The organism is Curtobacterium sp. MCLR17_007, assembly GCF_003234655.2.
GTDB lineage: Bacteria > Actinomycetota > Actinomycetes > Actinomycetales > Microbacteriaceae > Curtobacterium.
Window position 1 is genome coordinate 955,847 of sequence record NZ_CP126271.1, and the last position, 461,373, is coordinate 1,417,219.

Here is a 461,373-nt window from a genome sequence, read left to right on the forward strand (position 1 = left end):
ATGTCCTCCGCGAACTTCCAGTTCGACTCTTTCTCTGACACGCACACTCCTCGGTCGACAACTCTAGGTGAGCGCGCGGCCTGAGGCGTTACGCTCGGTGCGTGTCCATCGACTTCAACAAGATCCTGATCATCGGGATCATCGCGGTGCTGCTGCTCGGTCCGCAGCGCCTGCCGATGTACGCACAGAAGTTGGCGGAGTTCGTCAAGGCCGTCCGTCGGTTCGCCGACACCGCCAAGGATCGCATGCGGGACGAGATGGGCCCCGACTTCGACGAGGTCGACTGGCAGAAGCTCGACCCGCGTCAGTACGACCCGCGCCGCATCATCCGCGATGCGCTCATCGACTCGGCGACCGGGACCAGCACCGCCGACGCGGTCACTCCGCAGGTGTCGGCGACCAAGGTCCGCGCTCCGGCACCGGTCGTGCCGCTGGCCGCGGGCGAAGCCGCGCCATTCGACGGCGAGTCGACCTGACGCCCGTCACGTGACCACGTGACGGACGGGAGGCCCGGTGCCAGCTGGCACCGGGCCTTCCGTCCGTCACGGGGCGGCGACTACCGCAGGTCGGCCAGGAACCGGTCGGTCCAGGCCAGGGCAGCCGTGCCGGAGACCGAGTTGCACGTGGCCGACGCGGTGCTGGTCGGGCTGGCGCAGGGTGTGTCGCGGTCGAGCGACCACATGTGCACCCCGGCCAGGCCGTGCGTCTTCGCGTACGACGACACGGTGTCCGCGTCGGCGAGCGTGAAGACCTCGTCCGAGGCGTCGTTCACGCCGAGCATCGGCGTGACCTCGATCTTCGATGCAGGCGTCCCGTAGGTGTGCTGCAGGTTCGTCACGGCCTGGATCGTGGACTGGCCCATCTGGCACGTCGAGCCGGACAGCACGCAGTTCGCGGTGGTGGCCCGGCCGAAGTCCATCGTCATGAGGTTGACGGTGTAGTTCGTCAGGCTCGAGGCCTTGATCGCCTTCACCGTGGCGTCACCGGTGCTGTTCAGCCCGCCGAAGCTGCCGTCGGAGGCGGCGAGGGTCGCCAGCGTGAACGAGAAGCGCAGTCCCGGGTACTTCGCCTGCGCCAGTGCGGCCGCGTTGACCAGGTTCTGCACGTCGGCGGTGGACTGTCCGCTCTCGATGTCGAAGTCGACGCCGATCATGTGCGGGCTGGCGTAGCGGGCGATGAAGCTCTGCAGCGCGGTGCCGGAGCACGTGAACTGACCGGCTGCTCCACCCGTGCTGACGATGTAGTTCACCCCGGCTGCGTCGAGCTTCGGGATGTTGGCACTGGCGAAGGCATCGGCGGCGACCCCGCCCCAGTTCTCGCTGCCGCAGGTGCCGGTCGCGAAGGCGAGCGTGATGGCCTTGAGTCCGGGCTCGCGCGTCGAGACCAGGCTGTTGCTCGACCCGACGACCGGGATCCGGGTGCCGGTGACCGCGGTGTTCATGACGCTCGTGTTCCAGTCGAGGTTCACCGTGACGTCCTTGTACGGGCTGAAGACCAACCCGCTCGCGGTGCCGGTGCTGCCGTTCCCCGGGGTCGTCGTCCCGCCGCCGGTCCCGCCGCCGGTGCTGCCGCCGGTCCCGCCGCCGGTGCAGGAGCCGGCTGCCGTCCAGGGCTGGCCACTGCCGGTCGCGCCGGAGTGCGTCGCGGGGTCGTCACCCTGCGTCCACCAGTTGGCGGTGTAGTTCGTGCCGTTCTCGCTGGCCGTGGCCCCGCCGTTGTAGGCGGTGCCGGACGACCATGCGGTGGCACACGTCGATGCGGCCTGTGCCGCGACCGGTGCTGCGGCGATCGTCCCCCCGATGATCGCTGCCGCGACGGCGCTGATGGCCCCGAGCCGGATCCTGGTGTTCCTGTCCACGCGGTTCTCCTGTTCCTCGCCCGGCTCCGTTGCCGGGAGGGTGGAACTCCTGCGCCTGATTCCGCAGGAGCATTGTGCAATGCCCTTGCATAATTGCGCGACATCGCGATCACGACCATGAGGAGGCGTACAGGGAGCGTCGACCGGACGGAACCGGAGGGCTAGCGGGGGGAGAGCCCGAGCTTCCGTCCGGCCAGGCCCCGGCCCATCGCCGTCAGGCCGTCGGCGATGCCGAGCAGTGCCCGGGAGGCCGGGTCCTCGGGGGCGCCGAGGACCACGGGCACGCCGGTGTCGCCGCCCTGACGGAGCGGCACGGAGAGCGGTACCCGGCCGAGCACGGGGACGGGGGAGTCCTGCCCGCGGGAGAGCCGTCGTGCGGTCTCGTCGCCGCCGCCCTCGCCGAACAGGTGGAGCACCGAGCCGTCCGGCTGGACGAGCCCGGACATGTTCTCGACCACGCCGATGACCCGCTGACCCGTCTGCCGGGCGACGATGCCGCTGCGCTCCGCGACGTCGGCCGCAGCCGCCTGCGGGGTGGTGACGACCAGGACCTCGGCGTGGGGGAGCAGCTGCCCGACCGAGATCGCGACGTCACCGGTGCCCGGCGGCATGTCGAGCAGCAGCACGTCGAGGTCGCCGAACCACACGTCGGACAGGAACTGGTTGACGGTGCGGTGCAGCATCGGTCCGCGCCAGGAGACCGCGGTCGAGACGTCGTCGACGAACATGCCGATCGAGACGACCTTCACGTCGTGGGCGACGGGCGGCAGGATCATCTGGTCGACCCGGGTCGGGCGGGGCGCGACGCCGTGTCGGTCGGTCAGGCCCATCAACCCGGGGACGCTGAACCCGTGGACGTCGACGTCCACGATGCCGACCCGCTGGCCGCGGCGGGCGAGTGCGACGGCCAGGTTCACGGTGACCGTCGACTTGCCGACGCCGCCCTTGCCGCTCGTCACCGCGATCACGCGCGTGAGCGAGTCGGGGGTGAACTGCACGCCCTGGGGCCGGCCTTCGCGCAGTCGCTCCGTCAGCGCCCGGCGGACCTCCGGCGCCATCACGGACACGTCGACGTCCACGTCGATCACCCCGGCGACGCCTCCGGCGGCCGCTCGCACGTCCCGCTCGATCGTGTCGGCGGCCGGGCACCCGACGATCGTGAGCTGCAGGTCGACCCGCACCGAGCCTCCCGGACCGACGTCGACACCACGGATCATGTCGAGCTCCGTGACGGGCCGCCGGATCTCGGGGTCGATGACACGTCCGAGCGCAGCGAACACGGCGGCACCGAGCTGCTGGTCGTCCTGCGGAACCGTGGCGTCAGCCACGGACGTCCGCCGTGCGTCCCGGTTCGCCCTCGTCGATCGCGTCGCGTCGGTCGAGCTCCTCGAGCAGCGACCGGAGTTCGGCGCGGATGAAGTCCTTCGACGCCATGTCGCGCATCGCCAGACGCAGTGCGACGACCTCGCGGGCCAGGTACTCGGTGTCGGCCAGGTTCCGTTCCGCGCGCTGTCGGTCCTGTTCGAACTGCACGCGGTCGCGGTCGTCCTGCCGGTTCTGAGCGAGGAGGATCAGCGGCGCCGCGTACGAGGCCTGCAGGGACAGCACGAGCGTCAGGGCGGTGAAGCCGATGGCGGCGGAGTCGAACTGCCAGGCCTTCGGGGACAGCGTGTTCCACCCCATCCACACCACGCAGAACAGGGTCAGGCCGATCAGGAACCAGGGCGTTCCCATGGCACGCGCAATGCCTTCGGTGGCCCGACCGAACGCGTCGCCGCTGCCCTTGCGGCGGCGGGTCGGCAGCACGCTCGTTCGCATGCCCTTCGGCGAGTCGAGCCGGGTGTTCTCATCCGTTCGTGCCACGAGTGGTCCTCCTGCCCGTCGTCACGGGGGTCCTGCGAGCGCGGGTGCGGGGGCGTGCTGCGTCGTCGTCCCCGCGACTTCGCCAGTCATCGGGGAGGACGTGGTCGAGCACGTCGTCGATCGTCACCACCCCGACCAGACGGTGGGCGTCGTCGACCACGGGCACGGACACGAGGTTGTAGGTGGCCATCACGCGCGTGACCTCGGCGGCGCTGGCGTCGACGCGGACCGGTTCGGTCTGCTGGTCGATGAGCGTGCCGAGGCGTTCGTTCGGCGGGTACCGCAGCATGCGCTGGAAGTGCACGAGGCCCAGGAAGCGGCCGGTGGGCGGTTCGTACGGCGGCAGTGTGACGCAGACACTCGCACCGAGGGCGGGAGCGAGCTCGTGCCGTCGGATGAGGGCGAGCCCCTCGGCCACCGTGGCGTCGGCGGAGACGATCACCGGCTCGGTCGTCATCAGACCACCGGCCGTGTCCGGCTCGTACTCGAGCAGCATGCGGACGTCCTGCGCCTCTTCCGGCTCCATGAGCTGCAGGAGGGCTTCGCTCCGTTCGTCGGAGAGCTCGGCGAGCAGGTCGGCGGCGTCGTCGGGCTGCATCTGGTCGAGGACGTCGGCGGCACGGGCGTCCTCGAGCGACGAGAGGATCTCGACCCGCTCCTGGTCGGGCATCTCCTCGAGCACGTCGGCGAGCCGGTCGTCCGGGAGTTCCTCGGCGACCTCGAGCCGGCGTTCTACCGGCAGGTCGAGCAGCGTCGAGGCCAGGTCGGCGGCCACCAGGTCCGAGTACGCGGCGATGACGTGCTCGGCCGACTGCGACTCGCCCGGCAGCTCGTCCTCGGTCACCTCGTTCCAGGTGGCGAAGGTGGTCGGGCCCTTGCCGAACGGCGACGGCGTGGTCTTGGGCTTGCGGAGGAAGAGCTGTGCGACTTCCCAGTCGCCCTGCCCGCGGTCCTCGATCGCGATGTCCTCGATCGTGGCGCGGATGCGGTCCTTCGTGATGAGCACCTTGCGCCCGAGCATCTCCGCGATGACCCGGACCTCGCCGCCGCGCTGTTCGAAGCGCCGCATGTTGACCAGGCCGGTCGTGATGACCTGTCCGGCGCCGATCGAGGTGATCCGACCGATGCTGACGAAGATGCGCCGCTTGCCGGGGACCTCGACGATCAGCCCCACGACGTGCGGGGGATCGACCCGCCGGTAGACGACCAGGACGTCCCGGACCCTGCCGACGCGATCGCCAGCGGGGTCGAAGACGGAGCACCCGGCCAGGCGGGCGACGAATACCTTCGAGGCGCTCACACGGCAAGCGTAGCCGGTCGTCCGGCCGGTTCCCTGGCGGCTCTCGAACGATTGCAAGGGGAACGGTGGATGATGACTGTGTGAGCACTCAGAGCCCCTTCCGCGGTCGTACGGCGCAGGTCTTCCCCACGCTGCCCCGCGGCGACGTCCTCGGCACCTTCGACAGCTACCCGGGAGCCCAGGCGGTCGTCGCCAAGCTCGCCGAGTCCGACTTCCCGGTCAACAAGCTCTCCATCGTCGGCAACGACCTCAAGACGGTCGAGCGGGTCACCGGCAAGATGACCTACGGTCGGGCCGCCATCGCTGGCGCGCTGTCCGGGCTGTGGCTCGGCATCTTCTTCGGCATCGTCCTGACCCTGTTCTCGCCGACCGCCGGCGGACTCATCCTGGCCGCGGCGATCATCGGTGCCGCGTTCGGCATGCTGTACGGCATCGTCTCGTTCGCCATCACGAAGCGCCAGCGGGACTTCACGAGCGTGCACCAGGTGCTCGCCACGAACTACCAGATCATCGTCGACCCGCAGCTCGTCGGGCAGGCGCAGCGGATCCTCGGCCAGTCCGGTGCGACCCCGCACGCCGCGTGGAACCCCGGGCAGCAGCAGGCCCCGTTCCAGGGACAGCAGCAGCCGCCGTTCCAGGGGCAGCAGCAGCCGTGGCGGCCGGGCCCCGGTCCGTCCGGCCAGGCGCAGGGCTCGCCCTACGGCGGGCAGTCGACCCCGCACAACCAGCCCGCGAGCTCCGGCCAGAGCGGTCAGTCGGGTCCGGGTTCGCAGCCCCGGTACGGCACGAACGACGGCCCCCGGTACGGCACGAACGACGGGCCCCGCTACGGAGAGTCCGCGCAGCCGGGTCAGCCGGCGCCGTCGCAGCGACCTGCGGGACCGGCGCAGCCGTCCGGTCCGGTTGCTCCGCGCGCCGACCAGCCGCCGCAGTACGGCGAGCGTGTGTCGGGTGCGAACCCGGCGGCTCCCGCGTCGTCGTCCGACGGGTCTGGCTCGTCCGATCCTGCACGTGACGAGCAGCGACGGGACGGGGACGCCGAGTCCCGCTGACCCGGTGGGCTGGTGACCCGGCGGGCCGGTGTCCCGGTGGGGCGCTGCCTGATCGACGCCTGAGGTTCCGCGACGCGCCGCCCAGGGCCGTCGGGGTCGCGCGAGTAGCCCGTCCGCGATCTCGAGATGCCAGAATTCTGGAACCTCGTGCGCCCGAGTGAGCGGCGGCGGGCGGTCAAGCCCCCCGGGCTAGAGCACCTTTGAGTAGCAGGCGGACAGCGGGGCACCGACGTAGGGTCCGAAGTTCGCGATGCGTGTGAAGCCCTCGCGTTCGTAGAAACCGATCGCACGGGTCTGCGCCGGACCGGTCTCGAGGACGAGCGCCGGTGAACCCAGGTCGAGCGCTGCCTCTTCGAGACGCCGCAGGATCTCCGTTGCGACCCCGGCACCCCGCGACTCCCGCCGCACGTACATCCGCTTGATCTCGGTGATGCCGTCCTCGACGATGCGCAGCCCGCCGCAGCCGAGCGGCGTGCCGTCCTGGTCGCGCGCGACGAAGAACACCGCGATCGACTCGGCCGTGGGCTTCTCGCCCGGTTCGGTGTCGCCACCGTAGGTGCTGTCGATCTCGATCCGCTGTGCAGCCCGGAGCCGCATCGCATCGGGCGAGTCGAAGTGCTCGACGTCGATGACGATGTTGCGCGGGTCCGTGTGCTGCGGGGCGTCGGGTGTGCTCACCCGCTCAGGCTAGCGTCCGGTGCGGGCGATCCACCCCTCCACTTCCGAGGGGGTCCGGGGGATGCCGACGGACAGGTTCTCGGCACCGTCGGCGGTCACCAGGATGTCGTCCTCGATGCGGACACCGATGCCGCGGAACTCCTCGGGCACGGTGAGGTCGTCCTGCTGGAAGTACAGGCCGGGCTCGATCGTGAACACCATGCCGGCTTCGACGACCCCGTCGATGTACAGCTCGCGACGGGCCTTGGCGCAGTCGTGCACGTCGAGCCCGAGGTGGTGGCTGGTGCCGTGCACCATGTACCGGCGGTGGAACTGGTTGTCCGGCTGCAGGGACTCGTCGGCGGAGACGGGCAGGAAGCCCCACTCGGCGGTCTTGCGGGCGATGACCTGCATCGCCGTGGCGTGGACCTGGCGGAAGGTGATGCCCGGCTTGACGATCGCGAACGCGGCGTCGGCGGCTTCGAGCACCGCGTCGTAGACCATGCGCTGCACGTCGGTGAAGGTGCCGCTGACCGGCAGCGTGCGGGTGATGTCGGCCGTGTAGAACGAGTCGACCTCGACCCCGGCGTCGATGAGGATCAGGTCGCCCGGCTGCACGGCCCCGTCATTGCGGGTCCAGTGCAGGATGCAGGCGTGGTGGCCCGAGGCGGCGATCGTGTCGTAGCCCACGGTGTTGCCGTCGGCGCGTGCGCGGCGGTTGAAGGTGCCCTCGACGATGCGCTCACCGCGGGGGTGCGCGAGCACGGCGTCGAAGTCGGCGATCACGTCGTCGAAGCCGTGCCCGGTGGCCTCGACCGCCTTGCGGAGCTCGTTGACCTCGTACGGGTCCTTGACCAGCCGGAGTTCGGACAGGTCGCGCGCCAGGACGTCGTCCGACGCGGGGGAGTCGTCGGTGGCAGCGGCCCCGCCGACCGGGGAGCCGAGGCGCTCGTCGAGCGACCGCGTCAGGTCACTGTCGGCGTCGCGTACGACCAGCACCGAGGCATCGACCCCGTCGAGCACACTGTCGAGCTCGCCGAGGTCGGCCGTCGCGAGCCCCAGGTCGGCGGACACCTCGTCGAGGGACGGACGTGGGCCGACCCAGAACTCGCCGATCTCGGGGTTGGCGTAGAACTCCTCGGAGTCGCGCCCGGCGGTCGCCCGGAAGTACAGGGTGGCGTCGTGACCGTCGCCGGCCGGCGTCATGACGAGCACGGAGCCGACGACCGTGTCGGTGCCCCAGCCGGTCAGGTGCGCGAACGCGGAGTGCGGGCGGAACGGGTAGTCGCAGTCGTTCGAGCGCACCTTGGCGGTGCCCGCCGGCACGACGATGGTGCGTCCGGTGTGCAGCGCCGAGAGCGCGGCGCGGCGCTCGGCAGCGAACGGCGCCTGCTCGCGCGCCGCGGGGATCGGGCGGTCACGCTCGGCCCACTGGGACCCGATGAAGTCCTTGAAGGTCGAGGAGCCGGGAGTGGTGGAGCGGTTGCTCGTCGCGCGGGGAGTGGTGTCGGCCATGCCCCCATCATCGCACCGCACCGGATCGACGTCCTGTGCGGTCCCACACCTGTGGATACGATTGCGTGGTGCCCGACCCGTTCATCGACTTGCACACGCACTCGAGTGTCTCCGACGGCACCGAGCCCCCTGCCGCGCTCGTCCGCGCGGCGGCGGCGGCCGGGCTCGACGGCGTGGCCCTCACCGACCACGACACCACGTCGGGCTGGTCCGACGCGATCGACGCCGTCCGTGGGCTCCCGCTCACCCTGGTCCCCGGCCTCGAGCTGAGCACCCGCGTCGGGTACCGCAGCGTCCACGTCCTCGGGTACCTGGTCGACCCCGACGACCCGGGCCTGGTCGCCGAGACCGGACGCATCCGCGACGGGCGCCTCGCACGCGCGCGTCGGATGGTCGACCGCATCGGGCAGGACCACCCGATCACGTGGGACGACGTCCTGGTACAGGCCCGTCCCGGTGCCACGATCGGCCGGCCGCACATCGCCGACGCGCTGGTGGCACGCGGCCTCGAGTCCGACCGCAGCGCCGCGTTCCGCGGGATCCTGCACCCGGCATCGGGCTACTACGAACCGCACGAGGCGCCGTCACCGCTCCGGGGCGTCGAACTCATCCGTGGTGCGGGTGGCGTCCCCGTGATCGCCCACCCGGCCGCCAGCTCGCGAGGCATCGTCATCGACGAGCCCGCACTGCGCGAACTCGTGGACGCGGGGCTCGGGGGCCTCGAGGTCGACCACCGGGAGAACCTCGCGCACGGCAAGCGCACGTTGCTCGAGTGGGCGGACCGCTACGGGCTGTTCGTCACGGGTTCGAGCGACTACCACGGCACCGGCAAGCCGAACCGGCTCGGGGAACACCGGACGGCGCGTCGGTCCTTCGACGCGATCGTCACGCAGGCCACCGGAGCGGACCCGGTGGTCGGCCCCGGTTCGCGCCTGTCCTGACCGGCGCGGCAGCAGACCGGACGACGAAGGCCCGTCGCGTGAGCGACGGGCCTTCGTCGTCCTGCCAGGAGGCGCTACTCGCCGTCCGAGGTCTGCTGCGGTGCCGAGGCGGTCGCCTCGTCCCCCGAGCCGGCTCCGCGACGGCGGCGGCGGCGGCGACGCTTCGGTGCGGAACCGTCGCCGTCGGAGCTGTCCGGACCCGTGCTGTCGACCGGGGGCGCGGAGTCGGTGGCCGAGGCCGCGGGCCGATCCGCGCCTGCGCTCCGAGTGCGGCGACGCGGTGCGTCACTCGACCGCTCGGACGTGCCCTGCTCGCGCGGCTGACGCGGCGGGCGGGACACGGCGCGCTCCGTCGTGCCCGCGGTGGCGGCGTGCGACGAGGAGCCGGGCAGGCGGCCCTTCGTGCCCTGGGGGATGTCGAGCTCCTCGAACAGGTGCGGCGACGACGAGTAGGTCTCGACGGGCTCGGGGATGCCGAACTCGAGGGCCTTGTCGATCAGCGTCCACTTGTGCAGGTCGTCCCAGTCGACGAACGTGACCGCGATGCCGGTCTTGCCCGCGCGACCGGTGCGTCCGGCACGGTGCAGGTACGTGTCCGGGTCGTCCGGGATCGTGTGGTTGATCACGTGGGTGACGTCGTCCACGTCGATGCCGCGCGCTGCGACGTCGGTGGCGATGAGCACGTCGCGCTTGCCGGCCTTGAACGCCGCCATCGCACGCTCGCGCTGCTCCTGGTTGAGGTCGCCGTGGACCGCTGCGGCGTTGAACCCGCGGTCCTTCAGCTCTTCGACGAGCTTCGCCGCGGCACGCTTGGTGCGAGTGAAGATCACGGTCTTGCCGCGGCCCTCGGCCTGCAGGATGCGGGCGATGACCTCGTCCTTGTCGAGCGAGTGCGCGCGGTAGATGAGGTGCTTGATGTTGGCCTGCATGAGGCCTTCGTCCGGGTCCGTCGCGCGGATGTGGACCGGCCGGCTCATGAAGCGACGGGCGAGCGCGACGATCGGCGCGGGCATGGTCGCCGAGAAGAGCATGGTGTGGCGAACGTCCGGCACGGCCTGGAAGATCCGCTCGATGTCCGACAGGAACCCCAGGTCGAGCATGCGGTCGGCCTCGTCGAGGACGACTTCCTGCACGTGGGAGAGGTCGAGCAGTCGCTGGCGCTGCAGGTCGATCAGGCGCCCGGGGGTGCCGACGACGATCTGCGCGCCGGCCTTGAGCTGCTCGATCTGGCCCTCGTACGCCTTGCCGCCGTAGATCGAGACGATCGTGGTGGGGCGGTTCGAGGTCGCCACTTCGAGGTCCTCGGTCACCTGGACCGCGAGTTCACGGGTCGGGACGACCACGAGGGCCTTCACGCCGTGCGCGGGGTCGGCGCCGAGGCGCTGGATCAGGGGCAGGCCGAACCCGAAGGTCTTGCCGGTGCCCGTCTTGGCCTGGCCGATGATGTCCTGGCCGGTGAGGGCGAGCGGGATCGTCTGCTCCTGGATCGGGAAGGGCTCGATGATGCCCTTGCCGGCCAGTGCATCGACGATGTCCTGCTCGATGTTGAGGTCTGAGAAAGTCAAAAAGGTCACCCTGTCCTATCGGGGAGTCCGCGCCAGTCTACCGGGGTGCGGGGAGGTGCCGGTCGCGGCCCCTATGCTGGTCGCGTGGTGTCGTGGTGGAACCGGAAGCGCGCGGCGCAGCTCGCAGCCCAGTGGCTCGCGTCGCGGAACCCGAAGAGCGCCACCCAGACCGAGCGTCTGCAGCTCGACGACGTCAGTCCCGAGCTCGACGTGTACCTGGGCCAAGCGGCCTACCTGCAGCTCTCGCTCTACGAGACGATGGGCCGTGCCGGTGCCGGAGCGCCGACGCTGTCCGGACGGCTCGTCACGGGCGTGCTGGCGACGACCGCCCTCGAACGGCACCGGTCGATCGTGGCCGAGATCGAACGCACCGGCGCAGACCCGGCCGAGCTGATGGCGCCGCACCGTCAGGCCATCGACCGGTTCGTCGAGCGCACCAGTGGTGCGGACTGGTACGAGTCGATGCTGACCGGCTACGTGACGGCGGGCATCCTCAACGACCTGTTCGCCAACCTGCTGCGCTCGCTCCCGAGCGACGTACAGCAGCGCCTGAAGACCGTGTTCGACCCGCGCGAAGAAGCGGCGGTGGTCGAGGAACTCAGCGCCCGGATCGACGAGGAACCCCTCGTGTCGTCGCGTCTGGCGATGTGGGGCCGGCGGCTCGTCGGCGACACGCTGCTGGTCGCCCGCTCGGCGCTGGCGTCGCATGCGCGCGAGGACCAGTCACGGCTCGAGCCGGTGTGGACCGAGCTGATCGCGGCCCACACCCGCCGCATGGACGCGCTCGGTCTGACCGCCTGACGGCCGCCAGATCGAGGTCGTGTCGGTCTTCCGACTCAGACGGTCCGGCTGCCGCGGTTCTTGGCGGCCTCGTAATACGCATCGTCGTGTGCGGTCCGCCGTCGTCCGAGCAGCCACGCGACGGCGAGCGCGACCGCGCCCGAACCGAGCAGGGCGACGACCCAGATCCAGGTGCCGTCGTACGGCCACCCCAGCCAGGTCAGGAGCTCCCAGAGCACCGCGGCGGAGATGCCACCGACGGCCGGGCCGAGCAGCTGTCCGCGCGTCGACCGCCACGGCAGGACCACGTGCGCGACCGCGCCACAGATGATGCCGCCGAGGACGGCGAAGAGGAGCTCCACGGGGAGCTACGCGACGAAGCCGATGCGACGGGCCTCTTCGGCGCCGAACTCGACGTAGGCGAGTGACACCGAGGGGACGATGAACTTGCGGCCCTTGTCGTCCTGCAGCGTGAGGTGCGTCGCACCGGAGGAGAGCGCGTCCGAGACGGCCTTCTCGATCTCGTCTGCGGTCTGCTTCGTCTCGAAGGCGATCTCGCGCGGGCTGTTGATGATGCCGATCTTGATGTCCACGTGCTCACCATATCCGAGCGTCTCGACGGGGTCCCCGGCGTTCGCCGCGGGCGCACGCAGGCCGTCAGCAGGAGGCGGCGCTCCGCATGGGTGATGTCGGCAGCGGTGGGTACGGTACCGACGTGCCACCGACCATCCTGACGCCCGCCCCCGCGCCGACGGGTGTGACGCGTGCCCTGGTCGACGACCCCGCGCAGCGGGCCGTGCTCGAGCTGCCCGACGGCCGGCACGCGGCCGTCATCGGCGCGCCGGGGACGGGCAAGACCTCGACGCTCGCGCGGCTGGTCGCGGCGCGGCTCCGACGTCCCGACGGCGTCAGCGCTGACGGGCACGCGGCCGTCCTGGCACTCACGTCGTCTCGGACCGCGGCCACCGCGTTGCGCGACCAGCTCGCGGCGACGGTCGAGCGGGTCACCCCCGGTGCCCTCGCGCGCACCGTGAACTCCCTGGCGTTCCAGATCGTCGCGCACGCCGCGGCCGTCCAGGGGCAGCCGGCGCCGACCCTGTTGACCGGTGGCGAGCAGGACCGCATCCTCGCCGACCTGCTCGCCGGGCACGAAGCCGACGGCACCGGTCCCGACTGGCCCGATCCCGTCACCGCCGTCGTCCGCGAACGCGCCGGCTTCCGCACGGCCCTGCGCGATGTCATGATGCGCAGTGTCGCCGCCGGGGTCGAACCGGACGACATGCGCGAGCTCGCCGACGACCACGGCCGTCCCGAGTGGCGGGCGGTCGGCGACCTGGTGGACGAGTACCGAGCCGCCCTGACGGCGTTCCGCACCACCAGTCTCGACGCCGCCGAACTCGTCGCCTTCGCCACCGCCGCGGTCCTGCGTGGGACGGTTCCGCCGGCGGTCGCGGCGCTGCGACTCGTCGTGGTCGACGACACGCAGGAGCTCGTCGAGGGCGAGATCGCGCTGCTCGGGGCCCTGGCCCGTGCCGGCGTCCAGGTCGTGGCGTTCGGCGACCCCGACATCGCTGCGTCGGCCTTCCGGGGCGCGGAGCCCGACGTCCTCGGTCGACTCGCCGTCCGGCTCGGGGTGGACGCCGTGCAGGACGTCGTCCTCGGGACCGTGCACCGGCACCCGGCGGCCGTCCGCACCCTCGTGTCCGCCGTCACCGCCCGCATCGGCGCCGCCGCTGCGGGACGGCAGCGCACGGCGGTGGCCGCCGACACCGACGGCCGCCCCGACTCGGTGCTGCACCTCGAAGCGGGCAGCCGCTCGGCGCTGGTCGTCGCGGTGGCCCGCCGGCTCCGCGAACACCACCTGCTCGACGGCGTCCCGTGGCACCGGATGGTCGTGGTCACGCGCAGCGGGTCCGCGATCCCCGAACTCGTCCGCGCACTCTCGGTGGCCGAGGTCCCCGCCACCGCCGGGGCGGCGCCGACCAGGCCCCGCGACGACTCGGCGTCGCGCTCGCTCATCGACGCCGCGGCCGTCGCCCTCGGGGTGCTGCCGCTCGACGCCACCCTCGCGACGGCGTTCGCGACCGGCCCCCTCGGCGGGCTCGACACCCTCGCGATGCGCCGGCTCCGGCTGGCCCTCCGTCGCGAGGAACTCGCGGGCGACGGCACCCGGACCGCTGACGAACTCCTGGTCGACGCGCTCGGCGCCCCGGAACGTCTGGCCACCGTCGACGCGGCCTTCGCGCGCCGTGCGACCCGGCTCGCGCGCAGCCTGGTGCAGGCCCGTACCGACGCCGAGACCGGTGCCAGCATCGAGGAGATCCTGTGGGGGCTGTGGGAACGCAGCGGCCTGGCCGGGGTCTGGGGTGTGCAGTCCTCCGCGGGCGGGATCGGTGCGGGAGAAGCGGACCGGCACCTCGACGCCGTCGTCGGGCTGTTCACCGCCGCCAAGCGCTTCGTGGAGCGCACGCCGGACGCGCCGGCCCGGGTGTTCATCGACGACCTGCTCGGCGCCGACCTGCCCGAGGACAGCATCGGCCCCGACCGCACGGCGGGACGCGTCCGGGTGCTGACCCCCTCCGCGACGATCGGCCTCGAGACCGACGTGGTCGTCGTGCTCGGGCTGCAGGACGGTGTCTGGCCGAACACCCGCGTCCGTGGCAGCCTGCTCGACCCGGACGGCCTGGTCCGCGCCGCGCAGGGCATCGACCACACTGACGTCGACGACCGTGCTGCCGTCGTCGCGGACGAGCTCCGACTCTTCGCACGTGCCGTGTCCCGGGCGACGACCCAGGTCGTCATCGGCACGATCGCCAACGACGACGAGTCACCGTCACCGTTCGTCCGGCTGGTCCCGGTGCCTCCCGACCGTCAGCCGTCTGCCCACCCGCTGTCGCTGCGCGGTCTGGCCGGCTCGCTCCGCCGTCGCGTGGTGTCGACCGGCGACCACGAGGCCGCGTCGGCGCTGGCTCGCCTGGCCGAGGCCGAGGTTCCCGGGGCGTCTCCGGACGACTGGTACGGCACGGTCGAGCCGACGACCGAGGACCCCCTGGTCGACCTCGAGGGCGAGCCCGTCGACGACCCGGTGACCGGCGAACCGGCCGCCCCGACGGTCGCCGTGTCGCCGTCGCGCATCGGCACGTTCGAGGAGTGCCCGGTGCACTGGTTCGTGCAGACCTTCGGCGGCGGCGCTCCGAGTCCGGCGATGGGGATCGGCACGATCGTGCACGAGGCGATGGAGCACGCGACCGAGATCGACGTCGACTCGCTCTGGGCACGCGTCGACGCCCGGTGGGGCGAGCTCTCGTTCGAGTCCCCGTGGATCGCCGACCGCGAGCGGGCAAGGACGCGCCGGATGGTCGAGGGGCTGAGCGACTACCTCCGTACCTTCGCCAGCGCGGGCAGGCAGGTCCTCGGTGCCGAGACCTCGTTCGCGCTCGTCACGGGCCCGGCGCGGGTGCGCGGCAGCATCGACCGCATCGAGGTCGACCCCGAGGGCCGCGTCAGCGTGGTCGACCTGAAGACCGGACGCTGGATGCCGAGTGAGAAGAACGACATGCCGGAGCACCCACAGCTCGGGGCCTACCAGCTCGCGGTCGAGGACGGCGCGGTCGAGGGCGTCCCCGCCGGGTCCCCGATGACCGACGCCCGTCTGGTCTTCGTGCAGAACCCCCGTGGCGGGCACGCGTACTCCGAGCGGACGCAGCACGCCTTCGACGCCGAAGCACGCGAGGCCTACCGCGAGCGACTGCACGCCGTTGCGCGGGGGATGGCGGGACGGACCTTCGTCGCGAACGTCGACGACCACTGCGAGAAGGCACGGACGGGCGTGGAGTGCCGCATCCACGTCGTGGGCGAGGTGACCTGGTGACCGACGACCTCCTGACCGACACCGCAGTCGGCGCCGCACCCGGCGCCGCCACGGGCATCGGCACCGTCCCGCGCCACGGCGCCGATGCGATCGCCGACGCCCTGGGTCGTCCCCGACCCACCGAACAGCAGCGCGCGGTGATCGAGTCGCCGCTCGCGCCCGCCCTCGTCGTCGCGGGTGCGGGCAGCGGCAAGACCGAGACCATGGCCTCCCGCGTGGTGTGGCTGCTGGCGAACGGGTCCGTCCGACCCGACCAGGTGCTCGGGCTCACCTTCACGCGCAAGGCCGCCGGCGAGCTCTCGATCCGGATCAACGACCGCATCCGCGCGCTCGAGGACGCCGGGTTGATCACCCCTGGCGACGCCTTCGAGGCGCCGACGGTGTCGACCTACAACGCCTTCGCGAACAGCGTCTTCCGCGAGAACGCGCTGCTGGTCGGACGGGACGGCGAGTCCCAGGTCCTCACCGAGCCGTCCGCGTGGCAGCTCGCGCGGCGCGTCGTGGTGGCCGCCCGGGACGACCGCCTCGCCGGCCTCGACCGGAACGTCGACACCGTCACCGCGGCGGTCGTCGCGCTCGCCGGGGCAGCATCGGAGCACCTGGTCGAGCCGGCTCGCCTGCGGCGCTTCGCGATCGAGTTCGCCGGCCTGCTCGAGCTCCCCGGCAACCGGGGCAAGCCCTACGCCGCCATCACCCAGGCGGTCGCCGCCATCGGAGCGCTCGAGCCCCTGACCGACCTGGTCGAGGAGTTCCGACGCCAGAAGGTCGACCGCGGGTTCGTCGAGTTCTCGGACCAGATCGCGCTGGCGCTCGCCGCGAGCCAGGCGGCACCGCGCGTGGTCGACGAGCTGCGCGCCCGCTTCCGCGTGGTCCTGCTCGACGAGTACCAGGACACGTCGGTGGTGCAGACCCGGTTCCTCGCCCGGCTGTTCCGCGACCACCCGGTGATGGCCGTCGGTGACCCCCACCAGTCGATCTACGGTTTCCGCGGTGCGAGTGCGGCGAACCTCGCCCGGTTCCCGCGGGACTTCGGCGCGAGTGACGACGGCACCACGGACGGCGTCGATGCCCCTCGGACGTTCGCGCTCTCGACCAGCTGGCGCAACCCGGTCGACGTCCTCGCCGGCGCGAACGCGGTCGTCGCACCGTTGTCCGCCGCCTCCGAGGTCGACGTCGAACGGCTCTCGCCCCGACCCGGTGCCGACGCCGGCGTGGTCGACGCGGTGTTCACCGAGACCCTGCCGGAAGAGGCCGCCGCCGTCGCCGCGTGGTTCGCCGACCACCGGCGCCGGAACCCTGACGGCTCGATGGCGCTCCTGCTGCGCGCTCGGAAGGACCTCGCCGCGTTCACCGGGGCGTTCACCCACCACGGCGTGCCGTTCCACGTGCTCGGCACCGGCGGACTGTTGCAGCGCCCGGAGATCGTCGACCTCGTGGCGTGCCTGCGCGTGCTGCACGACCCGGCCGCTGGCAACGACCTGATCCGCCTGCTCGCCGGAGCTCGGTGGCGGGTGGGCGCCGCGGACATCCAGGCCCTGCACGCCCTGGCGTCGTGGCTGTTCAAGCGCGACCACACGCAGCAGCGTCTGGACGACGAGGTCACCGCGGCCTTCCGGGCGTCGGTCGCGGTCGGCGAACACGGATCCGTCGTCGACGCACTCGACTTCGTCGCCGTGGCGCCCGACGACCACGGCGCGCTCGAGGGCATCACCCCGGCGGGACGTGACCGGATGCGCAGCCTCGGGCAGCAGCTGGCGTCGCTGCGCTCCCGGGCAGCCGGCGACCTGGTCGACTTCGTGACGCTCGTCGTGCAGGAGATGCGCCTCGACATCGAGGTCGCCGCGCACGAACAGGGAAGCGCGGCCTACCTCGACGCCTTCATCGACGAGCTGGCCGGCTTCGTCGCGACCGACGACCGGGCCGACCTCGGCGGCTTCCTGGGCTGGATCGACGCCGCCGCGCGCCGGGACGACCTCGGCCCGCGGTCCGAGGAGCCCGAGGCGGGCACGGTCCAGGTCCTGACGATCCACGGCTCGAAGGGCCTCGAGTGGGACGCCGTCGCGGTGCCCCGGATGGTCGAGGGCGCCCTGCCCGCGCGGCCCCAGGAAGGGTCGTCCGGGTGGCTCGGCTTCGGTCGTCTGCCGTACGAGTTCCGCGGCGACGCCGACGAGCTCCCGCGTCTCGCGTGGCGCGGGCACGACTCGCAGAAGGACGTCACGCTGGCGATCGAGTCCTACAAGGACGAGGTCAGGGCGCGCAACGAGGACGAGGAACGTCGCCTGACCTACGTCGCGCTGACCCGGTCGCGGCACGAGCTGCTGGTGAGCGGCTCGTTCTGGGCGGGGGGCGTCAAGCCGATGCAACCGAGCCGGTACCTGGCCGACCTGGTCGAGGCCGGCGTGGTCGACGGCGCGGCCGTGCCCGAGACCACCGAGCACGAGACGAACCCGCTCGGTGACGCCGGCGCGACCCAGACCTGGCCGCACGTGCCGTTCGGCGACCGCGCACCCCGGGTCCTGGCCGCCGCCGATCGTGTGCGGAACGCCAACCCCGGTGCCTCGGGACGGTACGCGGCCGACATCGACCTGCTGCTCGCCGAGCGGCGTGCCACCCGCTCGGCGAAGCACCGGGTCGTGGTGCCGCACCGGGTGCCCGCGTCCGGGTTCAAGGACTACCTGACCGAGCCCGACGCGGTTGCCGAGCGCCTGCGACGACCGATGCCGGAGCGCCCCTACCGTGCGACCCGTCTCGGCACGCTCTTCCACCAGTGGGTCGAGCAGCGCGGTCGGTCCGGCGGAGCGCTCGAGACCCTCGACGCCTGGGACGGCGAGCTCGACCTCGACGCCGACGAGGGCTCGACCGGAGCATCCGATGCCGCCGTCAGCGACGACGACGCCCGCCGGCTGAGCGAGTTCCAGGCGACCTTCGCCCGGTCACGCTGGGCAGCGTTGACCCCGGTCGACGTCGAGCGCGAGATCCACATCCCGTTCCTCGGGCACAGCGTCGTGTGCAAGCTCGACGCCGTCTACAAGATCGACGGCCGGTTCGAGGTCGTCGACTGGAAGACGGGGAAGGCGCCCAGCGGCGCACAGGACCTGGAGCGCCGGCAGCTGCAGCTCGCGCTGTACCGAGTGGCCTACGCCGAGTTCACCGGGCGCCCGGTCGACGACGTCGACGCGGTGTTCTACTTCGTGGCGGACGACCTCGAGATCCGGCCGACCGAACTGTTGGACCGCGCCGGGCTCGAACGGGCATGGCGGGTCGCCGTCGGTTGACCCACCCGGCGGGACGCGCGCGGCGGACCCGCACCGGGCCTCCCGACAGGACGGACCGGGCCGCAGGACCGACCGAGGTCAGCCGTGCTTGCGCTCGGTCGTCGACAGCAGCTGCTCGACCTCGCCGATCTCCATCGTGTCCGGCGACACCGACTGCAGCGGCGGCGTGGACGGCGCGTGCACCGCGTCGACCAACCGGTGCATCATCGCGACCGCGTCGTCGACGACCTCGGTGCTCTTGGCCTGCACGCCGTGCAGCAGCCACTGCGCCGTCTCGAGCTCGTGGTGGACACGGGCGCGCTGCGCGAGCTGCCGGTCTCGACCGCCGCCGTTCGCCTCGTACGCACTGAGGACCGTGGGGAAGGCCTCGCGCGGCCCGGCGAGCACCCAGGCCAGGTCCTTCGCCGGGTCGCCCAGCCGCAGTTCGCCCCAGCCGAGCACGCCGGTGACGGCATCGCCCTCGACGAGCAGCGACTCCGTGGCGACGGCGCCGTGCACGACGGTCGGCGTGAACTGCCAGAGCTGCTGGTCGCGGGCCGCGCCCTCCCAGCGTTCCTGGAGCGCGGCCGGCACGAGCTTCGTCGCGACGGCGCGGTCCATGACGGACACCGCGGACCGCAGGATCTCGAAGGGGGTCAGCGACGGCAGTCCGGCGTCGGTGACGAAGCTCGTGGGGAGCTGGTGGACCGCCGCGAGGGCCCCGCCGACGGCGGTGGCGAGCGCAGGGCGCTCACCCAGGGCGCGCAGCGTCGGGTGCGCGCCGGGCACGTAGCCGGTCACGATGGCGCGGGTGGAGCCGATCGGCGCCTGGCCCCGGTACTCGGGGACGGCGAACGGGAGGCGCGACCGGATCCCGGCGCTCAGCGCGCGGATCGCGAGGAGGTCGGCCGACTGCCGTGCTTCCGCCCGCTGGTTGCGCGGACGTCGGATGACCGACTGGACGCCGTCGGCGTGTCGGATGAGCGCCGACTCGTAGTCGCCGGCAGCGACCGAGCCGAGGGTGCGCGTGCCCGTGACGACGAGTCCTGGGACGGCTGTCGTCGCCAACGCCGCTAGAGTGAACTGGGATCCCGCCATGCCCTCAGGGTAGGTCCGCCGACGACCCAGACCGTGCGCGCCACACCGTGTGCACCGGCCCGTGCGCACATCCAGCCGTGTCCACTCCCACTGGCCCGGTCCCGACACGACACCGACCCGAGGAGTCCCACGTGACCGTGGAGTTCGCCGCTCGCCTCCCGCTCGCCCGCAATGAACTCGACCGCGACGCCGAGTTCCGCACCACCCCCGATGTCGGGCGTGTCCTGCGCGACGACACCGCCACCCGGTTCCTGCCCGTCCACGGCGCCGCGATGCTGCGGAACGCCGACGGCACCCTGCGGTTCGTCGACGCGGCCGACGTGCCCGAGTCCGCACCGCTCGTCTACCTCGGTCGCTCGCTGGCCGACGCCGCGGACGCCCCCGCCGGCACCCGGTTCGCCGCGGTCCTGGTCGACGCCGACACCGCGTCGCGGATCGAGCCGGACACCGACGCGTGGGAGAACCTGCGGATGTTCGGCACCGAGCTCTCCGCACGCGACCAGGGCCTGGCGGTCGAGGCGGTCGCGATGGCGAACTGGCACGCCGTCCACGGGTTCTCGCCGCGCACCGGTTCGGACACCGAGGTGGTGACGGGCGGTTGGGTCCGCCGTGACGACCAGGGCCACGAGCTCTTCCCGCGCACCGACGCCGCCGTGATCGTGGGCGTGGTCGACCGCGACGACCGCATCCTGCTCGGGTCGAACGCCGCGTGGGACCAGGACCGCTACTCGCTGCTCGCCGGGTTCGTCGAGCCGGGCGAGTCCCTCGAGGACGCCGTCCGCCGCGAGGTGTTCGAGGAGTCCGGTGTGCACGTCGAGGAGCCCGAGTACCTCGGTTCGCAGCCGTGGCCGTTCCCCGCGTCGCTCATGGTCGGCTTCCGGGCCCGTGCGCTCGACGGCGACCCGTCGACGGTGCGTCCGGACGGCGTCGAGATCCTCGACGTGCAGTGGTTCTCGCGCGAGGACATCCGCGGGCGCGCTGGTGACACCCTGATGCTGCCCGGCCGGACGTCGATCGCACGGGCGATCATCGAGGAGTGGTACGGCGGCCCGCTGGACCTGCCGTGACGCCAGCGTCGCCCCCGGCCGGGCAGCGCCCGGCTCCGCAGTCCTCGCCTCCGTCGCCGGAGGCCCTGCTGGCCGCGCTCGACGCCGAGCAGCGGACCGTCGCGACCACCCTGCTCGGTCCCGTCGCCGTGCTGGCGGGTGCCGGCACGGGCAAGACCCGGGCGATCACCCACCGCATCGCGTACGGCGTCGCGACGGGGACGTACTCGCCCGGTCACGTCCTCGCGCTGACCTTCACCACCCGGGCCGCCGGCGAGCTCCGCAGCCGGCTCCGCGCGCTCGGCGCCGGTGCGGTCCAGGCCAGGACCTTCCACGCCGCGGCGATGAGCCAACTGAGCTACTTCTGGCCGGACACCGTCGGCGGGCATGCGCCCCGGATCGTCGAGTCGAAGGTACGGATCATCGCGCACGCGGCGGACACGGTCGGGATGCACGTCGACAAGCCGGTGCTGCGGGACCTGGCGGCCGAGGTCGAGTGGCGGAAGGTGCAGCGCCTGACCGTCGACGAGTACGAAGCGGCTGCGGCCGACCGGGTGATGCCGCGTGACACGACCCCGGCGCGGGTCATCGACCTGATGCGTGCCTACGAACGGCTCAAGGACGACCGCCACCAGATCGACTTCGAGGACGTGCTGCTCGCGACGCTCGGGATGGTCGAGTCCGAGCCCCGGGTGGCCAGCTACGTCCGGCAGCAGTACCGGTTCTTCGTGGTCGACGAGTACCAGGACGTCTCGCCCGTGCAGCACGACCTGCTCCGCGCCTGGCTCGGCGACCGGCAGGACCTGTGCGTCGTCGGCGATGCCAGCCAGACGATCTACTCGTTCGCCGGCGCGTCCAGCCGCTACCTGCTCGGCTTCGGGTCGGAGTTCCCGCGCGGGTCCGTGCTGCGGCTGGAGCGCAACTACCGGTCGACGGTGCAGGTGGTGCACGCGGCGAACGCCCTGATGCGGGGCCGACCCGGCGCGCTCGACCTCGCCGCCCAGGACCCCGAGCCGGGACCGGACCCCGTCGTCGTGCCGTGCGTGCACGACGGCGACGAGGCACAGACGATCGCCCGGCGGATCACCGAGCTCGTCGGTGCCGGTGCCGCGTACGGCGACTGCGCGGTGCTGTTCCGTGTCGGCGCGCAGTCGGCGGCGCTCGAAGCGGCACTCGGCAGGAACGGGGTGCCGTACCGGGTGCAGGGCGGGACACGCTTCTTCGACCGGCCCGAGGTCAAGCTCGCCGTGCACCACATGCGCGGCGAGGCGATCCGCCAGACCGACGACGAACTGACCCGACGTGTCGGACTCGTGCTGCAGGTCAGCGGCTGGACCCCGACCGCGCCGGAGGGGACCGGTGCGGTCCGCGAGCAGTGGGAGGCGCTGCAGGCGATCATGGGGCTGGCCGAGGACGCCCCCGCCGGCACGAGCATGCAGGAGTTCACCCAGGACCTGGTCGACCGTGCGGCGACGCACCACGAGCCCGACCTGGACGCGGTGACCCTGTCGACACTGCACTCGTCGAAGGGTCTGGAGTGGCCGAACGTGGTCATCGCCGGCGCCGCCGAGGGCCTGCTGCCGATCTCGCACGCCACCACCGAGGACGAGGTCGACGAGGAACGCCGGCTGTTCTACGTCGGGCTGACCCGTGCACGGCGCACCGTCACGATCACGTGGTCACGGCAGGGGTCCACGCGCGGGGGTTCCCGGGCGCCGAGTCGGTTCCTGGCAGCGCTCGACACGCGCACCGGGGGTGCGGTGCCGTCCGACGACGCGTGACCGACAGGTCGTCCCGCTCGAACACCAGCTGGTCGATGCCCGGCCGTGCCGTGGTCCGGGGGAGCCGCTCGACCACGAGTCGCGTCACCGCCGCAGCGATCGCCCCGGAGCGGTAGGGCGACAGGGCTGCGGCCGGACGTCCCCAGACCTGAGCGGCGATGGCCGGCCACGCTGGGTCGTCGTCGACGTGCGCGTACTCCAGGCACTGCAGGCACGGCCCCGCGCCGGGTACCAGGAACGGCCCGATGCGGACCCGCCCGTCGCTCACGACGACGGGCAGGTGCGGGACACCGCGGCGGGTCCAGGCGGCACGCAGCGCAGGGTCGACGACGTGGTCAGCGACGAGCACCGCGAGCTTGGGCTCCGGGTCCGGGAGGGTGACCGGTCCGCCCCGGGGGGCCGTGGTCCGGACGACCGTGACGCCCTCGCCCGTCAGGTAGGCGTCCACCGCGTCGGCCACCCGCCCGGTGCCGTGCACCTCGGCGCGGACGAGCGGTTCGGGGATCATGTCGAGCACCGCGGGGGATGCCGCACCGAGCACGTGAGCCGCCACCTCGGGCCGACAGCCGACGCTGGTGGCGACACCGGCCAGGGCGTCACGGCCGGTCTCGGCTCGGAGTGCCAGCAGGAAGCGTTCCTCGGCCGTCGTGGGGACCGCCACGACGGCGCGCGGCGGATCGACCCCGAGCTGCACCGTCGACGGGTCGCGCCAGACGAACTCGAGTGTCGGATCGATGCGGATGCCCATGGCTCCACCGTGTCGGAAGCGACCCGGTGGGCGGGCACCCGTCGTCAGATCTGTGGAGAACGCCCGGGGCCGTCGGCGTCCGGGTCCTCGATCCCGCCGGACTCGTCCTCGTGCGGTCGCGATCCCGTCGAGTCGTTCAGCAGGTCCTCGAGCGCCCGGTCGAACTCGTCGTCCGCCGGGGTCTGACCCGGGCTGCGCAGTCGTGCGACGAGCGCGTCGGGTGCGTCGATGTCGTCGGTGCCCGGGACCAGGTCGAACGCCGCCCACAGGGCATCGCGCTGCTCCGAACCGAGTTCGTCCGTGACGCGCTGCCACATCGCCGCGGCTTCGCGCAGGCGGCGCGGGCGCAGCTCGAGGCCGACCAGCGTGGCGAAGGCGGACTCGGCCGGACCACCGGCCGCCCGGCGGCGACGCACGGTCTCGGCGATGGCACCGGACCGCGGTAGCCGTGCCGTGGCGGCAGCGGTGACGGTGTCGACCCAGCCCTCGACGAGCGCGAGCATCGTCTCGAGCCGCGCCAGGGCGGCGTCCTGCTCCGGGGTGCGGGGCGGGATCAGCGCACCGGAGGCCAGGGCATCGCGGAGCTGCTCCTGATCGGTCGGGTCGATGTCGGCGGCCAGCTCCTCGACCCGGTCGAAGGGGATGTGGATGCCGCGGGCGTACTCGGTGATCGAGGAGATGATGTGCAGCCGGAGCCAGCGGGCGGACCGGAAGAGCCGGGCGTGGGCCAGTTCGCGGACGGCCAGGTAGATGCGGACCTCGTCCTCGGGGACGTCGAGTCCCTTGGCGAACTCCGCGACGTTCTGGGGGAGCAGTGCGGCGACCTGCTCGTCGAGGAGCGGCACCCCGACGTCACCGCCGGACACGACCTCCTTCGACAGCTGTCCGACGACCTGGCCGAGCTGGATCGCGAACAGGGCACCACCGACGCCGCGCATCGCCTTGGACACGTCACCGAGCATCGCCTTGAGTTCTTCCGGGGCACGCTGGTCGATCGCCTCGGTCAGGGCGTCCGCGATGCTCGCGGCGACGGGCTCGGCGATCTGCGCCCAGACCGGAGCCGTCGCCTTCGCCCACTGCTCACGCGTGTACAGGCTCGGGGTCGCGGTCAGCTCGGCCACGGTCGTGACCTCGTCGAGCCAGAGCGCCGCCACCTGGAACGCCTGGTCGCTCGCCTGGCTGGTCGCCGGGTCAACGCCGTGCGAGCCCTCCTTCGCGATGGCGGCCGCGCGCTCCGACGTCACCGAGAAGTCGATGCCGTCGCCGCCGTGCTGTGCGGCCTGCTGGAGTTGGCTCATCAGGTTGGCGACGAAGGCCGGGTCGTTCGGCAGCCCGGCGGCACCCGCGAGCTGGGACGGGTCGATCTGTCCCTCACCCGCGAGGAGCTTGCGGAGCATCTCCTGGAAGTCGTCGTCCGGCCCCGGCTGCGGTTCATCAGGCATGCCGACTACGCTAATCCCCGCTCGTGGGGCCGCACCTGGGACGGCCCCGTGGGAACGCCCATCCGGCTGCGCCGAGGGCGAACAGCCGGGCCGCGCGGCCCGCCAGTGCCCTCCGGAAGGACCCCGTTGACCCTCTTCGCGCCCGAGCCCCGTCGCCGCTCCCGCTCCCGCACGGTGGGTTGGGTCCTGGTCGTGGGCGCCGTCGTGCTGGCGATCGTGGCGAGCATCCTGCCGAGCCCCTACGTGATCGAGCTCCCCGGCCCGGTGTTCAACACCATCGGCACGCAGCAGCAGGGCACCGGCAAGGACGCGAAGCAGGTCGAGCTCATCGAGGTGCGGGGCCGCGAGACCTACCCGACCTCGGGTGCGCTGGACATGCTCACCGTGAGCGTCGAGGGCACCGCGACGCAGCGGCCGGCCTGGACGAGCGTCATCCGGGCGCTGTTCACGAAGTCCCAGGCGGTCGTCCCCGCCTCGGTGATCTACCCACCCGGCACGACGACCGAGCAGGTGAACGAGCAGGACGCCGCCGACATGACGAACTCGCAGCAGTCCGCCGTCGCCGCCGCGATGATCCAGCAGGGCATCGCGGTCCCGACCGAGCTCGAGGTCGGCACGGTGGGCGAGGGCACCGCCGCCCAGGGCACGATCCGCAAGGGCGACGTCATCACGGCGTTCGACGGCACCGCCCTCACCACGGACGCCGACGCCACGACGCTGCGCGACCTGGTCGCGAAGCACGGCACCTCGTCGCCCGCCACGGTGACGGTCACCCGCGACGGTGCGTCCCGCGACGTGCAGGTCACGCCGCGCGAGCAGAGCGGCACCGCGCTGCTGGGCGTCGGCGTCGTCGTGCGGTACGACTTCCCGTTCGACGTCAAGATCCAGCTGCAGGACGTCGGCGGTCCCTCGGCGGGCATGATGTTCGCGCTCGGGATCATCGACGAGATCACGCCCGGCAAGCTCAACGGCGGCAAGCACGTCGCGGGTACCGGCACCATCACCGCCGACGGTCAGGTCGGTCCGATCGGCGGCATCCGGCAGAAGCTCTACGGGGCGGCGGACGCGGGCGCGACGGTCTTCCTGGCGCCCGCGTCGAACTGCAACGAGGTGGTCGGCCACGTCCCCGCGGGCCTCGACGTCTACGCGGTGAAGACCCTCGACCAGGCGGTCACCGACCTGCAGACCATCGCCAGCGGGAAGAGCACCGCCGGTCTGGCGACCTGCGGTTCCTGACCACCGGCTGCGGAACCCGACACATGCGCGACGCTCGTCGCGTGGCGGAGTCCGCCGGGCCTCCAGTCCGGACAGGAGGACCGGGGGACTTCCTGAGGTCGGGTACAGGTTCGCGGTCGGTGACGTCCCATAGGATCGTGGGACTGACGGCCCGGTGCGCCGGGCCGGCCGGTCCGACACGTCTGGAGCACATCACGTGACGACACCCTCGTCCACCTCGTCCACCGCGGGACGGCGTTCGCCGCGTGTCCCCATCGTGGTCACGATCATCGTGCTCGCCGCACTGGTGATCGCCTTCTTCATCTTCGCCAGCCTGTACACCGACTACGCGTGGTTCGCGCAGCTGGGGTTCCAGCAGGTCCTCACCACCCGGTGGCTGGCGGGTTCGGCGATGTTCCTCGCCGGGTTCCTCGGCATGGCGATCCCCGTCTACGTCAGCATCCTGCTGGCGTTCCGGCTCCGCCCCGTCTACGCGAAGCTCGGCTCGCAGCTCGACCGCTACCAGCAGGTCATCGAGCCGCTCCGCCGCGTCGTGATGATCGGCATCCCGGTGGTGCTCGGCATCTTCGCCGGGCTGGCGACGGCTCCGCGGTGGAGCATGGTCCTCGAGTACTTCAACCGGACGCCTTTCGGCAAGACGGACCCGCAGTTCGGGCTCGACATCAGCTTCTACGTCTTCGAGCTGCCGTTCTGGCGCTCGGTCGTGGCGTACGCGTCTGCCGTCGTGCTCATCGCCGGCCTCGCCGCCGTCGCCGCCAGCTACCTGTACGGCGCCATGCGCTTCGGTGGTCGCGAGGTCCGCATCTCCCGCGCCGCGCGCGTCCAGCTCTCCGTGACCGCGGCGGTCTACATCGCCCTCCAGGCGGTCAGCCTGTGGCTCGACCAGTACGCGGCGCTCACCAAGAGCAACTCGCTCATCACCGGTGCGCAGTACACCGAGGTGAACGCCACGATCCCCGGTCGCGAGATCATGGCGGGCATCGCGGCGATCGTCGCGCTCCTGTTCATCGTGACGGCGGTCATCGGGCGCTGGCGCATCTCCATCGTCGGCACCGGGCTGCTGCTCGTGTCGGCCATCGTCATCGGCGGCATCTACCCGTGGATCGTCCAGCGTCTGCAGGTCGCTCCGTCCGAGCGCTCGTTCGAGTCGGCGTACATCCAGCGCAACATCGACGCGACGCGTGACGCCTACGACGTGTCGGGGGTCAAGGAGTCGGACTACGACGCCACCACCGAGACCGCCACCGGTGCCCTCGCCGAGGACGCCCAGACCACGACGAACATCCGGCTGATCGACCCGAAGATCGTCTCCGACACGTTCAGCCAGCTGCAGCAGTCGCGGCAGTACTACCAGTTCCCGGACGAGCTCGACGTCGACCGCTACGACATCAAGGGCCAGACCGAGGACACGGTGATCGCGGTCCGCGACATCGACCTCGACGGGCTCAGCAGCGCCGCCAACACGCAGTACAACCGAACGTTCGTGTACACGCACGGCTTCGGTGTCACCGCGGCGTACGGCAACCAGCGCGCGAGCGACGGCAAGCCCGTGTTCCTCGAGTCAGGGATCCCGACCACCGGGGCCCTCGGCGACTACCAGCAGCGGGTGTACTTCGGCGAGACCTCGCCGCCGTACTCGATCGTCGGTGCGCCCAAGGGCACGAAGAACGTCGAGCTCGACTACCCGTCCGGCTCCGACGACTCGAACGACGCCAACGGCGGCAACGCGACGACGACCTACCAGGGCAACGGCGGGCCGAGCATCGGCAACTTCTTCAACCGTCTGGTCTACGCGGCGAAGTTCCAGTCCGAGCAGATCCTGCTGTCGAACGCGGTCAACCCGGACTCGCAGATCCTCTACGACCGCGACCCGATCACCCGTGTGCAGAAGGTCGCGCCCTACCTGACCCTGGACAGCGACGCCTACCCGGCGATCGTCGACCACCGTCTGCAGTGGATCGTCGACGGGTACACGACCAGCGACGCCTACCCGTACTCGCAGAGCCAGAGCCTGTCGGACAGCATCAACGGCACCGAGACCTCGAGCTTCCGCACCGACCAGGTGAACTACATCCGGAACTCGGTGAAGGCCACGGTCGACGCCTACACGGGCAAGGTGACGCTCTACAGCTGGGACACCAAGGACCCGGTGCTCAAGACGTGGCAGAAGATCTTCCCGACGGCCACCAAGCCGGTGTCGCAGATGAGCGCCGAGCTCCTCGACCACGTCCGCTACCCCACCGACCTGTTCAAGGTGCAGCGCTCGATCCTGGGCACGTACCACGTCACGAACGCGAACTCGTTCTACTCGGGTGACGATGCGTGGACGACTCCGTCCGACCCGACGGCCACGTCCAACGGCAGCGACACCACGAACACCACCACGACCACGACGACGAACGCCCTGGGCACCCAGACGACGGCGGCACGGGCCGACCAACAGGACCCGTACTACCTGACCATGAAGGTGCCGGGGCAGGGGACCGCCTACACGCTCTACACGACCTACATCCCACAGCAGACGGGGTCGAACGCGCGGAACGTGCTGACCGGGTACCTCGCGGTCGACTCGGACGCGGGCGGATCCGGCAAGGGCAAACGTGCCTCCGGGTACGGCAAGCTCACACTGCTGACCATCCCCAAGACGGACAACATCCCCGGTCCGCTCCAGGTGCAGAACCTGTTCAACTCGGACACCACGGTGTCGCAGGAGCTGAACATCCTGAAGCGTGGGAACAGCACGGTCAAGCAGGGCAACCTGCTGACGCTGCCGGTCGGCGGTGGCTTCCTCTACGTGCAGCCGGTCTACGTCCAGTCCACCTCGAGCGGCTCGTACCCGCTGCTGCAGAAGGTCCTGGTGGCGTTCGGGGACAAGATCGCGTTCGAGGACACCCTCGACGAGGCGCTCAACCAGCTCTTCGGAGGCGACTCCGGTGCGGCCGCGGGTGACCAGGGCGCATCGAACGGGTCCTCGGACTCGGGTTCGGGCACCGGGTCGGACTCGTCGGGTGGTTCGTCGGACTCCGGTTCGGCGGGCTCGGGTTCCGGGTCGACCGGTTCTGGCTCGACGGGCTCCGGCTCGAGCGCCCAGAGCCCGGAGCTCCGTCAGGCCCTGGCCGATGCGAGTGCGGCGCTGCAGGACCGCCAGCAGGCCTACGCCGACAACGACCTGGTCGCTGCGGCCGAGGCGGACAAGCGTCTGCAGGCGGCGATCCAGGCTGCCGTCTCGGCCGAGGGCGACTCCGGGTCGGGCAACTGACACGCGGGCGGGGTGCTCGATTTGGCACCCCGCCCGACCCCGTGTAGGCTTACATACGTGCCGCGGGGTGGAGCAGTTCGGTAGCTCGCTGGGCTCATAACCCAGAGGTCGTAGGTTCAAATCCTGCCCCCGCAACCAACGCGTCACAAGAAGCCCCGGTCCATCAGGACCGGGGCTTCTTCGTGTGCCCAGTGCCCAGTGCCTAGTGCCCGATGCCCAGTGCCTCGTGCCCGGCTTCCGACTGCCTGGTGTCGGAAGCTCCGTTCGAGGTGTCGTCTCCCCGGTTGGTACCGCTCGTGCACCGGGCTTCAGTCTGCCGGCACCCCCCCCCCGTGACACGGAAATCCACATCGCGAACCGGGGCCGTCGCGCACATGTTCGCGAACGGGCGGATCCTCCCGGTTCCGTGAACGGCAGCCCGACGTTCCTGCCCGTTCGGCGAAGCGTGTTCGTGCGTGTGAGCCAGCGCCCTGAGGTGATCCCTCCGACGCCGAGCGGGCGGAGTACCCGGGTGCCGCCGGTGCGGCGCGCGCGTTCCCGCCCGCTCGACATGCACCAGGCCGAACGGATGGACGTTCCCAACCGTCCCTGCGCGAGCGGGTGGAATCCCCCGGGTCAGGCGTGGAGGGACCCGGCGCTTCCGCCCGTTCGGCGCGGGTGAGTGGCAGCGGGGCCTGCGGGATGCGCGAGCGGGCGGAGTCCCCGGGTGGTTGGTGGGGGGACCCGGCGCTTCCGCCCGTTCGGCGCGGGTGCGTGGGAGCGGGGTCCGGGGGATGCGCGAGCGGGCGGAGTCCCCGGGTCAGGCGTGGAGGGACCCGGCGCTTCCGCCCGTTCGGCGCGCGTGCGTGCGTGCGAGCGGGGTCTGCGGGATGCGCGAGCGGGTGGAATCCCGGGGTGGTTCGAGGAGGAACCCGGCGCTTCCGCCCGCTCGCGGAGGGAGGAGTGGGCGAGCGGACGGGCGGGCGAGCGGGCGAGTGGGTGCGCGGGCGGGGCGACACCGCAGTGCACGTCGGTAGGGTCGGGACATGACGACCCTCACGATCGCGGCCGCGCAGTTCGCACCCGTGGACGACACGGAGGCCAACCTCGCGACCGTGACGACCGCCGCTCGGGATGCGGCCGCACGCGGCGCGGACCTGCTCGTCACGCCCGAGTACACGTCGTACTTCACCGCCGACATCGACGACGACTTCGTCGCGGCAGCGCAGCCGCTCGACGGGCCGTTCGTCTCCGGGCTCCGTGAGGTCGCACGCGAGACCGGCATTGCGCTCGTGGTCGGCGTGGCCGAGGTCTCGGACCGCCCGGACCGGTTCCGGAACACCCTCGTCGCAGTCGACGCCGCGGGCGAGGTGCGCTGCGTCTACCGCAAGGTGCACCTGTACGACGCGTTCGGCTCGCGGGAGTCCGACCGCATCGAACCGGGGGGAGCGGAGCAGCTCCCCGTGTTCGACGTCGACGGCGTCCGGATCGGGTTGGAGACCTGCTACGACCTGCGGTTCCCGGAGGTCACGCGCCGACTGGCTGCGCCCGAGACCGGCGCAGCCGACCTCGTGCTCGTGCCGGCTGAGTGGGTCCGTGGTCCGGGCAAGGAGCACCACTGGCACACGCTGCTGACGGCCCGCGCGATCGAGAACACGATCTGGGTGCTCGGAGTCGGTCAGGCGCCGCCGGTGGGCATCGGCGGGTCGGTGCTGCTGGACCCGTCCGGGGTCGCGACGACCGCGCTCGGGGCCGCACCGGGCCTCCTGGTCGGCTCGGTCGACACCGGGGTGACGGACAGTGTTCGGCGGGTCAACCCGTCGTTGTCGCTCCGTCGGTACGACGTGACGACGCGCTGGGACCGGACGCGCTGGGACCGGACGCGCTGACACCGGACGCGCTGAGACCGGCTGCGCCGAGGCCGGCGAGGCGTGCAGCAGCGTCCTCGAGCACGCTGCGGCGCTTGCAGAACGCGAACCGCACGAGTGAGCGGTAGCCGGCGGCGTTGTCCGGGCGCACGAACGCCGAGACCGGGACCCCGACGACACCCGCCAGTGTGGGCAGTTCGAGGCAGAAGGCCCGCGCATCGGCGAACCCGAGGGGCGCGACGTCGGCGATGACGAAGTAGCCACCGTCCGGGTGCATCACCTCGAGCCCGGCGGCGCGCAGCCCCGTGGCGAGCAACTCGTGCTTGCCGCGCAGGTCGTCAGCGATGCCCGCGAACACCGCGTCGGGCAGCCGCAGGCCGGTCGCGACGGCGGGTTGGAACGGGGCGCCGTTCACGTACGTCAGGAACTGCTTGACCGAGGTGATCGCGTCGACGATCGCCGGGGGAGCCGTGAGCCACCCGATCTTCCACCCCGTCGTGCTGAAGGTCTTGCCCGCGCTCGACACCGTGACCGTGCGGTCCCGAGCACCGGGGAGGCTCGCGATCGGCACGTGCGGCACGGCGAACGTCAGGTGCTCGTAGACCTCGTCGGTGATGATGACCGCGTCGTGCTGCTCGGCGAGGTCGACGATTGCCCGCAGGACCTCGGTCGGAAGCACCCGGCCCGTCGGGTTGTGCGGCGTGTTCACCAACACGGCCCGGGTGCGGTCGGAGAACGCGGCGCGCAGGGTCTCCTCGTCGGGCAGGAAGTCCGGTGCGGTCAGCGGGACCGTGACGTGCTGCGCGCCGGTGAGCCCGATCAGCGCTCCGTAGGCGTCGTAGAAGGGCTCGAAGGTGATGACCTCGTCACCGGGCTCGACGAGCGCCAGGAGGGTCGCGGCCAGGGCCTCGGTCGCACCCGCGGTGACGAGGACCTCGCGGTCCGGGTCGACGCGCAGGCCGTACCACCGCTGCTGGTGCTCTGCGATCGCCAGACGCAGGTCGGGGGTGCCACGGCCCGGTGGGTACTGGTTGACGCCGTCACGGATCGCACGGACCGCCGCGTCGAGGACCTCGGCGGGGCCGTCCTCGTCCGGGAACCCCTGTCCGAGGTTGATCGCCCCGGTGCTCGCCGCGAGGGCGCTCATCTCCGCGAAGACGGTGGGCGCCGGCACGCCGTCCGGTCCGAGGAGCATCGCTCCCGCCGCTGCACGGACCCAGGGGCCGGACTGCCGCATGTGGTTCCCTCCGACGGGCGTGGTGCTGGACGCCACCAACCTAGTGCGTGGCCGGACAACCGCCGGGAGCGCGTCCACAGGCGACGCATAAGATCGCCATAGGGCTCTCGCAGCGCCGCCAGGACCATCGCCCAGGTGGGTCCGACAGACTGCACGAGCTTGAAAGGAGCACGTCCAGCATGAGCGACACCACGCGCAACGGGCACGGCGACGACGACCGTCCGGCCGACACGACCCCCGAGGTCCACGCCGAAGACGCCGCGCAGCAGGCGGGCGACGCTGGAGCGTCGACTCCGAGCGACTCCGAGACCACCCCGTCCGGCCACCAGGCCGCTGACGCCGACCACACCGACGTGATCGAACCCGCGTCGTCGCACCCGACGGAGCAGTTCGGGAACGACCAGCACACGGACCAGTACACGGCTCCGTACCCCACGGCCGAGTTCGGGCAGCAGGACCGTCCTCGCTACGGCGAGTACGCGCAGCCGGCGGCGGCACAGGAGCAGCCCGGGCAGGACCAGCAGTCCGAGTCCGGCCCCGGCCAGCAGTCCGGGTACGGCCAGGACCAGACCAGCCAGTACGGCCAGTACGGCGATCAGAGCCAGCAGAGCCAGTACGGCCAGCAGAGCGCCTACAGCCAGCAGGACCAGTACGGCCAGGGTCAGACGAGCCAGTACGGCCAGCACGACCAGTACGGCCAGCAGGACCAGTACGGCCACCAGGACCAGTACGGCCAGGGCCAGTACGGCCAGCAGACCCAGTACGGCCAGGGCCAGTACGGCCAGCAGGGTCAGTACGGCCAGACCAGCCAGTACGGCCAGACCAGCCAGTACGGTTCTGGCCACCAGGGCCAGTACGGCCAGCAGTCCGCCCAGGCCCCCACCTCCAGCGCCTTCGGCGACACCGAGGGCTCCGAGCAGCGCGCGAACGGCTACTACTTCTCCGGCGCAGCCGCAGGGGCGGCCGGTGCCGCCAACGGCACGACCACCAAGCCGAAGTCGACCACGCGCAACCGACTGATCCTCCCGGTGGTGGGTGCACTGATCGTCGGCGCCCTCGTCGGCGGAGCCGCCGGCGGCGGTTGGGTGGCGGCCACGTCGAACGGCGGGGGCACCACGACGAGTTCCTCGGGCTCAGGCGGCGGCGGCAACCTCACGGTCAACGACTACAAGTCGGCCACGGTCGTCACCGCGGTCGCGGCGCAGGCCACGCCCTCGGTCGTGACGATCAACGTCTCCTCGTCGAGCGAGGCCGGCACCGGCTCGGGTGTCGTCATGAGCAAGGACGGCTACATCGTCACGAACACCCACGTGGTGACGCTGGACGGCGACAGCTCGAGCGGCACGATCAAGGTCACGACCTCGGACGGCAAGATCTACCCGGGCAAGCTCGTCGGCACGGACCCGACGGTCGACCTGGCGGTCATCAAGATCGACGCGACCGACCTCAAGCCGATGACCTTCGCCGACTCGTCGAAGCTCAACGTCGGTGACACGGCCGTCGCCATCGGTGCACCGCTCGGCCTGTCCAACACCGTCACGGACGGGATCGTCTCGACGCTCAACCGCAGCATCCAGGTCACGTCGAGCGACCCGAAGGCCGGCGGCGACTCGAACGAGGGCCAGGGCAACAACGGCAACGGTCCGTTCGACTTCTGGGGCAACGGTGACAACGGCTCGAGCTCCGGCGCGAGCGCCACGGTGTCGCTGCCGGTGATCCAGACCGACGCGTCGATCAACCCGGGCAACTCCGGCGGTGCGCTGCTGGACTCCAAGGCCCGGCTCATCGGCATCAACGTGGCCATCGCCAGTGCGGGCAGCTCCGACTCCTCGAGCTCGCAGGCCGGCAGCATCGGCGTCGGGTTCTCGATCCCGGCCAACCTGGTCAAGCGCGTCGCGAACGAGATCATCGACAACGGCTCCGCGACGCACGGACTGCTCGGTGCGACGGTCGGCGACGCGAGCGAGGACGCCAACGCCAGCCAGATGGGCGCGCTCATCAAGTCCGTCTCGTCGGGTGGTGCCGCTGCCGGCGCCGGCCTGCAGAAGGGCGACGTCGTCACCCGGATCGGCGACGCGACCGTGTCCGACGCGACCGACCTGACCGCCCAGGTGCGCTACTTCGCCGGTGGCGCGAAGACCGAGATCACCTACGTCCGGAACGGTGCGAGCCGGACCGCGGACGTGACACTCGGCACGTACGACAGCAAGAGCTGACGCTCCGCACGTCCGACGGGAGGCCCGGTACCAGCTGGTACCGGGCCTCCCGTCGGTCTCGGGGTGCGCCGACGGCGCCCAGTGCGGCAGCAGGTCCGGGTCCCGCCCGCTTGATAGGCTGCGAGTCGCTCACCGCCAGGACCCCGAGGAACGCATGCAGACAGACGGACAGCACCTGCCGGGTGTCTCGTACGTGATGCCCGTCCTGAACGAGGTCACCGAGGTCCGGGCAGCCGTCGCCAGCCTGCTGGAACAGGACTACGCCGGGCCGTTCGAGGTCGTCCTCGCGCTCGGCCCGTCGATCGACGGCACGAACGAACTCGTCGCCGAGATGAGTGCCGCCGACCCCCGTATCCGCGCCGTCGAGAACGTCGTCGGGTCCACGCCGGCGGGACTGAACGTGGCGATCCGGGCCTCGACCCACCCCGTCGTCGTGCGGGTGGACGCGCACTCGGTGTTGCCGCCGGACTACACGCGCATCGCGGTCCGGACGCTGCAGGAATCAGGCGCGGACAACGTCGGCGGCATCATGCGCGCCGAGGGCCGCACCCCGTTCGAGAAGGCGGTCGCGCTGGCGTACGGCAGCCGTGTGGGCCTGGGTGGGACCCCGCACCACGTCGGTGGCCAGGCCGGTCCGGCCGAGACCGCGTACCTCGGCGTGTTCCGCCGCGACCGGCTGTTCGCCGTCGGCCTGTTCGACGAGGGCATCAAGCGCGGCCAGGACTGGGAGCTCAACCGGCGCCTGCGCACCTCGGGCGGCACGGTGTGGTTCACGCCGGAGCTCGTCGTGACGTACCGGCCGCGTCCGAGCCTGAAGCGGCTGATCCGCCAGTTCGTCGCCACCGGACTGTGGCGCGGCGAACTCGCCCGGCGCTTCCCCGCGAACAACGGGCTGCGGTACTTCGTGCCCCCCGCGATGGTGGCGGGACTGGGGCTCGGGCTCGTCGCCGGGATCGTCGGCGTCGTCGGTGCGATCGTCCACAGCGGTGCCGCCTGGGCGCTCGTGGGCTTCGTCGTGCCGGCCGTGTACCTGGTCTTCGTCGTCGCCGGGGGCCTCGCGGTCTCCCGATGGTCGGACGCCCCCACCCGCGCATGGCTGCTCGTCGTGCTGCCCTGCATCCACATCGGCTGGGGGGTCGGGTTCATCGTCGGGTTCCTGACGCGGACCTCCGAGCTGACGACCCACACCGGACGGTGACCCACTTGACCGATCCCCAGCACGACGCCCCACACCCCGACCACGGTCGGGACCGGTACGCGCACCCGTCCTCGATCGCCCAGCTCCGCGCGGTCGCCCAGCCGGACGAGGTCCGGTCACGCGCGAACGCCGAGCACTGGACGGCGGCCCTGTACCTGCGCGACGTCTCGCCGTACCTGACGTGGGTGCTGCTGAAGACCCGGGTCAGCGCGAACCAGGTCACCGGCCTGATGATCCTGGTGGGCTGGTCGGTCGCCGCGGCGCTGCTGATCCCGGGGATCTGGGGAGCGGCACTGGCACTCGTGCTCGGGCAGCTGCAGATGCTGGTCGACTGCTCTGACGGCGAGGTCGCGCGATGGCGCGGCACACGCTCGCCAGCGGGGGTGTTCCTCGACAAGGTCGGGCACTACACGACCGAGGGGCTCATCCCGATCGCACTCGGCGTGCGAGCGGCGACCTGGCCCGTCCACGGTGCCGACTGGATGTGGACGACGATCGGCTGTGCGCTCGGGCTGGTGATCGTGCTCAACAAGGCACTCAACGACATGGTGCACGTCGCCCGCGCGAACTCCGGTCTCGAGAAGCTGGTCGACCGCCGTGACGCGACCACGGCACCGTCTGGCCGACGTCTGGCATCGCTCCGCCGGGTGGCCCGCTTCCTGCCGTTCCACCGCCTGTACCACTCCGTCGAGCTGTCGATCCTGGCGTTCGTGTTCGCGCTGATCGGCCTGGTGATCGGTCATCCGCTGACCGACCGGGTCCTGGTCGGGGCGCTGCTTCCGCTGGCCGTCATCGCCACCGCCGGACACTTCCTGGCGATCATGTCGTCCAAGCGGGTGCGCGCGTGACTCCGGGCACACTGCGTCGGCACGCGCTGCCCGGTCGCGAGCGACCGCGGGTCGGCGTCGTCAGCCTGTCGCAGGGCACGCGACCGGACGACCTGCGCCGCGGGCTCGAGAGCGTGCTGGCGCAGCATGACGTCGAGCTCGACGTGGTCTGTGTCGGCAACGGGTGGGACCCGACCGATCTGCCGGAGGGCGTGCGTTCGCTGGCGCTGCCGGAGAACATCGGGATCCCCGCGGGGCGGAACGCCGGTGCCGAGGTCGTCGAGGGGGACTACCTGTTCTTCCTGGACGACGACGCGTCGATCCCGTCCGAGACGTTCCTGCGGGACGCGATCGCCCTGTTCGGTGCCGATCCGTCGCTCGGGCTCGTCCAGCCGCGGGTCGTCGACCCAGCCGGTGCGGCGAGCCCCCTGCGCTGGGTGCCGCGCATCCGGAAGGGCGACGCGGGTGCGTCGTCTCCGGTGTTCTCGGTCTGGGAGGGCGCCGTCGTGCTGCCGACCGACGTGTACCGCGCCGTCGGCGGGTGGGGAGCGCCGTACTTCTACGCACACGAGGGCATCGAGCTCGCGTGGCGGGTGTGGGACGCCGGGCGTCGAGCCTGGTACGCCGGTGAACTGGTTGCACACCATCCGGCGATCGACCCGGCCCGGCACAGCGAGTACGTCCGCCTGAACGCCCGCAACCGTGTCTGGCTCGCCCGCCGGAACCTGCCCGCGGTGCTTCGACCCCTGTACGTCGGGTCCTGGGCCGCGATCCAGACCGCCCGGTGGTGGCATCGTCCGCGCCAGCTGCGCGTGTGGTTGGCCGGGATCCGCGAGGGCTGGACCACCGACTGCGGGCCGGCACGCCCCATGGGGTGGCTGACGATCGGTCGGATGACCCTGGCCGGACGCCCGCCCGTCGTCTGACCCCGAGCCCACGAGAGAGACCCGAGCATGCCGATCCTGAACGACGTCCGCACGGCCTGGCGCCTGGGCCGCCGACTGCTGAACGCCCGGGGCAACCGACGCGGTCTCGCGAAGCGGCTGACGACCGAGCAGCCCCTCGCGCCGGGCCGCATCGAGGTCGCGGTCTACTTCGCCGACGGTCCCGTGAACATGTACCAGGTGCGGCAGTGGTACGCGCCCCTCGCCGAACTGGCGAAGACCCACCCCGTCGCGATCGTCTCGCGCAACCCCGGCACCATGCTGACCTTGCTCGACGAGGCTCCGGTACCGGCCGTGTACGCGCGTCAGGTGGTCGACCTGGAACGGTTCGTCGACACGCAGGCGCCGAAGCTGGTGCTGTACGTCAACCAGAACGCCCGCAACTTCCAGATGATGCGGTACGGCCGCATGTGGCACGTCTTCGTCAACCACGGCGAGAGCGACAAGATGTACATGACGACGAACCAGTTCAAGGCGTACGACTACGCGTTGATCGCCGGGGACGCCGCTCGTGACCGCCTGGCCGAGGCGCTGTGGGACTACGACCTGGACGGTCGCGCCATCGCCATCGGACGACCCCAGGCCGACCACTTCGCGGGCGAGCCCCCGTACCCGGCGGACGAGCGCACCGTCGTGCTGTACGCCCCGACCTGGGAGGGGGACCGGCCCGCCGCCGCGTACGGCTCGATCGCGAGCCACGGCACGACCATCGCGGAGCGCGTGCTGGCGTCCCCGCGACACCGACTGGTCTACCGACCCCACCCGCGCAGCGGGGTCATCGACCCCGGGTACCGTGCCGCGCACGAGCGGATCGTGGCGGCCATCGCCGCGGCCAACGCCGCCGACGCGGGTGCCCACCACGTGTACGACGACGGGCCCGGGATGGGCTGGCAGCTGGCGGACGCCGACGTGGCGATCACCGACATCAGCGCGATGATCTACGACCGCCTGGCGGTGGGCAAGCCGCTGATCGTCACGCGCCCGGTGTCGACCGAAGCCGAGGTGGACGAGCGCGGGTACCTGGTCGCGGCCAACTGGTTGCGCGCGGAGGACGCCGGCGACGTGGTCGCGCGGGTCGACGCCGCCGCGCACGACGAGGACGAGCTCGCGGAGCTGCGACGGTGGGTGACGCGGTACTTCGGGGACACGACGCCCGGTGTGGCCACGGCGCGCTTCCACGCCGCGGTCGACCAGCTCGTCGCACGGTGGCACGAGGTCGCGCGGCATCACGGGCGCCGCTGAGCGCCGGCCGGTCACGGCGCGAGCCCCGGGCCGACCAGGGACATCCGCCAGAGGTACTCCGAGCGGTCCGGACGGCGCCACCGCACGATGACCACGCCGGTGTCGTCGGGCGCTGCCCCGAACACCGCGATGCCCAGGCTGCGGCCGGGGTCGAGGCGACGGACGACGAGGGGCGGGCAGTAGCCCGAGCCGAGGTGGGTCAGGCTGAGGCCGTCGACGGGCTCGTCACCGATGTTGACGAGGTCGTACCGGCGCGGGGCCTGGCTGCGGTCGACTGCGAACGGGACCGGGTACGCGGTTGGTGCGGGGTGCATGGGGGACACGGTAGGGGGAGGGTCCGACGCCGGGGGCGGTGGATCCGCTGCGGCGACGTGGCCTGTGGAGCGGGGCGTGGTGGGGCAGGTTGTGGAGGGACGAGGACCCCCGCTGAGGTCTCAGACCCGGTAGTCGGCCGCGTACTGCGCGAGGGCTTCGTCGACCGTGCCGTCGAGCTGGAGCCGCCCCTTGTCGAGGTACAGTCCGCGGTCGCAGAACCGGCGGACGTCCTTGTCGCTGTGGGACACGAAGAAGAGCGTGCGCCCCCCGGCGAGCAGGTCCTCGATGCGCTTGTAGCACTTCTCGCGGAAGCCCTTGTCGCCGACTGCCAGGACCTCGTCGACGAGGATCACCGGCTCGTCGAGACGCGAGATGACCGAGAAGGCGATCCGGACCTTCATGCCGCTCGAGAGGTGCTTGTACGGGGTGTCGACGAAGTCGCCGATCTCGGCGAAGTCGATGATCTCGTCGAAGCTGTCCCGGATCTCCGCGCGCGACATCCCGTGGAGCCCGGCCGTCAGGTACACGTTGTCGCGCACCGTGAGGTCGCCGACGAACCCGCCGGTGATCTCGATCAGCGGCGCGACACCCGCGCCGACCCTGACCCGTCCCTCGTCCGGGAGCATCACCTGCGCCACGAGCTTCAGCAGTGTCGACTTGCCCTGGCCGTTGCGACCGACGACGCCGATCGCCTCGCCCGGGCGCACGTCGAAGGAGACGTGGCGCAGCGCCCAGAACTCGTCAGCGCGCTTGCGGCGGTTGCTGCCCGCGAACAGGTCCTTGAAGCTGCGACCGGCCTTCCGGTTCCGCTTGAACCTGATGCCGGCGTCGGTCACGGAGATGACGGGCGCGGCTGTCGTGGTCTGGCCTGGCGTCTGGGTCGTCGTCATCACAGTTCCTTGAGGACGCGGTGCTCACTGCGCCGGAAGACCGCCAGCCCGACGACCACGACCACCGCCGTGGTCACCGTTGAGGCGAGGACCTCGAACCAGTCGAGCTGGCTCGGGAAGAACGCGGCGCGGTAGATGCCGAAGATGCCCGTGAGCGGGTTGATCGCCGCCAGGTCGTGCAGGACCGCCGGCAGCGCGTGGGTGCCGTAGATGATCGGGGAAGCGTAGAAGGCAAACCGCAGCACGAGCTTGACGGCGCGTTCGAGGTCACGGAAGAAGACCACGAGCGGCGCGACGATCAGGCCGATGCCGTAGACCAGGGCGGCCTGCAGCAGGATCGCGAGCGGCCAGAGCACGACCTGCCAGTGCACGTGCGCACCGGTCGCGATGACGAACACCGCGAGCACCGGGATGCTCAGCAGGAACTCGATGCCCTTGGACGCGTCGATCCGGAGCACCCAGATGCTGCGGGGGATGGTCGTGGAGCGGATCAGCTTCGACTCGGAGATGAAGGCCCTCGTCGAGTCGGACACGGCCCCCGTGAACCACATCCACGGCAGCAGCGCCGACAGCAGGAACACGATGTAGGGCTCTTCGCCGACCGACCCGCGGTGGAACACCTGGGTGAAGACGAACCAGTAGATCGCCGACATGACGAGCGGGTCGAGGATCGACCACACGTAGCCGAGCGCCGAGGTGGAGTACCGGACGCGCAGGTCGCGCTTCGTCAGCAGCCAGAGCGCATGACGATAGCGCCGACTCGCGCTGCGGACGGTTGCCGGGGCAACGGTCGCAAGCGCGGTCGGCGCACTCGATGTCGTCATGGGGTCCTTCCGGCCGGGATCACCGAGAGGATGCCAGTTGCTCAGGCGAACAGGTTGTTCGCGCGCTCGAGGTCCTCGGCGAAGTCGATCTCGACCGCGTACAGGTCGGAGATGTCGATCGGCGTCCAGCGTAGACCGTCTTCACCGATGGCCGCTTCGATGCCGCCCTCGAAGTACTCCTGGTCGTCGACACGACCGAGCTGACGGATGAGCGCCTGCTTGTCGGCGGCCGAGACGTAGTTGATGCCGACGGCTTCGCCGAGACCCCCGACGACCTGCTTCGACAGCTTGTGGATGAAGCCCTCGGCGTCGACGGTGTACTTGACTTCTTCGTCGGACACCTTCTCGGTGTTGACGCTGACGAAGGAGCGGTCCTGGTCCATCATGTCGGCGGCCCGGACGAGCGCCCGCGGGTCGAAGACGACGTCGCCGTTCATCCAGAGGACCCCGCCCTTGCCCGTCGCCTTGAGGGCGCGGAGCAGGCTCTTGGAGGTGTTGGTGGAGTCGTAGGACTCGTTGTAGACGAAGGCGGCTTCGGGGAAGGCCTCGACGATGTACTCGGACTTGTAGCCGACGACGACCGTGACCTTGGCGCTCGAACCGAACGCGGCACGGATGTTGTCGAACTGCTGCTGCATGATGCTGCGGCCGTCGCTGAGTTCGGTGAGCGGCTTCGGCAGGCTGCGCCCGAGGCGGCTGCCCATCCCCGCTGCGAGGATGACGATCTGCGTGGTCATGCTTGTCCCTTCCGGTGTCTGCCCGCGCGCCGGTGGGCGCAGGCAGGCCGTGTCGAGTCTGCGCCCGATTGGTGCGAACGAGCCGTGAACCGCGTCCTGCGCGTCGTCGACGCGGAGGGATCAGCGGCCCCGCGGGCATCCGGGGCAGGTTTCCAAGTGGTGAACACTCCGTCGTGTCCCGGTGAATGATACGGAACGTCCCCTCGTCGGGGTACGTCCTGAACGGCTTCGTAGTCAATTCGTGACACTGGGTGTCCGCCGCCCCGACGCGCGCAGGGCATTGGTACGGTGGGCGCGTGGCGGCTGCAGCAGGGGATGAGGACGACGTGTACGCGACGTCGGACGCGGCCTGGCTCACCGAGACCGACGAGGCCGAGGGTGACGACGCGGCGGCCGACGAGACGCACGAGCGCGCAGACACGGGGGACAGGGATGCGGACGACCGGCCTGCTCAGGACGGCATGACCGACGACACGACGGACGGCACGGCGCCGGCGACCAGTGCTCCCAGCAGCGCCGCGGTCACCACGACGAAGCCTCGCACGGGCAAGAAGGGCCGGGCGACACGCCCGCAGGGCTCCGCAGCGACGAAGTCGGTGCGGACGGAGCCCACCGAGCGGACCGGCGACCGACGGCCCTCCGCCAACGGGAAGACGGCCGACGACCGGCAGACGGCCGACGACGCGACCGGCACCGAGCCTCCCGTCCGTGACCGCCCCGGTCCGAGCGCGAAGCGCGCGCCGCGGCAGACCGCGACCAAGCGGACGTCCGCCGCTCCCGCCCCGCAGCAGCCCGTCGTGCTCCGCGCCGCGGGACTGGTCAAGCGGTACGGGCAGACGGTCGCCGCGGACGAGGTCGACCTCGAGATCCGCCAGGGCTCGATCTTCGGCGTCGTCGGACCGAACGGTGCCGGCAAGACCACGACGCTCTCCATGCTCACGGGCCTGCTCCGCCCCGACGCCGGAACCGCGACCGTGCTCGACCACGACGTGTGGGCCGATCCGGCCGCCGCGAAGCGGAGCATGGGCGTGCTGCCCGACCGCCTCCGCCTGTTCGACCGACTGACCGGCGCGCAGCTGCTCTTCTACTCGGCCACCCTGCGCGGCCTGGACGGCAAGACCGCGCGCTCCCGCAGTGCCGACCTCGCCGAGGCGTTCGGTCTCGGTGACGCACTCGGACGCCAGGTCGCCGACTACTCGGTCGGCATGGCGAAGAAGATCGCGCTCGCGGCCACCCTGATCCACTCGCCCCGCGTGCTCGTCCTCGACGAACCGTTCGAGTCGGTCGACCCGGTCAGCTCCGCGACGATCGTCGAGATCCTCCGCCGCTACACGCAGGGCGGCGGGACGGTGGTCCTGTCGAGCCATTCGATGGAGCTCGTGCAGCGCACCTGCGACTCGGTCGCCATCATCGTCGGCGGGAAGGTGCTCGCGTCCGGCACCATGGCGCAGGTCCGCGGCCGCAGGAGCCTCGAGGACAAGTTCGTCGAACTGGCGGGTGGCCGCGTCGTCGCAGAGAGCATGGAATGGTTGCACAGCTTCTCCGGCTGAGGGTCGACCTGCTCGCGGGCGAGGTCCGTGGGAGCGCGCGGCGCTCGGTGCTGGTCGTCGTCGCGAGCCTCGCCGGGCTCGCCGCCGCCGTGTTCGTCGCGATGGCCGTCGCCGCGCTCCGCACCGCGGACCCCGCGGTCGCACGGAGCGTCATCGTGCCCGTCGGCACGCTCGTCACGGTCGCCTTCTCGGTCATCCCGCTCGCCGTCGGGGGAGCCGACCAGTTCGACCCGCGACGGTTCGCGGTGTTCGGCGTGAGCCGCCGCGACCTCGCCGTCGGTCTCGGTGTCGCGGGGCTCGTCGGTGTCCCGCTCGTCGCGCTCGCCGTCGTCGCGGTCGCCCAGTCCGCGGCGTGGATGCGCGACGGCGGGACGGGTGTGCTCGGGGTGGTCGCCGCGGTGCTGGTCGTCGTGACCGCGGCGCTGCTGGTGCGCGTCGGGTGCGCGGTCGGCGCGTGGGTGTTCGGCGGCCAGCGACAGACCCGCGACGCCGGCTGGCTCGTGGCGCTCGTCGTGGTGGTCCTGGCGATCCCGACCGTCTCGCTCCTGCTCCGCGTCGACTGGATCGATCCGCGCAGCACCGAACTCGACCGCATCGCCGACGTCGCCGGGTGGACCCCGTGGGGTGCCGCCTGGGCCGTGCCCGCCGAGGCCGCTGCCGGCCACGCCGGGGAGGCGACCGTCAAGCTCCTGATCGCCCTGGCCGTCGTCGGGCTGCTCGGGTGGGCGTGGTGGGCGCTCGTCGGGCACCTGCTCGTCACGGTGGACGACCGCACGAGGACCCGGAGCTACCGCACCCTCGGCTGGTTCGACCGGCTGGGCGCCAACCCGGCGGGCGCCGTTGCTGCTCGCGCGCTGACCTACTGGGGCCGTGACCCGCGCTACCGGACGTCCTACCTGATCCTGCTGCTCGTGCCGATCGTCGTGGTGCCGCTCGGTGTCGCGGGCATGCCGTGGCACTGGACGGCCCTGATCCCGCTGCCGCTGATGGCGGTCATCGCGGGGTTCCTGCCGCACAACGACGTCGCCTACGACAACACCGCGGTGTGGCTGCACGTGGCGTCCGGAGCGCCCGGCTGGAGCGACCGTCTCGGTCGTCTCACGCCGGTGATCGTCGTGGGCGTCCCCGCGATCGTCGCCGGAGGGTGGCTGTCCGCCTCGCTGTTCGGCGACCTGACGGTGTTCCCGGTCGTGGTCGGCGTGTGCGTCGGTGCCCTGTTCGCCGGGCTGGGGATCTCGAGCGTCGTGTCCGTGGCGCTGCCGTACCCGACCGTCAGACCCGGCGACCGGGCGTTCCAGCAGCCCCAGGCCGCCGGCGTCGTCTCGACGGTCGCCCAGTCGACGACGATCATCGGGATCCTGCTGTTCTCCGTGCCCGCGGTGTGGCTCGCGGTGCTCGCGTTCACCGACGACACGTCGTCGTGGGCACTGCTGACCCTCGTGGTCGGCGCGGGCGTGGGTGTCGTGGTGCTCGGGCTGGGCGTGCTCGTCGGCGGCAAGCTGTTCGACCGGTACGGCCCCGACCTGCTGGCAGCGGCACAGCGGAACTGACCGGCACATCGAGGCTGATCGGCGCAGCGGAACCCGCTGAGCAGTCGTACCCTTGTCGCATGAGCATGACGGAACCCGGTGGCGGCGGACTCGACGTGATGGACCGCGAGCTCGAGAAGCTCCTCGAGGAAGAGGCGATCGAGCCCGGTGACCACGAGCGCTTCTCGCACTACGTCAAGAAGGACAAGATCCTGCAGTCGGCGCTCAGCGGCAAGCCCGTCAAGGCGCTGTGCGGCAAGAAGTGGATCCCGGGCCGTGACCCGGAGAAGTTCCCGGTCTGCCCGGACTGCAAGGCCATCTACGAGAAGATGAAGGCCGAGTAGCCCTCACACGATCAGCGTCGGGATCGCCGGGTCGCCCCGCCCGATCCGCGACGCGTCCGCCGGCAGCTCGGCCTTGGCGCCCTTGTGGTGTGCGCGTGCGGCCTCGACTCCGCGGGTGCCGAGGAACGCCGGGTCGACCTCGCCGTGGGTCACGACGGGCACCATGAGTGCCCGTTCGTCCGGTCCGACGGTCCCCGTGGTGCGCACGACCTCGGCAGTGGCGATCCCGTTGCGCAGGCGACGCCCGGCGTCCTTGCGTCCGCCGATGGACGCCTTGTCGGCGGACTTCTTCGCGACCGACACCCACTCGCCGGCCGGGGAGTGGTGGGCGACGAGCTTGAACACCATGCCGGCCGCGGGGTGCCCGGACCCGGACACGACCGACGTCCCGACGCCGTAGGAGTCGACCGGTGCGGCGCGGAGTGCGGCGATCGTGTACTCGTCGAGGTCGTTCGTCACGGTGATCTTCGTGCTCGTGGCGCCGAGCCGGTCGAGCTGGGCGCGGACCGACGCGACGACGGACGGCAGGTCGCCGCTGTCGATGCGGACGGCGCCGAGCTTGCCGTCCGTCAGCCGCACGGCGGTGTCGACGGCGGCCTCGATGTCGTAGGTGTCGACGAGCAGCGTCGTGCCGTCGCCGAGGGCGTCGAGCTGCGAGCGGAACGCTGCCTCTTCCGAGTCGTGCAGGAGCGTGAACGCGTGCGCGGCCGTGCCCATCGTCGGGATGCCCCACGTGCGCCCGGCTTCGAGGTTGCTCGTCGCACCGAACCCGGCGATGTAGGCCGCGCGGGCCGCGGCGACCGCGTTCCACTCACCCGTGCGGCGGGACCCCATCTCGGCGAGCGGGCGGTGGTCGGCGGCGGACACCATGCGCGCCGCCGCCGAGGCGATCGCGGAGTCGGCGTTGAACACCGACAGGGCCAGGGTCTCGAGGACGACGGCCTCGGCGAACGTGCCCTCGATCTGCAGCACGGGGGAGTTCGGGAAGAACACCTCGCCCTCGCGGTACGCCCGGACGTCACCGGTGAACCGGTAGTCGGCGAGCCAGCTCGCGGTCCCGGAGTCGATGACGCCGCGGTCCCGCAGGAACCCGATCTCCTCGTCACCGAAGCGGAAGTCGGTCAGGGCGGTCAGGAACCGGCCGAGTCCGGCGGCGACGCCGTAGCGGCGCCCGTCCGGCAGCCGCCGCGTGAAGACCTCGAAGACGCAGCGCCGGTCGGCGGTCCCGTCCTTGAGGGCCGCGTCGACCATGGTGAGTTCGTACTGGTCCGTCAGGAGCGCGCTGGTCACGTCTCCGACACTAGTCAGGACACCGGCCTGGAGGCTGTGCTGACGCGGACCTGTCGGCGTGCGTCGGTACGCTGGTGCCGTGACGGATGCACCGATCGGAGTCTTCGACAGCGGCGTCGGCGGCCTGACGGTCGCCCGCGCCATCATCGACCAGCTCCCGCGCGAGAGCATCCGGTACGTCGGTGACACCGTGCACTCGCCGTACGGCCCGAAGCCGATCGCGGACGTCCGCCGCTACGCCCTGCAGGTGATGGACGACCTGGTCGAACAGGGTGTGAAGGCGCTCGTCATCGCATGCAACACCGCGTCCTCCGCCGTGCTCCGTGACGCGCGCGAGCGGTACGAACAGGCGTACGGCATCCCCGTGGTCGAGGTCATCCAGCCCGCGGCCCGCGCCGCCGTCAAGCAGACCAGGACCGGGCGCATCGGTGTGATCGGCACGATCGGCACGATCGCGTCCCGCTCGTACGAGGACGCGTTCGCGGTCGCCTCGGACGTCACGCTGACCCTGGCCGCCTGCCCGCGCTTCGTCGAGTTCGTCGAGGCGGGAGACACCTCCTCGCCCGAGCTGCGCGAGGTCGCGGCCGGGTACCTCGCGCCGATCCGCGCCGCCGACGTCGACACGCTCGTGCTCGGGTGCACGCACTACCCGCTCATGTCCGCGGCGATCCAGTACGTGATGGGCCCCGACGTCACGCTGGTGTCGAGCGCCGAGGAGACCGCCAGCGACGTCTACCGCCGGCTCGTCGAGCACGGCCTCGAGCGGACCACCACCGAACCCCCGAGCTACGCGTTCGAGTCCACCGGCGGCGACGAGGCCGGCTTCCGTCGGCTGGCGCGCCGGTTCCTCGGCCCCGAGATCGTCAGCGTCGGCCACCTCGAGACCGGCGCCATCACCCTGCCACGTCCCCACGACCGGGCGGCGACCAGCCGCTCGTCGTGACCCGCTCCGACAACCCGCACCGAGCCTCCAGGCCGGACCGAGAGGACCCCATGACCACCCGCATCGACGGCCGCGAGGCCACCGACCACCGCCCCGTCACCATCGAACGCGGCTGGAGCACCCAGGCCGAGGGCAGCGCGCTCATCTCCTTCGGCAACACCCGCGTGCTCTGCACCGCGTCGTTCACCAACGGGGTCCCGCGCTGGATGGCCGGCAAGGGCTCCGGCTGGGTCACCGCGGAGTACTCGATGCTGCCGCGGTCCACGAACGAGCGCATGCAGCGCGAGTCCATCAAGGGCAAGGTCGGGGGCCGCACGCACGAGATCTCGCGGCTCATCGGTCGTTCGCTGCGCGCCGTCGTCGACATGAAGGGACTGGGGGAGAACACCCTGGTGCTCGACTGCGACGTGCTGCAGGCCGACGGCGGGACCCGCACGGCGTCGATCACGGGCGCGTACGTCGCCATGGTCGACGCGATCGAGTGGGGGCGCGACAAGGGCTTCATCGCGAAGAAGGCGACACCGCTCACCGACAGCGTGCAGGCGATCTCGGTCGGGATCGTGGGCGGCGAGCCGATGCTCGACCTGGCCTACACGGAGGACTCCGCGGCCGACACCGACATGAACATCGTGACGACCGGCTCGGGCAAGTTCATCGAGGTGCAGGGAACCGCCGAGCACGCGCCGTTCGACCGCGACGAGCTGGACGTGCTGCTCGACCTGGGCCTGGCGGGCAACGCCTCGCTGGCGGCGATCCAGCGCGACGCCCTGGGGCTGGCGTGACCGGCACCGTCGTCCTCGCCACCCACAACCAGGGCAAGGTCGTCGAGCTGCGGGAGATCCTCGGCGACGCCCTCGGGTCCGGTGTGGAGCTGCAGGGCTACGACGGTCCCGAGCCCGTCGAGGACGGCGACACCTACGCCGCGAACGCCCTCATCAAGGCCAGGGCCGCCGTCGCACACACGGGGTTGCCGGCGCTGGCCGACGACTCCGGCATCGCGGTGGACGCGCTCGGCGGTGCCCCGGGCATCCACTCCGCGCGGTACGCCGGCACGCGGGTGGACGCGGACAACATCGACCTGCTGCTGCGCAACCTCGATGGTGTCGTCGAGCGCACCGCGGCGTTCGTCTGCGCGGCGGCGTTCGTCACGCCGGGCGGCGTCGAGCACGTGGTCGAGGCCGTGTGGAACGGCGAGGTGCTGACGGAGCGTCGCGGCGACGGCGGACACGGGTACGACCCGGTCTTCCAGCCGGACGACGCCGACCGGTCGTCGGCGGAGCTCACGCGCGCCGAGAAGAACGCGCTCTCGCACCGGGCGAAGGCCTTCCGGGGCATCGCGCCGATCGTGCGGGAGTGGTTCGACACGACGGCGTAGGCGGCTGCCGGCTGGCGCTGCAGGCTGGCGGCTGGCGCCGACGTCCGGTTTGCTGGTGCCGATTGCTCCCGCACAACAGAGAGCACCCCGCACCACGGGATTCCGTGGCGCGGGGTGCTTTCTGTTGTGCAACGGCGACGACAGCGCCGCCGCAGCCGGTCAGTCGACCGTGGGCTGGCCGTGCTGCTCTTCCTGCTCGTGCTTCTTCGCACGGCGGGCGTTGCGGATGTAGGTCAGCGCCATCGGGACGACCGTGACGACGACCGCGGCGAGCAGGATGACGTCGATGTACTCGCGGACGAAGTCGGCGACGAACGGGATGTAGCCGAGGAAGTACCCGAGGAACGTCACCCCGACGCCCCAGATCAGCGCACCGATGGCGTTGTAGAGCGAGTACTTCTTGTAGTTCATGCGCCCGACACCGGCGGCGATGGGCAGGAACGTGCGGACGACCGGCACGAAGCGCGCCAGGATCACCGCGAGCGGGCCGAACCGGTGGAAGAAGGCGTTGGTGCGGTCGACGTTCGCCTTGGAGAACAGCCCGCTCTCCTTGCGCTCGAAGATCGGCGGACCGGCCTTCTTGCCGATGTAGTACCCGAGCTCGCCGCCGAGGAAGGCCGCTGCGGCGATCATCAGCGCCGCGGCCCAGACGGGGATCCCGCCGATGGCGCCACCGCGGTCGAAGGCGAACAGGCCCGTGATGACGAGCAGGCTGTCGCCGGGGAAGACGAACCCGATCAGCAGACCGGTCTCGGCGAAGATGATGGCGCACACCACGAGCACGGCGACGGCCCCGAAGTGGTCGAGGATGTACTGCGGATCCAGCCATGGGATCAGGGCGAGTGCGACGGAGTGCATGCTTCTTCCGGTCGTGCGGGTGCGGGGACAGAGGGTCACCCGCAGGTCGAGGGTACCGTGCAGCCGTCAGGGGGCCGTCCGCCGCCGGTATGAGATGCGCGAGGACGCAGGATCGGTGCGGCGCGAGGACGCAGGATCGGTGCGGAAGGAGGGACTCGAACCCTCACGCCTTGCGGCACAGGAACCTAAATCCTGCGTGTCTACCGTTCCACCACTCCCGCGAGCACCGACAGCGTACCCGCGGGCGCCGCTGCGGACGGTGCGCACCGTGGCGGAGCCGGCCGAAGCCTCCAGGCCGGTGGCCGGTGCGGACGGTGCGAGGTTCCGGACACGGTGGGACGGCTTCGGGCTCGCACGCTGTCCGGAACCTCGCACACTGCAGCGGGGCGCGGGGCGCGCGGCTGCCGCGTCAGCGCAGCCGACGGGGGAGGTACCGGGGGACGTAGCGCAGCAGCACTCCGGCGCCGATGAGCCCGAGCACGCCCATCACGCCGCTCGCGATCGCGATCGAGGCCACCGCGGTGATGCCCGAGATCAGGAGCGGTGCGGCGGCCTGACCGAAGTCGCCGGTGAACCGCCAGGCGCCGAGGAACGGGGCCGGGTTCCCGCGCGGTGCGAGGTCCGCGCCGAGGGTCATCAGGATGCCGGAGCCGACGCCGTTCGCCAGCGACATGCCCACCGCGATCCCGACGAACCACCCCACGCGGGCGTCGAGGTGGCCACTCCATGCGAGGAGGAAGTAGCTGATGCTGAGTCCGAGCATGCAGGGCAGGGCGCTCGCGAGACGTCCCCACCGGTCCATGATCTGGCCGCTCGTGTAGAAGAGCGCGAAGTCGACCGCCCCGGCGATGCCGATCACCAGGGCGGCGGTCGCGTCGTCCATCCCGACGCTGACGGCCCAGAGCGGCAGGATCACCTGGCGCCCCGCACGCATCGCGCCGATCAGGCCGGCACCGCTGCCGAGGCGCAGCAGCACGCTGCGGTTCTGACGGATGGTGCGGAACAGCCCGTGCGACTCCTGCTGCACCAGGATCGCGCCGGTGTCGGTCGCGTCGCCGACGGTGTCGCCGTCCGGACGGGAGGCCCGGCTCGGCCGCCGCAGACCGCGCACGCCCGTCGCGGGGTCGCGCAGCACGAGCAGGGTCACCGCCGCCGCCAGGCAGCAGACGATGTGGATCCAGAAGGCGCTCTGCGTGGTGCCGGTCAGGTGGATCACCCCGGCGGCGAGGAAGGGGCCGACGAAGTAGCCGAAGCGGAAGACCCCGCCCAGGCTGGAGAGCGCCCGGGCCCGGATGTGGATCGGGATCGCGGTGGTCATGTACGCGTGTCGAGCGAGGGCGAACACCGCCGTGGAGAGTCCGACCAGGAAGACGCCGACCGCCAGCACGACGGGGTTCGGTGCCACGGTGCAGACGACGAGCCCGACCATCGACACGAGCGCGGCGCCGATCATCGCGTTGCGCTCGCCGATCCGCGCGACGACGACCCCCGACGGCACGTCGCCGATGAGCTCGCCGACGAGGATCAGCGACGCGACGAACCCGGCGATCGCCAGGCTCGCGCCGAGCGAGTTCGCCGCGATCGGGATGATCGGGATGATCGCGCCCTCACCGATCGCGAACAGGGCCGCGGGGAGGAAGCCGGACAGCAGCACGGCTCGGAAGTCGAATGAGTCGTTCCCGGTCCTGGCCATCGCGGGACCAACGGTACGCCAGCGGTACGGTTCCGTCGGCGGGTTACCCTGGAGTCATGCGAGTTCTGGCGGCGATGAGCGGTGGTGTCGACTCGGCGGTGGCTGCCGCCAGGGCGGTCGACGCCGGTCACGACGTGGTCGGGGTCCACCTGGCGCTGAGTCGGATGCCCGGCACGCTCAGGACGGGCAGCCGTGGGTGCTGCACCATCGAGGACTCGATGGACGCCCAGCGTGCTGCCTCGGCGCTCGGCATCCCGTACTACGTGTGGGACTTCTCGGCGCGCTTCAAGGAGGACGTCGTCGACGACTTCGTGGCCGAGTACCAGGCCGGTCGCACGCCGAACCCCTGCATGCGCTGCAACGAGCGGATCAAGTTCGCCGCCCTGCTCGAGAAGGCCCTGGCGCTCGGGTTCGACGCCGTCTGCACCGGGCACTACGCCTCGATCGTCACGACTGACGACGGCTCCCGCGAGCTGCACCGGTCGGCCGCGTGGGCGAAGGACCAGTCGTACGTGCTCGGGGTGCTCACCGCCGAGCAGCTCCAGCACGCGATGTTCCCGCTCGGTGCCACCCCGTCCAAGGACGAGGTCCGGGCCGAGGCCGCCGCGCGCGGGCTCACCGTGGCGCAGAAGCCCGACTCCTACGACATCTGCTTCATCCCCGACGGCGACACCCGCGGTTGGCTCGCCGACCGCGTCGGGACCGCCCCGGGCGACGTCGTGGAGCGCGACGGCACCGTGGTGGGGTCGCACGAGGGCGCGACCGGCTACACCGTCGGACAGCGTCGCGGACTGGCGCTCGGCCGACCGGCACCCGACGGCAAGCCGCGGTTCGTGCTCGAGATCCGCCCGAAGGACAACACCGTCGTCGTCGGCCCGAAGGAAGCCCTCGCCGTCACGTCGATGTCCGGTGCGCGGTTCACCTGGGCCGGAGCCGCTCCGACCGACCCGGCGACGCCCTTCGTGTGCGACGTGCAGATCCGGGCGCACGCCGACCCGGTCCCCGCGACGGCCCGGGTGGCCGACGGGGTGCTGGTGATCGACGTCGACGAGCCCCTGCACGGGGTCGCGCCCGGACAGACCGCGGTCGTGTACGTCGGCACGCGCGTGCTCGGCCAGTGCACGATCGACGACACCGTCAGCGCGGTGCCCGTCGACGCCTGACGTCGGCGGTCGGGCAGCGGGGCGGCTCCTGGCGGTGCCGGTCGGGGGTTCACGGTAGAACTGTCGGTATGAGCGAGACCGACGCCACGTTCGAGACCATCGACCCCGCCGAGCTCGACGCAGCCCAGGCGGCGCGCGAGGTCGAACGGCTCCGTGCGCGGGCGAACGAACTGCGTGACGACTACTACGAGGGCAACGGCTCGCCGGTCTCCGACGCCGACTACGACGGCATGATGCACCGGCTCGACGCGATCGAGCGACGCTTCCCTGAGCTCCTGACCCCGGACAGCCCGACGCAGACGGTCGGTGGCCGCGCCGAGACGACGCAGTTCGCCCCGGTCGAGCACGCCGAGCGCATGCTCAGCCTCGACAACGTCTTCTCGCCGGACGAACTCGCCGAGTGGGCGGCCAAGGTCCAGCGCGACGCCGGCACCGAGCGCGTCCGGTTCCTCACCGAGCTCAAGATCGACGGTCTCGCGATCAACCTGCGCTACGAGCACGGTCGGTTGGTCAGCGCCGCCACGCGCGGCGACGGCGTCGTGGGCGAGGACGTCACCGGCAACGTCCGGACCATGGGCACCATCCCCGACCGGCTGTCCGGCACCGGCCACCCGCCCCTGGTCGAGGTCCGCGGCGAGATCTTCTTCCCGGTCGAGCAATTCGACGAGCTCAACGCCAAGCAGCGTGACGCGGGGGAGCGCGTGTTCGCCAACCCCCGGAACGCCGCTGCCGGGTCGTTGCGGCAGAAGGAAGAGGGCAAGTCACCCGCCAAGCGCGAGCTCATGGTCGACCGACTGCGACGGCTCCGCATGCTCGTGCACGGCATCGGCGCGTGGCCGGTGCCCGAACTCGAGCGCGACACCGAGGCCCGCTCGCAGTCCCAGGTCTACGAGCTGCTGCACTCGTGGGGGCTGCCGACGGGCACGCATCACCGGGTGTTCGACACCATCGACGAGGTCCTCGGCTTCGTCAAGGACTACGGCGAACGTCGGGCGTCGGTCGAGCACCAGATCGACGGCATCGTCATCAAGGTCGACGACCTCGGACTGCACGAAGAACTCGGCTCGACGTCGCGGGCTCCGCGGTGGGCGATCGCCTACAAGTACCCGCCGGAAGAAGTGCACACGAAGCTCGTCGACATCGTCGTCAGCGTCGGACGCACGGGCCGCGCGACGCCGTTCGCCGTGATGGCACCGGCCGAGGTCGCCGGCTCCGTCGTGCGTCAGGCCACCCTGCACAACCAGCAGGTCGTCCGGGCCAAGGGCGTCCTCATCGGCGACACCGTCGTGCTGCGCAAGGCGGGCGACGTCATCCCCGAGGTGCTCGGCCCGGTCGTCGAGCTCCGCGACGGCTCCGAGCGCGAGTTCGTCATGCCGACCGAGTGCCCCGAGTGCGGCACCACGCTCGCCCCGGCGAAAGAGGGAGACATCGACCTGCGCTGCCCGAACGCCAAGAGCTGCCCGGCGCAGGTGCGCGGTCGTGTCGAGCACATCGCATCGCGTGGCTCGCTCGACATCGAGGGACTCGGCGAGGTCGCTGCGGCGGCCCTGACGCAGCCGCTCCACCCCGAGGTCCCGCCGCTCGAGACCGAGGCGGGCCTGTTCGACCTGACGATGCAGGACATCGTGCCGATCGAGGTGGTCGTCCGCGACGCCGAGACCGGCATGCAGAAGACCGACGAATCGGGGACGCCCAAGCGCGTCACACCGTTCAGCCGTGCCCGCAAGAAGACCGACCCGGCGTTCGACCCCGACGCACGTGGCGCGGACTACACCGGCGAACCCGGCCGCTACCCGTCCAAGAACGCGTTCGAGATGCTCGCGAACATCGACGCTGCCAAGACCTCGCCGCTGTGGCGGATCCTGGTCGGCCTGAGCATCCGCCACGTCGGTCCCGTCGCTGCCCGTGCCCTGGCGAACCACTTCGGGTCGCTCGACGCCATCCGGTCGGCGTCGCGGGACGAACTCGCCGCGGTCGACGGCGTCGGCGGCATCATCGCCGATGCGCTCCTGGACTGGTTCGAGGTCGACTGGCACCGCGACGTGATCGACCGGTGGACGGCCGCGGGCGTGCAGTTCAGCACGCCCGGACACCCGGGGCCGGGGGCTGCCACGACCGAGGGCGGCGTCCTCAGCGGGGTCACCGTCGTCGCGACGGGCTCCCTCGAGGGCTACACGCGAGAGGGCGCGCTCGAGGCGATCATCGCAGCGGGCGGCAAGGCCGCGTCGAGCGTCAGCAAGAAGACGCACTTCGTCGCCGCCGGTCCCGGCGCCGGGTCGAAGCTCACGAAGGCGGAGCAGCTCGGCCTGCGGATCATCGACGCGGAGCAGTTCCACGTGCTCGTCACCGAAGGCCCCGGCGCGCTGCCCGAGGCTGTCGAGCCGGATGCAGCCGACTCGCCCGCAGCCGTCGAGCCGGATGCAGCCGACTCGCCAGCAGCCGCGGAGCCCGTCAGGGCTGACTGACATCGCGCCGCGGGCGTCGTGGTTGTCCGCAAAACGCGGCTCGCCTCTGCGTGTCCCCAGTTCGAGGGACAAGTTGCAACCAGCACGACAGTTCCGGGGCGGTTCTCCCTAAACTCGACGGAGCATCACCTGTCGCCTTCAGGGAGACGACAGGAAGGCCTTCCCGGGGGAGACCGGTTTGCTGCTCGTCGCCGCTGCTCTGCTCATCGCCTCGATGCACTCCCTCGGAGTGGTCGGGTCGTCGGTGGTGCCCGCAGCTCCGACCGTCGTCAAGTCCGACGGCCAGCTCGACACCGTGGACGTGCGCGCGGCGCGGGGTCGCACGTTCCTCGACGGCCTGGCCGCGCTGTCCCCCGACCGACTCGCCGCAGCGGACCACGACCGACGCGTCGTCGCGACCGCCATGGACGAGCCACCGACCGCCGCGGTCGTCGCCTCGTGGTGGGCCGGTCTGGACGATGGGACGCGCCTCCGGCTCGAGCGGGGCGCGCCGGTCGTCGTCGGGAACCTCAACGGTGTGCCGTACGCGGTTCGTGACCGGGCCAACCGTCGGGTCCTCGCGACCGGGCTCGCCGACCCCGACGGGGACGCCTCGCAACAGGCGATGCTCGGGCAGGTGCGTGACGCACTGCACCGCGACGCGGACGCCCCGGCGAAGTCGCTCGTGACCCTCGACACCCGTGGTGCGGGTCGTGCGGCCATCGCGATCGGGGACCTCGAGACCGCTGCCGACGTCACGGTGGTCGTCCCCGGCATGTTCTTCACCGTGACCGGGCAGATGGACGACTTCACGGCCACCGCTGGTGACCTGTACGACGAGCAGGCGACGCTCGCGCCGGTCGCGGCCCCGGCACCCGGTACCGGTGTGGCTGTGCTGGCATGGATGGGGTACCGCACGCCGGACCTGTCGAACATCCTGTCGCTCGAGCTCGCGAAGACCGGAGCCACCCGGCTCGAGCGCACGGTCGACGGCATCCGGCAGCTCCGGGGCGACCACCAGCCCCGGCTCGGCATCGTCGCCCACTCGTACGGTTCGACCACGGCGATGACCGCGCTGGCGTCGGGGCACATGCGCGCGGACAGCCTCACGGTCCTCGGCTCGCCGGGCAGTGACGTCCGCCGTGCCTCGCAGCTGGCCGTCGCCGCCGGAGGGGTCTGGGTGGGTGGGGCGCACCTGGACCCGGTCGCCGGTTCCGGGTACTTCGGCACCGACCCGGCCGCGTCGTCGTTCGGCGCCACGGTGTTCGACCTCGGCGTGGTCCCGGGCATCGGCGGCGACGTGTTCCGCCGACCGGTCGGGCACAACGACTATCTCAAGCCGGGGACGTCCTCGTTGCACGACGTCGCTCTCGTCGCGGTGGGCCGCGGTGACCTGGTGCGGAACGGCATCCGGCACCATGACGACCCCGACGGCGGCGGCATGCAGCCGTCCTTCGACCTGTACCTGGTGCGCCCGCAGGACCTGCAACCCCGCGACTGACCCGTGACGGGCCTGCTCGGGTGACCGTGCGCCGTGGACGTGACCGGATCGTGACCGAGCCGACGAGGCGGGCTCGATCCGCGCCTCCAGGCCGACCTGCACCCGCGCACGGCGTTGTCCGAGTGTGAACCTGAGGGCCGCTGCAGGTTCTGTCCCGGCCGGAGCAGTCCCGACCCAGCACCCTTCCCTACCGTGCCCCCATGCGTGTAGTGCGGTGGCCCGGCGCCCTCCTGATGTTCATCGTCATGTCCGTGCTCGCCGGGCTGCTGGTCGCGGTCGCCGTGACGCCCGCGGTCGCCGTCGCCGGCGAGGGCGCCTCGGGCGCGGCCGCATTCTTCGAGGACCTGCCGAGCTACCTCGACGTCCAGACCCCGCAGCAGGTGTCGACCGTCTACGCCAAGCAAGGTGGACAGGACGTCGCTATCGCGTCGTTCTACGCCGAGAACCGCACGATCGTCGCCGCGGACGCCATCGCGAAGACCCTGCAGCAGGCCGCGATCGACACCGAGGACCCCCGCTACTACGAGGAGGGCGGCATCGACGTGATCGGCACCCTGCGCGGTGCGGCTGCCACGGCCGTCGGCGGCGACGTCCAGGGCGGCTCGAGCATCACGCAGCAGTACGTGAAGAACGTCCTGGTGCAGCAGTGCGAGCAGCTCACCGGCAAGGACGCGGCGGCGACGAAGGCCAAGGTCGACGCCTGCTACCAGGACGCCGCCGGGGTCACGCCGCAGCGCAAGCTGCAGGAGATGCGGTACGCGATCGCCGTCAACAAGAAGTACTCGAAGTCACAGATCCTGACGGGCTACCTCAACATCGTCGGGCTGGGCGGACGCGTGTACGGTGCCGAGGCCGGTGCCGAGTACTACTTCGGCGTGCACGCGAAGGACCTCTCGCTCGTGCAGTCGGCGACCCTGGTCGCGATCCTGAACAACCCGTCGAACCTGCGCATCGACCAGCCGGACAACAAGGACAACGGGTCGGCGAACGGCTACGCGGCGACGAAGGAGCGGCGTGACTACGTGCTGCGGCGCATGCTCGCGCACCACTCGATCACGAAGGCCCAGGAGCAGCAGGCGGTCGCCACGCCCGTCCAGCCGACGATCACGGAGACCGCGAACGGCTGCAGCGCGGCCGCTACGGCCCACGACGCCGGGTACTTCTGCGACTACGTGCGCGACCAGGTGCTGCAGGACCCGGCGTTCGGCAAGACCGCGGCGGAGCGGATCGCGACGCTCGACACCAAGGGGCTGCAGATCCACACCTCGCTCGACCTCGACCTGCAGGCGCAGGGCCAGGCCGCACTGTCGGCGTACGTGCCGACCACCATGGCGGGCGTCGACGCGGGCGGCTCGAACGTCACCGTGGAGCCCGGAACGGGACGGATCCTGTCGATGGTGCAGAACACGACCTACACGCAGTCGGACTCGGCGACCGCCGGGCAGACCGCGGTGAACTACAGCGCGGACGAGGGGTACGGCAACTCGACCGGCTTCCAGACCGGGTCGACGTACAAGGTGTTCACGCTGGCGGAGTGGCTCGCGAGCGGGCACACGCTGTCCGAGTCCGTGTCGACGACCGAGCACACGTTCCCGCAGTCCGAGTTCACGAACTCGTGCGTCGGGGTGGGTGGCCAGCCCTGGCAGGTCGCGAACGCCGAGAAGGTCCCCGCGTCGATGACCGTGCTGGATGCGACGACCGAGTCCATCAACACGGCGTTCGGCGCGATGGGCAAGCAGCTCGACCTGTGCAAGATCGCCGAGCTGGCGAAGTCGATGGGCATCCACCGCGCGGACGGTGCCGAGCTCGGGCAGACGCCGTCGTCGATCCTCGGCGTGAACGAGCTGTCGCCGGTCGACCTGGCCGAGGCGTACGCCGGCTTCGCGAACGGCGGCGTCGTGTGCACGCCGACCGCGATCGACTCGGTCACCACCGCCGACGGCACGAAGATCACCCCGACGCCAGCCGACTGCACGCAGGGCGTCTCGGCGGACGTGGCGGGCACGGTCGACTACGCGCTTCAGGGAGTGCTGAGCGGCAACGGCACGGCGGCGAGTGCGAACCCCGGGGACAGCACGCCGAAGTTCGCCAAGACCGGCACGACGGACGGCGACGTGCAGAACTGGCTGGTCGCGTCGAGCACGAAGTACACCAACGCCACGTGGATCGGGAACGTCCAGGGCTCGGTCCGGCTGGCGAACTGGCCGTTCCTGCAGGGGACGACCGGCTACAGCGCGAAGTTCGGGGTCGGGAAGGCGATGATGTCCTACCTCGACCAGCACGTGGGTGGTGACGCGCTGCCGGCGCCGGACCCGGCCATGGTCGGGACACCGGAGCACGCGAAGGCCGCGCCCGGGGGCGGCGGTGCTGCTGCGACCGGCGGTGCTGGTACGGCCGGCGGTGCCGCGCCGGCAGCCGGTGCCGATGCGCCCGACGCCGGCACCGCGCCGGCTCCCGGGTCCGCTGCCGCAGCCGTTGCCGGCGCGGTCGCCGGTGCCGGCTCCGGGCACTGACGTCGACGGCCTGGAGGACCGACACCGGTCCGGCGGACCGACACCGGGCCTCCAGGCGGTCCTCCACAGGGCATGGTCCGGCTGCGTCGTCCACAGGCGGCCCGACCCCGCTCGGCACGCCCAATAGACTGGTCGCCATTCCACGAACCGATCGACGGAGCACCATGCCTGACATCACGAGCGAGCAGGTCGCCCACCTGGCGAACCTCGCGCGCATCGCACTCACGCCCGACGAGATCGAGAAGCTGACCGGGGAGCTGTCGCACATCGTCGACAGCGTCGCGAAGGTGACCGAGGTCGCCACGCCGGACGTCCCCGCGACCAGTCACCCGGTCGCGCTGCCGAACGTCCTCCGACCCGACGTGGTCGGCGAGACGCTGACGCAGGAGCAGGCCCTCTCCGGGGCGCCCGACTCCGACGGCGAACGGTTCCGCGTGACGGCCATCCTGGGAGAAGAACAGTGACCGACGACATCACCCGGCTCAGCGCCGCCGCGCTCGCCGACGCCCTGGTGGCCCGCGACGTCTCGAGCGTCGAGGCCACCCAGGCGCACCTCGACCGCATCGCCGCCGTCGACCCCGACGTGCACGCGTTCCTGCACGTCAACGAGAACGCCCTCGGCGTCGCGAAGTCGATCGACTCGCGCCGCGCCGCGGGCGACGACCTCGGTGCGCTCGCCGGGGTGCCGGTCGCCATCAAGGACGTCCTCTGCACGATCGACATGCCGTCGACCTCCGGCTCGAAGATCCTCGAGGGCTGGGTGCCGCCGTACGACGCCACCACGGTCCTCAAGCTCCGGCGTGCCGGCATGGTGCCGCTCGGCAAGACGAACATGGACGAGTTCGCGATGGGCTCGACCACCGAGTTCTCGGCGTACGGCCCGACTCACAACCCGTGGGACCTCGGCCGGATCCCCGGCGGGTCCGGTGGCGGTTCCGCCGCCGCGGTCGCCGCCTTCGAAGCACCGCTGGCGCTCGGCTCCGACACCGGTGGCTCGATCCGCCAGCCCGGCGCCGTCACGGGCACCGTCGGTGTGAAGCCGACCTACGGCGGGGTCAGCCGCTACGGCGCGATCGCCCTGGCGTCCTCGCTCGACCAGGTCGGCCCGGTGGCGCGCACCGTCCTCGACGCCGCGTTGCTGCACGACGTCATCGGCGGACACGACCCGAAGGACTCCACCTCCATCCCGCAGGAATGGCCGTCGTTCGCGGCCGCCGCGCGTGACGGACTGCAGGCGGACACGCTCCGCGGGCTGCGGGTCGGCGTCGTCAAGGAGCTCGCCGGGGGCGAGGGCTTCCAGGCCGGCGTCACCCAGCGGTTCCGGGAGACCGTCGCGGTCCTCGAAGCCGCCGGAGCCGTCGTCGTCGAGATCGACGCCCCGAGCTTCGCCTACGCCATCAGCGCGTACTACCTGATCCTCCCGGCCGAGGCCTCGTCGAACCTGGCGAAGTTCGACTCGGTGCGATTCGGCCTCCGGGTCACGCCCGAGGGCGGCGCCACGGTCGAGGACGTCATGGCCGCCACGCGCGAAGCGGGCTTCGGCCCCGAGGTCAAGCGCCGCATCATCCTCGGCACCTACGCGCTGAGCGCCGGCTACTACGACGCCTACTACGGCAGTGCGCAGAAGGTCCGCACCCTGGTGCAGCGCGACTTCGACCGCGCGTTCGAGCAGGTCGACCTGCTGGTCAGCCCGTCGGCCCCGACGACGGCCTTCCCGCTGGGCGAGCGCCTCGACGACCCGCTGTCGATGTACCTCAACGACCTCACCACGATCCCGGCGAACCTGGCCGGCGTGCCGGGGATGAGCATCCCGAACGGCCTGGCCCCCGAGGACGGCCTGCCCACCGGCGTGCAGCTCATGGCACCCCAGCGCGAGGACGCCCGGCTCTACCGCTACGGCGCGGCCCTCGAGCGCCTGCTGGAGCAGCAGTGGGGTGCTCCGCTCATCGACCGGATCCCCGACCTCGACGCGAGTCAGCAGTCGGCAGCAGAGGAAGGCGTGGTCTGATGGCCGCCAAGGACGCACTCATGGACTTCGACGAGGCACTCGAGCGCTTCGAGCCGGTCCTCGGCTTCGAGGTGCACGTCGAGCTCGCCACCAAGACGAAGATGTTCTCGGACGCCCCGAACTTCTTCGGCGGTGAACCGAACACGAACGTCACGCCGGTCGACCTCGGGCTGCCCGGGTCACTCCCCGTCGTCAACGAGCAGGCCGTGCGCTTCTCGATCAACCTCGGGCTGGCGCTCGGGTGCTCGATCGCCGAGTCCTCGCGGTTCGCCCGGAAGAACTACTACTACCCGGACAACCCGAAGAACTACCAGATCTCGCAGTACGACGAGCCCATCGCCTTCGAGGGCGAGGTCGAGGTCGAACTCGCCGACGGCACGCTGTTCCAGGTGCCGATCGAGCGTGCCCACATGGAAGAGGACGCGGGCAAGCTGACGCACGTGGGCGGTGCCACCGGTCGCATCCAGGGTGCCGAGTACTCGCTCGTCGACTACAACCGCGCCGGGGTCCCGCTCGTCGAGATCGTCACGAAGCCGATCTTCGGCGCCGCGCACCGCGCTCCCGAGCTCGGTGCCGCGTACGTGCAGGTCATCCGCGACCTCGTCCGGGCACTCGGCGTGTCCGAGGCCCGCATGGAGCGCGGCAACCTGCGGTGTGACGCGAACATCTCGCTCCGCCCGTGGGGCCAGGAGAAGCTCGGCACCCGCACCGAGACCAAGAACGTCAACTCGTTCCGGGCCGTCGAGCGCGCCATCCGCTACGAGATCCAGCGCCAGGCCGCGATCCTGGCCGACGGTGGGACCATCACGCAAGAGACCCGCCACTGGCACGAGGACACCGGTCGGACGTCGGCGGGCCGTCCCAAGTCGGACGCGGACGACTACCGGTACTTCCCGGAGCCGGACCTGCTGCCCGTCGTGCCGGACAAGGCGATGATCGAGGAGCTCCGCGCGTCCCTGCCCGAGGCACCGGTCGCACGTCGTCGTCGTCTCAAGGGCGAGTTCGGGTTCGCCGACCTCGAGTTCCAGGACGTCGTGAACGGCGGACTGCTCGACGAGGTCGAGGCGACCATCGCTGCCGGCGCACCCGCCCAGGCTGCGCGCAAGTGGTGGACCGGCGAGATCAGCCGCGTCGCCAACACGCAGGACGCCGCTCCGGGTGACCTGGTGTCGCCCGCCCACGTGGCCGAACTCATCACGCTGGTCGAGTCGGGCGAGCTGACCGACCGGCTGGCCCGCCAGGTGCTCGAAGGGGTCATCGCCGGCGAGGGCTCGCCCTCGGCGGTCGTCGAGTCCCGCGGGCTCAAGGTCGTGTCCGACGACTCCGCGCTGACCGCGGCCGTCGACGAAGCGCTCGCGGCCCAGCCCGACGTGCTCGCGAAGATCCGCGACGGCAAGGTGCAGGCCGCCGGCGCGATCATCGGTGCGGTCATGAAGTCCATGCAGGGCCAGGCCGACGCGGCCCGCGTCCGGGAACTCGTGCTCGAGCGCGCACAGGCCTAGGCACCGCCAGGACCGTCGACGACGGGTTCCCGGGGGATCGACTTCCTGGGGACTCGTCACCGGCCGGGTGACAGGATGAGTCGTGTCCGCAACGATCCGCGCCATCGGTACCGCCGTCCCTCCGACGACGCTCGACCAGGTCGCCGTCCGGGACCTCTTCGCCGCGCAGCCCGGCCTCGGCCGACTCGGGCGCCGCATCGTGCCCGCCGCGTTCGACGCATCGGCGGTCGAGCACCGGCACACGGTCCTGCCCGAGCTCGACACGAGCGGCACGCCCGGCCCGTTCCGCGACGGAGACGGAGCCATCCACTCGCCGACGACCGGGATGCGCAACGACCGGTACCGCGAACTGGCACCGCCGCTGTTCGTCGCGTCGGCGCGCGACGCCCTCGACCGCTCCGGCGTCGACCCGGCAGCCATCACGCACCTGGTCACGGTGTCGTGCACGGGCTTCACCCAGCCCGGACCGGACCTGGCGATCGTCGCGGAGCTCGGCCTGCGACGCACGGTCTTCCGGCACCACATCGGGTTCATGGGCTGCTGCGCGGCGTTCCCGGCGCTCCGCAGTGCGGCCGCCTTCGCCGAGGCCGACCCGACCGCGGTCGTGCTGGTCGTCTGCGCCGAACTCTGCACGCTGCACGTCCGTGCGTCGGACGACCCCGACCAGATCGTCGCGAACAGCGTCTTCGGCGACGGTGCCGCCGCCGCGGTGGTCACCGCTGACGGCCCCGGACTCCGCCTCGACGCGTTCGCCACGACCGTCGTGCCGGAGGGTGCGTCCGAGATGGCCTGGAACATCGGGGACGAGGGCTTCGAGATGGTCCTCAGCACCGCGGTGCCGAAGCTCGTCGGTGCCACGGTCGCCGACGCCGTCGGGCCGCTCCTCGACGGACCGGCTGCGGACGTCCCGGTCTGGGCGGTCCACCCGGGCGGCCGGGCCATCCTCGACCGCACGCAAGAGGCCCTCGCCCTGCCGGACACCGCCATGGCGAGCAGCCGCGCCGTGCTGCGCGACCACGGCAACATGTCGAGCGCGACCGTGCTGTTCGTCCTGCGCGACGCCATGGACACCGGGCTGGCGGACGCCACGCCCGTCATCGCGCTCGCCTTCGGCCCCGGGCTGACCGTCGAGAGCGCCCGCCTGACCGCGGTCGGCACGAGGATCGCGACCGACACCGTCGGAGCGGTCGCGGAACCGGAACTCGCCGCGGAGCACCGATGAGCCGCTCCCAGGGAGCCGCGTCGGGCCTCCCGATCGACCTGCGGGCTCGCGACCTGACGCTCCGCGAACTCATGGACGACCCCGACTGCGACCCGCGCGCGCTGGAACGCACGTTCCGGCGCTTCGCGGTGGTGAACGCGCTCGTGAGCGGATGGCGAGCGGCGTGGCGGACGCACGTCGCGCCGGCGCTGCCGGCACACGGGCGGGGTCGCATCCTCGACCTGGGCTGCGGCGGCGGCGACCTCGCCCGGGCGCTCGTCCGCTGGGCGGCGAGCGACGGGTTCGAGATCGAGGTGGTGGGCATCGACCCGGACCACCGCGCCATCGCGTCGGCATCCCGGTCGACGCCGAAGGGCGTGACCTTCCGCGAGCAGTCGAGCGCCGACCTGGTGGCGGCGGGGGAGCGGTTCGACGTCGTCGTGTCGAACCACGTGCTGCACCACCTCGACGACGACGAACGCGCCGGGTTCCTGTCCGACTCCGAACAGCTCGCGTCGACCCGGAGCCTGCACTCCGACATCCGTCGCTCGCCCGCCGCGTACCGGGCCTACGCGCTCGGGTCGACGCTCGTCGCTGCCGGCACCTTCGTCCGGGTCGACGGGTTGCGGTCGATCCGCCGGAGCTTCACGCTGCCCGAGCTGCACACCGCGTTGCCGAGGGGCTGGCGCGCCGAAGCCGCCGCACCCCACCGCGTCCTCGCGATCCACGACGCCTGACGCGGCTGCGCCCGCGAGACGCCGCAGTGCGCGAGACGCCGCTGCGACCGCGAGACGCCGCCGTGCGCGCGAGACACCGCCCCGCAGCGCGGCGTCTCGGTGCGACGACGGCGTCTCGGCGCCGACGTGGGCGTCTCGCTACGGGATGAGCGCCGCCGTGGACGTGAACTCCCTTGACAGCACGGCCGCTCGGTAGCGCTCGAGCGCCTCGGGCTGTGCTCCGACGGACTCGAGCGCGGCGAGCCCCGCGCCGAGCACCGGCGGCGAGGTCACCCACGTCGGGACCGCGCCGGGAACCCGGGAGCGCAGGCCGCTGACGACCGCGTCGACGAGCATCGGGTGCCGCGCCGCGAGCACGCCGCCGCCGAGGACGACCGGGACGGGGAGCGCCGGCGACGTCCCGAGGCCGAGCCGTCCGAGCGCGACCGACGCCAGCAGGACGATCTCCTCGGCCTGCCGCGCGACGACGGCGGCGGCGACGGCGTCCCCGTCGGCCGCGACCTCGAAGAGCACGGGGCAGAGCCGGTTGAAGACCCGCTGGTCCAGGCGTCCGAAGTGGATGGCCTCGGTGACCTCGCGGACCGTCCCGAGGCCGAGGGCAGCGGGCACGGCGGACGCGAGTGCCGTCGCTGGACCGCGCCCGTCGTCCGCGCGGGCCGCGTGCCAGAGCGCCCGGTTGCCGAGGTACGCGCCACCACCCCAGTCGCCGGACACGTCACCGATCGCGGGGAACCGGGCGGTCTCGCCGTCGGCACGCACCGCGAGGGCGTTGATGCCGGTGCCGCACACCACCGCTGCGGCGTCCGGCGACAGGGTCCCGGCTCGCAGCAGCGCGAACAGGTCGTTGTCGAGGACGTCCGGCGCGCCGCCGTCCGCCTCCCAGTGGCGGAGTGCGGCGGTCGCCGCGGTCAGCTCGTCGGGCAGGTCGAGCCCGGCCAGGTACACGTGCGTGGTGCGGATCCGCGCACCGTCGAGGGCGCTCACGACCCGCCCGCGGACGTCGTCGAGGATGGGCCCGGCGAGCTCCCACCCGCGCGTCTGCGGGTTCGACCCGGGTCCGCGGGCATGGCCAACCAGGCTCCCGTCGAGTGCGATGGCGACGACGTCGGTCTTGCTGCCGCCGCCGTCGACCGCCAGCACGACCTCTGGAGCGGCCGGAGCGGTCGGCGCGGACGGAGCGGTCGGCGCGGCCGGACGGGAGGACCGGCTCGCCCCCGCCGCGCCGGCGCGGCTCAGCGTGCCCACGTCACCTGCTCCGCCCGCGCCCACGGGATGTGCTCCGCGTTCGCCGCCAGCAGCAGGTCCGTGAGCTGCTCCGCCTTGTCGAGCTGACCGACGAGGGGGTGCGCCCACATCGCCCGGAGCACCCGGTCGCGGCCGCCGTGCACCGCTGCGTCGAGCGCCAGACGCTCGTACCCCGCCACGTGCGCGACGAGCCCGGCCATGTCCGGAGCGAGGGGTGCGACGGGGAGCGGGGTGATCGCCTGACGGGTCACGCGTGCCGGCACCTCGATGACGTGGTCGTCGGGCAGGAACGGGAAGGTGCCGTCGTTGCGCACGTTGAGCACCTGCACGTCGCCCCGGTCGCCGAGGATCGAGGACAGCACGTCGATCGCCGCCTCGGAGTAGTACGCCCCGCCGCGCTGCTCGAGCTCGACGGGCTTCGTGACGACGGACTCGTCGGCGTACTTCGCCAGCAGCGCCCGTTCGGTCGCCATCACGGCCTCGGCGCGGGTGGGCTCGTGGAGCTGCTCCTCGAGCACGACGTCGTGGGCGTAGAAGTAGCGCAGGTAGTACGAGGGGATCGCGTGCTGCAGCCGGATCAGGTCCTCGCCCATGTGCACGCTCTCGGCCATCCGGGCGAGTGCGCCGCCGTCCGGGCTGAGCAGCGTGTCGAGGACGTCGTGCGTGGACCCGTCGTCACCGGTCACGTGCACACCGCGCTCCCACGTCAGGTGGTTCAGCCCGACGTGGTCGAGTCGCACGTGGTCCGGGGCGACGCCGAACTCCTTCGCGAAGCGGCGCTGGAACCCGATCGCGACGTTGCAGAGCCCGACGGCGCGGTGACCCGCCTCGAGCAGCGCGCGGGTGACGATGCCGACCGGGTTGGTGAAGTCGACGATCCAGGCGTCCGGCTTGGCGTGCTTGCGGACGAGCTCGGCGTACTCGAGCACCACGGGGACGGTGCGGAGCGCCTTCGCGAACCCGCCGGGTCCCGTGGTCTCCTGCCCGATGCAGCAGGCCTCGTGCGGCCAGGTCTCGTCCTGCTGGCGTGCCGCCTGCCCGCCGATGCGGAGCTGGAACATCACCGCGTCGGCGTCGCTGACCCCGGCGACGACGTCGTCGGTCACGTGGACGGTGCCGGGGTGCCCGGCGTGCGCGAACATCCGCTTCGCCACGCCGCCGACGAGCTCACGACGGACGGGGTCGGGGTCGACGAGCCAGAGTTCGTCGATCGGGAGCTGGTCGCGGAGCCGGGCGAAGCCGTCCACGAGTTCTGGGGTGTAGGTGGAACCGCCACCGATGACCGTGAGTTTCATGCGTGGTGCTATCCCTTCACGCCGGTGAGCGCGATGCCCTCGACGAATGCCTTCTGTGCGAAGAAGAAGATGACGACGACGGGGACCATCACGACGACGGTCATCGCCATCGTCATGGACCAGTCGGTGCCGTGCTGCCCGCGGAACGTGGCGAGGCCGTACGCCACCGGCCAGGCGGCCTGGTTCTCGGACGCGTAGAGCAGCGGGCCGTAGTAGTCGTTCCACGAGTTGAAGAACATGAAGATCGCGGCGGACGCGATGCCCGGGCGGGCCATCGGCACCACGACGCGCATCAGCACGCCCCACTCGCTGCAACCGTCCATGCGGGCGGCGTCCCCGTACTCCTTCGGGATCGTCATGAAGAACTGGCGGAGCAGGAAGATGCTGAACGCGTCCCCGAGCAGGTTCGGCAGGATCAGCGGCCAGAGCGTGCCGGTCAGGTGCAGGTGCGACCACATCACGTAGACCGGCACGGCGGTGACCTGCGGGGGCAGGAGCATCGCGACGATGATCACGGTGAAGATGAGGTTCGCGCCCTTGAACCGGATCTGTGCCAGCGCGTACGCGGCGGGGACCGAGCTCAGCAGCATGAACGCGGTGGCGAGCACGGCGTACAGCGCCGAGTTGCCGAACCACTGCAGCAGCGGCACCTCGGTGAACACCCGGACGTAGTTCCCGAAGTCGAACGGCCTCGGGATGATCGACGCCGTCAGGGCCTGGTTGCTCGACATCATCGACGTCAGCACCACGAACACGATCGGCGCGAGGGTCAGGACCCCGATCGCGACGAGTGCCGCGTGCTCGGCGATCCACAGCAGCAGGCTGCGACGGGGCCCGCGCGCCGTGCCGGGTGCCGTGCCACGGGGAGCCCGGGCGAGCGGGGACTGGGAGACGGCGGTCATCAGGACTCCTCCGGCCGGAACACGCTGATCCGGCGCATCGTGAACACGAGCACGACCGCGGTGACGACGAACAGCACGACGGCCATCGCGGACGCGTAGCCGAACTGGAAGTTCGCGAACCCGTGCTGGTACAGCAGCTCGGTGTAGGTCAGCAGCGACGTGCCCGGGTAGCCGAGCTCGGCAGCGGTACCGCCGCCGATCGTCGCCTTGCCGCTCGCGACACCCGAGGCCACCGCGGCCTCGGTGAAGTACTGCAGCGCGGCGATCACCCCCGTGACGGCGGCGAACCCGATCACCGGCGCGATCGTCGGCAGGGTGATGTGCCGCACCTGCTGGACGCCGTTCGCCCCGTCGAGCGACGCGGCCTCGTACAGGTCACGCGGCACGTCGAGCAGCGACGCCAGGAAGATGATCATGATGTCGCCCATCACCCAGACGCCCATGATCACCAGCGACGGCTTCGACCACGACGGGTCGTTGAACCACAGCGGTCCGTCGATCCCGAACAGCCGCAGGACCTGGTTGACGGGTCCGGTGCCGGGGTTGAACAGGAACACGAACGCCACGACGCTCGCGACCGGCGGCACCAGCGCGGGCAGGTAGAACAGCGTGCGCCAGAGGCCCGTCGCGGTGCGGGCCCGCGACAGCAGCCCGGCGACCAGGAGCCCGCAGACGATGCGCACGGGCACCAGGATGACGACGAACCAGATCGTGTTGAGGACCGCCGGGCCGATCTGCGGGTCCTGGGTGAACAGGAACCGGTAGTTCAGCAGGCCGACGAACTGCGGCTCCTGCAGCTGGTTGTAGCGCGTGAACGAGTAGAAGACGCTCGCCACCAGCGGGTAGGCGAAGAAGACGACCAGGCCCAGCAGGGCCGGTGCGAGCATCGTCAGCGCGACCAGACGGCGGCGGGACTCGGCGGACCGCGGCCGGCGTGCCGGAGCCGTGGGGGGCAGTGGACCCGACCCGCTCGGACCCGCGGGGCGGGAGGCCCGGGTGGGCCGTGCCTCCCGTCCGGCGGTCTTCGTCGTGGCGCTCATCACGGACCTGCCAGCTGGTTCGCGTTGTCGATGTCCGAGTCCAGCTTCTTGAGCTTGGCGTCGAGGTCGCCGCCGTTCTCCTGGTACGCCTGCCAGAACTTCGTGAAGGTGCCGATGTAGGCGGCGCCGTCCGCGGTGGCGGGCGAGGTGATCGTCTTGGCGTTGCCCGCGACGTCGACGAAGGTCTTGTAGTTCTCGTCGACCTCGAGCTTCGGGGACTGCAGCGCGGAGGTGATCGTCGGGATGTTCTTCAGCCCGTTGCCCATCGTGACCTGCGCGTCGGTGTTCGTCGACAGGTACTTGAGCAGCGCCCAGGCGAGCTCCGGGTTCTTCGAGCCCTTCGCGATGCCGGCGACGTTGCCCGCGATGTAGGTCGAGCCGTAGTTGCCGAGGCCGTCCAGCACCGGGGTCGGCGCGGTGCCGTAGTCCAGGTCCGGCTTCTGGTCCTTGATGAAGGCGGTGCGGTACTCGCCGTCGATCTGCATCGCGACCTGACCGGTCTGGAACGCGTTGTCGGCGGCGAACTCCTGGCCGAGCCCGGACGTGAACGTCTTCAGCTTGTCGTAGCCGATCGCGTCGACGAAGCCCTTCTGCCACTGGATGAGCTTCTTCCAGCCGGCGGAGGTGCCGATCTCGCTGTTGCCCTTGCTGTCGAGCCAGGTGCCGTTGATCATCGGCGCGAAGTGCTCGGGGGAGTTCTCGTAGAAGTCGATGAGCGGGTTGAAGCCGAGCTGCTTGATCGACCCGTCGGCGTTGTACGTCGTCATCTTCAGGCCGTCGGCCTTGAGCTCGTCGAGGGTCTTCGGCGGGGTCGTGATGCCGGCCGCTGCGAACGCCTGCTTGTTGTACATCAGCGCGCTGACGTCGGCGAGTGCCGGCAGCGTGCACCGGGTGCCCTTGTAGGCGGTGTAGCCCTGCACGGCCTTCGGGATGTCCGAGAGGTCCACCTTGTCCCGCTTGATGTACGGGGAGAGGTCACGGAACGCGCCCGACGAGCAGAAGCTGCCGACGATCGCCGTCGAGTACGACAGCCCCACGTCGATGCTCTGGCCCGACGAGATCGCCTTCTGCAGCTTCTCGTCGTCCTGCCCGGCGTGGATGTCGACCGTCACGCCGGGGTTGGCCTTCTCGAACCCGGCGACGGCGCTCTTCACGACGCCGGCCTCGCGGCCCGTGAAGAAGTGCCACAGCGAGACCGTGCCCTTCAGGTCCTTCGGTGCGGTCTTGTCGATCGACGACGCGCTGCTGCCGGAGCTGCAGCCGGCGACGACGAGGGCGCCCGTGGTGGCGATGGCGGCGGCGGTGATGATCCGCCGGAGGTGCTGCCGGGGGTGTGACATGCGGTACTCGCTCTCTGGTCTCGCTCCGAGGGCGTCCGCGCCGGCCGACGGCCGGTCTGCGGGCGCACCGGAGAGCCCTCGGACAGGGCTGGGGTGGTGCCTCGAGTGGTGCGGGTGGGTGGAGCTGGCGACGGTGCTGGCGGTGGTGCTGGCAGTGGTGCTGGCTCAGGCGTGCTGCGCGGGGTCGGACTCGGTCGCGTCGTCACTGATGCGGTCGAGCCGGCCCGCGAGCGCGGTGCGCACGACGTCGATGAGGACGTGGCGTGCGCCGTGCAGGACGGGGGTGTCGGGGACGCCGGGCGCCACCACGGCGGTGGACCAGCGCGAGCGGGTCCGGAGCCAGGCGGTCACGGCGGCGGCCAGGGCGGGACCGCCCGCGATGCCCGTCGGGCCGTGCAGCACGACCGTCTCGGGATCGGCGACGGCGAGGACGGGGAGCACGTTGTGCCCGACGCGCTCGCCGAGGGCGGTCGTGAAGGGGTGCTGCTCGGAGAGCCCGGGCAGCTGCGGGAGCACCTGGCGCCAGTCGGCAGCGCTGCCGTCCGGAGCCGTGATCCCGTGGTCGGCGGCGAGTCGGGTGATCGCGGACTCGGAGATGAGGTCCGCGACGATCGTCGCCGTCGGGTCGAGGGGGAGCGCGTCGGCGGGCACGCTCAGGTAGCCGATCTCACCTGCGGCGCCCGAGGCCCCCGCGTGCAGGCGGCCGTCGAGGTCGAGTGCCATGCCGAGGCCCTCCGCCATCCACAGCACCGCGAACGAGCTCGGCGCGCGGCCGGCGCCCATGGCCCGTTCGGCGATGGCGGCGAGGTTGGCGTCGTTCTCGACGACGACCTGCACGCCGAGGGCACGTGACAGCGTGGCGGCGACCTGGTCCCGCGGCCATCCGGGCAGGCCGTCGGTGAAGATCAGGGTGTCGGTGGCGTGGTCGACGCTGGCCTGCACCCCGACGGCGACCGCGGTCACCAGGTCCGGGTCGACACCGGCGGCCGCGGCGGCGCGGCTGACGGCGGCGGCGACGATGTCCTCGCCCGGCGCGCGCATCTCGTCCACGTCCATCCGGTGCTCGGCGACGGGGTAGCTCCGGCCCGTGGCGTCCACCACGGTCGAGCGGACGTCGACGAGCTGCACGTCCACGGCGACGGCGAGGTCGCGGTCGGTGATCGCCTCGTAGACCAGGGCGCTCGGACCGCGGCGGCCGGCCTGCGTGTCGGTGCCGGCGTCGCGCAGCAGCCCGGCTGCCTCGAGCCGACGGATGATCTCGGCGGCGGTCGGCTTGCTCAGGCCGGTGCGCTGCGCGATCTCGTTCCGGGTCATCGGACCGTGGTCGAGCAGCAGTCCGAGGGCCGCGCGGTCGTTCAGGACGCGCAACAGCCCGGGCTGTCCCGGGGTGCGTCCGCGTGTGGTCATGTCGAGGACAGTAACGGACAACCTTCTTTACTGAAAGGTTTGTTTACGAATCTGCAACATGCGTTCTGTTCCGCGAAACACGGCCGTCCTCGTCCCGCGGTGCCGACTGGATCGACACGGGGTTGGACGCGTGTCGGCTCGTCCGTCCGGAGTGGGTGGTGTCGGCCGGTCGATGTCGTCCGGAGCCGGGTCGACACTACGCTCGTGCGGGTGGACGAGGACCGGTACGGCAACGACGTGCTCTCGGGCGACTGGCGCTCGAAGGGCGTGCGGAAGGTGCGGCAGGTGCCGCTCGAGCGGGACATGGTGCTCGAGGACCCGGCGTCCGGCTGGGCCGGCGCAGTCGTCGGGCTCGAGGCGGGGAACATCTCGCTCGAGGACTGGAAGGGCCGCACCCGGGCGTTCCCCTTCGACGGGCAGTTCCTGCTCGAGGGCGAGCTCGTCACGCTGGGACGGCCGCAGGCGCCGGTCGGGCGGTCTGCCGCCGCCGCACCCCCGGCTCGCGCCGGATCGGACGGGAGGCCCGGTGCGGGTCCGGCTGTGCGGCACGCCTCCGACGGTGGTCGGCTGCGCACCGCGTCCGGGTCCTTCGCGGTCGAGTCGCAGCGCGCGCGGGTCGCCCTGCCCTCGCGGATCATGGTCGAGGGCAAGCACGACGCCGAACTCGTGGAGAAGGTCTGGGGAGCGGACCTGCGGGTCGAGGGCGTCGTCGTCGAGGAGCTCTCCGGCGTGGACAACCTCGCTGCCGTTCTGGACGACTTCCGCCCGTCACGTGATCGTCGGGTCGGGGTGCTCGTCGACCACCTGGTGCCCGGGTCCAAGGAGTCCCGCTTCGCGTCCGCCGTCATGCAGGGCACGTGGGGCGCGCACGTGCTGGTCGTGGGGCACCCGTTCGTCGACGTCTGGCAGTCGGTCAAGCCCGAGCGCGTCGGACTGCGCGCCTGGCCGACGATCCCACGGTCGATCGAGTGGAAGGCCGGCATCTGCGCCGCGCTCGGATGGCCGCACGCCGAGCAGGCCGACATCGCCCGCGCCTGGCAGCGGATCCTGGGGCAGGTCCGGACGTTCGCCGACCTCGAGCCGCAGCTGCTCGGCCGGGTCGAGGAGCTCATCGACTTCGTCACCGAGCCGACCGCGTAGCGCGGGGTCGTGCGGACCCTCGCCCGCACCGTGCTCGACGGTGTGGTGCGGAGTTGGTCGTTCCGTGCCCGGGATCAGCCTCGCACCGGGCGGGCAGCGTGGCACGGGCAACGACGTCCGCACGGTGCTCGGTGGTGGATCGAGGACCGGGCGGCCGTGGCGGGGGTGATCCGGGCCTCCTGTCCGTATCGTTGGACCATGGACGGCATCGACGGGCGCGTGCGGAACGCCGTCGACCTGTGGCTGCGGTGGTTGCCGCGGTGGCAGATCGGGACCGCTCGACCGCGCACGCGGATCTGCCGGAAGTGCACCGGGTCGCCGATCGCCAGTGCCGCGGGCTTCGGTCCGGACGTGCCGCACCCCGTGCAGCACGCGCTGATCGGTCGGATGTCGACGATCATCGACGACGCCGTGGACGACTACACCGCCAAGAACCTGCCGCTGCTGCACCGCGAGCTCGAGCGCGCCGATGCCCGCAAGCGGCACGCGGGGTACCAGCCGGCCGAGGGGCTGTCGCCCGAGTTCCAGGGGCTCGACGTCGACCCGCAGCCGCAGGACGGGGCGCCGTTCCTGTTCACCCTCGAGGGGCTCGCCGGCACCGGGGCGTCGTCGGACACCGCGCCGCGCGAGCCGTTGTCGGACGAGGCGAAGGCCGCACTGCGGCACGAGATCGAGCTGTCGGACGAGTGCGCCCGGTCGACCGGCACGGCGGTGTGCCTGGCGCTGATCGACCATCGAGCACGCATCGCCGAGGCCGTGGAGCGGCTCGTCGAGCCGCAGATCGAGGCGCTCGTGTCGGACATGTTCCGCGGGCTCGACGGCGACGGGGCGCGCGGCGGGTTGTTCTGAGGGCGGTGCGTTGCGCACGGTTGCGTGTTCGCGCACGGTGCTGCGTGGTCGCACGGTGCTGCGTCTGCCACTCCGTGCGAGGTTGATCGCCTGGTGCGGGGACGGTTCCTCGCACCACGCGATCGTGGCGGCACGGGGAACGAACCTCGCACCGTGCTCGTCCCGGCGAAGCCCGCACGAGCCGGACAAGTGCGCACCGTGCGCCCCGCAGCGCTGCGTCAGCGGGGGAGCAGGGTGCGGCCGGGCAGCACCGTGCCTCGCAGGGGCCGGTGCTCGACGGTCCTGCCCGGGTCCTCGATGTGGCCGATGACCAGGTCGATGGCCTCGCGTCCGATGCGCTCGACGGGCTGCTGCAGCGTCGTGAACCCGATCCAGTCGCTGGCGAGCGGGTACACGCCGTCGAACCCCGTCACCGAGACGTCGCGCGGCACGCCGACCCCGCGTTTGGACAGAGCCTCGCAGACGTCGAGCATGAGTCGGTCGGTGGGGCACATCACGGCGGTGGCGCCGGACTCCCGCATGACCTCGACGACGTCGGCCGCGACGTCATCGGGCGGGCGAACGAAACTGGCGTCGATGTCGATCGCGTTCACCGCGCGGTCGCGCAGTCGCCCGGCCATCGCCTGCGACCGCGCATGCTGCGTGATCGCGTTGTCGAGCGGCACGGTGAGCACCACGACGTCAGTGTGACCGGCATCGGCGACGGCGTCGGCGATGCGCTGCCCGCCGTCGACCTCGTCGCAGTAGACGCTCGACAGCGCCGGGTGCAGCTCAGGGCGGCCGGCGACCACGGTCGCGATGCGCGGGGCGAACTCGGCGATGTCCGCGGACGGGAGCAGCCCGCTGCACACGACCAGTCCGTCGACCCGCATCGACACCAGCGATGCGAGCGCGGACTTCTCGTCCTCGACCCGTCCGACTCCGGTGGTGGTGACGACGCGGTAGCCGAGTTCGGACGCGCGTTGCTCCATGACGGCATGCAGCGCGGTGTACAGCATCGACGAGGCGTCGCGCACGAGCATGCCGATGGTGTGTGTCCGACCGCTCACGAGCCCTCGTGCCATAGCGTTTGCCACGTAGCCGAGCTCCGCCGCGGCGCGCTCGACGCGTTCACGGGTCTCGTCGGAGAAGCGGCCCGTGCCGGAGAGCACACGACTCACCGCGGACTTCGAGACACCCGCTCGTGCGGCTACGTCGACGATCGTCGGTTGCGAGCCGCGGCTGCCGTTCACGTGCCTGGCGTGACGCCGGGGCTGTTCGACGGATCCGTTGCCGGGTCGTTCGTCGTCGGGTCGTCGAGCGCCGGGGCGTCGACCGAGCGGCGACGTGCGAGAGCGCGCAGGACGACGCGCGCGATCGCGCGCCAGCCGAGCAGGAACACGCCGAGGACGATCGTCGCGACGATGAGGAAGGAGATCGGCAGGGGATTGCCGTCGACCACGCCCTGGCCGGTCGCGACGCGGATGGCCATCCCCACGAAGACCGTCAGGATCCAGACGACGACGCCGGTCGGCCAGGTCCGCAGGGGGCGGGCCCAGGCGCCGCTGGTGACGTAGCCGATCGCCCAGCCAGCCAGGAACGGGTAGGCGGTGGTCCAGAGCGCGCCGAGCGTGTTCGCCTCGCCGTGCGAGGACCGCCCGATCAGGGCGAACACCACGATGAGGACGACGTCGATGACGGCTGCGAGCCAGCCCCAGGTGCGTTCGGTCACGGCCCCATTGTCGCAGCCCGGTTCCTCCACGGGTGCCACTCGTCGGCCTCCCCTACACAGCTCAGGCGACTGCGTCGTGACGCTGCGTCTCGCCTGACCAGGATCACGCCATGCAACGAATGCTCGATCTCGCACCTGTCCCGCAAGTTCCGCTCTTCCGGACGTCCTCGCACCGGCCCGACGAGTCCGACCGCATCCGGCAGCGCGCCGCTGCGGGCGAGCTCACCCGGATAGGACGAGGGCTCTTCGTCGACACAGCGGCCTGGCAACCGCTGCGCTCAGCTGAACAGCACCGGGTCCGCATCGAGGCCGTGGCTGATCGGATCCGGCCCGATCGGGTCCTGTCGCACGTGTCGGCAGCCGTGGTCCTCGCGGTGCCGCTCGTCACGGATCCGCCGGACCGGGTGCACCTGACCACCCCGGGAGCCGACGGCCGCACGACGAACGCCACCTTCATCGTGCACGCCGACCTCGACCCGACGGGGGATCGCAGCACGGTCCGGACGTCGGATGGGCTCCGCACCCACGGTCCCGAGCGTGTGGCCGCGGACCTCGCGCTGACGTTCCCGCTGGTCGATGCCGTGGTCGCGCTCGACGACCTCCTGCGACGGGGGACCGACCGCGCCAGGGTGCGCGAGTCGATCGAGCGGCGCGGGCCGAAGGGGCGTCGGCGCGCGCTCACGGCCGTGGACCTTGCGGACCCGGAGTCCGGTTCTCCCGGCGAGTCCGTCCTGCGCGTCCGGTTCGATCAGCTCGGCACGGAGCGACCGGTCCTGCAACACCGCTTCCGGCAGGCGGGATGGCCCGACATCGTCGTCGACTTCTGGTTCCCTGCGGCAGGGGTCGTCGTCGAGTTCGACGGCGAGGTCAAGTACCGCGGCGGGCGGATGCGTGCCGGCCGGTCGGTGGAGGACGTGGTCGTCGCCGAGAAACACCGCGAGGACCGACTGCGGGCCATGCCCGGAGTGCGGGCGGTCGTCCGGCTGACGTGGTCCGACCTCTGGGACGAGGGTCTGCTGCGTGCGGCGCTGCGTCGGGCTGGGGTGCGGATGCGCCGCTGAGGAACGCACGGTGCGAGCTTCGCGGGCTGGTGCAGTGCGAGCACGGTGCGGAGTTGGTGCTTCGTGCCGCGACGGCGGCCCGGTGCGAGGTTGTTCGGCGGCACGGGGCCGTCAACCTCGCACCGGGCGCAGAGCTCGCACGGTGTGTGCGGTGCGCGCAGCGCGGCACGAGTTCACCCGGGCGGCACTGCCGCGGCACCCGGCGTTCACCGGGCAGCGCCACACTCGACCACGGTGCGGGAACGTTCCCGCACCGACCGCTCCACACCCCCGCGAACCACCCCGCGCACCACCCCCACGCTCCACCCCCACGAACCAGGGAGACCACCGCCGTGAAGACCCGAGCCCTCGCCGGCCTCGCGATCGCCGCAGTCGCCACCGTCGCGCTGTCCGGCTGCGTCCAGAGCGCCAACGCCGCGAACGACAACGCCGACAGCGGCACCGGCAGCACCAGCCTCACCGTGTTCATCAGCGGCGACACGAACGTCCAGGACCTCTGGGACAAGTCGCTCATCCCCGCCTTCGAGAAGCAGCACCCGAAGATCTCCGTCCGCACCAGCATCGACCTGCACGGCGAGCACGACGCGCAGACCCAGGCCAACCTGGCCACCGCGGTCAAGGCCGGCAAGACCGTCGCCTACGACCTCGTCGACGCCGGCTTCGTCACCACCGCGGGCAAGGCCGGCCTGATGGCGAAGGTCAGCGACAGCGCGATCCCGAACCTGAAGGACGTCCCCGCAGCCACAAAACAGCAGGGCGGCGACCGCGCGATCCCGTACCGGGCCTCGAGCGTGCTGTTGGCGTACGACTCCACCAAGGTCAAGAAGGCCCCGAAGACCCTCGATGACCTGCTCGCGTGGATCAAGGACAACCCCGGCCAGTTCGCGTACAACTCGCCGTCCTCCGGCGGCTCCGGCGGCTCGTTCGTGATGACCGTGCTGGCGAAGTACCTGTCCAAGAGCGAGCAGACCACCATGCAGACGACGTACGACAAGTCGCTCGAGTCGAAGTGGGACGAGGGCTTCGCCGCGCTCAAGGACCTCGGCCCGTCGACGTACCAGAAGGGCGTCTACCCGAACGGCAACGACCAGGTGCTGCAGATGCTCGGCTCCGGCCAGATCGCCATGGCCCCGGTGTGGAGCGACCAGTTCATCACCGCGCAGAAGGCCGGCACGATCGGCAAGGACATCGCGTTCACACAGATAGCCGACCCGACGTTCACGGGGAGCGCGAGCTACCTCGGCATCCCGGCGACCGAGCCGAAGGCCAAGAAGCAGGCCGCCGAGGAACTCGCTGACTTCGTCCTGTCGTCGAAGGGGCAGCAGCTCGTCGCGAGCGCCGTGTCCGGCTACCCGGTCATCCCGCTCAGCTCGCTGCCGTCGAGCGTGGCGGAGCAGTTCTCGAAGGCCGACCCGTCCAAGCTCCGTCTCGGCTTCCAGAGCGAGCTGCAGGCCGACATGAACGCGGCATGGGACGCGAAGGTCCCGCAGTGACCCAGACCGTCCCGAACGGCCCGGCACTCGACCGGGAGGCCCGTGGCGACTCCGCCACGGGCCTCCCGCCCGTCCCGTCACCGGCCCAGGGCGCGGGCGGTCCGACCGTCCGCCGCACCATCCAGCAGCGGCTGGAGCGCCGCCGGCGCGTCCAGGGCATCGCGCTCGTCACCGCCCCGGTGCTGGTGGTCGTGCTGTTCGTCGGCGTGCCGGTGGTCAACGCCGCCCTGTTCAGCCTCGGGTTCACCGGCGGGCTGAACCAGGCGCTCGCCGACATCGGCCAGGACACCGTACGCGGGTTCTCGTTCGCGGTGTACGGCACGCTGCTCGGCAACCCGACGTTCCTGCGCGACCTCGGCGCCACGATCGGGGTCACGGTTGCGTCGACCGGACTGACGATCGCGCTCGCCGTGCTGATCGCCGTGATCCTGCGGATGCGCGGCGGGTTCCTCGGCCGGTCGCTCAGCGTGCTGGCCGTCGTGCCGATCTTCGTGCCGGTGGTGATCGCGAGCTGGTCGATCCTGACGTTCACCGACGCGCAGGGGTTCCTGCGCAGCGCCGGCGCCCAGGTGGGCATCGACGTGCCGGTGTGGGGCTACACGCTCGTCGCGGTCGTGTTCGGCAGCGTCTGGACGAGCCTGCCGTTCGCCGTGCTGATGATCGCCGGGGCGCTGCAGGGCACACCGGACGCCCTGATCGAGGCCGCGAAGGACGCCGGCGCCGGTACGTGGCGCGTCGTGTGGCAGGTGCTGCTGCCGATGGCCGCGACCCCGATCGTCATCGCGACGACGTTCACCGTGATCGGTGTGCTCGGGTCGTTCACCGTGCCGTACTTCACCGGCCCGAACGCCCCGTCGATGCTCGGCGTCGACATCTCGAAGTACTTCCAGTCCTACAACCGTCCGCAGCAGTCCACCGCGATGGCGTTCATCGTGCTCGCGTTCGCCGCCGCCGCCAGCGTGCTGTACCTGCGGTCGACGGTCCGCGCGAACGCCGGCGAACTGGCGAAGACGACCGAACCCACGACGGGACAGGAGCGACCGTGATCAAGCGCCTCACCGGCACCGCCCTGGTCTGGGCGACCGCCGTCGTCCTGGCGGTGTTCATCGCCGGACCCCTGCTGTGGTTGGCCGTCCGTGCCTTCGCCACCAGCTGGACGTACCCGAACCTGCTGCCCGACGGCTGGACGCTGCAGTGGTGGGGGACCGTGTTCGAGGACCCCTCGCTGGCCGTCGCCGTGCAGAACTCGCTCGTGCTCGCTCCGCTGACGGTCCTGATCGCCGCGGTCATCTGCCTGCCGGCCGCGTGGGCGATCAGCCGCATCGAGTTCCCCGGTCGCCGGGTGGTGCTGGTCGGGCTGTTCGCCACGAACGCCTTCCCGAAGATGGGACTGTTCGTCACGATGTCGGCGATGTTCACGGCGTTGAACCTGATGAACACCGTGACGGGCATCCTCATCGTCCACGTGCTCGGCTGTGTCGTGTTCATGACGTGGCTGCCCGCGGCGGCGTTCTCGGCCGTGCCGCGATCCCTCGAGGAGGCCGCCCGCGACGCCGGGGCGAGCCGCTGGCGCACGTTCTGGTCGGTGACCTTCCCGATCGCCTGGCCGGGCATCCTGGTCGCGATGGTGATGAGCTTCCTGGCCTCGTTCGACGAGGCGCAGGGCACGTACCTGGTCGGCGCTCCGACGTACATGACCATGCCGACCGCGATGTACTCGCTGGTCCTGAATTCACCGCGGCAGGTGTCGGCGGTGTTCGCGATCGCGCTCAGCATCCCGTCCGTGGTGCTCATGACCCTGGCCCGCAAGCACATCATGGGCGGCCGCCTGGCGGACGGGTTCCAGATCCGATGACCACTCCCAGCACGAAAGGCGACCCCATGACGGACGCAACGCTCGTCGCGGACCCCGGACCGAGCCTCCAGACCGGCAGGCGGCCCACCGACGGCCGGACCACCGGCGGCGGACTCGCCCTGCGCGGGCTGACCAAGTCCCTCGGCGGCCGCGACGTCGTCGCCGGCATCGACCTCGACGTGGCGAAGGGCGAGCTCGTCTCGCTGCTCGGCCCGTCCGGCTGCGGCAAGACGACCACGCTGCGCATGGTGGCCGGCTTCCTGCCCGTCGACGGCGGCACCGTGACGATGGGCGGCGCCGACGTCACCGACCTGGGACCGGAGCGCCGACCGAGCGCGATGGTGTTCCAGAACTACGCGCTCTGGCCGCACATGACGGTCACGCAGAACGTGGCGTTCCCGCTCCGCACCCGCCGCGTGTCGAAGCAGCGGACGGCCGAGCGCGTCCGCGAAGCCCTCGAGCTGGTCGGGCTCACGCACCACGCGACCTCGAAGCCGACGGCGATCTCGGGCGGCGAGCAGCAGCGTGTCGCCCTGGCCCGGGCGATCGTCCAGGAGCCCGACGTGCTGCTGCTCGATGAGCCGCTGTCGAACCTCGACGCCAAGCTCCGCGTGAGCGTGCGCGACGAGATCCGCCGGATCCAGCAGCGGCTGGGCATCACGACCGTGATCGTCACGCACGACCAGGACGAAGCGCTGAGCGTGTCGGACCGGATCGCCGTGATGCACGACGGCCGGATCGAGCAGGTGGCCTCACCGACCGACCTCTACGCCCGGCCGGGCACACGGTTCGTGGCGTCGTTCATCGGTGCCACGAGCACCGTGCGCGGCGCGTTCCTGGCCGACGTGCGCACGCCCTTCGCCGACGGCGACGAGGTCCTGGTCCGACCGGAGCAGGTGACCCTCGTCCCCGACGCGCCGGTCACGGCGACCGTGACGCGCGTGCTCATGCGCGGGCACTTCGCCGAGGTCGTGCTCGCCGCTGGCGACGCCGAACTGCGGGCGTTCGTCACCGGTGCACCGCCCGCGGTCGGCAGCACCACCGGCGTCCGGCTCGGGTCGGTCCTGGTCTACCGCGACGGCGCACTGGTGGAGGGCCCCCGATGACCACGGAGACGCTCCCGACGCTCGAGACGCAGCACGACGGCGGGTCCCGGGCGCGCCTGCCGCGCCTGGTCGCCCACCGCGGCGCGCCGCGTGTCCGCCGCGAGAACACCCTGCCCGCCGTCGCGGTCGCCGAGGCGCTCGGCGCCGACACGATCGAGGTCGACGTCCGCCGGACCGCGGACGGCGTCGCGGTGCTGCTGCACGACGAGACCCTCGGACGACTGTGGGGTGACGCCCGACACGTGTCCGAGGTGTCCTGGTGCGACCTCGCGCGGCTGGGCAACGGACTCGACCGCATCCCACGGCTCGACGCCGTCCTCGAACGGCTGGACGGCTGTCGGTCGGTGCTGCTCGTCGACCTGACCGACCCGGCAGACGCCGTGGTCGCCGCGTCCACCGTCGCCGGGTCCGAAGCAGACGTGACGATCGCCTGGTGCGGGGCTCCCGAGGCGATGCACGCGGTGCGCTCGGTCCTGCCGGACGCGGACGTCTGGTTGGCGTGGGAGTCGCTCCGCCCCCCGACGCCGGCCGACCTGGTCGAGCTGACCCCGTCGACGCTCAACCTCGACGTCGCGTTCCTGACCCCGCGGACGGTGCGGGCGGCGCACGACCTCGGCCTGCAGGTCTCCGTGTGGACGGTCGACGACCCCGAACCCGCGCTGTGGGCCGCGCGGCTCGGTGCCGACTCGATCACCACGAACGACCTGGCGCTGGTCCGTGCCGCGCTGACCGCCGCCGAGCGCGACGGGTGGCCGGAGCCCGCGCGCGAGCCGACCGAGACCGAGGTGGCATCGCGCGCACAGGCCCTGGCGCACCGGATCGCGCACGAGGTCATCGCGTTCACCCGTGAACACCCCGTCGGCACCGTCTCGACGAAGGCGCACCCCGCCGACCTGGTGACCGACGTCGACCGACTCGTCGAGCAGCACGTCCGCGGTCGGGTGCGTGCCGCGTTCCCGACGCACGGCTTCGTCGGCGAGGAGTACGGCGAGGCGCCCGGCGACAAGCACCGCTGGTACCTCGACCCCGTCGACGGCACCACGAACCTGGCGAACGGCATCCCGTGGACGAGCATGTCGCTCTGTCTGACCCGCAGCGGACGTCCGGTCGTCGGAGTCGTCGCGGACCCCTGGCGAGGCGAGGTGCTCGAGGCTCGTCGCGGTCGTGGTGCCTCCATCCGCGGGCGGCAGCTCCGGCTCGACGACGTGCCCCGACCCCTGGCCGGAGCGGTGGTCGGCACCGAGCTCGACGGGCACCTGCCCTGGCCCGGGTTCGGCGCGTTCCTCGACGCGCTCGCCGCCCGGTCCTGCACGCTGCGGGTCCAGGGCTCCGGCACGCTGACGATCGCGCAGGTCGCGGCCGGCCGGGGGATCGGCGGCTGCGTGTCGGCGTTCAACCCCGTCGACCACGGCGCCGCGGTGCTGCTCGTCCACGAGGCGGGCGGCATCGTCATGACCGAGGACGGTCCGGTGTCCGGGTTCCCGGACCTCGGCGCGCCGTTCCTGGTGGCCCACCCGGGCGCCGCGGACGAACTGCACCAGGTGTGGGCCGGAGCGCTCCGCGCCCACCGCTGACCACCCTGACGGGAGGCGCGGGTCGGGCCCGCCACGGGCCTCCAGTCCGCTCCTGGCGGACGTGCACCGCATTCTGTGCAGCCACACAGTCATCGGTCGTCCGGCGACCCTACTGTGGCAACTCCACGGGCATCGTGTCCGTGCCGAAGGAGCATCGACATGGGATTCCTCGACCGCCTGCTCGGCCGTGAGGACCGATCGCAGCAGCAGGGCTGGAACGCGCAGCAGCCGCAGCAGCCGCCGACCTGGGGCCAGCCCCAGCAGCAGGGCTACCAGTACGGTCAGCAGTCGTACAACGCGGCACCGCCTGCCGGTGCTGGTGTGTCGGGTGGTGCCCGCTCGGAGGACGAACAAGCCGTCGAGCGGTACCGCTACCTGCTGAAGACCGCGCCGCCCGAGCGCATCGAAGAGGTGCACGCCGAGGCCTTCGAGCGTCTGACGCCCGAACAGCGCCGGATGGTCTACGACGAGTTCACCCGCACCGCACCCGCCGGTGAGGCCCCGCGTGGTGACGACCCGCGCTCCCTGGCGCAGGCGGCGACCCGCTCCGAGATCCGGCAGCCCGGGTTCATGGAGCGCTCGCTCGGCGGCATGAACGGTGGCATGAACGGCCGCGGCGGCGGGCTCGGCCAGCGCCAGGGACCCTCGTTCGGCGGCATGCTCGGCGCGTCGATCCTCGGCACCGTGGCCGGGTACGTGATCGGCTCGACGCTGATGAGCGCCTTCCTGCCCGACCCGTCCGGGTTCGACGGTGGGACGGACGCCTCGGGTGACGGCGGCACCGACGGCGGATCGGGGGATGCGGGTGACGGCGGTTCGGGGGACACTGGTGCCGAGAACGCGTCGTGGGACGACGGCGGCGGCTCCGACTTCGGAGGCGGCGGTGGCTTCGACGACTTCGGCGGCGACATGGGTGGCGGGTTCGACATCTGACGTCCGGTCGCTGCCGACCCCTCCCTGTTGCACGGTCCACGAAGGAGTGGCGGCATGGCGATCATCGAGGCCTCCGGGCTGACCAAGACCTACCGATCCAAGTCGGGGCCGGTGCACGCCCTGGCCGGCCTCGACCTGTCCGTCCCGCAGGGCACCGTCATGGCGCTGCTCGGGCCGAACGGCGCCGGCAAGACCACCACGGTCAAGGTGCTGACCACGCTGATCAAGCCCGACGCGGGCACGGCGACGATCGCGGGCATCGACGTCGTCGCTGACCCGCAGGCCACCCGGCGCTCGATCGGGGTGTCCGGGCAGTACGCCGCCGTGGACGAGAACCTGACGGGCTTCGAGAACCTCGAGATGATCGGGCGGCTGTACCACCTCGGTGGCAAGGCCTCCCGACAGCGTGCGCGCGAGCTGATCGACGTGTTCGACCTGTCCGAGGCCGGCGACCGACCGGTCAAGGGGTTCTCCGGCGGCATGCGTCGGCGTATCGACCTGGCCGGAGCGCTCGTGATGAACCCGAGCGTGCTGTTCCTCGACGAACCGACCACGGGGCTCGACCCCCGCAGTCGACTCGCACTGTGGGGGATCATCGAGCACCTCGTGGCTGACGGGGCGACCGTGCTCCTCACGACGCAGTACCTGGAAGAGGCGGACCGGCTCGCCGACGACATCGCCGTGATCGACGGCGGGACCGTGATCGCCGAGGGCACGGCCGACCAGCTCAAGGCGCAGGTCGGCGGGCACCGGGTGGTCGTCACCCTGGTCGACGACGCCGACGGGGACGCCGCCACGACCGTGCTCCGGCGGTACGGCACCGGTGAGGTCGAGGTCTCCGGGGACGGACGGACCCGTGCGATCGCCGTCGACGCCGGCCCCGCGGCGCTGCAGCGGGTCCTCGCCGACCTCGGCGAGGCGGGCATCGAGCTGCACGACGCCGGCATGCGACGACCGACCCTCGACGACGTGTTCCTGCGGCTGACCGGCCACGCGGCGACCGAGGACGACGGCGACGGGCCGGGCGGTGGCGGTGCCGGTGCCGGCGGTGCTGCTCGCTCTCGGGGCCGGGCTGACGCGTCCGAGGAGCGTGTCCGATGACCGCCACCGTGACGGCACCGGGTCGGCAACTGCCCGTCGTCGTCACCGCGCCGCTCGCCGTGTGGTTCGAGGACGGCTGGACCGTCACCAAGCGGAACCTCATCAAGATCAAGCGGTCGCCGGACATGCTCGTCTTCGCGGTGCTGCAGCCGATCATGTTCGTGCTGCTGTTCAGCCAGGTCTACGGCGGCGCGATCGCCGTGCAGGGGACCGACTACACGCAGTTCCTGATGGCCGGGATCTTCGCCCAGACGGTCGTGTTCGGGGCGACGTTCTCCGGGTCCGCGATGGCGCAGGACCTGAAGGAGGGGCTGATCGACCGGTTCCGCACGCTGCCGATGTCCGCATCGGCGGTGCTCGTCGGCCGGACCAACAGCGACCTCGTGCTCAACACGATCTCGATGGTGATCATGATGCTGACCGGGCTGGCGGTCGGTTGGCGGGTGAACTCCTCACCGCTCGAGTTCCTGGCCGGCATCGCGTTGCTGCTGTTGTTCAGCTACGCCTTCAGCTGGGTGATGGCGCTGCTCGGCATGAGCGTCAAGACCCCCGAGGTCATCAACAACGCCTCGTTCATGATCCTGTTCCCGCTGACGTTCGTCTCGAACGCCTTCGTGCCGAGCGACACCCTGCCGCTCGTCCTGCGGGTCTTCGCCGAGTGGAACCCGGTGTCGTCACTGGTCCAGGCCGCTCGTGAGCTGTTCGGCAACGTCGGCTCCGCGCCGGTCCCCGACATCTGGACGATGCAGCACCCGGTCGTCACGGTGCTCGTCGGCATCGCGGTCATGCTCGTGGTGTTCGTGCCCTGGGCCGTGAACAAGTACACCCGCATCAGCGCCAAGTAGTCGGTTCTCCACAGCCCGGTCCGGGTGGCGCGCAACGCGGCACCCGGACCGTTTACGATCGACTCCAGTTCGTCGGGTCCCCGACGTCCCGGCAGCGAGAGGGCCCATGACCGCGACAGACGCCGAGCGCACCACCCCGGCCGCCCGCGCGCCCCGGTCCCACCGGAACGTGCGGCTGCGGCGGTGGATGCTGCAGGGCTCCGACCGCGGCGCCGATCACCAGGGCCCCCACCAGGTCGAGGTGGAGAAGACGCACTCATGGTGGCGCGTCATGTGCCTGACCGGCGTCGACTACTTCTCGACGCTCGGGTACCAGCCCGCCATCGCCGCGCTCGCCGCCGGGCTGCTCTCGCCGATCGCGACGATCGTGCTCGTGCTCGTCACGCTGTTCGGCGCGCTGCCCGTGTACCGCCGGGTGGCGCAGGACAGCTTCCGCGGGGCCGGCTCCATCATGATGCTCGAGAAGCTGCTGCCCTGGTGGGCGGGCAAGCTCTTCGTGCTCGTGCTGCTCGGGTTCGCCGTCACCGACTTCATGATCACGATGACGCTGTCGGCAGCGGACGCCACGGCACACATCGCGGAGAACCCCTTCACCCCGCACTGGTTCACCGAGATCCCGGTGCCGTTGACCCTGGCGCTGCTGCTCCTGCTCGGCGTGGTCTTCCTGCGTGGGTTCAAGGAGGCGATCGGCATCGCCGTCGGACTCGTCGCCGTCTACCTCGTCCTCAACGCGGTCGTCATCGGTGTCGCGCTCTGGCACGTGGTCGAGCGGCCGGCCGTGGCGAGCGACTGGTGGAGCGGCCTGACCGCGCAGCACAGCAACCCCCTGGTGATGATCGGCATCGCGCTGATCGTGTTCCCCAAGCTCGCGCTCGGCCTGTCCGGTTTCGAGACCGGTGTCGCGGTGATGCCCCAGGTCCGCGGTGACGCCTCGGACGACACCAGCCCCAGGCCAGAGGGCCGCATCCGCGGGACCAAGCGGCTGCTCACCGTCGCAGCCGTCATCATGAGCACGTTCCTCATCACGTCGTCGATCGTGACGACGTTCCTCATCCCGCAGCGCGAGTTCCAGCCGGGCGGTGGTGCGAACGGTCGGGCGCTCGCCTACCTGGCGCACGAGTACCTGGGCGGCGTGTTCGGGTCGGTGTACGACTTCTCGACGGTGGCGATCCTGTGGTTCGCCGGTGCGAGCGCCATGGCCGGCCTGCTCAACCTCGTGCCGCGGTTCCTGCCCCGCTACGGCATGGCGCCACAGTGGGCTCGCGCGACTCGGCCGCTGGTCATCATCTTCACGCTCATCGCCTTCGTGATCACGATCATCTTCCAGGCCAACGTGGACGCCCAGGGCGGTGCGTACGCCACCGGCGTGCTCGTGCTGATCACGAGCGCGGCGGTCGCAGTGACCCTGTCGGCCCGGCGCCGGCAGCAGAAGAAACGGACGATCGGGTTCGGCGTCATCGCTGTCGTCTTCGTCTACACGACCATCGCGAACGTGATCGAGCGGCCCGACGGCGTCCGGATCGCCGCCGTGTTCATCATCGCCATCGTCGTCGTGTCCCTCGTCTCCCGGGTGCGCCGGTCGTTCGAGCTCCGCGCGTCGTCGATCGAGCTGGACGCCACGGCACGCCAGTTCGTCGAGGCCGACGCCGACCAGTTCAGCTCCGTCTGCATCATCGCGAACGAGCCCGGCGCGGGCACCGCTGCTGCCTACCGCGCGAAGGGACGCGAGGAACGGCGTGACTCCGGCATCCCGGCGCGGGTCCCGACGATGTTCCTCGAGGTCCTCCCGGCCGACTCCTCGGACTTCGAAGAGGACCTGGTGGTGGAAGGCCACGTCGTCCAGGGGCATCGTGTGCTGCGCGTCCGGTCGGGCAACGTGCCGAACACGATCGCATCGACGCTGCTCGCCATCCGCGACATCGCGGGCGTCGTGCCGAGCGTCTACTTCGAGTGGAACGAGGGCAGCCCGATCCGCAACGCGATCCGGTTCGTGTTCACGGGCGTCGGCGACGTCGCACCCGTCACCAGAGAGGTCCTGCGCGAGGCCGAACCCGAGGTCTCGCGACGACCGAGCGTCCACGTGTCGTGACGGACACGCAACGCGACCGCCGCTCGTCCTGACGGCGGGTCCTACCCCAGGATCCCGACCCGCACCTTCCGGCGCAGCACCTTGCCGATCATCGAACGCGGCAGGTCCTCGACCACGACGACCCGACGCGGCACCTTGTACGCAGCCAGGTGCTCCCGCGCGTAGGCCCGCAGGGCATCGGGGTCGAACGACGACGGGTCGACCGGCACGACGGCGGCGACGACCTGCTCGTTGCCACCCTGGGTGATGCCGACGACGGCGACCTCACGCACGCTCGGGTGCTTCACCAGCGCATCCTCGACCTCGGTCGGCGAGACGTTGAACCCGCCGGTGATGATCAGCTCCTTGAGCCGGTCGACGATCCGCACGAACCCGTCGTCGTCGATCTCCACGATGTCGCCGGTGCGGAACCAGCCGTCGGCGGTGAACACCTCGTCGGTCGCCTCGGCCTTGCCCCAGTAGCCGCTGAAGACCTGCGGGCCACGCACCTGCAGCTCACCGGGCTGCCCGGTGCCGAGGACCTGCGTGGCGTCGTCGGGATCGGCCACGCGGACCTCGGTCGACGGCAGCGGGAGGCCGATCGAGCCCATGCGACGAGCGTCGGACACCGGGTTCGCCATGAGCACGGGCGAGCACTCGGACAGGCCGTAGCCCTCGACGAGGTACCCGCCGGTCCGCTCCTCCCACGGCTCGACGACGTCCGCCGACAGGGCCATCGCGCCGGAGATGCCGATCTCGATCCCGTGGAGCGAGACCTTCGCCGCGTCGGCAGCGTGCTGCAACCGCGCGTAGATCGGGGGGACCGCGGGCAGGAAGGTCGGGGGGTTCCGCTTGATCGCGGTCAGGACCAGCGCGGGGTCGAACGCCGGGAACAGCACCAGGCGGGACGCCATGCTCATCGCGAAGGTCAGGCAGAGCGTCAGCCCGTAGGCGTGGAACATCGGCAGGATCGCGTAGACCACGCTGCCGTCGCCCGGCTGGATCTGCGGCACCCACGAGCGTGCCTGCGCGGCGTTCGCGATGAGGTTGCCGTGCGACAGCACCGCGCCCTTCGGCGTGCCGGTCGTGCCGGACGTGTACTGGATGAGCGCCGTGTCGGACGTGCCGGGTCGCGGGTGCTTCCGCGGCAACCGCCGCGAGGACACCAGGTCGTCCCACGTCGTCGTGCCACGGACCGTCGTCGTCAGCTTGGCGCGCGACTCGCGGGCCTTCGCCACCGGAAGCGCGAGCGCCAGCCGGGTCGAGCGCGGCATCGCCCTCGTCAGGTCCACTGACACGATCGCGTCGAGACGGACGTCGGCAGGGAAGTCCTGCAGGGTCGCGACGGACTTGTCCCACGCGATCGCCACGCGGGCGCCGTGGTCCTCGAACTGGTGCCGGAGCTCACGCGGTGTGTAGAGCGGGTTGTGCTCGACGACCACCGCGCCGAGTCGCAGGGCCGCGTAGAAGGCCACGACGTGTTGCGGGCAGTTCGGCAGCACGAGGGCCACGCGGTCACCCGCGACGACGCCGAGCTTGCGCAGGCCGTTCGCCGCCCGGGCGATCTGGTCCTCGAGTTCGGCGTACGTCGTGGTGCGCTTGAAGAACTCGAGGGCGACCTTCTTCGGGAACCGCTTCGCGGACTGCTCGACGAGGTCGACGAGCGACCCGGAGGGCTCCTCGATGTCGTGCGGCACTCCCGGTGCGTAGGAGGCAAGCCAGGGACGGGGCGTGTCGATGCTCACCCGCCCAACCTAGCGGGACGTGCCCGGGGGAATGTCAGGAGCACGACGGACGATGGCGGCATGTCCTTCGTCACCGACGCCTTCCGCTCCCGGCTCAACACGACCTTCACCGGGAGCTCCACGGAGCGGCCGGCGTGGGTCGACGAGCTCGAACAGGGCACCGACGCGGGGTTCTTCGGCCCCGGTTCGGCGACCTGGTCGGTGCACGGGGGCAAGCAGACCATCGTGGCCGGGGTCCGCGCGCTCCTGGTCCAGGCGATGCACCCGGGCGCGCTCGCCGGCGTCGCCGACCACTCCCGCTACCGCGAGGACCCCTTCGGCCGCCTGGCCGGCACCATCCGCTGGATCTACACGGTCTCCCACGGCGACACCGCGACCGCGACCGGGGCCAGCCAGTGGGTGCTGCGCCTGCACGAGAAGGTCCGTGGCCAGTACGTCGACGGACACGGCGTGACGCGGGACTACACCGCCAACGACCCCGACCTGGCCCGCTGGGTGCACCTGGCCTTCACCGATGCGTTCCTCCGTGCCGCCGAGCAGTGGGGCGACCCCATCCCGGGCGGGGCCGATGCGTACGTGCGCGAATGGGCGACGGCCGGACGTCTGATGCGCGTCGAGGACCCGCCCGAGTCCGAGGCCGAACTCCGCGCGCAGATGAACGGGTACCTCGACCGCGGCGAACTCGCCGTCACCGCCCGCACCCGCGAGGTCATCCGCTTCATCAAGAACCCGCCCCTGGCCCGGATGCTCCGGCCGGGCTACCAGGCGCTGTTCCAGGGCGCGGCCTCGACCCTCGATCCGCGTCACCGGTCGATGCTCGGGCTGCGGGCACCGGGGATCGGACCGGTCGAACTCCCCGTCGGACGCGCGACGGGCCTGGTGCTCGACGGCATCGGCGCGGTGCTCGGCAACCAGACGGGCACCGAGCGCGCAGCGCTCGCCCGCATCGCCCGGTTGGAGCGCGAGGGCGCCGCACCCGCGGCCTGAGTCCGCACCCCAGACCAGACGGGAGGCCCGGTGCCAGCTGGCACCGGGCCTCCCGTCGGTTCTGTGGGTGCGTCAGAAACCGGACGGCACCCGGGGCGTGTACGCGGACTCGAGTCGCGTCACCTCGTCGTCGGTGAGCGTGATCGCCGAGGCGGCCACCGCGTCGTCGATGTGGTGCTCCTTGGTCGCACCGATGATCGGCGCCGTGACGGCGGACTTGCCGGCGACCCAGGCCAGCGCGACCTGGGCCATGCTCACGCCGCGGTCCTCGGCGATCTGCTGCACCTCGCCCACGATGGTGCGGTTGGCGTCCTCGTCCTGGCGGTACAGGGTCTTGCCGAACTCGTCGGTGTCCGACCGCGAGCCGGAGCCGGCCGAGTCCCACGGGCGGGTGACCTTGCCGCGGGCGAGCGGGCTCCACGGGATGACCCCGACGCCGCTCTGCTCGCAGAACGGGTGCATCTCGCGCTCTTCCTCGCGCTCGAGCAGGTTGTACTGGTCCTGCATGCTCACGAACTTCGTCCAGTCGTGCAACTCGGCGGTGTGCTGCATCTCGGCGAACTGCCACGCCCACATGCTGCTCGCGCCGATGTACCGCGCCTTGCCGGACTTGACGACGTCGTGCAGGGCCTCCATCGTCTCGGCGATCGGCGTCTGCGGGTCGAAGCGGTGGATCTGGTACAGGTCGACGTAGTCGGTCCCGAGGCGCTGCAGCGACGCGTCGATCTCGTGCATGATCGCCACGCGGGACAGCCCGGCGCCGTTCCGGCCGGGGCGCATCCGGTTGAAGACCTTCGTGAAGACCTGCACGTCCTCGCGGGGGCCGAGTTCACGCAGCAGTGTGCCGGTGATCTCCTCACTGCTGCCCGCGGAGTACACGTTCGCGGTGTCGAACGCGGTGATGCCGGCGTCGAACGCCCGTCGGACGAAGGGCCGTGCCTGGTCGATACCGACGCTCCACGCGTGCGAGCCGCGGTCCGGGTCGCCGTAGGACATCATCCCGAGGACGACGCTGCTGATCTCGAGGCCGGTGCCGCCGAGGCGGACTGTCTGGATGTCGGTCATGCCGCCACTCTGGCATCGCGGCCTGTGACGGCCAGCAGGCGGACCTGGAGCGGGGCGTCGTCGGGGACCTCGACCGGTGCCGCGTAGAGCCCGGTGGATGCGAGGGACTCCATCTGCGGCTCGAAGTGCTGCCACACCGCCTGCACGAGCTCGTCGGGCAGCGAGTCGTCCGTACCCGTGGCCCGCGCGAGGTCCCACGTGTGGATGGTGATGTCGCTCGTCTGCTCGGCGAGGTACTCGCCCGCCGTCACCACGTCGGTCTCGAGGTGCACAGGGGCGTCCTTCGGGGCGCGACGCCAGGCCTCGGTGGCGGCGCTCGCGAAGCGGTCCCAGGCGAGGACGAGGTCGTCACCGACGGGCTCGAGGTCGTCGTCGTGCTGGTCGTGCTGGTCGCGCTGGTCTGTTTGGTCGCGCCGGTCTGTGTGGTCTGTCTCGTCGTGCTGTGTCGGGCTGCTGTCTGCCGGGTTGGCGTGGTCGTGGTCGTGGTCGGCCGGGTCGTGGCCGGCTCCGGTCAGCAGCCGGGGGATCCACCGCTGTTCGTCGATGACGTGGGCGACGAGGTCGCGGGTGGTCCACTCGGAGTCGGGGGTCGCCGCGTCCCAGTCGGTCACGGCGGCGACGCGGCGGCCGAACTCGGCGGCCGCGAGGGCCTGCAGCGCGATCCAGTCGGTGGCCATGGTGGTGCTCCTGTTCGTCCGGGTGCCCCGGTGTCGGGTGTCCGCGTGGTGCTTGGCGTCGGTTGGTGGCGTGGTGCTCGGTTAGGGGTGGAACCGCCGGGTCGCCCGGCCGATTCCCGCCGCCCAACCTACGCGCGCCCGGGGCCGATGGGGGTGCGGGCGGACTGCCGCGCGTCCGGGCGGTTGCGGGTGCGCCTGCGCGTGTGCGTGTGCGTGGCGCGTGCGTGGCGTGTGCGCGGCGCGTGACGTCGCCCCCGAATCTCGAGCGGGCGGAGTGCCAGGGTCCTTCGTCCCACGAGGCCGCGCTTCCGCCCGCTCGCGCGCTGGTCCGCTTGCGCCTGCCCGGTGACGTCCGGTTTGCAGGGGACCTCGCCGCGGTAGCGACCGGGGCGCCGCCACCACCTGAGACGCCAGCGAAGACCGCGAAGACCGCGAGCCGCGAGGACCGCGAGCGGGCGGAACGCCTCGGTCTCGAGGAACGCGAGCGCATTTTTTCGCCCGCTCGGTGGGGCATGTGCGTTTGCGGTACGCGGGTATGCGCTGTTGTGACCAGGCTCTCGCGGGGGCGCTCGGCCGTGCTGCGCGCGGGCCGTTCGGACGAGCGCAACCGCGGGAACGCGGACGGGCGAAAGACCCCGGTCCTGCCGGTGTGCGGGTGTACGTTTCCGCCCGTTCGTGAGTGGTGCGGTTCGGTGAGGAGGCTCGGCTCGGCTCAGCTGCGCGCCTCCGCGGGCATGACGAAGCCCCGGCACCTCGGGAGGCGTCGGGGCTTCGTTCGGTGTGGTGCGCCGGCGTGGTTCAGGAGCCGCCGTCCAGCTTCAGAGCGAGATGACTCAGGCCGCCTGGAGGACGAACTGCACGTCGAGGTTGATGGTCACGTCGTTGCCGAGCGTGAAGCCACCGGCCTCGAGCGCGGCGTTCCAGTTCACGCCGAACTCGGTCCGGTCGATCTTGGTCTTCGCCTCGGCGCCGAGCTTGGTCTGACCGTAACCGTCGGTGGTCACGCCGCCGAACTCGGTCTTGAGGGTGACGTTCTTGGTCACGCCACGGAGCGAGAGCTCGCCGTCGATGAGCATGTCGTCGCCGTCCTCGCGGATGCCGGTCGAACGGAAGGTCATGTTCGGGTGCTCTTCGGTCAGGAAGAAGTCGCCGGTCGCCAGGTGCTGGTCGCGCTGCTCCTGGTTGGTGTTGATGCTGGCGACGTCGATGGTCGCTTCGAGGGTGGTGTCGAGCGGGTTCTCAGCAGTGATGAGCTTGGCGTCGAAGCGCTCGAACTTGCCCTTGACCTTGCTGATCGCGAGGTGGCGGACCGAGAAGCTGACCTCGGAGTGGGTCGGGTCGAGAGTCCAGGTGCCGGCGACGTAGCCGGGGATGGCGGATGCGGTGAGAGCCATGGTGGTGTCCTTCCAGGACGACGGAGTTCGTTGTTCGACGCGAGACCGGATTCCCCAATCCATGCGCCCGCATCGAAGTTGATGCTACGCCATTGTGCACCCAAATGGTTGAAGCGTCAACCAATAGGCTGCGGCAGCGCGCTGGATCGCGTGTCATGCCGCCCTGACCTCCCCTCGATGACGAGTCTCCGGACCCGGGCAACGAAGCGCTCGACCTGCCTCCCGACGTCGTCAGCTGTCACGCGGACCAACCACCAGTCCACGTCCTTGAGGTGTTCGCCCCGCGTGAGGTCCTTCTTGAACGTCGCTGGATCCGTCCGGTGCAAGTCGCTCTCGTACTCGATCGCCACCCGGGCTTCGGGGAACGCGAGGTCGACACACGCGATCCAGACCCCGTCCACGACGACGTCGTGGTTCAGAGCCGGTTCGGGGAGCCCGCCTCGGGTCAGTGCAAGACGGGTCCGGGTCTCGCCGGGGGAGCGCGACCCTGGTCGGATCTCGGCGAGTGCAGCGCGGAGACGTCGGACACCCCGGAAGCCGCGCCGACGTCGCACGGCCACGCGGAGTTCGTCGATCGTGACCCAGCCGAGCCACCCGACCAGTGCGTCACCGGCGATGACCAGCTCGTCAACGCTCAACATCGTGCTGAGCGCGACGAACGTGTCGACGGGCGTGCTGATCGGTGCACCGCGCGAGACGGTCTTCCGGACGGTGCCGAGGCGAGCTCGGTGCCCAACTGCGCCGCGGACGCGGAGGGCCTGGTCCGTACCGATGGTCGTGACGTGCAGCCGCGCTTCCCGCTCGGCGCGACGGGGTAGCGGGATGCCGATGATCGCGGCCGCTGTGGTGTGGCTGAACACCTGATCTGGACGGAGTCGAGGAGCGAGAGCTCGAGCGCGCTCTTCGACGGAGCGGGGCATCGTCGCGGACCGGATGCCGTGGAAGGGCCGCTCGAGGTCGTTCGCATCGAGCCGACCGCGCGACACCCCACGGCGGAGGGCGTCCCGAACGCGGAACGAGGCGTTCCGCAACACCATTGGAAGTCGAGTTCGGGCGGTCATGCTCCGATGCTCGCTGTGAACCGTCGTCGGGGAGGTGCGTCGGGCCTCCGGTGTGGACAGTTCCGGCGGGTTAGCGAATGTGGAGGACACCCGGCTGACCCGAGCGGACGAACTCGCCGGGTGGATTGCTCGGGCACCCTGGCGTTCCGCCCGCTCGCGCGGGTGGGGCGTGGTTCCGCCCGCTCGCGCGGGTGGGGCTTGATTCCGCCCGCTCGGACAAGGCACCCGCACCCAGGCACCAGCGCACCCGGGCACCCGCGCACCCAGGCGCACCCAGGCGCCGCGCACCCGGGCACCCGCGCACCCAGGCACTCGCAGGCCCACCCAGCGACGGGCGGGCTCCGGTAGCGTCGGCAGCATGGAATTCAGGTACCTCGGCAACTCCGGACTCAAGATCTCCGAGATCACCTACGGCAACTGGTTGACGCACGGCTCGCAGGTCGAGAACGACGTCGCGACCCATTGCGTGCAGGCGGCGCTCGAGGCTGGCATCACCACGTTCGACACCGCGGACACGTACGCCAACACCGCCGCCGAGAGCGTCCTCGGCGAAGCGCTCAAGAGCGAGCGTCGCGCGGGCCTCGAGGTCTTCACGAAGGTCTACTGGCCGACCGGCCCGAAGCAGCACAACGACGTCGGGCTCAGCCGCAAGCACATCATGGAGTCGATCAACGGCTCGCTGACGCGGCTCCAGACCGACTACGTCGACCTGTACCAGGCGCACCGGTACGACCACGAGACCCCGCTCGAAGAGACCATGCAGGCGTTCGCCGACGTGGTGCGCCAGGGCAAGGCGCTCTACATCGGCGTGAGCGAGTGGACCGCCGAGCAGATCCGTGCGGGTGCAGCACTCGCGAAGGAGCTCGGGTTCCAGCTCATCTCGAACCAGCCCCAGTACTCGATGCTGTGGCGGGTCATCGAGGGTGAGGTCGTCCCTGCCTCGAAGCAGCTCGGTCTGTCGCAGATCGTGTGGTCACCCATCGCCCAGGGCGTGCTCACCGGCAAGTACAAGCCGGGTCAGCCGCTGCCCGAGGGATCCCGTGCCACGGACGAGAAGGGCGGCGCCGACATGATCAAGCGGTTCATGCGCGACGAGGTCCTCGAGGCCGTCCAGCGACTCCAGCCCGTCGCCGACCAGGCGGGCCTGACGCTCGCGCAGCTGGCCATCGCGTGGACGCTGCAGAACGAGAACGTGGCGAGTGCGATCGTCGGGGCCTCGCGGCCGGCGCAGGTCACCGACAACGTCAAGGCCGCCGGCGTCCGCCTCGACGCGGATGCCCTGCAGGCGATCGACGCGGCGCTCGGTGACATCCCCGAGCGGGACTCGTCGAAGAGCGTCAGCCCGGCGTCCCGACCGGCCTGAGCCGACCGGGGTCCCGACCGGCCTGAGCCGACCGGCGTCCGGAGCGACCTGAGCCGACCGGCGTCCGGACCGGCCCGGTTCGATCCGCCGACCCGCTCAGGCCGGCCAGAGCCTCCACACCGTCCGGCCGGACTGTCCGATCTCCGCAGCTTCCTCGGCTGACCCCCGACGCACAGACCGTTCCAGGGCCCGCGGCGCCCCAGCCGCGGGCCCTTCCCCATGTCGACGCGGAAGTGCAGGATGCACCACGACGACGGCGACGTACCCCGGATGAACAGCACGTGTCGTGAGGCTGGCAGGGTGCTGACCAGGTCCGTACCCCGACCAAACCCCCACGCGAAGCCCCCCGAATCGGGGGCATGACCTCCACCGAGACCCTCGTTGTGGTGCCACCCGTCCAGGGGGCACCCGACAGCACCGTCCCGGACGCCCAGCAGCACCCCGCCGGGCAACACCCCGCCGGGCCGCACCCCGCCGGGCAGCACCCCGCCGGGCAGCACCCCGCCGGGCAGCACCCCGCCCAGCGTCACCCGACCCGACGACGCTCGCCCCTCGTCGACCGCGCCGTGCGCCTCGTCGCCGCCAGCCGCCAACTCGTCTCGTTCGGCGCCATCGGCCTGCTCTGCTTCGTCATCGACCTCGGCGTCTACAACCTCCTGCGCCTGACGGTCCTCGACGACAAGCCCATCGCCGCGAAGGTCGGCTCCGCCGTCGTCTCGACCGCGGTGGCCTGGGTCCTCAACCGGTTCATCACCTTCCGGTCCGAGCGCACCACCGGTCGCGGTGCGACCGCCCGCGAGGGCGTGCTGTTCGCCGTCACCAACCTGATCGGACTGGGCATCGCCGCAGCGTGCCTGTTCGTCTCCCACTACGTCCTCGGATTCACCTCCACCCTCGCCGACAACGTCGCCGGCAACGGGGTCGGTCTCGTCCTCGGCACAGCGTTCCGCTTCGCCGCCTACAAGACCCTCGTCTTCCGTTCCCCCGACGCTCGCCGCACGAAGGAGCTTGCCGAATGACCATCCTGACCACGCTGACGCTGGCAGCAGGCCCGCTGCTGCAGCCGCAGGAACAGCCGGGCACGAACGACGTCCCGAACCGCGGCACCACCTCCGTCCCGACGGGAGGCTCGGGTGGCGGCACGCAGGCCGCTTGGTCGGTGGGCGAGTGGATCGGCTACTCGGCCCTCATCGCCATCTCCGTGCTCCTCACGCTGGTCGCGCTGTCCACCCTGTGGTGGATGCTGCACGCATGGCGTTCGCGCGACGCGCTCCGCGCGACGAGCTTCAGCCCGACGCCGCGTCCCGCCGCGCACCGCTTCACCCTGCTCGTGCCCGGTCGGCACGAGGAGGACGTGATGGGGCAGACGCTCGACATGCTCGCGAAGCAGGACCACCCCGACTTCGAGATCATCGCGATCGTCGGTGAGGACGACCCCGGCACCGACCGGGTCGTGCGCGAGGCCGCTGCCCGCCACCCCGGCCTGATCAAGGTCGTGGTGGACGACACCCTGCCGAAGAACAAGCCGAAGGCCATGAACCTCGCACTCAAGGAGGCGACCGGCGACATCGTCGGTGTGTTCGACGCCGAGGACGAGGTGTACCCGCACCTGCTCACCCTCGTCGACTCCCGGTTCCAGGAGACCGATGCCGACGTCGTGCAGGGTGGCGTGCAGCTGATGAACTTCCGGTCCAGCTGGTGGTCGCTCCGCAACGTCCTCGAGTACTACTTCTGGTTCCGCTCGCGCCTGCACTTCCACGCCGAGTCGAAGTTCATCCCGCTCGGCGGCAACACCGTCTTCGTGACCAAGGCGCGCCTGGACTGGTCGAACGGCTGGGACGCGCACTGCCTGGCCGAGGACTGCGAGCTCGGCGTCCGGCTGTCCGCCGACGGCGCCAAGGTCGTCGTGGCGTACTCGCCCGAGGCAGTCACCCGAGAGGAGACCCCGCCCACGTTCGCGTCGCTCCTGAAGCAGCGCACCCGGTGGAACCAGGGCTTCCTGCAGGTGCTCGAGAAGGGCGAGTGGAAGAAGCTCCCGACCCGCAAGCAGCGCTTCTTCGCCCGGTACCTGCTCACGATGCCGTTCATCCAGGCTGCGACGGGTCTGCTCATCCCGCTCAGCGTCGTGATGATCGCCTTCGTGAAGGTCCCGACCGTCATCGCACTCATCTCGTTCATCCCGCTCGCACCGACCCTGATGCTGCTGGCGGTGGAGATCGCCGGCCTCGGCGAGTTCGGCCGGCTCTACAAGGAGAAGGTCCGGGTCCGCGACTACGTGAAGCTCGTGCTCGGTCTCGTGCCGTACCAGGTCTTCCTCGCCGCAGCAGCGGTCCGTGCCGTCGTCCGCCACTCGCGCGGCCAGAACGGCTGGGAGAAGACGGAGCACACCGGCCAGCACCGCACCGCGGGCGAGCAGCTCGAGGTCGTCGGCTTCGCCTCGGCCGTCACCGAGCCGGACACCGAAGGACAGCCGGCCGCGCACGACCAGCACAGCGGCGACCAGCACACCGACGACCAGCAGCCCTCGTCCGACCGCCAGCCCGCCTACGCAGGAGGTGACCGATGACCGCCAGCATGACCAACACGACCGGGATCCCGATCCGCGGTGCCCAGGCATCCAGCGGCATCCGCGCCTGGTTCCAGGTGCACGCCCGCAGCCTGGCCTGGCTCCTCCCCGTCCTCGCGATCGCCGTCATGGTCCAGGTGTGGAATATGACCGGCACCCCGCAGCGCATCGACGACGAGGGGACCTACACCGCCCAGGCGTGGGCGATCACGAACCTCGGCGAGCTGACCCACTACACGTACTGGTACGACCACCCGCCGCTCGGGTGGATCCAGATCGCGGGCTACACCTCGCTGACCGGGGCGTTCGCGCGCTACCCGTTCGCCGTCGAGGCCGCCCGTGAGGCAATGGTGTTCTTCGCCGCCGCCTCGGCCGTTCTGCTCTTCGTCCTGGGTCGTCGCCTCGGCATGCACCGCTCGGCCAGCGCCGCCGCGGTCCTCGTCTTCGCGCTGTCGCCCCTGGCCCTGCAGTACCACCGCACGGTGTACATCGACAACGTCGCGACGCCGTGGCTCCTCGCCGCGTTCGTGCTCGTGTTGAGCCGCCGTCAGCAGCTCGCCGGCTTCGTCGGCGCCGCGGCGTGCCTCGGCATCGCGGTGCTCAGCAAGGAGACGTACCTGCTCGCGCTGCCGTTCCTGATCTGGATGGCCGTGCGTCGCGCCGACCCGAGCACGCGTCGGTACACGCTGAGCGTCGCCGGAGCGGTCCTCGCCGTCATCGGCGGTGGGTACATCCTGCTCGCCGCGGTCAAGGGCGAACTCGTGCCCACCCCGGGCAAGGTCAGCCTGCTCGAGGGCATCACCTACCAGCTCGGCAGCCGCCAGGCGAGCGGGTCAGTGTTCACCGGGGGCAGCCTGGCGAACGAGGCCGCCGCGCAGTGGTGGGCGCTCGACCCGGCGTTCATCGTGCTCGGCTCCGCCGCGGCCGTCGTGGGGCTCTTCGTGCGACGGGTCCGCCCGATCGCTGCGATGCTCGTCTTCCTGCTCGCGTTCATGTTCCGCCCGAACGGCTACCTCCCGGTCCCGTACGTGATCATGCTCGTGCCGTTCGCCGCCCTCCTCGTCGCCTTCCTCGCGGAGCGGTCCGTGCTCGCCGTCACCGGCGTCACGGCATTCGGCGCGAAGAACCGAGCGCGTGCCGGTGCCCGCCGGGTGCTCGGCACCACGTGGGCGCTCGTCACCGCCGCCGCGCTCGTCGTCGCCGTGCCGCTCTGGGGTTCGCAGCTGCGCGGGTTCCTGATCACCGACCTCGACCAGCCGATGGCGCAGGCCGAGAACTGGATCGGCGACAACGTCGACAAGTCCTCCCGGATGCTCGTCGACGACGCCATGTGGGTCGACCTGGTCAAGGACGGCTTCGCCCGGAACAACGTCGTCTGGTACTACAAGCTCGACACGGACGGAGCGGTCGAGAAGCAGTCGCCGAACGGCTGGAAGGACTCCGACTACGTCGTCACGACGGACTCGATGCGCACCGGCGGGAACTCCTCGTCCGACGTGCGCCAGGCGATCCAGAACTCGACGGTCGTCGCGAGCTTCGGCACCGGCAACCAGATGGTCGACGTCCGCCAGATCCACCCGCAGGGCGAGGCCACCGCGAAGCAGGAGATCACCCGCGCGTCCGACCAGCGCAAGACGCTCGGCACCCAGCTCGCGCAGAACCCTGCACTCGACGCCGACGCCGGCACCCAGTCGCAGTTCCGGGCCGGGCAGGTCGACTCGCGGGCGATGCTCGCCCTCGGACAGGTCCTCGCCGACCGGTCCGTGCAGGTCGCGCGCTTCACGCCGATGTCCGGGGAGACGGGGCTGTCGTTCCGCCGCCTGGTCCTGACCGCACAGAGCCCCGAGGCCGCGGTCCGCACCGAGCGGACGTTCAACGCCATGGCGACGGCCTTCCGACCCGAGTCGGTCGAGCGGGACGGCGACACCCTGACGGTCGTCTTCCCGACCTCCGACCCGACGACCACCACGATCAGCGCATCGTGACCGAACCCAGCACGACCCGACCCGAAGGAGCACGACCATGAACGCCGCTGCACCCCAGACCACGACCGCACGTCACCCCCGCCGTCGCATCGCGGTGGTCGGAGCCCTCGCCGCGACCCTCGTCGCCGCCACCGTGGGCCTGGCCGCCCCCCAGTCCGCGACCGCCGCCACCGACGACGGCTGGCTCCGCGTCGGCCACCTGTCGCCCGACACGAAGGGCGTCGACGTCGAACTGTCGAGCCTGGCCGGCGGCAAGAAGGTCTTCGGGCTCGACGACGTCACCTACGGCCAGGTGAGCGGGTACCAGGAGCTCCCGAGCGGCACCTACGTGCTCTCGATGCGCGCCGCCGACGCTCCGGACTCCACGCCGGTCATCTCGACCGACGTCACGGTGCAGCCCGGCAACGCCAGCACCGTGGTCGCCTACGGCAAGAACACCTCGCTGAAGACCGCGGCCTACACGGACGACCTGCAGCAGCCGGGCGACGGCAAGGCGAAGCTCCGGCTCGTCCAGGCCGCCACCACGGCGAAGAAGGTCGACGTCACCGCGTCGGACGGCACCCAGGTCGCCTCCGACGCCGCCTTCGGTTCGGCGTCGCAGTACGCGACCGTCGCCGCGGGCAAATGGGACCTCGACGTCTCCGGTGGTGGCCAGACCGGCAGCGCGAAGCTGGACCTGGCGGGCAACACCGTCTCGACCCTGTTCGTCCTGGACGACAGCAAGGGCGACCTGACGATCGTGCCGGTCACCGACGCGGCGGCGACCGCCACCACCCCGAGCGGCGGCGTCCAGACGGGTGGCGGCGGCACGGCCGCCGACCGCGGCGCGACCGACTTCCTGCACTCGGTCATCCGCGCGTTCCGCGGACTGTTCCACTGATCCGGACTGGAGGCCCGGACCGCCTGAGCCGATCCGCTCACGTGGTCCGCGCCTCCCGTCCCGTGCCCCACCCACCAGCAGAGAGCGAGCCAGCATGACCCGCAGGAACTGGATCCCCGTCACCGCCGTGGCGCTCACGGCCGTCGTCGTCGCCGGGGGGATCGCCGTCGCGGCGGTCCACCCCTGGGCCGACCCGGCACCGGACGCCGGGGGCGCGTCCACACCGACCTCGACCACGGCGCCGAGCGGTGTCCGCTCGGTGGCGCAGCTCCGCACCGACTTCCTCGACCGCTACGTCGAGGACGGCCGCGTGGTCCGCAAGGACCAGGGCAGCGACACCGTCAGCGAGGGGCAGGCGTACGGCCTGCTCATCGCCTACGCCGCGGGTGACCGGGAGCGCTTCGGCGACATCTGGTCGTGGACGAAGCGCCACCTGCTGACCGACGACGACCTGCTCGCCTGGCGCTGGACGCCCGACGGCGGGGTCGCCGACGACCAGTCCGCGTCCGACGCCGACCTCGACGCTGCACGGGCACTCGTGCTCGCGGGGAAGACCTGGGACGACGACCGGTACACCGCGGCGGGCAAGCGCATGGCCGCCGCCGTGCTCGACCACGAGACCGCGACCACCGACCTCGGCCGCATCCTGCTGCCCGGTCCCTGGGCCGACACCGAGCCGTACCGCTACGACGCCTCCTACGCCTCGCCCGCGGCCTACCGGGTGCTCGCCGAGGCCACGGGCGACGACCGCTGGCAGGAGCTCGAGCGGGGCTCGTCCGCTGCGACCGCGGCCGTGCTCGACAAGACCGACCTGCCGAGCGACTGGTCGCAGGTGCACGCCGACGGCAGCGTCGACCCGATGCCCGCCACCGGGAACGACGCCCGCGTGCTGTACGGCTACGACGCCATGCGTCTGCCGGTCCGGTACGCCGAGGCATGCACCACCGCAGACCGGGCGCTCGCCGGGTCCATCGCGCCGACGCTCCGTCGGACGACCCAGCTCGCCGCGCAGCTCGACCTCGGCGGCACCGCCGTGACGGGGGACCGGAGCGCCCTGGCGTACGTCGCCCGAGCCGCCGCCGAGCAGGCCTCCGGTGCGACCGGTGCCGCGACCGCGGACCTCGAGCGCGCGGACCGCACCTCGGCCACCACGCCGACGTACTACGGCGACGCGTGGGCCGCCCTCGGTGCCACGATGCTCACCTCCGACGTGCTCGGCGGATGCGCCGGCGACGCGGGAGGCGCCTCGTGAGCGGGCGTCGGGTGGCTGCCCGCACCCCTTCGCGGTGGTCCGGACGGCGCCTCGGGGTCGTCGTCGCCGGTGTGGCGACGGTGGTCGTGGCGGCTGCCGTGGTCACCGGTGTCGCCGTCGCCGCGGGCAACGCGCCCGTCGCGGCACCGACCTCCGGGCCCGGGGCGTCGTCCTCGGGGGCTGCCGGGGCCTCCGGGTCCGCTGCTCCGGGGGCCTCCGGTGGCGGGGACCGGGACACGACCGGGTTCCAGGACCCGGCGGCTCCCGTGGCCAAGTCCGACGCGACGCCCGCGCGCGTGACGATCCCGGCCATCGGGGTCGACGCCGCACTGGAGGACCTGCACCGCGGGTCGGCCGGCGAACTCGACCCGCCGACCGGGTGGGACGACGCCGGCTGGTTCAGCGACGGCATCGTCCCCGGCGAGGTCGGTCCCGCCGTCATCGCCGGCCACGTCGACAGCCCGACCAGCGCCGCGGTGTTCTTCCGCCTGGACGAACTCGTGTCGGGTGACCAGATCCACGTCGCGATGACCGACGGCACGACCCGGACCTTCACCGTGGACCGCACCGAACGGGCTGCGAAGTCGGCGTTCCCGACGAGCGACGTCTACGGCGTGACCCCCACGCCGACCCTGCGGCTCATCACGTGCGACGGCACCTTCGACACCGCCACCGGGCACTACACAGACAACCTGATCGTGTTCGCAGAGCTGTCGGACTCCTGACCCAGCACACGCCCGATACGTTCGACCAGAAGCACCCGAGGAGCATCATGAGCGAGACCCTGGTCATCATCCCGACCTACGACGAGGCGGAGAACATCCGTCCGATCGTGGAGCGCACCCTGGCCGCCACCGATGAGCACGTCCACGTGCTGGTCGTCGACGACAACTCGCCCGACGGCACCGGCGACATCGCCGACGCCATGACGACGGAGACCGACCGGGTGCACGTGCTCCACCGCACCGAGAAGAACGGGCTCGGCGGTGCCTACCTGGCCGGCTTCGACTGGGGCCTGGCGAACGGGTACGACAAGCTCGTCGAGATGGACGCAGACGGCTCGCACCACCCCGAGTACCTGCCGTGGATGCTCGAGCTGGCCGACTCGAACGACCTGGTCCTCGGCTCCCGCTGGATCCACGGCGGCGAGGTCGAGAACTGGCCGTGGCACCGCGAGCTCCTCTCCCGCGGTGGCAACCTGTACACGCGACTCGCGCTCGGCATCGCCGTGCGCGACGCGACCGGCGGGTTCCGCGTCTTCACCCGGTCGGCGCTCGAGCGCATCGACCTGTCCGGGATCGCGTCCAAGGGGTACTGCTTCCAGGTCGACCTGTGCTGGCGTGCCCTCGAGGCCGGCCTGCAGGTCGTCGAGACGCCGATCACGTTCACCGAGCGTGAGTTCGGCGTGTCCAAGATGAGCGGCAACATCGTCCGCGAGAGCCTGACCCTCGTCACGAAGTGGGGCATCGACCGCCGTCTGCGCGAGGTCCGTGCGCTCGCCACGGAGCACAAGCCGCTGCCGTCCGTGCGGCGCAACGCACACGCCGTGCCGAACCCGATCCGCTGAGGATCCCGGGACTGCTCCCCGACACGATAGGGGCGGGACGGCTTCGGCCGTCCCGCCCCTGTCATGCGTGGTGTCGCGGCGTCGCGTCAGCGCACGACCAGGATCCCGCGCCCGTTGCAGTGGACCGTCTCGGGGTCGTCGTCGTCGACCGAGGCGGCCCCGAAGGCGTAGAGGACCTCGCCGGTCGCCCCGGGCACCGGCACGGTTGCGGCGTCGTCGAGGAAGTTCACCACGACGTGCACCGGCGACGCGGTCGGACCGAGCAGCCCTCGGGTGAGCACGAGCCACCGCTGGTCCTCGTCGAACCGCACGGCGTTCGCCTCGTAGCGGGGGTCGACGAAGGCCTCGTCGGTGCGCCGGAGTGCGACGAGCACACGGTAGGCGCGCAGGATGGCCGATCCGCGCGCTGACGTCGCGTCGGACCAGTCGAGCTTGGAGTCCTGGAACGTCGCCGGGTCCTGCGGGTCGGGGACGACGGACTCGTCCCACCCGTGCTGTGCGAACTCCTTGATGCGTCCCTCGGCCGTCACCTTGCCGAGCTCGGGCTCGGGGTGCGAGGTGAAGAACTGCCACGGGGTGGTCGCGGCGAACTCCTCGCCCATGAACAGCATCGGCGTGAACGGGCCGAGCAGCGTCAGGGCAGCCGCGATGACCAGCCCCTCGTCGTCGAGCGTCGCGGCCAGGCGGTCTCCGGTGGCCCGGTTGCCGATCTGGTCGTGGTTCTGGTTCGCGACCACGAGCGCCGTCGCGGGGGAGGTGCCGCGGTCGATCGGACGACCGTGCCGCTTGCCGCGGAACGAGGACCAGGTGCCGTCGTGGAAGAAACCCTCGTGCAGCACCTTCGCCAGCGCCGACAGCGGCGCGAAGTCGGCGTAGTACCCGGTCGTCTCGCCCGTGAGCGCGACGTGCACCGCGTGGTGGAAGTCGTCGGACCACTGCCCGGCGAGCCCGTAGCCGGCGGCGTCCTGCGAGCGGAACATGATCGGGTCGTTCAGGTCGGACTCCGCGATCAACGAGCGCGGGATGCCCGTGAAGGTCGCGAACGCCTCGGACTCCGACGCCATCTCGGCCAGCACGTGCGGCCGCGAGGTGTCGCGGATCGCGTGCACGGCGTCGAGCCGGAGCCCGTCGACGTGGTGGTCGCGCAGCCACATCCGCACGTTGTCGAGGACGTAGCGGCGGACCTCGGGTTCTTCGACGTTGACCGAGTCGCCCCAGGTGTTCGCCAGGCCCTGCGTCAGGTACGGGCCGTACAGCGGCAGGTAGTTGCCGCTCGGACCGAGGTGGTTGTAGACGACGTCCTGGATCACGCCGAGCCCCAGCGCGTGCGCGGTGTCGACGAACCGGTCGTAGGCGTCCGGTCCACCGTACGGTGCGTGCACGGCGTACCACGCGACGCCGTCGTAGCCCCAGTTCCACTCGCCGTTGACGCCGTTGACCGGCAGCAGCTCGACGAACTCCACACCCAGTTCGACCAGGTGGTCGAGCTTGGCGGCGGCCGCGTCGAGCGTGCCCTCGGGCGTGTAGGTGCCGATGTGCATCTCGTAGATGACCGCCCCGCGGGCCGGACGACCCGTCCACGACTCGTCGGTCCAGGCGAACCGCGCGGGGTCGACGACCTCGGACGGGCCGTGCACGCCCTCGGGCTGCCAGCGGCTGCGGGGATCCGGTCGGACCGCGTCGTCGTCGTCGATGCGGAACCCGTAGCGAGCGCCCACGACGGGGACGATCGCATCGGTCCGCCACCAGTCGTCGTCGCCGCGGGTCAGCGGGTACTCGGCGCCGTCGACGACCAGGCGCACACGCTCAGGGGTCGGCGCCCAGACGGCATAACGGTCGGGTGCGGTCATGCGTGACCCTCCAGGATCTCGATCTCGGCCTGCGCGTCCGTCTCGGCCTGCGCGTCCGTCTCGGGTGCGGTCGCGTCGGGTCCGGCGGACTGGTCGGTCGCGGCGTCAGCGTGGCCGGCCGCACCGAGGCGGTCCGCCGGCACCAGCAGTGCGACGGGGTAGGTGGTGAGCAGCTCGGCGAGCTGGATGCCGCGCGTCGCCGGGATGCGCCGACCCGTGAGGACGTCGACGCGGTCGACCGGGACCGGGTGGATGCAGGTGTCACCCCACCCGCCGACCCGTTCGAGGCCGATCGGCAGTCGCGTGGCGACGGTCACCGCACCGCCGCGGTCGAAGGCGACCACGTGGTCGGCCGCGCTGCCCGTGGCCTCGACCGCGAGGTGCCGCGAGAAGAGGTCGGAGTGGTCGCGCCGCAGTCGCAGGGCACGGCTGGTGACCAGCAGCTTCGCGGCACCGTCGAGATCGACCGAGGGCAGGACTTCGGGGCCGTCGTCGTCGGGGCCGTCGAGTTCGGCCAGGACACGTCGGCGCTCGGCGTAGTCGACCGCACGGCGGTTGTCTGGGTCGACCAGGGAGCGGTCCCAGAACTCGGTGCCCTGGTAGACGTCGGGGACGCCGGGAGCGGTCAGCTGGACGAGCTTCAGTCCGAGGCCGTTCGACCAGCCGGCGGCGTTGATCCGGTCGTCGAGGTCGTCGAGCACGGCGACCACGGTCGGGTCGTCGAACGCGGCGTCGACGAGGGCGTGCATCCGACCCTCGAAGTCCTGGTCGGGGTCGGTCCACGTCGTGCTGTCGCCGGCCTCGCGCGACGCCTTCTCGGCGTAGGCGTGCAGGCGTTCCCGGCTGGCCGGACGGGCACCGACGATCGCCTGCCAGAGCAGGTTCGCGAACACCTCGTCCTCGAGCGGCGCGAGGGTGTTCAGCCGTCGGAACGTCTCGGTCCACTCGTCGCCCAGTTCGGCCAGCACCGCGATGCGGGCGCGGGTGTCCTCGCTCCGCTTGGTGTCGTGCGTGGTCAGCGTGGTCATCGTGTGCGGCCAGCTCGCCAGGCGCTCGCGCTGTGCGGCGTGGAACTCGTCCACCGTGACGGCGAAGATGCTGGGGTCGCCGCCGACCTCGCTGAGCGAGCTGAGCTTGGCGGAGCGGTAGAACGCGGTGTCCTCGACGCCCTTCGCCATCACCATGCCGCTCGTCTGCTGCAGACGGAGCCCCGCCGCACTGGACGGGTCCACCAGCGTGGGGGCGATGCGGTCGATGACGTCGCTCAGGTCCGGTCGGGTCTCGGCGGCGCCCTCGAGTGCGTCGATCAGGTACCGGGAACCCTCGGGGAGGTAGGTCCGGTACACGTCGAAGCACGCGATGACCTCGGCGAGGGCGTCGACCAGTCGAGCGTGGTCGATCTCGGACCCGTCGGCCTCGAGCAGTCGGGCCAGGCGCTCGACCTCGCTGCCGAGGATCCCGTCGGCGATGCCGCGGCGGGTGTCGTGGGTGAGGGCGTGCCAGTCGGCGGGCTCCGACTCGACGGTCGCCCAGAGGGACTCCTCGCCGCGGGGGTCCACGAACACGCGGTCCATGGTGCCGAGCGCGTCGTACCCGGTCGTGCCGTCGACCGGCCAGCTGGCGGGCAGTTCCTCGCCCGGTTCGAGGATCTTCTCGACGAGCGTGTAGGCGCCACCGGTCAGGGCGCGGAGGTCCTCGAGGTACCCGGCCGGGTCGTACAGGCCGTCCGGGTGGTCGATCCGGAGCCCGTCGACCAGGTCGTCGCGGAACCACTCGCCGATGACGGTGTGCGAGGCCGCGAAGACCTCGGGGTCCTCGACGCGGATCGCCGCGAGCGTGTTCACCGCGAAGAACCGGCGGTAGTTCAGGTCGTGGTCGGCGCGCTTCCAGTGGATGAACTCGTAGTGCTGCCGGTCGTGCACGGTCTGGACGTCGTCCCCGGGGTGCACCGTGCCGGGTGCCGTCGGGTAGGCCGTCGGTCCGACGCGCAGGACCGGGCTGTCCGGGTCGCTGATGTCGAGCTCGACCCCGTCGAGCATGCGGTCGTCGAGCACGGGGACCCGCAGGCGACCGTCACCGGCCTGCCAGTCGACGTCGAAGGCCGATGCGACCGGGCTCTCCTGGCCGCGCTCGAGCAGCGACCACCACCACGGGTTGGACTCCGGGGTGGCGACCCCGACGTGGTTCGGGACGATGTCCACGAGCACGCCGAGTCCGGCCGCGTGAGCCGCCTGTGTCAGCGCACGGAACGCGTCGTCGCCGCCGCGCTCGGTGTCGACGTGCGTGTGGTCGACCACGTCGTACCCGTGCGCGGAACCGGCCTCGGCCTGCAGCACGGGTGACAGGTAGAGCCAGTCCGCACCGAGGTCGCGCACGTACTCGACGACGTCGGTCGCGGCGGACAGGTCGAAGTCCGGCGAGACCTGCAGCCGGTAGGTCGAGACCGGGGTCCGCTTGGTCACTGGGGTGCTCCGTTCTGCGCCGTGGCGCTGGGGGCCGTGGAACCGGCCGGGTTCGCCGGGGTGACCGCGTCCTGCGGTGCCCGTGGCGCCGGGGCGCCGGCCGTCTGGGTGTCGACCGGGGTGACCGTGACTTCGTGGTCGGGCTCGGCGCGCAGCACGATCATCGACCGGGCCGGGACGTCGAGCGGCGACCCCGCGTCGAGGACGGTCTCGCGCGCTCCGGGTTCGGCCGTGTCGATCCGGACGGTCCACCCGGGGGAGTACTCCTCTGGCGGGAGCGTGAACCGCACGACGTCGTCGTGCGCGTTGAAGTAGGTGATGAAGGCCACGTCGGTGACCCGGTCGCCGCGGGCGTCGCGCCCCCGGATGCCGTCACCGTTGAGGTACATGCCGACGCTCTTGCCGAAGCCGGAGTCCCAGTCCTCGGGTTCCATCGCGTCGCCCGACGGCGTCAGCCACACCACGTCCGGCAGGGGTTCGTCCTGACCGCGCCGGACCGGACGGCCGTTGAAGTACCGGGTCCGTCGGAAGGTCGGGTGGTCGTGCCGGAGCTTGAGCAGGTCGGCGGTGAACTGGACGAGGTCCTGGTCCGCGGTCTCCCAGTCGATCCAGCTGATGGCGGAGTCCTGGGCATAGACGTTGTTGTTGCCCGACTGCGTGCGTCCGAGCTCGTCGCCGTGCGCGATCATCGGCACGCCCTGGCTCAGCAGCAGCGTCGCCAGGAAGTTCCGCTGCCGCTGGGTGCGCAGTGCGTTCACCGCCGGGTCGTCCGTCGGGCCCTCGGCCCCGGAGTTCCACGAGCGGTTGTGGCTCTCGCCGTCGTTGTTGTCCTCGCCGTTGGCCTGGTTGTGCTTCTCGTTGTAGGCGACCAGGTCGTACAGCGTGAAGCCGTCGTGCGCGGTGATGAAGTTGATGCTGGCCTTGGGGGTGCGGCCGTCGTGCTCGTACAGGTCGGCCGAGCCCGAGATGCGGGACGCGAACTCGCCGAGCGTCGAGGGCTCGCCGCGCCAGAAGTCGCGGACGGTGTCGCGGTACTTGCCGTTCCACTCGGACCACTGCGGGGGGAAGTTGCCGACCTGGTAGCCACCGGGGCCGACGTCCCACGGCTCGGCGATGAGCTTGACCTGCGACACGATCGGGTCCTGCTGGACCAGTTCGAAGAACGCCGACAGCCGGTCGACCTCGTAGAACTCACGGGCGAGTGCGGCCGCCAGGTCGAAGCGGAAGCCGTCGACGTGCATCTCGGTCACCCAGTAGCGCAGCGAGTCCATGATGAGCTGCAGCGAGTGCGGGTGGCCGACGTTGAGCGAGTTGCCGGTGCCCGTCACGTCCATGTAGTACCGCCTGTCGTCGTCCATCAGACGGTAGTAGGCGGCGTTGTCGATGCCGCGGAACGACAGCGTCGGGCCGAGGTGGTTGCCCTCGGCGGTGTGGTTGTAGACGACGTCGATGACCACTTCGATGCCGGCGCGGTGCAGCTCGCGCACCATCGTCTTGAACTCCTGCACCTGCTGGCCACCGTCGCCCGAGGACGAGTAGTGCGAGTGCGGTGCGAAGAAGCCGATGGTGTTGTAGCCCCAGTAGTTCGACAGGCCCTTGTCCTGCAGGGTCGAGTCGTTGACGAACTGGTGCACGGGCATGAGCTCGAGGGTGGTGATGCCCAGGCGCTGCAGGTGCTCGATGACCGCCGGGTGCCCCACGCCGGCGTACGTGCCGCGCTGGTCTTCGGGGACGTCGGGGTGGGTCTCGGTGAGGCCCTTGACGTGCGCTTCGTAGATGACGGTCTCGCCGTACGGGATGCGCGGGGCACGGTCGCCCTGCCAGTCGAAGAACGGGTTGATCACCACGCCCTTGACCATGTGCGCGGCCGAGTCCTCGTCGTTGGTCGAGTCGGGGTCACCGAACGTGTACGAGAACAGCGACTGGTCCCAGTCGATGTCGCCACTCGTGGCCTTGGCGTAGGGGTCGAGCAGCAGCTTGGCGGGGTTGCAGCGCGAGCCGGTCGCGGGGTCGTACGCGCCGTGGACGCGGAACCCGTAGAGCTGTCCGGGGCCGATGTTCGGCAGGTAGGCGTGCCAGACGTAGGCGTCGACCTCGACGAGCGGGACGCACTCCTCGGTGCCGTCGTCGTCGAAGAGGCAGAGCTCCACGCGTTCGGCCACCTCGCTGAAGATCGCGAAGTTCGTCCCACTGCCGTCGTACGTCGCGCCGAGCGGGTAGGGGTTGCCGGGCCAGGTGTGCAAACGAGCCTCCAGGTGTCTCGATGAGCGTATCGACGCCTTCCTGTGCTGTCCGCCGCCCCGAGGGGCCTGTGGACAGCTCCAACCGCTCACAGGGGTGCTCCGGAGTAACCTCACGCCATGACCAACATCGTCACGCAGATCGCAGACAAGGTGCGCCCCGTCGGCGTCTCCACGAACTACGGAGACCCGGTCGAGGTCGGTGACCAGACACTCATCCCGGTGTCGGTCGGCTGGTTCGGCTTCGGGGGTGGCGGCGACGACCAGAACGGGGGCGGTGGTGGCGGCGGCGCGACGCTCCCCGTCGGCGCCTACGTCCGTCGCCCCGGCAAGGACCTGGAGTTCGAACCGAACCTCATCTCGCTCATGGTGGTGTGCATCCCGGTCATCTGGGTCACGGGCACGGTCCTCCGCAAGCTCATCCGCGTCCTCAAGAAGTAGGCCCGACCGAGCACGAGCACGACACCACTGCCGGACGTCACAACCGTGGCGTCCGGCAGTACACTGCTGGGACACACACGGGAGTCCGGGATCGCCGGGCTGAGAGGGAGCGAGCAGCGCTCCGACCGTCGAACCTGATCCGGGTCATGCCGGCGCAGGGAGGAGTCCACATGCCTGTCGGCACGTCATCAGCAGTTCCGTCCACCACGGTGCCCACCGCGCGCCGTTCCCTCCGCTGGCGGGTCGTCGACATCGTCGTCGCCAGCGTCCTGGCCGTCGCCGTCGGCGTGGTCTTCAAGCTCTGGGAGCTCGGCTACGAGCCGCTCTCCGCCGCGGTCGCCCTGCTCCTGCCCGGCACGCAGGCCCTGTTCGGCGGGGTCTGGCTCCTGGCCGGTCCGATCGTCGCGATCGTCGTGCGCAAGCCGGGTGCGGCCCTCTTCGCCGAGATCGTCGCCGCCAGCGTCGAGGCGCTGCTCGGGACGCAGTGGGGCTGGAGCACGCTCGAAGCCGGTCTCGTCCAGGGGCTCGGCGCGGAGATCGTCCTTGCGCTGTTCCTGTACCGCGTGTACCGACTGCCCGTGGTCGTCCTCGCCGGGGCCGCCGCCGGTCTCGCGATGGGCATCAACGACTCGGTGCTCTGGTACGCCGGGTACGACGCCGCGTTCAAGGGCGTCTACATCGTCTGCGGGACGATCTCGGGTGCGGTCATCGCCGGCCTCGGTTCGTGGCTCATCGTCCGCGCCCTCGCCCGCACCGGGGTGCTGTCCTCGTTCGCGGCCGGTCGCGAGCACGCCGGTGGCGGACGCGGCGGTCGCGAGCACGGCGGGCGCCGCCCGACCACCGCGGCGTGACCGGGGCGGGTACGCACCCCGCCCGGATCGAGTTCCGCGACTGGGGCTGGCGCTACGCCGGGCGGGACGCCTGGGCGGTCCGCGGCCTCGACCTGCTGGTCGAACCCGGGGAACGCGTGGCCGTCGTCGGTGCCTCGGGTGCCGGCAAGTCGACGCTGCTGCGTGCCGTCGCGGCGGTCCTCTCCGACGAACCCGACCCCGACGACGAGACCGCTGCGTCCGTGCAGGGAACGGTGCTCGTCGACGGAGCGGCGCCCGGGACCGTCCGCGGCCGGGTGGGTCTGGTCATGCAGGACCCCGAGGCCCACACCGTGATGTCCCGTGTCGGCGACGACGTGGCCTTCGGCTGCGAGAACCTGGGCGTGCCGCGGGCCGAGACCTGGGCGCGCGTGCGGGCAGCGCTGGACGTCGTGGGACTCGACCTGCCGCTCGACCGCTCCACGACCATGCTGTCGGGCGGCCAGCGGCAGCGTCTGGCGCTCGCCGGGGTGCTCGCGATGCGCCCCGGCGGGCTCGTGCTCGACGAGCCGTGCGCCAACCTCGACCCCGACGGCGTCCGGCAGGTGCACGACGCGGTCCGTTCCCTGCTCGACGACACCGGCGCGACGATGCTCGTGGTGGAGCACCGGATCGGCACGTGGCTCGACCTGGTCGACCGGCTCGTGCTGCTGGCCCCCGGCGGCGGTGTGCTGGCTGACGGTCCGCCCGCCCGGGTCCTGGGCGAGCACGCCGCGTCCCTGACCGCAGCCGGCGTCTGGGTGCCCGGCGCGGATCCGGCGCAGGGTTCCGCTCGGTCGCCCGACCCCGTGCGCGGACCGGTCGGTCACCCGGACCTGCTCGTGGCAGCGGGGCTCGGCACGGCCCGGGGGAAGCGTCATCCCGTCGGGCACGGCATCGACCTCACCATCCGTGCCGGCGAGGTGCTGGCCGTCACGGGGCCGAACGGCGTCGGCAAGTCGACGCTCGGCCTGACGCTCGCCGGACTCCTGCGCCCCGCGGACGGCACGCTCCGCGCAACCGACGCACTCACGACGACGACCGCCACCCCGGCGGCCACGACGACCACGACGACCACGACGACCGCCACCCCGGCGGCCACGACGACCACGACGACCACGACGACCGCCACCCCGGCGACCACGACGACCGACGCTGCCCCGCACGCCTGGACCAGCCGCCAGCTCGCCGCCCGCATCGGCACGGTCTTCCAGGACCCGGAGCACCAGTTCGTCGCCCGCACCGTCCGCGAGGAACTCGCCGCCGGCCCGGTCGCCCTCGGCACCGACCCCGATGAGGTCGCGGCCCGCGTCGACGACCTCCTCGCGGCGTTCGGCCTCGCCCACCTGGCGGACGCGAACCCCTTCACGCTGTCCGGGGGAGAGCAGCGCCGGCTGGCGATCGGCACCGTCGCGGCCACGCGTCCGCCGGTCCTCGTGCTCGACGAACCGACCTCGGGGCAGGACCGAGCCACGTGGCAGGCCGTCGTCGGACGGCTCGGTGCCCTCGCGGACGCCGGGACCGCCGTCGTCGCCGTCACGCACGACCGGGACCTCGTCCGTGCGCTCGACGCCCGCGAGGTCGTCCTCACCGCCACCGGCCTGACCGACCCGACCCCGGATCCGTCGTGACCGCCCCGACGACGCGCGCCGACGCGCCCGGACCAGCCGGACCTCCCGGGCGATCCGGCGTGCCGGTCGAACGCAGCACCGGCGAGCCGGCCGACCGCAGCACCGCCGTGCCCACCGCTTCCGGGGCGCGCCGCCCCGTCCAGCCCGTCGCGACCCTGCTCGGCGTGCTCGGACTCGGGCTGTGCCTGGTCCTCAGCCTCGACGTCGTGTCGGCCGCCGTGGCCCTGGCCCTCGAGCTGGCACTCGCACCGCTCCTCCGGGTCCCGGTCCGCCGGTTGCTGTTGGTCGCGTCCCCGGTGCTGCTCGCGGTTCCGCTGACCGGGGTGAGCATCGCGCTGTACGGACGGGCCTCCGGCCGGGAGTGGTTCGACCTCGGCTTCGCCCACGTCACGGACGGGTCCCTGGAGCTGGCGCTGGCGACGATGCTGCGGGTGCTCGCCGTCGGGCTGCCGAGTGTCGCGCTGTTCGTGCGCGTCGACCCGACGGACCTGGCCGACGGGCTCGCGCAGGTGCTGCGACTGCCGGCGCGCTTCGTGCTCGGGGCACTCGCGGCGATCCGGATGACGACCCTCCTCGGCCAGGACTGGCGGCAGCTCGGGATGGCGCGGCGCGCACGCGGGCTCGGCGACGGTCCGCGGCTCCGGCGCGGGGCCTCGATGGCGTTCGCGCTGCTCGTCATCGCGCTGCGGCGGGCGACGACGTTGGCCGTCGCGATGGAGTCCCGCGGCTTCGGCGCCCCCGGACGACGGACGTGGGCCCGGGCGGCGCCGTTCGGCGGACGGGAGTGGGGCATGGTCGCGCTCCTGGTCGGCATCGGGCTCGTCTCGATCGCGGTGTCGGTGGCGGCGGGCACCTGGCGTGCCTGAGACGGACGACCTGGAGGCACGCCTCGCCTCCGTCAGGCAGCTCGCCTCCGTCGGGCGGCTCGCCTCGCTGTCGCGTTCGGCTCCACCTGGGGCCGGCGGTCGCTCGGTCGTCCTGGTCGACGGACGTTCCGGGACCGGGAAGACCACGCTCGGCGCGGCGCTGGCCCGTGAGCTCGGTGCGCAGCTGGTGCACCTCGACGACGTCTACCCGGGGTGGGACGGGCTCCGGGCTGCTGCGGACGCGGTGGTCTCGGACGTGTTGGGTCAGCCCTCGGGCCACCGACGCTGGGACTGGGGTGCCTCGGCACCGGCGGACTGGGTCGAACTCGACCCGTCCGCGCCGATCGTGATCGAGGGGTGCGGGGCGCTCTCGCGGGCGTCGGCTCCGCTGGCGTCGGTACGGGTGTGGCTCACCGCGGACGAGGTCGTCCGGAAGCGTCGGGCACTCGACCGGGACGGTGAGGTGTTCCGGGCGGAGTGGGACCGGTGGGCACGGCAGGAGGACGCGTTCATCGCCGCGGAGCACCCCGAGGCGTTGGCGGACGTGGTGCTGCGGTCCTGAGCGGCGGTCCCGGCGGGGCTGTCAGCGCGGGCTCATGCCCACCCGAGCTCGTGCAGGCGTTCGTCGTCGATGCCGTGGAAGTGCCCGATCTCGTGCACGAGGGTGGTGTGGACCTCGTCGCGGAGCTCCTGCTCGGTGTCGCACGCGGCCAGGTGCTGCTTCCGGAACACCACGATCCGGTCGGGCAGCTCGCCGAAGCCGTACTGGCCGCGCTCGGTCGCCGCGACGCCGTCGTAGATGCCGAAGAGCTCGGAGCCGTCCTCGGGTTCGTCCTCGACGACGAAGACGACGTTGTCGAGGCCGTCGACCATCTCGTCCGGGAGCAGGTCGAGTTCGTCGGTCACGAGGGCTTCGAAGGCCTCGGGGGACATCTCCATCACGGCATCGATCGTGGCACGGGTGCCTGCGAAGACGGGAGAAGGGCCCCGTCGCGACGGGGCCCTTCGTTCCAGTGTTCAGAACTGGGGTGAGTAACGGGGCTCGAACCCGCGACCTCCTAGACCACAACCAGGCGCTCTACCAGCTGAGCTATACCCACCACGTGCACTCCGGCGAACCGGAAGCAACCACTCGATTGTAGTACACGCCGGAGGTCCCGCGGGACACTACTCGGCGGACTCCGGTGCCAGGCGCGGCGCCCAGGCGGCGACGACCTCGGCGGACACGGCGCGGACGTCGTCGGTCGTGGGCCCGGGCTCCGCGACGAAGCCCGCACGCCGGTAGTACTCGAGCTCGCGGATCGACTCGAGGATGTCCGCCAGGGCGCGGTGCCCGCCGTGCTTCTCGGGGGCGTTGAAGTACACGCGCGGGAACCAGCGCCGGCAGAGCTCCTTGATGCTCGACACGTCGACGCTCCGGTAGTGCAGGTGCCCGTCGACGCGCGGCATGTACTTCGCGAGGAACGCGCGGTCGGTGCCGATCGTGTTGCCCGCCAGGGGAGCGGCGCCCTCGGCGGGGACGTGGGCGAGGATGTACTCGAGCACCTGGTACTCGGCGTCCGCCAGGGACACGCCGTTCGGGATCTCCTCGGCCAGGCCCGACGTCGCGTGCATGTTCGTCACGAACTCGTTCATGTTGTCGAGCGCCGACTGGTCGGGCTTGATCACGATGTCGAAGCCGGGGTGCACGGGGTTCAGGTCGAAGTCGGTGACGACCACGGCCACCTCGACGAGTTCGTCGACCTCGACGTCGAGGCCCGTCATCTCGCAGTCGATCCAGACGAGGCGGTCATTCGCTGTTGCCATGCACACGATCCTATTCCCGGCCACGGACGCGGCCGGACGGCTGGGGATGACCCGCCCCCTGGAGGCCCGGTGCCGGTCCGCCGGACCTGCTGCGGGCCTCCAGGCGGTCCCGCTCAGAGCCCCGCTCGCCCTGGCCAAGTCTCCGCCTGCCCCGCTCCGCTCCCTGCAGCCCCCGCTCCGCTCCTCGAGCGGGCGGAGTGCCGGGGTGGTCCGGTTGCGGACCCTGCGGTTCCGCCCGCTCGCGTGCGAACACGGGTGTGCCGTGCGCGTGCCCGGGGCCGTGCACCTGCCCGGCCGGTCGGCCTGCGGTCGCCCGGTCACGCGAGCGGGCGGAATGCCGGGGTGGTCCCGTTTGCGGACCCTGCGGTTCCGCCCACTCGCGTGCGAGCGCGGGTCTGCCGGGCACGTGCCCGTGCACGTGCCCGGCCGGTCTGCGGTCGCCCGCTCACGCGAGCGGGCGGGAAGCCGGGGTGGTCTCGTTGCGGACCCTGCGGTTCCGCCCGCTCGCGTGCGAGCACGAGTGTGCCGCGCACCTGCCCGGCCGGTCTGCGGTCGCCTGGTCACGCGAGCGGGCGGAATGCCGGGGTGGTCCCGTTTGCGGACCCTGCGCTTCCGCCCGCTCGCGTGCGAGCACGAGTGTGCCGTGCACCTGCCCGTACACGTGCCCGGCCGGTCTGCGGTCGCCTTGTCACGCGAGCGGGCGGAGTGCCGGGGTGGTCTCGTTGCGGACCCTGCGCTTCCGCCCGCTCGCGACTTCGGCGGCCGGCCCGAGCCGCCGCAACCACCCGCGCCACCCGCGCCGCCCGCCGGGCGTCAGACCATCTCGCCCGCGCCGATCGCCTGGGCCTCGACGCCCTCGGGCTCCGCGCCGTCGTCCACCCGGCGCAGCACCTTCGCTGTCACGAGCGTCACGACGAACGCGACGGTGACGGATGCGCCCGCGAAGACGTACGCCGCCGAGGGCGAGTAGGCGTCGGCGAGCAGCGTGGCGACGGGCGGGGCGATCGCACCGCCGATGAACCGCACCGCCGAGTACGCGCTCGAGGCGACGGAGCGGGGGAGGTCGGTGGCTTCCATGACGCACTCGGTGAGCACGGTGTTCAGCACACCGAGCACGAGGCCGCCGATGACCACGCAGATGATCAACCCGACCTGCGACTGCACCACGACGGCGGCGGCGAACAGGTCGAGCGCCAGCAGGGGCAGCGCGATCCGGAGCACGGTCGTCCGACGCATGCGCGCGGTGAGCATCGGCGCGACCCACACCGAGGTGATCGCCAGGCCGACGCCCCAGCCGAAGAAGGTGAACCCGATGCCGAGTGCGCCGAAGCCGAGCGGGAAGGGCGTGTACGCCAGCAGGACGAAGAAGCCGATGTTGTAGAACAGCGCCGTCGCGGCGAGGGCTGCCAGGGCGGGGTGGGCGAGCGCGCGGAAGGGCGCGGAGAGCTTGGTCGGCACGGGCTTCTCGAGCCCGGAGGACTTGAGCATCACCGCGACGGCGATGAACGCGATCGCCATCAGGGTCGTCACGCCGAAGAACGGGCCACGCCAGCTGACCGACCCGAGCAGACCGCCGACCAGCGGGCCGATCGCGATGCCGAGACCGAGTGCGGCCTCGTACAGGATGATCGCGGAGGCCGTGCCACCCGACGCCGCGCCGACGATCGTCGCGAGCGCGGTCGAGATGAAGAGCGCGTTGCCGAGACCCCATCCGGCGCGGAAGTCGATGATCGTCCACACGTCGTTCGACACCGCGGCGAGCACCGAGAACACCACGATCAGCGCGAGGCCGATCATGAGCGTGCGCTTGGCACCGATGCGGCTCGACACCCAGCTCGTGAAGAACATCGCGACACCGGTCACGGCGAGGTAGCTCGTGAAGAGCAGCTCGGTCTGTGCCGGAGTCGCCTTGAGCGACGCCGCGATCGCCGGCAGGATCGGGTCGACGAGACCGATGCCCATGAAGGCCACGACACAGGCGAAGGCGATCGCCCAGACCGCCTTGGACTGCTTGAGGATGCTGCCGGACGACGCCGGCGCGTGCGCGTTCACGCGGTGATCTCCGTTCTGGTCCTCGATGCGATGAGGGCCGATGCTTCGTGCAGGACGTCCCACTGGTCGTCGTCGAGATCGGCGAACAGCGGCCCGACGGTGCGCGTCAGGGTCGCGCGCCACATGGTCAGGTGCTCGGCTCCGGCCGGGGTGATCTCGATGAGCTGACCGCGGGAGTCGTCCGGGTCGACGGACCGTGCGACCAGGCCGTCAGCGAGCATGCCGCCGATGAGCCGGGTCATGGTGGGTTGTGACACGCGCGAGGCCCTGGCGAGCTCGCCGAGCCGCAGGGGCTGGTCGGTCTCGAGGATGCCGAGCGTGCGCCAGACCGCCGGGGACGTGGTGTTCCCGGTGGACTGGACGGCGGTGCGGATCAGGCGGTTCACGGAGACGAGGAGCGTCTCGATGGTCTGTTCCCGCGATGATTCCATAGCTGAACTATATAGCACCGCTATGGAAACGACAAGACAGGGGCCCCTGGTAGACAGGACGGCATGAGCGACATCACCATCCACGAGGGCGACGAGTACACCGCCATCTACCACGAGGGCCCGTTCGACGGCCAGACGGACACCCGCACTGCCACCGGCGACGCGGTCGAGGACGAGGTGACGGTGTTCGCGGACGTCGAGGGGCTGCAGACGGCCTTCACCTACAAGGCGACCCACACCCGCCAGGTGCTCGACCAGACCTCGGTCGACTACACCTTCGTCCCGAGCGAGTCCGACCCGCTCGACGACCTGCAGGAGCGCGGCGACCGCAGCGGCGGGTTCGACCGGGAGTAGTCCCACCCGCTCACGCGTTGCACGACCACATGCAGCTCGACCTCTGGACCTCCGCCTTCTGCGCACCGTGCGCCGCCGCCCGCCGGGTGGCCGCCGACGCGGCACGGCTGGTCCCCGGGCTCGCCGTGACCGAGCGCGACGTGGCGGCACACCCCGACGACGCAGAAGACCTCGGCATCCGCTCGACCCCCACGATCATCGTGCGGCGGTCGGACGGGGCCGAGGTCTTCCGTTCACCCGGCGTCCCGTCCCGCGACCAGCTGTTGCTGGCCGTCGCGCGCGCGGTCGACTGACGGGAGGCCTGGCTCGGCCTGCGCGGTCGTGGCACGGTCCGTCAGTCCAGCGGTCCGCTGCGACGTGGGTGCGCCGACCGCGGTCGGTGCCGTCGGGACCACCCATCGTCGCACCCGCCGGAGCAGGCGCTTCGCCGTGCGGACCGGGGCGCCCATGACCATCGCGATGACCCCGAGTGCCGACCGGTCGGCAGCGCCCAGCGCGTTCTTGCGCTCCCAGGCCCGCCGCAGGACGCCTCCGTGGCTGCGGCGTGCACTCGGACGGTCGACCAGCAGGCCGGCGTCGCGGGACTCCATCAGCGTCCCGGCACGGTCGGCCCAGTCGTCGTCGGCGCTCGGGTGGAAGTAGTTGTCCGTCATCCAGTCGCCACGGACCCGCCCGAAGCGGCCGTCCACCAGGTCGACGGCATCGCCCTCGAGCCCGCTGCCCACGAACACCTCGTTGATGAGCGGCCGTGCGATCCCGAAGTCCGTCAGCGTCAGGGCCGGGATGCCCCGGGCCGCGGCCTCGAGCACCGCCGTCGAGCTGATCGTCACGAGGGCGACTGCCCGGTCGAGGTGGTCCGCCATCGGTCCGGTCTCGACGACGAGGTTCGGCGGCGCGTCCGTCGGGACGAGCTCGGCGTAGGGGAAGGTCTCGCGGTGCGTCTGTTGCTCGCCGGCGACGGCGCGGGTCTTCACCACGACGCGCCAGGACGGGTGCCGACGAGCGGTGTCGACGAGCCAGCCGGTCACGCGCGCTCGGTCGGCTTCGGACTCGGGGACGCTCGGCTGCGCGGCGAACACCACCGAGTCCCGCTGCCTCGGAGCAGCGTCCGGTGTCGGCGGTGTCGGCGGTGTCGGCCGTGTCCGCCGTGTCGGTCTTGTCGGCTGTGTCGGCTGCGTGGGCCGCGTGGCGAACGGCAGCGTCGCGAGCGCGAAGGCCGGTTCGACGCCGTTCTCGGTCGCCAGTTCCTCGTACGCACGGACCTCGCGGTGGCTGTGCAGCACGAACAGGTCGGCGCGGGCGCGGGAGAAGACGCCCTTCCACTTCGCCGGGAACGAGATGCCGGGCAGACCGGTCAGCACGACCGGGCGGGGGCTGACACGGCGGTGGACCTCCTCGATCAGGAGCTCCGCGACCGGGCCGATCGTCGACACGAGGACGGCGTCCGGGGGTTCGTGCCGCAGCCGTTCGACGATCGCGTCGACGGTCAGCGCCGCCGGGGGAGCGGACGCCAGGGGTGCGAGCCGGTCGTCCAGCCCGCGGAACGCCGCGCGCAGCTGGGCCGTGCTCGCCGTTCGCGGGGTGTCCACCACGAGGAGCTCGAGCGACCAGGCGGCGGGTGCCGCCGACAGCAGGTGGGCGCCCCACTTCGCGAAGGAGTCCGTGTCCACGATGCCGACCACGAGCCTCCTGGCCGGACCTGGTGCCGGGGTGTCGCTCACGCGTCGATGCGGCGCAGCTTCGCGAGCGGAGCGAGCTCGCCGGGCATGACCCGCTTGACGCCGTCGCCGAGCGCGCTCTCGATGATGCGGACGTCGCGGGCGAGCGTGGCGAGTCCGTGGGGCTCGAGGGACGCGGCGTGGTCGGAGCCCCACATCGTGCGGTCGAGCGTGATGTGCCGCTCGACGGCCGTCGCGCCGAGCGCGACCGCGGCGATGGAGATCTGCAGACCGGGCTCGTGACCGGAGTACCCGACGGGGACGCCCGCGAAGCGCTGGGCGAGGGTGTCGATCATGCGCAGGTTGGCCTCGTGCGCGGGCAGCGGATAGGTCGAGGTGGCGTGCATGAGGACGAGCCGCTCGGTGCCGAGGGCGGCGACGGCGCGGTCGATCTGCTCGAGCGTCGACATGCCCGTCGACAGGATGACGGGCTTGCCGGTGGCGGCGACGGCGGCCAGCAGTCCGAGGTCGGTCACCGACGCCGAAGCGATCTTGTACGCGACGACGTTGAGGGACTCGAGGAAGTCGACGCTCGGCTCGTCCCACGGCGACGCGAACCAGTCCATGCCGCGCAGCGTCGCGTGGTCGCCGATCTCGATGTACTGCTCGCGGTCGAACTCGACGCGGTAGCGGTACTCCAGGTACGTCATCTCGCCCCACGGTGTGCTGCGAGGCGTGTTCTTCATGTGCTCGGGCGTCGAGATCGCGGGCGTGCGCTTCTGGAACTTGACCGCCTGCAGGCCGGCATCGGCCGCGACGTCGATGAGCTGCTTGGCGATGTCGACGTCGCCGTTGTGGTTCAGGCCGATCTCGCCGATCAGGTAGGCGGGGTGTCCCGCGCCGATCGTCGACGTGCCGATGGTGACGGTCATGGTGCTCCGTTCGTCGTGGCCAGCGGCCAGCGTTGGGGGTCGTGCGCCGGTGCGGACGGTCGTTGTGCGTGCTGGCGGCGGGGGTCGCCGCGCTGGGTGGCGTCGGGCCGGGTGGCGTCGGGCCGGGTGTCGTCGCGCCAGGTGTCGCTGTGCTGGGGGTCGCCGCGCTGGGTGTCGTCGCGCTGGGTGTCGCCGCGCTGAGTGTCACCCCGCTGGATGTCACCGCGCGCGTCGAGCTGCGGGGCGAGCGCCCCCGCGAGGGCCAGGTCTGTGGGATCGTCGATGTCGATCGCGCCGCGCGCGTCGACCGGCGAGAGCTCGACGCGGCCGAAGAACCGGTGTCGATGCCGGCGGAACCCGTCCGTGCGCAGCGCGTAGAAGGCACCGGTCTCGCGGTACTCGGGGTCGCGGTCCTGGCGTCGAGGGCGGGTCGAGGCGTCGTGGTTCACGGCCACCGCGTGGCCCTCCTCGTCCGTGCGCCAGAGGAACGCGTGCGACGGTGCCGCCGCGAACACCGCGTCCGCCGAACCCCCGAGCACACGGGCGACGGCGTCGTCGAGGTCGTTCGGGTCGATGAACGGGGAGGTCGCCTGCAGGAAGAGGAGCACCTCGGGTTCGATCCCGTCGGCCTGCAGCGCGTCGAGGACGTGCAGGAGCGCCGACTCGGAGCTCGCTCCGTCGCCCGCGAGGTCGGCCGGACGCCGGACGACCCGCGCGCCGGAGGCTCTGGCTTCGTCCGCGATCGCGTCGCCGTCCGTCGACACCACGACGCCGTCGACCAGGCGTGCGGCTCGCCCTGACTCGACGGCGCGGCGGACCAGGGAACGTCCGGCGACCGACCGCAGGTTCTTGCCCGGGATGCCCTTGGACCCGGCACGCGCAGGGACGACCGCCACGACGCGCATGTTGCTCATGGCCAGGACGCTAGGGAGGCAGCGTGACCGGCAGGGGAACGGCGGGGAAGCAGCGGCCCAACGCGGGCTGGCGTTCGCGGGTCCCGAGTGTGGGCGTTCGTGCAAGGCGGCGAGGTGGCGTGGTGGGTGGTGGCGTGGTGGGTGGTGGGTGCTGGGTGCTGGGTGCTGGGTGCTGGCGAGCGGGCGGAATGTCCGGGTGGTTGAGCTCGGGCACCCCGCGCTTCCGCCCGCTCGCGCGAAGGGCGAGCGCGCGGGCGTGCGAGCGCGAGGGGCGGGTGCGCGAGCGGGCGGAATCCCGGGTCGTCGAGCTCGGCCACCCCGCGCTTCCGCCCGCTCGCGAGAAGGGCGAGCGCGCGGGTGTGCGAGCGCGAGGGGCGGGTGCGCGCGAGCGGGCGGAATGTCCGGGTGGTTGAGCTCGGCCACCCCGCGCTTCCGCCCGCTTGCGCGAGGACGCGAGCTGGCGAGGTGGGTGCCTTGCGCGAGCGGGCGGAATGCCCGGGTGCCGCTCGCGTGGGGGTGCGGTGTGTGCGTGCGGGGAGCCTGGGACCGGAGGACTGCGTCGGGTGACTGGGCGTGGGTAGTCTCGACGGATGCTCGGACCATGGGACGCGCTCGAGCCTCCGCCACGCCGCGTGCTCGTGGCCGGGACGACGGGCGTCGGCAAGACCACCACCGCCGGTCGCATCGGCCGAGCGCTCGGCGTCCCGCACACGGAGATCGACGGGCTGTTCCACGGCCCGGACTGGGAGCCACGTGCGTCCTTCGAGGACGACGTCGAGCGCTACACCGCTGGGCCCGCGTGGGTGACCGAGTGGCAGTACAGCCAGGTCCGGGCACTGCTCACGGAGCGCGCGGACACGCTCGTCTGGCTCGACCTGCCGGTGCCGATCGCGATGTGGCGCCTGGTCCGACGAACCGTTCGTCGGCGTGTGGGGCGGACTGAGCTCTGGAACGGCAACGTCGAACCGTCGATGTGGACGATCTTCACGAACCGCGACCACATCATCCGGTGGGGCATCCGCACTCGCAGGAAGATGCGCGCGATGGTCCCGGCGCTCGAACACGCCGCACCGCACCTCCGGATCGTGCGGCTCAAGTCGCAGACCGAGATCGACGCGTTCGTCGAACGACTCCGCCCACCCGGCACCGCGGAATAGAATCGACGGCGTCCGCCCCCGTAGCTCAGTGGATAGAGCAGGTGGTTTCTACCCACCGTGCCGCGGGTTCGATTCCTGCCGGGGGCACCACGGACGACGAAGGCCGCCACCCCGAACGGGATGGCGGCCTTCGTTGTGTGGTGGGACCGGGCTACTCGTCGTCGTCCGACTGGCGGCGCAGCTCGTTCGCGCTGATCGGCTTGGTGTAGGGCGCGTCCGAGGTCTCGTTCGCGTCAGCCGGTTCGACCCGATCGTCCTCGGTTCCCGCGGGCTCCGCCGTGTCGGTGTTCCCGCTGTCGTCGTGCGCGGGGACGTCCGACCGCGCCGGGACGTCCGACCGCGCCGGGACGTCCGACCGCGCCGGGACGTCTGACCGCGCCGGTGCGTCCTTCCACCGGCCGTCATCGACGACGTCGGCGTTGTCGTTGTCGTTGTCGTTGTCGTCATCCGGCGTCGCATCGGGCGCACTGGTCGTTTGAGCAGGGGACCCGGGCGTGCCGAGCGCGGGTCGGATCGGCGCGACCCGGTCGTCACCGTAGGGGCGGGTGACACCCTCGGAGTACGGACGCGTCAGACCCTGCTGCTCGCGGTCGTCAGCGATCGGCGTCGTGGCGTTCGGGTCCTGCGGCGCCGACGTGGGCGATGCGCTCGGCGCGAGCACAGCGGTGGCGGCGGACGCGCCCGACGGAGCCGACGAGGCGGAGGCGGTGGGTCCTGCTGAACGGACGGGCGCCGGGCGCAACGAGGTGGTCGTGGGGGTCGGTGCCGGTGCGGCGGCCGGGGCGGTCGGACGCTTGCCGTCTGTCTGGTCCGCGCTCCAGTCCTGCTGGCGACGGATGAGGTCGGCATCCGGGTCCGGCGTCTCGAACTTCCAGCGCTCCAGGTCGCTCTTGAACAGCTTGCGCGCGCGGTTGGGTCGGGCCTGCCACTCGAGGAGTCGGTCGCGGAACTCGGCGAGTGACTGCTCCGCCTGGAAGTTGAAGGTCGAGGAGTTCTTCTTGATGTCCGCGATCTCGTGCTGTGCCCAGTTCGCCGCGATCGGCGACCCGGAGACCGGCAGCAGTCGCAGGCGGATGTCGGCGTCCTCGGCCAGGTGGTCGGTGTAGGTCCGCTCGTCGTGTCCGAGCACGCCCCACGTCGCCGCCTTGCGTGCAGCGGTGATGACGGCCGCGACCGCGTTGTTCTTCGCCTCGCGTTCCTGCAGGGCGACCACGCGCTTGGTGGCGCCGCGGCCGATGAGCGCTGCGACGATGCCGGCGACGACGATCGCCACGAAGGGGATCAGTGCCCCGGAGATCACTCGCCAGCCCGTGTCCGACGAGGTCCAGTCGCTGAAGTCGTTCCACCAGTCCATGCGCGCACCATATCCACGAGATCGTCAGTTCCGAGGGAGGACGAACGGCGTTCCCCGCATCCGACCGGATGTCGTTCCGATGTGGAACATCGCCGGATCGTCAGCAGGGCGCCGGTGGTCACCAGCGCAAGCAGTCGACGGCGTCGTCGGCCGACCAGACGTTCGGCAGCTCGACGAAGCGACGCTCCGCCGCGACGTAGCGTCGTGCTCGGTACGCGGTGTCGCCGGCGACGTCCACCCGGTCGACGTACCCGACGATCTCGCCGTTCGCGCGGGTGACCCGGGACAGGTCGTCCCGCACGTCGAGGATGCGCAGGTCGCCGTGGGAGCGCATGACGGGAGACGCGGTGCGGATGCGCAGCCGGGGCTCGGTGGTCGTCTGCATCGGTGGTGCCTCCTGGTGCGGTCGTCGTGGTGTGGACGACGGTACGGAGGACCCCCGACACGCGCGGCGCGCACCGGACACCTGGGGAACAGTGAACGGCCGCTGTGTGTTGTGGAGGACGTATCCCGTACTCGGGCCTCTTCGGAGGCCAGGAAGATAGGTTGATCCCATGACCACGTTCGTGCTCGCAGGTGGATGTTTCTGGTGTCTCGACGCCGTGTACCGCACGCTCCAGGGTGTGCAGGACGTGGTGTCCGGCTACATCGGCGGTTCGGCGGACAACCCGTCGTACGAGTTGGTGTGCACCGGCACGACCGGTCACGCCGAAGCGGTGGCCGTCACGTTCGACGAGTCGGTCATCCCCGCCGACGTCATCCTCGACGTGTTCTTCACGCTCCACGACCCGCGGCAGCTGAACCGGCAGGGCGCCGACGTGGGCACGCAGTACCGCTCCGCGATGTTCCCGGCCGACGACGAGCAGCGCGCGCTGTTCGAGAAGGCCATCGAGCGCGCGTCGGACATCTGGGACGGCGGGATCGTCACGACGATCGAGCCCCTCACGACGTTCTTCCCGGCCGAGGAGTACCACCAGGACTTCTTCGCCAAGAACCCCGGTCAGGGCTACTGCCTCGCAGTCGCGCTGCCCAAGGTGAACAAGGTCCGCAAGGCCTACAGTCAGTACATCCTGGCGTCCTAGCACGACGGGCGTCGGGAACCACGAGGAGGTGGTCGAACGATGACGAACGACACGACGACGGAGACCTGGGTCGCGGTCGGACCGGCGGGCGCGGTGGGCAGCATCCACCGACAGCCGGACGGCTTCCGGGTCGAGCTCTACGGGCACCGCGAGGGCGGGGGTGGGTCGTACCCCTCACTCGAGACGGCGAAGGGCGCCCTGCACAAGGCGCTCGGACCGCTCGCCTCCCGCCCGGAGTTCCGCGCCCACTGAACGGTCCGCGGACCGGCGTGCTGCGCCGGTCCGGACAGGAGGCCCGGGGGACGCGTCCTCCACAGGTCGCCTGATCGGGTACCCACCACACACATCGAGCCCCGGTCCGCATCGCGGACCGGGGCTCGACCACGATCGACCGCATGAACGACACCATCACCGTCTGCGGCATCGTCGCGACCGAGCCCCGCCACCTCGTCACCGAGACCGGCATCGCCATCACGAGCATGCGCCTCGCCTCGCCGTCGCGCCGCTGGGACCGGGCGAACTCCGTCTGGACCAACGGCCCCACCAACTGGTTCACCGTCACGGCCTTCCGGTCGCTCGCGGCCAACGTGCACAAGTCCGTCAAGAAGGGCGACCGCATCCTCGTGACGGGGCGGGTCCGGATCCGGACGTGGGAGCGCGACGGACGCGGCGGCACCTCGGTCGAGATCGACGCCGAAGCCATGGGGCAGGACCTCGCCTGGGGCATCAGCAACTGGATCAAGGTCCCGAGGCACGCGTCCGAAGCCACCGCGGCCCCCGGCTCCGGTCCGGTCGTCAACCCCGTCACCGGCGAGGTCGAGGACCGGAACGGACACCAGGACCCGGCAGCCGACCAGCTCCCCGGAGCGACGGACGTCGACGACGACGACCTGCCAGAGGCCGCAACCGCTGCGTCGGCGACCGACCGACTGCACGGGGTCGACGAGCGCGTGCCCTCCGCAGCGCCGGGCGTCGAGCACCCGGAAGCGGCCTGACGTGCTCGCACCGTCACGTTCTGCCGGTCCTGTCACTACACTTGACCGCGATATGGCTGAGTACATCTACCAGATGGTCCGTGCCCGCAAGGCGGTCGGCGACAAGCTGATCCTCGACGACGTCACGATGTCGTTCCTCCCCGGCGCCAAGATCGGCGTCGTCGGTCCGAACGGTGCCGGCAAGTCGACGATCCTCAAGATCATGGCCGGTCTCGACCAGCCCTCCAACGGCGAAGCGAAGCTGACGCCCGGCTTCTCGGTCGGCATCCTGATGCAGGAGCCCGAGCTCGACGAGACGAAGACCGTGCTCGAGAACGTGCAGGAAGGCGTGGGCGAGGTCCACGGCAAGCTCGCGCGCTTCAACGAGATCTCCGCGCTGATGGCCGAGCCCGACGCCGACTTCGACGCGCTCCTGGCCGAGATGGGCACCCTGCAGGAAGAGATCGACGCGGCAGACGCGTGGGACCTCGACTCGCAGCTCGAGCAGGCGATGGCCGCGCTCCAGTGCCCCCCGGGGGACGAGCTCGTCACGCACCTGTCCGGTGGTGAGAAGCGCCGCGTGGCGCTCTGCAAGCTCCTGCTGCAGAAGCCCGACCTGCTGCTCCTCGACGAGCCCACCAACCACCTCGACGCCGAGAGCGTGCAGTGGCTCGAGCAGCACCTGCAGCAGTACCACGGCGCCGTGCTCGCCGTGACCCACGACCGGTACTTCCTCGACCACGTCGCGCAGTGGATCGCCGAGGTCGACCGCGGTCGTCTCTACCCGTACGAGGGCAACTACTCGACCTACCTCGAGAAGAAGCGCGCCCGGCTCGAGGTCCAGGGCAAGAAGGACGCCAAGCTCGCCAAGCGCCTGACGTCCGAGCTCGACTGGGTCCGCAGCAACACCAAGGGCCGTCAGGCCAAGTCCAAGGCCCGTCTGGCGCGCTACGACGAGATGGTCACCGAGGCCGAGCGCACCCGCAAGCTCGACTTCGAGGAGATCGTGATCCCCGTGGGACCGCGCCTCGGCTCCCAGGTCATCGACGCGGACAAGCTGCACAAGCAGTTCGGCGACCGCGTGATCATCGGCGACCTCTCCTTCACGCTGCCCCGCAACGGCATCGTCGGCGTGATCGGTCCGAACGGCGTCGGCAAGACCACGCTGTTCAAGACGATCGTCGGTCTCGAGCCGCTCGACGGCGGCACGCTCAAGATCGGTGAGACGGTCGACATCTCGTACGTCGACCAGAGCCGTGGCGGCATCGACCCGAACAAGAACCTGTGGGAGGTCGTGTCCGACGGGCTCGACTACATCCAGGTCGGCAAGACCGAGATCCCGTCGCGTGCCTACGTGTCGCAGTTCGGCTTCAAGGGGCCGGACCAGCAGAAGCGTGCCGGCATCCTGTCGGGTGGTGAGCGCAACCGCCTGAACCTCGCGCTGACGCTCAAGCAGGGCGGCAACCTGCTGCTCCTCGACGAGCCGACCAACGACCTGGACGTCGAGACCCTCGGCAGCCTCGAGAACGCACTGCTCGAGTACCCGGGCTGCGCCGTGGTCATCACCCACGACCGGTGGTTCCTCGACCGCATCGCGACGCACATCCTGGCGTGGGAAGGCCTCAACGAGGACGGAACGCCGAACTGGTACTGGTTCGAGGGCAACTTCGAGGCGTACGAGGAGAACAAGGTCGAACGCCTCGGTGCCGACGCGGCCAAGCCCGGCCGGGCGACGTACCGCAAGCTCACCCGGGACTGACCCGCGTGGCCAGGCTGCACACGCCGGTCCGCATCCGCTGGAGTGACATCGACGCCTACGGGCACGTCAACAACTCGGCGATGCTGCGGCTGCTCGAAGAGGCCCGCGTCCTGGCGTTCTGGGCACCGGATCCCGACGAGGTCGACGCGTCGGGATCCGCCCCGGAGCCGATCATCGACGGTCGACCCGGGTCCGGCACGATGACGGTCATCGCGGCCCAGCGCCTCGAGTACCTGGCATCGACGCCGTACTTCCGACGCCCGCTCGACATCCAGCTCTGGATCGGACACGTCGGAGGAGCGAGCCTCGACATCTCGTACGAGGTCTGGTCCCCGGTGGGACACCAACCCGCCGAGCTCTACACCCGGGCGACGACCACGCTCGTGATGGTCGACGCCGAGACGAACCGTCCTCGGCGCCTCACCGCGGTCGAGCGTGCTGCGTGCGAGCCGTACATCGAGCCGGCAGTGGTGTTCTCGCGCCCCTGACGCGTGTTCATCGGACCGGCGTCCCCAGGGCGGCGTCACCAGGCCGGCCTCACCAGGCCGGCCTCACCAGGGCGGCATCGCCAGGTCGGCGTCACCAGGCCGACATCACCGGACCGACATCACCGCATCCTCGTCAGCGGGGGATGCGCATCATGCCCTCTTGTGCGACCGTCGCCAGCAGCCGACCGTCCCGCGAGAACATCCGCCCGAACGCCAGCCCACGTCCCCCCTGCGCGCTCGGCGACTCCTGCGTGTACAGGATCCAGTCGTCGGCACGCCCGTCGCGGTGCCACCACATCGCGTGGTCGAGACTCGCGCTCTTGACCCCGGGCGTTCCCCAGGCCACCCCGTGGCGACGCATGATCGGTTCGAGGATCGACAGGTCACTCGCGTAGGCCAGGACGGCGCGGTGGAGTCCCGGGTCGTCCGGCAGGTCACCCTGGACGCGGAACCACACGGCCTGGTGCGGCACGTGCTCGCCCTGCACGTCCACGAAGACCGGGCCCTCGACGTGCCGCAGGTCGATGGCACGTTCGGCCCACGCACGCGCGACGGGGTGGTCGATCGAGGCCAGGATCGACGCGGCGGTGGGGAGCGACTCCGGAGACGGCATGTCCACCGGGAACGGGTCCTGGTGCTCGACGCCGGCGTCCTCGGTCTGGAACGACGCGATCATCGAGAAGATCGGCACGCCCTTCTGGTAGGCCTGCGCGCGGCGTGTGGCGAACGACCGGCCGTCGTGGATCTGCTCGACCCCGAACGTGATCGGCGTGTGAATGTCACCCGGCCGCAGGAAGTACCCGTGCAGCGAGTGGATCGCCCGGTCCTCGATGGTGGCCTGCGCGGCGACGATGCACTGCGCCAGGACCTGCCCGCCGAACACCCGCCCGCCCGGTGACCAGTGGTTCTCACCGGTGAAGACCCGCTCACGCGTCGCCGCCCCCGTGTCCGCGAGTCGCAGGGTCCGCAGGAAGTCCGGTTCACCGATCACCACCCCCGCAGTCTACGGAGGACCCCTCCCGATAGGATCGTGACCGACATGAGCACCTCGTTCACGCTGCCCGACGCCGCTTCGCTGGGCGACCTCCGTACGTACCTCGCCCGTGCCGCACGGGTCGAGGACGGATCGGTCCGCCTCATCGCGGACTCGGGCGTCCTGGCCGTGTACACCGCGATCATGTACCCCCTCGGGCTGCTCGACGAACTCCCCACGGTGCTCGGACTCCGGACGTTCTCGTTGACGGAGCCGGCCGCGATCGACGCCGTGGTGCCGCTCGCCTCGTTCCAGGAACGGCTGCGGCTGCTCGCCGAGGCGCACGACGCCGAAGGAGCCGAGGGCGCCGACCCCACGCGGGCCACCCCGGTCGAGGTCGAGCTGCCGCACGAGGTCCAGACCGTCACGTGGGCTGCGATCTCGCCGCCGCGCGGCGGATGGGTCCCGCTGCCCGACATCTCGCCGGAGCTGTTGCGTCGCGCCGCCAAGGCCGGCATCGCCGAGGTGGCCGACGCGGTCCCGGCGAACGCCGGCGAAGCCATCGTCCGTCGGATCCGGTCCGAGGTCTGGGGGCGTCCGGTCCAGGGCATCGAGCACGTCCCCGCGGGCGCCGGGTTCGCAGGCGAGAGCCTCGGGTTCCTCGGGCACGACCCGGTGCGGCTGTTCGAGACCGGCCCGTGGAGCCGCCTGACGACCTCGCGCGGGCACGTCCTCGTCAAGCGCCGTGCGTGGAGCCTGTCCGTCTGAGCCGTCCTGGACGACGTCGGCACCCGCTCTGCCATCCTGGAGCCATGCACGTCTTCCTCACCGGCGCGTCCGGCTACATCGGCTCTGCCGTCCTCCGCTCCCTCCTCGCGCACGGCCACGCGGTGACCGCCGTGGTCCGTTCCGACGAGAAAGCCGCTGCCGTCCGTGACGCCGGCGGCACCGCCCTCGTCGAGGACGTCACCGACACCGACATCGTCGAGCGCCTGGCCCACGAGACCGATGCCGTCGTCCACACCGCGAGTGCGCAGGACGTCGACCCCGACTTCGTCCGCACGGTCCTCGCGGCGCTGGACGGCACCCCGAAGCCCTTCGTGCACACGGGCGGCATCTTCACCTTCGGCAACTCGACCGACATCTCCGAGCAGTCGCCCGTGTCCCCGCCGGCCCTGACAGCGTGGCGCGGCGCGAACGAGGCCGCGGTCCGCGCGAGCGCCGTCCGGACGACGATCGTGGCGCCCGGGATCGTGTACGGCCGCGGCGCCGGGATCCCGACCATGTTCGTCGGGGACGGCGAGCACGAGGTCCTGATGGTCGGCGACGGCTCGCAACGGTGGTCGACCGTGCACGTCGACGACCTCGGCGAGCTCTACGTCCTGGCCGTCGAACGGGGGGAGCCGGACGGCTACGTCCTCGCTGCGACGGGCGACAACCCCACCGTCCGCGAACTCGCCGAGGCCGGCGCGCACGGTTCGCCGGTGGTCGCCGAGAGCGTCGACGCTGCGCGGCAGCGGCTCGGGGCGGAGTACGCGGACGCGCTGCTCATGCACCAGGAGTGCTCCGGGGCCCATGCCCGCAGCACGTACGGGTGGACGCCGACGCGTCCGTCGCTGGTCGAGGACCTGGCGACCGGCTCGTACGTGCGCTGACGCGCCGCGATCCCGCCGAGACACCGCACACCCGGCAAGACACCGCCGCCGACAGCGGCGTCGAGCGGACGGAGCGGCGTCTGGTGGACGTGGCGGCGTCTGGTGGACGTCGCGCGCCCTGGGCGCGGCTGCACGACGGACGGGAGGCCCGGTGCCAGCTGGCACCGGGCCTCCCGTCCGTGTCGTGGTGCGTCCAGACCGACGGTCAGTCGAACGTGTTCGTCATGGCGTGCGCGGCCCGGTCGAGGTACCCCCAGAGCTCGGCCTCGTCGAGGGGGGCGAGCTGGAGCGACTCGACGGCGTCGTGCATGTGGTGCAGCCAGCGCTCGCGGGCCTCGGGCGTGATGCGGAACGGGTTGTGCCGCATGCGCAGCCGGGGGTGCCCGCGTTCCTGACTGTAGGTGCCCGGCCCGCCCCAGTACTGCTGCAGGAAGAGCGACAGGCGCGAGATGGCGCCCTCGAGGTCCTCCTGCGGGTACATCGGCCAGATGACGTCATCGGTCTGCACGCCGTCGTAGAAGCGCCGGACGAGTCGGTCGAACGTCGGGGCGCCCCCGATGCGGTCGTACAGCGATCCACTCGCCGCGGCGCCGCCCATCCCGACGCGCAGGGTGATCGGCTGGCCGGGCCCGAGGGGTGTGTCGCTCATCGGTCGTCCTTCCGCGGGTCGGACCGCTGTGTGTCGATGGGCTGACCGTACATGTTCGTCTTCTTGCCGCGTCGCGACGGCGTCGGCGCGGGGGTCGGCTGGGTCTTGACGCTGCGCAACCCGTTGATGGACGTCGCGTTCTCCCAGCCCTCGGGCATGATCATCGCCATCGCGGGGAGCGTCACGCCGAGCTCGTCGACGGCTCGCTTGAGCCGGACCCGGAGTTCGCGCCCGACGACGTCGAGCTCGGACGCGCGGGTCTTGACGACGAGCCGGAAGACCATGCCCGCCTCGGCGACGGACTGCAGGCCCCAGATCTCGGGCTTCTCGACGATCCGCTGTCGCCAGCGGGGTTCCTGGGACATCGTGACGGCTGCGGCGAGCAGGGCGTCCTGCACGGCGTCGATGTCGGTGTCGTAGGGGACCGTGATGTCGACGAGGACACGCGACCAGCCCTGCGACAGGTTGCCGACGCGCAGGATCTGCCCGTTCGGCACAAACCACAGGATGCCGTTCACGTCGCGGATCTGCATCACGCGCAGGCCCACGTTCTCGACGACGCCGGTGGCCGGTCCCGTGTCGACCACGTCGCCGACGCCGGCCTGGTCCTCGAGGATCATGAACACCCCGGACAGCAGGTCCTTGACGATCGACTGCGCGCCGACCGCGAGCCCGGCGGCGACGAGCGACGCACCACCGACGATGCCGACCGCGGCGTTCGGCAGGACCTGCGGGATGATGATCACCAGGGCGATGATCACCACGATGACGGTCGCCAGGTTCTGCAGGACGCTGCCGAGCGTGCGGGTCCGCTGCACGACGCGCGCGGTCTGGATGGGGGACGCGATGAGCGCCTGGGTGTCAGCGGCGCCCTGGCGCTTCTTGACGTCGTAGACGATCCGGTTGACGACGCCCTTGATGCTGTGCCGGAGCACCAGCCGCAGGACGACCGCGCCGATCAGGGTGAGGACGATGACGATCGGTTCGTGCCAGGTCTCGACGAATTGGGTGAAGGTGTTCGACATCCACGCTGGGACGTCGTCGGTCGAGTTCGCAGCCAAGATCATGATCCGGACGATGCTAAACGGCGGGGCCTCGGCGCACCCTGAGGAACGCCGAGACCCCGCCGATCATGCTCTGACCCCGCCGATCAGACTCAGGCGTCCGCAGCCTGGACCCGCAGCGCACGCTCGGTGCCCGCGAGGTTCTCGGTCACGATCCGGCGGAGCGCCGGGGTCTCCGGGTGCGACTCGAGCCACGCGGTTGCGGCGTCTCGGAGCTCGACCGAAGCGAGCGACGCCGGGTACAGCCCGGTGACGATCGTGTCGGCGATGTGGTAGCTCCGTTCGTCCCAGATCCGGGTGAGGACCTCGAAGTACTTCGGCACGAGCCCTTCGAGCACGACGGGGGAGTTGGTGTGCTGGAAGCCGATCGTCGTCTGGCGCACGATGGCGTTCGGCGCGGTGTCGGTGTCGACCAGCGACGAGAACGCCGCGAGCTTGCCCTCGGCCGTGGGGATCGTCGCACGGGCACGCGCTGCCGCTTGCTCGCCCGACGCCGTGCGGTCCGCGGCGAGCTCGGTGTCGATCTCGGCGTTGCCCGCGGCGCCCGCGAGCACGAGGCCCTCGAGGAGCTCCCACCGCAGGTCGGTGTCGATCTCGAGCCCGCTGAGCGTGACGGAGCTGTCACGCAGCCCCGCCAGGGTCGCGACGTGCTCGGGCGTCGACGCGATCTGCGCGAAGAACTTCACGAACTGGAACTGGGCGTCCGAGCCGGCCTCGGCCGACGACGCGAGGTTCCAGAGCGTGTCGCCCACGGTGTGGATCGTCGCGTCGACCTTGGCCGGAGCGACGTAGTTGCGCGCGGTGAGCAGCAGCTGCGAGACCGTCGTGCGGATGGTCGTCGACTCGGTCTCGGTCGCGATGTTGCCGAGCACCAGGCGGACGTAGTCGCTGGCGGGGGACTCGGCGTCGCGCGTGGCGTCCCACATCGCGCCCCACACGATCGAGCGGGCGAGCGGGTTCGCGATCGCGGCGAGGTGCTCGATCGCGGTGCGGCGGGACTGTTCGTCGAGGCGGATCTTGGCGTAGGCCAGGTCGTCGTCGTTGAGCAGCACGAGGTCACCGCGGTGCTGCCCCACGAGCTCCGGCACGTCGGTGCGGGCCCCGTCGACGTCGATCTCGACACGGTGCGTGCGCTCGAGCTTGCCCCCGGCCGAGGCGGTGTCGGCACCGAACGGCGCCGAGGTGTCCTGCTGGAACGCGTACAGGCCGATCGCGAGCCGGTGCGGACGCAGGGTCGGGTAGTCGGTCGGGGCTTCCTGCAGCACGGCGAACGACGTGATCACGCCGGACTCGTCGGTCTCGATCTCGGGGCGCAGCGTGTTGACGCCGGCGGTCTCGAGCCACAGCTTCGACCACTCGCCGAGCTCACGCCCGCTGGTGGCCTCGAGCTCGACGAGCAGGTCCTCGAGCTCGGTGTTGCCGTGGTGGTGCTTCACGAAGTAGGCCGAGACACCGGCGAAGAACGCGTCGATGCCGACCCAGGCCACGAGCTGCTTCAGGACGGAGCCGCCCTTGGCGTAGGTGATGCCGTCGAAGTTGACCTGGACGTCTTCGAGGTCGTTGATCGTCGCGACGATCGGGTGCGTCGAGGGGAGTTGGTCCTGGCGGTAGGCCCAGGACTTCTCCATCGCCTGGAACGTCGTCCAGGCCTCGGTCCACTCGGTGGCTTCGGCCGTGGCGATCGTCGACGCCCACTCGGCGAACGACTCGTTCAGCCACAGGTCGTTCCACCACTTCATGGTGACCAGGTCGCCGAACCACATGTGCGCGAGCTCGTGCAGGATCGTGACGACCCGGCGCTCCTTGATGGCGTCCGTGACCTTGGACCGGAAGACGTAGGTCTCGGTGAAGGTGACCGCGCCGGCGTTCTCCATCGCGCCCGCGTTGAACTCGGGGACGAACAGCTGGTCGTACTTGTCGAACGGGTACGGGACCGCGAACTTCGACTCGTAGTAGGTGAAGCCCTTGCGCGTGATGTCGAAGATGTACTCAGGGTCGAGGTACTCGGCCAGCGACTTGCGCGTGAAGATGCCGAGCGGGATGGTGCGGCCGTCGCTCGAGGTCAGTTCGTCTCGCACGACCTCGTACGGGCCTGCCACGAGCGCGGTGATGTAGCTCGAGATGCGGGTGGTCGGCGGGAACGCCCACGTGGCGATGTCGCCGTCGACGCGGGGCCCGGGCGTGGGGGAGTTCGAGACGACCTGCCACCGCGCCGGTGCGGTGACCGTGAAGGTGAACTCGGCCTTGAGGTCGGGCTGCTCGAACACCGCGAACATGCGGCGGGAGTCGGGGACCTCGAACTGGGAGTACAGGTAGACCTCGTCGTCGACGGGGTCGACGAAGCGGTGCAGGCCTTCGCCCGTGTTCGTGTACAGCGCGTCGGCGACGACGACGAGCTCGTTCTGCTGCTGCAGGTCGGCGAGCTGGATGCGCACGCCGTCGTTCACCGCGGCGACGTCGAGCGCGGTGCCGTTCAGCTCGACGGAGTGCACGGTCTTCGTGATCGCGTCGATGAACGTGGACGCGCCGGGCGTCGCGGTGAAGCGGACCCGCGTGGTGCTGCCGAAGGTCTCGGCGCCACGGGTCAGGTCGAGCTCGACCTCGTACGACTGCACGTCGACGATCGCGGCGCGTTCCTGGGCTTCGGTTCTGGTGAGGTTCTCTCCGGGCACGGACGCTCCAACTTCGTTGCGGGCGCGGACGATCGATGTCCGCGCGTCGGTCGTCCCACGCGGCGTCGTGCACCGTCAGGACGTGTGGGATCCAGCCTAGCGAGCACGCGTACGCTCGCATCCGTGACCGAGACGACTGTGGACAAGACGACCGACACCCCCACCCCTGTGGAGTTCTGGTTCGACCCGAACTGCCCGTGGGCCTGGATGACCAGCCGCTGGGTCGGTGAGGTCGAGCGCCAGCGTCCCCTCGACGTGACCTGGAAGGTGATGAGCCTGTTCGTCCTGAACGAGGACCAGGACGTCCCGCCGGAGTACCAGGAGCGGCTCGCGGCCGGGCAGGTCTACCCGCGCCTGGTCACGGCCGCGCGGCTGCGTCTGGGCGACGCGATCGTGAAGCCCTTGTACGACGCACTCGGCGAGCACATCCACCACCGTCAGGAGCACGACCCGACCCAGGTCGTCCCCGCCGTGCTCGCGGAGCTCGGCCTCGACGCCGACCTCGCCGAGTTCGCCTGGACGGACGAGGTCGACGCCGCCACCCGCGAGAGCCACCGCGACGGCATCGAGCGCGTCGGCCAGGACGTCGGCACCCCCGTGATCGCCGTCGAGGGCACCGCCTTCTTCGGGCCCGTCATCTCCCCGGCGCCGAAGGGCCAGCAGGCACTCGACCTCTGGGACGGCGTGGTCGCCGCGGCCCGGTACCCGGGCTTCTTCGAGCTGAAGCGCTCGCGGACGGTCGGACCGGTCTTCGACACGACCGACTGACGGGAGGCCCGGCTCGGCCCCGCCGTCGCCATCCGCGTCCGTCAGGACAGCGGCAGGAGCATCAGGGTGAGGTCGAGCCAGCGGTCGAACTTGCGTCCGACCTCGGGCAGCACGGCCACGACCTCGAACCCGAGGCGCTCGTGCAGGGCGATCGAGCCGGTGTTCTCGCTGCAGATGGCGGCCATCACCACGTGCACGTCGTGCTGGCGGGCATGTGCCATGAGCGCGTGCATCAGCGTCGACGCGATGCCACGTCCGCGGTACCCGGATCGCACGTAGACACTGTGTTCGACGGTGTGCCGGTACCCGGGGCGCGGACGGAACGGGCCGTACGTCACGTACCCGGCGACGACGCCGTCCACCTCGGCGACCAGCACCGGGAACCCGGCGGCACGGCGCTGGGCGAACCACGTGTCGAACCACTCGCGGCTCTCGGGCTCGTCCTGCCACACCGCCGTCGTGTGCAGGGTGGCGTCGACGTGCAGCGCGTGGACGACGTCGAGGTCACGGGGTTCGCAGTCCCGGACCGTGACGCCCGACGCGGGTGGGGTTCCGTTCGTCGCATATGCTGTCGCCATGTCTCAGATCGTAGACGACGACCGGCTCCTCGGTGAACGGCTGCAGCACCTCCGCACCGAGCGACGCTGGAGCCTGACCGAGCTCGCCGAGGAGTCCGGCGTCTCCCGCGCGATGATCAACCGCGTCGAACGCGGGGTGTCGAGCCCGACGGCGACGATCCTCGGCCGGCTGTCGGGAGCGTTTGGGATGACGATCTCGCAGCTGCTCGACGAGGGTGCGGCCGGGCAGCGTCCGGAGTCGGGCAGCCCCGACGACGCGACCGGCGTGCAGCGCGGGGCGACCGCCGACCACTGGACGGACCCGGACACCGGGTACCGGCGCCGTCCCGTGTCGAGCGCGGACTTCCCCGTCGACGTGACCGAGGTGGTCCTCCCGGCCGGAGCGCACGTGACGTACCCGGCGTCGGCCTACGCGTTCCTGCGCCACTGCATCTGGGTGGTCGACGGCGAGCTCGGACTCGTCGTCGGCGACGAGCCGGTGCGACTCGCCGCGGGCGACCGGATCGAGCTCGGCGACCCCGCCGAGGTGACCTACCGGAACGACTCGGCCGACCCCTGTCGGTACGTCGTGGTCGTGGCCAGGGGCGTGCGCGGCCGGGAATAGGATCGGACCATGCGCATCCACCTCGGAACGGACCACGCCGGCCTCGAGTTCAGCAAGACCCTCGCGTCGCACCTGACCGACGCCGGACACCAGGTCATCGACCACGGCCCGACCGAGTACGACGCGCTCGACGACTACCCCTCGTTCTGCATCAACGCCGCGCACGCCGTCGTCGAGGACCAGCGCGCGGGCGTCCAGGCGCTCGGCGTCGTCTTCGGCGGTTCCGGCAACGGCGAGCAGATCGCGGCGAACAAGGTCGAGGGCGTCCGCGCCGCCCTGGTGTGGAACGAGTCGACCGCGCTGCTGGCCCGCCAGCACAACGACGCGAACGTCATCTCGCTCGGCGCGCGCCAGCACACTGAAGCCGAGGTGATCGACTTCGTCGACCTGTTCATCAACGAGCCCTTCTCCGGTGAGGAACGCCACGCGCGCCGCATCGCGCAGCTCGCCGAGTACGAGCAGACCGGCACCATCGCCGGCAAGCAGGTCGACGCGTAGCCGACCGTCGGGGGACACCGACCGTCAGCGGCACCGGGTAGAACGGGTCGCATGCCCGAGGGTCACTCCGTCCACAGGATCGCCAACCAGTTCACCCGGCACTTCGTCGGCAAGCGTTGCGAGGTGTCGAGCCCGCAGGGGCGCTTCGCCGAGGGTGCCGCACAGCTCGACGGCAAGCGCATGGTCGCGTCACGGGCGGTGGGCAAGCAGCTGTTCCTCGAGTTCGAGGACGACCTGTTCCTGCGCGTGCACCTGGGGCTGTACGGCGCGTGGGACTTCGCCGGTGTGATCTCGACCTCCGAGGCGCTGTCGGACGACGACGACCGCGAGGAGTCGCTGGCCTCGATCGGCGCACCGCGGCTCGCCCGGTACCGGATGGCCGAGCAGGAGAAGTCCGAGGACCCGATCGAGGCGTTCCCCCCGGACCCCGTCGGACAGGTGCGCGTCCGTCTGCTGACCGAGGACACCGTCGGCGACCTGCGTGGACCCACCGCCTGCGTGGTCGAGGACGCCGCCGGGGTGCAGCGCGCGCTCGACAAGCTCGGCCCCGACCCCGTCAACGACGACGGCCCCGAGGCCGAGAAGGTCTTCGTCGACAACGTCCGGAAGCGCAACGTCGCGATCGGCCAGCTGCTGATGGACCAGGCCGTGGTGAGCGGCATCGGCAACATCTACCGTGCCGAACTGCTGTTCCGCCAGCGCCTCGACCCCTACAAGGTCGGCAAGAAGGTCACCGTCAAGCAGGCCAAGGCGCTCTGGGCCGACTGGTCGAAGCTGCTGCACGACGGGGTGCGCGACGGGCTGATGATGACGATGGACGGGCTGTCCGACACCGACCGCAAGAAAGCGTTGCGCTCCCGCAAGGACCGGCACTGGGTGTACCACCGTCAGGGCGAGCCCTGCCGGGTGTGCGGCACCGAGATCCGGATGGCGGACATGGCCGGCCGCAAGCTCTACTGGTGCCCGAAGGACCAGAAGTAGCCGTCACCGGTCGCGGTGCGTCCACCGCCCGGCGACCGCCGTCGCGAGCACGGGCATGGTCCGCAGCGCCGTCGACGACGCCGTCAGCGGATCGGACTCCACGAGCACCAGGTCCGCGACGTCGCCGACGGCCACGCCCACCCGTCCGTCGGTCGAGCCCGTCCACGCGGTCAGCGCCGACAGCCGCTCCGACGGGTGCCACGGCTCGCGGCCGTCGCGGTCCCGCCCGACGGCCGCGGCGAGCGACACCCATGGGTCGAGCGGCGCCACGGGAGCGTCCGACCCGAGCAGCACGCGGGCACCGGCGCGGGCCAGTGACGCGAACGCGAACGCCCGGTCGGTGACGCCCGCCCAGTGGTGGTCCGCGATGTCCCGGTCGTCCATCGCGTGCTCGGGCTGCACCGACGCGGCGACCCCGAGCCGGGCGAACCGCGCCAGGTCGGCGTCCGCCAGCAGCTGGGCGTGCTCGATCGTGCCGCGGGTCCCGACCGCCTCGAAGACGTCGAGGGCCAGGGTGTTCGCGCGGTCGCCGATGGCGTGGACCGCGGGCACGAGCCCGGCGTCGACGGCTCGGCGGGTGATCGCCACGAGGTCGTCGAACGACCACGCGAGCACCCCCGACCCGTCGGCGAGCGCCGCGGTCCTGGTGCCGAGCGACCCGTCGGTGATGACCTTGAACGGCCCCATGGTCAGCAGGCCCCTGGTGCCCGCGACGACGTCGCCGGTCCGCAGTCCCCGGGCGATCGCGGTGTCGAGGTCGGCCGCGTAGACACCGGACGACACGCGCAGGGCATCGGTGCCGCCGCGCATCCGCCGCGTCCACCGGTCGAGCCCGAAGCGCATCTCGAGGTCGACGACCCGGGTGACGCCCCGGGCCGCGGCGGCCTCGGCGGCGTCGGCGACCCACCCGTCCAGGACCTCGTCCGGCACCTGGGAGAGCGCCCCGGTGACGTCGAAGGCGTCCTGCTCGCGCAGGACCCCGTCCTCACCCGCTACCAACGGACGCCCGAGCACGGCGCCGAAGTGGCTGAGCGCGAGGGCGTTGCACCACACGGCGTGCAGGTCCGCGCTCACGACGACGACCGGGAGGCCCGGTGCGGCCCGGTCGAGCAGCTCGCGGCGGGCGGGGCGGGGCCACATCCCGTCGCGGTACCCGTGGCCGATGAGGACGCGGTCCGCGACGCCGGTCCGTGCCACCACAGCGAGCAGGTCGGCGGTGGCCTCGGCCGAGTCCGCTGCCGAGACGTCGACACGTCGACGCACGAGCGCCCACTGGTCGAAGTGGGTGTGGTGGTCGACGAGCCCGGGGCCGAGCCAGGCGCCGTCCGCCTGCAGCACGTCGGTGTCGGTGCTCGTGGCGTCGAGGGTGCCGGCGGGGGCGACCGCGGTCACCACGCCGTCGGTGACCCGGACGTCGGCGGGTGCGCCGGAGGTGCCCACCCGGCGGACGGTGCGGAGCAGGACCTCGCTCACTCGGCCTCCCGTCCGCCCTGGTCGTCACCGGCGGCGGACCGGACCCGCTCGATCTCGTCGGCGAGTGCCGGCGAGGCGTAGGGGCCGTCGCCGCGGAGTCCGGCGACGATGTCGTCGACGACCCCCGGGGCCTTGTTCTGGGAGAGCTTCGCGCGGGCGTCGAAGCGGGTGACGCGGATGCGGATGCCCACGGTCCCCTTCGCCATCCGCCGAGCGGTGTCCTCGTCGACGTCGAGCGAGACCGGGTCGGGCATGACCCGCTCGAAGTGGTCGACGAGCTCGCCGAGGACACGGAAGTTCTCGTCGTCGGACAGGATCTCGGGCGTGCCCCACAGGTGGGCGGTGACGTGGTTCCAGGTCGGCACGAACTGGTCGGCCGGGTACCACGCGGGCGAGACGTACCCGTGTGGGCCCTGCACGATGACGAGCACCTCGTGCTGCCCGAGTTCGTGCGCGACCTCGTCGGGCCGGCCGACGTGCGAGACGAGCACGAGCTGGTCGGGGTCCTCGCCGGGAGCGGGCTCCTCGAGCAGGAACGGGTAGTGCGAGGCCACGATCCCGGCGTCCGTGTGGGACACGATCGTCGCCCACGGGTTGCCACGGACCAGGCGCCGCACCTCGTCGACGTCGGTCATCAGGAAGTGTGGGGTGTGCCGCATGTCCGCCAGCGTGGCACAGCGGAGTGTGCCGGCGCGACGGGCGTCGTTTCCCGGTGTTCCCGGATGGTGGAAGTTCCCACGTGCAGTGCACCACCTGTCGTGGTCGGGATCCGTGAACACGACGCTGTCTCGCAACGAGGGTCGGGCAGTGGACCGGGCGGCACTCGACTCGCGTCGCCGCTGACGTCAGACTCGACCCACCGACCCACCGACCCACCGACCCACCGACCCACCGCTCTCCTGGAAGGACCACCGTGACCGACACCGAGGCCACACGCGACGCGTACCGCACGACCCTGCCCACCATCCGCGACTGGGTCGCCTACAAGGTCTGGCAGCTCCGCGTGCCGGGCGTGCAGGTCGCGATCGGGTACCGCGGCGAGGAGCTGTTCTCCGAAGCCTGGGGCCACGCCGACGTCGAGGCCGGCCGACGCCTGACCACGACCGACCTGTTCCGGATCGCCTCGCACTCGAAGACCTTCACCGCGACCGCGCTGCTGCTGCTCGCCGAGCGTGGGGTGCTGCGCCTCGACGACACCGTCGGGACGTACGTGCCCGCGCTGGTCGAGGGCGGCTCGCCGATCGCGGACGCCACGGTCCGGGAGCTCATGGAGATGGGTGCGGGCGTGATCCGCGACGGCCACGACGGCGACTACTGGTCCCTCGCGCGGCCGTTCCCGGACGAGGACGAACTGCTGGCGCTCGTCCTCGACCGCGGGCAGAAGGTGCCGACGGGATCCTCGTTCAACTACTCGAACCTCGGGTACTCGTTGCTCGGGCTCGTCATCGCCGCGGCTTCCGGACGGAGCTACAACGACTTCGTCCGCCAGGAGATCGTCGAGCCACTCGGCCTGCGGAACACCGGCCCGGACTGGGACCCGTCGCGCGAGGACGACTTCGTGGTGGGCTACTCCGGCTTCCACGTCGCACGGCACCGGCAGCGCGTCGCGCACGTCGACACCCGGGCGATGGCCGCAGCGACCGGCTTCCACGGCACCGCGTCCGACCTGGTCCGGTACTTCTCCGCCCACGTCCTCGGGCAGGGGGACCTGCTGAGCGACCACTCCAAGCGCCTGGCGCAGCGGAAGTCGTGGAGCGCCACCGAGGATGACCCGGCGGCCCGGGGCTACGGCGCGGGCTTCATCGTCGACCGCATCGGCGGGCGCGAGGTCCGCGGCCACTCCGGCGGGTTCCCCGGGCACATCACGCAGTCGCTGTTCGACCCCGAGTCCGGGCTCGTCGTGTCCGTGATGACGAGCGCCGCCGCAGGCCCGGCGACGCTCCTGGCGACCGGCATCATCCACCTGCTCGACGCAGCGGCCGACACCGGTGCGCCCGGCGCCGTCGTGACCGCCGAGCAGGCCGCGCGCTTCACTGGTCGCTACGCCAACCCCTGGGGCGTCACCGACATCGCCCGCGTGGGCGACCGGCTGCTCGCGATCGACCCGTCCGGCCCCGACCCGATGGAGTCGCCCACCCGGCTCGAGGTCGTCGACCAGGACACGCTCCGGATGACCCACGGCAACCGCTTCGGCTCCGTCGACGAGGACATCGTCGTCGCCCGCGACGCCGACGGCACCGTCACGGGCATCCGCGGCAGCGGCGGCATGAGCGAGGAACCGTGGACGATCCCCGACGAGGCTCCGGAGGTCGCGGCCGGGCTTGCATAGCCTGGCGCAGACCGCGGACGGACCGGGCCGTATGCGCACCGTTCCGCAGGGTCTCCGTCATGTCTCTGTCGAGACCGACCGCGTCCACCATCGCGCGGAGTGCGTCGCCCATCCCCCCAGCGTGACGCGTCACGCAGCACGGGACCGACCACCTGTGGACAGTGCGTCAGCGGACGTCGGCGGTGGACCAGAGGAACCGGGCGCCGTCACCGACCGGACGGACGAGCGGGCCGGCGAACAGCAGGGCTGCGACGACGAACGCCACGACCCGCCCGGCCGCGGGGACCGCGAACAGGACCGTCAGCCCCGTCTGCGTGGTGCCGGGGAGCGTCCCGAGCCACAGTGCCGGGCCTCCGAGCAGCCAGACCGCCGCGCCGACGGCGACCACCCAGCCGGCGGCACGCGACGCACTGCTCCCGGAACGCACGACGAGGACGCCGAAGGCGACGAGCAGCGCCTGTGCCGCGGTCGTCAGGATCGTCGCGACCGGGATCGCGGGCGACCCGATGCCGAGGCCAGCCAGCGCCGTGCACAGCGCGGCCACAGCGAAGCCGAGTGACGTCCGGTCCGCTCGGCGTGCCGCAGACAGTCCGGCGACGAGCGCGGCGGCTGCCGTCACCACCCCGACGACGACCAGGACCCAGGCGCCAGGGTCCAACTGCGTCAGGACACCCAGCCCTGCGACCCCGCCGACGGCCGCCCCGAGCCCCGCGACCACCGCCGCCAGTGCGGTCAGTCGTCCCCGTGTCGTGGTCCCCGTCGTCCCCATGCCGACACCATAACGCCGGGGGTGGGGTCAACCCCACCCCTGGTCGGGGAGGGGGCAGGATGGGTCCGGGCACCCGGGTTCGGGATGCTGGACCCATGACCGACACCGACCGACTCGACCAGGCGATCACCGTGCCGCTGGACGACGCCGTACCCCCGGGAGCCACCACCCCCATGCCGGCGCAACCGACCCAGGAGCAGCCACCGCAGCTGCCGACCGATCCGCCGAACCCGACGGCTGGTGGGTTCTACCGTCAGGCCTGGCGCCGGTTCCCGCGCGACTTCGGGTACATGGCGCTCACCGCGGTGCTGCTCTGCACGCTCTACTTCGCGTTCCCAGCAGCGGTCTTCGGCGGTGGGTTCCACGACCTCTTCAACCCGATCGTGCTGCTGATGTTCTTCGTGGCGCTGTTCGTCGCGCGCTGGCTCGGGCAGTTCGAACGGCTGCGCATCTCGTGGGCAGACGACCGCCCGATCCGACCGGTCGACTGGACCCCGCGCTGGCAGCAGAACTGGTGGGCCCGGACCGGTTCCGCCGTCGCCAACCCGCACTACTGGCTCTACCTGCTGCACGCAGCGGTCGTCTACCCCCTCGCGGCCCTGGTCACCGTCGGCGCCGGCGCACTCCTGGTGGTCGGCTTCTTCGGCCCGATCGTCGCCGGGGTCACGGCACTGCGGTGGGGATGGCAGATCAACCAGTGGCTCATGGAGAACAGCCTCGACCAGGGCTGGGCCTGGGTGCTCGGTGCCGTGGCGTGCGCGGTGAGCATGGCCGCCTCGGTCGTCCTGCTGCCGCTCTGGTCGCGCGGGTCGGTGCTCGCGCACTACTGGATCGACTTCGGGCTGCTCGGCGGGTTCCGCGCGGAACAGCTCGAGCAGCGGGTGGCGGGACTGCAGGCTTCCCGCGCCGGAGCGGCGACAGCGGAGGGGCAGACCCTGCGGCAGATCGAACGCGACCTGCACGACGGCCCGCAGCAGCGGCTCGTCCGGCTCCGCATGGACCTGGCCGCAGCCGAGCGGGCGTTCGAGAAGGACCCCGAGGGAGCGAAGCGGCTCATCGGCGAGGCGTCGGAGCACGCCAAGGACGCGCTCGACGAACTCCGGGCGCTGTCGCGGGGCTTCGCGCCGCCGATCCTGCTCGACCGGGGGCTCGTCGCCGCGCTCGAGGCCCTCGTCGCCCGGACCCCGATCCCCGTCGGCCTCGACGTCCGGCTGCCCGAGGGGCTGACCCTCGGCACCGAGATCCAGCGCAACGTCTACTTCACGGTCTCCGAGCTCCTGACGAACACGACCAAGCACGCGGGGGCCTCGACCGCTGGCGTCTACCTCGGGCTCGTCGTCGACGCGTCCGCGGTGTGGCACCTGACGGTGAGCGTCACGGACGACGGCGTGGGCGGGGCGAGCGTGCAGGAGGGGCACGGGATCGAGGGCCTCATGGGTCGGATGCGCTCCCTCGACGGCGAGTTGACGGTGTCGAGCCCCCAGGGTGGCCCCACCGAGGCGACGGCACGGATCCCGCTCGGCGCGCTCAACGGGGTGCCCACGGTGCGGTGACCGCCGGCACTAGTCTGGGAGCATGACCGACGGCCCGGATGCAGCACGCATCCGGGCCGTCGTCGTCGACGACGCGGTGCTGCTGCGCGAGGGGCTCGCGCGGGTGCTCGACGAGGCCGGCATCGACGTCATCGCGCAGTACGCCGACGCCGCGTCCTTCCTGGCGGCCCTGCCGGAGCAGACCCCGGACGTCGTCGTCATGGACGTCCGGATGCCGCCGACCTTCACCGACGAGGGCGTCCGCGCCGCCGTCGAGACCCGACGGACCTCCCCGTCCACCGGCGTGCTCCTGCTCTCGCAGTACGTCGAGGCGACCTACGCCGAGGAGCTGCTGGCATCCGGCTCGTCGGGGGTCGGTTACCTGCTCAAGGACCGCGTCACCCGACTCGAGGAGATCGACGACGCCGTGCGCCGGGTCGCCTCCGGCGGCACCGTGCTCGACCCCGAGGTCGTCACGCAGCTGATGCAACGACGCCGTGACCCGCTCGAGGCGCTGACGCCGCGTGAGCGCGAGGTGCTCGGGCTGATGGCCGAGGGACGGACCAACGCCGCGATCGCCCGGGCGCTCGTCATCGGCACCGGCGCCGTCGAGAAGCACGTGTCGAGCATCTTCGCGAAGCTCGCGCTGGAGGACACGGGCGAGGACCACCGCCGCGTCCTCGCCGTCCTCGCCTACCTCGGATGACCCGGTCCCCGGCCGACCCCGCCCGCTCGACCCGGATCCCCGCGCCGCTGCTCGCGCTCGCCGCGATCGTCTCGGTCCAACTCGGTGCCGCGATCGCGAAGACCCGCTTCGAGGAGGTCGGCTCCGTGGGTGCGGCCACGCTGCGCCTGGTGATCGGTGCGGCGGTGCTGCTCGCCGTCGTCCGCCCGCGGGTGCGGCACTGGCAGCGGCCGCAGTGGCTCGGGGCGGTCGGCCTCGGGCTGGCGCTCGGCGGCATGAACGTCTTCATCTACCTGGCGTTCGCCACGATCCCCATCGGGGTCGCCGTGACGATCGAGTTCCTCGGCCCGCTCGCCCTGTCGCTCGTGCACACCCGACGCTGGCGGGACGCCCTCTGGGCGGCGCTGGCGCTGCTCGGCGTCGTGCTGCTCGGGGTCGGACCCTCCGCCGTCACGGAACTCGGCGGAGTGGCCGCCGCGGTGGCGGCGGCAGGGTGCTGGGCCGGCTACATCGTGATGAACCGGCACGTCGGCTCGATCATCCCGGGCGTCGACGGGCTCGCCGTCTCGATGCTCGTCGCGATGGCCGTCTCGCTGCCGTTCGGCCTGCGGACCGCCGTCGACGGCATCGTCGCCGACCCGACCCTGCTCGTCGTGTTCGGTGCGGTCGCGGTGTTGTCGAGCGTGCTGCCGTACGCGCTCGAGATGCTCGCCCTGCGGCGGATGCCCACCCGGGTGTTCGGCGTGCTGCAGAGTCTGGGCCCGGCGATCGCGGCCCTCGCCGGGCTGGTGGTCCTCGGCGAGGCGCTCTCGCCCGTCGAGGTGGTCGCGCTCGCCTGCGTGACGGCGGCGAGCGTCGGGGTGACGGTCTACTCGGCGCGGAGGAAGTCCGCGTAGGTGGGTTCGTGCTGCTCGCCCGACAGCAGGGCGGGGTCGTTGATCCTGCGTTCGACGTAGGCAGCGATGACGTCGGGCGGGGTGAGCACGTGTGCCACCCAGGACGGCACGTCGAGGTTCTTCACGGGTGCTCCCTTCCGGTCATGGGGCGACGGTCACCGGACTGATGTCTTGATCGTCGTGATTCTTGCTGTACCGGGGCGGATCGAACGATCCTCCGCGCCAGCGCACCTGTCAATCGCGTGCGCCATGTGGAGTCCGATGCGCGCGCTCTGTCCGGAGAACGCGGTGTTTGACGGCCGAACGCCAGACCCAGGCCTCGGACTGCTGCCCGAACTGTGCCCACTCGACCAGCACCGCGTCGCGCGTCCAGCTCTTCGCGAAGGCCTTCACCCGGACGTGGAACGTCGGGAACTGGATCCACGCCCAGACCGGCAGCGGCGTGACGGCGTGGCAGACGTCCGGGCCGCGGGCGTCGTCGGACAGTGAGTAGGCGTGCGGCCGCTCGACCTCCGGGTGTTCCGGAGGCTGCCACCGGTTATCGCGACGCCGTCCCACGACGGTATTCGAACGTGTGTTCGAATGCCGCGTCAAGTCGGGCCGGGCAGCGCGGCGGGACCCGGCGGTCAGCTGCGCGTGTCGCGGCTGACGTCGAGCGACGGTCTCAGCTCGGTGCGCGGCCCGTGCTCTCGCGCACGCTCAGGGTCAGGACGGGCCCGGGCTCGGACGGCAGGGCGTGGTCCACATCGATCTGCCGGCGCAGCAGGGTGGCCGCACGCTGGCCGAGCTCGACGGTGTCGCGGGTGAGCGAGGTGATCGCCGGACGGACCAGGCGGACCATCGCCGAGTCGTCGAACGACACGATCGAGACGTCGGCCGGCACCGCGACGCCCATCTCGCTCGCGACGCCCAGGCCGGCCACCGCGAGCACGTCGTTGTCGAACACGATCGCGGTCGGTCGGCTGCGTCGGGACAGCAGCTCGCGGGTCGCGGCTGCGCCGGTGTCGGCCGCGTAGTCCGTCGGGATGGAGACCGTGTCGTCGAGGTCGTGCGCGGCGGCGAACTCGCGGAGACGGTCGATGCGCATCGCGGTGTGTTCGTACTCCGGGCGACCGGCGACGTGGGCGATGCGCCGGTGGCCGAGGGCGTGCAGGTAGCGCAGGACCTTCTCGGTGGCGTCGGAGTCGTCGATCCACACCGTGGGGGCGGCTCCGGCGGGGGCCGGGTGTGACCCGACGACCACGGTCGGCATCCCGAGCTCGTCGAGCAGGCGGAGCCGGGCGTCGTCGTGTCGCGGGTCGATGACGATCACCCCGTCGACGCGGTGGCCGTTCCACCAGTCGCGGTAGGTCTGGAGTTCCTCGTCGGCGTCCCGCGCGACCAGCAGGTTCATACCGACGTGGGAGCCGGCCAGGCCGAGCTGGATGCCGGAGATCAGGTCGCCGAAGAACGACTCGGTGCCGAGCGTGCGGGCGGGACGGTTGAGCACGAAGCCGATCGAGCCGGCCTTCGCACCGCCCAGGGCGCGCGCCGCGGTGTGGGGCTGCCAGTCGAGTTCACGGGCGACGGCACGCACCCGGGCACGGGTCGCGTCGGACACACCGGGGCGGTCGTTGAGGGCGAACGAGACGGCGCTGATCGACACGCCGGCCTTCGCGGCGATGTCGGCGATCGTCGTCCGACGCTGGATGGCCATGGCTTGACTATAACGCTTTAGTCGCTCATAGTCGGGCTCATCCGACCGGCAGCGCGATCAGCACTCAACCGGTTCAGCACGACATCAGCAGCACCATCCGCACGCACGAGGGAGTCCGACGCGATGAGATCCACCACACGAACCACCACCACCCGGGCCGTCGGCCTGCTCGCCGGTGTCGCCGCAGCGGCCCTGGCACTGACCGGCTGCTCGGCCGGCGGCAGCGGCGCGAGCGGCAACGGCGGCGGCGACGTCTCCGGCACGATCACGCTGCAGACGTGGGCACTCACGCCCACGTACACGGACTACCTCAACGGCGTCGTGAAGGCCTTCGAGAAGCAGCACCCGGACGCAAAGGTCAAGCTCGTCGACCAGCCCGGCGACGGCTACGCCGACAAGGTGCTCAGCCAGGCGTCGAGCAACTCGCTGCCCGACGTGATCAACCTGCCGCCGGACATCGCGCTGCCGCTCGCCAAGCGCGGGTTCCTGCAGGACGTCTCCAAGGACGACAGCAAGCTCTCGAGCACCTACGTCAAGGGCGCGCTCGCCGCGTACAACTACAAGGGCGTCGACGGCACCTTCGGGTACCCCTGGTACCTCAACACGGACATCGACTACTGGAACAAGACGATGTTCCAGCAGTGCGGCCTCGACCCGGCCAGCCCGCCCAAGACCACCGACCAGCTGTTCTCGCAGGCCGCGACCATGCACGCGAAGTGCCCGGACGACTACCTGATGAGCCGCAAGCCCGGCCTGAGCGACTTCTCGCTTGCCGGCGTCAAGATCATCAACGACAAGGGCACGAAGTTCACCTTCGCGGACTCGTCGAAGGCCGCCGACCTGATCAGCAAGTACGCGAAGGCGTACAAGGAGGGCCTCATGCCCTCGTCGGTCCTGAACACCGACTACCTCGGCAACTCGACCCTGTTCACCCAGGGCAAGGTCGCCTGGACCACCGGTGGCGCCACCGCGATCAGCGACTTCGAGAAGAACAACCCGTCGCTCAAGGGCAACATCGTCGTCTCCCCGGCGCTGGACAACCCGCCGCTGTACGTGCAGGGGCTGTCGGTGTCGAGCAAGTCGAAGCACCTCGCCACGGCCGAGGCCCTGGCCTCGTTCATGACGAACGCGAAGAACCAGGAGGCCTTCGCGCACCTGGTGAACATCTTCCCGTCGACCACCTCGTCGCAGTCCGACCCGTTCTTCTCGAAGGACGACGGCACCGTCGAGGGCAAGGCCCGCGTGCTCGCGAACGACGCCCTGAAGACCGCGAAGAACCTCAACCCGGTCGAGGCGAACTCGGCGATGACCGATTTCCTCGACCAGCAGATCGCCCTCGCGATGAAGGGTGACACCAGCCCCGAGAAGGCCCTGCAGACCGCGCAGACCAAGATGAACACGCTGCTGGCGAACGGCTGATGCGCGCCAACCGCTGGTTCACCCCCTGGCTGCTGGTCCTGCCGGCGCTCGTCTGGCTCGTCGCGTTCAGCCTCTGGCCGTCGATCAACACCGTCCGGCTGTCGTTCACGAACGCCAGCCCGCTCGGTGGGGTCAGCCGCTGGGTCGGGCTCGCGAACTTCCAGACCCTGCTGGCCGACCCGCAGGTGTGGGAGGCGCTGCTCAACAGCGTCATCTACATGGCGATCTGCCTGCCGCTGCTGACGGTCCTGCCGCTGCTGATGGCGGTGCTCGTCCAGCAGAAGCTGCCCGGCATCGCGTTCTTCCGCACGGCCTACTACACGCCGGTGATCGCCAGCGCGGTCGTCGTCGGGCTGATCTGGAACTGGATCCTCGACGACCGCGGCGTCATCAACGAGATGGTGCAGTCGCTCGGGATCGCGCAGGGGAGCATCCCGTTCCTGACGGACCGGTGGCTGCTGCTGTTCAGCGCGATCAGCCTGACGGTCTGGAAGGGCCTGGGCTACTACATGATCATCTTCCTGGCGGCCCTCGGGAACGTCGGCAAGGAGCTGCACGAGGCCGCTGCCCTCGACGGCGCCGGGTCGATCCGCCGCTTCTGGAGCGTCACGATGCCCGGGGTCCGCGGCACCCTCACCCTGGTCGGGATCCTCGTGTGCGTGAGTGCGCTCCGGGTGTTCAGCGAGCTCTACATCCTGACGAACGGCACGGGCGGGCCCGGCGGGCAGGACAACTCCCTGGTCATGCTCATCCAGCAGTACGCGCGCGGCTTCACGGGCAACCTCGGGTACGCGTCGGCGCTGAGCCTGCTGCTCTTCGCGGTGACGCTCATCCCGATGCTCGCCCTGGCGCGCATGAACAGCAAGGCGGACCGATGACGAACACGACGACCGAGCCGGTCATCGGCGGCAACGCCGGCACCGCCGCACCGACGCCGGACGTGACCGGCGCGACGGGCGGAGGGGGAGCCTCCCGTCCGCCCCGTCGGCGCCGCCGCGCCGTCTGGGGCGTCATGTCCACCCGCGAGAAGGCCATCAGGTACGTCCTGCTCATCGTGGTGCTGTTCATCACGATCGGGCCGTTCCTCTGGCAGCTCTCGACGTCGCTCAAGGGCCCCGGCGAGGACATCTACACGGCGAACCCGTCGTTCATCCCGTCGCAGCCCACGTTCGGCAACTACCTGCGCGTCGGCGACGCGATCCCGGTGTTCGGGTACATCGGCAACTCGCTCATCGTCGCGGCGATCGACGTCATCGGGAACATCGTGTTCGCGACGTTGGCGGGCTTCGCCCTCGCCCGGCTGCAGTGGCGCTTCCGCAAGGCCGTGCTCGGGCTGTTCCTCGCCACGCTCGTGCTCCCCGGCGAGGCGACGATCATCTCGCAGTTCGTCACGGTCAAGGACCTCGGCCTGGCCGACAACCTGGTCGGGGTCGCCCTGCCCGGCATGATCGCCGCGCTCAACGTGCTGCTCATGTTCAACGCGTTCCGGCAGATCCCCGACGAGATCGACCAGGCCGCGGTGATGGACGGCGCGAACGCCTGGCAGCGGCTGCGGTACATCTCGCTGCCGGCGGTCCAGGGCACGATCGCCGTCATCGCGATCTTCGCGTTCATCGGCGCGTGGGACGACTTCCTCTGGCCGCTCATCGTGCTGCAGTCCCCGGACAAGCTGACGCTGACGGTCGGGCTCGAGTACCTGCGCGGCACGTTCGGCACCGACCAGCGCCTGATCGCGGCCGGCACGATGATCGCGTTCATCCCGATCGCCGTGATCTTCGCCGTCCTGCAGCGGTTCTTCTTCAAGGGCGTCGAAGAGGGCGGTGTGAAGGGCTGATGCGGTTCGGTGTCAACTACACCCCGTCGGTCGGCTGGTTCCACTCGTGGCTCGACTTCTCGGCCTCGGACACGGCGCGTGACCTCGAGGCGATCGCGTCGCTCGGCGCCGACCACGTGCGGGTCTTCCCGCTCTGGCCGGTCGTCCAGCCGAACCGCACCCTGATCCGGCAGCAGGCGCTCGACGACGTCGCCAGGGTGGTCGACATCGCGGCGTCGTTCGGCCTCGACGTCACGGTCGACGCCCTGCAGGGACACCTGTCGAGCTTCGACTTCCTGCCGTCCTGGCTCGACTCGTGGCACCGGCGCAACATGTTCACCGACCCGGACGTCGTCGCGTCGACCGCCGCGTACGTGCGAGCGCTCGCCGCAGCGGTGGCGGACCGGCCGAACCTGCTCGGGATCACCATCGGTAACGAGGTCAACCAGTTCGCGCACGCCCCGCACCCCTCACCGCACGCCATCACGGCCGAGCAGGGGCACACGTGGGCAGCGGCGATGGTCGCCGCGGCACGGTCCGGACTGGCGTCCGCTGGCCGGGAGGCCCCACTCGGCTCCGGCGCGGCGGCCGCGTCCGGCAACGGGTCCCGCTCCGGGCCGCTCGTCACCGTCGCGCAGTACGACGCCGCCTGGTACGACGACGCCCAGCCCTTCGGGCCGGAGCACGCGGCCGACCACGGTGACGCCACCGTCACGCACTCATGGGTGTTCAACGGCGCGGCCGCCGTGCACGGAGCACTCGGTGCCGGGTCCGTCCGTCACGGCGAGTACCTGCTGCAGCTCGCCGCGGCCTGGAACCACGACGCCGCGCGGCCGAACTGGCTGCAGGAGGTCGGCGCCCCCACCAACGTCGTGCCCCTCGCCGACGCACCCGCGTTCACGGAGCAGACCATCCGGCACGCGCTCGACGTGCAGCACCTGCTCGGGGTCACGTGGTGGTGCTCGCACGACGTCTCCCGCTCGCTCGCCGACTTCCCGGAGCTCGAGTACGACCTCGGCCTGCTCACGAACGAAGGCCGCGTGAAGCCGACGGGGGAGCGGTTCCGGGCGATGGCACGGGAGTTCGGCGGCAGCGATCGTCCTGCCCGGACCGCTCCGCACGTCGGCCTGGTCCTCGACGACGTCCGGCCCGACGGCACGCCTGCACCCGGCGTCCGTGCCGAGTGCGCCCCGGGCGGCCGGTTCGCCGCCGCCTGGCTCGCCCTCGCCGAGCAGCACGGTGTCGGCCCCCGGGTCGTCCTGCGATCGCGGCTCGCCGACACGGAGCTGCTCGCCGCCCGCGGGGTGACGAGCACGATGGACGTGCCCGCCGACACCGACGCCGCACACACCCCGATCTCGGTCGCGCACCCCGCGACCATGCCCTGATCCTCCCCAGCCCCCGGAAGGCACCATGCACGACGACATCCCCCTGACCACCGGCCGCGCTCGACGGGTCCTCGACGAGCGGATCACCCCCGCGGTGCACGGTACGGCGACACCGCTCGACGTGGCGTGGCACGAGCTCCCCGGCGAGCCGATCGCCCCCGTCGAGGGCCTCGCGCTGACGTTCGAGCCGTACGAGGTCGGCACGCCGTGGGGCGCCGCGTGGGGCACGACCTGGTTCCGGCTCTCCGGCACCGTCCCGGTCGCCTGGACCGGGCGACGTGTGGAGGCCGTCATCGACCTCGGGTTCGACAAGAACATGCCGGGCTTCCAGTGCGAGGGGCTGGTCTACCTGGCCGACGGCACGCCGGTGAAGTCGATCAACCCCCGCAACCAGTGGGTGCTCATCGCCGAACAGGCAGTCGGCGGGGAGACCGTCGAGTTCTTCGTCGAGGCCGCATCCAACCCGGTGCTGCTCGACTACCACCCCTTCCTCGTGACGCAGGAGGGCGACATCCAGACCTCGTCGTCGAAGCGGCTCTACACCTCGCGGCGGATGGACCTCGCCGTGTTCGAGTCCGAGGTGCACGAGCTCGCCCTCGACATCGACGTGCTGCTCGAGCTGCAGGAGGAACTGCCCCAGGGGCCGCGCCGCATGCGCATCCTGCAGGCCCTCGACGACGCGCTCGACGCCCTCGACCTGCAGCACATCGCCGAGACCGCGCCCGATGCCCGGGCCGCGCTCGTCGACGTGCTGGCCGCACCCGCCGAGGCCTCGGCGCACCGGATCTCCGCCGTCGGCCACGCGCACATCGACTCCGCGTGGCTCTGGCCGGTGCGCGAGACGATCCGCAAGGTCGCGCGCACCACGTCGAGCATGACCGAGCTCATCGACCAGACCGACGACTTCCTCTACGGCATGTCCAGCGCGCAGCAGTACGCCTGGATCAAGGAGCACCGCCCCGAGGTCTACGCCAAGGTCAAGGACGCCGTCGCCGCCGGCCGGTTCCTGCCGCTCGGCGGGATGTGGGTCGAGTCCGACACCGTGATGCCGACCGGCGAGAGCATCGTCCGGCAGTTCTCGCAGGGCCAGCGGTTCTTCGAGCGCGAGTTCGGCATCCGGCCCAAGGGCGTGTGGCTGCCCGACAGCTTCGGGTACTCGCCGGCGCTCCCGCAGCTGATGCGTCGCGCCGGCTTCGAGTGGTTCTTCACGCAGAAGATCTCGTGGAACCAGGTGAACAAGTTCCCGCACCACACGTTCCTGTGGGAGGGCATCGACGGGTCGCGGGTGTTCTCGCACTTCCCGTCGATGGACACCTACAACTCGCGGCTCTCCGGGTCCGAGGTCGCCAAGGCCTCGCGCCAGTTCCGCGAGAACCGTCTGGCGTCCGGGTCGATCGCCCCGGTCGGCTGGGGTGACGGCGGCGGTGGCACCACGCGCGAGATGACCGGCACCGCAGCACGGCTCGCTGACCTCGAGGGCAGCGCGCGCGTGACGTGGGAGCACCCGGACACGTTCTTCGACCGGGCCCGGTCCGAGCTGGAGAACCCGCCCGTGTGGGTCGGCGAGCTCTACCTCGAGCTGCACCGCGCGACCCTGACCAGCCAGCACCAGACCAAGCAGGGCAACCGCCGCAGCGAGCACCTGCTCGTCGAGGCCGAGCTCTGGGCAGCCACGGCCGCCGCCCGCACCGACTTCGCGTACCCGTACGACGAGCTCGACGCGCTGTGGCAGCAGGTCCTGCTGCAGCAGTTCCACGACATCCTGCCGGGTACCTCGATCGCCTGGGTGCACCGCGAAGCGGTGGCGAAGTACGCCGAGGTGGCGAACCGCCTGGAGGCTCTCATCGCCGCCGCCCTGTCGGCACTCGCCGGTCACGGGGACCGGACCGTCGTGGTGAACCCGGCCCCGACCCTCCAGTCCGGCGCCCCCGCGCTCGGCTCGACGCTCGCGACCGACGTCGCGGACGCGACCCCTGTCGCGCTCGCCGACGCGGACGGCGGGTTCGTGCTCACCAACGACCTCGTCCGCATCGTCATCGACGGCCGCGGACTCGTCACCAGCGCGGTCGACCTGAGCACCGGACGCGACGCGATCGCCCCCGACCAGGTCGCCAACCTGCTGCAGCTGCACCAGGACTTCCCGAACATGTGGGACGCGTGGGACGTCGACCGGTACTACCGCAACCGGGTCGAGGACCTGGTCGACGTCACCAGCCTGACGGGTTCCGTCGACGCGGACGGCACGGCGCGGGTCGTCGTGTCACGCGCGTTCGGGTCGTCGACGCTCGAGCAGCGGATCACCCTCGCTCCCGGCTCCCGGACGCTCGAGTTCGCGCAGACGACCGACTGGCACGAGACCGAGAAGTTCCTCAAGGTGGCGTTCCCGCTCGACGTCCGCGCCGAGCACACGCTCGCCGAGACCCAGTTCGGCGCGCAGAAGCGGGTGACCCACACGAACACCTCGTGGGAGGCAGCGAAGTTCGAGACCTCGATGCACCGCTACGTCCTGGCCGAGGAGCCGGGCTTCGGCGTCGCGCTCGTGAACGACTCGATCCACGGCTTCGACGTCACGCGCGACGCCGTCGACGGCCACGTCACGACGACCATCCGGCTGTCGCTGCTGCGGGCACCGCGGTTCCCGGACCCGGAGACCGACCAGGGCACGCAGACGCACCGGTACGGCATGGTGATCGGCACGGACGTCGTCGGGGCCACGACCGCGGGCATCCTGATGAACACCGCGTCACGCACGGTCACGGGCGATGCGGCGTTCGCACCGCTCGTGCAGGCCTCCGGCGACGTGGTCGTGTCGAGCGTGAAGCTCGCCGACGACCGTTCCGGCGACCTGGTCGTCCGCGTCTACGAGCCCGCCGGACGCCGGGGGACCGGTGGCCTGGCGGTCGACGGGCCCTTCGGTGCGCCGGTGGAGGTGACCCTGCTCGAGGAGCCGGACGCCGCGCTGCCCGGTGTCGCCGCCGTCACCGACGGGGTCGCCGCGTTCGCCGTGGACGCCTTCGAGGTCCGCACCTTCCGCTTCCCGCGGAGCTGAGACGCCCGCCGCCGGGACCTCGGGTGTCCCGGCGGCGGGTCCCGGACGACGGTCGTCGTCCGGTCCGGGCGGCGACCGTCGTCCGGTTCCGTCACTCGACGAGGAGTGTCATGAAGCAGTCCATGAAGATCGGGATCGTCGCGGCGATCGTCGCGATGGTCGCCGTACCGCTGGTGCCGTCGGCCGCGTCCGCGGCGCCGGCCGGGGCATCGTCCGCAGGGGTGTCGTCCGCCGGGAAGTCCCCGGGGAAGGGGCACGGCCACGGGCACGGCCACCCGGGGCACCCGCATGTGCGGGCGACGAAGTCCGGGCCGACGAGCATCGCCTACGTCGAGGTCAACAACGACCAGCTGTCGAACGTCGGCCGGTACACGTTGGCGAACGGCGCGAACGCGTTCGACGTGGCGATCATCTTCGCCGCGAACATCAACTGGGACGGCTCGAAGGCGGTCCTGTCGAACAACGAGAACGTCCAGGCGACGCTCGACGCCGCGGCGACGCAGATCCGGCCGCTGCAGGCGAAGGGCATCAAGGTGTCGCTGTCGGTCCTCGGCAACCACCAGGGCGCCGGCATCGCGAACTTCACCTCGCAGGCCGCCGCCGCCGACTTCGCGTCCCAGGTCGCGGCGACGGTGGGCAAGTACGGGTTGGACGGCGTCGACCTCGACGACGAGTACTCCGACTACGGCACGAACGGCACCGCGCAGCCGAACGACCAGTCGATCGGGTGGCTGGTCAGCGCGCTGCGGGCGGACATGCCCGGCAAGCTCATCTCGTTCTACGACATCGGCCCGGCGTCCTCGTCGCTGTCGACGTCGAGCGCGGCCGTCGGGTCGAAGCTGGACTACGCCTGGAACCCGTACTACGGCACGTACTCGGCGCCGTCGATCCCGGGGCTGCCGAAGTCGAAGCTGTCCGCTGCGGCCGTGGACATCCAGAACACCCCGCAGGCCACCGCCGTGTCGCTCGCGCAGCGGACGAAGTCGGACGGGTACGGCGTCTTCATGACGTACAACCTGCCCGACGGTGACGTCTCGCCGTACGTGTCCTCGTTCACCAAGGTGCTGTACGGGCAGTCCGCCGTCTACCGGTAGCGCGGCTGCGTGTGGGGCGGCTGCGTGTCGCGCGGTCGGTCGTGCTCGCGCCGCTCCGGGTGATCCTCACGCCGCTCCGTGCGGTGCGCGGTTGATGGCCCCGTGCGAGGTTGTTTCCTCGCGCGGGGCGATCAACCTCGCACGTGGCAGCAACCTCGCACGGTGCGGCCCGCGCACGGGGCGATCAACCTCGCACGTGGCAGCAACCTCGCACGGTGCGGCCCGCGCACGGGGCGATCAACCTCGCACGTGGCAGCAACCTCGCACGGTGCGGCCCGCGCACGGGGCGATCAACCTCGCACGTGGCAGCAACCTCGCACGGTGCGGGTACGGTGCTCGTGTGGACGACGACTCGGTTGACGCGGTGGTCTGGGCCCGGGAGGTCCTCGCCGAGCAGGGGACCGACGTCCTCGGCGTCGAGCAGATCCGGCAGCGCGCGTGGAGCACCGTCTGGCGCGTCACGACCAGTGACGGCGACCACTATCTGAAGACCGCGCCCGACGGGGTCGCTGCCGAACCCGCGGTCCTCCGGATCCTGGCGCTCCACGGGGTCCCGCACGTGCAGCACCCCGTCGCGGTGCAGGGCAACCACGTCCTGCTGCCCGACGGCGGCCCGATCGTCCGGCTGTCCGACGCAGTGTCGCGCGACGCGGCCTGGCTCGACGTGATGCGCCACTATGCCGAGGTGCAGTGGGCCACCGAGCCCGCCGCGGCCGACGACCTGGTCCGTGCCGGGGTGCCCGACGTGCGCCTGGGGGTGCTGCCCGACGTCGCAACGGCGCTGGTGGACCGGTGGGCGCCCGAGGTCAGTGCGGCGCTGCCGATGCTCGGGGATGCCGCCGCCGAACTCGACGAGCTGCTGCCGATGGCGACCGTCGAGCACGGCGACCTGCACACGGGGAACGCCTTCGCGCGGGAAGCCGTGCCGTTCGACTGGGGTGATGCGTGCGTCTCGCATCCGTTCTGCAGCCTGCTCGTCGCCGGTCGTGAGGACGTGCCCGGCGCGGTCGACGCGTACCTGGAGACCTTCTTCGACGAACCGGGCGTCGGTGACGACCCGGACGTGCAGCACCTGGTCGGGCTCGCTACCACCCTCGGTGTCGTCCCGCGGGTCCTGAGCTGGCAGCGGGCCATCGATGCGTCCGGCGACGCGATGCCGACCGACTACCGGACAGCGCCGCGCGACTGGCTGCTGACCCTCGTCGGTCAGGAGCGCTGAGGACGTGGAGCTGACCTTCCGCACGAGCGTGATCGAGTGGCGCGGACCCGCGCCGTTCTTCTTCGCGCCGGTGGCCGACGACGTCGCCGACCTGATCGCCGAGCTCGCCCCGTCGCTGACCTACGGCTGGGGCGTCATCCCCGTCGGGGTCCAGATCGGTCGGACCCGTTGGACGACGTCGCTGTTCCCGAAGGACGGCGGGTACCTCGTGCCGCTCCGTGCCGCCGAGCGGCGGGGCGAGGGGGTCGGCCTGGGCGACGAGGTCGAGGTGACCCTGACGCTCGACGCCTGAGCGTCACACCTGGTACCGGCGCGAGGCCGGTCGGTCCCGCAGCCACGCCCACGTGCGCGCCAGCCCGTCCTCGAGGGTGACCTGCGGCGCCCACCCGGTCAGGGACCGCACGAGGCTGTTGTCGGACAGCAGCCGGTCCACCTCGCTGGCCTCCGGGCGGAGCCGTGCGTCGTCCACGACCACGCGCGCCCGCCGCCCGCTCACCGCGACGAGCATCTCGGCGAGCGCACCGATCGAGACCTCGGAGCCGGTGCCGAGGTTGCACGTCCGCCCGATGGCAGCGTCGGAGGCGCCGATGGCCAGGAAGCCCTCGACTGTGTCGGTCACGTACGTGAAGTCGCGCGTCGGGGTCGTCGAGCCCAGGCGGATGACGTCCGACCCGGCCGCGAGCTGCTCGAGCACGGCGGGGATCACCGCGCGGGCGCTCTGCCGCGGGCCGTAGGTGTTGAACGGGCGGCACACGGCGACGGGCGTGCCGAACGCCGCGTGGTACGACAGCACCATCGCGTCCGCCGCGATCTTCGACGCCGAGTACGGCGACTGCGGCTGCGCCGGGTGCGACTCGTCCATCGGCACACGCAGGGCGCTGCCGTACGTCTCCGAGGTCGACGTGTGCACCATCCGCGCGCCGTGACGCCGGCACGCCGCGACGACGTTGTGCGACCCGACCACGTTCGTCTGCACGTAGGACTCGGGCGCGACGTACGAGTACGGGATCCCGATCAGCGCCGCCAGGTGGAACACGGTGTCGGTCCCGGCGACGGCCTGGTCGACCAGGAACGGGTCGCGGACGTCGCCCGCGAGCACCTCGACGCGTGGGTCGTCGAGGTACGGCGCGAGGTTGCCGGCCTCGCCGTACGGCTTGTAGTGGCACAGGGCACGGACCCGCGCGCCCCGGTCGACGAGGGCGTCGACGAGCGCGGACCCGATGAAGCCCTCGGCTCCGGTGACGAGGACGCGGCGGCCCTCCCAGTGGTCGTCGTGCATCATGCGGTCCTTCCGTTGGTGGTGGTGGCGGTGCTTCGTGCGAGTTCGATCGCCCAGCTGGCGACGGCGTCCGCCGCCGCGGCGTGCGGGGTCGCGGTGGCCCATCCGAGGTGCGGACGCGGACGGCCGGACGGGAGGCCCGGCTCGGCTCCGCTGCGCGCGGCCAGTTCCGAGACGGCCGCGTCCAGGGCGCGGGCGTCCAGTTGGTCGTCCGGCAGCACCACGACGGGGGCCCCCGACGCGGCCAGCGCCCGGGCGTTCGCGGTCTGGTGGTCGTCGGTGGCGCCGGGGAACGGGACCAGGACGGCGGGCACGCGCAGGTGTTCGACCTCGGCGACGGTGCAGGCCCCGGCGCGGGTGACGACGACGTCGGCGGCCGCGTAGGCCGAGGCCATGTCCTCGATGTGGGACACGACGGTGACGACGCGGTCGGCGCTGCGCTCACGGAGCCCGCGTCGGACGTCGTCGGCGTGGACGCCGCTGGCCTTGAGCAGGACCCGCACGGGACGGTCCTGCCAGTTGGTCGCCCCGAGCTCGACGACGACGCGGTCGATCGAGACCGCGCCGAGGCTGCCGCCCGAGACGACCACGAACCGCTCGTGCGGTTCGATGCCGAAGGCCCGTCGCGCAGCGTCGCGCATCGCTGCACGGTCGCACGACGCCAGCGCGGCGGAGATCGGGATGCCGACACGGCGAACGTCGGAGCACCCGGCGAAGGTGCCGTCGGTCGGGTCGAACGCGGTGGCGACCCGACCTGCGAGCCGTGCGGCCAGGACGTTGGCCAACCCGGGGGTGGCGTTCGACTCGTGGACCAGGACCGGCAGGCGCAGGGTCCACGCCGCGACGACGGCGGGGACACTGGGGTAGCCGCCGACGCCGATCACCACGTCCGCCCGACGCTGTCGCAGCTGGCGCCGCGCGCGGAGCACGCAGCGCACGAACCGGGCCGGGAACCCGAGCGCCGAGCCGGTCAGCCGGCGTGGGACGGGACGCATCGGAGTGGTGTCGAGCCGGTACCCGGCGGCGGGGACGAGCCGGGCCTCCAGGCGGTCGGGGGTCCCGGAGAAGGTGACGACCGCGCCGGGCGCGAGTCGTTCGACGGCGGCGGCCACGGCGAGCCCGGGGTAGATGTGCCCACCGGTGCCGCCGGCCGCGACGACGACGCGGAGCGGTCGTGCCCCGTCGGCGGTCCGTGGGTTCGTGTTCGAGTGCAGCATGACCATGCCGACAGGGTCGGACGGGGACGTGACGCGAACATGAGGTCAGTCGGCCGTCGGGCCTCCGGCGCTGCGCAGCGTGATCCGGATCGTCGTGCCGGTGCCCGACGGCCCCGCGTGCGCGGAGACGGACCCGCCCGACGCCGCGCAGATCTGCGCGGCGATCGCCAGGCCGAGTCCCGAGCCGTGCCGGCCCCGGGCCGACGCTGCCCGGTGGAAGCGGTCGAAGACGCGCTGCCGGTCCTCGGGCGGGATGCCGATGCCGCCGTCGGTCACCTCGATCGACGTGGTGTCCGCCGTGACGCGGACCCGGACGTCGACCGGGGTGCCCTCGCCGTACTTCCCGGCGTTGTCCAGGACGACGTCGAGGAGCCGACGGAGCCGCCCCGACGCGATCACGACGGGCGCTCTGGCGACGGGTGCCGCTTCGTCGGCTGCGTGCACCGTGACGGAGACGTCCCAGCGGCGGGCGGTGGTGTCCGCGACCTCGTGCAGGGCCGTGACGAGGTCCTCGGAGTCGAGGGAGCCTGCGTCGTGCCGGTCACCCCGCGCCAGCTCGGACAGGTCGTCGACGGTCAGCTGCATCGCGCGGAGCTCCTCGGACACCGCCAGGCGCAGCGCTCGCTGCGTGCCCGGGTCGAGCGCACGGTCGCCGCCGAGCAGCTGCAGGTTCGTCCGGAGCGTCGTGAGCGGCGTGCGGAGCTCGTGCGAGGCGTCCGCGACGAAGTCCCGCTGCCGGTCGCTCGCTGCCGCCAGCCGCGCGAGCATGTCGTCGAAGGCATCGGCGAGACGTCCGAGCTCGTCGTTGCGGTGCACCTCGACCCGGGCGTGCGGGTCGGCAGTGTCACGGACCCGGCGCACCGCGGCGTCGAGCGACTGGATCGGGCGCAAACCCACGGCCGCCACCACGTACCCGAGGACCGCCGCCAGCACGATGGACAGCGCACCGGCACCTGCCAGGGCGATCCACGTGCGCCGGACCGCGACCTCGGTCTGGGCGAGGGGGATCCCGACCATAACCGCCTCACCGTCGCGGACGGGCACCACCAGGACCCGGACACCGTCCTGCGTCGACCGTGCACTCGCGCGCTCGCCGGTCGCCACCCGGTGCGCCGCCGCCGTGAGCACGAGCGGACCCCGCCCGGACCCCACGGCGTCGTCCCGGGTGACCTCGCGCGCGCACGCCGGTTCGACCACGTACCGGCACTCGCTCGCCGCGTCGCCCGTGTAGCCGGCGTCCGTCTGCAGGAGCCGCTGCACCCGGGTGGCCTCGCGCTGCAGCGCGGTGTCGAGCGCACCGTGCAGCTGCGTGGTGACCACGAACCCGGTGAGCACCGCGACGAGCAGCCCGGCCAGCGCGACCGCCCCGGCGACCAGCGCTGCGAGTCGTCGGCGTAGCGACCCGGTCCGGGTCCTCACGGTTCGAGCCGGTAGCCGAGGCCCCGCACGGCCTTGACGGCGGGGTTGCCGGTGGCGGCGACGAGCTTGCGGCGGACCGCGCTGACCAGGACGTCGAGCGCGTTGGACGCCGGGGGAGCGGCGCCGTCCCACACGGCGTCCACGAGCTCGTCGCGCGTCCGTGTCCGCGTCGGATCGCGGAACAGGAGCTCGGCGACGACGGACTCGGACCGGGTGAGGTCGACCGGGCCGCTCGCGGTGTGCAGGACGCGCTGGGCGGCGTCGAGCGTCACGCCCGCCCAGGTCGGCCGGTCGTCGGTCGACGTGCGGGTGCCGCCACCCCGCCGGACCAGTGCGCGGACACGGGCGCGGAGCTCGTCGACGTCGAACGGCTTGCCGAGGTAGTCATCGGCACCCGCGTCGAGCCCGTCGACGCGTTCGTCCGGGCGGTGGTGGGCGGTGAGCATCATCACCGGGACCGCGTCGCCCGCCGCACGGAGGGCCCGGCAGACGCCGAGTCCGTCGAGGAACGGCATCGCCAGGTCGAGGACGACGGCGTCGGGGTCGTGCGCGACGACCGCGGTCAGTGCCTGACGCCCGTCGGGCGCGGTGACGACCCGGTGGCCGTCGGTCTCGAGCGCCACCCGGATGCCGAGCAGGACGTTCGGGTCGTCGTCCACCACGAGGACGGTCGTTCGCTGTGCCATGCGGGACATGCTGACATGTCGCCGGTCAGCGTTGGCTGGAGACAAGCGTCCTGTGGAGGGAAGGGCCCTGTGGAGGGGATGACGGGAATCGAACCCGCGTAGCCAGTTTGGAAGACTGGGGCTCTACCATTGAGCTACATCCCCGCGCACGTGCACGAAGCACAGCGGGACAACCATACCGGACGAACCGCACTCGATGATCCTGCCCCCACCGGACGCGTCCGCCCAGCGCACCATCCGGCGCTCGCGCATCGTGTCGTACGTGCTGGTCCTCCTCGCCGCCGTGGTGCTCTCGCTCCGTCCCGACCTGTTCGGCGACCCACAGACCCAGCCGGTGCACGCACTCCTGCACGTGTGGCGGATCGTCCTCGGGCTCGTGCTCGCCGTCGCCGCGCTCGCCGTGCAGGTGGCGGTCGGGGTCCGGTGGCGCCAGCGCCTGCGGCAGCAGTTGCCCACAGCTGAGGAGCCACCCGGGAACGGGACACCGTCGGACCGCTAGACTCATCGGCGTCGCATGCGCCCTACCCGGTGTTCGCGAGCACCCTGGCCCAGTCAAACGGGGCGTAGCTCAGCTTGGTAGAGCGCCCGCTTTGGGAGCGGGAGGTCGCAGGTTCGAATCCTGTCGCCCCGACCAGGACACATCACCGACAACCATCAGGAGAACCCCCCTTGGCCAACAGCACCGTCGACAAGGTGAGCGAGACCCGCGTCAAGCTCACGGTGAACGTGACGCCGGAAGATCTCAAGCCGAGCATCGACCACGCGTACAAGCACATCGCCGAGCAGATCAACATCCCCGGCTTCCGCAAGGGCAAGGTCCCGCCGGCGATCGTCGACCAGCGTGTCGGCCGCGGCGAGGTCCTGAACCACGCCGTCGGCGACGCGATCGACACCTTCTACCGCCAGGCGGTCGACGAGCAGGAGCTGCGCATCCTCGGCCGTGCCGAGGCCGACGTCTCCGAGCTCCCGAACGTCAACGACTTCACCGGCGACCTCGTCCTCACCTTCGAGGTGGACGTCCGTCCCGAGTTCGACCTGCCCGACTACAGCTCCTACGAGCTGACGGTCGACGCGGTCGAGGTCTCCGACGACGAGATCGAGGAAGAGCTGCAGAACCTCCGCACGCGCTTCGGCACGCTCGTCACGGTCGACCGTCCGGCGACCAAGGGCGACTTCGCCCAGATCGACCTGACCGCCACCATCGGCGACGACGAGGTCGACTCGGCCACCGGCGTCTCCTACGAGCTCGGCTCGGGCGACCTGCTCGAGGGCATCGACGAGGCGCTCGAGTCCCTGACCGCGGGCGAGTCCACCACCTTCGAGTCGAAGCTCGTCGGCGGCGACCGCGAGGGCGAGACCGCCCAGATCGCCGTGACCGTCACCGCCGTCAAGGAGCGCGAGCTCCCCGAGGCCGACGACGAGTTCGCCCAGATCGCCAGCCAGTTCGACACCATCGACGAGCTCAAGGGCGACCTCAAGGAGCAGATCGCGAAGTCCAAGACCTTCGGTCAGGGTTCCGCGGCGCGCGACGCCCTCGTCGAGAAGCTGCTCGAGGACGTCAACATCCCGATCTCCGAGAAGCTGATCGAGGACGAGGTCCACCGTCACCTCGAGCAGGAGAACCGCCTCGAGGACGACGAGCACCGCAAGGAAGTGGCCGAGTCCAGCGAGACCGCGTTCCGCTCGCAGATCCTGCTCGACTCCATCGCCGAGAAGGAGTCGATCCAGGTCTCGCAGGAAGAGCTCACGCAGTACCTGATCCAGGCCGCCGCGCAGTACGGCATGGAGCCCGGCGAGTTCATCAAGGTGATCGACCAGAACGGCCAGATCCCCGGCATGGTCGGCGAAGTCGCCCGTTCCAAGGCCGTCGCCACGGTCCTCAGCAAGGTGACCGTCAAGGACAGCAACGGCGGCGACGTCGACCTGTCCGCGTTCACCGCGGGTGTCGCACAGGAGCCGGCCACGGCCGACGCCGAGTAGTCCGGCAGTCGACGCGACCGCGTCACCAACAGGAGGCACGGTGCCAGCTGGCACCGTGCCTCCTGTCTGTTCGTGGCCGGGTTTCCGGCCGCCCGCATTGCCGACAGCGAACAGGCGCGAAGTGGTGCGTTGCAACCGATAAGTTCGACATCAAGCGACAACTGAACGGGAGCTTTTCCATGGCCGAAGCAACACTGAACCCCAGTGTTTTTGACCGCCTTCTGAGAGACCGGATCGTGTGGCTCGGCTCCGAGGTCCGCGACGACAACTCGAACGAGATCGCAGCCAAGCTGCTGCTGCTCGCCGCCGAGGACCCTGAGAAGGACATCTACCTCTACATCAACTCGCCCGGTGGTTCGATCACCGCGGGCATGGCGATCTACGACACGATGCAGTTCGTGCCGAACGACATCGTCACCGTGGGCATCGGCCTCGCCGCCTCGATGGGGCAGTTCCTGCTCTCGTCGGGCACGCCCGGCAAGCGCTACATCACCCCGAACGCCCGTGTGCTCCTGCACCAGCCGTCCGGTGGCTTCGGCGGCACCGCCGCGGACATCCAGACGCAGGCGAAGGTCATCCTCGACATGAAGCAGCGCATGGCCGAGCTGACCGCCGAGCAGACCGGCAAGTCCATCGAGCAGGTCCTCGTGGACAACGACCGCGACAACTGGTTCTCGGCGCAGGAAGCGCTGGACTACGGGTTCGTCGACCACCTGCGCGCATCCGCGTCCGAGGTCGTGGGCGGTGGTGGCACGGTCGCCGACGGCGAGACGCCCACCGCGGCAGCCGACCCCGACGCCCAGTCCTGACCCCCACCGAAGAAAAGGAAACGAGAATGCATCTCCCCATGCTCGGTGGCGCGCAGAACGTCCCGGCTCCCTCCGATCGGTACATCCTCCCGAGCTTCGAAGAGCGCACGGCCTACGGCTACAAGCGGCAGGACCCGTACGCGAAGCTGTTTGAGGACCGCATCGTGTTCCTCGGCGTCCAGGTCGACGACGCGTCGGCTGACGACGTCATGGCCCAGCTGCTCGTGCTCGAGTCGATGGACCCCGACCGCGACATCGTGATGTACATCAACTCGCCCGGTGGCTCGTTCACCGCGATGACGGCGATCTACGACACGATGCAGTACATCCGCCCGCAGATCCAGACGGTCTGCCTCGGGCAGGCCGCCTCGGCGGCGTCCGTGCTGCTCGCCGGTGGAACGCCCGGCAAGCGTCTGGCGCTGCCGAACGCCCGCGTGCTCATCCACCAGCCCGCGGTCCAGCAGGGCGGCGGTCAGGCGTCCGACATCGAGATCCAGGCGGCGGAGATCCTCCGCATGCGCACCTGGCTCGAGGAGACGCTGTCGAAGCACTCCAACAAGACCGCCGAACAGGTCAACCACGACATCGAGCGCGACAAGATCATGTCCGCGGCCGAAGCCGTCGAGTACGGCCTGATCGACCAGGTGCTGACGAGCCGGAAGAACCTCCCCGCGCTCGCCCGCTAGCAGCAACGACGAAGGGCCCCGCACCGACCGGTGCGGGGCCCTTCGTCGTGCGTGGCGGTCGTCCTGGAGGCTGCTCGTGCCGCGCCGACGTCGCATGACACGCCGCCGGGTTGGCGCCGAGGTCGCAGAATCTGCCGCGCCGGCCAGCCCGGAGCGGCAGTTCGCGCGACCTCGATGGACGTGAGCGGCGCGTCGTGCGACCTCGGCGGGGCAGGCCGGGCCCGGCAGGCAGGCAGGCCGGGCGGGCGGGCGGGCCGGCCGGGCGGGGCAGGCGGGCCGCGTCAGTCCTCGGTGTCGTCGGGGTCCGCCGCGGGCGCGGGGCGGCGCCGGACCAGCAGCAGCACGGTGACGACCGCGGCGACGAGCACGAGTCCACCGGCGCCGATGAACAGCGCGTCGGACGCCGAGGAGTCCCCGCTGCCCGACGCGGTCCCGGTCGTGGTGTCCGACGACGACCCCGCAGACGCGCAGGCCGGCGGCTTCGCCGAGCCTGCCGCGGGGATGAACCCGGTCGGGGCCTTCCACGTGAAGGCGTACTCGTCCGAGACGGTGTGCCCGTCCGCGGAGACGATCTGCCACTCGACCTGGTACTTCCCGGATGCGCCGAGCGAGGCCGTCGTGGTCATCGAGGGGCCGTCGATCGCGACGCAGCCGTCCTCGTGGTAGCGGCCGTCCGGGCCGACGACGCGGAACGCGAACCCCGAGCCGGTCCCGCCGATGTCGAGCAGCTTGTCGTTCGTGGTGATCTCGAACGCCTTCGGCAGGGACGTCAGGGTTCCGTCGACCGCGGGCGTCGACGCGATCAGGTAGTTGTGCGCGTTCGCCGGACCGGCGAGCCCGAAGACCGCACCGCCGACGGCCAGGAGGACCGTGGCGGCGCCCGCCAGGAGCCTGCTGGCCGGCGCGCGCCGGGTCGACGACCGCGTCACTTGGTGCTGCGGCGTCTGGTGGCGGCGACCGCCACGACCAGTCCGGCTGCGCCGAGCACCAGACCGCCGAGGCCGAGGAACCGGCCGACCAGGTCGGGCTCGGAGGCCGAGGCGCCGGTCGTCGAGGACGAGGCAGCGGCCGCCGTGGGCGCGTCGTCGTCGGTGGCGGCAGCCGCGTCGTCGTCACCGTCGGTGCTGGCCGAGGCTGCCGTCAGCGTGATCGAGGGCGCCGGGTGCTCGGGCTCCGCCTGACCGGCCTTCTGCGCCTGGTCCCACTCGGTCGAGCCCTGCTCGCAGGTCTGGGTGACGGGCAGCGAGACGACGTCGCCCGCCTTGCCGTCCGGCAGCGAGAACGACAGCGAGAACGTGTCGCGCTCGTCGGCGGGGAGCGGGGTCTTCGCCGTGTACGTGACGCTGGTGACCCGTTCGCCGGCGTCCGCGGTGGACTCGTCGTCCGAGGCAGCGGACGCGCTCGTGTAGGGCTCGGTCGTCTTCGTGATGTCCCAGTTCGGGTTCACCGTCGGTGTGACCTCGATGACCGAGGACGGCACGTGGAACTGCAGCTTGGTCGTGGGGGAGCCGTCGCAGCCGTGCGGGACCGAGAACGTGGCCGTCGTGTAGGAGTTCGCAGCGGTGCTGGTGCTCGTCGCCTCGACGTGGGCACTGGCGGAGGCGGCGGTGCCGAGAACGATGGCTGCGGCGACCGCGACGGTCGCTGCGCTGCCGACGGCGAGGCGCTTCTGCATGGGGTGGATCCTCTCACGGTGGGACTGGGCACGTACCGGTGGTGGACGGGCGCGCTGCTCTACAACTTGTAGAACTCGTGGTCCCAACGTAGCAGGACGCAACGCCCAGGGCGAACGCGCCCGTGGAAACGCGCTCGGCGTCGCCGTGACTGTCGTCGGATGCGGTTAGGCTCGGGTCCACGACGACCTCGTGCACCGGCGCATCGGTGCACGTCGACCAGGGAAGGCTGCGAGCATGGCACGCATCGGAGAGAGCGCGGACCTCCTCAAGTGCTCCTTCTGTGGCAAGAGCCAGAAGCAGGTACAGCAGCTGATCGCCGGTCCCGGCGTCTACATCTGTGACGAGTGCGTCGAACTCTGCAACGAGATCATCGAAGAGCGCCTGGCCGAAGCCAGCGACGAGTCCGGCAGCGGCGAGTTCGAGCTCCCGAAGCCGCGCGAGATCTTCGACTTCCTGCAGGAGTACGTCATCGGGCAGGACCCGGCCAAGCGGGCATTGGCGGTCGCCGTCTACAACCACTACAAGCGCATCCGCGCCCAAGGCACGATCACCGCCGCCGAAGACCGCGACGACGTCGAGATCGCCAAGAGCAACATCCTGCTCATCGGACCGACCGGCTGTGGCAAGACCTACCTGGCGCAGACCCTGGCCAAGCGGCTCAACGTGCCGTTCGCGGTCGCCGACGCCACGGCCCTGACCGAGGCGGGCTACGTCGGCGAAGACGTCGAGAACATCCTCCTGAAGCTCATCCAGGCCGCCGACTACGACGTCAAGCGCGCCGAGACCGGCATCATCTACATCGACGAGGTCGACAAGATCGCGCGCAAGGCCGAGAACCCCTCGATCACGCGCGACGTCTCGGGCGAGGGCGTGCAGCAGGCGCTGCTCAAGATCCTCGAGGGCACGGTCGCCTCCGTCCCGCCGCAGGGCGGACGCAAGCACCCGCACCAGGAGTTCATCCAGATCGACACGACGAACGTCCTGTTCATCGTGGCCGGGGCCTTCGCCGGTCTCGAGGAGATCGTCTCCTCGCGCGTCGGCAAGCGTGGCATCGGCTTCGGCGCGCAGCTGCACAGCTCGCTGGACCACCAGGACCTGTACGCCGAGGTCCTGCCCGAGGACCTGCACAAGTTCGGGCTCATCCCCGAGTTCATCGGTCGTCTGCCCGTCGTCACCACCGTGTCGCAGCTCGACCAGGCAGCGCTCATGGAGATCCTGACCAAGCCGAAGAACGCCCTGGTCCGTCAGTACCAGCGCATGTTCCAGATCGACGGCGTCGAGCTCGACTTCGACCAGGGTGCGCTCGAGGCGATCGCCGACCTCGCGGTGCTGCGTCAGACCGGTGCACGTGGACTCCGCGCGATCATGGAAGAAGTGCTCGGCCCGATCATGTTCGACGTGCCCTCGGACGACGACGTCGCCCGCGTGGTGGTCACCCGTGCATCGGTCCTCGAGAACGCCGCGCCGACGATCGTGCCGCGTCAGCAGACGAAGCGCATCGAGAAGTCCGCGTAGCTTCCTCGGTCCCGCGCGTCGCACTCTCGCACGGACATCGCGCCCCGGTTCCCCGGGGCGCGATGTCCGTATCGGGGTGCGATGCGGTCAGCGTGACGGTCGCGGACGCCGCGCCACCTGCCCCCGTCTACTCCAGCCCGCGGCGGCGCAGCAGCGGTCCGACCTCGGCGTCGCGCCCGCGGAACCCGCGGAAGGCCTCGATCGGGTCCTGCGCCCCGCCGACCCCGAGCACCATCGTGGCGAAACGACGCCCGGCGGCCCGGTCGAGTCCACCGTGGTCGCGGAACCACTCCACCGTGTCGGCGTCCAGGACCTCGCTCCAGATGTAGCCGTAGTAGCCGGCGTCGTAGCCGCCCGAGAACGTGTGGGCGAAGTACGTCGACGAGTAGCGCGGCGGGACGGCGACGACGTCGATGCCCGCGTCGGCCAGCGCCTGGCGTTCGAACGCCTCGACGTCGGTGACCGCATCGGCCCCGGCCTTCGACAACCGGTGCCAGGCTTGGTCGAGCAGTGCCGCGGCGAGGTACTCCGTGGTGGAGAACCCCTCGTTGAAACCCGCGGAGTCGCTCAGACCGAGGACGAGCTCGGGTGGCATCGACGCACCGGTCTCGTGGTGCTTCGCGTAGTTCGCGAGCACCTCGGGCCACGACACCCACATCTCGTTCACCTGGCTCGGGAACTCGACGAAGTCCCGCTCGACGTTCGTGCCGGAGAACCGCGGGTACGTGGTGCGGGCGATGAGTCCGTGCAGCGCGTGCCCGAACTCGTGGAACAGCGTCTCGACCTCGTCCTGGATCAACAGCGTCGTCGAGCCCGCTGCGGGCTTCGCGACGTTGAGGTTGTTCACGACGACCGGCAGCGTCCCCATCAGGGCGGACTGCTCGACGATCGGGTTCATCCACGCGCCACCGCGCTTGCCGTCTCGCGTGTACAGGTCGAGCAGGTACAGGCCGACGGGGGCGTCCTCTTCGTCGGTGACCTCGAACACGCGGACCTCGTCGTTGTACCCGTGCAGGTCCGGGCGCTCGGCGAACTTCAGCCCGTAGAGCGCATTGGCGGCGAAGAACACCCCGTCGTGCAGCACCCGGTCGGCCTCGAGGTAGGGGCGAGTGGCCGAGGCGTCTGCCGCGAACTGCTCCCCGCGCAGGATCTCGGTCGCGTAGGCCCAGTCCCATGACTCGACGTCGTACCCGACGGTGCGGGACCGGACCGCGCGCTCGTCGTCGGCGTTCGCGGCGGCTGCCGGCACCAGGGACGACAGCAGACCGTCGACCGCCTCGGGGGTCTTGGCGGTCTCGTCCGCGGTGACGACGGCGGCGTGGTTCGGGAACCCGAGCAGTTCGGCGCGCTCGGCACGCAGCCGGACGATGCGCAGGAGCACGTCGCGGTTGTCGTGCTCGTTGCCGCGGCGGCCGCGGGACAGCGACGCGCGCATGATCCGCTCGCGCAGTCCCCGGTCGGCCAGGGACGACAGCCACGGGTGTCCCGTGTAGAGCGGCAGCGTGATGAGCCAGCCCTCGAGCCCGCGGTCCGTGGCGGCACCGGCCGCGGCGGACTTGGCACCGTCGTCGAGCCCGACCAACTCCTGCTCGTCCGTGACGTGCACGGCCAGGTCGTTCGTCTCGTCGAGCAGGTTGCGCTCGAACGTGGTGGTCAGCGTCGAGAGCTCCTGGTTGATCGCGGTCAGGCGCTCCTTGCCCGCGTCGTCCAGTCCGGCGCCCGCCAGCGTCATCTCGGTGGCGGTGCGCTCGACCAGCCGGAGGTCCTCGCCCGTGAGCCCCGCCTCGGTCGCGCCGTCGAGCACCGCCCGGACGCGCGCGTACAGGCGGGAGTCGAGCGTGATCGCGTCGCGGTGGGCAGCCAGCAGCGGGGAGACCTCGGCCTCGAGGTCGTGGAGCTCGGGCGTCGAGTCCGCCGAGGACAGGGTGAAGAACACCATGCTCACCCGGGTCAACAGCTGGCCGGAGCGTTCGAGCGCCACGAGGGTGTTCTCGAAGGTCGGGGCGTCCGGGTTCGTGGCGATCGCCTCGACCTCGGCGCGCTGCTCGGCCATGCCGGCGTCGAACGCCGGGCGGTGGTGCTCGAGCCGGACCTGGTCGAACGGGGGGAGTGCGTACGGGAGCGTGCTCGGTGCATCGAACGGCGTCGTCATCACCCCACCCTAGGACGCCGCCCTGGCAGCGGCAGCGGGGACGGGCGCTACCGCGTCGCGGCGTCGATCAGCGTCGCCGCCGCTCGGCGGGCGTGCCGAGCGGGCGCGGTGTCCCCGGCGATCGCGGCGGTGGTCTGCGCGCCCTCGGCCAGCAGGGCCAGCTGCGCGGCGAGCTCCTCGGCCAGCGAAGGGTCGTCCACCGCCTGTGACGTCAGCCCGGCGACGAAGCGCTGGAAGGACTCCTTGTGGTCGCGCGCGATGGCGGCGACCGCCGGCGAGGTCGCGCCGAGCTCACCGAACGCGTTGATGAACCCGCAGCCGCGGAAGGTGTCGTCACCGAACCACGACTCGAGGAAGTCGTACATCGCCAGCAGCTTGTCCCGCGGGGTGGTGGCCGCGTTCACCGCCTGTGCGATGCCGTGCTCCCAGAACTCGTGCCGCCCGGTCAGCACCGCGGCGATCAGCTGGTCCTTGCCCGGGAACGCCGCGTACAGCTTCTTGAGCGAGACCCCTGCCCCGGTGCGGATCTCGTCCATCCCGACGGTCTGGATGCCCCGGGCGTAGAAGAGCTCGTCCGCGACGTCGACGATGTGCGCCCGGGTGTCCGGTGTGACCGTTCCCGCTGCCATCGTCCGTCCCCGTCCGCTCGTCACCACCACGCCCGTGCCGGGAACGGTGGTTCTCCAGTGTACGACAGGACCGGGATGCACAGCAGGGGCGGGGCAGACCGAGCGGTCAGTCCTCTTCTGCCGCGTCGTCCGGGTTCGTCACCTGGGCGCGGCCGGCGTCGTCGAGGTGGATCGACGTGCCGTCGTCGAGTTCGACGCGCGGCTTGCCCTCGAGGTAGGTCAGCGTCCAGCCCCACGCCGCCGTGTCGACCGACTCGGCGGACAGCTCGTCCTCGACTCGTCGCACCGCGACCACCAGGGCCTCGTCGAGCCGTGAGGGTGCCACGGCACCGACGTTCCATCGTGTGCCCAACTGCATCCGAGCCTCCTGGCCGTGTGGGGTGACGCCCCGCCGGACGGTGCCGGCGGGGGAGACGCCCCGCCGGACGGTGCCGGCGGGGCGGATGGGACTAGGCCGGCTGCTCGGCCAGCTCGATCTCGACGACGGCGAGCTCCGGGCCGTCGACGAACGACAGGTCCTGGATCCGGCCGACGGCCGCCAGGTCGACCGCGGCGCGCTCGACGAGTTGCCGCGTCTGGGCCGGCGCGGCCACGACGGCGCGCGTGACCGGCGTCTTCTGCGAGGCCTTGGCGGCGGTCTTCGCGCCACGGATCCCGATGAGCGCCTGGCCGACGGCGGCGAGCAACCCCGTCTCCGACGCGTCGACCGGCAGCTCGGCCGCAGTCGGCCACGCCGCGCGGTGCACGCTGGTGTCGTGGGTCCAGGCCCACACCTCTTCGGTGGCGAACGGGAGGAACGGTGCCAGCAGGCGCAGCAGCGCGTCGATCGCAGCGCGCAGCGCCAGGACCGCACTCGCCTGGGTCTCGTGCGTCGCGTCCGGTGCGGTGCCGTAGGCGCGCTCCTTGACGAGCTCGAGGTAGTCGTCGCAGAACGTCCAGAAGAAGCGCTCGGTGACCTCGAGGGCGCGGGCGTGGTCGTAGCCCTCGAACGCCGCGGTGGCCTGGTCGATGGTCGACCCGAGCGCCGCGAGCATGTCGACGTCGAGCGCCTCGGTCACCCGGCTGGCGCCCTCGGGCAGCGGGAAGCCGTGCACGAACTTCGCCGCGTTGAGCACCTTGATCGCCAGACGACGACCGACCTTGATCTGCTTCGGGTTCTGCGGGTCGAACGCCGCGTCGGTGCCCAGCTTGGACGATGCCGCCCAGTAGCGGACGGCGTCGGCACCGTGCTGCTCGAGGACCGACATCGGCGTGACGACGTTGCCCTTCGACTTCGACATCTTCTTGCGGTCGGGGTCGACGATGAAGCCGGAGATGCTGGCGTGCTTCCACGGCACTTGCGTCGCCTCGAGCTGGCTGCGGAGCACGGTGGTGAACAGCCACGTGCGGATGATGTCCTGGGCCTGCGGGCGGACGTCGTACGGGTAGACCAGACCGTAGAGCTCGGGGTCGGTCTCCCACTTGCCCGCCAGCTGGGGGGTCAGCGACGAGGTGGCCCAGGTGTCCATGACGTCGAGCTCGCCCTGGAAGCCACCGGGGACGCCGCGCTGGTCGGCGGAGTACCCCGGTGCCGGCTCGGACGACGGGTCGACGGGGAGCTGCGCCTCGGTCGGGACGATCGGCTGGTCGAACACCGGGTTGCCGTCGGCGTCGAGCGGGTACCAGACCGGGATCGGCACACCGAAGAAGCGCTGGCGCGAGATGAGCCAGTCGCCGGACAGGCCGCCGACCCAGTTGTCGTAGCGGACGCGCATGAAGTCGGGGTGGAAGCCGATCTCCTGGCCGCGCTGGCGCAGGGTGGCCTTGAGCTGTTCGTCGCGGGCACCGTTGACGATGTACCACTGGCGGGTCGAGACGATCTCGAGCGGCTTGTCGCCCTTCTCGAAGAACTTCACCGGGTGCTGGATGGTCTTCACGTCGCCCACCAGTTCACCGGACTCGGTCAGGGCGTCCACGACGACCTTCTTGGCGGAGAACACGGTCTTGCCGGCCATCTCGGCGTACAGCTCCTGGCCGCGCGACGACTCGATCCACGTCGGCGCGTCGGAGCGCACGCGCCCGTCGAACCCGATCACCGCGCGGTTCGGCAGCTGCAGCTCGCGCCACCAGACGACGTCGGTCGTGTCACCGAAGGTGCAGACCATCGCGATGCCGGCGCCCTTGTCCTTCTGGGCCAGGTGGTGTGCGAGCACCGGGACCTCGACGTCGAACAGGGGGGAGCGGACGGTGGTGCCGAACAGGTCCTGGAAGCGCTCGTCGTCCGGGTGTGCGACCAGGGCCACGCACGCCGGGAGCAGCTCGGGACGGGTGGTCTGGATGACGACGTCGCCCTGGCCGTCCGTTCGGTGGAACGCGATGCCGTGGTAGGCGCCCGGCATGTCCTTGTCCTCGAGCTCAGCCTGGGCGACCGCGGTCCGGAACGTGACGTCCCAGAGCGTCGGGGCGTCGGCCTGGTAGGCCTCGCCGCGCTCGAGGTTGCGCAGGAACGCCCGCTGGGCGCTCGCGCGGGAGGTGGCGTCGATCGTGCGGTACGACTGCGTCCAGTCGACGGACAGGCCGAGGGTGCGGAAGAGCTCCTCGAACTGCTGCTCGTCCTGCACGGTCAGCTGGTCGCACAGCTCGATGAAGTTGCGCCGCGAGATCGGCAGCTGGTCGGCGGCCTTGCTCGACTTGCCGTCGCCGCCCTCGAACGGCGGCGTGAAGTCGGGGTCGTAGGGGAGCGACGGGTCGCAGCGGACGCCGTAGTAGTTCTGCACGCGGCGCTCGGTGGGGAGACCGTTGTCGTCCCAGCCCATCGGGTAGAAGACGTGCTTGCCGCGCATGCGCTCGAACCGGGCCTTGAGGTCGGTGTGCGTGTACGAGAACACGTGGCCGATGTGCAGGGAGCCCGAGGCGGTGGGGGGCGGGGTGTCGATCGAGTACACGGCGTCGCGGTGTCCGGCGGCGTCGCGGTCGAAGCGGTAGGTGCCCTGCGCTTCCCAGACCGGTCCCCAGACCTGCTCGAGTCCGTCCACCGTGGGCTTGTCGGGCATGGGCTTGGTCATGGCTGCGCCTTTCGATCGGTATGTGCGGCACCGAGTCCGTGATGAGGTGCCTGAGTGTCCACGCGTGACACGTGGTGCCACCGATCGTACCGGTTCCGACGACTCCCAGACAGTGGCCGCTGGAGCGCTCCACTGGGGACCTGCTAGTCTGTCGGGGTTTGTCCGGCGAGCGCGAGCTCGTGGGGAGCTGCAACGTCGCCGTCCCGTCGGACGCCCGAAGGACGCTCAGCACACCGGAGGAACACCCGTGACACCCAGCAACGCACCGAAGACGCACGGCGATCGCCCGCTGCGCACGAAGCGCGCCGCCGAGCGCGCCCGCAGGAAGATGACGAGCGACGACGTCACCGTCGTCGAGGAGTCGCTCCTCAAGCGCGCCGTCGCCGCCGCCGCCCTCGGCAACGCGATGGAGTGGTTCGACTTCGGCATCTTCGCCTACCTGACGGTCACGATCTCCCAGGTCTTCCTGCCACAGGGCGACCCGGCATCGAACATCGTCGCGACGTTCGGCTTCTTCGCCGCCGCGTTCATCGTGCGCCCGATCGGCGGTGCGGTCTTCGGGCCCATCGGTGACCGGATCGGCCGCCAGAAGGTCCTCGCGCTCACGATGATCCTGATGGCCGCGGGCACGCTCATGATCGGCCTGATCCCGTCGTACGACACGATCGGGTTCTGGGCGCCGGTGCTGCTGCTGGTGGCCCGGTTCGTGCAGGGCTTCTCCACCGGCGGTGAGTACGGCGGGGCCGCGACCTTCATCGCCGAGTACTCCCCGGACAAGCGCCGCGGGTTCATGGGCTCGTGGCTGGAGTTCGGCACGCTGGCCGGCTACGTGCTCGGTGCCTCGATCGTGACCGGGCTGCAGTTCGGCCTGTCCGAGGACGCCCTGCTCAGCTGGGGCTGGCGCATTCCGTTCATCGTCGCCGGTCCGCTCGGCCTGATCGGCCTGTACCTGCGGCTCAAGCTCGAGGAGACCCCGGCCTTCCAGAAGCAGCAGGAGCAGGCGGCCGAGCGCGAGTCGCAGAAGACGCCCTTCCTCAAGCTCTTCGCCGAGAACTGGCGTGCGCTCGTCATCTGCATCGGCCTGGTCCTGGTCTTCAACGTGACCGACTACATGCTCCTGTCGTACATGCCGACCTACCTCGAGCAGAACCTCGGGCAGAACGCCACGTTCGGCCTGATCCTCATCGTCATCGTGATGATCCTGATGATGGTCGTCATCACGTTCGGGGGCCGGCTGTCCGACCGCTTCGGCCGTCGCCCGGTGCTCGCCGCCGGCTGCATCGGCTTCTTCCTGTTCTCGTGGCCCGCGCTGCAGCTCGTGCAGACCGGCACCGGGGTCGGGGTGTTCTTCGGCCTGCTGATCCTCGGGGTCGTGCTCGTCACGTTCACGTCGACGATGCCCTCGACGCTCCCCGCCCTGTTCCCGACGATCATCCGCTACGGCGCCCTGGCCATCGCGTTCAACGTGTCGGTCTCGCTGTTCGGCGGCACGACCCCGCTCGCGACGGCGGCGCTCATCAACGGGGCGAAGGACGCCGGCTTCGGCTGGGCCGAGGACATCCCCGCGTTCTACCTGATGGCGGCTGCCGTGATCGGGCTCGTCGCGGTGTACTTCACCAAGGAGACCGCGTCGGCACCGCTCATGGGCTCCGGTCCGACCGTCGCGTCCGAGGAAGAGGTCGCCCAGGTCATCGACGAGTACAACGACCCGTCGTCCGAGTTCGCGCAGTCGGACTGGGCGAAGGAGTTCTCGACCAGCGAGATCCCGGTCGTCGCTGCTGACGGCCCCCAGAAGGGCTGACGGGAGGCCCCGCTCACCACGTCGAGACGCCGCCCTGCCCGCGAGACACCGCGGTGCAGGGCGGCGTCTCGCGTCCGCAGGGGTGTCTCGCCTGGGCAGCCGCGTCTCACCCGCGCGGGCCGGCCGTCAGCCGCTCTGCCGCCCGCAGCAGCGCGATGGTCACCGGGTGCTCCGGGTGCGCGAAGACCCGCGCAGCCGGGCCGTGCTCGACGGCGACACCCGCGTCGACCACGAGCACGTCGTCCGCCATCCGCCGGACGGCCCGCAGGTCGTGCGACACGAAGACCATCGCCACCCCGGTGTCGTCGCGGAGCCGTTCGAGCAGCGTCAGCACCGCGTCCTGGACCGTCGCGTCGAGGGCGGTCACGGGCTCGTCGAGCACCAGCACGTCGGGCGAGGTCGCCAGCGCCCGGGCGATCGCCAGTCGCTGCCGCTGCCCACCCGACAGCGTGCCGGGGGACCGCCCGCGCAGCGCGGGGTCGAGGTCGACCTGGCGGAGCGCCGCGTCGACGCGGGGGCCGAGCGAGCCCGTCGCCCGGCGGGCACCGCCGTCCGACATCGCGTCGGCGAGCACCCGTTCGACGCTCCACCGTTCGTCGAAGGTCGCGCCGGGGTCCTGCACGACGGCTGCGATCCGACCTCGTCGCGAACGGCGGTCGCGCTCGGGCAGGGGCGCCCACCGAGTCCCGTCGAGCGCGACCGAGCCGGTGTCGGGCGTCTCGAGGCCGAGCAGCATCCGCGCGACGGTGGTCTTGCCCGACCCGGACGCTCCGACGACGCCGAGCACCCGACCGGGGCCGAGTCCGAACGACACCCCGGCCACCACCTCGGTACCGTCGTACGCCTTGTGCAGGTCGTCGGCCGCGAGCGCCGACCTCGCACCGTGCGAGGTTGTGCCTCCGTGCGAGGTTCCCTCCATGGTGCGAGGCTCGGACCCTGCCACCGTGGATGGAAGCTCGCACCATGCGTCGGCCGGCTCGTCGGGGGTCGCACCGTGCGAGGTTGCACCCGCTCCCGCTCCCGCTCTCGCTCCCGCATCCCGCACCCGCCCCCGCCCCCGCGGCCCGCGGCCGCGACGAGCGCCCGGGTCACCGGGTGCGACGGCGCCCGCAGCACCTCGGACACCGTCCCCTGCTCGATGACCGACCCGGCGTCGAGCACCACCACCCGGTCGGCCCACCCGGCGACGAGCCCCAGGTCATGCGTCACGACGAGCAGCCCCGCGCCGCGGGACTGGGCGCGTCGGAGCTGGTCCATCACGCGCACCGCGACCCCCGCGTCGAGCGCCGTCGTCGGTTCGTCCGCGACGACGAGCGCCGGCGAGCCGACGGTCGCGGCGGCGATCAGCGCACGCTGCCGCATCCCCCCGGACAGTGTGCCCGCGAGGCGTCCGTCCGACGCGATCGCCGGGTCGAGACCGACGTCGGCGAGCGCGGCGCGCACGGCGTCCACGCGCTCGTGTGCGCGCATCTCGGTGTGCAGCCGCAGGACGTCACCGACCTCGCGCCCGACGGGACGCAGCGGGTCCAGCGCGCCGAGGGCCTCCTGGCCGACGTAGCCGACCCGCGAGCCGCGCACCGAACGCCACCGACGTTCGGAGAAGGCGCGGGCGTCGAGGCCGGCGACCTCGAGCCGGTCGGCCCGGACGACCGCCCCGGTGGCCGACAGGCCGAGCAGTGCCCGCACGGTGACGCTCTTGCCCGACCCGGAGGCGCCGACGAGCGCGACGCACTCGCCGGCGTCGACGCGCAGGTCGACGTCGGTGACGAGCGGCGTGCCGTCGATCGCGACGCGGAGCCCGCGGACGTCGAGCACCGCGCTCACCGCAGGGCCCCGGTCCGACGCAGCGCACGGCCGAGCACCGTGACGGCGGTCGCGAGCACGACGATCGCCAGTCCCGGGAACGCACTCATCCACGGGGCGGTCTGCAGGTACGTGCGGCCGTCGGCGAGCATCGCACCCCACTCCGGAGCGGGCGGCGGCGTCCCGACGCCGAGGTAGCTCAGCGCCGACGCCCACACGACGGCCTGGCCGACCCCGAGCGTCCCGACGGCGACGACCGGCCAGAGTGCGGCGGGCAGCACGTGCCGGACCACGATGCGGGCCGGCGCCCGGCCCTGCAGGACGGCGGTCTCGACCACCTGCGAGCCGCGTGCGGAGCGCACCAGGCCGCGGACGATGCGGGCGTAGCCGGGGGCGGTCGCGAACCCGACGGCGAGCATCGCGGGGACCGGTCCCGGACCGGTCACGGCGATCACGACCAGCGCGACGAGCAGCAGGGGCAGTGCGAAGGCGACCTCGGTGACGCGGCCGATGACGGCGTCCAGCAACCGACCGCCGAGTCCGGCGACGACGCCGAGCACCACGCCGACACCGCCGCCGACCAGCGTCGCGACGACGCCGACGACCAGGCTCGCGCGGGTGCCGGCGACGACCCGGGCCAGGACGTCGCGGCCGGACTCGTCGGTGCCGAACGGATGCCCGGCCCCGGGCGGCAGCAGCGCATCGGCGGGGTGCACGGCGAGCGGGGCGCCACCGCCGAGCGCGTCCGGCCAGATCGCCGCGACGACGGCGAGCGCGACGACGGCGGCGGCGACCGTGCCGGCCACGCCGAGCCCGCGGGCACGACCCCGTGCGGTCGCCGCGCTCGTGGACGACGTGCCGGCCTGGAGGCTCGGTTCGGCGATCCCGCTCATCGCACGTCCGTCCCGGGGCCGGTCGCCGGACGGTGCGGCACCCGCGGCCGGGTCGCCGCTGCGCGACGGGCCTGGCGGGGGTCGACCACGCGTTCGACCAGGTCGGCGACCGCGAGCACGACGACGTACGCCGCCGCGGACACGAGCGCGATGCCCGCGACGAGGGGCATGTCCCGCTGCGCGACGGCGCTGACGAGGGCGCGCCCGATGCCGGGGAGCGCGAAGACCGACTCGACGACGACGGCTCCGGACACCAGCGATCCGAAGGCCCACGCGGACAGGGCGATCCCGGGCAGGGCCGCGTGTCGCAGCAGGTGCCGCCCGAACACCCCCGCGCGGGTCTCGCCCCGTCCGCGCGCCGCGAGCGCGAAGGCGGACCGCTGTGCGTCGACCACGCCGTCGCGGACGGTCTCGGCGAGGTAGCCGGCGACGGGGACCGCGACGGTGAGCACCGGCAGCACCCAACCGCGCACGGTGCCGTCGCTGACTGCCGGCACCCAGCCGAGGGAACTCGCGAACACCACGATGAGCACGCTGCCCAGCCAGAAGTGCGGCATGACGCTGGCGGTGACGCTCAGCGCCGACGTCAGTGCTGCCGCGATCCGGCCCCGCTGCGTCGACCACCACGCGGCGACGAGGGCGAGCGCCCAGGCGACGACGAGCCCGGCGACGGCGAGGGTCAGGGTGACGGGGAGCTGTTGCGCCAGGAGCGTGGCGACGGGGGTGCGGAACGCGTAGGAGTCGCCGAGCTGCCCGGTCGCCAGGCGTCCGAGGAAGACGGCGTACTGGGCGATGACCGGCTGGTCGAAGCCGTACTCCAGGCGGACTCGGGCGACGGCGTCGGGGGAGGCCTGGGAGCCCGGGCCACCGAGCACCGCGAGCGCCGGGTCCCCGGGGATCAGCCGGATCGCGACGAAGACGATGGTCGCCACGGCCCACAGCACCCCGATGCCGCCGAGGGCGCGGCGGAGCAGCCACAGCGTCCAGCCGGACCACCCGGCGGACCGCGGGGTGCGCGTCGGGGTCACACCGGGCCTCCTGGTCGTGCTGGACGTCAGCGGTCGATCCACGCCGTGCCGAACCACGGCGTGGAGACGGCGGTGGTCCGGATGCCGTGGACGGACGAGCGGTACAGGAAGTGGTTCTGCTGGTCGTAGAGCGGCAGCACGGTCCGCGACTCGAGGATCCGCCGCTGCGCCTGCTGGTAGAGGTCGCCGCGTGCGGAGCGGTCCGCGGTCTGGGCGGCCCGCTGCAGCAGGGCGTCGACCTCGGGGTCGTCGAGCTGCGCCAGGTTCGCGAAGTACCCCGACGGTGCCGGCGTGATGCTGGCGCTGTCGTACAGGATGCGGAGCACGTCGGCACCGACCTTGGTGTACGGGGCGCTGACGACGTCGTACTGGTTCTTCGCCAGGGCGGCGTACCAGCTGGACAGGTCGAGTTCCTCGAGCTGGACCTTGATGCCGACCTCCGCCTCGGAGGCCTGGATCTGCTGGAACAGGCTGCGCTCGGCCGGAACCGACTGGTTCGTCGACACCGGGAAGGTGACGGTGAGCTGCTGGCCGTCCTTGACACGGATGCCGTCCGAACCGACCTTCCAGCCGGCGTCGTCGAGCAGCTGCTTCGCGGTGCTCGGGCGGTACGCGAACAGCGACTTGTCCGAGTACCCGAACGGCTCGACGCTGGACAGCAGCGAGTACGAGCGCTTTGCGGTGCCGAGGAACAGCGACCGGATGCCCGGGTCGATCTGGGCACCGGCGATGAAGGCCTTGCGGACCGCTTCGTCGCGGAAGACCCCGTGGCCGGAGTTCAGCTCGAGTCGGTTGGATGCGCCCGGTCGCGGGGCGTCGAGGTCGCGGATGGCGGCCTTCGACGATGCGGCCTTGAGCTGGTCGGGCTGGGCGTTGTCGATGACGTCGACCTGGCCGGACTGCAGGGCGGCGTACCGCGAGGTGGAGTCGGGCAGGAACCGCCAACTGATGCCGGACAGCCGCGGCTCGGTCGTTCCCCAGTACTTCGTGTTCCTGACGAGGGTGACGCGGTCGCCGTGCTTCCAGTCCGTGATGCGGAACGGGCCGGTGCCGACGGGGGACTCGCAGTTGGCGGCCTGGGTGCGCTGCAGGGCCTTCGGGGACTCCATGCCGACCCACGGCTGCGAGAAGGACTCGAGCAGGGCGCTGTCGGGCCGGCTGAGCGACAGTGTGACGGTGTGGTCGTCGGTCGCGGTCGCCTTGTCGATCGACTGGAGCGCCAGGTAGCCCGTGCTCGACGCCGTCGCCGGGTCCTGCACGTGCTCGATGTTCGCGACGACGGCGGACGCGTCGAACGGGGTGCCGTCGGTGAAGGTGACGTCGTCCCGCAGCGTGAAGGTGAGGGTCGTGCCGTCGTCGCTCGTGGTCCACTTCGTCGCGAGCGACGGGGTGGGCTTGCCGTCGTCCAGCCCGACCAGCTCGTCGATGTACTGCGTCGAGAGCAGCGCCTGCGGGTAGTTGCCCCCGACGTGCGGGTCGAGGCACGTGGGCTCGGCGTCGCCCGAGGCGTAGGTCAGCGTGCCACCGGAGACCGGCGTGCTGGCGGCGGTGCTCGGGCCACCGCCGGTGCAGGCGGTGAGGGCGACGAGGAGCGCTGTGGCCCCCGCGATGCTGCCGGCGATGCGCGCGCGACGTTTCTGTACTCGGTCCAAGATCATGGCTGGTCGAGTCTAGCGGTTGAATGGGGACCATGGACGAACCGATCCGCCGCGGGGGACGGCCGCGCCGCTCGAGTGCCGAGGTGCTCGCGGACGCTGCCGCCGAGCTCTTCCTCGAGCAGGGGTACGCACGCACCACGGTGGACCAGATCGCCGTGCGCGCGGGTGTCAGCCGTGCCACGTTCTTCAACTACTTCCCGACGAAGTCCGACGTGATGTGGCTCGAGCTCGACGCCGCCGTCGGGGCACTCCCGCAGCTGCTAGCGGGGTCGACCGAGACCTCGGCGGTCCGCGCGGTCGAGGACGCGCTGCTCGCCGCCGCCCGCGCCCACGACCCCGACCGGGTGCCGTGGGCGATCGCGCAGGCCGAGGTGATGGGGATCGGGCAGGAGCTCGTCGCCAGCGTCGCGGCACGGGTGGCAGCGCAGCACGCGGCGGTCGCGGCGTTCGTGGCCAGGCGGACCGGGGAGCACGCCGGGGCGCTGTGGCCGCAGACGGTCGCCGGCGCGATGCTCGGGGCGGCGGCCGCGGCGTTCGGGGTCTGGGTGACGGACGGGGTGTCGCGACGGCCGCTCGTCGAGTACGTCGGGGCGGCGCTGACCCCGGTGGTGGCGGGGCTCGACGCGCGCTGAGTGGCCGGGCTGCTCCGCGCGCTGCCGGTTCCGCCCCGGTGTCGCGGGGTGCCTGCTAGGTTCGCGGTGCGCCGTCCAGTGGGGGAGGCGCTGACGAACCGGGGGACCATGTCCGACACGCCTGCGCAGAACCAGCCGAACCAGCCGAACGGCCAGCCGCCCTACCAGCAGCCGCCGTTCCAGCCGGGCGGCCAGCCGCCGTACCAGCAGCAGCCGGCGGGGCAGCCGCCGTTCCAGCCGTCCTCACCGCCGCCGCAGCAGTCCCGGGGGCGGCGCGTGCTCATCGCCGTGGTCGGCATCGTCGTCGCGGTCATCGTCGCGGTGCTCGTCCGCCAGGGGTTCAACGCGGCCTTCGGCGAGTCCAAGCAGGACATCGTCAACGAGGGCGTCAAGCAGATCCGCGAGCAGTCGGACCTGCCGAAACAGGTCGACTCCGTCACGACGTGGACCGGCGTGTCCGCCGAGGACGGCACGATCCACTACCGCTACACGGTGCAGGCGGACCCGTCGCAGCTCGACGAGACCGCGCTGCACGACAGCGTCCTGCAGCAGCTGTGCGCGACCACCGAGACCAAGAAGCTGCTGGACCGCGACATCGCGATGCGGTACTCCTACGGGTTCGACGGGTCCAGCAAGAAGGTCGACATGACGTTCACGAAGGCGGACTGCTAGGCCCGGAGCGTCCCGGCGCCGCCGGACGCGACGTCCTCGACCGTGCCGTCGCGCACGGTTTCGGGGACGTGGTCGTCGGTGGGGACCAGCGCGGTGTCGTCGGGGTAGCTCAGCGTCAGGACTGCTTCCTCGATGTACTGGCTGTCCTCGAGCGACTTCTCGACGTCCCGAAGTCGGACCGCCACATGTGACTCGTCCTCGTTGCCGGTCAGGTCGACGGCGGCGACCAGGTAGACCTTCGACGGGCCGACGAACTCCAGGTGCAGGTACGTCACGCGCTCGATCTGCTTGCGCGAGAGCAGCTCGACGAGCACCGCGTTCTCGAGCTCGGGCGAGGTGCTCTCGCCGACCAGGAACCGGCGGTTGCGGTCGATGAGGATGATCGCGACGACGCCCAGCAGCACGCCGACCGCGATCGACCCGATCGCGTCGAAGACGGCCAGGCCGGTGAGCTGGTGCAGGAAGACGCCCAGGAAGGCGATGACCAGGCCGACCAGCGCGGCGGCGTCCTCGGCGAAGACGGCGCGCAGGGTCGGGTTCGAGGACTGCAGCACGTGCCGGAGCACGGGCACCTTCCGCTTCGTCGCCGCGCCGTGCGCCTGCCGGTACGCCTGCAGGAAGCTCGTGCCCTCGAGACAGAACGACAGGGCGAGCACGATGTAGTTGAGCAGGACGTCCTCGGCGGGTCCGGTCTCCCCGAGCTCGGAGATGCCGTGGTAGATCGACACGATCGCGCCCGCGGTGAACAGTCCGAACGCGGCGAACATCGACCAGATGTAGGTCTCACGACCGTACCCGAGCGGGTGTGCCACATCCCGCTTCTTGGCACCGCGACGCTCGGCGATGAGCAGGAAGACCTCGTTGCCGGTGTCTGCCCACGAGTGCGCTGCCTCGGCCACCATCGACGCGGACCCGGACAGGAGCGCGGCGATCGACTTCGCGATGGCGACGAGCAGGTTCGCGCCGAAGGCGATGACGACGGTGAGCAAGGACTCGGGACGGTCCTGCTGTTCAGACGAGGGCATTCCTCCAGCATGCTCCCGATGGGTAGACTCGGGACCAACAGACATCGATCCGGCCATCACCGGGGAGTCTCCGGAAGAACGCGGCACGTCTCGACGGGCCGTCAGTAGAACCGGACGGGTTCGGGACCGTCACCACCCCGACGACGAGCGGTCACTCCGGCAACCCGGGGTGGCAAGCGAGGTGGTACCGCGGAGCACTGCTCCGTCCTCGTGGAGAGCAATCGAACCCACAGGAGCAACCGGTGCGATACCCACTTCATCGTGATGCAGACGACGCTGCCGGCGTCACCCCGTCGCCGTCCTTCCCCGCGGTCGAGCAGGGGATCCTCGCCTTCTGGAAGCGCGACGACACGTTCCAGGCATCGATCGACGCTCGCCAGGGCTGCGACGAGTGGGTCTTCTACGACGGCCCGCCCTTCGCCAACGGTCTGCCGCACTACGGGCACCTGCTGACCGGCTACGCCAAGGACGTCTTCCCGCGCTACCAGACCATGCGCGGCAAGCAGGTCCACCGCCGTTTCGGCTGGGACACGCACGGGCTCCCCGCCGAGCTCGAGGCGATGCGCCAGCTCGGCATCACCGAGAAGCACGAGATCGACGAGATGGGCGTCGACGTCTTCAACGCCGCCGCCAAGAAGTCGGTGCTGCAGTACACCGACGAGTGGCAGCAGTACGTCACGCGCCAGGCACGCTGGGTCGACTTCGAGGACGACTACAAGACCCTCGACGTCACCTACATGGAGAGCGTGCTCTGGGCGTGGAAGCAGCTCTGGGACAAGGGGCTGGCGTACGAGGGCTTCCGGGTCCTGCCGTACTGCTGGAACGACCAGACCCCGCTGTCCAACCACGAGCTGCGCATGGACGACGACGTCTACCAGATGCGTCAGGACCAGTCCGTCACGGTCTCGTTCCCGCTGCGGGGCGCGCGCGCTGCGGAGCTCGGGCTCGACGGCGTGCGTGCGCTCGCCTGGACGACCACCCCGTGGACGCTGCCGACGAACGCCGCCCTGGCGGTCGGCCCTGCGGTCTCGTACGTGGTGCTGCCGGCCGGTCCAGCAGGTTCGGCTGACGGTGCCGACGCCGGCTCGGTCTCGTACATGCTGGCTGCGGACACCGTGGCCGCGTACGCCAAGGACCTCGGCTACGCGTCGCCGGACGACGCCGTCGCGGCGGTCACCCGCACGCTCGTCGGGACTGAACTCGACGGCGTCGAGTACGAGCGCCTGTTCGACTTCCTGGCCGATGCCGAGGGCATGGAGAACGCCTGGCAGATCCTGGTGGCCGACTACGTCGAGACCGGCGAGGGCACCGGCATCGTGCACCAGGCCCCGGCCTACGGCGCCGACGACCAAGAGGTCTGCGCCGCCGCGGGCATCCCCGTCGTGCTCTCGCTCGACGAGGGCGGGGTGTTCACGTCGCAGTTCCCGCTCGTCGCCGGGCAGCTGTGGTCCGACGCCAACAAGCCGCTGACCAAGGCCGTCCGCGACGCCGGGCGGCTGCTGCGCCAGGCCTCGTACGAGCACAGCTACCCGCACTGCTGGCGCTGCCGCAAACCCCTCATCTACAAGGCCGTCTCGTCCTGGTTCGTCCGGGTCACCGAGTTCCGCGACCGGATGGGCGAGCTCAACCAGGACATCAACTGGGTGCCGGACAACGTCAAGGACGGCCAGTTCGGCAAGTGGGTCGGCAACGCGATCGACTGGTCGGTGTCACGCAACCGGTACTTCGGCACCCCGATCCCGGTGTGGGTCTCCGACGACCCGGAACACCCGCGCACCGACGTGTACGGCTCGCTCGCCGAGATCGAGCGCGACTTCGGACGCCTGCCGGTGAACGCCGACGGAGAGGTCGACCTGCACCGTCCCTTCATCGACGAGCTCACGCGGCCGAACCCGGACGACCCCACGGGTGGGTCGACGATGCGCCGCATCTCCGACGTGTTCGACGTCTGGTTCGACTCCGGGTCGATGCCGTACGCCCAGGTGCACTACCCGTTCGAGAACCGCGAGTGGTTCGACACCCACAGTCCGGCTGACTTCATCGTCGAGTACATCGGGCAGACCCGCGGCTGGTTCTACGTCATGCACGCGCTGTCCACGGCGCTGTTCGACCGGCCTGCGTTCACGAACGTGGTCAGCCACGGCATCGTGCTCGGCTCCGACGGACAGAAGATGTCGAAGTCGCTCCGGAACTACCCGGACGTCTCCGAGGTGTTCGACCGCGACGGCGCCGATGCGATGCGCTGGTTCCTGATGTCCTCGTCGGTGATCCGCGGCGGCAACCTCGTCGTCACCGAAGAGGGGATCCGGCAGGGCGTCCGCGAGTTCCTGCTGCCGTTCTGGTCGACGTACTACTTCTTCACGCTGTACGCGAATGCGTCCGGGCCCGAGGGCCACCAGGCGTCCCGCCGCACGGACTCGACCGACGTGCTCGACCGGTACCTGCTCGCGAAGACCCGCCTGCTCGTCACCGACGTCACGACGCACCTCGACGCACTCGACACCCCGCTGGCAGCCCAGGCCATCCGCGACTTCGCCGACGTGCTGACCAACTGGTACGTCCGCCGGTCCCGCGACAAGTTCTGGCTCGGCGCGGCGTCGTCGGAATCGGCGAGGGCCGCGTTCGACACCCTGTACACCGCGCTCGAGACCCTGGCCCGGGTGGCCGCGCCGCTCGCACCGCTGGTCTCGGAAGAGGTCTGGAAGGGCCTGACCGGCGGGCGGAGCGTGCACCTGACGGACTTCCCGAGCGCGGACGAGTTCCCCGCCGACGACGCCCTCGTCGCCGCGATGGACCGGGTGCGCGACGTCGCCTCGAAGGGGCTCGCGCTCCGCAAGGCCACGGGCAAGCGCGTCCGGCTGCCGCTGGCGACCCTGACGCTCGTCGTGCCGGACACCGCAGCCGTCGAGCCGTTCGTGGACATCCTCCGCGACGAGCTCAACGTCAAGCGGGTCGTCCTCGAACCCCAGGCCGAGGAGTCCCTGGCGCAGTACGGCATCGAGCGGAAGCTCGCCGTCAACGCCCGTGCCGCCGGACCGCGCATCGGCAAGGCCGTGCAGCAGGTCATCCCCGCCGCCAAGCGCGGCGACTGGGTCGCGACCGAGTCCGGGGTGACCGTCGGCGGCATCGACCTGGTCGAGGGCGAGTACACGCTCGACCTCACCGTGGCCGACGCGTCGACGGCCGTGGCGTTCCTCGACGGGGGTGGCTTCGTGGTGCTCGACACCGACACCACGCCCGAGCTCGAGGCCGAGGGGCTCGCCCGCGACGTCGTCCGCGCCGTCCAGCAGGCCCGCCGCGACGCCGACCTCGACGTCAGCGACCGCATCGTGTTGACGCTGGGTACCGACGAGGGTGCCGCGGACGCGGTCCGCACCCACCGCGAGCTGATCGCCGGGGAGACCCTGGCGACGACCGTCGACGTGGTCACCACCACGTTCGGCAAGGACGAGGGCACCGCCGTCGGCGACGGAGCCAAGGTGACTGTGGAGGTGGCACGCGCATGAGCGACCGTGACGACAACGACCCGTTCGACCCCTTCGACGCGGCCGGTCCCGCCGCGGACGGCATCGAGATCCCGGTGGGCCCGCCCGCCGATGCCGACCCGATCGAGGCCGTGCCCTTCGGTGGTGACGACGCCGAGGTCAAGCGGGTGGAGGCCGCGCTCTACGCCCGCATCGGCGAGCAGTCGCCCGAGCACCGCCTGACCGCCACGCGTCGCGCCGTCGAGCTCCTCGGCGACCCGCACCTGGCGTACCCGGTGATCCACCTGACGGGCACGAACGGCAAGACCTCGACGGCGCGGATGACCGAGAGCATCGTCCGCGCGCACGGGCTGCGGACCGGGCTCATGACGAGCCCGCACCTGGTGTCGATCCGCGAACGGATCGTCATCGACGGCCAGCCCATCGCACCGGACCGCTTCGTCGAGAACTGGGACGACATCACGCCGATCCTGGCCATGACGGACAAGGAGCTCACCGACAAGGGCGAGCTCCCGCTGACGTTCTTCGAGGCGCTGACCGTCCTGGCGCTCGCGTGCTTCGCCGAGGCGCCCGTCGACGTCGCCGTGATCGAGGTCGGCATGGGCGGCGAGTGGGACTCCACCAACGTCGTGCAGAGCCAGGTGCAGGTGTTCACCCCGATCGCGATCGACCACGCCAAGCAGCTCGGCAACACCGTCGCCGAGATCGCCCGCACCAAGTCGGGGATCATCAAGCCGTCGTCGGCCGTCGTGTCGAGCGCGCAGGTCCCCGAGGCGCTCGCCGAACTCGAGCGGGCGGCCGAGCTCACCGAGTCGTCGCTCGCCGTCGAGGGCACCGGGTTCTCCGTGGTCGACGTGACCCCGGCCGTCGGCGGGCAGCTCGTCACCGTGCAGGGCGTCGCCGGTCGCTACGACGACCTGTTCCTGCCGCTGTTCGGCGCACACCAGGCCCACAACGCCGCCGTCGCGATCGCCGCGGTCGAGTCGTTCATCGGTCGGGGCGCGCAGCCGCTCGACCAGGACGTCCTCAGCGAGGGCCTCGCCGGTGCCACCAGCCCGGGTCGGCTGCAGCCCATCGCGCAGGACCCGACGGTGGTCGTCGACGCCGCGCACAACCCGCACGGCGCCAGGGCGTTGGCCGACGCGCTGCCCGTCGCGTTCCCCTCCGGACACGTGGTCGGTGTCGTCGGGATCCTCGCCGACAAGGACGCCCGGGGCTTCGTCCGAGCGCTGAAGGACACCGTCGCGACGTTCGTCGTGACGCAGCCGCCGGGGGAGCGCGCCCTCGACGCCGACACGTTCGCCCGGGTCGTCGTCGACGAGGTGGGCAACGACCGCGTGGTCGTCGAGCCGTCGCTGGCACAGGCCCTGTCGGAAGCGCGCGACCTGGCGGACGAGGCCGAGGCGGACGACGCCATGGTGCTCGTCGCCGGCTCCATCGTGATGGTGGGCGCGGTCATGGACCTGGTCCACACCGAGGGGGAGTCGAAGTGACGGACGGACCACGGGCCTCCCGTCCGGGTCGCACGCCCCGGACCCGCCGTCCGCGACGCGACCGCGGGGCCCGCGAGAGCCTGCTGTCGATCACGCTCGTCCTCGAGGCGATCATGTTCTTCTTCCCGATGCTCGTCGTGTTCGGCAAGCACACGCTGCCGGCCGGTGTCGCCTTCGGCGGCGGGCTCGCGGCGATCGTCGTGCTGGCGCTGGCGTCGCGCCTGACCGGTACCCGTGCCGGTGTAGGGTTCGGGTGGCTGCTGCAGGCGGCCATCCTCGCCACCGGCTTCATCGAGCCGTTCATGGTCGTGGTGGGCCTGGTGTTCCTGGCGCTGTGGGTGTTCTGCTTCGTCAAGGGCGGTCAGCTCGACCGTCAGAACGCCGCCCGCCGAGCCGCTGCCGGCGACTGATCCGAATCCACCCCTCCAGAACCTCAGGGAGCACCGCTGTGTCCGACTTCGAAGAGACCCTCGTCCTCGTCAAGCCCGACGGCGTCGCCCGCCAGCTCACCGGTGAGATCCTGCGCCGGATCGAGGCCAAGGGCTACGAGATCGTCGACCTGAAGATGCTGACCGCACCGCGCGACCTGCTCGACGCGCACTACGAGGAACACCAGGGCAAGCCGTTCTTCGAACCGCTGGTCGAGTTCATGCAGTCCGGCCCGGTCGTCGCCGTGCGCGTCGCCGGCAACGCGGCGATCGCGGGCTTCCGCTCGCTCGCCGGCACCACCGACCCGACCGGCGCCGCGCCCGGCACCATCCGCGGTGACCTCGGCCGCGACTGGGGCCTCAAGGTCCAGCAGAACCTGGTGCACGGCTCGGACAGCCCCGAGTCCGCCGCGCGCGAGCTCGGCCTCTGGTTCGCCTGAGCGGTCGCCGCGCCTGACGGCGCTCGCGCTCGCTGCTGCGCTTCCGCGCAACCGAAAGCGCCCCGCGCCACGTGACCACGTGGCGCGGGGCGCTTTCCGTTGTGCGAGCGGCAGCGGGCCGCTGCCGCGGGCCGCTGCCGCGGGCCGCTGCCGCGGCGCACGCTGCCTCGCACCCCTGCGCCGACGTCGCGCCCCCGCAGGACGGGGCGCGACGTCCGCCCGGGGGTGCGATCCGTCAGCGTGTGCCGCCGCGGCGCGGCGCCCCGAACGACGACGGCCCCGCACTCCGGGAGCGCGGGGCCGTCCTGACGGGGAGCGGGCTACTTGACCGCGCCACCGTTCTGCTCGACGAACGCGGCGAAGGCGTCGGCGTCGGTCCAGGCGCTGGTGCCCTGGGCGTTGTACTGCTTGCCGTTCACGATCACGGTCGGGGTGCCGGTGAGCTTGTCGAGCGACGAGTTCGCGAGCGGCTCGGTCAGCACGCGGTTCGTGGCGTCACCGACCCATCCGGCGAAACGCTGGTCCGTGATGCAGGACTGCACGTTCTTGTTCGTGGCGCCGGCCTTCTTCGCGATCGAGGCCAGCTGGTCGTTCGTCAGGCCCTTCGTACCCTCGGACGGCTGGTTCTCGTAAAAGGCCGAGTTGACGTCGAGGAAGGCGTCGGGGTCGTAGTTCGCGACACACGCTGCGGCTGCTGCTGAACGCGTGGAGTACTTCGAGCCGAGCGACGAGCGGTCGAGCAGGTTGAACGGGTGGATCTCGAGCGTGGCGGAGCCGTTCGCGACCCACTGCTTGATCTGCTTCATGTTGCCGGTCTCGAACTGGTTGCAGATCGGGCACATGTAGTCCTCGTACACCGTGATGTTCGCGATCGAGTCGTCCTGCTTCGTGGCGGTCGGCGTGCCGCCCTCGGGGATGGCCTTGGTCGTGACGGGCACGATCTTGCCGTTCTGCCCCTGGAACACGATGCCGTCGCTGGCCATGTTCTTGGGACCGGGACCGGCAGGCTGGATCGAGTTCGCGATCACCAGCACGATGACGGCGACGATCGCCAGGGACCCCACGATGATGCCGCTGATCGTCAGGGTCTTGTTGCGGCGCCGGCGGGCCTTCTCCTTCTCGCGCTGAGCCGCGGCACGTTCCCGTGCGGCGTTCCGGCGGGCCTTCTTGCTCTCGTTGTCGCTCATCGGGAACGAGCGTAACGGGTGCCGGTGTGCCGACGGGCTCTGCTGGCTGAGAAGAGCCCAGGAGTCCGGTGACGTGTCACCGATGGTCGGTGACCCGGTCGCCGGTTCAGATGAAGTCGAGGACCCGCGGGAACATGATCAGGATCGTCACCGCGATGACCAGGTAGTTCGCCAGCGGGAACGCCCAGCAGAACGGCAGCAGCGCCCGCCCGACCCGACGCGCCCGGGGACCGAAGGTGCCGCGCGACATGTTCCAGATGGTGAACACCCAGAACATGGGGATGGTCATCGCCCAGACGAGCATGCACCAGGGGCACAGCGCGCCGATCGACCACACGGTCTGGGTGAAGAGCCAGGTGACGAAGACCCATGCCACGAGGAGCCCGGCGTTGAACGCCACGAGGAAGCCCCGCGAACCGCGGAACCCCGCGAGCAGCACGGCGCCGACGGCGATCGGCGCGACGAAGCCCATCAGTCCCAGCAGCGGGTTCGGGAAGCCGAGCAGGTGTCCCTGTGCACTCGTCATCACGTCCGAGCAGTTGATGAACGGGTTGACGTCGCAGCTGAGCGCCGCCTTCGGGTTCTCGTACTTCGCGAACTCGTCGAGGACGAGTCGGAACGCCGCGTACAGGGCGACCGCCCCGGTGACGAGCAGCAGCACGGCGACGGCGACGGGACGACGGGTGGTGGGTGCAGTCGTGGTCACGCCGACATGATGACACGTTCGTTCTGCGCCTTCCTCCGTCACGCGTGCGATGATGGGGAGGTCACACGGGAGATCCGTGTGGCACAGCGAGCTTTCCGGGCACCAGCCCGGGTGAACAGGTGCGGTGAGAGCGCACCGTGACCGGACGACGCGTCACTCCGACGCCGAACCGAGCGGAGCCGGGTGCTCCGGACGGTCCGAGCGCACGGCAGGTCGACGCCGGACGGTCACTGACCAGCGAGTGCGGGCGGCGTCGCCGCCGTCCGCCACAACGACAGGATTCCCGCCGCCCCTCGGGGTGGGAGCGGGGCTGAGGAGTGCACCAGGCCATGGTGGAGAACGACAACAACAGCAACCAGAACACCGACGATGCCGCACCGAAGCGACGCGGCCGCCTGTTCGGCGGACGCCGCGCCCGGTCGGCAGGCACCCTGGAGGCCCGCAACGGCTCACAGGGACCGGCCGACGGTGCCGACACGGCGACCCCGGACACCGGGTTGGTCGAGCAGACCGGCACGGATGCGGCGCCCGAGACGGGCTCCGTCTCGGTGGAGGTGCAGTCGGTCACGACGACCGACGCCCCGGACGACGTCAGCACGTTGACCGGTGACGTCCCGGTCGTCGACGTCGCCGCAGCGGCCGCCGAGGCCGAGGCCACCGCGGTCGAGGAGTCGGGCGCGACCGAGGAGCCGGACACGGTCGAGCAGTCGGGCACGGACGTGCAGTCGGACGTCGTCGCTCCGGTCGAGTCGCACGAGGCCGATGCGGTCGCCCCGGAGCAGGCCGTCGAGACGGCACCGGAGCAGGCCGACGCGGTCGCGCCGCCGGAGCCCGTCGTCCCCCGTGCCACCTCGACACTCAGCCTGATCTTCCACGCCCCGGTCCTGCCGGAGCTGCCGGCCCGCTCGTCGCGCATCGACCGCTCGGACCGGTTCGACCGCTCGGACCGGTTCGACCGTTCCGAGGGCACCGACCGGGCCGAGCGCTCGGAGCGGTCCGACTGGGACGACGACGACGAGGACTTCGGCGGTGGCAGCCGCCGCCGCACGCGCCGTCGGGGCACGAGCGCCGACCGCGAGCCGCGTGACCACCAGGAGCCGCGTCGCCGCGAGGTCGAGCTCATCACCGAGCCCCAGCGGATCAAGGGCTCCACCCGCCTCGAGGCGAAGAAGCAGCGCCGTCGCGACGGCCGTGACGCCGGGCGCCGCCGCCAGGTCGTGACCGAGGACGAGTTCCTCGCCCGCCGTGAGAGCGTCGACCGCCAGATGATCGTCCGCTCGAGCGCGCAGAAGATCGAGATCGGCGTCATCGAGGACAACGTCCTCGCCGAGCACTACGTCACCAAGTCCCACAACGTCTCCCTCATCGGGAACGTGTACCTGGGCAAGGTGCAGAACGTCCTGCCCTCGATGGAGGCGGCGTTCGTCGACATCGGCCGCGGTCGCAACGCCGTGCTCTACGCCGGTGAGGTCGACTGGAACTCGGTCGAGACGGGCAACCACGGCCGTCGCATCGAGGCCGCGCTCAAGCCGGGGGACAAGGTCCTCGTGCAGGTCACGAAGGACCCGGTCGGCCACAAGGGCGCCCGCCTGACCAGCCAGGTCTCGCTGCCGGGCCGCTACCTGGTCTACGTGCCGAACGGCTCGATGAACGGCATCTCGCGCAAGCTCCCGGACACCGAGCGTGCCCGCCTGAAGAAGATCCTCAAAGAGGTCCTGCCGGAGCACGCGGGCGTCATCGTCCGCACCGCTGCGGAGGGCGCGACCGAGGAGCAGCTCACCCGCGACGTGCAGCGCCTGACCGCGCAGTGGGAGGCCATCCAGAAGAAGGTCGAGCACGGGCACGCCCCGGTCATGCTCCACTCGGAGCCGGACCTGCTCGTCAAGATCGTGCGTGACGTCTTCAACGAGGACTTCACGAAGCTGATCATCGACGGCGATGCCGCACGCGAGACCATCGAGGAGTACCTCGACGCCGTCGCGCCCGACCTCAAGGACCGCGTCGAGCTCTACGACGGCCCGGACTCCTTCGAGGAGCACCGTCTCAACGAGCAGATCGAGAAGGCCCTCGACCGCAAGGTCTGGCTGCCGTCCGGCGGTTCGCTCGTGATCGACCGCACCGAGGCCATGACGGTCGTCGACGTCAACACGGGCAAGTTCGTCGGTTCCGGGGGCAACCTCGAGGAGACCGTCACCAAGAACAACCTCGAGGCCGCCGAGGAGCTCGTCCGTCAGCTCCGCCTGCGGGACATCGGCGGCATCATCGTCGTCGACTTCATCGACATGGTGCTCGAGACGAACCGTGACCTCGTGCTGCGCCGCCTGATGGAGTGCCTGAGCCGCGACCGCACGAAGCACCAGGTCGCCGAGGTCACCTCGCTCGGCCTCGTGCAGATGACCCGCAAGAAGATCGGCGTCGGGCTGCGCGAGTCGCTCGAAGAGGTCAACGCGAAGGTCAACGACAACAACGCTGACCCGGGCCCGTCGAAGGGCCGCCGCAAGGCCCGCAGCGGGAACGACAGCGGCAACGGCAACGGGAACGGCAACCAGAACGGACAGCGCGGTGGCGCTGACCAGAAGCCGTCGCAGGCGCACCAGATCACCGACGACGTGAAGAACGCGCTGTCCCGGATCGCGGCGTCGACCATCGCGCACGACGAGGTCGCCGCGTCCGTCCCGTCCACCCCCACCTCGGCGCCGTCGCACGAGGCACCCGCTGCAGCGTCTGGGTCGTCCTCGGATGCCGGTGCCCCGGACAACGAGCCCGAGTCCACCGGTGGCGGCAAGCGTCGTCGCCGGCGCGGGGGTCGTGCGAGCTCCGAGCAGTCCGCGCCCACCGCGACCGAGGGCATCCTGACGGTGTCGGCACCGTCCTCGACCACGGCGCCCGCTGCGGCGTCGGAGTCGACGGCTCCCGAGGCCGGCGCGCCCGTGTCCGCCGCACCGCAGCGCGCGACGGAGCCGGCCGCGTCAGCTGCTCCGGACCAGGCGGCTGCGCCGACCCGGCGTCGCGTGTCCTCCTCGGCCCCGGTGACCCCGGCCGACACGACCGTCGCGATCCTCGACATCCCCGTCGCGGTGACGAAGCGCGAGGCCCGCAAGGCGCCGGATGCCGACTCGCTCCTGGACTCGGTGCTGCAGGCGCTGCCCGAGCCCAAGCAGCCCGGCCAGGGTCGTTCGCGGTCCCGTCGCGTGTCGTCGGGCAGCATCAGCGCCCCGGCGACGTCCGGCGAGACCCCGACCGACGACGGCGCCGTGATCCTGGGGAACTGAGGGTGGTCGGGGACCCGACGCGTGCGTTCGCTCCCGGTGCCTCACGCGAGGGCACCGCAGGCGCGCTGATCGCCGTCGTCGGGGTCCTCGCCGTCCAGGCCGTGTCCGGGCTCGCCGGCATGCTCGGCACCAGCCTGTACATCGGCCCGTTCGCCTTCCACGGCGGGCAGAACATCGTCCTCGAGTTCGCCACCGCGGTGTTCGTCAGCCCGTTCCCGTTCTACGTCGGGGCGTTCCTGACGCTCGCGTTCCTGACACCGGTCACCCGGCGCAGCCCACTGCCGACGGTGCTGCTGCGTGCCGTCCTCGGCGGTGCGGGCGGCACGGTCGCGCTGGCACTCGTCGGCGTGTTCACCGGCGCGTACGGCGCGGTCGCCGACGGGCCACGACACCTGGTCACCGACGTGCTCACGACACCGCTGCAGCGGGGCGTGCCCCTGACGGCGATCCTGCTGGCCGCCGCGACGGTGGCCTGGCTGTGGCTCGGTCGCCCGCGTGGTTCCTCCCGGACGTCCGGCCGGCGCGCCGGCGCGCCGGGCACCACGCCGGGGACGGTCCGACCCGCCGACGCCGTCCCGCCGCCCTCGTTCCCGCAGCAGCCGCCGCGTCCGCCCGCGGGCCAGTGGGGTCCGCCCCGCACCTGACGCGTGCCGTGCGCTGTCCCCCCGTCCCCCCAGGTTCCAGAATTCTGGCATCTCGAGGTGTCGGACCGGCGAGACGCGTCACTGCGTGGACCGTGAGCGGCAGGTCCCCACACCGCGACCAGCAGCGGGCCGCCGGCGCGGTCGCCGCAGAGCGCTCGGACGGGAGGACCGTGGCGGGCCCGCACCGGGCCTCCAGGCCGTCGTTCGTCGCGCGGCGCCGTCAGGTGGCGCGCTTGTCGCGCTGCGCCACGCGCAGACCGCTCCCGATCAGGCGGAGGACGAGCTCTCGGCCCGACACCGCCTGGGCCCCGAGTGCGACGAGTTCGTCGTAGCGGGCGAGCGGCACGTCGTAGTGGTCGTGGTCGAACGCGCGGCGCGGCACACCGGCGCGTGCAGCGAAGGCGTGGAGTTCCGCGTAGGATGTGTCACTGACGAGGTGCGACCACACGGTTTCGTGTGCGGGCCACGTCGGCGGGTCGATCAACACGGTCACTCCGACAGACTACGTGTGTCGCCGTTTGACCGGACCCATGGGCATCGAGTATTCTCGTTCCTCGGTGTCACTGTGCCGTCCGGTCAGCTGGCCGTACCGCCTGTGGCTGGTCATCGGTTCCGACCGACCCGATCGTGCCCGGGCACCCGAGACTTCCCTCAAGCAGAGTTACGTAAGGATTCCACGTGGTTTACGCAGTAGTGCGCGCCGGCGGCCGTCAGGAGAAGGTCGAGGTCGGCACGATCATCACCATCGATCGCGCCAAGGCCGATGACCAGGGCAACATCGAGCTCGCGCCCGTGCTCCTCGTGGACGGTGACTCGATCACCTCCGCCGCGTCCGACCTGGCCAAAGTGACCGTCACCGCCGAGGTGCTCGGTGACCTCCGCGGCAAGAAGGTCATCATCCAGAAGTTCAAGAACAAGACCGGTTACAAGAAGCGCCAGGGCTTCCGCGCGGACCTCACGCGCGTCAAGGTCACGAAGATCGCGTAAGGCGGGAGACAGACATGGCACACAAGAAGGGTGCGAGTTCCACTCGCAACGGCCGCGACTCGAACGCACAGCGCCTCGGTGTGAAGCGCTTCGGCGGACAGGTCGTCAACGCCGGTGAGATCATCGTCCGCCAGCGCGGCACGCACTTCCACCCGGGCGCCAACGTCGGCCGCGGTGGCGACGACACGCTGTTCGCGCTGGCCGCCGGCTCGGTCGAGTTCGGGACCAAGGGTGGCCGCAAGGTCATCAACATCGTCAACGCGTAAGCGTTCCCGACGACGCAAGTTCTTGGAAGAGGGGCAGGCCGAGCGCCTGCCCCTCTTTCTCATTCCTGTACGGCCCCATTCCTACGAAAGTGTGACAACCGATGGCGACGTTCGTCGACGACGTGGTCCTGCACCTCAGCGCGGGGAACGGCGGCAACGGCTGCGTGTCCGTCCGTCGCGAGAAGTTCAAGCCGCTGGCCGGCCCGGACGGTGGCAACGGCGGTGACGGTGGCGACATCGTGCTCGTCGCCGACCCGCAGGTGACGACCCTGCTCGGGTACCACCGGTCTCCGCACCGGTCCAGCAAGAACGGCCAGCCCGGCATGGGGGACATGCGCAGCGGGATCTCCGGCGAGGTCCTCGAGCTGCCGGTCCCCGTCGGCACCGTCGTGTACGACGAGAACGGCGACCTGCTCGCCGACATGACCGAAGCCGGCATGCGCGTCGTCGTCGCGCAGGGCGGTCAGGGCGGCCTCGGCAACGCCGCCCTCGCGACCACCAAGCGCAAGGCCCCCGGCTTCGCGTTGCTCGGCACCGATGGCGAGGGCGGCGACGTCCGGCTCGAGCTGAAGACGATCGCCGACGTCGCACTGGTCGGGTTCCCGAGCGCCGGCAAGTCCTCGCTCATCGCCGCGGTCTCCGCCGCCAAGCCGAAGATCGCCGACTACCCCTTCACGACCCTGACGCCGAACCTGGGTGTCGTCGAGTCCGGCGAGGTCCGCTTCACCGTTGCCGACGTCCCCGGCCTGATCGAGGGCGCGTCCGAGGGCAAGGGCCTGGGGCTCGAGTTCCTGCGCCACGTCGAACGCTGCGAGGTGTTGCTGCACGTCATCGACTGCGCCACGCTCGACCCGGGCCGCGACCCGGTCAGCGACCTCGACGTCCTGCTCGCCGAGCTCGAGCGCTACCCGGTCCCCGAGGGGCAGGTCCCGCTGCTCGAGCGTCCGCAGCTCATCGCGCTCAACAAGGTCGACGTCCCGGACGCCGCCGAGCTCGCCGCGTTCGTCACCCCCGAGCTCGAGGCCCGCGGCTACCGCGTGTTCCCGATCTCGACCGCCTCGCACGCCGGGCTCCGCGAGCTCTCGTTCGCGCTCGCCGGCATCGTCGAAGCGGCCCGCGCGGCTGCCGCAGCCGAGCCGGTCCAGGAGCGCATCGTCATCCGTCCGAAGGCCGTCGACGCGAAGGGCGGGTTCACCGTCCGTGCCGAGGGCGGCGAGGAGCACCGCTTCTACCGGGTCCGTGGTTCCAAGCCCGAGCGCTGGGTGCAGCAGACGGACTTCGAGAACGAGGAGGCGATCGGCTACCTGGCCGACCGGCTCGCCAAGCTCGGCGTCGAGGACGGCCTGTTCAAGGCCGGCGCCGTCGCCGGGTCCACGGTCGTCATCGGTGGCGACGGCGGCATGATCTTCGACTGGGAGCCCACACTCACGTCCACCGCCGAGCTCATCACGAGCGCGCGCGGAACCGACGCCCGTGTCGACATGAACATGCGGCCGACCCGCAACCAGCGCCGCGAGGAGTACTTCGAGCGCATGGACGCCAAGGCCGCCGCGCGCGCCGAGCTCGAGTCCGAGCGCAAGTCCGGTCTGTGGGCCGACGACGACGCCGTCGAGGGCAAGGACTGACCCCGGCATGACCGACACGACCGGCCAGCCCGCACTCGGGGCCGTCCGTCAGCGCGCGGACGTCCCACGTGCCCGGCGCATCGTGGTCAAGGTCGGGTCCTCGTCGGTCAGCGGCGAGGCAACCGCGCAGATCGGCCCGCTGGTCGATGCGCTGGCCGCCGCCCACGGCCGGGGGACCGAGGTCGTCCTGGTCTCCTCCGGCGCGATCGCCACCGGGTTCCCGTTCCTCGGGCTCGCGGGCAAGCCGGACGACCTCGCCACGCAGCAGGCGGCAGCTGCCACCGGGCAGAACGTCCTGATGTTCCGGTACCAGCAGCAGCTCGACCGGCACGCGCTCATCGCCGCCCAGGTCCTGCTCACCGCCGGCGACCTGCAGAACCCGACACACCGCGTGAACGCGCAGCGGGCGATGGACCGGTTGCTCGCCCTGCGGGTGCTGCCGATCGTCAACGAGAACGACACCGTGGCGACGCACGAGATCCGGTTCGGCGACAACGACCGACTCGCCGCCCTGGTCGCACGGTTGCTCGGTGCCGATGCCCTCGTGCTGCTGTCGGACGTCGAGTCGCTCTACACGCGTCCTCCCGAGCAGCCGGGTGCCGAGCGCATCGACGAGGTCCCGTTCGGGGACGAGCTCGCCGGGGTGACGTTCGGCTCGATCGGCGCGGCCGGGGTCGGCACCGGGGGAGCGGGCACCAAGGTCGCCGCTGCCCGACTCGCCGCCGAGGCCGGCACGTCCGTGCTCGTGACCGCCACGGCGCTGGTGGCACAGGCACTGGACGGCGACCACGTCGGGACCTGGTTCCACGCCGCGCCCTAGACTCCTGTCATGTCCAGCCCTGTCACGTCGCTGCCCGCACGCGTGCCCACCGGAGCCGTGCCGAGCCTCCAGGACCGGCTCGTCGCTGCCCGCGCCGCGGCGCAGGTGCTGGCCACCTCGACCACGGCGGTCAAGGACGCGGCGCTCCGTGCGATCGCCGCGTCGCTCCGGGCGGGCGCGGACGACGTCGTGTTCGCGAACCACGCCGACCTGGTCGCGGGTGAGGACGCCGGGCTGTCGTCCGGGCTGCTCGACCGGCTCCGGCTCGACCCCGAGCGCATCGAGTCCCTCGCTGCCGCAGTCGAGCAGGTCGTCGGTCTGACGGACCCCGTCGGGCAGTCGGTCCGGGGGTCGGTCCTGCCGAACGGGCTGCAGCTCTCGCAGGTCCGGGTCCCGTTCGGGGTCGTCGGGGCGATCTACGAGGCGCGGCCGAACGTCACCGTCGACATCGCGAGCCTGGCGCTCAAGAGCGGCAACGCGGTGGTGCTGCGGGGCGGGTCCGCTGCCGAGCGCACGAACGCCGTCCTGGTCGCCCGCATCCAGGACGCCGTCGCGTCGGTGGGACTGCCGCGGGAGCTGGTCCAGACCATCGACCCGTTCGGTCGTGCCGGTGCAACCGAGCTCATGCGTGCGCGAGGCCTGGTCGACGTCCTCATCCCGCGTGGCAGCGCATCGCTGATCCAGACGGTCGTCACCGAGTCGCGGGTCCCCGTGATCGAGACCGGGGCCGGGGTCGTGCACGTGTTCCTCGACGCGTCGGCGCCGCTCGACCGGTCCGTCGACATCGTCCTCAACAGCAAGGTGCAGCGGCCGAGCGTGTGCAACGCGCTCGAGACCCTGCTGGTGCACCGCGACGCGGCCGAGCGGCTGCTCCCGACCCTCGCCGCACGGCTGCGCGCTGCCGGGGTCACCCTGCGCGGCGACGACGAGACCCGGGCCGTCGTCCCCGGTGTGCTCCGCGCGACCGAGGCAGACTGGGCGACCGAGTCGATGGACCTCGACCTGTCGATCCGGGTGGTCGCCGACGTCGACCAGGCCATGGCGCACATCGCCGAGTACTCCACGCACCACACCGAGTCGATCGTGACGAACGACGTCGACACGTCCGAGCGGTTCCTCGCCGCGGTGGACTCCGCCGTGGTGATGGTGAACGCCTCGACGCGGTTCACCGACGGCGGCGAGTTCGGCTTCGGCACCGAGGTCGGGATCTCCACGCAGAAGCTGCACGCGCGTGGCCCGATGGGGCTGCCGGAACTCACGAGCACGAAGTGGGTCGTGCGCGGACAGGGTCAGATCCGCGGCTAGACTGACCTGCAGCCTTCCTCGACCGATCGGAGCACCGCACCATGACCGTCCTCGCACAAGCAGCCGAGCACGCCTCGTCGGTGCCCGCGTTCATCTTCCCGGTCGTGGCTGCAGCGTTCTTCGCGTTCCTCGGCTTCGTGACCTGGTCCTTCCGCGACGTGGCCTACCGCCACTCCAACAAGTTCGAAGCGACCCGCACCCACGAGACCGGTGTGGACGAGTTCGGCCACACCAAGATCTGACGCGCCGCTCGATGCTCGAGAGCTCGGGACGGCCCCGCATCGGTGTGATGGGCGGCACGTTCGACCCCATCCACCACGGTCACCTCGTGGCGGCGTCCGAAGTCGCCAAGTCGTTCGACCTCGACGAAGTGGTGTTCGTCCCCACCGGACAGCCCTACATGAAGTCGGGCGTCACGGACGCTGAACACCGCTACCTGATGACGGTCATCGCGACCGCGTCCAACCCCATGTTCACGGTCAGCCGCGTCGACATCGACCGTCCGGGTCCGACCTACACGGTGGACACGTTGCAGGACCTGCACGAACAGCGTCCTGACGCTCAGCTCGTCTTCATCTCGGGCGCAGACGCTGTCCAGCAGATCGTCGACTGGAAGGACCATGATGGGCTCTGGGACCTCGCGCACTTCGTCGCGGTCACGCGTCCGGGGCACAACCTGAGCATCACCGGACTCCCCGAGCGCGACGTAAGCTTGCTCGAAGTCCCGGCGCTGGCCATCTCGTCGACCGATTGTCGCGAACGGGTGCGACGCGGGAACCCCGTGTGGTACTTGGTCCCGGACGGCGTCGTCCAGTACATCACCAAGCACCATCTGTATCGGAGCGTTGCATGAGTCCGTCCGACGCGCAGCCGCCGTCCGACGCGCAGCCGCCACTGTCGCGGCGCCAGGCGCGCGAGCGTGAGCGCGCCGCCTCGGCAGGCGCACAGCCCGCGACCCCACCCCCGACCGTCGCAGCACCGGCCACCGGTTCGTCCGACAGCGGCCGCCGCCGACCGGGGTCCCACGTGGCGCCCGTGGGTGCGGCCCCGTCCCAGACGTCCGGCCGACCCGAGTCCGCCCCGGGTGCGGTGGCCATCGCACCCGTCCCGCAGGGCGTGCCCGACCTGCCGCCCGCCTCGGCGACCGAGATCGTCCCCGGCACCGGCGGGCTCACCCGTCGGCAGATCCGGTTGATGCGCGAGGCCGAGGGCCAGGCGGTCCGTCCGGTCCCGCTCCAGAACCCCACCCCGCAGTCGTCGGACCGCACCGTGCAGGACGTCCTGGGCACCGTCGCGTCCCTGCACGACGACGATGGCGCCACCACGCCGCCCACGGCACCGTCCGGCTTCGCCGGCAACCGCGCGCCGGCCGTCCCGGTCCCCGACGCGTCGACACCGATGAACCCGCCGACGCCGCCCGAGCCGGAGCCGGAATCGGACCCCGTCGTGGCTCCGTCGGACTGGCAGGAACCGGCGGCCGAGGTCACCGAGCTCGACCCGGCTGCCGTCGAGCAGGCCACGTCGGCCGACGGGTCGCCCGACGCGATCGAACCGCTCGAGACCGCGGCCGCGCACGCCGAGGAACCCCGCCGGCACCGGTCCACCTGGGCGCCGCAGTCCGACGACGACACGCAGCCGTCACCCGCACCCGACACGTCCGACGACAGCGGCCTTGCCCCCGCGGCTGCGACTCCCGGCGTGTTCCCCCTGGTGCTCGACGGTGACGTCGACGACAGCGACGACGACACCAACGAGGTCCCGGTCCAGGCCGAGGCGCCCGGAGTCGCCTTCCGTCGTCCAGCCGAGCCGAAGCCGCTGACCACCGCGTTCGAGCCGCCCGTCGGACACTGGTCCACCCAGGCGCACGACTCGAACGACACCGAGGTCCACGACGAGGAGACCGGTACCCGTCGCGTCGCCGAGACCCGGACGAACGCGATCATCCTGCCGAACTCCGCCCTCGCCGACCCGACCGGTGCGCTCAACGCGACCGGCGAGGTCATCCTGACCGGCTCGATCGACCTGCCGGCGTCGCTGTCCTCGACCGGGTCGCACCGGCCGATCGACGGCGCCGAGGTCGACCGTCTGCTCGAGCAGCACGACGAGCAGCCCGAGACGGACGCCAGCCCGGTGCGGGCGAGCCGCGCGGTGTCGAGCCACACGTCGACGCGGCAGGTGGTGCTCGCTGCGGCAAAGCCCAAGGAGTCCCGCGCGCCGATGATCCTGTTCATCACCGTCGGGGGCATCTGCGTCGCGGCAGCCGCCGTCATCGTGGTCGCGCTCGTGTCGACGAACTTCTTCGGGTCCTGACCGGTCCGTCCGGTCACCCCTGAGCCCTCCCTCGCCGCCGTCGGTGGCGTGGCCTATGATCGTGTCGCGTCCGGCAGAGTGCTGGACGACAACCGGAAGGACTCCGTGACCGCCTCCTCTCGCGCACTGGAACTCACGCAGGTCGCCGCTCGCGCGGCTGACGCCAAGCAGGCCGAAGACCTCGTCGCACTCGACGTGACGGGCCCCCTGCAGCTCACTGACGTGTTCCTGCTGGCCACCGGGCGCAACGAGCGCAACGTGATGGCCATCGCCGATGAGGTCGAGGACCGGATGCTCCAGGCGGGTGCGAAGACGCTCCGTCGCGAAGGCCGCAGCGAAGGTCGGTGGGTCCTCATCGACTTCGGCGACGTCGTCGTGCACGTCTTCCACGAGGAAGACCGGCAGTACTACTCGCTCGAGCGGCTCTGGTCGGACTGCCCGACGATCTCGCTCGAGATCGGTGCCGACGCAGCGACCGCCGAGCACTCCGCGTAGCGAGCCCCCGACGCGCCCGGGGGACGGCATCGATTTCCTCCCCGGGGTCGACGATGGTGTACGCTGCACTGGTGCCTCTGGGAGACCAGGGGAACGAAAGTGCCGGACACGGGAAAGTGTCCGCATGGGTCTGTGGCGCAGCTGGTAGCGCACCTGCATGGCATGCAGGGGGTCAGGGGTTCGAGTCCCCTCAGATCCACCCAAACAACATAGCTCGACCCAGACGAAGCCCCGCTGATCACCGGTCAGTGGGGCTTCGTCGTTCTCCGCCTCGACGGTCATCGACCACACGGTCGTAGACCTCGACGATCGCCCGGGTCTGCTGCTCCACCCGGCTGCGCGCCGCGACCATCGCGCGACTGGCCGTCGTGACCAGGGCCGGGTCCGCACGCAGGCGGCGGATCGTGGACACCAGACCGTCGGCGTCGGGCGTCGGTGGGCAGAAGCCACCGTGCTCCGGCACCACCTCGGCGAGGTCCGGGTCGGTGTGCACGACGGGCAGTCCGGACGCGATCGCCTCGAGCATCACCATCGGCTGGTTGTCGAAGCCTGACGAACTCGAGACCAGCAGGTGGGCGTCGTGCATCGCGTGGAGGACCTGTCGGTGCGACACCGCCCCGTGCAGGACGACCGGCGTGTCCCGAGCGGCTCGGCGCACCGCCGACCGAGCGACCCCGTCGCCGTACACGTGGACCTCCACGCCGTCGGGGAACCGGTGCGCGGCGTCGACGAGCACCTCCGGACGCTTCTCCGGGGACAGCCGCCCCACCCACACGATGCGCAAGGGATCGCCCGCGTGCAGCAGGCGCACGTGACCGGGGCCGACAGCCGCGAGCACGGACGGCTCGAGCCCGTTGGACACCACCGACACCGGGGTGCGTACGCCGCGGTCGACGAGTCGCCGGGCGAAGTGCGCGGACGGCACGACGACGTGGTCGCTCGCCCGGGACTGCGCGAGCATCACCCGCCACATCCGCCGGGCAGCCCGGGTCGCGGTGTCCGCGGAGTCGGCCGCCACCGTGATGCCGGCGTGGCTCACCTGACCACCGTGCAGGCGTGCGAGCAGCGCGGTCGTCACGCCGGGGAGCGGCAGCACGTGCTGCGTGTACACGTCGATGCGACCGTGCATGGTGTGCACCACCGGCAGACCCAGGTCATCGGCCGCGCGGACGCCGCCGAGCGCGGCGAACATCTCGGAGTGGGTGTGCACGACGTCGATCCCACGCGCGGCGAACTCGCGCCGGAGCACGGACCGCACCCGGGCCGGTGTCCAGGCGAACGGGTAGCCGTCGGGGCGGAACACCGGGGACACCGGGAGGCCGACCACCCCCGGGTCGGTGGACGTGGTCGCGAGGGGACAGAACACCGTGACGTCGTGGCCCGCGCTCCGGAGGCTCTCGGCGAGCGCCCGGACGGCGGTCTGCACGCCGCCGAGCGTCGGCAGGTAGTAGTCGGTGACCAGGGCGATCCGCACGACCGGAGCCTAGGGGACCCGCCCCCTAGGATCGTCGGCATGGGGGAGCGGGTACTCGTCACGGGCGCGAGCGGGTTCCTCGGCGGGTACGTCGTCCGGGACCTCCGCGCACACGGGTACGTCGTCGTCGCCGCCGGCCGCCGTGCCGAGGCGCTCCCGGACGGGCCGACCTTCGTGGGGGACCTGGACGATCTGGGACGCGCTGGCGCGCCCGACACCGGACCCGTCGACGTGGTGGTGCACTGTGCCGCGCTGTCCTCGCCCTGGGGCCGGTGGGCGGAGTTCGAGCACGCGAACGTCACCGGGACGGCACGGGTGCTGGGGTACGCACGCCGTGTCGGAGCACGTCGGCTCGTGCACATCTCGTCCCCGGGGATCTACGCCGCCCCGCGCGACCGGCTGGCGATCCGCGAGGACCAGGTGGACCCGAGCCGCCCGATGAACCACTACATCCGGTCGAAGCTGCACGCCGAGGCCCTCGTCCGCGCAGCGACGGGCCCGGAGACCGTCGTGCTGCGCCCGCGCGGGATCATCGGCGTCGGGGACCCGGCGCTCGTCCCGCGGTTGCTGCGGGTGCACGAGCGCGTCGGGGTCCCGCTCCTGCACGGCGGTCGGGGGCTCGTCGACCTGACGGCGGTCGAGAACGTGGCGCTCGCCGTCCGGTTGGCGGTCGAGGTGCCCGAGGCGCAGGGTCGCGCGTTCAACGTCACGAACGGCGACCCGCGGCCGTTCGTCGAGCTGCTCGACCAGCTGTTGACCGGTCTCGGCCTGCCGCTGCGGCATCGTCCGCTGCCCGCCGGTGCCGTGTACGGGATCGCGGCCGCGCTCGAGGCCGTCTGCGGTGTGCTCCCCGGCCGCCCCGAGCCGCCCGTCACGCGGTACACCGTGTCCACGATCACCCACTCGCAGACGCTCGACATCAGCCGTGCCCGTGACGTGCTCGGGTACGCGCCGGCCGTCACGCTCGACGCGAGCCTGGCCAGCTACGCGGAGCACCGACGTGGGTAGCCTCCGCGCGTTCGCGGGCGGGACGACCTCGCACGGCATGCACCAGCTGCTGCGCGGGGCTCCGCGCGAGCGGCGGGTGTTCCCCGCCGGGGTGTTCCTGTACGAGGCGGACGACCGCCGGGTGCTGTTCGACACCGGCTACGCCGAGCACCCCTGGCGGACCGGTGCCGCCGGGTGGGCGTACCGCCGGCTGTTGCCGCCGGACGTGCCGCCCGGCGCGACGGTCGCCGAACAGCTCGACCCCGCGACGGTCACGCACGTGGTGCTCTCGCACCTGCACCCGGACCACGTGGGCGGTCTGCGGTCGTTCCCGCACGCGACGCTGGTCGTCACCGAGGCGGTGCACCGAGCGATGCAGCGTCCCCGCGTGCGCGAGGGGGTGCTGCGCGGTCTCCTGCCGACGGCGGCACGTCCGGGACCCGTCCACGTCGTCCCCCGATCGGCGTTCCGACCCGGTCCGCTCGGCCTGGACACCGCTGACCTGTTCGACGACGGGTCGTACCTGCTCGTCGACCTGCCGGGGCACGCTGACGGGCACCTCGGCGCCCTGGTGGAGGACCGGGTGCTGGTGGCCGGTGACGCGGCCTGGGGCCGCGACCTGCTGGGGCAGGAACACCGGATCCGCGCGGTGCCACGCGCCGTCGCGCACGACGCCGACGCCCAGGCCCGGACGGCACGGACGCTGCTCGACGCCGAGCGTGCCGGTGTGCGCCTGGCGTTCAGCCACGACGCACACCCGACGGGCGTCGACCTGCTCGCACCGAGACCGCACCACCTGGGGGGACCATGAAGACCTGTCGCATCACCGGCTGGGGCACGTACCTGCCCGACGACACCGTGACGTTCGCCACCCGGTCGGGGACCGCCACGCGCTACCGCGTCGCGGACGACGTGTCGCAGCTCGACATGCTCGTCGCAGCGGCCGACCGGGCGATCCGCCGGGCCGACCTGGGACCGGACGACGTCGACTGTGTGATCGCGGCGTGCGCCGCTGGCGTCCAACCGATCCCGTGCACGGCTGCCCTTGTGATGGAACGCGTCGCCCCCGGGGCACGCGCCGCGGCCTTCGACGTGAACTCCACCTGCACGAGCTTCATCACCGCGCTCGACATCGCGTCGCGCTACCTGGCCGACGGGGTGTACGAGCACGTCCTGATCGTGTCGGGGGACGTCGGGTCACGGTTCCTCGACCCGGCGGAGCGGGAGTCCTGGGAACTGTTCTCGGACGCGGCGGCCGCCGTCGTGGTGAGCCGCGCCGGGGCCACCCCTGCGGACCGCCCCGACGTCGACGCGCGCCCCGACGTCGACGTCCTCCCCGACGTCGACGTCCGCCCCGGCGTCCTGGCCAGCCTGCAGCAGACCTGGCCAGCACACGCGCACGACACCGAGCTGCGCGGTGGCCTCTCCCGGTTCCCGGCCCAGGACTACGCCGACGGCGACCCGGCCGACTACCGCTTCGACATGCACGGCCGTCGTGCGCTCATGGGCATGCTCCGGGTCCTGCCGGGGTTCTTCGAGCGGTTCTTCACCGCGGCCGGGATCGGCGTCGAGGACCTGGACCTGGTCGTGCCGCACCAGGCGAGCGGAGCGCTCGGCATCGCGATGCGCCGGGTCGGCATCCCCGACGGCGCCTACGTCGACGCGGTCGCGGAGTACGGCAACATGGTCTCCGCCTCGGTGCCGTACACGCTGGCGACGTGCCTGGACGACGGCCGGGTGCGCCGCGGCGACACGGTGCTGCTGTGCGGGACGGCGGCAGGCCTGACCGCGAACGCACTCGCGCTGCGCCTGTGACGCACCCGCGCGCCGCTACGCTGAGCGCATGAGCACCGACGCCCCGCTGTCCGGCACGCAGCTGACCATCTCCGCCGCCGGCTCCACCGCCCGGATCGCGACCGTCGGGGCGACGCTCCGCTCCCTGCAGCACGACGACCGTGACCTGGTCGTGCCCTTCGACGCCGACCAGGTCCGTCCCGCGTTCCGCGGCGCCGTGCTGGCCCCGTGGCCGAACCGCGTCGTCGACGGCCGGTACACGTTCGACGGCGACGAGCACGAGCTCGCGCTCACCGAGCCGAAGCGCTCGCACGCGCTGCACGGACTGGCCGCCTGGACGGACTTCGACGTCGAGTCCGTCGCCGCCGACCGCGTCGTGCTCAGCACCACCGTGCAGGCGCAGGAGGGCTACCCCTTCCGCGTGGTCGTCCGGGTCGAGTACCGGATCGACGCCGACGGGCTGCACACGACGGTCACCGGCACGAACACCGGCGACCGTCCGGCGCCGTGGGGGACCGGTCCGCACCCGTACCTGGTCGCGGGCGCCGGCACGGTCGACGACTGGGCGCTGACGCTGCCCGCGGCGGAGGTGCTCGAGGTCACGCCCGACCGTCTGATGCCGACCGACCTGGTCCCCGTGCACGACGAGTTCGACCTGCGCACGGCGACGCCGATCGGCACCCGGTTCATCGACCATGCCTTCACCGGCTTCGACCGTGACGCCGAGGGCACCGCGACCATCACGCTGACGGCGGCGGACGGTCACGGCGTTCGGATGCTCTTCGGCACGGACTGCCCGTGGGCCCAGGTGCACACCGCCGACCACGTCGTGCCCGAGTACCACCGCGTCGGACTGGCCGTCGAACCGATGACGTGCGCCCCGGACGCGTTCAACGCCGGACACGACCGGGGGCTCGTCGTGCTCGAACCCGGTGCGTCGCACCCCGCCTCGTGGACGATCCAGGCGGTCTGACCCCGCGGATCGCGTCGCGTCGGCTCGACGCGGTCGACCTCGAGGCGCTCGCCGTCGGACAGGACGGCGAGTTCGTCTGGCTCGACTCGGCCCTGCCCGCGGGGGCCCCGCCACGCGCTCGGGACCGAGCACGCTGGTCCGTCCTGGCGCCGTGCGACGGCCCGTTCGCCACGCGGTTCCGGCACGAGGCACGGCGCGCGGTGCTCGACGTGCCCACGGCCGCCGCGACGTGGTTCGGCCCGAGCCGCTCCGAGGACCGCCCCGCCTTCGCCGTGCTGCGCGACCTGCTGTGCCGGACGCCGACACTCGAGGAACCACTCCCCGGACTCGGCTTCGCGCTCGGCTGGGTCGGGTTCCTCGGCTACGAGCTCGGCCGTGAGTCGGGCGGTGCGGACCGGACCGCCCGGCGACACGCCGACGCCGAGCTGTGGTTCGTGGACCGGGCGGTCGTCGTCCGCGACGACGGCGCGGCGTGGGCGCTCGCCCTGGTGAGCGACGCGGAACCGGCGGCGACGTCGGCGAACCAGGCGTGGCTCGAGTCGGTGACCGGTCCGCCGACCGTTCCGAGCGGGACCGTCGGCACCACGAGCCTCCCGACCGGTGTGGCGGCGACCGGTCGCGTCACGCGCGCCGCCCACGAGCGTTCGGTCGACGCGTGCCGCGCCGAGATCCGTGAGGGCAACGCCTTCCAGGTGTGTCTCACGACCGTCTTCACCCTGCCGGTGGCCGGACGGGAGGCCCTGGTCGACTCCGACGCGGACCCGCAGCTCGCCGAGTACCTGCGGATGCGGGCGGTCGACCCCGTCCCGTTCGCTGCGTACCTGCGGCTCGGCCCGCTGCGTGTGGCCAGCCGGTCGCCGGAGCGGTTCCTGCGGATCGGGGCGGACGGGACGGTGCTGGCGGAGCCGATCAAGGGGACTCGCCGACGGTCCCCGGACCCGGTGGCGGACCGGACGGTCCGGGCGGAGCTGGCGGCGAGCGTGAAGGACCGGGCCGAGAACGTGATGATCGTGGACCTCATGCGGAACGACCTGCTGCGGACGGCGGTGCCGGGGTCGGTGCACGTCGACCGCCTGTGCGACGTCGAGACGTACGCCAGCGTGCACCAGATGGTGTCGACGATCGGTGCGCGGGTGCCGGAGGGGACCTCGCGGGCGGAGGTCGTGCGGGCGGCGTTCCCACCGGGGTCGATGACGGGGGCGCCGAAGACCAGCGCGATGGCGATCGCCGACCGGCTCGAGGACGCGCCGCGCGGGGTCTACTCGGGCGTGATCGGGTACTTCTCGGCGAGCGGGGCGGTCGACCTGTCGGTGGTGATCCGCACACTGGTGACGGTGGTCGGTCCTGCGGGGTCCGCGGTCTCGCGCACGCTCGGAGCCGGCGGGGCGGTGACCTGGTCGTCCGTCGCGGCGGACGAGGCGACCGAGGTCGAGACGAAGACGCGCTCGGTCCTCGGCAGTCTGGGGGCCGTCGCCCGCTGGTGACCCGTCGCGGGCATCCGGTTTCGAACGCGTGTTCGACCGGGTTGTCCGCGGATGTCAGACCCGATTGACATCATCGAACACATGTTCGAATATGAGGGCATGCAAACGGCGGCGGCACTCCGGTCGCCCGACTCCGAACGGGGCGGGCGGAGCGATGCTGCGTCGGGGCGTGCTGCGCCGGGGCGTGCTGCGCCGGTGCGTGCTGCGTCGGCGCGTGCTGCACGCGGCAGTGACCACCTGGGGGACGCCCGGGCGGCGCTCGACCGGATCACGTCGCTGCGGTCCCGTGTCTCGGACATGGAGTCCACCCGGGTCGACACCGCCGGGCTCCCCACGGCGCCGGCACTCGAACCGCTGCTGCCCGGCGGGGCGATCCGCGCCGGGGGCACGTACGCGGTGCCCGAGTCGGTGCTGCTCGCGATGACCATGCTGCAGGCGGCATCGGCAGCGGGGGCGTGGTGCGCGGTCGTGGGTGTGCCGTCCTTCGGGGTCGAGGCCGCGGCTGCCGCGGGGATCGACCTCGAACGACTCGTCCTGGTGCCCGACCCGGGTGACCAGTGGCTCGCCGTGACGGCGGCGATGGCCGACGTCGCCCAGATCGTCCTGACCCGCCCGCTCGGCCGGATCGTGCCCGGTGACGTCGCGCGGCTCTCGGCGCGGTTGCGGCAGCGCGGCGGAGCCCTCGTCGCACTCGGCTCGTGGCCGGGGGCTGACGTCACGCTGCGGGTCACCGCGTCGACGTGGAGCGGCATCGGGCAGGGGCACGGGCACCTGACCGAACGGCGCGCCACCGTGACGGCGACCGGGCGAGCGGGAGCCATGCGTCCGATCAGCACCGAGCTGCTCCTGCCGGCGGCCGACGGTGCCGTCCGAGCAGCGACCGTGGCACCGGTGGCGCTGCCCGGCGGCGGCTCGGGTGTCTCGGACATCTCGGTCGGCTCGGGTGGCTCGGGTGTCGCTGGTGTCGAGCGGGGCGACGAACGTGGCATGCGACCCGTGGCGGTGGCGTCGTGATCGCCCAGGGGCGTGTGCGCGCCGACGCGATCGCCCGTGGCGGGGCGCTGCCGGAACCGCCACCCACCCGCACCATCGTGCTCTGGTGCCCGGACTGGCCGGTGATCGCCGCCGCCCGCGCTGCCGGCTGCCCACCGGAGCAGCCCTTCGCCGTGGTGGCGAAGGGCCTGGTGTTCGCCAGCTCGGCGTCGGCCCGCCAGCAGGGCGTCGCCCGGGGCATCCGGCTCCGTGAAGCCCAGGCGCGCTGTCCCGGGCTCGTCGTGCAGCCCTACGACGACGCCCTCGACCACCGCGCGTTCGAGCCGGTCATCCGCGCGGTCGAAGCCGCGGTCCCGGGCGTCGAGGTGGTGCGCCCCGGCACCCTCGCCCTGCGCTCCCGGGGTCCGGCGCGGTACTACGGCGGTGAACGTGCGGCGGCGGCGACCCTGGCGGGCATCGCGGCCGACCACGGGGCGCCCATGGTCCGTGCCGGTGTCGCGGACACCCCCTTCGCGGCGGAGCAGGCCGCTCGTGCCCGTCCGGTGCGTCCGGGCGAACGGGTCCGGATCGTGCCGGTCGCGGCGTCGGCGGAGTTCCTGGCGGGGCTGCCGCTCGGCGTGCTCGGCGACCCCGACCTGGCGACCGTGCTGGACCGGCTCGGGATCACCACCCTCGGGGCGTTCGCCCGGCTCAGCGACGAGCAGGTCCGCGACCGGTTCGGTGTCCCCGGGGCGTTCCTGCACCGGTTGGCGGCCGGACGCGACCCGCGCGAGGTCGCAGCACGCGACATCCCGCCCGAACTCCGGGTGGAAGCATCGTTCGAGCCGCCGCTCGACCGCGCCGACCAGGTCGCGTTCGCCTTCCGACGGTCGGCCGACGACTTCGCGGCACGGCTCCGGGCCGCGGGACTCGTGGCCACCACCATCCGTGTCGGCATCGTCGACGAACGGGACATCCTGCTCGAGCGCACCTGGGCGCACCCGCGCTGGTTCGACGCCGCCGACGTGGTCGACCGCGTGCGCTGGCAGCTCGCGGGCGGGGTCGACCCCACCGGACTCGAAGCCCCGGTGACCTCGGTCGTGCTCGACCCGGTCGCCGTCGACGACATGGCGAACCACGAGCGTGGGCTGTGGGGGTCGGGTCCGGACGAGCGCGTGCACCACGGGCTCGCGCGCATCCAGGGCATGGTCGGACACGACGGCGTGGTCAGTCCGCGCGTCGGCGGCGGCCGGACCCTGTCCGAGCGAATCGTCCTCGTCCCCTGGGGTGACGCCCCGCCGGGTGGTGAGCGGGCACTGGCGACCGTGCGCGACCGGCCGTGGCCCGGCAGGCTCCCGGGGCCACCGCCCGCCACGGTGCTCGAACGCCCGCGGCCGGTCGACGTGATCGCGGCGGACGGCACCGGGGTGGGCGTCGACGAGCGCGGCGTGCTCTCGGGTGCACCCGAGCGCTTCCGCGCCGACGGCGACCGCGGCGGGGGGTTCGCGGCGGTGACGGCGTGGGCCGGACCCTGGCCCCTGGTCGTGCGCTGGTGGGAAGCGGGCGGTCGACGGCTGCATCGCCTGCAGCTCGTCGATGCCGAGGGCCGAGCCTGGTACCTCGTGCTCGCCGACCACCGCTGGTGGGCAGAAGCGGTCGCGACGTGACGGCCACCACGCAGGTCGGGACGGCCACGCAGGTCGGGACGACCGACGAGACGACCACGACGAAGGGCACCTGATGGGCTACAGCAACCCGCCGATCCCGTGGTCGGAGTTCGAGCGTGCCCTCTCCGACGAGCGGAGCCCGGGTTCGGGGCACGCCGGCGACGGCGGGGACAGTCCCGCGTGGTCCCGCAAGCGCGAGCCCTACGCCCCCGCCTCCCGAGCGGACGGCGCGGTCGACGGGCCACCCACCGTGCCGTACGCCGAACTGCACGCGCACTCGACCTTCAGCTTCCTCGACGGTGCCAGCCAGCCCGAGCACCTGTTCGAGGAAGCTGCCCGTCTGCGGCTGCACGCCCTGGCGCTCACCGACCACGACGGCCTGTACGGTGCCGCCCGCATGGCCGAGGTGGCCGAGGCGTACCCGACCGTCGGCACCGTCTACGGCACCGAGCTCTCCCTCGGGCTGACGGCGCCGCAGAACGGCGTGCCCGACCCCGAGGGCTCGCACCTGCTGCTGCTCGCCGACGGCCAGGACGGCTACCACCGCCTGGCGGGGGCCATCACGAGCGCGCACCTGGCGGCCGGGTCCGAGAAGGGGCGGCCGCGCTACGACCTCGACGACCTGGCCGCCCGGGCGGACGGACACTGGCGCGTGCTCACCGGCTGCCGGAAGGGCACGGTGCGACAGGCGCTCGACCAGGGCGGCGAGTCAGCGGCCGACACCGCGCTGCGGGCACTGCTCGACCGGTTCGGCACCGGCAACGTCGTCGTGGAGCTGCTCGACCACGGCGACCCGCTCGACAGCGCCCGGAACGACGTCCTGGCCGCGCTGGCCACCCGGCACGCGCTGCCGCTCGTCGCCACGGGCAACGTCCACTACGCCACCCCGGACCGCTTCCCGGTGGCGACGGCACTCGCCGCCGTCCGCGCGCGGCGCAGCCTCGACGAGATCGACGGCTGGCTCCCGGCCGCCGACACGGCGCACCTGCGGTCGGGCGTCGAGATGGCCAGGCGGTTCGCGCGCTACCCGGGTGCGATCGAGAACACCGTCCGGATCGCGGACGAGATCGGGTTCCGGCTCAGGACGGTCAAGCCCGGGCTGCCCGACCTCGACGTCCCGGACGGACACACGGCGATGTCGTGGCTGCGGGAGCTCACGTGGACGGGGGCACGACAGCGCTACCCGGGCAGCGCTGACGGGGTCGACCCGCACAAGCGAGCGCGCATCGAGCGCGAGCTCGCGGTGATCGAGGACAAGAACTTCCCCGGCTACTTCCTCATCGTGCGGGACATGGTGCAGTACGCCCGTGGCAGGGGCATCCTCTGCCAGGGGCGCGGCTCTGCGGCGAACTCGGCGGTCTGCTACCTGCTCGAGATCACCGCGGTCGACTCGATCCGGTACGGGCTGCCCTTCGAGCGGTTCCTGTCGGCGATGCGCGACGAAGAGCCCGACATCGACGTGGACTTCGACTCCGACCGACGCGAAGAGGTCATCCAGTACGTCTACGACAAGTACGGCCGGTACAACGCCGCTCAGGTCGCGAACGTCATCACCTACCGGCCGAAGGGCGCCGTCCGCGACATGGCGAAGGCGCTCGGTCACAGTCCCGGTCAACAGGACGCCTGGTCGAAGCAGGTCGAGCGGTGGGGGTCGGTGACCGAGAGCCAGGACCACGACATCCCGCCGGCGGTCGTCGGGCTGGCCAGCGACGTCCTCGGGTTCCCGCGGCACCTCGGCATCCACTCCGGTGGCATGGTCCTGACCGACCGCCCGGTGGGCGAGGTCGTGCCGATCGAGCACGCCCGGATGGACGGCCGCACCGTGCTGCAGTGGGACAAGGACGACTGCGCCTACATGGGGCTCGTGAAGTTCGACATGCTCGGGCTCGGCATGCTCGCTGCGCTGCAGTACTCGTTCGACCTGGCGGCCGAGCACTGCGGGGAGCGCTGGGAGATGCACTCCATCCCCAAGGAAGAGCAGGGCGTCTACGACCAGCTGTGCCGTGCGGACACGATCGGGGTGTTCCAGGTCGAGTCCCGGGCGCAGATGGGCACCCTGCCCCGGTTGCTGCCGCGGCGGTTCTACGACCTGGTGATCGAGGTGGCGCTGGTCCGTCCCGGCCCGATCCAGGGCGGCGCCGTGCACCCGTACATCCGCCGACGCACCGGCGAGGAACCCATCACCTACATGCACCCCTCGCTCGAGCCGGTGCTCGAGCGGACCCTCGGCGTGCCGCTGTTCCAGGAGCAGCTCATGCAGATGGCCATCGCTGTCGGCAACTGCTCCGGCGACGACGCCGACCTGCTGCGGCGGGCGATGGGGTCGAAGCGCGGCCACGAGAAGATCGACCGGCTGCGCGACAAGCTCTACGCGGGCATGGCGGACAACGGCATCCACGGTGCCGACGCCGACGCGATCTACGCGAAGATCCAGGCGTTCGCCAACTTCGGCTTCGCGGAGAGCCACTCGATCAGCTTCGCCCTGATCGTCTACGCCAGCGCGTGGATGCGGTTGCACTACCCGGGGGCGTTCCTGGCGGCGCTGCTCCGTGCGCAGCCGATGGGCTTCTACTCACCCCAGACGCTGGTGGCCGACGCCCGGCGGCACGGGGTGCAGGTGCTCCGGCCGGACATCCTGCGGTCCGGGGTCGACGCGACGCTCGAGCCGGTCGACGGCGCGGTGCCGAGCGACGGTGCGGTGCCGGGCGGCGGCGCGGTGCCGGGCGGCGGCGCGGTGCCGAGCAGCGGCGCGGTGCCGGGCGGCGGTCACGGTGACGACGCCTGTCTCGCCACCGAGCAGCCGCCCGTGCTGCCCTTCGACAAGGCGTTGCCCGACGACACGGCGCGGCACCGGCGCGACGGCGCCTCGGCGGTGCGACTCGGGCTGGCCGAGGTGGCCTCGCTCGGTCGGAAGACCGCCGAGCGGATCGTCGCCGAGCGCGATGCGAACGGTGCCTTCGTGGACATGTCCGACCTGGCCCGCCGGGTCGGGCTGACGACGGCGCAGCTCGAGGCCCTGGCAGCCGCCGACGCGTTCGCGCCGTTCGGTGTCGACCGCCGCGGAGGGATGTGGTCCGCGGCGCAGGCGGCGGCCGAACGACCCGACCAGCTCCCCGACACCCAGGTCGTCGTGCAGCCGCCGCTGTTCGGGCAGATGACGAGCGGCGACGTCCTGATCGCCGACATGTGGTCGACGGGCATGACCACCGACGACCACCCGGTGTCGCACGTCCGCCCGGGGCTGGACGCCAGACGGGTGCTCAGTGTCGACGACCTGGCAACGGCGGAGACCGGACGGCGCATCGAGGTCGGTGGCATCGTGACGCACCGGCAGCGCCCGGCGACCGCGTCGGGGATCACGTTCCTCAACGTCGAGGACGAGACCGGGCTGGTGAACGTGATCTGCAGCGTCGGGGTGTGGGGGCGCTACCGACGGGTGGCGCGGGAGTCACCGGCGGTGGTGGTGCGGGGCATCCTCGAGCGGTCACCCGACGGGGTCGTCAACGTGGTGGCTGACCGGATCGAGCGCCTGTCCCTGTCCGTCCGGACGCGCTCCCGCGACTTCCAGTGACGTCGTCAGGAGACCGCGGGGACGCGGATCGTGACCTCGAGCCCACCGGACCGGACGTTCCGCAGCGACGCCGTGCCGCCCGCGCGCTCGGCGACGGCCCGGACGATCGCGAGGCCCAGCCCCGAGCCTCCCGGCAGCGGGATCACCCCGGTGGCCGGGTCGGGCACGGGTCGGGACTTCCGCGCCTCGTCCGGACGGGTGAAGCGGTCGAAGGCCACGGCGACGAAGGTCTCGGGCACACCCGGGCCGTCGTCCGTGACCTGCAGCTCGCCCACGTCACCGTCGGCGCGCCAGGTCACCAGGACGCCGCCTCCACGGGGGAGCGCCGCCACGGCGTTCCCGGCGATGTTCGTGACGAGCTGCGCCATGCCACCGGTGTCCAGGTGGTACTGCGGGTCGGGGCCGTCGTCACCGCCCGACCGCGGCGGTTCGAGGTCGAAGTCGACGGTGACGTCCTTCGTGCTGGCGATCAGGCGGACCCGGTCGACGGCCGCCATCACCTCGTCGCCGAGGTCCGACCAGGCGGTCAGCGGGCGCTGGTCACCGTCCTCGGACCGACGCTCCGACTCCTCGATGCGGGACAGGGTCAGCAGGTCGTTCGCCAGGCGCGACAGCCGGGCGACGCTGTTCTTCGCCCGTTCGATGTGGTTGGCGAGCGCCTCGGCGTCGTCGGCGTCGAGCGAGGCCAGGTCGAGCTGGGTCGTCAGGATCGCCAGTGGCGTGCGGAGCTCGTGCGACGCGTCGGACACCATCTGGCGCTCGCGTTCGGTTGTCTGCCGCGTCCTGGCCAGGAAGGCGTTGAGGGTCGTGGCGAGGGACGCGAGTTCGTCCTGCGCGGGGCCGACCGGCAGCTCGGCGCGTTCCGGGGCGACCGACAGGCGCTCCGCCTCGCGGCGCATCCGGTTGACCGGACGGAGCGCCGCGGTCGCGAGCACCCACGACGCGATGCCGAACGCCACCAGGATCGCCAGTCCGGTGATCGACAGGGTGGTGGTCAGGTCGTCGACGACGATGGCCTCGGCCTGCGAGTTGCGGGCGGCGACCACGGTCCACCGTCCCGCGCCGTTCACCGGGTGCTCCACGACCACGCGGTACTCGGATCCGGACACGTCGATGAGCGAGGTCCCCGCGGGTGTCGACCGCAGGCTGCCGAGGGCGCGTTCGACGCGGTCAGGCATGGTCGAGAGCTGGATCTCACCCGTGGGGGAGACCACGGCGACGAGCTGCGCGTTGCCGGGCGGTGACAGCTCCGGGTCGCTGTCCACCTCGAGCGTCGCCACGTACGGGTCAGCGTCGGCGTCGAGCAGCGTCCGGGTGGCGGACGCCACGACGCTCACGACCTGGAAGCGCATGACCAGGACGAGCAGCACGATCACCACGGCGGCGATGGCCGTCGAGCCGATCGTGATCCGTGAACGGAGCGAGAGCAGGCCGAGTGGCCTGATGAGACGCATCGGGGGTGTGGACGGGACGCGTCAGGAGCCGAGCAGGTCGAGGCGGTAGCCCCGACCGCGCACAGTGGCGATGGCGACGGTGGCCTCGTGCGACGTCAGCTTCTTGCGCAGGTACGAGATGTACTGCTCGACGACGTTGGGGTCGACGTGCTGGGACCCGTCCCACACCTCTTCGAGGATCTTCGGCCGGTCGACGACCGTGCCGACCGAGCGGGCGAGCAACCGCAGCAGCGCGAACTCCGTCGGGCTGACGGCGACGCGCTGGCCCTGGATCGAGACCCGCCGCGCCTCGGAGTCGATGGAGACGTCACCGACCTCGATGGTGCGCGGGGCGCCGGTGGCCTCGCGGCGCGCGAGGGCGCGCAGGCGTGCAGTGAGCTCGGCGAAGGCGAACGGCTTGGTGAGGTAGTCGTCGGCACCGGCGTCCAGGCCGAACACCCGGTCGTCCACGCCGTCACGCGCGGTCACGAGCAGGATGCGCACCGGGTCCTCGCGTTCACGGATGCGTCGCGCGAGCTCGAACCCGGACATCCCCGGCATCATGACGTCGACGACGGCCAGGTCGAACGCCTGGTCGCCGAGCGCGATGAGCGCCTCGACACCGTTCTCGACCGCCGTGACGCGGTACCCCTCGGCGGCGAGACCGCGCTCCATGAGGGCACGCATCTCGTCGTCGTCCTCGACCACCAACAGCCGCATAGTGGACCTCCTGGGACCCACTCTGGCATCGAACCGGGCCTTCGTGGCGTTCCCACGGCCATCCCGACTGAATCTCGTCTCAGTCAGTCCCCGTCCTGCCCCGGTGCTGCCCCGCGATCGAGGGACATGAGTTGCTCCCTGTGCGCTTGGTAAGATCCGCCTGGACGCTGTACCCGACAGAACGTCCTGTTCCTGGGGGACCCATGATCAACCAACCCGACCACCCCGCCATCGCCCGACTGCGCGTCGAACTCGACGCCGCATGGAAGGGCATGCGCACCCTGGACGAGGTCGACGACGACCTGCGCGACCGGATCGTCGCCGAGCTGCGGGCCGCGGTGCCGGACGTCGCCGGCCGCGCCGCGCGCGAGGCCGGACACGAGGCCGTCGTCGCCGAGATCCGACGGTTCGCCGACGACGACGCGCACGCTCCCGACGGCGCGACCGGCACCATCTGGGGCGAGATCGTCGACACCGCTTCCGTCGCCGCCACGGCCGGCTGCCGGTAGCGACCCACCCGCCTCAGTCGTCCTCGCCGAGCAGCTCCTCGCGCACGCGCCGGACGTCCTCGAGCAGTGCGCCGATCAGGATCCAGTGGCGGGAGTTCGGCCGCACGACCTCGAGCGGCGCCGTCAGCGCGGGACCGTCCGACGGCTCGGGTACGGCCTCGGACGCCGACGCCAGCTCCGTCGACTCCACCTGCCGCCCGAGGGCCCGCAGGTCGGCGCCGATCCGGGCGACCTCCGTCGCGATGCGTCCCACCATCGGGTCGGACCGCAGATCGGGCGCGGTGTTGTCGCGGATCGCCCGGGTCATCCCGGTCACCCGCGTGACCAGGACCCGCAGGTGCTCGGCCACGGCGACGTCGCGTTCCAGGATCGTCCGGTGCCTGCCTCCGCGCGGGTTCATCGTCAGCGACTCTTGCGCCGACGCCAGTGACGCCTCGGCCTGCGCGTGCTGCTGTCGGAGCGCTCTCGCCCGCAGCAACGCCTCGTGCCAGCGGTCGTGGTCCCACCCCTCGGTCAGGCCGATCGCGACGCGTTCGAAGGCCGCTGCCGTGTCCCGCGCCAGCCGTGCGACGGCCAGGTGACCCGGCCGCAGGAGCACGGGCGGCACGATGACCGCGTTGACGACGAGTGCCACGACCGCGCCGAGCACGGTCTCGAGGACCCGGTCGGCCGAGTAGTTCGGCGTGACCACCCCCGCCGTCAGCACGAGCATCCCGCTGATCCCGACCTGCGTGGCCGAGGTCGGTGTCAGGCGCAGGGCCCAGGCGATCAGGACCGCGAGCACGATCACGAGCAGCACGACCCACACCGAGTCGCCGAGCAGGAAGTGCAGCCCGGTCGCGAGCACGACCCCGAGCACGACCCCGGCACTCCGCTCGAGGCCCTTGACGAACGACTGGTTGATGCTCGGCTGCACCACGAGGAGGGCGGCGATGGCCGCGAAGGTCGGGAACGGCCCCTGGATCACGAGGCGGCAGAGCAACACGGCCGCGACCACGGCGACCGCGGTCTTGACGACCTGCAGCAGGGGTGTGCGCTTCGAGCTGCGGAGGCGCGCGACCGGGTTCACGACGCCCACGCTAGCCACGGTCCGCACGCCGAGCCGTGCACGAAGGGGACGAATCTGCGCCGACACTGTTGACTGATCCCGTGTGGCCGAATCACGAGCGCGTCATCCCGGAGGCCTTCGTCGGCTCCGGGACCTCCGTCGTGGCCGCACGCGCCCACTCGGTCGAGCCCTCGGGCAACGGGTACCTCTACGGCTACGAGGTCGACACCGTCGACGGTGCCGGTCAGCGGGCCACGGTCCTGACGTACGTCGACACCGGCGGCAACCACGACCAGAACAGCGCGCTGGTCACCGACCCGGCCACGAACGAGCCGGTGTCGGTGTGGGCGTACCCGAACGACCCGGGTCTGCCGGTCCTGCCGCAGGTCACCTACCGCGACGCCGTGGCCGAGCTCCTCACCACGCTCGGCATGCCAGTGACCAACCCCACGCTGACGGTGGCCGCCTACCGACCGGGCAAGCGTGCCGTCGTCAGGGTCGACGCGCCCGAGGGCACGCTCTTCCTCAAGGTGGTCCGGCCGCACCGCGTCGCGCCGATCGCGAAGACCCACGAGCAGTTCGTCGCAGCGGGGCTCCCGGTGCCGCGCGTGCTCTCGAGCCGCGGGGACGGTCTGCTCGTCCTCGAGCGCATCCGCGGCGTGCCGGCGGGCAGCCGCATCCTCGACATCGCCGACGACCCGCGCTTCGTGGCGTCGCTCGCGGCGCTCTCCGGCCGGATCGCCACGGTGCCGATGACCCAGCAGGCCCGCGCCGACGCGATGGACCACGCCGACTGGCACCGCCGCACCCTGGTCGCCGCGCTGCCGCAGGACGCGCAGCAGATCGACGAGCTCTACGACGCCATCGGTCGCCGCTCGATCGGTTGGGCGGCGGCGACCAAGCAGGTCGTGCACGGCGACCTGCACCTCGAGCAGGTCTTCGTCGACGAGGCCGAGCCGTGGCGCATCTCCGGCCTCCTCGACATCGACACCGCCGGCTGGGGCTACCCCGTCCGCGACATCGGTGCCGTGGTCGCCCACCTCGTGGTCACCGGGTTGTGGCACCGCTCGCGTGGTGACGTCGACCGTGGCGCGGCCGCGGAGCGGCTCGCCGACGCCATCGCCCGCGACTGGGCGGCGCGCAACCCGCTCGAGGTCGAGCGTCTGGGACCCGCGATCGGCGCGCAGCTGCTCGCGCACGCCGGCGGCCAGGCCACCACCGGCTCCGCCAACGGGATCGCGACCGCGGAGCAGCTGCTGGCGGCGACCCGTGCGGCGCTCGCGGTGCCGGCCACGGGCCTCCCGTCCGACGACGCCAGCCGTCCGCGGTCCGCACCGCGCGTCTGAGACGCGGACACCGACCAGGAGGCCCGACGCGCGCGGGGAGCGTCGAGTCGCCTCCTGGGGCGGTCCGGGAGTAAACTGACCGCGCACGCACCGCGTGCCCGCGCGTCGCGTCGTCCCCTGGCGCAACGGTCGACCACTTGGTCGGCATGGGCACCGGGTCCGCGACCGCCCTGGGACGACCCAGTCCTGCAGCGTCGCGTGCGTGCGACGGCGCCGGATCCTCCGCGCAGACCGTCGCATCGGCAGGACGTCACCCGGCGTCCTCGGTGGGATCGGTCGTCCACACGTCGTGGGGATCGGCGGGCCACGGTGGCTCGCTGCCGGCATCGGTGCGACGGACGCACCGACGAGACTTCCGCCCGCTCGGGCGGCTCGCCCCGGTCGCGGGGCGGAACAGGAGGAGCCTTGGCTCGATCAGGCACGCGGCGTGCAGCCGGTGGGACGCGGACCGCGTCACGCCGGACCAGGCCGCTCGACAACGACGGTGTCATCCCGGTGCTCGCCCGCGCAGTGCGCGAGGTCGAGGCCGCCGCGCAGCGCGGTCCGCTGAAGACGACGAACCGCACGAAGTTCCAGGCGGTGGCGCTGCTCATGCGCGAGGAACGCGCTCGGGTCAAGGCCGACTCGACCCTGACGGACGCGCAGCGTGCCGAGCAGATGAAGCGGCTCGACGGCGTGGCGACGATCCTGGCGAAGACCGCTGCCCGCGACACCAGCGTGATCCAGCTGCTGACGGAAGAGGCATCGGTCTCCGAGGCCACCCGCACCGTCAAGCGCGACATGATGATCGCCGGCGGCGTCGAGATGCAGCCGGAGGACCTGGTCATCGCCGCCGAGCCGGCACCGGTCTCCACGACCCAGGAGCGCGCCGTGGTCCCGCAGGCCGTGGTGCAGCGACAGCTCGCGAACCCGTTCCTGCCGCCGGACTTCGCCCTCGCCGACCAGCCCGTCGCCCACCCCCGTCGCCTGGCGAACTGGGAGCTGTTCGGCCCGCTCTTCAAGTCGTTCGAGTACGGCGCCGGTGGTGGCGCGGCATCGATGCCGCTGCCCGACCCCTCCTCGCTCGACACCCTCTCCGGCACGGCGCTCATGAAGCACCAGGCGGAGCTCGTGGCCTCGGCGGCACAGGGACACCGCACCTTCCTGCTCGCCGACGAGCCCGGTCTCGGCAAGACGGCCCAGTCCCTGCTGGCGGCCGAGGCAGCCAAGGCCTACCCACTGCTCGTGGTGGTGCCGAACGTCGTCAAGACCAACTGGGCGCGAGAGGCCGCCCGCTGGGTCCCGAACCGCCGTGCGACCGTCATCCACGGCGACGGCGACGACCTGGACGGCTTCGCCGACGTCGTCATCGTGAACTACGAGATCCTCGACCGGCACGTCGGCTGGCTCGGGGCGTTCGGGTTCAAGGGGATGGTCGTCGACGAGGCGCACTTCATCAAGAACAAGGACTCACAGCGGTCGAAGTTCGTGCTGCAGCTCGCCGAGAAGATCCGCGAGCGCACGGCGTCGCCGCTGCTCATGGCCCTGACCGGCACCCCGCTGATCAACTCGGTCGAGGACTTCCGCACGATCTGGGAGTACCTCGGCTGGATCGACGACAAGAAGCCCCGCGCGCAGCTCATGAACGAGCTCGAGGAGATCGGGTTGACCCCGGCCGACCAGGGCTTCTTCGCCGAGGCCCGTCGTGCCGTGATCGACCTCGGCATCGTGCGGCGCCGCAAGGTCGACGTCGCGTCGGACATCCCCGCCCGACGCATCGCCGACATCCCCGTCGAGCTCGACGGCGACGAGGGACGCTCGATCCGGGATGCCGAGCGCGAACTCACCGCCAAGCTCGTCAAGCGCTACCACCAGGCCCTCGACGCCCGCACCGGCCAGGCACCGGTCGACGGCATCGACCACAAGCTGGTCCGCCAGGTCGCGCGCTGGGAGCTCGAGGACCAGGACGCGTCGTCCACCGGTGAGAACGTGTTCTCGATGGTGCGGCGCATCGGGCGGGCGAAGGCGCAGCTCGCGGCCGACTACGCGGCGCAGCTGGCGTCGAACGTCGGCAAGGTCGTGTTCTTCGCCAAGCACCTCGACGTGATGGACCAGGCGGAAGAGGTCTTCGCCCGCCGACACCTGCGCACCGCGACGATCCGCGGCGACCAGACGCCCGCGCAGCGCACGGCCGAGATCGACTCGTTCGTGAACGACCCCGACGTCGCCGTGATCGTCTGCTCGCTGACGGCGGCCGGTGTCGGGCTCAACCTGCAGGTCGCGTCGAACGTCGTCCTCGCCGAGCTGTCCTGGACGAGCGCCGAGCAGACCCAGGCGATCGACCGCGTCCACCGCATCGGGCAGTCGGAGCCGGTCACCGCGTGGCGCATCATCGCCGCGCAGACGATCGACACCAAGATCGCGGAGCTCATCGACTCGAAGGCCGGACTGGCCGCACGCGCGCTGGACGGCTCCGACGAGGAGCTCGTCGACTCCGGCGACATCCAGCTCGACGCGATGGCCGCGCTGCTCACCGAGGCGCTCGGGGGCTGACGCCGCCCGGCGTGCCCCGGCGCCGGCACGCAACACACCGCGGAACGGACACAGCACCACGAGGAATCGTGGTGCTGTGTCCGTTCGGGGGTGCTGTGCCGAAGCGGCCGCAGGCTAGATGCGGGACTGCACCTCGGCCAGGGACGGGTTCGTCGCGGTGCTGCCGTCCGGGAACACCAGGGTCGGCACGGTCTGGTTGCCGCCGTTGACCTCGGCGACGAGTTCGGCCGTCCCCGGGGTGTGTTCGATGTCGACCTCGGTGAACGGCACGCCGGCCTTGGACATCTGGTTCTTCAGTCGCGCGCAGTAGCCGCACCACGTGGTCGTGAACATCGTGACGGCGCCGGCCTGGGGCACGAACGCGTCGCGGGTGATCGTCTCGCTCATGGCAGCAGCGTAACTCCGGCACCTGGCGGTCAGGTCCACCGGTGCGCCCTGGTAGACAGGGACGTGTGACCCAGACGCACCTCGAGATCGAGCGCACGTACGACCTGCCTGACACAGCGGCCCTGCCGGACCTGATCGGGGTCGGCGGGATCCTGCAGGTGGACCACCGGGAGCCGGTCGAGCTCGACGCGACCTACTGGGACACGGAGCGGTACGACCTGGTCGCCGCGCGCGTGACCGTCCGTCGCCGCACCGGCGGGCACGACGCCGGCTGGCACATCAAGCGCGCCGAGTCCGACACCGTCCGCCACGAGCAGCACTTCCCCCTCACCGAGGACCCGGACGCGGTGCCGGTCGAGGTCCTCGCCGCGCTGTTCACCGAGCGCCGCGGCCGCGGACTCCGACCCGTCGTGCGGATCACCACCACCCGCACGGTGACCCGTCTGCTCGACGAGGACGGCGACCAGGTGGCCGAGCTCGCCGACGACCGCGTCAGCGCGCAGCGCCTCGACGCCGACGCCCCCGCCGACCCGCGCACCTGGCGTGAGGTCGAGGTCGAGGCGGCCGAGGGCGTCGACCCGCAGGTCGCCCACGAGCTGTTCACGTCCCTCGACGGCCGGTTCCAGGCCGTCGGGGCCGGCCCCGCCGCCGTCGCGTCCAAGCTGGCACGGGGGCTGGCAGGAGCACCGGCACCGCGCCTCCAGACCGTCGACAAGCCCGAGAAGGGCACGACCGCACGCGTGCTCGCCAAGCGACTGCGGAAGCTGCGCTCCGCGCTGCTCGTCCAGGAGGCCCGGCTGCGGTCGGGCGAGGACACCGAGCTCCGCCAGACGGCCGAGACCACCCTGGAGATCGCCGCGGTCCTGCAGACGTACCGACCGGCGTTCCCCGCCGGCGACGCCGTCGACCGAGCGGTGGCCGGTGCGCGGTCCCTGGCGGAGGTGACCGCCCGGGCGGCCCTTGCCGAGTACCTGGTCGAGCGCCTCCCGCGCACCACCAGTCCGGCACAGGACGCGCTGGTGGACGCGATGACCCGCGAACGGATCCTCGCGGCCACCCGCGAGCGGCGGGACGAGGCCGTGCGTGACGTCGTGACCGCCCTGCACGGTGAACCGTTCCTCGAGCTGCTGGACGCCCTCGACGACGCGGTCGAGCGCCCCGCACCCACCGCGTGGTCGCTCCGGTCGCCCAAGAAGGTCGCGCAGGACGTCACGGCCACCGTGAAGCCCGAGGTCCGCGAGCTCGTCCGGGACGCCGTCGCCGATGACACCTCGGACACGGCCGACGCGCGCGAGGCCGCAGACCGTGCCGCGACCGAGCTCGCGTGGCAGGGGACGATGCGGGCGCGGCTCGCGATGGACGTGCTCGGGGACGACGCGTTCCCGCACGCGCTCTGGAAGCGGATCGGGTCGGCGGCGGACGTGCTGACCGAGCGTGTGCGGTCGCTCTGGGCGCTCGACGCGCTCCGGACGCTGTCCGGCATCGCCGAGCGCGGCGGCGAGGCGACGTTCGGGTACGGGGTGCTCGCGGGCGACCGGGTGCGCCTGGCCGAGGAGTCCTACGACGAGGCGGTGCACGCGCTCAACCGTGTGTGAGCCCGTGCACCGCCGGTGTCGGTGTCGGTGTCGGTGACGGTCGCGGTCAGGCGGCCGCGATCGGCGCTGCGCTGGCTGCCGCGGGGGAGACGTCGGCCAGCCCCAGGGTGTCGAGGATCCAGGCGAGCTCGAACGCCCGCTCCCGCCACGAGGCGTACCGGCCGCTGACACCGCCGTGCCCTGCCGACATCTCGGTCTTCAGCAGCACCGGGGCACCGACCTCGCGGAGCTTCGCCGTCCACTTCGCCGGCTCGACGTAGAGCACGCGGGTGTCGTTGATGGAGGTCACCGCCAGGATCGCCGGGTACTGCACGTCGTCGCGGACGTTCTCGTACGGGGAGTACTCGCTCATGTAGCGGTAGACCTCGGCGTCGTGGAGCGGGTCGCCCCACTCGTCCCACTCGATGACCGTCAGGGGCAGGTCCGGGTCGAGGATGCTCGTCAGGGCGTCGACGAAGGGCACCGCCGCGACGATGCCGGCGAAGCGGTCGGGTGCGATGTTCGCGACCGCGCCCATCAGGAGCCCACCCGCGCTGCCGCCCTCGGCGACCATCCGGTCCGCGGTCGTGCGTCCGGTCGCGATCAGGTGGTCGGCCACCGCGACGAAGTCGGTGAAGGTGTTCTTCTTCGTCAGGGTCTTGCCGTTCTCGTACCAGTGCCGGCCGAGCTCGCCACCGCCGCGGACGTGCGCGACCGCGAACACCACGCCGCGGTCGAGCAGGGAGAGCCGCATGACGCTGAAGCCCGGGTCGATCGAGTGCTCGTACGAGCCGTACCCGTACAGGTGCAGCGGCGCCGGGGCGTCGGTGTCGACGGCGTCGCGGCGCCAGACGAGCGAGATCGGCACCCGCGTGCCGTCGGCAGCGGTTGCCCAGTCGCGCTCCTGCACGTAGTCGGCCGGGTCGTAGCCGCCGAGCACCGGCTGGCGCTTCAGCACGGTCATGGCACCGGTCGCCAGGTCGAGGTCACTGACCTCGGACGGGGTGACGAAGGACGTGAACCCGATGCGGAGCGTGGGCTGGTGCCACTCGGGGTTGCCGCCGAGGCCGGCGGAGAACAGGGCCTCGTCGAAGTGGACCTCGTCGGGTTCCCCGTAGCCGTCGCCGTCGAGCGGGATGATCGCCACGCGGGGCAGGGCCTCGGAGCGGTACTCGAGTGCGAGGTGTCCGGCGAAGGCGTCGACCGACTCGATGCGGCGCTCGCCGTGGTGCGCCACGACGACCCGACGGTCGGTCTCGGACGTGGGGTCGTCGGCGGGGACGTCGACGAGCTCGAAGTTCTCGGCGCCGTCGTTGTGCAGCACCAGCAGCCGGTCGCTGCCGCCGACGATCGCGTGCTCGATCTCGTACTCGACGCCGTCGCGACGCGGCCAGACGACGTGGAAGTCGCCGGTCGGGTCGGCAGCGTCGAGGATCCAGGCCTCGGACGTGATCTTCGAGCCGAGCTCGATGACGATGTACTGCGAGGAGCGGGTCACCCCGACCCCGACCCAGTAGCGGTCGTCGGGCTCCTCGAAGACGACGACGTCGGCCGACGCCGCGGTGCCGACGGTGTGCCGCCAGATGCGGTCCGGGCGCCAGGAGTCGTCGACCGTCGGGTAGAAGACGTAGCGGCCGGACGGGTCGAACGTGGCGCCGGACCCGGTGTTCTCGACGACGTCGGGCATGTCCTGTCCGGTCGTCAGGTCGCGGACGTGCAGGGTGTAGCGCTCGTCACCCGCGACGTCGACGCCGTAGACGAGCCGGGTGCCGTCGTCGGTGATGTCGTACGAGCCGAGGGAGAAGAAGTCGTGCCCCTCGGCCAGGGTGTTGCCGTCGAGGACGACCTGCTCGCCGGGCAGCGTCGCGGCGCTCTCGTCGAGGGTCGGCGGGGTCCAGTCGTCCGGACCGCTGATCGGCGCACGGCACTGGACCCCGTACTGGCTGCCCTCGCTGGTCCGGGTGAAGTACCACCACTGGCCCATCCGCACCGGGACGGAGAGGTCGGTCTCCTGCACGCGGCCCTTGACCTCACCGAAGACCCGCTCGCGCAGGTCGGCGAGGTGGTCGGTCGCCGCCGCCGTCCAGGCGTTCTCGGCCTCGAGGTAGCGCAGCGTGTCGGGCGACTCCTTGTCGCGGAGCCACTCGTAGTCGTCCACGAAGTCGATGCCGTGGTGCGTTCGGGTGACCGGCCGCTTGTCGGCGGTCGGCGGGGTGCTGGATCCGTGCTCGTCGCTCACCCGACCACCCTAGGCCGCGCGCCCGGGCACCTCCCTGCGCAGCGCGCGGTCGTGCACCGCGCCTCGACTACCGTGGACGGCATGACTGCATCCTTCGTCGTCACCGGTGCCCACGTCGTCCCCGTCACCGCAGCCCCCTTCGACGGGGGAGCGGTCGTCGTCGAGGACGGCCGCATCACGGCGCTCGGCCCGGACGTCTCACCGCCGCCGGGACTGCCCGTCGTCGACGCCGCAGGCGCCTGGCTCGTCCCGGGGTTCGTCGAGTCGCACGGCCACGTCGGCATCCACGAAGAGGCGAACGGCCCCGCGGGCAACGACACGAACGAGCTGACCGGACCGAACATGGCCGGCGTCCGGGCGATCGACGCGGTCGACATCGACGACGAGGGCTTCCGCGACGCGCTCTCCGGCGGCGTCACGAGCATCGTCGTCAAGCCCGGGTCCGGCAACCCGATCGGTGGCCAGACCGTCGCGATCAAGACCTGGGGCGGCCGCACGATCGATGAGCAGCTCATCTCGGACGCGGTCAGCGTGAAGAGCGCCCTGGGGGAGAACCCCAAGCGGGTCTACGGCGACAAGGGCCAGACCCCGTCGACCCGGCTCGGCGTCGCCAAGGTCATCCGTGACGCGTTCGTCGACGCCCAGAACTACCGAGCCGCCCGCGACGCCGCAGCGCGCAAGGACGAGCCGTTCGCCCGCGACCTGACGAAGGAGACGCTGGTCCGGGTCCTCGACGGGGAACTGGCATGGGACCAGCACGTGCACCGGCACGACGACCTGGCGACCGCGATCCGCCTGGCCGAGGAGTTCGGCTACCGGCTCGTCGTGAACCACGGCACCGAGGCGCACAAGATCGCCGACGTGCTGGCGGCGAAGGACATCCCCGTGATCTACGGCCCGCTGTTCACCAGCCGGTCGAAGGTCGAGCTGCGCGACCGCGGCATCCCGCACCTGGCGGCGCTCGCCGCGGCCGGGGTCCGGGTCGCGATCACGACGGACGCCCCGGTCGTGCCGATCAACATGCTCGTGGACCAGGCCGTCGCCGCCGTCAAGGAGGGCCTGCCGCACCAGACGGCGCTCGAGGCGCTGACCGTCAACCCCGCGACGTTCCTCGGCTTCGGCGACCGCGTGGGCCGTCTCGCTCCCGGGTACGACGCCGACCTGGTGCTGTGGACCGGCGACCCGCTCGACGCGACGAGCCGAGCGGTCCGCGTGTGGATCGAGGGTGCCGAGGTCTACACCTGGGCCGACGGCGTCGGTACGGCCAACCCGCGCTGGTAGCGTCCGGCCGCGGGGCTCAGGACTCGCGCGCCAGCAGGAACTCGTTGATCTGCTCGGTGAGCGCCAGGTCCATCGCCTGGGGCTCGCCGTCCACCGACCGGATCGGCGCCGCTTGGCGGACGCTCGACACCAGCCAGAGCGCATCGGCCGCGCGCAGGTCGTCCCGGGTGACGAGCTCGTAGGCGGTCTCGATGCCCTCGGCCTCGGCGAAGCGGAACACGTCTGCCTGCGTGGTGCCGTCGAGGATGCCGATGTCGGTGCGCGGGGTCACCAGGCGGCCACCGACCGACATGACGAGGTTCGCCCGGGTGCCCTCGAGGACGTAGCCGTCCGTCGACAGGAACAGCGCGTCGTCGGCACCGCGCCGGACGGCTTCGCGCAGGGCGGCCATGTTCACCCCGTAGGACAGCGTCTTGGCCCCCTGCAGCAGCCACGGCGAGGTGCGCTCGACGTCGTGCCGGTACCCGCGGTCCAGCGTGACGACGGCGATGCCCTCGGTCCGCGCCGCCGTGGAGTCGCCCGACGCCGCCGCGTACACCCATCCGGTGGGGCGGTCGGTGCCCTCGACGCCGCGGGTCAGCACCGTCTTCACGAAGGCCTCGCGGACGGGGTCGAGCTCGGCACACGCTGCCTCGATCGCCCGGCGCCAGGCATCGGTGTCCGGTGCGGGCAGATCGAGCTTGGCGGCGGACCGGCCGAACCGGGCCAGGTGCGCCTCGAGCGCCTGCGGGCGGCCGTCGACCACGGTGATCGTCTCGAAGACCCCGTCGCCGCGGGTGATCCCGAGGTCCTGCACCTGGACCTGGTGGTCGAGCGGCGCCTCGAACGTGAACGCGTCCGCCGCGGGGTCGTGCGGAGCGGCGTCACGGGACGGTTGGTTGAGGACGGCGAGCACGGTTTCGGTCATGGTGCCATCCAACCGCAGCGACCGTCGGGACGCGTCAGGACTGCTCGGGCAGCGCGCCCATCAGCTTCCAGACGGTGGCAGTGAGCTCCGGGTGCTGCAGTGCGATGCGGCGCAGCCGGTGGTACTCCTCGCCGAGTCGTGTGCCCTGACCCGACGCCGGGTGCGATGCCCACTGCGCACTGCGCTGGCCGATCGCGGCGTCGAGCTCGAGCGCTTCCTCGCGCAGGATCAGCACGACCTGTTCGTCGACGGTCGGCAGCAGGTGCATGAACTCCCACGGGTCGTCGCCCTGGCGGGAGCGGTGCTCGACGATCATCGAGATCTCTTCTGCGGCCTCGGCACGCAGCACTTCGAGGCTGCGCCCGAATCGCCGGTGCTCAGCCATGGTGCCCCCGCAGCACGCCTGCCATGCAACGAGCGTACGCCAGGTCATCGGCCAGACTGGACACGTGACGGAGCGCGACGCGACCAAGAACCAGCACCCTCGGGTCGTGGTCGTGTACCTGCTGCGCGACGGCGCCGAGGGGCCCGAGGTGCTGCTCGGCGAGAAGCGTCGCGGTCTCGGCAGCGGTCGCGTGGTCGGTCCGGGCGGCAAGCGGGAGGGCACCGAGACGGCGGTCGAGACCGCCGTGCGCGAGGTCGCGGAAGAGGTCGGGCTGCGGCTCGACCCGGCCGACCTGGAGGCCCGTGGCACGTTGGACTACCGGTTCCCGTTCCGGCCGTCATGGTCGCAGGTCTCGGACGTCTTCGTCTGCCGTCGCTGGTCCGGTACTCCGACGGCGAGCGAGGAACTGGCTCCGCGGTGGATCCCGGTCGCCGACGTCCCGTACGACGCGATGTGGGACGACGCCCGCTACTGGCTGCCGGGTGTGCTGGCGGGCGGGTCCGTCGAGGCGCGGTTCACCTTCGCCGACGACGACGCGACCGTCGCCGGGTTCACCGGCTCGGGTGTCGACGCGGCCGCGGCCTCGTCGGCCGACTAGCTGTCCGCAGCCCGCATCGACGTGGCCCGCTGCGGCATGTCGCACCGTTCGGCGGCTTCCCGCATCCGGTCCTCCGCGCCCGTCGGTCGGTTCCGCTCCGGGGTTACGGTCGGTCGACACCGACCGCCGATGCACCGTGAAGGGGACCCCCACGTGCTCATCTCCTCCGGACCCCGAGCCGACACGACGCCGCCCGCGCGGCCGTCGAGCACGTCGACGGGTCCACTGTCCGACCACCGTGGCGCCGCCGTGCCCGAGACGTCGCTCCTGGCGGGGCTCTCGGACGTCGCCGCGCGGCTGCCGGACGCCCTCGCGGTGACGGACGAGCACCTCTCCCTGACCCACGGCGAGCTCGACCGGGTGACGCGCGCCGCCGGCATGCTGTTCGACCAGCGGCTGACGCCGGACGACCACAGCGGACTCGGTGTCGACGTGCCCCAGGGTGGTGCGTCCGTGCCGGTCGGTGTGCTCGTGACGCACGGCGTCGGGTCGGTCCTGTCCCTGCTCGGTCTGGTCCGTGCCGGGCGCACCATCGTCGCGCTCGACCCCTTCCTGCCCGAGGCGCGACTGCGCCACGTCATGAGCCTGGCCGGCATCGTCGACGTGGTCGCGGACCAGGCGCACGCGGCGCAGGCCGCGACCCTCGTGGCGGACCGGGGCACGGTCCTCCCGTTCGGTCCCCTCGTCGCCGAGGCGCGCGCGATCGCCGCGGCAGACGGACCGATCGCGCCGGTCGCCGCGGCGGCCGAGCGGAGCGGGCGCGACCCGCTCGTGATCATCTTCACCTCCGGCTCGACCGGCGCACCGAAGGGCGTCGTGATGACGCACCGTCAGGCGATGGCCGACACCGTCGCCGAGCGCGAGGTCTTCCGCTTCGTGCCCGAGGACCGCCTGGCGTCGGTCCTGCCGCACGGGTTCTCCGCGGGTTTCTCCCTCGTGCTGTCCGGACTGCTCGCCGGCGCCTCGATGCACGTCGCCGACCCGCGGCGGACCGGTGTCGACGGCCTGGCCACGTGGATCCGCGACGCCGGTCTGACCACCTTGCACACCACGCCGCACCTGGTCCGTTCGGTGGTCAGTGCGCTCGACCCCGCCGACGACCGGCTGCGCGGGCTGCGCATGGTGGCGACCGTGGGCGAGGCCGTGACGGGGCCGGACCTGGCCGCACTCCGTCCCCTGCTCGGACCGACCACCTCGTTCTGCAACTGGACCGGGTCGAGCGAGACCAACGTCTACGCCGTCAACGAGATCCGCAGCACCGACCCGGTGCCCGAGCGGAGCATCCCCTCCGGCCGCATCGTCGCGGGCAAACGGATCGTCCTCCGACGACCGGACGGCAGCATCGCCGACGTCGGCGAGTCGGGCGAGATCGTCTGCATCTCGGACGCGATGACCAGCGGCTACTGGGGTGCGCCGGAGACCACGGCGACCCGTGCAGGTGTCGCCGACGACGGCACGCCGTCGTGGGCGGTCGGCGACCTGGGCCGGTTCGACGAGGACGGCCGGATCACGCTGCTCGGCCGCGCCGACGACGCCGTCAAGGTCCGCGGCTACCTGGTCGAGCCGAGCGAGGTCGAGTCGGCGCTGCGCACGGTCGACACCGTGCAGGAGGCGGCCGTGGTCGCGGTCAAGGCCCCGCCGGCACCGACCCGCCTCGTCGCCTACGTCGTGACCAAGCGCGGACGCCGCTCGGCGTCGCCCGCCGCGATCCGCAAGGCCCTCCGCGACCTGCTGCCGGACTACATGGTCCCGACCGCGATCGTGCCGATGGCCGCGCTGCCGCGCAACGAGCGCGGCAAGGTCGACCGCGCGGCGCTGCCCGAGGCCCCGTCGCTGGCGATGACGCTCGGCGAGGGCGGTACGGCACTGCCCGACGCCGACACCTACGACCAGTGGCAGCTCGCCGTCGCGCAGATCTGGTCCGAGGTCCTCGGGCTCCCCTCGGTGGGGCCGCTGCAGCTGCCGGCCGTCGGACTCGACAACGACTTCGCGGCACTCGGCGGTGACTCGCTCTCCGCCGAGGAGATGCTCGCACTGGTCAACGACCGGCTCGGTGTCGACCTGCCGTCGACGGACCTGCTCGAGTCGCCGACGGTGCGGACCTTCGCGGCCCGGGCCCGTCTCGGCGCCGCCGCGGTCCCGAGCCACCCGGACGTGATGACCCTGGCCGACGGGGCGGGCGCCGAGGCGGCGCCGCTGTTCTGCGTCGCCGGCGCCGGTGCCCTCGGGCTCACCTGGGCACCGCTGTCCCGACGCCTGGGCGACCGCGCCGTCTACGCCTTCCAGCAGCACGGCCTCGAGCGACGCTCGGTGCCGGACTGGAGCATCCCGGCGATGGCCAAGCGCTACATCGAGCTGATGCGCGTCGTGCAGCCCCGCGGCCCGTACACGATCGCCGGGCACTCGTTCGGCGGCCTCGTCGCACTCGAGATGGCGGCGGTCCTGACCGCGGCCGGACAGACCGTGCACCGCGTCGTCCTCGTGGACACGTACCTGCCGGAGCAGACCGCTGAGCAGGTGGACGTCGTCGAGTTCGGCGAGTTGGACCTGGAGCCGGGCTCGGCACCGCGGTCGGGACTGCGTCGGCGTGTGACGGACCGGACCGCGTTCGTGCGGGAGCGGGTGCTCGCGCCGTTCGGGCAGATCGGTCGCCGTGCCCGCGCGTACGGCGCCGGGATGTTCCGCTGGCAGGGGCAGCAGCAGTTCCGCGCGTTCTTCGACCACGCGGTCGTCGTGTCGCGCCGGTACCGCCCGCCGGTGTACGAGGGCGCGGTGACGCTCGTGGTCGCGGACGGCAACGACTCCGGCGCGAGTCGGTGGGCCCCGTTCCTGGTCGGCGGCGCGGACGAGGTGCGCATGCACAGCGAGCACAGCTCGGTGCTGCGCGAGCCCTACGTCGGCGAACTGGCCGAGGCGCTCCGCGAGCAGCTGGGCTGAGCCGCCGCCCGGGCGTCAGCGGGGGTGCGTGCGTCGGGCGTCAGCGCGTGCGGGTGCTGCCCGTGCGCGCCTGCTCGGCGTCGGCGATGACGTCGGCGTCGCCGCTGCGCCCACCGAGCGGTCGGACGAAGAAGTCCACGACACCGACGGCGATCGCGCCGACCAGGGCGAACATCGCCCATCCCACGAAGAGCCCGGCGGTGTTCCGGCCGTCTGCTGGCGCGAGCACGACGCTCGTGATCCACAGGGCGGCGGTCAGGGCCAGCAGCACGACGACGACGGTGACGAGCAGGCGGTGCCAGGAGGGACGGGTCATGGTCCGCCCAGGATACCGCCCGGGTCAGCGCGCCGCGTGCCGGTGGTGGGGCTTGTCACCGGGCTCGACCGGCGTCCCCGAGTCGCCTGACCCCGAGGCGGGGCGTGCGCGGGGCCCGGAACCGGGGCCTCCTGTCCGGCCACCGACCGGTTGGCGGTCCTGCTGCCGCACCACGGGGATGCGACCGGTGGTCAGTGGCTCGTTCTCGAGCCCGTCGCGACCGCCGGTGAAGACGTCGCCGCTCACGCGGTCGTCCTCCCAGTCGCTGTCGCGGAGGACCTGCAGCGTGCCGGTCTCGGTGGACGACAGTCCGTGGCGCTCGAGCTCGACGTCGCGCTGCTTGCCGAGGAACTCGCGGTTCGCGGTCTGGGCGTCCTGGAACATGGTCGTGCGACCGGTGACGATCGCGCGGATGCGACGGCGCTCCCAGAGCATCTTGCCGAAGTACATCAGCACCAGACCTGCCCCGGCGTAGCAGGCCATGGTGATGAGTCCGCGGGCGGGACCCGGGCCGACGCCGTAGACCTGGTGCTTGATCATGTCGACCATGCTCGAGCCGACGACGACGTTGTTGAGCCACGCGAACGGCTCCGGCATGAACCACTTCGGGTACGCACCACCGGAGGACGGCATGGACAGGAACACGAAGCAGATCATGGCGGGGGCGGCGATGAAGCGGCCGACGAAGTAGCTCAGCCCGTTCACGGCCAGGCCGATCGCCACGATCCAGCCCCAGGCGATGAGCACGAGCTCGATCCAGTGGCCGTGGATCGCGCCCACGACCGGACCGGCGAGCGTGTTCGTGATGAGCGAGATGATGAGCCCGCCCACGACGATGACCGCCATGCGGACGCGGTGTCGCAGCGGCCCGCCCATGATGCCGATGAACATCGCGACCATGTAGCCGCCGATGCACCAGGCGAGCATGACGTACATCGGCACGGTGCCGTACTCGTCGTAGGACGGGAGTGCCGCGAGTTCGGTGATCTTGGGCGTCGCTACGCCGGTCGCCGTGAGCACCGCCGAGAGCGTCGCCGGCACGAGACTGGCGACCTGGAACTGGTGCGCGCTCGCCTTGAAGAACTCGTTGTTCGACGGGTCGTACGCGACGGCCATCGCCCCGGCCAGGACGTCGCGCTTGGCCGCGGCCAGGGAGTCGTAGGTGTGGAACACGAACTCGCCGGGCAGGGCCTTCTGCACGGCCTGGACGAAGGTCGGGTCACTGCCGATCAGCGCGATGGGGACGTCGTGGGGGTGCGGGGCGTGGAACGCGAAGACGTAGCACAGGCAGAAGCCGACGATGAAGAACAGGGGCATCCAGAGTTGCAGGCCGATGAGCTGCAGCGATGGGTGCAGCGTGCCGAACCAGCGGCGGTACGCGCTGATCTTCTGCGGCGCGGGGACCGGGGCCTGGCGGCGGCGCGGCTGGGCCTTGCGTGACGACCCCGGACGCTCCGGGGTGTCGCTGTTCGTGTGGACGTCGTTCCGGGGACTGCTCACTGGCGCGCTGTGCTCCTGGTCTCGTGTCGGCTGCGTGCAGGATACGCCGCACGACTGACCGCGGTCCGGGTGGGCCGGGCGGGAGCGGGGGAGGCCCGACCACCCACCTCTACGACCGGCTGCGCGACGCCTGCGCCGAGTCCATCGCGAGTTCCTCGGCGTCGAGCGTGACGAGCACACGGCGCATGACCTCTTCGTCGAGGTTGCCGCGTTCGCGCTCCTCGAGCACGATCTCGCGGCGCCGGTCGAGCAGCTCGCGTCGGATGTCCTGGATCTGCGACCCGCGGAGCCGCACGGGGGAGTTCCGGTCCTCGATCTCCTCTTCCTCGGCGTCCTGGCGGAAGACCTCGGCCTGCCGTTCGAGGCGGGACTTCAGCCGACTGACGACCGTGTCGATCGCCTGGTCGCCGTACTGCTTCGCCCACTCCGGCCGTCGTCGGTCGAGCAGCTCGATGGCCGCCTCGGTGGTGCGCTGGTTCAGGCGCATCTCGCTGCGGACGTCCTCTTCGCCCTCGGCCGGGTCCTGCACCTTGAGGGAGCGGATCACGAAGGGCAGGGTCAGCCCCTGCAGCAGGAGCGTGCCGACCGTCACGATGAACGCGATCACGAAGATGGTGTCCTGCGCCTTGATCTGCACGGGGCTCGCCACGACCGACACCGCCGCGGCCAGTGTCACCACGCCGCGCATGCCGGTCCACGAGATCACGGTGAGTTCGCGCCAGTTCAGCTTCGGCTCGGCGGAGCCGCGCATCCACCGCAACCAGCGGTGCCCGCGGGACAGCCGGATGCGCAGGGGCCGGAACCAGCGTCCGTTGAAGCGGTTGCGGACGTAGGACTCGAACACGAAGAGCGGACGGACGACGATGACCACCGCCAGCACGACCGCTGCGGCGGTGATGGTCTGCCCGAGGCTGCGCTCGCTCTCGACCAGGTCCTGCACCACCGTGTTGAGCTGCAGCCCGATCAGCGCGAAGACGAAGCCCTCGAGGATGACGTCGATGCTCGTCCACAGGGGGCGCTCCTGCAGTCGCGTGGCGTAGCCCTCCTTGGGGGAGTTGTAGCCGATGTACAGGCCCGCGGTGACGACGGCGATGACCCCGGAGCCGGAAAGTTCCTCGGCCAGGATGTACGCCACGAACGGCAGCAGGATGCTCATGATCGTCTCGACGACGGGGTCGTTGATGCGCATCCGGATCCAGTGCACCAGGACGCCGAGCACGATGCCGATCGCCAGACCGACGCCGATCGCCAGACCGAAGATGCCGAGGTCCTGCCAGATGGTCAACGAGGTGCCGGCCGCGATGAGGGTGAAGACGCGCACCAGGGTCAGCGACGCGGCGTCGTTGATCAGGCTCTCACCGGACAGCACCGTCATCACACGCCGGGGGAGCCCGAGCTTGCGACCGATCGCGGCCGCCGACACCGCGTCCGGCGGGGCGACGACCGCGCCGAGCAGGATGGCCGCGGGCCAGTCCATGTCCGGGATGATGATGTACGCCGCCAGGGCGACCGCGAGCGCCGTCACGATCACCAGGAAGATCCCGAGTCGACGGATCTGCTTGATCGACTGCTGGAAGCTCTGCCACGACACGTCGAGGGCCGCCGAGTACAGCAGCGGCGGCAGGATCACCGTCAGGATCAGCTCGGAGTTGATCTCGATGTGCGGCAGGCCGGGCACGAACGACACCGCCAGCGCCACCGCCGTCACCAGCAGGGGAGCCGGCAACCCCTTCGCCCGCGCGAAGCCGGTCACGAGCAGCGATCCGACCAGCAGGATGAGGAGCTCGGCGATGTCCATCTGCTCATTCTCCCATCGGCATGCTTCCGGAGCTGAACGAACATGAAGCGACGGTGAACGGGAGGTTGCCGATCGGGTTTGCCCGGACGGCGCTCATGCGCGACACTTGCCCGCGGTGGACATCACACTCATAGTCGTCCTGGTCATCGCGTTGGCCCTCTTCTTCGACTTCACAAACGGATTTCACGACACCGCCAACGCGATGGCGACACCGATCGCGACCGGGGCCATGCAGCCCAAGGTCGCGGTCACGGTCGCCGCGGTGCTCAACCTCGTCGGTGCGTTCCTCAGCACCGCCGTCGCCACGTCGATCTCCCACGGGCTGATCAACGAGGGTCCCGGCGGCGTCGCGATCACCCCGGAGATGATCTTCGCCGGGCTGATCGGTGCGGTGGTCTGGAACATGATCACGTGGCTGCGCGGGCTGCCCTCGTCGTCCTCGCACGCGCTGTTCGGCGGGCTGATCGGTGCGGCCATCGTCGGCGCCGGGTTCCAGTCCGTCAACTACGCGGCCCTGCTGACGGTCGTCATCATCCCGGCGTTCCTGTCCCCGGTGATCGCGGCGCTGGTGTCCCTGCTCGCCACCCGCATCGCGTACCGGATCACCCGTCGGCCGGTGTTCCCGAACGAGCGCGGCGGCTTCCGGATCGGACAGGTCTTCACCAGCTCCATGGTGTCGCTCGCGCACGGCACGAACGACGCGCAGAAGACCATGGGCGTCATCACCCTCACCCTCATCGCCTCGGGCGCGCAGTCGGCGAACCAGGGCGTGCAGTTCTGGGTCGTCGTCGCCTGTGCCCTCGCCATCGCACTCGGCACCTACACCGGCGGCTGGCGGATCATCCGCACGCTCGGCTCGGGCATCACCGAGATCCGGGCGACGCAGGGCTTCGCGGCCGAGGCGTCCACCGCCGCGACCATCCTGGCGTCGAGCCACCTCGGGTTCGCGCTCTCGACGACACAGGTGTCGTCGGGCTCGATCATCGGCGCGGGCCTCGGGCGCCGCGGCTCGAAGATCCAGTGGTCGACCGCGGGCAAGATCGTCATCGCCTGGTTCATCACGCTGCCGGCCGCCGCGGCCGTCGGAGCCGTGGCCTCGGGCATCGCGCGCTTCGGCATCATCGGCCTCGTCATCGACGCGGTGATCGGCGCGTTCGTCGTCCTCGGTCTGTACCTCTGGTCGCTGCGCAAGCCCCACGGACAGGCCTCGGCGATCGAGGTCGACGTCGCCGCCAACGCGGTGTACACCCGCAAGGAGCTCCGCGACCTGCAGCGCAAGAAGCGAGCGGACGCCGTTGCGGCCCGCCGCGCTGAACTGAGCCGCGAGCGCACCCTGCGCCGCATGGGCGCACGCAAGGGAGGACGTCGCTGATGGCGATCGACTGGTCGGCGTTCCTCACCGTGGCGCTCGTCGCCGTGGTCTCGGCGTGTTTCGTGGTCACGGTGTACTCCGTCGGCCTGCGGTTCTGGAGCGCCGCCGACACCCGTGCCGGCAAGTTCACCGTGAAGGACGACGGCACCATCGGCCCCGCCACCGCCGGCTTCCCGAACCCGCAGGGTGCCTCCGGTGCCGTGCGCGGACTGCGCTCCCTGGCGGTCGCGTGCTTCGTCGTGTGCGGCGCCGTCGTGCTCTACGGCATCTACCTCATCGTCCCGCAGTTCCACTGACCGCGGTCGCGCACCGTGCGCGGTCCGCGTCCGTGGTGCTGGGCTGTGACCGCGCACCACGTGACGGGTGACGCACCCGGTCCTCAGACGGGAGGCCCGTGCCGGCCTGGCACCGCGCCTCCCGCCCGGCGGACCGCGCCACTCCGCACCGTGCGTGATCGGTCCCCGGTGCGCGGTTCGCGGCGTGGTGCGAGGAAAGAGCCTCGCACCACGCGGTCACCGTCGCACCGCGCGCAGCAGCGCGCGCTGGGCCGCGCGCAACCGCGCGCCCACCGGACCGGCTGGACGGACGGGGACTAGCCTCGTGGGGTGATCCACGACGAGGAGGCGCACGTGAGTGCTGGGACCCGCACCGAGACCGATTCCCTGGGCTCGAGGGAGGTGCCGGACGACGTCTACTGGGGCGTCAACACGCTCCGGGCGCTGGAGAACTTCCCGATCACGAGCGTGCCGATCTCGGTCTACCCCGACCTGATCGAGGCCCTCGCGACCGTGAAGCAGGCCGCGGCACGGGCGAACAAGGCGATCGGGGTCCTCGACGCCGAGCGTGCCGATGCGATCGACCGTGCCGCACAGGAGGTGCGGGACGGGGCCTTCCGCGACCAGTTCGTCGTGGACGTGGTGCAGGGCGGTGCGGGTACGAGCACGAACATGAACACGAACGAGGTGCTCGCGAACCGGGCGCTCGAGATCCTGGGGCACGTCAAGGGCGACTACGCCCACCTGCACCCGATCGACCACGTGAACCGCAGCCAGTCGACGAACGACACGTACCCGACCAGCGTCAAGATCGCGATGATCTTCGGCGTGCACCGGCTCATCGACCAGCTCGAGCAGCTCTCCGCCGCGTTCGCCGAGCGGGGCCACGCCTTCGCCGACGTGCTCAAGGTCGGTCGGACGCAGCTGCAGGACGCCGTGCCGATGACGCTCGGGCAGGAGTTCACCGGCTTCTCGCACACCATCCAGGAGGACGCGGTCCTGCTCCGCAAGGTCACGCCGCTGCTGGCGGAGATGAACCTCGGCGCGACGGCGATCGGCACCGGGATCACCGCCGACCCGCTGTACCGCGACGAGGTCCGTCGGCAGCTGCAGGAGGCCAGCGGCATCGACGTCGTCACGGCACCCGACCTGATCGAGGCCACCAGCGACGCCGGGTCCTTCATGACGCTCTCCGCCGCGGTGAAGCGCAGCGCGGCGAAGCTGTCGAAGATCTGCAACGACCTGCGGCTGTTGGCGTCGGGGCCCCAGGCCGGCTTCGGCGAGATCACCCTGCCGGCGCGCCAGGCCGGGTCCTCGATCATGCCGGGCAAGGTCAACCCGGTGATCCCAGAGGTGGTGAACCAGATCGCCTTCGCCGTCGCCGGGGCCGACACCACGGTCACGATGGCGGCGGAGGCGGGGCAGCTGCAGCTCAACGCCTTCGAGCCGATCATCGCGCACTCGATCCTGCAGTCGCTGCAGTGGATGACCCGAGGGTGTGCGACGCTCCGCGAGCACTGCGTCACGGGCATCGAGGCGAACGAGGCCAAGCTGGCCGCCCAGGTCGACACCAACGTCGGCGTCGTGACCGCCCTGACGCCGTACATCGGCTACGCCGCGGCGGCGTCGATCGCCCACACGGCGCTGACCACCTCGACACCGATCTCGACGCTCGTCACGGCTGCCGGGCTGATGGACGAGGACCAGGTGCAGCGCGTGCTGAGCCCCGCCCGGTTGTCGGGCATCGAGCTGGCGACCGGGGCGATCCCGGTGATCACCGAGGAGATGCTGGACGCCGAGGCGAAGCGCCTGCGGTAGGTGCTGCTGCTGTTGCCGGTGGTCGGTCAGCGCAGCGGCGGTTCCCCGACCCGGAGCTGCGAGGCGACGTCGCGCAGGTGTTCCTGCGCCGGCGTCGGCTCGTCCTGGGGGAGTTCCTGCGCCGCTTGCCGCACCGCGTGCGCGGCCGCGATGTCGGCGTCCCGCCACCGGGCGAGCGTGAAGTTCCGGGTGACGTCGCGCAGCGGCAGCCGGATCGCCTCGTCGGCGTCGATGCCCGCGAGCAGCTGCCGGAGCCGGATCACCTCGGAGTCGAGCTCACCGCCGACGACCAGCACGAAGTTCGAGATGTACAGGTAGACGAGCAGCAGGATCGCGCCGCCGAGCCACCCGTAGGCGCGGTTGCCGCCACCGAGCGTCTCGACGTAGAGCGCGAAGCCGAACGTCGCGATCGCCCAGGCCACGATCGCGAACGCGGCGCCCGCCGAGACCCAGCGCAACTGCGGGGTGCGCACGTTCGGTGTGGCGTAGTAGAGCACCGCCACCATCACCACCAGGTCAGCGGCCAGCACCGGCCACTTCACGACGTTCCACAGGTCGTCGATCCACGACGCCCACCCGAGCTGCAGGACGATGGCGGCGGAGATCGTCGGGGTCCCCAGCAGGATCACGATGGCGATCGCACCGCCGACCATGACGAGCAGCGTGACCAGGAGCATCATGCTCCGGAACTTCCAGATGCGCCGGCCCTCCTCGACCTCGTACGCGGTGTTCATGGCGCGGCCGAACGCCGTGGCGTACCCGGACAGGGACCAGAGCGTCAGGACGAGCCCGGTCGCGAAGCCGAGCCAGGGGTTGTCGAGCGTCAGCAGCTGACGCAGCGGCTGCTCGAGGTGCTCGGCGGTCTCCGGGCGGACGATGAAGCCGATCACCTGGATGATGTCCGTCAGGCTGTCGCCCTGGCGGTCGATGACCGCGAGTGCCGACACCACCGTCAGCGCCGCGGGGAACACGGTCAGCAGCGCGAAGAAGGTGAGCGACGCCGCGGCGTCGACGACCCGGTGCCGGATCACCGAGTGGTAGGTGCGGCGGACCACCGCGCGGACCCCGGTCCGCTGCAGGTCGCGCGCACTCGGTTCCGGCATGTCGTCGAATCTACCGGGCACGACGACGTCGAGGCTCGTCAGCCCGGGTTCGGGTCCAGCGCCGTGCAGTCCGCGATCGGGTGCGGCGCGCCTCAGTTCGCGTTCGGGTGCAGCGCGTCGTAGCGGCGGAAGGACGGCACCAGGCGCAGCAACGCGGCGACGAGCCCGATGATCAGCACACCGCCCAGGACCGGCGGGAACGCGAAGCCCGCGGCGACGACGAGCCCCGCGTACAGGTCGCCGAGGCGCGGACCGCCGGTCACGACCACGATGAAGATGCCCTGCAGCCGCCCACGCATCCCGTCGGGCGACGCGGCCTGCAGGATCGTGTTCCGGAAGACCGAGCTGACGTTGTCCGCACCGCCGGCCAACGCCAGGAACAGCGACGCGAGCGCGAGCGCCGGCAGGATCCCGCTGCTGAAGGTCTCGCCGCTGCGCCCGCCGAGCACGTGCGCGAGGGCGATCACCACGCCGAACGCCGCGATCGCGCCACCGTAGGCCGTGATCGCCCACCCGACGGCCTCGCCCTGACGGCGGACGTGACCGAGCGGCCCGGAGAACACGCTCGACAGCAGCGCGCCGATCGCGTACGCGGCCGTCAGCGTGCCGACGGTGATCGCACCGCCGCCGATGACCAGCGCGCCGATCGCGGGGAAGAGCACACGGGGCTGGCCGAACGTCATCGCGATGATGTCGAGCACGAACGTCATCGTGATGTTCCGCGACCTCCGGAGGAACCGCGCGCCCTCGATGAGCGAGCCGAGCCCCGGTCGCAGGGCGTCGCGGTCGGCGGCCATGCGCGGCAGCGTGAACACCCCGGCGAAGGCGAACGTGAACAGCACGACGTCGATCGTGTAGGTCGGGGCGAACCCGACACTCGCGATCAGCACGCCGGCGACCGCCGGGCCGACGGTGACCTGGAACCCGGACGCGATGCCGCCGAGGGCGCTCGCCGCGGGCAGCAGGTCGGTGCCGACCAGGCGCGGCACGATGGCCGAGCGGGACGCGTTGCTCACGGTCGCCGCGACGGCGTTCACCGTCGCCAGGACGTACAGCAGCAGGACGCTGTGCAGCCCGAGCCAGGCGTGCGTCGCGATCAGTGCGACCGCGGCCCACGCGATGATCGAGGACACCAGCGCGACGGTGCGGCGGTCGAAGGCGTCGGCGAGCATCCCGCCGTACAGGCCGGCGACGATCATCGGCAGCAGCGCGATCACCCCGACCAGCGCGACGGCGAAGGTGGACCGGGTGATGTCGTAGACCTCGAGGCCGACGGCGACGGTGGTCATCTGCGTGCCGATCCCGGCGACGGCGGTGCCGGCCCAGAGCCGCGCGAACGCCGGGGACCGGCGGAGCGGGGTGAGGTCGGCGAACAGGCTTCGGCGCGGCGGTGCGGGGGTGGGTTGTGTCACGGTGGAACCATTCTGGTGCGTCGAGCCGCGACGCGCGCGACGGTGCCCGGGTCGATGCGTGATCGGGAGCCTCTGGTTGACTTGCGGACATGACTGACCTCAACAGCAAGCCCGAGTTCGACGCCCCCGAGGGCCCCGCCCCCACCGACCTGGTCATCACCGACATCGTCGAGGGCTCCGGCGACGAGGCGACCGCGGGTTCGACCGTCAAGGTGCACTACGCGGGCGTCGAGTACGAGTCCGGCGAGGAGTTCGACAGCTCCTGGGGCCGCGGCGAACCGATCGACTTCCCGCTCGCGGCGCTGGTGCGCGGGTGGCAGGAGGGCATCCCCGGCATGAAGGTCGGCGGACGCCGCAAGCTCGTCGTCCCGCCGGAGCTCGCCTACGGCCCGGCCGGTGGCGGCCACTTCCTGTCCGGCAAGACCCTGATCTTCGTCATCGACCTGCTCGGCGTCCGCTGATGCCCGCCGTCACCCCGGCTCCCACCGTGGAGCTCAACGACGGCCACCGCATGCCCCTGCTCGGCCTCGGGACCTACTTGCTCGACGGTGACGAGGGCACGGCCGCCGTCGGTGCGGCCATCGCGAGCGGCTACCGACTGCTCGACACCGCGCTCAACTACGGCAACGAGGACGCCGTCGGCCGTGCCGTGCGCGACGCCGACGTGCCGCGCGACGAGCTCGTCGTCACGTCGAAGCTGCCCGGCCGTCACCACGGCTGGGACGAGGCACACCGCTCGATCGACGAGACCCTGGCGAACCTCGGGCTCGACCACGTGGACCTGTACCTGATCCACTGGCCGAACCCGTCGGTCGACAAGTTCGTCGAGACGTGGAAGGCGTTCGTCGACCTGCGCGACAGCGGCAAGGTCCGCTCGATCGGCGTCTCGAACTTCACGCCGGAGCACCTCGACCGGATCATCGACGCGACCGGGGTCGCTCCCGCGGTCAACCAGGTCGAGCTGCACCCGTACTTCCCGCAGGCGTCGCTCCGGGCGTTCCACGCCGAGCGCGGGATCGTCACCGAGAGCTGGAGCCCGCTCGCGAAGCAGTCCGAACTGCTGACCGAGCAGCCGGTCACGGACGCGGCCGCCGCGCACGGGGTCAGCCCCGGCCAGGTCGTTCTCCGCTGGCACACCCAGCTCGACGCGGTCCCGGTGCCGAAGTCCGGCGACGTCGACCGGCAGCGCGAGAACCTCGACGTGTTCGGCTTCACGCTCACCGACGACCAGGTCGCGGCCATCTCCGGGCTCGAGCGCGGGCGCCTGTGGGACGGCGACCCGGACACGCACGAAGAGATGTAGCGCTGACGCGCTGACTGGAGGCGCGGTGCCGGCTGGCACCGCGCCTCCGGTCCGTCCGGGGGGACTACACTGGATACCCCTGTCCCGAAGGGTTGCGTGTGTCCGAACCGACCGAGATCGACCGCGAGCGCGAGTACGTCGACGGGCTCTTCGCCCGGCTCGACGAACTGAGCGCCGAGGCCGAGCAGCGCCTCGCCGAGACCCGACGTCAGGCGGTCGGCGGGAACCACCAGAGCCGCAGCGAGCGCGACGCCTTCGCGAAGCTCTACGAGGACACAATCCAGACGCTCGAGCGCGTCGGCGACCGGCTCGTGTTCGGCCGACTCGAGGTCGCCGACCCGTCCGCCGGCGAGAGCGCTTTCCGCTACATCGGCCGCGTCGGCCTGCGCGACGTCGAGCACCGACCGCTGCTGCTCGACTGGCGCGTGCCGGGTGCCAGTGCCTTCTACCAGGCCACCGCGGCCCACCCGATGGGCATGCGCGCCCGGCGGCACCTGTCGCTCGAGGGCCGCAGCGTCGTCGGTGTCGAGGACGAGGTCTTCGACGCCACGCTGTACGACGACGAGCGCACCCACCTGCAGGGCGAGGGCGCCCTCCTCGCGGCCGTGACCGCCGAGCGCACCGGGCGGATGACCGACATCGTCGCGACGATCCAGGGCGAGCAGGACCGCATCATCCGCTCGCCGCTCGAGGGCGTCCTGATCGTGCAGGGTGGCCCGGGCACCGGCAAGACCGCCGTCGCGCTGCACCGCGCCGCGTACCTGCTGTACTCGTACCGCGAACGACTACGGGGGTCCGGTGTGCTGGTCGTCGGTCCGTCCCCGGCCTTCCTGACCTACATCGAGCAGGTGCTCCCGTCGCTCGGTGAGACCGGCGTCGTCATGGCCGCCCTCGGGTCGCTGTACCCGGGCGTACGGACCTCGACGCACGACCGTCGCGACGTCGCGGCGGTCAAGGGCTCGGCCGAGATGGCCGACCTCCTGCGGCGGGCCGTCCGGTCGCGCCAGGTCGTCCCCACCGAGCCCACCACGCTCGACGTCGAGGGCGAGCGGCTCGTGGTCCCGCCGCAACTCGTGGCCGACGCGATGCACCGGGCACAGGACCGCGGCAAGCCGCACAACGTCGCTCGCGTCACGTTCAACAAGTCCGCGCTCGACGCGATGGTCAAGCTGCTCGCCGACCAGCTCCGCGAGCGCGGCACGACCGTCGACGACGCCGACCTCAAGGTGCTGCGCGAGGACATCCGCTCGTCCTACGACGCCCGGGTGCTGCTCAACACCGCGTGGCTGCCGCTGCCGGCGGAGAAGCTGCTCGAGGACCTCTTCGCGCGGCCCAACTGGCTCGCTTCGCTCACGCCGAACTGGTCGCCGGAGCGTCGTGCCCTGCTCGCACGCGACCGCGGCGCGGGCTTCACGGTCGAGGACGTCCCCCTGCTCGACGAGGCCGCCGAGCTCCTCGGCACGTTCGACCCGACCGGCGGTGCCGCCAAGCGCCAGGCGAAGGCCAGCCGCAACCGCGACATCGAGAACGCCCGCCAGGCGATCGAGAACATGGGGGTCGAGGGCATCGTCTCCGCCGAACAGGTGGCGGGCGCGTTCGCCGAGGGCGGCGACCCCCGCACGACCGCCGAACGTGCCGCCGAGGACCGCGAGTGGACCTACGGCCACATCGTCGTCGACGAGGCGCAGGAGCTCTCGCCGATGCAGTGGCGCGTCCTGGCCCGCCGCAACCCGCTGCGCTCGTTCACGATCGTCGGTGACATGGCGCAGGGGTCCTCACCCGGTGCCGCCCGGACGTGGGACGACGTCATCGGCGCGCTTGCCCGACGCCGACGCGGCCGCGCGCCGCAGGTCCCGCTCGACCACCGCGTCGAGGAGCTCACGGTGAACTACCGCACCCCGCGCTCCATCGTGCAGGCTGCGGGGGAGTTCGCCGCCGCGGCGGGCCTGACCGTGACCGCGAACCAGGCCGTGCGCGACGGGGACCCGGTCGTCCGCTTGCGGGTCGCACGCGCCGAGGTGCTCGACACGATCGCCGCCACGGTCCGCGCCGAGCGGGAGCACATCGGCTCCGGCACCACCGGCGTCATCGTCCCGGACAGCCAGGTCGACGTCGTCCGTCAGCGCCTCGCCGCCACGGAGGCTGACGTGCGGACGCTGGGTTCACCCCGGCCGGGTTCCGTCACGGTGCTGACCGGCGCGGACGCGAAGGGCCTGGAGTTCGACGGCGTGCTGCTGGTCGACCCGGACGGCGTCGGCGCCGACGCGGCGCGGGCCGCCGCCGCGGTGTACGTGGCGATGACCCGCCCGACCCGCCGCCTGACGGTCATCGACGTCGACTGACCGTTCCACCGGATCGGGTGCAGGTCGCACCCCGTGACGGACATCGCGCCCGGTCACACCGGGGCGCGATGCCTGCACGGGGGTGCGGTCCGTTCACGCGGAGAGCCGTGATGGCGTGGCCGGACGGGAGGCCCGGCCCACGGCCGTCAGGCGGGCTCGCCCTCGGTGCGCACCCGCTGCACGAGCACGGCCCACGCCCCGTCGAGCTGGCTGCCCGGCACGCGGATCGTGGTGCTCGCGACGGTGATGGTCCATTCGAAGTCGTCGCGCATCTGCTGCGGACGCTCCGGCGGCGTGCGGGGGAGTCCGTCGACCAGCGCGGCCCAGTCCTCGGGGTCGGCGCACGCATCGGTGTCGATGCGCCAGGCCCGGGACAGGCCGGCGATCCCACCGGTGCGACGGACGACGATCTGCATGCGTCGAACCTACGCCGACCGGTCACCGGGAGCGGTGCACGGTCAGGACAGCACCCCGACCGTCCGCCATGCGCCGCTGACGGCTGCCGACTGGGTCGACCCCGCACCGAAGCGGGCGTCCGCGGCGTCGACCGTCGCGGTGGCGAAGCCGGCGAAGTCGATCGACGCGGTGACCGCGGACGAGGTCAGCGCGTCCCACCACACCGCGCCAGCGCCCTGCCACGCGTTGCCACCGATGGTGGTGGCCGCCAGGAAGAAGGCGTGGTTCGGGATGCCGGAGTTCGTGTGCACCCCGCCCGAGTCCTCGGTCGTCTCGACGTAGCCGGCCATGGTGCCGGGCTGCGGGTCCTTGCCGAGCACCGGGTCGTCGTAGGCGGTGCCCGGAGCCCGCATGGAGCGCAGCGCGACCCCGTGCACCGCGGGCGTGAACAGCCCCTCGCCGATGAGCCAGGTCGCCTGGTCGGCACTCTGCCCGGCGGTGTACTGCGCGACCAGGGAGCCGAAGACGTCGCTGATCGACTCGTTGAGCGCGCCCGACTGTCCCTGGTACGTCAGGTCGGCGGTGTACTGCGTCACGCCGTGGGTGAGTTCGTGGCCGATGACGTCGAGCGCGATCGTGAAGCGGTTGAAGACCTCGCCGTCCCCGTCGCCGAACACCATGCGGCTGCCGTCCCAGTAGGCGTTGTCGTAGTCCTGTCCGTAGTGGACGCTGGCGTCGAGGGGGAGCCCGGCGCCGTCGATGGACACGCGCCCGAACACGTCGAGCCAGAACGCGTGCGTCGCGCCGAGGCCCGCGTAGGCCTCGTCCACGGCCGCGTCGCCGGTGTCGGGTGCGCCCTCGGCGCGGACCAGGTCTCCGGGGAGCGTGGTCGTGCCGTGCGCGTCGGAGATGCTGCGCTGCGGGGACCGGTCGGGCGTGGTGACCGACGGGGCGACGCCGAGTCGGGGCTCGTGCTTGGGCGCCTGGACGAGGTCGAGGGTGGCGAGCGCGGAACGCGCCGCCGGGGTGGCACGGGGGAACGCGTCGGACGGCGCGTCGGCGATGGCGCGCAGCAGGTACGGCGGGACGACGGATCGGAGCTGGTCGGCGGTCATGGTGACCATGCAACCCCCGTGCACCGACATCGGCAGCCGGGTGGGGCCTCCTGTCTGTCTCCCGTCAGTCGCGGCGGTTGGCGACCAGCGCGAGCGCGTACGACTCCCACCACTGGCCGGCGGCCGGGCCGCCGTTGCAGGTGCCGTCGCTGAGGCCGGGGGTCTTCACCCAGAGCAGCGCGTCCAACCGTGACGACCCCGCCGCGACGTGCGGGTCCTGGCCGAGGCCGGCGCCGGACGGGTTGCACCACGTGCCCTTCCAGCCCTGCCCGTTGCGCGAGACGTCGATGACGAAGTGCGGGTCGCCGCCGACGGCATCGGCGAGGCGGTCGGCGTAGGTGCGCTCCTGGTCGACGCGGTAGAAGTTCGACACGTTCGTGAAGAACCCCTGGGTCCGGTCGATGCCCGCCTGCTGCAGCCAGCGTGCCATCGTGTCGGTGGGCACGCGGTTCTCGTTGCCGCCGTCGAGGTAGACGGTGAGGCCGTGGCCGGTCAGGGCGTCGACGGCCTTCCGCAGCAGGGGGAGCCGCGAGTCGGACAGCCGCTCGCAGTTCTGGATCTGCGCGATCGCGTCGGGCTCGACGAGCACCACGGCGTGCGACCCCGCCATCGCGCGGACCGCCGACCGCACCCAGGGGACGTACTCGGAACGCGTGGTGCCGCCCTTGGAGTAGCTGCCGCAGTCGCGGTCGGGCACGGCGTAGAGCACGAACACCGGCGTCTTGTCCTGGGTCCGGGCGTTCGCCACCACCCGGTGCACGGTCTCACGCGTGGCCGTGACGGAGGGGTTCGTCAGCCAGGTCGCGATCGGCTGGTCGGCGATCTCGGCGAGGCGGTCGGCCGTGCGGTCCTGGCCCTCGGCCCGCGCGGACGCGGCGAAGCGGCCGGGCTGGTTGTCGCTGGACGGCTGTCGTGCCAGGCCACCGGGGAAGACCTCGGCCGGTGTCCTGCGCTCGACGACGTGGCGCCCGTCGGGGCCGGTGGCGCGGGTGGGCAGCCAGAGTGCGACCGCGGCCACCACCGCCACCACGACGACCGCCGCGCTGCCGATCCACAGCCACTGGCGAGCGGCACTCGTGCGGCGCGCGGGTGTCGGGGTCCCTGATCTGTGGTCCGGCATCGAGCGGTCCTCCCTGGTCTGACCGTGCTCCGTCGGCGCTGCCGGGCGGCCCTGTCCCGCCCGGTGCCCATGCTTCCATCCCGACCCGGTCCGAGGCCAGCCCGCGCGGGCGTTCGCACAGGTCCGGTGCCGGTGTCGCTCAGGAGCGCTCCAGGTCCCGCGCAGCCCGGCACCCCACACTGTCCGGATGCTCCGCAAACTCCTCCTGCTCGCCGTGACGGCGGCGTACGCCTGGGTGATCTGGCGGATGACGTTGACGCCGCATGTCTTCAGCGACGCCGAGAACCGGCTCGTGCTGCACGCGCTCTCCTGGGCGCAGCAGCTGCCCGGCGGCTCGTGGCTGACCTACGAGCGGACGGAGTTCCTCGCCAACATCGGCATGTTCGTCCCCGTCGGGGCGATCGCCGCGATGTGGCTGCCGCGTCGCTGGTGGTTCGTCGCCGCGGTCGTCGCCGTCGCGTTGTCGGCGGGCATCGAACTCGCCCAGGCAGAGCTGCTGCCCTACCGCGTGGCCGACCCGCGCGACGTGCTGTCGAACGGACTGGGCGGCCTGCTCGGGGCGACGCTCGTGGGGCTCGTCCGCAGCCTGTTGCCGGCGCCCCCGCGACGGCGCAGTCTCCGCGCGCGGACCGTCTGACGCCCGTCCCTCTGGTAGAGTCTCCAGGTTGCCGTCGAACGGCCGCGGACAAAGAGCGCTCATGCATCAGGCATGGGCACCGCGCAACGGACACCGTCCTCATCGAGGACAGAGAGGGGATCACCATGGCACTTGACGCACAGGTCAAGCAGGAGATCATCGAAGAGTACGCGACCCACCCGGGCGACACCGGATCCCCCGAGGTCCAGGTCGCCGTTCTGACGCGTCGCATCAACGACCTGAACGAGCACCTCAAGGAGCACAAGCACGATCACCACTCGCGTCGTGGTCTGCTCCTCATGGTCGGCCAGCGTCGCCGTCTCCTCGGCTACCTCTCCGACGTCGACATCAGCCGTTACCGTGCGCTCATCGAGCGCCTCGGCCTGCGTCGCTAGTCCTCGACCGACACGCTCGACCGAACGCCCCGGCCCTCCTCGCGAGGACCGGGGCGTTCTCCGTTCCCGGGAATGGTTGCGTCGCAGCCCCGGTTCGGTACGATGTTCATGCAAACGCATTGAAAGATCGGATCGCATCATGACCACCATCGCCGTCGTCTCCGCCGGGCTCTCCGAGCCGTCGTCGACCCGCCTGCTCGCGGACCGGCTCGCCGAGTCCGCCGTCACCGCCATCGGACAGCAGGGAGGCCCGGTGCAGGTGGCGCACATCGACCTGCGTCCGTTGGCACACGAGGTGGTCGACGCGATGCTCACCGGGTTCCAGGCGCCCGCGTTGGCCGCCGCGACGGCGACGGTCGTCGAGGCGGACGCACTGGTCTTCGTCTCGCCCGTCTTCACCGCGGGGATGAGCGGCCTGGCGAAGTCCTTCCTCGACGTCATGGACAAGGACGCCCTGGTGGACATGCCGGTCCTGCTCGCGGCGACGGGTGGCACCGCGCGGCACTCGCTCGCGATCGAGCACGCCATGCGTCCGGTCTTCGCCTACCTGCGCGCTGCCGTCGTGCCCACCGGGGTCTTCGCCGCGACCGACGACTGGGGAGCCCAGGGCGACCAGGCGGCACTGGACGGACGCATCCGCCGGGCCGGCGCCGACCTGGCGTGGGCGATCGGGGCCTCCCGTCGGGTCCCGCAGCAGGCGGACGCGCTGCCCGAGGTCCCCGACTTCGCGAGCCTGCTCGGCGGACTCGGCCACTAGGCCGGGTACCGCACGCCGCGGTTCGCGCCTGGTGCCCGCTTGGCGGGTTGGTGCGCCCATGGTTGTTCGCACGTGGCGACCAACCTCGCACTGCCCCGGCAGGCCGACCAACCTCGAACGGTGCTCGGCGCCCACCCGCCGCTCAGTACCAGTGCGGGTTGACGCTCATCTCGTGGTTCCAGGCACCGCACGGGGTGCCGTAGCTCGACTTGATGTAGGACAGGCCCCAGTTGATCTGCGTGTCCTGGTTCGTCCGCCAGTCGGCGCCCGCGGCGGACAGCTTGTTCGCCGGCAGCGCCTGCGGGATGCCGTACGCACCACTCGAGGCGTTCAGGGCGTTCGCGCGCCACCCGGACTCCTGCGTCCAGAGCGACACCAGGCAGCCGTACTGGTCGTCGCCCCAGCCGTAGTTGCCGAGGACGCTGCGGGCGTAGGCCTTCGCCGCGTCCGGATCAACCGTCACGCCACCGGTGCTGGGGTACGAGTCGCCGGAGGACGCGGCCGCACCCGTCGGCGCGGCTGCTGCAGCCGCTGCTGCTGCCTGCGCTGCCCGGGCCTGCGCCGCAGCCTGCGCAGCGACCGCCTGACCCACGGCGTACTGCTGCTCGGCCTTCGCCGTCGTGTCCTTGAGCGACGCCAGCTGCGCGTACAGCTCGTCGCTGTGGTCCTTCGTCGAGGCGACGGCGGCATCGGCCTTCGCCTGGGCGGACGTCGCCGCTGCCGCGCGGTCCTCGGCAGCCTGGGCCAGCCGCGCGCGCTCCGCCTCGGCCCGGGTGGCCTGGTCGTGCAGCGACGACGCGGTCCCGGCAGCGACCGATGCATCGTCGAGGACACTGGTCCACGTGGTCGTCAGCTGGTCCATCGCGCCGAGTTGGTAGAGCAGCTCGTCGGGGTCCTTCGCCGTCGCGATCTTCGTGGTCATCTGGTTGGTCGAGCCGTCGCGGTACAGGTTCGCGGCCAGCTGGCCGGCCCGCGTCTGCGCCCGCTGCGCGGTCTGCGCAGCCTGGTCGGCCTGGGCCTGGAGGCTCGTGGCGGTCTGGGTGGCTTCGCCCAGTTCGGCATCGGCCTGGTCGGCCTTGGCTGATGCGTCGAGCGCGGTCTGCGACTTGGCCGCGGCGTCGGCCTGCACCGCCCTGAGTGCGTCCTGCACCTTCGCGACTTCGGCTTGCTTGGCCTGCTCGTTGCCCTTCGCCGCCTGGACGTCCTGCCACGTCGGGTAGTCGGTGGCGCTGGCGGGCGTGGCGGTGACGACGGGGACGACGAGCGCACCGAGGACGACGGCGGCCGCGACGAACGCGCGTCCGGAATGGCTTCGACGCATGCGGTCAGGCTAACGAGGACACGCCCGTTCGCCACGAGCCTCGCCGTCGATTCACCGCCGACTGCTAAAGTCGGGTCGTCCGGGGACCGTTTCCCGTGACGACACACAACATCGCACGCAGACCGGCACGAAGCTGGTCATCGGTGGTGGCATGCGGGCCGAGGCGTCCCGACTGTTTCTACTGCTGGCCAGACATGCGTTCCGCGTCGTGGAGCGCACGTGCACGCGTGTGCCCGAGGCCGGGTCTGCTGCATCAAGAACACAAGGAGGCATCCTCTTGGAGGGTCCCGAGATCAAGTTCGCTGAAGCGATCATCGACAACGGTCGCTTCGGCACCAGGACGGTCCGGTTCGAGACCGGTCGTCTCGCGCAGCAGGCACAGGGTGCCGTCGCCGCGTACCTGGACGAAGAGACCATGCTGCTGTCGGCCACCAGCGCCGGCAAGCACCCGCGCGAGGGCTTCGACTTCTTCCCGCTCACGGTCGACGTCGAGGAGCGCTCGTACGCCGCCGGCAAGATCCCCGGCTCGTTCTTCCGCCGTGAAGGTCGCCCGTCGACCGAGGCGATCCTCGTCTGCCGTCTGATCGACCGGCCGCTGCGTCCGTCGTTCGTCGACGGCCTGCGCAACGAGGTCCAGATCGTCATCACCGTCCTGAGCATCGCTCCGGACGAGTTCTACGACGCGCTGGCGATCAACGCCGCGTCCGCGTCGACGCAGATCTCCGGTCTGCCGTTCTCCGGCCCGATCGCCGGCGTGCGCCTCGCGCTCATCGGCGACCAGTGGGTCGCGTTCCCGAAGGCCTCGCAGCTCGCCGAGGCCGTCTTCGACCTCACCGTCGCCGGCCGTGTCGTCACGGACGACGCCGGCAACGAGGACGTCGCGATCATGATGGTCGAGGCCGAGGCCACCGAGCACAGCTGGGACCTCATCCAGGGCGGCGCCACCAAGCCCGACGAGGCCGTCGTCGCCCAGGGCCTCGAGGCAGCGAAGCCGTTCCTCAAGTCCCTCGTCGAGGCACAGGCGAAGCTCGCCGCGCAGTCGGCCAAGGAGATCCAGGACTTCCCGGTCTTCCCGCCGTACGCACCCGAGGTCTACTCGGCCGTCGAGTCCCTCGCCCTGTCCGAGCTCGGCGACGTCTACAAGATCGCCGCCAAGACCGAGCGCCAGGACGCCGACGACGCGCTGAAGTCCCGCGTCAAGGCCGCCATCGCCGAGCAGGTCGCCGCGGGCACGCTGCCCGAGGTCGCGAACAGCCAGGTCAGCGCCGCGTACAAGTCGGTCACGAAGAAGGTCGTCCGCGGCCGCATCCTGACCGAGCAGGTCCGCATGGACGGCCGCGGCCTCGCCGACATCCGCCCGCTCGACGCCGAGGTCGCCGTGATCCCGCGCGTCCACGGTTCCGCGGTGTTCCAGCGCGGTGAGACCCAGATCCTGGGCGTCACCACGCTGAACATGCTCAAGATGGAGCAGCAGATCGACTCGCTGTCGCCCGTCACGAAGAAGCGCTACCTGCACCACTACAACTTCCCGCCCTACTCGACCGGTGAGACCGGCCGCGTGGGTTCGCCGAAGCGTCGCGAGATCGGGCACGGCTTCCTGGCCGAGCGCGCACTCGTGCCGGTGCTGCCGTCGCGCGAGGAGTTCCCGTACGCCATCCGTCAGGTCTCCGAGGCGCTCAGCTCGAACGGCTCGACCTCGATGGGCTCCGTCTGCGCCTCGACGCTGTCGCTGCTGAACGCCGGTGTGCCGCTCAAGGCGCCCGTCGCCGGCATCGCCATGGGCCTGGTCTCCGACACCGTCGACGGTCAGACCCGCTACGCGGCGCTGACCGACATCCTCGGTGCCGAGGACGCGCTGGGTGACATGGACTTCAAGGTCGCCGGTACCTCCGAGTTCGTCACCGCCATCCAGCTCGACACCAAGCTCGACGGCATCCCGTCGTCCGTGCTCGACGCCGCACTGAAGCAGGCGAAGGAGGCCCGCTCGGCCATCCTCGGCGTGCTGAACGAGGCGATCGACGCTCCCGACGAGATGGCAGACACCGCCCCGCGTGTCATCTCGGTGCAGATCCCCGTCGACAAGATCGGCGAGCTGATCGGCCCGAAGGGCAAGACGATCAACGGCATCCAGGACACCACCGGTGCCGACATCTCGATCGAGGACGACGGCACGGTCTACATCGGTGCCGTGGACGGTCCGTCCGCCGAGGCCGCGCGTGCGCAGGTCAACGCGATCGCGAACCCGACCAACCCGGAGATCGGGGACCAGTTCCTCGGTACCGTCGTGAAGATCGCCACCTTCGGCGCCTTCGTGTCGCTGCTGCCGGGCCGCGACGGTCTGCTCCACGTCTCCGAGGTCCGCAAGCTCGCCGGTGGCAAGCGTGTGGAGAACGTCGAGGACGTGCTCGGCGTCGGCCAGAAGATCCTGGTCGAGGTCACCAAGGTCGACGACCGCGGCAAGCTCTCGCTCGCGCCGGTCGTGGCGGACGAGGTCGACACCGACGGCCGTGACGACCACGCGTCGCACGCCGAGGCGCCGGCCGAGGGCTGAACACCCCTCGCCTGACTGCACGAACGGCCGTCGCCCCTCGGGGCGGCGGCCGTTCCGCATGTCCGGGCGGGTCAGGAGGCGGGGGTCTCCTGCGTGCCCATGAGCTGTGCGCGCCCGACGAGGTGCTCGCGCAGCATGAAGCCGACGACCGCCGGGGTGGCGTCGGCCGGGACCTCGAGCACGGGGACGTCGAGGGCGCTCAGCGTGAAGAAGTACCGGTGTTCGCCGTGTCCGGCCGGGGGAGCGGCGCCGAGGAATGTGTCGGTCCCGTACTCGTTGCGCCGGCGGAGGGCCTCGGCCGGCAGCAGGGCGTCGTCGGTGCCGGCACCGGCGGGCAGCGACGTCGTCGCGGCCGGCAGGTCCGTCAGGCTCCAGTGCCAGAAGCCCGAGCCGGTGGGGGCGTCGGGGTCGTACGCGGTGAGCACGTAGCTCTGCGTGCCCTCGGGAGCGCCGGACCACTCGAGCGCGGGCGAGCGGTCCTCGCCGCCGACGTCGGAGCCGCGCGCCGAGGTGGGCAGCACGCCGCCGTCGGTGAAGTCGGGGCTGGTCAGGGTGAAGGTGGGCACCTCGGGGAGGCGCCAGAGCGGGTCGTTGGCCATGCACCCAGGCAACCACCGATGCCCGGGTGGTGGCCGGGAGACGAGAGGCGCGGTGCCGACTGGCACCGCGCCTCCCGTCGTTCAGGTGCTGACCGATCAGGCCGGGCCGGTGGCGCTCCCGGGGTTGCCGCTCGCCACGATCGCGCCGTTGACGCCCTCGGGGAAGAAGCCGCCCTTGTCGATCTGGTTCGGCGTGAGGAACACGATGTTGAGCACGCGCTCCGCGGTACGGCCGTACGCCAGCGAGTTGGCGTCGGTCGGGACGAAGTTCACCGCACCGGTCGACGTCGTGATGCCCTGGTCGTCGTCGGTCGGCCCGTCGAGCGAGTCGCGGGCGTCGGAGATCTTGTTCGCCGGCACCTGCAGGCCCTTGTCGAACAGCTTCGAGCGGATGATGCCCGCGTGGTACGCCTCGACGGCCAGGATGCCCGCCGCTGCGCTGAGGTACGTCTTGTTGTAGATCAGGGGAGCCGCGCCCTTGTAGGCGGTGACCCCGACGTCCTCGAACACGTAGGCGCCGAGCAGGAAGTTCTCCTCGCTGGCGAAGGGGTCGAAGGTCCCCGTCGGTCCGACCACACCCGCGGCCCGGGCGGCTGCGGTGAAGGCGTTCGTGAAGTCGATCTTCGGCCGCGAGACGACCGCACCACCGAGCGCCGAACGCAGGAACGCCACGTGCGCGCGCTCGTCGTTGGCGATCTCGGTCGCGATCCCACGGATTGCGGCGGTCTTGAACGGCACCTTGCTGCCGCCGACGACCGGCCCCTGGGGGTCGATGCCGGTGATCATGCTGTCGGTCAGGCCCGTGCCGAACACGGCGCGCAGGTAGAACTCCGCCTCGAGGTACTCCAGGTTGAGGGCGAAGTTGAGGATGGCGGCGTCGGAGACGGCACCGTCCTCGGCGGGTGAGGCGGAAGCCCGGTCGGCGGAGACCACCGACGAGCCGAGCGCGGCGATGCCGGCGGAAGCGCCGGCGACCCCGGCGGCTGCGAAGAAGCGGCGTCGGTCGAGCGCGTTCTCAGCGCTGCGGTCGACGGCATGACGGATGAAGGCGTTGTCGAACATCGGTGTCCTCGAGACGTGCTGGCTGCACGGGGCCCGGTCGGCACGGCAGGGAAGCAGGCCGGTCGGGTCACGGACGGCGGGATGGCCGTTCGTGCGGGTCAAGCTACCCCCGGAAGGGGGACGCCACGAGGGGCAGCGCGCAAATCGGTCGGCGTCGTCCGGTGTCCGAGGAGCGGGGCAGGTCGTCAGCCGGCGAGGACGCGGTCGGCAACGCGCTGCAGCGCGGCCGTCGCGGCGATGGCGTCGCCGGCGTAGGCGCCCGACATCGCACCGTCGCGCGCGAGCATGAGCTCGTCGGCACCGTCGCCGGCCATCGGGTGACCGGCTTCCTGCAGCAGGTCAGCGAGGCGCTCGGTGTACCAGTCGCGGTGCATGGCGACGACCTGGCGGACGGGGTCGCGCGGGTCGTGGTACTCGGCGGCGGCATTGAGGAACGCACAACCGCGGAAGGCCGGGTCGTTGACGTCGGCGACGAGCGACGCGACCCAGGCGCGGACCGCGGACTGCGGATCGCCGGCGTCGCCGACGACCTGCTCGAAGCGCTGCTGGACGCGTTCGTGCTGCGTGTTCACGTACGCCAGGATCAGGTTGTCCTTCGACCCGTAGTGCTTGTAGAACGTCGCCTTCGTGACGCTCGCCTCGGAGATGAGGCGATCGACGCCGACCCCGTGGATGCCCTCGTCGTAGAACAACCGGGACGCGGTCTCGAGGATCCGGACCTTCGCGCCGCCGGAGCGGGGAGCCGGGGGGAGGCTCGACCCGTCCGACGACGCGGAGGCCGGAACGCTCGGGCCAAGGAGACGCCGGACGGCCGGTTGGGGGGAATCGACCGTCACAGCGTGGCTCTCCTTGGGGTCATCGGCTCCGCGGACGAGTGGGGGGACTCGTTCCGCCGAGGACTGATGTCCCGAGCCACCGGATCGGTATCTAGGGGGGCTGCCGATCCGGTGCACCCAATGTAACACAAGGAGGACAGACAGACGAGTCCGTCTGTCCTCAGAACATGTACCCCACTTCGAGGGTCGTCCGAGGGTGCTCCCCATGCCGTGGTCAATCTGGATGGGAGGCCCTGGGACATCAGTAGGCTCGACCGCGATGAACCACCCAGTGCCGTTGCCCCTCGAGGCCCCGGACACGTCGTTCCTGACGTCCGGGGGATCCTTCGTCCGCCGAACCGTCCTGCCCTCGGGCGTGCGCGTGCTGACCGAGGCGGTGCCGGCATCCCACTCGACGAGCATCGGGTACTGGGTCGGGGTCGGTTCCCGCGACGAACGCGACGGCCAGTTCGGCTCGACGCACTTCCTCGAACACCTGCTGTTCAAGGGCACGACCACGCGCAGCGCGCTCGACATCGCCGTTGCGTTCGACTCCGTCGGCGGTGAGCACAACGCGGCGACGGCCAAGGAGTACACCTGCTACTACGCCCGGGTCCGCGACACCGACGTCCCGATGGCCGTCCAGGTGATCGGTGACATGGTGACGAACTCGGTCCTCGAACCCGCGGCGTTCGACATCGAGCGCGGCGTCATCCTCGAGGAGCTCGCGATGGCCGCGGACGACCCGGCCGACCTGGCGGGCGAGGCCTTCTTCGCATCGGCCTTCGACGGCCACGCCCTCGGTCGACCGATCGGCGGCACGCCGGAGAGCATCCGCGCCGTCCAGCGCGACGAGGTGATGGCGCACTACGCCGAGCACTACGCTCCGAGCGGCCTGGTCATCACGGCCGCCGGTGCCGTCGACCACGACGCCTTCTGCGCGCTGGTGGAAGCGGTGTTCACCGGCAGCCCGAAGGCCCGTCCGGTGGCACGGCGCACCGCCCAGCCCGTGGCCGACCGTGCCCAGGAGCGACTCACCGTCGTGCACCGCCCCACCGAACAGGTCAGCATGCTGCGCGGCTCGCAGGGCATCGACCTGCGTGACGACCGCCGACCCGTGCTCAGCGTGCTCAACGCGGTGCTCGGCGGGGGGATGAGTTCACGCCTGTTCCAAGAGGTCCGCGAACGCCGTGGTCTGGCCTACGCGGTGTCGTCCTTCGCGCCGGCCTACCTGGACAACGGCGCGTTCGGTGTCTACGCCGGGTGTGCGCCGGACAACGTCGCCGGGGTGATCGACATCATCGACGCCGAGTTCCGCAAGATGGTCGACGACGGCATCACCGAGGACGAACTGCGGCGCGCGAAGGGCCAGATCGAGGGTGCTGTGACGCTGTCCCTCGAGGACGCGGACGCCCGCATGACCCGGCTGGGGCGTGCCGAGCTCGGGACCGGGGAGTTCACCGACCTCGACACGGCGCTCGAACGCGTCGACCAGGTCACCACGGCCGACGTGCTCGAACTCGCCCGCGACCTGCTCACCCGGCCCACCGTCACCGCCGTCGTCGGGGACGTCGAGCGCGCCGCGCTCGAGACGGCGATCGGCATCGGCGGTCGATGACGGAGATGTCGCACTACCTCTACCTCGTCCGGCACGGCGAACACCAGGACGCCGAGCACGGACTCCGTGACGGCAAGCTCTCGGAACGCGGCAAGCGGCAGTCGATGCTGATCGCCGACCGCCTGGGCGGCGTGCCGTTCGACGGCGTCTGGCACTCCCCGCTCGAAGCGCCCAGCGAGACCGCGTCGTTCCTGGCGCAGCGCCTCCCCGCGATCCAGCCCGAGCCCTCGACCCTGCTGTTCGACTGCATCCCGTCGGGCCCCACACCGGACATGCCGACCGCCTACAAGAAGTTCTACGGCGGGATCACCGACGAGGAGATCGTCGCCGGGCAGGCGCAGATGGGTGACGCGGTCGCCGAGTGGTTCACCCCGTCCATCCAGGACCGGCACGACCTGATCATCACGCACAACGCGGTGATCGGCTGGTTCGTCCGCGAGGTCTTCCAGGCACCCGAGTGGCGCTGGATGGGGACGAACGTCGCCCACACCGCGCTGACCGTGATCCGGATCCGCTCGGCCAAGCCCGCCGAGCTCGTCACGCTCAACGACACGGCGCACCTGCCGGTCGAGCTCCGGACCGGCCTGCCGGTCGAGCAGCCGCTCTGACAAGGAGCGCACCGGACCGTCGGACCGTCGGACTGGAGGCGCGGGTCGGGCCCGCCCCGCGCCTCCAGTCCGTCAGACGGACGCGTCCGGCATGACCCGCTTGCGGTACCAGGCGGTGGCGTTCGGGTTGTCGTTGAAGGGCTCGACCCGCTCGTAGCCCCGGCCGCGGTACATCGCCCCCGCGGCGACCAGCGAGTCGTTCGTGTCGAGGACGATCGCGGTCGCACCGAGTGCCGCGCCCGCGCGTTCGAGCTCGTCCATCATGGCCGTCGCGACCCCGCGCCCCCGGCCGGACGGGGTGACGAAGACGTGCTTGACCTCGAACCGGACGTCGGTGCCGTCGTCCGCGATCCGGCGGAGCCCGCCGCACCCCACGGGCTCGTCGCCGTCGTGGGCCAGGACGAACACACCGCGCGGCGGGGTGAACTGCTCGGCCGGCGTGCGCTTCCGCGAGTACGACCCCTGCGCGCTCGGGAACGTCGCCTCGCGCTCGTCGAGGTAGGCCTCGAGCAGGGCGTCGACCTCGGGCAGGTCGCCGGGCACGATGCGGACGGTGACCGGCGTGCGATCGGTGGTCATGGGTCGATCCTAGGATGGAGCGCATGGTCACTCCCGTCGCCGTCGTCGGCGCCACCGGTCGTCTCGGGGGCCTCGTCGCCGCCGTGGTCGAGGAACTGCCCGACTTCGAACTCGTCGCACGGCTGTCGTCGAAGGACGGTGCGCACGAGCCGGACCCGACGGTGTTCAACGGCGCGGCGGTCGTCATCGACGTGACGGTCCCGGCCCTCAGCCCGGCCATCGTCGCGAACGCGCTGGAGAGCGGCGCCAACGTGCTGGTCGGCACGTCCGGTTGGTCGGCGTCGCGGCTCGCCACCCTGCGGACCGCCCTCGCCGACCGCCCCGACCAGGGTGTCCTGGTCGTGCCGAACTTCTCGATCGGTTCCGTGGTCGGCACGCACCTGGCGACGATCGCAGCGCCGTGGTTCCCCGCGATCGAGATCATCGAGACGCACCACGCGGGCAAGATCGACTCGCCGTCGGGCACCGCGGTCCGCACGGCCGAACTCATCTCCGAGGCCCGGCGCGAGGTCGGGCCGGTCGACGCGCCGCACGTCGACCAGCGTGCGCGCGGGCAGCAGGTGGCGAGCGTGCCGATCCACTCGCTGCGGCTGCCCGGCGTCACGGCCGTGCAGGACGTGGTGCTGAGCGGGCCGGGCGAGACCCTGACGATCCGGCACGACACCACCGACGACACCGCGTACGCGCCGGGCATCCGCGCGGCGCTGTCGGCCGTCGGCGCGTTGCGGGGCCTGTCCGTCGGCCTCGGCACCGTGCTCGGGATCGGCTGACGTGGGGATCCGCTCGCCGTTCTGGGGTGCGGCCCTGATGGCGGTGCTGTTGCTGGTCTACATCGTGTTGATCGGCGCACGGGCGGTGGCCTTCATCGCGACCGGACTCGCCATCGGAGTCGCGATCGGTGTCGCGCTGATCGTGATCGCCCTGATCGGGGCACTGCTGCTCGTGCTCGAGTTCCGGTTCGGGCTGCGCATCACGCGGCTCGGCGCCCGGCTCGAACACGAGGGCGGCACGCCGGACGACGTCGTCGAGGTCCGTCCGTCGGGTCGCCCGACCCGCGCGGCGGCGGACGAGCTCTTCCCGCGGTACCGCGCGGCGGTCGAGGCATCGCCCGACGACTGGCGCGCCTGGTACCGGCTCGGCGTCGTCTACGACGCGGCCGGCGACCGGAAGCGAGCGCGGTCGGCCATGCGCACGGCACTGTCGCACGCTCGGTAGCCGCGGCCGGTGACCGACCCCGCGCCCGCGTGGCCGGCTAGCGCGACAGCACGGCGTCGACGGCGTCCTCGGCGCGGGCGTGGCGGAAGACGTACCCCGACTCGAGCAACTTCGTCGGCACCATCTGCTGGTTGGACAGGAGCATCTCGTCGGCCGCCTCGCGCAGCAGGGCACGCAGCGCGAACTCGGGCACGCGGAACAGGTAGGGGCGGTGCAGGTCCTCGGCGACGCGCCGTGTGATGCGGTCCGAGACGGCGGGCACCGGGCCGGCAAGGTTCACCGGGCCGCTGACGTCGTGAGCGGCGGTCGCCAGGTGCACGACGGCGCCGACCTCGTCCTCGAGCGCGATCCACGGCCAGTACTGGCCGCCGGTGCCGAGTCGGCTGCCGAGCCCGAACCGCGTGAGCGGCAGGACGGGCGCAAGCGCACCGCCGCCCTTCCCGATCACGATGCCGGTCCGGAGCAGGACCACGCGGACGCCCTCGGGCGCCTGCTGTGCGGCCGCTTCCCACTTCGTCGTCACGTCGGCCAGGAACCCCCGACCGGGCGCCGCGTCGTCCTGCAGCACGTCCGCCGGACGGTCGCCGTACACCCCGGACGCCGACCCGGACAGGAACAGGCGGGGCGGGGTGCCGGCCTGCCGCATCGCCTCGACCAGGGTGCCGGTGGCGCCGAGTCGCGAGTCGAGGATCTCCCGCTTGTACTGCTCGGTCCACGGCAGCTTGCCGATGTTCGCACCGGCCAGGTTCACGACGACGTCCGCGCCGTCCAGGACGGCCGGGTCGAGCGGCCGACTGCCGGGGGCCCAGCGGAACTCGGTGGGGGATTGCGGCTCGCGCCGCACCAGGGTCGAGACGTGGTGTCCGGCGTCACGCAGGGCGCGGACCAGGGGGGTCCCGATGAAGCCGGACGCGCCGGCGACCAGGATCGAGAGCGGCTGATCGGTCATGCGGGCAAGGCTACTCAGGACACTGACGGGAGGCCCGATGCCGCCCCGGTGTGACGGGTCGCCGGCGACGGTGGTGGCGTTTAGGCTCGGAGGCGTGACTGACACCCAGGCCGTCCAGCCCGACGCCACCGTTGCCACCCCCTACGAGGACCTGCTGCGCCGCGTCCTGACCGAGGGCGCCCCCAAGGGGGACCGCACCGGCACGGGGACGCGCAGCCTGTTCGGTGCGCAGCTGCGGTTCGACCTGTCGCAGGGCTTCCCGCTCATCACCACCAAGCGGGTGCACTTCAAGTCGATCGCGTACGAGCTGCTGTGGTTCCTGCGCGGCGACGGCAACGCCACCTGGCTGCAGGAGCACGGCGTCCGGATCTGGAACGAGTGGGCGGACGCGTCCGGTGACCTCGGACCCGTCTACGGCGTGCAGTGGCGCTCATGGCCGACGCCCTCCGGCGAGCACATCGACCAGATCGCCCAGGTCATCGACCAGATCCGCACGAACCCGGACTCCCGTCGCCTGATCGTCTCGGCGTGGAACGTCGCGGACATCCCGGACATGGCGCTCGCCCCGTGCCACGCGTTCTTCCAGTTCCACGTCAACGACGGCAAGCTCTCGTGCCAGCTCTACCAGCGCAGCGCGGACATGTTCCTCGGCGTGCCCTTCAACATCGCCTCGTACGCGCTGCTCACCCACATGATCGCGGCGCAGACGGGCCTGCAGGTCGGCGACTTCGTGTGGACCGGCGGCGACTGCCACGTCTACGACAACCACGTCGAGCAGGTCGAGGAGCAGCTCTCCCGCACGCCGTACCCGCTGCCCACGCTCGAGCTCGCGCCGCGCGACTCGATCGACGACTACGAGTACGACGACTTCACCGTGGTCGGCTACCACCACCACCCGGCGATCTCGGGCGCGGTCGCGGTCTGATGTCCGACGCCGCATGGTCCGAGTCCATCCGGGGCGTCGGCATGGTGTGGGCCCGGTCGACCGACGGCGTGATCGGCGCCGACGGCGGGATGCCGTGGCACGTCCCCGAGGACCTCGCCCACTTCCGCCAGGTCACCGGCAGCGCGACCGTCGTGATGGGGCGCCGCACCTGGGACTCGCTCCCGCCGCGCTTCCGGCCCCTCCCCGGGCGGCGCAACGTGGTGCTCACGCGCGACCCGGCCTGGACGGCCGAGGGCGCCGTGCCCGTGCACGACCTGGCGACCGCGCTCGACACGGACGAACCCGTGTGGGTGATCGGCGGTGGTCAGGTCTACGCGGCGGCACTGCCCTTCGCCGACCGGGTCTCCGAGACGGTCATCGACGTGCAGGTCGACGGCGACACGGTCGCGCCGACGCTCGACGACGGCTGGCAGCGCGTCGACGACGGCGACTGGCATCAGTCACGGAACGGCGGCGTCCGCTACCGCTTCGTCGAGTGGCGCCGCCGCTCGTAGCGTCGAGCCCGACACAGCACCGCCTCGCGGACACGGCACCTCGCTCGTTCACGGTTCCGTGTCCGGAAGGCGGTTCGCAGCAGCTGCGAACCGGCGGGCGCGACCGGTGCACCGGGGCCGCACCGGGCCTCCTGTCCGCCCACCGTCCACGCGGACGGCCTGCGTGTCGCCCATCCCCGGTACGCTGGACGCCGTGTCCCCGCGTGAGAACCCCTTCGGCCAGGTGCTCGTCGCCCTCGTGACCCCGTTCACCGCCGACGGCGAAGTGGACTGGCCGGGCGTCGAGCAGCACATCGACGACTGCATCACGGCCGGGGCGGACGGCATCGTCGTCACCGGCACCACGGGCGAGACCTCGACCCTGACCGACCCGGAGAAGCTCCGTCTGGTCGAGGTCGGCAAGTCCGTCGCGGCCGGTCGCGCGAAGATCATCACGGGCGGTGGCTCGAACGAGACCGCGCACGCCATCCACCTCTACAAGCAGAGCGAGCGGGCCGGCGCCGACGGCGTGATGATCGTCACGCCGTACTACAACAAGCCGACCCAGGCGGGCGTGCTCACCCACTTCCGGATGATCGCCGACGCCACCGACCTGCCGGTCATCCTCTACGACATCCCGGGTCGCACGGGCATCCCGATCACGTACGAAACGATCGTGCGTGCGTCCAAGCACCCGAACATCCTCGCGGTGAAGGACGCCAAGGGCGACTTCGCCGAGGTCTCCCGCGTCCTCAACAACACCGACCTCATGTACTTCTCCGGTGACGACACGAACGTGCTCCCGCACCTGTCGATCGGGGCGACCGGCCTGATCGGCGTCACCGCGAACGTCACGAGCACGCCGTACCGCACGATCGTCGACGCGGTGAACGCCGGCGACCTGGCCACGGCGACCCGCGAGCACCAGCGCATCGAGCCGCTGGTCCGCGCCGTGATGACCCACGTGCCGGGCACCGTCGCGGCGAAGTACATCCTGCACGGGCTCGGCCGCATCGGCAGCCCGCGCGTCCGTCTGCCGCTCGTCGGCCCCGAGGACTCCGAGGCCTACGCCATCGAGACCTCCCTCGAAGCGGTGCACGGCATCCCCGGCGCCGACTTCTCGAACTTCCGCCCGGACCGCAACGCGGCCGCCGGCGGTGCGCTTCCGAAGGTGCCAGGCACCACCCGTTGATCGACCGCGGCGCGCAGGACGCGCGTCGCCAAAGCAGTCAGGACCGAATGCCCACGCAAGTCTCCGAACCCCAGCCCCTCGAGCCGGGCACCCTCCGCGTCATCCCGATCGGTGGCCTCGGTGAGATCGGTCGCAACATGACCGTCTACGAGTACGAGGGCAAGCTCCTCATCGTCGACGCCGGCGTGCTGTTCCCCGAGGAGCACCAGCCGGGCGTCGACCTGATCCTGCCCGACTTCGCGCCGATCCGGGACCGCCTGGACGACGTCCTCGGCGTCGTGCTCACCCACGGCCACGAGGACCACATCGGCGCCGTGCCGTACCTGCTCAAGCTCCGTGGCGACATCCCGCTGATCGGCTCCACGCTGACCCTGGCGCTGGTCGAGGCGAAGCTCAAGGAACACCGGATCAAGCCGTACACGCTGGTCGTCGCCGAGGACCAGACCGAGCAGATCGGCCCGTTCCACCTCGAGTTCGTCGCGGTGAACCACTCCATCCCGGACGCCCTCGCCGTCGCCATCACGACCCCCGCGGGCCGTGTGCTGCACACCGGTGACTTCAAGATGGACCAGCTGCCGCTCGACGACCGCATCACCGACCTCCGCGCGTTCGCACGCCTGGGCGAGGCCGGCGTCGACCTGTTCCTGCCGGACTCCACCAACGCCGACGTGCCGGGCTTCACCGCTCCGGAGCGCGACATCGGTCCGGTCCTCGAGAACATCATCATGCGCGCCCGCAAGAAGGTGGTCGTCGCGAGCTTCTCGTCGCACGTGCACCGAGTGCAGCAGGTCCTCGACGCCGCGGCCGCCGCCAACCGCAAGGTCGCGTTCATGGGCCGGTCGATGATCCGCAACATGACGATCGCTGCCGACCTCGGGTACCTGCGGGTGCCGGAGAACGTGCTCATCGACACCAAGAAGGCCAAGAACGTCCCGGACGACCAGATCGTCTACATGTCGACCGGGTCGCAGGGCGAGCCGATGGCGGTCCTGGCACGCATGGCGAACCTCGAGCACCAGATCGAGATCGGCGAGGGCGACACCGTCATCCTGGCGTCCTCGCTCATCCCGGGCAACGAGAACGCCGTCTACCGCGTGATCGACGGGCTGACCAAGCTCGGCGCGAAGGTCGTGCACAAGGGCAACGCGAAGGTGCACGTCTCCGGGCACGCATCGGCCGGCGAGCTCCTGTACTGCTACAACATCCTGCGCCCGCGCAACGTCCTGCCCGTGCACGGCGAGCAGCGCCACCTGTACGCGAACGCCGACCTGGCGATCCAGACCGGTGTGCCGCCGCGCAACGTCATCCTCGGCCAGGACGGCATCGTCGTCGACCTGAAGGACGGCGTCGTGAACGTCGCCGGGCAGCTCGACATCGGCTACGTCTACGTCGACGGGTCCACCGTCGGCGAGATCACCGACGCCGACCTCAAGGACCGTCGCGTCCTCGCCGAAGAGGGCTTCATCTCGGTGTTCTGCGCCGTCGACTTCGCGACCGGCCAGTGCGTCATCGGCCCGGAGATCCAGTCCCGCGGCTTCGCCGAGGACGACTCCGTCTTCGACGACGTCCGTCCGCAGATCGCGCGCGCGCTCGCCGACGCGGCCGGCAACGGCACCCGGGACGCGCACGCGTTCAGCCAGGTCGTCCGCCGCACCGTCGGCCGGTGGGTCAACACCAAGCACCGTCGCCGCCCGATGATCGTCCCGGTGATCATCGAGGCGTAGCGCCGACGCGCAGAGCCGACCAGGAGGCCCGGTGCACGTCCGTCACGGACGCGCACCGGGCCTCCTGGGCGTGTTCCGTGCACCGGTCCGTCCGACCGGCCACCTGGTCTCATCCTCAGGAATGATCCTGGCTGGGATGCCGGACACTAGCATTTCGGTGTGAACGTCCTCCGCCGCTGGGTGTGGCCCGGCCTCAAGTTCCTCGTGTTCGCCGCGGTCGCGGTGGCGCTCGTCCGGCTCGCCTTCTTCGCGGCGACGCCGCCCGAAGCCGACACCGTCCCGACCGGGCAGATCACGGACCCGGTCGTCACCGTCACGACGGGCGACATCAGCAACGACGTCGAGGCGAAGGGCACGATCCGCTCCGTCGCGTCCACCCCGGTGCGTGCGACGGTCGCGGGTGCGGTGAACCGGGTCTTCGTCGCCGACGGCGCGCACGTCGAGCAGGGGGCCGCCGTCCTCGACGTGCGCGTCGAGACCCCTGTCGAGGGCGTCACCGAGGACGGCAGCGCCCTGCCGCCGAAGGTCACGTTCTCGACGGTCACGGCACCGGCGGCCGGCACGGTGTCCGGGCTCGACCTGGTCGAGAAGCAGCCGGTCGAGATCGGCACCGTGGTCGCCCGGGTGGCACCCGAGTCCTACCGGGCGAGTGCGACCCTGCAGGCGGCGCAGCTCTACCGGCTCGTCGACCGTCCGTCCGAGGCCACGGTCACGGTCAAGGACGGCCCGGCGCCGTTCACCTGCACGAACCTCTCGCTCACCAGCGCTCCGTCCGGCGACGGCGCTGCGGACGACGACGCCTCGCAGGACGGCAGCGCATCGGACGCCACGACCGGCGGCACGCAGCTCGAGTGCGACGTCCCGGGTGACGTCACCGTCTTCCCCGGACTCGAGGTCACGATGGCCGTGCCGGCGGGCAAGGCCGAGGGTGTGCTCACGCTCCCGACCACCGCGGTGCAGGGGACCGCCCAGCGGGGGATCGTCACCGTCGTCGGCAAGAGCGGCGACCGCGAGCGGCGCGAGGTCGAGCTGGGCATCACCGACGGCGAGCAGGTCGAGGTGAAGACCGGTCTGGCCGAGGGCGACCGGGTGCTGCAGTTCGTCCCCGGCAAGGAGCAGGCCGACGACGACGCCGTCGACGGCGGCAGCGTGGTGTCCGGATGAGCCTGGTCTCGGTGCGCGGGCTCCGGAAGTCCGTGGTGCTTCCTGACGGGTCGACGCTCGAGATCCTGCGCGGCATCGACCTCGCGGTCGACGCCGACAGCCGGACCGCCATCGTCGGCCGGTCGGGCTCGGGCAAGTCGACGCTGCTGAACATCCTGGGGCTCCTCGACGCCCCGACCGACGGCGACCACCGTTTCGACGGGGTCGACGTCGGTCGCGCCGGGTCGGTCCGCCGCGACCGCATCCGGGGCGCCGACGTCGGGTTCGTGTTCCAGCAGTTCAACCTGCTCCAGGGCCGGACCGCGGTCGAGAACGTCGAGGTGCCGCTGCTCTACGCGTCCGGCCGCGACTTCTGGCGGCGTCGGCGTCTGGCCACCGAGATGCTCGACCGCGTGGGCCTGGCCGATCGTGCCGACACGCAGCCGCACCGGCTGTCGGGCGGCGAACAGCAGCGTGTGGCGATCGCGCGCGCCCTGGTGCGGTCCCCGCGGCTGATCCTGGCCGACGAGCCGACCGGAGCGCTCGACGTCGACACCGGGCGGTCCGTGATGGCGCTGCTCGAGACCGTCGCCGCCGAGACCGGTGCGGCGCTCGTGACCATCACGCACGACCCCGCGGTGGCCGCACGGGCCGAGGTCGTGCACCGGATCGACCACGGACTGGTCGTCGACGCGAGTGCCGAGGCCCTGGCGTGAACGGGGTCCTCACGACCATCGTCGGGACGTTCGTCGAGTCCTGGCAGGAACTGCGGGTCCACCGCGGGCGGGTCGTCCTCAGCCTGGTCGGCGTGACGATCGCCGTCGCCTCGCTCGCCGTCGTGGTCGGCTTCGGCGCTCTCGCCGAGAAGGCGACCGCGGCACTGAACGAGCAGTACGGCGGACGTCCCGCGACGTTCTCGCTGACGGCGTCGTCGTCGACCGGGGACGCCGTCGCGGACGAGGACGCCCTGTTCGCCGAGTACCGCGCGGCGGCCGACCGCTACGACGTGCGGTGGACCAGTGAGGCGATGGAGGGACCGCGCAAGGTCCAGTTCCCCGACGGGGTCGCCGACGTGTACACCAGGACGGTCGACCCGGACTACGCCGAGATGCACCGGGTGCGCATGGCCTCCGGGGCGTGGTTCACCGAGGACGACCGTGGGCGGCTCGCGCCGGCGGTCGTCGTCAACCGGGCGTTCCTCGAGCGCCTCGGCGACCCGGACATCGTCACGCACCCGACCGTCCGGTTGCCGGGGACGCCGGGATCGGTCGCCGTCGTCATCGGCGAGTACGTGACGAGCGAGTACGACACCGAGCCGTCCATGTACGAGATGGCCCGGTCCGTCGCGTCGACCGGACTGACGGCCGACCCGGACATGGGCATCAGCCGCTCGTTCGAGGTCTGGGTGCCCGACCACCACGCGAAGCAGCTCGCGAAGCGGATCGCCAGCGACGCCGAGCGGGCGTCCGGCGGCGCGGTGGAGGTCTCGGCGGACCGGATGGACGCCGCGGGCACCGTCGACGGCGATCCGCTCGGGCCCCTGCGGTACGTCATCGCGGCGGTCTCGGTCCTGGTGCTCGTGCTCGGCGGTCTCGGGTTGCTCAACGTCTCGCTCGTGAGCGTCCGGCAGCGCATCCGCGAGATCGGCATCCGTCGCGGTGTCGGAGCGACGGCCGGCCGGGTCTTCGTCGCCGTGCTGCTCGAGAACGTCCTCGGCACAGCGGTCGCCGGCGCGGTCGGCGTGATGCTCGGCGCCGCGGTGCTCAGCAACGGGACGGTCCGTTCGGCGATCACGAGCGGTGCCGACGTCGGGGGAGCGCCGTTCCCCCTCGAGGCCGCGCTCGTCGGGATCGGTGCGGCGGTGGCCGTCGGTGCGCTCGCCGGGCTGCTGCCGGCTCTGGTCGCCGTCCGCGTCAAGGTCATCGACGCCATCCGGTACTGAGGACCGGTCCCGGCAGTCCCGTCGTGTGCGCGGCGGGGCTGCCGGGCATTGTCCGCGCGGGGCGTTATGGTCGTCCCCATGGCCGGAGGCACCAAGTCGACCACGCGCTCGCGCGCGTCAACGTCGTCACGCACGAGTGGAGCGCGCGGTACGTCGCGCACCCAGGCCACCACGAAGAAGCTCCCACAGGCGACGCCCCCGGTCGAGTTCAGTGGCCCGAACCCCCTCGTGACCGCATGGGTGGGCATGGCGCACGGCGTGGGGGCGATGTTCCGCCTGCTCGGCAAGGAGTCCCTCGAGAAGGACCAGCGCCGCGACGGCTTCCCGTTCTTCCTGTTCGTGCTGGCCATCGCCGGTGCCGTCGTCGAGTGGCTCAACCCCACCAACGCGGTGTCGATCGCGCTCGACGCCTACACGTTCGGCGGCCTGTTCGGTCGGTTGGCGTTCGCGCTGCCGGTCATCATGGTCGTCTTCGCGGGGTGGTTGTTCCGGCACCCGGCGTCCGTCCACGACAACACCCGGATCGGGATCGGCCTGGGCCTGCTGCTCGTGTCGATCTCGTCGCTCTGCCACGTGTTCGGCGGACAGCCGAGCGCTGCCGACGGCATGCCCGCCCTCGCGACCGCCGGCGGGGTCCTCGGCTGGGTCGTCATCGGCTGGCTCGTCGCCGTCGCCACCGCGTGGATCGCCGTGCCGGTCGCCGTGGTGCTGCTCGTGCTCTCCCTGTTCATCATCACCAAGACGCCGCCGAACAAGCTCGGACGTCGTCTGCACGAGCTCTACGCCTACCTGTTCGGTGCGCCCGCTCCGGTGGCCGAGGAATTCGACGAGTCCGCAGCCGAGCCGGCGGCACCGTCCCGCAAGCGCGGCGGCAAGACCACGTCGCAGGGTCTGCAGCTGTTCGACGACCTCGGCTTCGAGGACGGCGAGCAGCCCGACCCCGACGCCGAGGGGCACATCCCCTGGTGGCGCCGCAACAAGTCCGGGCGCGAAGAGGACCCGGCGTACGACAGCCCGGTGATCCCCGCCGCGCAGACCGCCGCCGCGCCGGCAGCCACACCGTCGCCGAACGCGGGTGCCGCCGCAGGGCTCGTCGACCACACCCCGGCCGAGCCGGCATCGGTGAACCTCAACGACTCGCTCGAGACCGAGGTCGCCGCCGACCTCGACCGCGCCGAACAGGCGCTCCGTGACTTCGGCGCGCCCGTGCCGGACGACGCGACCGAGGTGATCCGTCCCGGACGTGACGTGCCCGCCGTGGTCTCCCCGGTCCTCCCGGCCGACGTGGCGGAGCCGGTCCTGCCGGCGGACCCGGCGCCGTCTGCTGACGACCCGTCGCGCCCGTACCGACTGCCCGCCGCCAGCACGCTGAGTGCCGGGACGCCCTCGGTCGCGCGCAGCCAGGCGAACGAGGACATCGTCGCCGCGATCACCGGTGTGCTCACCGAGTTCAAGGTCGACGCGAAGGTGACCGGCTTCTCCCGCGGCCCGACGGTCACGCGGTACGAGATCGAGCTCGGCCCTGGTGTCAAGGTCGAGCGCGTCACCGCACTGTCCAAGAACCTGTCCTACGCGGTGGCCTCGAACGAGGTCCGCATCCTGTCGCCGATCCCGGGCAAGAGCGCCATCGGCGTCGAGATCCCGAACTCCGACCGCGAGGTCGTGTCCCTCGGCGACGTCCTGCGCTCGAACGCGGCGACCAAGTCGAAGCACCCGATGACGATCGGTGTCGGCAAGGACGTCGAGGGCGGGTTCGTCGTGGCGAACCTGGCGAAGATGCCGCACATGCTCGTCGCCGGGTCCACCGGCTCCGGCAAGTCCGTCTTCATCAACTCGATGATCACCTCGCTGCTCATGCGTGCGAAGCCGTCCGAGGTCCGCATGGTCCTCGTCGACCCCAAGCGCGTCGAGCTGTCGATCTACGCGGGAGTCCCGCACCTGATCACGCCCATCATCACGAACCCCAAGAAAGCGGCCGAAGCGCTGCAGTGGGTCGTGAAGGAGATGGACATGCGGTACGACGACCTGGCGTCCTTCGGGTTCCGCCACGTCGACGACTTCAACAAGGCGATCGAGAACGGCGAGATCGTGCTGCCGGCCGGCAGCGAGCGCAAGCTCAAGCCGTACCCGTACCTGCTCGTCGTCGTCGACGAGCTCGCCGACCTCATGCTCGTCGCCCCGCGTGACGTCGAGGAGTCGATCGTCCGAATCACACAGCTCGCCCGCGCTGCCGGCATCCACCTCGTGCTCGCCACGCAGCGCCCGTCGGTCGACGTCATCACCGGGCTCATCAAGGCCAACGTGCCGTCGCGCATCGCGTTCGCGGTCACGAGCGTCACCGACTCCCGCGTCATCCTCGACCAGCCGGGTGCCGACAAGCTCATCGGGCAGGGCGACGCGCTCTTCCTGCCGATGGGCTCGTCCAAGGCCGTCCGCGTGCAGGGTGCCTGGGTGCAGGAGAGCGAGGTCGCCGAGGTCGTCCAGCACGTCACGCGACAGGCGCAGCCCGAGTACCGCCAGGACGTCGCCGCCGTCGTCGAGCGCAAGGAGATCGACGCCGACATCGGCGACGACCTCGAGCTGCTCCTCGCGGCGGTCGAACAGGTCGTCTCGACGCAGTTCGGTTCGACCTCGATGCTGCAGCGCAAGCTCCGGGTCGGGTTCGCCAAGGCCGGGCGGCTCATGGACCTCATGGAGTCCCGCGACATCGTCGGGCCGTCCGAGGGGTCCAAGGCCCGCGACGTCCTGGTCACGGCGGACCAGCTGCCGTCCGTGCTGGCGAAGCTGCGCGGCGAGGAGCCGCCGGCGGCGCCTGCCGCCCCGGTCGCGGCGGCAGGTGCTTCTCCGGCGCCGATGGTCTCGGGTGCTCCGGGCTCGGCGCCGGCTCCCGCGCCAGACGACGACCGGTACGGTGCCGATCCCGTCGGCGACATGACACGCGGGTACGATCAGGTCGAGGACGAACCGGACGAGGACGCCTGGGGCCTCACAGGCAGGGAGTGATCAGGATGACCGCCTCGGACGGCACCACCACGAAGCGGTTCCCGTGGCGCGGACGGCTGATCCGCAAGGGTCCCGGCCCCGCGTCGACGGCGAACGTCGCGAACATCATCACCGTCATCCGCATCCTGATGGCGCCGCTCTTCTTCGTCCTGCTGCTGTCGGACGGCGGGCAGGACACGGCCGTGCGCATCTGGGCCGCGGTGCTGTTCGTCGTGGCGATCGTCACCGACAGCGCCGACGGCATCATCGCCCGCCGCCAGGACCTGGTGACGGACTTCGGCAAGCTCGTCGACCCCATCGCGGACAAGGTCCTGATCGGCGGCGCACTGGTCGCCCTGTCGATCCTCGGTGAGCTGCCCTGGTACGTCACGGTCCTGATCATGGTGCGCGAGATCGGCATCACCGTGTTCCGGTTCGCGGTGCTGTCCGACCGCGTCATCCCCGCCAGCCGCGGCGGCAAGATCAAGACCGTGCTGCAGGCCGTGGCGATCACGCTCGCGCTGTTCCCGTGGTGGGGTTTCGCCGGCGACGTGGCCCACTGGACCAACGGCGTCCTGATGACCGCGGCGGTGGTCGCCACCGTGCTCAGCGGGCTCGACTACCTGTGGCAGGCGTACCGGCACAACCGGACTGGCGCGTGAACGGACCCGCCGATCCGTCCCCGGACGAGGACCCTGTCCGCATCGCGCCACGGGTGATCGGGGAACTGACCGTCCGCGGTGAATCCCTCGCGGTGGCAGAGTCCCTCACCGGCGGTCTCGTGGTCTCGACGCTCGTGGGCGTCCCCGGAGCGAGCGCCGTGGTCCGTGGCGGTGTCGTGGCCTACGCGACCCCGGTCAAGGCGTCCGTGCTCGGTGTCTCTGCCTCGCTGCTGGCCGCGAACGGTGCCGTGGACCCCGAGGTCGCGAGGCAGATGGCGGCCGGGGTCCGGACGGCACTCGCGGTCGACGGCGAGCCCGCCACGTGGGGGATCAGCACCACGGGCGTCGCCGGACCCGACCCGCAGGACGGCAAGCCGGTCGGCACGGTGTTCGTCGGCATCGCCTCGGCCGACGGCGCCGAGGCGTTCGCGCTGCACCTCGACGGCGCTCGTGACGCAATCCGACAGCGGACCGTCTCCGAACTCCTGGTACGACTGTTCGCCACGCTCCAGAGTGGGGAATGACCCGCGTTACCACCGGGTTACATCTCACGCAATCTCCAGCAGGACGGCAGCCCAGGTGGCTAGCATGCTGCAACCGGCAACGCTCGTGTTGCCGAACCCCGAAACGGTCATCCCGGCCGGTCGGGCGCGGAGACGACAGAGAGGAGGAGTTCTCATGGTTCTCGTTCGTCAGGAAATCGGCGATGTTCTGCGTGACTTCCGCTTGCAGAAGGGCCGGACCCTCCGTCAGGTCGCGTCCAAGGCCAGCGTTGCGCTCGGGTACCTCAGCGAGGTCGAGCGCGGTCAGAAAGAGGCCAGCTCGGAGATCCTCGCGTCCGTCGCGGACGCGTTGGACACCCCCATCTCGACGATCATGCGCGAAGTAGGAGACCGTCTCGCCGTGGTCGAGGGACTGGTCCCGGTCCCGGACATGCTCCCGGACGAACTCGTCGCCGAGTTCGACAACGACCTCGCGGTGCGCTGAGTCGCACGGCACCTGAACGCCCCCGTCGGTCCGCCGGCGGGGGCGTTCTCGCGTCCGTGGCGTGGACTGCCGATGCCCTGCGTCGCGTCGTGCGCGCCCGGCCGGTCTAGCCTTGTCGGATGCGTGTGAGTGAGTTCTGGCGGGCCGTCGACCAGGTCTTCGGCGAGGCCTACGGTGCCGTCGTCGCCCGTGACGTCGTGCTCGAGGAGCTGGGCGGTCGCTCGGCCGCCGACGCGATCGCCGCAGGAGTGCCGACCCGCAAGGTGTGGGAAGCGCTCTGCGACTCCCAGGACGTCCCCCCAGAGCGCCGTCATGGCAAGGGCCTGCTGGAGCCGCGGGACTGATCGCCGAGGTCGAACACGCGTTCGGCGTGTCGCTCGAACGCGTGTTCGACGGGTGGTACGTTCCTGCACATCGGAGTCGAGCGATGCATCCGTCCACAGGCAACGCGGTGACCGGCAGTCATGTCGGTGGCCAGCCCTAGGTTCGGAGGCATCGGGAGACACCCGGAGCCTTGTCCGAGAACCAGCAGCCCTGCACCACCGGCTGCTGGGGACCAGACAGCCTACAGGCGGCAGACCACGAGCACGCAGGAGCACACCATGCCTTCACCCGCAGACCGCGAGAAGTCCCTCGAGACCGCCCTCGCCCAGATCGACCGGCAGTTCGGCAAGGGTGCAGTCATGCGCCTGGGCTCCGACGACCGCGCCCCGGTCGCCGTCATCCCCACCGGTTCGGTCGCGCTGGACGTCGCGCTCGGGATCGGTGGTCTCCCGCGCGGCCGCATCATCGAGATCTACGGCCCGGAGTCGTCCGGAAAGACGACCCTGACGATCCATGCGATCGCCAACGCCCAGCGCAACGGCGGCATCGCGGCCTTCATCGACGCCGAGCACGCGCTCGACCCGGAGTACGCCAAGAAGCTCGGTGTCGACATCGACGCCCTCCTCGTGTCGCAGCCGGACACCGCAGAACAGGCCCTCGAGATCGCGGACATGCTCGTCCGCTCGGGGTCCATCGACCTGATCGTGATCGACTCCGTCGCGGCGCTGGTGCCCCGGGCCGAGATCGAGGGCGAGATGGGTGACTCCCACGTCGGCCTGCAGGCACGCCTCATGTCGCAGGCGCTCCGCAAGCTGGCCGGTGGCCTGAACCAGACGCAGACCACGATGATCTTCATCAACCAGCTGCGCGAGAAGATCGGCGTGTTCTTCGGTTCCCCGGAGACCACGTCGGGCGGCAAGGCGCTCAAGTTCTACGCGTCGGTCCGGCTCGACATCCGCCGCATCGAGACCCTGAAGACGGGGACGGACGCGGTCGGCAACCGCACGCGCGTCAAGGTCGTCAAGAACAAGATGGCGCCGCCTTTCAAGCAGGCCGAGTTCGACATCCTGTACGGCACGGGCATCTCGCGCGAGGGTTCGCTGCTCGACTTCGGTGTCGACCACAACATCGTCAAGAAGTCCGGCGCCTGGTACACGTACGACGGCGACCAGCTCGGGCAGGGCAAGGAGAACTCGCGTTCCTTCCTGATCCAGAACCCCGAGATCGCCGCTGAGATCGAAGGCAAGATCCTCGCCAAGCTCGGTGTCGGTGGTGCCAAGCCCGCGGCCGACGCCGCTCCGGTGGAGTCCATCGAGCCCAAGCTCGCCGCGCGCAAGGGCGCGTGAGCATCGACGACGACGCGGACCTCGCGCCGGTCACCGACCTGTTCGGTGCGCGGTCCCGTCGTGGTCGGGGTGCCGCGGGGAAGGGCGACGCGGGCCGTGCCCAGGACGCGTCCGGTGACGACGAGTCGGGCCGCGACGAGTCGACCCGCGTCGAGTCGGGCCGCGACGCATCGCCTGGCGACGAGGCAGACGCCGACGAGTCGTTCGCCGCTGACGCGGACACGCCGGTCCCGGTGCAGCTCAGGGGCTCACCGGGCCCGTCCGAATGGGTCTCTCCGGTGGTCGGGGACGGCTCAGGCCGCAGCGCTCGTGCCGAGCAGTCCGGGTACGACACCGAGGACGAAGCATCGGCGCCGACGGCGTCGGTGTTCTCGATCACGGACGGCGACGAGATCGACCCCGCTGACGCTCCGCGCCCCATCGACGACCAGCGTGCGGACGCCGAGCGCCTCAGCATGCGGGCGCTCGGACGCAAGGGCATCAGCGAGTCCGAGATGCGCTCGACGCTCACGCGCAACGACCTCGACGCCCAGGTCGTCGAGGACGAGATCGAGCGTCTGACCCGCGTCGGGTTGCTCGACGACGTGGCGCTGGCGACCGATCTTGTCGACCGGCTGCACGACCGCAAGAGCCTGGGGCGTCAGGGTGTCGTCGCGGAACTCCGCCGCCGGGGCATCGACCAGGTTGCGATCGACGCGGCCCTCGACGCCGCGGCGGACGATGACGACGACGAGTTCCTGCGGGCGATCGAGCTGGCGCAGAAGCGCGCCGGGCAGCTGCGGGGGCTCGACCGGGCAACGGCAGAGCGTCGTCTGTCGGGTTTCCTGATGCGCAAGGGCTACAACGGCGGGATCGTGCGGATCGCCGTCGAACGTGCCCTCGACGGCTCGGCTCCGCCCCGGTCCGGGGGACCGCGCGGTCCCGTCCGGTTCGAGTAGCGCCGGGCTGGCCGCAGGCAGCTCCCGACCGACCGGCGGGGCTGCCCGGCGGCCGGTCCCGACCTACACTGGGACGATCATGGCGACCGTCGACGCGCAGCCCCGCACCTACGAAGTCCGTACGCACGGCTGCCAGATGAACGTGCACGACTCCGAGCGGTTGAGCGGCTCGCTCCAGGCAGCCGGGTACGTCGCAGCCGACGGAGCCCAGGCCGACGTCGTCGTGATCAACACCTGCGCCGTCCGCGAGAACGCTGACAACCGGCTCTACGGCAACCTGGGGCAGCTCGCCGGCATCAAGCGCGAGCACCCGGGCATGCAGATCGCGGTCGGCGGGTGCCTGGCGCAGAAGGACAAGGCGGTCATCCTCGAGAAGGCACCCTGGGTCGACGTCGTCTTCGGCACGCACAACATGGGCTCGTTGCCGACCCTGCTCGAGCGCGCGCGGCACAACGGCGAAGCCCAGCTCGAGATCCTCGAGTCGCTCGAGGTCTTCCCGTCGACGCTGCCGACCAAGCGCGACTCGACGCACAGCGGCTGGGTCTCGATCTCGGTCGGGTGCAACAACACGTGCACGTTCTGCATCGTGCCCGCGCTGCGGGGCAAGGAGAAGGACCGTCGCCCGGGTGACGTCCTCGCCGAGATACAGGCACTGGTCGACGACGGGGCCATCGAGGTCACGCTGCTCGGGCAGAACGTGAACTCCTACGGCGTGGAGTTCGGCGACCGTCAGGCCTTCGGCAAGCTGCTGCGGGCGGCCGGGCAGATCGAGGGACTCGAGCGCGTCCGGTTCACCAGCCCGCACCCGGCCGCCTTCACGGACGACGTCATCGACGCGATGGCCGAGACCCCGAACGTGATGCCGCAGCTGCACATGCCGCTGCAGTCCGGATCCGACCGGGTGCTCAAGGCGATGCGGCGGAGCTACCGCAGCGAGCGGTTCCTCGGCATCCTCGACCGGGTCCGAGCCGCCATCCCGCACGCGGCGATCTCGACCGACATCATCGTCGGCTTCCCCGGCGAGACCGAGCAGGACTTCGAGGACACGCTCCGCGTCGTCGAGCAGGCCCGGTTCGCGTCCGCCTTCACGTTCCAGTACTCCATCCGACCGGGCACCCCGGCGGCGACGATGGACGAGCAGCTGCCCAAGGAGGTCGTGCAGGCCCGCTACGAGCGCCTCACGGCCCTGCAGGAGCGCATCACGGCCGAGGAGAACGCGAAGCAGGTCGGCCGGACCGTCGAGGTCCTGGTGGCGAGCGGCGAGGGCCGGAAGGACGACGCCACGCACCGCCTGTCGGGCCGCGCCGAGGACTCCCGGCTCGTGCACTTCTCCGTGCCGGCCGGCTTGGACGTCCCGCGGCCGGGCGACGTCGTGACCGTCGAGGTCACGCGCGCGGCGCCGCACTTCCTGGTCGCGGACGCCGCTGCCGACGTGCCCCTGCGGGTCCGACGCACCCGTGCCGGTGACGCCTGGGACCTGGCGCAGGCCGAGTCGTGCGGGGTCCCGACCCCCACCGCGGCTGGCGCTGGTGCACGGCCGGTGTCGCTGGGACTGCCCTCGCTCCGTGTCGGTCGCTGACGCGGCGGTGCCGGGCGACCCGGAGCTGGGCGACCCGGAGCCGCGCGACCAGGACCCGACGCACGATCTCGGCGCGATCGACGGTCTCGTCGCGACCGACGGTCTCGTCGCGACCGACGGTCTCGTCGCGATCGTCGGCGCGACCGGGACCGGCAAGTCCGACCTGGCGATCGCCGTGGCCGACCGGTTCCGCGAGCAGGGACGGCGCGCCGAGGTCGTCAACGCCGACGCGATGCAGTTCTACCGGGGGATGGACATCGGCACAGCGAAGGTGCCGCCCGGGGAACGCCACGGCATCCCGCACCACCAGCTCGACGTGCTCGACGTCACGGACGAGGCCAGCGTCGCCGCCTACCAGCGCGACGCCCGGGCGACGATCGACCGGATCGTGGGCGACGGCGGTGTCGCGGTGCTCGTCGGCGGCAGCGGGCTGTACGTGTCCTCGGTGTTGTACGAGCTCGACTTCCCGGGGACGGACCCGGACCTCCGCGCCGAACTCGAACGCGAGCACGAGCAGCACGGGCCGAACGTGCTGCTCGCACGCCTGCGGGAACTGGACCCCGCGGCGGCGGCGACCATCGACGCCCGCAACCCGCGGCGCCTGATCCGCGCCGTCGAGATCGCGAGCCGATCGGACCGCGTGACCACGAGCCTCCCGTCCGCGCCGCAGGCATGGCGACCCGCCACGGTCCTCCGGCTGCACCGCGAACGGGAGCAGCTCGTGTCGGCCCTGCACGCACGAGCCGCCCGGATGTTCGCCGACGGACTCGTCGACGAGGTCGCAGCGCTCCGCGATCGCGGTCTCGAGCAGGGGCGGACCGCGCGCGCGGCGATCGGGTACTCGCAGGCCCTCGAGGTCCTGCACGGCACGTCGACGCTCGACGAGGCGGTCGAGGCGACCGGCATCGCGACGCGCAAGTACGCCAGACGGCAGGTGTCCTGGTTCCGCCGGTACGCCGAGGCGCAGGTGCTCGACGTCACCGGGAACGACCGCGGGGACCTCTCGGCGCTGGCCCGTAGGATCGTGCCGTGACCGAGCTGCACTTCACCAAGGGCCAGGGGACCGGCAACGACTTCGTCCTGTTCGCCGACCCCGACGCCACGGTCGACCTGACGCCGGACCGCATCCGTGCCATCGCCGACCGCCGGTTCGGCGTGGGTGCCGACGGGGTGATCCGGGCCGTGCGGTCCGATGCGCTTCCCGAGGGGCGTGCCGTCGTCGAGCAGGCCCCCGAGGCCACCTGGTTCATGGACTACCACAACGCCGACGGCACCGTCGCCGAGATGTGCGGCAACGGCATCCGGGTGTTCGCGCGGTACCTGACCGAGTCCGGCCTCGTCGACCTGCAGCCCGGCGAGACCCTGTCGGTCGGCAGCCGCAAGGGCGTCGTCGACGTCCAGCGCCAGGCGAACGGGTTCGCCGCCGACCTGGGGCGCTGGGGCCTCGGCATCGAGGGCGGTGGCGCGTCCGACGTGCTCGTGCGGGCGAAGAACCTCGACCGTGCGCGTCCGGGCCTGGGGATCGACGTGGGCAATCCACACGTGGTGGTGGCCGTCGCGACGGACGACGAGCTCGCGGGGCTCGACCTGACCTACGTGCCCGTCCTCGACCCGACTCCCGCGGCCGGGGCGAACGTCGAGTTCGTGCTGCCCGGCGACCCGCTGGTGCAGGACGGCGTCGGGCAGATCACGATGCGCGTGCACGAGCGCGGCAGCGGGGAGACCCTGTCGTGTGGCACCGGGGCAGTCGCCGCGGCGCTGGCGACGCGGCACTGGGCGGGAGCGTCCGCGCCGGACACCTGGCGGGTGCGGGTGCCGGGCGGGGTCGTCACGGTGCGCATGTTCGCGGCCGAGGACGGCGAACACGTCTCGCTGGCCGGACCTGCCGAGCTCGTCTTCTCCGGGGACCTGACGGTCTGATGGTCTGACCGTCTGACGGACCGACCGTCTGACGGTCTGACCGTCTGACGGACCGATGGCGGTCGCAGGACTCGCCGCTCGCGTTCGGCGAGGTCGCTCGGTGCGTCGGCTCGGCGAGCGCTGGGCGGCAGATCGCGCAACGTCGGTGGACATACTGCGGCGCGTTGCGCGACCTCGGATGCCCGGGGCCGCCGACCGCCCGCCCCGCTACTCCGCCGCCCGGTGGACGCGCAGGACGCGGAAGCCCTTGTCGGTCGTCGACCGCGTGACCTGGAACGACGACCCGAGCGCGTCATGCAGCCACCGCTGGAGCGAGTCGCCGCCGAGGTCCTTCGAGACGACCAGCCAGGCGTCCCCGGCGACCTCGAGCCGGGGGAGCCAGGTCATGAGGATGTCATGGAGCTCGTCCTTGCCCACGCGGATCGGCGGGTTCGACCAGATCGTGCGGAAGCGCAGATCGGCAGGGACGGCATCCGGGAGCCCGATCGACACGTTCGCGGCGCCCGCGACCTGGGCGTTGTGCCGCGCCAGGTCGAGCACACGCTCGTTGACGTCGACGCCCCACACCGTGGCGTCGGGGGAGTGCAGCGCCATCGTGATCGCGATGGGTCCCCAGCCGCAGCCCACGTCGAGCAGTGCGCCGTCGGGTGCGGGCGGCGGCACCGAGCCGAGCAGCACGCGAGTGCCGCGGTCGATGCCGTCCGGGCTGAAGACCCCGGCGGCGGTGGTGAGCGAGAGCGTCCGACCGGCCAGGGTGACGGAGATCTGGCGCGGGCGCGCCGGGCTCTCCGGGGTGGCCGAGAAGTAGTGGTCGTTCGCCATGGAAGAACCGTACCGGCTGACCCGTGTGTCCTGGCAGCGCCGGAGGTACCCTGTGGACAGCATGACGGAACCCAACAACCAAGCTGAAGGCGACGGCGTCGTCGAGCGCGTGCTGCGCAACGCCGACTCGCGGGCCAGCTCGTCCATCTTCGCCCCGGCGCAGGCCATCCAGACCCGATCAGTCGACGAACACGGCTGGGCCGGTGACGGCGACCAGTACGACCGTGAGGACCGCGCGGCGCTGCGTCGGGTCGCTGGTCTCTCCACCGAACTCGAGGACGTCACCGAGGTCGAGTACCGGCAACTCCGGCTCGAGCAGGTCGTCCTGATCGGCGTGTACGCCCAGGGCAACGCGGCCGACGCCGAGAACTCCCTGCGCGAGCTGTCCGCCCTCGCCGAGACCGCCGGCGCGGTGGTGCTCGACGGGCTGCTGCAGCGGCGACCGCACCCCGACCCGTCGACGTACCTCGGCATGGGCAAGGCCGAGGAACTCGCGATGGTCGTCAAGGCCACCGGTGCCGACACGGTGATCGCCGACACCGAGCTCGCGCCCTCGCAGCGGCGCGCACTCGAGGACGTCGTCAAGGTCAAGGTGATCGACCGCACGGCCGTGATCCTCGACATCTTCAGCCAGCACGCCAAGTCCCGCGAGGGCAAGGCGCAGGTCGAGCTCGCCCAGCTCGAGTACCTGCTCCCGCGGCTGCGCGGTTGGGGTGAGTCGATGTCCCGCCAGGCCGGTGGCCAGGTGTCGGGCGGTGCCGGCATGGGCTCGCGTGGTCCCGGTGAGACCAAGATCGAGCTCGACCGTCGACGCATCCACACGCGGATGTCGAAGCTCCGACGTCAGATCGCCGGCTTCCGACCCGCGCGCGAGGCCAAGCGCGCGGACCGCCACCGCAACGAGGTCCCGAGCGTCGCCATCGCCGGGTACACGAACGCCGGCAAGTCCTCGCTGCTGAACCGGCTGACCAGCGCGGGCGTGCTCGTGCAGAACCAGCTGTTCGCCACGCTGGACGCCACCGTGCGACGGACCGAGAGCACCAAGGGCCGCGAGTTCACCTTCGTCGACACCGTCGGGTTCGTCCGGAACCTGCCGCACCAGCTGGTCGAGGCGTTCCGGTCGACGCTCGAGGAAGTCGGCGAGGCCGACGTCATCGTGCACGTCGTCGACGGCTCGCACCCGGACCCGGCCGCGCAGCTCGCGACCGTGCGCGAGGTCATCGGGGACGTCGGCGCCCGGGACATCCCGGAGATCGTCGCGTTCAACAAGGCCGACCTGATCGACGACGCGCAGCGCCTGGTGCTCGTCGGGCTCGCCCCGGATGCCGTCTTCGTGTCGGCGCGCACCGGCGAGGGCATCGGCGACCTGCTCGCCGCGATCGAGTCACGGCTGCCCGAGCCGGACGTCGACCTGACCGTCGTCGTGCCCTACGACCGTGGTGACCTGGTCTCGCAGCTGCACGACACCGGCGCGGTCGAGACCGTCGACTACGTCGAGTCCGGCACACGATTGCGGGTCAAGGTGTTCCAGCGACAGGTCGCGGAACTCGACCCGTACGTGGTCGCGCCGGTCCCGTCGGCCTAGGGCTCCGGGCCGACGCCGCCTGGAGGCCCGACTGACGTCCGTCACGCGTCGCCCGTTCCACGAGACCCCTCGGAACACACGAAACGCCGCCAGCGATGGCGGCGTTTCGTCGTGACCGGGGCGACTCGGACGATCAGAGGGAGCGGAGGACCGCCACGACCTTGCCGAGGACCGTTGCCGCGTCGCCGAGGATCGGCTCGAAGGCGGTGTTGCGCGGCAGCAGCCAGGTGTGGCCGTCGCGCTGGCGGAAGACCTTGACGGTGGCTTCTTCGTCGAGCATCGCCGCGACGACGTCGCCGTTCTCCGCCGTCTGCTGTGACCGGACGACGACCCAGTCGCCGTCGCAGATCGCGGCGTCGATCATCGACTCGCCCACGACCTTGAGCATGAACAGGTCGCCGGTGCCGACGAGCTGTCGGGGGAGCGGGATGATCTCGTCGACGTGCTGCTCCGCCGTGATCGGCACACCGGCGGCGATCCGGCCGACGAGGGGGACCAGGGTCGTGGCGTCGACGTCCGGGCCGTCGACGTCTGCCGACGGTTCGTCGACCAGGACCTCGAGCGCGCGGGGGCGGTTCGGGTCGCGGCGGATCCAGCCACCGAGCTCGAGCTGTCCGAGTTGGTGCGAGACGCTGGACAGCGAGGACAGCCCGGCGGCGTCACCGATCTCGCGCATGCTCGGCGGGTAGCCGCGGCTCGCGATGGAGGCGCGGATCGCGTCGAAGATCGCCTGCTGCTTCGCGGTGAGCGGTTTCTGGACCCGCAGTTCGTCCGGCACGTCGTCTCGCCTTCTGGTCGTGACCCTGGACGGCCGATGGGGAATGTCGGTGGTCCCCGTGAGACTTGTCCCAGTCAGTCGAAACAGTATCCGACCGCCTTCAGCCGGACAAACACCTGTTCGAGCGTGTCGCATGAAAACCTCGCGGAAAAGTCTCCAGGGGTCTTGTGTGTCCCGCCGTTCGAACGTATGTTCGGTACAGCGCTTCGGAACGTGGTTTCGCCCGCGCAACCGGATCACAGGTCCATCGGGGCAGCGGTCCACCAAGACAAGGAAGGCACCACGAGATGAGCACCATCGCACTTGCACCCATGCAGGACGCTCCTCGCGTCGTCGGCACCCACCTCCGCCTGACCCGGCGCGGCCGGATCGTCCTCACGACGCTGGCGGCACTGCCGCTGCTGGTCGCTGTCGCGTTCTTCGCACTCAACGGCGGGCAGGCATCCGCCGGCAACACGGCGGGTCACAGTGACTTCCAGACGGTGACCATCCAGCCCGGAGAGACCCTGTGGGCACTCGCTGAGCAGACCGCCCCGAACGCCGACCCGCGCGACTTCGTCCAGGACGTCATCAGCCTCAACGCGCTCGACGGTTCGGCGCTGCAGGCTGGCGAGCAGATCGCGATCCCGACCAAGTACACCGACGCGCGGTAGCGCAGGAGCGCGGCAGCGTCGGCAGGCCTCACCACCGTCCGGACGGCCGGGAGTCCCCGCGGCCGGGCGCTCTACGATGGATCGGTGGCAACCACGCTCGAAGACCTCCCCATCCGCGACGACCTCCGCGGGCAGAGCCCGTACGGCGCTCCGCAGAAGCACGTCAGCGTGCAGCTCAACGTCAACGAGAACACGCATCCCGTGCCGCAGGACGTCGCCGAGGACATCATCGCGTCGATCCGTCGGGCGCTCGAGACGGTCAACCGCTACCCGGACCGTGAGTTCACGGAGCTGCGCGAGTCCCTCGCGGGGTACCTCGGGCACGGCATCGTTCCGGAGCAGGTCTGGGCCGCGAACGGCTCGAACGAGGTCATCCAGCAGCTCCTGCAGGCCTTCGGCGGTCCGGGCCGCAGTGTGCTCGGGTTCCCGCCGACCTACTCGATGCACTCGATCATCGCGTCCGGCACCGGCACACGCTGGATCCCCGCTGCGCGCGACGCGGCCTTCCGGATCTCGCCCGAGACGGCGGTCGCGGCGGTCCGACAGCACCAGCCCGACGTCGTCTTCCTCTGTGGCCCGAACAACCCGACGGGCACGCCGCTCGACCTCGCCACGATCGCGGCCGTGTACGACGCCACCGACGGGATCGTGATGGTGGACGAGGCCTACGCCGAGTTCATGCCGGTCGGTCAGCCCACGGCGCTGACGCTCCTCGACGGCCGCGAGCGCCTGGTGGTCTCGCGCACCATGAGCAAGGCGTTCGCGTTCGCCGGCGCCCGGGTCGGGTACCTCGCCGCCGACCCCGCCGTGATCGACGCGCTCCGGCTGGTCCGGCTGCCGTACCACCTGTCCGCCCTGACCCAGGCGGCCGCCGTCGCCGCACTGCGACACGCGCCCGAGATGCTCGCGATGGTCGACGACATCCGCGGGCAGCGCGACCGCATGGTCACCGAGCTGCGGGCGATGGGCTACGACCCGCACGAGACGTGGTCGAACTTCGTCCTCTTCGGCGGGGTGGCGGACCCGCACGCCGCGTTCGAGTCGTTGCTCGACCAGGACGTCATCGTGCGCGACCTCGGCATCCCGAACCACCTGCGCGTGAGTGCCGGGACGGAAGCGGAGACGACGGCGTTCCTCGACGCCATGCGCCGGGTCGCCGCCGACCAGCCGCCGGTTAGGGTTGGGGCATGACCGCGCGCACCGCCACGATCAGCCGCCGTACCAGTGAGTCGAGCGTCGAACTCGAGCTCGACGTGGACGGCACCGGGGCCTCCGACATCGACACGAGCGTGCCGTTCTTCGACCACATGCTCACGGCGTTCAGCAAGCACTCCCTGATCGACCTGCGCGTGCGGTCGACGGGGGACACCGACATCGACGTGCACCACACCGTCGAGGACACCGGCATCGTGCTCGGGCAGGCCCTGAAGCAGGCCCTCGGCGACCGGTCCGGCATCGGTCGCTACGGCGACGCGCTCGTGCCCCTCGACGAGGCCCTGGCCCAGGCGGTCGTCGACGTCTCCGGACGTCCCTACCTCGTGCACACCGGTGAGCCGACCGGGTTCGAGTTCCACCGCATCGGCGGGCACTTCACCGGGTCGATGGTCCGCCACGTGTTCGAGGCGATCACGGTGAACGCCGGCATCACCGTGCACGTCCGCGTGCTCGAGGGCCGCGACCCGCACCACATCGCCGAGGCCGAGTTCAAGGCGTTCGCGCGCGCGATGCGGCGCGCGGTCGAGCTCGACCCCCGTGTCGACGGCATCCCCTCGACGAAGGGCGCCCTGTGACCGGGACACCGAACGTCGTCGTCCTCGACTACGGCTCCGGCAACGTCCACTCGGCAGCCAAGGCGCTCGAGCGCGCCGGCGCCGACGTGACCCTGACGTCGGACAAGCGCACGGCGCTCGAGGCCGACGGGCTCCTCGTCCCCGGCGTCGGTGCCTTCGCGGCCGTGATCGACCAGCTCGAAGGGGTGCAGGGCGGCGAGATCGTCGACCACCGTCTGGCCGGGGGACGACCGGTGCTCGGCATCTGCGTCGGCATGCAGGTCCTGTTCGCCCGCGGTGCCGAACGCGGTGTGGACGTCGAGGGCCTCGGGCAGTGGCCCGGCACGGTCGAGCAACTGCAGGCCGACGTCCTGCCGCACATGGGCTGGAACACGGTGCAGGCCCCCGAGGACACGGTGCTGTTCGACGGGCTGCAGGACGAGCGCTTCTACTTCGTGCACTCGTACGGCGTGACCGACTTCCCGCTCGAGGCGTACGGGCCGTTCCGGGCGCCGAAGCTCACGTGGGCCGAGCACGGGCAGCGCTTCATCGCCGCGGTCGAGAACGGCCCGCTCACCGCCACGCAGTTCCACCCCGAGAAGTCCGGAGAGCCGGGCATCCAGCTGCTCCGCAACTGGGTCCGCTCGCTCTGACGCGGCGCGACCGGCACCTGGTGCGAGCAGGACCGGACGCACCCAGTACCGGACGCACCCAGTACCGGACGCAACCAGTACCGGACGAACCCAGTACCGAACGCGACCAGCACCGGACGCGACCAGCGCGACCGTCTCGCACCGGGCCTCCCGGCCGCCGTGCACCCAGCCACAGAACCGACAGGACCATGACCGAGCTGACCTCCACCCCGCCCCTCGTCCTGCTGCCCGCGATCGACGTCGTCGACGGCCAAGCAGTCCGCCTGACCCAGGGCGAGGCCGGCAGTGAGACCGGTTACGGCGACCCGGTCGCCGCGGCGCGTGCCTGGCGTGACCAGGGTGCCGAGTGGATCCACCTGGTCGACCTCGACGCGGCCTTCGGCCGGGGTGACAACCGGCGCGTGATCGCACACGCGATCCGCGAGGTCGAGGGCGTCCAGGTCGAGCTGTCGGGCGGCATCCGCGACGACGCCGCACTCGAGGCCGCACTGGCGACCGGAGCGGCGCGCGTGAACCTCGGGACCGCGGCGCTCGAGGACCCGGAGTGGGCCGCGCGGGTGATCGGCGAGTACGGCGAGCAGATCGCGGTCGGGCTGGACGTCCGCGGCACCACGCTCGCAGCCCGCGGTTGGACCGAGGACGGCGGCGACCTGTGGGAGGTCCTGGACCGGCTCGAAGCCGCCGGGTGCGCGCGGTACGTGGTGACCGACGTGACGAAGGACGGCACGCTGCAGGGTCCGAACGTCGAGTTGCTGCGCCAGGTGTGCGACCGCACGGACCAGCCCGTGGTCGCCTCCGGCGGGATCTCGACGCTCGACGACCTGGTCGCGCTGCGCGGACTCGTGCCGCACGGGCTCGAGGGCGCCATCATCGGCAAGGCGCTGTACTCCGGCGCGTTCACGCTGCCGGCCGCGCTCGACGTCGCCTCGGAGTAGCCGCATGGCGGGCATCTCGAACGGCCTCGGTGGCGCACCCGACGAGCACGCAGGGACGCACGACCACGGCGTCGGCGAGCAGCGCGCGGACTCGGCGGGCTTCCCGTGGGCCGGGCGCACCTTCGACAGCCACGACGACGCGTTCGCCGACGACGACGGCCTGGCGGACCCGGCGCTGGTCACCGCCATCGCCGCGCTGCCCACCGGAGGATCGCAGTCGGCGGTCGTCGCAGCGCTCGGGACCGCACGACTGCTCGTCCCGCTCGTGGCCGAGGCTGGCGAGGTCGGCGAGACCCCGGACGGCCGGGTCGTCGACAAGACCCAGGAGCTCTCGATCGTCACGGTCGCGGGCCCGGACGGCCGCACGGTGATGCCGGCGTTCACCTCGGTCGCCGCGATGCAGTCCTGGGACGCCACGGCGCGGCCCATCCCGGTCGAGTCCCGCCGCGTGGCGATGGCCGCCGCCAGCGAAGACACCCAGCTCGTGGTGCTCGACCCGACCGCGTCGACCGAGTTCGTGCTGCGCCGTCCCGCGGTCTGGGCGCTCGGACAGGACCTGGCGTGGACGCCGTGCTTCGAGGACCCCGAGGTCGCCCGGGCCTTCGCCGACTCCGTCGCCGCCGAGCCCGCCGTCGCCCGCGTCGAACTCGCGCCGGGGGACCCCCTCGGACGCTTCGCCGGACCCGAGCTGACGGTCGGGCTGGTCCTGCACCCGGGCCTCGACCGCGACCACGTCGGTGCCCTGGTCGGTCGGCTGCAGGAGCGGTGGACGGCCGACGTGGTCATCGCGGAACGCGTCGACAGCATGCGGGTGGCGCTGCGCGCCGTCTGAGGCGTCCGCCGGGAGGCCCTGGTCGCCCGGGTCCCGTCCGCTGCGGCCGGCGAGACTGCGCGGCCTCGGTCGTCACCCCCGTGCGCACGGGCGTCGCCACCGTCCGCATGGGCGTCGCCACCGTCCGGCGGTGCGCCCCGGACCGCGCCGTGCGCGCCGGTACGATGACGGGGTGAGCACGAACCCGACGACCCAGCCCGGCACCGGCGAGACCACGTACGGTCCGACCGGCCGGCCCGTTCGCGAGTTCCCCGTGCCCGAGGAACTCGACGGACACGGCCCCGCCCGCATCATCGCCCTGTGCAACCAGAAGGGCGGCGTCGGCAAGACGACCACCGCGATCAACCTCGGTGCCGCGCTCGCCGAGTACGGCCGCAAGGTCCTCGCGGTCGACTTCGACCCGCAGGGTGCACTGTCCGCGGGGCTCGGGGTGCGCACGCACGACATCCACACCGTCTACGACCTGCTCATGGGTGCCGTGAAGGACCCGAACCAGGTCATCCAGCCGACGAACACCCCCGGGCTCGACGTCATCCCGGCCAACATCGACCTGTCCGCCGCCGAGGTCCACCTGGTCAACGAGGTCGCCCGCGAACAGATCCTGGCGAGCGTCCTGCGCAAGGTCGCGAAGGACTACGACGTCATCCTGGTCGACTGCCAGCCCTCGCTCGGCCTGCTGACCGTGAACGCGCTGACCGCGGCACACGGTGTGCTGATCCCGCTCGAGTGCGAGTTCTTCGCCCTGCGCGGTGTCGCACTGCTCATCGAGACGATCGACAAGGTCCGCGACCGCCTCAACCCGGCGCTGACGCTCGACGGCATCCTCGCGACCATGTACGACTCGCGCACGCTGCACTCCCGCGAGGTCATGGAGCGCGTGGTGGACACGTTCGACGAGCGCGTGCTCGACACCGTGATCGGCCGGACCGTGAAGTTCCCGGACGCCACCGTGTCCGCGCGACCCATCACGCAGACGGCGCCCGAACACGTCGCGGCGAAGTCCTACCGGCAGCTCGCACGAGAGCTCGTCCAGCGTGGCGCCGTCGCCTGACCCCGTCGCCGACACACCGGCCGTCCCCGGGCCGCAGGGCTTCCGGGTCCGCCTGACGAACTTCGACGGGCCGTTCGACCTGCTGCTCTCGCTCATCACGAAGCACGAGATGGACATCACCGAGGTGGCGCTCGGCGTCGTCACGGGGGAGTTCATCGCGCACGTGCGCCAGGCCGAGTCCGCCGAGGAGCTCGACGAGGCGAGCGAGTTCCTCGTCGTCGCGGCCACCCTGCTCGACCTGAAGATCGCCGGGCTGCTGCCCCAGGGCGAACTCGTCGACGCCGAGGACGTCGCGCTGCTCGAGGCCCGCGACCTGCTGTTCGCCCGGCTGCTGCAGTACCGGGCGTTCAAACAGGCGGCCGACTGGTTCGGCGCACGCTGGAGCACCGAGTCGCGTCGGCACGTCCGGAGCGTCCGGCTCGAGGAACGGTTCCGCGCCCGCACACCCGAGCTGGTGTGGACGCTGTCCGCGCAGGACTTCGCCGCGCTCGCCGCGTTGGCGTTCGCCCCGCGCGAGATCCCGACCGTCGGGCTCGACCACCTGCACGCCCCGCTCGTCAGCATCCGTGAGCAGGCCGCGGTCGTCGTCTCGATCCTCCGGACCCGCGCCGCGACGGGCGATCCCGACGTCGCGTTCCGCGAACTGGTCGCCGGGGTCGACATCACGGGTATCGTGGTGGCTCGTTTCCTCGCGATCCTCGAGCTCTACCGGAACGCGTCGATCACCTTCGAACAGGACGAGCCGCTCGGGGAACTGACCCTGCGGTGGACCGCGGAGCACTGGACCGACGAGAGCCTCGCCAACCTTGGAGCCGACTATGACGGATGACGTCCACGACGTCTCCAGCGCCGAACCCGGCGGCGCCGACGAGATCGGTGACGCCCGCGCCGTCGAGCAGTCGATCCATGCGCAGTCCGTCCGCGCGCAGGCGGCCGGTCACGCCGTCGACCGCCAGCTCGAGGCGATCCTGATGATCGCCGACGAACCGCAGTCGCTCGTCGCGCTCGGCACGGCCATCGGCGTCCCCGTCCCCGTCGTCCGCCAGGGGATCGAGCGCCTGGTCGCGGACTTCGACGGCGTCGACGGCACGGTCCGCCGGGGCTTCGAGCTGCGCGAGGTCGGCGGCGGCTGGCGCTTCTACGTCCGCGCGGAGCTCGACGCGGTGGTCGAGCAGTTCGTCGAGGCGGAGCGCCCGGCACGGCTGTCCCAGGCTGCGCTCGAGACCCTGGCCGTCGTCGCCTACAAGCAGCCGATCACCCGTTCGCAGATCGCCTCCATCCGCGCCGTCAACGTCGACGGCGTCGTCCGCACCCTGGTCGCCCGCGGGCTCATCGAGGAGTCGTTCACCGACTCCGAGACCGGCGCCATCAACTACGTCACATCCGACCTGCTCCTGCAGCAGCTCGGCATCAACTCGCTCGACGAACTGCCGCTGATCTCTCCCCTGTTGGAGGACGGCGTCGACGGTTTCGAGCAGAACGAAGGGATCCCCGATGGCCGCGTATGAGGACGGACGACACGGCGGCGCCGGTCGCAGGGACGGCGGCTCCGGCGGCGGACGACCGGGAGGCCCTGGTCGGCCGAGTGGGTCGGACCGCGGTGGGTACCGCGGTCGCGACGACGAGCGTGGTCGCCCCGGCGGGTCGGACCGCGGTGGCGACCGTGGTGGGTACGGAGGACGGTCGTCCGGTGGTGCACCGCGCGACGACCGCGGTGGGTTCCGTCGTGACGACCGCAGCGCGGACCGCGGAGCTCCGCGCCGTGACGACCGTGGGTACGGCGGCCGCCCGTCCGGTGGTGCGCCGCGCGACGACCGCGGCGGGTTCCGCGGTGCCGATCGTGGTGCCGACCGTGGCGCTCCCCGTCGTGACGACCGCGGCGGGTACGGGCGTCGCGACGACGACCGGGGCGCTCCCCGTCGTGACGACCGCGGCGCTCCGCGTCGTGACGACCGCGGGTCGGACCGTGCTCCGCGACGCGACGACGGCGGGTTCGTGCGGCGCGAGGACCGGGGCGCTCCCCGTCGCGACGACCGCGGGTTCGTCCGACACGAGGGCGACCGGCGCGACGACCGTGGCGCTCCGCGCCGTGACGACCGCGGGTACGGCCGTCGTGACGACGACCGTGGGGGAGCACGACGTGACGATCGTGGGTACGGCACCGGGGCCTCCCGTCCGGCTGCGCGTGATGACCGTCGTGAGGACCGCGGGTTCGGCCGTCGTGACGACGACCGTGGGGGAGCACGACGTGACGATCGTGGGTACGGCACCGGGGCCTCCCGTCCGGCTGCGCGTGATGACCGTCGTGACGATCGCGGGTTCGGCCGTCGTGACGACGACCGTGGCGGCGCACGACGTGACGACCGTGGGTACGGCACCGGGGCCTCCCGTCCGGCTGCGCGTGACGACCGTCGTGACGACCGCGGGTACGGCCGTCGCGACGACGACCGCCGACCGGCGCCGACCGGCGACCGCCGGGTCGACCGGCCGCGCTGGAGCAACGCGGACCGGGACCAGCGTGACCGCCGCGACGACCGCCGCGACCCGCGTCAGGGCGGCGACCGTCGCGGTCAGGGTGGGGACGCCCCTGCCAGCCGTGTCTGGCACAACGGCCGCCGCTACGTGGGTGGCACCGCGACCGTGCGGAACCGCGATCGCGGCACCACGCCCCGTCCCGAGGGGCAGCGCGACGCCGAGGGCACGCCGCTCGAGGGCACGCCGGAACGCCCGATCATCCCCGACTGGGACGCAGCGGAGGGTGCTGCCGCGACCGCGGCCGACCTGCAGCCGGAGGGCGAGCGCCTGCAGAAGGTGATGGCCGCGGCCGGGGTCGCGTCGAGGCGGGTGGCGGAGAACCTGATCGCCGAGGGTCGAGTGACGGTGAACGGCGAGGTCGTCGACGCCCTCGGGCGTCGCGTGGACGCAGAGCACGACCAGATCTCCGTCGACGGCGTGCCGATCCAGGTCGACACCTCGCGGCGCTACGTGCTGCTGAACAAGCCGACGGGCGTGGTGTCGACGATGCTCGACGAGCGTGGTCGCGCCGACCTGTCCCAGTTCGTCGAGAAGTTCGAGGAGCGCCTGTTCAACGTCGGACGCCTGGACGCCGAGACCTCCGGCCTGCTGCTGCTGACCAACGACGGCAGCCTCGCCCACGTGCTCGCGCACCCGTCGTTCGGCGTCACCAAGACCTACATCGCGAAGGTCGCCGGCAACGTGAACCCCGCGACGGTGCAGATGCTCCTGGACGGTGTGGAGCTCGAGGACGGCCGGATCGCCGCCGACAAGGTGCGGTTGCTCGAGTCGTCGCGGGGGGAGTCCCTGGTCGAGCTGACCCTGCACTCCGGCCGCAACCGCGTCGTCCGTCGGATGCTCGACGCCGTCGGGCACCCGGTGAACGAGCTCGTGCGCCGGTCGTTCGGCCCGCTGCACCTCGGCAGCCTGCCGAGCGGACGCACGCGCGAGCTGACGAGCGTCGAACTCGGGCAGCTGCTCGGGATCGCGCGCGGCGCGGGCAAGCCGGTCGGCGACCCCAACGCCGAGACGAGCGACTGATCCGCAGGCGACGGTCGTGGATCGGTAGGCTGGCCGGGTGACCGACCAGCCCCAGCCCGACCACGACCGTCGCGTCCGCGGACCGGTCCGGGTCGTCGGCGCCGGGCTGCTCGGTGCCTCCATCGGTCTGGGGCTCCGGCAGAAGGGCGTCGAGGTGATCCTCGACGACGTCTCGCCGGCGACGCTGGCGCTGGCCGTCGACTACGGCGCCGGTCGCCGTCCGGCCGTGGGCGACGCGCCCGAGCTGATCGTCGTCGCGGTCCCACCGGACGTCACCGCGCAGGTCGTCGAGCGCGAGCTCGCCGACCATCCGGGCGCGATCGTCACCGACGTCGCCAGCGTGAAGTCGGCGCCGCTCGAACGCCTGCGTGCGGCAGGGGCCGACGTCTCGCGCTACATCGGGTCGCACCCGATGGCCGGTCGTGAGCGCAGCGGTCCGACCGCGGCGCGTGCGGACCTGTTCATCGGGCGACCCTGGGTGATCGCCGGACACGACGCGATCACCTACCGTCGGGCTGCCGTGGTCGAGGACCTCGCACTCGACCTCGAGGCGATCGTCGTCCCGATGGACCCCGAGCTCCACGACCAGGCCGTCGCCGTCATGTCGCACGTGCCGCAGCTCGTCTCGACGCTCATGGCCTCGCGTCTCGTCGACGCCCCGGAGTCCGCGCTCGGACTGGCGGGCGGTGGCGTCCGTGACGTCACACGCGTTGCAGCGAGCGACCCGGGCCTGTGGGTGCAGATCATCGGCGCCAACGCCGCACGCATCCGACCGGTGCTGACCGACCTGCGCGACGAGCTCACGCGGGTCATCGACGCCCTGGCCGACCCGGACGCGCCCGGCGCACCCCGGGCGATCGCCGAGACGATGGCGTCGGGCAACCGTGGCGTCGAGCGACTGCCGGGCAAGCACGGCACGACCAAGCGCTTCGCCCAGGTCGTCGTCCTGGTGGACGACCGACCGGGGCAGATCGCCGAGCTCCTCACCCTGATGGGCGAGATCGGCATCAACCTCGAGGACCTGCGCCTCGAGCACTCACCCGGCGGACCGATCGGCATCGTCGAGGTGTCGGTCGTCCCCGAGCAGGAACAGCGACTCGTCGATGAACTCGAGAGCCGCGGATGGAGGATCGCAGCAGCATGGGCGTGAACGAGGACCAGCAGACGCACGGCATCGCCACCGACAGCGGGGTGACCGGGGGACCGGACGGCCCCGACACCGGGCTGCCCACCCCGGCCGGCCAACCCGGCCCGGCCGAGGGCCTGACCGGCGGCGCGGACGGCCAGGGCGGTGGCGAGCCGGGCATGACCCGCGACCCGATGCCCGCGGGCCTGACGGACGGCGCCTACGTCGCCAAGTTCGTCATCGCGGTCGACGGCCCCGCGGGCAGCGGCAAGTCCAGCGTCTCGAAGGCAGCCGCCCGGGCGCTCGGGTTCGGGTACCAGGACACGGGCGCCGCCTACCGGGCGCTCGCCTGGCACGCGTTGCAGCAGCACGTCGACCTCGACGACGCCGCCGCGGTCCTGGCGAGCTGGGACACGTTCGACTACGAGATCGGCACCGACCCGGACGCCTACTTCGTCCGCGTGAACGGCGAGGACGTCACCGACGCGATCCGGACCCCGGACGTCACCGCCGCGGTCGCGCACATCGCCAAGCTCCCCGAGGTCCGGCAGCGCCTGGTGCAGCTCTTCCGGAACGTCATGCGCAAGACCGACGCGCAGGGCATCATCACCGAAGGACGCGACATCACCACGGTCGTGGCGCCCGACGCCGAGGTCCGGATCCTCCTGACGGCCGACGAGCAGGTTAGGATGGCACGGCGCTCGGCAGAGGTCACGACCCAGTCGGCCGCCGAGACCTCGGCAGCACTCGCCCGACGAGACGCCGCCGACGCGAAGGTCGTCGACTTCATGAACGCCGCGGACGGCGTCACGACGCTCGACTCCACCGACCTCGACTTCGACCAGACCGTACAAGCGGTCGTCGACCTGGCCCGCACGGCCGGACACTGACACGCGGCCAGGCGGCCGCCGGCAAGGAAACCACCATGGCGCAACCGGACAACGGACCAGAGCACGACGACTTCCCGGAGTACGACGACTCCCTGGGTGAGCGCATCGCGAGCCTCGACGAGACCGAAGCCGAGCAGCGGGCGACCGCCCTGCGGGCCGGGCTCGAGGAGTACGAGCTCGACGACGAGGACGTCGCGCTCCTCCAGGCAGGCACCCTGGGCGAGGACGGCGTCCTCGTCCTCCCCGCACTGCCGGTCCTGGCGATCGTCGGGCGGCCGAACGTCGGCAAGTCCGCGCTCGTGAACCGCATCCTCGGCCGCCGCGAAGCCGTCGTGCAGGACGTCCCCGGCGTCACGCGCGACCGCGTCAGCTACAAGGCCGAGTGGAACGACAAGCGGTTCACCCTGGTCGACACCGGCGGGTGGGAGCCCGACGCCAAGGGCATCAACGCCTCGGTCGCGCTGCAGGCCGAGGTCGCGATCGACCTCGCCGACGCCGTGCTGTTCGTCGTCGACGTCACGGTGGGCATCACCGCGACCGACGAGCACGTCGTGAAGATGCTGCGCGGCACCGACAAGCCGGTCATCGTCGTGGCGAACAAGTCCGACGACGAGCGCCGCGACCTCGACGCCTACGAGCTCTGGAACCTGGGCCTCGGCGAGCCGCACCCGGTGTCGGCGCTGCACGGTCGCGGCGTCGCCGACCTGCTCGACCTGATCATCACCACGCTGCCCGACATCTCCGCCGTCGCCAAGCAGGAGATCGGCGGCCCGCGTCGCGTCGCGATCCTCGGTCGCCCGAACGTCGGCAAGAGCTCGCTGCTCAACAAGGCCGCGGGCGAAGAGCGCGTCGTCGTGAACGAGCTCGCCGGCACGACCCGCGACCCGGTCGACGAGCAGGTCGAGCTGGGCGGTCGCGTCTGGCGCTTCGTCGACACTGCCGGCATCCGCAAGCGCGTGCACCTGCAGCAGGGTGCCGACTTCTACGCGTCGCTCCGCACCACCGCCGCGCTCGAGAAGGCCGAGGTCGCGGTCGTCGTCCTCGACGTCACCGAGCCGGTGTCCGTGCAGGACCTGCGCATCATCGACCTCGTGCTCGAGTCCGGACGCGCACTCGTGCTGGCCTACAACAAGTGGGACCTGCTCGACGACGAACGCCGCCGGTACCTCGAGCGCGAGATCGAGCAGGACCTGGCCCACGTCGCCTGGGCCCCGCGCGTCAACATCTCCGCCCGCACCGGCCGCCACCTCGAGCGGCTGGTACCGGCGCTCGAGACCGCACTCGAGTCGTGGGACACCCGCATCCCGACCGGCAAGGTCAACGCCTTCATTGCCGAGCTCGTGCAGGAGCACCCGCACCCGGTCCGTGGTGGCCGTCAGCCGCGCATCCTGTTCGGCACCCAGGCAGCGAGCCAGCCGCCGACGTTCGTGCTGTTCACCACCCAGTTCCTCGACCCGCAGTACCGCCGGTTCATCACCCGGCGTCTGCGCGAGGTCTGGGGCTTCGCGGGGACCCCGATCACCGTGAACATGCGCGTCCGCGAGCGCCGGAAGCGCACCTGATCCGATCCAGCACGACGACGACGGCCGCCGGGGCACCTGCCCCCGGCGGCCGTCGTCGTCCCGCCGGGCGCGCTGGCGTACGCTCCGTGCATGGCACCGCTGCTCGGACCCACCCGCACCGCGTGGATCGCGGCGGGCGGAGCGGTCGTCGCGGGGGTGGTCGCCATCTCGGTGCTCCTGTCCGTCCCGGTGCCGAACGGACGCTCGACACCGCAGCCGCTCGTCGCGGACGCTCCGTCATCCGCGGCGGCGACCGCGACCCCGCCGCCCCTCGACCAGCCCTGGTACCGGACGGGGCTGCCCGTCGACGGCGAGATCATCCCGATCGGCGCGGAGACGGTCGGCCACGTGAGCGTCGCGCGCATCGCCGAGCGGTCCGTGCGCGTGACGATCACGGGGTTCTCGACGGACCGTCGGAGTGCGGACATGCGGGTGCAGCTGACCGGCGGCGACGTCGTCGGCACCGGTGCGGACGCCGAGTGGATCCCGGACGGCGACCCGGTCGAGGTCGGGGTCATCCCGCACGGCGCGTCCTCGGTCGTCATCGACCTGCGGACCCCGCAGATCCTGCCGCCCTCGGTGCACTCGCTCGTGGTCCTCGACTGGAACACGACGACCATCCTGGGCGGTGCCGAGCTGCTGCCCTCCACCTGATCCGGCCTGGAGGCCCGTGGTCCGCGTTCGACGCCGGATGCGGCACCATGGACGGGTGACGTTCCCCGCACTCGCCGACCGGGTCTGGTGCCGCCTGCGACTCGACCGCCTGGCCGGCGGCCGGCAGGCCGGCTACGTCATCCGTCGCGACATGCTCGACCACCCCGACACGGTGCGCTCGTTCCGCTGGATCCGGTGGTTGCTCGTCGCGGAGACCGTCGTCGGGCTGGCGGCGATCGTCGTCGCGGTCCTGCTGACCCGCGACGGACAGACCGTGCCCTGGGCGGTGTGGTTCCGGGCCACGGTGGTGCTGCTCATCACCCTGACCCTCTACGTCTTCGCCTGGCGTGCGCAGCTCGGCTACTACTGGGCGTACCAGCGGCTGCGGCTCTTCAGCAGGATCTTCCCGATCGTGACGCTCATCGTCGCCGCGATCCCCGGGCTCTACCCGTTCTGGATGGTCATCGAGCAGATCCTGTTCTCCGTGCTCATGGTGGGCATCGGCGACGTCCTGACCTCGGACCACATGCGCACCACGTTCCCCAAGCCCGCTCGCCGGGACGCTCCGTAGGATCGCGACGATGACGACCTTCCGCCTGGACCCCGACGACCTGCCCCGGTCCGCGGGTGAGCTGTACGACCGCGTCCGAGCCGGCGCCGAGCTGCCGACCGTCACCACCGAGGCGGTCCACTCGCTCGCGACCTCGGGTGGCGGCGCGGTCGACCCGGACGTGTTCGACGCCGCGGAGCTGTTGGCGTTCGTGCTGGCGGTCGTGGGCGCCGAGGCGTCGTTGCCCGCGTCCGCGCTGACGGAACCGGTGCCCGATGCTGAGCGCCGACTCCGCGTCGAGGAAGCGGTCCGGCGGCTGGTCGGTCACCGGTCCTGACGCCTGGCTGGCCACCGGTCTCGACGCCTGGCCGGCCAGCGGGCGTCGACGCGCATCCTGGGTCCGCCGGACCCAGGACGGGCGGGACCTGGCACACGCCGTCGCGGCAGAGCATCGTGGGAGCCATGACCACCACCACGCTCCCCGGCGGCACCTTCCGCCTCGCCGACGACCTCGAACTCACCCGCGTCGGGTACGGCGCGATGCAGCTGGCCGGACCGGGTGTCTTCGGGCCGCCCACCGACCGCGACGAGGCGATCCGCGTCCTGCACACGGTCGTCGAGCTGGGCATCACCCACATCGACACCTCCGACTTCTACGGCCCCCACGTCACGAACGAGGTCATCCGCGAGGCCCTGCACCCCTACCCCGACGACCTGCGCATCGTGACCAAGGTCGGCGCTCGTCGTGACGCGGAGGGCGGCTGGCCGCACGCGCGCGAGCCGCACGAGCTCGTCGAGCAGGTGCACGAGAACCTCGGCCGCCTGGGGGTCGAGCGCCTCGACGTCGTCAACCTGCGCATGGGCGGCTTCGACGCGCCGGAGCCCGGCTCCATCGCGCCGCAGTTCGAGGCGCTCGCCGAACTCCAGCAGCAGGGGCTCATCAACCACCTCGGACTGTCGACGGTCTCGGCCGAGCAGCTCGCCGAGGCCCAGGCGATCGCGCCCGTGGTGTGCGTGCAGAACATGTACAACGTGGCGCGCCGCGAGGACGACGCCCTCGTCGACCTCACCGCGGAACAGGGCATCGCCTACGTGCCGTACTTCCCGCTCGGTGGCTTCTCGCCGCTGCAGTCCGGAGCGCTGGACTCGGTCGCCGAACGCCTCGGGGTCTCGCGCCTGACGGTCGCGCTGTCGTGGCTGCTGCAGCGTTCGCCGAACATGCTGCTGATCCCGGGCACCTCGTCCGTCGCGCACCTGCGGGACAACGTCGCCTCGGCCGGGTTCACGCTGCCGGACGACGCCGTGGCCGAGCTCGACGCGATCGGCACCGCCGCCTGAACGAGCGGCGAGCGACACCGACCAGCCCGCGGTGGGGACACCGCGGGCTGGTCGGTGTCAGGAGGAGAAGTCCCAGGAGACGTGCACGCCCGGGTGGAACCAGATCAGCGCCGCGACGCCGAGTCCGACGAGCGTGAGGGCGTTGACGGCGGCCAGCGGGACCCACCACCGTGCTTCGATCCGCCGGACGGCGGCGATCGCGAGCAGGACGACCGCCGCGGCGAACGGGACGGCGGTGACGGCCGATCCGCGAACCGCGAAGCCCGCCATCGCGGGACGCGTGACCTCGAGCGGGGCACCGAACGCGGCGATGAAGACGACGCAGAACACGCCGATCACGGTGGCCACGATCCCCACGCCCATCGCGATGAAGGCGAGCACCAGTGCCGACACCGCGAGCGCCGATCCGGGGCGGCGTCGGGTGCTGCGTCCTGGACCACCGCTCGGGACGGGCGGCGCCGGAGCAGGCACCGCCGGAACAGGCACCGCCGAGGCGTTCGGCCGGAGCGGCCCCTCGGGTGCCCTGGGTGACGGGGTGCGACCCCATCCGTGCTCCGTGTCCATCGGTCCCCCCGCTCGACCCCGTGCTGTCTGCGGCGTCGTGGTCCGACGCTACGCGACCGTGGCCAGCGCGAACGCCAACACGGCCGACGCCCCCGCCCGCCGGAGTTCACGTCCCGCCACCGTCATCGTCCACCGGCTGTCGACCAGGTCGTCCACGAGCAGCACCGGACCCTGGTGGGCCTGTAGTGCGGCACCGAGCTCCGGCCCCACGACGAAGCTGTCCCACACCCCCGCCAAGCGGTAGGCGCTGTTCGTCGCACCGTCGCCGCGCGGGACCCCGCCGGACCGCTCGAGCGTCCCGAGGAACTGCAGCTTGCCGATCGACGACAGCGCCGACGCCAGGGACTCGACGAGCTGCGGCCGCGACCGCGAGGACATCGCCACGACCCCCGTCGGCCGGACGTCCCACGGCCAGTCCCGCAGCGCGCGGATGCAGCCGTCGAGCAGCTCGCGGGACACCGGGGCGTCGGCGACCCCCGTCGCGAACAGCGCACGGAGCGGACCACCCCACCCCAGGTCCGTCAGGCGCGCGACGGCACGGCCGGCAGCGACGACCTCGGTCGCCGGCAGCTTGCCCTTCACAGGCACGTCGAGTGCGCTCATCCCCGACGGCCACTGCGCACGGGGGGCGATCTCGACGCCGACCTGGTCGAGGGCCGTGGATGCGCCCTGCGCCGCGTCACCCGGGACGTCGGTCGGGTACCAGACACCCGCGCAGTTGTCGCACCGGCCACAGGGCTCGGCCGACGGGTCGTCGAGGTCCTGCTGCAGCAGCTGCATCCGGCACGCCGAGGTCGACTCGTAGTCGAGCATCGACGCGGCCTCGGCGGAACGGGCGGCAGCGACACGCTCGTAGCGGGCGGCGTCGTACGACCACGGCTGCCCGGTCGAGACCCACCCGCCGGCGACGCGGTGCACGGCACCGTCGACGTCGAGCACCTTGAGGAGCAGTTCGAGCGTGGACCGCTTGATGTCGACCAGACCCTCGAGCGCGACGGTCGACATCGCGCTGTCGGTCGAGAGCGCACCGAGGACGGCCGAGGCGCGCGACTCGGTCGGCATCGACGCGCTGGCGAAGTACTTCCAGATCTCCTGGTCCTCGTACCCGGGCAGCAGCAGCACGTCGGCGTTGTCGGTTGCACGCCCGGCGCGGCCGATCTGCTGGTAGTACGCCACCGGGGACGACGGCGCGCCCACGTGCACGACGAACCCGAGGTCGGGCTTGTCGAACCCCATCCCCAGCGCGCTCGTCGCCACGAGGGCCTTGAGCTCGTTGCCCTTGAGCTGCTGCTCGAGCTGTTCGCGCTCGTCGGTGTCGGTCCGGCCGGTGTACGCCCGGACCGTGTGGCCGCTCTCGCGCAGCAGCCGGGCGATGTCCTCGGCAGCGGAGACGGTCAGCGTGTAGATGATCCCGCTGCCGGGCAGGTCGCCGAGGTGCGCCAGCAGCCACCCCAGCCGGGCGCGGGCGTCCGGCAGGGTCAGGACCCCGAGCCGGAGCGACGCACGGGCCAGGGACCCGCGGATGGTGAACACCGGGTCGGCGGGTCCGGCGGTCAGCTGCTCGGCGACGTCCTCGACCACGCGCTCGTTCGCGGTGGCCGTCGTCGCGAGCACGGGCACGCCGTGGGGCAGGGAGCGGATGAGCTCGGCCAGACGGCGGTAGTCGGGCCGGAAGTCGTGCCCCCAGTCGGAGATGCAGTGCGCTTCGTCGACGACGAGCATCCCCATGCGACCGACCAGTGCCGGCAGCTGTTCGTCGCGGAACTTCGGGTTGTTGAGCCGTTCGGGCGAGACCAGCAGGACGTCGATCTCATCGCGCGCCAGTGCCGCCTGGGTGTCGGTCCACTCGTGGGCGTTGGCGGAGTTGATCGAGACCGCTCGGACGCCGGCCCGGGCCGCAGCAGCCACCTGGTCGCGCATGAGCGCCAGCAGGGGCGACACGAGCACCGTCGGCCCACCCCCACGACGCCGGAGCAGCAGCGTCGCCAGGAAGTACACGGCGGACTTGCCCCACCCGGTGCGCTGCACCACCAGCGCACGCTGCCGGTGCTCGACCAGCGCGGAGATCGCCTCGAGCTGCCCGGGGTGGAAGACCGCGTCAGGCCGCCCCGTGAGCGCAGCGAGCGCCTGCTGCGCTTCGGCAGCGATGTCTGCGGACGGGACGGTCGGACCGGAGCCGAGCACGGGGGAGGACATGCCCCCATGCTGTCAGCACCGACCGACGAACCCGGCCACGAGCCTCCTGGCTGTGGAGAACTCGGCAGGGTCCGCTACTGGTACGTGACCAGCGACGGTGTCGGCGCCACGTCCGCCATCGTCTGCTCCGGCGTCAGCATGGGCGTGTCCTCGTCGAAGAAGTTCTTCCAGCCCCAGTGCACGCCAGCGGGCGCGTCGACGTGCAGCGCGTTCCACGTCGCCTGCTTGTCCGGCTGCGAGCCCTGGCCGTCGACATGGATGAGCATGTCGAGCTCGGGGTGTGTCGTCAGCGAGGAACGGTCCTGGAGCATCGACAGCCGGAACTGGTGCAGGACGAGGGCCTTCGGCGGCAGTCCCTCCGAGCGCACCAGACCGGCGAGCCAGTCGGACACCTGGTCCACCTCGGCAGAGCTGACGCTGCCGATCTGCTGCAGCGGCACCTGGTCCGGACCGAGCCGCCACTCCGGGTCGAGCGCCAGCCACACGCCCGGACGCTCCAGGAGCGACTCGTAGCGCTTCGCCTGGGACAGGAAGTCGCTGCGGCCGGGCTGCAGGTCGAGGATCACCGGCATGCCCGCGTCGTGCGCCGCGTCGACGTAGGGCTCGAGCGTCGACACCGGCAGCTCGCTCGAGTAGTCGCCGTCCGCCCCCGCCGAACCCGCGGCGACCGTCGCGATCACCTCGAACGCCGGCGTCACCGGTTCGTCGGACACGCCGTCGTACGACGCCGCCAGCTCCTTCGCCCGGGTCACCGCCGCCGCCGGGTCCTGCTCGCCGAGCACGCCCAGCGTCGGCGCCCCCGGTGCGCCGTACATCGCGACGTAGCTATGGCCGTCGAACGGTCGCTGGCCGCCGTGGGGGAGCTGCCACCCGGTCTCGGCGGCCCGGACGGTCCACCCCGGGTCGGGCAGGTCGGCGAACGCCGTCCCCACCAGCACGGTGGGCGTGTCCCGGTGCGCGTGCAGCGCGCGCACGACGTCGGGTGCCGCAGCCGGGTCGGTCACGCCGTCGGGCATGGTCACGACATCGGCACCGGCCGCCTGCGCCGTTCCCACGACGGCGGCGTCCGCCTGGTCGTCCGCCACCACCACGGTGGCCGGACGGGAGGCCCGGCTCGGCTCCGGCGCTGCGCCACCGTCCGGCGCGTCGCGCTCCTCGACGTCGGTGCTGACGTCGACGTCGCCCTCGGCCTGGTACCAGGAGGCACCGAGGCGGTCGAGTTCCTGCCCGACCGCGCGGCGGTCGTCGGAGCCGGCGAGCAGCACCGGGACGTGGGCACGTCGGGCGGCGCTCGCCGCGGTGCCGATGGCGGACGCGTCGTCCGCGGGGGCGACGACGGCCCCGGGTGCCGAGGCGAACACCGCGCGGCTCGCGCGGATCGCCCGTTCGGCCGGGTCGTGCTGCGCCAGGACGGTCACGGTGTCCGAGGAGGCCTTCGCGAGCGTCGGGCGGGCGTCGACGGGAGCGGCACCGCTGCACCCGGCGATCCCGACGGCCAGGCCGGTGACCGCGACGGCGAACAAGAGACGGGTGGTGCGGGACGGCATCAGACCACCCTAGGGGCCGGTCCTGGACCCGGTGTGGCCGCCCGTGGCGCGGCGGGGGTCCTGCGTCCGCTATGCTGGTCGGGCTGCTCCGCGCTCGGTCGGGTGCGGGTGGCGGAGTCCACGCAGACCTGGTCTGCGGGGGTTCCGAGTCCCTCGGGACTCACGGGCTGTGGCGCAGCTTGGTAGCGCACTTGACTGGGGGTCAAGGGGTCGCAGGTTCAAATCCTGTCAGCCCGACCGAAGGGGCAACTTAGGAATCGTCTCAAGAACTGTCCGCAATGAAGAAGCCCACCGAGATTCTCGGTGGGCTTCTTCATTGCGCGTCGCCCTCGTGCGGGCTCGTGTGGGGAGCAGGTAGCACCTGTGGCCCATTCCTGGCCCGCGCGGAGCGCGTGCCCGGTCTTTTGGCGCGACAAAGGGTGGCGCATCGACGCCGCGTCCGCGGAGCGAATCGGCGATGGCAGCGCCATCGTCGGGGACTGCTGCAGGTTTGGTTGACTCCTAACGGGTAGGGGCGTTGGCTCCTGCTGGAAGGATGTGCGCCATGGTGAAGGCGTATCCGGAGGAGTTCCGCCGTGATGTGATCGCGGTCGCCCGGAAGGGTGAGACGTCGGTGCGGCAGGTCGCGAAGGACTTCGGTGTGTCCGAGTCCTGCCTGGCCCGCTGGTTGCGGCTCGCGGACCGCGACGACGGCATCAATGTTGCAGCGGTGCCGTCGGCGAAAGCGATCGAGCAGGCGGAGCTGTGGGACGCCCAAAAGCGGATCCGGCTGCTTCAGCAGGAGAACGAGATCCTCCGCCGGGCGGCCGCGTACTTCGCCCAGTCGCAACTCCCAAAATGATCTACCCGCTGGTCCTAGCACTCGCCGCCGATGGTGTCCCCGTCGCGGTGACCTGCCGGGTGCTGGGTTTCTCGAAGCAGGCCTTCTATCGGTGGCGCGCCGACCCGGTTTCTCAGCGGGACTGGGAGGACGCGCACCTGACCAACGCAGCGATCGATGCGCATCGCGACGATCCGACGTTCGGATACCGGTTCATCGCCGATGACCTTCATGCTGCCGGCCACCGAGCATCAGAGCGGCGAGTGTGGCGGTTGTGCTCGCAGCAGCGGCTCTGGTCACTGCACGCGAAGAAGCGCGGCCTGAATCGCAAGGCTGGGCCGCCAGTGCATGACGACCGGGTCCGGCGTGCGTTCACCGCCCCAGACCTCGACAAGCTCTGGCTGACGGACATCACGGAGCACCCGACCGGTGAGGGCAAGCTCTACCTCTGCGCGATCAAGTACGCGTGCTCGCGCCGGATCGTGGGCTATTCGATCAGCGACCGGATGCGGTCCTCGCTTGCCGTCGCGGCTCTGCAGATGGCGATCTCCCGCCGGAACCCGTCAGGGACGGTGGTCCATTCGGATCGGGGCAGCCAGTTTCGTTCGAAGAAGTTCGTCCGGGCGCTATCGGACGCCGGGCTGCTCGGATCGATGGGGCGGGTCGGCGCGTGCGCCGACAACGCTGCAATGGAATCGTTCTTCGCGCTCCCGCAGAAGAACGTCCTCAACCGGAGACGCTGGGCGACCCGGGAAGAGCTCCGGCTCGCGATCATCACCTGGATCGAAGCGACCTACCACCGGAAACGGCGCCAACGTGGACTGGGGAAGTTGACCCCGATCGAGTACGAGACGATCATCAACCCACAGGCCGCACTCGCGGCCTAAACGAACGAGTCAACCAAACCTGCAGCAGTCCCGTTCGGCTCCCACATCAATGGAGACACCTCAAGCGTTCCACGCGCGCGTGCCTTAGTGAAGCGCTTGGCAACGGCCTCGTCTTCCTCGACACCGGAGACGACGTCCTCAGCAACTCCATCGACTACAGCGCCCGATGGTCCAGCTACGCCGCCGACTACCTTGCACTGTGCCTCTCGCGGACCCGCGAGTGGGAGCACGCGTGGAGTGCACGCTCCGCACAGCGGATTGCGATCCCGGACTTCGACGACTGGCTGCGCATCACCGAGCGGCACCCGGCGTACTGACCTCAGCTCGCAGTCCGCCGACCCCACGCAGTGGACTTTACGATGTTCGTCGGGCGGTCAGCGTTTGAAGGAGAATCAACGAGCTGCCAGAGCAGCAGATTGGGAGTCAACCGGACTCTCAGAATCTCCGGCCCATCGGCACGGCGCGTCTGATGCGTCATGACCAAGCGCCCAGAGGAGAATGAGCAAAGCACAGTTGTGCACTCTGAGCACCAACCCGGTGTAACCCATACTCACGAAATCGACTGTCCGCCTGGCCTAGGGAGCCTCTTCGCGCGCGCATCGAGACGAGGACGCCTGATGCAGATTACTTGCCTTCGAATCTCCGGCTTCCAATCGTTTGGCCCCGACAGAACGGAGATCGCGCTGCGGGACGTCACCTACGTCCTGGGCCCCAATGGCTCTGGCAAGACGGCCGTGCTCGAGGCGCTCTCGCGACTCTTCAGCCCGCTGCCGGTACAGCGCAGAGTTCGTCACTCGGACTTCCATATCCCGAACGGACAGACGGCAGCCGAGGTGCAGGCCGCTGGACCCGTGATGTGGATCGAGGTGGACATCGAGGTTCCAGAGTCGGGTGCTCCAGGCGACCACGCCTCGGTACCACCCAACTTTGCGCACATGCGCATCGCCACGGAGGACGGTATTCCGCGCATCCGCGTGCGGCTCACAGCCACCATCGCTGCCGACAACGTGATCGAGGAGAAGCTCGAGTACATCCTCGAAGTGGACGCGGACGGCGAGCCGCTGCAGCGAGCTGACATGTCGCGCTTCGATCGCGCGAACGTCGAGGTGCACTACCTGCCTGCACGCCGCGATCCGGCCGAGCACATTTCTTACACAACCGCATCGCTCGTCGGGCGGGCGCTTCGTGCCGCAGACTGGACGGCCGAACGTACGACGCTCGAGATGCTTTCGAAGAACCTCACCGACGCACTTGCCGACAACGACGCCGTCAAGAGCATCGGCGTTCAGCTCGCGGGGGAATGGAAGGGGCTTCACTCAGGCTCCTTTTTTACCGACCCCTCAATCGCGTTCGGCAGCGGGGATCTCGAGAGCGTGCTCCGCCAGCTCACTGTCTCGTTCGCGCCGTCCCCAGCTGACTCCTCGCTTCCGTTCGAACGACTCAGTGACGGGCAGAAGTCGCTGCTCTACATCTCTTTGGTCCTGGCCTGGCAAGCTCTCGCGCGGGAAGTGCTTGGTGGCACAGAGACCTCATTCGATCAACACCGCCTGCGCCCTCCGGTGCACACGGTCATCGCGCTCGAGGAGCCGGAGAACAGCCTGGCTCCGCAGTACCTTGGCCGCATCATCCGGCAGCTCCGAAAGGCTGCGGAGCCTGGCGACTCGCAGTCTCTCATCGCGACACACTCGCCTGCCCTACTCCGCCGGGTCGATCCAGAGTCGATTTGCTTCCTGCGCCTCGACAGCAGCCGCCAGTCGCAGGTTCGGCGCATCCTCTTGCCAACGACGAGCGACGAGACGGCGAAGTACGTGCGTGAAGCCGTGCTCGCATTCCCGGAGCTCTACTTTTCGCGCTTGGTCGTTTTCGGCGAGGGAGACAGCGAGCAGATCGTGCTGCCACGTGTCCTCGCTGCGGCCGGCATTGCCGAGGATGACGCCTCGGTGTCAGTGGTTCCGCTGGGTGGGCGTCACGTCAATCACTTTTGGCGCCTCCTCAAGGAGCTTGAGATCCCGCACGTCACGCTCCTCGACCTGGATTCTGGACGGCACCAGGGCGGTTGGGGTCGTGTTCGGAACGCGCTGAAGCAGTTCAATAAGCTGACTCCGGGCACCTTCGATGCTGCGCTCATCGATGGTCTCCCGAAGTGGAACGACGCCGTCGACTTCCCGGAACTCGTAGATCCGAGGATCGTCAGCGGCGTGGGTCCGGTCAACGCCCTCGAGGCGAAAAGCGTTTACTTCTCCCACCCCGTCGACCTTGACCTCATGATGCTCGAGGCGTTCCCGGACGCCTACGGAGTCGAATCGGTCGGCGTGCCGGACGACAAGACCATCGCCGCGGTGCTCGGCAAGTCTCACGCGAGTGAGGATCGCCTCCCAACAGACACCTTCGAGCTCTTCGATGACTATCACCGGCTGTTCGATCTGAAGAGCAAGCCCGCGTCGCACCTTCGCGCGATGGCGGCGCTGACCGACGAGGAACTACTCGAAGACCTTCCGGAGGTACTCGAGCGGCTCGTTGATGACGTGCGCACGAAGCTCGGGGCGCTTCCCGAGTGATTCATCCCGATGACTGGCATCCGGTCGGCGGACTGGACCTCGAACCGAACGCACTGAAGGCCGTGCGCGAAACCGGGGCGAACGTCGTTGTCACCGCCGGCCCTGGTGCGGGCAAGACCGAGTTGCTGGCGCAGCGCGCAGACTTCCTCTTTCGAACAGGCGCGAGTGCGTATCCCAAGCGGATCCTCGCGATTTCATTCAAGGTCGATGCGGCACGCAACCTGCAGTCTCGCGTTCGTCTGCGATCCGGGTCGCAGTATGCGGCTCGGTTCGACAGCTTCACCTTCCACGCCTTCGCCAAACGACTAGTCGATAACTTTCGTCCGGTGCTTACCGGCCAGAATGCCCTCAAGCCAATGTACCGGCTCGACGCGAGTACTCGAATTCAGAGTGAGCAAATCACCTTTGACGACCTCGTGCCGCTCGCCCTGGAGATCCTCGAGAAGAATGAGTACGCACGTGGCGCGCTTCGGCAGACCTACAGTCACGTCTTCATGGATGAGTTCCAGGACGCCACTACCGCGCAGTACGCCTTCCTGAAGAAGGCGTTCGGGGGAACCGGTGTACAGCTCATCGGCGTCGGCGACACCAAGCAGCGCATCATGCGCTTCGCAGGCGCTCTCGAAGGAGTCATGGCAACGTTCGCTGCAGACTTCAGCGCGATCGACCTCCAGCTCTATCAAAACTTCCGGTCGAAGCCACGCCTGCGCCGGATGCAGAACCGCATGATTCTCGAGATGGACCCGGGCGCCGCGAGTCGCGACGCTGACCTCGTTGGGGAAGAGGGCGCGGTCCAAGTGCTGCGCTTTGACAACAACGAGAACGAAGCGGCCGCAGTGACGGCGATGATCCAAGGATGGCTCGAGGCCGGTGTACCACCGCGGGAGATCACCGTGCTGGCGCGGCAGCAGCCCCACCTCATCACGAGCGTCCTTGGCGAACATCTCAGCGCCGCTGGCATCTCGCATCGCAACGAGCAGCAGTCGCAAGACCTGACAACGGAGCCGGTCGCGGCACTGATCTTCAACTTCCTCCGCGTCGTTGCGGACGACGGGCGACCAGCGGCCTATACCGAACTCGTGCGCGTCGTGACCCACGGCGGAATCGAAGAAGTGGACGGGGTGCTGGACAGCAAGCTCCGCGCACTCCTTCGTGACGCCCGCCTTACCGTGCGCGCAGCAGGCTTTGTCGCCGCCGAGTACTCGTCATGGAGCCCACTCATCAGTTCGTTCCTGAAGTTCGTGACTCGCCCATCGCTCAATGCGCTGTCTCCGTCGTATCAACAGGGGGACCGGCTGAACGACGTGATCAAGGCGGCCGCTGGCGCTTTCAAGCGCGAGCTAACGTTCGACGGCGATCCGATTGCGGCACTTGACCGGCTATCAGAAGAGGACAGCATCCGGATCCTGACGGTGCACAAGTGCAAGGGGTTGGAGTTTGAGAAGGTCGTTGTCCTCGGAGTCGAGTCTCAGTTCTTCTGGGGCAATGACAACGACGTGAAGTCGGAATTCTTTGTCGCAATCTCGCGAGCCAAGGAGGAACTCGTGCTCACCACGGCTCGTCACCGTACGAAGCCTTACGGCGCGAACGCCTACTGGCGTGAGGACTCGCCTCCATACAACGCTCTATTGGAGTATGCCAATGAGTCTTGAATCTACTGAGCTCGGTCCATAACTCGGAGACATCGAGTGCGACCTCGATCTCGGGAAACCTCGTGACGCCGTCAACCGACCGGCGCATTCGCGGCCCAAATCAACGAGTCAACAACCGTGACGATCTCTGACCTCGCTGCGGATGCGATCGCCGCACTGACCGGCACCCGCTGGTCGATCATCGATGCGCCGGCTCACGTGCCAGCGAAACCGGGGCTCTACGCGATCTTCGGCGACGAGCGGGCGCACCGAGAGCTGGGCCTCCTCGAGGACGCCGGGGCCCGCAGCGCGCCGGACCTCCCGCTCTACGTCGGCAAGGCCGAAGCGAGCTTCGTAGAGCGCGATTTGAAAGACCACTTCGCTGCGGTGCCGGGCAGCACAGCGCGCACGGGCGGGTCCACTGTGCGGAGGTCGTTCGCTGCGCTGCTGCGTTGCCGGCTCGACTTGCACGGTGTGCCGCGGAACCGGGAGATCCCGGGGTACTTCTCGATGTACTCGCTGGCAGGCGACGATGACGCGCAGCTCACGGCATGGATGCACGCGCGCCCCTCGCTCGCCGTTCGGACGGCACCGGTGCAGATGACCGTGAAGCTCGTCGATGTCGAGACTCAGCTCATCCGGCACTCCACGCCGGTGATCAACATCGACAGGAATCCTCGGAAGCTCTCGCGCCTCGGGGCGGCGCGCAAGGCGATGAGTGCCGAGGCGAAGGCGTGGCGGCCGGCACAGGCCGCTCGCGAAGCGGAGCGTGGCCAATGAACGGCTCTCGTGGGGACGCCGCGCGTGAGCGGCTCGACGCGGCGCCCCTCGCCGAGGAGGTCGTCTTGCGCGTCGCTGAGGCGAAGACGATCCTTCCGTCGACTAAGGGACTGCTCGCGGTGACCGCGACGCGGGTCATCTACACCTCGAAGCGGCGGAGCTGGACGGCCGACCTGCGTCAGGTGGCCACGGCGTCGCTCACGCGCGAGGGGTCACGAGGCACGATCCGGATCACGTCGGCTTCCCACGTTGAGGTGTTCAGCGCGAACGGGACGCGGCGAGTGATCTGGTGAACGTCCTCCGCACACGGCAGGCCGTCGTGGCAGAAGCGTCTACGTGACGGATCCCACGAAGGGGAACTCGCAGTTCGGGTCAACGCACAAGAATGGCGACCGGAGAAACACCTGATCAGAGGCCCGTCCTTCGGGCCGCGGTTCGCGTCGGAGGATAGGCCGATTCCCGTCGCGGGATACAGCCATGTCTTGTGCCTTCGACCGCCGCATCGTCTCAAGGATCCGGAGGTTCTTAAGACACCCGCCGAACGAACGACGAAGCCCAACGATGCACTCGGTGGGCTTCGTCGTTGGGTAGGCGGGCCTCATCCCCGACGTCGGGCGTCGAGTTCCCGGGCCGCCCGCCACAGCCGCAGCAGCACCTGCAGCTCGAGCGCCCGACCGCGCCACCCGTCCCCGAGCAGCCGGTCGAGCGAACCGAGCCGCTGGTACACGGTGTTGACGTGCACGCGCAGCGCCGCCGCGGTCGCCGAGGGGCGCTGCCCCTGGTCGAGGAAGACCGTCAGTGTCTCGACGAGGGGGACACCTCGGACGGCTTCCTCGTCGAACACCACGCCGAGTTCGCGTCGGGTCTGTTCCTCGAGCTCGTCCCGCCCGGTCCGGCTGAGCAGCACGGCGAAGACCCCGAGGTCGGCCGCCCGGGCGAGCCCGGCGTCGCGGCCGAGTGCCGTCAGGGCGTCCGCGGTCCGGGTCGCCTCGACGTGGGCACTCCGGATCCCGGCGGTGTCCGTCCCGACGGCCGCGATCCCCGCGACCGGACCGGTGTGGCTGTCCCACACGGCTTCGATCCGGCTGTCCCGCGGCACCACCAGCACGAGGCGGTCGCGGTGGACCGCCGATGCCCACCGCCCGCCGAGGCGCAGGCCCGTGACGAACCGGCGCGCGACGTCCGGGTCCCCGGCGGCGACCACCACGACGTGCGGCTGCTGCGGATCGAGGCCGGCACCGCGCCATCGCTGCCGGTCGGCCGCGGGGTCCGGCTCGGCGCGGCTCAGCAGGTCGATCGTCGCGATGTCCCGGCCGAGCTGCACTGCACGGGCCTCAGCACGAGCGCCGACGAGCGTCAGGGCGATGAGCGGTGCGGCGCGTTCGAGCAGGAGCGCCACGTCGGCGGGGACGGGGCCGTCGACCACGAGGGCGCCGAGGACCTGACCCGCCGCGGTCACCGGCTGCAGGACGCCGGGCGCGAGATCGACCGCCGAGGTCGTGCCCGTCGCGACCACCCGGGCGAGCGCGGCACCCACCGCACCGTCGGCGGGCTGTTCGACCCAGCGGATCTGCACGGCCGTCAGCGCCTGCACCCGGCCCACGAGCGTCGCGGTGTCCCCGCCGGCGAGCACCGCGGCGGTGAGGTCGGCGTCCAGACGCAGCGTCACCTCGAGGGTGTCCTTCGCGCGTCGGACCTCGTCCGCGGCACGGGCGTTGTCGATGGCCACCGCAGCGTGCGCGGCGAGGTCACCGAGCAGCCCGATCTCCTGGCGCGCGAACCGGCGTTCTTCGCGCTTGGCGGCCAGCAGCACCCCGACGACCCGGCCGCGCACGGTCAGCGGCACGCCGAGCAGCCCGCGGACGGACTCCTCGTCGACGGTGGCGTCGGCGCGCTCCTCGTGCACCAGCGTGGCGTCACTGCCGTAGTCGGAGGTCCAGCGCGGCGCGCCCGACTCGACGACCTGCCCGACGAGCCCCACCCAGCGGGGCAGACGCGTCCCGACCAGACTGGGGGAGCGCGCTCCGTCGGCGACGTGGATCGTGATCTCCTGCTCGTCGAGCAGGGCGACGTAGGTCAGGTCCACCCCGAGCAGCCGCCGTGCCTGACGGACGACCTCGACGAGCAGGTCGTCCGGGTGGGGGACCGCGGCCAGTCGACCGGCGATGTCGTTGAGGGCGGCGAGCTCGGCGACCCGACGGCCCCGGTCCCGCGCGAGCACGGCGAGTTCCGCGGCGGCCCGGGCCTCGGCGTCGACCTGGGCGTGGTCGGCCCCCGTCGCCAGCAGGGCGTCACGGTGCGCTTCGACCTGCGGCAGGTCAGGCTGCTCCAGCAGCAGGTCGAGCCACCCCAGGGCTGTGGATGCATCGTCCACTCTCATGGCAGGAGTGTAGATGCTCGATCCATTGTCCGGCCAGGGGTCGCGGGGCGAGGGTGGAGCATCCGCGAGCGGCAGCGCCGCCCCTCAGCTCAGGAGTCCCCATGAACGCACCAGTCCCCCCGACCAGCACCGCAGGTCCGACCAAGCCCACCGTCGACGTCCCCACGGACACGGTCTCGGCACGGCCCGTCCGGCTCCGCCGCCTGTCGGTCGGCCTGGCCCTAGTCTACGTGGCGATCCTCGCGATCAACTCCGGGGGCCTGGGCATCCTCATCCCGAACCTCGTCGCGGACATCGACGCCGCGGACAAGATCGGGAACCTCGCGATCGTGACGACGGTGGCGTTCCTGGCGAACGTCGTCGCCCAACCGATCGCCGGAGCCCTGTCCGACGTCACCCGCTCGCGCTTCGGCCGGCGCTCGCCGTGGATGGTCGGTGGCGCCCTGCTCGCCGCTGGCTTCCTGGTCGGCCTGCCCCTGGCGAGCTCCGTGGTGGTCGTCGCCGCCATCTGGCTCGTGGTCCAGCTCGGCCTGAACGCCCTGCAGGCGGCAGCGACGGCGCTCGTCCCGGACCGCTACCCGGCCAAGCAGCGCGGCGGGGTGTCCGGACTGATCGGCCTCGGCATCACCATCGGCAACGCCGTCGGTGCGGTCGTCGCCGGGGGCTTCGCGAGCGCGGGGTCGCTGCCGTACATCGTCCTCGCGGCGATCGTCGTCCTGGTCGTCGTCGTCTTCGTCGTCGCCAACCCCGACCGGTCCAGCCGCGACCTGGTCGTTGAGCGACAGAGCATCGGCGCGTTCCTGCGCGGCTTCTGGGTCAGCCCCCGCAAGCACCCCGACTTCGCCTGGGCGTTCGCCGCCCGGTTCCTCATGGTGATCGGCTTCTACGGTGCGCAGACCTTCGGCCTCTACATCCTCCGCGACTACATCGGCATGACCGACGCCGCGTCGAACGGCTTCGCCGCGCAGATCGGCATCGTGCTGCTGATCGGCGTGCTGCTGTCGGCCCTGACCAGCGGCGTCCTCTCGGACCGCATCGGTCGCCGGAAGCCCTTCATCATCTGGGCGTCCGTCGTCATGGCGATCGGTCTCGCCGTCCCGCTGGTCTTCCCGACGACGACCGGCGTTCTCGTCTACAGCTTCCTGCTCGGCCTGGGGTTCGGTGCGTACATCTCGATCGACCTGGCGCTGATGACCGAGGTGCTGCCCGTGTCGATGACCTCGGGCGCGAGCACGGCCGGGCGTGACCTGGCGATCCTCGGACTCGCGACGACGCTGCCCCAGGCGCTCAGCCCCTCGATCGCGGCGGGCCTGGTGTCCGTCACCGGCGGGTACCCGGCGCTGTTCGTGTCGGGCATCGTCTTCGTGGCCCTGGGCGCGCTGGCGGTCCTGCCCATCAAGTCCGTCCGCTGAGACCCCGTCCCATCGAGCCCCGCGTCCGCCGCGCACCGAGGAACCCGACCATGCAGACTGCAGTCATGCGCCTCCACACCACGACGACCGGCGACGGCGAGCACCACGTCGGGCTCGTCCACGGCCTCGGCGCCGACGGCGCGACCTGGCAGCCCCTGGTCGACCGGATGACGGCGACGGGCCGGTACACCGTCACGACCGTCGACCTCCGCGGGCACGGTCGGAGCGAACGCGCTGACCGGTACCGCCTGGACGACTTCGCCGACGACCTGGTCGGGGCGCTGCCGACCGGGCTGCACAGCGTGGTCGGGCACTCGCTCGGAGGAGCCGTGCTGGTCCGCGCGGTCGGACGGCTCCGTCCCGAGCAAGCCGTCTACCTCGACCCGGGCTTCCACCTCGCGCTGCCCACCACCGGCCTCGCCGCTCGCCTGTTCTGGGCGGTCCCACCACTGACACTGGGCATCGCGGGGCTCCTGCAGGCACGGAAGAGCGCGGCAGCCCGCGCCGGGTACACACCCGCCGTCCGGCAGGCACTCGCCGACGCTCGGAAGCGGTTCGACGGAGGCATGGCGATCGGCGTCTTCCGTGAGGTCGCGCACACCCCGCTCCCGATCGCCCCGCCCGAGGTGCCCTCGGTGGTCGTCCTGTCGGACGACGCGCCCGCGGTCGTCCCCGATGCCGTGGCCGCCCGCCTCGAGCGCGCCGATTGGGGGATCCGCCGGATCCCCGGCATCCACCACGACATGCAGCTCGAGGACGCCGGCCGGACCCTCGAGGCGGTCGCGGACGTGCTCTGAGACGTCCCCAGACGACGCTCAGCGGGCTTCGAGCAGGACCCGGACGGCCTCGCTGAGTGGGCCTGCGAGGTCCTCCGCCGCGGCCGAGGTGAGGGGCTCGAGTCCGGTCGCGGCGCGCACCATCACGATGCCGAGCCCCGTCGCGATCGCGACCTGCGCCCGGAGCAACAGGTGTTCGGTGCCGGGGTCTCCCGGCAGCCAGCCCGCCGCGGTCGCCATCCGCTCGGTGAAGGCCCGGAGCGTCTCACGTCGGATGCGATCCGCGCCGTCGTCTCCCGAACTCCGGACGAGCAGGAGCATCTGCAACGACGACTCGTCGCTCGGCGCCCCGGTGATCTTCCGCACCATCCGGTCGACGACCCCGTCGATGGTCGAGGCATCGTCCTCGGGGGCGTCGAACTCCTCGACGGTCCGACTCAGGCAGGCCTCGAACAGACCCTCCTTGGACGTGAAGTAGCGGTTGATCAACGCGACGTTCACGCCGGCGTCGTTCGCGATGTCCCGGACGGTGGTGGACCCGTACCCGTTGATGGCGAACCGTCGGCGGGCGGACTGCAGCAGTCGGAGTCGAGTCGCCCCGGCATCCCGTGCCCGTCCGGAGCCGTCCGGATGGGCGCGGTCCTCGACCGGCGTCGGTGTCTGCATCGTCATCGTCGTCCTTCCGTTGCCCCCACCGTACCGCGCAGAGCACCCCTCGTAAACGGCTGTTGACTTCTCTCGGTGATCGGCTAGCATCGTCAGGTCAGCAAGCGTTTACATTGACTGGAGCACGATGTCACAGACCATGGAGAGCCCGCGGACGGGCTCTGTGCCCACCGCCGACGGGCACCGCCCGAACAGCACCGCGATCATCGTCTTCCTTGCGCTCGGTGGCCTGTCCTTCGCCGTCCTGCAGTCGCTCGTCGCCCCGGCGCTCTCCACGATCGGCAAGGACCTGCAGGTCTCCACGAGCAGCGCGAGCTGGGTGCTCACCGCGTACCTGCTCTCCGCATCCGTGCTGACGCCGATCCTCGGTCGCCTCGGCGACATGGTCGGCAAGCGCAAGGTCCTCATCGTGGTCCTGGCGGTGCTCCTCGCCGGTGCCGTCCTCGCGGCGCTCGCGCCGAACCTCACGGTGCTGATCATCGCCCGTGCGCTGCAGGGCGCCGCCGGTGCGGTGATGCCCCTGTCGATCGGCATCGTCCGCGACGAGCTGCCGAAGGAGAAGGTCAGCGTCACGATCGGGCTGCTCTCCGCGATCTTCGGCATCGGCGCCGGTGTCGGCATCGTCGCCGCCGGTCCGATCGTCGAGCACCTGTCGTGGCACTGGCTGTTCTGGCTGCCCGCCGTCCTGGTCGTGATCGCGCTGTTCGGCGTCGTCTTCGGCATGCCGGAGTCGCCAGTGCGCAAGCCCGGCCGCCTCGACCTCGTCGGCACCGGTGTCCTCACCGTGTCGCTCGTGTCGCTCCTCATCGCGATCAGCGAGGGCGAGACCTGGGGCTGGGGCGACGGCAAGACCATCGGCCTGTTGATCCTCGGCGCCGTCGCACTCGTCGCCTTCGTGTTCGTCGAGCTCCGCGTGAAGTCGCCGCTCATCGACGTCCGGCTGTTCACGATCCGTGGTGTGTGGACGGCCCACGTCGTCGCCCTGGTCTTCGGTTTCGCGATGTTCGGCACGTTCGTCCTCGTGCCCACGCTGCTCCAGCTGCCGACCGCCATCGGCTACGGCTTCGGCAAGTCGGTGTCCGAGGCGGGGCTCTTCCTGCTGCCGACCGTCGTCATGATGGTCATCGCCGGCCCGATCGCGGGCATGCTCGTCCGGAGGTACGGCCCGAAGCTCCCCATGCTCGCCGGTGGCATCGCGGTGACCGCGGCCTTCGTGCTGCCCGCCCTGGCACACGGCGAGATGTGGCAGGTCGTCGTGTCGGGCATCCTGACCGGCATCGGGATCGGCCTCGCCCTGGCTGCCTGCTCGAACGCCATCATCGAGAGCGTCCCCGCGGCGCAGACCGGTGAGGCCATCAGTGCCAACACCGTCGTCCGCACGATCGGTTCGAGCGTCGGCACCGCGGTGATCGCGGCGCTCATCTCCTCGAACACCACCGCGCAGGGGCTCCCGCTCGACGACGCCTTCACCACGGGCTTCTGGGCGTGCGCCGGTGTCGGCGCGCTCGCGATCATCGGTGCGCTCGTCGCCCCGTCGATGCGCAAGCGCCGTCAGGACGCCCGGGCGATCGGCGTCGACGACCTGGAGGGCGTCACGGACTGACTCCGGCTCCAGAGCCGCCTTCCCGGAGGCGCGACTGGCGTCGTCGACGCGGGTCGCGCCTCCGGTTCGCCTTCGAGACCGCTCAGCAGGCACCATGGTCTGCATGTCGACGACGAAATCACCACCTCCCGCCACCGACACCCGGCGCCTGCGCACCTGGGTCTTCTGGCCCGCCGCCGTCATCGTGCTCGGCTTCGTCGCCTGGACGCTCATCGCGCCGGCGACCGCCGAATCCGCCTTCCTCGCGCTGCAGGACGGCATCGTCCGGAACTTCAGCTGGTACTACGTGCTCGTGGCCGCGTTCTTCGTCGCGTTCTCGATCTTCGTCGGGTTCAGCAAGTTCGGGGACATCAAGCTCGGCAAGGACACCGACGAACCGGAGTTCTCCACCGGGTCGTGGTTCGCGCTGCTCTTCGCCGCGGGCATGGGCATCGGCCTGGTCTTCTACGGGGTCTCCGAGCCGCTCAGCCACTTCGCATCGCCACGCCCTGGTGTCACCGGGACGCAGGGTGAGCTGGCGCAACAGGCCATGACCCAGACGTTCCTGCACTGGGGGCTGCACGCGTGGGCGATCTACGTCGTGCTCGGCCTGGCGCTCGCCTACGCGATCCACCGACGCGGCCGCCCGGTGTCGATCCGCTGGGCACTCGAGCCGTTGCTCGGCGATCGGGTGCGCGGCGGGTGGGGCAACGTCATCGACGTGATCGCCCTGGTCGGCACGTTGTTCGGCGTGGCGACATCGCTCGGTCTGGGCGTCCTGCAGATCGGTGCGGGGCTCGAGAGCGCCGGCATCGCCGACAGCAGCATCGTCAGCCAGATCGCCATCATCGCCGTGATCACTGCGCTCACGATCGTCTCCCTCGTCACCGGGGTGACCAAGGGCATGAAGCTCCTGTCCAACTTCAACCTGCTGCTGGCCGCCGCGCTGCTGCTGTTCGTGCTCATCGTCGGGCCGACCCAGTTCCTGCTGCGCGACTTCGTGCAGTCGATCGGCAACTACCTGCAGAACATCGTCGGGCTCTCGTTCAACGTCAGCGCGCAGCAGGGCGCCGCGGGTGAGGCCTGGCAGGGCGCCTGGACGACCTTCTACTGGGGCTGGTGGATGTCGTGGGCGCCGTTCGTCGGCATCTTCATCGCGCGGATCTCGAAGGGCCGGACGGTCCGGCAGTTCGTGTTCGGCGTGCTGCTGGTCCCCACTGCGCTGACGTTCCTGTGGTTCGCGGTGCTGGGCGGAGCGGCGATCCACCGGCAGACCGACGGTGCCGGGGGACTGGTCGGTGCGAAGGGATCCGTGGACGTCGAGGGCTCGCTGTTCACCCTGCTGGCCGGGCTTCCCGCCGGGGCCGTGCTGACGTTCGGCGCGATCCTGCTCATCGGCGTGTTCTTCGTCACCTCGTCCGACTCCGGCTCGCTCGTCATGGCGATGATCGCGTCCGGCGGGGACATCGAGCCGAAGAACTGGCTGCGCGTGTTCTTCGCCACCGTCTCCGCGCTGCTGGCGGTCGCGCTGCTGCTGACCGGCGGGCTGAACGCGCTGAAGACCGCGGCGATCACGACCGCGCTGCCGTTCAGCATCGTGCTGCTGCTGACGTGCTGGTCGACGATCATCGCCTTCACCCGGGAGCGTCGTGCGTACGACCGGGCCGAGCGTGCGCTGCTGCTCGAGCGCGTCGGCGACTACTACGGCCTCGAGGTCGACGGCCCGGCCCAGCGCTCCGGTCGCGCGCACCCGTGGCGTTCAGTGCGCGACCGGCTGTCCGGACGCCCGCGACCGACGCCGCAGGAGCGGCCCACCGCAGCGGCCTCCGCGCCCGCCGACGGCGCCGTGCTGACCGAGCCGGTGTCGCCGGACCCGGTCACGGACGGGGCACCCGACTCGACCGCTGCGACGACCTCCGGAACCGACCGCGTCTGACGCGGCCCGACGTCGGACAGGAGGCCCGGTGCCAGCTGGCACTGCGCCTCCTGTCCGACGTCGGGTCAGCCCCGTCGGCGGCTCCGATGCGCGCCGTTGCGGGGTTCCGTGCGGTGCGGTGTGCCGCATGGTTCCCATGCGGTACTTCCGCACCCGGGGCGTGCGGTGGTTCTCTCGGAGGATCGCGGCCACCCTGGGACCGCGCGGGAATCGGACACGACGATGCGACTACGACTGCGCCCTCGAGCGCGCCTCCGGGCGCTCACCATCACCGCTCTGGCGGTGGTCGCCGCGCTGACGGCGACCCTGTCCCTCGGGACCACCACGTCCGCCGACGCCGCCGGGTCGTGCACCGCCGGATCGCAGATCTCCGTGGTCGCCCACCCCGACGACGACCTGTTCTTCATGAACCCGGCCGTGCTCGGCAAGGTCACCGCGTCCGGGTGGTGCACCACGACGGTGTACGTCACGTCGGGCGACGCCGGCCGCGGGAGCGCGTACTCGACCGCGCGCGAGTCCGGCGTCCGTGCCGCGTACGCGACGATGACGAACACCGCGAACACGTGGACGACGACTCGCGAGACCGTCGCCGGGCACACCGTGCAGCGGTCGACGCTCAAGGCGCTCCCCAGCGTGCAGCTCGTGTTCATGCGGCTGCCCGACGGCAACATCGACGGGACCGGGTTCTCGGCGACCGGGTGGCAGAGCCTCGAGCAGCTGATGGAGGGCTGGATCCCCACGATCTCGACCGTGGCGTCGCCGTCGCAGACCTACACGCAGCAGACCTTCGTCGACACCGTCGGGGCGCTCCTGACCAAGGCGGCCCCCACGGTCATCCGCACGCAGGACTACGTCGACGGCTTCGGTTCCGACACCGACCACAGCGACCACCACGCGGTCGGCCAGCTCACGCTGCGCGCGCGGAACGCCGTCGCACCCTCCGTGTCGATCACGCCGTACCTCGGCTACCCGACCGTGCAGCTGGCCGCCAACGTGACCGGGGCGGACCTGTCCGCGAAGGCCGCCGCGTACTACGCCTACGCCCCGTACGACTCGCTGATCTGCCAGACGGCCGCCGCCTGTGCGGGGCAACCCGAGGAACAGTGGCTGCCCCGCCAGCACGTCGTCGCCGACCTGACCGCGCCGGGCACCCCGGGTGGTGGCGGCACCGGCACCGACCCCGCCGGTGGTGGTGGCGGCACCGGCACCGACCCCTCGGGTGGGACCGGGACGTCCGCGGGCAACGCCGCCGCGTCCGCACAGGTCACCGCGTCGTCGCAGAACGCCAGCGGCGGACAGGGGGCCGCGAAGGTCATCGACGGCGTCGCGGACGGCTACCCGGGCACCGCGACCGCGGAGTGGGCGTCGCAGGGCGGCCGCACCGGGACCTGGGTGCAGCTGACCTGGATGGAACCGATCGCGATCAACCGGATCGTGCTGTTCGACCGGCCGAACACCGACGACCAGGTCACCGCCGGCACGCTGACGTTCTCGGACGGGACGACCGTTCCGGTCCCCACCCTGGCGAACGCCGGGACCGCGAACGAGGTCGCGTTCAGCACGAAGACCGTCACGAGCGTGCGGCTCACCGTCACGGGTGTCAGCTCCACGACCCGGAACGTCGGCCTGTCCGAGATGCAGGCCTGGACGCCGGCATCGACCACGACCCCGCCCGTGACCACGCCACCGACGACCACGCCGTCGACGACGAACCTGGCCGGCAGCGCGACCGTCGTCGCCTCGTCCCAGTCGACCTCGACCGCCCAGACCGCGGACAAGGCGGTCGACGGGGTGATCGACGGCTACCCGGGCGTCGCGAGTGCGGAGTGGGCGACCAACGGCGGGCGGACCGGTTCGACGCTGCGTCTCACGTGGGCCGCGCCGGTGAGCATCGATCGTCTGGTGCTGTACGACCGGCCGAACACCGACGACCAGGTCACCAGCGGCACCGTGACGTTCTCGGACGGCACGACCGTCCCCGTCGGCGCGCTCGACAACGCGGGCGCGGCGACCACGGTCAGCTTCGCGGCCCGGACCGTCACGTCGCTCACACTGACGGTCACCGGGGTGAGCGGGTCGACCCGGAACGTCGGGCTCGCGGAGCTGCAGGTGTACTCCGGCTGAGCCGGACTGCGGACGCCGGGTCCGGTGCCAGCCGGCACCGGGCCCGGCACTGCTTCCGCCGGACCCGGCGTGCGCACCGCTACGACGCCAGGCCGGCGACCAGGTTGATGACGCTCGCGATCACGACGGTGCCGAAGAAGAACGACAGCAGCGCGTGCCGGAGCGTGGCGCGACGGATCGCGCTCGTCCTGATGGTCGTGTCGGACACCTGGTACGTCATGCCGACGGTGACGGCGAAGTACGCGAAGTCCGAGTACTGCGGGGGCTCGTCCTGGTTGAAGTCGATCCCACCCGGGATGCCGCTGTAGTACAGCTCGGCGTACCGCAGGGTGAAGAGCGTCTGGACGAGCAGCCACGACAGGAAGACGCTCACCACGCCGAGCGCCGCGGCCGCGTCCTGCGCGTCACCGCGGAGCCCCCGGGCACTGCCGAGCACGACCAGCAGGGCGACGACGCTGGCGAGTGAGGCCCCCACCAGCAGCAGGTCCGAGGCGGTGCGACGGGGGTCCTCGCGCGCGGCGCTCGCACCCGTCTGCGGTCCGTCGAACCGGAGGAGCGGCCACGCGGTCGCCACGTACACCGCGCACGCGGCGGCCCACCCGATCGACGGTGCCCACCGAGCCCCGACCGTCAGCCAGGCGGCGACGGCGGCGACGACCCCGACGGTGAGCATGAGCAGGAGACGGTGGCGGTACCGCTCGGGGCGGTGCGCGTGCGGGGTGAGGTCCACCGGGCCAGCATCGCACCGGCACCCGTCCCGACGACGTTCCCTGTCAGCCTTCGTGCACAACGGCCGGGACGGTCATGGACCCTCCGGGCACACTGGGGTGATGCGGCGGACGGGCACCACGATCACGGCGGTCATCGGCGCACTCGGCATCATCGTCGGCATCGGGTTCGTCGTCGCCGAGCACCCCGCCCGGGCGTCCGCGGGGTCGAACGGGTCCACGACGCCGACCGCCGAGCCCGGGCGTCGGGTGGCGACGATCGGCGACTCGATCATGGCGGGGTACGGACTCGACAGCGACGCCGACGCCTGGCCGGCGATGCTCGCCCGCGCCGACCACCTCGACGTCACGAACCTGGCGTGCAGCGGAGCCGGCTTCGTCGTCGACGGGGACTGCGGCGACGACTTCTCGGGACTCGTCTCCCAGGCAGTCGCGGTCCACCCGTCGATCGTCGTGCTGCAGTCCTCCGACAACGACCTGGGCCAGGACCCCGCGGCGATCGACACCGCGACCCGGCAGGCCGTCGACCAGCTCCACGCGGCGCTGCCGCACGCCCGCATCGTCGGCTTCTCCACCCTCTGGGACCAGCCCGGCGACGTCCCCGACGAGGTCGCGCAGAGCTCGACGAGCCTCCGGCGTGCGGTCGAGGCCGACGGCGGCCGGTTCGTCGACCTCGGGCAACCGCTCGCCGGCCACGCCGACCTGCTGCAGGCGGACAGCGAGCACCCCACCGTCGCCGGTCAGCAGGTGCTCACCCGGGTCGTCGAGCGGGCGCTGCGCCGCGCCGGCGTCCGGCTCTGAGTGCGCCCGGCCGGGGTGTCCCACCAGGGCACGTCACGACGGCGGGCGTCCTCGTACCGTGGGACACCCCGAACCGGAAGGAACCCATGCCCTGGGACGACGACACCCTCACCGCCATCGCCGACACCGACGACCTGCACGTCGCACCGTTCCGTGAGGACGGCACCACGTACGGCACCCCGACCTGGATCTGGTCGGTCGTCGTCGACGGCGCCCTGTACGCCCGGGCGTACAACGGTCGCCGCTCCCGCTGGTACCGCGCCGCCGTCACCCAGGGCGCGGGACGGATCACCGCCGCCGGTGCCGAGCACGAGGTGACCTTCACCGAGGCGGACCCCGGCGTGAACAGCCGTGTCGACGCCGCCTACGAGACCAAGTACGCCGGCAGCGAGTACCTGCCGCCCATGCTGCAGGACGGCCCGACCTCGGCGACCGTCCGCATCGAGCCGCGCGGCTGACCCGCACCCCGACGTCACAGCCGCCCCGGGCCAGAGTCGGACCCGGACCACCCACCGAACCGCAGAGGAACCGCATGACCACCATCGCGATCATCGGCGCCGGCAAGGGCCTCGGCCTCGCCGTCGCCCGCCGCTTCGCCCGCGAGGGCTTCGCCGTCGCACTCGTCGCCCGCAACCAGGACCGTGTCGACGCGCTCGCCGCCGAGCTCCGCCAGGACGGCCACAGCGCGGCCGGGTACACGCCCAACGTCCGCGACCCCGAGTCCATCCGCCATGCACTCGAGCGCGCGACCGAGGAGCTCGGCCCCATCGAGGTGCTGCAGTACAGCCCCCTGCCGGCCAAGGAGTACATGCGCCCGGTGCTCGAGACCACCGAGGCCGACCTGGTCGGCCCGATCGAGTTCTCGGTCTACGGCGCGGTCGCCGCCGCCCGCCAGGCGATCCCCGGCATGCGCGCCATCGGCCACGGCACGCTGCTGTTCGTCAACGGCGGCAGCGCCGTGCGCCCCGGTGGCCGCGTCACGGGGACCTCGGTCGCCTTCGCGGGGGAGAGCGCCTACGCGCAGCTCCTGCACGACGCGCTCGCCGACGAGTCGATCCACGTCGGCCAGCTGATCATCCCGTTCGGCATCGACGACGGTGAGCCCACCCACTCGGGCGACTCCATCGCCGACCGCCTGTGGGCGATGCACACGGACCGCGGCGACTTCCGCGTGTACGCGGAGCCGCTGCCGGCCTGACCGTGCGCAGACGACGGACGGGAGGCCCGTGGCGACGCCGCCACGGGCCTCCCGTCCGTCACGGCGCGCGTCACCGCCGCAGCAGCGCGACGGGATCGGCGCGCCCGTCCGCCACCACCGCGCGGAACGCGCGGACCAGTGGGACGCCCGGCCGGACGGTCGCGGCGGTGGACCAGGCCAGGGCCGAGCCGATCGCGGGGTACTCCGCGGCGCGCACGAACCAGGGGTCGGCGTGGCCGAGGGCCTGCAGGACCACCGTCGCCGGACCCGCGGCGAAGTCCGCCGACCACGCGACCCACGGTGCGACGGAGCCGTGCACGGCCGTCTCGCCCCGGCCGTGCGCCGTCCGGACGTCGATGTCGGCGCAGTCGGGGAACCGCCAGAACAGCCCGCCGTACCCGGCGCCGGCGCGGCCGTTGCTGCCCGGGCCGCCGAGCCGCACCGGGGTGGAGCCGGCCGTCCGGAACGTCGAGGACGTCCGGAGCTCCCATGCGTCGGTGCCGAGCCCACGGCATGCGGTGACGCGCTCCTCGAGCAGGAGGGGTCGTCCGTCGTGTCCGCGCCACGCGAGCTCCGTCGTCCGGGTGTCGCCGTCCACCGCTGCGCGCTCGACCGTCACCCGCCCGTGGTCGTCCCGCCAGACGTAGCCCGTGTCCCGGACGAACGTGGGGCCGCCCCAGCAGTTCGCACCGTCGACGTCCGGGATCGCGACGCCGACGCCGGAGTGCCAGTCGTGGTCGTCGGGGTGATCTGCGCTGACGACTGTGCCGCCGAGGGTCCGGACCGGGTGCAGGGAGGGCCGCGGGACCGAGGTGGGCGCCGTGCCGCCGCCGTCGGTCTCGGTCGCGACCACGATCGGGGCGCCTCCGGCACCGCGGAGCTCCCAGCGGTGCAGGACCTGGTCTCGGGTGGTCGTCACGGATCGAGCCTGCCGGGGCTACTCGGCGGCGACGGGGTCGGCGTGCTCGATGCGGGCGCTCGCCGTGGCCATGTGCTCGTCCATCGCTCGTTGGGTGGCGAGCACGTCCCCGGTCCGCAGCGCCTCGAAGATCGCGCGGTGCTCGTCGTACGCGGCCTGGGTGGCCTCGCGGGTGCGGACGCGGCGTCCGACCCACACGCTGAGCATCGATCGGAGGCTCTGCAGCAGGTCGGCCATCACCTCGTTGCCGGCGGCCCGCGCGAGCAGCACGTGGAACCGCACGTCGGCGTCGATGAAGGCCTCGGGGTCGTCGAGCGTCGCCTCCTGGCGCTGCAGGTACTCGCCGAGCTCCTCGATCTGCTCCGGCGTCGCGCGCTGCGCCGCCAGGATCGCCGCCGTGCGTTCGAGCGAGGACCGCACCTCGAGCAGCTCCCGCGTGCGGTTCGAGGCGAGCATGAGGCCCCACGACAGCGTCGTCGGCAGCAGGTCGGACGTGCCGCCCTGCAGGTACGTCCCCGACCCGGGCCGGATCTGCACGATGCCGAGGATCTCGAGCGCCGCCAGGGCCTCGCGCACGGCCGACCTGCCGACACCGAGCCGTTCGGCCAGCACCCGCTCGGACGGCAGTCGGGAACCCGGAGCCAGGTCTCCCGCGGTCAGCAGACCCACCAGTTGCCGGGCGACCTCCGACGCGGGCGACCCCGTCGCCACGGACTCCAGTTCGAGCCGGATGTTGAGGGGGTCGTTCTCGCTGAACGCGGGCATGTGCCGAGCGTAGCGGTGCGACCCTCCCCGGCACCGTCGTGCGGTGATATTGGTCAACCGGTTGACAACTCGATGCGAACCGCGCAGGATGGTCGAGTTCCATCCCCGACCAACGTCGTTCCCCCCAGCAGGAGTCACCGTGGACATCCCCGCCACCCGAGGCATCCCGACCTCGGTCGTCGAGAAGACGACCATCCGGAAGATCGCCATCCGCATCGTGCCCTTCGTGGCGCTGATGTTCTTCATCAACTTCCTCGACCGCACCGCGATCTCGTTCGCGGCCCCGAACGGGATGGAGGCCGACCTCGGCCTCACCGCCGCGCAGTTCGGCTTCGCCTCCGGTGTGTTCTTCATCGGGTACCTGGTGCTCGAGGTCCCGTCGAACCTGGCCCTGCACAAGTTCGGCGCGCGCATCTGGCTCGCCCGCATCATGATCACGTGGGGCATCGTCTCGCTGCTCTTCACGTGGGTGCAGAACTACCCGCAGCTGGTCGGGCTGCGCTTCCTGCTCGGCATCGCGGAGGCCGGGTTCTTCCCGGGGGCGATCCTGTTCCTGTCGACCTGGGTCCCCGCCCGCCACCGCGGCAAGATGCTCGCGCTGTTCTACCTCGCGCAGCCCCTGACCAGCGTGATCGGCTCGCCCCTCGCCGGGTGGCTGATGACCCACGAGGGCCTGCTCGGCGGGCTCGCCGGCTGGCGCTTCATGTTCCTCTGCGTCTCGATCCCGGCGATCATCGTCGGCATCCTGTGCCTGTTCGTGCTCAAGGACAAGCCGTCCCAGGCGAAGTGGCTCGACGAGGACGAGAAGGTCTGGCTCGAGACCGCCCTGGCGAAGGAGAACCAGTCCAAGAACGACGGCCACGGCAAGGGCGGCCTGCGTGCCGCGTTCGGCAACGGTCGTGTCTGGATGCTCGCGTTCGTCTACTTCGGCTTCATCTACGGCCTCTACGCGCTGAGCTTCTTCCTGCCGACGATCATCGACGGCTTCCAGGAGCAGTTCGGCACCACGTTCGACCTGTTCCAGAAGGGCATGATCACGGCGATCCCGTACATCCCCGCCGCGGTCGTCCTGTACTTCTGGTCCCGCGACGCGTTCCGCCGCGGCGTCCGGGTCTGGCACATCGCGCTCCCCGCCCTCATCGGCGGCCTGAGCATCCCCGTCGCGCTGTTCATGAACTCCCCGGCGGCCACCGTCGCGGTCATCGCGGTGACGGCGTGTGCGATCTTCGCGGCGCTGCCGAACTTCTGGACCGTCCCCACGCAGTTCCTCACCGGAGCAGCGGCGGCGGCCGGCGTCGCCCTCATCAACACCGTCGGCAACCTCGGTGGCTTCGCGGCCCCGCTGATCACCGGTGTGGTCAGCGAGTGGACCGGTGGCTACCAGGTGCCGATGTTCATCGTCGGCTTCTTCATGGTCCTGTCGAGCATCCTCATGGTGGTGGTCTCGCGCCAGCACCGCCTGGGTGGTGACGCGCCGACCACGGCCGACGCCGAGCGTGCCGTGGCCCAGGAGATCGGCGCATGACCCGCCTGTTCAACGACCCGGCGGACTTCGCCGACGAGATGGTCGACGGCTTCGTCTCCGCGAACCGGGCCCGGGTCCGGCGGGTGCACGGCGGCGTCGCCCGGTCGACGACCAGCCCGGACCGCACCGTCGCCCTGGTCATCGGCGGCGGCTCCGGCCACTACCCGGCCTTCGGCGGTCTGGTCGGCCACGGACTGGCCGCCGGCGCCGCGATGGGCAACCTCTTCGCCAGCCCCAGCGCCCAGCAGGTCACCGCGGTGGCGAAGGCGTCCGAGCACGGCGGCGGCGTGCTGCTGTCGTACGGCAACTACGCGGGCGACGTCCTGAACTTCGACGCCGCCGAACGTGCGCTGCGCGACGCCGGCATCGAGGTCCGCACGGTCCGCGTCACCGACGACGTCGCCTCCGCCCCGGCGGACGAGGCACGCAAGCGGCGCGGCATCGCGGGGGACCTCTGCGTCTTCAAGGTCGCCGGTGCCGCCGCGGAGCAGGGCAGGACCCTGGACGAGGTGACCGCGATCGCCGAACGCGCCAACGACCGCACGCGCAGCTTCGGCGTCGCGTTCTCCGGCTGCTCCCTCCCCGGCGCCGACGAGCCGCTCTTCACCGTCCCCGAGGGCCGCATGGCGATCGGGATGGGCATCCACGGCGAACGCGGCATCGACGAGACCGACGTCCCCACCGCATCGGAACTCGCCACCCTGCTGGTCGAGAAGCTCCTCACCGAGATGCCCGACGGCGTCGCGGTCGACGGCGCCCACGTCGTGCCGGTCCTGAACGGTCTGGGCAGCGTGAAGTACGAGGAGCTCTTCGTCGTCTACGCCACGGTCCAGCGGCTCCTCACGGAGGCCGGCGCCGTGGTCGTCGAGCCCGAGGTCGGGGAACTCGTCACGAGCTTCGACATGGCCGGGGTGTCGCTGACGCTGTTCTGGCTCGACGCGGAACTCGAGGAACTGTGGGCAGCGCCGGCGGACAGCCCCGCCTTCCGCAAGGGCGGTGCCGTCCCGCAGGAGCGACTGCCCGAGTCCGTGCTCGCCGCCGGTGTCGCGGTCCCGGTCACCCCGGGCACGCCCGAGTCCCAGCAGTCCGCCCGCATCGTCGCCGAGGCGGTCACCGCGGTCCGCCGCACGATCGACGCCCACGCCGACGAGCTCGGCCGGATCGACGCGGTCGCCGGGGACGGCGACCACGGCATCGGCATGCAGCGCGGGTCCACCGCCGCCGACGCGGCCGCGACCGACGCCGCAGCGCGCGGCGCGGGCGCCGGCAGCGTCCTCGCGATCGCCGGGGACGCCTGGTCCGACAAGGCCGGCGGCACGTCCGGTGCCATCTGGGGTGCCGCCCTGGAGGCCATGGGTCGCGTCATCGGGGACCAGGAGCGTCCGTCGCCCGCCACCGTGCAGGGCGCGGTGCACGCCGCCGCCGAGGCGGTCCTCGCCTTCGGCGCGTTCGTCGGGGACAAGACCATGGTCGACGCGCTCGTCCCGTTCGACGACGTGCTCGCCGCCCGGGTCGCGGCCGGTGAGGACCTCGTCACGGCGTGGACCGCCGCCTCGGACGCGGCCCAGCACGCTGCTGACGCCACCGCGGCGCTCCTGCCCCGCATGGGTCGGGCCCGCACCCACGGCGAGGACGCGGTCGGCACGCCCGACGCCGGCGCGGTCTCGTTCGCCCTTATCACCGCGGCCGTCCTGTCGACGATCGCCGTCCCGGCCTGACCAGCACGCACCACACGAAAGGCACACCCATGAGCACCCAGTTCCGTCTCGTCGTCGGCTCGGACGACGCCGGCTTCGACTACAAGGAGATCATCAAGCGGGACCTCGAGGCCGACCCCCGTGTCGTGTCCGTGGTCGACGTGGGAGTGGACGCGGACGGGCACACCGCCTACCCGCACGTCGCCGTCGACGCGGCCCGCATGGTCGCCGCCGGCGAGGCGGACCGGGCGATCCTGATCTGCGGCACCGGCCTCGGTGTGGCGATCGCGGCGAACAAGGTCCCCGGCATCCGCGCCGTGACCGCGCACGACTCCTTCAGCGTCGAGCGTTCGGTGCTGTCGAACGACGCGCAGGTGCTCTGCATGGGCCAGCGGGTCGTCGGGGTCGAGGTCGCCCGCCGGATGGCGAGGGAGTGGCTCGGCTACGAGTTCGACGCCACGTCCGCGAGCGCCGACAAGGTCAACGCGATCTGCCAGTACGACGGCAGCGCCCCGGTCGGGACCGACGCGTGAGCCTGGCCACGGTGACGCCCCGACTGACGATCGGGGTGTCGCTGAAGATGTACTTCGGGCACGCCCGGACGCTGGCGTGGGCGTCCGCCGTGGCCGATGTCGCCCGCACGCACCCCGCCGTCACCAGCGGCGCGGTCGAGCTGTTCGTGATCCCGACGTTCCCGTCGCTCGTCCCGGTCCGGGCAGCGCTCGAGGGCACTCCGGTGCTGCTCGGCGCCCAGGACCTGGCGTGGGCCGACGAGGGTGCCTTCACCGGTGAGGTCTCCGGCCGCGAGCTCGCCGAGATCGGTGTCGACCTGGTCGAGATCGGGCACGCGGAGCGTCGCTCCCTGTTCCACGAGTCGGACCAGGACGTCGCGGGGAAGGTGCACGCCGCCTTCCGCAACCACCTGCGTCCCCTGATCTGCGTCGGTGAGCCGACCCGGTCCTCCCGTCCGGACACGATCGCCGAGGTCACCGGCCAGCTCGACCGGTTCGTCGCGACGGCCGTCGCGGACCACCTCGCGGGACCGGTCATCGTCGCCTACGAGCCGGTCTGGGCGATCGGAGCACCGCAGCCGGCGCCGGACGAGCACATCGTCGAGGTCCTCGCCGGCATCGAGGCACACCTCGCGACCCGGCCCGAGCTCGACGGCAGCGTGGTGGTCTACGGCGGCAGCGCCGGACCCGGGCTGCTCACGCGCGGGCAGGGCCGCATCGGCGGGCTGTTCCTCGGCCGCTTCGCCCACGACCCCGCGGCGATCCGGACGATCCTCGACGAGGCCGAGGCACTGGTGGTGGGCGCATGACCTCGCTGCTCGGCCTCTCCACCTACGCCTACTTCTGGCGGATGTCGGACCGCGTGCCGTCGCCGATGTCCCTCGACGACGCGATGCGCGACGCCGCCGCCCAGGGTGTCGACCTGTTCCAGATCTGCGACCACCCGCCGCTCGACACCGCGTCGGACGAGCGTCTGGCATCGATCCGTGAACTCGCGGCGTCGCTCGGGCTCACGCTCGAGGTCGGGACCAGGGGCACCGCGCCCGTTCACCTCGCGCGCTGGCTCCACATCGCCCTCGCGCTCGGAGCGACGCTGGTCCGCTCGATGTGGAGCTCCGGGGACGACCTGCCCTCGGCCGCCGAGACCGAACGGCGCGTGCGCGAGGCCCTGCCCGCGTACGAGGCGGCCGGCGTGGTCCTCGCCCTCGAGACGTACGAGGTCGTGCCCACCGCCGAGCTCGTCGCCCTCGTCGCCGCGGTCGGGTCGCCGTCGCTCGGGATCTGCCTCGACCCGGCGAACACCGTCGCCAACCTGGAACACCCGTCCGACGTCGTCGAGGCGTGCCTGCCGTACGTCGTGAACTGGCACGTCAAGGACGCCGACTTCACCCGGTCGCCCGGCTGGGTCGGGTTCCAGTACACCGGCGTGCCGATCGGCACCGGTCGCATCGACCACGCCGCCGTCCGCGCCGCCATCGCGCCCGACGTGCGCGGCATCAACCGGGTCATCGAGTTCTGGCTCCCGTGGCAGGACGCCACCGTCGGACCGACCGGGGACCCCGCAGAGACCACCACCCGCACCGAGGCGGCGTGGACCACACAGACCATCGAGTACACCAGGAGCTGGGAATCATGACCGACATCGCCACCACGCACACCATCGCCGCAGGCTCGGGCACCGCCGACGTCACCGTCGCCGTGATCGGTGCCGGCGGCAAGATGGGCACCCGCGTGTCGAACAACTTCGCCAAGAGCGAGTACACGACGCTCTACAGCGAGGCCTCGTCCGCCGGGCAGGAGCGCATCCAGGGCCTCGGCCGTTCCGTCACGGACAGCCTCGACGCAGCGGCCGCGGCCGACGTCGTGGTCCTCGCCGTCCCCGACGTCCTGCTCGGCAGCATCTCCGAGCAGCTCGTCCCGGCCATGAAGCCGGGTGCGACGATCCTGACGCTCGACCCGGCCGCCGCCTACGCAGGCCTGCTCGCGAAGCGCGAGGACGTCCACTACGCCGTGGCGCACCCGTGCCACCCGTCGGTGTTCCTCGAGCGCACCACCAAGGAGGAGTGGGACGACACCTTCGGTGGCATCGCCGCCCCGCAGGAGGTCATCGCGGCCTTCGACGCGTCCGAGTCGCTCGGCGACGAGGGCGACCGCGCGAAGGCGATCGCCGAGGCCGTCATCACGACCATGTACGCCCCCGTCATCCAGGTGCACTGGGTCACCGTCAAGCAGCTCGCCGTGCTCGAGCCGACGCTGGTCGAGACGATCGCCTGCATGATCGGCGACTTCCTCAACGACGCGCTCGAGGAGACCGTGACCGGTGTCGGCGTTCCCCGCGAGGCCGCCCGAGCGATGCTCTACGGCCACACCTGGATCGCGCTGACGAACGGCCTGCGCGGGTCGAACCCGTTCTCCGACGCCTGCCACATCGCGATGGGCTACGGCCGCGACAAGCTCATCAAGGAGGACTGGAAGCAGGTCTTCGACGACAGCGAGCTCGACAGCGTCATCGCCAAGATGCTGAAGATCGACGCCGTCAAGCGCTAGTCCGGCTGTCGGGAGCGCCCGGTGTCCGCCGTCGTGCGGGGGCCGGGCGCTCCGCCTGTGTGCCGTCACCGGACAGCCACGGCCCGTCCTTGGGCGCCGCGACTAGGTTCGGCGCATGACCAGCGAGCCGTGTGTGATCACCGGCGATGCCGCACGCGTGGAGACCGCCGTGCGCGGGACCGGGTCACCCGTGCTCGTGTTGCACGGGTCACCCGGGGGGATCGACGCCGCCGAGGTCATGAGCCGGTTCTTGCCCGAGGACCGGTTCCGCAGCGTGCTCCTGTCGCGACCGGGCTACCTCGGCACACCGATCGACCCCGAGCACGCGTCCATCGACGACGAGGCGGACCTGCTGGCGTCGGTGCTCGACGGGCTGGGCATCGACCGCGTCGGCGTGCTCGCCTGGTCCGGTGGCGGACCCGCCGCGTTCCGTCTGGCCGTCCGACACCCGGACCGCGTCACCGCGATCGTCGCGGCGTCGGCGGTCAGCGGTCGGTGGGTGCCGTCGCGCACCGGGCCGGGGGAGTACCTCGTCGCCCACACGGCCCTCGGTGCCAGTCTGTCGGGCTGGGCGGCCCGGCACCTGCCGCGGGCCGTCGTCGGGGGTGCAGTCTCCGGCGTCAGCCGCCTGCGCGGACGCCGACTCAAGGACCACGTCGAGGGCGTGCTCGACGACGCCGACCGCCGCGCCTTCCTGCTCGACATGGCGGCCACGGGCAACAGCTCCGGGGCGCACCGCGCCGGGTGGGAGAACGACGTCCGGACCTTCGCGGCGATCGGGTCGCTGCAGCTCGACCGGGTCACCGCTCCCGTGCTCGTGCTGCACGGCGACGCGGACACCGAGGTCGACGTGTCACACAGCACCCGTGCGGCTAGCGAGGTCCCGGACGCCGAACTCGTGCTGCTGCCGGGCGGCACGCACTTCGCGCTGTGGGACCACGTCGACGCCGCTGCCGTGCAGGCCCGCGCGGTCGAGCACCTCGCTCGCTGAGGTCCCGCGCGGCCGCAGCCCGTCCCGTTGGCGGTCTGTCGTTCCCTGTGACGCACCGCAGGAAACGGGGTCACTTCCCCAGCCAGGACCCGGTCCGTGACCAATACGTTATCTTTCCGTGTCCCCCTCCCCGAGGCGGTGACCCGAACCCGGAAGGAACCATGGGACGCCACGCTCTGCCCGCTGCAGCCGACGACCGCCGGTCAGCACCCGCTCCGTCCCCCTCCCCTTCCCCCGCTGCGACACCCCGCTCCCGCGGACGCCGTGCCGCATCAGGGCCGGCGCTCGCCCGTTCGAGCTACGTCGAGCACGAGCAGCCCGCCCGCGTGGTCGCGCTGCACCCGGTCCGCTCCACAGCCGCGACCACGCCCCCGGCCGGCGGACAGAAGGCCGGCGCAGCGAAGGCCGGCGCAGCGACGGCCGGCGCAGCCTTCCTCTCGCGCACCGGGTCCCTCCGCGCCGAGCGCGCCCTCGACCCCCGCCACGTCCGTCGTGCGGCGAACGCCAAGCGCGCCGCGCTGATCCTCGCGCCAGCCCTGGCGTTCACCTCCGCGCTCACCCTCTCGATGCCCGCGAACGCGGCGACCCCCGAGCCGACGGCTCCGCGGCTCAGCACGACGTCCGAGCAGCTCCAGACCTACACGGTCGCGCACGACGTCGAGATCCCGGTCACGTCGACCGACAGCATGACGGCGACCACGACGACTACCGTCGTGTCCTACCCGACGCTCGTCACCCGCTTCGGCGTCACCACCGCCCAGGCCGAGTCCGCGATCTCCGCGGCGCTCTCCGCCGGCGGCGACCGGGCGACGGTCCTCGAGACCGCGCTGCAGTACCTGGGCGACCCGTACGTCGAGGGCGGCGCGAGCCACGCGGGCATCGACTGCTCGGGCCTGACGATGGTCGCGTACCAGGCGGTCGGCATCCAGCTCGTGCACTACGTCCCCACGCAGGACGCCGCCGCGACCACCATCCCCGACTCCGAGGCGAAGCCGGGCGACATGGTCGTCTACGACAACGAGGACCACGTCGGCCTGTACCTCGGCGATGGCCTCGTGCTGCAGGCCCCGCACCCTGGCGAGGTCGTCGACATCGTGCCGATGTACTCGGCCGCGCACCACTTCGCACGACTGCTGCCCGCCGGCTCCTGACGCCGGACGCCCGCGCCCTGCAGCGCGTCCCGTATCCTGGAGTGATGGCCACCGAGACCCGCACCCCGTTCGAGGAACAGCAGGCCGCCCGCTCGGCCCGCCCGCAGGTGCGCCCGCGGACCGAGGGCTGGACCCAGGCCACCGACGGCGAGGGCCGCCCGCTCCTGCAGTTCGCCTCGCCCAAGCGCGGCAAGCCCCCGGAGCACCTCGCGGACCTCACCGTCGCCGAGCGCGAGGCCAAGGTCAAGGAACTCGGCCTGCCCGGCTTCCGTGCCAAGCAGCTGTCGACCCACTACTTCACGCACTACACGTCCGACCCCGAGCAGATGACCGACCTGCCGGCGGCCCAGCGCGACCAACTCGTCGCGGGCATGCTCCCGCCCCTCCTGACCGAGACCCGTCGTCTCGCGACGGACAAGGGCGACACGATCAAGTTCCTCTGGAAGCTGCACGACGGCGCCCTGGTCGAGTCCGTGCTCATGCGCTATCCCGGACGCATCACGCTCTGCGTCTCGTCCCAGGCGGGGTGCGGCATGAACTGCCCGTTCTGCGCCACCGGGCAGCAGGGGCTGACGCGCAACATGTCCACCGCCGAGATCATCGAGCAGATCGTCCGTGCCAACGCGGCCATCGCGGCGGGGGAGCTCGGGGGCGATCCGCGCAAGGGCGGCAAGGACCGTGTCGACGCCGAGCGGGTGACGAACATCGTGTTCATGGGCATGGGGGAGCCCCTGGCGAACTACAAACGCGTGATGGATGCCGTCCGCACCATGGTGGCCCCGCAGCCGCACGGCCTGGGGATGAGCGCGCGTGGCATCACCGTGTCGACCGTGGGGCTCGTGCCCGCCATCAACAAGCTCGCTGACGAGGGCATCCCGATCACCTTCGCGCTGTCGCTGCACGCGCCGGATGACGAACTTCGCGACGAGCTCATCCCGGTGAACTCGAAGTGGAAGGCGGACGAGGCGATCGACGCCGCCCACAACTACTACGTCAAGACCGGCCGACGGGTCTCGATCGAGTACGCGCTCATCAAGGACATGAACGACCACGCCTGGCGCGCCGACCTGCTCGCCGAGAAGCTCAACAAGCGCGGCAAGGGCTGGGTCCACGTCAACCCGATCCCGCTCAACCCGACGCCGGGTTCGGTGTGGACGTCATCAGAGGTGCACGTGCAGGACGAGTTCGTCCGTCGGCTCAACGCCGCGGGCATCCCGACCACGCTGCGCGACACCCGCGGCAAGGAGATCGACGGCGCCTGCGGTCAGCTCGCGGCGGCTGAGTAGACACGGCGTCCGTCACGGACAGGAGGCACGGTGCGGGTCCGCACCGTGCCTCCCGTCGTTCCCGGGGTCGCCCCGGCACGCCGCGGACCGGCCAGTTCCCCGTCACCGCAGGGATGCACGGCGTTCACCCGGATGCGACACGCCCGGGAGGAACCACGGTTGGCGGGCCCCCTGGGCCCTGTGTAAAGTAATCACTCGTTGCCGCTGAGGCGGAGAACGGAACGGCCGAGACGGTCACGGGGTGCAAATTCCGAGTCGCAGTCCGGACGGGGTCCCGCTCAGGCAACCAGCTCCGGGGTTCGTCTCCGGTGGCACACCAAGAACGAATGCCTCTCTGGCGGAACCTCTGACGGGGTCGAGCGGGGAGTGCGTCTGGTCCTTGAGAACTCAACAGCGTGCACATTGTCAATGCCAATTTATTGACCTCGTAGCTTCGTGTTCACTCTTTATCGGGGTGCGCATGGAGTTTCGGAGACAATTCCTTTTGGATTGAAGATTGTCAGTAGACAGTCAACAGTCAGAATCAACTCGCTGGCACTTCGGTGTTGGTTGTAATTTTTTACGGAGAGTTTGATCCTGGCTCAGGACGAACGCTGGCGGCGTGCTTAACACATGCAAGTCGAACGATGATGCCCAGCTTGCTGGGTTGATTAGTGGCGAACGGGTGAGTAACACGTGAGTAACCTGCCCCTGACTCTGGGATAAGCGTTGGAAACGACGTCTAATACTGGATATGATCGCCGGCCGCATGGTCTGGTGGTGGAAAGATTTTTTGGTTGGGGATGGACTCGCGGCCTATCAGCTTGTTGGTGAGGTAATGGCTCACCAAGGCGACGACGGGTAGCCGGCCTGAGAGGGTGACCGGCCACACTGGGACTGAGACACGGCCCAGACTCCTACGGGAGGCAGCAGTGGGGAATATTGCACAATGGGCGAAAGCCTGATGCAGCAACGCCGCGTGAGGGATGACGGCCTTCGGGTTGTAAACCTCTTTTAGTAGGGAAGAAGCGAAAGTGACGGTACCTGCAGAAAAAGCACCGGCTAACTACGTGCCAGCAGCCGCGGTAATACGTAGGGTGCAAGCGTTGTCCGGAATTATTGGGCGTAAAGAGCTCGTAGGCGGTTTGTCGCGTCTGCTGTGAAATCCCGAGGCTCAACCTCGGGCTTGCAGTGGGTACGGGCAGACTAGAGTGCGGTAGGGGAGATTGGAATTCCTGGTGTAGCGGTGGAATGCGCAGATATCAGGAGGAACACCGATGGCGAAGGCAGATCTCTGGGCCGTAACTGACGCTGAGGAGCGAAAGCATGGGGAGCGAACAGGATTAGATACCCTGGTAGTCCATGCCGTAAACGTTGGGCGCTAGATGTAGGGACCTTTCCACGGTTTCTGTGTCGTAGCTAACGCATTAAGCGCCCCGCCTGGGGAGTACGGCCGCAAGGCTAAAACTCAAAGGAATTGACGGGGGCCCGCACAAGCGGCGGAGCATGCGGATTAATTCGATGCAACGCGAAGAACCTTACCAAGGCTTGACATACACCGGAAACGGCCAGAGATGGTCGCCCCCTTGTGGTCGGTGTACAGGTGGTGCATGGTTGTCGTCAGCTCGTGTCGTGAGATGTTGGGTTAAGTCCCGCAACGAGCGCAACCCTCGTTCTATGTTGCCAGCGGGTTATGCCGGGGACTCATAGGAGACTGCCGGGGTCAACTCGGAGGAAGGTGGGGATGACGTCAAATCATCATGCCCCTTATGTCTTGGGCTTCACGCATGCTACAATGGCCGGTACAAAGGGCTGCGATACCGTAAGGTGGAGCGAATCCCAAAAAGCCGGTCTCAGTTCGGATTGAGGTCTGCAACTCGACCTCATGAAGTCGGAGTCGCTAGTAATCGCAGATCAGCAACGCTGCGGTGAATACGTTCCCGGGCCTTGTACACACCGCCCGTCAAGTCATGAAAGTCGGTAACACCCGAAGCCGGTGGCCTAACCCTTGTGGAAGGAGCCGTCGAAGGTGGGATCGGTGATTAGGACTAAGTCGTAACAAGGTAGCCGTACCGGAAGGTGCGGCTGGATCACCTCCTTTCTAAGGAGCATCTGGTCAGTGCTGTCCGCCCGTACGGGTGGATGGTGGCTGGTCCAGGCGCCCGATTCGGACCGACCGTGTCCGACGGGTAGCTCATGGGTGGAACATTGACAGTGCAGTGGGGGCTGATGCTTCCGACTCCAGTACGCCGCGCCTTCGGGTGTGGTTGGGACGGGTCGGGGTGGAGGGTCCTGCTGGTGCACGTTGTTGGGTCCTGAGGGACCAGGCTGCTGGTGACCTTCGGGTTGCCGGGGTTGGGCCGCACGGGTCGTGATGATCTGTGGGGGTCCTTCGATGGGCCACATGAAGCCGGCAGGTTCTGCTGGGGGAGTGTGGTGCCGATCGTATGTTGAGAACTACACAGTGGACGCGAGCATCTTAGATCGCTCGCCAGCATGCTCACCTTTCGGGGTGGGTGTGGTTGACGAGTCGATCGCAATTTTAATCTTTGTGGTCAAGTTTCTAAGAGCAAACGGTGGATGCCTTGGCATCTGGAGCCGAAGAAGGACGTAGAAATCTGCGATAAGCCTCGGGGAGCTGATAATCGAGCTGTGAGCCGAGGATTTCCGAATGGGGAAACCCCGCCAGGCGCTTTTGTGACCTGGTGACTCCCGCCTGAATATATAGGGCGGGTAGAGGGAACGTGGGGAAGTGAAACATCTCAGTACCCACAGGAAGAGAAAACAACATGTGATTCCGTGAGTAGTGGCGAGCGAAAGCGGATGAGGCTAAACCGATCATGTGTGATAGCCGGCGGGCGTTGCATGGTCGGGGTTGTGGGACACGTCGCTCAGTTCTGCCGGACTGGGGCGGTTACAGCGCATCATAGTCGAACCGGTTTGAAAGCCGGGCCGTAGTGGGTGCCAGCCCCGTAGACGAAATGGTGTTATGGCCGGATGTGTATCCCAAGTAGCACGGGGCCCGAGAAATCCCGTGTGAATCTGTCAGGACCACCTGATAAGCCTAAATACTCCCAGATGACCGATAGCGGACAAGTACCGTGAGGGAAAGGTGAAAAGTACCCCGGGAGGGGAGTGAAATAGTACCTGAAACCGTTTGCTTACAAACCGTCGGAGCACCCTTGTTGGTGTGACGGCGTGCCTTTTGAAGAATGAGCCTGCGAGTTAGTGATATGTGGCGAGGTTAACCCGTGTGGGGCAGCCGTAGCGAAAGCGAGTCTGAATAGGGCGATTGAGTCGCATGTCCTAGACCCGAAGCGAAGTGATCTATCCATGGCCAGGTTGAAGCGACGGTAAGACGTCGTGGAGGACCGAACCCACTTCAGTTGAAAATGGAGGGGATGAGCTGTGGATAGGGGTGAAAGGCCAATCAAACTTCGTGATAGCTGGTTCTCTCCGAAATGCATTTAGGTGCAGCGTTGCGTGTTTCTCGCCGGAGGTAGAGCTACTGGATGGCCGATGGGCCTCAACAGGTTACTGACGTCAGCCAAACTCCGAATGCCGGTGAGTGAGAGCGCAGCAGTGAGACGGTGGGGGATAAGCTTCATCGTCGAGAGGGAAACAACCCAGACTACCAACTAAGGTCCCTAAGCGTGTGCTAAGTGGGAAAGGATGTGGAGTTGCACAGACAACCAGGAGGTTGGCTTAGAAGCAGCCACCCTTGAAAGAGTGCGTAATAGCTCACTGGTCAAGTGATTCCGCGCCGACAATGTAACGGGGCTCAAGCACACCACCGAAGTTGTAGATTTCGCACACTAGACAAGCCTTCGTGGTTCAGTCGTGCGGAGTGGTAGGAGAGCGTCGTGTGGCGAGTGAAGCGGCGGAGTGATCCAGCCGTGGACGCTACACGAGTGAGAATGCAGGCATGAGTAGCGAAAGACGGGTGAGAAACCCGTCCTCCGAAAGACCAAGGGTTCCAGGGCCAGGTTAATCCGCCCTGGGTAAGTCGGGACCTAAGGCGAGGCCGACAGGCGTAGTCGATGGACAACGGGTTGATATTCCCGTACCGGCGAACAACCGCCCAAGCTAATCCAGTGGTGCTAAGAGTCCTAACCCGGTATGTCCGGATCCCTTCGGGGTGATGGTGACCGGTCTAACGCTCGACCCCATGCTGGTGCGGTTAGCGTATGAACAGGTGTGACGCAGGAAGGTAGCTGAGCCAGGCGATGGTATCCGTAAGGTGAACCTGGTGTAAGGATGTAGGGCTGACGATAGGCAAATCCGTCGTCTGTATGCCTGAGATCCGACGCGTACCCGTGAGGGGAAATCAGTGATCCTATGCTGCCGAGAAAAGCATCGACGCGAGGTTGCAGCCGCCCGTACCCGAAACCGACTCAGGTGGTCAGGTAGAGAATACCAAGGAGATCGAGAGAATCGTGGTTAAGGAACTCGGCAAAATGCCCCCGTAACTTCGGGAGAAGGGGGCCGGACACGTGACCGGATTTACTCCGTGAGCGTTGAAGGCCGCAGAGACCAGTGGGAAGCGACTGTTTACTAAAAACACAGGTCCGTGCGAAGTCGCAAGACGATGTATACGGACTGACGCCTGCCCGGTGCTGGAAGGTTAAGAGGAGGGGTTAGCCTTTGGGCGAAGCTCTGAATTTAAGCCCCAGTAAACGGCGGTGGTAACTATAACCATCCTAAGGTAGCGAAATTCCTTGTCGGGTAAGTTCCGACCTGCACGAATGGCGTAACGACTTCCCAGCTGTCTCAACCGCGAACTCGGCGAAATTGCACTACGAGTAAAGATGCTCGTTACGCGCAGCAGGACGGAAAGACCCCGTGACCTTTACTACAGTTTGGTATTGGTGTTCGGAGTGGCTTGTGTAGGATAGGTGGGAGACTGTGAAGCGGGCACGCTAGTGTTCGTGGAGTCATTGTTGAAATACCACTCTGGTCACTTTGGATGTCTAACGTAGGACCCTGATCGGGTTCATGGACAGTGCCTGATGGGTAGTTTAACTGGGGCGGTTGCCTCCCAAAGAGTAACGGAGGCGCCCAAAGGTTCCCTCAACCTGGTTGGCAATCAGGTGGCGAGTGTAAGTGCACAAGGGAGCTTGACTGTGAGACTGACAGGTCGAGCAGGGACGAAAGTCGGGACTAGTGATCCGGCAGTGGCTTGTGGAAGCGCTGTCGCTCAACGGATAAAAGGTACCTCGGGGATAACAGGCTGATCTTGCCCAAGAGTCCATATCGACGGCATGGTTTGGCACCTCGATGTCGGCTCGTCGCATCCTGGGGCTGGAGTAGGTCCCAAGGGTTGGGCTGTTCGCCCATTAAAGCGGTACGCGAGCTGGGTTTAGAACGTCGTGAGACAGTTCGGTCCCTATCCGCTGCGCGCGTTGGAAATTTGAGAAGATCTATCCCTAGTACGAGAGGACCGGGATGGACGAACCTCTGGTGTGTCAGTTGTTCTGCCAAGGGCACCGCTGATTAGCTACGTTCGGACCGGATAACCGCTGAAAGCATCTAAGCGGGAAGCCGTCTTCGAGATGAGATTTCCATGCACCTTGAGTGTGAGAGGCTCCCAGCAGACTACTGGGTTGATAGGCCGGATGTGGAAGCGGGGACTAACGACCCGTGGAGCTGACCGGTACTAATAAGCCGAAGACTTGACAACACAATTATTTCCCGCACTTCGGTGCGGGGCTCGCGTCCACTTTGTGGTTCCCGACAGATGATCGGGAACATGAGAACTGAATACCGCGCTGCTCTGAGAAGAGCACTAGCGGGACAGCTTTCTTGATCCATTGGGTCAAGTCGAAGGTGTTCCGGTGGTCATAGCGAGAGGGAAACGCCCGGTCACATTCCGAACCCGGAAGCTAAGCCTCTCAGCGCCGATGGTACTGCAAGGGGGACCTTGTGGGAGAGTAGGACGCCGCCGGACTCAACGTTGGTAACACCAGGGAACCCCTGACCAGTACTGGTCAGGGGTTTTCTGCATTCACCGGACGGTTGCCGCCGGCGTCGATCAGCCAGCCACGAGCCTCCAGTCCGTCATTCGTCGTTGGCGAGGCCGTGTACCTCGATGATCGCGAAGGCGGCGGTCGCGGCCCCGATGCGTCCCGCCAGCTGCTCCGCATCCCTGTGGAACGACATGCGATCCGTTTCGTCCGTCCAGCCGGTCTCTGATGAGGAGCTGCGCTCCCATCGGTCGAACCACGCTCGCAGATCCGCCACGAGATCGTCGGGGAGTGCGAGCTCCCAGGGCTCGAGGGGGCCGTCAGGACCCCAGAGCGGCCATGCCACCCCGTACTCGGGCATCAGGCGGATGGTGATGCGCTCTGCCGGGTGCGTCGCAGGACGGCGCATGAGGCGGGCGTTCTTGCGGCGCTCTGCGTGATCGAGTTCTCCGGCGCGCGCCGTTGCAGTCGGGTCGGTCTCGATCGCTGTGAAGCGCCAGGTGAACGGCGAGGAGTCGTCCTCGGCTTCATCCGGGAAGAGGTCAGGCTCGTCAGTGATCGGCCAGAGCGACTGCACCGTGAAGGTCTCGTCGCTGGAGGGATCCCGGAACAGCCCGCCACCGTGCGACCATCGCGGCGTGTTCGACACCCGCACGAGTCGGCGACCGGTGTGCGCCATCGTTCCGGTGTGCCATGAGCGTGAGAAGTGCACGACGGCTTGGACCTCGGGGGCGTCGCTGTCGGGCCAGGGCATCACCTGGAGCAGACGCGTGCGCATCCGGCGATCGTACGCCGGGGCTGGATCAGTCGCTGGCCGTCGTGACCTGGTTCGAGTGCGACTCAGGCGCTTCGTCGTCGCGCCGGGGAGCGCGCAGCCGCAGGGTCGCGCCGAGTCCGATCACGAGGAAGCCGGCGGCCGAGAACGATGCGGCGCGGGTGCCGTCCGAGAAGGCGACGGCCGCGGCGTCGCGGGTGTCTCCGGTGAGTGACCCGATCGCACCGCCCGAGGACTGCACGACGGCGTCAGCGACCTTCGATGCCGCGGTTGCGGGTGCGCCGGCGTCCTGCAGGCGGTGCTCGAGGACGGTGCCCGTGGAGGTGAAGAGGACGGTGCCGAGGACCGCGATGCCGAGTGCCGAACCGATCTGGCGGGCAGTGCTCTGGGCACCGGAGGCCTCGCCGCTGCGTTGGACGGGGACGTCTTGCAGCACGACGCCGGTCAGCTGCGCGGTCGCGAGTCCGACACCGAAGCCGTAGACGAACAGGCAGGGGACGATCGCCCACCACGCTGTCGTGGCGCTGATGACGAAGCCGATCGCCGCGACACCGACGATCTCGGCGCCGATGCCCATCCGCACGATGGGCAGGGCTCCGATGCGCTGGCCGACGGTCGCGGCGAACCCGCTCGCGACGAACGAGCCGATGGCCAGGGCCAGCAGGACGAACCCGGTCTGCAGCGCCGAGTAGCCGAGGACGTTCTGGAGCCAGAGCGGGAGCGACAGGATGATGCCGAACTCGCCGAGCGACACGATGAGCGCGGCGATGGAGCCGTTGCGGAACGAGCCGATGCGGAACAGGTCGAGGGCGATGAGCGCCGAGCGGCCAGAGCGCTGGCGGCGGAGGGACCAGCGGACGAACGCCACACCAGCCACGACGGCGACCAGGAACGCGATCGGGATCGGCGAGATGCCCCTCGACCAGGACCAGTCGCCGATGGTCAGCGGCGTCGACGACGGCGTCCACCAGCCGTAGGTGCGGCCCTCGATGAGGCCGAAGACCAGGGTGGCGCTCGCGACGACGGAGAGCACCGCCCCGACGACGTCGATGCGGCCCGCGTGCTCGGCGTCCTTCGACTCCTGCACGGCGTACACGAGCCCGATCAGGATGACGGCGACGATCGGCACGTTGATGCCGAAGGCCCAGCGCCACGAGAAGTCGGTCGTCAGCCAGCCACCGAGCAGCGGACCCACCGCCACCATGCCCCCGATCGTCGATCCCCAGACGGCGAAGGCGATGCCACGCTCGCGGCCGGTGAACGTCGCGTTGAGGATCGACAGCGTGGTCGGCAGGACCATGGCGCCGCCGATGCCCTGCACGATGCGCGAGACCACGAGCAGGTCGCCCGTGGGGGAAAGCGCAGCGAGGACCGACGCGACCGCGAAGACGATCACTCCCGTGGCCAGCAGACGACGGCGGCCGTAGCGGTCAGCAAGGGCGCCGAACACCAGGAGCAGGGCGGCGAACACCAGCGTGTAGCTCTCCTGCACCCACTGCACGAGCGTCGAACCGATGTCGAGGTCGGCGACGATGCTCGGGATCGCCACGTTCACGATGGTCGAGTCGACGATGATCAGCGCGACGGCGAGGCTGATCACGACGAGGCCGATCCAGCGACGGCGATCGGGTGCGGATGTGGTGCTCACGGTGGCGTCCTCCCAGGTGTTCAGCATGCTGACGATATGACGGTACACCCCTGGTGAGGTGGAGGCGTCTGGGAGCGATCCGCTGCCACCCGGTAGAACGGAGGGGTGAAGGTCGTCGGAGTGCAGCAGTTCGGAGGGCCCGAGGCCCTCGCCGTCCACGAGGTCCCGGAGCCGCACGCGGGAGCCGGCTCCGTCCGGATCCGCGTGCAGGCGTTCGCGGTGAACCCCACCGACACGGGCGTCCGCGCGGGGGAGCGCGACAGCTCGCAGGCCTCGGCACCGTACGTACCCGGCATGGACGCGGCCGGGGTCATCGACGAGGTCGGTCCCGACGTGTCCGGCTGGCAGGTCGGGGACGCGGTGATGGCCATGGCGCTGCCGCTCAGCACGCACGGCGGCGCCTACGTCGAGGAGCTCGTCGCCCCGGTCGGTTCGTTCACCCACATCCCGAAGGACACCTCGATCGAGCTCGCTTCGACCGTGCCGATGAACGGGCTCACGGCGATCCGCATCCTCGAGCTCGCGGGTGTGCCGCGCGGTGGGACCCTCGCCGTCACGGGCGCCGCGGGCCTGCTCGGCAACTACCTGGTGCAGCTCGCGATTGCGGAGGGCATCACGGTCATCGCCGACGCCGCACCCAAGGACGAGGCGCTCGTGCGCTCGCTGGGGCCGGACCACATCGTGCCGCGTGGGGACGGGTTCGCGGACGCCGTGCGGGCGATCGTGCCCGAGGGCGTCGACGCACTCGCCGACGCCGCCGTGCAGCGCGACGTCGTGGTACCCGCCGTGCGCGACGGCGGTACGTTCATCGACGTGCGGGGCTGGGAGGGCAACGACGCCGAGGGCGTCCGGTTCGAGCAGGTGATGGTGTTCGGGGAGTACCGCTCGTTCGACAAGCTCGAGCGGCTGCGGCACGCGGTCGAGGGCGGCACGATCACGCCGCGGGTGGCCGAGGCGCTGCCGGCGTCCCGCGCGTCCGAGGCGCACGAGCGCCTCGAGGCCGGTGGGACGCGGGGACGGTTCGTGCTGACCTGGTGACGCTCGGGGGATCGGCATGACACTCGGCAGGGCGCGAAGGGATGCGCCACGCGTGATCCGACGACGGATGCACCGATGACTCGGCACGTGCCGTGGGATCCCTGGCCCGACCCGCGGTGGGATGCGCTCGTCATCGTCGGGGCCCTGGTCGTCGAGGTCCCGGTCGGCTGGACGGCATCGACGACGGCGAGCGGCGTGCGGCTCGACCGTGCGGACGGCGCGGTGTCGATCGGTCTCCGAGCGACGTCCCAGTCGCCCGTCGACGACGCTCGTCGGGTGCTCGTAGCAGGGTCAGAGGCCGTGCTGCTGGAAGCTGCGACCGACCGGATCCTGCTGGCGCTGCCGGAGCCCGACGACGTGGTCGTGCGCGAGTACCGGTTCGCCGACATCGCTGACGAGCGCATCCGGATCGACGTGCAGTGCTCCGTGCGGGACTGGCCCGCGACGTCCGAGCTCGTCGACGGCATGCTCGAGTCCCGGTGGTGCACGCTGGACACCGATGCCCCGGTCGGCCTGCCGGAGATGGTGCCCGACGGCGACACGGGGCCGGTGCTGCGATGGCGGACGGATGCCGGCGTGCTCGACCACCTCGTGCGCTTCCGGGACCGCGGCGTGGTGCCGGGCTCCGCTCGACATGCTGCGGCCGGCCGTTCCGCGCGAGAGCACGGACTGGTCGGCCGGTTCGGCGGTGTGACGGACAAGGGCGACGAGCTGGTCGGTCCGGTCCTGGAGAACGACGCGGTGCTCGCCGTCGAGCGCGACGACCCGGCGCACCCGGACGTCGTCAGCCGCTGGTCGTGCTGGGTGCAGGGCCGGCGATACGTGGTGCGGGCGGAGCAGCCGGACGGCTCGACGATGCTCGGGGTCGTGGACGTCGGTGCCGTCGCGGGGCACCTGCTGGCATGGCTGTCCCCGGATCCAGCGGTCTCGATCGCCGGCGCGGACACGGTGACGATCTCGTCCGCGCAGTTCGAGGACCGCTCCGGTCCGTGCCCGAGTGACGTCGCCTGGTTCCGGGCAGCGTGGACGGCTCCGACCTGGCAGTCCGTGCGCGCTTGGAGCCACGCGGCGCGCTCGGGGTTCGGGTGGCTGGGGATCGACGGTGTCGGCGTCGCGACGTGGAGCCGGGAGGGCGACAGCATCACGCTGCGTCCCGAACGCCTGACCACCCTGCTCCGCCAGGTCATCACCACGACGAACGGGCTGGACCGGGCAGCCGTTCGGGGCTGACAGGCCTCAGCGCAGCAGGCCGAGCTCCATCGCGCGAGTCACCGCACGGGTGCGGTCGTTGACGCCGAGCTTCTCGAACACGTGGCCGAGGTGCGTCTTCACGGTGGTCTCGCTGAGGAACAGGGCGCGGCCGATCGCGGGGTTGCTGTTGCCCTGCGCGACGAGTCGGAGGACGTCGAGCTCGCGCGGGGTCAACGACGGCCCGGTCGGCACCGACCCCGTGGCGCGGCGGACCAGGGCAGCAGCGGCCGAGGGGGCGAGTGCGGTCTCCCCACGCGCGGTGGCCCGGACGCCGGCGAGGATCTCGGACTCGGGCGCCGCCTTGAGCAGGTAGCCGGTGGCGCCCGCTTCGATGGCGGCGAGGATCTGGTCGTCGGACTCGTAGGTGGTCAGGATGAGCACGCGGACGCCCGGATCGACCCCGAGGATCTCGGCCGTCGCCGCGGCGCCGTCGAGCAGCGGCATCCGCAGGTCCATGAGCACGACGTCCGGACGCTCGGCGAGCGTGACCGAGACCGCCGCGGCACCGTCGCTGGCCTGGCCGACGACCTGGACGTCGTCGGCGTCCTGCAACAGCGCGACGATGCCGGATCGGACGATCGGGTGGTCGTCGGCGACCACCACGCGGATCACGGGGTCACCTGCGGCACGGGGCGTCCGGCCGACAGCGGGGCGGACGGGAGGGCCGGTGCGGGTGCCGACGGCAGGGTCGCCTGGACGACGGTGCCGGTTCCGGGAGCGCTGGTGATCCGGCAGGTACCGCCCGCCAGTGCGAGGCGGTCGCGGAGCCCCCGGAGCCCGTGACCCGCAGCCGGGAGCGACGGGTCGAAGCCGACGCCGTCGTCCTGCACCGACAGGACCGTCTGTTCGGGGGTGTGGTGCAGCGCGAGGTGCACCGTGGTGGCACGGGCGTGGGCGCGGACGTTGCCCAGGGCCTCCTGTGCCACGCGGAGCAGCACCACCTGTGCATCGCGGTCGAGCGCGCAGTCGGGCGCGTCGACGGTGACGGCCGTGCCGGTCTCGCGCGTGTGTCGTTCGCCGAGCCGGTGGAGTGCCCCGCCGAGGCTGTCGCGGGGGACCCCGGCCGCGCCGGCAGCGATGAGCGCGCGGGACTCTTCGAGGGCGGCACGTGCGGACTCTTCGAGCACGACCAGGCGTTCCTCGAGGGCGTCGGTGCGGTGCCCGGCGAGGTCGCTCTGCGCCCGCTCGGTGAGCATGACGATGCCGGCGAGGTTCTGCGCGACGGTGTCGTGGATCTCGCGCGCCAGACGCTCGCGTTCGCTGGTCACACCGGCGTGCCGGTTCGCCTCGGCCAGGGACGCTTGGGTTGCCCGGAGTTCGTCGATCAGCTGGCGGCGCTCGTCGGACAGGTGCGCGATCCGGGTGATCCAGAGGCCGAGCGCGCAGGCACCCGCCACGCTGACCCCCTCGATCAACAGGGTGCCCACGAGTTCGTCCGGGCCGGAGGCGATCTGCAGCCCGACCCCGGACGCGATGCCGATCAGCACCGAGACCGCGACCGAGGTGCGGAGCCGGTCGAGTTGGCACCAGGCGACCGGGAACAGGATGCTTTGCACGAACGCGGTGCTCGGCACGACTGCGGGGAGCACCAGGGCAGCGACGACGAGCAGCGGCACGAAGGCGGCAGCGGCACGCGGGTTGACGTACCCGCGCCAGCCGTACGACGCGTACGCCACCGCGAGGACGCCGAGCATCGCGAACGCCGGCCAGCGGGTCGACCACGGCGACCACCCGAGCAGTGCGATGACCGCGACGAGGACCACCGTGACGGCGAACGCCACGTGGAGGCCCCAGTTCCGGTCGGCGGTGGAGGTGTCCATGCCGACAGCATCCCACCGCCCGGTGCCGCTCCGACCGTTGTCCACAGGCACGATCAGGCGTCCTTGCGGTTCCACCGGAACGTGAGCAGGCAGGCCACCGTGCCCAGGACCAGCCATCCGACCATGACGAGCGTGCCCAGGAGGAGCTGCCACGAGCCTCCCGGCTCAGCGGACGCGAACGCGTCGGGCAGGAAGACGGACCGCATGCCAGACGCCATCCACCGCAGGGGGAAGACGGACGCGACGTTCTGCAGCCAGCTCGGCAGCTGCGTGAAGGGGAGGTAGACGCCCGAGATGAACTGCAGCACCAGCACGATCGGGACGATCGTGGCGGTGGCGCGGCGGCCCTCCCGGGGGAGTGCGGAGATCGCGATGCCGAGGACGCAGCTGGTGGCGATGCCCAGGATCATGATGCCGGCGAAGCGGGCCCAGAGGGCCGGGTCGGTGGGCAGGTCGACACCGAAGACCAGGCTGGCGATCGCCAGCAGCAGGGCGGTCTGGATGACGGTCGTCACCAGGACCATGCCGATCTTGCCGACGAAGTAGCTCAGGACCGGCAGGGGTGTGCCGCCCAGTCGCTTGAGTGTGCCGTCGCTGCGCTCGCCGGCGATGTCGACGCCGAGGGACTGGGTGCCCGACAGCAGGATGCCCGTCGCGACCAGACCCGGCAGGTAGTAGGTCGCGTAGTCGACGCTGACGTTCGGGCCGGCCTGGATGTCTGCGGCGCTGCTGAAGGCGACCGAGAACAGGGACAGCATGATGATCGGGAACAGGAACGTGAAGAACACCGAGTCCGGTGCGCGGAAGTACGAGCGGATCTCGTAGCTGATGCGGGCGGCGCCCGTGGTCATCGCGGTCATCGTGTGCTCACCATCTCGAGGTAGACCGTCTCGAGGGAGGGGCGGATGACCTCGAGGTCGTGCATCGGTTCCGTGCTGCTGCGGATCAGTCGTGCGGCGTCGTCGGTGCGCTCCTCGTGCTCGGCACCCGAGTCGTCGCGCCAGCGGATGCGGGGTGTGCGGGCCTCGGGGCCGCCGAGCTCGTCGATCGGGGCGATGTCGAGCAGCCGGCCGTCGGCGATGACCGCCGCCCGGTCGGCGAGCTGCGCGGCCTCGTCGAGGTAGTGCGTGGTCAGGAGGATCGTCGTGCCCTCGGCCTGCACCTGGCGGAGCAGGTCCCAGAACTGGCGCCGGGCCTCCGGGTCGAAGCCGGTGGTCGGCTCGTCGAGGAACAGGACCTCGGGGCGGCCGATGATGCCGAGCGCGACGTCGACGCGGCGGCGCTGGCCGCCGGACAGACGCGCGACGCGGGTGGTGCGCTGGGACTCGAGCCCCACGGCTGCGATCAGTTCGTCGACGTCGCGGTGCCGGGGGTAGAGCTTGGCGAAGTGGACCAGCTGCTCGACGACCGTGACGTTCGGGGACTCGCCGCTGGTCTGCAGGACCATGCCGACGCGGGCGTTGTGGCTGCGGCTGGCCTTCGCCGGGTCGTGGCCGAGGACGCTGACGTCGCCGGACGTGCGGGAGCGGTAGCCCTCGAGGATCTCGACGGTGGTGGACTTTCCGGCGCCGTTCGGGCCGAGGAGGGCGAAGGTCTCGCCGGCCTCGATCGAGAAGCTCACGTCGTCGACGGCGACCTTGCCGGTGGCGTACTGCTTGCTGAGGTGACGGACCTCGATGGCGGGGGTGTCGGGCATGGGTCCAGCCTGGCCGGGTTGCGGGTGCGGGGGATCGGTGGGGGCGGTGGAGGTGGGTCCTCCGATCGGGGGATGTGACCGACACGACAATGGGCGCCGGACGCGCGGAGCCGCGGGACCTCCGCAGGGGCGGACTGGAGGCTCGGTGCACGACCGGCACCGAGCCTCCAGTCCGGCTGTCGCCGCTCAGGCGAGCCGCGTCGAGGCAATCCCACCGTCGACGTCGATCGTGCCGCCCGTGACGAACGCGGCCTGGTCGGAGACGACCCACCGGACGGCGCGCGCGATGTCGACCGGCTGCACCGGCCGCCCGGCCGGCGTGCCCTGCGTCATCGCCGCGAGGACCTCGGCCGAGTCCGCGTTGCCCGGCGTCGCCGTCGCGCCCGGCGCGACGGTCACGACTCGGATCCCGCGGTGCCCGTACTCGGCGGCCCAGGCCCGGGTGAGCTGCTCGACCGCGGCCTTCGTCGCGGGGTAGAGGGCCATGAACGGGACGCCGACGCGCGCCATCCACGAGCCGATGTTCACGATGTGGCCGCTTCCGCGCTCCGTCATGCCGGGAGCGAGTGCAGCGACGAGGACGTGGGGCGCCCGGATGTTCGTCGCGAGCAGGGCGTCGACGGTGTCGTCGGACAGCGACTCGGTCGGGCCGCCGGGGTAGAGCCCGGCGTTGTTCACGAGGACGTCGACGCGGCCTCCGAGCTGGTCGAGCGCCTCTGCCGCGAAGGCCCGGACCTCCGCGGCGCTGGCGGAGAGGTCGGCCGTGAGCGCAACGGCCCGGCCGCCCTGGCGCTCGATGTCGGCGGCGACCGCTCGGGTGCGCTCTTCGTTGCGGCCGTGGACGGCGACGGTCAGGCCGTCGGCGGCGAGTTCGCGGGCGATTGCTTCACCGATGCCGCTCGAGGCGCCGGTCACCAGGGCGGTGCGGGGGGTGGTCTGGGTGTTCGGTGCTGTGGTCATGTGTCGATGTTCCGGCCGTCGGCGGGTGCGCACCTTGCCCGGATCCGCGAGGACCTTGCCGGATCCCGCGCCGGCGCACCGAGCCGCTCATCGCGACGATGAACGGTGGGTAGGTTGGCGACATGGACGACCGGACCGCGCAGCACCTGGACCGTGCGGCGGCGATCGCGTCGGCGCACGCGGCCGTGGTCGGCAGCGACCACCACGCTGCGGTCGCCCGCATCGGATCGGCGCACCACGCTGAGACCCTGGGCCTGACCGTGTCGCGGGTGCACGAGCCGACCGGACTCTTCGACCGGCGGTACGTGCCGTCACTGTCGGTCGTGTTGCGCGGGCGGAAGCGCTCGATCGTCGGGGACGATGACCAGGTGTGGGGCCGCGAGCGGTTCATCATCACGCCCGTGGACCTGCCCGTCGTCGCCGGGGTGGTCGACACGGCGGGGGAGGACGGCTTCGTCTCGGCGGTGTGGCGGCTCGACCCGGCCGTCGTCGGCGAGGTCGTCGCGTCGATGTCCGTGCCCGCCGTTGCCCTGGCGGCGCGGGTACCGCGCCTCGGGAGCTGGACGGAGCCCCTCGCAGATGCGTTCGCACGGCTGCTCGGGCTGCTCGACGCGCCGGAGGACATCCCGGTGCTGTTCCCCCTTGTCTCGCGGGAGATCGTGTTGCGGCTGCTGCAGACCTCGCAGGCGCCGCGGATCATGGCGGCGCTCGACGGGACCGGTCCCTCGGTGGTGGCCGGAGCCACGGCGCTCCTGACCGGGCGGATGGAGGAGCCTTGGTCGATGGACCGGCTCGCGCGGACGCTGCGGGTGAGTGAGTCGACGCTGTTCGCCCGGTTCAAGGAGGCCACGGGCATGACGCCGGCGCAGTACCTCAAGAAGACGCGGTTGGCGGAGGCGCGGCGGCGGATGGTCGTGCACGGGGACACCGCGGCGCGGGCTGCGGCTGCGGTGGGGTTCCGGAGTGCGTCGCACTTCTCGCGGGATTACCGGGAGGCGTACGGGCGGCCGCCGGCCTCCGATGCAGTGGTGACGCGGGCGCAGTTGGCGTTGGCGACGGCGGTGTAGGCGCGGGGGTGGGACGGACGGGAGGCGCGGGCGGGCTGGTGACGGTCCTCCAGTCCGATGGATGGGTCAGACGCTAATTCACCATGCGGGCAGACCTTCGCGCTGAAGGTCCCTTTGCCGGCTGGCCGGTCAGCCCGACACGATGATCTGCTCCGGCTCGGTGCGGGGCGTCGTCGGCATGGCCGCGAGCCGCTGTCGCTCCTCAGCCAGCACCTGCGCGACGAGCCTCGAGTCGGAGACGTCCACTGCCTGAGCGGATGAGGTCGCTGTCTCGCTCACCGCTGCGAAGTCCTCGAAGGTCTGCGCCTTGCGGGCCAGCATCCGCACGAGCGCCGCATCGACGCCGTCCTCCGACAGCAACCGGTGGACCTGTACCGAATGGAGCTGTCCCATCCGCCGAGACCGAGCGATCGCCTGCCACTCCGTTGTCGGTTTGAGCTGTGGTTCGCAGATGATGACGACCGACGCCGCCTGGATGTTGAGGCCGACCCCGCCCGCCTCGATCTGTGCCACCAGGACGGAACCCGGAGGGGCCGCCGCGAACTCGTCGACGAGGTCCTGCCGGGCCGATGCCGGGGTGCTACCGGTCAGGGGACCGAACACGATCCCGCCCACTGCTCGCTTCGCGACGTCGAGCACCGCGCGGTAGTACGAGAAGACGAGCACCTTGCGGTCGTTGGCTCGTGCTTCCTCGACGATCTCGACGAGTGAAGCGACCTTGCTCGACTCGGCACCGCCGGTCATCGCGAGCTGTCGCATGGTGTGGAAGTCGCCGGCCTCGACGGCAGCCGCGTGCACACGCGCCTCCGCGTCGGTCAGGTCAGTCCACTCGTCGACCTCGACGAGTCCGGGGAGCTCCGTGAGGACGTCCTCTTGCCTCCGGCGCAGGTACACCGGTGCGATCTGCTTCCGGAAGCGCAGCGGACTGTCGTCTGACTGGTCGACGACGAGGTCAGGCCGGATGTGGTCGATCAACACGCGGAACTCGTCGACGCGGTTCTCGAGTGGCGTGCCGGACATGAGGATCGCACGGTCTGCGCGACGGAGAAGTGTCCGTGCGTTCATGGTTCGCTTCGCATCGGGATTCTTGACGTAGTGCGCCTCATCGACGACCACCGAAGCGAGCCGCAGGTCATCCGGCGTTCGGGTGCGGAGCCACTCGAGGGTCTCGTAGGTGGTCACGCCGATACCGCCCTCGTCGATCCAGTGCCGGAGGCCGAGCAAGCGCGCCGGTCCGTGCAGTCTGAACGCCCGGACGTCGGTGTGTCGTTCGGCCTCGCGAACCCAGTTCGCGACGACGGCGGCAGGGCAGATGACCAAGAAGTGTGGCGTCCGACCCGGCGTGGTGCCGACGATGTGGGCGATTGTCGCAAGGGCCTCGACTGTCTTACCGAGTCCCATTTCATCGCCGATGACGACTCGCTTCTGGACGAGCGCGAAGGCCGCGGCGAACCGTTGGTACCCGCGGAGCGAGGCGGAGAGTCGGGACGTGTCGAGGCTGAACGCCTCCACCTGAGCGATCAGGTCGTCGCCGAGGTCTCCGCGTGCCGCTGCTCCCGACGGCTTCGTCAGACCGGCTTCGTCGAGCAGCGCGAAGAACGACGCTGGCCGCTGCAGGAAGTCCTGCCAGGGGTCCCCGACCGGTGCGAGGGTGCTCGCGGCGATCCGCTGCCTCCTCCGCCACGCGTCCTCGGCGATGGAGATGACCCGCTGCACGAGGTCACCCGCGTCACGCCCGCTCTGCCCGGGCAGGACGAGCGCCATCGATGCGCCGCGTGCCACCATCGTCGCGACCGGCTGGAGCGCGTCGATCAGCACCTGCTCGCGCGGCCCGACCAGCGTCTTCGCCGCCTCCCATGTCTGCAAGGCAGCCACGAGTCGGAGCGTCTGGTCGTCGCGACGCTGGACGTCGATCCGAACGACCGCGTCTTCTCGAGCGGCAGACGCGAGCGCCTGAGCGGCCCCGTTGATGCGCGCCGCCGTGACCTCGCCGACCCCGCTGAACTGGCCCGGGAACACGGGGTGTCGGAGTACCGCCCCGACGGTCGAGACCCCGGCATCGCGGAGTGCGGTCAGGCGGAGCTGATCACCGGTCGCCTCGCGCAGACGATCGATGTCCATGTCGGCAAGGGCGTCCTGGGCGGCCGCGTCGCGCTGCACCCGTCCGGCTTCGACGACGTCGGCGTGTGCTGCGCGTTCCCGGGCGACAGCGTCTGCCAGCCCGGCCACGACGGCGGGCACGTCACCGAATGCATCGAGGAAGAGCGGAGCGCCATCGCTGAGGTCGGGCGCTGCCGTGGCGAGGGGACCCCGCGAATCGGCCAGTGCCTCCAGCGGGACGACGGGACGCGCCGCGTCGCGGTCATCGACGGCACGGAGCTGACCCGTCGCGCCGGTGCGATCGATCCACTCGAGCGTTCGGTCGAGGAACTCGTCCGCTCGCGCCGCCGTCTCGCGGCGGACGCGACCCGCGAAGATCGCGGCGAACCCGGAACCGCGGCGGACGTCGTCGAGGGCCCTCGGGACGTCTTCGGACAGCGTCCGAATCAGTGAGTCCGTCTGCGGTCCGGTCGTCGGCAGAGCAGCGGCGCGGACGAGGTCGGTCGCGAGCGTGGTGTCCGAGGGACCGAGTGGGACCACTCCCGCTCGTTCTCCATCGAGGTCGACCGTCACCCTTCGCTGTCGGAGGGTTGCAAGCGCAGAATCGGCAGCCGATCTCACAGCGGCGCGGTGCAGGAGCACGCCCTCCGCAGCCTGCCGGAGGCCGTCGATGCGCTCCCGCCCAGCCTTGTCGGTCATCTCAGTCCTTCCGATTGTTCGTACCGAGTGCTCCGACCCACAGCCCGTCACGCGCTCGGGTCATCCCGACGTACAGCTCGCGACGGTCGAGCTCGCGGCGCTCGCGGGCGGCCACGGACTCGGTGTCGGGAGCATCGGCGAGCAGCTTGGCGGGGACGTGCGGCAGCAGGACCTGCTTGAACTCCAGGCCCTTCGCCCGCTTGATGGTCCCGACGCGGACCATGTCCGAGCTCTTGCCGGCGTAGTGCTTCAGAGACACGGACGGCACATTGGCGGCATCGAGCACCGCCTTCACCTTGTCGGCCTGCGGGTTCGTCGCCGTGAGGATGCCGACGTCGCCGCGACCGGTCCCGACCAGCCGGAGGACTTCCTCGACGCGCGCCAGCAGTGCGGCGTCGTGTTCGGTGCGGTCTGTGAAGCGGTGGATCCCCGGCGTCGGACCCGATCGGGTCACCGCCGAGACCGCGTCACCGGCACCGTCGACGCCCTCGATGTCGACGAACTGGTCGTCCGCGACCATCTGCTTGGCGAAGTCCAGGATCTCGGCGGTGTTGCGGTGATTGACGTCGAGGACCACTCCGCGTCCGGCGAGGCTGATGCCGACCTCGCCGAGCGTGTACCCACCCGGGTAGATCGTCTGCTGGCCGTCGCCGATGAGGGTCAGGCCGTCCGCCCGGTCGCCGACCAGCGAATGCAGCAGCGAGACCATCGCGCAGGACAGGTCCTGTGCCTCGTCGACGATGACGGCGTCGTAGCGCTCGAGTGGTTGTTGACGGACCGCGTCGCGAGCGAGCAGGACGACGTCCTCGAAGTCGCAGACGCGTCGCTCGCGCAGGTTGGATGAGTACGCCTCGTACAGGTCCCACACCGCCTGACGGATCTCGACGGGCAGCGCGTGCTTCCGTCCGACGCGTGCCAGGTCGGCGTACTGGTCGAAGTGCGTCAGCCCGCGCCCCTTGATGACGTGTGCGATCTCTTCCTCCCAGTAGCGGCGCGTGAAGCGCGACGCGCGCAGTGGACTGGAGGCTCCGATCACGTTCCACGCATCGGCGAACGCGCGCTGGGCCTCCAGGGCGTCGACGCGGAACGCGACGCCGCGTTCCTTCAAGAGGCGACTCGCGAAGGCGTGGACGTTGACGAAGTCGACGCGGCCCACCATGTCGGGTGCGAGGCGCTCGAGCAGCGACTCGAGCACCGCCGGGAGGGTGCGGATGTAAGTGGTGAAGAGGACGCGGCCGCCGGTCGCGCGTGCGAGGTACGCGGCGCGGTGCAGACCGACGACGGTCTTGCCGGTGCCGGCGGCGCCTCGGATGCGTGCCGGTCCGTTGAAGTTGCGGCGGATCAGCTTCGCCTGGCTCGGGTCGAGGAAGGCCATCCACTCTTCGATCGGCGCGTCGAGGACGCCGTCGAGCAGAAGGTCCTGGAGCTCCTCGGTCTCGATGAGCGGATCGGGCTCGCGGGGGAGGACCGTTGCCGGGACGACGACCTGCACCGGTACTTGCTGGTCCTCGTCGATGACGGGGAAGTGGGCGAGCACGGCGGCGAGGAGTTCGTCGACACGTACCGGCGACAGGCGCCGGCCCCGCTTGGTGATGTGCGCGATGAGGTCGTGGACGCCCACGACGTCGACCGACGCGACCTCGGCGTGCACCTTCCTCTGACCGGCGAGGGCGACGACCGCGTGGACCTCGCCCGGAGGGAGGCCGATCTCCGCCAGAGCAGCCTCGGTCTTCCACGCCAGGTCAGCGAGGTTGGCGATGTCGTCCGTCACGTCCTCCTGGCCGCGGGTGATGCGGCCCTCGTGGACGGCGACGTCACGCCAGGCCTTCGTGTCGACGATGAAGACGCCTGCGCTGCCGACGACGACCATGTCGACCTGGGCTGTCTTGCTGCCGGGCCAGCGGCGGTCGGCGAGGAGGTGGTAGCCGATTCCGGCCAGGGGAGCGAGGATCTTGGCGGTCTCGCTCTCGGTGCGGTGAGCGAGCTCGAAGCGGCCGGCACGGGCTTCGGCTTCGTCGGCCTGTCGTCGGAGTTCGTGGGCTCGGCCGCGTTGGCGGCGGGCTTCGACGCGTGCTGAGTCGCCGGCGATGGTCATCGTGTGGGGTCCCCCTCGGCCGGGCGCCTCCCTCGGGTGTCCGGTCGTGAACCATCCTCCTGGTTGCGCCGGGCTTGGTGCGATCACCCGTTCTGGGGTCCTAGGGTCCGAATGTCCGACTCTCAACGAAGTCTCGCACCCGATCGGGATCGATGGGCGCTCGACTCCGGAGGAGGTCGTCGACCAGCACCCCGTCGACGCGGTCGTAGATCGAAATTCGCGATAGTCGAACGACACCGTCAACGGCTGCCCTGTCCTTCAGGGCGTCGTACAACGCACGTTGTTTCCAACGGGGTGCGCCGTTGCCATCGAATACCCAGTGCGGTTGAGCTGGGCCGAACATCCGTTCCGCCGAGGGGTTGGTCCAACGCCGCCCACCCGTGCCAGATCGAACCTCTTGCGTTGTAGCGAAGTCGATGTAGGCGGCCGTCCAAGGCAACGTGATGGCGCCGGGCGCCTTGAGAGTGGCCGCTCGATAGCGGTTGAAGTGCATGTCCTCATCCAGTTCAACGACCACGTCCGCATAGGCGAAGTCCCAAGATCCAGGACGGAGTTCTGGGTGCTCGAGGAGGCCGCCGAGTCTGCGGTAGAGGTCGAGGACGGCGGCTTGCGAACTTTCGGGAAGGTCGATAGTCCTCAGCCGACGAGGGACCGGGGCAGGTTGCAGCCCCGCAGCCCGCAGCGCTCGATCGAGTAACGCGGCACGGGCACCGGTCTTCGTCATCGGCTGGCTTTCTCGATTGCGACCGTCGTCGGGGGACGCCGAGCCGACATGGCCGCGGTTCTCACCTCTTGCCGAATCGCTGACGCAGTTCTTCGAGCACTCGCCGCTCGCGCGCATTGAAGTCGCCGTCGACACTGGCAACCGCTTCTGCCGCGGCGATCAGGTCGCTCATGTCGCCTGCCTCAGCATCGAGCCGGTCCCAGACATCCTGCTGAGTGAGTTCGATGACTTCCGCCAGCTCGGAATCGACGACGTCGTGGTCGGTCCGTACGGTGCGCACGACGTGTCGCATCAGCTGTGTCTCGTCGTCCGAACTCTTGCCGTCGGCATTGATCATCAGCCATGTGACCCACAGGAGCAGCTGCGGATGCTTCGTACTCTTGCTCAGCGATGAAGCCATTTGGAGGATGCGCGCATCGTTCCGGAACACGGCTCTTGCGTGTCGACCAGCAACGAGCGTTGTGTATCGGTTCAAGAGGACTGCGAGCGGAACCCCGACCAGGGGTATGCCGATCTTGATGATGTTGCGCTGAAGGAGGAACTTCCCGACGAAGGGCAGACCCTTCACTGCCTTCAACGCCGGTCCTTTGATGAATGCCCTCACCAGCGGTCGCACTGCCGCTGGGACCACTTTGAGTGCTCCGTCTTTAGCGAGCTCGCCGCCCTTGATGGTGAACGCGACTCGGATGAGCTTCCAGAGATCATCTGGGTCGTTGATGTCGATGGGAACGCGGTAGAGAACCGAGATGTCGTACGCAAGTCGGAGCTGCAGCTGCGTGAGGAAGGCCACGTCAACGAGCACCGTCGCAACTGCGGCCGGCACTGTCAGCGGCGAAGCACCGCCCACGGTTCCGATCGTCGTCGCGACCGCGCCTGTGTACGCGCCGGCCGACAACCCGCCCTCCAACGCCGCGTAGTTCGCGGCCATCTTGATGCGCTGCTCCACGATCGCGTCGACTGGCACACCCTCGTAGCGCTCCTGGAAGTACGCGGCATTGACCTTCGTCGTGTACGAGGTCAGAGCATGCGCGATGAGCTTCGTGAACCACCCGCCGGTCTTGACGTCATCGCCCGTCAGCCCACGGACGAAGGACCGGAGGTCCTCCTGCTCGCTCTCGACTACGGCCTTCGTGGCGGCGTCGTCATCGACGGCGTCGGTACGGGTCGTTGCATCGGCCAAGGCGTGCTCCTCTCGCAGGGTGCGGATCGTTCATCTCGCGAACTCGCAGCGGGTCAGCGAGCTCCTGTTGGCCGAAGCGTATGTGTACCCTGAGCTTTCCGCAGCTTGAACACGCGCTCATGCGCGACCACGCAGCACTCCTGCGCTCGTGGTCTCCCGCTGCGATCCAGCCGCTCGCCCCATATGTAGAGATGAGCGCAGATCGACGATGAGGTGGACCGGCCGTGACCCGTACCGAGAACCGACTTGAGCGTCTACGAGCAGCGCTGCAGTACTTGGCGGAGCGCGGATCAGGTCGACGGGTCGAAGTGTGGGAGCACGTCGAGTCCCTGGTCCCGCTCGGTGACGAGGAGCGCGAGCTCAACACTGACGGGCAGCCTGCGGGACAATCGGACTTCCTCTGGGGTACGACCGCGTTGGTCCACGCGGGCTTCATGGAGAAGCCGCGTCGGGGGGAGTGGACGGTGACGGAGGCTGGGCGAGCGGTAGTTCGACCCGAGGTGACGCTGGATGAGTTCTCTCGTGAGCTCTCGGAGCGTCGACGTTCGTTCCAGCGGGCGCAACGCGACGACCTCGACCTCCGGTTGCGATCCGAGATCGTCCCGCCCGACAACCGTGCCGCGGTCATCCGCGCGACCGAACAGCTCTTCGTCGAACGTGGTCTCCGTGACCTGGACTCCGTGTTCGCGCCCGGACGGGCGGTCTGGCGAGCGGAAGTGGCGGCGGAGCTCCGATCCGTGTTCCTGGGTCAGCCGGAGATCGCGGGCGACGACTTCTTGTCAAAGTTGACCAACCAATTCGCGCATGCGAGTGACGATGCTCGGCTGTTGATGGCGGAGGTCATCTGCTGGCAGATCCTTCCGCTCCAGACGCCAGGCGAGCGGAGGAAGCGTGAGCGTGTCACCGCTCTGCTCGGATTGATGGAGCACCCGGTGACGATCCCGGCCGAGATCGACGGCGCTTTCCGTTCCTGGTCCTTCAACCCCGGAACCGGGATGTCGGTGCAGCTCTACCGAGCGCTGTCGATCGTCGTCGAAGCGGTCGTGCAATGGATTGGCCTGCCCGCTGAGCAACGCGATCGGGCGCTCGATGAGCCGTGGGCGTGGCGTGACTTCGTGCGAGGTCTTCCAGGCGCTTCCTTCCCGACGCAGCGGAATGAACTGCTCTACCTCGTTCACCCAGGCGTGTTCGGCGAAGTCGTTTCCGGAGAAAACCGCGTCGCGATCCGTGAAGCCTTCGTCGGCGAAATCGAAGGGCAGATGGAGGAAGACCCCGACGCCGCCTTCCAACAGATCACCATCGCGCTGCAGCAGAAGGTGAAGGGCCCGGCGCTGTTCTACGTCGAGCCCCTCGCCTCCCGGTGGCAGAAGCGGGACCAACTCGGCCCGACAATCCCGGATCCGCCAGTCGAGCCACCCGAGCCAAATCGATCGGTTTTCCCGCGCGCGGACCTCGAGCTCGCCGACGGACTTCACATGACACTCCCGTGGTTGCAGGCGTCCCTCGACCTCATCGAGCGCCGCAAGCAGGTGATCCTCTACGGTCCTCCCGGCACCGGCAAGACGTTCCTCGCGCAGGCCCTCTCGAAGCACGTGACGGACGGAACCGACGGCGAGACCACCATCGTCCAGTTCCACCCGACCTACTCGTACGAGGACTTCTTCGAGGGCTTCCGCCCCGTCGCCAACGACGACAGCGGCAACCTCGCCTTCACCCTGCGGAAGGGTCCGCTCCGCCGCCTCGCTGACGCCGCTGCAGCCAACCCCGAGGCGAACTACTTCCTGGTCATCGATGAGATCAACCGCGGCAACATCGCGAAGGTCTTCGGCGAGCTGTACTTCCTGTTGGAGTACCGCGACAGCGAGATCTCCCTGCTCTACAGCGACGAGCCGTTCACCCTGCCGAGCAACATCTTCGTCATCGGCACGATGAACACCGCCGACCGCTCGATCGCGATGCTGGACGCCGCGATGCGGCGCCGGTTCGCGTTCATCGAGCTGCACCCGGAACGCGAGCCCGTGCAGAACGTGCTGTCACGCTGGGCGGCGACCAAAGGCCTCCAGGACGACCGCGCTGACCTGCTGACGCGACTCAACGCGCAGATCCAGGACCACGACGCCAAGGTCGGTCCCTCGTTCCTGATGCGCGACCTGGGTGTGACGGGTCTGCGGGACGTGTGGCGGTACGAGATCCTGCCGCTCCTGGCGGAGCACCACTACGGCGAAGGCGTCGACCTGGAGGCTCGATACGGCTTGACGGCGCTGCGGCGCCAAGCGACGTCCTCCGTTGCTGACGGGACCGAAGGTGCTTCCGTCGACGATTGAGCTGCGGGAGGCGGACCAGCCGGTGGTGCACCGGCTGCCTCGGGCGGTGGCCGTCGGGCTTGCGGCGGCGAACATCGCGACTGTCGCTCCGACGTTCGGCGCGGACGAGTACCGCGTGAGCGGTGTCCGGAAGGTCGGCGTCGTGCGGATCGCGGGGCACACGGTGTGGCTCAAGCCGAAGACGCCGGTGCGGCGGCTGTTCGCGATGCTCGGGTACGCGCGGGCCGGGAGCGCGATCTGGACCGAGGACGACTTCGGGTTCGAGGAGGACGACGAGCTGGTGCCGGCGTTGGCGCATGCGTTCGTGCGGCAGGCCTCGCGGGCACTCGCCGGAGGGCCGCTGCGCGGGTACGTCACGCGTGAGGACGCGCTGCCGCTCGTGCGCGGGCGGTGGCGGATTGGCGACCAGCTGACGCGGCGGGGTGGGCAGCCGCTGCCGGTCGAGGTGTCGTTCGACGATTACGTGGAGGACATCGCGGAGAACCAGGTGCTGTTGACGGCTGCGACGCGGTTGTTGCGGCTGCCGGGTGTGCCGGTTGATGTTCTCGGGGCGCTGCGGCGGATCGTGAGGGTGCTCGACGGGGTGTCATTCATCCCGGTCGGAGCTCCCGTGCCCGTCGTGCGTGCGGATCGGCGGAACGCGCGGTACTCGTCGGCGCTGGCGTTGGCGTCGCTCGCGTTGTCTGGTTCTTCGGTCGAGCAGCGCGCGGGGTCGGTCGTCGCGTCAGGGTTCCTCGTCGACATGTGGTCGGTGTTCGAAGACTTCGTGTCGGCTGCGCTGCGAGAGGCGTTCAAGCCGTACGGGGGAGAGCTGGTGTCGCAGTACGCGTCGACGCTCGATGTCGAAGGGACGGTGAAGATCGCGCCGGACCTCGTGTGGGTCGTCGATGGGGTGGTGCGGGCGTGCATCGACGTGAAGTACAAGGTCGAAAAGCACGGGCAGTACCCGAACGCTGATCTTTACCAGATGGCGGCGTACTGCCAGAGGTTCGGGTTGGACGTCGGCCATCTCGTCTACGCGGCCGGTGACACGGACCCACGTCGGGTGGTTGTCATCGACGGCCCCGAGGTACAGCAGCATGCGCTCGACCTCGACGAACCGGTCAACCACATCTCCGCTCAGCTGTCGTCGCTCTTCGAGTGGAAGGCACGACTCTCCTGATCAGGACTGCGTCGGACGCTCCTGAATCAGCGCAGTGACGGCTCGGGAGAGGCGCTGGTCGTCGTCGGCAAGCCCCGCCAGGACTTCGTCGAGCGTCACCTGCGTCTGCACGATGCGATCGATCCCTGCCCCGGCCTCCCGCGTGACGAACACCCTCGAGTAGTCAGGTGTGCTCAAAGGCTCCGGAGCTCGCTCGTTCTGCGTCGCGGCGGTCGGGCCGAACTCCAAGAAGATCGTCGGCTCACCTTCCGGTGTGGCGAGTGTCGAACACCACTCCCATTGTCCTTGGTAGTTCGCGGAGACAGACAGGATCGCATCATCACGGAGCACTTCGTTGACCTGACGACGAATCACGCGATCGGCGTACTGGCGCAGAGACCGCTTCACCAAGCCGAGGGTCCGCCGGCTGTCCTCGAACTGCCGCTGGGCATGCAGGGCGATCTGCGCCGCGAACTCCTCCGCGACTGACACGATGGGGCGTCGCCCGTACCGATCGGACTCTCCGGTCTCACACATGGTCTTGATGAATTCCAACTGTTCCTGCACCGTCATCGCCTGCGGTCCCTCCACGAATTGATCGATGAGCTCGTTGATGAACACGTCCTGCCGGGGGTTTTCACTCCGCCACCGGCGATCCGCGTTGAGATGGGCTCGGAGATCGTCGAGAACCTCCGAGTAGGGGATGACGGCGGCGTCCTCCCAGCCCATCATCAAGCGTTGGTGTTCCCGACGTGCGCACAGCATCACGACGACGCTCCGTCGCCCGTTTGCACTGCCGTAGGCGAGGTAGCCCTCGTAGTCGTGCCCGTGGCCGTCCGACGTCTCGAAGTTCTCGATCATGACTGCCGTGTCGTCACGCAGCAGGACGATGTCGGCGATGTCCTTGCCAGGCTCGGCAGCCATCGTCGTGTCCACCTCCTGCAGCACGCGGAATCCGGAGAGCGGCAGCTGATCACCGAAGGGGCGCGCTGTGTTGATGCGTGAGAGCAAGATGCCTTGGAACAGGTCTCCGAGGTGATGTGTCGCATCCGCACGCAGGAGCCACGCGAAGACGTTCGACAACTGCTTCTCGTGGGTACCGTGGTGCATCACCCGGAACACGTTGAACTGTTCGGCCAGACTCCTCGACATCGTCGGCACGAGCCCAGTCACCATGCGCGTCAAAGCATCTTCGTCAAGAGCCACAGCGACTCCGTCACCGCGCCAGTAGCGAAGAAGGTGCTCCTTGCCAGCTGACGATCAGCTCGTCGCGAGCGCGGCTGGCCGCGACGTACAGCAGCGATCGCTCGCGGAGCTCGGCGTCGGCCCGCTCCTCAGGGGCAGCATGCTGTAGGGCTAGCTTGTTCGGGACGACACCTTCCGACACGTCGAACAGGACAACCCGGGAGAATTCGAGGCCCTTTGCGCTGTGCATCGTCATCACCCGCACTTTGCCGCGTGCGGACTTCTCCGTCGCGGGCACATCGCGCGTGGCGAGCTGCTGAACCACCGTCTCGGTCGCGGTCTTCGTCCGGACGAGCACGGCGATCGACTCGGGGTCGCCCGACTTCGCTGTCCATTCCTCGATCTGTGCCGCGAGCGCGTCGTACTGCGCCGCAGGCGTCTGGTGTCCGCGAACCTGCACCTCGGGCCCGAGCCGCGCGGATCGGTACCCGTGCTCGTCCTGCACGCCGCCCTCACTGTCCGTGAACTCGCCACCTTCGAGCACACCGAGCGCGTACCGCAGATTCTGCTGCGTCGTCCTGTAATTCAAGGTCAGGCGGCGCGACCTCCCCACGATCTTGATGCCCAGACGCGACAACACGACGCGTTGCCCATAGATCCGTTGGTGCGAGTCCTCGGCGACGAAGAGGTCGTTGCCGTGCTCCCCGACCAGAGCGCGGAGCATCGCCCAGTGGCTCGGCGTCAGGTCCTGGGCTTCATCGACGAGGACGTGATCTGCAGGCCGTTCCTCGGGGTGCGCATTGAGGTACGCAGCCGCCACGGACGAGAGCTCCGCCCACGAGAGCCGGCGATGGGCTCGTGCGTTGCGCCGGAACTGCTCGACGACGGACCACACCTGCGCTCGCTTCGTCCGGTCAAGCGCCACCCCGCGGCCGGGACGTCGGGCAGCGAAGTAGTCCGCTCGTGACGTCACTCCATTGGGCAGGATGATCTGGAGGTACTCGCTCTCCAAGAAGGCGGGCGACTGCAGCTCACCGGGCAGGTCGGGCTTGGCGTCGAACAGGGCTTCGTCCCACCCAGTGGCATTCGAGACCAGGGAAGCCGAACGCTCGGCGTCCCAACCGATGGCCTCGATCGACGCCCGTTCCCACCGAGTTGGCTCCGCGGCGTCCCGGACCGAGTGAGCGAGCTGGTCGATTCCCGCGGTGAGGACACCGGTCTCGCCGAGCTGCGCTGCGCGCGGGAGCTGCGGATCGAGCCGTCGCAAGTCACGGTCGAGCATCCCGGCCAGAGTTCGGGTGAAGGTGGTGAGCACCACCCGTGCCTTGTCGTCCCGAGCGAGCTCACGGGCCCGGTGAAGGAGGACAACGGTCTTGCCGGTACCCGCCCCGCCAGTGAGTCGGAACGGCCCCTTGTACGCGCGCGTCGAATAAGCGCGTTGTTCAGGGTGCAGGAAGACCCGCCACGCTCCGAAATCACCACCTTCGATGACCCGCCGTAGTTCTTCGTCGTCCTCAACGAACGTGAACTGCATCTGCGACGCAGGGCGCGTGAGCGACACGAAGAGCTTCGAGGCCTCGGCCTCATCCGTGGTGACACCGGACACTACCCCGACGAGATGCTCGTCAGTTGCCGGGCGGGCCTCGTCTGCTTCCGGAGCGCCGAGGCCAAGTGACGTCTTGATCCCCTCGATCGAGTCACCGACAGCGAGGCCGAGTGCCGCGTTCTGCTGCCACTGGTTGGGCAGCGACTCGGCGAACGCCAGGAGTGCGTCCTCGGCTTGGATCGCGAGGAGACGTTCCGCGGTCTCAACGTCGAAGCCGAGTGAGCTCGTCAAGTCGTCGATCGTGTACCTGAACGGTTCGAGGAACGACTGCGGCGAAGCCGTCGACTGCTTCTGCGCAGTCCACGCATCTTGTGGTGCCGGCACTACGGGCGCCGGCGCAGCGATCAGTTCTGTGACGCCGTTGACCGGGTTCACCCGAAGGATCTGCGACTTGGCGATCTTGATGGCTTCGTCGTGCTCGTAGACACCTGCGCACACGTATGTGGTCGGTCCAGACGGTACTTCGATCTTGTAGAGCACAGCCCTGAGACTCTGATCGACACGACCGGTGCGAGCGCGCTGGTCCGCTGCATTCACCATCGGCTCGATGTGCAGCCCGGGCAGAGTGTCGTCGGTCTGTAGTTTCGCCATGAAGGCAAACAGCTTCAACTGGACGACCTTCTCGAGCTTCTGCTGCATGTTCGCCATGACGAGCAAAGGCATGTCAGGAGTCCTTCTGGTTGCGGGATAGTCGGAGGAGCGAGGGCGCGTCCGACGTCGACACGAGCGACCAACCATCGCCGAGCAGTTCGTCTCGGTCTGCGTCGGTCAACCCTGCGTCGAGTGCGATGAGTTCCCCCGGCCAGGCCACTGGGACCGGGAGCCCACTAGTCGTCTCGTGACCGAGAACGGGAACGGCAACGCCGAGCTCGGCGAGCTGTCCGAGGATCGATGCCTCTTCTGGCTCAGCCAGCGCGATCAACTCCTTCCACTCCGACGAGAGATCATCACGCGTCTCCTCAGGAGCCGGAGTTGCATGGGCCACCGGAACGACAGCAGCGGCGCTGGCCGTCGTGATGGTCACTGGTTCCGCCAGGCGGGCACCGAGCAGGTTCGACAGTCGGAGCCACCGCTGCCAAGCCTCCCGGAAGCCGGGCGCGGTCAGTGCTTCAGGGCCGTCGTCGAGCACGAGCGCTGTTTCGGGAGGCGTCGTGCCCTTCACGCCGACGGGACGCCGCGCGAGCATCGCGAGATGCGCAGAGCGGAGCGTCCATGACGTCGGACCGGCCGTGAGTGAGCCGGCGCTGTCGAGCGCAAGCACGATCGCCTGCTCCACGATCGAGCCGGATTCGGTGACCATCCGGCCGCGCGGTATCGCGAGGATCGGGAGCGCATCTGCAAGACGCTCCGTTCGCGCAGCGGCTTCTTCAGGGTTCTGGATCCAACCCATCAACATCGTGACGGGGTTCTCCTCGAGCATCTTCACGTCTGCCGGGGTGAGCTGGAACGGCCCGGCGAACTTCAACGAGGAGCTGGGGTCGAAGACGTTCAGATCGGGCTCCGCTTCGCCGTCCCGCAGGCGGCGCAGGTCGTCCCATGTCAGCGCAACGACGCGGTAGCCGAGATCGCGCAGACCCTGGCGCTTCATCGCGTCGTCCGCGAGTCGAAGATTCGCCGGTGATGCGTGGTAGGCAAACCCGTCCGTGTAGATCGCGACCGGCGGAACATGAGCTCCCGATGCCTCGAGCACGAAGTCCGGTCGAGTGCCTCCAACGAGCTGCTGCGGTCGCAACGACCACGTCCGGTGCTGTCCCGGAAGCGTGACTTGGATCGTCGAACCCCACTCGCCCGGGATCTCCTTGAGGCTCGCGCCGAGGGCGGTCACGCGCTCTTTGAAGACCTTTCTGAACCACTGCTCGAGGTGTGACTCCGGGTCTTGGACGCCAGGATCGATCTCAGTTGTCGACCAGTCCGACGCGGCGCCGTCACGGAACTGCAGGAGCACCTGGAGATTGTGCAGCGCACTCGTACGCGACACGCTGCCCACGTCACCACCAGGAGCGAAGGGCAGCAGGCACTTGTCGCACGCTGCTCGGACGGGGTCAGTGGCGCAGTCACAGCGCTCGAGTGCGGCGAGGGCCCGCTCGAAGACCTCGCGGATGCGCGACGGGTCCGCAAGGTCGGCGAGGTAGCCGGTCCCACCGGGGACGGTGTCGTGGATCAGCAGCGCGAGGTTGTTGACTTCCTCGCCCGGAACGGGTTCGGCCATGGTGCTGATGTGAAGGTGGTCCGGGTCACCACCGATCACCTCGCGCAGACCGAGCTGGATCGCGGCGGACAGGCTCGGCATGGACAACGCGTCACCGACGGTCATCGACGGGGGGACACGCAGCACGATCGCCTGCGTCGTGAGCGTCCGCGTGAGCGCGATCGTGTCGGTGTGCTCGGACCGGTCCTTCCGGTAGCGGCACCAGACGCGGTGTTCCCACGTGTTGTTCGTGTCGCCTTCGCGGTCGAGCTTCCCGCAGCCCTTGCACAGACGGAACAGTGGTGAAGCGTGCTCTGCGCCGGCGATGAACCGCGTCGCCCCGAGGCCTGCCCGACCGAGGTTCACCCAGCGCAAGGTCAACGCACGCGCGAACTTGCAGCCGAATCCGACCTCGTCGACGTACCACTGCGCCGAGATTGTGGCCTCGTCGAGGTCGGCGGCGAGCTGGACCGTGAAGCGAACCCGCTCGCGGTCCTCGCTGGAGTCGCTGATGCTCGACTCGTCGCGACGGACCTCCGCCGAGACGTGTTCGATCTCGACGACGCGCAGTCGCTGGTCCACGTCCGCGATGGCGGTACTCGAACACCGCGGACACGTCGCGACGGCACCTTCGTCCAGGTCTTGGGCGAAACCGCAGTCTGGGCAGAAAGCCATGGTCCGGACGCGTTCGCCGTCGGTCCCGAGGTCGACGGCATCGATGGTCACGTCGAGCCCCTGCGCGTAGAAGTGTGCGCCGGGGGCGAATTCGCTGATCGCCCGGCTGCGTCCTCGCTCGTAGCTCCGCTGCTCTTCCGCGAACTCACCGGACTCCGGGTCGACCCAGGTGAGCCCGACGTCCAGCTGGACCCGGTCGTCGAGCAGCGTGTAGTTCGGGAGCACTCCGTACCGCTCGAGGGCCGCGACCCAGAACTCAGTCCGTCGCTGCCCGGCCTGCTTCTTCGCCAAGCGCAGCGAGGCCCGAGCCGCGTTGTGGGCCGACACGTCCTCGCTCTCCTTCGTCAGCTCCGCCATGCGCTTGAGCTCCGGTAACGACTCCTCGATCGCCTTCGTCCGGATCCGGAGCCGCTCGAGTTCCTGGTTCCAGTGCAGGCTCGCGTCGAGCAACGTCCGAGCGAGCTGACTCGACCGAGCCTCCGACCCGACGGGCCGGGCCCAGTCGGACAACCCGCCGGCCACTTCCTGGTTCAGCGAGTCGAAGGCGCCGGTGAAGCGTGCCAGGTGCTGGTCCACGTGCCGCTCGGCAATTGTGATGACCAGGTCGAGGAACGAGCCTGGTTCGGCGTCGTTCAAGACCTTCGGCGCGTACTGGATCTCTGGCAACGATCCGTCCGCGGCGAGCTGGTCGATGACGAAGGCGGTGTACTGACGCTGCAGGATCTCGACCGCGTTCAGGTAGGTCGCAGGGGGCCGGACGGCTCCGTTGATGACCGACGACGGATCGCCGATCTTCGGGAGCTGGTCACCGCGTCCGAGGACGAACGCGAGGATGAGAGCGTTTCCCGTCAGCCGGCCGGCGCGACCGACCCGCTGGAGGTAGGACGACACGGTGCGGGGGAGCCCAGCGAGGAACACGGTCGAGAGGTCCCCGATGTCGATGCCCATCTCGAGAGTCGGTGTCGCGACGAGCACGTTCGGGGCGTCCGGCTTCGCATCGCTGTTCTTGAACTGGGTCTCGTAGTCGAGCCGCAGCTTGTCCGCGAGCAGACTCGTGTGCTCGCGAGCGACGACCCGGCGCATCTGCCCCTTGTCGTACTGGTCGCGGTAGAAGTTCTCCGGCTTCGCGTCCTTGCGCAGGAGCGTTCCCGGGCATCGCGCCGTGGTGCACGGGCCACCAGCGAGCTGATCGGCGGTGATGTGAGCGGACGGCGTCTCGGTCTCGCACGTGTTGCACACGAGTGTCTGGCCGACTCCGGCTCCTGAGACCGGTCCGATGATGATGCTGCTCGGCGCCAGGCCGTAGGCGCGGGTATCACCGCCTGCGATCGGTCTCGACGTCACGATCCCTTCGCGGTCGAGCGTCTCGAAGAGCCGTCGAGCGAGCTTTTCACCCGCAGACGGGACGACGCCGAGGCAGCGAGCGGTCCACCGTGCGTACCAGCTCTGCGAGGAGGTGACCGTGTCGAGCGCTGATTCGCGTGCGCCGGTCGTCTTCTTGCCCACCCGCGCGAACGCTGGTGCTTCCCGACCCCGCGGGAATGCGGGCATGCCCTCCTGCCGTGGTCGGCCGCCCCACACCCAGTGGCGGTTGCCGTCGTTCTCGACGTACTTGTTCAGCCACGGGTGGTCGATCGCGCCCCGTTCCCGAAGCCGTTCGAGGATGCCGCGCACCCATCGGACCACCGAAGCTGCGTCGAGCAGCCCGTCACCGGCGTCGTTCAGTGACCACTCGACTTCAAGACCTTCGACGGCAACACGACCAACCGCCTCCAGTCGCGTTGCCGGCCCCGCTTCGACGTGCGCAGCCAGGCTGCCGGTCTCTTCGAGAGTCCGCCCGACCCGCGACTCGAGACCGAACTCAAGTGCGAGGTCGAAGGCGAGCCGTCGCTGGACGCGCTTCTTGACGACCGCCGACGCTGCCTTGTCCGAGTCCCAGAACGCGCGGAAGCCCTCGCGCTCAGCGAGGTCTGGCGGGAGGAGCCGGTACCGCTCGCTCGGCGTCTGGGCAGATGCCATCATCGCCGCCGGGATGTCATCGAGCGTCGTCTCCTCCGCGACGGCCTGTCGCACGGCATTGCGCAGGTTGAAGACGCGCGCCCGACTCTGGATGAAGCCGGCTCGGTGCGCGGCGTCCTGCACGCTGTCGGTGAAGACCAGCGCCTTCTTCTCGCCGTCGTCGAGGTGCCGATCGCCGAACAGGGTCGTGACGACGGTCGACAACTGCGTGGCGATCGCCGATCCAAGGAATCGGATGCCGTTCGTCTTGCCGCAGTTTGGGCAGACGTCGTCGCGCGACTCTTCGTCCGCGTCGTTGCCCGTCAGGGTGAGGACCGGCACGGCGATGCCCTCGTCGTCCGCGCTCGGGCGCTCGCTGGTGATCTGTCGGTCGGCGACGCGGAACCACCACGGGCCGGTGGTCAGGCCGTCGTCGTCACTCGCCCCAGCGAGGGCCAGTTCCCCTTCGCGGGGGGCGTGGATGAGCGCCCGGAACCGGCTCTTCGACTGCTTGTTGGCGTGGTTCCGACGGATGTTCGCATCCGTCTGTGCCAGGTCCCAACCAGTCGGCGCCAGCTCGACGCCCCAGCCGCTGCGACCGCAGTGCCGGCAGTAGAGCGCAGGGAAGGCTGGTGCGATCTCGGCGGCGGTGTCTCCGGCCCCGACATCGGTGCGCAGCTCCCCATCGTCGGCCCAGCGGAACTCCGGCAGCGACTGCGCTGCCCGGTCGACGCGCGTGAGCGCGCGGACCCAGAGATGGAGATCGACCGACACGGACCGGCGTCCGAACTCCTTACGGAGGTGGCTGAGCGCGGCGAGCACCATCACGATCGTGGTTCGGCGAGCGTCGTCACGGTCTGCGGGCCGCTCGCCGGCGACGAGTTCGTCGGGGAACAGCGTCCGTGCGAGCTCTGCGAGGGACGTTGCCTGCTCACTCGCGGTCACAAGCGCGCGGACGAAGGGATGAGCCAGCATGAGCGCGAACTCGAGCTCGAGTCGGTCTGCTTCGTCGGTCGCCGAAGCAAGCGCGGCTTCGTAGCGCTCCTGCCCGTCCTCGTCCTCCATCGCGACGTAGAACAACTCGAGCACCGCGGCCGTGATCTCCTCCGGGCTGCGGCGTTGCCCACCGAGTCGCGCCTGGAGCTGCGCGGCGCGTGCGTCGATCACCGGAACCGGTGCCAAGTGCAGCTTCTCGATCGACTCGATGGACTCACGAGCCCACTCGTCCACGGACAGCCGCGTCTCAGTGACGACGCTCGACGCATCGAATCCTCCGCCGAACACCGTGTTCGCGAACGCGACCATCGCGCTCGGGTCGCCGCCGTCGCCGAGCGTCGCCGACGTCGCGACCGGCGTCACGATTCCGAGCGGTCGCTGTCGCGCGGCCTCCTCGAAGGCGTCCTCGCCCCACCGTCCCTTGAGGGCGAGGCCGAGCCGCCGTAGCAGCATGGCCACGTCCGTTCCCTGAGCGCCGTCGTACGTGTGGAACTCGTCCAGGACCAGGTACTGGAGGCTCGTGGCGCTCTGGTCCCACAGGGTCGCGTCCGACGGACGCAGCAGGAGCTGGTCCAGCATCTTGTAGTTGGTGAGCAGGACGTCCGGCGCTTGTTCCCGCATCGCGGGGCGCGAAGTGATGAGCCCGTCCTTCGTCACGGTTGATCGCTGCGGGCCCTCCTCGCCGACGTAGAGCGCTGCGCGGATTCCACCGAGCGCCGGGTCGGTCATGATCAGGTCGGTGATGCGTCGCGCCTGGTCGTTGGCCAGCGCGTTCATCGGGTAGAGGATGAGCGCCTTGATCCCCTCGACGCCCTGGCGCTTCGCGCGGAGGACGTGGTCGAGGATCGGGTAGAGGAACGCCTCGGTCTTGCCCGAACCGGTCCCGGTCGTGACCAGCGTCGGCTGCGGGCCGTCGTGCTCGGGCGTCTGCAAACTCGAGAGCCGGGCGATCGCTTCCGCCTGGTGCCCGTACGGAGCAATCGGGGGAGTCCACTCGAGCGCTGTCTCCCAGCCGGGATCCGCTGCGCGGAACGGCAGACGAAGCCGGACGTACGGCCCCCGGAAGATCCCGTCCTCCGGGTCCTGCAGGAACTGCTGCAACGTCGTCTGAGCTTCGGGCTCCGACAGCGCGAACGTCGTCGTCAGGAAGTCGACAAGCCCCTTCGTGATCTCGCCGGCCTGCACGGAGGGGAGGAGCTCGCTCATGCCTCTCCCTTCAAGAGCTGTTCGAAGTGGGCGTACGCCTGGCGCATGTCCGCCTCGCGATCGAGCGTCCGGAACGGTAACTCGTACGTGTACGTGTTCCCAGACGCGTTCGTCGCGGTCCGTTCTCCTTCGCTGATTGCATCCTGCTTCTGTCGCCACACCTTCAGCACCTCGTTCGGCACCAGGCGGCCGTTCGCGTCGTAGAAGTACACGTTACGGTCGTACCCGTACAACACGGCAAACTGTGTCCGATAGATGGTGCACAGCTCGTCAGCGGTCAAGCCGAGAGACAGAGCGACGAGAGCATCGATCTCGACGAGTGCCTGTCGCCGGTCCGCAGCCCGCCGTAGGGGGACGCTCACCGTCCAGTCATCTGACTTACTTGCCAGCAGGACGGTGGAACGAGGGGAGGCCCAGTTGTCGGTCTGCCACACATCTTCAAATGCTCGTAGCCAGAGCGCGGAGTAAGCACTCGTCACACACTCCAAACGGGCTACTCGGTGACGGATAAGGCTCGCAAGCTCGCCTTGTGCCAGGGGCAGTCGGGCTAAGCTCCCGGCTCGAATGTCGCCCTTGGGGACCGCCCTTGTCGCCGCGTCGGACACGAGGCTTGAGAGTGACCCTGCCGCCAAAAGGAGATCTGATGCGCTCTCGGTGGCCGCGGAATAGATGCCATCGACGTGTGCCGAACCGGGAGGAATGATGGCTGGAATCAATGTGCGCTCGCCGGTATTCGCCGCCATCCTTCGCCATGCCACTCGGTAGAAGCCGCGGGCCGGACGCTTCTCGGCGCCCCAACGGGTGTACGCGGAGTCGTAGGCAGCGCGGTCGCCGGCTGGCTTGTACGCGGTGACGGGCATCGCGTCCGGGGCGAGCGTCTCGAGGTCGATCGGAGACCAGTCCTGGTTGTGGAGCATCGTCTGGTTCGGCGACTTGTAGAACGGGTTGCCTACGAAGATGTGCGGGCCCTGCAGAATTACTTCATCCCAGGACGCGACCGGCCCCCAGGACTTATTGAAAAAGCCGCGTTTGAAGTCGGTTGTCTCGTTCCAGCCGCCGGAGAACTCAAGTTGGAGGTCTCCGATGCGCTTGCTCTTCGAGAGCTTGTCGAGCACCGCGGCGGTCGAACGGTTCACCGCATAGACCATCCGCGACTGACGCACCGGAACCGACTCGTCCTCGAGGACCGCGTGCCACGTTGCGAGCGTTGCCTCCGTCACTGTCTGGATTCGGGACTGATGGGGTCGCACGTCCCAGTTCCCCTCCGGGTCTTTCAAGCCTGGCTCTTGCCCGCTCGACTCGACGACGAGCGATCGCGTCACGACAGCGGGGTGATAGATGTAAGTCGCCATCAAGAAGGTGACATACCCGCGCCGTGAGGAGTAAACGTGGACCCCGAATGAGGCCTTATCGTCTATGTCGAAAAGAATCTTCTCATTGAGGAAGTGCCAGTGACGGCGTATGCGTCCGTAGGTCTCAGTGCGCAGCTTCCCGGCCTTTTCATCCGTGAAGTGGGTCTCAGGATGGATGAGCCCGATCGATCCTGATCCGTTGCTGTGGCTCCACGTCTGCGCCATAAAGCAGCGGTAGAGGTCCGGCCGTAGCCCGTCGAGCAGAGGGTATTCCGTCCGTGCTGAAACCGCGGATCTCGTCGCCACGATGGTCGTCAGGCTGTCTAGGAATTCGCCCCGGAAGCTGGCGACTGTGAGCGCTTCCGATTTCCGCTGTTCAGCCTCGGCTGTCGAAGGTTTTGCAGTGAGCGCCCACCATGCATCGCCTTCCGCGAGCATGGCAGCCTCATTCCAATCTGGCTTCACCCACGGCGGATTTCCCACCTGCAGATCGAATCCGCCGCGCTCGAAGACGCTGGCGAATTCGAGTTCCCAGTGGAAGAAGCCCTGCTGCTCGGCGATCCGCTGCGATGCCGCAAGCCATGGGTGGTCTCGAATGACGTCGACGACGTGGCGCGCGCTCGCAAAGTCGAGGTCGTCGCGCTCCTCGTCGTTCAGCGCCTCCCAGCCAGACTGCGATGAGCCGAACGTGACTTGCCCCTGAGCGACCGCCTTCGGCTTTGCGACCGTCTGCTCTCCAAGCAGCTCTCGGAGGGTCGCGATCCACTCGTCGAGCGTCGGCGGGGTCGCACCATCGGTGAGCGTATTCGTGAGCGGCCAGAACCACATCGCACACCACGCGTCCATCACGCGGCGGAGTCGCTGGTACGCGCCGTCCGGATCATTCAGAGTCCGTTCGATCTCCTCGCGAGAGACGCCGGGCTTCCGCTCGGAGTCCGGTCGGTCGCGGCCCCACAGCGGGATGTCGCGGCGGATGTCCTGCTCGGCGATCGTCAGTCGACGCCTCGCGAGGTCCCACAGCGTTTCGACTCGGTAGGCGAGCGCGATGAGCTGGTCGATCTGCTTCGAGGTCGGCTTCGCCAGGATCCCGCGTCGCCATATCTTCAACGCCGCGAGCGCTTCCGGCGCCAGTTCCTTCGCTTCCTTCGCGTCGACCGCGCTGCCCCAGCCCTCGGCGGGGAGGAGGAAGTGGTGCACGGCGCCGGCGGTCGACGCGCGGAGCTTGCCTTCGGCGAGCTCCGTTTCGTTGAGGAGCGGAACGTCCCGCGGCACCTGCTTGAGCCATGCCTTGCTCAAGATCGACGACTTGTCGTACACCGCGCGGCGGGCTCCGATCAGCGAGTTGCCGCGACGGAGGTGCAGGCCGAACCACGGAGCTTCGAGGCCGTCCGACATGGTGTCGAGCCAGAGCGTGATCTCGGCGAACTCGACGGCGGTCGCATTGAGGTCGACGCCGTAGACCTGATGGAGCGCGATCGCCGCCTTGATCTTCTGCAGTTGGCGCGGCCGGTCGTCCGGGTCGACGCGTTCACCGAGCTCTTCTTCGCGCCGCTTGAGGTACTGCTCCGCGAGCTGGCGGACCGCCTCGATCGCGAACGCTCCCGAGCCGAGCGCGGGTTCGCAGACCGTCAGGGAGAGGATGTCCTCCGCGCTCGTTCGCTGACCGTCCTGGTCCAGCAGCTCCTCGAGCGCCTGCGACACCGTGAACTGTGTCAGGACCTCGGGCGTGTAGTACGACGCGGACTGCTGACGCTCACGACCAGCAAGTCGGTAGACGAACGAGCCCGCGGGGTGGCGCACCCGCTTCGGTTGGCCCGTCATCGGGTCCTCCCGTGTCACGAAGTGGTGTGACTCGATGCCGCTCTCACGTCGGATGGGGACGACCCACGAGCCCTTCGACGGATCTCCGTTCGGCGCCACCTCGAACAGGTCTTCCTCGGCGAAGAAGCCCGTGTAGGACATGAGGCCCTCGTAGACCGCACCGAGCTGGTTGATCCCGAGATCGGCGTAGCTGATGTAGCCCCGGTCCCTGCCCTTCGACTCCTTGCTCAGGAGCAGCCGCCGGAGCACCTGCTGCAGATTCTGGTCACTGAGACCGACCTCGCCGATCAGAGCGATCGCCTCCGGCCTGAAGAGGTCTGCACGCAGGCTCTCGAACTGGAGACCCGGCTCGGCTCCGTCGTCATCCGTCGCCTCGGGAACGTGGCCGCGATCCACAAGGCGGAACAGCACGTCCAGCGACTGGTAGAGGTGCGTGGCACGCTCACCTTGCGGGCTCTCGATCACGACGAGCGCGAGTTCGCGGAGTCGGTCGAGGCTGTAGCCGTTCTCGTACTCTGGCGCGTTGACCGGGAGGACGCCGAGCTGAGGGGATGCCTCGGCGTAGAGCAGGAACAGGATCCGGTAGAGGAACCGCAGCGATTGCTTGGCCAGCGGCTGTGCCTGGTCCTTCGGCAGGGGCTCGAGCCCGCGCTGCAGACGGCGCTGCACGACATCGTTCGCGATGATCTCGATCGACTCGCGGACGCCCTCGCGGAGGTCCTCCGAGACGCCTACCGTGTGCTTGACCGCGTCTTCGAGCGTCGAGGTCCACCACACATCGCCGTCGCCGTCTGGGGCGAGTGACGCAGCTTCGACGCACGTCAGCACACGATCGATCTCACCGCCGCGTTTCGCGTCGTTCCGCTCGCACACGAGCTGCATGTCGAGCGCGAGATAGCGGCCCTCGTACCAACGATCGCGTTCGGCTACCAGGAGCCAGCGGCCGGCGAAGACGAGAGCGAACTTCGCAGTCCCCTCGAACAGGACCGAAAGCGCACGGACGACCGAGGTCAGCGGCTTCGGGTCGTCGTCGTCCGGCGTCCACGCGGACAGCAGCGTCTCGCCGTCCTTGGTGAGAAGGTCCTCCAATTGCGCGACTGGCTTGGCGTCGATGAGAGCCAGCGGCGCTGCGTCTTCGAGTCCGTGGATGGCCACGTGGCGGACCGGACCTGCTTCGTCGAGGTTGAAGACGCCCTGGACGTACCCGAGGACGGACCGCAGGTGCGTCGACAGGGCGTGGAGAGCCTCCTGGCCGTCAGCCGCATCATCGACGCCCTCCGGATTCACGGTGGCGAGGAGGTCCATCAGCTCGGCACGTTTCGCGGTGAAGCGAGAGCGCGTCGACGTGCGTCCCTCTGCGTCGTCGGCGTCCCAGGCTGCCCGACGCTCGAGCACCCGGCTCTGGAAGGACTGCGACTTCGCGTCGGTGGTGAGGTAGTGCTCGCTGATCCAGTCTTCGCCGACGACGATCGCTTCCGAGGTCAGGTTTCCCACGCGTCAGTGCTCGCTTCCAGGGTGTTCTTCGGGGGCTGTGGGGCTGTCCGCGGGGACGACGACCAGCAGGGGACGCACGAAGTGCTGGTTCGGCGTCATGCGGTCCACGAGCTTTGATTCGTCGTCGACACGGTCGCGGTGTTCTCGGAGCCCGCGCAGTTGGGTCTGTTCAGCCGCTGAGCCCTGCCAGTCGTCGATCCGCGCGGCCCATTGATGCACACGGAGGCGGATGTCGTCTGCCGTTGCCTCCATCTGCTGGACCGCCTGGCTGCGGGCGGCTTCGACTGCCGTGGGGATCAACCGCTGCAGCGGTGCGGCGTCGATCGCACCCGGGTTCGTCTTCACGTCGGACGTGAACCCGACGTGGGCCAGCGCCGCGCGCGCGTCGGCGTGCGGCTGTGTGAAGTGGAACGAGTGCTGCTCGACGTCGGGGAAGTCGACGGTGAGGAAGGAACCTGCGACGACCTGGCCGGCTCGGTTCGTCAGGGTGGCATGGACGAGGACGACGGGGTAGTCCACGGCGCCGCGGACGGCATAGACCCGGTTCCGACCGAGCCTGGAGAGTGCGCTGTCGGCAGCCCAGTCGAGGACGGGGTGCAGCGGACCGAGGAAGTGCGCGTGTGGCCAGGTCGACGGGCTCGATTTGTCATTGATCGCGCTGTCGACCTCGGCTTTGCCCTGGATCGGAGTCGTCGCCAGGAGGAGGCGCTCAGTGACCCGCCGGTCTCGGAGGTACGACTGCGGGAGGACCTCGAGTCGTTGACGAAGGTCGGCGGTCGGTTCGAGCTGCGCGATCGCGTTCGTGCGTGACCACGCGACACCACCGTGGTCGACGTCAGCGGTCGGGACGGTGAAGCGCTCGGCCAGCGCCGTGTCGAGGAAGGAGACCAGATCGGAGAACAGACCGGTGCCGATGTCAGCCTTGTCGCGCTGCTCTGCGCCAGCTGCCGTGCTCTCCGGCGCGTTCTCGGGTACACCTCTGCCCTCGCTGCTGCTCTCGCTCGCCTGCTCAGCCGCGAGTTCCGCCATGAGCCGCGTGATCTCGTCACCGTCCTCGAGGGTCGCTTCGACGGTCGGCACCGCGTCGTCGAAGCTGCGCTTGCGGAGCAGCACGTCGCGGATCGCCGACTCCTCGGCGGCAGCGCTGTACTCACCCATCAGCGAAGCGACGTCACCCAGAGCCGCGTGTGCCTCGGTCTCGCGTTCGAGCAGGTTCCTGAGCACACGGATGTCACCCGAGAACTCGTCATCGTCGACGTCGAGCAGCAGGGTCGTGATGCGAGGGGAGTGCTTCTGGCCGTATCGGTCGATGCGGCCGTTGCGCTGCTCGATGCGGATGAGGCTCCACGGGATGTCGAAGTGCACGAGTTCGTGGCACTGGGAGTGGAGATTCACGCCCTCACTCGCGACGTCGCCGGTGATCAGGACGCGGATGGGGGAGGCAGACTGCTTGAAGCTGTCCACGAGTTCCTGCTGCTCCTGGTCCGTCAGACCGCCGTGCATCACACGGATCTGCTTGTCCGAGAGCTTGAGGTCCTTCGCGAGCTTCTGCCGGAGCCAGTGCAAGGTCGCGACACGCTCGGAGAACACCACCAGGCGTTCCTCGGACTTCGGACCGACGCCGATGCTCTTCGCGTGCTGCAGGAGTGCGTCGTACTTGCCCGAGCTCGAACTGAGCGCAGTGAGGGTCAGCTGCTCGAGCCGCTCCAGCGCGTCAATCTCTCGCTGCACGTCTGCGTCAGCATCGCCCTTCCGGAGTCGCTTGAGACGCTCGCGCACTGATTCGTCGAGCGCGCTCGGTGACGACAGGAACGCCTTGGCGAGTGTCCACGGGAAGAGCGAAGCGTTCTCGCCCGAGTACGGCGAGTGCCCGCCACGCGGGTGGAGCCAGACCGTCGAGAGCTCGTCAGCGATGGCCGTCTCTGCCGGAGACGGGGTCACCAAGACGTTGTTCGGCTCCTGCCGTTCCGCCCAGTCCGCGCCGACCTCCATCGCGACGGCGGGGCTGTTCCGGTGCCGGCGGATGATGAGCCGCTTCACCTCGTCCTCGATGAGGTCACCTTCGGGCGTCACCGCTGTCGGATCGAGCAAGCGCACGAGTCGTGCGAAGGAGTCCTTCTTGCCGTTGTGCGGTGTCGCGGAAGCAAGGATCAGCGCGTCCGTCTGTGGTGCGAGACGACCCGCGAGTTCGCCGTTCAACGTCGTGTTGTTCATGACGTTGTGCGCTTCGTCGATGACGACCGCGTCCCATCGCTGCTTCTCGAGGTGACTGCGGTACTGGCTCTGCTTCAGCGTGTCCACCGAGATGATGGCTCGCTTGTACATGCTGAAGGGGTTGCGGGTCGCCGGGAGCGTCTGGCGGACGCGTTGGATCCCGAGGGAGTCGAGGCGGACGAAGGGGAGCGCGAACTTCGTCCACATCTCCTGCTGCATCTGCTCGAGCACGTGCTTCGGCGTCACGATGAGGATCCGCTCGCCGCGGCCGCGCCGCACGAGCTCGGAGAGGATCATCCCGATCTCGATCGTCTTGCCGAGTCCGACGGCGTCGGCGATGAGCAGGCGAGGTCGGAGGTTGTCGCGGTCGAGGGCCTTGCGGACCGCTGCGCGCTGGTAGTCGAGCGGGTCGGCAAGCATTTGCGTCGAAACGGTGAGTGCGTCCTCGTGCAGCGGCACCGGGGTCTTCCGGAGGGTGGCCTCGAGCCAGAGTTTCGCGCGGCGGTACCCCGACGAGTCGTCAGCTTGGACCTTCGCCTGAGCGGGGTCAAGTGGCTCGATGTCGTCGAGGTCGCTGTAGAAGGTCGCCGTGGTGTCGCGGACGAGCTCGGAGAGCCCTTGAGCGGTGACGAGGAGACCGGAGCCGGTCGGCGCCGTCGAGAGCACCAGCCACTCGGCGTCGCGGACGAGGACGACACTCCCCGGCGCGACGTTCGGCCGCTGGGACTCCTGAGCACCCGGAACTGCTTCGATCATCGACACGTCGTATTACCTCTCACCCCTGTGCTGACAGTCATGATCCGCAGCACGCGTTCATCACCGTAGCTGCCCTCGTCCCGTCTGAATGACGGGTCGCGGTTGACGGTCACTCCAGGAGCACCGTCCCTCCGGGTGAGGCGGTCGATCCCGTATGTGTACAGGCGATCGGTCTTGTTTCAACTGGTCTTGACGAAGCGCGCCCCGTCGGCGAAAGACAGAACCCCTCCGCTGACGGTGTTCGGCACCTCGAACACCAGCGTGCCCTCGGTGGACTGTCCCTTTCCGAGCGTGACACTGGGGACATCCTCGACACCCGTCACGTAGGTCGCGTCGTACAGGTTGCCGTCCGCATCGGTCAGGGCGACGTCGTAGGTCGCAAGTCCGGCGCTCACACCAGCTTCAATCGCTTCCACGTGCGCCTTGATGGTGACGTACTTCTTGTCGGCATCTGGCGCGTCCCACGAATCTCCCGGGACGTAGTTGTCGTTGTACTCGTCGAACCAGAGACGGTAGTCCGGCGACGATTCGTCCGGGCGTCCCCATGTCTCCATACCGAACTTCGTCCCTGCGGGCGCCGGGTTCGTGACGGCCGTACCGAGCTCGGTCACCGGCGTGAGCGTGACCGTCGAGCCTGTTCCAGCTTCCGCGTCAGCAGCTGGAGTCTGCGTCGCGACGATGTCGTCGTTCTCGCTTCCTGGAGCACTGACATTGAACCCGGCATCGCGCAGTTTCGTTGCGGCATCCGCCATGGAACTGCCAACGACATCGGGTACTTCAGCGCTGTCGCTCGTCGACGAGGGCAACGGACTGGAGTTGCTCACGGCGCTGTCGGCGGCGTCGACCTCAGGCGTCGTCGAGAGGCCGGCGTAGGTGAACCCGAAGAAGAGGGAGAGGACGAGCCCGAAACCGCCGAGCACGGTGCCCGCGATCCCCTTCGACTCCTGTCGCCTGAGCGAGAGCACGCCGAAAACGAGGGCGAGCACGGCCAGTACGAAGCCGATGTAGAGCAGACCGGGTACGAACCCGAACACGACTGCAATGATCCCGAGAACCAGACCCGCCGTTCCGTATCCGCTCGGGCGACGAGGGGGAGACCCCATCGGGAAGGGGGCCATCGGCGGTCCGGATGGGGGATAAGCAGACAACGTGACTCCGGGATGTTCGGTCGAGAGGATGACTCAACGATATGTCGGTCTCGATGGAAGCAGAAGACCTGTGACTACCCCAAGGGTGGGGACCGCCGACACCCTGCGGCTTCCCGCATCCCACTCAGAGCTCCGAAGGTTCAGGTCGGGATTCTCCGCACAGATCGGGCCGATACCGCTACGGCCGGTACAGCGCCGCCAGTTTCCACGGCCCCTCCGCCGCTCGCTCCCCGGTCGCCGTCAGCATCGTCAGTCTGCAGAGCAGCAGCCGGCACCACGTCCAGGCGTGCCACCGACAGCACCCAACCCCGGTCGTCCCGCACGGGGTCATCGAACACATGCAGCTGCCGCGGCGCGAGCCCGGTCACGCCGGCCTTCTCCCGCGGCCACCGCAGCGCAGCGTCAGCGAGCCGTTCACCCTCGTGGACGAACGTGCCCGGCAGCCCCCAGCCCCCAGTCCCCGGCGACCTGGTCACGGACCTGCTCGACGTAGAGCGGCCCGCCGTGATCGGTCGCGCCGTCCTGCCCGAGCTGGACGACGATCGAATCAATTTCGGTTGGTGGCGATCCGAATCGATAGCGCTTGATTAGCTGATTTCAAGCTGTCGGTTCGCTCTGTCAGAAGTGAGGGAAGTCGGCCAAGTTGGGCGACCCGACGATCGGGTGGAAGGTCTCGCAGCACCAGGGCCACCTCGCCGCAGTACCTTCCCGCCGACGCCAACTGCACGGTGACCGAGCCCGCCGGCCTCGGCTGCCCGCCGACCTCGGGCAGCGGCAACCCGGCGAACCGCTCCCGCGAGTGTTCCAGCCGGATCATCGCCTCGGCAGCGTCGGGACGGTTCCGGTCGGGGATCGCCAGCGCATCGATGACCGCCGGGTGCACGCCCGGCGCCGCAACCCCATCGAGCACAACGAGGTCCTCGCGGACGAAAGACCCGAGGCGCGACCACGAGTGATGAGTCAACGCCGGATCCCCGACGTACACGTCGTCCACACCTGCGTCGACGAGCGACAGCGCCTGGAACAGTGGCGGCGAGTTCCGGTGCTCCTCGACGGTCGGCAGCCCCTCGCCCAGCGGCCCTCGACGGACTGAGTCTCCAGCGATGAACGCCCCGACCCGCCACCCGAACTGCCGCGCGACGGACACTGACGATGTGACGGAAGCCAGCGCCAGTCCCGTCCACTCCCGCGGGTAGAAGTTGTGGATCAGCTCGACATCCAGGTCAGCGAACGGCGCGAGGTCATCGGCCCGCAGTGTGCTCGCGTTGAGCGCAATCGGCAGGACGGAGGCGATCGAACGGATCTCCGCGACCGAGAACCCGAAGTCGATCCGCACCCGCGCCACCCCGATCGACCGCAGGAACTCCCACGGCGAATCGCCGAGCAGCCGAGCGGTGTTGGGGGAGACATCGGCGACGACCGACAGGCCCGACGAAGCGGCTGCCGAGACGATCGCGGTCGCCGCGGCTCGTGCGCCGGCGGCGGAGTCCTCCGGGATGTGCAACGAGGTGAACGCGAGCGTCGCACCCGCCTCCGCCGCGGCCGAGAAGGTCCGACCCGCCAGCGAAGCATGCGCCAGGTACGCGCTCGCGCCCAACCGCATCAGCGCGAAGCCCCTGCCCGAGCGGAACCAGCAGCGGAACCAGCAGCGGAACCAGCACCAGCAGTACCCGCAGCCCCGGCAGCAGGAGGCGCATCGGTCGCGTCAGCCGGCACGGCCGACGACACCAGGTCAAGCGGCGCACCGGGAACCGACTGCTCCTCGAGATCGGCCTTGACCGACGCGGACACCCCGAACAGCAGCGTCGCCACGAATCCGACGACGTAAGCCACGACCAGTCCCGACCCGTACCCGAGCAGCGCCCAGCCGTAGCCCGACGACCCGTTCAGCAGCGGCAGGAGCGACAGGTCCGACGCCCCGATGGCGATCGCCCCGACGGAGTGCCCGAGCTGGTCGTACAGCCCGACGACACCGCCACCGAACGCCCCACCGATGCAGGCCGTGATGAACGGCCGACCGAGGGGGAGCGTCACACCGTAGATGAGCGGCTCACCGACGCCGAGGAGCCCGGCCGGCAGTGCGCCACGGATGGTCCGCGACAGCGCCTCGTTGCGACGGAAGCGCATCCACAGTGCGAGCGCGGCGCCGATCTGCCCGGCACCGCCCATCGCCAGGACGGGCAGCAGCACGGTCCACCCGGTCTGGTCGATCAGCGTGGTGTGGATGGGGGTGAGGGCCTGGTGCATGCCGGTCATGACGAGCGGCAGGAAGAGACCGCCGAGGATGAACCCGGCGAAGGCGCCACCGTTGGCGAGCAGCCACGTGGCGGCGCCGCCGATCGCGACGGAGACGACCCCGGCGACCGACATCAGGATGCCCAGGGTGATCGACCCCGCGACGAGCACCGTGACCGTCGGCACGACGATGAGCGCGATGACGTCCGGCGTGTGCCGGCGCATGAAGCGTTCGACGTACGCAGCGAGGATGCCGCCGGCCATCGCGCCGAGCACACCACCCTGCCCGGGCGCGAGCGTCTGACCGAACACGGTCACATTGGCGACCCCGGCCGCGACGACGACCGCGCCGACAGCGCCACCGAGGATCGGCGTGCCGCCGAACTCCTTCGCGGCGTTCATCCCGACGAAGACGGCGAGCAGGGACAGGAACCCGGACGACAGGACGCCGAGGAACGGCGTCACACCGGGCAGCCACCCCAGGTTCGTCAGGATGCCGTTGATCCCGGCGATCAGACCGCAGGCGATCAGCGCGGGGATGAGCGGGATGAAGATCGCGGAGATCTTCCGGATGGCGCGCATGGTGCGGCCATCGGCACGGGACCGAGCCGTCGCCTTGATCGACGCCCCGCGCGCCGCCAGCTCGTCAGGCGACGCACCCGACGCACCCGACGAGCCCGAAGCACCCGCGGCCCCCGACGCACCCGACCCACCAGCCGCAGCCGGCGGGGCGGAGGCGCGCAGGGCCTCCAGGTCGACGGCCACGCGGTCGACGAGACCCGGGCCGAGCACGATCTGCAGGTTCGAGCCGGCCGCGATCGCGGCCATGACGCCGTCGGTGGACTTGAGCTCGTCGAGCGCGACCGCGTCGGTCGAGACGACCTCGACCCGCAGCCGGGTCATGCAGTTCTCGACGTCGGCGATGTTGCCGGAGCCTCCGACGGTGTCGAGGATCCGCTGGGCGAGTTGCTGTGCATCGGTCATTGATGGTGCTCCTCGGGGGAAGGAAAGGGGGTGGTGCAAGTTCAGAGGACGGCTCGGAGGGAACCGGAGGCATCGGCGAGACGCTGGCGGACCGTGTCCGCGGACGACCCGGTGAGGATCACCGCGATGGCGGTCTTCACCTCGCCGTCGCTCTCCGCCAGGGCAGCAGAGACCGACGCATCAGGGGCCCCGGTCACGTCCTGCACGAGCGTGAACGCCCGGGCGACGAGCTTGGCGTTCGTGGCACGCACGTCGACCATGCGGTTGCCGTAGGTCTTGTTGCTGCGCACCATCGCGAGCGTGGTGAGCATGTTGAGGACGAGCTTCTGCGCGGTCCCCGCCTTCAGGCGGGTGGAACCGGCGATGAACTCCGGGCCGACGACGACGTCGATGGCGATGTCGGCGTGCCGCCCCGCGGCCGAACCCGCGTTGCACGCGACCGAGACCGAGCAGGCGGAGCGGCGGCGGGCCTCCCGGATGGCGGCGATCACGTAGGGCGTCCTGCCGGACGCGCTGATCCCGACGACCACGTCGTCCTCGGTCAGACCGAGCGCGTCGAGGTCGCGGACCGCGGCTGCTTCGTCGTCTTCCGCACCCTCGACGGCGGTCGTCAACGCGACCTGGCCACCGGCGATCACGCCGACGACCTGCGACGGGTCGGTGCCGAAGGTGGGCGGGCATTCGCTGGCGTCGAGGACGCCCAGCCGGCCCGGCGTGCCGGCGCCGACGTAGACGAGTCTGCCGCCGCGCGCGAACGCTGCGGCGATGCGGTCGGCCGCTTCGGCGATGGCCGGGAGGCACGGCTCGACGGCCGCAGGCACGCTGCGGTCGCCGGCATTCATGCGCTGGGCAGCTTCGAGGGTGGAGACCAGGTCGATGTCGTCGAGGCTCGCGTCGGTGGCCTCGGTGGTGAGGTCCTTGAGTTCGTCGCGCAGGCGGTCGTGGTGCATGGGTCGGCCTTCAGGATCGGTGGTGCGTGCGGACAGCGGCGCGGCTGCGGGCGAGGAGGGGGCGGGAACGGTCGTCGGTGCGCTGGGCGACGACGATGAACAGCGCATCGACGATGGCGAGCTGGCTCATCCGGCTGCCCATCGCCGCAGGGCGCAGGTCGCTCTCGGCCCCGGCGACCCCGAGCAGGACGTGGTCAGCGGCCCGGGTGAGTGCGGTGCCGCGGTGCCCGGTGATCGCGACCACGCCGGAGCCGCGCCGCTGTGCTTCGTCCGCGACCTCGAGGACCTCGGTCGTCGTGCCCGAGTGGCTGACCAGGACGACGACGTCTCGCTCGTCGACCACGCTCGCCAGGGTCAGGGCGTTGTGCGGGTCGTCGGCGATCGAGCTCGCGATGCCGATGCGCTCGAGCTTGAGGTGCAGGTCGCGGGCGACGATGCCGGACGCCCCGACGCCGTACAGGACGACACGGCGGGCGTGCTGCACGGCCTCGGCAGCGCGCTCGAGCGAAGCCGGGTCGAGTGCCGCGCGGGTGTCGGTCATCACGGCGCGGACGTCCTCGGTGACCTTCGCGATGACGGTTGCGACGTCGTCATCGACCCCCACGCCGGCGTGGATCTCGCCGTGATCGTGGATGCCGCGCTCGACGGCACGGGTCATGCTGCGCTGGAGCTCGGCGTAGCTGGCGAAGCCGAGGTGCCGCGCGAAGCGGGAGACGGTCGCGGCACTGACGGCAGCGCGGGTGGCGAGGTCGGCGGCGCTGCCGTTGGCGCTGTCCTTCGGGTTGGCCAGGACGGCGTCGGCGATCGCCCGCATGCCCAGCGGCATCGTCGCTGACTGGGTCCGCACGAGCGCGAACGCGTCGGCGCGGTCGGGGCGGACCGTGGCGGTGTGTGTCTCCGGCATGCATGCCATGAAAGCGCATTGCACGGGACAGCACCAGAGCTGAAAGTAAATTACGTGTTACGGCGTCGGCCGGTACAGCGCCGCCGGCTTCCCCGGCCCCTCCGCCGCACGCTCCCCGGTCGCCGTCAGCATCGGCACCATCGCCCGCCGGAACGAGTCCGGCAACAGCCGCTCGCCGAGCACCGCCTCGTGCAGTCCGCGAAGCGCCGACATCGTGAACGGCGAGGGCAGCAGTCCGTGCGGGTCCGGTGCGCCCCGGTGGTCCTGTCGGAACTGCGCCACCGCTGCCCTGAGGATGTCGTCGTGCCCGTGCACCATCCCGGTGGCGTCGGCGACGGGCACGACGCGGGACGCAGCGGAGCCGATCGTGGTCGACAGCAGCGAAGCCGGTACCACGTCGAGGTGCGCCACCGACAGCACCCACCCCCGGTCGTCCCGCGCCGGGTCGTCGAACACGTGCAACTGCCGCGGCGCCAGCCCCGTCACGCCGGCCTTGTCGCGCAGTGATCGCAGCACCGCGTCTGCCAGTCGCTCGCCCTCGTGCACGAACGTTCCCGGCAGGCGCCAGTCCCCGTCGACCTGGTCGCGCACCTGCAGCACCGACAACGGACCCCCGACCGGCACGGTCAGCACGGCGGTGTCGACCGCGACGGAGGGCCGTGGGTAGTCGGACAGGCGCTTGCCGCTGGCATCGCGGTACGTGGTCATGGCAGGAGTTTACGCACGCTTGCGCAAACCACGCTCGCGTGCCAGGCTCGGTTTACGCAGTTCCGCGTAAATCTTCGGAGAGCTCATGACGAACACCCACGACCGCGCCGTCGGCGCCGTCCTCGGCTCCGCAGCAGGCGACGCCCTCGGCGCCGGCTACGAGTTCAAGCCCGCCGTCCCGGAACCGACACCGATCCGCATGGCCGGCGGAGGGTCGTTCGGCTGGGCCCCCGGCGAGTGGACGGACGACACGAGCATGGCCGTGCCGATCCTCCGCACCGTGGCGCGCGGTGGCGACCCGGCGTCCGAGGCTGCACTCGACGGCCTGGTGGCCGCCTGGTCGAGCTGGGCGGTCAACGCGCCCGACGTCGGCATCCAGACGCGCAACGTCCTGACCGGACTGGGCCCACGCGAGCCGGTTCCGGCGCGCCGCGGAGCTTGCGGAGCGGCGGGACGGCCGAGCTCGTGGGGAGAGGCGCACACCGCCTCCCACGCACGCGCGTCAGCCCGGCAGGAACATGACTACAAGGGCCAGTCGGCGGGCAACGGCTCGCTGATGCGGACCGCGCCGCTGGTCCTCGGGTACGTGACCGGCGCCGCCGACGAGGAGCGCGAACTGGCCGCCGCTGCTCGGGCGATCAGTGACCTGACCCACTACGAGTCCGACGCGGGCGACGCGTGCGTGCTCTGGTGCGTCGCGATCCGGCACGCGGTCCTGACCGGCGAGCTCGACGTCCGGCGCGGGCTGGACCTGATCGACCCGTCGTCACGCGACGTCTGGGCCGAGCGACTCACCACGGCGGAGCAGTCGGAGCCGGTGGACTTCACCGACTCGAACGGCTGGGTGGTGTCCGCGCTGCAGGCGGCCTACGCGGCGGTCAGGCGCAGTGACTCGCTCGAGGACGCACTGGTCCGCGCGGTCCGCACCGGCAACGACACCGACACGGTGGCCGCGATCGCCGGGGGCTTGGCCGGTGCCGTCTACGGGGCGTCAGCGCTGCCTGCGGCGTGGCGCGAGCTGCTGCACGGCTGGCCGGGACTGCGCGCGGACGATCTCGTCGCGCTGAGCGAGCAGGCGCTGCAGGCACGACGGGCCTGACGGCGCCGCGACCGCGCGCGGGGCCACGCCGCTGCCGCGCGGTCCGCGGGCCCGGCTTCCCCCGTACGCTCGGGCAATGGCCAGCTTCACACCCGCCGTCCTCGCGCTCGTGTTCGGGTCGCTCATCGCGATCGCCGGGCTCGTGCCGTGGGCCGCCGTGCAGTACCGCCGCCGCGGAGGCCTCGGCTTCGGCAATACCGTCCTGGCGTTCATCACGGTGGTCTACGCGCTGGCGCTCGTGACCTACACGCTGCTGCCGCTGCCGGACGCCAGCGACGTCGCGGTCCTGTGCCGCTCGGCATCCGGCCCGCAGCTGCGCCTGTTCGCCTTCGTCGGGGACATCGCGAAGGAGGGCGGGCTCTCCGGCCCCCGCTCACTGCTGGCCAATCCCGCCGCAGCCCAGGTCATCTTCAACGTCATCCTGTTCGTGCCGCTCGGGATGCTCGTCCGCCACCTGTTCCTGCACGGACGATTCCTGGCCGGGGTCATCAGCGGCACGGTCGTCGGGTTCGCGGTGTCGCTGCTCATCGAGTTCACGCAGCTGACCGGGGACTGGTTCCTCTACCCGTGCGCGTACCGCCTGTTCGACGTCGACGACCTGTTCGCCAACACCCTTGGGGCGCTCGTCGGCACGCTGATCTCCCCGGTGCTCGTGATCTTCGTCCGCAGCCGGGCATCGAACACCGCGGACGTCGCTCGCCCCGTGACACGCACCCGGCGGGCGTTCGGCATGTTCTGCGACCTGCTCGCCATCACGCTGACGTCCGGCGCGCTGGTGTCGATCACGAGCCTGGCCCTCGCGCTGGCGAACCAGGACCTGCGGTCCACCACCGCCACCGTGCTGCTGGCGACGCTGCCGTTCGTGGCCCCGGCGATCCAGCTGGTGCTGGTCCTGGTCACCGGGCGCACCCTGGGGGAGGCCGTGGTGCGGCTCCGTCCGACGCCGCGGCCCGTCCTCTGGCAGCGTCTCGTGCGGTGGGCCGCCGGGTCCGGCGGCTGGGCGACCGCCTCGGCAGCGGTGTTCCCGTTCTCGGGGGTGCTGGCGTTCGCGCTCGCGGTGGCGGCGCTCATCGGCCTGGTCGCGACGCGGGAGCGCCGGGGCTTCGCGAACGCGCTCGCGCGGCTCGACGTCGTCGACGACCGGGTCACCACTGACGCGCGGGCTGCGGGAGAGTCAGTCCGGTAGACCGGCCTGCTCGCAGGAGTGCTTCACGCTGCGGGCTCGACCACCAGGAGGTACCGGCGAGCCGCAGCGGTCCGCCTCCGCGCCCAGGCCACGAAGGCGACCGCGGTGACCGCCACCGCAGCGACGAAGATGCGGCTGAACCAGATCTGCCACGGCTCGTCGGAGGTCAGCTGCGCGAGCTGCGGTCCACCGATGCCGACGTAGAGCAGGACGAGTTGCGCGGTCTGGTACGGGAGGAGCAGCGCCAGTGCGCGCGCACGCTCCGCACCGCGAAGCGCGAGTTCCCCGTCCAGCGGCGGTATCGGCGTGGCGGTGCGGATGCTCCGACTGACCGCTCGCCTCGCCGCGCGGTCGAGACCGGCGAGCGGCCGCGAGAGCTCCGGCAGGAGTCCGGTCAGGTACAGAGCGAGCGTGACCGCGCCAGCGAGGCCGCCCACGGCGCAGGCGATGCCGATAACGATGAGGATGCCGGCGAGCCCGCTGTCGCTCGTCAGCGCGAGCACCACGCCACCGACACCGCCGAGAACTGTACCGACAGCGACGATCCGGGTGGTGCGCCGACGGGCTCGGTCCAGGGTCGGTCCGATGTCCTCCACATCGTCATCGTAGACAGGCGAGCAGTCCTGTCGGCACCCGGCCCTACGGTGGGTTCCATGCAGATCACCGAGGCCGGCCGCGCGCTCCTGAGCCCGAGCGACCTCACCACGTGGGCGACGTGCGAGTGGGCCTTCCTGCGACGCCTCGACGCCAAGCTCGGGCGCGCGGAACCGCTGCCGGACGAGCACGACGACATGCTCGACCGCACGGCTCGGCTGGGGGACCAACACGAGCTCGACTACCTCGAAATCCTCAAGCGAACGCACGACGTCGTCGAGTTCGACCGCCCGGCACCGCCGCAGTACGCCGATGCCGCCGCCGCAGCGATCGAGGCCATGCAGAACGGCGACGCCGACGTGCTGTACCAACCGACCTTCCACACGCCGCCGACCGAGCACGACGCGGGCTTCATCGGCTTCGCGGACTTCATCATCCGCAACGCCGCGGGGGAGTACGAGGTCTACGACACCAAGCTCGCCCGGCACGCCAAGATCAGCGCTCTGCTGCAGCTCGCCGCGTACGCCGAGCAGATGCAGGCGCACGGCATCCCGACCGGGCAGCAGGTCCACCTGGTCCTCGGCGACCGCACGACGACCACGCACGACCTGGCCGACATCGCGCCGGTGTACCGCACGCAGCGCGCCGAGCTCGTCCGGGTGATCGACGAACGGCTCCACGCCGACCAGTCGCTGGCCTGGGGCGACGTCCGGTACAGCAGCTGCGGCCGATGCGCCGCGTGCCAGACCCAGGTCGCCGAGCACCGCGACCTGGTGCTCGTCGCGGGCATGCGCCTGGACCAGCGGACGAAGCTGATCCGGCAGGGTGTCCTGACGATCGACGACCTGGCGGTCCGCACCGCGGCCGTCCCCGGCATGTCGAGCACGACGCGCGATCGGCTGGTGCGTCAGGCGAGCCTCCAGATCGAGACGGAGCGCGCCGCGCACCTGTCCGGACGGGGCGGGCCGGCCTTCGAGCTCCTCGACCCGGTCGCGCTCGACGCGATCCCAGCGCCGGACGCGGGCGACGTGTTCTTCGACTTCGAGGGCGATCCGCTCCACACCGAGGACGGTGAGCACTGGGGCCTCGACTACCTGTTCGGCCTGGTCGACGACCGGGCCGAGTTCACGGCGTTCTGGGCGCACACCATCCGGGACGAACGTCAGGCACTCGTCGACTTCCTGGCGTTCATCGAGCAGCGCCGTCAGCAGTACCCGGGCATGCACATCTACCACTACGCGGCCTACGAGCGGACGCACCTGCTGTCGCTCGCCGCCAGACACGGCGTCGGAGAAGAAGCGGTCGACGACCTGCTGCGTGCGGGCGTCCTGGTCGACCTGTACCCGGTCGTCCGCAAGGCCCTGGTCGTCGGCAGCCGCAGCTACTCGATCAAGAAGCTCGAGCCGCTCTACATGGGCGAGGACCTGCGCGAGAGCGACGTCACCAACGCGGCCGACAGCATCACCGCCTACGTCGAGGCGATCGAGGAACTCCGCACCGGCGACGCCGCCGAGGGACAGCGCATGCTCGACCAGGTCGCCGACTACAACGCCTACGACTGCCGCTCGACCCTGCGGCTGCGCGACTGGCTCCTGTCGCTGCGCCCGCCCGCCGCCGACGCCCCAGCCGAGCTCGAGCTGCCGCCGATCCCCGTCGAGCGCGAGCCGAACCCGGTTTCCCTCGCGCTGGCCGAGCAGCTCGAGCACGTCGACGCCCTCGACCGCACACCGGACCAGACGGCACTGGCGCTCGCCGCAGCCGCGATCGACTACCACCGGCGCGAGGCCAAGACCTTCTGGCAGGACCACTTCGACCGACTGCGCAATTCGATCGACGAGTGGGCCGACACGCGCGACGTCCTGGTCGTCGAGCGCGCGAGCGTCGAGCGGGACTGGGACACGCTGCCGCGTGCCCGTTCGCAGTCGCGCGAGCTGCTGTTGTCGGGGACGCTCGCGCCCGGCAGTCGGCTCCGGCCTGGAGGCACGCCCCACCTGGTCTACGACACCCCGCCCCCGCCAGCGGTCGGCTCCCCGGGCCCCGGGTCGAAGGGCGCGACGGATCGCGCCGTGGTCCTCGACGTCGTCGACCACGGCGACACGACCGAGGTCCGGCTGCTCGAACGACTGCCCGTCGGCGGAGAGCCGCACCACGAGTACCCGGTCGCGATCGCGCCGTCGGCCCCGCCGCGTGCCAAGCCCCAGCCCGAGGCGATCGCCGAATGGGGCGGATGGGTCCTCGATGCGCTGCCGTCGATGCTGCCCGACCCCGCGCTCGACCTGCTGCGACGGGTGCCGCCGCGGGGTGCGCTCGCGCCGACGGTCGGGGACGACACGGTCGGGGCGGTGGTGGCGACCCTGCTCGGACTGGACCGGTCGTACCTGGCGATCCAGGGGCCTCCCGGCACCGGCAAGACGTACGTCGGGTCGAACGTGGTCGCGCGCCTGGTGCGCGAGCACGGCTGGCGCGTCGGGGTCGTCGGGCAGTCGCACGCGACGAGCGAGAACTTCCTGTCGTCCGTGGTCCGCGCGGGCGTGCCGGCGGACCGCGTCGTCAAGCAGCCGAAGGCCGGAGCCGATGCCGACGACGTCGAGGCGGCCGAGTGGACCCCGGTGAAGAACGGCGCGGCGATCGCGGCGTTCCTGGCGTCGTGCGAACAGACCGGCACCGGAGGCGTCGTCGGCGGCACGGCGTGGACGTTCGCGAACGAGACGACGATCGCGCGGGGGTCCCTCGACCTGCTCGTCGTCGACGAGGCCGGCCAGTTCTCCCTGGCGCCGACGATCGCGTCGTCCGTCGCGGCCTCGCGACTGCTGCTGCTCGGGGACCCGCAGCAGCTGCCGCAGGTGTCGCAGGGCTCGCACCCCGAGCCCATCGACCAGTCGGCGCTCGGATGGCTTGCGCACGGTGAGCACGTGCTGCCGCCCGAGTTTGGGTACTTCCTGGCGCGGACCCGGCGGATGGAGCCCGCGCTGACGGCCTCGGTGTCGGGGCTGTCCTACAACGGGCAGTTGACGTCGATGGTGTCCGGGCGGCACCTCAAGGGCGTCGACGCGGGTGTGCACCCGGTGCCGGTCGTACACGCGGGGAACACGACGTCGTCCGCCGAAGAGGCTGCTCGGGTGGTCGCCCTGGTGCAGGACACCGTCGGCCGCTCGTGGACGTCATCGTCGGGCATGCGGACCCTGACGGACGAGGACGTCATCGTCGTCGCGCCCTACAACGCCCAGGGTGCGGTCATCCGCGCGTCGCTCGATGCAGCAGGGTTCAGCGGCACGCAGGTCGGCACGGTCGACATGTTCCAGGGGCGCGAGGCCGTCGTGTCGATCGTGTCGCTGGCAGCCTCGAGCGCGGCGGACATCCCGCGCGGGCTCGACTTCCTGCTCATGCCGAACCGGTTGAACGTGGCGCTGTCGCGGGCGATGTGGGCGGCGTACCTCGTGTACTCGCCGGCGCTGACCACGGCGTTGCCGCCCTCGATCCCGGGGCTGTCGCTGCTGTCCCGGTTCATCGAGCTCGTCGAGCCGCGGGCTGGACGGTCGCGCGGCTGACGCTTCCGCCGGGGACCGAGGCCGGGGATTGGGCGCCCGGTTTTCGCAATCCGAAGTGACGAGTCCAGTTCGCGAGAACCGGATATCCCGTACCGGATTCGACAGCGGCGAACGAGAAGTCCACGCCCCAGACGGGGGCCTGCATGGTGCTGAGGTCTTCTCATAGGCTCCTCAGGTGATCGATTTCAGTAACGGAACCCTGTTCAAGCTCGCGCAGTGCGACCCCGCGGAGATCGCACCGCAGGTCCAGCAACTCCTGATCGACGGAGAGCAGATCCTGGTCGCTGCGAAGACGATCCGCGACTTCGTCGTCTTCACGGACAAGCGCATCATCGCCGTCAACGTCCAGGGGATGACGGGCAAGAAGCGCGACTTCACTTCGCTGCCGTACGGCAAGATCCAGTCGTTCTCGGTCGAGACCGCGGGCACGTTCGACCTCGACGCGGAACTCGAGCTGTGGTTCAGCGGCCTCGGCAAGGTGCGGTTCGAGTTCAAAGGACGGTTCGACATCACGTACCTCGGCAAGCTGATCGCTCACCACGTCCTCTGAGTTGATGAGCGTTCCGCTGACGCTCCGCGCCCGCAAGCCCGGGTACGCGGTGATGCAACGATGCCTCGAGCTACAGGCAGCAGCCCCGGCGCGATCCTCGTGGCAGCGCTTCCGCGGCGTCGACGTGCTCGTACCCGAGGCTCGCTCCTGGTACAAGGGTGCGCTCGGCGAGCGGCGTGTTGCTGCGGTCCTCGACGAGCTCGGGCCCGAGTTCATGGTCCTGCACGCGGTACCAGTCGGCTCCGGAGCTTCCGACATCGACCACGTCGTCATCGGTCCGACCGGCGTGTTCTGCATCAACACGAAGAACCATGCCGACCACACGGTGTGGGTCGGTGGCCGAACGCTCATGGTCAACGGGCAGCGGACCCCGCATGTCCATCGCGCACTCGACGAAGGTGCCCAAACAAGCCGCCTCCTGTCGGCAGCTGCGGGGAGCGACGTGGCCGTGCAACCGCTCCTCGTGATCGAGAGCGCATCGCTCCGGTTCGGCAAGAAGCTACCCGCGGTCGTGACCCTCCGGCCGCAGGATCTCGGTCGGTGGATCTGCGGGCTTGAGCGAGCGTGGTCCGACGAGGCGACGCGGTACCTGGCGATGATCGCCGAGGAGCGCGCCACCTGGCACGTCGAGTCACTCGTCATCACCGACACGCTGCGTCACGTCCAGCGCTTCGAGCGTCTCGAGCGGGACATCGCGCAAGCGGCGGCTCAACGACGCTTCTTCCGTAAGGCGGTCGTCCTCGGTGTCCTGGCCGTGCCGGCCGGCGGTTTGCTCGGGTACTGGTGGGCGGTCGCGGCGGAAGCGCTCCAGAACGCAGCGTGACGGCTCGCCGAGTCGCGGTGCGCACTCGCGACACCGATGTCGGTGACGGCGTCTAGCGTTCGGGGAAGTGTCCACCGACCCCTCCCGAGGAGCCCCGTGCCGCCATCGTCGCTGTCCCGCCGCTCGCTCCTCGTCGGCGCGCTCGGCATCGCCGCCGCCTCGGGCCTGAGCGGTTGTGTCGCGAACAACGGCCCGGCTCCGAGCACCGCTGCCGCTGGCTCGAAGGCCGACATCGGCGAGGTCGAGGGCACGCTGCGCTTCGCGTTCTGGGGCGGCAGCGACGGCGAGAACACCGGGTTCGCCCGCGCCAAGAAGGGGTTCGAGGCGCGACACCCGAAGGCCACGATCGAGCTGCAGACCCTGCCGTACGACGGGTTCTTCTCGGGCATCGACCGCGGCATCCTGTCGAAGACCGCGCCCGACGTGTTCCGCGTCGACTACACGAGCATCGGCAAGTACACCTCGCACGGAGTGCTGCTCGACATGACCCCGTACCTGACCGCGGCGGAGTCGTCGGCGTTCCTGCCGGCGCTGTACGACGCCGTCCGGTTCGAGGGCCGCACCTACGGCGTGCCGCACCAGACAGACACCTCGGCCATCGCGTTCAGCCGCAAGGCCCTCGACGAGGCGGGCATCGGCGCCGTGCCGGACCGGCTCGAGGACGCGTGGACGTGGGACGAGTTCGCCGCGATCAGCACGAAGCTGCGCGGGTCGCTGCCGGACGACAAGTACCCGTTCGCCTACGACTGGACGGCCGCGGGGGCGTACCGGTGGGCGAGCTTCGTCTACCAGGCGGGCGGGTCGCTCCTGACGCCCTCGCTGCGGCACTCGGCGGTCGACAGCGACGCCGGGCGCAAGGCGATGGCGTTCACGCAGCGGTTCTTCGACGAGCGCTGGGTGCCGGCGAACAACACCATCAAGACGACGGTCTACTCGGACAACTTCTTCCTGAACCAGACCGTGGCGATGACGTTCATCGGCGACTTCCTGGTGCCGGAGCTGGCCGACGGCGCGAACGGGTACCAGGGCGGCGACTGGGCGACGACGTACATGCCGCGGGACCGGGCAGCGGCATCGGACCTCGGCGGCAACGCCCTCGTCGCCACCCGCGACACCGCGAACCCCGAGTTGGCGGCCGCGTTCCTGAAGTACATGGTGGAAGAGGACCCGATGCGTGACTTCTGTCAGCGAGCGAACGAACTGCCCACCCTGCAGAGCCTGGCCGACACGACGCTCGACTACGCGGTGCGGCCCGACGTGATGGACGTCTTCACGCAACAGGCGACGACGATCACCGAGACCGCGGTGCGCGAGACCGTGGTGCCGGGCTTCGCGTCGGTGAACACCGCGCTGCAGGACCAGCTCGAACTCGCCTTCCACGGTCGCAGCACGGACGACGCGGTCAAGGCCATCGACGCCGCGATCGACCAGGCAGTGGCCGCATGACGGGCGCGGCCGAGCGGATCGGCGGGGCCACGGCGGGCGGAGCCGTGCGGCGCGGACCGCGGCGGACCGTCGGGCCGTTCCGGGCCTCCAGTGGGGCCGCAGCGACTGCGTTCCTGGTGCCGAACGTCTTGCTCATCGTCGTCTTCACGCTGCTGCCGCTCGTGTACGCGCTGGTCATCAGCTTCCAGGACCTGGACTCGCTGGGCGGCACCAGCTGGGCCGGACTCGGCAACTACGCACGTCTGGTCACGGACCCGGTGTTCTGGCAGTCCGTGGCGAACACCGGCGTCTTCACCCTGTTCACCGTGCCGGTCGGCATGGCGCTCGGGCTCGGCATCGCGGTGCTGCTGAACGGGGTGCTGCCCGGCCGGGCGGTGTTCCGCACGATCATCTTCCTGCCGCTCGTGGTCTCCGGCGTCGCGACCGGCGTGCTCGGCGCGTGGATGTTCGACCAGAACAACGGGTTCGTGGACGAGTTCCTCAAGGCCCTCGGGCTGCCGGCGCTGCAGTGGCAGTCGAGCGGCGGCTGGGCGATGACCGCCGTGATCCTGATGACGCTGTGGCAGCGCATCGGGTTCGACATGCTCATCTACCTGGCGGGGCTGCAGGGCGTCGACCCCGCGGTGCAAGAGGCGGCGACGACCGACGGCGCGAGCGGCTGGCAGCGCTTCCGGCTCATCACGTTCCCACTGCTCGGTCCGTCGACGTTCTTCCTGCTCGTGATGAACCTCATCTACTCATTCCAGGTGTTCGACACCGTGTGGGCGATGACCCGCGGCGGCCCCGGCTACGGCACGACCACGATCGTCTCGTACGCGTACCGGGTGGCGTTCGACGAGCACGGCCCGCAGCTGCTCGGCTACGGCGCTGCGGTGGGCATCGTGATCTACCTGGTGACGCTGCTCATCACCGGACTGCAGTGGCGGTTCGACGCCGGACGGGACCAGACGGACTGATGACCACCTCGACCTGGGACACCGGCGCTGCCGGCACCGCGCCCGGCGCGGTCGCGCCCGTCGCAGCGACCCGCTCGCCACGCAAGCCCCGCAGCCGCACGCTCTGGCTGCGGCTCACCGTCGCGGTGATCGTGACCGTCGTCATGGCGTTCCCGCTGTACTGGATGCTGCTCACCGCGTTCTCGACGCGTGCCGACCTGTACGCGCCGGGGCTGCAGCTCTGGCCGGAGCACTTCACGATCCAGAACTTCGTCCGGCCGTTCCAGGAGTTCCCGGTCTGGCGGTGGTTCGGGAACTCGCTGATCGTGTCGGTCGTCGTCACGGTGATCACGGTCGTCTGCAACCTGCTCGCCGGGTACGCGTTCGCCAAGCTGCGCTTCCGCGGCCGGAACGCGCTGTTCCTGGTGCTGCTGTCGACGCTGATGATCCCACCGCAGGCGATCATCGTGCCGCAGTTCTTCATCTCGATCGGCCTGCATCTGTACGGCGGACTCTGGGGCGTGATCCTGCCCGAGGCGGCGGCGATCTTCGGGGTGTTCCTGGCGCGGCAGTTCTTCCTGGCGGTGCCCGACGAGCTCATCGAGGCGGCGCAGCTCGACGGTGCCGGCCGGTTCCGCACCTTCGTGTCGGTCGTGCTCCCGCTGTGCCGGCCGCTGCTCGCGGTGCTCGTGCTGCTGACGTTCATGGGGGAGTGGAACGCGTTCGGCTGGCCCCTCGTGGCACTCTCCGGCAACCAGGACCTGTTCACCGTCCCGATCGGCATCGTCGGAACGCTGCAGGGCCAGTACACGTCGGACTACGGCGCGATCATGGCGGTCAACCTGCTCATGATCCTGCCGATCGTCGCGCTCTTCCTGGCGTTCCAGCGCTACTTCGTCGAGGGCCTGTCGCGGAGCGGCCTGCGGTGAGTCAGAAGCCCCACCGCCCCACCGTCGCCGACGCGCGCCGCTGGGTCGCCGCGGACTTCGGCGTGCACGCCGTCGAGGTCGAGCAGGTCGCCGGCGGGACCGACACCTCGGCCGTCGTGTGGCGGATGGTCGACGACGCCGGCACCGCCTGGGCCGCGAAGTGGACCACCCGGCCGACCCGGACGGGCAGTCGTCTGGTCGCGTCCATGGCAGCTGCCGGACTCGAGAGCACGCCGGCCGCTCGTCCCACCGCGGACGGCCGCCGACGCAGCCGTCGCGCGGGCGGCAAGCTCGCGCTCACCCGGTGGTCCGGTGGTGAGGACGCGGCGACGGTCGGGCTCGACCTGGAGGGATGGCACGCGTACGGCGCGCTGCTGGCGGACGTGCACGCGCACGCCTTCCCGCCGCCGGTCCGGAAACAGGGAGCGCGGCGGGGCATCCGTCGTCGCCGACGCCGCTACCGCGCCGAGATCCGCGCGCTCGACGGGGCGGCCGCTGCTTCCACGGTCGACCGCGATGCGGTGCTCGACCTGTGGCAGGAGGCTCGTCCGCGGATCGACCTGCTGCTGCGGGGGACCGCGCTGGTCCCCAGCAGCCCTGCCGAGGCCGTCCCGTGCCACGGCGACCCGCACCTGGGCAACGTCCTGGTCGAGGCGGACGGCGCACTCCGTCTGGTCGACTGGGACGAGGCCGTCGTCGGTCCGCGCGAGCTCGACCTGCACCTGGTGGAGTTCAGCGTGCTGTTCGACCCGGCGACACCCGAGCAGCTCGGCGCGTTCCGCCAGGGATACGGCCCCGCCACGGTCGACGAGTGCCGGATGGTGCGGTTCGCCTGCGTTCGAGCGCTCGAGGACCTGACGTCCACGATGACAGAGGCGCTCGCGACCACCGGCGACGACCGGGACGAGGCACTTCGGGTGTTCACGGGCATCCTCGCGCCGACCGGATCGGCCTCGCTGGTCGCGGACCGGCTGCGACGTGCCCTCGCCGCGGCCGACGAAGCCGGACGAGCCGGCCAAAGCTGACGGGTATCGGCTCGAGCCGACGGCGCCTGACCGACGCCGACGGAACGGGCTGGGTCGAGGGAAGCAGCGCGGATCACGGAGAGCGGTGAGCGCTGGGGAGAGCAAGGTTCCGTGTGCGCGCTGACGAATCCGGTTCGCGAACGCCGGGTTCGGAGAACTGGATTCGTCAGCGCCGCGATCGGAAACCGTCATGCGGGGACCGTCGGACCCGTCGGGACCGTCGGGGCCGTCGGGACCCGGCGGGCCGGTCCCGACCTGCCGGGCCGGTCCGACCTGACCGGACGGGGCGGTCCCGACCTGCCGGGCCGGTCCGACCTGACGGGACGGGACGGGACGGTCGGACCTGACGGCCCGGCTGTGAACCGGCGGGCGTCGTCGGTCTGCGTCGCCTAGGAACTGGCCGTGGCCGCGCTGGCCGCGATGACCCCGGCCATGACGGCGGTGGTCTGGATGTCCTGCAGGACGCCCTTGACGGCGGGCGACGCCCACGTGCCGGACGTGATGTCCTGCACGAGCGCCTTGTCGACCTTGCCGAACTGCCGTCGGAGCGACCCGGTCGCTTCGAGCAGCGCGATCGTCGCAGCGGTGAACGGCGTCGGTGCGGCGCGACCGTCGAGGACCTCGAGCACGGTGGACCGCAGTGTCATCTCGGGGCGGCCGTCGAGCTCCGGGTACGACGTCGACGAGAAGATCCCGAGCGTGGTCCGCTGCTGACTGGTCAGGAGTCCCCGCTCGACGAGCGAAGCGGCGACGTCGTCGCGGAGCTGTCGTTTGCCGAGCTTCGACACCCACCACTTCGCCTTGCGCGGGGTCCCGGTCGCGGCGATCGTGCCGACCACGCTGTCGAGGACCGCGTCCCCGGTGGCGCTGCCGTCGACGACGCGCACCAGCTTGCCGTCGAGTGACACGGCCCCCCGCAGGGCGAGGTCCGCCAGGACCGCGCCAGCCAACCCGGAGTCGAACCGCTGCGCGTCGACCGCGCGACGGCCGTCCGGTTCGGTCAGCAGGAGCGTGAACGCCTGGGGCACGGTGAGTTGCTCAGCCATCCCGGCATCGTGCCACGTTCGGCGGGGGTGGGGCGAGCCTCCAGGACGTCGCGCGCGCCGCGCCGACCGGACAGTCGTCAGTACGCGGCGGACTGTCCGCCGTCGATGGGGACCACGGTCGCGTTGACGTAGCTGGCGTCGTCGGAGAGCAGGAACGCGACGACCGCGGCGATCTCGGGGGCTTCGCCATAGCGCTTGGTCGGGTTGACCTGGATGAACTCCTCGGCCGCCTTGCGCGGGTTCTCGGCGTCGAGCTGCTTCATCGAGTTCTCGACCATGGGCGTCCAGATCGCGCCAGGGGCGATGGCGTTGATGCGGATGCCGTAGCGGCCGTACTCGACGGCGGAGTTGCGGGTGAGACCCACCACGCCGTGCTTGGCGGCGGCGTACCCAGACTGGTTGCCGATGCCGCGGATGCCGCCGACACTCGCGGTGTTCACGACCATGCCGGAGCCCTGTTCGCGCATGACACGGAGGACCTTCTCGAGGCCGAGGAAGACCCCGCGCAGGTTGATCGACACGACCTTGTCGAACTCGGCGGCCGTGAAGGACTCGGTCGGGTTCTGCTTGCCCTCGATGCCGGCGTTGTTGAAGAAGCCGTCGATGCGCCCGAACCGCTCGGTCGTGGCGGTGACGTAGGCGTCGACCTGGGCCTCGTCGGAGACGTCGGCGACGGTGGTGAGAACCTGGGCCTCGGGGGTGGCCTCGAGGACGGCGGCCTTCGTGGCGTCGAGCCCGTCGGACGAGACGTCGACCAAGGAGAGCGCGGCACCTTCGGCTGCGAGGCGGACGGCGGTCGCGCGACCGAGGCCGGAGCCGCCGCCGGTGATGAGGACGACGCGGTCGCTGAAGCGGGCGGGGACGGTGGTGGACACGGTCATGGGGAGGCCTCCTGAGGTCTTCGTCGTCGAAGGTCGATGCGTTCACATCGGCTCGGATCTAGACTACACCTGTCGTCCAACGACCTACCGAGGTCTGGTCAGCAGCGGTCGAGGACGCGGACCATCGCGTCGTGCTCGGCGGGGACGACCCAGAGTCGGTAGGTCGTCTTCACTGCGATCTGATGCTCGACGTAGGTGCAGCGGAACGCCGTGTCCGCGGGCAGCCAGGTCGCGGCGTCGCCCGACCGCTTCTGCGCGTTCGCGTGCTGGTCAACGGCGAACAGGTTGTCCGGGTCGTTCGCCAGGGCAACGCGCTCGGCCGCGTCGAGCTGTTGTGCGCCGGTGGTCCAGGCGTTCTCGAGTGCGACGACGTGATCGATCTGCACGAGCGTGGACGTGGTGTCGCCGCGCACGAAGTCGATCCGGGTGCCGGTGTACGGCGACACGAGCACGCCCGAGGTCACCCGGCACGGACCGCTGCGCACGACGTCGCTCAGGTCGCGGGCGAGGACGTCGTTGCGGGTGTCGCATCCGTTGCGGTCGACGTCCAGCCAGGCGGTGCCGAAGTCGGCGGTGCGGTCGTAGCCGGTGGCCGGCGCCCGGCCCTTGACCGGCAGGGCAGCGAGACGGGTGCGTGCGGTCGCGACGCCGGCCGGACTGGAGGCCCGGCTCGGCGCCGGCCCGGACGCTGCGGTCGGTCCGGCGGTCACCGTGGCGCTCGGGCCTGTGGCGTCGGTCGTGCTCGTTGGCACGGCGGTCTCGGTGATGTTGGCGGCATGCAGGGCGTACCCGGCGATGGCGACGGCGAGGACGATCAGCGTGGAGGACAGGGTGCGGCGGGTGGTGCGGCGTCGGCGGGACGTCATGCGGGGTGGTGCTCCTGGTGGTGCTCGGCGGTTCGTCCCTCGATCCTGGTGGTCGCGTCCGACATCGCCGCGTAGACACGATGGCATGACCGACTACGCAGAACCGTCCGTGCCGGTGACCGGTGGAGCGATGCCGCTCCTCGGGTTCGGCACCTGGCAGATCGACGACGCCGACGCTCCCGCGGCCGTGAGCGCCGCCCTCGAGGCGGGCTACCGCCACATCGACACCGCGACCGGCTACAGCAACCAGCGCGGCGTGGGGAAGGCGATCGCCGACTCCGGGCTCGCGCGCGACGACGTCTTCGTCACGACGAAGCTCCCGCCGGACAACGCCGACCGGGTGCGCGAGACGATCGAGGAGAGCCTCGAGCAGCTCGGGCTCGACCACCTCGACCTGTGGCTCGTGCACTGGCCCCCGAACGGCGAGGCGCGCCCCGACGTGTGGGAGCAGGTCGTGCAGGCGCGGACGGACGGACTCACGAGGGCCGTCGGCGTCAGCAACTACTCGCTCGCGCAGATCGACGAGCTGATCCAGGCGACCGGAGTGACCCCGGCCGTGAACCAGATCAAGTGGAGCCCGGCCGAGTTCGACCGTGCCGTCGCCGACGGTCTGCGTGAGCGTGGCGTGGTGCTCGAGGGCTACAGCCCGTTCAAGGCGAGCAACCTCGAGGACCCGACCCTGGTGTCCATCGCCCAGGCGCACGAGGTCGACACCGCCCAGGTCATCGTCGCGTGGCACGTCGCGCACGAGTTCGTCGTCATCCCGAAGTCGTCGAACCCCGACCGCATCCGGTCGAACGCCGCCGGCGCCACGGTGACCCTGTCCGACGACGAGGTCACGCAGATCGACGCGCTCGGCCACTGAGGCCAACCGAACAACCGAACAACTGGCCAGCTGACCGGCCGGCCGCGTGCAGCGACCGGCCGGTAGCGTCAGTGGGGTGAGCAGCGCCCTCCTCGTCATGGACTACCAGAACAGCATCGTCGAGCGCCTCGGCACCGACGACGGGCTCGCAGCGGCGGTCTCGGCGGTCGACGCAGCGCGTGAGCGGCACATCCCCGTGGTCTTCGTCCGTGTGGCGTTCCGCCCCGGTGCGCCGGAGGTCGCCGCCGCCAACAAGATGTTCGGCGGCATGCGCGACCGCATGGGTGCGCAGGCACCGGACGCGACGGAGGTCCACCCCGCGTTCGACGTGAGCGACCAGGACATCGTCGTCGTGAAGAAGCGGGTCAGTGCGTTCGCCGGGTCCGACCTCGAGGTGCTGCTGCGCGGACTCGACGTGCGCGAACTGGTGCTGGCCGGCATCGCGACGAGCGGCGTGGTGCTGTCGACCCTGCGGCAGGCGGCGGACCTGGACTTCGGCCTGACGGTGCTGTCCGACGCATGCTCCGACGGGGACCCCGAAGTGCACCGGGTGCTGCTCGGGAAGGTGTTCCCGCGGCAGGCCGAGGTCATGACGGCAGCCGACTGGATCGCGTCCCTCACCTGACCCATCAAGCGGCCCCCGGGAATTCCCACTCCAGATCCGCTGGAGCCCGATCGATGACCGGGAACCCGACGGCACGCGCGACGCGGGCGAGCTTGGTGTCGAACGTCACCAGGGCGTCGCTCGTCATGATCGCGGTGTGCAGCGCGACGGCGTCCGGGATGCTGAGCCGGTGATGCGCGCACAGCGAAGCAACGCCCGCTGCGTCGTCGTCCTCGACCGGGACGACGAGCACGCCGAGGGCATCGATGCGGCGCAGGTACTGGTCAGCCCAGGAACGACGCGTCGGTCGGACGAGCACTTCTGCGAGCGTCACCGCGGAGGTGATGAACTCGTCCCACTCGTGATGATCGAGCACCTCGACCGCGCGTTCGTGCGTGGCGTCGAACTGGTCCCAGCGCGCGATGAGCACGTTCGCGTCGAGGGTGATCACAGGCGCCCTGCCCGGAGGTCTCGGAGGTAGTTCGGTGGATAGGTCATGCCGGGGGCGAAGCCGAAGAGGTCGACCGTCTGCCCGTTGCGCAGCGTGATGGACGAGGACATCCCGTTGTCTGCGCGACGGAGATGTGGGGGCCGCGGTGGGTCGTCGTCAGGGAGGTCGGGCGGGTCGGTGGTCTGGGCGTCATCGAGCAAGGTCATGCACCGACGCTACGAGCGCTCGATCTCGAACGCCAAGCTCTCCAGATGTCGTATGTCGCGCCGGCGCTCAGTCGAGCAGCGACCGGATGTCGTCCGCCGACAGGTCGTCCGCGAACAGCGCGTCGTCGTCGATCATCGTGGCGAACAGCTGTGCCTTGCGGGCCGCGAGTGCGAGCACCTTCTCTTCGATGGTGTCCTCGGCGATGAGCCGGTTGACGTTGACCGAGCGGGTCTGTCCGATGCGGTGTGTGCGGTCCACGGCCTGGGACTCGGCAGCGGGGTTCCACCACGGATCGAGGACGAACACCGTGTCCGCCTCGGTCAGGGTCAGTCCGAAGCCGCCGGCCTTGAGCGAGATGAGGAACGCCGGCGCGGTGCCGTTCCGGAAGCGGTCGATGACCTTGGTGCGGCCCCGCGTCGACCCGTCGAGGTAGTCGTACCCGATGCCCCGTTCGTCGAGTGCCGCGGCCACCATGCGCAGGAAGGACGTGAACTGGCTGAACACCAGCGCCCGACGCCCTTCGGCGGCGAGCTGTTCGAGTTCGTCGAGCAGCAGGTCGAGCTTGGCGGACGGGATGTCGTGGTCGTCCGGTGACGCCGCTGAAACCAGCGCGGGGGAGAGCGCGAGCATGCGCAGCAGCGTGAGGGACCGGAAGACGATCATCCGGTTGTGGTCGAGGTCGTCGATCAGGTCGAGGACCTTCAGGCGCTCCCGGTTGAGCGTGCGCTCGTAGACCTGGCGGTGCGCGGGGTCGAGCGTGACGCGGACGACCTGTTCCTGCTTGGGTGGCAGGTCCGACGCGACGCTCTCCTTCGTCCGCCGCAGCATGAGCGGTCGGATGCGCCGCCGTAGTCGTGCGGTCAGCTCGGAGCGGGCCTCGCCGCGGAGGTCCGGCGAGGCGAGCGGCTTGACGTAGTCGTCGCCGAAGCGCGTCCACGACGACAGCAACCCGGGCGCGACGATCGAGAACAGCGCCCACAGGTCGGTGAGCCCGTTCTCGAGCGGCGTGCCGGTGATCGCGATCTTGACGGGCGCGCGGAGCTCCGACGCCACGCGGTGGGTCTGCGACTGCGGGTTCTTCACGAACTGCGCCTCGTCGAGCAGCAGCGCCGACCAGGGCAGGTCGGTGTAGGCGGTGGCATCGAGGCGGAGCAGCGCGTACGAGGTCACGACCACGTCCGCCCCCGCCGCGACCCGGGCGACGAGGGACGGGTCCTTCAACGAGGTGGTCTCGATCGTCGCGACGCGCAGGGACGGGACGAAGCGCGCGGCCTCGGCGGCCCAGTTGCCGACGACCGAGGTGGGCGCGACGACCAGGAACGGCGGTTCGTCGGGTGCGGCACCGCGTCGGGCGGCGATCATCGCGAGCGCCTGCAGGGTCTTGCCGAGCCCCATGTCGTCGGCCAGGACCCCGCCCACCCCGTGCTCGACCAGGAACGACAGCCACGCGTACCCGGACAGCTGGTACGGCCGCAGGTCCGCGTGCACGGTGTCCGGCACGACGACGTCGGTGGGCGGCGCGGCGTCGAGCAGCCGAGCGGCCATCGAGCGCCACCGCTCGTCGTGGTCGGTCTCGTCGGCGAGCTGGTCGAACTCGGACCACAGCCCGGCCTGCAGCGGGGTGACGGCCATCGACTGCGACGGCTCCCACTCGTTCTGCTCGCGGGCTTCCTCGATCAGTTCCTTGAGCCGGTCGAACGCCGGGTCGCCCAACGACAGGTACGAGTTGTCGACGAGCTTCATCCGGCGCTGCCGACTGGCGAGCGCGGTCAGCAGCGGCGTGAAGGGGATCTCCTTGCCGTTCACGCTCACGAAGATGCCGAGGTCGAACCAGTCGTGCTTGTCGGACGGCATGGTCGTGACCCGGATGTGCGGGCGTCCGGTCAGCCGTTCGTAGTCGAGCCGTTCGCCCTGCACGACGACCCGCACGCCGCGTTCGGCCAGCGCCGGCAGCAGCTCGTTCGCCAACACGGCGACGTCGGCCCCCTCGACGGTGCCGTCGGCGAACCAGTCGAGGCCGCCGCCGGGTCCGGCCGTGTGTCCGACGGGAGGCCCGGAACGGTCTGCGTCGTCGGCCGCGGCCGACGACGTGGTCGCGTCGTCGGCCGCGCGCACGCCCGTCAGGTCGGGGAGCGGACCGTGCATCGCCACCGGGTCCTTGCGGCCGTCGACGTGCCAGCGCCACTGTACGTGGGCGACGTCGTCCGTGCGGGGTGCCCGCGCCGGCTCGAACGTGACCGTCAGTACGAGTTCGGGCGGCGTCCGCTCGGGGAGCTCGATCGAGCCGTCGGAGCTGACCAGCCCGAGTGCGCCGCGCAGCCGCGGGGACCAGTCGGCCAGGAACTCGTCGACCTCGGCCGCGGGCACGTGGATGCGTGCGTCCTCGGTCAGCATGCGGCGCTGGTCCTCGGGGACGGGCTCGGGCGTCGGGGCCAGGTCCACACGGAACTCGGGCGACTCGCGGAACACGTACAGCCCGTGGTCGCCGATGAGCCGCGCGGCACCGTGCACCACGGGACGGCCGTCGAACACCGCGCTCGCGCCGATCACGAGCCCGTCGTCGGCACGAGCGACGTCGAGCAGGACCCGGGCGTCGGAGCCGAGTGCCGCTCCGCCCTCGCGTTTGCCGGTGACGAACGCGATGCCGAGTGCCGGGGCCTGTCGCAGCAGCGGCCACAGCAGCGGGCTCGGGAAGTCGTCGAGGTGGATCCAGTCGCTCTCGCCGGGCAGTCCCGCCAGTGCGCCCGCGCGGTGCAGGGCCGCGAGCTGCAGGAACCAGGCGTGCTGTTCGGCGCCGAGGCCGAGCCGGTTCATCGAGTAGGGGAGCGCGCCCCACGTCAGCTGCCCGCGCACCCAGTTGCCCGCGTCGCTGCGGGTCACGGGGCGGACGCCGAGCCGCACGGACCGGGACGCCGTGGGGACCGCCCGACCGGTCGCGCGCGCCCTTGCCGCCATGCGCGCGGGGACCGCGTCGCGGAGCTCGAACTGCAGGCCGAGCGGGGTGGTGCTCGGGACCGGACCGGGTGGCGGGGTGTCGCCGGCGAGGCGGGCGACCTCGTGCCTCCAGTCCGCTGGTGGTGGTGGCGGCGCCGGCGCCTCGGACCGCGGTCCGGCGTGGGCCGCGACGGCTCGCGCGTTGATGGTGAGCAGTGCCGCGGCGACGTGCTTGCACTCGCCGCCGATCGGGCAGGTGCAGCGGGAGCGCACCGGACGGACGAACTCGCCGCGCGCGACCGTGGTGTCGATGTGGACGTCGTACGGGACGTCGGACGATCCGGACACCGTGGCGGTGATGGTGCCGTCGTCGTGGACCGCTGCCTCTTCCACCAACCCCTGGCGGACGATGTCGCGTGCCCGGCCGAAGGTCTGCGGCCCGACGAAGCGGATGACGTCGACGGCGTCGATCATCGGGGCGGCTGGCACACGCCCATCGTGCCAGGCCCCACCGACCCCCGCGGACCGTTCCCACCCGGACAGGGGCTGTCGCCCGCGGCCTGGGTCCGACAGGGTGGGGGGACCATGCTGCAGTCACTGCTCTACATGAGCTCCGCGAAGGAACCGTTCGACGACGACGCGCTCGAGGCCCTGCTCGAGCACGCGCGTTCCCGGAACACCGCAGACGGGTTGACCGGGCTGCTGGTGCACCGCGCCGGACGGTTCATGCAGCTGCTCGAGGGGCCGTACGACGCCGTGATGGCGACCTATGCCCGGATCCTCCAGGACGAGCGGCACGACGACGTCTCGCTGCTGGTCGAGGAGACGCTGCACACGCGGCGCTTCCCGGAGTGGTCGATGGCCTACGACCGATCGGAGCCGCAGGACGTGCCCGAGGGCTTCAGCGACTTCCTCGCCTCGGGGGACAGCAGCGCCGACCGCAGCAAGTCGCGCGAGCTGCTGCGCTGGTTCCGCAACCACCCGCTCGCGGACCCGACGGCTGCGGGCGGCAAGCACCGCCGCTAGCGCTGCTGCTCGACCGCCAGCTTGCTGTGCTTCCGCGAGTAGCCGAAGTACACGCCGAGCCCGATGGCGAACCACACCGCGAAGCGCACCCACGTCTCCCACTGCAGGAACGTGACGAGCCAGAGCGACGCGATCACGCCGACGATCGGCACGATCGGCATGAGGGGGAGCTTGAACTGCCGGGGCAGGTCCGGCTGGGTGTAGCGCAGCACGATGACCGCGGTGCACACGACGACGAACGCCAGCAGGATGCCGATGTTCGTCAGCTCCGCGACCACGCCGATCGGCAACACGCCCGCCAGGACCGCCGACGCGATGCCGAGGATCCAGGTCACCCGGGTCGGCACGTGGCGCTTCGGATCGGTCTTCGCGAACCACTTCGGCATCAGGCCGTCGCGGCTCATCGAGAACCACACCCGCGAGGCGCCCAGCATGAACGTCACGAGCACGGTCACGATGCCGACGATGGCCCCGATCGCGATGACGTTCGCCACCCCGCCGAGCCCGACCGACGCGAACGCCGACGAGAAGCCCGAGGCCGGGTCGATGTCGGTGTACTTCTGCATGCCCGTCAGGACGATGGTCGCCAGGACGTAGAGCACCATCGAGATCGCCAGGGACAGCAGGATCGCCTTCGGCATGTGCTTGCGCGCGTCGACGGACTCCTCGGCCGCGGTCGACATCGCGTCGTAGCCGAACACCGCGAAGAACACCGTCGCCGCACCGGTCATCACGCCGCCGAAGCCGAAGGGGAAGTACGGGTCGTAGTTGGCGCTGTTGATGTGGAACACGCCGAGCACGACGATCAGCACCACGAGGGCGACCTTGATGCCGACGGCGACGAACTCGAACCGGGCAGCGCTCCGGATGCCGCGGGTCAGCACGAACGCGGTGAGCAGGCAGAGCAGGATCGCGAACACGTCGAGCACGTGCCCGTCGCCCGTGCCGGGTGCGCCGAGCATCCAGGCGGGCAGGTCGATGCCGAACTGCCCGACCAGGAACCCGACGTAGCCGGAGATGCCGATCGCGACCACGGCCACGATCGCGGTGTACTCGAGCAGCAGGTCCCAGCCGATGAACCACCCGACGATCTCGCCCAGGACCGCGTAGCCGTACGTGTACGCACTGCCCGCCTTCGGGATCAGTCCGGCGAACTCCGCGTACGACAGCGCGGCGGCGGCGCTCGCGACCCCGGCGACCAGGAACGAGATGAGCACGGCGGGTCCGGCGACGCCGTGGGCGACCGTGCCGGCCAGGGTGAAGATGCCCGCGCCGATGATGCCGCCGATGCCGATCGCGGTGAGCTGCCACAGCCCGAGGTGCCGTTTCAGGCCGCCCTCGCCCCCGGTGTCGTCGTCGATCTCCTCGATCGGCTTGCGGCGGAACAGGGTCGGTCGCGGCGTCGTTGCCATGCGCCCACTCTGCACCCTGTGCGCGCGGTGTGTGCGGCCGTTGCCGCTGCACGGGGCGGACTGGAGGCCCGGTGCCGGGCCGCCACGGGCCTCCCGTCCGTCAGGGGCCACGGGCCTCCGGTCCGTCAGGGGGTCGCGTAGGGCGACCAGAACGGCGGCGGCACGGCGCCCCCGCTCAGCACGTAGACCAGTTGGTACGCCATGGCGACGAACGCGATCCCGATGATGACGATGCCCGCCCAGGCCCACCAGCGGGCCGCGCGGCGACGACCGCCGATCGCGATCGCCCGCCAGCCGCTCAGCAGCCCGACGACACCGAAGAACCCGCCGAGCGCCACGTGCTGGGCGAGCTGCTCCGCCGGGATCACCAGGCCGAGGTACAGCGCGATGCAGCCGAGCACCACCGCGACGGACGCGGGAGCCGCCGGGGGTTCGTGGTCACGGGTCCGTGCGGCCATGCCCCGAACCTACCGACGCGCTGTGATGTCCGGCAGACGCCGGTTCAGGGGGCAACGTGGTCGGGGCCTCGTGCGAGCCGCGCGCTCGCCGGGCATGCTGGGTGCATGCGTTCGTTCGTCCGTGTCCTGCTCGGGCTCGCGCTGGTCTTCGCCGGCACCAGCCACCTCACCTTCGCGCGGAAGGACTTCCAGGCCCAGGTGCCGGAGTTCGTGCCGCTCGACACCGACGCGACCGTGCTGGCGTCCGGGGTCGCCGAGATCGGTCTCGGGTCAGCACTGCTGTTCGCCGGTCGTCGGCGTCGTCGGCTCGTCGGGAACGTCGCGGCCTGGTTCTTCGTCGCCGTGTTCCCGGGCAACCTGTCGCAGTGGGTGAACCGCCGGAGTGCGTTCGGCCTGGACACGGACGCCAAGCGCATCGGTCGTCTGTTCGGACAGCCGCTCCTGATCGCCGCGTCGCTGTGGTCCACGCGCGGCGGGACGCGCCGGCGCTCCTGATGTCCGCGCCGGTGACGCCGTCCGAGCGTCCCGCGACCGACCGCACGGGTCCTGGTCGCCGGGCCCGTCACCCCGTGGTCGGCGGCCGTCGCGTCGCGGACCTGGTCGCCACCATCGTCCTGCTCGCCATCGACGCGGGTGTCGCGCTCGTCGCGGGGTGGGGGATCGTGTTCCTCTCGCTCGGCTTCGGGTCGTGCACCGCGCCGGGCAACCGGTGTGACGAGACCCTCGGAGGAGTCGTCGTGTACGCGGGGCCGGTGCTCGTGGCGCTGGTGCTGGCGCTCACCGTCGTCTTCTCCGTGCTGCGACTGACGCGACGCCGGCTGGCCTGGCCGGTCGCGGTGACCGGGTTGGTGGCCGTGGTGGTGGTGTTCTTCGGTGCCCTGCTGCTGGTGGACAGCGCAGTCACGCACGGGATCTGAGCGGGACCGCGGATCTTCCTCCACAACTAGGCCGTGCGGTCTCGTCGTCCACAGTTGCGGGCTCGTGGGGCCTGTCGGTGGCCGGTCTCGGCGAGCCTGGAGCCATGCCAGACACCGATGTGCTCGACCGACTCGAGCGAACAGCAGTCCGTACCGATGACGACGTCGTGGACCTCGTCGTCGCCCTCCTCGAACGCCCCGTGCGCCGGCAGTGCTGGGTGCTCTTCCTCGCACCCCGCGGCGTGCCCATCCAGCTCGTGGTGCCGATCGCCGACCTGCCGTACCAACCCGACGACCACGTCGACGACTTCGGTGCGCTGGTCGCCGACCTCGTCGAGCAGGTCGACGCCGCCGACGTCGTGCTCGCGTGGGAACGGCCGGGTACACGCGGACTCAGCCCGGTGGACTGGGAGTGGGTGGACGCCATGGCGTGCGTGCTCGACGAGCACCACGTGCGTCTGCGTGGGCAGGTCGTCGTGCACGACGGGGGAGCGTCGATGGTCGAACTCGACGACGACGAGGTGACCGCCGCGGCGGCGTGACGCGTCGACGGCCGTTGTTTCGCGTCGGTGCGGCGTGGGCCGCAGTGACGTGCGCCGGGGTCAGCCCTGTGGGGCGGTGTCCGGCACGTCCTGGCCGGTCAGGCCCTCGACCACGGCCTTCGCCGCTGGCCAGGACTTCGTGTAGTGCTCCGGGTCGGCGTTCACCTGCACGGCGTGCGCCATCTGCGTCGGGGTCATGGTCTTCCACCCGGGGACCTTCACGAGCTTCGCGTAGAACATCGACGCTGCCGTGTACGGGTCCATCCGCTGCTCGTACGTGCCCCACGCCCCGTTGTCCCGCTGCTGGAACAGTCCCCGGCTGTCGGGGCCGACCGCGTCACCGTGGTCCAGGTTCTGCAGCCCGGACTCGCCGATCGCGGTCATCACCCCGACGGCCTGCGTGTGCGGGCCGATGCCGAGGGACTGCGCGGCCTCGATGACGTACGCGGCGTTCACCAGCCGGTCCTGGCAGTAGCCGGCGACCGGCCCCGCGGGGACGACGATCCCGCCGATGGTCTTCGACGCGGCCGCCGGGCACGTGACGGCCTGCGGGGACGACACCGAGCCGGCCACGCCGGACAGTGAGTGGACCGCCATGACGACCAGCACGACCACGCCGATGCCGACGGCCACGATCCCGGCGCCGAACACGGACGCCAGCGTGATGCCGACACGGTGCATGCTCGGGTCCTTCCGTCCGGGTCCGGTGCCGGGGGTGCCGGATGTCGGTCCGGGTCCCGGGGTGCCGGATCTCGGTCCGGGCGCCAGGACGAGGGTACGAGGGCGGCCTGGGAACGGCCGCCCTCGACATGCCCCGCGTTCAGGTGCGCTCTGGTCCGAGTGGGCGCCGGTCAGCTGCGCGGCGGCCGGGGTGTGCCCCGGTCAACTGCGCTGCAGCCGGGGTGTGCCCGCGTCAGCTGCGCTCGGCCGGCTCGTCGTCGCGGTGGACGACCTGCGTCGGTTCGGTCACCAGTCCGGTCGGCGCCTTGTCCGTGTGCTTGCGGCCGTGGGTGAACCAGGTCACGATCCACAGCAGCACGCCCAGCGCCAGCAGGGCACCCGCGATCTGGTACTGCTCGACCGCGCGACCGGACGAGAACGGCAGCACGAGCCACAGGCAGGTGACGACGCCGATCACGGGGATCACGACACCGGCTCGGAAGTGCTTGTGACCGACCTTGTCGCGCCGCAGCACCAACACCGACAGGTTGACGACGGCGAACACGGACAGCAGCAACAGCGACGTGGTCCCGCCGAGCACGACCACGATGGGGGAGTCCGGGCTGAGCGACACCCAGCCGATCAAGGCCAGGGAGATCACCGTGGTGAAGACGATCGCGGTGGACGGGGTGCGGCGGGTCTGCGACACCTTCGACAGGAACCCGGGCAGGACACCCTGCTTGCTCATGCCGTACAGCAGGCGCGACGCCATCATCATGTTGATCAGCGCGGTGTTGGCGACGGCGAACATCGAGATGAAGGGCAGCAGGTTGCCGATCGGGAAGTCCGGCGCGGCGGTCTGCACGACGGTGACCAGCGGCGTCTCGTTGCCCGCGAGCTCACCGATCGGCACGACGGCGACGGCGCAGATGGACACAAGCACGTAGATGACGGCGGTGATGCCGAGGCCCGTGAGCATCACCTTGGGGAAGATCCGCGACGGGTCCTTGGTCTCCTCGGCCATGTTCACCGAGTCCTCGAAGCCGACCATCGCGAAGAACGCCAGCGAGGTCGCCGTCGAGATCGACAGCAGCAGGCTCTTGTCCTCCGGGGTCTCGAACATGACCACGCGCGAGAAGTCCGCGTTGCCGCCCGCGATCGCCCAGAACCCGATGAGGATCACCATCACCAGACCGCTCAGCTCGACGAGGGTCAGGACGACGTTGGTCTTGACGCTCTCGCTGACGCCTCGGAAGTTCACCGCCATCACGGCGAGCATGAACCCCATCGCGATGAGCATCACCACGCCGTTCGGAAGCTCGAGGCCGAAGCCGACCCCGAGGTTCGCCGCGAACGCCCGCGACGCCGTCGACGCCGAGGTGATCCCCGAGCACATCACGATGAACGTGACGATGAAGGTGACGAAGTGGATGCCGAACGCCTTGTGGACGTAGAGCGCGGCACCGGCGGTCTGCGGGTACTTCGTGACGAGCTCCAGGTACGAGAACGCCGTCAACAGCGCGACCGCGAACGCGATGAGGAACGGGAGCCATGCCGCCCCACCGACCTCCGCCGCGACCTGCCCCGTCAGGGCGTAGACACCCGTGCCGAGGATGTCCCCGATGATGAACAACAGCAGGAGCTTGGGTCCGAGGACACGGCGCAGTTCGGGCTGCTCCGTGGTCGGGCGCTCGGTGTTGGTTGTGGCCATGCACCACACTGTTGCGCCTGCACGCTTCCCTGTCCAGTCTCACAGAGTTCTCGCCGATCATCGCAACACGTCCGTGTCCTGCCGGAAACCGGACGCCTCCAGCACGGCGCCGCTAGCATCCGCTGCATGGACGACGAGTCGAACACCACCGAGGAACCGATCGAGTTCGCCGACTTCAACGCGAAGCTGCTCGTGCTCGACGTGCTCTGCTACGACCTCGACGTGCTCGAGCCGTACGACGCGGACAGTGCCGACGAGTCGGACGAGGACATCGACGTCGAGGGGCAGGACGACCGGGCGCGCGAGTACTACGACGACCTCGACCTGCTGCCCTCGCACCTGTCACTGGTGACCGAGCTCACCGTCGACTCCGACCTGCAGGTCCTGCAGGACGTGCACCCCGGCTGGGAGGGCACCGACGACCGCTTCGACCCGCAGAACTGGGACGACGTCCTCGAACTGCCGGCACTGCGGACGGTCTACGTCGCCACACGGCTGCCGGCGCACGTCGCCGAGGCCCTCGCGGCGAAGGGCGTCGACGTCCAGTCCGCCTGACCCCGGCGCCGCCGTGCACTCGCGGCGCCGCCGCGCACTCGAGACGCCGCCCCGGAAGGCGGCGTCTCGCTGGAAGCGCGGCGTCTCGCTGGAAGCGCGGCGTCTCGTCTGACCCGCGGCGCCTCGCCTGACCCCGGCGCGGCGAGGTGGGGCGCCCCCTCAGCCGGACAGCGCGGCCAGCTGCTCCGTGAACTGCTTCGCCCCGCCCTGCGCCGGGTGCCGCACCGCGATCGCGTCGATCCTGGCGAGGGCGAGCGCTCCCTGCGCCTTCCGTCCGACGGCGATCACCCGTGTCGCCCCGAGCGCCTCGAGCAGCGCGAGGGTCACCGGCGCGCCGGACCTGACCTCGGCAGGTCGCGGCGTCCGGTTCGTCAGCCGGTCGGTCCCGACGAACGGGTGGTGCGGGAAGATCGCCCACGCGACGGGGAGCGGACCGCGCCACCCGGCGAGCGCGGCGTGCACGACCCGTGACGATGCTTCCCACGGGGCGGTCGGCTGCGAGGGCGCCAGGAAGTCGGGTCCGAGTTCGCGCATGCTGGTGAACGGGATGCCGGTGTTCGTCATGCCGCGCCAGCCGGGGGCCTCGGCGACCAGCAGCGTGTCTGCGTGCGGGCCGACGACCTCGAGGTACCGCGTCAGGTTCTCGCGCCGCAGCCGGCCCGCGACGGAGCCGTCGTAGAGCGCCTCGGCGTCCGGGTCGACCGGGACCGCGTCGAGCGCCGCCCAGAACGGACCGAGGTCGAGCGTTCCTGCCATCAGTCGTGCCCGAGCACCCGGCGGTACACCTGCTCGAGGCCGGACGCCGACCGCTCCCAGCTCAGGCGCTCCGCGTGTTCGCGACCCGCCGCGGACAGCCCGGCCGCGTACGTCGGTTCGGTGAGGACCCGCTCGATCTCCGCTGCCCAGACCTCGGGCGCACGCGACTCCAGGACGACGCCGGTCTCCCCGTCGAGCACCGCTTCGCGCAGGCCCCCGGCGGCAGCGGCGACGACCGGCACCCCGGACGCCGAGCCCTCGAGCGCGACGAGCCCGTACGTCTCCGAGTGCGACGGGACGAGCACGGCCGACGACCCACGGAACAGCAGGGCCAGGTCGGCGCGTGACTGCGGCCCGATGAACGTCACCCGGTCAGCCACGCCGAGTGACGCAGCGAGCCCACGGAGCTCCGTCAGGTAGTCACCGGCTTCGCTCGAGGAGTCCCCGGCGATCACGAGGGTCGGACGGACCGCCTCGGAGATCCCCGCGATGGCCTTGATCGCCAGGTCGAGGCCCTTGAGCGGCTGGACGCGGGCAGCAGCCACGACGTAGGGCACCTCGGCACGGCGGGCCCCAGCTGCAGCGGGCCGGAACACCGATCCGTCGACCCCCGGCGGGACGATCCACACACGGGCGGGGTCGCCACCGAGCCGGTCGCGCACAGTGTCGGCCTCGGCCTCGCTGACCACCACCACGGCGTCCGAGTCGCGGGCCAGCGTCGCCTCGCCCGCCATGCGCCCGGCGGACTCGGGACGCTCGCCCTCGGACAACGGCGTCGTGGAGTCGGCGGCGATGGAGTGGAACGACTGCACGTGCGGGATGCCGCGCTGCCGGGCCACGGGCAGGGCGGCGGCTCCGGAGAACCAGTGGTGCGCATGCAGCACGTCGAAGGGGCCGAGCGCTGCGAGTCCGTCGCGGAACGGCTCGATGAACGCGTCGTGTTCGCCCTTCGGCACCGGTTCGGCCGGCCCGGCGGAGAGGAACCGCAGACAGACGCCGGGCACGATCGACACGGAGTCGGGCTGGGTCGGCGACGAGCGCCGCGTGACGATCTCGACGTGGTGTCCGAGGTCGGCGAGGGCTTCGGCCTGGTGTCGGACGACGACGTTCATGCCCCCGACCTCACCGGACCCGGGCTCGTCGCCGGGGGAGGTGTGCAGCGAGACCAGCCCGATGCGCAGGGGTTCGGGGGTGCTGCTCACGGCATCAGCCTAGCCGCGGGGCCGCCGCTGCGACCCCCGTGCCGGGGTGACGACGACCGGCTTGCGGCCCGCCTCGTCGAGCGGATCGGACGGGAGGTCCGGGTCGCCGCCGAGCACCTGCACGCGCTGGTCGCCGTGCCGGTCCCAGAACGCGGCCGTCCAGGCGCACAGCACACCGTCGAGCAGGTCCTCGCGGTGCTTGTGCGTGGGGCCGTGCAGCACGGACGGGTCGGCGAGCGCGGCCGTGAGCGGGTGTGCGTCCAGGACGAGCGGCGGGTCGAGCGGCGTCTCGCGGAGCCGGCGGACCAGCTCGTCGAACGCCACGGCGCGACGGACTCGGGCCTCCGGTGCGGGCAGTGCCGTGTCGAGCCGCTTGTACCGGGGGCGTTCGACGTCGTAGCCGAGCTCCTCGACGCCGACGAGCGTCGTGTAGGGGTAGCACTCGAACACCGCCGGTCCGCTGCGGTCGTGCATCGACGGGGTGTCGCTGACGTACCCGATGCCGAGCGCGGTCAGACGCTCCAGCAGCCGTGCGCCGGCGCTCGCCGCCGAGGCCAGGTTCGTGGGGTTGGCCGCCACCTTCCACCGACCGTAGCGCTGTCCGACCTGCCGTTCGGCCTCGCGGATGCCGGTCGGGTTCGTCACGACCAACGACGCGTCGACACCGATGAGCGTCCGCGGTCCGAGGTGCTCGGTGATCCACGTGGTGACGTCGTCGACGCCGCGGGCCCACCCGGCGTCGAGCACCCGGCCGCCCTCGTCGAGCGTGGCGAGCCCGGTCTCGTTCGGCGCACGTCGCTCGGTGCCGAGCCCCCACGCCAGGTCCACTCCGAGGTACGCGCTCACCCACCCATCCTCCCGCGCCGGGCCCACGGACGCCGGTGCGGCAGCGCCCACGGGCACGCACGAGTACGTTCCCCTGCATGGCGAGCGATGCGACGACGCTGAGCGTCCCGGGCCCGGACGGCGACCGCGAGGTCCGGATCAGCAGTCCGTCGCGGGTGCTCTGGCCGGACGCCGGCATCACGAAGCTCGACCTGGCGCAGTACCTGGTCGACGTCGGCGGCTCCTTCGTCCGGGCGAACGGCGACCGACCGGTGTCCCTGCAGCGGTTCCCGGGCGGGATCGACGGCGAGCAGTTCTTCTCGAAGAACCCGCCGAAGGGCGCGCCCGACTACGTCCGCTCGGTCACGGTGACCTACCCGAGCGCTCGCAAGCACCCCCAGCTCGTGCTCGACGAGCCGGCCGTCGCGGTGTGGGCGGCACAGATGAACACGGTCGTGTTCCACCCATGGGCGTCGCGTGCGGAGGACAGCGACCACCCGGACCAGCTCCGCATCGACCTCGACCCGCAACCCGGCACCGACTTCCACGACGCCGTGCCCGCCGCCGAGGAACTGCGGAAGGTCCTCGACGAGGTCGGACTGACCGCGTGGGTCAAGACCAGCGGCAACCGCGGTCTGCACGTCTTCGCCCCGATCGAACCCGAGCACGAGTTCCTCGAGGTGCGGCACGCCGTCATCGCTGCCGCGCGTGAGCTCGAACGGCGGATGCCCGACCAGGTGACGACTGCCTGGTGGAAGGAAGAGCGCGGCCAGCGCGTGTTCGTCGACTTCAACCAGGCGAACCGCGACCGGACGATGGCGGGTGCCTACAGCCCGCGCGCCCTCGCGCACGCGTCAGTTTCCGCCCCACTGTCGTGGGACGAACTTCGGGACGCGGACCCGACGACGTTCACGATCCTGTCGATGCCCGAGCGACTGCGGAGGACCGGCGACCCGTGGGAGTCGATGGGTGAGCAGCCCGGCTCGATCGCTCCGCTGCTCGCGTGGTGGGAGCGGGACCTGGCGAACGGTCTCGGCGAACTGCCCTTCCCCCCGGACTTCCCGAAGATGCCCGGCGAGCCGCCGCGCGTGCAGCCCTCGCGTGCGAAGAAGCCCGTGGCACCCGACCCGACGGACTAGAGCGTGGGGCGGTCCGGGCGACGGTCGGAGTCGTCGACGCGCTTGGTGTGCATCGGCAGGTCGATCGTGGCGGTGTGCAGGCGCGTGAGCTTGGACCAGGTGCCGCGGTTGCGGTCGGTGATGCCGTCGACGATCATGCGCCGAGCCCGATCGTGACGAGCGCGAGTGCCGTGGCGGTCACGCCGGCGATGGCGGTGACCACAGCGCTCAGCTGCAGTGCGCGCTGGTGACGCGCCTCGCGCACCTCGGTGAACGGGTGCCGCTGCGCGTGTCGAACGAGAGTTGCGTTGCTCATGTCGATCCGCTCCGATCCGTCAGCAGCCACCTCGGATGCCGATGGATCGATCCTTCCACGCACTCACTAGTTTGCCTAACTAGTTTCGACAAACGGACAACTTGCGCACTCAGGACAGCACTTTCCGGAGGTCGTACGCCCCCGGAACCTCGAGTTGCTCGAAGCCGCACGACCGGGCATCGCGATCGGGGCGCCACCGCTCGAACTGGACGGTGTGCCGGAAGCGGTCACCCTCCATCTGGTCGTAGCGCACCTCGAGCACGACCGACGGTTCCAGCCGCACGAACGACGTGTCGCGACCCGACGAGAACCGCGACTTCTCCCCGTCCCCGGTCACCGGCCTCCCGTCCGCATCGCGGAGCACGACGGGCTCGAGCTCGTCCACCAGCGCGAGCCGTCGCTTGTCGGAGAACGCCGACACCCCGCCGACCTGGCGCAGCTCGTCGTCGTCGTCGTACAGCCCGACCAGCAGTGAGCCGACCCCGCTGCCGCTCTTGTGCACGCGGTACCCGATCGCCACGACGTCGGCGGTGCGGTGGTGCTTCACCTTGAGCATCGTGCGCTTGCCCGGCTCGTACGGACGGATGCGCGGCTTCGCCACGACGCCGTCCAGCCCGGCGCCCTCGAACGTCTCCAGCCAGGCGCGCGCCTGCTCGACGTCGAGCGTGGTCCGGGTGACGTACAGCGGATCGCTGGCGTCGGCGGCCAGGGCCTCGAGTCGGGAGCGACGCTCGTCGAACGGCAGGTCGGTGAGCTCGTCGCCGTCGGCCGCGAGCAGGTCGAACGCGACGAACTGCGCGGGCGTCTCGATGCTGAGCTTCGCGATCCGCGAGGCAGCGGGGTGGATCCGCTGCGACAGCGCCTCCCAGTCGAGGCGCTCGTGCCCCTGCTCGCCCGTGCGCAGGACGACCTCGCCGTCGAGCACGACCGGGTGCTCGCGGCTGCCGAACTGGGCGCGGAACGCCTCGACCAGCTCGGGGAAGTACCGGGTCAGCGGCTTGGCGCCGCGGCTGCCGATCTCGACGTCGTCGCCGTCGATCGTGACGATCCCGCGGAATCCGTCCCATTTCGGTTCGTAGCGCAACCCACCCCGGACACTGTCGGGTTCGGGGACGTCGGGGACGGCCTTGGCGAGCATCGGTGCGATCTCCATGGCTCCTGTCTACGCGTGCACACCGTCACGGCCCGGGAGGCCCGGCTCGGCCCGACGCGCTGCGTCGCGTCAGTAAGGTGGCCGGGTGTCGACCGTCCCGTCCCCAGCACCGGCCGCGTCGCCCCCGGCTCCGGTCAGTCCCGTGCAGGCGCAGGCGCTCGCGGACGGGGTGCTCCCGCCGGTCGAGGAGGTCCGTCCGGGAATCTGGACGCTCGCCGTCCCCTTCCGTTCCGGGGTGCCGGACGCCACGCTCGTGTACGTCGCCGAGGGTTCCGACGGGGTGCTGACGGTCATCGACCCGGGTTGGAGTGACGACGGCGAGCTCGACGTCCTGTCCGCGGGTCTCGGCGCGATCGGCCGCTCGGTGGCCGACGTCGGCCACGTCGTCGTGACGCACCTGCACGCCGACCACCTGGGCGCGGCGGCTGCCGTTCGTCACGCGTCGGGGGCGTCGGTCGCGATGAACGGGCTCGAGGTCCGGGCGCTCGAGCACGAACGCCCGGATGCCGAGCGGCACGAGGCGGACATCGCGACGTGGGGGATCCCGGACGACCTGCGCGCCGGGGTGAGCGCGGCGTGGGGGACCGGTCGTCGTCTCGGGCTCGGAGCCGCGGTGACGCCGTTCGCCGACGTGCTGCTCGACGACGGCGACGTGCTGCCGGTCGCGGGTCGGACGATCCGTGCGCTGTGGACCCCCGGCCACACCGCCGGACACCTGTGCTTCGTGGACGAGGGCGACGGGCTGCTGTTCACCGGCGACCACGTGCTGCCGCGCATCAACCCCGGCATCGGGCTCGGCGGACGGACCGACACGAACCCGCTCGGCGACTACCTGGCCTCGCTGGCGCGACTCGACCCCTACGCAGACTTCGAGGTCTGTCCGGGGCACGAGTACCGGTTCCGTGACGTGGTCACCCGAGCGCGCACGCTCACCCGGCACCGCGAGGAGCGCAGCCGGCACGTCGCCGCAGCGCTGGACACGCTCGACGCGCCCACCCTGTTCGCGGTCGCGTCCCGCGTGCCCTTCAGCGGCGGGATCGAGTCGATGACCGGCTTCCTGCTCGCGAGCGCGCTGACGCAGACGGCCTTCCACGTCGACCTGCTCGGCCGCGCGGACGAGGTCCGCCCCGCCTGACCCCTCCACAGTCGTGGACGAACTCGATGTTCTCAACAGCTGAAGGAGCGCACCTCCGAGCGGTGTCGCAGCTTTCTACCGTGGTCGTGAGGGGGTGCTCTCTAGTGCCCATTGATGGCGACGACAAGAGGGCATTGATACCGTGGTTCGAGCAGTACGGCATCGGGATGTGGCGACGTTCCTGCGTGCGAAAGGCTGGTGGGTGGATCGCATCAAGGGAAGCCACGAGGTGTGGTGTGGGCCCCGCGGCGAGGGGCGCCTGGTGTTGCCGCGACACGGTGAGATCAGCCCGGGTGTGGTTCGGCAAGTGGTGAAGCGATTCCCGGACGTACCCGGGAGCTGGCGATGAACGGAGCGATCATGGCGGTCTACCAAGCACGAGCCCACCGCGAAGGTCGGTGGTGGGCGATCGACATCCCGTCGGTCGACGCCGCGACCCAGGCCCGACGAGTGACAGACGTCGAGTGGATGGCGCGAGAGTGCGTCGCGCTGACCCGCGACGTGCCAGAGGACGACGTCGAGATCGACGTGCACTTCGTGCTCCCGGACGACGCCCGCGCGAAGTGGGAGGTGTCGCGTCAGAAGGCCGAAGCGGCGCGCAGCGAGGCGGCCGAGGCCGCGTCGCTTGCACGCGAGGTCGTCCGAGCGATGCGCGCTGACGGGTACACCTACGCTGAGACGGCGTCCCTGCTCGGTGTCTCGCCCCAGCGCGTCCACCAGCTCGCGTCGGCGTCGTGATCATGCTGGGTCGTGCGGACGAGATCCGCCCCGCCTGAGCGGGCTCCGCGGCCGACGAGCCGCTGCCGTCAGAGGACGGTGGTGGCGAGGCGCTCCAGGGTCGTCTTCGCGTCGTGGAACTCCGCCGTGGCGTGGTCCGCGAGGGGTGCCAGGTCGGGCAGCCGGTCCGCGAGCGTCGCACTCACCGTGACCGGGTAGTGCCGCATCCCCAGGGCACTCGCCAGGACGATCTCGAGCACGGGGGAGCCGTGGTCCCAGTGCTCGGTCGGGGTGCCGGCGTCGTAGGTGCCGCCGCGGCTGACGACGGTCACGACCGGTCGTCCGGCGAGGGGCTGGACGTCACCCGCGAGCACGCCGGGGATGTGGATGCGGTCGATCCAGGCCTTCAGGCTCGACGGCACCGTGTAGTTGTACAGCGGCGCACCGACCACGACGGCATCGGCGGCGAGCAGCTCGTCGATGACCTCCTGCCGCAGGGCCTCGGCGGCCGGGTCGACGGACTCCTCGGACGTGCGGTCGCCCGCTGCCCAGTGCAGCGCCGACGTCTCCAGGTGCGGCAGGGGCGACGTGTGCAGGTCGCGACGCGTCACGGTGTACTCCGGACCACGGGCACGCCACGCGTCGGCGAACGCCGCGGTCAGGGCGCGCGAGCGGGAGTGGGCGAGGTCGGCCGAGGAGTCGATGTGCAGCAGCGTGGGCATGCGGCCAACGCTACCCACCCGGTGGGGCGCGGGAGGCGAACGAAACGGCCCCGTCGGACCCGGTGGGGTCCGACGGGGCCGTGACGGTCCTCCCGGCTAGCGCTGGGTGCGGCGACGCAGCGCGCGGAGACCGACCAGGCCGGCGCCCGCGGCGAGCATCGCGAGACCCCACGGGAGTGCACCCGTCGTGTCCGAACCGGTGAAGGCGAGCTGGCCCTTCGGGGTGGTCGGGGTGGCTGCCGCGACGGGGGCGACGGCAGCGACGGTCGGGACGACCGTCACCGGGAAGGAGACCGACTGCCCGTCCTCCGCGACGGTGAGCACGTGCGTCGAGGCGGTCGGGAAGGTGACCTTCGACGACAGGGAGTCCTCGTCGGGCGTGACCAGGTCGGTCGCGTGGTCACTCGTCACGGTGGCGAGCGGGTACTCGTCGGTGCCGTCGTAATCGATGGTCGAGTTGCCGTACGTGTCGACGGGCTGCCCGTCGACCCAGAGCGAGGCGCCCTGCTTGACCGAGGGGTACGCGCCGTCCGTCTCGGCCCATTCGGCATCGGGGTCGGCCGGCACGTCGTACTGCACGACGGAGCCGTCCCAGTCGATGATCCAGTACCGCGAGGGCTGGCCGTTGCTGAACGACTCGCGCGGCGAGGTGTCGGACGCCGACGCCATCACGCCGACCGCGGCGGCCGGGTCCACGATCACCTCGACGTACTGCGTCGCGGTCGAGGTGCCGTTCGAGGCGACGACGGTGAAGTCGTAGGTGCTCGCGACGGTGACCTCGCCGGTCAGCGTGGCGGTCGCCGCATCGAAGACGCTGTCGAACGGCAGGTACGACTCGGGCTGGTCGTCGGGGTCGGTCGGGTCGGAGCTGTCCGGGTCGGTGTAGCCGATCGCGTACGAGACGGGCGCGCTGCCCTTCGCCACCTCGAAGGTCTCGTTGAGCGTGTTGCCCGCGGTGACCTCGATCGTCCGCGGTGCGTCGGCCGTGGTCGCCGTGTCGAACGCGACGTCCTCGGTGACCTCGGCGGTCGTCGCGGTCGCGGTGTCGCCGTTCGCGCCGGTGATGACGACCGTGATGCGCTTGCCCAGGTCGGCTGCCTTCAGCACGTACACGGTCGATGTCGACGCGACAGTGACGCCGCCGTCCGTGGACCAGGCGTACTCGTAGGTGGGGCCGGCGATGTCCGGGGCATCGGCGCGCAGGGTGACGCCGACCTTCGGGTCGCCGACGATCTGCGCCTCGGACGCGACTGCCTGCGCCGAGACGGCGGTCTTCGGTGCCTTGGCCGGAGTGCTGCCCGTGCCGGTCGTCGCCGGGGCGGTCGGCGCGGCGGCCGGGTCGGTGGCGGGAGCGGTCGGCTGGTCCGTCGCCGGGGCCGTCGATCCGTTCGAGTCGGTCGGCGTCGGCGAGTCGGTCGGCACCGACGGATCGGTCGGCGTCGACGAGTCCGCCGCTGCGCCCGAATCGGTGGTCGTGATCGTCGTCGGAGCGGTGTCGGTGTCGACCGCGTACGCCGTGGACGCCGAGAAGATGCCGAGGCCGGTCGTCAGGCCGATGAGTGCGATGGTGGTGCCGACGGCGCAGGCGCGTCGGGCTGCGGAGGTGCTGCGGTGCACGGGTTCCCCTGTGGGTCAGGTCCGGTCGGGTGCCGGATCGTAAGAATCCGCCGAGAATCTCGAGCGTGATCGGAGCGTACTGGTAAGCGCGAGACCAATCGGGCACGGGGGGCCGAAATGTGACCCGGGTTGGGGGTCCGGTGCGGGATCCCGCACCGCGGGCGGAGTCACGGCCCCGCCACCGGTCATCGCGGAGGCACTGCCCGGGTCGTCAGGTCGGACTGGGGGCCGCGGCGCGCTCGAGCGCCGCACGGAACGCGGACACCGCCGGGGAGTCGGCACTCGCAAGACGCTGGGCGGTGAAGATCGTCCGGCGCGCAGGGACGGGCAGCTCGAGCAGCCGGCACGCCGTCGACCGTCCGGCCCAAACCAGGTCGGGCATCAGCGCGACGGCGTTCCCCGACTCGATGAGCCGGATCTGGGCCTGCAGGTCGGCGGTCTCGTAGCGGACGTCGGGCTCGAAGCCCGCGCGGCGACAGGTCTGCTCGGCGAAGTGCCGCGAGGCCGCTCCACGGGGCTCCATCACCCAGGGGAGTCCGGCCGCCGACGCGAGCGAGTCGACGGGCCACAGCGCGGTGTCCCTCGGCGGCAGCGCGAGACGCACGGGGTCGGTCGTCAGGTCGCGGGCGTCGAGGCCCGGGAAGCGCGGTGCCGCGTGGGCGGGGTAGCGCTCGGCGACGACCATGTCGAAGTCTCGGGCCCACGTCTCGTTCAGCGCGGTCTCCGGCTCGCGCTGCACCATCTCGACCCGCACGTCCGGGTGCTCGGTCGCCATGGTGCGGAGCGCGGAGGGCATCAGCGCGAGCGCCGCGGACTGGAACACGGCGACCCGGATCCGCCCTTGGACGCTCGTCAGCGTCGACTCGACCGACGCCTGCGCTCGCTCCAACGTGTCGAGGACGTCGCCCGCCGCAGCGACCAGCACCTCGGCCTGCGGGGTGAGCTGCAGCCGCCGGCCGGCCTTGCGCAGGAGTTGCACGCCGGCCTCGCGCTCGAGCACCCCGAGCTGCTGTGACACCGCCGACGGCGTCAGGTTGAGCGCCTCGGCGACCGCCGCGACGGTCCCACGGCTCGAGAGCTCACGGAGGAGGACCAGGCGGCGCACGTCGAGCATGTCGAAAGCGTAGATGAACTGAACGGAAAGCATCAGGAAGAGTTGCTTCCGCTACCGAAAGCGCAGAGGACACACTGATCCCATGACCGACGTGCAGCCCCGCAACGACGCGCCCACCACGACCGCACCCGACGACCTCGCCGACGCGTCGGTCGCACTCGTCCGCCGGTGGCTCGCCGAGGCCGAGACCTACCCGGTCGACGGCTCGGCCAAGCAGCTCGCCGGTGTGCTGGCCGACCCCAAGGGGCTCGCGTTCGCGGTCGGGTTCGTCGACGGCGTCGTCCGACCCGAGGACCTCGGCGTCGCCGCGCGCAAGCTCCGCGCCATCGCGCCCGACGCGCCGGGGTTCCTGCCCAGCGCACTCCGCGGTCTGGTGCGGCTCGGTGGCGGACTGGCACCGGGCCTCCCGGGTGTCGTCGTCCCCGTCGCCCGTCGCGTGCTGCGGAACATGGTCGGCCACCTGATCGTCGACGCGACCGACGCGAAGCTCGGTCCGGCGATCGCGAAGATCAAGCGGGACGGCGTCCGGCTCAACGTGAACCTGCTGGGCGAGGCGGTCCTGGGGGAGAGCGAGGCGGCCCGCCGGCTCGAGGGCACGCACAAGCTGCTCGCGCGCGACGACGTCGACTACGTGTCGATCAAGGTGTCCTCGACCGTGCACCCGCACTCGCCGTGGGCGTTCGACCAGGCCGTGTCCGACATCGTCGACAAGCTCCGGCCGCTGTTCCAGCGTGCCGCCGCGGCGACCCCGGCGAAGTTCATCAACCTCGACATGGAGGAGTTCAAGGACCTCGACCTGACGATCGCGGTCTTCACGCAGCTGCTCGACGAGCCCGCGTTCCTGCAGCTCGAGGCCGGGATCGTGCTGCAGGCCTACCTGCCCGACGCCCTGTCCGCCATGCAGCACCTGCAGGAGTGGTCCGCGGCCCGTCGTGCCCGCGGTGGTGCCGACATCAAGGTGCGGCTCGTCAAGGGCGCCAACCTGCCGATGGAACAGGTCGAGGCGTCGACGCACGGCTGGCCCCTCGCCACCTGGCACACCAAGCAGGACTCGGACACCAACTACAAGCGGGTGCTCGACTGGGCGCTCACCCCGTCCCGCATCGAGAACGTGCGGGTCGGCATCGCCGGGCACAACCTGTTCGACGTCGCCCACGCCTGGCTGCTCGCCGGGGAACGCGGTGTGCGGGACGGCATCGAGTTCGAGATGCTGCTCGGCATGGCGCAGGGCCAGGCCGAAGCCGTCCGTCGCACCGTCGGCTCGCTGCTGCTGTACACGCCGGTCGTGCACCCGGGGGAGTTCGACGTCGCGATCGCGTACCTGATCCGCCGGCTCGAAGAGGGGGCGTCGCAGGACAACTTCATGTCCGCGGTGTTCTCACTCGCGTCGTCGCCGTCGCTGTTCGCCCGCGAGGAGACGCGGTTCCGCGACTCGCTGGCTCCGCTGGCGGCCCCGGGTGGTCTCGCCGCTCCCGCGTCGCACCGTGTCGCCGACCGGTACGCGGCCGTCGGCCGTCCGGCGCCCGGTCACTTCGAGAACACGCCCGACAGCGACCCGTCGGTCGCGTCGGTCCGCTCCTGGGGCGCGGCCATCACGTCCCGGGTCGCGACGTCGACACTGGGTGCGTCGGCCGTCCGGGAGGCCCGGCTCACCTCGCGCGAGCAGCTCGACTCCGTCCTCGGCCGGGTCCGCGCCGCGGGTGCGGTCTGGGGGACCTGGTCCGGTGCCGCGCGCGGCGCCGTGCTGCACGCCGTCGGTGACGCGCTCGAGGCGAACCGCGCCGCCCTCGTCGAGGTGGTGGCGTCCGAGACCGGCAAGACCCTCGACCAGGCCGACCCCGAGGTCTCCGAGGCGATCGACTTCGCCCACTTCTACGGCGACATGGCAGCCGCCCTCGACGAGGTCGACGGTGCGACGTTCTCGCCGGCGGCGCTGACCCTGGTCGCACCGCCGTGGAACTTCCCCGTCGCGATCCCGGCCGGCTCGACCCTGGCGGCGCTCGCCGCCGGGTCCGCGGTCGTGCTGAAGCCCGCGCCGCCGGCCGCCCGCTGCGGCGCCGTGCTCGCGTCGGTCATCGACACGGCGCTCGACGCGATGGGCGCTCCGGCCGACGTGCTGTCGTTCGTCGACGTCAGCGAGAACGAACTCGGGTCGGCGTTGGTCGCGTCGCCGCTCGTCGACCGGGTCATCCTCACCGGCGCCTACGAGACCGCGTCGCTGTTCCGCTCCTTCCGGCAGGACCTGCCGCTCCTGGCCGAGACGTCGGGCAAGAACGCGATCATCGTCACCCCGTCGGCTGATCTCGACCTGGCCGTCAAGGACGTCGTCGCGTCGGCGTTCGGGCACGCGGGGCAGAAGTGCTCCGCCGCCTCGCTCGTGGTGCTTGTCGGGTCCGTCGCCAAGTCGCGGCGGTTCCACTCGCAGCTCGTCGACGCGGTGTCCTCGCTGACCGTGGGGTACCCGTCCGACCCGACGTCGCAGATGGGCCCGGTCATCGAGCCCGCCCAGGGGAAGCTGCTCGACGGGCTGACGACGCTCGAGCCCGGTCAGTCCTGGGCCGTGCGCCCCCGTCAGCTCGACGACTCCGGTGCGCTCTGGAGCCCGGGCGTCCGTGGCGGCGTCCAGCGGGGTTCGGCGTTCCACCGGACCGAGTACTTCGGCCCGGTGCTCGGGGTCATGCGCGCCGCGACCCTGGACGAGGCGATCGACATCGTCAACGAGGTCGACTACGGCCTGACCTCGGGCATCCACTCGCTCGACCCGACCGAGATCGGCACGTGGCTGTCGCGCATCGAGGCGGGCAACCTCTACGTCAACCGCGGCATCACCGGGGCGATCGTTCGCCGGCAGCCCTTCGGCGGGTGGAAGAAGTCCGCGGTCGGTGCGGGCACCAAGGCCGGTGGCGTGAACTACCTGTTGGGACTCGGTTCGTGGGCGTCGGCTCCTGCCACCGCGGGTGCGCCTGTGTCGACCGACGTCGCCGCGTTCGTCCGCGCCGCCGGTGTGTCGTCGCCGTCGCTGTCCCGGTCGCTCGCCTCGGACGAGCTGGCCTGGTCGTCGCTGTTCGGCACCGCGCGGGACGTCTCCGGGTTGAGCGCCGAGCGGAACATCGCGCGGTACCTGCCGTACCCCGGCGTGCACGTGCGTGTGGCGTCCGCGCTGCCGGACGACGACGCCATGGTCGAGCTGGTGCGGGTCGTCGCGGCGGCGGTGCGCGCGGGGACGACGATCGACGTCTCGTCAGCGGGGTTCGTGCCGCCGGCGGTCGCCGCGCTGGCGAACGTCCGCTCGGTCACCGCGTCGGAGTCCGACGCCGCGTTCGGTGCCCGGATCGCCGCGGGCCCGTCGACGCGCGTGCGGCTCATCGGCGGCTCCGCTGACGCTGCTTCGGAGCTGTACGCCGCGGTCGGCGGTCGTCCCGACGTCGCCGTGTACGCCGAGCCGGTCACCGAGGCCGGGCGCATCGAGCTGCTGCCGTTCCTGCGCGAGCAGGCCGTGTCGATCACCGCGCACCGCTTCGGCACGCCGAACCACCTGACCGACGACCTGATCTAGCTCGGGCGGCGGCGGCGGCGGCGGGGGCGGCCGGGGCACAGCACCACGCAGCGGACACAGCACCGAGGAGATCCTCGGTGCTGTGTCCGTTACAAGGTGCGATGCGGTTCGGCGAGCGGGCTGTCGGTGGGTGCGGGCGTGTCGGTGTCCGGTCTCCGCGTGCGCACGGGGTGCTCCGAGCACGTGCGCGTTGGGTCGACTGCATGAGTGAACCGATCGCCCGTCCCACCGCCCTCGCCCACGTGCGCGTCACCGTCACCGACATCGCCCGGAGCAAGGCGTTCTACCAGCAGCTGCTCGGGTCTGACCCGGTCATCGACTTCAGCGACCAGGTCGACGAGCCCGGCATCCGCGAGGACCAGGCGCGCTTCTACGGCGGCTGCGTGTTCCAGCTCGGCGACCAGGTGTTCGGCCTGCGCCCGGTGGCCCCGGCCGGTCAGCGGTTTGACTCGACAACGGTCGGCCTCGACCACGTCAGCTTCGTCCTGGGCAGTGTCGACGAGCTGCACGAGGCGGCCACCCGGCTCGACGCGGCAGGGATCGAGCACGGTGAGGTCACCGAGCTCGGCGACGCCGGCATGACGATCCTGTCCGTGCAGGACCCCGACGACATCAACCTGGAGTTCGCCGCCCGCATCGGCTGACCCCCGCTGCCCGGGATCGCGCCCCCGGACGGACATCGCGCCCCGGTCCTCCGGGGCGCGACGTCGTTGCGGGGGTGCGATCCGGACGGGTCAGGCGTCCAAGCGGCCGGCGCGGCCGGTCAGGCGTCGACGGAGACCGTCATCGTCTCGGTCACGAGCGCGCGGAGGGACTCCGGCAGGGGCTTGGGGCGACGGGCGCCCTCGCGGTCGATGATGACGTGCACGAACTCGCCTGTGGCGAGCAGCACGCCGTCGGACTGCCGGAACAGGCCGAACTCCCATGACAGGCTCGTGTTCCCCAGTCGCTTCGACCGCATCCCGACCTCGATGACGTCCGGCCACACGGCGGACTCGACGAAGTGACAGCTCGACGTCACCAGCACGGCGATCCAGTCCGAGGTGAACGGGTCGAGGCCGGCTTGCTCGCGGAACCAGTACGTCGCCGCGTTGTCCATCGCGCTGTAGTAGATCGTGTTGTTGACATGGCCGAACATGTCGTTGTCGTTCCAGCGCGTGGGGTACGTACGGCGGAACGGGTACTCGTCGATGGTCATCGGTCTCCGATCGAGGGGGCATGGGCGGACGCCGTCGGGCGCGTGGCGGGGCGCAGAACATACTCGAACGTCGCCCGGGCGCGAGCGGGGTCGGGGGTCTCGCCCGAGATCAGGTCGGCGTACGTGAAGGACTCCGAGATCCGGACGAGCAGCCGTGCGAGCTCCTCGGCAGACAGCGGCGCCGGGTCGAACGCCCCCGAGTCCTGCTCCGCAGCGACCAACTCGGTGACCGCGTGCACGAACCGACTCTGCACGTCGCTGTCCGTCGTGGTGAGCAGGCGCAGCGCCCGAGCCGGTTCGCGCTGCAGGAACCCCCGGAAGTAGGGCGCCTCGATCAGGTCGGCGGTGAACCGAGCGAGCACGTCGACCAGCCGTGACGCACCCGATCCCGCGGCATCACGACGGGCCGCGTCGAGCGTGGGGACCGCCAGCGACCACAGCACCTCGGACAACAACCGGTCACGGTTGCCCACCCATCGGAACAGCGACGTCCGGTCCACGCCGAGGTCGGCGGCCAACGCGCCCATGTCGATCCGTGAGCCGGCGATGAAGGCGTGGCGGGCCTCCCGGAAGGCGCGCAGCGCGGTTTCCGACGTGTACACAGATCTCCCTTGCAACGTTTCCGAGAATGATGCATCGTTGTTCCCATGTCAACATCCGTGTCCTTGCCCACCCTGCTCGAGTCGGACTTCTACGGCTTCGCCGAGCAGCTGACGGACCAGGAGCGTGAGTCGATCGGGCGGGTGCGCGAGTACCTCGAGCGCGAGGTCGCACCGATCGCCGACGAGTACTGGGCACGTGCCGAGTTCCCGATGCAGGTCATCAAGCCGCTCGCCGACCTCGGGATGTACGGGCCCGGTGTGCCGCTGGTGCGCCAGTTCGAGAACTCGGCCGTGTACCGCGGGTGGGCGGCACTCGAGCTCGGACGTGTCGACGCCGGCGTGGCGACGTTCATCGGGGTGCAGTCCGGCCTCGCCATGAACTCGATCGCCGTGGCCGGCAGCGACGAGCAGCAGCGGGAGTGGCTGCCGCGCATGGCCGCCGGCGAGCTGGTCGGTGCGTTCGGTCTGACGGAGCCGTACTCCGGCAGTGACTCCGCCAAGGGCCTCCGCACGACGGCGCGGCGCGAGGGAGACACCTGGGTCCTCGACGGCGAGAAGCGGTGGATCGGCAACGCCACGTTCGCCGACGTCGTCGTCATCTGGGCCAAGGACGTCGAGGACGGCCAGGTCAAGGGCTTCCTGGTGACGACCGACACCGACGGCTTCACCGCCACCAAGATCGAGGACAAGATCGCGCTGCGCGGCGTGCAGAACGCCGACATCGTGATGACCGGCGTCCGTGTTCCGGAGTCGCGACGACTGCAGCGCGCGACGTCGTTCCGCACGACGGCCGAGGTCCTGCGCCTGACCCGCACCGAGGTCGCCTGGCAGGCCGTCGGCATCGCGGTCGGTGCGTACGAGGCCGCGCTCGCCTACGCGAAGACGCGCATCCAGTTCGGCAAGCCGATCGCCGCGCACCAGCTCGTGCAGGACCTGCTCGTGAAGTCGCTGGCGAACATCACGGCGTCGATCGCCCTGTGCACGCAGGCGAGCGCGATGCAGGACGCCGGGGTCGGCGGCGACGAGCACTCCGCGCTGGCGAAGGCGTTCGCGACGTCGAAGATGCGTGAGACCGTCGCCTGGTGCCGCGAGGTCCAGGGCGGCAACGGCATCGTGCTCGGCAAGGGCGTCGCGCGGTTCTTCGCGGACGCCGAGGCGATCTACTCGTACGAGGGCACGCGCGAGGTGAACACGCTCATCGTCGGGCGCGCGATCACCGGCGAGGCCGCGTTCGTGTGACCGCCGCCGTGTGAGCACCGCTGTGTGAGCACGGCCCACAGACCGGGCGTGCGGCGTTTCGGGTCGCCGCACGCCCTCCTGCACGGGTGAGCTACCCGAGGAGCTCCGGTCGCTCCCACTCGGCACCGAGCAGGTGCTGGTCGAGGAACGCGAACACCGTCTGGTACCAGATGACCGCGTGCTGCGGCTGCAGCACCCAGTGGTTCTCGTCCGGGAAGTACAGGAACCGGTGCGGCATCGTGCCGTCGGGCCCGGCGTGGTGCTCGGCGAGCTCGGACCAGAGCCGCAGGCCCTCGCCGATCGGCACGCGGTAGTCCTTGTCGCCGTGGATGACCAGCATCGGTGACGTGATGTCGCGCACGAACCGGTGCGGGTCGTTGTCGTGCATGCCCTGCGCGTCGAAGATCGACTGCCAGTAGTCCGAGGCGTCGGTCGTGCCGTTGAACTGCTCGAGCGCCCACAGGCTGGCGTGGGTGACGACCGCTCGGAACCGGTCGGTGTGCCCGGCGACCCAGTTCGCCATGTAGCCGCCGAACGACCCGCCCATCGCGGCGGTCCGGGTCTCGTCGACGTCGTCACGCGCCACGACGGCGTCGGTGATCGCCATCAGGTCGGTGTAGGGCGCCTGACCCCACGCGTTCCAGCCACGGTTCACGAAGTCGAGCCCGTAGCCGGTCGACAGTGCGGGGTCGGGCAGCAGCACCGCGTACCCGCGCGCCGCGGCGAGCATCGGGGTCCACCGCCACGACCACTGGTTCCACGAGTTGAGCGGTCCGCCGTGGATCCAGAGCAGCAGGGGGTGCGGTCCGTCGCCCTCCGGCAGCACCAGCCAGCCGCGCACGCGCGCGCCGTCGGCAGCCGTGGTCTCGACCTCTTCCAGGCGCCCGGGCACGGCCGGTAGTGCGGCCGGCGTCGCGAGCGGGGTCACCGAGCCGTCGGCGTCGATCCGCACGGGGTGCAGCGGCGCCGCCCAGGAGGCCCGGAGCGCGACGACCACGCCGCTCGCGGCCGACACACGGAGACCCGAGTACGCCCAGTCGTCGTGCGTCAGCTGCTCGACGGCTGCGCCGTCGAGGGGGAGCCGGAAGACCGGGGCGCGGCCGTCCTGGTCCGCGGTCGCCAGGACCGCGGTGTCGTCGGATGCGAACACCAGCTCGTTCGGCCAGCGGTCCCAGTCGGTGGCGATGCGGCGGGGGTCGGAGCCGTCGATGCCCGCGACCCAGACCTCCTGTTGGTTCGCGCCCGCGGGCGTCGCACGGACCGTGCGGACCCAGGCGATCGTCGTGCCGTCGTGCGAGAGCGCCGGGAGCTCGTGGTCGACGTCCGGGTCGTCGAACAGCGCGGTGCGCTCGGCGGTGGCGACGTCGATCGCGACGAGCACGGTGCGCTGCCCACGGGCCTCGTGCACCCCGACGGCGGCGATCAGGGTGCTGCCGTCCGGGGTGAGTGCGCCGCTCACGTGGTCGAGCGAGCGACCGGGCCGCGGCGTGATGTCGATCGGGTTCGGCAGGTGTGCCGGGTAGGGCTTCGGGAGCGTGGTGTCGGTGGTGCCCGTCGCGCTCGCGTCCGTCGCGACGCCCGTGAGGGGTTCTGCGTCGGTCGGTTCGGTCAGGTCCGCCAGGTCGAGTGCGAGCACGTGGGTCTGGTCCGGACCGAGGTCGTGGTCCCAGTACCGGACCGGGTAGGACTCATGCAGGATCGCGTGCACCCCCTTGTCGTCGCGACGCTTCCGCAGCGCGGCGTCACGGGAGACGACACCGACCCGCTCGCCGTCGGCCGCCGTGGGGAGCAGTCCGGCGGTGACGGCGACCACGTCGCTGCCGCTGGCCGTCGCGAGCACGCCACCCGTGCCTCCCGTCAGGCGGGTCACCGGACGTGCCTCGCCGCCCGTGGCGGGCAGCAGCCAGAGCTGCGTGGTGTCGTCGTCGTCGCCGTCCGCTCCCGGTCGGCCCGAGACGAACAGCAGGTCACCGTGCCGCGTGAACGCGGTGCCGGACTCGCCCTTCGCGCTGCGGGTGAGGCGCACCGCCGGACCCACGCCGGCTGCGGGCACTGACCACACGGCTCGTCGGTACCCGGTCGCGTCGGGGTCGAGCGTGCTGACGGTCAGTGCCACGCGCTCGCCGTCCGGGCTGAGCGCGATCTCGTCGACACGGGGCAGGGCGATGAACTGGTCGAGGTCCGAGAACGGCGTCGTCATGCCCCCACGCTAGCCACGGGCGGGGACACCCGTCCTCATGCCCAGAACGAAGCGATGCGGTCGGCGATGGGGGTCGCCTGCGCGCGGCCCGCCTCGGCGGACGGACGCTGCGTCGACAGGGCCAGGGAGTTCGTGCCGAAGGCCTGCTGCGACGCGCTGTCCGCGACGACGACCTCGACGCTCGACCCGCCGGCGCGCAGGGCCTCGACGGACTGGTCGAGCCACGGGCCGAGCGGCGAGGGGGCTTCGGGGCCGCAGGCGATGACGAGCACACGCTCGTGACCCGCCGCGACGTCCACGTTCGTCGCCGAGCGCATGCCACCGTCGATGTAGGGGCGTCCCTCGATCGTCACCGGCGACCAGACGACCGGCACCGAGCAGCTCGCCGCGACCGCACGCGCCAGCGGGACGCCGTCCGCACTCGTCAGGACCCGGAACGTGCCGTCGGTCGCATCGATGGCGGTCAGCGCGAGGGGCCGCTCCGGCCACGCGGTCGACGGCAGCATCTCGGTGAAGGTCGCGACACGCTCGTCGTCCGTCTGCCCGGTCGTGACCTGCTGCGCGAGGTGGCCGAGGCGTGCGCGGGCGTCCTGCTCCGAGGTGGCTCCGGCCAACGCCTGCCCGATCTCCTGCTGCCCGCGCTCGGCGTCGATCCGGACGGGCTCCTCGTACGTCGTCGGGACCGGGGCGGTCTGCTGCGCGAAGGCCTCGGCGATGCCACCGTGTCGGACGAAGGTCCCGACGACGCTGCCGGCGCTGGTGCCGACCACCAGGTCAGCGGCGCCCAGGTCGACGCCGGCGTCCTCGAGCGCCGACAGCACCCCGAGCTCCCACGCGATGCCGGCGACACCGCCACCTCCGAGGACGATCGCTCGGGTTCCGGCAGCGGGGGTGTCGAGTTGGCTCATGCACCATGCTTACCAACCCGGGGGCCGCTCGGGGTGCGGCTCGCGGGAGCGTCGTCGCGCGTTCACGCTCAGCCGGTGCTCGGACGAGGTACGGCCAGTGCGCCGAGTGCACGCAGCTTGTCCCCGAGCTCGAAGCGCCGCTGGTCGCGCAGGTGCACCAGGTAGTCGGCGGACACCAGGGCGTGGAGCAGTCGGTAGGCGGTGGGGAGCGGGAAGCCCGTGGCCTCGGCGACCTCCTTGGCGGTCGCACCACCGCGGTCGGCGACGACCTCCAGGATCGCGAGGGTCTTCTCGACGGTCTGTACGGTCCCGGTGCTCGTGGCGGAACCGCTGGCCGCGCCCGTGCTCGCCTCCTTGCTCGCCTCCTTGCTCGCGCCGGCGGTCGGGCTCGTCGGCCGGGTCGCCGGGTCGGCGGTGGCCGTCGGCGGGTGGGGCGGATCGTCGCTGATGCGCATCCGACGATGGTCCTCCCGTGCACCCGCGATGGCAACGGCGGATCCCGGATGTCGCCCGCTGCCGAGGTCGGTGGTCGGCTCTAGCGTCGCCTGCGTGGGTCAGGGGAACGAACGAACGGGCGGCAAGCGGTACGGCGACGTCGTGCTGCCCGTCGTCGCGGCCGCACTGCCGACAGCCGTGTTCCAGGCGCCGAACCTGGTCGGTGTCCCCGTCGAGCGTGCGGTCGTGGTGGTCGTCGCCCTCGTGGTCTTCGCCGGCGTGGTCGTCTGGCAGGTCGTCCGCGCTCGCCGGACCGCCGCCGCACGACGCCGAGCCGAAGACGCCGGGGCCACCGCGCTCGCCGCGTACGAGGTCGCCGTCCAGTACGGCTTCGGGCAGATAGCGACACGACTCACGCGCTTCGCCGCCCACGACCACGCCACCCGCCGGTCCGAGCTCGGGGCGTTCGCCGACCGGGCGGCCGCCGCGCTCGCGTTCTACCTGCTGCCGCACGTGCCGGACGTCCGCGCCAACGTGTACTTGCTGTCGCCGGCGCTCGACGCCCTCGAGCCGATCGGCCACGGCGGGGCGGACGACACGGCGGGCACCTTCCGCGCTGGCACCCCGTACGGTGACCGGAACCTGGAGTGGGTGCTGACCGGTGGGCCGCCGCGGGTCGTGGGGGACCGCGAATCGGACGTCGACGCGGTGGACGACGCTCCCGACTTCGACCCGCGGTACCGCTCGTACGTCGCGGTCGTCATCCGTGGCGAGGGCTACTCGTTCGGCATGCTCACGGTCGACTGCCCGACGCCGGACGCCTTCGCCGACCTGGACGTCCGCAACGTCGACGTCGTCGCGCAGTACGCCGCGGTCGCCTGCACGCTGGCGTTTCCGGTGCGGCGAACCGACCGGCAGCCGTCGCCGTGACCGCTGTCGGTCGGCAGTCGTACCCTGTCGGCATGACGAGCGTGCAGCCGGGTCCGTTCCCGTTCGGGCGTGCCCCGATCGGCCCGGGCGGACGGCGGGCCGAGGCCACCGACGCGGACTACGACGATCCCCGGGTCATCGCGGCCAACCTCGATCGCGCGCTGCGGGCTGCCCGCGCCCGACTGACCGGCCGCCCCCGACGCCGCTGACGCCGTGACCGGCAGCGCGGCCCCCTTTGCAGGTCGGCCCGCGCACGCGACCGCCGCGTCGTCCTGACGTCGCACCCCCGCACAGACATCGCGCCCCGAGGGAACGGGGCGCGATGTCGGTGCGGGGGTGCGGGGCCCGATGTACGCGGCCCCGACCCGACCGGCCTGCCCCCGCTGCCTACGCCGACGTCACGTCGATGAGCACCTTGCCGACCGTGTCGCCCTCGACGGCGTCGTGCGCCGCAGCGGTGTCGGCCAGGTCGAAGCGCGTCAGCGGCAGCCCGGCCTCCGCGCCCACGGGCAGGACCCCGTCGTGCAGAGCCTCGGTGACGTCCTCCGCGGCGGCCGCCAGCGCTTCGTCGCCGATCGTGTAGAGCAGCAGGAACTGGTACCGCGCGTTGACGCTCATGTTCGGGCGGATCGGGATCGAGGCCTCGTCGCCGCCGTTGTCCGCATAGATCGACACGACGCCGTGGTTCGCCAGCACCGCGGCGACCAGGTCGGCGTTCTGCGGGATCGACACCTCGACGACGATGTCGACCCCGTCGGGGGCGATGTCCCGGATCTGCGACGCGGCGTCGTCGGACCGGTAGTTCACCGTGTGGTGCGCACCGGCCGCGGTGGCGAGCGCGGCCTTGGCGTCCGAGCTGATCGTCGCGATGACGGTGGCCCCGGCCCACCGCGCGAGCTGGATCGCGGCGTGTCCGACGGCTCCGGCGCCACCGGCGACCAGGACGGTCATGCCGTCGAGCGCACCGGGACCCAGGCGCGCGGGGCCCTCCTCGTGCGTGGTCAGTGCCCGGTGGGCGGTCATGGCGGGGACGCCGAGCGACGCGCCGATGTCGAACGCGGTCTCGGCCGGCAGGGGCACGACCCGCGAGACCGGCACGACGGTGTACTCCTGCGCGGTCCCGGTGGGGCGGGACGCGGCGGCCATGAACAGCCACACGCGGTCCCCGACGGCGACGCTGTCGACCCCGGGTCCGACGGCGTCCACGACGCCCGCGCCGTCCTGGTTCGGCGTGATCTCGGGGAAGGGCAGGCCGTCGCCGTAGGTACCGCCAGCGCGGGCCTTCCAGTCCGTCGGGTTCACACCGGAGACGACCACGCGCACGCGGACCTCGCCGGCGGCGGGCTGGGGCACGTCGCGGTCGACGAGGGAGAGGACGGAGGAGTCACCGGGCTGGGAGTAGACGATCGATCGCATGCCTCCACGCAACCACCCGTTGCGTCCGGCGATTCCAGGGACCGGTCAGTGAACGGCGTCGTACTGGTCGCGAGCGACCGCGACGTCGGCCATGTGCGTCGTGGCCCAGTCCTCGAGCGGCTGCAGCACGGTGCGGAGCGAGCGGCCGGCATCGGTCAGCGCGTACTCGACGTGCGGCGGGATCTCGGGGAACACCGTGCGCGTGACGAGCCCGTCGCGTTCGAGGGCGCGGAGGGTCTGCGTGAGCATCTTCTGCGACACGCCCTGCACCGCGGCCGCGATCGCAGAGTACCGATGAGGACCGGATGCCAGGGTCCCGATCGTCAGCACGCTCCACCGGTCGCCGATCCGGTCGAGCAGCTGCCGCGAGGGGCACTCCGCCGCGTAGGGGCTGTACTCGAGCGCACTCATGGGACCTCCGGTCACGCACCGTGAGGTGCCTACTTACTCAAAGAGAGTAACACCCCTACAGTGAGTCACGACAGACCGCACCACCACGAGAGGAACACGCATGAGCACCATCGTCGTCGTCGGAGGTACCGGGTACGCCGGCTCCGCCATCACCCACGAGGCCCTGTCGCGCGGCCACCAGGTCGTCGCCGTCGCCCGTGACACCAGCAAGCTCGAGCCGGCCGAGGGCCTGACCCTCGCGCAGGGCGACGCGTTCGACCCGGACTTCGTCGCCGAGGTCACGGCGGGTGCCGACGTCGTCGTCGTCTCGCTGCACGCCGTGCAGTCGGACGGCAGTGAGCTCAAGGACAAGTTCCAGCACTTCGTCGACGCTGCCGCTGCGGCTGGCGCACGCCTGGGCATCGTCGGCGGTGCCGGGTCGCTGCTCGTCGCCGAGGGTGGCCCGGCGCTCTTCGACACGCCGGACTTCCCGGACGCGTTCAAGGCCGAGGCGAAGAGTCACGCCCAGGTCCTCGAGGCCCTCCGCAGCAGCGACACCGACGTGGACTGGTTCTACGTCAGCCCGGCGGCGGCCTTCGGTGGCTACAACCCCGGCGAGCGTCGTGGCACCTACCGCACCTCGGACGACGTGCTCCTGACGGACGCCGAGGGCAACTCGGACATCTCCGGCGCCGACTACGCGATCGCGGTCGTCGACGAGATCGAGCGTCCGGCGCACCACCAGGCGCGCTTCGGCGTCGCGTACTGACCAACAGCGGCAGTTCGCACCCCGGGACCCACGTCGCGCCCCGTCCCGGCGGGGCGCGACGTGCGCAACGGGGTGCGACGCGGAGATGGTGACCACCACCGGACAGGAGGCTCGGTGCCAGCTGGCACCGAGCCTCCTGTCCGCGGTGCCCGCCGGACACCCTCAGCGGTGACCGACGATGGCCGGCAGCGGCATGTGGTGCCGCATCCGCACGCCCAGGTGGAAGCCGCCCCGACGGGCGAGGACCAGGCCGATCACGGCCGCTGCCGCGGCGGGCACGCCACCGGCGACCATCATCCCGACGTGCGCGCCGAAGTGGTCGACGACCTGGCCCATGAGCGGGCCGCCGATGGCCTGTCCGCCGAGCAGCACCAGGATGTAGAGCGACATCACGCGCCCGCGGATCGCGATGTTCGAGGACAGCTGCACGAGCGAGTTCGACGCCGTCTGGAACAGCAGCTGCGACATCCCGACCGCGACCAGCATCACGGTGAACGGCGCGATGACGGGGATGCTGCCGCTGACCACGAGCAGGATCCCGGTCCAGAACACGCCGCCGACAATGGTCCGCAGCCGCACCATCGCCCGCCGGGTGGACAGCAGTGCCCCGACGAGCGCGCCGACCGCGACCGCCGAGTTGAACAGGCCGTAGCCGCCGGCGCCGACGTCGTAGACCTCCGACGCGAAGGCGGACAGCAGCACGGGCATCGTCAGCGCGAAGACGGAGAAGAACGCGACCAGGATGACCGGCACGATGATCGTCGGCTTGCCGACCGCGTAGCGCAGCCCCTCGACGAGCTGGCCCTTGCCCCGCGGCGTGGCCGGTGTGCGGTGGAGCTCCGAGGTCTTCAGGAACCCGAGCGTCACGACGACCGCCACGCAGGCCACCGCGTTCACGCCGAACGACCACCCGGCCCCGACGGCGACGAGCAGTGCGCCGGACAGCGCGGGGCCGATCATCCCGCCCAGCTGGAACACCGACGAGTTGACGCTGATGGCGTTCCGCAGGTGTTCGTGCCCGACGATCTCGGTGACGAAGACCTGGCGGGCGGGGTTGTCGATCACGGTGACCATGCCGACGACGAATGCGATGAGCCAGATGTGCCAGGCCTGCACCACCCCGGTCAGTGTCAGCACCGCGAGCAGCAGTGACAGCACGGCGAAGGCACCCTGCGTGATCATCATCAGCGCACGCTTGGAGAACCGGTCGACGATGACCCCGCCGAACAGCCCGAAGAACAGCATCGGGGCGAACTGGCACGCGACCGTGATGCCGACCTGCGCGACCGATCCGGTGAGCTGCAGGACGAGCCAGTCCTGCGCGATGCGCTGCATCCACCCCGCGGTCATCGCCACCAGGTTCGTCGCGGTGAACAGCCGGAAGTTCGGCACGGACAGCGCGATGAGGGTGTGCCGCCACGGCGGGCGGGTGGTCTGGATCGGGAGTGGTTCGGTGGGCGGGGGGAGGGTCGTCGATGACGCGCTCACGGTGCAGGGACTCCGGACGTCGGATGCGGACTGGTACCCCATCGAAACTACGTGACACCGACCCATTCGATCCCCGTATGGTTGCTATCACTCCATTGCGATGTCGAATGAGAGGCACCAGCGTGCTCGATCCCGTCCTGCTGCAGACCTTCCTGGCCGTCGCCGAGACGCAGAGCTTCACCCAGGCGGCAGCGCGACTCGGCATCAGCCAACCGACCGTGTCCCAGCACGTCCGTCGGCTCGAGACCGCGGTGTCGCGCACCCTGGTCGCGCGGGACACCCGAGGCGTCCGGCTGACGGACAACGGGGACGCAATGGCGGGCTTCGCGCGCACGATCCTGGCGGCGCACGCCACGGCGGACTCGTACTTCTCCGGGTCGGCGACCCGCGGGCGGCTGCGGTTCGGTGCCGCCGACGACCTGGCGATCACGCAGCTGCCCCGGATCCTCCGGGACTTCCGCCGGTTGCACCCGCAGGTGAACCTCGAGCTCACGGTGAACCAGTCGTCACCGCTGCTGCGCCGGGTCCACGCCGGGGCGCTCGACCTGGTCTTCATCAAGCAGACGGCGGGGGAGTCTGCCGAGGGGACCCGCGTCGCGACGGACCAGATGGTGTGGATGGCCCAGGACGGCATCGCGGTCGAGCGCGACGAGCCCGTGCCGCTCATCGCCTACCAGGCGCCGAGCATCAGCCGGCAGATGGCGATCGACGCGCTCGAGGCAGCCGGCCGCACCTGGCGCATCACGTGCAACACGCGCGACGTCAACGGCGTGCTGGCGGCGGTCCGCGCGGGCATCGGTGTCGCGGTGTTCCCACACTCGCTCATCCCGGCGGACCTGGTGAAGGTGTCGCAGCGCCTGGGGTTGCCGGACCTGCCCGCGGTCGACTACGTCCTGATCGCGAACCCGACCGTGCAGCGCGAGCCGATCGACGCGCTGACGAACGCGATCCTGTCCCGGGGTGTCGTGCGGGCGGTCTGAGTCCCTGCCGGCGGACGCAGCGCCGTTCCCCGCGTCAGGGTGCGAGTGTGGGGGCGGTGCCCGTGCCGGTGAGGTCCGGCAGCGGAGCACCGAGGGCGGTCGCCACGGCCCAGAGCAGCACGAGCGTGCCGACGCCGCCGAGCACCGCACCGAGGAGCGCCACCGGCCGCTGCCACGTGGCGGCTCGGGAGCGCAGAGCCGCGACCGAGCAGACGACCGCCACCACGCCGAGCAGCAGGCCGAGGACGTGCACGGTCGACGGCGCCGTGAACCACGACACCGCGAGACCGAGCGTCGCGATCCCCGCGACGGCGCCGAGGGCCGCGGACGGGGTCGCCCCGACCGTGCGGCGTTCTCGGGTGGGGGACGCGGACGGGAGGACCGGCTCGGCCCCGGCGGGCTCGGTCGCGACGGGCGCGCTCACCGGCGACTCGGCAACGGTGGGCGGTGCGGCCAGGAGGGATTCGAAGGAGTGCTCCGGCGCCGGAGCGGTGGTGGTCTGCTGGTGGGCGAAGCGCGCCGGCGTGCGGAAGCCGACGGGGCCGCTCGGCGCGGGCTCGGTGCCCTCGACGACGACGTGCTCGAGGCCGGGCACGGAGAACCGGGGCTGGCCGGTGCGCGGCACGACCGGACCCTGGTGCGAGCCGCCGGCGAGCGCGGGCTCGCGGGCGGCGTCGATCGGCGAGACCGGCGCTGGCTCCGCGGCGACCGTCGGAGCGGGCGCCGACCCGACGGGCGTGGAGCCGACTGGCGCGGTGTGCAGCGTGGGAGAGGTCGGCGCCGGGGGGAGCAGGTCCTCGGAGGGCGGGAAGTCCGGCACGACCGCGTCCGGGTCGAGCACGGGCCTCCCGGGCTGCCGGTCCGACGGTGCGGACCGGACCGGTTCCGCGGGGACCGCAGCGGGGGCGGTGGGCTCGGGCGCGACGACGGGAGCCGACGCTGCGGGCGTGGGGGGTGCCTCCCGGTCGGCGCCCCGCGGGACGGAGCCGTCGTGGGGAGCCGTCACCCAGGCCGGGACGGGCCGGCGGGGTCGATCGGAATCGGGCATGCGATGCGACGCCACGTGCGCAGCTCCCTCCGTCGGCTGATCCATCGTCAGTTCTAGCGGCAGCGCGGTGCCGTGACCCAGCCCCAGTTCCGGGGGCGCGGTAGCGTCGCACGCATGACCGTGATCGAACACCGTCCACTCGGCCCCTCGGGGCTCGTCGTCTCCACCGTCGGCATCGGCTGCAACAACTTCGGCCGGCCCGGCACGGCCACCGAGTCGCAGGAGGGGACGGACGCCGTGGTGCATGCGGCGCTCGACGCGGGCGTGACCCTGTTCGACACGGCGGACGTCTACGGCGGGTCGCCGGGGCAGTCGGAGTCGATGCTCGGGAAGGCGCTCGCCGGTCGTCGTGACCACGTCGTGCTCGCGACGAAGTTCGGCATGGACATGCGGGGCGCCAACGGTCCGGACTGGGGCGTGCGCGGCTCGCGGCGGTACGTGCGGCTGGCCGTGGAGTCGTCGCTGCGGCGCCTCGGGACGGACTGGATCGACCTGTACCAGCTGCACGGCCCCGACGCGGTGACCCCGATCGAGGAGACCCTGTCGGTGCTCGACGACCTGGTCCGCGAGGGCAAGGTCCGCTACGTCGGCCACTCCAACTTCGCCGGGTGGCAGATCGCCGAGGCCGAGCTGACGGCCTCGATCGCGGGCACCACGGCGTTCGTGTCGGCGCAGGACGAGTACAGCCCGCTGGCGCGCGGGGTCGAGACCGAGGTCCTGCCGGCGGTGCGGGCCTACGCGCTGGGGTTCCTGCCGTACTTCCCGCTGTACAACGGGTTGCTCAGCGGCAAGTACACGCGGTCCGGCGGTCCGGCGGACGGTCGGCTGTCACTGCGGAAGCCCGAGGTCCTCGAGCACGCGCCGTGGGACGTGCTCGAAAAGTTCCAGCGGTTCTGCGACGAGCGCGGGGTGACGATGCTGCAGGCGACGTTCGCGTGGTTGCTCGCGCAGCCGGGTCTGACCAGCGTCATCGCCGGCGCGACCAAGGCGGAGCAGGTCACGCAGAACGCTGACGCGGGCACGGCGTGGACGCCGACCGAGGACGACCTGGCGGAGATGACGGTCGTCTTCGACGGCGCCCAGCCGCGCTGAACCAGCGCGCAGCCGCGCTGGACCCGCGCGCAGCCGCGCTGGGTCACATGTCGCGGTAGCGCTTCGCGTCGGCGACGGCCTGCTCCAGCTCGAGCGCGGCGTACGGCTTGCCGTAGCCGGGGGTGTCGCGCTGGATGCGCCATCCCTCGGCGAGGGCGCCGACGTCGACGGCGTCGAAGCCGAACTCGTCGAGCAGGTCGGTCACGATGCGCTTGGCCTCGGCGTCGTCCCCGGCGACGACGAGGGCACGACGGCCCTGGGTGCCGGTGGGGGTGCCGGCCGTGGTCAGGTCGGCCGCGCCGATGTGGTTGAAGGCCTTGACGAGCCGGGCGCCGCGCAGGTGGTCCTGCAGCAGCTCGGCGGTCGTCGTCGTCTCGTCGTCGAGCGCGGCGATCTGTCCGTCGCGCTGCGGGTAGTAGTTGTTCGTGTCGATGACGACCTTGCCGGCCAGGGGCTCGACGGGGATGGTCTCGATGGCGGCCAGCGGGGTGGTCACGACGACCAGGTCGCCGGCTGCGGCTGCCTCGTCCCGCGTGACGGCCCGGGCGCGGTCGCCCAGCTCCGACACCAGGTCCTGCAGTGTCTCCGGGCCGCGCGAGTTCGCGATCGCCACGTCGTACCCGTGCTGCACCGCCAGTCGTGCGAGTTGTGAACCGATGTTGCCTGCGCCGATGATGCCGATCGTTGTCATGCCCCGTGCAACTCCGACCGTCGGAGGTGCATTCCGCACCGACCGCTGTCGTGGCGGGGCCTGTCGTCCGGCGCGACCGCGGGGCATGATGGCGGCATGGCACACGAGTTCCGCCACGAGACCGACCAGCAGCGGTACGCGATGTACGTCGACGGCGCGCTGGTCAGCGTGCTCGACGAGCGGGAGAACGCCGACGCGGTGGCCTTCCCGCACACGTACACCGTGCCCGCGTTCCGGGGCCACGGCTACGCAGCCGACCTGGTCGCGTACGCGGTCGACGACGTCGAACGACGGACGGACAAGCGCATCGTGCCGATGTGCTGGTTCGTCGGCAAGTGGTTCGACGACCACCCCGACAGGGCAGCACTGCTCAGCCGCACCGCCGCGGACTGAGCCCGACGACAGGACCGACCATGCGACAGATCGTCCCCTTCATCTGGTTCGACGGGCAGGCCGAGGAGGCCGCCACGTTCTACACCTCGATGATCCCCGGGTCCTCGTTGGACCACGTCGAGAAGATGCCGGACGGATCGACGATCGTCGTCGAGTTCCGTCTGCACGGTCAGCCGTTCCGGGCCATGAACGCCGGACCCGGACACCCGCACACCGACGCGATCTCGTTCCAGCTCGACGTCGACGACCAGGACGAGCTCGACCGGGTCTGGGACGCCTTCCTGGCGGGCGGGGCGACACCGTCGATGTGCGGGTGGCTCACCGACGCGTGGGGAGTGGCCTGGCAGGTGACCCCGGCGAACTGGGGGGAGCTCATGCACGCCGGTGGCGACCCCGAGGCCTCGGCGCGGGCGTACCAGGCGATGATGCAGATGGTGAAGCTCGACATCCCCACCGTGCAGGCGGCGATCCGCGGCGACTGACCGCCCGCTGCGCGAAGCCGCAGGGGCAAGCCGGATCACGCAGACGTCGGCGCTGCGGCGCGACGGACCCCCGAGACCCGCAGGTATGGTGACCGCCAAGGGAACACGAGGGTTGGAGGCACCATGGACCAGCCGAGGCCCGACGTCCGCACCGCCGCGATCGAGCGTGCGTACACCGAGCTGTCGCGCATCACCCGGCGTGCGAGCATCCGGGCACGCGGCAGCGACGCCGTGCTCAGCGTGGTCGACCAGTCGCTCGTCGACTTCGTCGTCCAGCACCCGGGGTGCATGGCCATCGACATCGCCCGCTACCTGCACCTGAACCGCTCCACCATCTCGCGGCAGCTCGCCGGGCTGCTCGCCGCCGGACTGATCCGGACGATGGACGGCGGCACCGGCAACGCGAAGCCGCTCGAGGCAACGGACGCCGGCTGCGCCGCGCTCGACCGCTCCGTCCAGCTGCACCGAGCCGCGTTGGACGAGCGGATCGCCGACTGGTCCGACGACGACATCGCCCTGCTCGCCGGGCTCCTGGAACGCCTCGGTGCGGCGGACGAGGCCGGTCTGCCGATGCCGAGCCGCGACGACGACGCGTGACGACCTCGCTGCTCCTGGTCTCGGACACGCACCTGCCGAAGCGCGCGAAGGACCTGCCGGCCGCACTGTGGCAGGACGTCGACGCCGCCGACCTCGTCGTGCACGCGGGTGACTGGGTCGACCTGGCGACCCTCGATGCGCTCCAGGCCCGCAGCCGTTCGTTCGTCGGCGTCCGCGGCAACAACGACGGGCCGGAGTTCGACGACCGGTTGCCCCTCGTCGCTCGGTTCTCCGTCGAGGCCCTGCGGTTCGCACTCGTCCACGAGACCGGGGCCGCCACGGGCCGCGAGCGTCGGGCGACGGCGACGTACCCGGACACCGACGTGCTCGTCTTCGGCCACTCCCACATCCCCTGGGACACCACCGCGGACGGGGGCCTGCGGCTGCTCAACCCCGGCTCGCCGACCGACCGCCGACGGCAGCCCGACTTCACCTGGATGCGCTGCACCGTCGACGGTCCCGAGCTCGACGTCCGGGTGGTCCGGCTCGCCCCCGGCACCACCGAGCCGCGCGTGGTGTCCTCACCGGCAGCCGACCGCGAGGTGCGTGTGGAAGGGTGGGGACGTGCCCGATGAACTGCCCCCGGGTCCGCCCCCCGGACCGCGCGATCCCGGCGACGCCTGGGCGCAGGGCCCCGACGGCACCAAGGCCTGGGGCCTGTTCGGCGCGGCCGGACTGCTGGTCGACGACGGCGCCGGCCGCGTGCTGCTGCAGCACCGCGTCGAGTGGAGCCACCACGGCGGCACCTGGGGCATCCCCGGTGGGGCGCGGCACCAGCACGAGGACGCGGTCACCGGCGCACTGCGCGAGTCCGCAGAGGAAGCGGGCGTCCCCGACGACGGGATCGACCTGCGCCACACGTCCGTGCTCGACCTGGGGTTCTGGACCTACACGACGGTCGTCGGCCGCGCCGCCCGCCCGTTCGAGCCGGTCATCGCCGACCGGGAGAGCCTTGCCCTGTCGTGGGTGCCCGTGGCCGAGGTCGAGGACCTGCCCCTGCACCCGGGCTTCGGCGCGTCGTGGCCGGCGCTCCGTGCCGCCATCGACGTCGCACCCGTCGTGGTGGTCGACGCCGCGAACGTCGTCGGGAGCGTCCCCGACGGGTGGTGGCAGGACCGCGCCGGGGCTGCCGACCGGTTGCTCGACGGGGTGACGACGCTCGCTGGCGCCGGCCTGCCCGCAGCGGAACTCGGGCTGGAGTTCGACCGGTGGTGGCCGAGGTGGACCGTGGTGCTCGAAGGAGCAGCACGGGGCGCGTCCGCGGCGTCGACCGCCCCCGTCGACGTCGTCCGTGCCGCGGGCTCCGGTGACGACACGATCGTCGAGGTCGTGACGGCAGCCGTCGCTGCGGGTCGGGGACCGGTGGTCGTGGTGACCGCCGACCGTGGTCTGCGCGACCGGGTCACGGTCCTGGGCGACGCCGTCCAGGTCCGCGGACCGAGCTGGCTGCGCGACCGGCTCTGACGCAGCGCCCCGTCGCGGGAGTGGCGCCGGCCGAGGCCTGTCCGATCAGGGATGGATCGCGACATCGGCGCTGGTCAGCCGCTACGCTGACCCACACGTCGGCAGCACGTCAACGGAGACGACCGCGACAGGAGGCTCTCATGGAGCGCATCACCAGGGCAGCGGACCGGGTCCACCGCCCGGCCGGACCGTGGACACCCACCGTCCACCGTCTGCTGGGACACCTGCACGAGCAGGGGTTCGTGGCAGCACCGGAACCCATCGAACTCGGCGACACGCTCGAGACCGTGTCGTTCGTGCCGGGCGTCGCGGGGGAGTACCCCTGGACCGAGGACATCGCCAGCGAGGCCGCCCTCGTCACCAGCGCTCGGCTGCTCCGGCACTACCACGACGCGGCCGCGTCCTTCCCGCTCGACGGCACCGTCGACGTGTGGTCGCAGTCCGACCGGGCTCCGGTCGAGACAGTCGTGCACGGCGACTTCGCCCCGTACAACTGCGTCTACGACGGCATCCAGGCCGTGGGCATCATCGACTTCGACACGGCGCACCCCGGTCCGCGGGTCTGGGACGTGGCGAGCGCGGTGTACCGGTTCGCGCCGTTCACCACCGGGCAGGTCGAGGGCAGCACCGCCCCGACACTCGACGAACGCCTGGCCCGCGCCGCGGAGTTCTGCGGTGCGTACGGCCTCGACCCCGAGTCCCGCGCCCGTCTCGCTCCGACGATGGTGGCGTCGATCGTCGCGCTCGTGACGACCCTCGAGTCCGAGGCCGCGGCCGGCAACCCCAAGTTCGTCAGCGATCTGCAGCACGGCCACGCCGACCTGTACCGCGCCGACGTGGCCTACCTCGAGGAACACCTCGACGCCATCACCGCAGCGGTCGTCTAGGCCGGTCGCCCGCGTGTGACCCCGACCGCCGCCCAGCTCCGCGCGATGCGCCTGGCTGCGCAGCGCGTCGGGACCACGGGCGGGACACCGCTCGACGTCGTCACGCACATGCACGCGCTGCAGGGGCAGGACCTCGGCCAGTCGCTCTGGGCGGTCGGCGCACGCGCGCTCGGAGTGACACGGCGCGACGTCCGCGCGGCCTTCGACCGCGCGGAGTTCGTCCGGTCGTGGCCGATGCGCGGGACCCTGCACGTCCTGCGGGCGGACACCCTGCGCACGGTCCTGTCGCTCACCGCCGAACGGACCCTCCGCGGGCTCGCACGACGGGCGCGGGAGCTCGGGATCGACGACGCCCTGGTCGGCCGGGCGCGGGACGCGACGATCGAGGCACTGCAGGGCGGTCGTTCCCTCGACCGCGAGGGCGTCTTCGCGCGGTGGCGCGACGCCGGCATCGACGCGTCCGGCCAGCGGGGGTACCACCTGCTCCTGCACCTGTCGCAGCAGGGACTCGTGGCGTGGGGCCCGACCGGCCGGGTCGGCCAGGGACTCGTGCTGCTCGACGAGTGGTCGCCGGCGACCGAGACGGTTCCCGACCACGACGAGGCCCTGCGGCGCACCCTGGTCGGGTACCTGCGCGGCCGTGGCCCCGCGACGGATGCCGACGCGGCGCACTGGACGAAGCTCCCGCTCGGCGAGGTCCGTCGAGCGCGAGCGGTGGCAGGAGCGAGCGTCGAGGACCTCGGTGACGGGATCCTGGCGCTCGCCGACCGTCCCGATCCGGCACCGCTGACCGCCACGCACCTGCTGCCCGGCTTCGACGAGTACCTGCTCGGGTACGCCGACCGCAGCGGCCACCTCGCTGCCGCGCACGCGCTGCGGGTCGTCCCCGGCGCCAACGGCATGTTCCTGGCGATGGTCGTCCACCGCGGCCGGGTGGTCGGCACGTGGCGCACCGCCGAGCGCACTCGTGACGTCCGACTCACGGTCACGCCGTTCGAGCCGCTCTCCGCCGCGGCCACCCGCGCCGTCGACGGGGCTGCCGAGCGCGTCGGGCGGTTCCTCGAGCTGCCCGTGGTGCCGCAGGTCCTGGACCCGGCTGCCTGACGGTCCGGACCGGCGGGTCCGCGTCGGTCCGGCCTCCAGGCAGTCCGCAGCGCGCATGCGGCTGGGTCATACGGAGCGTCGGGTACTGTGCCAGGGCCATGACCGACAGCCCGGCCGACGCCACCCCGTACGAAGTCCTCGGCGTCGCCGCGACCGCCGACGACGAGGAACTCCGACGCGCCTACCGGCGCGCAGCCCGCGAGACGCACCCCGACCTCGGCGGCGACGCCATCCGGTTCCGCCGCGTCCAGATCGCCTGGGAACGCGTCGGCACGCCGGCGGCCCGGCGCGCGTACGACACCGGATCGCGGCCCACCTCCGCCCCGACGGCACCGTCCGGCGGGTCGGACTGGAGGACCGGCTCGGCCCGCGACGCCTACGCACCGCCCACGGCGCGGCGCGACTCCCGCCCGCGTGCCCGCTCCCACGGACACCCCGGCGGTCGCTCGCGCGAGGTCTTCCTCGCCGCCGAGCGCGAGTGGGTCGGTCTCGGCGACCCCATCGAGGACCCCTACGACCCGTCGCTGATCCGCAGCGCGCCGCGGTTCATCCGCCGCCTCCTCGGCGAGGCCCTCGCCGAGGAGGCGACGGCCTCGATCGTCGCCGACATGGGCATGGGCGTGACGGTGTGGCACGACCTCGACGCCGGCGCCGAGGGCAAGCTCGACCACGTCGTGCTGATGCCGAGCGGGCTCTGGGCGCTCGAGTCCATCGACTGGGGCGGGCCCGTGCGCGTGGAGCACGGCGAGGTCGTCGGTGAGACGCTCGAGCCCGGGGAACGCCCGGTCAAGGAGCTCGTCCGTGCGGCTCGCGCCGTGCAGAAGCAGACCCGCGTGCGGTTCACCGGCCGGTTGCTCGTCGTGCCGGACTCCGCGGTCGACGTCGACGTGCAGCTCGTCGGGCCGCAGCGGAAGCCCACGGCGTTCGTCGTCCGACGCAGTGCGCTCGGCCAGGTGCTCAACGGCGTCTGGTCGCCCGAGGGGGCCGTCGACGTCTTCGAGGTCCGCGACCGGCTGCAGCAGACCGTCCGCTTCGTCTGAGTCGGGGTCAGTACCCGCGGAGCTTCTCGAGGTCGCGGCGCTCCCGCTTGCTCGGGCGTCCGGCACCGCGGTCGCGCATCGGCACGAAGCCCGCTTCCTCCTTCGGCAGGCGTGCGGGCGTGCGGTCGTCGAGGTGCTTCGCCGCCTCGGTCGCACCGACGCGCTTGAGGATCAGGCTCTTCACGACGACGATCCGGTCGAAGCCGGCCTGGCGCACGCGGACCTCGTCCCCGGGGCCGACCGGCTGCGAGGGCTTGGCGCGCTCACCGTTGACCTTGACGTGCCCGGCCTTGCACGCGGTCGTGGCGGCGGACCGGGTCTTCGTGATCCGGACCGCCCAGATCCATGCGTCCACCCGGGCCTTGTCCATGCCCCCACCCTAGGCGCGCCGTACGCTCGGGTGCATGGGGGCGGACGCACAGGGGGAGATCGCACGAGCACTCGCGCTCCGGGTGCTCGGCGAGGTGGCCATCGGCGACCGCGTCGTCGTCCGGGCGCTGCACGGTGACGGTGCGTCGGACGCCCTCGGGGAGCTCGTCGCGCGGACGCCGGACACCGTCACGATCGACACCCGCCGGGGCCTCGTGGCGATCGACCTGGCGGACGTCGTCGCCGCCAAGCGCGTCCCGCCGCCGCCCACACCGCGCTCCCGCCTGCGCTGAGGCTCGTGGGCGCACCGTGCGGGGTCAGCACGGTGCGAGGTTGTTCGTCGGTGCGAGGTCGACGGCGTGGTGCGGCGTCAGTTCCTCGCACGGGCCGGCCAACCCCGCACCGGCCGCGAGGCGAGCACGGCGCACAGCGCCCCGTGGTGAACACGCCCGACCCCGGCGAGCCGTGCCCAACCGGTCCGCCGCCGGGTCGTAGCCTCGGGCCATGGCAGTCCCCGTCCCGCTCGGCACCGAGGACCGCACCGCACGCCTGGTCCTCCGGCGTCCCGACTCCTGGCAGCGTGCGGACGTCGCCCAGGCCGACCTGCGCGTCACCGGTGAGGACGTCGTCCTGACCGTGCGCTCCCGACCGAGTGACCGCACGATCGGGGACGAGAACGCCTCGCTGCTCGACCGGCTGCCGGGCTCCGTCGACGGCCTGCTGCTGGTCGGGTGCGACGTCTGGACCGGCGTCGGCGCCCCCGCACGCCTGGTCGAGTACGTCCGTCCGGACGCCGGCGACGAGGACCGCGACGACGCCCACGGCGACATCGTCGGCGCGCACCTGGTGTTCGTGACCGGACGCCACCGCGTCGACGTCACGGTCGAGCGCCCACTGGCCCGGCTCCGCGCCACGGACGACCTGGTGTTCGCCGTCCTCGAGTCCGTCCGCGCCACCGACACGGTCACGGCCCGGGACAGCCGCGACCTCGAGTCGCTCCCCGTCCCGCCCGTCCCCGCTCCGGTCCTCGGTCCGCAGCTGGGCGACGAGGCCCTCGGGACCCTGCAGAGCATGGCCGGCAAGCGCTGGACCCCGACGCTCCTGCGCACCACGGGCGGCCGCGAACTCGTCGAGGCCGGCCTCGTCGGCCGGTTCGGCACGCTCCCCGCCACGACGCAGACGCTCATCGCCCCGTGGAGCGGCGACGCAGCGCCGACCACCCTGGAACAGCACCTGCCCGACGGGCGCGTGTCGCGCCTCCAGGCCTGGGCGGGGACCGTCGTCGACGCGCCGGACGACCGTGGCTCGGTCGTCGCGCGGCTGTCGGCCGAGCGGGTGGTGCAGACGGCGGCCGGGAGGCTCGGTGTCGGTCCGGTGTGGACCTTCCCGTTCCGGACGGGGTCGTTGCGAGCCGACCTGCTCGGTCGGCGCCTGGCCGGCGGCGACGACGCTCCCGACCTGCCCGCGGAACTGGCCGAGGCCGACCCGCGACTGGCGCGGTTCTGGGCGGCCCCGTGGACCGTGTCCTTCCTGCGCCGACCCGGTGCGTCGCGTCCCGTCACCGTCGTGCGTGCAGCGGGTCACGGTTTCGCGAGGGTCGGACGCACGGACGCCGGCGAGACCGCGTTCTCCGCGGAGTCGCCGGCGAACGTGTACCGGTCGCTCGTGCGTGCCTTCCTGTCGGCCGACCCTGCCTAGAGTGCCGGGCCCGCCGTCAGCGTCACCGTGACGGTGCTCGCCGCGCCGGCGCTGTTCGTGTAGCCGACGGTGACCTGGTCGCCGACCGACTTCGACTGGATGACCTGCGTCAGCTGGTCGGAGCTCGTCACCGCGGTGCCGTCGATCGAGGTGATCGTGTCACCGGCGGCGAGCCCCGCGGTCGCGGCACCGGAACCCGCGACGGTGCCGGCCACCGCGACGCCACCGGTGGTGGCGGTGCCGCTGACCTGCACGCCGAGGAACGCCGGCAGGCCGATCGTGATCGTGCCCGACGCGTCACCGGCCAGGATCTTCTCGGCGATGGACTTCGCCGTGGCGATCGGGATCGCGTACCCGGTGACCTCGGCGGAACCCGACGAGGCAGCGGTCGCCATGCCGACGACCTCGCCCTCGGAGTCCAGCACCGGGCCGCCCGAGTCGCCCGAGACGATGTCCGCCGCGACCTCGATGAGCCCGGAGAGCGACTCGGTCCCCGTGCCGGACTCGCTCTGCACCTGGATGGCCTGGTCCGTCGCCGTGACGGTGCCCTCGGCGGCGACCAGGTTGCCCGTGCCCTCGGCGTTCCCGACGTCGGTGACGGCGTCGCCGGTCTTCGCGCCGCCGTCGTCGTCGAGCGAGACCGTCGACAGGCCGGAAGCGTCCTTGAGCTTGAGCACGGCGACGTCGTTCGTGGCATCGGCCCCGACCACCTCGGCGTCGTACTGCTTGCCGGTGGTCTCGTCGGTGACGCTGATGCTCGTCGCGCCCTGGATGACGTGGTTGTTGGTCAGGATCGTGCCGTCCGAGGTCAGCACCATGCCGGTGCCGGCGGCCTGGGACGCGGCGTCGTACCCGATCACCGTGTTGATCGTGACGACGCCCTTCTTCTGCGCCGCAGTCGCCGCGGTCGCGGGGGACTGGGTGCTCGACCCGTCGCTGCTCCCGCTGCCACTGCCGTTGCCGCTTCCCTCGCCCGGCACGGTGAAGCCGTTCGTGCCGCTGCCGTCCGAACCCGTGCCGCCGCCCGTGCCCGGCAGGGTCGTCGTGCCCTGCGACTGGCTCGACGTCGTCTGCGTGCCGTGCGAGGACAGGCCGAAGGCGGTGCCTCCGGCGGCGCCGAGGATCGCCAGGGCGGCGACACCGGATCCGATCATGAGACCGAGGCGACGCTTCTTCGTGCCGGGGCGGGTGCCGAAGGCGCCGCTCCAGCCCTGCGGGGCCGCGGCGCCGTGGCCGGACCCGGCGTGGTCGCCGTGCTGGGCCGCGTGGGCCCACGTGTGGGTGCCGGCCAGCGCGGGGCTGCCAATGAGGTACGGGCCGCGGCCGTCGGCGGCGTAGGCGTAGGGACCGGAACCGTCGGGAGCGTAGAGGTACGGGCCCGATCCGTCGAAGGCGTAGGCGGGACGGAGCGTCGACGCGTCGGCGTGCGGAGCCTCCCACGCGGAGCGGCGTGCGGTGTCCTGGGCGTCGATCGGCGTGGTGCCCGGTTCGGCGTCGGGGTTCGGGGTCTCGTTCATCGGTGCTCTCCGGTCGCTCTCGACGTCCCGGTCGGGCGTCGTGGGTACGAGTACAGGCCCGGAACCCATGACGCACCTATGAACGAGCCCTGCGTGCGCTCACGACTCCCTCGGCGGTCACCGAACGGGAGTCCACGTTAGGGTTGCCTCACCCCTCATGCGTTCCCCGTCGCCCGCGCCACCGGCGCCCAGCTCCGTGCCACGACTCGTCGGCGCGACCGTCCTCGCGGTCGTGGTCCTCGCCGTCGCGGTGGCGTTGAGCGTCGCCTTCGGGTCGCGGCCGATCCCGCTCGGCACGGTGTTCGACGCCGTACTGCACCCGGGCCGGAACGACGAGGTCGGGCTGATCGTGATCGGCAACCGGGTGCCCAGGACCGTCGTGGGCCTGCTCGCCGGGGCCGCGCTCGGCGTCGCCGGCGCGGTCATGCAGGGCGTGACGCGGAACCCGCTCGCCGACCCGAGCATCCTCGGGATCAACTCCGGTGCCGCCCTGGCCGTCGTCACGGGCATCGCGGTCTTCGGGATCAGCGGGACCGCCGCCTACCTGCCCTTCGCGTTCGCCGGCGCGGCCCTGGCGGCCCTCCTGGTCTACGGCATCGCCGCGGTCGCGCGCCGCGGTCTGACGCCGGTCGGACTCGCCCTCTCCGGCGCGGTCGTCGCGGCGGCGCTCGGTTCGGTGACGACCGCGGTGCTCGTGACCAGTCAGAGCCTGCTCGACCAGCTGCGGTTCTGGCAGGTCGGCGCGCTCGCCGGCAAGGACCTCGGCACGGCGGGCGTCGTCACCGTGCCCGTGCTCGTCGGGCTCGTCCTCGCCGTCGCGCTCGGGCGGTCGCTCAACACCCTGGCGCTCGGCGACGAGCTCGCGGCGTCCCTCGGGCAGCGGGTCGTGCTCGTCCGGGCGCTCGGGGGCCTCGTCACGGTCCTGCTCGCCGGGTCCGCCGTCGCGGCAGCCGGTCCCGTCGCGTTCATCGGGCTCGCCGTGCCGCACGCCGTCCGACGACTGAGCGGTCCGGACCACCGCTGGACGATCCTGCTGTCGGCGGTCGTCGCTCCGGCGTTCCTGCTCGTCGCCGACGTCGTCGGTCGCGTCGTGGCGTACCCGGGGGAGCTGCAGGTCGGCATCGTCACCGCGCTGATCGGCGCTCCCGTGTTCATCGCGCTGGTCCGTTCGAAGGCGGTGCGTGGCCTGTGAGCAGGCGCGTGGTCGGTGTCCGGCGAGAGCTCGTCGTCCTGGGATCGGTGCTCGTGGTGCTCGTCGCACTGGTGCTCGTGGGCCTGGGCGTCGGCGAGATCCCCCTCGCACCCGGACAGGTCGTCGCGGCGCTCGTCGGGCACGGCGACACGGTGTCGGACTTCGTGATCGGGCAGCTCCGCGGACCCAGGACCCTGGCGGCGCTCCTGGTCGGGGCGAGCCTCGGCGTCGCGGGGGCCATCGTGCAGAGCATCGTCCGGAACCCGATCGCGAGCCCCGACGTCATCGGCATCACCTCGGGTGCGAGCGCAGCCGGGCTCACCGCCATCGTGCTGTTCGGTGCGTCCGGCGTCAGCCTGTTCGCGACCGTCGTCGTCGGGGCGCTCGTCGTCTCGGTGGTGATCGCGGGGCTGGCCTGGGGTCGGGGGATCACCGGCAACCGGGTGGTCCTGGTCGGCATCGGCGTCGCGGCGATGTGCCTGAGCGTCACCGGGTGGCTGCTGACGAGCGGCTCCGTGCAACAGGCGGGCACGGCGCTGCTCTGGCTCTCCGGCAGTCTCAACGCGGTCGACCGCGGGATCGTCGGCGTGCTCGGGATCGCGTTCGTCGTGCTCGTGGTCGCCGCGCTCGTGCAGTCGCCGCGCCTGACGGTCCTGACCCTCGGGGACGAGGTGGCCTCGTCGCTCGGACTGCGTCCCGACCGCGCGAAGGTCCTGCTCCTCCTGACCGCGGTGTGCCTGACCGCCGGAGCCGTCGCGACCGCCGGCCCGGTGTCGTTCGTCGCGCTGATGGCAGCACCGATCGCCCGACGACTGGTGGGCGGGGGACGCGTCGCGCTGGCACCCGCCGCCGGGGTCGGCGCGACCATCGTCCTGGCGAGCGACCTGGTCGCGCAGTTCGCGATCCCCGGCACCGCGCTGCCGGTCGGTGTCGTGACGGGCGTCGTCGGCGCGCCCTACCTGCTCTGGCTGCTCGCCCGCGGGCGCTGAGCGGCGACGCCCCACCGGTCCCACCGCGGCCGCGAGCCGTCGCGCCGGACCCGCACCGGGCCTCCTGACCGACCCGTCCGGACGCGCAACCCGCACGCACCCCGCAGTGGTGTTGCGGGATGCCGCACAGCAGGGCCGGAACCCCCCGTCCGGGTGTCCACGTCCCCCGTCGTGTCCCCCTACCGTCGGACACGAACCGGACACCCGACAGCGCGCGAACCCGATCGCGGGCTGGTCCGGACGACAGAAGGACACCCATGCCCGAAGAGTTCGACGCCGCGCCCGTGCGCCGTCGGCAGTGGGGTTCCGAGCGGCGTACCCACCCGCTCGACACACTGCACGCCCGCCCCTCCGACCGGAAGCTCGTCTCCGGCCGGATCGCCATCATCCTGACCATCGCCTTCTGGCTGGCGTACGTCGTCTACACGGTGATCCGCCAGTTCCTCGACTACGGCACCGAGAGCTTCCGGTTCACCACGGAGGCGCTGTCGTACCTGGTCGTGGTGACCTTCCTGACCTTCTCGGCGCTGATGCACCTGATCGCGCGGCAGGGGGCGCTCGAGCGGTTCGCCACGCACGTGCGGGTGCCGCGCGCCGAACTCGACCGGCACTTCGCCGCGGGCCACGAGTCACCGCTGACCGTCCTGGTGCCGAGCTACGCCGAGGAGCCCGACGTCGTCGCGACCACCCTGTGGTCGGCGGCGCTGCAGGAGTACCCGTCGCTGCGCATCGTCCTGCTCGTGGACGACGCACCGTTCCCGACCGACCCCGAGACCCTCGCCAAGCTGCAGCGCACCCGCGCGGTCGCCGCCGGCATCCAGACGCAGCTCGCCCCGGCGGCCGAGCGCTTCCAGGAGGCGCTCCTGTCCGCCGAGGTCGAGGCGTCCCACACCCCGACCGCGACCGTCGACTCGCTCCGCACGCTCGTCGAGCACCACCGCTGGGCCGACGCCTGGCTGCGGCGTCACGCCCGCGAGCACGACGTCGTCGACCACGTCGACCGGTTCTTCAACGACCAGGTGCTGGTCGGGCTGGCGGACGAGTTCCGCCTGACGTCCGACGCGCTCGACGCGGCGATCACCGATGCGCTGGACGCGGCTGACCCGTCGCGCACCGACACGGCCGACACCGAGCAGCGCCCCGTGCTGACCGGCGTCAGTTCGGCGCGCGTCGTCGAGCTGCAGCGTCGCCTGGCCTGGACCTTCACGGCCGAGATCACGACGTTCGAGCGCAAGCGATTCGCCAACCTCTCCGACGAGGCGAACAAGGCGATGAACCTCAACTCGTACATCGGGCTGCTCGGCGGCGCGTACGCGTTCGACGAGACGGCCTCGGGCACGATCCTCCGCACCGTCACCGACCCGGAGACCGCCGACCTCGTGGTCCCCGCGTCGGACTACGTGCTGACCCTCGACGCCGACTCGGTGCTGCTGCGCGACTACTGCCTGCGCCTGGTCTACTTCCTCGAGCAGCCGGAGAACGCCCGCGTCGCCGTCACGCAGACGCCGTACTCGTCGTTCCGCGGCGCTGCGACGCGCATCGAGCGGCTCGCCGGCGCGACCACGGACATCCAGCACATCCTGCACCAGGGCATGTCCCGGCACGACGCGACCTTCTGGGTCGGCGCCAACGCGGTCATCCGGACCCGTGCGCTCCGCGACATCGAGGAGGTCGAGACCGTCGGCGGCTTCGAGGTGAAGCGCTACGTGCAGGACCGTACGGTCATCGAGGACACCGAGTCGAGCATCGACCTCGGCATGCACGGCTGGACCCTCGTCAACTACCCGGAGCGGCTGTCCTACAGCGCGACCCCGCCCGACTTCGGGTCGCTCATCGTGCAGCGTCGACGGTGGGCCAACGGCGGTCTGCTGATCCTGCCGAAGTACCTGCGTCAGGTCCGCGAGCGTCGAGCCCGGGGCGAGCGGGTCGGCATCATCGAGATGGCACTGCGCGTCAACTACATGGCGTCGATCGCGTGGGGGTCGCTCGGGCTCATCTTCCTGCTGGCGTACCCGTACGACTCGCGGCTGCTCAGCCCGATGGTGCTCCTCGCCGCGCTGCCCTACTTCTGGCTCTACGGCAGCGACCTGAAGTACTGCGGGTACCGGCGGACGGACATCCTGCGGATCTACGGCTTCAACCTCATCCTGATGCCGGTCAACGTCGCCGGCGTGCTCAAGAGCATCCAGCAGGCGCTCACGGCGAAGAAGATCCCGTTCGCCCGCACGCCGAAGGTCCGCGACCGCACGGCCTCGCCCGCGCTGTACGTCCTGGCGCCGTTCGCGATGGTGGCCTTCTCGGTGTTCACGTTCATGCGCGACTCCGACGCCGGCAACTGGGGCAACGCGGTGTTCGCCGCGTTCAACGCCCTGCTCGCGCTGTACGCGATCGTCGCCTACATCGGGCTCTGGAACGCCGTCGTCGACGTGTTCCTCTGGGCGACGTCGTGGATGTACTACGACCCGTCCGCCCGGGCCGCCCGACGCGCATCGCGCCGAGCTGCCCGTGCGTCCCGCCGTGCCGCGAAGCGCGGCCGCACTCCCGAGCTGCAGCCCGTCACCGAGGACTGGCGCGCCGTCCTCTACTTCGGTGACCGCGGTCACGCGATGCCGAACCGCCACCACGCAGACGTCGTCGGCGCGGCGCGGAGCGTCGCGCACCCCACATCGACCACCACGAACGAGAAGACGGCCGCCTGACCATGTCGAGCACGAAACGCCTCTCACCGATCCGCGTCTCCCTGGCCGCCGTCGTGGCCATCGCCCTGGTCGGCGCCGGCTGGGTCGGCTTCGACCGCTGGCAGTCCGCGCAGGCCTCGGAGACCCAGTCGCCCTGGTTCGCCGCCTACACCGACGTGACCGCCACGCCGACGTTCGCCTTCGAGGACGTCAAGAGCCACCGCGGCCGCAACGTCATGCTGTCCTTCGTGGTCGCCGACCACGACGCCGCGTGCAGCCCGAGCTGGGGGTCGTACTACTCCATGCAGGGCGCCTCGGACCAGCTCGACCTCGACCGGCGCATCGCCCGGTTGCAGCAGCAGCAGGGCGAGGTCGGCGTGTCCTTCGGCGGTCTGGCGAACGACGAGCTCGCCACGACCTGCACGGACACCGACGACCTGGTCGACGCCTACGCCAGCGTGGTGCGTCGCTACGACGTCAGCACCGTGGACTACGACGTCGAGGGGGACGACCTGACGAACCACGCTGCGGGTCAGCGGCGTGCGGAGGCCGTCGCCACCCTGCAGCGCGAGCGTCGCGACGCCGGTCACCCGCTGGCGGTCTGGCTCACCCTGCCCGTCGCACCGGCCGGCCTGACGAGCGACGGCACCACCGCGGTCGCCCAGTTCCTGAAGGCCGGGGTCGACCTGGCCGGGGTCAACGCCATGACCATGGACTACGGCGACGCCAAGGGCGCCAGCCAGAGCATGTACGGCGCGTCGGTGCAGGCACTCCAGCAGGTCCACCGGCAGCTCGGCGTGCTCTACACCCGCGCCGGCACCCCGCTGTCCGACGGCACGCTGTGGCACAAGGTCGGCGCGACGCCCATGATCGGGCAGAACGACGTGCAGGACGAGGTCTTCTCGATGGCCGACGCCCGCAAGCTGAACGCCTGGACCCGGCAGCAGGGCCTCGGCCGCATGTCGATGTGGTCCCTGAACCGCGACACGACGTGCGGCTCGAACTACGTCAACCTGTCCACCGTGTCGAACTCGTGCTCGGGCGTCGACCAGCACGGCGTGCTCTTCGCGGACGTCCTCGGCAAGGGCTACTCGGGTCGGGTGCTGGCCGCGGCGTCGGGCGTCACGACGGCGGAGCCCTCCGCCACCGTGCAGCCCACCGACGACCCCTCGACCAGCCCGTACCCGGTCTGGAACGCGGACGCCTCGTACCTCGAGGGCACCAAGACCGTCTGGCACCGCAACGTCTACCAGGCGAAGTGGTGGACGTCGGGCGACCTGCCCGACGACCCGGTGCTCAGCGCGTACGAGACCCCGTGGCAGCTCGTCGGTCCGGTCCTGCCGGGCGAGAAGCCGGTGAAGCCGGTCACGCTGCCCGCGGGGACGTACGACGCCTGGTCCGGCACGACCACGTACGACACGGGTGCTCGCGTGCTGTTCCACGGCACGCCGTACCAGGCGAAGTGGTGGAACACCGGCGACAGTCCACAGGCGTCCACCAGCGACCCGGACGGGTCGCCGTGGGTCCGGCTCAAGGACGCCGAGGTGCGGCGGATCCTGCAGGACGTCCAGGCCGGCGGGGCGGCCCCGGCGGCCGACGCCGACTGACGTCGCCGGTGACGGTCTGGAGGCTCGGCGCGGT

Annotated in this window: 402 protein-coding genes, 8 tRNA genes, 3 rRNA genes, 1 pseudogene and 1 riboswitch (1 of these 415 running past the window's edge); of the genes and pseudogenes, 247 read left to right on the forward strand and 167 right to left on the reverse strand. The window is 71.0% G+C overall.

From position 1 onward, the window contains the following. A protein-coding gene (locus tag DEJ13_RS04680; RefSeq protein WP_056123827.1) for an O-methyltransferase crosses the window boundary here: on the reverse strand, window positions 1-41 show its beginning. It extends 592 nt beyond the left edge of the window; 41 of the gene's 633 nt are visible here — the first part of the coding sequence; the start codon lies at window positions 39-41; its stop codon lies beyond the left edge, outside the window. Window positions 42-101: 60 nt separating this feature from the next. On the opposite strand from DEJ13_RS04680, the gene DEJ13_RS04685 reads away from it, so the two are divergent. Further along, window positions 102-476 carry a twin-arginine translocase TatA/TatE family subunit gene (locus DEJ13_RS04685; RefSeq protein ID WP_111107299.1) on the forward strand — a complete coding sequence of 125 codons (375 nt, stop codon included), beginning with the start codon at window positions 102-104 and terminating at the stop codon, window positions 474-476. 80 nt (window positions 477-556) lie between these two features. On the opposite strand, the gene DEJ13_RS04690 is transcribed toward DEJ13_RS04685, so the two are convergent. From DEJ13_RS04690 to DEJ13_RS04705, 4 genes are all read right to left on the reverse strand, one after another. Further along, entirely contained in the window at window positions 557-1,858 is a 1,302-nt protein-coding gene (locus DEJ13_RS04690; RefSeq protein ID WP_220037600.1) for a carbohydrate-binding protein, read from the reverse strand. A 161-nt stretch (window positions 1,859-2,019) separates the two neighbouring features. Further along, a complete protein-coding gene (locus DEJ13_RS04695) occupies window positions 2,020-3,186 on the reverse strand; it encodes an Mrp/NBP35 family ATP-binding protein (protein ID WP_111107301.1) in 1,167 nt (388 codons plus the stop codon). Continuing rightward, window positions 3,179-3,676, reverse strand: a complete 498-nt coding sequence (locus DEJ13_RS04700) for a DUF1003 domain-containing protein (RefSeq protein ID WP_414835826.1) — start codon at window positions 3,674-3,676, stop codon at window positions 3,179-3,181. Before DEJ13_RS04700 ends, DEJ13_RS04695 begins: the two co-directional genes overlap by 8 nt. 28 nt (window positions 3,677-3,704) lie before the next feature. Further along, complete coding sequence (locus DEJ13_RS04705) at window positions 3,705-5,021, reverse strand: magnesium transporter MgtE N-terminal domain-containing protein (RefSeq protein ID WP_111107302.1); 1,317 nt, start codon at window positions 5,019-5,021, stop codon at window positions 3,705-3,707. An 80-nt stretch (window positions 5,022-5,101) separates the two neighbouring features. Here DEJ13_RS04705 and DEJ13_RS04710 point away from each other — a divergent pair, with 80 nt between their 5' ends. Next, window positions 5,102-6,073, forward strand: a complete 972-nt coding sequence (locus tag DEJ13_RS04710) for a YflT domain-containing protein (RefSeq protein ID WP_111107303.1) — start codon at window positions 5,102-5,104, stop codon at window positions 6,071-6,073. 189 nt (window positions 6,074-6,262) lie between these two features. On the opposite strand, the gene DEJ13_RS04715 is transcribed toward DEJ13_RS04710, so the two are convergent. Both DEJ13_RS04715 and DEJ13_RS04720 read right to left on the reverse strand, forming a co-directional pair. Continuing rightward, entirely contained in the window at window positions 6,263-6,751 is a 489-nt protein-coding gene (locus tag DEJ13_RS04715; protein ID WP_321164483.1) for a GNAT family N-acetyltransferase, read from the reverse strand. A gap of 9 nt (window positions 6,752-6,760) precedes the next feature. Continuing rightward, window positions 6,761-8,245 (reverse strand): aminopeptidase P family protein, encoded by a 1,485-nt coding sequence (locus DEJ13_RS04720; RefSeq protein WP_056122177.1) that lies wholly within the window; start codon window positions 8,243-8,245, stop codon window positions 6,761-6,763. A 68-nt stretch (window positions 8,246-8,313) separates the two neighbouring features. Here DEJ13_RS04720 and DEJ13_RS04725 point away from each other — a divergent pair, with 68 nt between their 5' ends. Then, on the forward strand, window positions 8,314-9,186 hold the full coding sequence (locus tag DEJ13_RS04725; RefSeq protein ID WP_111107304.1) for a PHP domain-containing protein: 873 nt from the start codon (window positions 8,314-8,316) through the stop codon (window positions 9,184-9,186). Window positions 9,187-9,260: 74 nt separating this feature from the next. Here the strand turns inward: DEJ13_RS04725 and DEJ13_RS04730 are convergent, their stop codons facing one another. Next, window positions 9,261-10,751 carry a DEAD/DEAH box helicase gene (locus DEJ13_RS04730; RefSeq protein ID WP_056122174.1) on the reverse strand — a complete coding sequence of 497 codons (1,491 nt, stop codon included), beginning with the start codon at window positions 10,749-10,751 and terminating at the stop codon, window positions 9,261-9,263. 84 nt (window positions 10,752-10,835) lie between these two features. On the opposite strand from DEJ13_RS04730, the gene DEJ13_RS04735 reads away from it, so the two are divergent. Continuing rightward, window positions 10,836-11,552 carry a ferritin-like fold-containing protein gene (locus tag DEJ13_RS04735; RefSeq protein ID WP_235515479.1) on the forward strand — a complete coding sequence of 239 codons (717 nt, stop codon included), beginning with the start codon at window positions 10,836-10,838 and terminating at the stop codon, window positions 11,550-11,552. A gap of 35 nt (window positions 11,553-11,587) precedes the next feature. On the opposite strand, the gene DEJ13_RS04740 is transcribed toward DEJ13_RS04735, so the two are convergent. Both DEJ13_RS04740 and DEJ13_RS04745 read right to left on the reverse strand, forming a co-directional pair. Beyond that, window positions 11,588-11,893 carry a hypothetical protein gene (locus tag DEJ13_RS04740; protein ID WP_056122171.1) on the reverse strand — a complete coding sequence of 102 codons (306 nt, stop codon included), beginning with the start codon at window positions 11,891-11,893 and terminating at the stop codon, window positions 11,588-11,590. Window positions 11,894-11,899: 6 nt separating this feature from the next. Then, window positions 11,900-12,124: a DUF3107 domain-containing protein gene (locus DEJ13_RS04745; RefSeq protein WP_056122168.1), complete on the reverse strand. Its 225-nt coding sequence runs from the start codon at window positions 12,122-12,124 to the stop codon at window positions 11,900-11,902. A 122-nt stretch (window positions 12,125-12,246) separates the two neighbouring features. On the opposite strand from DEJ13_RS04745, the gene DEJ13_RS04750 reads away from it, so the two are divergent. Together DEJ13_RS04750 and DEJ13_RS04755 are read left to right on the forward strand one after the other, a co-directional pair. Next, a complete protein-coding gene (locus tag DEJ13_RS04750; RefSeq protein ID WP_181437067.1) occupies window positions 12,247-15,402 on the forward strand; it encodes an ATP-dependent helicase in 3,156 nt (1,051 codons plus the stop codon). Then, on the forward strand, window positions 15,399-18,677 hold the full coding sequence (locus DEJ13_RS04755) for an ATP-dependent DNA helicase (protein WP_258374127.1): 3,279 nt from the start codon (window positions 15,399-15,401) through the stop codon (window positions 18,675-18,677). The genes DEJ13_RS04750 and DEJ13_RS04755 overlap by 4 nt, the downstream gene beginning before the upstream one ends. A 78-nt stretch (window positions 18,678-18,755) precedes the next feature. Here DEJ13_RS04755 and DEJ13_RS04760 read toward each other — a convergent pair whose 3' ends face one another. Beyond that, window positions 18,756-19,724, reverse strand: coding sequence for a phosphotransferase (locus DEJ13_RS04760; protein ID WP_284158148.1), 969 nt, complete (start codon window positions 19,722-19,724; stop codon window positions 18,756-18,758). A gap of 161 nt (window positions 19,725-19,885) precedes the next feature. Between DEJ13_RS04760 and nudC the strand changes: the two genes are divergently transcribed. Both nudC and DEJ13_RS04770 read left to right on the forward strand, forming a co-directional pair. Beyond that, entirely contained in the window at window positions 19,886-20,821 is a 936-nt protein-coding gene (gene nudC, locus DEJ13_RS04765; protein ID WP_111107307.1) for an NAD(+) diphosphatase, read from the forward strand. Further along, a complete protein-coding gene (locus DEJ13_RS04770) occupies window positions 20,818-22,581 on the forward strand; it encodes an ATP-dependent helicase (protein ID WP_111107308.1) in 1,764 nt (587 codons plus the stop codon). Before nudC ends, DEJ13_RS04770 begins: the two co-directional genes overlap by 4 nt. Here DEJ13_RS04770 and DEJ13_RS04775 read toward each other — a convergent pair. Both DEJ13_RS04775 and DEJ13_RS04780 read right to left on the reverse strand, forming a co-directional pair. Then, window positions 22,472-23,329, reverse strand: a complete 858-nt coding sequence (locus DEJ13_RS04775) for a TOMM precursor leader peptide-binding protein (RefSeq protein ID WP_056122155.1) — start codon at window positions 23,327-23,329, stop codon at window positions 22,472-22,474. The genes DEJ13_RS04770 and DEJ13_RS04775 overlap by 110 nt on opposite strands. A gap of 44 nt (window positions 23,330-23,373) precedes the next feature. Next, window positions 23,374-24,771 carry a zinc-dependent metalloprotease gene (locus tag DEJ13_RS04780; protein ID WP_056122152.1) on the reverse strand — a complete coding sequence of 466 codons (1,398 nt, stop codon included), beginning with the start codon at window positions 24,769-24,771 and terminating at the stop codon, window positions 23,374-23,376. Between the two features lie 126 nt (window positions 24,772-24,897). Between DEJ13_RS04780 and DEJ13_RS04785 the strand changes: the two genes are divergently transcribed. The 4 genes from DEJ13_RS04785 (at window position 24,898) to DEJ13_RS04800 (ending at window position 31,134) form a co-directional block, all read left to right on the forward strand. After that, a complete protein-coding gene (locus DEJ13_RS04785) occupies window positions 24,898-26,007 on the forward strand; it encodes a YlbL family protein (RefSeq protein WP_111107309.1) in 1,110 nt (369 codons plus the stop codon). A 196-nt stretch (window positions 26,008-26,203) separates the two neighbouring features. Further along, window positions 26,204-29,266 (forward strand): UPF0182 family membrane protein, encoded by a 3,063-nt coding sequence (locus DEJ13_RS04790; RefSeq protein WP_502868726.1) that lies wholly within the window; start codon window positions 26,204-26,206, stop codon window positions 29,264-29,266. Between the two features lie 61 nt (window positions 29,267-29,327). Beyond that, window positions 29,328-29,404 (forward strand) — tRNA-Met (locus DEJ13_RS04795). A gap of 887 nt (window positions 29,405-30,291) precedes the next feature. Continuing rightward, window positions 30,292-31,134, forward strand: a complete 843-nt coding sequence (locus DEJ13_RS04800; protein WP_111108239.1) for a carbon-nitrogen hydrolase family protein — start codon at window positions 30,292-30,294, stop codon at window positions 31,132-31,134. Here the strand turns inward: DEJ13_RS04800 and DEJ13_RS04805 are convergent. Beyond that, window positions 31,058-32,350, reverse strand: coding sequence for an aminotransferase class I/II-fold pyridoxal phosphate-dependent enzyme (locus DEJ13_RS04805; protein ID WP_111108243.1), 1,293 nt, complete (start codon window positions 32,348-32,350; stop codon window positions 31,058-31,060). The genes DEJ13_RS04800 and DEJ13_RS04805 overlap by 77 nt on opposite strands. Before the next feature lie 179 nt (window positions 32,351-32,529). On the opposite strand from DEJ13_RS04805, the gene DEJ13_RS04810 reads away from it, so the two are divergent. The 5 genes from DEJ13_RS04810 to DEJ13_RS04830 all read left to right on the forward strand — a co-directional run bounded on the left by DEJ13_RS04810 (window position 32,530) and on the right by DEJ13_RS04830 (window position 38,777). Next, the gene (locus DEJ13_RS04810; protein ID WP_111108240.1) at window positions 32,530-34,566 is read left to right on the forward strand and encodes a trypsin-like peptidase domain-containing protein; all 2,037 of its coding nucleotides are present in this window, start codon (window positions 32,530-32,532) and stop codon (window positions 34,564-34,566) included. A 154-nt stretch (window positions 34,567-34,720) separates the two neighbouring features. Beyond that, window positions 34,721-35,764 (forward strand): glycosyltransferase family 2 protein, encoded by a 1,044-nt coding sequence (locus DEJ13_RS04815; RefSeq protein ID WP_111108241.1) that lies wholly within the window; start codon window positions 34,721-34,723, stop codon window positions 35,762-35,764. A 5-nt stretch (window positions 35,765-35,769) separates the two neighbouring features. Continuing rightward, window positions 35,770-36,612 carry a CDP-alcohol phosphatidyltransferase family protein gene (locus tag DEJ13_RS04820; protein ID WP_220037625.1) on the forward strand — a complete coding sequence of 281 codons (843 nt, stop codon included), beginning with the start codon at window positions 35,770-35,772 and terminating at the stop codon, window positions 36,610-36,612. After that, window positions 36,609-37,517 (forward strand): glycosyltransferase family 2 protein, encoded by a 909-nt coding sequence (locus DEJ13_RS04825; protein WP_220037626.1) that lies wholly within the window; start codon window positions 36,609-36,611, stop codon window positions 37,515-37,517. Before DEJ13_RS04820 ends, DEJ13_RS04825 begins: the two co-directional genes overlap by 4 nt. Before the next feature lie 27 nt (window positions 37,518-37,544). Then, window positions 37,545-38,777 (forward strand): CDP-glycerol glycerophosphotransferase family protein, encoded by a 1,233-nt coding sequence (locus DEJ13_RS04830; RefSeq protein ID WP_111108242.1) that lies wholly within the window; start codon window positions 37,545-37,547, stop codon window positions 38,775-38,777. 11 nt (window positions 38,778-38,788) lie between these two features. Here DEJ13_RS04830 and DEJ13_RS04835 read toward each other — a convergent pair whose 3' ends face one another. From DEJ13_RS04835 to DEJ13_RS04850, 4 genes are all read right to left on the reverse strand, one after another. Then, complete coding sequence (locus DEJ13_RS04835) at window positions 38,789-39,091, reverse strand: hypothetical protein (protein ID WP_056122133.1); 303 nt, start codon at window positions 39,089-39,091, stop codon at window positions 38,789-38,791. A 120-nt stretch (window positions 39,092-39,211) separates the two neighbouring features. Continuing rightward, entirely contained in the window at window positions 39,212-39,982 is a 771-nt protein-coding gene (locus tag DEJ13_RS04840) for an ABC transporter ATP-binding protein (protein WP_111108172.1), read from the reverse strand. Then, window positions 39,982-40,806: an ABC transporter permease gene (locus DEJ13_RS04845; RefSeq protein WP_111108173.1), complete on the reverse strand. Its 825-nt coding sequence runs from the start codon at window positions 40,804-40,806 to the stop codon at window positions 39,982-39,984. The genes DEJ13_RS04840 and DEJ13_RS04845 overlap by 1 nt, the downstream gene beginning before the upstream one ends. Before the next feature lie 41 nt (window positions 40,807-40,847). Beyond that, entirely contained in the window at window positions 40,848-41,543 is a 696-nt protein-coding gene (locus tag DEJ13_RS04850; RefSeq protein ID WP_056122124.1) for a phosphocholine cytidylyltransferase family protein, read from the reverse strand. Between the two features lie 296 nt (window positions 41,544-41,839). Here DEJ13_RS04850 and DEJ13_RS04855 point away from each other — a divergent pair, with 296 nt between their 5' ends. Genes DEJ13_RS04855 through DEJ13_RS04865 form a run of 3 tightly spaced genes read left to right on the forward strand, consistent with a single transcriptional unit; the run spans window position 41,840 to window position 44,966 of the window. Beyond that, on the forward strand, window positions 41,840-43,093 hold the full coding sequence (locus tag DEJ13_RS04855; protein WP_258374211.1) for an ABC transporter ATP-binding protein: 1,254 nt from the start codon (window positions 41,840-41,842) through the stop codon (window positions 43,091-43,093). Next, on the forward strand, window positions 43,069-44,643 hold the full coding sequence (locus DEJ13_RS04860; protein WP_111108174.1) for an ABC transporter permease: 1,575 nt from the start codon (window positions 43,069-43,071) through the stop codon (window positions 44,641-44,643). The genes DEJ13_RS04855 and DEJ13_RS04860 overlap by 25 nt, the downstream gene beginning before the upstream one ends. 59 nt (window positions 44,644-44,702) lie before the next feature. Then, on the forward strand, window positions 44,703-44,966 hold the full coding sequence (locus DEJ13_RS04865) for a DUF3039 domain-containing protein (protein WP_071299074.1): 264 nt from the start codon (window positions 44,703-44,705) through the stop codon (window positions 44,964-44,966). Between the two features lie 3 nt (window positions 44,967-44,969). Here DEJ13_RS04865 and DEJ13_RS04870 read toward each other — a convergent pair whose 3' ends face one another. Then, a complete protein-coding gene (locus DEJ13_RS04870; RefSeq protein WP_111108175.1) occupies window positions 44,970-46,256 on the reverse strand; it encodes a nicotinate phosphoribosyltransferase in 1,287 nt (428 codons plus the stop codon). A gap of 79 nt (window positions 46,257-46,335) precedes the next feature. On the opposite strand from DEJ13_RS04870, the gene murI reads away from it, so the two are divergent. From murI to rdgB, 3 genes are read left to right on the forward strand one after another with little or no spacing between them, the layout of a single operon-like run. After that, window positions 46,336-47,199 (forward strand): glutamate racemase, encoded by an 864-nt coding sequence (gene murI, locus DEJ13_RS04875; RefSeq protein ID WP_111108191.1) that lies wholly within the window; start codon window positions 46,336-46,338, stop codon window positions 47,197-47,199. Between the two features lie 50 nt (window positions 47,200-47,249). Further along, window positions 47,250-47,981 (forward strand): ribonuclease PH, encoded by a 732-nt coding sequence (rph, locus tag DEJ13_RS04880; protein WP_056122110.1) that lies wholly within the window; start codon window positions 47,250-47,252, stop codon window positions 47,979-47,981. Continuing rightward, window positions 47,978-48,574 carry an RdgB/HAM1 family non-canonical purine NTP pyrophosphatase gene (gene rdgB, locus DEJ13_RS04885; protein ID WP_056122108.1) on the forward strand — a complete coding sequence of 199 codons (597 nt, stop codon included), beginning with the start codon at window positions 47,978-47,980 and terminating at the stop codon, window positions 48,572-48,574. The genes rph and rdgB overlap by 4 nt, the downstream gene beginning before the upstream one ends. 159 nt (window positions 48,575-48,733) lie before the next feature. On the opposite strand, the gene DEJ13_RS04890 is transcribed toward rdgB, so the two are convergent. From DEJ13_RS04890 to DEJ13_RS04900, 3 genes are all read right to left on the reverse strand, one after another. After that, complete coding sequence (locus tag DEJ13_RS04890; protein ID WP_056122105.1) at window positions 48,734-49,432, reverse strand: DedA family protein; 699 nt, start codon at window positions 49,430-49,432, stop codon at window positions 48,734-48,736. 140 nt (window positions 49,433-49,572) lie between these two features. Then, a tRNA-Leu gene (locus DEJ13_RS04895) sits at window positions 49,573-49,653 on the reverse strand. A gap of 188 nt (window positions 49,654-49,841) precedes the next feature. Then, a complete protein-coding gene (locus DEJ13_RS04900; RefSeq protein ID WP_111108176.1) occupies window positions 49,842-51,125 on the reverse strand; it encodes an MFS transporter in 1,284 nt (427 codons plus the stop codon). A gap of 56 nt (window positions 51,126-51,181) precedes the next feature. On the opposite strand from DEJ13_RS04900, the gene mnmA reads away from it, so the two are divergent. The 9 genes from mnmA (at window position 51,182) to DEJ13_RS04945 (ending at window position 64,194) form a co-directional block, all read left to right on the forward strand. After that, a complete protein-coding gene (mnmA, locus tag DEJ13_RS04905; protein WP_111108177.1) occupies window positions 51,182-52,288 on the forward strand; it encodes a tRNA 2-thiouridine(34) synthase MnmA in 1,107 nt (368 codons plus the stop codon). Window positions 52,289-52,356: 68 nt separating this feature from the next. Beyond that, a complete protein-coding gene (gene ligA, locus DEJ13_RS04910) occupies window positions 52,357-54,753 on the forward strand; it encodes an NAD-dependent DNA ligase LigA (RefSeq protein ID WP_258374215.1) in 2,397 nt (798 codons plus the stop codon). A 178-nt stretch (window positions 54,754-54,931) separates the two neighbouring features. Next, window positions 54,932-56,233: an alpha/beta hydrolase gene (locus DEJ13_RS04915; protein WP_111108178.1), complete on the forward strand. Its 1,302-nt coding sequence runs from the start codon at window positions 54,932-54,934 to the stop codon at window positions 56,231-56,233. Between the two features lie 200 nt (window positions 56,234-56,433). Then, window positions 56,434-58,746, forward strand: a complete 2,313-nt coding sequence (locus tag DEJ13_RS04920; protein WP_146245331.1) for a transglycosylase domain-containing protein — start codon at window positions 56,434-56,436, stop codon at window positions 58,744-58,746. A gap of 164 nt (window positions 58,747-58,910) precedes the next feature. Beyond that, the gene (gene gatC / locus DEJ13_RS04925; protein ID WP_056122091.1) at window positions 58,911-59,210 is read left to right on the forward strand and encodes an Asp-tRNA(Asn)/Glu-tRNA(Gln) amidotransferase subunit GatC; all 300 of its coding nucleotides are present in this window, start codon (window positions 58,911-58,913) and stop codon (window positions 59,208-59,210) included. After that, window positions 59,207-60,754: an Asp-tRNA(Asn)/Glu-tRNA(Gln) amidotransferase subunit GatA gene (gatA, locus tag DEJ13_RS04930; protein WP_111108180.1), complete on the forward strand. Its 1,548-nt coding sequence runs from the start codon at window positions 59,207-59,209 to the stop codon at window positions 60,752-60,754. The genes gatC and gatA overlap by 4 nt, the downstream gene beginning before the upstream one ends. Next, window positions 60,754-62,256 (forward strand): Asp-tRNA(Asn)/Glu-tRNA(Gln) amidotransferase subunit GatB, encoded by a 1,503-nt coding sequence (gene gatB / locus DEJ13_RS04935; protein WP_111108181.1) that lies wholly within the window; start codon window positions 60,754-60,756, stop codon window positions 62,254-62,256. Before gatA ends, gatB begins: the two co-directional genes overlap by 1 nt. An 82-nt stretch (window positions 62,257-62,338) precedes the next feature. After that, the gene (locus DEJ13_RS04940) at window positions 62,339-63,478 is read left to right on the forward strand and encodes a type III polyketide synthase (protein WP_111108182.1); all 1,140 of its coding nucleotides are present in this window, start codon (window positions 62,339-62,341) and stop codon (window positions 63,476-63,478) included. Beyond that, window positions 63,475-64,194 (forward strand): methyltransferase domain-containing protein, encoded by a 720-nt coding sequence (locus DEJ13_RS04945; RefSeq protein ID WP_111108183.1) that lies wholly within the window; start codon window positions 63,475-63,477, stop codon window positions 64,192-64,194. The genes DEJ13_RS04940 and DEJ13_RS04945 overlap by 4 nt, the downstream gene beginning before the upstream one ends. Window positions 64,195-64,332: 138 nt before the next feature. On the opposite strand, the gene DEJ13_RS04950 is transcribed toward DEJ13_RS04945, so the two are convergent. The 6 genes from DEJ13_RS04950 to DEJ13_RS04975 all read right to left on the reverse strand — a co-directional run bounded on the left by DEJ13_RS04950 (window position 64,333) and on the right by DEJ13_RS04975 (window position 71,423). After that, a complete protein-coding gene (locus DEJ13_RS04950) occupies window positions 64,333-65,439 on the reverse strand; it encodes an N-acetylglucosamine kinase (protein WP_258374216.1) in 1,107 nt (368 codons plus the stop codon). After that, complete coding sequence (locus DEJ13_RS04955; protein WP_111108184.1) at window positions 65,427-66,734, reverse strand: 6-phospho-beta-glucosidase; 1,308 nt, start codon at window positions 66,732-66,734, stop codon at window positions 65,427-65,429. The genes DEJ13_RS04950 and DEJ13_RS04955 overlap by 13 nt, the downstream gene beginning before the upstream one ends. Before the next feature lie 8 nt (window positions 66,735-66,742). Continuing rightward, window positions 66,743-67,636 (reverse strand): carbohydrate ABC transporter permease, encoded by an 894-nt coding sequence (locus DEJ13_RS04960; RefSeq protein ID WP_056122078.1) that lies wholly within the window; start codon window positions 67,634-67,636, stop codon window positions 66,743-66,745. Continuing rightward, window positions 67,636-68,676, reverse strand: a complete 1,041-nt coding sequence (locus DEJ13_RS04965; RefSeq protein ID WP_111108185.1) for a carbohydrate ABC transporter permease — start codon at window positions 68,674-68,676, stop codon at window positions 67,636-67,638. Before DEJ13_RS04965 ends, DEJ13_RS04960 begins: the two co-directional genes overlap by 1 nt. Next, a complete protein-coding gene (locus tag DEJ13_RS04970) occupies window positions 68,676-70,016 on the reverse strand; it encodes an extracellular solute-binding protein (RefSeq protein ID WP_056122074.1) in 1,341 nt (446 codons plus the stop codon). Before DEJ13_RS04970 ends, DEJ13_RS04965 begins: the two co-directional genes overlap by 1 nt. Before the next feature lie 165 nt (window positions 70,017-70,181). Further along, window positions 70,182-71,423: an ROK family transcriptional regulator gene (locus DEJ13_RS04975; RefSeq protein ID WP_056122072.1), complete on the reverse strand. Its 1,242-nt coding sequence runs from the start codon at window positions 71,421-71,423 to the stop codon at window positions 70,182-70,184. Between the two features lie 210 nt (window positions 71,424-71,633). Here DEJ13_RS04975 and DEJ13_RS04980 point away from each other — a divergent pair, with 210 nt between their 5' ends. Both DEJ13_RS04980 and DEJ13_RS04985 read left to right on the forward strand, forming a co-directional pair. Next, window positions 71,634-72,563 carry a DUF3097 domain-containing protein gene (locus tag DEJ13_RS04980; protein ID WP_111108186.1) on the forward strand — a complete coding sequence of 310 codons (930 nt, stop codon included), beginning with the start codon at window positions 71,634-71,636 and terminating at the stop codon, window positions 72,561-72,563. A 198-nt stretch (window positions 72,564-72,761) separates the two neighbouring features. Further along, the gene (locus DEJ13_RS04985) at window positions 72,762-73,412 is read left to right on the forward strand and encodes a spermidine/putrescine ABC transporter substrate-binding protein (protein WP_111108187.1); all 651 of its coding nucleotides are present in this window, start codon (window positions 72,762-72,764) and stop codon (window positions 73,410-73,412) included. Between the two features lie 218 nt (window positions 73,413-73,630). Here DEJ13_RS04985 and DEJ13_RS04990 read toward each other — a convergent pair whose 3' ends face one another. Together DEJ13_RS04990 and DEJ13_RS04995 are read right to left on the reverse strand one after the other, a co-directional pair. Further along, window positions 73,631-74,644 (reverse strand): LacI family DNA-binding transcriptional regulator, encoded by a 1,014-nt coding sequence (locus tag DEJ13_RS04990; protein ID WP_111108188.1) that lies wholly within the window; start codon window positions 74,642-74,644, stop codon window positions 73,631-73,633. Continuing rightward, window positions 74,641-75,123, reverse strand: a complete 483-nt coding sequence (locus tag DEJ13_RS04995; RefSeq protein ID WP_082517881.1) for a DUF3054 domain-containing protein — start codon at window positions 75,121-75,123, stop codon at window positions 74,641-74,643. Before DEJ13_RS04995 ends, DEJ13_RS04990 begins: the two co-directional genes overlap by 4 nt. Window positions 75,124-75,233: 110 nt before the next feature. On the opposite strand from DEJ13_RS04995, the gene DEJ13_RS05000 reads away from it, so the two are divergent. From DEJ13_RS05000 to DEJ13_RS05045, 10 genes are all read left to right on the forward strand, one after another. Next, a complete protein-coding gene (locus DEJ13_RS05000) occupies window positions 75,234-76,184 on the forward strand; it encodes a hypothetical protein (protein WP_284158149.1) in 951 nt (316 codons plus the stop codon). Between the two features lie 332 nt (window positions 76,185-76,516). Next, window positions 76,517-77,677, forward strand: a complete 1,161-nt coding sequence (locus DEJ13_RS05005; protein ID WP_056122061.1) for an ABC transporter substrate-binding protein — start codon at window positions 76,517-76,519, stop codon at window positions 77,675-77,677. Next, the gene (locus DEJ13_RS05010) at window positions 77,674-78,723 is read left to right on the forward strand and encodes an ABC transporter permease (RefSeq protein WP_111108137.1); all 1,050 of its coding nucleotides are present in this window, start codon (window positions 77,674-77,676) and stop codon (window positions 78,721-78,723) included. Before DEJ13_RS05005 ends, DEJ13_RS05010 begins: the two co-directional genes overlap by 4 nt. Then, window positions 78,720-79,532: an ABC transporter permease gene (locus DEJ13_RS05015; protein ID WP_056122060.1), complete on the forward strand. Its 813-nt coding sequence runs from the start codon at window positions 78,720-78,722 to the stop codon at window positions 79,530-79,532. Before DEJ13_RS05010 ends, DEJ13_RS05015 begins: the two co-directional genes overlap by 4 nt. Window positions 79,533-79,558: 26 nt before the next feature. Beyond that, window positions 79,559-80,638 (forward strand): ABC transporter ATP-binding protein, encoded by a 1,080-nt coding sequence (locus DEJ13_RS05020; protein WP_258374205.1) that lies wholly within the window; start codon window positions 79,559-79,561, stop codon window positions 80,636-80,638. Beyond that, window positions 80,635-82,212, forward strand: a complete 1,578-nt coding sequence (locus tag DEJ13_RS05025; RefSeq protein WP_111108135.1) for an inositol monophosphatase family protein — start codon at window positions 80,635-80,637, stop codon at window positions 82,210-82,212. Before DEJ13_RS05020 ends, DEJ13_RS05025 begins: the two co-directional genes overlap by 4 nt. A 159-nt stretch (window positions 82,213-82,371) precedes the next feature. Beyond that, complete coding sequence (locus DEJ13_RS05030) at window positions 82,372-83,145, forward strand: hypothetical protein (RefSeq protein ID WP_111108134.1); 774 nt, start codon at window positions 82,372-82,374, stop codon at window positions 83,143-83,145. A gap of 54 nt (window positions 83,146-83,199) precedes the next feature. Then, window positions 83,200-84,246 carry an ATP-binding cassette domain-containing protein gene (locus DEJ13_RS05035; RefSeq protein ID WP_111108133.1) on the forward strand — a complete coding sequence of 349 codons (1,047 nt, stop codon included), beginning with the start codon at window positions 83,200-83,202 and terminating at the stop codon, window positions 84,244-84,246. Further along, complete coding sequence (locus tag DEJ13_RS05040) at window positions 84,243-85,091, forward strand: ABC transporter permease (RefSeq protein ID WP_111108132.1); 849 nt, start codon at window positions 84,243-84,245, stop codon at window positions 85,089-85,091. Before DEJ13_RS05035 ends, DEJ13_RS05040 begins: the two co-directional genes overlap by 4 nt. A 106-nt stretch (window positions 85,092-85,197) precedes the next feature. Next, window positions 85,198-87,180: an APC family permease gene (locus tag DEJ13_RS05045; RefSeq protein WP_111108131.1), complete on the forward strand. Its 1,983-nt coding sequence runs from the start codon at window positions 85,198-85,200 to the stop codon at window positions 87,178-87,180. A 41-nt stretch (window positions 87,181-87,221) separates the two neighbouring features. Here the strand turns inward: DEJ13_RS05045 and DEJ13_RS05050 are convergent, their stop codons facing one another. Next, window positions 87,222-88,904: a long-chain-fatty-acid--CoA ligase gene (locus DEJ13_RS05050; RefSeq protein ID WP_111108130.1), complete on the reverse strand. Its 1,683-nt coding sequence runs from the start codon at window positions 88,902-88,904 to the stop codon at window positions 87,222-87,224. Between the two features lie 60 nt (window positions 88,905-88,964). Between DEJ13_RS05050 and DEJ13_RS05055 the strand changes: the two genes are divergently transcribed. Further along, entirely contained in the window at window positions 88,965-89,891 is a 927-nt protein-coding gene (locus DEJ13_RS05055; RefSeq protein ID WP_111108129.1) for an oxygenase MpaB family protein, read from the forward strand. Between the two features lie 72 nt (window positions 89,892-89,963). On the opposite strand, the gene DEJ13_RS05060 is transcribed toward DEJ13_RS05055, so the two are convergent. The 4 genes from DEJ13_RS05060 to DEJ13_RS05075 form a co-directional block, all read right to left on the reverse strand. Continuing rightward, window positions 89,964-90,947 (reverse strand): aldo/keto reductase, encoded by a 984-nt coding sequence (locus DEJ13_RS05060; protein ID WP_111108141.1) that lies wholly within the window; start codon window positions 90,945-90,947, stop codon window positions 89,964-89,966. Between the two features lie 5 nt (window positions 90,948-90,952). Further along, on the reverse strand, window positions 90,953-91,633 hold the full coding sequence (locus DEJ13_RS05065) for a maleylpyruvate isomerase N-terminal domain-containing protein (RefSeq protein ID WP_111108128.1): 681 nt from the start codon (window positions 91,631-91,633) through the stop codon (window positions 90,953-90,955). Window positions 91,634-92,466: 833 nt separating this feature from the next. After that, a complete protein-coding gene (locus DEJ13_RS05070; RefSeq protein WP_111108127.1) occupies window positions 92,467-93,027 on the reverse strand; it encodes a YceI family protein in 561 nt (186 codons plus the stop codon). 116 nt (window positions 93,028-93,143) lie between these two features. Beyond that, a complete protein-coding gene (locus DEJ13_RS05075) occupies window positions 93,144-93,947 on the reverse strand; it encodes a putative endonuclease domain-containing protein (protein ID WP_284158150.1) in 804 nt (267 codons plus the stop codon). 499 nt (window positions 93,948-94,446) lie between these two features. Between DEJ13_RS05075 and DEJ13_RS05080 the strand changes: the two genes are divergently transcribed. The 8 genes from DEJ13_RS05080 (at window position 94,447) to DEJ13_RS05115 (ending at window position 103,701) form a co-directional block, all read left to right on the forward strand. Then, window positions 94,447-95,451, forward strand: a complete 1,005-nt coding sequence (locus tag DEJ13_RS05080; protein WP_111108125.1) for an aldo/keto reductase family protein — start codon at window positions 94,447-94,449, stop codon at window positions 95,449-95,451. A gap of 359 nt (window positions 95,452-95,810) precedes the next feature. Then, the gene (locus tag DEJ13_RS05085; RefSeq protein ID WP_111108124.1) at window positions 95,811-96,470 is read left to right on the forward strand and encodes a GtrA family protein; all 660 of its coding nucleotides are present in this window, start codon (window positions 95,811-95,813) and stop codon (window positions 96,468-96,470) included. Beyond that, complete coding sequence (locus DEJ13_RS05090; protein ID WP_111108123.1) at window positions 96,467-98,017, forward strand: glycosyltransferase family 2 protein; 1,551 nt, start codon at window positions 96,467-96,469, stop codon at window positions 98,015-98,017. The genes DEJ13_RS05085 and DEJ13_RS05090 overlap by 4 nt, the downstream gene beginning before the upstream one ends. Then, on the forward strand, window positions 98,014-100,002 hold the full coding sequence (locus tag DEJ13_RS05095; RefSeq protein WP_056122034.1) for an ArnT family glycosyltransferase: 1,989 nt from the start codon (window positions 98,014-98,016) through the stop codon (window positions 100,000-100,002). Before DEJ13_RS05090 ends, DEJ13_RS05095 begins: the two co-directional genes overlap by 4 nt. A gap of 37 nt (window positions 100,003-100,039) precedes the next feature. Further along, entirely contained in the window at window positions 100,040-100,882 is an 843-nt protein-coding gene (locus DEJ13_RS05100) for a DUF4397 domain-containing protein (protein ID WP_082517877.1), read from the forward strand. A 94-nt stretch (window positions 100,883-100,976) separates the two neighbouring features. Next, complete coding sequence (locus DEJ13_RS05105; protein ID WP_111108122.1) at window positions 100,977-102,134, forward strand: family 8 glycosyl hydrolase; 1,158 nt, start codon at window positions 100,977-100,979, stop codon at window positions 102,132-102,134. Window positions 102,135-102,145: 11 nt separating this feature from the next. Further along, a complete protein-coding gene (locus DEJ13_RS05110; protein ID WP_181437149.1) occupies window positions 102,146-102,859 on the forward strand; it encodes a class F sortase in 714 nt (237 codons plus the stop codon). A 47-nt stretch (window positions 102,860-102,906) separates the two neighbouring features. Beyond that, complete coding sequence (locus DEJ13_RS05115) at window positions 102,907-103,701, forward strand: polyprenol monophosphomannose synthase (RefSeq protein ID WP_111108120.1); 795 nt, start codon at window positions 102,907-102,909, stop codon at window positions 103,699-103,701. 86 nt (window positions 103,702-103,787) lie between these two features. Here the strand turns inward: DEJ13_RS05115 and treZ are convergent, their stop codons facing one another. Genes treZ through glgX form a run of 3 tightly spaced genes read right to left on the reverse strand, consistent with a single transcriptional unit; the run spans window position 103,788 to window position 110,256 of the window. Then, window positions 103,788-105,551 (reverse strand): malto-oligosyltrehalose trehalohydrolase, encoded by a 1,764-nt coding sequence (gene treZ, locus DEJ13_RS05120; RefSeq protein WP_111108119.1) that lies wholly within the window; start codon window positions 105,549-105,551, stop codon window positions 103,788-103,790. Next, entirely contained in the window at window positions 105,548-108,013 is a 2,466-nt protein-coding gene (gene treY, locus DEJ13_RS05125; RefSeq protein ID WP_111108118.1) for a malto-oligosyltrehalose synthase, read from the reverse strand. Before treY ends, treZ begins: the two co-directional genes overlap by 4 nt. Beyond that, entirely contained in the window at window positions 108,010-110,256 is a 2,247-nt protein-coding gene (gene glgX, locus DEJ13_RS05130; protein WP_111108117.1) for a glycogen debranching protein GlgX, read from the reverse strand. The genes treY and glgX overlap by 4 nt, the downstream gene beginning before the upstream one ends. A 117-nt stretch (window positions 110,257-110,373) precedes the next feature. On the opposite strand from glgX, the gene DEJ13_RS05135 reads away from it, so the two are divergent. The 5 genes from DEJ13_RS05135 to DEJ13_RS05155 all read left to right on the forward strand — a co-directional run bounded on the left by DEJ13_RS05135 (window position 110,374) and on the right by DEJ13_RS05155 (window position 114,601). Then, on the forward strand, window positions 110,374-110,694 hold the full coding sequence (locus DEJ13_RS05135; RefSeq protein ID WP_056122020.1) for a hypothetical protein: 321 nt from the start codon (window positions 110,374-110,376) through the stop codon (window positions 110,692-110,694). 67 nt (window positions 110,695-110,761) lie between these two features. Beyond that, window positions 110,762-110,873: riboswitch (TPP riboswitch) on the forward strand. Next, window positions 110,865-111,545: an ECF transporter S component gene (locus tag DEJ13_RS05140; RefSeq protein ID WP_111108140.1), complete on the forward strand. Its 681-nt coding sequence runs from the start codon at window positions 110,865-110,867 to the stop codon at window positions 111,543-111,545. It overlaps the preceding riboswitch by 9 nt. Beyond that, window positions 111,542-113,173, forward strand: a complete 1,632-nt coding sequence (locus DEJ13_RS05145) for an ABC transporter ATP-binding protein (protein WP_082517876.1) — start codon at window positions 111,542-111,544, stop codon at window positions 113,171-113,173. Before DEJ13_RS05140 ends, DEJ13_RS05145 begins: the two co-directional genes overlap by 4 nt. A 59-nt stretch (window positions 113,174-113,232) precedes the next feature. Beyond that, window positions 113,233-114,039: an energy-coupling factor transporter transmembrane component T family protein gene (locus tag DEJ13_RS05150; protein WP_258374203.1), complete on the forward strand. Its 807-nt coding sequence runs from the start codon at window positions 113,233-113,235 to the stop codon at window positions 114,037-114,039. Continuing rightward, complete coding sequence (locus tag DEJ13_RS05155) at window positions 114,032-114,601, forward strand: nucleoside/nucleotide kinase family protein (protein ID WP_258374202.1); 570 nt, start codon at window positions 114,032-114,034, stop codon at window positions 114,599-114,601. Before DEJ13_RS05150 ends, DEJ13_RS05155 begins: the two co-directional genes overlap by 8 nt. A gap of 32 nt (window positions 114,602-114,633) precedes the next feature. Here DEJ13_RS05155 and DEJ13_RS05160 read toward each other — a convergent pair whose 3' ends face one another. From DEJ13_RS05160 to DEJ13_RS05180, 5 genes are all read right to left on the reverse strand, one after another. Beyond that, the gene (locus tag DEJ13_RS05160; protein ID WP_111108116.1) at window positions 114,634-114,978 is read right to left on the reverse strand and encodes a metallopeptidase family protein; all 345 of its coding nucleotides are present in this window, start codon (window positions 114,976-114,978) and stop codon (window positions 114,634-114,636) included. 85 nt (window positions 114,979-115,063) lie between these two features. Further along, a tRNA-His gene (locus tag DEJ13_RS05165) sits at window positions 115,064-115,139 on the reverse strand. A 67-nt stretch (window positions 115,140-115,206) separates the two neighbouring features. Further along, window positions 115,207-115,845: an oligoribonuclease gene (gene orn, locus DEJ13_RS05170; RefSeq protein WP_111108115.1), complete on the reverse strand. Its 639-nt coding sequence runs from the start codon at window positions 115,843-115,845 to the stop codon at window positions 115,207-115,209. Between the two features lie 813 nt (window positions 115,846-116,658). Then, on the reverse strand, window positions 116,659-117,897 hold the full coding sequence (locus DEJ13_RS05175) for an MFS transporter (RefSeq protein WP_111108114.1): 1,239 nt from the start codon (window positions 117,895-117,897) through the stop codon (window positions 116,659-116,661). Continuing rightward, window positions 117,894-118,328 carry a MarR family winged helix-turn-helix transcriptional regulator gene (locus DEJ13_RS05180; RefSeq protein ID WP_111108113.1) on the reverse strand — a complete coding sequence of 145 codons (435 nt, stop codon included), beginning with the start codon at window positions 118,326-118,328 and terminating at the stop codon, window positions 117,894-117,896. The genes DEJ13_RS05175 and DEJ13_RS05180 overlap by 4 nt, the downstream gene beginning before the upstream one ends. Before the next feature lie 63 nt (window positions 118,329-118,391). On the opposite strand from DEJ13_RS05180, the gene DEJ13_RS05185 reads away from it, so the two are divergent. Continuing rightward, window positions 118,392-118,682 carry a hypothetical protein gene (locus tag DEJ13_RS05185; protein WP_056122007.1) on the forward strand — a complete coding sequence of 97 codons (291 nt, stop codon included), beginning with the start codon at window positions 118,392-118,394 and terminating at the stop codon, window positions 118,680-118,682. Window positions 118,683-118,711: 29 nt separating this feature from the next. Then, entirely contained in the window at window positions 118,712-118,975 is a 264-nt protein-coding gene (locus DEJ13_RS05190) for a YbbN family protein (RefSeq protein ID WP_111108112.1), read from the forward strand. Here DEJ13_RS05190 and DEJ13_RS05195 read toward each other — a convergent pair. From DEJ13_RS05195 to DEJ13_RS05205, 3 genes are read right to left on the reverse strand one after another with little or no spacing between them, the layout of a single operon-like run. Further along, window positions 118,916-120,403, reverse strand: coding sequence for a DUF6716 putative glycosyltransferase (locus DEJ13_RS05195; protein ID WP_181437148.1), 1,488 nt, complete (start codon window positions 120,401-120,403; stop codon window positions 118,916-118,918). The genes DEJ13_RS05190 and DEJ13_RS05195 overlap by 60 nt on opposite strands. Next, window positions 120,400-121,272, reverse strand: a complete 873-nt coding sequence (locus tag DEJ13_RS05200; RefSeq protein WP_056121999.1) for an N-acetylneuraminate synthase family protein — start codon at window positions 121,270-121,272, stop codon at window positions 120,400-120,402. The genes DEJ13_RS05195 and DEJ13_RS05200 overlap by 4 nt, the downstream gene beginning before the upstream one ends. Beyond that, window positions 121,269-122,186: an acylneuraminate cytidylyltransferase family protein gene (locus tag DEJ13_RS05205; RefSeq protein WP_111108109.1), complete on the reverse strand. Its 918-nt coding sequence runs from the start codon at window positions 122,184-122,186 to the stop codon at window positions 121,269-121,271. The genes DEJ13_RS05200 and DEJ13_RS05205 overlap by 4 nt, the downstream gene beginning before the upstream one ends. Before the next feature lie 590 nt (window positions 122,187-122,776). On the opposite strand from DEJ13_RS05205, the gene DEJ13_RS05210 reads away from it, so the two are divergent. Both DEJ13_RS05210 and DEJ13_RS05215 read left to right on the forward strand, forming a co-directional pair. Further along, the gene (locus DEJ13_RS05210; RefSeq protein WP_111107932.1) at window positions 122,777-123,343 is read left to right on the forward strand and encodes an AAA family ATPase; all 567 of its coding nucleotides are present in this window, start codon (window positions 122,777-122,779) and stop codon (window positions 123,341-123,343) included. Window positions 123,344-123,357: 14 nt separating this feature from the next. After that, window positions 123,358-123,433, forward strand: a tRNA-Arg gene (locus tag DEJ13_RS05215). 61 nt (window positions 123,434-123,494) lie between these two features. Here DEJ13_RS05215 and DEJ13_RS05220 read toward each other — a convergent pair. Both DEJ13_RS05220 and DEJ13_RS05225 read right to left on the reverse strand, forming a co-directional pair. Next, entirely contained in the window at window positions 123,495-124,697 is a 1,203-nt protein-coding gene (locus DEJ13_RS05220) for a hypothetical protein (protein ID WP_111107931.1), read from the reverse strand. Between the two features lie 118 nt (window positions 124,698-124,815). Next, the gene (locus tag DEJ13_RS05225) at window positions 124,816-125,082 is read right to left on the reverse strand and encodes a hypothetical protein (protein ID WP_111107930.1); all 267 of its coding nucleotides are present in this window, start codon (window positions 125,080-125,082) and stop codon (window positions 124,816-124,818) included. Between the two features lie 169 nt (window positions 125,083-125,251). Between DEJ13_RS05225 and msrA the strand changes: the two genes are divergently transcribed. The 5 genes from msrA to DEJ13_RS05250 all read left to right on the forward strand — a co-directional run bounded on the left by msrA (window position 125,252) and on the right by DEJ13_RS05250 (window position 129,000). Beyond that, window positions 125,252-125,779 (forward strand): peptide-methionine (S)-S-oxide reductase MsrA, encoded by a 528-nt coding sequence (msrA, locus tag DEJ13_RS05230; RefSeq protein ID WP_056121991.1) that lies wholly within the window; start codon window positions 125,252-125,254, stop codon window positions 125,777-125,779. A gap of 39 nt (window positions 125,780-125,818) precedes the next feature. After that, window positions 125,819-126,031 (forward strand): hypothetical protein, encoded by a 213-nt coding sequence (locus DEJ13_RS05235; protein ID WP_056121989.1) that lies wholly within the window; start codon window positions 125,819-125,821, stop codon window positions 126,029-126,031. A gap of 143 nt (window positions 126,032-126,174) precedes the next feature. Continuing rightward, window positions 126,175-126,774: a single-stranded DNA-binding protein gene (locus DEJ13_RS05240; protein ID WP_111107929.1), complete on the forward strand. Its 600-nt coding sequence runs from the start codon at window positions 126,175-126,177 to the stop codon at window positions 126,772-126,774. Window positions 126,775-126,826: 52 nt separating this feature from the next. Further along, entirely contained in the window at window positions 126,827-128,512 is a 1,686-nt protein-coding gene (gene ettA / locus DEJ13_RS05245) for an energy-dependent translational throttle protein EttA (protein WP_111107928.1), read from the forward strand. Window positions 128,513-128,517: 5 nt separating this feature from the next. Then, window positions 128,518-129,000: an acyl-CoA thioesterase gene (locus DEJ13_RS05250; RefSeq protein ID WP_111107927.1), complete on the forward strand. Its 483-nt coding sequence runs from the start codon at window positions 128,518-128,520 to the stop codon at window positions 128,998-129,000. Between the two features lie 133 nt (window positions 129,001-129,133). On the opposite strand, the gene DEJ13_RS05255 is transcribed toward DEJ13_RS05250, so the two are convergent. Next, the gene (locus DEJ13_RS05255; protein WP_111107936.1) at window positions 129,134-129,991 is read right to left on the reverse strand and encodes an acyl-CoA thioesterase; all 858 of its coding nucleotides are present in this window, start codon (window positions 129,989-129,991) and stop codon (window positions 129,134-129,136) included. Between the two features lie 48 nt (window positions 129,992-130,039). Here DEJ13_RS05255 and DEJ13_RS05260 point away from each other — a divergent pair, with 48 nt between their 5' ends. Both DEJ13_RS05260 and DEJ13_RS05265 read left to right on the forward strand, forming a co-directional pair. Continuing rightward, entirely contained in the window at window positions 130,040-130,741 is a 702-nt protein-coding gene (locus tag DEJ13_RS05260) for a DUF8185 domain-containing protein (protein WP_056121980.1), read from the forward strand. Window positions 130,742-130,785: 44 nt separating this feature from the next. After that, the gene (locus DEJ13_RS05265; RefSeq protein WP_111107926.1) at window positions 130,786-131,628 is read left to right on the forward strand and encodes an NAD(P)H-binding protein; all 843 of its coding nucleotides are present in this window, start codon (window positions 130,786-130,788) and stop codon (window positions 131,626-131,628) included. Window positions 131,629-131,833: 205 nt separating this feature from the next. On the opposite strand, the gene DEJ13_RS05270 is transcribed toward DEJ13_RS05265, so the two are convergent. The 3 genes from DEJ13_RS05270 to pepN form a co-directional block, all read right to left on the reverse strand. After that, on the reverse strand, window positions 131,834-132,226 hold the full coding sequence (locus DEJ13_RS05270; protein ID WP_056123769.1) for a globin: 393 nt from the start codon (window positions 132,224-132,226) through the stop codon (window positions 131,834-131,836). Window positions 132,227-132,273: 47 nt separating this feature from the next. After that, window positions 132,274-133,344 carry a mechanosensitive ion channel family protein gene (locus tag DEJ13_RS05275; protein ID WP_111107925.1) on the reverse strand — a complete coding sequence of 357 codons (1,071 nt, stop codon included), beginning with the start codon at window positions 133,342-133,344 and terminating at the stop codon, window positions 132,274-132,276. 89 nt (window positions 133,345-133,433) lie between these two features. Next, entirely contained in the window at window positions 133,434-136,013 is a 2,580-nt protein-coding gene (gene pepN, locus DEJ13_RS05280; protein WP_111107924.1) for an aminopeptidase N, read from the reverse strand. Between the two features lie 123 nt (window positions 136,014-136,136). Here pepN and DEJ13_RS05285 point away from each other — a divergent pair, with 123 nt between their 5' ends. Further along, the gene (locus DEJ13_RS05285) at window positions 136,137-136,781 is read left to right on the forward strand and encodes a mycothiol-dependent nitroreductase Rv2466c family protein (RefSeq protein ID WP_502868727.1); all 645 of its coding nucleotides are present in this window, start codon (window positions 136,137-136,139) and stop codon (window positions 136,779-136,781) included. 41 nt (window positions 136,782-136,822) lie between these two features. Here the strand turns inward: DEJ13_RS05285 and DEJ13_RS05290 are convergent, their stop codons facing one another. After that, window positions 136,823-137,359, reverse strand: a complete 537-nt coding sequence (locus DEJ13_RS05290; protein ID WP_111107922.1) for a GNAT family N-acetyltransferase — start codon at window positions 137,357-137,359, stop codon at window positions 136,823-136,825. Between DEJ13_RS05290 and DEJ13_RS05295 the strand changes: the two genes are divergently transcribed. The 3 genes from DEJ13_RS05295 to DEJ13_RS05305 are packed head-to-tail and all read left to right on the forward strand — an operon-like array spanning window position 137,358 to window position 139,442. Next, on the forward strand, window positions 137,358-137,963 hold the full coding sequence (locus tag DEJ13_RS05295) for an XRE family transcriptional regulator (RefSeq protein ID WP_111107921.1): 606 nt from the start codon (window positions 137,358-137,360) through the stop codon (window positions 137,961-137,963). The two genes, DEJ13_RS05290 and DEJ13_RS05295, sit on opposite strands and share 2 nt — an antisense overlap. Before the next feature lie 9 nt (window positions 137,964-137,972). Then, entirely contained in the window at window positions 137,973-138,461 is a 489-nt protein-coding gene (locus tag DEJ13_RS05300; protein WP_056121968.1) for a ribose-5-phosphate isomerase, read from the forward strand. Between the two features lie 51 nt (window positions 138,462-138,512). After that, window positions 138,513-139,442: an Fpg/Nei family DNA glycosylase gene (locus DEJ13_RS05305; RefSeq protein ID WP_056121967.1), complete on the forward strand. Its 930-nt coding sequence runs from the start codon at window positions 138,513-138,515 to the stop codon at window positions 139,440-139,442. Window positions 139,443-139,445: 3 nt separating this feature from the next. On the opposite strand, the gene DEJ13_RS05310 is transcribed toward DEJ13_RS05305, so the two are convergent. Together DEJ13_RS05310 and DEJ13_RS05315 are read right to left on the reverse strand one after the other, a co-directional pair. Continuing rightward, the gene (locus tag DEJ13_RS05310; protein WP_111107920.1) at window positions 139,446-140,915 is read right to left on the reverse strand and encodes an amidohydrolase; all 1,470 of its coding nucleotides are present in this window, start codon (window positions 140,913-140,915) and stop codon (window positions 139,446-139,448) included. Then, complete coding sequence (locus DEJ13_RS05315) at window positions 140,912-141,574, reverse strand: FMN-binding negative transcriptional regulator (protein ID WP_111107919.1); 663 nt, start codon at window positions 141,572-141,574, stop codon at window positions 140,912-140,914. The genes DEJ13_RS05310 and DEJ13_RS05315 overlap by 4 nt, the downstream gene beginning before the upstream one ends. Window positions 141,575-141,828: 254 nt before the next feature. On the opposite strand from DEJ13_RS05315, the gene DEJ13_RS05320 reads away from it, so the two are divergent. Then, on the forward strand, window positions 141,829-143,244 hold the full coding sequence (locus tag DEJ13_RS05320; RefSeq protein WP_258374188.1) for a serine hydrolase: 1,416 nt from the start codon (window positions 141,829-141,831) through the stop codon (window positions 143,242-143,244). Between the two features lie 166 nt (window positions 143,245-143,410). Here DEJ13_RS05320 and DEJ13_RS05325 read toward each other — a convergent pair whose 3' ends face one another. Next, a complete protein-coding gene (locus DEJ13_RS05325) occupies window positions 143,411-144,013 on the reverse strand; it encodes a hypothetical protein (RefSeq protein ID WP_111107918.1) in 603 nt (200 codons plus the stop codon). A 95-nt stretch (window positions 144,014-144,108) separates the two neighbouring features. Here DEJ13_RS05325 and DEJ13_RS05330 point away from each other — a divergent pair, with 95 nt between their 5' ends. From DEJ13_RS05330 to DEJ13_RS05340, 3 genes are read left to right on the forward strand one after another with little or no spacing between them, the layout of a single operon-like run. Beyond that, a complete protein-coding gene (locus DEJ13_RS05330) occupies window positions 144,109-145,566 on the forward strand; it encodes a sensor histidine kinase (protein ID WP_111107917.1) in 1,458 nt (485 codons plus the stop codon). 22 nt (window positions 145,567-145,588) lie between these two features. Then, window positions 145,589-146,251 carry a response regulator transcription factor gene (locus DEJ13_RS05335; protein ID WP_111107916.1) on the forward strand — a complete coding sequence of 221 codons (663 nt, stop codon included), beginning with the start codon at window positions 145,589-145,591 and terminating at the stop codon, window positions 146,249-146,251. Continuing rightward, window positions 146,248-147,126, forward strand: coding sequence for an EamA family transporter (locus tag DEJ13_RS05340; RefSeq protein ID WP_111107915.1), 879 nt, complete (start codon window positions 146,248-146,250; stop codon window positions 147,124-147,126). Before DEJ13_RS05335 ends, DEJ13_RS05340 begins: the two co-directional genes overlap by 4 nt. On the opposite strand, the gene DEJ13_RS05345 is transcribed toward DEJ13_RS05340, so the two are convergent. The 3 genes from DEJ13_RS05345 to DEJ13_RS05355 form a co-directional block, all read right to left on the reverse strand. After that, the gene (locus tag DEJ13_RS05345; RefSeq protein WP_181437124.1) at window positions 147,099-147,251 is read right to left on the reverse strand and encodes a hypothetical protein; all 153 of its coding nucleotides are present in this window, start codon (window positions 147,249-147,251) and stop codon (window positions 147,099-147,101) included. The genes DEJ13_RS05340 and DEJ13_RS05345 overlap by 28 nt on opposite strands. A 109-nt stretch (window positions 147,252-147,360) precedes the next feature. Beyond that, the gene (locus DEJ13_RS05350) at window positions 147,361-147,684 is read right to left on the reverse strand and encodes a hypothetical protein (protein WP_220037615.1); all 324 of its coding nucleotides are present in this window, start codon (window positions 147,682-147,684) and stop codon (window positions 147,361-147,363) included. Between the two features lie 106 nt (window positions 147,685-147,790). Beyond that, complete coding sequence (locus DEJ13_RS05355) at window positions 147,791-148,822, reverse strand: LacI family DNA-binding transcriptional regulator (RefSeq protein ID WP_111107913.1); 1,032 nt, start codon at window positions 148,820-148,822, stop codon at window positions 147,791-147,793. A 123-nt stretch (window positions 148,823-148,945) separates the two neighbouring features. On the opposite strand from DEJ13_RS05355, the gene DEJ13_RS05360 reads away from it, so the two are divergent. From DEJ13_RS05360 to DEJ13_RS05395, 8 genes are all read left to right on the forward strand, one after another. After that, window positions 148,946-150,241: an ABC transporter substrate-binding protein gene (locus DEJ13_RS05360; protein WP_111107912.1), complete on the forward strand. Its 1,296-nt coding sequence runs from the start codon at window positions 148,946-148,948 to the stop codon at window positions 150,239-150,241. Next, window positions 150,241-151,119: a carbohydrate ABC transporter permease gene (locus DEJ13_RS05365; protein WP_111107911.1), complete on the forward strand. Its 879-nt coding sequence runs from the start codon at window positions 150,241-150,243 to the stop codon at window positions 151,117-151,119. The genes DEJ13_RS05360 and DEJ13_RS05365 overlap by 1 nt, the downstream gene beginning before the upstream one ends. Continuing rightward, a complete protein-coding gene (locus DEJ13_RS05370) occupies window positions 151,116-152,075 on the forward strand; it encodes a carbohydrate ABC transporter permease (RefSeq protein WP_220037614.1) in 960 nt (319 codons plus the stop codon). The genes DEJ13_RS05365 and DEJ13_RS05370 overlap by 4 nt, the downstream gene beginning before the upstream one ends. Next, window positions 152,075-153,442 (forward strand): glycoside hydrolase 5 family protein, encoded by a 1,368-nt coding sequence (locus tag DEJ13_RS05375; protein WP_111107910.1) that lies wholly within the window; start codon window positions 152,075-152,077, stop codon window positions 153,440-153,442. Before DEJ13_RS05370 ends, DEJ13_RS05375 begins: the two co-directional genes overlap by 1 nt. Before the next feature lie 25 nt (window positions 153,443-153,467). Then, the gene (locus tag DEJ13_RS05380; RefSeq protein WP_111107909.1) at window positions 153,468-156,491 is read left to right on the forward strand and encodes an alpha-mannosidase; all 3,024 of its coding nucleotides are present in this window, start codon (window positions 153,468-153,470) and stop codon (window positions 156,489-156,491) included. Between the two features lie 110 nt (window positions 156,492-156,601). Beyond that, window positions 156,602-157,585 (forward strand): endo-beta-N-acetylglucosaminidase H, encoded by a 984-nt coding sequence (locus tag DEJ13_RS05385; protein ID WP_220037613.1) that lies wholly within the window; start codon window positions 156,602-156,604, stop codon window positions 157,583-157,585. Between the two features lie 340 nt (window positions 157,586-157,925). Next, on the forward strand, window positions 157,926-158,804 hold the full coding sequence (locus DEJ13_RS05390) for an aminoglycoside phosphotransferase family protein (RefSeq protein ID WP_146245313.1): 879 nt from the start codon (window positions 157,926-157,928) through the stop codon (window positions 158,802-158,804). Between the two features lie 4 nt (window positions 158,805-158,808). After that, on the forward strand, window positions 158,809-159,096 hold the full coding sequence (locus tag DEJ13_RS05395) for a DUF1905 domain-containing protein (RefSeq protein WP_111107907.1): 288 nt from the start codon (window positions 158,809-158,811) through the stop codon (window positions 159,094-159,096). A 3-nt stretch (window positions 159,097-159,099) separates the two neighbouring features. Here the strand turns inward: DEJ13_RS05395 and DEJ13_RS05400 are convergent, their stop codons facing one another. The 5 genes from DEJ13_RS05400 to DEJ13_RS05420 form a co-directional block, all read right to left on the reverse strand. Beyond that, entirely contained in the window at window positions 159,100-160,083 is a 984-nt protein-coding gene (locus DEJ13_RS05400; RefSeq protein ID WP_111107906.1) for an SDR family NAD(P)-dependent oxidoreductase, read from the reverse strand. After that, window positions 160,083-161,306 carry a UDP-N-acetylglucosamine--N-acetylmuramyl-(pentapeptide) pyrophosphoryl-undecaprenol N-acetylglucosamine transferase gene (locus DEJ13_RS05405; protein WP_111107905.1) on the reverse strand — a complete coding sequence of 408 codons (1,224 nt, stop codon included), beginning with the start codon at window positions 161,304-161,306 and terminating at the stop codon, window positions 160,083-160,085. Before DEJ13_RS05405 ends, DEJ13_RS05400 begins: the two co-directional genes overlap by 1 nt. A 39-nt stretch (window positions 161,307-161,345) precedes the next feature. After that, entirely contained in the window at window positions 161,346-162,719 is a 1,374-nt protein-coding gene (locus tag DEJ13_RS05410) for a HAMP domain-containing sensor histidine kinase (protein ID WP_111107904.1), read from the reverse strand. Then, window positions 162,716-163,405, reverse strand: coding sequence for a response regulator transcription factor (locus tag DEJ13_RS05415; protein ID WP_181437123.1), 690 nt, complete (start codon window positions 163,403-163,405; stop codon window positions 162,716-162,718). The genes DEJ13_RS05410 and DEJ13_RS05415 overlap by 4 nt, the downstream gene beginning before the upstream one ends. A 70-nt stretch (window positions 163,406-163,475) precedes the next feature. Then, a tRNA-Gly gene (locus DEJ13_RS05420) sits at window positions 163,476-163,549 on the reverse strand. 52 nt (window positions 163,550-163,601) lie between these two features. Here DEJ13_RS05420 and DEJ13_RS05425 point away from each other — a divergent pair. The 5 genes from DEJ13_RS05425 to DEJ13_RS05445 all read left to right on the forward strand — a co-directional run bounded on the left by DEJ13_RS05425 (window position 163,602) and on the right by DEJ13_RS05445 (window position 166,880). Then, window positions 163,602-163,904 (forward strand): hypothetical protein, encoded by a 303-nt coding sequence (locus tag DEJ13_RS05425; protein ID WP_056121911.1) that lies wholly within the window; start codon window positions 163,602-163,604, stop codon window positions 163,902-163,904. A 58-nt stretch (window positions 163,905-163,962) separates the two neighbouring features. Continuing rightward, a tRNA-Pro gene (locus DEJ13_RS05430) sits at window positions 163,963-164,039 on the forward strand. Window positions 164,040-164,074: 35 nt separating this feature from the next. Beyond that, window positions 164,075-165,385 (forward strand): trigger factor, encoded by a 1,311-nt coding sequence (tig, locus tag DEJ13_RS05435; protein ID WP_056121910.1) that lies wholly within the window; start codon window positions 164,075-164,077, stop codon window positions 165,383-165,385. 179 nt (window positions 165,386-165,564) lie between these two features. Then, on the forward strand, window positions 165,565-166,194 hold the full coding sequence (locus DEJ13_RS05440; RefSeq protein WP_111107902.1) for an ATP-dependent Clp protease proteolytic subunit: 630 nt from the start codon (window positions 165,565-165,567) through the stop codon (window positions 166,192-166,194). A 26-nt stretch (window positions 166,195-166,220) separates the two neighbouring features. Then, window positions 166,221-166,880, forward strand: a complete 660-nt coding sequence (locus DEJ13_RS05445; RefSeq protein WP_056121906.1) for an ATP-dependent Clp protease proteolytic subunit — start codon at window positions 166,221-166,223, stop codon at window positions 166,878-166,880. A 281-nt stretch (window positions 166,881-167,161) separates the two neighbouring features. Here DEJ13_RS05445 and DEJ13_RS05450 read toward each other — a convergent pair whose 3' ends face one another. Together DEJ13_RS05450 and DEJ13_RS05455 are read right to left on the reverse strand one after the other, a co-directional pair. Continuing rightward, a complete protein-coding gene (locus DEJ13_RS05450; RefSeq protein WP_111107900.1) occupies window positions 167,162-167,809 on the reverse strand; it encodes a copper resistance CopC family protein in 648 nt (215 codons plus the stop codon). Continuing rightward, on the reverse strand, window positions 167,806-168,555 hold the full coding sequence (locus DEJ13_RS05455; RefSeq protein ID WP_111107899.1) for a YcnI family copper-binding membrane protein: 750 nt from the start codon (window positions 168,553-168,555) through the stop codon (window positions 167,806-167,808). The genes DEJ13_RS05450 and DEJ13_RS05455 overlap by 4 nt, the downstream gene beginning before the upstream one ends. Window positions 168,556-168,790: 235 nt before the next feature. Here DEJ13_RS05455 and clpX point away from each other — a divergent pair, with 235 nt between their 5' ends. Then, window positions 168,791-170,071: an ATP-dependent Clp protease ATP-binding subunit ClpX gene (clpX, locus tag DEJ13_RS05460; RefSeq protein WP_111107898.1), complete on the forward strand. Its 1,281-nt coding sequence runs from the start codon at window positions 168,791-168,793 to the stop codon at window positions 170,069-170,071. A 127-nt stretch (window positions 170,072-170,198) separates the two neighbouring features. Here clpX and DEJ13_RS05465 read toward each other — a convergent pair whose 3' ends face one another. From DEJ13_RS05465 to valS, 4 genes are all read right to left on the reverse strand, one after another. Next, window positions 170,199-172,223 (reverse strand): M3 family metallopeptidase, encoded by a 2,025-nt coding sequence (locus DEJ13_RS05465; RefSeq protein ID WP_111107897.1) that lies wholly within the window; start codon window positions 172,221-172,223, stop codon window positions 170,199-170,201. 47 nt (window positions 172,224-172,270) lie between these two features. Next, window positions 172,271-172,852 carry a TetR/AcrR family transcriptional regulator gene (locus DEJ13_RS05470; protein WP_111107896.1) on the reverse strand — a complete coding sequence of 194 codons (582 nt, stop codon included), beginning with the start codon at window positions 172,850-172,852 and terminating at the stop codon, window positions 172,271-172,273. A gap of 106 nt (window positions 172,853-172,958) precedes the next feature. Beyond that, a complete protein-coding gene (locus DEJ13_RS05475; protein ID WP_111107895.1) occupies window positions 172,959-173,210 on the reverse strand; it encodes a hypothetical protein in 252 nt (83 codons plus the stop codon). Window positions 173,211-173,301: 91 nt separating this feature from the next. After that, complete coding sequence (gene valS / locus DEJ13_RS05480) at window positions 173,302-175,896, reverse strand: valine--tRNA ligase (RefSeq protein ID WP_111107894.1); 2,595 nt, start codon at window positions 175,894-175,896, stop codon at window positions 173,302-173,304. 247 nt (window positions 175,897-176,143) lie between these two features. On the opposite strand from valS, the gene proP reads away from it, so the two are divergent. Beyond that, window positions 176,144-177,697: a glycine betaine/L-proline transporter ProP gene (gene proP / locus DEJ13_RS05485; protein ID WP_235515467.1), complete on the forward strand. Its 1,554-nt coding sequence runs from the start codon at window positions 176,144-176,146 to the stop codon at window positions 177,695-177,697. A 106-nt stretch (window positions 177,698-177,803) separates the two neighbouring features. Here proP and DEJ13_RS05490 read toward each other — a convergent pair whose 3' ends face one another. The 5 genes and pseudogenes from DEJ13_RS05490 to DEJ13_RS05510 all read right to left on the reverse strand — a co-directional run bounded on the left by DEJ13_RS05490 (window position 177,804) and on the right by DEJ13_RS05510 (window position 183,079). Beyond that, window positions 177,804-178,616, reverse strand: a complete 813-nt coding sequence (locus tag DEJ13_RS05490; protein WP_111107893.1) for an ABC transporter ATP-binding protein — start codon at window positions 178,614-178,616, stop codon at window positions 177,804-177,806. Between the two features lie 380 nt (window positions 178,617-178,996). Then, window positions 178,997-179,614 (reverse strand): annotated as a pseudogene (locus DEJ13_RS05495) (ATP-binding cassette domain-containing protein); the annotation flags it as partial. After that, on the reverse strand, window positions 179,518-180,393 hold the full coding sequence (locus DEJ13_RS05500; protein WP_111106956.1) for an ABC transporter permease: 876 nt from the start codon (window positions 180,391-180,393) through the stop codon (window positions 179,518-179,520). The pseudogene DEJ13_RS05495 and the gene DEJ13_RS05500, both read right to left, overlap by 97 nt. Further along, window positions 180,390-181,421 carry an ABC transporter permease gene (locus DEJ13_RS05505; protein ID WP_258374102.1) on the reverse strand — a complete coding sequence of 344 codons (1,032 nt, stop codon included), beginning with the start codon at window positions 181,419-181,421 and terminating at the stop codon, window positions 180,390-180,392. The genes DEJ13_RS05500 and DEJ13_RS05505 overlap by 4 nt, the downstream gene beginning before the upstream one ends. 26 nt (window positions 181,422-181,447) lie before the next feature. Next, a complete protein-coding gene (locus DEJ13_RS05510; protein ID WP_111106957.1) occupies window positions 181,448-183,079 on the reverse strand; it encodes an ABC transporter substrate-binding protein in 1,632 nt (543 codons plus the stop codon). 32 nt (window positions 183,080-183,111) lie between these two features. On the opposite strand from DEJ13_RS05510, the gene DEJ13_RS05515 reads away from it, so the two are divergent. Further along, the gene (locus DEJ13_RS05515) at window positions 183,112-183,711 is read left to right on the forward strand and encodes an acyl-CoA-like ligand-binding transcription factor (protein WP_258374103.1); all 600 of its coding nucleotides are present in this window, start codon (window positions 183,112-183,114) and stop codon (window positions 183,709-183,711) included. Window positions 183,712-183,819: 108 nt separating this feature from the next. Beyond that, entirely contained in the window at window positions 183,820-184,383 is a 564-nt protein-coding gene (locus tag DEJ13_RS05520) for a hypothetical protein (RefSeq protein ID WP_146245245.1), read from the forward strand. Here DEJ13_RS05520 and DEJ13_RS05525 read toward each other — a convergent pair. Then, the gene (locus DEJ13_RS05525) at window positions 184,380-185,408 is read right to left on the reverse strand and encodes a cation diffusion facilitator family transporter (protein WP_111106959.1); all 1,029 of its coding nucleotides are present in this window, start codon (window positions 185,406-185,408) and stop codon (window positions 184,380-184,382) included. The genes DEJ13_RS05520 and DEJ13_RS05525 overlap by 4 nt on opposite strands. A 242-nt stretch (window positions 185,409-185,650) precedes the next feature. Between DEJ13_RS05525 and ileS the strand changes: the two genes are divergently transcribed. The 4 genes from ileS to ndk are packed head-to-tail and all read left to right on the forward strand — an operon-like array spanning window position 185,651 to window position 191,254. Then, window positions 185,651-188,914: an isoleucine--tRNA ligase gene (gene ileS, locus DEJ13_RS05530; protein WP_111106960.1), complete on the forward strand. Its 3,264-nt coding sequence runs from the start codon at window positions 185,651-185,653 to the stop codon at window positions 188,912-188,914. Further along, on the forward strand, window positions 188,911-190,386 hold the full coding sequence (locus tag DEJ13_RS05535) for a bifunctional folylpolyglutamate synthase/dihydrofolate synthase (RefSeq protein WP_111106961.1): 1,476 nt from the start codon (window positions 188,911-188,913) through the stop codon (window positions 190,384-190,386). The genes ileS and DEJ13_RS05535 overlap by 4 nt, the downstream gene beginning before the upstream one ends. Next, window positions 190,383-190,796, forward strand: a complete 414-nt coding sequence (locus DEJ13_RS05540) for a DUF4233 domain-containing protein (RefSeq protein WP_056121873.1) — start codon at window positions 190,383-190,385, stop codon at window positions 190,794-190,796. Before DEJ13_RS05535 ends, DEJ13_RS05540 begins: the two co-directional genes overlap by 4 nt. A gap of 38 nt (window positions 190,797-190,834) precedes the next feature. Then, window positions 190,835-191,254 carry a nucleoside-diphosphate kinase gene (ndk, locus tag DEJ13_RS05545; protein WP_056121871.1) on the forward strand — a complete coding sequence of 140 codons (420 nt, stop codon included), beginning with the start codon at window positions 190,835-190,837 and terminating at the stop codon, window positions 191,252-191,254. 320 nt (window positions 191,255-191,574) lie between these two features. Here the strand turns inward: ndk and DEJ13_RS05550 are convergent, their stop codons facing one another. Together DEJ13_RS05550 and DEJ13_RS05555 are read right to left on the reverse strand one after the other, a co-directional pair. Then, window positions 191,575-192,441: a DsbA family protein gene (locus tag DEJ13_RS05550; RefSeq protein ID WP_111106962.1), complete on the reverse strand. Its 867-nt coding sequence runs from the start codon at window positions 192,439-192,441 to the stop codon at window positions 191,575-191,577. 106 nt (window positions 192,442-192,547) lie between these two features. After that, window positions 192,548-193,147, reverse strand: coding sequence for a vitamin K epoxide reductase family protein (locus DEJ13_RS05555; RefSeq protein WP_111106963.1), 600 nt, complete (start codon window positions 193,145-193,147; stop codon window positions 192,548-192,550). Between the two features lie 329 nt (window positions 193,148-193,476). Here DEJ13_RS05555 and DEJ13_RS05560 point away from each other — a divergent pair, with 329 nt between their 5' ends. Continuing rightward, window positions 193,477-196,419: an Rne/Rng family ribonuclease gene (locus tag DEJ13_RS05560; protein WP_111106964.1), complete on the forward strand. Its 2,943-nt coding sequence runs from the start codon at window positions 193,477-193,479 to the stop codon at window positions 196,417-196,419. Window positions 196,420-196,421: 2 nt separating this feature from the next. Continuing rightward, window positions 196,422-197,063, forward strand: a complete 642-nt coding sequence (locus DEJ13_RS05565; protein ID WP_056121861.1) for a hypothetical protein — start codon at window positions 196,422-196,424, stop codon at window positions 197,061-197,063. 220 nt (window positions 197,064-197,283) lie between these two features. Here the strand turns inward: DEJ13_RS05565 and DEJ13_RS05570 are convergent, their stop codons facing one another. After that, complete coding sequence (locus DEJ13_RS05570) at window positions 197,284-197,556, reverse strand: DUF4031 domain-containing protein (RefSeq protein ID WP_056121859.1); 273 nt, start codon at window positions 197,554-197,556, stop codon at window positions 197,284-197,286. A gap of 185 nt (window positions 197,557-197,741) precedes the next feature. On the opposite strand from DEJ13_RS05570, the gene rplU reads away from it, so the two are divergent. The 10 genes from rplU to DEJ13_RS05620 all read left to right on the forward strand — a co-directional run bounded on the left by rplU (window position 197,742) and on the right by DEJ13_RS05620 (window position 205,070). Continuing rightward, window positions 197,742-198,050 (forward strand): 50S ribosomal protein L21, encoded by a 309-nt coding sequence (gene rplU / locus DEJ13_RS05575; RefSeq protein WP_056121857.1) that lies wholly within the window; start codon window positions 197,742-197,744, stop codon window positions 198,048-198,050. A 14-nt stretch (window positions 198,051-198,064) separates the two neighbouring features. Further along, on the forward strand, window positions 198,065-198,316 hold the full coding sequence (rpmA, locus tag DEJ13_RS05580; RefSeq protein ID WP_056121855.1) for a 50S ribosomal protein L27: 252 nt from the start codon (window positions 198,065-198,067) through the stop codon (window positions 198,314-198,316). Window positions 198,317-198,417: 101 nt separating this feature from the next. Next, window positions 198,418-199,941, forward strand: coding sequence for a GTPase ObgE (obgE, locus tag DEJ13_RS05585; protein ID WP_111106965.1), 1,524 nt, complete (start codon window positions 198,418-198,420; stop codon window positions 199,939-199,941). A 7-nt stretch (window positions 199,942-199,948) separates the two neighbouring features. After that, a complete protein-coding gene (gene proB / locus DEJ13_RS05590) occupies window positions 199,949-200,761 on the forward strand; it encodes a glutamate 5-kinase (RefSeq protein ID WP_111106966.1) in 813 nt (270 codons plus the stop codon). A gap of 9 nt (window positions 200,762-200,770) precedes the next feature. After that, a complete protein-coding gene (locus tag DEJ13_RS05595) occupies window positions 200,771-202,066 on the forward strand; it encodes a glutamate-5-semialdehyde dehydrogenase (RefSeq protein ID WP_111106967.1) in 1,296 nt (431 codons plus the stop codon). Between the two features lie 41 nt (window positions 202,067-202,107). Further along, window positions 202,108-202,308, forward strand: a complete 201-nt coding sequence (locus DEJ13_RS05600; RefSeq protein ID WP_056121847.1) for a hypothetical protein — start codon at window positions 202,108-202,110, stop codon at window positions 202,306-202,308. Window positions 202,309-202,319: 11 nt separating this feature from the next. Beyond that, a complete protein-coding gene (gene nadD / locus DEJ13_RS05605) occupies window positions 202,320-202,919 on the forward strand; it encodes a nicotinate-nucleotide adenylyltransferase (RefSeq protein ID WP_082517867.1) in 600 nt (199 codons plus the stop codon). Further along, complete coding sequence (locus DEJ13_RS05610; protein ID WP_111106968.1) at window positions 202,916-204,376, forward strand: hypothetical protein; 1,461 nt, start codon at window positions 202,916-202,918, stop codon at window positions 204,374-204,376. The genes nadD and DEJ13_RS05610 overlap by 4 nt, the downstream gene beginning before the upstream one ends. Before the next feature lie 105 nt (window positions 204,377-204,481). Then, window positions 204,482-204,871, forward strand: coding sequence for a ribosome silencing factor (gene rsfS / locus DEJ13_RS05615; RefSeq protein WP_056123738.1), 390 nt, complete (start codon window positions 204,482-204,484; stop codon window positions 204,869-204,871). A 126-nt stretch (window positions 204,872-204,997) separates the two neighbouring features. Then, window positions 204,998-205,070: transfer RNA gene (locus DEJ13_RS05620), tRNA-Ala, on the forward strand. Between the two features lie 39 nt (window positions 205,071-205,109). Here DEJ13_RS05620 and DEJ13_RS05625 read toward each other — a convergent pair. Further along, window positions 205,110-206,345 (reverse strand): glycosyltransferase, encoded by a 1,236-nt coding sequence (locus DEJ13_RS05625; RefSeq protein WP_111106969.1) that lies wholly within the window; start codon window positions 206,343-206,345, stop codon window positions 205,110-205,112. Between the two features lie 39 nt (window positions 206,346-206,384). On the opposite strand from DEJ13_RS05625, the gene DEJ13_RS05630 reads away from it, so the two are divergent. The 8 genes from DEJ13_RS05630 (at window position 206,385) to DEJ13_RS05665 (ending at window position 217,793) form a co-directional block, all read left to right on the forward strand. Continuing rightward, window positions 206,385-207,353 (forward strand): NAD-dependent epimerase/dehydratase family protein, encoded by a 969-nt coding sequence (locus tag DEJ13_RS05630; protein ID WP_111106970.1) that lies wholly within the window; start codon window positions 206,385-206,387, stop codon window positions 207,351-207,353. Further along, a complete protein-coding gene (locus DEJ13_RS05635; RefSeq protein WP_111106971.1) occupies window positions 207,346-208,143 on the forward strand; it encodes an MBL fold metallo-hydrolase in 798 nt (265 codons plus the stop codon). The genes DEJ13_RS05630 and DEJ13_RS05635 overlap by 8 nt, the downstream gene beginning before the upstream one ends. Further along, window positions 208,140-209,147: a 3-oxoacyl-[acyl-carrier-protein] synthase III C-terminal domain-containing protein gene (locus tag DEJ13_RS05640; protein ID WP_111106972.1), complete on the forward strand. Its 1,008-nt coding sequence runs from the start codon at window positions 208,140-208,142 to the stop codon at window positions 209,145-209,147. Before DEJ13_RS05635 ends, DEJ13_RS05640 begins: the two co-directional genes overlap by 4 nt. Before the next feature lie 28 nt (window positions 209,148-209,175). Continuing rightward, complete coding sequence (locus DEJ13_RS05645; RefSeq protein ID WP_111106973.1) at window positions 209,176-210,099, forward strand: aldose 1-epimerase family protein; 924 nt, start codon at window positions 209,176-209,178, stop codon at window positions 210,097-210,099. Then, complete coding sequence (locus DEJ13_RS05650; protein WP_181437036.1) at window positions 210,078-211,583, forward strand: anthranilate synthase component I family protein; 1,506 nt, start codon at window positions 210,078-210,080, stop codon at window positions 211,581-211,583. Before DEJ13_RS05645 ends, DEJ13_RS05650 begins: the two co-directional genes overlap by 22 nt. A gap of 195 nt (window positions 211,584-211,778) precedes the next feature. Next, window positions 211,779-212,597 carry a DnaE2-dependent mutagenesis accessory factor ImuA' gene (gene imuA' / locus DEJ13_RS05655; protein ID WP_181437037.1) on the forward strand — a complete coding sequence of 273 codons (819 nt, stop codon included), beginning with the start codon at window positions 211,779-211,781 and terminating at the stop codon, window positions 212,595-212,597. After that, window positions 212,594-214,222: a DNA polymerase Y family protein gene (locus DEJ13_RS05660; protein ID WP_111106975.1), complete on the forward strand. Its 1,629-nt coding sequence runs from the start codon at window positions 212,594-212,596 to the stop codon at window positions 214,220-214,222. The genes imuA' and DEJ13_RS05660 overlap by 4 nt, the downstream gene beginning before the upstream one ends. A gap of 73 nt (window positions 214,223-214,295) precedes the next feature. Next, entirely contained in the window at window positions 214,296-217,793 is a 3,498-nt protein-coding gene (locus DEJ13_RS05665; protein ID WP_111106976.1) for an error-prone DNA polymerase, read from the forward strand. Window positions 217,794-217,798: 5 nt separating this feature from the next. Here the strand turns inward: DEJ13_RS05665 and DEJ13_RS05670 are convergent, their stop codons facing one another. Beyond that, entirely contained in the window at window positions 217,799-219,247 is a 1,449-nt protein-coding gene (locus DEJ13_RS05670) for a sensor histidine kinase (RefSeq protein WP_111106977.1), read from the reverse strand. 21 nt (window positions 219,248-219,268) lie between these two features. Beyond that, window positions 219,269-219,946 carry a response regulator transcription factor gene (locus tag DEJ13_RS05675; protein WP_056121829.1) on the reverse strand — a complete coding sequence of 226 codons (678 nt, stop codon included), beginning with the start codon at window positions 219,944-219,946 and terminating at the stop codon, window positions 219,269-219,271. Window positions 219,947-220,149: 203 nt separating this feature from the next. Between DEJ13_RS05675 and DEJ13_RS05680 the strand changes: the two genes are divergently transcribed. Next, entirely contained in the window at window positions 220,150-220,455 is a 306-nt protein-coding gene (locus DEJ13_RS05680; protein ID WP_111106978.1) for a hypothetical protein, read from the forward strand. A 13-nt stretch (window positions 220,456-220,468) separates the two neighbouring features. Here the strand turns inward: DEJ13_RS05680 and DEJ13_RS05685 are convergent, their stop codons facing one another. Then, window positions 220,469-221,524 (reverse strand): FUSC family protein, encoded by a 1,056-nt coding sequence (locus tag DEJ13_RS05685; RefSeq protein ID WP_111107047.1) that lies wholly within the window; start codon window positions 221,522-221,524, stop codon window positions 220,469-220,471. A gap of 80 nt (window positions 221,525-221,604) precedes the next feature. Between DEJ13_RS05685 and DEJ13_RS05690 the strand changes: the two genes are divergently transcribed. Together DEJ13_RS05690 and DEJ13_RS05695 are read left to right on the forward strand one after the other, a co-directional pair. Beyond that, window positions 221,605-222,849, forward strand: coding sequence for an aminoglycoside phosphotransferase family protein (locus DEJ13_RS05690; RefSeq protein ID WP_056121822.1), 1,245 nt, complete (start codon window positions 221,605-221,607; stop codon window positions 222,847-222,849). Window positions 222,850-223,254: 405 nt separating this feature from the next. Continuing rightward, window positions 223,255-225,381, forward strand: coding sequence for a DEAD/DEAH box helicase (locus DEJ13_RS05695; RefSeq protein WP_056121820.1), 2,127 nt, complete (start codon window positions 223,255-223,257; stop codon window positions 225,379-225,381). Between the two features lie 114 nt (window positions 225,382-225,495). On the opposite strand, the gene DEJ13_RS05700 is transcribed toward DEJ13_RS05695, so the two are convergent. Further along, entirely contained in the window at window positions 225,496-225,768 is a 273-nt protein-coding gene (locus tag DEJ13_RS05700) for a mycoredoxin (protein WP_056121818.1), read from the reverse strand. 65 nt (window positions 225,769-225,833) lie between these two features. Here DEJ13_RS05700 and DEJ13_RS05705 point away from each other — a divergent pair, with 65 nt between their 5' ends. Further along, window positions 225,834-227,363: a CYTH and CHAD domain-containing protein gene (locus DEJ13_RS05705; protein ID WP_181437038.1), complete on the forward strand. Its 1,530-nt coding sequence runs from the start codon at window positions 225,834-225,836 to the stop codon at window positions 227,361-227,363. Window positions 227,364-227,409: 46 nt separating this feature from the next. Here DEJ13_RS05705 and DEJ13_RS05710 read toward each other — a convergent pair whose 3' ends face one another. Continuing rightward, window positions 227,410-229,581, reverse strand: coding sequence for a S9 family peptidase (locus tag DEJ13_RS05710; RefSeq protein WP_111106980.1), 2,172 nt, complete (start codon window positions 229,579-229,581; stop codon window positions 227,410-227,412). Between the two features lie 81 nt (window positions 229,582-229,662). On the opposite strand from DEJ13_RS05710, the gene DEJ13_RS05715 reads away from it, so the two are divergent. Continuing rightward, a complete protein-coding gene (locus DEJ13_RS05715; RefSeq protein ID WP_111107048.1) occupies window positions 229,663-230,862 on the forward strand; it encodes an amidohydrolase in 1,200 nt (399 codons plus the stop codon). Window positions 230,863-230,878: 16 nt separating this feature from the next. On the opposite strand, the gene DEJ13_RS05720 is transcribed toward DEJ13_RS05715, so the two are convergent. Both DEJ13_RS05720 and DEJ13_RS05725 read right to left on the reverse strand, forming a co-directional pair. Beyond that, window positions 230,879-231,769 (reverse strand): aminodeoxychorismate lyase, encoded by an 891-nt coding sequence (locus DEJ13_RS05720; RefSeq protein ID WP_111106981.1) that lies wholly within the window; start codon window positions 231,767-231,769, stop codon window positions 230,879-230,881. A gap of 34 nt (window positions 231,770-231,803) precedes the next feature. After that, window positions 231,804-232,154 (reverse strand): tryptophan synthase subunit alpha, encoded by a 351-nt coding sequence (locus DEJ13_RS05725; protein ID WP_111107049.1) that lies wholly within the window; start codon window positions 232,152-232,154, stop codon window positions 231,804-231,806. A 64-nt stretch (window positions 232,155-232,218) separates the two neighbouring features. Between DEJ13_RS05725 and DEJ13_RS05730 the strand changes: the two genes are divergently transcribed. Together DEJ13_RS05730 and DEJ13_RS05735 are read left to right on the forward strand one after the other, a co-directional pair. Then, complete coding sequence (locus DEJ13_RS05730; RefSeq protein WP_181437039.1) at window positions 232,219-232,752, forward strand: 8-oxo-dGTP diphosphatase; 534 nt, start codon at window positions 232,219-232,221, stop codon at window positions 232,750-232,752. A 129-nt stretch (window positions 232,753-232,881) separates the two neighbouring features. Then, complete coding sequence (locus DEJ13_RS05735) at window positions 232,882-235,689, forward strand: AMP-binding protein (protein WP_181437040.1); 2,808 nt, start codon at window positions 232,882-232,884, stop codon at window positions 235,687-235,689. 40 nt (window positions 235,690-235,729) lie between these two features. Here DEJ13_RS05735 and DEJ13_RS05740 read toward each other — a convergent pair whose 3' ends face one another. From DEJ13_RS05740 to DEJ13_RS05750, 3 genes are all read right to left on the reverse strand, one after another. Then, the gene (locus DEJ13_RS05740; protein ID WP_111106984.1) at window positions 235,730-236,005 is read right to left on the reverse strand and encodes a hypothetical protein; all 276 of its coding nucleotides are present in this window, start codon (window positions 236,003-236,005) and stop codon (window positions 235,730-235,732) included. 24 nt (window positions 236,006-236,029) lie between these two features. Beyond that, window positions 236,030-237,505, reverse strand: a complete 1,476-nt coding sequence (locus DEJ13_RS05745) for an ABC transporter permease (RefSeq protein WP_111106985.1) — start codon at window positions 237,503-237,505, stop codon at window positions 236,030-236,032. A gap of 109 nt (window positions 237,506-237,614) precedes the next feature. Beyond that, window positions 237,615-239,303 carry a cation:proton antiporter gene (locus DEJ13_RS05750; RefSeq protein WP_056121794.1) on the reverse strand — a complete coding sequence of 563 codons (1,689 nt, stop codon included), beginning with the start codon at window positions 239,301-239,303 and terminating at the stop codon, window positions 237,615-237,617. A gap of 115 nt (window positions 239,304-239,418) precedes the next feature. On the opposite strand from DEJ13_RS05750, the gene DEJ13_RS05755 reads away from it, so the two are divergent. From DEJ13_RS05755 to DEJ13_RS05765, 3 genes are all read left to right on the forward strand, one after another. After that, window positions 239,419-240,675 (forward strand): inorganic phosphate transporter, encoded by a 1,257-nt coding sequence (locus DEJ13_RS05755; RefSeq protein WP_111106986.1) that lies wholly within the window; start codon window positions 239,419-239,421, stop codon window positions 240,673-240,675. Continuing rightward, entirely contained in the window at window positions 240,675-240,971 is a 297-nt protein-coding gene (locus tag DEJ13_RS05760) for a hypothetical protein (protein WP_056121790.1), read from the forward strand. The genes DEJ13_RS05755 and DEJ13_RS05760 overlap by 1 nt, the downstream gene beginning before the upstream one ends. A gap of 309 nt (window positions 240,972-241,280) precedes the next feature. Further along, window positions 241,281-242,768 carry an aspartate ammonia-lyase gene (locus DEJ13_RS05765; RefSeq protein WP_111106987.1) on the forward strand — a complete coding sequence of 496 codons (1,488 nt, stop codon included), beginning with the start codon at window positions 241,281-241,283 and terminating at the stop codon, window positions 242,766-242,768. A gap of 26 nt (window positions 242,769-242,794) precedes the next feature. Here the strand turns inward: DEJ13_RS05765 and DEJ13_RS05770 are convergent, their stop codons facing one another. Beyond that, window positions 242,795-243,871: a YihY/virulence factor BrkB family protein gene (locus DEJ13_RS05770; protein WP_111106988.1), complete on the reverse strand. Its 1,077-nt coding sequence runs from the start codon at window positions 243,869-243,871 to the stop codon at window positions 242,795-242,797. Between the two features lie 92 nt (window positions 243,872-243,963). Continuing rightward, the gene (locus DEJ13_RS05775; protein ID WP_111106989.1) at window positions 243,964-245,283 is read right to left on the reverse strand and encodes an MFS transporter; all 1,320 of its coding nucleotides are present in this window, start codon (window positions 245,281-245,283) and stop codon (window positions 243,964-243,966) included. 89 nt (window positions 245,284-245,372) lie between these two features. Here DEJ13_RS05775 and DEJ13_RS05780 point away from each other — a divergent pair, with 89 nt between their 5' ends. The 3 genes from DEJ13_RS05780 (at window position 245,373) to DEJ13_RS05790 (ending at window position 248,928) form a co-directional block, all read left to right on the forward strand. Further along, on the forward strand, window positions 245,373-245,744 hold the full coding sequence (locus tag DEJ13_RS05780; protein ID WP_056121789.1) for an FKBP-type peptidyl-prolyl cis-trans isomerase: 372 nt from the start codon (window positions 245,373-245,375) through the stop codon (window positions 245,742-245,744). Next, window positions 245,744-246,586: an aldo/keto reductase gene (locus tag DEJ13_RS05785; RefSeq protein WP_111106990.1), complete on the forward strand. Its 843-nt coding sequence runs from the start codon at window positions 245,744-245,746 to the stop codon at window positions 246,584-246,586. Before DEJ13_RS05780 ends, DEJ13_RS05785 begins: the two co-directional genes overlap by 1 nt. Window positions 246,587-246,684: 98 nt before the next feature. Beyond that, a complete protein-coding gene (locus tag DEJ13_RS05790; protein WP_258374104.1) occupies window positions 246,685-248,928 on the forward strand; it encodes a HelD family protein in 2,244 nt (747 codons plus the stop codon). A 146-nt stretch (window positions 248,929-249,074) separates the two neighbouring features. On the opposite strand, the gene DEJ13_RS05795 is transcribed toward DEJ13_RS05790, so the two are convergent. The 3 genes from DEJ13_RS05795 to DEJ13_RS05805 form a co-directional block, all read right to left on the reverse strand. Next, window positions 249,075-249,344, reverse strand: a complete 270-nt coding sequence (locus DEJ13_RS05795) for a protealysin inhibitor emfourin (protein WP_111106992.1) — start codon at window positions 249,342-249,344, stop codon at window positions 249,075-249,077. Window positions 249,345-249,386: 42 nt separating this feature from the next. Further along, the gene (locus DEJ13_RS05800; protein WP_111107050.1) at window positions 249,387-250,439 is read right to left on the reverse strand and encodes a M4 family metallopeptidase; all 1,053 of its coding nucleotides are present in this window, start codon (window positions 250,437-250,439) and stop codon (window positions 249,387-249,389) included. A gap of 64 nt (window positions 250,440-250,503) precedes the next feature. Then, the gene (locus DEJ13_RS05805; RefSeq protein ID WP_111106993.1) at window positions 250,504-251,559 is read right to left on the reverse strand and encodes a glycoside hydrolase family 6 protein; all 1,056 of its coding nucleotides are present in this window, start codon (window positions 251,557-251,559) and stop codon (window positions 250,504-250,506) included. 187 nt (window positions 251,560-251,746) lie between these two features. Here DEJ13_RS05805 and DEJ13_RS05810 point away from each other — a divergent pair, with 187 nt between their 5' ends. From DEJ13_RS05810 to DEJ13_RS05820, 3 genes are all read left to right on the forward strand, one after another. After that, complete coding sequence (locus tag DEJ13_RS05810; protein WP_056121780.1) at window positions 251,747-252,196, forward strand: VanZ family protein; 450 nt, start codon at window positions 251,747-251,749, stop codon at window positions 252,194-252,196. A 125-nt stretch (window positions 252,197-252,321) separates the two neighbouring features. Beyond that, entirely contained in the window at window positions 252,322-252,591 is a 270-nt protein-coding gene (gene rpsO / locus DEJ13_RS05815; protein ID WP_056121778.1) for a 30S ribosomal protein S15, read from the forward strand. Window positions 252,592-252,730: 139 nt separating this feature from the next. Then, window positions 252,731-253,348, forward strand: coding sequence for a CE1759 family FMN reductase (locus DEJ13_RS05820; protein WP_111106994.1), 618 nt, complete (start codon window positions 252,731-252,733; stop codon window positions 253,346-253,348). 142 nt (window positions 253,349-253,490) lie between these two features. Here the strand turns inward: DEJ13_RS05820 and DEJ13_RS05825 are convergent, their stop codons facing one another. After that, the gene (locus DEJ13_RS05825; protein ID WP_111106995.1) at window positions 253,491-254,669 is read right to left on the reverse strand and encodes a coiled-coil domain-containing protein; all 1,179 of its coding nucleotides are present in this window, start codon (window positions 254,667-254,669) and stop codon (window positions 253,491-253,493) included. Window positions 254,670-254,946: 277 nt separating this feature from the next. Between DEJ13_RS05825 and DEJ13_RS05830 the strand changes: the two genes are divergently transcribed. Then, the gene (locus DEJ13_RS05830; RefSeq protein ID WP_056121772.1) at window positions 254,947-257,220 is read left to right on the forward strand and encodes a polyribonucleotide nucleotidyltransferase; all 2,274 of its coding nucleotides are present in this window, start codon (window positions 254,947-254,949) and stop codon (window positions 257,218-257,220) included. Between the two features lie 71 nt (window positions 257,221-257,291). Here DEJ13_RS05830 and DEJ13_RS05835 read toward each other — a convergent pair whose 3' ends face one another. The 3 genes from DEJ13_RS05835 to DEJ13_RS05845 form a co-directional block, all read right to left on the reverse strand. Continuing rightward, window positions 257,292-257,819 carry a YbhB/YbcL family Raf kinase inhibitor-like protein gene (locus DEJ13_RS05835; protein WP_111106996.1) on the reverse strand — a complete coding sequence of 176 codons (528 nt, stop codon included), beginning with the start codon at window positions 257,817-257,819 and terminating at the stop codon, window positions 257,292-257,294. A gap of 96 nt (window positions 257,820-257,915) precedes the next feature. Continuing rightward, window positions 257,916-258,881, reverse strand: a complete 966-nt coding sequence (locus DEJ13_RS05840) for a ferritin-like domain-containing protein (protein ID WP_111106997.1) — start codon at window positions 258,879-258,881, stop codon at window positions 257,916-257,918. 185 nt (window positions 258,882-259,066) lie between these two features. Then, entirely contained in the window at window positions 259,067-259,717 is a 651-nt protein-coding gene (locus tag DEJ13_RS05845; RefSeq protein WP_111106998.1) for a TetR/AcrR family transcriptional regulator, read from the reverse strand. A 259-nt stretch (window positions 259,718-259,976) separates the two neighbouring features. Here DEJ13_RS05845 and DEJ13_RS05850 point away from each other — a divergent pair, with 259 nt between their 5' ends. Together DEJ13_RS05850 and DEJ13_RS05855 are read left to right on the forward strand one after the other, a co-directional pair. Next, window positions 259,977-261,314: a M16 family metallopeptidase gene (locus tag DEJ13_RS05850; RefSeq protein WP_111106999.1), complete on the forward strand. Its 1,338-nt coding sequence runs from the start codon at window positions 259,977-259,979 to the stop codon at window positions 261,312-261,314. A gap of 5 nt (window positions 261,315-261,319) precedes the next feature. Beyond that, the gene (locus DEJ13_RS05855) at window positions 261,320-261,922 is read left to right on the forward strand and encodes a histidine phosphatase family protein (protein ID WP_056123718.1); all 603 of its coding nucleotides are present in this window, start codon (window positions 261,320-261,322) and stop codon (window positions 261,920-261,922) included. A 72-nt stretch (window positions 261,923-261,994) separates the two neighbouring features. Here the strand turns inward: DEJ13_RS05855 and DEJ13_RS05860 are convergent, their stop codons facing one another. Next, the gene (locus DEJ13_RS05860; protein WP_111107000.1) at window positions 261,995-262,501 is read right to left on the reverse strand and encodes a GNAT family N-acetyltransferase; all 507 of its coding nucleotides are present in this window, start codon (window positions 262,499-262,501) and stop codon (window positions 261,995-261,997) included. Between the two features lie 23 nt (window positions 262,502-262,524). Between DEJ13_RS05860 and dapB the strand changes: the two genes are divergently transcribed. Both dapB and DEJ13_RS05870 read left to right on the forward strand, forming a co-directional pair. After that, the gene (gene dapB, locus DEJ13_RS05865; RefSeq protein WP_111107051.1) at window positions 262,525-263,271 is read left to right on the forward strand and encodes a 4-hydroxy-tetrahydrodipicolinate reductase; all 747 of its coding nucleotides are present in this window, start codon (window positions 262,525-262,527) and stop codon (window positions 263,269-263,271) included. Window position 263,272: 1 nt separating this feature from the next. Further along, entirely contained in the window at window positions 263,273-263,716 is a 444-nt protein-coding gene (locus DEJ13_RS05870) for a tetratricopeptide repeat protein (RefSeq protein WP_502868728.1), read from the forward strand. 37 nt (window positions 263,717-263,753) lie between these two features. On the opposite strand, the gene DEJ13_RS05875 is transcribed toward DEJ13_RS05870, so the two are convergent. Next, the gene (locus DEJ13_RS05875) at window positions 263,754-264,665 is read right to left on the reverse strand and encodes a TIGR01777 family oxidoreductase (protein ID WP_111107001.1); all 912 of its coding nucleotides are present in this window, start codon (window positions 264,663-264,665) and stop codon (window positions 263,754-263,756) included. Between the two features lie 94 nt (window positions 264,666-264,759). Here DEJ13_RS05875 and DEJ13_RS05880 point away from each other — a divergent pair, with 94 nt between their 5' ends. From DEJ13_RS05880 to dapF, 17 genes are all read left to right on the forward strand, one after another. Next, on the forward strand, window positions 264,760-265,590 hold the full coding sequence (locus DEJ13_RS05880) for a thymidylate synthase (protein WP_111107002.1): 831 nt from the start codon (window positions 264,760-264,762) through the stop codon (window positions 265,588-265,590). Beyond that, complete coding sequence (locus tag DEJ13_RS05885; protein WP_111107003.1) at window positions 265,590-266,105, forward strand: dihydrofolate reductase; 516 nt, start codon at window positions 265,590-265,592, stop codon at window positions 266,103-266,105. The genes DEJ13_RS05880 and DEJ13_RS05885 overlap by 1 nt, the downstream gene beginning before the upstream one ends. 193 nt (window positions 266,106-266,298) lie before the next feature. Continuing rightward, window positions 266,299-267,276: a 4-hydroxy-tetrahydrodipicolinate synthase gene (gene dapA / locus DEJ13_RS05890; RefSeq protein ID WP_056123707.1), complete on the forward strand. Its 978-nt coding sequence runs from the start codon at window positions 266,299-266,301 to the stop codon at window positions 267,274-267,276. Window positions 267,277-267,323: 47 nt separating this feature from the next. Continuing rightward, window positions 267,324-269,000, forward strand: coding sequence for a ribonuclease J (locus tag DEJ13_RS05895; protein WP_056121757.1), 1,677 nt, complete (start codon window positions 267,324-267,326; stop codon window positions 268,998-269,000). A 159-nt stretch (window positions 269,001-269,159) separates the two neighbouring features. Further along, a complete protein-coding gene (locus tag DEJ13_RS05900) occupies window positions 269,160-270,164 on the forward strand; it encodes an efflux RND transporter periplasmic adaptor subunit (RefSeq protein ID WP_111107004.1) in 1,005 nt (334 codons plus the stop codon). Beyond that, entirely contained in the window at window positions 270,161-270,859 is a 699-nt protein-coding gene (locus DEJ13_RS05905) for an ABC transporter ATP-binding protein (RefSeq protein ID WP_111107005.1), read from the forward strand. The genes DEJ13_RS05900 and DEJ13_RS05905 overlap by 4 nt, the downstream gene beginning before the upstream one ends. Beyond that, entirely contained in the window at window positions 270,856-272,085 is a 1,230-nt protein-coding gene (locus DEJ13_RS05910) for an ABC transporter permease (protein ID WP_111107006.1), read from the forward strand. The genes DEJ13_RS05905 and DEJ13_RS05910 overlap by 4 nt, the downstream gene beginning before the upstream one ends. Before the next feature lie 78 nt (window positions 272,086-272,163). After that, complete coding sequence (locus DEJ13_RS05915) at window positions 272,164-275,088, forward strand: FtsK/SpoIIIE family DNA translocase (protein WP_111107007.1); 2,925 nt, start codon at window positions 272,164-272,166, stop codon at window positions 275,086-275,088. Between the two features lie 5 nt (window positions 275,089-275,093). Continuing rightward, the gene (gene pgsA / locus DEJ13_RS05920) at window positions 275,094-275,729 is read left to right on the forward strand and encodes a CDP-diacylglycerol--glycerol-3-phosphate 3-phosphatidyltransferase (RefSeq protein WP_111107008.1); all 636 of its coding nucleotides are present in this window, start codon (window positions 275,094-275,096) and stop codon (window positions 275,727-275,729) included. After that, window positions 275,726-276,253, forward strand: coding sequence for a CinA family protein (locus DEJ13_RS05925; protein ID WP_502868729.1), 528 nt, complete (start codon window positions 275,726-275,728; stop codon window positions 276,251-276,253). Before pgsA ends, DEJ13_RS05925 begins: the two co-directional genes overlap by 4 nt. Window positions 276,254-276,407: 154 nt before the next feature. Next, window positions 276,408-276,716: a helix-turn-helix domain-containing protein gene (locus DEJ13_RS05930; RefSeq protein ID WP_056121748.1), complete on the forward strand. Its 309-nt coding sequence runs from the start codon at window positions 276,408-276,410 to the stop codon at window positions 276,714-276,716. Between the two features lie 119 nt (window positions 276,717-276,835). Further along, entirely contained in the window at window positions 276,836-277,060 is a 225-nt protein-coding gene (locus DEJ13_RS05935; protein WP_056121746.1) for a DUF3046 domain-containing protein, read from the forward strand. 258 nt (window positions 277,061-277,318) lie between these two features. Beyond that, a complete protein-coding gene (gene recA / locus DEJ13_RS05940) occupies window positions 277,319-278,386 on the forward strand; it encodes a recombinase RecA (RefSeq protein ID WP_056121744.1) in 1,068 nt (355 codons plus the stop codon). Further along, complete coding sequence (locus DEJ13_RS05945) at window positions 278,383-279,324, forward strand: regulatory protein RecX (protein ID WP_111107009.1); 942 nt, start codon at window positions 278,383-278,385, stop codon at window positions 279,322-279,324. The genes recA and DEJ13_RS05945 overlap by 4 nt, the downstream gene beginning before the upstream one ends. A 79-nt stretch (window positions 279,325-279,403) precedes the next feature. Continuing rightward, window positions 279,404-280,903, forward strand: coding sequence for a tRNA (N6-isopentenyl adenosine(37)-C2)-methylthiotransferase MiaB (miaB, locus tag DEJ13_RS05950; RefSeq protein WP_111107010.1), 1,500 nt, complete (start codon window positions 279,404-279,406; stop codon window positions 280,901-280,903). 76 nt (window positions 280,904-280,979) lie between these two features. Continuing rightward, window positions 280,980-281,936, forward strand: a complete 957-nt coding sequence (miaA, locus tag DEJ13_RS05955; RefSeq protein WP_111107054.1) for a tRNA (adenosine(37)-N6)-dimethylallyltransferase MiaA — start codon at window positions 280,980-280,982, stop codon at window positions 281,934-281,936. Continuing rightward, complete coding sequence (dapF, locus tag DEJ13_RS05960; protein ID WP_111107011.1) at window positions 281,933-282,823, forward strand: diaminopimelate epimerase; 891 nt, start codon at window positions 281,933-281,935, stop codon at window positions 282,821-282,823. The genes miaA and dapF overlap by 4 nt, the downstream gene beginning before the upstream one ends. Window positions 282,824-283,030: 207 nt before the next feature. On the opposite strand, the gene DEJ13_RS05965 is transcribed toward dapF, so the two are convergent. Then, entirely contained in the window at window positions 283,031-283,645 is a 615-nt protein-coding gene (locus DEJ13_RS05965) for a class I SAM-dependent methyltransferase (protein ID WP_111107012.1), read from the reverse strand. A gap of 61 nt (window positions 283,646-283,706) precedes the next feature. Here DEJ13_RS05965 and hflX point away from each other — a divergent pair, with 61 nt between their 5' ends. Beyond that, entirely contained in the window at window positions 283,707-285,230 is a 1,524-nt protein-coding gene (gene hflX, locus DEJ13_RS05970; RefSeq protein WP_111107055.1) for a GTPase HflX, read from the forward strand. Window positions 285,231-285,363: 133 nt separating this feature from the next. Here the strand turns inward: hflX and lexA are convergent, their stop codons facing one another. Next, window positions 285,364-286,008 (reverse strand): transcriptional repressor LexA, encoded by a 645-nt coding sequence (lexA, locus tag DEJ13_RS05975; protein WP_056121730.1) that lies wholly within the window; start codon window positions 286,006-286,008, stop codon window positions 285,364-285,366. 287 nt (window positions 286,009-286,295) lie between these two features. On the opposite strand from lexA, the gene DEJ13_RS05980 reads away from it, so the two are divergent. The 9 genes from DEJ13_RS05980 to scpB all read left to right on the forward strand — a co-directional run bounded on the left by DEJ13_RS05980 (window position 286,296) and on the right by scpB (window position 293,409). Continuing rightward, window positions 286,296-286,661, forward strand: a complete 366-nt coding sequence (locus DEJ13_RS05980) for a LysM peptidoglycan-binding domain-containing protein (protein ID WP_111107013.1) — start codon at window positions 286,296-286,298, stop codon at window positions 286,659-286,661. 84 nt (window positions 286,662-286,745) lie between these two features. Further along, window positions 286,746-287,852 carry a histidinol-phosphate transaminase gene (locus tag DEJ13_RS05985; RefSeq protein ID WP_111107014.1) on the forward strand — a complete coding sequence of 369 codons (1,107 nt, stop codon included), beginning with the start codon at window positions 286,746-286,748 and terminating at the stop codon, window positions 287,850-287,852. Beyond that, on the forward strand, window positions 287,849-288,451 hold the full coding sequence (gene hisB / locus DEJ13_RS05990) for an imidazoleglycerol-phosphate dehydratase HisB (RefSeq protein ID WP_111107015.1): 603 nt from the start codon (window positions 287,849-287,851) through the stop codon (window positions 288,449-288,451). The genes DEJ13_RS05985 and hisB overlap by 4 nt, the downstream gene beginning before the upstream one ends. Next, window positions 288,448-289,083, forward strand: a complete 636-nt coding sequence (hisH, locus tag DEJ13_RS05995) for an imidazole glycerol phosphate synthase subunit HisH (protein ID WP_056121721.1) — start codon at window positions 288,448-288,450, stop codon at window positions 289,081-289,083. Before hisB ends, hisH begins: the two co-directional genes overlap by 4 nt. Window positions 289,084-289,271: 188 nt before the next feature. Then, a complete protein-coding gene (gene priA, locus DEJ13_RS06000; protein WP_056121719.1) occupies window positions 289,272-290,018 on the forward strand; it encodes a bifunctional 1-(5-phosphoribosyl)-5-((5-phosphoribosylamino)methylideneamino)imidazole-4-carboxamide isomerase/phosphoribosylanthranilate isomerase PriA in 747 nt (248 codons plus the stop codon). 4 nt (window positions 290,019-290,022) lie between these two features. Further along, window positions 290,023-290,850 (forward strand): SseB family protein, encoded by an 828-nt coding sequence (locus DEJ13_RS06005; RefSeq protein WP_111107016.1) that lies wholly within the window; start codon window positions 290,023-290,025, stop codon window positions 290,848-290,850. A gap of 172 nt (window positions 290,851-291,022) precedes the next feature. Next, window positions 291,023-291,901, forward strand: coding sequence for a ParA family protein (locus tag DEJ13_RS06010; protein WP_111107017.1), 879 nt, complete (start codon window positions 291,023-291,025; stop codon window positions 291,899-291,901). Beyond that, the gene (locus tag DEJ13_RS06015) at window positions 291,885-292,730 is read left to right on the forward strand and encodes a segregation and condensation protein A (protein ID WP_056121713.1); all 846 of its coding nucleotides are present in this window, start codon (window positions 291,885-291,887) and stop codon (window positions 292,728-292,730) included. Before DEJ13_RS06010 ends, DEJ13_RS06015 begins: the two co-directional genes overlap by 17 nt. Beyond that, complete coding sequence (gene scpB / locus DEJ13_RS06020; protein WP_111107018.1) at window positions 292,720-293,409, forward strand: SMC-Scp complex subunit ScpB; 690 nt, start codon at window positions 292,720-292,722, stop codon at window positions 293,407-293,409. Before DEJ13_RS06015 ends, scpB begins: the two co-directional genes overlap by 11 nt. Here scpB and DEJ13_RS06025 read toward each other — a convergent pair. Further along, on the reverse strand, window positions 293,312-294,508 hold the full coding sequence (locus tag DEJ13_RS06025) for a hypothetical protein (RefSeq protein ID WP_258374106.1): 1,197 nt from the start codon (window positions 294,506-294,508) through the stop codon (window positions 293,312-293,314). The genes scpB and DEJ13_RS06025 overlap by 98 nt on opposite strands. 174 nt (window positions 294,509-294,682) lie before the next feature. On the opposite strand from DEJ13_RS06025, the gene DEJ13_RS06030 reads away from it, so the two are divergent. From DEJ13_RS06030 to DEJ13_RS06065, 8 genes are all read left to right on the forward strand, one after another. Continuing rightward, a complete protein-coding gene (locus tag DEJ13_RS06030) occupies window positions 294,683-295,456 on the forward strand; it encodes a pseudouridine synthase (RefSeq protein ID WP_258374110.1) in 774 nt (257 codons plus the stop codon). Between the two features lie 37 nt (window positions 295,457-295,493). After that, window positions 295,494-296,606, forward strand: a complete 1,113-nt coding sequence (locus DEJ13_RS06035) for a prephenate dehydrogenase (RefSeq protein WP_111107020.1) — start codon at window positions 295,494-295,496, stop codon at window positions 296,604-296,606. 170 nt (window positions 296,607-296,776) lie between these two features. Beyond that, window positions 296,777-297,472 (forward strand): (d)CMP kinase, encoded by a 696-nt coding sequence (gene cmk / locus DEJ13_RS06040; RefSeq protein WP_111107056.1) that lies wholly within the window; start codon window positions 296,777-296,779, stop codon window positions 297,470-297,472. 35 nt (window positions 297,473-297,507) lie between these two features. Beyond that, window positions 297,508-299,034, forward strand: coding sequence for a ribosome biogenesis GTPase Der (gene der, locus DEJ13_RS06045; RefSeq protein WP_111107021.1), 1,527 nt, complete (start codon window positions 297,508-297,510; stop codon window positions 299,032-299,034). Window positions 299,035-299,124: 90 nt separating this feature from the next. Next, complete coding sequence (locus DEJ13_RS06050; RefSeq protein ID WP_111107022.1) at window positions 299,125-299,688, forward strand: hypothetical protein; 564 nt, start codon at window positions 299,125-299,127, stop codon at window positions 299,686-299,688. 55 nt (window positions 299,689-299,743) lie between these two features. After that, on the forward strand, window positions 299,744-300,259 hold the full coding sequence (locus tag DEJ13_RS06055) for a hypothetical protein (protein WP_235515463.1): 516 nt from the start codon (window positions 299,744-299,746) through the stop codon (window positions 300,257-300,259). A gap of 10 nt (window positions 300,260-300,269) precedes the next feature. Further along, window positions 300,270-300,575, forward strand: a complete 306-nt coding sequence (locus DEJ13_RS06060) for a hypothetical protein (protein WP_111107023.1) — start codon at window positions 300,270-300,272, stop codon at window positions 300,573-300,575. A 125-nt stretch (window positions 300,576-300,700) separates the two neighbouring features. Further along, window positions 300,701-301,576, forward strand: coding sequence for an oxidoreductase (locus DEJ13_RS06065; RefSeq protein WP_056121700.1), 876 nt, complete (start codon window positions 300,701-300,703; stop codon window positions 301,574-301,576). Between the two features lie 57 nt (window positions 301,577-301,633). Here the strand turns inward: DEJ13_RS06065 and DEJ13_RS06070 are convergent, their stop codons facing one another. The 3 genes from DEJ13_RS06070 to DEJ13_RS06080 all read right to left on the reverse strand — a co-directional run bounded on the left by DEJ13_RS06070 (window position 301,634) and on the right by DEJ13_RS06080 (window position 305,883). Further along, on the reverse strand, window positions 301,634-301,969 hold the full coding sequence (locus DEJ13_RS06070) for a hypothetical protein (protein WP_111107024.1): 336 nt from the start codon (window positions 301,967-301,969) through the stop codon (window positions 301,634-301,636). Window positions 301,970-302,188: 219 nt separating this feature from the next. Further along, on the reverse strand, window positions 302,189-304,336 hold the full coding sequence (locus tag DEJ13_RS06075; protein WP_111107025.1) for a RecQ family ATP-dependent DNA helicase: 2,148 nt from the start codon (window positions 304,334-304,336) through the stop codon (window positions 302,189-302,191). Between the two features lie 74 nt (window positions 304,337-304,410). Continuing rightward, window positions 304,411-305,883, reverse strand: a complete 1,473-nt coding sequence (locus DEJ13_RS06080) for a hypothetical protein (protein WP_111107026.1) — start codon at window positions 305,881-305,883, stop codon at window positions 304,411-304,413. A gap of 163 nt (window positions 305,884-306,046) precedes the next feature. Here DEJ13_RS06080 and DEJ13_RS06085 point away from each other — a divergent pair. The 6 genes from DEJ13_RS06085 (at window position 306,047) to DEJ13_RS06110 (ending at window position 312,852) form a co-directional block, all read left to right on the forward strand. Further along, window positions 306,047-306,120 (forward strand) — tRNA-Pro (locus DEJ13_RS06085). Between the two features lie 307 nt (window positions 306,121-306,427). Then, window positions 306,428-307,590 (forward strand): IS3 family transposase gene (locus DEJ13_RS06090; protein WP_111107027.1). Its coding sequence is split into 2 segments (ribosomal slippage): window positions 306,428-306,710 and window positions 306,710-307,590, totalling 1,164 coding nucleotides; the frame shifts between segments, so codons are not numbered across the junction. A gap of 617 nt (window positions 307,591-308,207) precedes the next feature. Further along, complete coding sequence (locus DEJ13_RS06095) at window positions 308,208-310,148, forward strand: ATP-dependent nuclease (RefSeq protein ID WP_111107028.1); 1,941 nt, start codon at window positions 308,208-308,210, stop codon at window positions 310,146-310,148. Next, on the forward strand, window positions 310,145-311,800 hold the full coding sequence (locus DEJ13_RS06100) for a UvrD-helicase domain-containing protein (RefSeq protein ID WP_111107029.1): 1,656 nt from the start codon (window positions 310,145-310,147) through the stop codon (window positions 311,798-311,800). The genes DEJ13_RS06095 and DEJ13_RS06100 overlap by 4 nt, the downstream gene beginning before the upstream one ends. 117 nt (window positions 311,801-311,917) lie before the next feature. Beyond that, window positions 311,918-312,559: a GIY-YIG nuclease family protein gene (locus DEJ13_RS06105; protein WP_111107030.1), complete on the forward strand. Its 642-nt coding sequence runs from the start codon at window positions 311,918-311,920 to the stop codon at window positions 312,557-312,559. Further along, on the forward strand, window positions 312,556-312,852 hold the full coding sequence (locus DEJ13_RS06110; RefSeq protein ID WP_111107031.1) for a hypothetical protein: 297 nt from the start codon (window positions 312,556-312,558) through the stop codon (window positions 312,850-312,852). Before DEJ13_RS06105 ends, DEJ13_RS06110 begins: the two co-directional genes overlap by 4 nt. A 305-nt stretch (window positions 312,853-313,157) precedes the next feature. Here the strand turns inward: DEJ13_RS06110 and DEJ13_RS06115 are convergent, their stop codons facing one another. Continuing rightward, complete coding sequence (locus DEJ13_RS06115) at window positions 313,158-314,939, reverse strand: helix-turn-helix domain-containing protein (protein WP_146245246.1); 1,782 nt, start codon at window positions 314,937-314,939, stop codon at window positions 313,158-313,160. 230 nt (window positions 314,940-315,169) lie between these two features. Here DEJ13_RS06115 and DEJ13_RS06120 point away from each other — a divergent pair, with 230 nt between their 5' ends. Both DEJ13_RS06120 and DEJ13_RS06125 read left to right on the forward strand, forming a co-directional pair. Further along, entirely contained in the window at window positions 315,170-316,351 is a 1,182-nt protein-coding gene (locus DEJ13_RS06120; protein ID WP_284158154.1) for an MFS transporter, read from the forward strand. 50 nt (window positions 316,352-316,401) lie between these two features. Then, window positions 316,402-317,148, forward strand: a complete 747-nt coding sequence (locus DEJ13_RS06125; protein ID WP_258374108.1) for an alpha/beta fold hydrolase — start codon at window positions 316,402-316,404, stop codon at window positions 317,146-317,148. An 18-nt stretch (window positions 317,149-317,166) separates the two neighbouring features. Here DEJ13_RS06125 and DEJ13_RS06130 read toward each other — a convergent pair whose 3' ends face one another. Continuing rightward, window positions 317,167-317,799 carry a TetR/AcrR family transcriptional regulator gene (locus tag DEJ13_RS06130; protein ID WP_220037588.1) on the reverse strand — a complete coding sequence of 211 codons (633 nt, stop codon included), beginning with the start codon at window positions 317,797-317,799 and terminating at the stop codon, window positions 317,167-317,169. 121 nt (window positions 317,800-317,920) lie between these two features. On the opposite strand from DEJ13_RS06130, the gene DEJ13_RS06135 reads away from it, so the two are divergent. The 3 genes from DEJ13_RS06135 (at window position 317,921) to DEJ13_RS06145 (ending at window position 323,435) form a co-directional block, all read left to right on the forward strand. Then, entirely contained in the window at window positions 317,921-319,396 is a 1,476-nt protein-coding gene (locus tag DEJ13_RS06135; protein WP_111107034.1) for an MFS transporter, read from the forward strand. Window positions 319,397-319,499: 103 nt separating this feature from the next. Then, window positions 319,500-321,311 (forward strand): BCCT family transporter, encoded by a 1,812-nt coding sequence (locus DEJ13_RS06140; protein WP_111107035.1) that lies wholly within the window; start codon window positions 319,500-319,502, stop codon window positions 321,309-321,311. 222 nt (window positions 321,312-321,533) lie between these two features. Further along, window positions 321,534-323,435: a DUF7402 domain-containing protein gene (locus tag DEJ13_RS06145; RefSeq protein WP_111107036.1), complete on the forward strand. Its 1,902-nt coding sequence runs from the start codon at window positions 321,534-321,536 to the stop codon at window positions 323,433-323,435. A 79-nt stretch (window positions 323,436-323,514) separates the two neighbouring features. Here the strand turns inward: DEJ13_RS06145 and DEJ13_RS06150 are convergent, their stop codons facing one another. Further along, a complete protein-coding gene (locus DEJ13_RS06150) occupies window positions 323,515-324,165 on the reverse strand; it encodes a DUF1345 domain-containing protein (protein WP_258374109.1) in 651 nt (216 codons plus the stop codon). 100 nt (window positions 324,166-324,265) lie between these two features. On the opposite strand from DEJ13_RS06150, the gene DEJ13_RS06155 reads away from it, so the two are divergent. The 3 genes from DEJ13_RS06155 to DEJ13_RS06165 all read left to right on the forward strand — a co-directional run bounded on the left by DEJ13_RS06155 (window position 324,266) and on the right by DEJ13_RS06165 (window position 326,162). Further along, complete coding sequence (locus tag DEJ13_RS06155) at window positions 324,266-324,964, forward strand: SGNH/GDSL hydrolase family protein (RefSeq protein WP_181437042.1); 699 nt, start codon at window positions 324,266-324,268, stop codon at window positions 324,962-324,964. A gap of 86 nt (window positions 324,965-325,050) precedes the next feature. Continuing rightward, window positions 325,051-325,422, forward strand: coding sequence for a DUF2255 family protein (locus DEJ13_RS06160; RefSeq protein WP_111107038.1), 372 nt, complete (start codon window positions 325,051-325,053; stop codon window positions 325,420-325,422). A gap of 74 nt (window positions 325,423-325,496) precedes the next feature. Next, complete coding sequence (locus DEJ13_RS06165; RefSeq protein WP_111107039.1) at window positions 325,497-326,162, forward strand: SDR family NAD(P)-dependent oxidoreductase; 666 nt, start codon at window positions 325,497-325,499, stop codon at window positions 326,160-326,162. 70 nt (window positions 326,163-326,232) lie between these two features. Here DEJ13_RS06165 and DEJ13_RS06170 read toward each other — a convergent pair whose 3' ends face one another. Continuing rightward, entirely contained in the window at window positions 326,233-327,081 is an 849-nt protein-coding gene (locus DEJ13_RS06170) for a DUF6807 family protein (RefSeq protein WP_111107040.1), read from the reverse strand. A gap of 18 nt (window positions 327,082-327,099) precedes the next feature. After that, window positions 327,100-327,846 (reverse strand): FadR/GntR family transcriptional regulator, encoded by a 747-nt coding sequence (locus tag DEJ13_RS06175; protein ID WP_111107041.1) that lies wholly within the window; start codon window positions 327,844-327,846, stop codon window positions 327,100-327,102. Between the two features lie 139 nt (window positions 327,847-327,985). Between DEJ13_RS06175 and DEJ13_RS06180 the strand changes: the two genes are divergently transcribed. From DEJ13_RS06180 to rrf, 12 genes are all read left to right on the forward strand, one after another. Further along, the gene (locus DEJ13_RS06180) at window positions 327,986-329,371 is read left to right on the forward strand and encodes an MFS transporter (RefSeq protein WP_220037589.1); all 1,386 of its coding nucleotides are present in this window, start codon (window positions 327,986-327,988) and stop codon (window positions 329,369-329,371) included. Beyond that, window positions 329,368-331,089 (forward strand): dihydroxyacetone kinase family protein, encoded by a 1,722-nt coding sequence (locus DEJ13_RS06185; RefSeq protein ID WP_111107042.1) that lies wholly within the window; start codon window positions 329,368-329,370, stop codon window positions 331,087-331,089. Before DEJ13_RS06180 ends, DEJ13_RS06185 begins: the two co-directional genes overlap by 4 nt. A 29-nt stretch (window positions 331,090-331,118) precedes the next feature. After that, complete coding sequence (locus DEJ13_RS06190) at window positions 331,119-331,601, forward strand: ribose-5-phosphate isomerase (protein WP_111107043.1); 483 nt, start codon at window positions 331,119-331,121, stop codon at window positions 331,599-331,601. 11 nt (window positions 331,602-331,612) lie between these two features. Beyond that, complete coding sequence (locus DEJ13_RS06195; RefSeq protein WP_220037590.1) at window positions 331,613-332,389, forward strand: triose-phosphate isomerase family protein; 777 nt, start codon at window positions 331,613-331,615, stop codon at window positions 332,387-332,389. Beyond that, window positions 332,386-333,216, forward strand: a complete 831-nt coding sequence (locus DEJ13_RS06200) for a sugar phosphate isomerase/epimerase family protein (protein ID WP_111107044.1) — start codon at window positions 332,386-332,388, stop codon at window positions 333,214-333,216. Before DEJ13_RS06195 ends, DEJ13_RS06200 begins: the two co-directional genes overlap by 4 nt. Beyond that, complete coding sequence (locus tag DEJ13_RS06205; RefSeq protein ID WP_111107045.1) at window positions 333,213-334,127, forward strand: phosphogluconate dehydrogenase C-terminal domain-containing protein; 915 nt, start codon at window positions 333,213-333,215, stop codon at window positions 334,125-334,127. Before DEJ13_RS06200 ends, DEJ13_RS06205 begins: the two co-directional genes overlap by 4 nt. Window positions 334,128-334,242: 115 nt before the next feature. Next, entirely contained in the window at window positions 334,243-335,118 is an 876-nt protein-coding gene (locus tag DEJ13_RS06210; protein WP_111107046.1) for an alpha/beta fold hydrolase, read from the forward strand. Window positions 335,119-335,279: 161 nt separating this feature from the next. Next, entirely contained in the window at window positions 335,280-336,269 is a 990-nt protein-coding gene (locus tag DEJ13_RS06215) for a C40 family peptidase (protein WP_284158158.1), read from the forward strand. Window positions 336,270-336,313: 44 nt separating this feature from the next. After that, window positions 336,314-337,555: a dual-specificity RNA methyltransferase RlmN gene (gene rlmN / locus DEJ13_RS06220; RefSeq protein WP_056121653.1), complete on the forward strand. Its 1,242-nt coding sequence runs from the start codon at window positions 336,314-336,316 to the stop codon at window positions 337,553-337,555. 558 nt (window positions 337,556-338,113) lie between these two features. Beyond that, a 16S ribosomal RNA gene (locus DEJ13_RS06225) occupies window positions 338,114-339,635 on the forward strand. A 452-nt stretch (window positions 339,636-340,087) separates the two neighbouring features. Beyond that, window positions 340,088-343,214: ribosomal RNA gene (locus DEJ13_RS06230) — 23S ribosomal RNA — on the forward strand. Between the two features lie 150 nt (window positions 343,215-343,364). Further along, window positions 343,365-343,481: ribosomal RNA gene (gene rrf / locus DEJ13_RS06235) — 5S ribosomal RNA — on the forward strand. The 16S, 23S and 5S rRNA genes sit together here, the layout of an rRNA operon. Window positions 343,482-343,591: 110 nt before the next feature. On the opposite strand, the gene DEJ13_RS06240 is transcribed toward rrf, so the two are convergent. Then, a complete protein-coding gene (locus DEJ13_RS06240) occupies window positions 343,592-344,275 on the reverse strand; it encodes an immunity protein CdiI family protein (protein ID WP_111108246.1) in 684 nt (227 codons plus the stop codon). 25 nt (window positions 344,276-344,300) lie between these two features. Then, window positions 344,301-345,947, reverse strand: a complete 1,647-nt coding sequence (locus tag DEJ13_RS06245) for an MFS transporter (protein WP_111108247.1) — start codon at window positions 345,945-345,947, stop codon at window positions 344,301-344,303. Between the two features lie 78 nt (window positions 345,948-346,025). Between DEJ13_RS06245 and DEJ13_RS06250 the strand changes: the two genes are divergently transcribed. Further along, complete coding sequence (locus DEJ13_RS06250; protein WP_111108248.1) at window positions 346,026-346,958, forward strand: NADP-dependent oxidoreductase; 933 nt, start codon at window positions 346,026-346,028, stop codon at window positions 346,956-346,958. 75 nt (window positions 346,959-347,033) lie between these two features. After that, window positions 347,034-348,188, forward strand: coding sequence for a hypothetical protein (locus tag DEJ13_RS06255; RefSeq protein ID WP_111108249.1), 1,155 nt, complete (start codon window positions 347,034-347,036; stop codon window positions 348,186-348,188). A gap of 6 nt (window positions 348,189-348,194) precedes the next feature. Here the strand turns inward: DEJ13_RS06255 and DEJ13_RS06260 are convergent, their stop codons facing one another. The 5 genes from DEJ13_RS06260 to DEJ13_RS06280 all read right to left on the reverse strand — a co-directional run bounded on the left by DEJ13_RS06260 (window position 348,195) and on the right by DEJ13_RS06280 (window position 352,685). Beyond that, window positions 348,195-348,821, reverse strand: coding sequence for a response regulator transcription factor (locus DEJ13_RS06260; protein ID WP_111108250.1), 627 nt, complete (start codon window positions 348,819-348,821; stop codon window positions 348,195-348,197). Further along, on the reverse strand, window positions 348,818-350,029 hold the full coding sequence (locus DEJ13_RS06265) for a sensor histidine kinase (RefSeq protein ID WP_181437161.1): 1,212 nt from the start codon (window positions 350,027-350,029) through the stop codon (window positions 348,818-348,820). Before DEJ13_RS06265 ends, DEJ13_RS06260 begins: the two co-directional genes overlap by 4 nt. A 53-nt stretch (window positions 350,030-350,082) precedes the next feature. Then, on the reverse strand, window positions 350,083-350,880 hold the full coding sequence (locus DEJ13_RS06270; protein ID WP_082518230.1) for an ABC transporter permease: 798 nt from the start codon (window positions 350,878-350,880) through the stop codon (window positions 350,083-350,085). Between the two features lie 5 nt (window positions 350,881-350,885). After that, complete coding sequence (locus DEJ13_RS06275; RefSeq protein ID WP_111108252.1) at window positions 350,886-351,725, reverse strand: ABC transporter ATP-binding protein; 840 nt, start codon at window positions 351,723-351,725, stop codon at window positions 350,886-350,888. A gap of 186 nt (window positions 351,726-351,911) precedes the next feature. Next, window positions 351,912-352,685 carry an SDR family NAD(P)-dependent oxidoreductase gene (locus tag DEJ13_RS06280; protein ID WP_111106675.1) on the reverse strand — a complete coding sequence of 258 codons (774 nt, stop codon included), beginning with the start codon at window positions 352,683-352,685 and terminating at the stop codon, window positions 351,912-351,914. 122 nt (window positions 352,686-352,807) lie between these two features. Here DEJ13_RS06280 and DEJ13_RS06285 point away from each other — a divergent pair, with 122 nt between their 5' ends. Next, window positions 352,808-353,752, forward strand: coding sequence for an AraC family transcriptional regulator (locus DEJ13_RS06285; RefSeq protein ID WP_111106676.1), 945 nt, complete (start codon window positions 352,808-352,810; stop codon window positions 353,750-353,752). Window positions 353,753-353,881: 129 nt separating this feature from the next. On the opposite strand, the gene DEJ13_RS06290 is transcribed toward DEJ13_RS06285, so the two are convergent. From DEJ13_RS06290 to DEJ13_RS06305, 4 genes are all read right to left on the reverse strand, one after another. After that, window positions 353,882-356,551: a DEAD/DEAH box helicase gene (locus DEJ13_RS06290; protein ID WP_111106677.1), complete on the reverse strand. Its 2,670-nt coding sequence runs from the start codon at window positions 356,549-356,551 to the stop codon at window positions 353,882-353,884. A 1-nt stretch (window position 356,552) separates the two neighbouring features. Further along, window positions 356,553-358,646 carry a nuclease-related domain-containing DEAD/DEAH box helicase gene (locus tag DEJ13_RS06295; RefSeq protein WP_111106678.1) on the reverse strand — a complete coding sequence of 698 codons (2,094 nt, stop codon included), beginning with the start codon at window positions 358,644-358,646 and terminating at the stop codon, window positions 356,553-356,555. Between the two features lie 100 nt (window positions 358,647-358,746). Further along, window positions 358,747-359,370 carry a DUF7255 family protein gene (locus DEJ13_RS06300; RefSeq protein WP_220037570.1) on the reverse strand — a complete coding sequence of 208 codons (624 nt, stop codon included), beginning with the start codon at window positions 359,368-359,370 and terminating at the stop codon, window positions 358,747-358,749. Between the two features lie 61 nt (window positions 359,371-359,431). Beyond that, window positions 359,432-360,550 carry a hypothetical protein gene (locus DEJ13_RS06305; protein WP_111106680.1) on the reverse strand — a complete coding sequence of 373 codons (1,119 nt, stop codon included), beginning with the start codon at window positions 360,548-360,550 and terminating at the stop codon, window positions 359,432-359,434. A gap of 224 nt (window positions 360,551-360,774) precedes the next feature. Here DEJ13_RS06305 and DEJ13_RS06310 point away from each other — a divergent pair, with 224 nt between their 5' ends. Together DEJ13_RS06310 and DEJ13_RS06315 are read left to right on the forward strand one after the other, a co-directional pair. Continuing rightward, the gene (locus tag DEJ13_RS06310) at window positions 360,775-362,874 is read left to right on the forward strand and encodes an AAA family ATPase (RefSeq protein WP_111106681.1); all 2,100 of its coding nucleotides are present in this window, start codon (window positions 360,775-360,777) and stop codon (window positions 362,872-362,874) included. Window positions 362,875-363,016: 142 nt separating this feature from the next. After that, on the forward strand, window positions 363,017-364,036 hold the full coding sequence (locus tag DEJ13_RS06315; protein ID WP_258374080.1) for an McrC family protein: 1,020 nt from the start codon (window positions 363,017-363,019) through the stop codon (window positions 364,034-364,036). On the opposite strand, the gene DEJ13_RS06320 is transcribed toward DEJ13_RS06315, so the two are convergent. The 12 genes from DEJ13_RS06320 to DEJ13_RS06375 all read right to left on the reverse strand — a co-directional run bounded on the left by DEJ13_RS06320 (window position 364,037) and on the right by DEJ13_RS06375 (window position 388,435). Further along, window positions 364,037-365,221: a PD-(D/E)XK nuclease family protein gene (locus DEJ13_RS06320; RefSeq protein WP_258374070.1), complete on the reverse strand. Its 1,185-nt coding sequence runs from the start codon at window positions 365,219-365,221 to the stop codon at window positions 364,037-364,039. A 10-nt stretch (window positions 365,222-365,231) separates the two neighbouring features. Continuing rightward, window positions 365,232-367,469, reverse strand: coding sequence for a 3'-5' exonuclease (locus tag DEJ13_RS06325; protein WP_111106684.1), 2,238 nt, complete (start codon window positions 367,467-367,469; stop codon window positions 365,232-365,234). 1 nt (window position 367,470) lies between these two features. Further along, window positions 367,471-373,869, reverse strand: a complete 6,399-nt coding sequence (locus tag DEJ13_RS06330) for a DEAD/DEAH box helicase (RefSeq protein ID WP_111106685.1) — start codon at window positions 373,867-373,869, stop codon at window positions 367,471-367,473. After that, window positions 373,866-378,536 carry an Eco57I restriction-modification methylase domain-containing protein gene (locus DEJ13_RS06335; RefSeq protein WP_258374071.1) on the reverse strand — a complete coding sequence of 1,557 codons (4,671 nt, stop codon included), beginning with the start codon at window positions 378,534-378,536 and terminating at the stop codon, window positions 373,866-373,868. Before DEJ13_RS06335 ends, DEJ13_RS06330 begins: the two co-directional genes overlap by 4 nt. A gap of 3 nt (window positions 378,537-378,539) precedes the next feature. Continuing rightward, window positions 378,540-381,506 (reverse strand): SNF2-related protein, encoded by a 2,967-nt coding sequence (locus DEJ13_RS06340; RefSeq protein WP_111106686.1) that lies wholly within the window; start codon window positions 381,504-381,506, stop codon window positions 378,540-378,542. Window positions 381,507-381,685: 179 nt separating this feature from the next. Then, on the reverse strand, window positions 381,686-382,540 hold the full coding sequence (locus DEJ13_RS06345) for a PASTA domain-containing protein (protein WP_181437009.1): 855 nt from the start codon (window positions 382,538-382,540) through the stop codon (window positions 381,686-381,688). 254 nt (window positions 382,541-382,794) lie between these two features. Beyond that, window positions 382,795-383,130 carry an NUDIX domain-containing protein gene (locus DEJ13_RS06350; RefSeq protein WP_258374072.1) on the reverse strand — a complete coding sequence of 112 codons (336 nt, stop codon included), beginning with the start codon at window positions 383,128-383,130 and terminating at the stop codon, window positions 382,795-382,797. A gap of 71 nt (window positions 383,131-383,201) precedes the next feature. After that, the gene (locus DEJ13_RS06355) at window positions 383,202-384,257 is read right to left on the reverse strand and encodes a MupG family TIM beta-alpha barrel fold protein (protein ID WP_111106688.1); all 1,056 of its coding nucleotides are present in this window, start codon (window positions 384,255-384,257) and stop codon (window positions 383,202-383,204) included. After that, window positions 384,257-385,873, reverse strand: coding sequence for a PTS transporter subunit EIIC (locus DEJ13_RS06360; protein ID WP_111106689.1), 1,617 nt, complete (start codon window positions 385,871-385,873; stop codon window positions 384,257-384,259). The genes DEJ13_RS06355 and DEJ13_RS06360 overlap by 1 nt, the downstream gene beginning before the upstream one ends. Before the next feature lie 41 nt (window positions 385,874-385,914). Next, a complete protein-coding gene (gene murQ, locus DEJ13_RS06365; protein ID WP_220037573.1) occupies window positions 385,915-386,823 on the reverse strand; it encodes an N-acetylmuramic acid 6-phosphate etherase in 909 nt (302 codons plus the stop codon). Window positions 386,824-386,833: 10 nt separating this feature from the next. After that, on the reverse strand, window positions 386,834-387,727 hold the full coding sequence (locus DEJ13_RS06370) for a MurR/RpiR family transcriptional regulator (protein ID WP_181437010.1): 894 nt from the start codon (window positions 387,725-387,727) through the stop codon (window positions 386,834-386,836). Window positions 387,728-387,784: 57 nt separating this feature from the next. Further along, window positions 387,785-388,435, reverse strand: coding sequence for an NUDIX hydrolase (locus DEJ13_RS06375; RefSeq protein WP_111106692.1), 651 nt, complete (start codon window positions 388,433-388,435; stop codon window positions 387,785-387,787). A gap of 85 nt (window positions 388,436-388,520) precedes the next feature. Between DEJ13_RS06375 and DEJ13_RS06380 the strand changes: the two genes are divergently transcribed. Both DEJ13_RS06380 and DEJ13_RS06385 read left to right on the forward strand, forming a co-directional pair. Beyond that, window positions 388,521-389,534, forward strand: a complete 1,014-nt coding sequence (locus DEJ13_RS06380) for an ADP-ribosylglycohydrolase family protein (protein ID WP_111106693.1) — start codon at window positions 388,521-388,523, stop codon at window positions 389,532-389,534. A gap of 76 nt (window positions 389,535-389,610) precedes the next feature. Beyond that, window positions 389,611-390,720, forward strand: a complete 1,110-nt coding sequence (locus DEJ13_RS06385) for a VanZ family protein (RefSeq protein ID WP_111106694.1) — start codon at window positions 389,611-389,613, stop codon at window positions 390,718-390,720. Window positions 390,721-390,743: 23 nt separating this feature from the next. On the opposite strand, the gene DEJ13_RS06390 is transcribed toward DEJ13_RS06385, so the two are convergent. Beyond that, the gene (locus DEJ13_RS06390) at window positions 390,744-391,316 is read right to left on the reverse strand and encodes a hypothetical protein (RefSeq protein ID WP_111106695.1); all 573 of its coding nucleotides are present in this window, start codon (window positions 391,314-391,316) and stop codon (window positions 390,744-390,746) included. 57 nt (window positions 391,317-391,373) lie between these two features. Here DEJ13_RS06390 and DEJ13_RS06395 point away from each other — a divergent pair, with 57 nt between their 5' ends. From DEJ13_RS06395 to DEJ13_RS06425, 7 genes are all read left to right on the forward strand, one after another. Beyond that, entirely contained in the window at window positions 391,374-394,862 is a 3,489-nt protein-coding gene (locus tag DEJ13_RS06395) for a TM0106 family RecB-like putative nuclease (protein ID WP_111106696.1), read from the forward strand. Between the two features lie 175 nt (window positions 394,863-395,037). Beyond that, the gene (locus DEJ13_RS06400; RefSeq protein ID WP_056125624.1) at window positions 395,038-395,412 is read left to right on the forward strand and encodes a PH domain-containing protein; all 375 of its coding nucleotides are present in this window, start codon (window positions 395,038-395,040) and stop codon (window positions 395,410-395,412) included. Between the two features lie 4 nt (window positions 395,413-395,416). Beyond that, on the forward strand, window positions 395,417-396,235 hold the full coding sequence (locus tag DEJ13_RS06405; RefSeq protein WP_111106697.1) for a nuclease-related domain-containing protein: 819 nt from the start codon (window positions 395,417-395,419) through the stop codon (window positions 396,233-396,235). Between the two features lie 96 nt (window positions 396,236-396,331). Beyond that, window positions 396,332-397,681, forward strand: coding sequence for an ABC transporter substrate-binding protein (locus DEJ13_RS06410; protein ID WP_181437011.1), 1,350 nt, complete (start codon window positions 396,332-396,334; stop codon window positions 397,679-397,681). Beyond that, window positions 397,678-398,637, forward strand: a complete 960-nt coding sequence (locus tag DEJ13_RS06415) for a carbohydrate ABC transporter permease (protein ID WP_111106699.1) — start codon at window positions 397,678-397,680, stop codon at window positions 398,635-398,637. Before DEJ13_RS06410 ends, DEJ13_RS06415 begins: the two co-directional genes overlap by 4 nt. Beyond that, a complete protein-coding gene (locus tag DEJ13_RS06420) occupies window positions 398,637-399,545 on the forward strand; it encodes a carbohydrate ABC transporter permease (protein WP_111106700.1) in 909 nt (302 codons plus the stop codon). The genes DEJ13_RS06415 and DEJ13_RS06420 overlap by 1 nt, the downstream gene beginning before the upstream one ends. Further along, window positions 399,542-400,570: an aminoglycoside phosphotransferase family protein gene (locus DEJ13_RS06425; RefSeq protein WP_111106701.1), complete on the forward strand. Its 1,029-nt coding sequence runs from the start codon at window positions 399,542-399,544 to the stop codon at window positions 400,568-400,570. Before DEJ13_RS06420 ends, DEJ13_RS06425 begins: the two co-directional genes overlap by 4 nt. Before the next feature lie 389 nt (window positions 400,571-400,959). Here DEJ13_RS06425 and DEJ13_RS06430 read toward each other — a convergent pair whose 3' ends face one another. The 3 genes from DEJ13_RS06430 to DEJ13_RS06440 form a co-directional block, all read right to left on the reverse strand. Beyond that, on the reverse strand, window positions 400,960-401,616 hold the full coding sequence (locus DEJ13_RS06430) for a GOLPH3/VPS74 family protein (protein ID WP_111106702.1): 657 nt from the start codon (window positions 401,614-401,616) through the stop codon (window positions 400,960-400,962). Window positions 401,617-401,693: 77 nt separating this feature from the next. After that, window positions 401,694-402,497: an SDR family oxidoreductase gene (locus DEJ13_RS06435; protein ID WP_111106703.1), complete on the reverse strand. Its 804-nt coding sequence runs from the start codon at window positions 402,495-402,497 to the stop codon at window positions 401,694-401,696. A gap of 98 nt (window positions 402,498-402,595) precedes the next feature. Beyond that, on the reverse strand, window positions 402,596-403,363 hold the full coding sequence (locus DEJ13_RS06440) for an HNH endonuclease family protein (protein ID WP_111106704.1): 768 nt from the start codon (window positions 403,361-403,363) through the stop codon (window positions 402,596-402,598). An 85-nt stretch (window positions 403,364-403,448) separates the two neighbouring features. Here DEJ13_RS06440 and DEJ13_RS06445 point away from each other — a divergent pair, with 85 nt between their 5' ends. Together DEJ13_RS06445 and DEJ13_RS06450 are read left to right on the forward strand one after the other, a co-directional pair. Beyond that, window positions 403,449-404,228, forward strand: coding sequence for an aldo/keto reductase (locus tag DEJ13_RS06445; RefSeq protein ID WP_220037574.1), 780 nt, complete (start codon window positions 403,449-403,451; stop codon window positions 404,226-404,228). Window positions 404,229-404,304: 76 nt separating this feature from the next. Further along, window positions 404,305-404,853 carry a cysteine hydrolase family protein gene (locus DEJ13_RS06450; protein ID WP_111106705.1) on the forward strand — a complete coding sequence of 183 codons (549 nt, stop codon included), beginning with the start codon at window positions 404,305-404,307 and terminating at the stop codon, window positions 404,851-404,853. A gap of 4 nt (window positions 404,854-404,857) precedes the next feature. Here DEJ13_RS06450 and DEJ13_RS06455 read toward each other — a convergent pair whose 3' ends face one another. The 3 genes from DEJ13_RS06455 to DEJ13_RS06465 form a co-directional block, all read right to left on the reverse strand. Next, window positions 404,858-405,283 carry a type II toxin-antitoxin system VapC family toxin gene (locus DEJ13_RS06455; protein ID WP_111106706.1) on the reverse strand — a complete coding sequence of 142 codons (426 nt, stop codon included), beginning with the start codon at window positions 405,281-405,283 and terminating at the stop codon, window positions 404,858-404,860. After that, a complete protein-coding gene (locus DEJ13_RS06460) occupies window positions 405,280-405,489 on the reverse strand; it encodes a hypothetical protein (RefSeq protein ID WP_111106707.1) in 210 nt (69 codons plus the stop codon). Before DEJ13_RS06460 ends, DEJ13_RS06455 begins: the two co-directional genes overlap by 4 nt. Window positions 405,490-405,556: 67 nt before the next feature. Next, on the reverse strand, window positions 405,557-408,913 hold the full coding sequence (locus tag DEJ13_RS06465) for a DEAD/DEAH box helicase (protein WP_146245223.1): 3,357 nt from the start codon (window positions 408,911-408,913) through the stop codon (window positions 405,557-405,559). A gap of 96 nt (window positions 408,914-409,009) precedes the next feature. Between DEJ13_RS06465 and DEJ13_RS06470 the strand changes: the two genes are divergently transcribed. Next, the gene (locus tag DEJ13_RS06470; protein WP_258374073.1) at window positions 409,010-409,450 is read left to right on the forward strand and encodes a BLUF domain-containing protein; all 441 of its coding nucleotides are present in this window, start codon (window positions 409,010-409,012) and stop codon (window positions 409,448-409,450) included. On the opposite strand, the gene DEJ13_RS06475 is transcribed toward DEJ13_RS06470, so the two are convergent. Next, entirely contained in the window at window positions 409,447-410,862 is a 1,416-nt protein-coding gene (locus DEJ13_RS06475) for an amino acid permease (RefSeq protein ID WP_111106709.1), read from the reverse strand. The genes DEJ13_RS06470 and DEJ13_RS06475 overlap by 4 nt on opposite strands. Window positions 410,863-410,987: 125 nt before the next feature. Continuing rightward, a complete protein-coding gene (locus tag DEJ13_RS06480) occupies window positions 410,988-411,320 on the reverse strand; it encodes a hypothetical protein (protein ID WP_111106710.1) in 333 nt (110 codons plus the stop codon). Between the two features lie 105 nt (window positions 411,321-411,425). On the opposite strand from DEJ13_RS06480, the gene DEJ13_RS06485 reads away from it, so the two are divergent. The 3 genes from DEJ13_RS06485 (at window position 411,426) to DEJ13_RS06495 (ending at window position 412,779) form a co-directional block, all read left to right on the forward strand. Beyond that, window positions 411,426-411,815 (forward strand): DoxX family protein, encoded by a 390-nt coding sequence (locus DEJ13_RS06485; RefSeq protein WP_111106711.1) that lies wholly within the window; start codon window positions 411,426-411,428, stop codon window positions 411,813-411,815. Next, window positions 411,815-412,237, forward strand: a complete 423-nt coding sequence (locus DEJ13_RS06490) for a hypothetical protein (RefSeq protein WP_146245224.1) — start codon at window positions 411,815-411,817, stop codon at window positions 412,235-412,237. Before DEJ13_RS06485 ends, DEJ13_RS06490 begins: the two co-directional genes overlap by 1 nt. A gap of 104 nt (window positions 412,238-412,341) precedes the next feature. Next, window positions 412,342-412,779, forward strand: a complete 438-nt coding sequence (locus DEJ13_RS06495; RefSeq protein WP_146245225.1) for a hypothetical protein — start codon at window positions 412,342-412,344, stop codon at window positions 412,777-412,779. Between the two features lie 60 nt (window positions 412,780-412,839). On the opposite strand, the gene DEJ13_RS06500 is transcribed toward DEJ13_RS06495, so the two are convergent. Together DEJ13_RS06500 and DEJ13_RS06505 are read right to left on the reverse strand one after the other, a co-directional pair. Then, window positions 412,840-413,460: a hypothetical protein gene (locus tag DEJ13_RS06500; RefSeq protein ID WP_111106714.1), complete on the reverse strand. Its 621-nt coding sequence runs from the start codon at window positions 413,458-413,460 to the stop codon at window positions 412,840-412,842. A 232-nt stretch (window positions 413,461-413,692) separates the two neighbouring features. After that, window positions 413,693-415,150 carry an APC family permease gene (locus DEJ13_RS06505; RefSeq protein WP_111106715.1) on the reverse strand — a complete coding sequence of 486 codons (1,458 nt, stop codon included), beginning with the start codon at window positions 415,148-415,150 and terminating at the stop codon, window positions 413,693-413,695. Window positions 415,151-415,276: 126 nt separating this feature from the next. Between DEJ13_RS06505 and DEJ13_RS06510 the strand changes: the two genes are divergently transcribed. Further along, complete coding sequence (locus tag DEJ13_RS06510; RefSeq protein WP_111106716.1) at window positions 415,277-415,705, forward strand: DUF6892 domain-containing protein; 429 nt, start codon at window positions 415,277-415,279, stop codon at window positions 415,703-415,705. A 159-nt stretch (window positions 415,706-415,864) separates the two neighbouring features. Here DEJ13_RS06510 and DEJ13_RS06515 read toward each other — a convergent pair whose 3' ends face one another. From DEJ13_RS06515 to DEJ13_RS06525, 3 genes are read right to left on the reverse strand one after another with little or no spacing between them, the layout of a single operon-like run. Then, window positions 415,865-416,461, reverse strand: a complete 597-nt coding sequence (locus tag DEJ13_RS06515; protein ID WP_111106717.1) for a uracil-DNA glycosylase — start codon at window positions 416,459-416,461, stop codon at window positions 415,865-415,867. Beyond that, window positions 416,461-417,663, reverse strand: coding sequence for a glycosyltransferase (locus DEJ13_RS06520; protein WP_111106718.1), 1,203 nt, complete (start codon window positions 417,661-417,663; stop codon window positions 416,461-416,463). The genes DEJ13_RS06515 and DEJ13_RS06520 overlap by 1 nt, the downstream gene beginning before the upstream one ends. Before the next feature lie 9 nt (window positions 417,664-417,672). Further along, window positions 417,673-418,509 (reverse strand): DUF429 domain-containing protein, encoded by an 837-nt coding sequence (locus DEJ13_RS06525; protein WP_181437012.1) that lies wholly within the window; start codon window positions 418,507-418,509, stop codon window positions 417,673-417,675. A 77-nt stretch (window positions 418,510-418,586) separates the two neighbouring features. On the opposite strand from DEJ13_RS06525, the gene ligD reads away from it, so the two are divergent. After that, complete coding sequence (ligD, locus tag DEJ13_RS06530) at window positions 418,587-419,627, forward strand: non-homologous end-joining DNA ligase (protein WP_111106720.1); 1,041 nt, start codon at window positions 418,587-418,589, stop codon at window positions 419,625-419,627. On the opposite strand, the gene DEJ13_RS06535 is transcribed toward ligD, so the two are convergent. From DEJ13_RS06535 to DEJ13_RS06545, 3 genes are all read right to left on the reverse strand, one after another. Next, the gene (locus DEJ13_RS06535; protein WP_156463679.1) at window positions 419,624-419,764 is read right to left on the reverse strand and encodes a hypothetical protein; all 141 of its coding nucleotides are present in this window, start codon (window positions 419,762-419,764) and stop codon (window positions 419,624-419,626) included. The genes ligD and DEJ13_RS06535 overlap by 4 nt on opposite strands. After that, window positions 419,761-419,922 carry a hypothetical protein gene (locus DEJ13_RS06540; RefSeq protein ID WP_156463678.1) on the reverse strand — a complete coding sequence of 54 codons (162 nt, stop codon included), beginning with the start codon at window positions 419,920-419,922 and terminating at the stop codon, window positions 419,761-419,763. The genes DEJ13_RS06535 and DEJ13_RS06540 overlap by 4 nt, the downstream gene beginning before the upstream one ends. A gap of 109 nt (window positions 419,923-420,031) precedes the next feature. Further along, a complete protein-coding gene (locus DEJ13_RS06545; RefSeq protein WP_111106722.1) occupies window positions 420,032-421,075 on the reverse strand; it encodes an ATP-dependent DNA ligase in 1,044 nt (347 codons plus the stop codon). 85 nt (window positions 421,076-421,160) lie between these two features. Here DEJ13_RS06545 and DEJ13_RS06550 point away from each other — a divergent pair, with 85 nt between their 5' ends. The 3 genes from DEJ13_RS06550 (at window position 421,161) to DEJ13_RS06555 (ending at window position 422,948) form a co-directional block, all read left to right on the forward strand. After that, complete coding sequence (locus tag DEJ13_RS06550) at window positions 421,161-422,210, forward strand: MBL fold metallo-hydrolase (RefSeq protein ID WP_111106723.1); 1,050 nt, start codon at window positions 421,161-421,163, stop codon at window positions 422,208-422,210. Window positions 422,211-422,379: 169 nt separating this feature from the next. Beyond that, window positions 422,380-422,559 carry a type II toxin-antitoxin system HicA family toxin gene (locus tag DEJ13_RS18130; RefSeq protein WP_111106724.1) on the forward strand — a complete coding sequence of 60 codons (180 nt, stop codon included), beginning with the start codon at window positions 422,380-422,382 and terminating at the stop codon, window positions 422,557-422,559. Next, a complete protein-coding gene (locus tag DEJ13_RS06555) occupies window positions 422,556-422,948 on the forward strand; it encodes an RNA polymerase sigma factor sigma-70 region 4 domain-containing protein (RefSeq protein WP_111106725.1) in 393 nt (130 codons plus the stop codon). Before DEJ13_RS18130 ends, DEJ13_RS06555 begins: the two co-directional genes overlap by 4 nt. A gap of 68 nt (window positions 422,949-423,016) precedes the next feature. On the opposite strand, the gene DEJ13_RS06560 is transcribed toward DEJ13_RS06555, so the two are convergent. From DEJ13_RS06560 to DEJ13_RS06570, 3 genes are all read right to left on the reverse strand, one after another. Next, window positions 423,017-423,649 carry an FMN-dependent NADH-azoreductase gene (locus tag DEJ13_RS06560; RefSeq protein WP_111106726.1) on the reverse strand — a complete coding sequence of 211 codons (633 nt, stop codon included), beginning with the start codon at window positions 423,647-423,649 and terminating at the stop codon, window positions 423,017-423,019. Between the two features lie 96 nt (window positions 423,650-423,745). Then, window positions 423,746-425,266: a hypothetical protein gene (locus DEJ13_RS06565; RefSeq protein WP_111106727.1), complete on the reverse strand. Its 1,521-nt coding sequence runs from the start codon at window positions 425,264-425,266 to the stop codon at window positions 423,746-423,748. A gap of 211 nt (window positions 425,267-425,477) precedes the next feature. Then, window positions 425,478-426,380: a LysR family transcriptional regulator gene (locus tag DEJ13_RS06570; RefSeq protein WP_111106728.1), complete on the reverse strand. Its 903-nt coding sequence runs from the start codon at window positions 426,378-426,380 to the stop codon at window positions 425,478-425,480. An 82-nt stretch (window positions 426,381-426,462) separates the two neighbouring features. Here DEJ13_RS06570 and DEJ13_RS06575 point away from each other — a divergent pair, with 82 nt between their 5' ends. Further along, on the forward strand, window positions 426,463-429,936 hold the full coding sequence (locus DEJ13_RS06575; protein ID WP_111106729.1) for a proline dehydrogenase family protein: 3,474 nt from the start codon (window positions 426,463-426,465) through the stop codon (window positions 429,934-429,936). A gap of 203 nt (window positions 429,937-430,139) precedes the next feature. Further along, entirely contained in the window at window positions 430,140-430,580 is a 441-nt protein-coding gene (locus DEJ13_RS06580; RefSeq protein WP_056125555.1) for a VOC family protein, read from the forward strand. A 119-nt stretch (window positions 430,581-430,699) separates the two neighbouring features. On the opposite strand, the gene DEJ13_RS06585 is transcribed toward DEJ13_RS06580, so the two are convergent. Both DEJ13_RS06585 and DEJ13_RS06590 read right to left on the reverse strand, forming a co-directional pair. Continuing rightward, window positions 430,700-431,134, reverse strand: coding sequence for an acyl-CoA thioesterase (locus DEJ13_RS06585; protein WP_056125553.1), 435 nt, complete (start codon window positions 431,132-431,134; stop codon window positions 430,700-430,702). Continuing rightward, window positions 431,131-431,736, reverse strand: coding sequence for a QsdR family transcriptional regulator (locus tag DEJ13_RS06590; protein ID WP_111106730.1), 606 nt, complete (start codon window positions 431,734-431,736; stop codon window positions 431,131-431,133). The genes DEJ13_RS06585 and DEJ13_RS06590 overlap by 4 nt, the downstream gene beginning before the upstream one ends. A gap of 45 nt (window positions 431,737-431,781) precedes the next feature. Here DEJ13_RS06590 and DEJ13_RS06595 point away from each other — a divergent pair, with 45 nt between their 5' ends. After that, on the forward strand, window positions 431,782-432,975 hold the full coding sequence (locus DEJ13_RS06595) for an acyl-CoA dehydrogenase family protein (RefSeq protein WP_181437013.1): 1,194 nt from the start codon (window positions 431,782-431,784) through the stop codon (window positions 432,973-432,975). A 91-nt stretch (window positions 432,976-433,066) separates the two neighbouring features. Here the strand turns inward: DEJ13_RS06595 and DEJ13_RS06600 are convergent, their stop codons facing one another. From DEJ13_RS06600 to DEJ13_RS06610, 3 genes are all read right to left on the reverse strand, one after another. Continuing rightward, on the reverse strand, window positions 433,067-435,175 hold the full coding sequence (locus DEJ13_RS06600) for a S9 family peptidase (protein WP_111106732.1): 2,109 nt from the start codon (window positions 435,173-435,175) through the stop codon (window positions 433,067-433,069). Window positions 435,176-435,210: 35 nt separating this feature from the next. Next, a complete protein-coding gene (locus DEJ13_RS06605; protein WP_111106733.1) occupies window positions 435,211-436,083 on the reverse strand; it encodes a patatin-like phospholipase family protein in 873 nt (290 codons plus the stop codon). Between the two features lie 68 nt (window positions 436,084-436,151). Then, window positions 436,152-436,538 (reverse strand): helix-turn-helix domain-containing protein, encoded by a 387-nt coding sequence (locus tag DEJ13_RS06610; RefSeq protein WP_111106734.1) that lies wholly within the window; start codon window positions 436,536-436,538, stop codon window positions 436,152-436,154. Between the two features lie 94 nt (window positions 436,539-436,632). Between DEJ13_RS06610 and DEJ13_RS06615 the strand changes: the two genes are divergently transcribed. Together DEJ13_RS06615 and DEJ13_RS06620 are read left to right on the forward strand one after the other, a co-directional pair. Beyond that, window positions 436,633-437,448 carry a GAF domain-containing protein gene (locus DEJ13_RS06615; RefSeq protein WP_111106735.1) on the forward strand — a complete coding sequence of 272 codons (816 nt, stop codon included), beginning with the start codon at window positions 436,633-436,635 and terminating at the stop codon, window positions 437,446-437,448. Between the two features lie 32 nt (window positions 437,449-437,480). Next, window positions 437,481-437,657: a hypothetical protein gene (locus DEJ13_RS06620; protein WP_181437014.1), complete on the forward strand. Its 177-nt coding sequence runs from the start codon at window positions 437,481-437,483 to the stop codon at window positions 437,655-437,657. Window positions 437,658-437,835: 178 nt separating this feature from the next. Here DEJ13_RS06620 and DEJ13_RS06625 read toward each other — a convergent pair whose 3' ends face one another. Both DEJ13_RS06625 and DEJ13_RS06630 read right to left on the reverse strand, forming a co-directional pair. Further along, entirely contained in the window at window positions 437,836-438,864 is a 1,029-nt protein-coding gene (locus DEJ13_RS06625; RefSeq protein ID WP_111106737.1) for an NADPH:quinone reductase, read from the reverse strand. Window positions 438,865-438,909: 45 nt separating this feature from the next. Further along, entirely contained in the window at window positions 438,910-439,275 is a 366-nt protein-coding gene (locus DEJ13_RS06630; RefSeq protein WP_056125528.1) for a winged helix-turn-helix transcriptional regulator, read from the reverse strand. Between the two features lie 100 nt (window positions 439,276-439,375). Between DEJ13_RS06630 and DEJ13_RS06635 the strand changes: the two genes are divergently transcribed. Next, window positions 439,376-440,023, forward strand: a complete 648-nt coding sequence (locus tag DEJ13_RS06635; RefSeq protein WP_111106738.1) for an NAD(P)-dependent oxidoreductase — start codon at window positions 439,376-439,378, stop codon at window positions 440,021-440,023. 162 nt (window positions 440,024-440,185) lie between these two features. On the opposite strand, the gene DEJ13_RS06640 is transcribed toward DEJ13_RS06635, so the two are convergent. Then, window positions 440,186-441,511 carry an MFS transporter gene (locus DEJ13_RS06640; RefSeq protein WP_111106790.1) on the reverse strand — a complete coding sequence of 442 codons (1,326 nt, stop codon included), beginning with the start codon at window positions 441,509-441,511 and terminating at the stop codon, window positions 440,186-440,188. 122 nt (window positions 441,512-441,633) lie between these two features. Here DEJ13_RS06640 and DEJ13_RS06645 point away from each other — a divergent pair, with 122 nt between their 5' ends. Further along, window positions 441,634-442,491, forward strand: coding sequence for a LysR substrate-binding domain-containing protein (locus DEJ13_RS06645; protein WP_111106739.1), 858 nt, complete (start codon window positions 441,634-441,636; stop codon window positions 442,489-442,491). Window positions 442,492-442,525: 34 nt separating this feature from the next. Here DEJ13_RS06645 and DEJ13_RS06650 read toward each other — a convergent pair whose 3' ends face one another. After that, a complete protein-coding gene (locus DEJ13_RS06650; RefSeq protein ID WP_284158160.1) occupies window positions 442,526-443,539 on the reverse strand; it encodes a hypothetical protein in 1,014 nt (337 codons plus the stop codon). A gap of 114 nt (window positions 443,540-443,653) precedes the next feature. On the opposite strand from DEJ13_RS06650, the gene DEJ13_RS06655 reads away from it, so the two are divergent. Then, window positions 443,654-444,631 (forward strand): aldo/keto reductase, encoded by a 978-nt coding sequence (locus DEJ13_RS06655; RefSeq protein WP_111106741.1) that lies wholly within the window; start codon window positions 443,654-443,656, stop codon window positions 444,629-444,631. A 43-nt stretch (window positions 444,632-444,674) separates the two neighbouring features. On the opposite strand, the gene DEJ13_RS06660 is transcribed toward DEJ13_RS06655, so the two are convergent. Beyond that, the gene (locus DEJ13_RS06660) at window positions 444,675-445,322 is read right to left on the reverse strand and encodes an NADPH-dependent F420 reductase (RefSeq protein WP_111106742.1); all 648 of its coding nucleotides are present in this window, start codon (window positions 445,320-445,322) and stop codon (window positions 444,675-444,677) included. Window positions 445,323-445,418: 96 nt separating this feature from the next. Here DEJ13_RS06660 and DEJ13_RS06665 point away from each other — a divergent pair, with 96 nt between their 5' ends. The 8 genes from DEJ13_RS06665 (at window position 445,419) to DEJ13_RS06700 (ending at window position 451,289) form a co-directional block, all read left to right on the forward strand. After that, window positions 445,419-445,715, forward strand: a complete 297-nt coding sequence (locus tag DEJ13_RS06665) for a GNAT family N-acetyltransferase (protein ID WP_111106743.1) — start codon at window positions 445,419-445,421, stop codon at window positions 445,713-445,715. Between the two features lie 20 nt (window positions 445,716-445,735). Further along, window positions 445,736-446,197, forward strand: a complete 462-nt coding sequence (locus tag DEJ13_RS06670; protein ID WP_111106744.1) for a VOC family protein — start codon at window positions 445,736-445,738, stop codon at window positions 446,195-446,197. Window positions 446,198-446,320: 123 nt separating this feature from the next. After that, window positions 446,321-446,794 carry a MarR family winged helix-turn-helix transcriptional regulator gene (locus tag DEJ13_RS06675; RefSeq protein WP_111106745.1) on the forward strand — a complete coding sequence of 158 codons (474 nt, stop codon included), beginning with the start codon at window positions 446,321-446,323 and terminating at the stop codon, window positions 446,792-446,794. After that, entirely contained in the window at window positions 446,791-447,369 is a 579-nt protein-coding gene (locus tag DEJ13_RS06680) for a metallophosphoesterase family protein (RefSeq protein WP_111106746.1), read from the forward strand. Before DEJ13_RS06675 ends, DEJ13_RS06680 begins: the two co-directional genes overlap by 4 nt. Beyond that, the gene (locus tag DEJ13_RS06685) at window positions 447,359-448,258 is read left to right on the forward strand and encodes an NUDIX domain-containing protein (RefSeq protein ID WP_111106747.1); all 900 of its coding nucleotides are present in this window, start codon (window positions 447,359-447,361) and stop codon (window positions 448,256-448,258) included. Before DEJ13_RS06680 ends, DEJ13_RS06685 begins: the two co-directional genes overlap by 11 nt. A 140-nt stretch (window positions 448,259-448,398) precedes the next feature. Beyond that, complete coding sequence (locus DEJ13_RS06690) at window positions 448,399-449,145, forward strand: phosphotransferase enzyme family protein (protein ID WP_056125511.1); 747 nt, start codon at window positions 448,399-448,401, stop codon at window positions 449,143-449,145. A gap of 15 nt (window positions 449,146-449,160) precedes the next feature. Further along, a complete protein-coding gene (locus DEJ13_RS06695; RefSeq protein WP_111106748.1) occupies window positions 449,161-450,249 on the forward strand; it encodes a winged helix DNA-binding domain-containing protein in 1,089 nt (362 codons plus the stop codon). Window positions 450,250-450,347: 98 nt separating this feature from the next. Next, on the forward strand, window positions 450,348-451,289 hold the full coding sequence (locus tag DEJ13_RS06700) for a DnaJ domain-containing protein (protein WP_111106749.1): 942 nt from the start codon (window positions 450,348-450,350) through the stop codon (window positions 451,287-451,289). A 7-nt stretch (window positions 451,290-451,296) separates the two neighbouring features. Here the strand turns inward: DEJ13_RS06700 and DEJ13_RS06705 are convergent, their stop codons facing one another. After that, window positions 451,297-451,659 (reverse strand): RNA-binding S4 domain-containing protein, encoded by a 363-nt coding sequence (locus tag DEJ13_RS06705; RefSeq protein WP_056125506.1) that lies wholly within the window; start codon window positions 451,657-451,659, stop codon window positions 451,297-451,299. 34 nt (window positions 451,660-451,693) lie between these two features. Here DEJ13_RS06705 and DEJ13_RS06710 point away from each other — a divergent pair, with 34 nt between their 5' ends. Both DEJ13_RS06710 and DEJ13_RS06715 read left to right on the forward strand, forming a co-directional pair. Next, window positions 451,694-451,951: a hypothetical protein gene (locus tag DEJ13_RS06710; RefSeq protein ID WP_056125504.1), complete on the forward strand. Its 258-nt coding sequence runs from the start codon at window positions 451,694-451,696 to the stop codon at window positions 451,949-451,951. Between the two features lie 211 nt (window positions 451,952-452,162). Next, the gene (locus DEJ13_RS06715) at window positions 452,163-453,356 is read left to right on the forward strand and encodes a hypothetical protein (RefSeq protein WP_111106750.1); all 1,194 of its coding nucleotides are present in this window, start codon (window positions 452,163-452,165) and stop codon (window positions 453,354-453,356) included. Here the strand turns inward: DEJ13_RS06715 and DEJ13_RS06720 are convergent. Beyond that, window positions 453,353-454,873, reverse strand: coding sequence for a S1C family serine protease (locus tag DEJ13_RS06720; RefSeq protein WP_258374074.1), 1,521 nt, complete (start codon window positions 454,871-454,873; stop codon window positions 453,353-453,355). The two genes, DEJ13_RS06715 and DEJ13_RS06720, sit on opposite strands and share 4 nt — an antisense overlap. Window positions 454,874-455,030: 157 nt before the next feature. Between DEJ13_RS06720 and DEJ13_RS06725 the strand changes: the two genes are divergently transcribed. From DEJ13_RS06725 to DEJ13_RS06740, 4 genes are all read left to right on the forward strand, one after another. After that, the gene (locus tag DEJ13_RS06725) at window positions 455,031-456,065 is read left to right on the forward strand and encodes an iron chelate uptake ABC transporter family permease subunit (RefSeq protein ID WP_111106751.1); all 1,035 of its coding nucleotides are present in this window, start codon (window positions 455,031-455,033) and stop codon (window positions 456,063-456,065) included. Beyond that, window positions 456,062-457,054, forward strand: a complete 993-nt coding sequence (locus tag DEJ13_RS06730) for a FecCD family ABC transporter permease (protein WP_111106752.1) — start codon at window positions 456,062-456,064, stop codon at window positions 457,052-457,054. Before DEJ13_RS06725 ends, DEJ13_RS06730 begins: the two co-directional genes overlap by 4 nt. 257 nt (window positions 457,055-457,311) lie before the next feature. Beyond that, the gene (locus tag DEJ13_RS06735) at window positions 457,312-459,753 is read left to right on the forward strand and encodes a glycosyltransferase family 2 protein (RefSeq protein WP_111106753.1); all 2,442 of its coding nucleotides are present in this window, start codon (window positions 457,312-457,314) and stop codon (window positions 459,751-459,753) included. A 2-nt stretch (window positions 459,754-459,755) separates the two neighbouring features. After that, window positions 459,756-461,339, forward strand: coding sequence for a chitinase (locus tag DEJ13_RS06740; protein ID WP_181437015.1), 1,584 nt, complete (start codon window positions 459,756-459,758; stop codon window positions 461,337-461,339). Window positions 461,340-461,373 lie beyond the last annotated feature (34 nt).

Coding starts and splice junctions, on each gene's coding strand:
- DEJ13_RS05405 (WP_111107905.1), bottom strand. CDS start 161,306: ATGGTCATGCTGCACTCGAACACGAACCCACGGACCGCCGACGGGGCA.
- DEJ13_RS06330 (WP_111106685.1), bottom strand. CDS start 373,869: ATGAGCGAGCTCCTCCCCTCCGTGCAGGCCGGCGAGATCACGAAGGGG.
- DEJ13_RS06005 (WP_111107016.1), top strand. CDS start 290,023: ATGGCGGGCATCTCGAACGGCCTCGGTGGCGCACCCGACGAGCACGCA.
- DEJ13_RS05265 (WP_111107926.1), top strand. CDS start 130,786: ATGCACGTCTTCCTCACCGGCGCGTCCGGCTACATCGGCTCTGCCGTC.
- DEJ13_RS05770 (WP_111106988.1), bottom strand. CDS start 243,871: ATGCCGGAACCGAGTGCGCGCGACCTGCAGCGGACCGGGGTCCGCGCG.
- DEJ13_RS05895 (WP_056121757.1), top strand. CDS start 267,324: ATGCCCACGCAAGTCTCCGAACCCCAGCCCCTCGAGCCGGGCACCCTC.
- DEJ13_RS05525 (WP_111106959.1), bottom strand. CDS start 185,408: ATGCCCTCGTCTGAACAGCAGGACCGTCCCGAGTCCTTGCTCACCGTC.
- DEJ13_RS04900 (WP_111108176.1), bottom strand. CDS start 51,125: ATGGCCAGGACCGGGAACGACTCATTCGACTTCCGAGCCGTGCTGCTG.
- DEJ13_RS05355 (WP_111107913.1), bottom strand. CDS start 148,822: ATGGCCATCCAGCGTCGGACGACGATCGCCGACATCGCCGCGAAGGCC.
- DEJ13_RS05115 (WP_111108120.1), top strand. CDS start 102,907: ATGAGCGAGACCCTGGTCATCATCCCGACCTACGACGAGGCGGAGAAC.
- cmk (WP_111107056.1), top strand. CDS start 296,777: ATGCCCGCGGGCCTGACGGACGGCGCCTACGTCGCCAAGTTCGTCATC.
- DEJ13_RS06075 (WP_111107025.1), bottom strand. CDS start 304,336: ATGTCCTCCCCCGTGCTCGGCTCCGGTCCGACCGTCCCGTCCGCAGAC.
- DEJ13_RS04970 (WP_056122074.1), bottom strand. CDS start 70,016: ATGTCACACCCCCGGCAGCACCTCCGGCGGATCATCACCGCCGCCGCC.
- DEJ13_RS05180 (WP_111108113.1), bottom strand. CDS start 118,328: ATGGAATCATCGCGGGAACAGACCATCGAGACGCTCCTCGTCTCCGTG.
- DEJ13_RS05965 (WP_111107012.1), bottom strand. CDS start 283,645: ATGGCGAACGACCACTACTTCTCGGCCACCCCGGAGAGCCCGGCGCGC.
- DEJ13_RS04890 (WP_056122105.1), bottom strand. CDS start 49,432: ATGCACTCCGTCGCACTCGCCCTGATCCCATGGCTGGATCCGCAGTAC.
- DEJ13_RS04975 (WP_056122072.1), bottom strand. CDS start 71,423: ATGACCACACGCGGACGCACCCCGGGACAGCCCGGGCTGTTGCGCGTC.
- DEJ13_RS05470 (WP_111107896.1), bottom strand. CDS start 172,852: ATGGCAGCGGGAACGGTCACACCGGACACCCGGGCGCACATCGTCGAC.
- DEJ13_RS05610 (WP_111106968.1), top strand. CDS start 202,916: ATGAGTCCGTCCGACGCGCAGCCGCCGTCCGACGCGCAGCCGCCACTG.
- DEJ13_RS05220 (WP_111107931.1), bottom strand. CDS start 124,697: ATGGACTGGTGGAACGACTTCAGCGACTGGACCTCGTCGGACACGGGC.
- DEJ13_RS04835 (WP_056122133.1), bottom strand. CDS start 39,091: ATGCACCCCGCACCAACCGCGTACCCGGTCCCGTTCGCAGTCGACCGC.
- DEJ13_RS05190 (WP_111108112.1), top strand. CDS start 118,712: ATGCAGCTCGACCTCTGGACCTCCGCCTTCTGCGCACCGTGCGCCGCC.
- DEJ13_RS05000 (WP_284158149.1), top strand. CDS start 75,234: ATGCAACGAATGCTCGATCTCGCACCTGTCCCGCAAGTTCCGCTCTTC.
- DEJ13_RS04920 (WP_146245331.1), top strand. CDS start 56,434: ATGCGTGTAGTGCGGTGGCCCGGCGCCCTCCTGATGTTCATCGTCATG.
- recA (WP_056121744.1), top strand. CDS start 277,319: ATGCCTTCACCCGCAGACCGCGAGAAGTCCCTCGAGACCGCCCTCGCC.
- DEJ13_RS05185 (WP_056122007.1), top strand. CDS start 118,392: ATGAGCGACATCACCATCCACGAGGGCGACGAGTACACCGCCATCTAC.
- DEJ13_RS06500 (WP_111106714.1), bottom strand. CDS start 413,460: ATGCACCGTGTCGGCATCACGCTGGCGTCCGTGTTCGGCGCCGGGATC.
- DEJ13_RS05360 (WP_111107912.1), top strand. CDS start 148,946: ATGAGATCCACCACACGAACCACCACCACCCGGGCCGTCGGCCTGCTC.
- DEJ13_RS06625 (WP_111106737.1), bottom strand. CDS start 438,864: ATGCGATCGATCGTCTACTCCCAGCCCGGTGACTCCTCCGTCCTCTCC.
- DEJ13_RS06485 (WP_111106711.1), top strand. CDS start 411,426: ATGCGTTCGTTCGTCCGTGTCCTGCTCGGGCTCGCGCTGGTCTTCGCC.
- DEJ13_RS05260 (WP_056121980.1), top strand. CDS start 130,040: ATGAGCACCTCGTTCACGCTGCCCGACGCCGCTTCGCTGGGCGACCTC.
- DEJ13_RS05140 (WP_111108140.1), top strand. CDS start 110,865: ATGCCTGTCGGCACGTCATCAGCAGTTCCGTCCACCACGGTGCCCACC.
- DEJ13_RS05905 (WP_111107005.1), top strand. CDS start 270,161: ATGAGCCTGGTCTCGGTGCGCGGGCTCCGGAAGTCCGTGGTGCTTCCT.
- DEJ13_RS04775 (WP_056122155.1), bottom strand. CDS start 23,329: ATGGGCATCCGCATCGATCCGACACTCGAGTTCGTCTGGCGCGACCCG.
- DEJ13_RS06155 (WP_181437042.1), top strand. CDS start 324,266: ATGCGGCGGACGGGCACCACGATCACGGCGGTCATCGGCGCACTCGGC.
- DEJ13_RS05205 (WP_111108109.1), bottom strand. CDS start 122,186: ATGAGCAACATGCGCGTCGTGGCGGTCGTCCCTGCGCGTGCCGGGTCC.
- DEJ13_RS04850 (WP_056122124.1), bottom strand. CDS start 41,543: ATGACCACGCAGATCGTCATCCTCGCAGCGGGGATGGGCAGCCGCCTC.
- DEJ13_RS05720 (WP_111106981.1), bottom strand. CDS start 231,769: ATGACCGAAACCGTGCTCGCCGTCCTCAACCAACCGTCCCGTGACGCC.
- DEJ13_RS06435 (WP_111106703.1), bottom strand. CDS start 402,497: ATGACCGTGTCCACCACCGTCCCCGCCCGCTTCAGCGACCGCGTCGTC.
- DEJ13_RS05095 (WP_056122034.1), top strand. CDS start 98,014: ATGACCGCCAGCATGACCAACACGACCGGGATCCCGATCCGCGGTGCC.
- DEJ13_RS05330 (WP_111107917.1), top strand. CDS start 144,109: ATGACCGACACCGACCGACTCGACCAGGCGATCACCGTGCCGCTGGAC.
- DEJ13_RS04720 (WP_056122177.1), bottom strand. CDS start 8,245: ATGGCCGACACCACTCCCCGCGCGACGAGCAACCGCTCCACCACTCCC.
- DEJ13_RS06595 (WP_181437013.1), top strand. CDS start 431,782: ATGTCAACATCCGTGTCCTTGCCCACCCTGCTCGAGTCGGACTTCTAC.
- DEJ13_RS05825 (WP_111106995.1), bottom strand. CDS start 254,669: ATGCGTCGAAGCCATTCCGGACGCGCGTTCGTCGCGGCCGCCGTCGTC.
- DEJ13_RS04845 (WP_111108173.1), bottom strand. CDS start 40,806: ATGACGACATCGAGTGCGCCGACCGCGCTTGCGACCGTTGCCCCGGCA.
- DEJ13_RS06665 (WP_111106743.1), top strand. CDS start 445,419: ATGGCACACGAGTTCCGCCACGAGACCGACCAGCAGCGGTACGCGATG.
- DEJ13_RS06630 (WP_056125528.1), bottom strand. CDS start 439,275: ATGAGTGCGCTCGAGTACAGCCCCTACGCGGCGGAGTGCCCCTCGCGG.
- DEJ13_RS05785 (WP_111106990.1), top strand. CDS start 245,744: ATGCCCGCCGTCACCCCGGCTCCCACCGTGGAGCTCAACGACGGCCAC.
- DEJ13_RS05860 (WP_111107000.1), bottom strand. CDS start 262,501: ATGACCACCGATCGCACGCCGGTCACCGTCCGCATCGTGCCCGGCGAC.
- DEJ13_RS06535 (WP_156463679.1), bottom strand. CDS start 419,764: ATGATCGTCGACGGCATCACCGACCGCAACCGCGGCACCTGGTCCAAG.
- DEJ13_RS05340 (WP_111107915.1), top strand. CDS start 146,248: ATGACCCGGTCCCCGGCCGACCCCGCCCGCTCGACCCGGATCCCCGCG.
- DEJ13_RS05630 (WP_111106970.1), top strand. CDS start 206,385: ATGGGGGAGCGGGTACTCGTCACGGGCGCGAGCGGGTTCCTCGGCGGG.
- rpsO (WP_056121778.1), top strand. CDS start 252,322: ATGGCACTTGACGCACAGGTCAAGCAGGAGATCATCGAAGAGTACGCG.
- DEJ13_RS04985 (WP_111108187.1), top strand. CDS start 72,762: ATGGACGGCATCGACGGGCGCGTGCGGAACGCCGTCGACCTGTGGCTG.
- DEJ13_RS05100 (WP_082517877.1), top strand. CDS start 100,040: ATGAACGCCGCTGCACCCCAGACCACGACCGCACGTCACCCCCGCCGT.
- DEJ13_RS05225 (WP_111107930.1), bottom strand. CDS start 125,082: ATGCAGACGACCACCGAGCCCCGGCTGCGCATCCGCACCGCGTCTCCC.
- DEJ13_RS05445 (WP_056121906.1), top strand. CDS start 166,221: ATGCATCTCCCCATGCTCGGTGGCGCGCAGAACGTCCCGGCTCCCTCC.
- DEJ13_RS05840 (WP_111106997.1), bottom strand. CDS start 258,881: ATGTTCGACAACGCCTTCATCCGTCATGCCGTCGACCGCAGCGCTGAG.
- DEJ13_RS06295 (WP_111106678.1), bottom strand. CDS start 358,646: ATGACCATCGCCGGCGACTCAGCACGCGTCGAAGCCCGCCGCCAACGC.
- DEJ13_RS05600 (WP_056121847.1), top strand. CDS start 202,108: ATGACCGTCCTCGCACAAGCAGCCGAGCACGCCTCGTCGGTGCCCGCG.
- DEJ13_RS04955 (WP_111108184.1), bottom strand. CDS start 66,734: ATGAAACTCACGGTCATCGGTGGCGGTTCCACCTACACCCCAGAACTC.
- DEJ13_RS05335 (WP_111107916.1), top strand. CDS start 145,589: ATGACCGACGGCCCGGATGCAGCACGCATCCGGGCCGTCGTCGTCGAC.
- DEJ13_RS06135 (WP_111107034.1), top strand. CDS start 317,921: ATGTCACAGACCATGGAGAGCCCGCGGACGGGCTCTGTGCCCACCGCC.
- DEJ13_RS05295 (WP_111107921.1), top strand. CDS start 137,358: ATGTCTCAGATCGTAGACGACGACCGGCTCCTCGGTGAACGGCTGCAG.
- DEJ13_RS04830 (WP_111108242.1), top strand. CDS start 37,545: ATGCCGATCCTGAACGACGTCCGCACGGCCTGGCGCCTGGGCCGCCGA.
- DEJ13_RS06270 (WP_082518230.1), bottom strand. CDS start 350,880: ATGACCACGGGCGCCGCCCGCATCAGCTACGAGATCCGCTCGTACTTC.
- DEJ13_RS04800 (WP_111108239.1), top strand. CDS start 30,292: ATGACGACCCTCACGATCGCGGCCGCGCAGTTCGCACCCGTGGACGAC.
- miaB (WP_111107010.1), top strand. CDS start 279,404: ATGGCGACCGTCGACGCGCAGCCCCGCACCTACGAAGTCCGTACGCAC.
- DEJ13_RS05240 (WP_111107929.1), top strand. CDS start 126,175: ATGAACGACACCATCACCGTCTGCGGCATCGTCGCGACCGAGCCCCGC.
- valS (WP_111107894.1), bottom strand. CDS start 175,896: ATGACCAAGCCCATGCCCGACAAGCCCACGGTGGACGGACTCGAGCAG.
- DEJ13_RS06540 (WP_156463678.1), bottom strand. CDS start 419,922: ATGAGCAACGCAACTCTCGTTCGACACGCGCAGCGGCACCCGTTCACC.
- DEJ13_RS06300 (WP_220037570.1), bottom strand. CDS start 359,370: ATGACGAAGACCGGTGCCCGTGCCGCGTTACTCGATCGAGCGCTGCGG.
- DEJ13_RS06490 (WP_146245224.1), top strand. CDS start 411,815: ATGTCCGCGCCGGTGACGCCGTCCGAGCGTCCCGCGACCGACCGCACG.
- DEJ13_RS06555 (WP_111106725.1), top strand. CDS start 422,556: ATGAACGGAGCGATCATGGCGGTCTACCAAGCACGAGCCCACCGCGAA.
- DEJ13_RS06060 (WP_111107023.1), top strand. CDS start 300,270: ATGACGACCTTCCGCCTGGACCCCGACGACCTGCCCCGGTCCGCGGGT.
- DEJ13_RS05270 (WP_056123769.1), bottom strand. CDS start 132,226: ATGGGCGGCGCCGCGGCGAGTGGATCGCTGTACGACCGCATCGGGGGC.
- DEJ13_RS05400 (WP_111107906.1), bottom strand. CDS start 160,083: ATGCACGACGACCACTGGGAGGGCCGCCGCGTCCTCGTCACCGGAGCC.
- DEJ13_RS06360 (WP_111106689.1), bottom strand. CDS start 385,873: ATGACCGATGCACAGCAACTCGCCCAGCGGATCCTCGACACCGTCGGA.
- DEJ13_RS06385 (WP_111106694.1), top strand. CDS start 389,611: ATGGCCAGCTTCACACCCGCCGTCCTCGCGCTCGTGTTCGGGTCGCTC.
- DEJ13_RS05290 (WP_111107922.1), bottom strand. CDS start 137,359: ATGGCGACAGCATATGCGACGAACGGAACCCCACCCGCGTCGGGCGTC.
- orn (WP_111108115.1), bottom strand. CDS start 115,845: ATGGCAACAGCGAATGACCGCCTCGTCTGGATCGACTGCGAGATGACG.
- DEJ13_RS06275 (WP_111108252.1), bottom strand. CDS start 351,725: ATGCCCGACACCCCCGCCATCGAGGTCCGTCACCTCAGCAAGCAGTAC.
- DEJ13_RS05305 (WP_056121967.1), top strand. CDS start 138,513: ATGCCCGAGGGTCACTCCGTCCACAGGATCGCCAACCAGTTCACCCGG.
- DEJ13_RS05370 (WP_220037614.1), top strand. CDS start 151,116: ATGACGAACACGACGACCGAGCCGGTCATCGGCGGCAACGCCGGCACC.
- hflX (WP_111107055.1), top strand. CDS start 283,707: ATGACGGAACCCAACAACCAAGCTGAAGGCGACGGCGTCGTCGAGCGC.
- DEJ13_RS06575 (WP_111106729.1), top strand. CDS start 426,463: ATGACCGACGTGCAGCCCCGCAACGACGCGCCCACCACGACCGCACCC.
- DEJ13_RS05645 (WP_111106973.1), top strand. CDS start 209,176: ATGAGCACCGACGCCCCGCTGTCCGGCACGCAGCTGACCATCTCCGCC.
- DEJ13_RS05385 (WP_220037613.1), top strand. CDS start 156,602: ATGAAGCAGTCCATGAAGATCGGGATCGTCGCGGCGATCGTCGCGATG.
- priA (WP_056121719.1), top strand. CDS start 289,272: ATGACCGAGCTGACCTCCACCCCGCCCCTCGTCCTGCTGCCCGCGATC.
- DEJ13_RS05675 (WP_056121829.1), bottom strand. CDS start 219,946: ATGCGGCTGTTGGTGGTCGAGGACGACGACGAGATGCGTGCCCTCATG.
- DEJ13_RS04780 (WP_056122152.1), bottom strand. CDS start 24,771: ATGCCTGATGAACCGCAGCCGGGGCCGGACGACGACTTCCAGGAGATG.
- DEJ13_RS06405 (WP_111106697.1), top strand. CDS start 395,417: ATGAGCGTTCCGCTGACGCTCCGCGCCCGCAAGCCCGGGTACGCGGTG.
- DEJ13_RS05735 (WP_181437040.1), top strand. CDS start 232,882: ATGCACCGTGAAGGGGACCCCCACGTGCTCATCTCCTCCGGACCCCGA.
- DEJ13_RS06495 (WP_146245225.1), top strand. CDS start 412,342: ATGCCAGACACCGATGTGCTCGACCGACTCGAGCGAACAGCAGTCCGT.
- DEJ13_RS05835 (WP_111106996.1), bottom strand. CDS start 257,819: ATGGCCAACGACCCGCTCTGGCGCCTCCCCGAGGTGCCCACCTTCACC.
- DEJ13_RS05070 (WP_111108127.1), bottom strand. CDS start 93,027: ATGGCTCTCACCGCATCCGCCATCCCCGGCTACGTCGCCGGCACCTGG.
- DEJ13_RS06480 (WP_111106710.1), bottom strand. CDS start 411,320: ATGGCCGCACGGACCCGTGACCACGAACCCCCGGCGGCTCCCGCGTCC.
- DEJ13_RS04960 (WP_056122078.1), bottom strand. CDS start 67,636: ATGACCGCCGTCTCCCAGTCCCCGCTCGCCCGGGCTCCCCGTGGCACG.
- DEJ13_RS06735 (WP_111106753.1), top strand. CDS start 457,312: ATGCCCGAAGAGTTCGACGCCGCGCCCGTGCGCCGTCGGCAGTGGGGT.
- DEJ13_RS05415 (WP_181437123.1), bottom strand. CDS start 163,405: ATGGCACAGCGAACGACCGTCCTCGTGGTGGACGACGACCCGAACGTC.
- nadD (WP_082517867.1), top strand. CDS start 202,320: ATGCTCGAGAGCTCGGGACGGCCCCGCATCGGTGTGATGGGCGGCACG.
- DEJ13_RS06510 (WP_111106716.1), top strand. CDS start 415,277: ATGGACGACGAGTCGAACACCACCGAGGAACCGATCGAGTTCGCCGAC.
- DEJ13_RS06710 (WP_056125504.1), top strand. CDS start 451,694: ATGGGGGCGGACGCACAGGGGGAGATCGCACGAGCACTCGCGCTCCGG.
- msrA (WP_056121991.1), top strand. CDS start 125,252: ATGACCACGTTCGTGCTCGCAGGTGGATGTTTCTGGTGTCTCGACGCC.
- DEJ13_RS06355 (WP_111106688.1), bottom strand. CDS start 384,257: ATGCGGTTGGGCGCGAGCGCGTACCTGGCGCATGCTTCGCTGGCGGGT.
- DEJ13_RS04840 (WP_111108172.1), bottom strand. CDS start 39,982: ATGACGACGACCCAGACGCCAGGCCAGACCACGACAGCCGCGCCCGTC.
- DEJ13_RS05160 (WP_111108116.1), bottom strand. CDS start 114,978: ATGGAGATGTCCCCCGAGGCCTTCGAAGCCCTCGTGACCGACGAACTC.
- DEJ13_RS05465 (WP_111107897.1), bottom strand. CDS start 172,223: ATGACGACGCCGTTCGATGCACCGAGCACGCTCCCGTACGCACTCCCC.
- DEJ13_RS05380 (WP_111107909.1), top strand. CDS start 153,468: ATGCACGACGACATCCCCCTGACCACCGGCCGCGCTCGACGGGTCCTC.
- DEJ13_RS06205 (WP_111107045.1), top strand. CDS start 333,213: ATGACCGACATCGCCACCACGCACACCATCGCCGCAGGCTCGGGCACC.
- DEJ13_RS05805 (WP_111106993.1), bottom strand. CDS start 251,559: ATGCCGGACCACAGATCAGGGACCCCGACACCCGCGCGCCGCACGAGT.
- DEJ13_RS05025 (WP_111108135.1), top strand. CDS start 80,635: ATGACCACGGAGACGCTCCCGACGCTCGAGACGCAGCACGACGGCGGG.
- DEJ13_RS06240 (WP_111108246.1), bottom strand. CDS start 344,275: ATGCGCACGCGTCTGCTCCAGGTGATGCCCTGGCCCGACAGCGACGCC.
- DEJ13_RS05315 (WP_111107919.1), bottom strand. CDS start 141,574: ATGCGGCACACCCCACACTTCCTGATGACCGACGTCGACGAGGTGCGG.
- DEJ13_RS06145 (WP_111107036.1), top strand. CDS start 321,534: ATGCGACTACGACTGCGCCCTCGAGCGCGCCTCCGGGCGCTCACCATC.
- DEJ13_RS06430 (WP_111106702.1), bottom strand. CDS start 401,616: ATGGCTGAGCAACTCACCGTGCCCCAGGCGTTCACGCTCCTGCTGACC.
- DEJ13_RS05020 (WP_258374205.1), top strand. CDS start 79,559: ATGACGGACGCAACGCTCGTCGCGGACCCCGGACCGAGCCTCCAGACC.
- rlmN (WP_056121653.1), top strand. CDS start 336,314: ATGGCCACCGAGACCCGCACCCCGTTCGAGGAACAGCAGGCCGCCCGC.
- DEJ13_RS04805 (WP_111108243.1), bottom strand. CDS start 32,350: ATGCGGCAGTCCGGCCCCTGGGTCCGTGCAGCGGCGGGAGCGATGCTC.
- DEJ13_RS05510 (WP_111106957.1), bottom strand. CDS start 183,079: ATGATCTTGGACCGAGTACAGAAACGTCGCGCGCGCATCGCCGGCAGC.
- DEJ13_RS05325 (WP_111107918.1), bottom strand. CDS start 144,013: ATGGGGACGACGGGGACCACGACACGGGGACGACTGACCGCACTGGCG.
- DEJ13_RS05820 (WP_111106994.1), top strand. CDS start 252,731: ATGACCACCATCGCCGTCGTCTCCGCCGGGCTCTCCGAGCCGTCGTCG.
- DEJ13_RS05045 (WP_111108131.1), top strand. CDS start 85,198: ATGACCGCGACAGACGCCGAGCGCACCACCCCGGCCGCCCGCGCGCCC.
- DEJ13_RS06675 (WP_111106745.1), top strand. CDS start 446,321: ATGGACCAGCCGAGGCCCGACGTCCGCACCGCCGCGATCGAGCGTGCG.
- DEJ13_RS05515 (WP_258374103.1), top strand. CDS start 183,112: ATGGACGAACCGATCCGCCGCGGGGGACGGCCGCGCCGCTCGAGTGCC.
- DEJ13_RS05875 (WP_111107001.1), bottom strand. CDS start 264,665: ATGACCGATCAGCCGCTCTCGATCCTGGTCGCCGGCGCGTCCGGCTTC.
- der (WP_111107021.1), top strand. CDS start 297,508: ATGGCGCAACCGGACAACGGACCAGAGCACGACGACTTCCCGGAGTAC.
- DEJ13_RS06200 (WP_111107044.1), top strand. CDS start 332,386: ATGACCTCGCTGCTCGGCCTCTCCACCTACGCCTACTTCTGGCGGATG.
- DEJ13_RS05700 (WP_056121818.1), bottom strand. CDS start 225,768: ATGAGCGAGACGATCACCCGCGACGCGTTCGTGCCCCAGGCCGGCGCC.
- DEJ13_RS05780 (WP_056121789.1), top strand. CDS start 245,373: ATGACTGACCTCAACAGCAAGCCCGAGTTCGACGCCCCCGAGGGCCCC.
- DEJ13_RS06065 (WP_056121700.1), top strand. CDS start 300,701: ATGACCACCACCACGCTCCCCGGCGGCACCTTCCGCCTCGCCGACGAC.
- DEJ13_RS05715 (WP_111107048.1), top strand. CDS start 229,663: ATGACTGCATCCTTCGTCGTCACCGGTGCCCACGTCGTCCCCGTCACC.
- DEJ13_RS05725 (WP_111107049.1), bottom strand. CDS start 232,154: ATGGCTGAGCACCGGCGATTCGGGCGCAGCCTCGAAGTGCTGCGTGCC.
- DEJ13_RS05680 (WP_111106978.1), top strand. CDS start 220,150: ATGATCAACCAACCCGACCACCCCGCCATCGCCCGACTGCGCGTCGAA.
- DEJ13_RS06600 (WP_111106732.1), bottom strand. CDS start 435,175: ATGACGACGCCGTTCTCGGACCTCGACCAGTTCATCGCCCTGCCCCGT.
- DEJ13_RS05235 (WP_056121989.1), top strand. CDS start 125,819: ATGACGAACGACACGACGACGGAGACCTGGGTCGCGGTCGGACCGGCG.
- gatC (WP_056122091.1), top strand. CDS start 58,911: ATGCCTGACATCACGAGCGAGCAGGTCGCCCACCTGGCGAACCTCGCG.
- DEJ13_RS06140 (WP_111107035.1), top strand. CDS start 319,500: ATGTCGACGACGAAATCACCACCTCCCGCCACCGACACCCGGCGCCTG.
- DEJ13_RS06475 (WP_111106709.1), bottom strand. CDS start 410,862: ATGGCAACGACGCCGCGACCGACCCTGTTCCGCCGCAAGCCGATCGAG.
- DEJ13_RS06570 (WP_111106728.1), bottom strand. CDS start 426,380: ATGCTCGACGTGCGCCGCCTGGTCCTCCTCCGTGAGCTCTCGAGCCGT.
- DEJ13_RS06560 (WP_111106726.1), bottom strand. CDS start 423,649: ATGCCCACGCTGCTGCACATCGACTCCTCGGCCGACCTCGCCCACTCC.
- DEJ13_RS06635 (WP_111106738.1), top strand. CDS start 439,376: ATGAGCACCATCGTCGTCGTCGGAGGTACCGGGTACGCCGGCTCCGCC.
- DEJ13_RS06740 (WP_181437015.1), top strand. CDS start 459,756: ATGTCGAGCACGAAACGCCTCTCACCGATCCGCGTCTCCCTGGCCGCC.
- DEJ13_RS04810 (WP_111108240.1), top strand. CDS start 32,530: ATGAGCGACACCACGCGCAACGGGCACGGCGACGACGACCGTCCGGCC.
- DEJ13_RS06190 (WP_111107043.1), top strand. CDS start 331,119: ATGAGCACCCAGTTCCGTCTCGTCGTCGGCTCGGACGACGCCGGCTTC.
- DEJ13_RS05740 (WP_111106984.1), bottom strand. CDS start 236,005: ATGACCCGTCCCTCCTGGCACCGCCTGCTCGTCACCGTCGTCGTCGTG.
- DEJ13_RS06210 (WP_111107046.1), top strand. CDS start 334,243: ATGACCAGCGAGCCGTGTGTGATCACCGGCGATGCCGCACGCGTGGAG.
- DEJ13_RS06290 (WP_111106677.1), bottom strand. CDS start 356,551: ATGACCGACAAGGCTGGGCGGGAGCGCATCGACGGCCTCCGGCAGGCT.
- DEJ13_RS05560 (WP_111106964.1), top strand. CDS start 193,477: ATGGTGGAGAACGACAACAACAGCAACCAGAACACCGACGATGCCGCA.
- DEJ13_RS05665 (WP_111106976.1), top strand. CDS start 214,296: ATGGGCTACAGCAACCCGCCGATCCCGTGGTCGGAGTTCGAGCGTGCC.
- murQ (WP_220037573.1), bottom strand. CDS start 386,823: ATGCACCACGACCGCCTGCGCGACGAACTCAAGGACCTCACCACCGAG.
- scpB (WP_111107018.1), top strand. CDS start 292,720: ATGACGGATGACGTCCACGACGTCTCCAGCGCCGAACCCGGCGGCGCC.
- DEJ13_RS05760 (WP_056121790.1), top strand. CDS start 240,675: ATGGCGATCGACTGGTCGGCGTTCCTCACCGTGGCGCTCGTCGCCGTG.
- DEJ13_RS06505 (WP_111106715.1), bottom strand. CDS start 415,150: ATGGCCACAACCAACACCGAGCGCCCGACCACGGAGCAGCCCGAACTG.
- DEJ13_RS05640 (WP_111106972.1), top strand. CDS start 208,140: ATGAAGACCTGTCGCATCACCGGCTGGGGCACGTACCTGCCCGACGAC.
- DEJ13_RS05490 (WP_111107893.1), bottom strand. CDS start 178,616: ATGGAGGGAACCTCGCACGGAGGCACAACCTCGCACGGTGCGAGGTCG.
- DEJ13_RS06095 (WP_111107028.1), top strand. CDS start 308,208: ATGCAGATTACTTGCCTTCGAATCTCCGGCTTCCAATCGTTTGGCCCC.
- DEJ13_RS06175 (WP_111107041.1), bottom strand. CDS start 327,846: ATGCCCGCGTTCAGCGAGAACGACCCCCTCAACATCCGGCTCGAACTG.
- proB (WP_111106966.1), top strand. CDS start 199,949: ATGACCGACACGACCGGCCAGCCCGCACTCGGGGCCGTCCGTCAGCGC.
- DEJ13_RS06160 (WP_111107038.1), top strand. CDS start 325,051: ATGCCCTGGGACGACGACACCCTCACCGCCATCGCCGACACCGACGAC.
- DEJ13_RS05930 (WP_056121748.1), top strand. CDS start 276,408: ATGGTTCTCGTTCGTCAGGAAATCGGCGATGTTCTGCGTGACTTCCGC.
- dapB (WP_111107051.1), top strand. CDS start 262,525: ATGGTCACTCCCGTCGCCGTCGTCGGCGCCACCGGTCGTCTCGGGGGC.
- DEJ13_RS06215 (WP_284158158.1), top strand. CDS start 335,280: ATGGGACGCCACGCTCTGCCCGCTGCAGCCGACGACCGCCGGTCAGCA.
- DEJ13_RS05440 (WP_111107902.1), top strand. CDS start 165,565: ATGGCCGAAGCAACACTGAACCCCAGTGTTTTTGACCGCCTTCTGAGA.
- DEJ13_RS05035 (WP_111108133.1), top strand. CDS start 83,200: ATGGCGATCATCGAGGCCTCCGGGCTGACCAAGACCTACCGATCCAAG.
- DEJ13_RS05090 (WP_111108123.1), top strand. CDS start 96,467: ATGACCATCCTGACCACGCTGACGCTGGCAGCAGGCCCGCTGCTGCAG.
- DEJ13_RS06165 (WP_111107039.1), top strand. CDS start 325,497: ATGACCACCATCGCGATCATCGGCGCCGGCAAGGGCCTCGGCCTCGCC.
- DEJ13_RS06185 (WP_111107042.1), top strand. CDS start 329,368: ATGACCCGCCTGTTCAACGACCCGGCGGACTTCGCCGACGAGATGGTC.
- DEJ13_RS06580 (WP_056125555.1), top strand. CDS start 430,140: ATGAGTGAACCGATCGCCCGTCCCACCGCCCTCGCCCACGTGCGCGTC.
- DEJ13_RS05810 (WP_056121780.1), top strand. CDS start 251,747: ATGCTCCGCAAACTCCTCCTGCTCGCCGTGACGGCGGCGTACGCCTGG.
- DEJ13_RS05210 (WP_111107932.1), top strand. CDS start 122,777: ATGCTCGGACCATGGGACGCGCTCGAGCCTCCGCCACGCCGCGTGCTC.
- DEJ13_RS05535 (WP_111106961.1), top strand. CDS start 188,911: ATGAGCGACCGTGACGACAACGACCCGTTCGACCCCTTCGACGCGGCC.
- pgsA (WP_111107008.1), top strand. CDS start 275,094: ATGACCGCCTCGGACGGCACCACCACGAAGCGGTTCCCGTGGCGCGGA.
- DEJ13_RS05750 (WP_056121794.1), bottom strand. CDS start 239,303: ATGGACATCGCCGAGCTCCTCATCCTGCTGGTCGGATCGCTGCTCGTG.
- DEJ13_RS05850 (WP_111106999.1), top strand. CDS start 259,977: ATGAACCACCCAGTGCCGTTGCCCCTCGAGGCCCCGGACACGTCGTTC.
- DEJ13_RS04865 (WP_071299074.1), top strand. CDS start 44,703: ATGAGCATGACGGAACCCGGTGGCGGCGGACTCGACGTGATGGACCGC.
- DEJ13_RS05135 (WP_056122020.1), top strand. CDS start 110,374: ATGACCAACATCGTCACGCAGATCGCAGACAAGGTGCGCCCCGTCGGC.
- DEJ13_RS05500 (WP_111106956.1), bottom strand. CDS start 180,393: ATGAGCGGGATCGCCGAACCGAGCCTCCAGGCCGGCACGTCGTCCACG.
- DEJ13_RS05425 (WP_056121911.1), top strand. CDS start 163,602: ATGATCCTGCCCCCACCGGACGCGTCCGCCCAGCGCACCATCCGGCGC.
- DEJ13_RS06380 (WP_111106693.1), top strand. CDS start 388,521: ATGACGAACACCCACGACCGCGCCGTCGGCGCCGTCCTCGGCTCCGCA.
- DEJ13_RS05915 (WP_111107007.1), top strand. CDS start 272,164: ATGGCCGGAGGCACCAAGTCGACCACGCGCTCGCGCGCGTCAACGTCG.
- DEJ13_RS05105 (WP_111108122.1), top strand. CDS start 100,977: ATGACCCGCAGGAACTGGATCCCCGTCACCGCCGTGGCGCTCACGGCC.
- rph (WP_056122110.1), top strand. CDS start 47,250: ATGACCACCCGCATCGACGGCCGCGAGGCCACCGACCACCGCCCCGTC.
- DEJ13_RS06340 (WP_111106686.1), bottom strand. CDS start 381,506: ATGATCGAAGCAGTTCCGGGTGCTCAGGAGTCCCAGCGGCCGAACGTC.
- DEJ13_RS05075 (WP_284158150.1), bottom strand. CDS start 93,947: ATGCCCCGCTCCGTCGAAGAGCGCGCTCGAGCTCTCGCTCCTCGACTC.
- DEJ13_RS06650 (WP_284158160.1), bottom strand. CDS start 443,539: ATGCCCGATTCCGATCGACCCCGCCGGCCCGTCCCGGCCTGGGTGACG.
- DEJ13_RS06375 (WP_111106692.1), bottom strand. CDS start 388,435: ATGACCACGTACCGCGATGCCAGCGGCAAGCGCCTGTCCGACTACCCA.
- DEJ13_RS06115 (WP_146245246.1), bottom strand. CDS start 314,939: ATGAGAGTGGACGATGCATCCACAGCCCTGGGGTGGCTCGACCTGCTG.
- DEJ13_RS06610 (WP_111106734.1), bottom strand. CDS start 436,538: ATGCGCATCAGCGACGATCCGCCCCACCCGCCGACGGCCACCGCCGAC.
- DEJ13_RS06620 (WP_181437014.1), top strand. CDS start 437,481: ATGACGAGCGTGCAGCCGGGTCCGTTCCCGTTCGGGCGTGCCCCGATC.
- DEJ13_RS05040 (WP_111108132.1), top strand. CDS start 84,243: ATGACCGCCACCGTGACGGCACCGGGTCGGCAACTGCCCGTCGTCGTC.
- DEJ13_RS06605 (WP_111106733.1), bottom strand. CDS start 436,083: ATGAGCCAACTCGACACCCCCGCTGCCGGAACCCGAGCGATCGTCCTC.
- DEJ13_RS06125 (WP_258374108.1), top strand. CDS start 316,402: ATGCAGACTGCAGTCATGCGCCTCCACACCACGACGACCGGCGACGGC.
- DEJ13_RS05455 (WP_111107899.1), bottom strand. CDS start 168,555: ATGCAGAAGCGCCTCGCCGTCGGCAGCGCAGCGACCGTCGCGGTCGCC.
- DEJ13_RS04965 (WP_111108185.1), bottom strand. CDS start 68,676: ATGAGCGCCACGACGAAGACCGCCGGACGGGAGGCACGGCCCACCCGG.
- DEJ13_RS05475 (WP_111107895.1), bottom strand. CDS start 173,210: ATGCAGTTGGGCACACGATGGAACGTCGGTGCCGTGGCACCCTCACGG.
- DEJ13_RS05520 (WP_146245245.1), top strand. CDS start 183,820: ATGTCCGACACGCCTGCGCAGAACCAGCCGAACCAGCCGAACGGCCAG.
- DEJ13_RS06720 (WP_258374074.1), bottom strand. CDS start 454,873: ATGAACGAGACCCCGAACCCCGACGCCGAACCGGGCACCACGCCGATC.
- gatB (WP_111108181.1), top strand. CDS start 60,754: ATGGCCGCCAAGGACGCACTCATGGACTTCGACGAGGCACTCGAGCGC.
- DEJ13_RS06285 (WP_111106676.1), top strand. CDS start 352,808: ATGGACGACCGGACCGCGCAGCACCTGGACCGTGCGGCGGCGATCGCG.
- DEJ13_RS06130 (WP_220037588.1), bottom strand. CDS start 317,799: ATGACGATGCAGACACCGACGCCGGTCGAGGACCGCGCCCATCCGGAC.
- DEJ13_RS06415 (WP_111106699.1), top strand. CDS start 397,678: ATGACGGGCGCGGCCGAGCGGATCGGCGGGGCCACGGCGGGCGGAGCC.
- DEJ13_RS05055 (WP_111108129.1), top strand. CDS start 88,965: ATGTCCTTCGTCACCGACGCCTTCCGCTCCCGGCTCAACACGACCTTC.
- DEJ13_RS06700 (WP_111106749.1), top strand. CDS start 450,348: ATGACCGACAGCCCGGCCGACGCCACCCCGTACGAAGTCCTCGGCGTC.
- DEJ13_RS05300 (WP_056121968.1), top strand. CDS start 137,973: ATGCGCATCCACCTCGGAACGGACCACGCCGGCCTCGAGTTCAGCAAG.
- DEJ13_RS05375 (WP_111107910.1), top strand. CDS start 152,075: ATGCGGTTCGGTGTCAACTACACCCCGTCGGTCGGCTGGTTCCACTCG.
- DEJ13_RS06265 (WP_181437161.1), bottom strand. CDS start 350,029: ATGGACACCTCCACCGCCGACCGGAACTGGGGCCTCCACGTGGCGTTC.
- DEJ13_RS05275 (WP_111107925.1), bottom strand. CDS start 133,344: ATGATCTTGGCTGCGAACTCGACCGACGACGTCCCAGCGTGGATGTCG.
- DEJ13_RS06705 (WP_056125506.1), bottom strand. CDS start 451,659: ATGGACAAGGCCCGGGTGGACGCATGGATCTGGGCGGTCCGGATCACG.
- ettA (WP_111107928.1), top strand. CDS start 126,827: ATGGCTGAGTACATCTACCAGATGGTCCGTGCCCGCAAGGCGGTCGGC.
- DEJ13_RS06470 (WP_258374073.1), top strand. CDS start 409,010: ATGCTGCAGTCACTGCTCTACATGAGCTCCGCGAAGGAACCGTTCGAC.
- obgE (WP_111106965.1), top strand. CDS start 198,418: ATGGCGACGTTCGTCGACGACGTGGTCCTGCACCTCAGCGCGGGGAAC.
- DEJ13_RS06080 (WP_111107026.1), bottom strand. CDS start 305,883: ATGCCGTCCCGCACCACCCGTCTCTTGTTCGCCGTCGCGGTCACCGGC.
- DEJ13_RS05550 (WP_111106962.1), bottom strand. CDS start 192,441: ATGAGCGACAACGAGAGCAAGAAGGCCCGCCGGAACGCCGCACGGGAA.
- DEJ13_RS06110 (WP_111107031.1), top strand. CDS start 312,556: ATGAACGGCTCTCGTGGGGACGCCGCGCGTGAGCGGCTCGACGCGGCG.
- DEJ13_RS05200 (WP_056121999.1), bottom strand. CDS start 121,272: ATGACCGTCACCATCGGCACGTCGACGATCGGCGCGGGACACCCCGCC.
- DEJ13_RS05885 (WP_111107003.1), top strand. CDS start 265,590: ATGTCCGACGCCGCATGGTCCGAGTCCATCCGGGGCGTCGGCATGGTG.
- DEJ13_RS06660 (WP_111106742.1), bottom strand. CDS start 445,322: ATGACAACGATCGGCATCATCGGCGCAGGCAACATCGGTTCACAACTC.
- DEJ13_RS06690 (WP_056125511.1), top strand. CDS start 448,399: ATGGAGCGCATCACCAGGGCAGCGGACCGGGTCCACCGCCCGGCCGGA.
- DEJ13_RS06255 (WP_111108249.1), top strand. CDS start 347,034: ATGACTCGGCACGTGCCGTGGGATCCCTGGCCCGACCCGCGGTGGGAT.
- DEJ13_RS06395 (WP_111106696.1), top strand. CDS start 391,374: ATGCAGATCACCGAGGCCGGCCGCGCGCTCCTGAGCCCGAGCGACCTC.
- DEJ13_RS06515 (WP_111106717.1), bottom strand. CDS start 416,461: ATGGCAGGAACGCTCGACCTCGGTCCGTTCTGGGCGGCGCTCGACGCG.
- treZ (WP_111108119.1), bottom strand. CDS start 105,551: ATGACCGCACCCGACCGTTATGCCGTCTGGGCGCCGACCCCTGAGCGT.
- DEJ13_RS04700 (WP_414835826.1), bottom strand. CDS start 3,676: ATGCGAACGAGCGTGCTGCCGACCCGCCGCCGCAAGGGCAGCGGCGAC.
- DEJ13_RS06280 (WP_111106675.1), bottom strand. CDS start 352,685: ATGACCACAGCACCGAACACCCAGACCACCCCCCGCACCGCCCTGGTG.
- DEJ13_RS05065 (WP_111108128.1), bottom strand. CDS start 91,633: ATGGCCACCGACTGGATCGCGCTGCAGGCCCTCGCGGCCGCCGAGTTC.
- DEJ13_RS05855 (WP_056123718.1), top strand. CDS start 261,320: ATGTCGCACTACCTCTACCTCGTCCGGCACGGCGAACACCAGGACGCC.
- DEJ13_RS06325 (WP_111106684.1), bottom strand. CDS start 367,469: ATGCCTTTGCTCGTCATGGCGAACATGCAGCAGAAGCTCGAGAAGGTC.
- DEJ13_RS05935 (WP_056121746.1), top strand. CDS start 276,836: ATGCGTGTGAGTGAGTTCTGGCGGGCCGTCGACCAGGTCTTCGGCGAG.
- DEJ13_RS06050 (WP_111107022.1), top strand. CDS start 299,125: ATGGCACCGCTGCTCGGACCCACCCGCACCGCGTGGATCGCGGCGGGC.
- DEJ13_RS06545 (WP_111106722.1), bottom strand. CDS start 421,075: ATGGAGATCGCACCGATGCTCGCCAAGGCCGTCCCCGACGTCCCCGAA.
- mnmA (WP_111108177.1), top strand. CDS start 51,182: ATGCGAGTTCTGGCGGCGATGAGCGGTGGTGTCGACTCGGCGGTGGCT.
- DEJ13_RS06460 (WP_111106707.1), bottom strand. CDS start 405,489: ATGACCTTGCTCGATGACGCCCAGACCACCGACCCGCCCGACCTCCCT.
- DEJ13_RS06370 (WP_181437010.1), bottom strand. CDS start 387,727: ATGCCGGAGACACACACCGCCACGGTCCGCCCCGACCGCGCCGACGCG.
- ligD (WP_111106720.1), top strand. CDS start 418,587: ATGGCGAGCGATGCGACGACGCTGAGCGTCCCGGGCCCGGACGGCGAC.
- DEJ13_RS04945 (WP_111108183.1), top strand. CDS start 63,475: ATGAGCCGCTCCCAGGGAGCCGCGTCGGGCCTCCCGATCGACCTGCGG.
- DEJ13_RS05365 (WP_111107911.1), top strand. CDS start 150,241: ATGCGCGCCAACCGCTGGTTCACCCCCTGGCTGCTGGTCCTGCCGGCG.
- DEJ13_RS06670 (WP_111106744.1), top strand. CDS start 445,736: ATGCGACAGATCGTCCCCTTCATCTGGTTCGACGGGCAGGCCGAGGAG.
- ligA (WP_258374215.1), top strand. CDS start 52,357: ATGAGCGAGACCGACGCCACGTTCGAGACCATCGACCCCGCCGAGCTC.
- DEJ13_RS05085 (WP_111108124.1), top strand. CDS start 95,811: ATGACCTCCACCGAGACCCTCGTTGTGGTGCCACCCGTCCAGGGGGCA.
- DEJ13_RS05800 (WP_111107050.1), bottom strand. CDS start 250,439: ATGACCGCCGACCAGCTCCGATCCGTCGTCCCGCCGTACCTGCTGCGC.
- DEJ13_RS04860 (WP_111108174.1), top strand. CDS start 43,069: ATGGTTGCACAGCTTCTCCGGCTGAGGGTCGACCTGCTCGCGGGCGAG.
- hisB (WP_111107015.1), top strand. CDS start 287,849: ATGACCGCGCGCACCGCCACGATCAGCCGCCGTACCAGTGAGTCGAGC.
- DEJ13_RS06655 (WP_111106741.1), top strand. CDS start 443,654: ATGACCGTGATCGAACACCGTCCACTCGGCCCCTCGGGGCTCGTCGTC.
- DEJ13_RS06715 (WP_111106750.1), top strand. CDS start 452,163: ATGGCAGTCCCCGTCCCGCTCGGCACCGAGGACCGCACCGCACGCCTG.
- DEJ13_RS05980 (WP_111107013.1), top strand. CDS start 286,296: ATGAGCACCATCGCACTTGCACCCATGCAGGACGCTCCTCGCGTCGTC.
- DEJ13_RS05030 (WP_111108134.1), top strand. CDS start 82,372: ATGGGATTCCTCGACCGCCTGCTCGGCCGTGAGGACCGATCGCAGCAG.
- DEJ13_RS06420 (WP_111106700.1), top strand. CDS start 398,637: ATGACCACCTCGACCTGGGACACCGGCGCTGCCGGCACCGCGCCCGGC.
- DEJ13_RS06245 (WP_111108247.1), bottom strand. CDS start 345,947: ATGCTGAACACCTGGGAGGACGCCACCGTGAGCACCACATCCGCACCC.
- DEJ13_RS04815 (WP_111108241.1), top strand. CDS start 34,721: ATGCAGACAGACGGACAGCACCTGCCGGGTGTCTCGTACGTGATGCCC.
- DEJ13_RS06445 (WP_220037574.1), top strand. CDS start 403,449: ATGACCGACTACGCAGAACCGTCCGTGCCGGTGACCGGTGGAGCGATG.
- DEJ13_RS05595 (WP_111106967.1), top strand. CDS start 200,771: ATGTCCAGCCCTGTCACGTCGCTGCCCGCACGCGTGCCCACCGGAGCC.
- DEJ13_RS06585 (WP_056125553.1), bottom strand. CDS start 431,134: ATGACCATCGACGAGTACCCGTTCCGCCGTACGTACCCCACGCGCTGG.
- DEJ13_RS05795 (WP_111106992.1), bottom strand. CDS start 249,344: ATGCAGATCGTCGTCCGTCGCACCGGTGGGATCGCCGGCCTGTCCCGG.
- DEJ13_RS06725 (WP_111106751.1), top strand. CDS start 455,031: ATGCGTTCCCCGTCGCCCGCGCCACCGGCGCCCAGCTCCGTGCCACGA.
- clpX (WP_111107898.1), top strand. CDS start 168,791: ATGGCACGCATCGGAGAGAGCGCGGACCTCCTCAAGTGCTCCTTCTGT.
- DEJ13_RS05080 (WP_111108125.1), top strand. CDS start 94,447: ATGGAATTCAGGTACCTCGGCAACTCCGGACTCAAGATCTCCGAGATC.
- DEJ13_RS05670 (WP_111106977.1), bottom strand. CDS start 219,247: ATGCGTCTCATCAGGCCACTCGGCCTGCTCTCGCTCCGTTCACGGATC.
- rpmA (WP_056121855.1), top strand. CDS start 198,065: ATGGCACACAAGAAGGGTGCGAGTTCCACTCGCAACGGCCGCGACTCG.
- DEJ13_RS06440 (WP_111106704.1), bottom strand. CDS start 403,363: ATGACGTCCCGCCGACGCCGCACCACCCGCCGCACCCTGTCCTCCACG.